Raw genomic sequence first — 454,076 nt, 5'->3', positions numbered from 1 at the left:
GCAGTGCGGTGAGGGTCTGCGCCGTGCGTCGTCGCTCGGCGCCGCCAAGGATCCAGCGCCGTAGCCAGGCCGCGTACTCGGCGAAAGGGTGGTGGATCGCGTGCCGACGGTAGCCCGGGTAGAGCGGACGCGACAGTACCTCTGCGACGTTGTAGACCACGTCGAGCATCGCCAGCCGCCAGAACGGGGTGGTGCAGCACACAGTCAGGTCAGGCACCGGGTACTGCTGCGCCAGCGAGCGGATGAGCGCGGGATCGCGCGGCATGCGCGAATGGGTGCCCATGCCGTCGCGTTCGAGAACCAGCCAGTCCGGTCGCAGGTAGCCGAGTTCGCTGCAGATGATCTCGGCGCTGCGGGCGCGAGCCTCCTCGATGGCGATCCGGTGATGCGGTCGCCGGTCGCCGAGCAGGAAGAGATGCGTGATCGGATGCTCATCCAGGAAGTGGGCGATGTACTTCCGCCAGCCATCGATGCCGCCGCGGTAGTCGCGCGCCGGCAGGCGCCAGAACAGGCGGTCGCCGAGATGCAGGTTGATGCGCGAGACGCGGTGACCACGGGCGATCAACTCGCGCGCCACCTCGTGCATGTAGAATGACGACGGTCCTTGGAGAAAGAGAACGTGCAATGTTCTGTCGAGCTGATGTCGGCTGCAGTCGCGACCGGTGGCGCGGCTGTCGGGCCGCCGGTCAGCGACCGGAGCGCCCGCATTGGTTCGGGTCCGCGATGATAAGGCAAACGGGTTGCCTCGTGTTAGCCCCGTGATGGCGCGGAGCGACACGCTGGCGCCACGCAGTGTGCTGATCACCGGTGCCAGTGGCGGTATCGGTGCTGCGTTGGCGAGAGCCTATGCCGGGCCCGGGTGCATGCTCGTGCTGCAGGGGCGCGACCAGCAGCGCCTCGCTGCGGTGGCCGAGGCGTGCGCGGCGCGCGGCGCGCGCGTGCTGACCAAGGTGCTCGACCTGCGTGATCGCGTGGCGCTCGTGGCATGGCTGCAGTCGGTCTCGCACGCGGAGCCGCTCGACCTCGTCATCGTCAACGCCGGCGTCAACACCAGCATCGGGGCCGACGGGGCTGGCGAGAGCTGGGCTGCCGTCGAAGAGCTGATCGCGGTCAACGTGCTCGCGGCAATGGCAACGGTCGATGCGGTCCTGCCGGCGATGCGCGCTCGCGGTTCGGGCCAGCTGGCGCTGATCAGCTCGCTGGCTGCCTACTACGGTCTGCCGGTGACACCGAGCTACTGCGCCAGCAAGGCGGCTCTCAAGGCCTATGGCGAGGCCCTCCGCGGTTGGCTGGCGAGAGAGGGAGTACGCGTCAGCGTCGTCATGCCGGGCTACGTCGAGTCGCAGATGTGTCGCCAGATGCCCGGTCCGAAGCCCTTCCTGTGGTCAGCCGAGCGTGCGTCGCAGCGGATCAGGCGCGGCCTGCTGCGCAACCGGGCGAGAATCAGCTTCCCATTTCCGCTCGCTCTCGGCACCTGGTTTCTGGCGGTGCTGCCGCCGACCTTGTCCGAACGGATTCTCGCTCTGCTCGGCTACCGTGGGTGAGGCGTTCTGGCCGGCCGTGCTGCCGGCGCTGGCCGGCAGTGGCTGCCTGGCGCTGCTCGTCGAGCGCCTGCTCGAGCCGCCACCGCTGGCCTGCTGGCGGCGGCCGGCAGCGGCGCTGGCGATCCATCTTGGGCTCTGGCTCTGGTTGTCGAGCGTTCTGCTGCTGCTCCTGCAACGCCCGGTCTTTGCCGCCAGCTCGCTGCTCGCAGGTTTCCTGTTCGTCGTCCTGGTCAGCAACGCGAAGGTGCATTCGCTGCGCGAACCGTTCATCTTCCAGGACTTCGAGTACTTCAGCGATGCTCTGCGCCATCCGCGGCTCTACATGCCCTTTCTCGGCGCGGTGCGGGCGCTTCTGTCGCTGCTGGCGCTTGGCCTGGCGATTGCTGGCGGCCTGACGATCGAGGATTCGCTGCTCGACCGGATGTCGGTCGCTGAGTTCCTCTCCGGCGCGGCGACGCTGGCGCTGGTGGGGTTGCTGCTGCTCTGGTTCGGCGCACGGCACCGGCTTGGCGTCACTCTCGATCCGACCACCGACTTGCGGCAGCTCGGCTTGCTGACCGCCCTCTGGCGTTATGGCGAAGAGGAGCACGCCCCCTGCGACGTACGGTCGACCTACGAAGGGCCAGGGCCCTTACCCGAGCCCGGCGCCGGGCTGACGACACTGGTGGTCGTGCAGAGCGAATCTTTCTTCGATGCGCGGCGATTGTTCTCCGGCATCCGCGGCGAGCTTCTCGGTGAGTTCGACTCGTTGCGCTGCAGCGCCGCCTGTCACGGGCCGCTGCAGGTGGCCGCATGGGGCGCCAACACCGTGCGTACCGAGTTCGCCTTTCTCTCGGGCCTGGCTGCCGATTCGCTCGGCGTACACCGCTTCAACCCGTATCGCCGAGTCGCGCGGCAGGGGGTGGCGACGATCGCCACTTTCCTCAAGCGCCTGGGCTACCGGACGATCTGTGTGCACCCGTACGCAGCCAGTTTCTACTCGCGTCAGGTGGTGTTCCCACGACTCGGCTTCGATGAGTTCATCGACATCGGTTCCTTCGCCGGCGCAGCGCGCGACGGTCCCTATATCGGCGACCTCGCGGTCGCCGAGCACGTCGCCGCCTTGCTGGCGACGACTGCCGGCGAGCCGCTGTTCGTCTTCGTCATCACGATGGAGAACCACGGCCCCCTGCATCTCGAGAAGGTCGCTCCGGGTGACGAGGAGCGGCTCTATACGGAGTCGCCCCCGCCGGGCTGCGAAGACTTGACGATCTATCTGCGGCATCTGGTCAACGCCGACCGGATGGCCGGCCGGCTGCGTGCAGCGATCGATCGACTGCCTGGTCCGGCCTGCCTGTGCTGGTTCGGTGACCACGTGCCGATCATGCCTGGGCCCTACCGCGTCCTCGGTGTGCCGGACGGGCGCACCGACTACCTCATCTGGCGCAAGGGCGACCCACCCCGCGTGGTCGTGCCGCGCGAGTTGCGCATCGACGAACTGGGCAGGCAAGTCCTGCAGCAGATGGGTCTGCTGCCGGCGCGCGAGTGAACGAGGGAGCCGGCCGTGGCAGTCTGGCCGCAGCTACACGCGTTGCAGTTCTTCGCCGAGCGCGCTGACGGTGTCGCGAATGTCGTCCTCAGTGTGTTCGCAGCTGACGAAGAAGCGCAGCCGCGCAGCCTTTTCAGGAACGGCGGGGTACACGATCGGCTGTACGTTGATGCCGCGGGCGAAGAGCGCGGCCGCCAGACGGGCGGCTCTGACCGACCCGCCGGTGATCGCCGGGATCACTGCCAGGCCGGCGCTGGTGCCGGTATCGACGCCGGCCGCGTGCGCGAGTCGCAGGAAGAGCTGGCCGCGCGCCTGCAGGGTTCGTACGCGCTGTGGCTCGCGTTGCAGGCAGCGCAGCGCCGCCAGCGAAGCGGCGGCGACCGGTGGTGGCATGCCGACGCTGTAGAGAAAGCCGGGCGCCAGGTACCTGAGATGTTCGACGAGTGCGCTCTCACCGGCAACATAGCCGCCACAGCCGGCGAGGGCCTTGCTCAGGGTGCCCATCCAGATGTCGACGTCGCTGCTGTCGACGCCGAAGTGCTCCCTGATGCCAAGCCCATTGTCTCCCATGACGCCGAAGGAGTGCGCCTCGTCGACCATCAGGAAGGCGCGGTACTTGCGCTTGATGTCGATGAAACGTGGCAGCTCGGGGTAGTCGCCGTCCATGCTGTAGATGCCTTCGAGCACGATCAGGACGCGCTGGAAGTGGGTTCGCTGTTCGGCCAGCAGGGCGTCGAGGGCTGCCCAGTCATTGTGCGCGAAGGGCAGGCGGCGTGCACCCGAGAGGCTGATTCCCTGCAGGATGCTGTTGTGCACCAGTTCGTCGTGGACGATCAGGTCGCGAGCCCCGAACAGGTAGCCGATCGTCGTCACGTTCGTCGCGTGGCCGCTGACGAAGGTGAGCGCGCCCTGGCTACCATAAGCGGCGGCGATCGCTTTTTCGAGATCGCGATGGATCGGGCGCTCGCCGGCGACCAGCCGGCTTCCCGAAACGGAAGTACCGAAGCGATCGATCGCCTGCTTCGCCGCCTGGCAGACTTCGTCATGGCCCGAAAGTCCGAGATAGTTGTAGCTGGCGAAGTTGATGAATTCGCGACCGCCAATGCGCGTCCGCGCTCCGGCAATGCCTTCGTGCAGCATGAAGAACGGGCTTTCGATGTCGAGCCGCGCGGCGCCCTCGCTGATGATCCGCACCTGCTGGTAACCGGGGTGGAGGTCGAAACGCCAGTGCTGCTCGGGCGTGCTGTCCGGCTCGCTCGTTACGCCGGTCGGCAGCTGCAGATCGCTGTCCTGAGTGGCTTGGCGCAGCCGACGTTCCAGTGCCTGCTGGATCAGCCGGTCCTTGATCTGGGCACTGAGCCCGGGAAGCCCCTTACGCACCATGGTGATCTCTCGTCGGTCTGCGGTCGTCCTGTTGCGCCGCGTCGAGGTCGGCGGCGAAGCGGGCGATCTCTTCGGCGGAGACCGCGACACCCTGTTGTCGGGCGATCTGTGCCGTCTGGGCCAGCAGCCCGTCCGTGGTTGCCTCGCCCCGTGCACCCTCCTCGGTGTCGCGCAACTGTTGCAGCAGGCGCTCGGCGAGCCGGTTGATCGTCGGGCTCTGGCTGAGTGCCAGTACCGGCAACCGGATCCCGAAGCGTGCATCGAGGGCGACCGCCAGTTCGACGCCCATCAGCGAATCGAGACCCATGTCGAAGAGTGACCGGCTGGCGTCGATTTTCTCCGGTGCGATGCGGAGAATCTCGCCAATCTCGCTGCGCAGCATGTCGGCAATGACGACCAGCAGCTCCTCGTCGCCGAGTTCGGCGAGCAGTCGCCTGATGTCCTGCGACTGCTCGTCGTCACCGCCGCCGCCGCACGGGCTGGCCAGTTCGCCGAACTTCGGGCTGCCGGCGGACGGCAGGACGCGGCTCAGCACCTGCCACGCGAACTCGAGTGCCGCCAGACCGGAGCGGTCACTGAGGAGCATTTCCTCGAGCACGTCGAGCGCCAGCTCGGACGTCAGTGCGGCTCCCCCCAGGCGATTCTCGAGAGCCTCGCGCATCTTCTCGTTGCGGACGAGGAAACCGCAATCGGCAATCGGACCCCAGCCGACGGCGGTCGCACACAATCCTTGTGCGCGACGATGCGCCGCGAGTGCCTCGAGCCAAGTGTTGGCCGCGACGTAAGCGGCTTGCCCCGGGTTGCCGAAGGCTGCTGTCGCCGAAGAGAAGAGCACGAACAGATCAAGCGCGCAGGGCCGCGTCAGTTCATGCAGGTGGCGAGCGCCCAGCACCTTCGCCGCCAGCGACCGGCGAATTTGCGTCTCGTCGAGATTGCGCACCAGTGCGTCGTCGATCACCGTTGCCGCATGCAGGACTCCCTTGAGCGGTGGCAACTCGTCGCGTGTCGCGGCGAGCAGTGCCATCAGGGCGTCGCGGCTGGTGACGTCGCAGGCTGCCGCGTATACCCGGACCCCCTGTTCCTCGAGGCGTTGGATGGCCTCCCGGGCCGATGCCGACTCTGGACCGCCACGGCTGATCAGGATCAGGTGGCGGGCACCCTTGCTCGCCAGCCATTCGGCAGCGCGCAGGCCAAAGCCACTGAGGCCGCCGGTGACCAGATAGGACGCATCGGCAGCGAGCTGCAACCGCCTGCGCGCGCCGGGTCGTGGGGGCTGCAGGCGCCTGATGCCGTGGTGATAGGTGATGACGATCTTGCCGATCTGGCGTGCCTGCTGCATGTAGCGGAAGGCTTCGACGACGTCCTCGGCTTCGAAGTTGCGGTAGGGCAGGGGATGCAGGATGCCGGCGCTGAACAGCTCCATCAACTCGGCGAAAAGCCTGCGCGTCAGCTCTGGATGGAGCAGCATCAACTGATCGGCGTCGATGCCGAAGTAACTGACGTTGTTGCGGAAGGGACGCAGGCCGATGCGACTGTTCTCGTAGAAATCCCGCTTGCCAAGCTCGAGAAAGCGGCCGAAAGGACGCAGCACCCGGAAGTTGCGATTGATCGCTTCGCCGGCGAGCGAATTGAGGACGACATCGACGCCCTCGCCGCAGCTTTGCTCGAGGATCTGGTCGGCAAAGGACAGCGAACGCGAGTCAAAGATGTGGACGACCCCGAGCAGGCGGAGGAAGTCGCGCTTTTCGTCCGATCCTGCGGTGGCATAGATCTCGGCACCCAGCCAGCGCGCGATCTGGATCGCTGCGATGCCGACGCCACCCGCGGCGCCGTGGATCAGGACCCGTTCCCCGGCTTGCAGGCGGGCCAGGTGGTGGAGCGCGTAGTAGACCGTAAAGAAGGTACTCGGAATGGTTGCCGCCGCTTCAGCGGAAAGCCCCGGCGGGAAATGTGCGACGGCGCTGCTCTGGGTGAGGACGCGGTTGCCGAAACTCGACGGAGCGAAGCCGACCACCTCGTCGCCCGGACTGAAGCCAGTGCAGTTGCTGCCGACACGGGCGATCACGCCGGCGAACTCGAAACCGAGCGTCGGGCCAGCAAAGCCGTTCTCGATGGCCTCATCGGAGAGCAGGCCCAGTGCATACATGACATCGCGAAAGTTGAGCCCGCTAGCCAGAACCTCGACCTCGACCTCATCCGGCGCGGGCGCTACCCGCGGATGGGTCTCCCAGCGCAGATTTCGCAGTTGCCCAGCGAAAGGGAAACCGAGTGAGACGGTCGGCGATTCGAGAAGTCGCGGCGTTCGGGCATCGGGCCGTGGTTCGTCGCGCAAGCGCGGGACGTAGCGCTGGCCAGCGGCCGCAAGGATGATCTCCAGTTCGCCATCGGGCTGCTCGAATTCGCGGTCGAGGAGGCCGGCGGCAGTCTGCGCGGGCATCGGCAATGCCAGGTCGATCAGGCGGACGCTGCCGGGCTCTGCCTCGTTGAGCATCGTGCGTACGAAACCGCACAACGCGGCATCGTCGCTGGGGTCCGGGCTGGACGCGTCGCTCGCGCTGGCAGCGGCTGCAGGCAGGAGGGCCGCTCCGGCGTTGGCCGTGATCAGCCAGCAGGTCGTTCGCGTAGCAGATCGTTCGCACGCCTGCATGATCCGTGCCGCCAGCGCGCAGCGCTCGACTTGGTGGTCGAGTGCCTCGTCGGCCGACAGGGCGGGCGAAGCAGGTACCAGGCCGGTGAGCATGACGAGGCCGTCGAGTTCACCATAACTGGTGGTGGTTGCTTGCAGCAGCCCGGCGAGTTCCTCGGTGTCGGTGGCGTTGGCCTGGATCACCAGGTCCTTTCGCTCCTGCAGCTTCTTTGCCAGTTCGTCGGCAAGACGGGCGGAATAGCCCACCGGATCAGCGAGCAGGATCCAGCTGCGCACGTTGCCCTGCACGGTCACGTCGGGCTGCGGGTTGGGCTCGTCGACCTCGGCCAGCAGCAGATAGGGCCCCGAGAGGGTGTCGGGCGAAAACTCGCAGGGGGCCGCGCAGCGGCAGCCCAGGTCGGCGAGTTGCTGTTGCCAGAACGATCTCGGTCGCTGGCTCGAGAGCCAACGGCCGCTGGCGCTCTGCGACCAGCCCTCGCGTCGGGCACCGAAGACGAAATCGATCCAGCGCGACGGATGCTGGCCGAGGACGAGCAACGAGGCGCCGGCAGCGAGGCAGCGGCGTGCATGGCGGAGGGCCCGCAACGCCTGCTCGGTGGTCGCGAAATCGAGCATGACGATCGCCATCATGCATGATCCCGCTGGCGATTCCAGGTCCGCTTCGCTGCCGGCGGGGTCATCGATCAGGCTCGTCCGGATCGTCGGGAAGAACTCGCCAAGGCGGACCCGTGCCTCTTCCAGAGCGGTCGTCGACGTGCTGGCGAAGCCGTAGTCGGAGCGTGTGAAGTCGAGGGCGAAGCAGATGTCCATGGCAAATGCCGGCGCGCCATCGCTGATCTCGACGACGCCGAGTCGCTGCCCTGGCGGCAGCGCCGCAAGCGCCTCCGCGACCAGCGCGCCGAGCGCCTGTCCGAGCTTCATTCTTCCGCGGCCACCGACGACCTGCAGCAGCAGGGTCGCCAACGACGATTCCTGCGGACAGATCTGGCTCAGTGAGGAACTGCCGGCGACGAGTGCCGGCAGGTGCAGGCCGATCCGTCCCACCGAGTGGATGATCTGGAAGTAGTCTGGATAGTCGGCAAGCAGGCTGTTCCAGATATCCTCGCCAGTCGACTCTTCCCGCTGATCAGGCACCAGCGTCCAACCATCGCCCGTCGCCGTCAGGGATCCGTCGTCGCCGGCGAGGCGGATGAGATCCGTGAAGAAAGGCGCAGCGTCGGGATTCGCGGCCTGGCAGGACAGGATGGCCGCGGCCGACAGCGTGCCATCTTCGCCGGCGATCGGCTGCAGGGCACGGCGCGTGAATCGGCTGCACAGGCTGTCGAGGAGCGGATCGACCTCTTCCGTGTAGCGGCGGTGCGTTCCCTTGAGGGCCGCCCGCTGCGTGACGTTGGCGAGCGTCGAATGGACGCGCTCGAAGCGCAGCGCCAGCGGCCCGGCAGGCTGCCCGGGGTGCGGCTTCGGGATCGCCTGCAAGGCGAGAAAGCGCAGCCGGTCGCGGCTACCCCTGCTCAAGTGAACACCGCGAAAACGAGCGTCCTTGACGATCGCGATGAGGCGCCCGGCCGCACAGAAAAGCGCGAACTCGCCCTGCAGGGAACGTGCGCTGTGCCGCAGCAGCGTCGCCCGGGCAAAACAAGGCGTGTCCGTACCCGAGCGAAAGATGACACGACCGAACCGCGTCGGGATGAAGGCAATTGCTTCGTGTGTGTCGATGGCTTGGCGGAGCAGCTGGAACATCAGCTGCAAGGTGCTGTCGAGCAGCGCCGGATGGAGATGGTGGTAGGCGACTTCGGCTTCGACCTGTGGCGGAACGTGCAAGGCGGCGAACGCCGAGTTGCCGTCGACCCAGCCGTGTTCGACGCACTGGAAGGCCGGGCCGTAGGCAATACCGACCGTTCGCGTCAGCAGCGCGTGGCTGTCGGCGTCGAAGTCAGGTGGCCGTTGCGGCAGATCCGGCAGCACTTCGCGCAGCAGAGACTCCTGCGCCTCACGAACGACCCGCGCCGACGCGTTGACGACCCAGTCCGCAGGGCTCATCTGCTCGCGGCTACGGATCGTCAGGCTGCCGTCACGCGGGTCGATGGACAGCCGAACGACCGCCGAACGATCATCGGCAAGCAGGAGCGGCGAGCGGATCTCCAGATCCTCGATCTCGACGATTGCCGATGGCTGCCAGGCGAGGCTGGCCGTCAGCGCCATTTCGACGTAGGCGGAGCCGGGGAGAACGGTTGCCTCGCCGACGACATGATCCGCGAGGACCGGGTTGAGCTGCGTGTCGAGCTGGTTCTCCCAGGTCAGTTCATGCTGGGCAAGCGGGTAGCCGAGCAGAGGATGGATCTTCTGGCGGTGGATCAGGCCGAGCGATTCGCTGGTCACCGGGTGCCAATGCCGTTCGCGTTGCCACGGGTAACCGGGCAGGCGGACGAAGCGCCCTGGCCGGGGAAAATGTGCCCGCCAATCGACCGCTGCGCCGGCAATCGCGACCGCGTGTGCCGCCGACCGGATCCGCTGCGCACCGTCGTCGTCCCGCGTGCCGGTGGCGATCACCTGGCCGTCGATCGAGCGCGTCTTCAGGCAATCATGCAGATAGGTACGCAGGATCGGGTGCGCACCGATCTCGACGAAGACGGTGATCCCCTGGTCGAGCAGCGAGTCGACGGCCTTGGCGAAGAGGACCGGTTCGCGAATGTTGCGCCACCAGTATTCGGCGCCGAGTTCCTCACCCGGCAGTTGCGAGCCGCTGACCGTGGAGCAGAAAGGCAGCGCACTCGCGCGCGGCTCGATTCCGGCCAGGGCCTCCCTGATCCCGGGTTCGAGGCGGTCCATCGCCGGGCTGTGGAAGGCGTAGTCCAGGTCAAGCCGCTTCCAGCTGACGTGCCTGAGCGACAGCGCCTCCTCCAGTACCGTCAGCGCTGACTGTGCACCGGCGATCGTCAGGCCACGCACGCTGTTGACGCCGGCGATCGTCAGCTGAGCGGCAAGACCGAGTTCGCCGAGCAGGCTTGCAGCAGCTGTCATGTCCAGCGCGACCGCGGTCATCTGCCCGTCGCCGCGGGTCGTTCCCTGCAGCAGGCTGCGCTGGTGGATGACCTTGACGGCATCGGCCAGGCTCAAGGCGCCCGCTGCCCAAGCCGCTGCGACCTCGCCGACGCTGTGCCCGGCGACGACCATCGGCGTCAACCCCTGCCGTTGCAGGAGCCGGGTGATGCCGACCTGCAGTGCAAAGAGGGCCGGCTGCGCAATCTCGGTCCGCTGATAGCGCTCGTCGCCGTTTTCGCCGGCCAGTTCGGCGAGCAGCGAAAAGTCGGCATGCTGCCGGAACAGGGCGTCGACCTCGTGCACCGCTTGACGAAACAACGGCTCTTCCGTCAGCAGTCGCCGGCCCATCGCGGACCACTGGCAGCCGTTGCCCGAGTAGATGAACGCCGGCCCACGGGCAGCGACCACCACCCGGCCGCTGTTCAGCGCCGCATTCCCGCCACGGTCGGCGGCGAAGTCGAGCAGGGCATTCCTGATTTCCGGCAGCGTCGGCGCTTCGACGATCAGCCGCTGCTCGAGCCAGTCGCGGCGAAAAGCGGCGCTGTGCGCGACGTCGTAGTAGGCCGCCGACGGCTGGTCGGCGAGAAAGGCAGCAAGGCTGCCGGCGGCTGCCTTCAGTGCCTCTTCACTGCGCGCCGAGAGCAGCAGCGGCGGCATCGCTGCGGCAACCGGCGCTGGTTGCGGACGGGAGCGCCTTCGCGGCGGGCTCTCGATGATGAAGTGGGCGTTCGAGCCGCCGAAGCCGAACGAGTTGATGCCGATCGTCAGCTTGCCCGTCTTCGGCAAGGAGCGATTTCTGGTGACCAGATCGATGTTCCAGTCGTTGGCAAGGATGCGCGGATTGACCCGGTTGACGCCGATCGTCGCCGGCACCACGCGGTGTTCGAGGCAGTGCAGGGCCTTGAGCAGGCCAGCGACGCCGGAGGCTGTTTCGAGATGACCGAGGTTGCTCTTGACCGAGCCGATCGGCAACGGCCGGCCAGCCGGCCGACGCTTGCCGAGCGCCTTGCCGATGGCCAGCGTCTCGATCGGGTCGCCGACGGCGGTGCCGGTGCCATGCGCCTCGAGGTAGTCGATCGTCGCCGGATCGATGCCGGCGTCCGCGTACACTTCCTCGAGCAGGGCGGCCTGCACTTCGGCGCTGGGGACGGTCAGTCCGGACTTGCGGCCGTCGGTGTTGACCGCTGAACCGGCGATGACCGCCAGGATCGGGTCGCCGTCGGCGAGCGCTTGGTCGTACTCCTTGAGAAAGAAGAGCCCGCCACCTTCCGAGCGCACGTAACCGTCGGCCGCTTCGTCGAAGACCTGGCAGCGACCGCGTGGCGACAGCATCGACGCCTTGGCGAAGCCGATGAAGCCGTAAGGATGCAGGTGCAGGTTGATGCCGCCTGCCAGCGCCTGCGAGACCTCTCCGCTGGCAATCGCACGGCAAGCCTGGTGCAGGGCAACCAGTGACGATGAGCAGGCAGTGTCGATCGCCATGCTCGGTCCGCGCAGGTCGAAAACGTAGGAGATCCGGTTGGCGGCGATGCTGGCGGTGTTTCCTGTCGCCATCGTCGAGTCGGCGACCGCCAGGTCATCTGCCATGCGGAAAGAGTAATCGGCGCTGGCGATGCCGATGAAGACGCCGCAGCGACTGCCGCGCAGCCGCGACGGCGGGGTGCCGGAGTTCTCCAGCGCTTCCCAGCTCATCTCGAGCAGCAGCCGTTGCTGCGGATCCATCAGGGCCGCTTCGCGCGGCGAGATGCCGAAGAAGGCGGCGTCGAAGGTGGTCACGTCACCGATCGATCCGGCGGCGAAGGTGTAGCTCGTTCCCGGATGGTCCTTGCGCGGGTGCAGGAAGGTCGCCAAGTGCCAGCGCTGCGGATCGACCGTGCCCACCAGGTCGCGGCCGTCCAGCAGGTCCTGCCAATAGGTCTCGGCAGTCGTCCCCGGCATGCGGAAGGAATGGCCCGTGATGGCAATTCGCCCTCTCATCTGAATGTGATCTCCACTCTGGATCGGATTGGGTGCACCATTGTACGACCGCTGCCGCGAGCCGCGAACGCTGTCGGCAGAAGGATCAGGAGCGCGGCCTGGTGTAAGGCTCGAAGGCTTCGCCGCGCATCCGGTAGCCGGCGACGCCCATTCCCGTATCGGTGCGGTCGAGCCCGAGCGTGCCACTCACCCACATCGCGTCCATGGTGCGCATGTTGCCGACCGGCTTCTCGGCGACGACGTGAATGATCTGGTTGGCCGGTGGCGGCGGCACGTGGATGCAGGCGCCGAAGTAGGGCACCAGCAGGAACTCGGTGACCTGCTCGCCGCGACGCTCGAGCGGTACGACGAAGCCGGCGATGCGGACCTTCTGACCGTTCATCGTCTTCTCCGCCGGCGCCTGGTCCCACAGCCGTCGGGCGTTCTCCAGTGCCTCCTGGGCTTTCGGGTCGTTGTCCTGCAGGCGAGCGAGGTCGAGACCCTTGAAGGTGGCCATTGGGTCCCAGCCCTTGGGCACCAGATCGTCCCAGCCGATCTGGCGGTAGCCCTGCGACCCCTTCCTGTCTTCCGGCAGGCGCTCGCCAACGCGGTAATCTGCCCGTTTTTCCTTACTGCTCTGCGCCTCGGCGTGTGGTGGCGGTGACAGCAGTGCAGCCAGGACGAGACAGATGGCAATTGGCAGTGGCATTCGTGATTCTTTCCGTTGCGCGCCCGGACGCCCCGGCTGCAGTGGTGGCTGCGCCGGCGACACGAGGTCCTGAGCGCAGGGATGACGGCAGCGGGGCCCTGAGTATGCGTCTACTTGACCGTTTCGACCATCACCATCGGCTCGTCGGCGATGACGACCGCGGGGCGGCGCCGCCGTACCGGGCGTGGTGGCGCAATGTCCTCGGCCGATGCCGCCGGCGTCACATCCACGGCGGCGGGGTGCCTGGTTTCCACCATGATCAGGCCACTGTTCTCGAGTGCTTGCTGGATGTCGAATGGCGCAGGGCCGCCGGTGGTTGCCACGTCGGGCGCGACGGTTGCGGCAGCAGCCTCTTCTCGGGGTGCGGCGGCCGGCGACTCGGGCCCGAACTCGGAAGTTGGCTCGACCGGGGCGCTGGGCAGTGGTTCGGCGACGGCGGCTGGAACCGTGATCGGCATTGGCTCGGCGACGGCTCCCACCACTTGAACTTCCTGGCTGCCGGCCGGTGGTGCGAACTCGACCGCGGCTGCCGATGCAACCGGAAGCGCGGCGCGCTGATCGGCGTCTGCCACTTCGCTTTGGTCGCCGACAGCCACCGCTGGCGTGACGGCGGTCATCGTGACGTCCCAGGCGGGCGATCGCGCTGCGGGCGGCGCGGTTGCGGCGCTGTCGGTGCTGGCAACTGCTGCGATGCTCGCGCCCGCGGCGCTCACCTCAACGGCTTCGGTCGGCTGGGTCTCGGTCCTCTCACTGCGTTCGCGGCGGCCACCGCGGCGACCGCGGCGGCGGGAGGGGCTGGCGGACTCGTCGCCGTTCTGCTCGGGTGCCGGAGACGCTGCCGCCGTCGCCACGGCGGGAGCGAGTGGTGCCGGGTTGCCGTCGTTGACCTGCTCCGTGGGCTGTGGCCTGCGTTCGTTGCGCTGCCGGCGTGGTTCACGGGCGGCGGCCGGTTCGCGGCCCGTGGTGCCCTCGCGCCCCTCACGGGGCTGACGGGGCTCGCGCGGTTGCTGTTGCTGGTTCTCGCCCCGACTGGCCGGCGATGCATCCTTCTGCTCGCGGTTGACCCGGGTGTCGGCAGGTTCGCGACGGTCATCCCGGCGCGTGCCGCGAGGGGTGGTGCCACCGCCTCGGCGTCCGTCGCGCGCGCTGCCGGCGACTTCCGGAGCCGGGGTGGCTGCGCGTGGCGACACGGCTTCGGTCGTAGCGCCGGGCACTTCCTTGTGCCGGAACCAGGACACGATCCGCTTCAGGAAGCGGCCGGCGGCCGTATCGGGTCTGCTGCTGTCGACGGCATTTGCCGCAGGCTCGTTGACCAGGGGGGCTGGCTGCGCCGGCGTGACGCCCCTGATCGCCGCTTCGGCGCGGGGTGCCCGGGAGTCTGCCGTGCTCGCCATGTCGGCGCTGGCGTCCTCGGCCGGCAGCGCGACCATACGGTACGATGCCTGCTGCAGTTCCTCCTGTCCCGCTGCATCGTGGCGAACCCGCAGCACCGTGTGCTGCGGTGTCTCGAGATGGACGTTCGGAATCAGCAGGACGGTCACCTTGTGCCGCAATTCGACCGCCTGCACGTCGGTCCGCTTCTCGTTCAACAGGAAGGTGGCGACATCGACGGGCACCTGCGCATGCACGGCGGCGGTATTGTCCTTCATCGCTTCCTCTTCCAGGATGCGCAGGATGTGCAGCGCGGCGGACTCGGTGCTGCGGATATGGCCGGTTCCCGAGCAGCGTGGGCACGGAATGTAGCTGGTCTCGGCGAGCGCCGGCCGCAGGCGCTGGCGGGACAGCTCGAGGAGCCCGAAACGACTGATCTTGCCGGTCTGCACGCGCGCACGGTCGAAACGCAGTGCCTCGCGGACACGGTTTTCGACCTCGCGCTGATTGCGCTGGTTCTCCATGTCGATGAAATCGATGATGATCAGGCCGCCGAGGTCGCGCAGGCGCAACTGGCGCGCCACTTCCTCGGCCGCTTCGAGGTTGGTCTTCAGCGCCGTTTCCTCGATGTCGGCACCGCGTGTTGCCCGGCCCGAGTTCACGTCGACCGATACCAGCGCCTCGGTGTGGTCGATGACGATGGCGCCGCCCGATGGCAGGCCGACCTGGCGCGAATAGGCGGACTCGATCTGGTGCTCGATCTGGAAACGCGAGAAGAGCGGCACGTCATCGCGGTAACGCTTGATGCGGTTGACCGTGCCCGGCATGACGTGCGCCATGAACTGCTGCGCCTGATCGAACACCTCGTCGGTGTCGATCAGGATCTCGCCGATGTCGGGCTGGAAATAGTCGCGGATGGCACGGATGACCAGGCTGCCCTCCTGGTAGATCAGGAAGGCTCCCTGTTGCATCTGGGCTGCGTCCTCGATTGCCTTCCACAGTTGCAGCAGGTAATTGAGGTCCCATTGCAGCTCTTCGCTGCCGCGTCCGATGGCGGCCGTGCGGGCGATCAGACTCATCCCCGGCGGCACCGGCAACTGGTCCATCACCTCGCGCAGCTCGGTCCGCTCGCTGCCCTCGACGCGGCGCGAGACGCCGCCGCCACGCGGGTTGTTGGGCATCAGCACGAGGTAGCGGCCGGCGAGGCTGACGAAGGTGGTCAGGGCAGCGCCCTTGTTGCCGCGTTCGTCCTTGTCTACCTGGACGATCAGTTCCTGACCTTCACGCAGCGCTTCCTTGATCGTCGCCCGACCGGCGTCCGCGCCGGGCTGGAAGTAGGCGCGCGAGATCTCCTTGAACGGCAGGAAACCGTGTCGCTCCGCTCCGTAGTCGACAAAGGCCGCTTCCAGGCTGGGCTCGATGCGGGTAATGACCGCTTTATAAATGTTGCTCTTTTTCTGCTCCTTGTTGGCCGATTCGATGTCCAGGTCAATGAGTTTCTGACCGTCGACGATGGCGACGCGCAGCTCTTCGGCCTGTGTCGCGTTGAACAGCATTCGTTTCATTCGTGGGGCTCCCGCGCGCTGTTGTATGGGCTGCGCCTCGTGTGGGCAGCGACGGAACCGGTGTCTTCGGGACACTCGAAAGTCTCGTCGGCAATGGAAGCAGCGATACCATCCTTCGCACCCGCATACTGTTCGGGCGTTGATGACCTGGAGGGTTTCGGGATGTTGCCAGGGCGATTCCGCAGATGCCAGGCGCGCGCAGTTCAAGTAGTATCGCTACTTTGTGGTGAGCGAACTTAACCAGATGATCGGCGTCCAGCGAGAGTTGCGCAGCAGGGCGCCGAGCGGTCGGGTGTTGCATGCCGGAAAGCGTCTCGCAGCGGCTTCAAGGCCGGCATTGCCCGACGGCCGCACGGCTCAGTTCCTCCTGCAACCGACGACGCGAATCAGCTGAAGTATATTCAAAATGGCCCAAGTTGGCAAAAACTGCGTCACCCAGCAGCTTATCGGCGAGAACGAGCACGGGCAGCGGGTCGACAACCTGTTGCTGAAGCTGTGCAAGGGGGTGCCGAAGAGCCACCTCTACAGGATCGTCCGCAGTGGCCAGGTGCGGGTCAACGGCCGCCGGGTGGACGTCTCGCATCGCCTGCAGAGTGGCGACCTGCTGCGCATTCCGCCACTGCGCATCGGCGGCAGCGACGAGGTGGTGGTGGACGCCGAACGCCGGCTGCACTTGCCCGTCGTCTATGAGGACGAGGCATTGCTGGTGGTCGACAAGCCGGCGGGTGTCGCGGTGCATGGCGGCAGCGGCGAGAGCTTCGGGGTGATCGAGGCGCTGCGACAGCAGCGGCCGCAGGCGAGGTTCCTCGAACTGGCGCACCGGCTCGATCGCGAAACCTCCGGGATCCTCCTGGTCGGCAAGAAGCGTTCGACCTTGCTCGCCCTGCACGAAATGTTCCGTGCTGGTGCCGCTGGCAGTGCGGGGCGGGGTGCGGACAAGCGTTACCTGGTCCTGGTCGCTGGCCGCTGGATGGAACCGCTGCGCCATGTCCGCCTGCCGCTGTTGAAGTACCTGCTGGATTCGGGGGAACGGCGCGTGCGGGTGGCCGAGCAGGGCAAGGCGGCGCACACGATCTTCCGCCTGCTGGCCCGCTGGCAGCGTTTCAGCCTGCTCGAGGCGGAACTGCGGACCGGGCGAACGCACCAGATCCGCGTTCATCTCGCTCATCTCGGCCATCCGGTGGCGGGTGACGAGAAGTATGGGGACTTTGCGCTGAATCGGGTGCTGGCGCGGGAAGGATTGAAACGGATGTTCCTGCACGCCTCGCAGATGTGTCTGCCGCACCCGCTGGCCGGCGGCGAACTGCGGCTCGAGGCGGCGCTGCCGCCGGCTCTGGCGGGTTTTCTGCAGGCTGTCGCGGAGCGCGAGAGGCAGGATCATGGCGAGAAGATTTGAGCTGCTGGTCTTCGATTGGGATGGCACGCTGCTCGACTCGGCAGCGGCCATCGTCGAGGCCATCACGGCCGCCTGTCGCGATCTCGGGCTGCCGCCACCTCCTGCGGAACGCGCGCGGCACGTCATCGGGATGGGCTTGCACGATGCGCTGCGACACGCCCTGCCGGAACTGCCGGAGAGTCGTTACCCGCAGCTGGTGGAGCGGTATCGACATCATTATCTGGCGCGCGATCACGAATTGCAGTTGTTCGCCGGCGCCGCCGAGCTGATCGCCGAGCTGTCGGCGGCGGGTTTCCTGCTCGCCGTCGCCACGGGCAAGAGCCGCCTGGGGCTCGAGCGCGCCCTGCGGCACAGCGGTCTCGGCCCCTTCTTCCACGCTTCGCGATGTGCCGATGAATGCTTTTCCAAGCCGCATCCGCAGATGCTCGATGAACTGCTCGACGAGCTGGCCGTCGCTGGCGAGCGGGCCCTGATGATCGGCGATACGACACACGATCTGCAGATGGCACGCAACGCCGGTGTGGCTGCGCTCGCGGTTGCCTATGGCGCGCACCCGGTGGCGGCACTCGACGCCATGCAGCCGCTGGCGTGCGTGCAGGAACTCGCGGAACTGGCGGCATGGCTGCGGACCCACGCCTGATCTGCCCTTCCGCCGAGCTGCTCGATGGTGGTCGCGGCGTCCGCTTCACCATCGAGCGGCGGGGGGTGGTGGAACCGGCTTTCGCCGTTCGCTTCGGCGGCCGTGTGCGTGCCTATGTCAATCGCTGCGGGCATCTGCCGGTCGAACTCGACTGGCAGCACAACGAGTTCTTCGACGATTCCAAGCTATACTTGATCTGCGCGACACACGGCGCGCTCTATTCGCCGGCGGATGGCCGCTGTCTCGGCGGTCGCTGCAATGGCCGCGGGCTGACGCCGGTGGACGTCGAGGAACGTGATGATGCCGTTTATCTGACCGCAAGTGAGCACGAGTCTTGAATACGCCTGAAGAACCACCCTGGGAACGGCAGTTGCTGGAAAAGGTTGCCTTTGCGACGCTGCGCGAGCAGCGCGCCAGGCGTCGCTGGGGCATCTTCTTCAAGCTCGCCGCTCTGGCTTACCTGATCGCCCTGCCCGCGCTGCTGATGGACTGGGGAGATTCCGAGCAGCTTGCCGACCGCCGGCACACGGCGGTGATCCACCTGCGGGGCACCATCGAGGCGCAGGGCGAAGCCAGCGCGCAGAACCTCAACGACGCCCTCGAAGCAGCCTTCTCCGACAAGCGCACCGCTGGTGTCATCCTGCGCGTGAACAGTCCCGGTGGCAGCCCGGTGCAGGCGGGCATCGTGCACGACGAGATCCTGCGCCTGCGTACGGCGCATCCGCAGATCCCGCTGTACGCGGTGGTCGAGGACGTCTGTGCTTCGGGCGGCTACTACGTCGCCGTCGCCGCGGACAAGATCTTCGTCGACAAAGCGAGCATCGTCGGTTCGATCGGCGTCCTGATGGACGCCTTCGGTTTCACCGGCACGATGGAAAAGCTCGGCATCGAACGGCGTTTGCTGACTGCCGGCGAGAACAAGGGCTTCCTCGATCCGTTCTCGCCGCAGGATCTGAAACAGAAGGAGCATGCGCAGGTGCTGCTGCGCGAGATTCACCAGCAGTTCATCGAGGTCGTCCGCCGCGGGCGTGGCGATCGCCTGAAGGAGACACCGGAACTCTTCTCCGGCCTGATGTGGACCGGCAGCCAGAGCGTCAACCTCGGCCTGGCAGACGGTCTCGGCACCGTCGGCTCGGTGGCGCGCGATGTCATCAAGGCCGACCGGCTGGTCGAATACACGGTCAGGGACAATCTTGCAGAGCGCCTCGCCCGCCGGCTGCGAGCCGGGACGAGCGATACGGCGCTCGCTCCGATGTTCGACTTCGCCCGTCCACTACTGCGCTGAGAGGCCGTGCCGCGTGCGTCGCCGGCGCTGGCGGCGCCAGCTCAGGCGTGCAGGAGGAAGACCGTTGGTCGGCGATTGAGATCGGGTAGCGGTCGTTGCCGCCACTCGGCAACGGTGCGGGTGCAGACGAGTTCGCCTGCCGTCGTCAGGTCGCTGGCGATGCAGACGCGTGTCGCCGGGGCGCAGACACCGATCAGCGACGCCAGAAGCTGCCGGTTGCGGTACGGGGTTTCGATGAAAATCTGCGTCCGCCGTTGCTGTCGCGATTCCTTCTCCAGTTCGTGCAGGCGCCGCTCGCGGGCAGCCGCGTCGCTCGGCAGATAGCCGTGGAAGGTGAAACTCTGGCCACTCAGTCCGGACGCCATCAAGGCGAGCAGGATCGACGACGGACCGACCAGTGGCACCACCTCGATACCCAAGTCATGGGCCAGGGCAACCAGGTCGGCGCCCGGGTCGGCGATCGCCGGGCAACCGGCTTCGGAGATCAGGCCGAGGTCGTTCCCCGCCAGTGCCGGTGCCAACAGTTGTGCCAGTGCTGCCGGCGGCGTGTGCTGATTGAGTTCGGCGATCCGGATTTCCTGCAGCGGAGCGGCGGTCGGCAGTGCCTTCAGGAAGATCCGTGCCGTCTTGGCGTTCTCGGCGACGAAGCAGCTCAGCCGGCGGGCATGCTCGAGCACCGCCGCCGGCAGTACCGAGCCGTGGGCGGTCTGCCCAAGGGGCACCGGGATCAGGTAGAGCCGGCCCGCCTTCATCCGGCTGCGGGCGCGGCGGTCGTCACGGCTGCAGCGGCGAGACGTTTTCGCGGCGCAGCAGGTCGCAGAGGGCGATCAGCGGCAGGCCGATGAGCGCGTTCGGATCGGGGCCGTCGATGCGCGCGATCAGGGCAATGCCCAGGCCCTCCGAGCGGGCGCTGCCGGCACAGCTGTAGGGCTGCTCGAGTTGCAGGTAGCGCTCGATCTCGGCATCACTCAGGTCGCGGAAGGTGACCAGAGTCGGTACGCCGCGGCAATGGACCCGCCCGCTCGGGGCGTGCAGCAGGCAGATGCCGGTGAAGAAGTTGACCTGTCGGCCGCGCATCGCCTGCAACTGGCGAACGGCATTCGGGTGCGTCAGCGGTTTGCCGAAAATCCGGCCGTCGAGGCAGGCGACCTGATCGCTGCCGATGATCAACGCGCTTGGGTGTGCGTCGGCGACCGCACGGGCCTTGGCTTGCGAAAGGCGCAGCGCGCCATCCTCGGGTGATTCGTCGGGCAGCATCGTTTCATCGACCGCCGGGTTCGCCGTGGCGAAGGGCAGGCCAAGGCGCGCCAGCAGCTCACGACGGTAGGTCGAGGTCGAGGCAAGGATCAGCGGTGGTGGCTTCATCGGGCGGCCAGTCACTGCGCGCCGGCACTGCATCGGACCAGAAGATGGCATCGACTGGGGGTCGGCCGGTGCGCCGCTTTGACTTCAAAAGCCGAAGATAATATCATGCGCGCCTTATGTCGCGACTCGTTGTCATCGACAGTCAGGAGTTTGGCCGTGAAGAGGGCTCGCTGCAGGGCGAAATGCCCGTCGCGACGCTGACCCGTCTGCACGATCTTCTGACCGATACCGGTGGCAGCCTGGTCTTTCACCTCGATGGCCGGCGTGCAGCAGGTGGGCGTTCGCAGTTGCTGTTGGCGGTCGATGGCGTGCTCTCGCTGCTCTGCCAGCGCTGTCTCGAGGCGTACGAGTACCCGCTGCACCTGCGCAGTCTGCTGGAGTTCATCGGCAGCGACGAGGATTTGACGCAGGAGGAACTGGAGGACGATGCGAAGGATTTCCTGCCGCATCAAAGGAACCTCGACGTCGGCGTTCTGATCGAGGACGAGATCCTCCTGACGTTGCCGACTGCGCCGCGGCACGAGGAATGCGCGCTGCCGGGCAGCAGGGCGGCGCCGGCAACGGTGTCGCCGTTTGCGGTATTGACCGGGCTGCAAGGCAAGGTCGATTGAGTCTCAATTTTGGGAGTTTGTCATGGCTGTTCAACAGAACAAGAAGTCCCCGTCGAAGCGCGGCATGCATCGTGCGCACGATTCACTGCCCGGCCTGCCGTTGGCGACCGAGCCGACGACCGGCGAGGTGCACCTGCGTCATCACATCAGCCCGAGCGGTTTCTATCGCGGCCGCAAGGTGACCAAAGGGTCGGCCGAGTGATCCAGACGCATCGCTCCGCCAGTGGGGCGTTGCCTTGACTGACTCGCAGCGGCCCGCAGGCGAATGACGATAACCGTCGCCGTCGACTGCATGGGTGGCGACCACGGCCCCCAGGTGACCGTGCCTGCAGCGCTCGACTTCGTCCGCGAGCATGCTGACGTGCGCGTGATCCTGGTTGGTCTGACGGACGCCATCAAGCCCTTGCTCGGCGACGCCGCGGTCGGCCGAATTACCGTGCGGCATGCGACCGAGGTCGTCAGCATGCATGAGTCGCCGTCGCTGGCGCTGCGCAGCAAGAAGGACTCTTCGATGCGCGTGGCGATCAACCTGGTCAAACAGGGGGAAGCCGACGCCTGCGTCTCCGCGGGCAACACAGGTGCGCTGATGGCGATGTCGCGCTTCGTCCTGAAGATGCTGCCGGGGATCGAGCGGCCGGCAATCTGCGCCGTGTTGCCGACGCTGAGCGGCCACACGCATGTGCTGGACCTCGGCGCCAACGTCGATTGCAGCCCCGAGCACCTGCTGCAGTTCGGCATCATGGGCGCCTCGCTGGTCGCCGCGGTCGAGCATCGGGAGCGACCGACCGTCGGTATCCTGAACATTGGTCAGGAGGAGATCAAGGGCAACGATGCCGTCAAGCGCGCGGCCGACCTGCTCGCCGATTCGGGGCTCAACTTCATCGGCAACGTCGAGGGCGACGGTGTTTACAAGGGCGCTGCCGACGTCGTCGTCTGTGACGGTTTCGTCGGCAACGTGGCGCTGAAGGCGTCGGAGGGACTGGCGCAGCTGCTGGCGACCTTCCTTCGCCAGGAGTTTCGCCGCAGCCTGCTGACCCGGCTGATGGCCCTGCTCGCCCTGCCGGTGCTGCAGCGCTTCAAGAAGCGGGTGGACCACCGGCAGTACAATGGCGCCACGCTGCTGGGCCTGCGCGGCATCGTCGTCAAGAGCCATGGTTCGGCCGATGTGCTGGCCTTCGGTTGTGCGTTGAGGCGGGCGGCAGACGAGGCCAGGAATGGCGTTCTTGCCCGCATCAGCGAGCGGATGGCGCAACAACCACCACTCCAGGAGACCGCATAGCATGTTCTCCCGCATCACAGGGGTTGGCAGCTTCCTGCCCGGGCCGGCCGTCAGCAACGACGATCTCGCGCGGCGCGGGATCGAAACCAACGATGACTGGATCGCCAGCCGCACCGGGATTCGCTTCCGCCACCTGGCAGAGGACGGCCAGACGGCCAGTGATCTGGGCTGCGAGGCGAGCCGGCGGGCACTGCAGGCAGCCGGGCTGACGGCGGCCGACATCGACCTGATCATCGTCGCCACCTCGACTCCGGATTTCATTTTTCCAAGCACCGCCTGCCTGCTGCAATGCAAGCTCGGCAACCGGAGCGCGACGGCCTTCGACGTCCAGGCCGTGTGCAGCGGTTTCGTCTATGCGCTGACGATTGCCGAGAAGTTCATCCGATCGGGCAGCCACCGGCGGGCGCTGGTTGTCGGTGCCGAGGTCTTTTCGCGCATCCTCGACTGGTCGGACCGGGGCACCTGCGTGCTGTTCGGTGATGGGGCCGGTGCCGTCGTCCTTGAAGCCGCCGAGCAGCCGGGGATCCTGGCGACCGCGCTGCACGCCGACGGTAGCCATCACGACATCCTGTCGGTTCCCGGCAGCATCTGCGGCGGACAGGTGGTCGGTGATCCCTTCCTGCGCATGGATGGGCAGGCGGTGTTCAAGTTCGCCGTCCGCGTCCTTGCCGAAGTCGCCGAGGAGTGCTGTGCGGCTGCCGGCCTGTCGGCTGCCGACGTCGACTGGCTGATTCCGCACCAAGCGAACGTGCGCATCCTCGAGGCGACGGCGAAAAGGATGAAGATGTCGATGGACAAGGTGATCGTCACCGTCGACCGGCATGGCAACACCTCGGCGGCGTCGGTGCCGTTGGCTCTCGATGAGGGTCTGCGCGACGGGCGCATCGGCAGTGGCCATCGGCTGATCCTCGAAGGCGTCGGCGGCGGTTTCACCTGGGGTGCGGTATTGTTGCAGCTATGAACCGGGGATAGGGGGATTCGGCATGGCGTTCGCATTGGTATTTCCAGGGCAGGGATCGCAGTCGGTTGGCATGATGGCCGCCTATGGCGATTCGCCGGTGGTCCGGGACACGTTCGACGAGGCTTCGAGCGCACTCGGCGAGGATCTCTGGAGCCTGTTGGCTGCCGGGCCCGCCGAGCTTCTGGCGCAGACCGTCAACACCCAGCCGCTGATGCTGACCGCAGGTGTCGCCGTCTATCGCCTCTGGCTCGAACGGGGAGGCCGGCTGCCGGCGGCGGTGGCCGGGCACAGCCTGGGCGAGTATTCGGCTCTCGTTGCCGCCGGCGTGATCGCCTTTGCCGACGCCGTGCCGCTGGTCCGGGTGCGCGCGGCAGCGATGCAGGAGGCCGTCCCGGCCGGAGCCGGTGCGATGGCAGCGGTCCTCGGTCTCGACGACGAGAAGATCGTCGAAGCCTGCCGGCAGGCGGCCGCCGCGGTTGGTGGCAGTGAGGTGGTCGAGCCGGTGAATTTCAACGGGCCAGGGCAGACGGTCGTTGCCGGCAGCAAAGCGGCCGTCGAACGTGCCTGCGAGGTGGCCAGGACACTGGGCGCGAAGCGCGCCGTCCTGCTCCCCGTATCGGCGCCGTTCCATTCGTCGCTGATGCGGCCGGCGGCCGGCCGGCTGGCCGCCCGCCTCGCCGAGCTCAACCTGCAGCCACCACGGCTGCCGGTGATCAACAACGTCGACGTCGCCGTCGAAGAGGATCCGGCGCGGATCAGGGAAGCTCTGGTGCGCCAGGCGCATTCGCCGGTACGCTGGGTCGAGACAATCCGCCGGATGGCGGCCATGGGGATCACGACAGTCGCCGAATGCGGGCCGGGCAAGGTGCTGGCCGGCTTGACCAAGCGCTGCGCCGACGGCGTGGCGAGTGTCGCGCTTGCCGATCTGGCGTCGCTGGAAGGCGCTCTCGGCAGTCTGGAGTAGACAGCATGCTTGATCGACAGATTGCTCTCGTCACCGGCGCCTCGCGTGGCATCGGTCGCGCCATCGCCCTGCAACTCGCGCAGCTCGGCGCGACCGTCGTCGGTACCGCCACCAGCGCCGAGGGCGCGGCGGCCATCTCCGCCTTTCTCGGCGAGGCGGGTGGCAAGGGGGAGGGCCGCGTTCTCGAGGTGCGCGATGGGGCGCAGATCGACGCGTTGATCGGCTACATCGAGAAGAACCATGGCGCGCCATCGGTGCTGGTGAACAACGCCGGCGTCACGCGTGACAATCTGGCGATGCGGCTGAAGGACGACGACTGGGATTGTGTCGTCGATACCGACCTCAAGGCAGTGTTCCGCCTGTCGCGTGCGGTCATCCGCGGCATGATGAAGGCGCGCTACGGCCGCATCATCAACGTCACCTCGGTGGTCGGCCACGCCGGCAATCCCGGGCAGGCCAACTACTGTGCCGCCAAGGCAGGGGTGGGCGGAATGAGCCGGGCACTGGCGCGTGAACTCGGCAGCCGCAACATCACGGTCAATTGCGTGGCGCCGGGTTTCATCGACACCGACATGACGCGGGCGCTCGACGACAAGCAGAAGGAGGCCCTGCTTGCCGGGATTCCACTCGGGCGCCTGGGCGCGCCGGCGGACGTGGCGGCGGCGGTTGCCTTCCTGGCTTCGGCGGGGGCGGCCTACATCACCGGCACGACGATCCACGTCAATGGCGGCATGTTCATGGACTGATCGCCGGCGTTGCCGGTGCCGCCGCACGTCGCCTGCAATCGTTGGTAAGTTTCGGTCATTTTGTTAGAATGTCGCGCTTTTTCCTGTTTGAACCTTGTGAAGGAACCCTCTAGATGGAAAATATCGAGCAGCGTGTCAAGAAAATCGTCGCCGAGCAACTCGGAGTCAACGAAGCGGACATCAAGAACGAGTCCTCGTTCGTTGACGATCTGGGTGCGGACTCACTCGACACGGTGGAACTGGTGATGGCGCTGGAGGAAGAGTTCGAGTGCGAGATTCCGGATGACGAGGCCGAGAAGATCACGACGGTGCAGCAGGCGATCGACTACGTGACCGCGCACAAGAAGTAAGCACCTGCCCAGTCCCCCTGCAGCCAGCCGATGATGCGGCCGAGGCTGGCGGGGAGTGAGCGGCAACCGGGATCGTCCCATCGCCGCATGTCCTGATCGTCGGAGTTCAAGGTGGCACGTCGCAGAGTCGTCGTTACTGGCCTCGGAATCGTCTCGCCAGTCGGAAATACCGTTGCCGAAGCCTGGCAGAATGTGGTTGCTGGCCGTTCGGGAATCGACCGCATCGCCCGCTTCGATGCCTCCGCCTTTCCGGTGCAGATCGCCGGCGAGGTCCGTGGCTTCGACATCGGCCAGTACCTGTCAGTAAAGGACGCGCGGCGGATGGATGTCTTCATCCATTACGGCATGGCGGCCGGCATTCAGGCCGTTCGCGATGCCGGGCTCGAGGGTGCCGCGGTGGCGCCCGAACGGGTGGGCGTGTCGATCGGCTCGGGGATCGGCGGGCTGCCGGTCATCGAAAAGACCTGTGAGGATTTCGTCGCCGGCGGTGTACGCAAGATCTCGCCGTTCTTCGTTCCGGGTTCGATCATCAACATGATTTCCGGCAACCTGTCGATCCACTACGGCTACAAGGGGCCGAACCTGTCGCTGGTGAGTGCCTGTGCCACCGGCACGCACAGCATCGGTGATGCCGGCCGCCTGATCGAGCATGGCGATGCAGACATCATGGTCGCCGGGGGTGCCGAAGGTTGCGTGTCGAACATCGGCCTCGGTGGCTTCTGCGCGCCGCGGGCGTTGTCGACGCGCAACGACGATCCGCAGACCGCCAGTCGTCCATGGGACCGCGATCGCGATGGTTTCGTCCTCGCCGAGGGCGCCGGCGTCGTCGTCCTCGAGGAGTACGAGCACGCCCGGGCGCGCGGAGCGCGCATCTACTGCGAACTCGTCGGCTTTGGCATGAGCGCCGACGCGTTCCACATGACCGCACCCTGTGAGGACGGCGAAGGGGCTGCCCGCTGCATGCTCAATGCCCTGCGCAGCGCCGGCCTCAATGTCGATCAGGTGCAGTACGTCAATGCCCACGGAACATCGACACCACTTGGCGACAAGGCCGAGACGACGGCGGTCAAGCGTGCCTTCGGCGAGCACGCGCATCGGCTGGTGGTCAATTCGACAAAATCGATGACCGGTCATCTCCTCGGCGCGGCCGGTGGCATCGAGGCTTTGTTCACCGTGCTGGCGATCCATCACCAGATCTCGCCGCCGACGATCAACATCTTCAACCAGGATGAGTCCTGCGACCTAGACTACTGCGCCAACGAAGCACGGCAACTGGACATCGAGGTCGGCATCTCCAATTCCTTCGGTTTCGGCGGAACCAACGCCACTGTCGCTTTCCGGCGCGTCTAGCGCGCTCGCCGAGCCGCCGCCGCCCGGCGAGGCGCGGCCGTGGCCGCTCGCGCTGGAACTGCGCCGTTCGCGGCTGCTGGCCGGGATGATCACGGTGCTGCATCTGCTGGCGGCGGGCAGCGTCTGGCTGCTGCCTTGGTCGTCGGCCGCACGCAGTCTCCTGCTCCTGCCCATAGCGATCTCGGCCTGGATCTGCCTGCGGCCGAGCCCCATCAACGGGATTCGTCTCGGCGCTGACGGCGATCTTGCGCTGCGACACGTGTCCGGAGCCATCGTTGCCTGCCAGGTGCAGCCGGAAACGACCGTTTTCGGCCGCCTCGTCGTCCTCCGCGTGCGCGACGATCAGGCGCGACGACGCAGCCTCACGCTGTTGCCCGACAGCCTGTCAACCGAGCAGTTCCGCCTCCTGCGGTTGTGGCTGCGCTGGCGGACCGATCCTGCTGCCCTGCCAGCAACCGACCGGCGAGGAAGGAGCCGTGAAGGCAAATTGACTCGGCGGTGAGAGAGTAGGGGTCAATGCGCGCGATCGCCTGCGGCGTGGCGTTTGATGACGGTATTCACCGCCCGCGGCAGCGTCTCCGGGTAGTTTCGGCTGAAATGCAGGCCACGGCTCTCGTGCCGGCGCAGGGCGCAGCGGACGATGAGCTCGGCGGTGACGACCAGGTTGCGCAGTTCGATGAGGTCGTGGCTGACCCGGAAATGCGAGTAGAAGTCGTCGATCTCGCGGCGCAGCAGGCGGATGCGGTTCTGCGCACGCTGCAGCCGCTTGGTCGTGCGGACGATGCCGACGTAGTCCCACATGAAACGGCGCAGTTCGTCCCAGTTGTGCGCGATGACGATTTCCTCGTCGGGGTCGCTGACGCGGCTGGCATCCCATTCCGGCAGCGCCGGCAGCCCGCTGGCGGGTTGGCGGAGAATGTCGTCGGCTGCCGCTTCGGCAAAGACGAGGCACTCGAGGAGCGAGTTGCTGGCCAGCCGGTTGGCCCCGTGCAGGCCGGTGCAGGAGGCCTCGCCGGCGACGTAGAGGCCGGCGATGTTGGTCCGGGCGCGCAGGTCGCTGACGACGCCGCCGCAGGTATAGTGGGCCGCCGGCACGACCGGGATCGGCGCGCGGGTGATGTCGATGCCGAGGTCGAGGCAGCGCGCGAGGATGTTCGGGAAGTGTTCGGCGAGGAACGCCGCCGGCTTGTGCGAGATGTCGAGATGGACGCAGTCGAGTCCACGCTTCTTCATCTCGAAGTCGATCGCCCGGGCCACCACGTCGCGCGGTGCCAGTTCGCCGCGCGCGTCGTGCCGCGGCATGAAACGGCTGCCGTCGGGCAGCAGCAGTCTGCCGCCCTCACCGCGTACCGCTTCCGATATCAGGAAGGACTTGGCCTGCGGGTGGTAGAGGCAGGTCGGGTGGAACTGGATGAACTCCATGTTGGCGATCCGGCAGCCGGCGCGCCAGGCCATCGCGATGCCGTCACCGGTCGAAGTGTCGGGGTTGGTCGTGTACAGGTAGACCTTGCCGGCGCCGCCGGCGGCGATCAGCGTGTTGCTGGCGCCAATGGTCAGCACCTCGCCGCTGCCACTGTCCAGCACGTAGGCGCCGTGACAGCGCTGCTCATCGAGTCCGAGCTTGGCGCCGGTAATCAGGTCGATGGCGATGTGGTTCTCGAAGATGCTGATGTTCGGCTGCTGGCGAACCTTGCCGGTGAGGGTGGTCTGCACCGCCAGACCCGTCGCGTCGGCGACGTGGATGACGCGGCGAGCGCTGTGTCCTCCCTCGCGCGCGAGGTGGTAACCTCCCTCGTCGCGGGTGAAGGGAACGCCCTGGTCGATCAGCCAGTCGACCGCGCGGCGACCGTTCTCGATCACGAAGCGGGTGGCGCGACGGTCATTCAGTCCGGCGCCGGCGGTGATCGTGTCGCGGATGTGTGCTTCGAGCGAGTCGCGGTTGTCGAGGACGGCGGCGATTCCGCCCTGTGCCCAGCTCGAGGCGCTGTCCTCGAGGGCGCGCTTGCTGATCAGGGCGACCCGTCGTGTCGTCGCCAGCCGCAGCGCCGCAGCCTGTCCGGCGAGTCCGCTGCCGATTACCAGAACATCGAAGTGCAGCACCAATAGGGGTCTTCTCTTGCCAAATGGGCTGCAACTATAGCATGGGACGCCGCTGCGCGAGTCCCGGGGCAACGGCGCTGGCCGGCGGCTCGGATCCTCCCGGTTGCCGGCAGCGGCTGCCAACCGGTACCGTTTGCAGTCGCCACGGGTGGCGGCGAAAGTCTCGCCACCGGGCGGAGAAGGGTGGCGGCAGGCCCTAACCGGCCAGGGTCTGCGCCAGCTTCTGGCGGTCCTTCAGCCAGGCCGAGAACTCGCGACCGAGTTCGGCGTGCGTCTCGCCGAGGACGACGCTGGCCTGCATCAGCCCGAGCTTGCTGCCGCAGTCGTAACGCCGGCCATGATAGCGGTAGGCGAGGACCTGCTCGCTGGCGAGCAGCGCGGCGATGCCGTCGGTGAGCTGGATCTCGCCGCCGGTTCCCCGTGGCTGTTCGCGGATACGGTCGAAAACGGCGGGTGTCAGCACATAGCGGCCGGCGACCGCCAGGTTCGACGGCGCGACGCTCGGGTGCGGCTTCTCGATCAGACCATCGACCTTGACCAGGTCGGAGGCCAGAGGCTGTCCCTTGACGATCCCGTAGCGGTTGGTCTGGTTCCTTGGCACCTCCTGCACGGCGAGGATGCTGCACTGGCGGCGGACGAACAGTTCGGTCATCTGCTGCATGATTGGCGGCTCGCCGATCATCAGGTCGTCCGCCAGGAGGACGGCAAAGGGCTCGCCACGGACCAGCCGCTCGGCGCACAGCACGGCGTGTCCGAGACCGAGAGCACGTGGCTGGCGGACATAGACGCAATCCATGTCGTCGGGCTTGATCGAATGGACCAGGGCCATCAGATCGTCCTTGCCCGAACTGGCGAGTTCCGCCTCGAGTTCGTAGGCGGTATCGAAGTGGTCCTCGATCGCCCGCTTGTTGCGGCCGGTGACGAAGATCATCTCGCGAATCCCCGCCGCGTAGGCCTCTTCGACCGCATACTGGATCAACGGCTTATCCACGACCGCCAGCATCTCCTTCGGACTGGCCTTGGTTGCCGGCAGGAAACGCGTACCGAGACCGGCCACCGGGAAGACCGCCTTCTGCACCTTCGTCTGGACCTTCATTCGCTTTACCCTCGATGTTCAACAGCCACGATTCTAGCCATCTGCGGCGCGCTTCGGTGTGACTTTTCTCCGCTGTCGCGACCCTCTGTTCCGGCGTCGCCCCTGGCCCTTGCCGAGTGGCCGGGTCGCGCCGGGTGGCAGCGGACCTCGCCTCACCGTGCCGTAACGGCGCTCGGCTCAGGCGATGCGCGCGGTGGTCCAGGAGGCGCCAGCCGACACCGCCAGCAGCATGGCGGCGAGCAGCGCCAGCGCGAGCGCGAAGTAGAGCCGCGGGCAGCTCGCACGGTCGGCGATGGCGAGGATGTGCAGGGCGCCCCAGGCGACGGCGATGCCACCGAACAGCGGTACACCGAGAACCTGCAACTCGATGCCGTTGAGCGCCAGCATGCGTCCCTCGCGCCATGGCACGGCAACGAACATGCCGAAAGTCCACAGCAGCGCGATGCTGCCGGCGGCGCAGAGTGCGGCGGCGCCGCGGGTGATCCATTTCTCCATTCAGGTTCCTGGCGGTTGGTGGTCGGCCGCGCCGCCAGCGGGCGCCGGCGGTTGACCATGTGGTGGCAAAGCGAAGCGGCTGTGCAAGGTCTCCAGCCGCAGCTCCTGGAGGATCGCTTCGAGGCGTGCGGCGGCGTTGCCGCGCGCGGCACCGGTATGCCGGGCGACGATCAGTTCGTTTTTCAGTGAATGTTCCCAGCCGACCAGTTCGGTCACCATCGTCTGGTAACCGTGGGCCTCCAGTTGCAGGCAGCGCAGGGCGTTGGTCAGCAGGCTGCCAAACTCGCGGCTGTGCAGCGGGTGCCGCCAGATTTCCGCCAGCGGCGTCGCCGCCAGCGCCTCGCCCTTGCCACGGCGCAGAGCCGCTGCCACTTCGGCCTGGCAGCAGGGGACGAGAACGATGTAGGCGGCCTGCTTGCGCAGCGCGAAGCGGATCGCGTCGTCGGTCGCGGTATCGCAGGCATGCAGGGCGGTGACGAGGTCGATGCGCGCGGGCAGCAGCGGCGATTCGATCGCCTCCTCGACGCTCATCCCGAGGAAGGACATGCGCGTGAAGCCGAGCCGGTTGGCCAGGCTGCGCGCCCGCTCGCCGAGTTCCTGGCGCAGTTCGATGCCGTAGATGTGGCCGCGGTCGCGCTGCCTGAAGAAGAGGTCGTAGAGGATGAAGCCGAGGTACGACTTGCCGGCGCCGTGATCGACCACGCTCGGCCCGCCGCCGCGGCTGGCGATCTCGGCGAGCAGCGGCTCGATGAAGTGACAGAGGTGGCAGATCTGTTTGAGCTTGCGCCGGCTGTCCTGGTTGAGCTTGCCGTCGCGGGTGAGGATGTGCAGTTCCTTGAGCAGTTCGATCGACTGCCCCTCTCTGATTTCGGGGATCCGCGACAAGCTCATTCCTGCGGCTGATGATGACGAGGTGCTCATTCTAGGCGATTTCGGCCGTCCAAACGGCGACGGGTGCGCTGCTCGTCGCTGGCGGCAGCGAGCGGCGATCATCCGGACCCTCGGAGCCGCCAAGCGGTGGGATAATGGCGGAGTTCTCCGCCAGTTTCGGATCGATGATGGGCATCCAGTGGTACCCGGGGCACATGACTGCCGCGCGCAAGAAGGCGGCCGAGGCGATGGCGTCCACCGACGTGGTCATCGAGGTGGTCGACGCCCGCCTGCCCGAAGCGAGCAGCAACCCGATGGTTCGTGAACTGCGCCTGCAGCGGCAGCGGCCCTGCCTCAAGGTGCTCAACAAGGCCGACCTCGCCGATCCCGACGTGACCCAGTCGTGGCTCGCCTGGTACCGGCGGCAGGATGGCATGCGCGCCGTGGCGCTGTCATGCCGCAAACCTGCCGAGGTGGCGCGGCTGCCGGGACTCTGTCGGGCGTTGGCGCCGCACCGCAGCGACAACACCAAGCCGCTGCGGATGATGATCATGGGCATCCCGAACGTCGGCAAATCGACGCTGATGAACGTCCTGCTGCGCCGCAAGCTGGCGAAGGTCGGTGACGAGCCGGCGGTGACGCGCGCGCAGCAGACCGCGCCGCTCGACATCGCAAACTGGCTGACCGACACGCCCGGGCTGCTCTGGCCGAAGATCGAGCACCCGAGTGACGGGCTGATGCTCGCGGCGAGCAACGCGGTCGGTCGCAACGCGATGATCGACGAGGAGGTGGCGCAGTTCCTCGCCGGGTTGCTGCTCGCCCGCTACCCGCTGGCCCTCTCCAGACGTTACGCGCTGGCCGCCGGGTCGTTGTCGTCCCTCGACGGCGTTGCCGTCATCGAGGCGATCGCAAGAAGGCGCGGTCTTCTCCTGCGCGGCGGCCTGGGCGATCGCGAGAAGGCGTCGCGTGTCCTGCTGCAGGACTATCGCGACGGGCTGCTCGGGCGCATCAGCCTGGAGACCCCGGCAACCCGAAGCGCCATGCTGCTCGACGAAGAGTCGGCGGCGGTGGCGGACTGAGCGGTCGCCGCCGCATGCTCCAGAGTCTCCCGCCAGCGCTGCTCGGCATCGTGGCCAGTCTCCTGCTTGCCCTCAACTGCCTGTTCTGGGTGCCGCTCCTGCTCCTGCTGGCGGTGCTCAAGCTGCTGCTGCCGCAGCGGGCGGTCCGCCTGCGCCTCGATCCGCTGCTCATCCGCGTCGCCGAGGCATGGATCGCCTGCAACAGCGGCTGGATGGCGCTGACGCAGAAGACCGACTGGGACGTGGAGGGGATCCAGGGACTGCAGCGGCGCGGCTGGTACCTGGTCAATTGCAACCACCAGACCTGGGCCGACATCCTCGTCCTGCAACACCTGCTGACCGGCCGCATCCCCTTGCTGAAGTTCTTTCTCAAGCAGCAACTGGTCTGGGTGCCGATCATGGGGCTGGCCTGGTGGGCGCTCGATTTTCCCTTCATGCGCCGGCACAGCGAGGAGGTTCTCAGGGCGCACCCGGAGTTGCGCGCGCGCGACCGGGAGGTGACGCGCATCGCCTGCGAGAAGTTCGCGCTGATCCCGACGAGCGTCATGAACTTCTGCGAAGGCACCCGTTTCACCGCCGCCAAGCACCGGCAGCAGGCTTCTCCGTATCGCCACCTGCTGAAACCGAAGGCAGGCGGGATTGCGCTCGCCCTGAACGTGATGGGTGACCGGTTCCATGCCATTCTCGACGTCACCATCGTCTATCCCGATGGCGCGCCGGACTTCTGGCAATTCCTCTGCGGACGCATGCGGCGCGTGCGCGTGCGCGTGCAGACTCTGCCGGTGCCACACCAACTGGCAGCGGGAGATTACGCCGCTGACGCGGCCGTGCGTGAAGCCTTTCAACAATGGCTGCAACAGATCTGGCGCGAGAAGGATGCGCAGATCGCGCGCCTGCTCGCTGGATGAGCCGCTGCACCGCGTTCTGCCGCTGCCCGCTGCTGCCGACAGGCGCTGTCACGGCGTCTGCGCAGAACGGCAGGCAGTGCAGTATCATCGGCCCTTTGCATCGCGATGAGGGCGCTTGCTGAGCGCGCCAATGCAGGTCGATATGGTATTTTCGCCGTTTCCGCGCAGCAAGCTGCAGCGCCCCCGCCTCGTCGCCGACTTCGTCGTCCGCGACGAGTTGCAGCGGCAGCTGGAAGACGCCGCCAGGCTACCCCTGACGGTCGTGGCAGCACCGCTGGGCTACGGCAAGACCTCGCTGGTGGCGCACTGGCTGGCAAACCGCGTCGGCCTCGCGGCCTGGTTGTCGCTCGACGCGGGCGATGGCGAGCCGTACGCCTTCATCCATGCTCTCGTCGCTGCCGTGCGCAGCGTGTTGCCGGATGCCTGCAGCGGGACTCTTGCCTGTTTCGCTGCCCCGTGCATGCCGCCGCTTGCCGGTCTCGTCGCCCAGCTGGGCAACGAACTCGACGATCTCGCGGAGCCGCTGGTATTGGTCCTGGACGATCTTCATTGCGTCGACGACCGCGCCACCTACGCCCTGCTCGACCGCATGCTGTTGCGACCCCCGCCCCGTCTGCATCTGGTGCTCATCGGGCGCAGCGCTCCGCCATTGTCCCTGGGCGCGTTGCGGGTGCGCGGGGCGCTGCACGAGATCGGCGTGCGTGAGCTGCAGTTCAGCCGCCAACAGGCAGCGCAGATCATCGAGCACGCTGCGGCCGGTGAACTCGGCAACGCCGCCGTGACGTTGCTGCACGAGCGCAGCGGCGGCTGGCCGGCCGGCGTGCGACTGGCGGCGCTGTTGCTGCGTCATCGCTGGTCGGGCAGCGATGCAGCGGCAGGCTTCGCCGGTGGCACGCCTCTGGTTGCGCAATACTTTCTCGACGAGGTCCTCGCGCCGCAGCCGGCAGCGGTGTGCACGGCGCTGTTGCGGACTGCGCTCCTCGACTGCTTCTGTGCTGGGCTCTGCGATGCACTCGCCGGCGAGGATGCCGGCGGGCAGTCGCTGTCGGGACCAGCATTCGTGGACTTCGTTCGTGGTGGCAGCGTCCTCGCCTCGTCGGTCGACGAGGCGGGCGAGTGGTATCGCTATCACCCCCTCTTGCACGAGTTCCTGCAGGCTCGGCTGCTGGCGCAGATGGGCGTCGAGGCGATGCAGCAACTGCACCGGCGGGCGGCAGCCTGGTTTGCCGGGCATCAGCGGCTGGAAGAGGCCACCCGCCATCAGCTGGCCGGAGGCGGCCCCGCCGCCGCCGGCCAGCTGCTCGCCGACCATCGCGACACGCTGTTGCAGCACGGACAGCAGGCCCGACTGGCGGGCTGCCTGCGACTGTTGCCGCCAGACGCGGTCGAGACCGACGGGGAATTGCTGTTGCTGAAGGCGTGGCTGCTGTATCGGCAGGGCCGTCTCCTGGAGACTGCCGCGGTACTGGATCGCATCCAGGCGCTGCTCGAGCGTTCCGCTGGCCGGCCGCAGATCGCGGCGCCGGTGCGCGGCAGCCTGCTGGCGCTGCGCAGCATGCAGCAGTACCTCGAAGGCAATGGCGACGAAGCTGCGCGTTGTGCCGTCGATGCGCTCGCCTGCCTCCCCGCCGGGCGCATCGACGAACGGGTCCTCGCGCAGACCGTCATCGCCGGCGCGCGCCAGCTGGCCGGTGACCTCGGCGGCGCGCGGCAGGGCATCGACGAAGCGCTGGCGCAGGCGCCGGGGCCGATTGCACGCTGTCAGGTGCCCTTGCTGGCAGCGCGTTGTTGCATCGACTGGATGGCAGCCGATCTGTCGGCACTCCACTTGCTGGCGAAAGCGGATCTGCGGGTCGGTGGGGCGCCGTGGGGCAGCGACGACGGCGGTCTGCGCGCCTACTTCCTCGGTCTCGTGCAGTATCAGCGCAACGAGCTTGCTCTCGCCGAAGAGACGCTGCTGTCGGCATCGAAGACGGCCGTGGTCGGTTATCGCGGCGAGCTCTCGCTGCTGCTGGCTGCCGTCTGCCAGGCCCTCGGCCAGTCGAGCCGGGCGAACGCGGTCATCGACACGCTCTGCCAACACCTGCAGCAACAGGACGACCAGCATGCCCTGCAGCGGGCCTACGCCTTTCGCGCCGAACTCGCCCTGCGCCAGGGACAGCTGGCGATGGCGAACGACTGGGCAAGCGGCTTCGATCCGGGACCGTTGCATTTTGCCTACCATCTCGCCAGTGCGCCGCATCTCACCCTGGCCAAAGTGTGGATTGCCGAGGGCAGCAGCGAGAGTCGTGAGCAGGCGGCGCGCCTGCTGCAGTTGCTCGAGCGTGAACTGGCGGCGCGGCACAACATTCGCTTTCTCATCGAGGTGCTGGCACTGCAGTCGCTGCTGCAGCATGGCCTCGGCGATGACGCCGCGGCTGCGGACATGCTCGGCCGGGCGGTCGCGCTGGCGCAACCGGGGGGGTTTGTCCGCCTGTTCGTCGATCTCGGACAGGATCTCCTGCCGCCTCTCCGGCGGCTGAAGCTCGACCGCAGCGACTCGCGCTATCTGGGCCAGATCCTGGCGGCGTTCAACGACGACTGGCTGGCCTGCAGTGGTCGCCAGGAACCGAGGGCCGACCTGACGCGCCGCGAGCTGAAGATTTTGAAGCTGCTTGCCGTCCGCCTGAGCAACGTCGAGATCTCCGAAGAGCTGTGCATCTCGCGGGCGACCGTCAAACGCCACACGCAGAACATCTACCGCAAGCTGCGCGCGTCGAGCCGGCGCGAGGCGGTCGTCCGGGCAAGGACCCTGAACATTCTTCTCGACGCCTGAGGCGGGCGGCACCGATGCCGTGCCGGGCGGTGTGTCGCGCGACCCTCGGGCGGTCGGCGAGCCGCGCGGCGAGGGGAAGCAGCGGATGCCCAAGCAGCATGTGAGCTCGGGTTTCGTTGACCTTTGTCACAAAATGCCCCAATCAGTAAAAAATGGCCCATTTCATGGCCCGTCGCGAGCTCTCTGCGCCTTGCTGCCGTCCGGCGAAATGGCATAATCGTCGGCTATGCAAAACGTCATGAACAGGTTTTCAGGAAAGGCGGCCACATGCCATCGGTACCGGCGCGGGTGATTGCCGTCGTCTCGCAAAAAGGCGGGGCGGGCAAGACGACGGTCGCCATGCAACTCGCGGGTGGCTTTCACGCCATCGGCTCGTCGGTGCTGCTGGCCGACCTCGATCCGCAGGAAAGCGCCTTCCGCTGGGCCGAGTCGGTGTCGCTGCTCGATGTCGATCTGCAGCTCGACGTGCGCAAGATGTCCGGCCTGGAGCTGATCAAGCACGTCGCCGAGTTGCAGCAGGAAGCCGATTATGTCGTGCTCGACACGCCGCCGTCGATCTACCACCCTTCAACCCTGGCGGCGCTCGCCGTCGCCCACCTGGCGATCGTGCCGGCGGTACCCAGCCCGACCGACCTCTGGTCCACGCTGGCCGTCGAACGTCTGATCCTGAATCGCATGGAGCACAGTCATCGGTTGCATGGCTGCATCCTGCCGAATCGCGTGCAGAACACGGCGCTGGCAAGCGACGTGCTCGAACTGCTGCACGAATTCACCCTGCCGATCCTTGATGCGATGCTCTGCCAGCGGAACGCCTATGCGCAGAGTGCCGTCATCGGCGCATCGGTGTTCCAGCTTGGCTCCGGCGCCGACGCAGCGCAGAAGGAAGTTCGCAAACTCGTGGGCGCAGTACTTCAACAATTGGGAGAGCATTGATGACGACATCGTCAAGTGGCGACAGTGACAACAAGACAGCCTTGCGTGCCAGCCTGAAGAAGGAGGACGAGTCACTGGCCGAGCGTCTGGTGGCGACCGAGGTGCCGTTGGTCCCGGATCCGGCGCCGACGCCGGTGGCCGCTCCGGTTGCACCCGCGGCGAAGCGCACCGAAGTCCAGCCGGCAGGCAAGGCTGCGGCGCGCGCGGCAGCGAAGGCGGCGGCGCAGGCGGCGGCGAAGGAGAAGGCGGCGGCGAAGGAGAGGGCCACCAAGGAGAAGGCGGCCAAGGCGACGGCGGCCAAGGCGACAGCGGCCAAGGCGAAGACCGGCACGGCTGCGGCCAAGGATGCAAGCGGGTCGGCGGCAGACAAGCCGGCCGAGGGCAAAGCGGGCACGGCAAAGAAGGCTCCGGCGGCGAAGCCCGTCGTGGCGGCCAAGCCCGCCAGGACGGCGAAGCGCGCGGTCGCGGCCAAGGGCGCCGCGCCCGAGCCGGCGGCGCAACCGGCAACGGCCGTTCCCCCGCCGGCGACTGCCGCCGTCGGGTCGCCGGCGAAGGATGAGCAGCAACAGGCGGCCGCTGCCCGGCCACGCAAGACGAAGAGCGGTGTCGAGGCGGCGGTCAGCGCCGCCGGGGCGCAGGTCGCCGGCAAGGCAGCCCAGGTCGCGGCCGCGGTCGCCGAGATCGAAAAGGTGGCGCGCGAGCAGTTGGCGAAGAAGGCGGCGCAGGTCGATGAGACGGTCAGGGAGGTCGAGAAGGTCGCCAGGGACAAGCGCGACAAGTTGGTGCGCTATTCCGTGGAACTGCTGAAGAGCGAGGAGGCCGCGATCGAAGCCTTGCGTGCCGAGTTGGCACAGGCCGCCGGCTGGGCGGCGAGCAAGTCGGACATCCTGCGTGCCGGGGTGCGCCTCTTCGCCGAGCAGAAGGTCGAACAGATGAAGGAATTGCTGGCTGCCCTGGCGGAGGCGCCGAAGAGCAAGAAGAAGGGCTGATGCCCGGACACGGATGGCGCGTCGGTGAGCGGGTCGCCGACGAGTCGATGATCACATGATGAGGCCGGCATCGGGCCGGTATCGTTTTTCTGTCAAGAGGGGCTCGTGAGAGCTGTCAACCAAGGGAGGTCGTATGTTTAGTAGTTTGATGCCGCAACGCAAGGAATTCTTTGAAATGCTCGCTGCCCACTCCGAGCAGGTGGTCGCCGGAGCCAACGCCACCTTGCGCCTGATCAACAGCCTGGGCGACGGCAAGACGGACCTTGCGGGTCTCGTCAAGGAGGTCAATGATCACGAGCAGACCGGTGACCAGATCAAGGGCAAGGTCATCGAGCGACTGCATCAGTCGTTCACGACGCCGATCAACCGCGACCAGATCCACTCGCTGATCGACGATCTCGACATGACGCTGAACGTGCTGCAGAGCGTTGCCAACGCCGTCGGCATGTACAACATCAAGCAGTCGACGGTCGAGGCGCGCGAACTGGCCTCGCTCAGTGCCGATGCGTGCATGCGCCTGAACCGGGCGGTCGCCGCACTGGCCGACAAGACGCGTGGCGCCGAGACGCTCAACCTGTGCAAGGAAGTCGAGGAGATCGAGTCGAAGGCCGACAAGGTGCAGCACAAGGCGATCTCGGCGCTGTTCCAGGAAGGCGCCAACGTCTGGCAGACGATGAAGATGCGCGAGTTCTACTCGCTGCAGGAATCGGTCCTCGACTGCTGCCAGGAAGCGGCGAAGATGATCGAAGAGATCCTGATCGAGAATTCGTGAGAGGGCGCCGACAATGGAAGGCCTAACTATGAGCATCTGGACGCTGGGGGTGCTGATTGCAGTAGCCCTCGCGTTCGACTTCATGAACGGGTTTCACGACGGTGCGAACTCGATCTCGACGATCGTCGCCACCGGCGCGCTGACCCCGAAGCAGGCGGTCCTCTTCGCCGCGTTCTTCAACTTCGCCGCCCTCTGGATCTTCCAGCTGAAGGTGGCGGCGACGATCGGCAAGGGAACCGTCGATCCGCAGTTCGTCGATTACTACGTCATCTTCGGCGCACTCGTCGGGGCGCTGGCGTGGAACATCATCACCTGGTACTACGGCATCCCGTCGTCGTCGTCGCACGCCCTCGTCGGTGGCCTCGTCGGCGCGACGGTGGCGAAGGCGCAATCCGGCGCGCCGATCATCTGGCAGGGCTTCGGCAAGATCCTCGCCTTCATCATCATCTCGCCGCTGGTCGGGATGCTGATCGGTGGCTTGCTGATGGTCCTCGTCGCGTGGATCTTCAAGAACAAGTCGCCGCACCAGGCGGGCAAGTTCTTCAAGAGCGCGCAGCTTTTCGCGGCCGGCGCCTACAGCCTCGGCCATGGCGGCAATGACGCGCAGAAGACGATCGGCATCATCTGGCTCTTGATGATCACTGCCGGTATCGCGACCAAGGACCAGTCGACGCTGCCGATGTGGGTCGTCTATTCGTGCTACTTCGCGATCGCCTGGGGCACCTACCTCGGGGGCTGGCGGATCGTCAAGACGATGGGCACCAAGATCACCAAGCTCAATTCGATCAGCGGTTCGTGCGCTTCGATGGGCGGTGCGATCACGCTCGGACTGGCGACGCTCGGCGGCATTCCGGTGTCGACGACGCACACGATCACCGGTGCGATCATCGGTGTCGGCGCCGCCAACGACGTCAAGGCCGTCCGCTGGGCGATCACCGCCAACCTGTTCGTCGCCTGGGTGCTGACGATTCCGGCTGCCGGGCTGATCGCGGCGATCTTCTGGTGGCTCGGGACCAAGTTCATGTAGATCGCCAGCGGATCGTCGGGGAGAGTCGCGTCGGCAACGGCGCGCCTCGCTGTCCGGCCGCAGGGATCACCAACGAAGGTCGTCAGCACAGTCATTCAAGGGAGTTATCCAATGTTACCCAAGCGGAAAGAGTTTTTTGACCTGCTCGCAGCGCACAGCGAGCGGGTCGAGGCCGGCGCCAGCGCGATGCTGCGGCTGGTCAACAGTCTCGGCGTCAGCAAGAAGGATGTCGCCTCGCTGGTCGAGGAAATCAACATGAACGAGTCGAGCTCGGACAAGATCAAGGCCGACATGATCAACCTGCTGCACAAGGCCTTCGTCACGCCGCTCAACCGGGACCAGGTCTACCAGTTGACGCTCGACATCGACCGCATCATGAACACCGTCCAGGATGTCGCGATGGCGGTCAGCGATTACGGCATCGACGAGGCCAGCAGGGCGTCGCACGAACTGGCGGCAATGAGCGTCGACGCCTGCTCACGCCTGACGCGCGCGCTCGCCACACTCAACGACGATGCGCGCAGCAAGGAGACGATGGGCCTGTGTCAGGAGATCGAGCGCATCGAGGAGAAGTCGGTCGCGGTCATGTACGGAGCGATCAAGGCCCTGTACGACGCCGAGGGCGACGATGTCGCCGCAATGCGCGCCCTGCGCATGCAGGAACTCTATGCCCTGCAGGAAAAGGTGCTGCGGGCGAGCAAGAAGGCGGCGCAGTCACTCGAGGGAATCCTGCTCCAAACTGCTTGAGTCCCCGTCTCGCACAGGCAGGACGCCCCGGCAGCGGGGCGTCTTTTTTTGCCGGGACGGCCGTCACGCGGGCGCGGCACGCCGGCCTGCCGAGCGACCAGGCGGCGGCTGCGCGGCGGCTTTACTTGACGAGTGTCACCGGCAGGTCGCTCAGATGGAGAACGCGGCTGCTGACCGATCCCAGGACGATGCTCGACACCGCGCCGAGACCACGGGTTCCCATGATGATCGCGTCGCAGCCGGTCTCGCGGGCGACGCGGGCGATCGTTTCGGCCGGCGGACCGATCTCGACGATCGCTGTGCAGGCCATGCCGGCAGCACTGAGGATCTGGCCATCCGCCTGCAGGATGTCGCCGCCGTGACTTTCCTCGATCGCCTCGACTTCTTCCTTCTGCAGCACGCGGCGCACGCGCCAGGTGTCGACCTCCGGCTGCACGTTGAGCAGGACGGCTTCCAGCAACGGGTGGATGTGGGCCAGAGCGACGACGTGCCGCACGGCGCGGTGAGCCGCGGCTGAGCCGTCCACGGGGACAAGGGCCTTGCGCATGGCGAGTTCCTCCTGCGAACGCGGTGGCGAAAAGTCGCCTTGATCAATCGGATGCAAACGGCCAACTCTAGCACGAGGCTTTTTTGCCGTGGGGGGGTTTTCGCCCTGTCGAGAGCGACGGCTGTTTGCTTCGATCGGCGCCCGCAGTGCGCGTTCGGCGTCCGCTCGCGGCTTGCACCGGTGGCGCGCGTGCTACCGGGCGTTCCGCGCGATTGATGCGGGGTGTCGCGACGCTCATGACCGCAAGGCTGGCCGTTTCCGGCCGCCAGCCCGAGCCCTGCGAGTGCGCCAAGTCTTTGAGCCTACGGCTGTTGCGCCGCGGGGATGACGGGCCATGACGGGAGTGGCCGGCACCATTTTCCTGCCCATTCGGATTACAATCGGCTGTCGTCGGTTGTGCTCCTCAGACAGAGCGTCACAGATTGTCTACGGCCGACGAACTGCTGAAGGCGCGCTCGCCGCCCGCTCAGCGGTCTGTTTTTCGGCTCCTTGCCCGCGAGAAAGGGAAGCCCATGTTGTCCGCCAGCCCCATGGCCGCGCTGTTTGGCAAGTCGCCGTTCAAGCCGCTGCAACAGCACATGCGCTGCGTCATCGATTGCGTGCGCGAAGTGCCGCCATTGTTCGAAGCGCTGATCGGGCGCGACCAGAGGCAGGTGAGTGAGCAGAAGGTCCGCATCTTCGGCAAGGAGAACGAGGCCGATGCGATCAAGAACGAGCTGCGCGTTCATCTGCCGAGGAGCCTGCTGCTGGCCGTGGACCGGCGTGACCTGCTCGAGCTGCTGGCGATGCAGGACGCGATTGCCGACGTCGCGCAGGACATCGCCGGCTTGCTCGTCGAGCGGCGGATGGAGGTGCCGGAAGGAATCACCGAACCCCTGCGGCGCTTCGTCGCGCGCTGCGTCGCCACCTGTGAACAGGCGCACACGATCATCGAGCAGCTGGATGAACTGCTCGAGACGGGCTTCCGGGGCCGCGAGGTCGACAGGGTCGAGGCGATGATCGTCGAGCTCGGTCACATGGAAACCGATACCGACGTGATGGCCATCTCGTTGTCGCGGGCCTTGTTCGCTCTGGAGGACAGTATGCCGCCGGTGTCGGTGATGTTCTGGTATCAGTTGATCCAGTGGCTGGGCAACCTGGCCGACTACGCCGAGAAGGTCGGTGACCGGCTGCGGCTGATCATTGCCCGTTGACGGGAAAGTCGCGTCGGCGACTCACGCATCTCCCTTCTCGCGGGCACGGGAGAAGGGCCGGGGATGAAGGGAATCGGTCATGACTTTCATCATCCGGGGTGTCGCTACCGTCATGACCGTCAGCTGGTTCAACTTTCGGCCGCGACGATGATGACCGTCCGGCCAGCGTCGGACCTGTGGCAGCAGGCTCCGGCTCGCGGTCTTTTCCCGCGGCTCTATCGGTAAGGGTTTCATGCGATGGAAATCATCGAGCAGCATTCGACGATCCTCTATGTCCTGGCGTTTTCCCTGGGTCTTTACCTGTGCTGGGGCATTGGCGCGAACGACGTTGCCAACACCATGGGAACCTCGGTCGGGTCGGGAGCGATCAGCGTCAGACAGGCGCTGATCCTCGCCGCGATCATGGAACTGGCGGGCGCCTACCTCGCCGGGGGAGGGGTGACGGCGACGGTCTCCAAGGGCATCATCGATGGCAGTCTCTTCGCGCCGGTGCCGCACCTGCTGGTGTTCGGCATGATCGCCGCGCTGCTCGCCGCCGGCCTCTGGTTGATGGTGGCGACGATGCGTGGCTGGCCGGTGTCGGCGACGCACGCGATCGTCGGTGGGGTTTGCGGTGTCGGTGTGGCCGCACTCGGCTTCGAGGCGGTGAACTGGGAGACCATGAGCGAGATCGTCGCCAGCTGGTTCATCTCGCCGCTGCTCGGCGGAGTCGTCGCCTGGTGCCTGACGCTGAGCATCCGCAAGCTGATCTTCAACACCGAGAAGCCCGTCGCGCAGGCGCGCCGGTGGGGGCCGATGTACGCTTTCCTCGTTGGCTGGATCGTCTCCCTGGTGACGATCAGCAAGGGACTCCAGCATGTGAGCATCGTCTTGAGCAGCGTCGAGGGCCAGCTGCTTTCGGTCGCGATCGGTGTCGGTCTGGCGATCCTGGCGCGGCTGATGATGAACCGCATCGAACTCGACGAGCGGGATGACCGCAATTTCCACTACGCCAGCGTCGAAAGACTGTTCATCCCGCTGATGGTCTTCACCGGCGCGGCGATGGCCTTTGCCCACGGCTCGAACGATGTCGCCAACGGCATTGGTCCGCTGGCCGTGGTCGTGCAGATCATCGAGACGCAGTCGGTGTCGGCGAAGTCGGCGGTGACTCCGTTCATGCTCTTCATCGGCGGCATCGGCATCGTCGTCGGCCTGGCGACCTATGGCCACAAGGTCATGGCGACGATCGGTCGCGGGATCACCGAGCTGACGCCGACGCGCGGTTACTCGGCGACCGTTGCCGCTTCGGTGGTGACCGTCGCGGCCTCCGGCATGGGATTGCCGGTGTCGACGACGCACATCGCGGTCGGCGCCGTGATGGGCGTCGGCATTGCGCGCGGCATCGGCGCACTCGACCTGCGGGTGATCGGCGGCATCATCCTGTCCTGGTTCATCACGGTTCCCGTCGGCGCCATCCTGGCTGCGCTCACCTTCTACCTCCTGAGGAGCATCTTTGTCTGAGCTCGGCGCAATGCAGGCGGGCGGCGATGCCGCGGTCGCGGAACGCCTCGGTGTGGCCGTCCCGGCGACGTGGCCGGGGTGCACCGAGGCGATCGAGTCGCTGCAGGTCTTCAAGGGGATCGGGTTTCCGGCGGATGTCCGTTTCCGCCAGATCCTCGTCACCGGGCCGCCGGGAGCCGGCAAGAGCACGCTGATCACGCGCCTTGGCGGCTGGTCCGAGGAAGGCTATCTCGACCTCGGTCGCAAGCACTGGTGGCGCTCGGAGATCCTGGCGGTACGCCCGCGCGAAATCCACATCGGCCTGCCCTTCGTCGGCATCGACGAGGCGGTTTCGGTTTTCGACGCGCAGTTCCTCGATCGCGATCCCTTGCCGCAGGTCGACTTCGCACGCATCACGCTGCCGCCGCGCAAGCGTTTCTTCTTCACCGTCGACTGGTACCGGCGCTACGTCTTCGAGTTCCTCCTGCCGCCGGCGGGACTCGTCTTCGCGCGGCGCCAGGTTCGCGCCCGGCACAGCACGCATCCCGTGGACGCGCAGCTCAGCCTCGCCATCTGCGAGGCGCAACGCGAAATCTTCCGCCAGCTGGCGGTGTTCATGCACGCCCAGGGGTTCCACGTCTACGTCCGCGAGGGGATCGAGAACCCGCCCCTGCGCCTGGTCGACTCGACGCCCACGCCCACGCCCACGCCGTGAACACCCTTGCCACGCGCCGCCCGCTGACGCTGCACGGCCTCTGGCTGCGCGTGAAGGCGATCGTCGCCCGGCTGGGTTTCGGCTGGGGTCACAATCTCAAGCTCGGCGATACCTACCGTCTCGGCAGCAGCAAGGTGCGCGTGCCGCTCGACAGCGGGCCGATCGAGATCAGCCTCGGAATGAACGACAAGCGCCTGCATGTCTACCCGGAGGTCCGTCTCGACGAGCGCGGCAAGGCGATTCGCAACGGCAACTTCGTCATCGTCGATCCCAGCGCGCATCCCGGCAGGATCGGCGGCTTCCTCCGCCTGACACCGAAATCCTGGGTCTCGCTGGGCTCGGCCGATGCGCTGCAACAGGCCGTTTTCGACTATCCGGCGGCGGTCGACGAGGAGCACCTGGTCCTCATCCACAGCCGGGATGCCCTCGTTTTCCGCAACCTGAGCGATATCGGCACGGCGATCGGGCCGGCGGTGGCCGATGTCACCGCTGCGCGCGGCAGCCGCTTCCGGCGCCTGCGCCAGATTCTCGGCGGGCCGATCGGCCTGATGCCGGCGGCCGATGCCCTGGCACTGCTGCAGGCGGTGAACGAGCTGACGCGGCAGGATCCCTACCGTCCGCGGAGCGATCTCGGAACGCCCGGCGGCCTCGTGCTGCTGCCGCGATCGCTGACGCCGATCCTCGTCGCCGACATGCACGGGCAGGTCGACAACCTGCTCACCGTGCTCAGCCAGAATGCCTTCCTCGACGCGCTCGAGGAGGGCAGCGCGGTGCTCGTCATCCTCGGCGACGCGGTACATAGCGAAGTGGATGGACAGTTGCGCGAGATGCAGAGCTCGATGCTGCTGATGGACCTGATCTTCCGCCTCAAGCTGCGCTTTCCGCGCCAGGTCTTCTACCTGCGCGGCAACCACGATTCGTTCTCCGAGGACATCGCCAAGGACGGCATCCCGCAGGGACTGCTGTGGGCGAAGGAACTCGGTGACCAGCGCGGAGCCGTCTACCTGCGCGCCATGGAGGAGTTCTATCGCCAGCTGCCCTACGTCGTTTCTTCCGACGACTTCGTCGCCTGTCACGCGGCAGCGCCCAAGGCTGCGGTGAGCCTGCCGATGCTGGTCAACGTGCATCGCCACCCGGAGCTGGTTCTCGAGCTGATCAACAACCGCCTGCGGCGGCCGAACCGGCCGCAGGGCTATGGCCGCGGCGACGTCAAGCGCCTGCGCCGCTCGCTGCAGCTCGACAAGCACACGCCGTTCATCGTCGGCCACACGCCGATGGATCGCGAGGGCACCCTCTGGCTCAACGTCGACGGCATCACCAACCACCATGTCCTGTTCAGCGCCCATCCCGAGCACGTCGCCGTGTTCACCCGGGTGGAGGGCGTGCTCCTGCCGCTGGTCTACCCGGTGGACGCCGTGAGTTCGATCCTCAACGGGCTGGAAGACGAAGACACCAGCCAGGTCGTGCGCCGATCGTCGCGCGCCGGCCGCGAGGCCCGGGTGCGGGTGAACGAGTGACGCGCCGTGGCCCCGCCTGTTTGCCTGCCGGTGGCGGCTGCCGCAGCCGCCGGCATGCTGCGCGGGATACATTTCTGGAGGTAGTGCGCTGATGAACTGGTTTCATGAACTCGGCTCACTCGAGCTGGCCGCCTTCGTCGTCGGCGTCGTCGCCCTGCTGTCGATCGTCGGCGTCGCGCTGGTCGCACCACGCGTGCGCTCGTCGCGGCTGCACGAACACTTCGACAACGGCACCATCGCCGGCCTGCTGTCGGCGCTGATCGGCGTTTACGCGGTGGCGGCCGGCCTGACGGCCGTCGCCGTGTGGAGCAACCTCGTCGATGCCGGCAGTGACGTCAGTCGCGAGGCGGCGGCGATCGCCGTCCTCTACCACGATCTCGGCGGCTATCCGCCGCCGGTCCGGCAACAGGGGCGGCGGGCGCTGATCGCCTACACCAAATACGTCATCAACGTCGAGTGGCCGCTGCACCAGAAAGGCGAACTGCCGCGCGATACCTTGCGCATCATCGACAAGGCGCAGCAGGCGCTCGTCTCCTTCGAGCCGGTGAGCGAGGGGCAGAAGATCCTCCAGGCGCAGGTGCTGCGCTCGTACAACCAGCTGCTGCAGGCGCACTGGCAGCGCCTGCAGGCCGTCCGCGACACGGCGCTGCCGGCGGAACTGTGGATCGTCGTCATCCTGCTCGGCGCGATCGCCATCTCGTCGTGCTTCCTGCTGCGCGTCGACAGCTTCACCATGCATGCGACCGTGACCCTGCTGGTGGCGGCGCCGATCGCCCTCGTGCTCTATTTCATCGCCGTCAGCGACCACCCGTTCCAGGGCGGGATCAACGTCTCGTCGGCGCCCTATCGCGAGGTGCTGGAGAAGATGCTGCTGGTTGCCGAGGTCGAGGCCGAGGAGAGCGCCGAAGCCGCTGCGCCCCCGCCTCCGCCTCCGGCGCAATGAGGGCGGCAGGGCTGCAGGGTTGCGGCCGGTACTGTCCGACGCTGTTCAGTGGCGGGCGAAGGGGAAGGGCAGCACTTCCTGCAGCGATTCGGCACCGAGCGCCAGCATGAGCAGCCGGTCGAGGCCGAGGGCGACGCCGCTGCAATCCGGCAGGCCGCTGTCGATGGCGGCGAGGAAGTCCTCGTCGATCGCCACCGCCGGCAGGCCGAGTTCGTCGCGCCGCCGCAGGTCGGCGGCAAAGCGGCTGCGCTGTTCGCCGCCGTCGAGCAACTCGTGGTAGCCGTTGGCGAGTTCGACGCCGCGAAAATACAGCTCGAAGCGCGCCGCCACCGGCTGCCCGTCGGCGTCGCGGCGCAGGCGGGCGAGCGCCGCCTGTGATGGCGGGTAATCGACGACGAAGCACAGTTCGTCGCGCCCGAGATGCGGTTCGATGACGGCGCTCATCAACAGCTCGAGCCAGGTGTCGCGGTCGGCATCGTCGAAGGCGGGATCGGCGTGCGCGCGCGCCGCCGCGCGCAGCGCGGCGCTGCTGCAGGTGAGCGGGTCGAGCGCGAGATGCTGGCGGAAGAGATCGCGATAGCGGTGGTGGACGCAGCCCAGCTCACCGAGCGCCAGGCGGGCGACGGTGGCGACCTCGGCCATCAGCTCTTCCGGCGTGAAAGCGACGCGATACCACTCGAGCAGGCTGAACTCGGGGTTGTGCCGGCGGCCGAGCTCGTTGCCGCGAAAGACGTGCGCGATCTGCCAGATCGAGCCGCTGCCGCCGGCCAGCAGGCGCTTCATCGCGTATTCGGGCGAGGTCTGCAGGTAGCCGTAGCCGGCGACGGCGAGGCTTGCGAGCTGCGGATCGGTGACCGTCGCCGGGCAGAGCTGCGGCGTGTCGACCTCGAGCAGGCCCTGCGCCGTGAAGTAGGCGCGGATGCGGGCGACGATCTCCGCCCGCCGCCGCAGGTTGGCGAGCGGTGCGCTCGCCTGCCAGGCAGGCGGGGTGGGCATCAGGCGGCCGCGGCCGGCCGGCCGGCAGCGATCAGGACTTGACGCGCGAGACGTACTCGCCCGAGCGCGTGTCGCACTTGATGATCTCGCCCTCGTTGACGAACAGCGGCACCTTGACCGTGGCGCCGGTCGACAGGCGGGCCGGCTTGGTGCCGCCGGTGGCGGTGTCGCCGCGGATTCCGGGTTCGGTCTGGACGATCTCGAGCTCGACGAAGTTCGGCGGGCTGACGGCGAGCGGCGCGCCGTTGTACAGGGTCACCGTGCAGGTGTCCTGCTCGCGCAGCCAGAGCGCCGCATCGCCGACGGTGGCGCTGCTCGCCTGGTGCTGCTCGAAGTTCTCCGGCTCCATGAAGTGGAAGAACTCGCCGTCGTTGTAGAGGTACTGCATGTCGCGGTCGATGACGTCGGCGCCCTCGATCGAGTCGCCCGACTTGAAGGTCTTTTCCCAGACGCGGTTGGTCTTCAGGTTGCGCAGCTTGACGCGGTTGAAGGCCTGCCCCTTGCCCGGCTTGACGAACTCATTCTCGAGAATCGTGCAGGGATCGCCCTCGAGCATCACTTTCAAGCCGGATTTGAATTCGTTGGTAGAATAGGTCGCCATTGGATTTCCTGATGAGACGGTCAACATCGATGAAGGGCGCCATGATAGCGCGAAGCCCGGCCGATGGGCAGGGGAAGGACGCCGGCGAACCCTGGCAACGGGCGCTGCAGACCGTCATCGGCGATGTCGATGAACTGCTCGCCGTCCTCGGCCTGGCGCGGCGCGACGTGGACATCGACGACGATGACGACGACGGGCAGGCTTTCGCGCTGCGCGTCCCGCGCGCCTTCGTCGCCCGCATGCAACCGGGCCGTGCCGACGATCCGCTGCTGCGCCAGGTGCTGCCGCTGCGCGCCGAGCGCCTGCCGCTGCCGGGCTTCTCCTGCGATCCACTGGCCGAGGCGCAGGCGATGCGCCAGCCGGGGCTGCTGCACAAGTTCCACGGCCGCGTCCTGCTGCTCGTCAGCGGCCACTGCCCGATCCACTGCCGCTACTGCTTCCGCCGCCACTTCCCCTACGCCGCGACGCAGCCGGCGCGCGGCGATTGGCAGCGGGTTTTCGACGGCATCGCCGGCGACCCGTCGATCAGCGAGGTGATCCTCTCCGGCGGCGATCCGCTGTCGCTCCCCGATCGGCAACTGCAGTGGCTGATCGACGGCCTCGCCGCCATCCCGCAGCTCCGCCGGCTGCGCCTGCACAGCCGGCTGCCGGTACTCATTCCGCAGCGCGTGACGGTGCGACTGGTGCAGCTGCTCGCCGACTGCCGCCTGCCGGTCAGCCTCGTCATCCATGCCAACCACGCGCAGGAACTCGACGAAGCGGTGGCGGCGGCGCTGGCGCCGCTGCGCCGCGCCGGCGTCACGCTGCTCAACCAGTCGGTGCTGCTCGCCGGCGTCAATGACCGGCTCGATACCCTGTGCGCGCTCTCCGAGCGCCTCTACGCCATCGGCGTGCTGCCCTACTACCTGCACCTGCTCGACCGGGTTGCCGGCGCCGGCCACTTCGCCGTCGCCGACGAGCGCGTGCACGAACTGCACGCCGGGCTGCTCGCGCGCCTGCCCGGCTACCTCGTGCCGCGGCTCGTGCGCGAAGTGGCGCAGGCGCCGTCGAAGGTGCCGCTGCCGCTCGTCGCCGCCGGCTGAGCCGCTGCCGCCGTCGCTGCGCCGGGGTCGGCAGCGGCGGCAGGCGCGGAAGGGGTGGCGGCGGCGAGCACGCGCTGCAGGCGCTCGCGCAGCCGGCGCCAGTGGCTCCCCTGCCAGTAGATGCGCGCGCAGCCGCTGCAGCGCTGGAAGGCGTGCTGGCGCTCGCGGACGCGCTCGGGCAGGGCGTCCTCGACGAGTGCCCTGGCGACCGGCAGCAGCTGTGCGTTGCAGACCATGCAGCGGGAGAAGGGCTGCACGCTGCCGGCGAGATCGAGACGGGCGACGATCTCGCGCAATTGCTCGTCGGGCTGCTGCGCATGGACATGGCAGCCGTGCACGATCGCGCGCCTTTTCAGCAGGTCGCGGTCGCGCGTCAGCACGACCCGCCCCTCGCTCGCGGCGATCTGCTCGATTTCGCGATCGCCGAGCCGATTGTCGTAGAGCGTGTCGAAACCCGCCAGGCGCAGCAACCGCGCCAGCGCGCCGAGATGGGCGTCGGCGACGAAGCGGGCGGCGGGCAGCGGCGGCCGGATGCCGAAGGAGACGAAGACCGGATAGACCGCCACCCGGTCGCCGGCGCACAGCCGCTGGTCGAACGCGGCCGCTGCGCCATTCACCAGGATCAGCGCCACCTCGGTATGCGGCACGCCGCAGCTCTCGATCAGGTGGCGGAGCGGGACATCGGCGGCGCAGGCGAGCGCGAAATCGCGCTGCCGGCGGTCGACGGCGATGAAATCGTTGAGTTCGGCGTAGAAGCGCAGGTGGACCATCGCCGGAACAGTATAGCAAGCAGGCGGCCTGCTGCCGGACCGGCGTTCGCCGCCGGCGCGGTGTCGCAGGCGGCGGATTTCAGGTATCGTCAGCGCCTCATCGATCCATTCACCCACCGGGAGCACGGCATGTCGCCTGAGGCCAGCGAGCCATTCGAGCAGATCAGCCCGCGCGTTCGCCGGCTCCTGCTGGTCAACGGACTGACGACCGTCGAGGAGGTCATCGCCTGTCATCGCAGCGGCGAGCTGTCGAAGGTGCCCCTTCTTGGCCGAATGGCGGTCGAGGAGGTCGAGAACGCCTTTCTCGCCCGGCCGATGCGGCAGCCGTACGCCGGCGTCGAAGCCTACGTCACCGCCGACGGCTCGCTGATCCGCGAGCTGATGCATCCGGGCGTGCATGGCAACCGCAAGCAGAGCCTGGCCGAAGCCACCGTCGCCGCCGGCGCCAGCACCCGGCTGCACCGGCACCTGCTGAGCGAGGAGATCTACCACGTCACCGCCGGCGAGGGCGATATGATCCTCGGCGCGGAGTCGTTCCCGATCCGCCGCGGCGACACCATCTGCATCGCGCCACGAACCCCGCACCGCGTCAGCGCATCGGCCAGCGGCCCGCTGATCCTGCTGTGCTGCTGCTCGCCGGCGTACGCGCACACCGACACCGAACTGCTCTAGCTCCCTGATCGGCCAGGATGCTTCCCTGGTGCGTCAGGATGCTTCCCTGACCGATCGAGATGCTTCCCTGATGCGTCAGGATGCTTCCCTGATCGATCGAGATGCTTCCCTGATGCGTCAGGATGCTTCCCTGACCGACCGAGATGCTTCCCTGATGCGTCAGGATGCTTCCCTGATCGACCGAGATGTTTCCCTGATGCGTCAGGATGCTTCCCTGACCGATCGAGATGCTTCCTTGGTGCATCAGGATGCTTCCCTGACCGATCGAGATGCTTCCCTGATGCGTCGGGATGCTTCCCGGGTCCGTCGGGATGCCTTCCCAGCGTTCGAGCATCGCTGCCGCGTTCGTCAGCCAGGCGGCGCATTGACACGACTGCCGGCGGCAACCTACCATCTTCGCAGAGGGGCAATCCGTCCCTCGTGACTTCATCTTCGTGGGGGAGTGACATGGCAAAGAACGAAACAGTCCGTCTGCCGCAGGAAACCAGACAGGCCGATGAGGAGGCCTTTCTCGCGCTCAAGGCGATCGCCGGCTACAGCCCGGCCAACCAGACGTACAGCCTGGCAACGGTGACCGCCCGCTACGACGCCATGCGCGCCGCCGAGGAAGTCGAGCTGCGCGCGCAGAATGCGTTCGACGCCGCCCGCGATGCGGCGATTGCCGCGCAGTGGGAACACCACAACCTCATCCTCGGCGTCAAGGACCAGGTCATCGCCCAATTCGGTGCCGATTCCAATGAAGTCGCTTCGCTGGGCCTGAAGAAGAAGTCCGAGCGCAAGGCACCGGCCCGCAGCGGCAAGGCCGGCAAGTAGTTCGGCGTCCGCCCGAGCACAGCGCGTCGACGATGGCGGGGGAAAGGACGTGGCACCTCATCCCCCGCCGGATCGAAGCCGAGTGCCATCGGTCGTTCGTCCGGTTGAACGGCCGGCGCCGGGCGATTTGTCTTCCGCGGCTCGCTGGGGGCTGAAGTGCAGGGACGCGCTGGCTTCGTGGCCACCGTCGGCGCAGTCCGATTTTTTGCCGTCAGTGGCGAGGGGATTGGCTATCTCATCGACAACTCAAAGAGTGGATTGAATCTCTTTGACACAAATGGCAGATAGATGGGCTTTACCACGTAATTGGGGAGGTGTGTGTGGACTGGCTGAAACTCGTTGGCGTTTTGGGGGCATCTATCGTAATGGTTGTCGGCCTTTGGCTCGTGTTCGACAGGCTCAAAGCTAAGGATCAGGGTTTCGGGCCCAATTCTCTGAAGGCACTTGGGATCGTTCTCTTTATTCCCACGCTCGTAATCTTGGCGCTCGTAGTCAATTTCAGTCTTGAAACGCTTGCGGCTCTTCTAGGAACTGTCGCTGGTTATGTTCTTTCTCACGGGAGGCCCGATGACAAGTAGCCTAGCCGCCGCATGCTGGGCGACGCGCGCAAACGCACCGCGAGCGCCTGCTGCGCAAGGTGGGACCTCTGACAAAGCTGGTTCGTAGTACTAATCTTCTCTATAGTAGTCTCATGTGCCAGAGGCCTCGGTCTTGGTGCGTAAGTGGCTTGCAGCGTTGGCCCATGACCAAAGCTTAGTAGATGACCGTAATCCGTTGCAAAGGACATTAATATGCGCTTCATCTTAGCTGGACTTTTTGTTCTTGCCTCGAATTCCCCATTGGCGCAGACTGGTTACGAACCGAGTTTTGGTCTTGGGGCTTACTATCAAGGCTTAGAGCAAGCCAATCGGGAATCCCAACAGCAACAAGAATTAATCCGGAGAGCCCTCTTACTCAAACTCGAGTTGGAAAAGCAACGTCAACCTGAGGAACAAAGAGGGCAACGTGAGCGCGAACGACAGGAGGCGCTTCAGCAACAGGCGAAGGCCAACGCCCGAGCGGAGGCCGTTCGCCTGCAGGAAGAGGAAAGGATGCGTGCCGCAATAAGTACCGGAACCGGCTTCTTCGTTTCGAATGATGGTTACCTTGTCACCAACAACCATGTCGTCGAAGACAAGGACAACCACGCTATACGAGATGTCCAGGGGCGCTTCTACAGGGCCAACGTTGTAGCGTCGGATCCGAAGCGTGACCTAGCGCTCTTGCGCGTTCGGGTCACCGGCAAGTTTGCCACCTTACCTGTAGCTGATTCAAGGTTGGTCAGAAAGGGTCAGAGGGTGATGACCGTCGGCTACCCCAACATCAGCATCCAAGGCAATGAATCCAAGGTGACAGACGGAATTATCAGCAGTTTTTCAGGGAGTAGGAATGATGACGAGTGGTTCCAGATTTCGGTTCCAGTTCAGGGCGGAAACTCTGGGGGTCCATTAGTAACAGAGTCTGGAACTGTCGTGGGGGTGGTGGTTGCCACGGCGAATGCGGAGAAATACTACTCATCCTCCGGCAATCTGCCCCAGAACGTCAACTACGCAATCAAGTCGAACGTCTTGAATGATTTTCTTGCTGAAAATGGGCTTTCGGCAACCGCGAAGAAAGACTCCCGCAAGAGGACAATCACCGAAGTGGATCGGGCGACGGTCCTAGTCATCGCAGGAACCGACCTAAACGGCCTCCCGTATCAGTCCTTGCGCACCCCGGCAGCGCTGGATCAGTCACGAGCCGACACACGGCAAGTTCCGGCGCGACCCGAAGCCTCAGCTCCGAAGTCAACAAGCGATGTCCCTCGGAGGAGAGAAAATGGCACTCCGAACCCATCCGCGCCGGGCTCCTCTACAGCTCCGACAGCAGCGGCAGGTACTCAAGGATTGGTCGCGCTGCCGCCAGAAGCCGACGCAGCTTGGGCGCGGAAAGCGGTAGCTGCTATGCGATTCGCAAGAGAAAGTGGGTGGTATGCGGAAAAGTTCGTTCGGATGTCGGGGTCTGACGGATATGTCCTTCTGTGTGCAAACCGATTGGTAACGGTACGATGTAATTTCCCAAGAGGCGGTTATCTAGATCCAATGTCATCATGCAAAATGGAAGCTGAGTAGGTCCTTGAGCAAGAGAGAAGGCGGCCGGGCTCAATCAACGGCCTATCCGCTTGTTTCATCGAAATCTCTTTCTGCGGCGTCAAACTCAGCATCAAAATAATAGAGGACAGACCAAGGCAGTAATAGGGGAGCACTAATAGGGGACAGACCACGATTTCCCGATCCAAGGCAGAAATCATGAAGCGAAAAATCTACATCGAAACCTCGGTCATCAGCTATCTGACGGCTCGACCGAGCACTGATACCATCAAAATGGCATGCCAGCAGATTGCGCGGCTGTGGTGGGACGCCGGACGTGTATCGGTTGCGGCTTTTGTTTCACCGTACGTCGTTGATGAGGCTGGCGCGGGCGATCCGCAAGCTGCCAGAGAGCGCATCGAAGCGCTGCGCAGTATTCCCGTTTTGCCCATAACGCCCGAGATCATTGAGTTGGCCGAATTCCTGGTTCTTGGCGGCGGGCTGCCACCGAAGGCTCGTCTTGATGCCCTGCACATCGCCTGCGCGAGCTATCATGAGATCGACGTCTTGATCACTTGGAATTGTACGCATATCGCCAATCCAGCAAAGTTACCGGTGATGCGCGGTTTGTGCGCCGCTAGAGCTTACAAGCTACCGGAAGTCGTGACGCCCTTTGAGTTGATGGAGGTATCACAATGACTGCAACCACAGGCTGGCAAGACCCTGTTGTGGCTGAAATTCATGCCACACGCGAACGCCTTGCGGAGCAATATCAGCATGACTTGCTCGCTTACTCGGAAGCAGCCGAGGCGCATTGTCGCGCATTGGGGCTCATCATGGCCGAAGACCAGCGTCGTGCGGCGGAGATGGTTCGTGGGGGTCTCGCGGTTGTTGATCGGGCCCACCCCGGCAGTGCAGCGGACGCGGTGAGATCTGTGAGTGAGCAGCAGGGACCAGAAATGGGGGGCAAGGAATAGGGCAAGGAATAGGGTCCAGACCACGTTTTGTTTGCTCGCTTGGTGGACGCAAAGGCTGGACTATGCACTTCTTGTCTCGCGCGCAGTCTGGCAAGAATGCGCTGCGGGTGACCCGGATGCCGCGCGGAAGCGACTTGTCGCACTTGATGGAATATCGGTACTGGCCGTGTCGCGGTCGAGGCGGGGCGTCGGGTCACTGACGCGGAATACCATGGGGAAGTCAGCAGAGGGCATGGTAGAGTAGGCGACGGCGGCGAGCCAGAGAACCAACCGAAGACCCGAACGGTGTTCCGCGAGGAACTGGAAAGAGAGGAGTCATCGTTGTCCAATGAAGATCATGAACGCATCCGACCGGATGAATCCGGGCTTGCAGCGGCTAGAGATGCGGCTCTGCTTTGCCGGGCGCGAAGCCTCGGGCTGCTCCAGCAGCGGGCGACTGGACTTGCCGACTCAGTCTGCCGAGCCGCCGTGTACGTGAACCGTCTGCACGGTCGTGTGGGAGGAGAGAGCCGTGAGGTTGCTCCCTATCCCGATTGGGCTCCTGATCACGAGGACACGCCATGCCGATCATCTCGATGTTCTACGGCATCATCATTCGGATGTACCTGCTCGACAGCAAGCATCACGATCTGGCACACATCCACGCCAGATATGGTGCATTCGAGGCATCGATCGGCATCGAAGAGGGCGAAATCCTGGCCGGGGAGTTGCCGCGCAAGCAGTTGCGCCTGGTGCAAGCATGGATCGAACTGCGCCGCGATGAACGGATGGCCGACTGGGAACTTGCTGCCAGTGGAGAGAATCCCTACAAGATCGATCCCCTTTGAGGATGCTGCCATGTATTGGGACGTAGTCAGTGTTCAACCGCTTTCCGATTATCGTCTGTACGTTGAAATCGCCGACGGCCGACGGGGCGTTTTCGACGTCAAGCCGTACCTGGATCACGGCGTATTTCGGGAGTTGCGCAATCCAGAGTATTTCAAACAGGTCGGCATCGTATTTGGTGCGGTGACCTGGCCTCACGAGCAGGACATCGCACCCGAGACCTTGGGGGCAGAGCTTGTTCCGGACGGTTCCGCGCCTGTCTAGGAGGAAGAGACGATGAATGACGAAATCATTGCCGAGGTGCATGCCATAAAGGATGCAATCGGATTGAAATATGCCGATGACCTTGGCGCCCTCTTCGCCGAGCTTGGGCGGGGCGAAGCCGAACTCAAGGCGGCAGGCGTTCTGGTTGTCGAACCACCGCCCGATCCAGCAGCTTTGCCCAAGTCGCGATTTCAGCGGACTCGTTTCGCTCACCGCTGAATTGCAGACCGGGCTCCTGGCATGCCGAGGGCCTATGCCGCGCGGTGTCTCTTGACGTACTGCTGCAAAGCCTCATTCATGCGCGTCTGCCAGCCTTCTCCGGTTGATTTGAAGTACTCAACGACTTCGGGGCTGTATCGAACCGTAACCGCTACCTTTGTCGGGAGCTTCTGCGGCCCGCGCTGGCCGGGAAGGCGGATCTTGGCCTTGGCCCAGTACTCATCCACCGCTTCGGCGTCATTGGGATCGTATGGGCATTCCGAGTCTCTGACCTTCTCGGGCGCTGCCGCGAGAGCGGCTGCGATCTGCTCCTTGCTGAAGGCCGAGGGCTTTGAAGTACGCGCGCGTTTCATGTTGGTCACCGTAACGGCAGGAAATCACTCGGGCGCTGTCCTCGCGCTCCGTCCAAACCAGGAAGACAACCCGATCGCCAAACCACCGCAGGCTTCGCAGCCGCGGTTCGCCATACTGCTCGCGTTCGTCTTCCACTGTGACCATCGGGGCGTCGAATACACAATCCACTTCGGCCAGATCGATGCCGTGCGTCCTGAGATTCTTCCTGCGCTTGCTCTCATCCCACGTGATCGTTGGCTGATTGTAGTTACACAAAACTCTTGATGTCCAGTCATTTCTTGCGCCAGTCGCCCAACCCCTCCGCGCTTCGCGCTCCGGTCGCCGGCTGCTGAAGTCGTGACGCACGTTGTGAGTGGATGGAAGTATCCTGATGGCTGCAAGCACAAGCCGGCACGACCCGGTTGTGGCTGAAATTCATGCCACACGCGAGCGCCGTGCCGAGCAAACTCAACTGGCTGATCTTGGGAGCTTCGAGATGCTGGAACTGGCATTCAAGGCGCATGGGCAGGTCGTCGATTTCTGGAAGTTCTTCGTTCCGTCGGCCCTGGTCCTGTTGGGCTGGATCTTCGCGCGCAAGGATCCGTGGCCCTGGCCGCAGAGATGGGCCGTCGCCGCGGGCTACCTCGGCTTCGTCGTTTTCAACCTGGTTGGCCTGACGGAGTCGTACCGCATGCTCGAGACGCTGGTCGGCGAACTGCGCGCCGCCGGCAGCCCGCCCGGCCTGACGGGCGCGGCATTCGACGCCGTGCTGGCGCGCCTGGACATGGGTTCAGGCTGGCTGGTCGGCCTCGCGTTTCACGTTGCTTTCGACCTCCTGGTTCTCTACTTCATCCTGTTCTGGGCGGGCAGGAAGCCCCCGTCCTGAGGAGCGAGCCGGGAAGGGAGGAGGAGGGGAGCGCATCAGTCAGGCCGATCAACACGCAGGACCATCGGGTCGCGCTGCCGTACGCGGCGCTGGCGATTCTGCTGCCGCTGGCCCGGTGGCGGCAGCAAGAGAAAGGAGATGCGGGTGAGCAAGAATACCGTCTGTCTGTGGTATGAGCGCCATGCCGAAGAGGCGGCGCGCTTCTATGCGGGTCTTTTTCCCGACAGCAGTCTCGGCGCCATTTGCCGGGCGCCATCGGATTACCCCGGTGGCAAGGCCGGCGACCCATTGACCGTCGAGTTCGTGGTGGCAGGCATTCCCTGCATCGGCATCAACGGGGGTCCGCGCTTCACGCACAGCGAGGCCTTCTCGTTCCAGATCGCCACGGAGGATCAGGAGGAGACCGATCGCTACTGGAACGCCATCGTCGACAATGGTGGGCTCGAAAGCCATTGCGGGTGGTGCAAGGATCGATGGGGAATCAACTGGCAGATCACGCCGCGTGTGCTGACCGAGGCAATGGCGCAGGGTGGTGATGTGGCGAAGCGGGCTTTTGCCGCGATGATGCCGATGCGAAAGATCGACGTGGCAGCCATCGAGGCCGCCGTGCGTGGTTGAGCGTGCGCCGTCGGCCGATCGCGCGTGGCGCACCATCCGCACCATCCGCTCCGCTCGGCTGGCCGCGAGGGCTGCGGCCGCTTGCCGACCCGGTCGGTGGTCTGGCCGGCTGAAGCGGCCGAACCGCCATGCAACGAACGCGCTCGCAGCTTGGAGAAAGAGGGTGGTGCCGTGCGGCTTCCGCCCGATCCGATCAGGACCTGGGCCATGACCCGACACGTCGCGATCTACATTTTTCCGGACATGGAGGTGCTCGACTTCGCCGGACCGTTCGAGGTCTTCAGCACCGCCAGCCGGGTCTTTGGCCGCCGGAATCCCGAGCGCCCGCTGCCCTTCGAGGTGTTCACGGTGGCGCAATCGACGGAACCGGTGCTGGCCCGGGCGGGACTTCGCGTGCTGCCCGACCACACCCTCGCCACCTGCCCGCAACCGGGCATCCTGCTGATCCCCGGCGGGGTGGTGGCGGCCGAACTGGCCAAACCCGAGGTGCTCGACTGGGTCGCTCAGGCCTCGCGACTGGCCGCCGTGACGGCGTCGGTGTGCACGGGTGCTTTCATTCTGGCGAAGGCGGGATTGCTCGCCGGGCGCATGGCCACCACGCACTGGGAAGACCTTGCCGAGCTGCGTCTCGCCTTTCCCGACGTCGAGGTCATCGCAGGCAGGCGCTGGGTCGATGAAGGAGCGGTCGTCTCGTCAGCGGGGATCGCTGCCGGTATCGACATGAGCCTGCATCTCGTCGCCCGTTTCGCCGGCGATGCGCTGGCTGCGGCGACGGCTCGGCAGATGGATGTGCCCTACATCCGCGAGCCCTGAGCTGGCGGGCGCGCCGACCGGCTGCGGCAAGGCGCATCGGGAGCCTGCGGAACCAGCGGGCGAAAAAAAGGCACCGCCATGGCGGTGCCTTGGACTGGCCTGCCGCGAGCAGCCTAGAAGCCGGCGCCCTTGATCGACTTCAGCCCCTTGTACACGGCCTTGCTGCCGAGTTGCTCCTCGATGCGCAGCAACTGGTTGTACTTGCAGACGCGGTCGGTACGCGACAGCGATCCGGTCTTGATCTGGCCGGCGCCGGTGCCGACGGCGAGGTCGGCGATGAACGAGTCCTCGGTTTCGCCCGAACGGTGCGACGAGATGACGCCGTAGCCGGCCTTCTGCGCCATGCGGATGGCGTCGAGGGTCTCGGTGACGGTGCCGATCTGGTTGACCTTGATCAGGATGGCGTTCGCCGCCTTCATGTCGATACCCTGCTTCAGGCGTGTCGGGTTGGTGACGAAGAAGTCGTCGCCGACGATCTGCACCGTGTCGCCGAGGGCCTTGGTGAACTTGACGTAGCCGTCCCAGTCACTCTGGTCGAGACCGTCCTCGATCGAGACGATCGGGTATTTCTTGCACCACTCGGTGTACTTGGCGATCATGTCGTCGTCGGTGAACAGCTTGTCCGGGTTCGACTTCCAGAACTTGTAGCCCTCGCGGCCACCCTCGTCGAAGAGTTCGGACGACGCACAGTCGAGGGCGATGGCGATCTGCTTGCCGGGCTTGTAGCCGGCGGCGGTGATCGCCTGCATGACGACTTCGAGGGCCTCGTCGTTCGACAGGTTGGGCGCGAAACCACCTTCGTCGCCGACCGCGGTGACGTGGCCGCCCTTCTTGAGGATCGTCTTCAACGCGTGGAAGACTTCGGTGATCCACTGCAGGCCTTGCGAGAAGCTCTCGGCACCGACCGGCATGATCATGAATTCCTGGAAGTCGATCAGGTTGTCGGCATGCTTGCCGCCGTTGATGATGTTGGCCATCGGCGTCGGCAGGACGAAGCTGCGGTTCTTGTGGATCTTGCCGATGTACTTCCAGAGCGGCATCTTGCTGACGTGCGCGCCGGCCATGGTGATGGCCATCGATGCGCCGAGGATGGCGTTGGCGCCGAGGTTGGCCTTGTTGGGTGTGCCGTCGAGGGCGATCATCGCTTCGTCGAGTTCGCGCTGGTCGAGCGGGTTCTTGCCCTTGAGCAGCTTGGCGATGCGCGTGTTGACGGCGTCGACGGCCTTCAGCACGCCCTTGCCGAGATAGACCTTCTTGTCGCCGTCACGCAGTTCGCAGGCTTCGAATTCGCCGGTCGAGGCACCCGACGGGACGGCGGCGCGGGCGAGAAAGCCATCGTCGAGGGTGATGTCGACCTCGACGGTCGGGTTGCCGCGCGAATCGAGAATCTGCCGGCCGACGACCTTGGTGATCTTGACGAATTCGGGTGTGACGACGGGTTCCGCTTCTACTGCCTGTTCGACTTCTTTCGCTTTCTTGACTTTGTTGGCTTTTGCCATGATCGAGCTCCATAGGAGTGGTTTGGTGGAAAGTGCGCGGAACGAACCTGGCACCGATCATACGGAATCGGCTGCGGCGGTGCAATGCTTCTGGCAGGGAAATTTCTTTTGTTATCAGAGCCGATCGGCATCTGGGCGGGAATCGCGGCAAGCGCCTCGTGGCGCCCCCCTGGGGAGGCGCCGCGAGGCGTGACGGCAGGTCGAGCAGCTGCGCTGCGGGTGCCCGCAGCGGGCGGCGCCCGCCTGCCGGGGCGCCGCCGACGCGTCGGGCGATCAGGCGATGCGGACCTCGACCTTGCGCGGTTGCGCGTGCTCGGCTTTCGGGATCGACAACTTGAGCACGCCCTGGTTGAACTCGGCCGCCACCTTGCCGGCGTCGAGTTCCTTCGACAGCGTGAAGACGCGCCGGTAACGCGGCAGGCTGACCTCGGCATGGCTGGCCTCCATGCCGCCGGGCATTTCGAGGTCGATCTCGCCTTCGATGGTCAGCGTGTCGGCCTCGACCTGCAGGTGCAGCTTGTCCTTGGAAACGCCGGGCAGGTCCGCATAGAGGGTGATTCCCGAGGCGTCCTCGATGACGTCCACCGGCGGCAGCAAGGCGGCATCATCGGCGACCGACTGCTTCTTGACGGGAGTGGTGTCTGACATGTTCGTTCCTCCTTACTGAATGGTGATGCGGCGCGGCTGTGCCGACTGCTTGCGGGCGATGCTGATGCGCAGGACGCCGTCGCGATAGCGGGCGTCGACGGCATTGGCGTCGATGTCGTCGGGCAGCGTCACGACGCGCCGGAAGCGGCCGGCAAAGCGCTCGTCGATGTGCACGGTCGCGGCTTCGGCGGTCGTCGGCAGCTTGCGTTCGCCGGCGACGGTGAGCACGCCCTTCTCGATCTGCACTTCGAGCGTCGCCGGGTCGATGCCGGGAGCGAAGGCGTAGATTTCGACGGACTGCGGCGTGCCGCCGACGTTCATCGCCGGGAAGCCACCACGGGCGATGCCGCGGATGCTCGGCGAGAAATGGAAAGTCTGCTGCAGTTCACGTTGCAGCCGATCGAGCTCGGACGCGACGTCACGCGGGAAAAGGGAGCGATAGATCATCTTGAATCCTCCATCGGTTGGTCGAGAGCGCCGGGAGTGGCGCTTGTCGACCAACTTGGGGGCGGCAGGGGAAACTTCAATATCTTGATTTCCGCCGGAAAGGGGACTATGTATGGGGTTGCGGCCGGTGCCGCTGTTCGACTCGAGGATGGTGCATGGAATTCAAGGACTACTACCAGATCCTGGGCGTGCCGCGCGACGCGACGGCGGAGGACATCAAGAAGTCGTTCCGCAAACTGGCGCGCAAGTATCACCCGGACGTCTCGAAGGAGGCGGATGCCGAGGCACGCATGAAGGAACTCAACGAGGCCAACGCGGTGCTCTCGGATCCGGAGAAGCGGGCCGCCTACGACCAACTCGGCCGCGGCTACCAGCCGGGGCAGGAGTTCCGCCCGCCGCCCGACTGGGATGCCGGTTTCGAGTTCTCCGGTCGCGGCTTTGCGCCCGGCGAGGCGGCGGACTTCTCCGATTTCTTTGCCGAGCTGTTCGGCGGCATGCGCTCGCGGCCGGGTTTCGGCGCTGCGCCGCGGGGGCGTTTCGAGGCGCGCGGCGAGGATCATCACGCCAAGGTGCTGCTCGACATCGAGGACGCGTTCACCGGTGCCACCCGCCAGATCAGCCTGCGTGCGCCGCGCAGCGACGCACAGGGGCGGCTGACGCTGGTCGAGCGAACGCTGAACGTGAAGATTCCGCAGGGGGTGCACGCCGGGCAGGTGATTCGCCTGGCGGGCCAGGGCGCGCCGGGGATCGGCGGCGCCACTGCCGGCGACCTGCTGCTCGAGGTGCAGTTCCGGCCGCATCCGCGACTGCGCGCGCATGGCCGCGACCTCCACCTGCGCTTGCCGGTGGCGCCGTGGGAGGCGGCACTGGGCGCCGTCATCAGCGTCGAGCTGCCGGGCGGCAGCGTCAAGCTGCGGATTCCGGAGGGGGCGCAGAGCGGCCGCCAGTTGCGCGTGCGCGGCAAGGGCATTCCGGCAGCGCAGGGCGGCGGCGCGGCGGGCGACCTGCTGCTCGATATCGAGGTCGTCGTGCCACCGGCGAAAACGCCGCAGGCGCGGGAATTGTATGAACGGATGGCGCGCGAACTGGCTTTCGACCCGCGCCAGGAAGAGAGGGTTTGAGCCATGCGTGAAGACGAAATCCTCGTCGGCAGCCTGATGGAGAACAGCTGGCTGACGCTCGAGCAGGTGGCCGCCGCCTGCACCGTCGATCCGCAATGGCTGCTGCGCCATATCGAGGAGGGGCTGTTTCCGCATGCCGAGAGCGTCGCCGGCGTCTGGTGTTTCTCGAGTACCAGCCTGCGCCGCGCAAGGCGCATGCGGCAGCTCGAACGGGACTTCGACGCGGTGCCCGAACTCGCGGCGCTGATGGCCGATCTGCTCGAGGAACTGGACGATCTGCGTGCCCGCGCCGCTTCCGGGGTGGTGCGTTGAGCATCGGCCGTTGCGGCAGACGGCGGCGAACATGCCGCTGAATCGTTCCCGACCGCGGACGGCTCGGGAACGATGCCGGTGACGACCCGCTTGCCGCTTCGCCTACTGGCGTGGGCGCTCTTCTGCCTGCTGCTGCTCGTCGCCTGGCGCAGCCTGCCGCTGATCGAGGACTGGTTGTCGCCGAAGCAGGCGGCGCCCCGCACCGTCAGCGCGCGTGGCGATCTGGCGGCGGACGAGAGGTCGATCATCGAGTTGTTCGAGAATGCGCGCGATTCGGTCGTTTTCATCACGACCAGTCGGCAGGTGCGCGACCTGTGGACGCGCAATGTCTTCACCGTGCCGCGCGGTACCGGCTCGGGCTTCATCTGGGACGACGCGGGCCATGTCATCACCAACTTCCATGTCATCGAGGGCGCCAGCGAGGCAGCGGTGAAACTGTCCGATGGCCGCAGCTATCGGGCCGTCCTCGTCGGCGCCTCGCCGGCGCACGATATCGCCGTGCTGCGCATCGGCGTCGGTTTCCGGCGGCCGCCGCCAGTACCGCTGGGCACGAGCGGCGACCTGCGGGTGGGGCAGAAGGTGTTTGCCATCGGCAATCCCTTCGGACTCGACTGGACGCTGACCAGCGGCATCGTCTCGGCGCTCGACCGCTCGCTGAGCAGCGACAAGGGGGTGAGCATCGAACACCTGATCCAGACCGATGCGGCGATCAACCCGGGCAATTCGGGTGGCCCGTTGCTCGACTCGGCTGGACGCCTGATCGGCATCAATACCGCCATCTACAGCCCGAGCGGAACCAGTGCCGGGATCGGGTTCGCGGTTCCCGTCGACACGGTCAACCGCGTCGTGCCGCAGCTCATCAGCGCTGGCCGCTATGTCCGGCCGGCACTTGGCATCGAGATCGACGAGAGTATCAACCAGCGCCTGCAGCGGGTGTTTGGCGTCAGCGGCGTGGTCATCCTGCGCGTCGCGCCGGGGTCGGCTGCGGCAGCGGCCGGGCTGCGCGGGGTGACGCGGGCCGCCGATGGCAGCATCGTCGCCGGCGACATCGTGACGACTGTCGATGGCAAGCCGGTGGAAACGGTCGGCAGGCTGCTGGCGCGTCTCGACGACCACCGTGTCGGCGAAACGGTGCGGCTCGGCATTCTGCGGCATGGTCGCGAGATCGAAGTGGCGGTGGTGCTCGAGCCGGGTGTGTGAGGAGCGCGGCCGGGCGCGGGGTGGGCGTCGCAGGTTCTAAGCCCGGTTTAAGGAAGCCCGCTCATACTCGCCGTCGTGCCTGCCGCTGCCGACGCCGATGCGCGCCGAACGGCGAGCCGCGTTTCATCCTCCCTTTTCAACCAGATTGTGAGACCCATCGAATGAACAAGCCCGCTGCCTACTGCTCCGCCGCCCTCCTGATCCTTGCCGCCGCCTTCAGCGGCAGCACCCTCGCCGCCGACAGCAAGCCCGCTGCCGCCGCTGCAGCGCCTGCCGCCGCCGCCGCTCCGGCACATGAAATCACCAAGGAGCAGGCCGTGGAGATGGCGCTCAAGGCGCATCCGGGTGAGGTCACCAAGGCCTACCAGGACAGCAAGAAGGGCAAGCAGACCTGGGAGGTGAAGATCAACGGCACCGACGGCAAGAAGTGGGAAGTGCACTACGAGATCAAGACCGGTGCGCTGGTCTCGGAGGAGAGCAAGTAATTCCCGCTCGCCTGCCGATCGCGGCAGGCACCGGCTTCCCTGTCCAGCGGTGGGCAGGGAAGCGCTGCCGGAGGATGCCCATGGCCGTCACTGATGCCGACAGCGTTCCCGTCTGGGACCCGCTGTTGCGTCTCTTCCACTGGACCCTGTTGTCCGCTTTCTGCCTCGCCTGGTTTACCGAGGGCGAGTCTTTCGAATCGCTCGCCGATCGCTTCGACGGTGAGCTGATGCAGTCGCTGCATGTCTGGGCTGGCTACACGATCGCCGGCCTGCTGCTGTGGCGCCTGCTGTGGGGCTTCGTCGGGCCCCGGCACGCCCGCTTCGGCGACTTCGTCTTCGCTCCGCGCATCGTACTCGGCTACCTGCGCGATGTGCTGACACTGCGCGCCCGGCGCTACCTCGGCCACAATCCGGCCGGTGGCGCGATGATCCTCGCCATGCTGCTCGGTCTGCTGACCACCGTCCTCAGCGGTCTGGCGCTGTACGCGGCCGACAAGGGGCTGGGACCGTTGGCTGCCTTCTTCGTCGATAGCAGCGAGGCGCTCATCGATGGCATCAAGGAGACGCACGAGGTCGCCACCGACGTGACCCTGCTGCTGATCGCCGGGCATCTCCTCGGCGTCGTCTGGGAGAGCCTGCTGCATCGCGAGAACCTCGTGCGGGCCATGATCACCGGTCGCAAGCGCGCCTGAAAGCAGGCCTGCAGGCGGCTGCGGCGCAGCGCGCGCAGCCGCCTGCGCGCTGCCCGCCAGCGGCGATTGACTTCGTTCGCCGGATGCGAGGATACTCTCGTCAGCGAAACTGGCTTTCTCAACGACGTCGGGGTGTGATCATGGCAATACTCAAGGAATTCGGCGAACTGCTGGTCAGTCCGCGGCCCGGGCAGGCGGCCGGGGTCGTCAACGAGATGCGCGAGGGGACGGTGCAGTGCCTCGGTCCGCACGGTCTGCACCGCATGAGCTACAGCGAGTGGGGCGATGCCGCCAATCCGCGCGTCCTCATCTGCGTCCACGGCCTGACGCGCAACGGGCGCGATTTCGATGTCCTGGCGAATGCGCTGGCCAGCGACTACCGCGTCGTCTGCCCCGACATCGTCGGTCGCGGGCGCAGCGACCGGCTGCCCTTTGCCGATGACTATGCGCTGCCGGTTTACGCCAACGACATCATGACCCTGATCGCCCGTCTCGGGGTCGATACGGTGCACTGGCTGGGGACGTCGATGGGTGGTCTGATCGGCATGTTCCTGTCGAGCCTGCCGGGATCGCCGATCAGGCGCATGGTGCTCAACGACGTCGGTCCGCTGATCGCGATGGATGCGCTGCAGCGCATTGGCGAGTACCTCGGCAAGGCACCCGATTTCCCCGACCTTGCCGCCGCCGAGGCCTACGTGCGGGTCGTCTGCGCGCCTTTCGGCAACCTCAGCGATGCGCAGTGGCGTTACATGGCGGTCGTCGGAACGCGACGCAAGGCCGACGGCAGCCTCGAGATGAACTACGACCGGGCGATTGCGCAGCCTTACCAGAAGGCCTATCTCGAGGCCAAGGACATCAACCTGTGGCCGATGTACGATGCCATCGGCTGCCCGACGCTGGTGCTGCGCGGTGCGCAGTCGGACATCCTGCTGCACGACACGGCTGCCGAGATGACGACGCGCGGGCCGCGCGCCCAGCTGGTCGAGGTCGCGGGCGTCGGACACGCGCCGATGTTCCTCGACGAGTTGCAGGTACGGATCGTCCAGGACTTCCTGCTCGCCGGGCAGGGCTGAGCGACCCCCGGCGCGCAGCTGCGTTGCGCGTCCTGCCACAGATGAACCTGGCGCATCTTCTGGCGCGTACCGCCCGGGTCTTCCCCGAGCGGCCGGCATTGCTGCTCGGAACGCGCGCCATCTCTTCCTATTCGGGGTTGGCGCGACGGGTGGCGGCGATCGCCGGCGCCCTGCGCGGCGCTTGCGGACTCCAGGCCGGCGAGCGGGTCGCGCTGCTCCTCGGCAATTGTCCGCAGTACCTCGAACTCCTCTACGCCATCTGGCATGCCGGTCTGGTTGCCGTGCCGATCAACAGCAAGCTGCACGCGCGCGAAGTCGCGTTCATCCTCGAGGATTCCCAGGCGTCGCTGCTGTTCACCGGCGCCGGTGCCGCGCCATCGTCGCCAGCAGCGGCGATGTGGAGTGCATGCGTGCCGCGCTTGCGGATCATCGCCGTCGACGACGGCGATTACCAGCGGCTGGCTGCCAGCGAGCCGGTTGCCATCAGTGCCGCCGCGCCGGACGACCTCGCCTGGCTGTTCTACACCTCGGGAACCACCGGCCGCCCGAAGGGGGTGATGCTGTCGCATCGCAACCTGCTGGCGATGACGCTTTCCTACTTCGCCGACGTCGATCAGGCACTGCCGGCGGACGGCATCCTGTACGCAGCGCCGATGTCGCATGGCGCGGGCATGTACAACTTCGTCCACGTGCTGGTCGGCGCGCGGCATGTCGTGCCGGAGTCGGGCGCTTTCGATGCGGCCGAGATCATCGAGTTGGCGCGCAGCCTGCGGCAGCTCTCGCTGTTCGCCGCGCCGACGATGGTCCGCCGTCTGGTCGACCGGGTGGCGGCACGGGGTGGCGATGGTGAGGGCATCAAGACCATCGTCTACGGCGGTGGGCCGATGTACCTCGCCGATGCCCAGCGCGCGCTGGCGGTGCTCGGCAACCGGCTGGTGCAGATCTACGGTCAGGGCGAGAGCCCGATGACGATCACCGCCCTGTCGCGCCAGCACCATGCCGATCGCGATCACCCGCGCCACCTCGAACGACTGGCTTCGGTCGGGGTCGCGCACAGCGTCGTCGAGGTGATCGTCGCCGACGCCAACGGCCGCTCGCTGCCTGCCGGCGAGGTCGGCGAGATCCTCGTCCGCGGCGACACCGTGATGCAGGGATACTGGCACAACCCGCAGGCGACGGCGGCGACGCTGCACGGGGGCTGGCTGCATACCGGTGACGTCGGCAGCTTCGACGCCGATGGTTTCCTGACGCTGCGGGATCGCAGCAAGGACGTGATCATCAGCGGCGGCGCCAACATCTACCCGCGTGAGGTCGAGGAGGTGCTGCTGCAGCATCCGGCGGTCGCCGAGGTGGCGGTGGTCGGGCGGCCGAGCACGGAGTGGGGCGAGGAGGCCGTTGCCTTTGTCGTCTGCCGGCCGCCGATGACGGTGCCGGGCGGCGACCTCGACCAGCTGTGCCTGCAGTCGATTGCCCGCTTCAAGCGACCGCGGGCGTACTTCTTCCTTGCCGAGCTGCCGAAGAACCACTACGGCAAGGTGCTGAAGAACGAGTTGCGGCGGCGGTTCATGCCGCCAGGGGAGAACTGAGAATGGCTGGCAGACTGCAGGACAAGGTGGCGATCGTCACCGGCAGCGGCTCGGTCGGGCCGGGCTGGGGCAACGGCAAGGCGATGTCGGTACTTTTTGCGCGCCAGGGCGCACGCGTGGTGGGTGTCGACATCGATGCCGCGGCGGCCGCGGCAACGCAGGACATCATCGACGGCGAGGGGGGGCAGGCGATCGCCGTCGTCGCCGACGTGACCTCCGGTGCCGACGTCGAGCGGCTGGTGGCAACGGCGCTGGCGGCGTACGGGCGTATCGACATCCTGGTGAACAATGTCGGCATCGCCGTCGTCGGTGGCCCGGCCGAGCTCGACGAGAATGCCTGGGAACGGGTGATGGCGGTGAACATCAAGAGCGCCTATCTCACCTGCCACCACGTCCTGCCGGTGATGATCCGGCAGCACGCCGGGGCGATCGTCAACAATGCGTCGGTCGCGGTGCGCGGTTGGGCAGGGGTCAATTACGGTTTCTATGCGGCGAGCAAGGGGGCGATGGTGGCGATGACGCGCACGATGGCGATCCGTCATGCGCCGGACGGCATCCGTGCCAACTGCGTCCTGCCCGGACTGATGAACACGCCACTCGTGCATGCGGCGCTGACCCGGGTGTACGGCGCGGAAGGCGACATCGACAACCTGATCCGCAAGCGCGACGCACAGTGTCCGCTGGGCCGCATGGGAGACGCCTGGGACACCGCTTACGCGGCACTCTTTCTCGCCTCGGACGAAGCGAAGTACATCACCGCCACCGAGCTGCTGGTCGACGGCGGCCTGTCGGCACGCTTCGCCTGAGAGGTGCTTGGCGTCCCGCCGCGAAGCGGGCCAGGCTCAGCCCGTACGGCCCGGCCGTCGCGCGACTACGCCAGCGAGCGGATCAGGCCCGGGATCTCGCTGAAGTCATCGAACCAGATCGGCCGCACGCCGATCGACACGTACCGCGCCGATGCATGGGCCACCTCGTCGGCGGCGGCGGTGGCGAAGGGCGCATCGCCCGGCCAGCGCAGGAGCGCGTAGTGGTAGCGGCCGGGCAGCGCGCGCGCCGCCTGGCGCAGCAGATCATTCATCGCTTCGTCGTCGAATGAACAGCCGACGTAGAGCGCGTGCCGTACGGGATTCGCCAGGCACCTGGCGAACACCTCGCCGACGATCCCGTCCAGGCTGCCGCCGTAGGTTCTGGTGTACTGCGAGGTGGCAAAGACGAACTCCACCTGTGTGATCAGGAACAGCCGGCGCGGCGTGTAGCCGTGCAGGTGGTAGATGGGTTGGTGCAGGCCATTCGGCCCCCTTTGGCGCGCGATCTCGTTCGGATCTCCGGCAAGCTGCCTGCCGCGCATGGCATAGGCGGCACGTGCCAGGCCGAGCTCGTCGAGGGCCTCGCCCATCAGGTCGTCGAAGTTGTAGGTGATGATCGCGTCCCAGCCTGGGAAGACGCCACCTCGGTCGGCGACCGCGATCGGTGCGGCGAGTTCGGCAATGGCCTGATGGATCGGGCCGGGGCGGCGCTGCCCCTCGTAGAGAATCCCGGTCAGATCGGTGAACAGCGCCTGACCGAGGAAATCGTGACAGATCTGCGCCCCTTCCAGGAGCGCTTCGACATCAGCGGTGCCGGCGTCGATCAGCGCCAGCACGGCCCGCGCGCGCGACTCCGCGTCTGCCGGCAGACGCTCGTTGCCGGTCACCACGCGCCGGTACTCACGGCTGTCCGGCGTGCTCTCCGCGGTCAGGCGCAGCTCGCCGATCTCCCGGCCCTGCTCGCTGAAGCGCGCCAGCAGTCGCCGCACCAGAGCCGCCCAGGATGGTCCGCCGGCGTCCATCGTCGCCCCGGCGCCGATGACCACCGACAGGCACGATGCACGGCGGATCCAGCGCATCAAGCCGAGGTCGAGATCCCTCTGCTGCGGACCGAGTGCCGCGCGATGGGGCTCGAAAGCAGCGCTCAGCCAGCGCGCCTTGAGCGCTTGTTCACCGAGGCAGTCGCCATCAGCCCGCGGCCCGGCTTGGCGCTGGCCGGCCTGGGCCATCTGCACGGCGCGGTAGAGGCCGTTGATCTGGCTCTCGATCTCGAAGAACGCCGAGCCAATCTCGTCGCTCTCGACCAGGCGGGCGAATTCCTCTGGTTGCCAGCGTCGCGCGGCGAAGAAGCTGGCCCAGTCGCGGCGGCGTTTCGATGGTCCGACGATCATTTGAGCACAGACTTCGTTGCCGGCAGGCGCGGCGCAAAAAAAACGCGGAACCAGTGGCTCCGCGTTGTCGAGTATGGTCCCCGCGAATGCCGTCAGGCCGGCATCCTGAACCTCGGTTCAGTTAGGTCACTTCCCTTCCGCATCAGGCACGCCCGACATTCGGGGCGCACACAACAGCGGTTTCCATGGTCTGCGACCAATGCCAATTTGCATTGGTTCAAGGAATCTATGACCTTGACGAACACCGCAGGGAACTCTGCTGGAGGCCGCGACCGCTACCTATTCCGACTTCAGGACTGCATCGAGCTCGGACTCCATGGAAGAAATTCTACGCCTAAGCGCTTCCATGTCCAGACCTATTTCGGATTCAATTTTCTGATGTTGCGCCAAGAGTCCCTGATCCAGACCGAGGTGTTCGTGGGCGATGTTGAGGGCAGCCATGACGGCAATCCTCTCGGCGATGTTGTTCCGCGTCTTCTCGGCGATGTCGCGCATCTTGCCGTCGACGTAGCCGGCGGCGTTGAGCAGAGCACCTCGCTGGTCGGGCGGGCAAGCGACCCGGTATTCCTTGCCGAGCAGGGTGATATCGAGAAAACTGGCGTCGTTGGGCATCGTTCCGGGTCTTTCAGCTCTTGCCTTCGGGCAGTTGGCCGGCAAGCCGCTCCAGGCGGGCAGTGGCGGCCGCCATTCGCTCGGCAAGACTGTTCCTGTCCTGTTCAGCAACGGCGAGCTGCTCGCGCAGCCGTTCGTTCTCGCTGCGCAGGCTGCGGCAGAGCGCGACCACCTGGCTCACCTTGCTCTCGAGTGTGTTGAGTTCATTCAGCATGGGCCGGACTATAGATTCAAGAGGTGCGTCCGGTCAAGGCGCAGATCCGGCCGGTAGTTCGCCCACTGTTCGGTGGGGCGCGCAGCGCCCTTGCGTGCCGGGATGGCCGCTCGCTGGCGTCCACGCGATCAGGGCGGCGCAGGCGAGGCGGGAATCGCGGGCCGCTGCTGATGGGACTGCTTGCGGCGATACATGTCGGCGTCCGCGTGCTGGACGAGCGATTCGACGTCGCTGCCGTCCTCGGGATACATCGCCAGTCCGACCGATGCCCCGGTGCCGGGCGCGGCGGCCGTCGGATCGACTGCCAGCAACGGCGCGGCGAGCACTGCCTCGAGGTGGGCGCGGGCGCCTTCGGCGTCGTCGCGACTGTGCACGGCATCGAGCATGACGACGAACTCGTCGCCGGCATAGCGTCCCACGAGATCGCGACTGCGCAGTTCGGCGCGCATGCGCTGCGCCATTTCCTGCAGCACCCGGTCGCCGACGTCGTGACCGAAGCGGTCGTTGATGTGCTTGAAGTCATTGAGGTCGACGAACAGGATGGCGAAGGGGCGTGGTGTGGACCGCTCCAGCTGCCGCGCCAGCCGTTCGGCCACCCGGCGCATGAAGGCCTCGCGGTTGGCAAGGCCGGTCAGGCGGTCGCTGAGCAGTTTCGTCTGAATGAGCCGGAAGCTCTTCGCCAGATCACCGATCTCGTCGCTGCGGGCGACGTCGAAGGCGGCATTGAGGTCACCATCGCCGACCCGCCGTGCCGCCAGTGCCAACTGCTTGAGGTCGTGGGCAACGACCGAGAGCACCATGAAGCCGATGGCGATGGTCAGCAGTGAGGCGCACAGGGCAACGACGACGGTGCGTTCGAAATTCCCCGTCACCTCGCCGAGGAAATCGGAACGTGGCACGGCTGCGACGATGATCCAGTCGAGACCGGCGGAGTCACGGATGCGCGCGTATGCTGCCTCGACCTGCTGTCCGTCGGCAGCCTCGAAGACCGCGGTGCGCGGCTGCATGCCATCGCCGGCATCACGCACCAGCCTTTCGATCGCGCGATGCGCGGCGACGATCAGTGGATCGTCGCTGTCGCCGGCGTTGAGCCGCACATTGCTGCCGCTCGCGTCCTGCCGCAGGTGCGGACCACGCGAGGTGCCGACCAGGTTGCCATCGGTTTCGACGACGTAGGCGATGCCGTTCGCGCTCAGCTTGAGCGAGCGCAGGAAGTCGTTGACATGCTGCAGGGAAAGATCGGTGGCGACGACGCCCTGGAAATCGCCGTGTGCGTTGTTGACCCGACGCGCGCGGGTCGCGACCAGTTCCCCGGTTCTGAAATCGATGTAGACCGCCGTCCAGGTATGCAGGGGCGCGTTCTGTCCGGACTTGAACCAAGGCCGCTCGCGTGGTTCGAAAATGCGCGTCTCGCGCACCGGCTGGCGCAGCTCGCCGCTGATGCCAGTGAAGCGGTAGATCGTTCGCGGGCCATCCCCGCGCGTGCGCAGGCGCAGTTCGGCATCGCTCGCCGAATGTCGCCAGAGGCCGAAAAACTGGCCATTGCGATCGCCGTAGTAGGCGTAGTTGTTGGGCTGACGATGCACCGAGGTCGCCAGCCAGAAGCGCGTCCGCAGGTTGGCGAGGTCGTCGACGATGTCTTCAGGGGCAGCGACGTCGGCGGGAAAAGCGGTCTCGAGGACGGCGCTCGAGCCGGAGACGTGGCGTTCGGCGGCCTGCGCGATGCGGTACACCATCTCGGAGAGCAATCGCTTCGACAGGGTATCGACAGCGACCCGGCCGGCAGCGTAGGAGAGGGCGCCGATCGTCGCTGCCAGCAGCAGGACCAGGAGCACATACGGCAGCGTCAGCATCTGGCGTAGTGACAGGTATTGCAGCAGCTTCATCGACACATGTCCTCAGCGGCAGGGCGCGAAGCAGGCGGCGGGTGGCCGGCGAGGAATGCTGTGGCGGCAAATGCCCTCCTTCGCATCCGCTCCTCCGACATTGGCGAAGCTTGGGCGACCCAATGCTGGGCCCGCTGCCGGCCGCGCGCGGTGATGGATGTCACGGCACGGATCAAGAGGCCGGCGGCAGCCCCTCCGTCGCCGCGTTGCGTGGTTACCCGCGTTGGTCCTGGAGTGCGGCCTTGACGCTGGGTACGTACTGGAAATCGGCGACCAGGATGTGGTTGTAGAACCAGCCGTTGATCAGGTACTTGACCTCATCGGCGATCTCGTCGAGGGTCATCTGCTTGGCGTTCTCGAGCAGATCGAAGAGCATGCGGCGAAACTCGCCGTGCAGCCGTCGATGCGCCTCCAGCTCCGGATAGTTGCAGGCGGCCATCATCTCCTCCTCTTCGCGGAAGTGGACCTTGACGTAGTCGGTCAACATGACCAGCGATTTCAGGATCCTGATCTGGTCGCCGTCACCGGTAAACGTTGCGGCCAAGTCGAACAACTGTCGATGCTGTGAATCGATCGTCGGCAAGCCCACCTCGATCTTCGCCGACCATTCGGCCAACTCAAAACTCATTGCCTGCTCCATTCAAAGTGGAATTCCCGACGCCGCGTCACGATGACAGTGCGCGGTCAACCATTTCGATGCGTTCGCTGAGGCTGAGCCAGCGATCTTCAAGCGGTGACAGTTCCGCGCCGAGCTGGTTCAACCGTTGGCCCAGCTCGGCCAGCTCGCCGGCACCGGCGGGCGCGTACAGGCTCGCCTCCAGCGCGCGCTGTTCGTCCTGCAGCGCGCGCATCCGCTGCTCGACCCGTTCCAGTTCGCGCCGCAGGGCGCGCAGGTCGTTGGCCGCCCTTTTTCCCGGGTTGGTGGCCGGCAACTCGCGACCGGCCCGATCGCGCGCACTTCTGGCGAGTTCCCTGACACTGTCGCGCCGGTTTCTCGCCTCCTCGAGCAGGTAGCGCTGGTAGTCTTCGAGGTCGCCCGCGAAGTCGCTCACGGCGCCGCGCGCGACGAGCCAGAACTCGTCGCAGACCGAGCGCAGCAGCGAGCGATCATGGCTGACGAGCATCACCGTCCCTTCGAACTCGTTGAGGGCGACGGCCAGTGCTTCACGGGTGGCCAGATCGAGGTGGTTGGTGGGTTCGTCGAGCAGCAGCAGGTTGGGTCGCTGCCAGACGATCATGCACAGCAGCAGCCGCGCCTTCTCGCCGCCGCTGAGGGTACCAACCGGCTGATTGACGATTTCGCCGGCAAAGTTGAAGCTGCCCAGAAAAGTCCGCAGGTCCTGCTCCCGCCCACTGCGCTCGGTCGCCTGGTTCTCCCTGGCCAGGCGAAGCATGTGCTGCAGTGGCGTCTCTCCGGGGCGCAGAACGTCCAGTTCCTGCTGCGCGAAGTAGCCGATGTTGAGCCCCCGACCCGCGCTGATGCTGCCGCCGGTACACGCGAGGACGCCGGCGATGGTCTTCACCAGCGTCGACTTGCCCTGTCCGTTGGCTCCGAGAATGCCGATCCGCTGCCCGGCCATGACCGAACGGTTGACCTCGGCGACGACGATGCTCGCCGGCGTACCGACGGCTGCGGCGGCTGGCGGTGGGTAGCCGAAGCTGGCATGGGTCATCACCAGCATCGGGTTCGGCAGGCTGGCCGGCTCGCCGAACTCGAAGCCGAAGTCGGCACTGGTCAGCACCGGGGCGAGACGCTCCATTCTTTCCAGCGCCTTCACCCGGCTCTGCGCCTGCCGGGCCTTCGTCGCCTTGGCCTTGAAGCGCGCGATGAAGCTCTGCAGGTGAGCGATCCGTTCCTGCTGCTTCAGGTAGGCGTTCTGTTGCAACTCGATCTGCTGCACCCGGGTTTCCTCGAAGGCGCTGTAGTTGCCCGCGTAGCGGGTCAGCCTGGCATTCTCCAGATGCAGCGTGACGGTGGTGACGGCATCGAGGAAGTCGCGATCGTGGCTGATCACCAGCATCGTGCCTTCGTAGCGCTTGAGCCAGCTCTCGAGCCAGACCAGTGCATCCAGATCGAGGTGGTTGGTCGGCTCGTCGAGCAACAGGAGGTCGGACGGACACATCAGGGCGCGCGCCAGTTGCAGTCGCATCCGCCAGCCGCCCGAGAAGCCGTCGACCGGCTGCTCGACTTCGCTCGCCCGGAAACCCAGGCCGAGGATCAGCGCCTGCGCACGAGCCTGCGCTTCGTTCTCGCCAGCGTCGTGCAAAGCCATGTAGGCGTGTGCCAGGCGCTCGCCGTCGCCCTCCGCTTCGGCCCGGCGCACGTCCTGCCGCGCGGCCAGCAGTCGGCTGTCGCCGGCGATGACAAAGTCGGTGGCGCTCTCCCGGGTCGCCGGCATCTCCTGCGCCACCTGCGCCAGGCGCCAGCCGGCGGGTAGCGAGAGCTCGCCGCTGTCCTCGTGCAGGCTGCCGTCGAGGAGCGCAAACAGGCTCGACTTGCCGGCGCCGTTGCGCCCGACGAGGCCCACCCGCTCTCCGGCATTGATCATCACCGAGGCGTTGTCGAGCAGGACCTTGCTGCCGCGGCGCAGGCCCAGGCTGCGGAGCGCAATCATCCTGCGCAGCGCCCACCGGCCGTCGCCCGGGCACATCCGGTGGGCGATTTCAACGGAAGATCACGGTCTTGTTGGCGTGCACCAGCACGCGGTCCTCGAGGTGGTAGCGCAGCCCACGTGCCAGGACGGCCTTCTCGATGTCCTTGCCGTAGCGCACCATGTCCTCGACCGAATCCGAGTGGTCGATACGAATGACGTCCTGCTCGATGATCGGGCCCTGGTCGAGGTCGCGAGTGACGTAATGACAGGTGGCGCCGATCAGCTTGACGCCCCGCTGGTAAGCCTGGTGGTAGGGACGGGCGCCGACGAAACTGGGCAGGAACGAGTGGTGGATGTTGATGATCTGTCCCGGATAACTGTCGCAGAACTCGGCCGGCAGGATCTGCATGTAGCGGGCAAGGACCATCGTGTCGCCCCGCACCTCATCGTAGATGCGGCGGATCTCGGCGTTCGCCGCCTGCCGGTTGTCGGCGTTCACCGGCACGCAGTGGAAGGGGATGCCGTGCCATTCGACCAGGGCCTTGAAGCGATCGTGATTCGAGATGACGCAGGGAATCTCGATGTCGAGCTCGCGTGACTGCCAGCGCGAGAGGAGGTCATACAGGCAGTGCTCCTGCTGGCTGACCATCACCACGACCCGCCGCTTGACGGCGGAATCGCTGATCTTCCAGTCCATCGCCAGTTCCTCGGCGAGCGGCCGGAAGCGCTCGCGGAACTCGGCCAGATGAAAGGGTAGAGAATCGGCCTTCACCTCCATGCGCATGAAGTAGCGGCCGTCACCGTCGCCGCTGCCGTCGTCGGCGTGGTAGCTGGATTCGAGGATCCAGCCCGCGTGCTCGGCGATGAAGCCGGAAACGCGGGCGATGATGCCGACTTGATCGGGGCACGAACCGGAGAGGGTGTAGAAACGCCGTGCGTGCATCGCCGGTCAATCCCGCCGTTTGCTGCAGGCGCTGAAAGCCATGTCGATCGCCTGCCGCAGTTCGCTGAACGAGCGTGTGACGGGGAACTGCGGGAATTCGCGGATGACGTTCTCGGGCGGATGAAAGAGAATGCCGGCGTGCGCCTCGGCGAGCATCGCCGTATCGTTGTACGAGTCGCCCGCGGCGACGACGGTGAAACGCAGTTCCTTCAGTCGCCGTACCGCCTCTCGCTTCTGATCGGGCATGCGCAGATGGTAACGGACCAGCATGCCGTCGGCACCGGCTTCGAGGCTGTGGCAGAAGAGGGTGGGCCAGCCCAGTTGCCGCATCAGCGGGTGGGCGAACTCGTAGAAGGTGTCGGAGAGGATGATCAGCTGGTAGTTCTCGCGCAGCCCGTCGACGAAGGCGCGTGCGCCGTCGAAGGGGCCCATGGCGGCGATGACCTGCTGGATGTCGGGCAGGCCCAGCCGGTGTTCGGCGAGGAGGGCGAGACGGTATTTCATCAGCTTGTCGTAGTCCGGTTCGTCGCGCGTCGTTCGACGCAGTTCCGGAATGCCGGTGCGGGTGGCGAACTCGATCCATATTTCGGGGACGAGTACGCCTTCGAGATCGAGGCAGACGATTTGCACGGCAGGCTCCCAGCGGACCACGGATGGCGTGAAGGCGCGATTCTACCAAATCCGCCGATGCTGGGCTTCCGCCAAGCCTGAGCGCCGTCGTCGCCATGCCGTCGTCGGCAGGCGTCGAGGGTCGCGGCACTCGTGCACCGGCGTCTCGGTTTATAGTGGCGGCGTGCGTCGACCGGCAGCAGTTGCCGGCGGTTGGACGCGTGGTCGAAGGAGGAGGAAGGATGCAGGTTGGTGTCGCTTCACTGCTGTTGCTCTCGCTCGTGCTGCCCGTGGCCTCCGCCGCCGAGCCGCCGGAGGCCGCGGCGCCGGTGCCGCAGACGCTCGCGGAGGCGCAGCAGCAAAGGCAGCGGGCCAAGGCCATGCGCGACCAGGCGGAGCGCGACTACAAGGCCGAGCAGGATCGATGCTACTCGCGTTTCCTCGTCAATGATTGTCTCGAGGAGGCGAAGAAACGTCGTACCGCGACCATCATCGAGTCGCGTGCCATCGACCAGCCGGCGCGCGACTTCGAACGTGCGGCGCGGCGGCAGGAAGTCGCCGACAAGGAAGCGCAGCGCCGCGTCGAGCAGCCGCGGCGGGAAGCCGAGCAATTGGAGGACGGAGAACGCCATCGCGCCGAGCAGGCGGAGAAGGCCGCGGCGCGCGAGCGGAAACTGGCGGAGAAGCAGCGGCAGGCGGCCGAGGGTCGGCAGAAGGCGGCCGCCGAGCAGGCGCGCAGACAGGCGAAACAGGAGAAGCGGGCGCGCGACGAAGCCGAACGGGTGGCCAGGAAAGCTGCGCGGGAGGATGGCAAGCCGGCGGCGGGAGCCAGCAACTGAGTCAGTGACCGGCTCGCCCTTTGGCCGAGCCATGACAAACGGCTGGCCGGCGGCTGCGGAGGCTATAATCGCGGGTCGAATGACGCACGGACCTGTTGCTGATGAAGTATCACGACCTGCGCGATTTCATCGCGCAACTGGAAAGGATGGGCGAGCTTCGGCGGATCACCGTTGCCGTCGACCCGCGGTTCGAGATGACCGAGATCTGCGATCGCGTGCTGCGTGCCGGTGGACCGGCGCTGCTCTTCGAGCAGCCGACCAGCCACGACATGCCGGTACTGGCCAACCTGTTCGGCACGCCGCGCCGCGTCGCCCTGGGAATGGGGCAGGAGTCCGTGCAGGCGCTGCGCGAGGTCGGCAAGCTGCTCGCCTACCTCAAGGAGCCGGAACCGCCACGGGGCCTGCGGGACGCCTGGGACAAGCTGCCGGTCCTCCGCCAGGTGCTCAACATGGCGCCGCGCCTGCGCTCTTCGGCGCCGTGCCAGGAGGTCGTCTACGAGGGTCGCGACGTCGATCTGGCTCGTCTGCCGATCCAGTGGTGCTGGCCGGGCGACGTGGCGCCGCTGATCACCTGGGGATTGACGGTGACGCGCGGGCCGCACAAGACACGCCAGAACCTCGGCATCTATCGCCAGCAGGTGCTCGGGCCGAACAAGCTGATCATGCGCTGGCTGGCGCATCGCGGTGGCGCGCTCGACTTCCGCGAGCATTGCCTGCAGCATCCCGGCCAGCGGTTTCCGGTCGCCGTTGCCCTCGGCGCCGACCCGGCGACGATTCTTGCCGCCGTGACGCCGGTTCCCGACAGCCTCTCCGAGTATCAGTTCGCCGGCCTGCTGCGCGGCAGCAGGACGGAAGTGGTGCAATGCCTGGGATCGGACCTGCAGGTGCCTGCCGCGGCCGAGATCGTTCTCGAGGGCTGCATCGACCCGCAGGAAAGCGCGCTCGAAGGTCCCTACGGCGACCATACCGGCTACTACAACGAGCAGGCACGCTTTCCGGTGTTCACCGTCGAGCGGCTGAGCATGCGGCGGCAGCCGATCTACCACAGCACCTACACCGGCAAGCCGCCCGACGAGCCCGCGATGCTCGGCGTCGCGCTGAACGAGGTCTTCGTGCCGCTGTTGCAGAAGCAGTTTCCGGAGATCGTCGACTTCTACCTGCCACCCGAGGGCTGCTCGTACCGTCTGGCGGCGGTGAGCCTGCGCAAGCAGTATCCGGGGCACGCCAAACGGGTCATGTTCGGCATCTGGAGCTTCCTGCGCCAGTTCATGTATACCAAGTTCATCATCGTCGTTGATGAGGACGTCGACGTCCGCGATTGGAAGGAAGTCATCTGGGCGATGACGACCCGCGTCGATGCGGCACGCGATACGCTGGTCGCCGAGAACACGCCGATCGACTACCTCGACTTCGCCAGCCCGGTCGCCGGTCTCGGCAGCAAGATGGGGATCGACGCCACCAACAAGTGGCCGGGCGAAACCGCTCGCGAGTGGGGTCGGCCGATCGTCATGGATGCCACGGTGAAGCGGCGCGTCGACGAAATGTGGGATCAACTCGGACTTTGACCGGCGGCGCCCGTGTCGGCATCGGCGCAGCGGGGCATCCCGTAGGGGGGCTTGCCCCTGTCGCGGGCATGGCTTGTCGTCTATCATTGGCCGTCGCACTTCTGGCATACGACGAGACCGCTCGATGAGTTTCCTGCGCACCTGCTGGCTGCTGGGTCTGCTCTTCGCGGCGTGCTGCGCCCCCTGCGCCGCGGTCGCGAACGACGGGCCCGATCGGCAGCCGCGCGCGGCTTTGCGCGTATTGATCGACGACAACTATCCCCCCTATGTCTTTCGGGATGCCGGCGGGACGCTCACCGGTTACCTCGTCGATCTCTGGCGCCAGTGGGAGGAGAAGACCGGCGTCCCGGTCGAGCTGCAGGCCAGCGACTGGGAAACGGCGCAGCGGCGCATGGCGGATCGTCAGGGCGAGGTCCTCGACACCGCCTTCAGGACGCCGGAGCGCGAGCGCAGCCTGGATTTTTCGCCGCCCTACGAGAACATCGAGGTGGCGATCTATACGCATTCCAGCATTGGCGGCATTGTCGACGTCGGCACGCTTCATGGGTTCCTGGTTGGAGTCAAGGCCGGTGATGCCTGCGTCGAGAAGCTGGCAGCGGCCGGCATCGACGCTGTCCAGTCCTTCGCCAGCTACGAGGCGCTGGTGCAGGCGGCGATCGACGGCAAGGTGCGGGTCTTCTGCCTCGACGAACCGCCGGCCAACTACCTGCTCTACCGCCACAACGCCGAGGAATTCTTCAACAGGGCATTCACCCTCTACGCCGGGGACTTCCATCGGGCCGTACACAAGGGAGACGCTGCCAGCCTGGCATTGTTGCAGCGCGGCTTTGCCGCCATCACCCCGGCCGAAGAGAGACGTTTGCGGGCGAAGTGGATGGGCACGCCCCTCGTCACCTCGCCGCGCACCCGTCATCTCGCCTACGCCCTGCTCGCCGGTTCTCTGGTCGGTGCCGCGCTGCTGGTCTGGGTGTTCACCCTGCGACGCGTCGTTCGTCAGCGCACGGCCAAGCTGGCGGCGACACTGAATGCCGTTCCCGATCCGATGTTCGAGCTTGGACTCGACGGCATCTGCCATGAAGCCCATACGCTGCGCGCCGGGCTGTTGCCAGCCCGCTCGGCGGACCTGGTCGGCCGACGGGTGTCGGACATCCTCGACCCCGCTGCCGCCGCCACCTGTCTCGCTGCCCTGCGCGAGGCACAGGCCAGCGGCTACTCGGCGGGCCGCCTGCTGGCGCTCGATCTGCCGCAAGGACAGTTCTGGTTCGAGTTGTCGGTGGCGCGCAAGGCGCAGGCGAGCGGTCGCGAGCCGCGTTTCGTCGTCCTCGTGCGCGACGTCAGCGAGCGCAAGCGGGCCGAGGCGGCACTGCTGCGACGCAGTGAGCAGCTCGAGCTGATGTCGCGCGTCAGCCAGGAGATCAACAGCCGGCTCGACCTGCCGGTGATCCTGCGCCAGCTCGTCGTCGCGGCGCTCAGGCTGGTCGGCGCCGGTGGCGGCGCCGCGGCACGTCTGCAGGAACAGCAGATGGTGTTCCGCGAGTACTGCCGCGCCGGCGAGTGGCTGGCGATCGACTATCGCTTCGCGGCCGGCCACGGCGTGCCGGGACGGGTGTTGCAGACGCGTTGCTTCCACCTCAGCAACGATGCCGCAAACGATCCCTGGGTCATTCCGGAGATCCGGCAGGCGATCGGTTTCACCAACCTGCTCGATATTCCGATCATCGGCCGTGACGGTGAATTGCTCGGCTGCTTCGAGATTCACGACAGGCCGGGCGGTTTCGATGCCGACGATGTGGGCGTGTTGCAGGGACTGGCGGCGAGCGCGGCCGTCGCGCTCGAGAACGCCGCCCTGCTCGCCGAGCGGCAGCGCGTCGAGGTCGCCCTGCGCGAGAGCGAGGCGCAGCAGGCTCTGGTTCTCGCCAGCGCCGCCTGCGGCATCGTGGCGACCGACCCAGAGGGCCTGATCACGCTGTTCAACCCCGGCGCCGAACTGATCTTCGGCTACCGCGCGGACGAAGTGCTCGGCCGCGCGACGCCGATGCTGTGGCATGATCCCGACGAAATCAGGACAGCGGCGGTGGCGCTGCGGGCGACGCTCGGCATCGACGTCGAGGCTGGTTTCGATGCGCTGGTCGTCCGGGCACGCGTCAGCGGCGAGGCCGACGAGCGCGAGATGAGCTGCATCCGCAAGGACGGCCGCCGCATCAGCGTGCGCCTGGCGGTGACCGTCATGCGTGACGGCGGTGGGCAGCTCAAGGGCTACCTCGGAACCATCGTCGATATCAGCGAGCAGAAACGGGCCGCGGCCGAACTGAATCTTGCCGCCCAGGTGTTCGAACGGGGCGGCGAGGGGATCGCCATTACCGATTCGGCCTGCCGCATGGTGATGGTCAACCGGGCATTCACCCGCATCACCGGCTACTGTGCTGCCGAGGTCCTCGGCCGCAACCCGAGCATGCTCGCCTCGGGGCGGCACGATACCGCCTTCTTTCGCGGCATGTGGCACGCGATCGAGGCCGATGGATCGTGGCAGGGCGAGATCTGGAACCGGCGCAAGGATGGCAGCGTCTATCCCGAGTGGCTGTCGATCAGCCGTGTCGAGAGCGAAGGCGTGACCACGCACTATCTCGGCAGCTTCATCGACCTCACCCGGCACAAGGAGGCGGAAGCGAGCATCCAGCGGCTGGCTCATTACGATGCGCTGACCGGACTGCCCAATCGCAGCCTGCTCGCCGAACGGGTGCGGCATGACCTCGCCCGTGCGCATCGCTCCCGGGAGCCGCTGGCGCTGATGTTCCTCGATCTCGACCGCTTCAAGAACGTCAACGATTCGCTCGGGCACCAGGTCGGTGACGAATTGCTCGTGCAGGTGGCCCGACGCCTGCAGGGGGCCGTGCGCGATGACGATACGGTGGCCCGGCTCGGCGGCGACGAGTTCATCGTCGTCCTGGCGAATACCGATGCCGATGGCGCGGCGCATGTGGCGAGCAAGCTGCTCGAGGTGACGGCACCGGCCTATCGCGTCGGGCCGCACGAGCTGAGCTGCACGATCTCGGCCGGTATCGCGATGTACCCGGCAGACGGCGACAGTTTCGAGAGCCTGTCGATGTGCGCCGATACGGCCATGTATCGCGCCAAGCAGGTCGGCCGCAATGCCTACTGCTTCTTCACGGTCGAAATGCAGCAGCGTTCGGCACGGACCCTGCAGATCGAGAACGAGCTGCGGCGGGCGGTCGAACTCGGCCAGCTGAGTCTGCGTTTCCAGCCGCAGTTTGCGCTCGATGACGGGCGACTGCTCGGCGCCGAGGCGCTCTTGCGTTGGCAGCATCCCGAGTTGGGGATGGTCTCGCCGGCGGAGTTCATCCCGATCGCCGAGGACTGCGGGCTGATCCTTTCGATTGGCGAGTGGGCACTGCGGATGGCGGTGCGGCAGATGCGGATCTGGCACGGGAGCGGACTGCCGGGGCTGGGCGTGGCGGTCAATCTGTCGGCCATGCAGTTTCGTCAGGCTGGACTGCCCGCTCTGGTGGCGCGGATTCTCGACAGCGAGGAGTTTCCGGCGCACTTCCTCGAACTCGAGCTCACCGAGAGCGTGGCGATGGACCAGCCGTTGGCAGCGATCGTCACCATGGACCGGTTGCGTGCGCTGGGGGTGCGGATGTCGATCGACGATTTCGGCACCGGTTACTCGTCGATGAGCTATCTCAAGCGCTTCCCGGTGCACAAGTTGAAGATCGACCGCTCGTTCGTCGCCGATCTGGCTTCCGACCCCGATGACGAAGCGATCGTTGCCGCGACGATCAGCCTGGCGCACAACCTGGGTTTGCAGACCATCGCCGAGGGTGTCGAGAGCGAAGCGCAACTGGCGTTCCTGCGCGCGAAGGGTTGCGATCAGGCGCAGGGTTACCTGTTCAGCCAGCCAATGCCCGCGGCTCAGTTCGCGGCGTGGGCCACCCGGCCCGCCGGCGCGAGATGGAGGGGAGAATGACGGCGAGGGGTGACGGACGTCCTTCCCTGACCACGTCCGGGGGCGTGCTTTCGGTGATGGTGGTGGACGACCATCCGGCGCTGCGTGCCGGACTGCGCAGCCTCATCGAATCCGACGCCGGCCTGCGGGTGTTGCTCGACGTGGCCAGTGGCGAGGCGGCTTACGGTGAGTACCGGGCGCTGCGCCCCGACGTCGTCGTCATGGATCTGAGCATGGCGGGCTTCGGCGGCATCGAGGCCATTCGACGCATCCGGAGCGTGGATCCGCAGGTGGCGATCCTCGTGTACACCGTGCATGACTCGCGTGTGCTGCTGGAGCGGGCCTTCGAGGCAGGTGCGTTGGGTTTCGTCACCAAGGGGAGCAACGTCGATAGCCTGTTGCTGGGCATCCGCACGGTGGCGAAGGGTCAGTCCTTCGTCAGTCCCGACATGGTGCCGACCCTCATCCAGCGGCAGCGTTCGCCGGAGTCCGTGCCCTTCGGCACGCTGACGCAACGGGAGTTCCAGGTCTTCAGGTTGCTCAGCGAGGGTCAGTCACTGGCCGAATGCGCGCGCATCCTGCACCTGAGCAGCAAGACGGTGAGCAACCATGTCACGCAGATCAAGCTCAAGCTGGGCGTCGCGAGCCTGGCGGAAATGGCGCGTCTGGCGATCCGGCTCGGGTTGGTCGAACCCTGACGGAGGTCTCGCGACCCTTCGGGCGCGGTGGTCGCCGCGGCAGCGTCGGCTCGTCCCGGCAACCCCCTGTGCCGAGACGACAGGGAAAATTTCCCGTACCGATCGGGAGTCTCGTCGCTGGCCCTCGGCGCCGCGCCGCGGCAGAATCGGTGCATGAAGTCACCGCGATGCACTCGCTGCCAGCTGCCGTCACGACAGCTCCTGTTCGACCGGGACAGTCGATGATCGATGCACTCTTCGATCTGTTCGCCAGTTTCTATGAGCGAGGAGACCTCGCCAGCGCCGAGCAAATCGCCTTGAAGATCAGGCATGCGGTTCCCGACGATACCGTTGCCTGGCACCTCCTGGGCTTGGTCCTTTATCGGACCGGGCGGCGGGACGATGCTTTGCGGGCCTTTGACGCCGCCGATGGCGCCAAGCACGGGTTGCGTCTGACACAGCCCGACGAGCGCGGCCTCAGCGCTTCACTGGAGTGTCTTCGGGTCGCATGCCGAGACGGGTCGCGGTTGGGCAGCGCGTGGTACGATCTCGCGCTGCTGCACTTGCGCCTGCGGCGTTACCCGCAGGCCATTTTTGCCCTGCGGGCGGCTGCAGCGGCGCAACCGGAAAGGCTCGCGGCTGTCTGCCGCGCGCTGGAGCGTGTGGCACAGCTTTGTCGCAGCGACTCCGGCGCTGGCCGCCGTAGCGTCGTGAGTCCATCTGCGGCGCCACTGCTCGCTGCCGTCCTCCCTCCTGCTGAGGGCAGTCCGTCTCCAGCCGCCGGGCCGTGGTGACGCGCTGGCTGCCGTGTGTGTGCATTGTGCGCCGCGCCTTTGCCCAGCCGCGTGCGAGGTCTCGTCGGACGCGCGCTTGCGACGCTGTGCGCAGGAAGTCTCAGACGTTGGGGGCGATCACCCGTATCCGGGTGCCGCCGCCCTTCCGGCTGCTGACCTGCAGCGTACCGCCGAGGGCCAGGACGCGTTCGCGCATTCCGAGCAGACCGAAGCCGGCGTGTGCCGCATCCATCTCCATGCCGACGCCATCGTCGCGGACCACCAGCCGCAGCAACTCGCCCTCTGCCGACCACCTGTTTCCCAGGATCAGTCGTACGCGGTGGGCCGCAGCATGGCGGGCGATGTTGCTCAGGCACTCCTGGACGACGCGATAGAGCGTCACCCGGAGCTGCTTTCCTTCGCAGACGAGGTTCGACGGAAGAGAGGCCTGCCACTCGATTTCCGGATGCTGCTGCCCCCAGCTGTCGATCAGGCTGGCCAGTGCCTCGGCAATTCCGGCAGCGTCGAGAACACTCGGATGCAGGCCCTCCATCAGTCGGTGCGACACCTCGTAGATGGCATGTGCCGAACCGTCGATTGCCACGGCGCTGCGCCGGATCGCTTCCGGGTCGCAGCGGTCGTTGCGCTGCAGCGCGCCGGCAAAGGCACGAATTGCCGTCAGGTGCTGTGACAATTCATCATGCAACTCGCGGGCGAGGTCGGCGCGCTCACGTTCCTGCAGCGCGATCAATCGTCGCACCAGGCGCGTGTTTTCGTCGAGGAGGGCCTGTGTGGCCTTCTCGGCGTGCTTCCGCTCGGTGATGTCCTGCACCGTGCCGATCAGGCGCAGTGGCTGGCCATCCGCCGCGCACTCGAGTTCGCCGAGGCCGTGCAGCCAGCGGATGGCACCGTCACGTGGGCGAATGATTCGGTACTCGCAGTCGAAGATTCCCCTGTCGCGGACTGTCAGTCGGACGTGGTCGACGACCTTCTGGCGATCGTCGGCATGCACCATCTGCAGCCAGGCGTCGGTCGTGTGCTCGTGCTCCGGGCCGACCCCGATGATTCGCTCGAGCATCGGGCTGCCAAGCCATTGCCCGGAAGCGAGGTCGGCCGTGTAGCTGCCCAGGCGACCCACCTCCTGGGCGCGCTGCAAGCCTGTTCGCCTGCCTTGATCGGAGTGACGTCGGTGACCTCCACGAAAAAGCCCTGCACCTGGCCATTGACCACATCGGGAATGTACCGCGCCAGCGAGTGGCGCAGCGAGCGGCCATCGGGCGAAGGGATGGCCCGTTCGAACTGTTGCGCACTGCCGCACAGCACCGCCTCGATATAGGGCGCATTGAGGCGGTATCGTTCGTCACCGATCACTTCCCGGATGTGCTTGCCCGGAATCGTCGCCGGGTCGATGCCGAACCAGTCGCGGTAGGCATGGTTCGCGAAGCGGTTGCGCAGCTCGCAGTCCCAATAGCCAATCATCGACGGCAGACCGTTCACAATCGTTGCCAAGTCTGGCTGCCGGCGCTGGTGGTGGTCGACGGCGACCACTGTCCGCTCGCGTCGGCCGAGCGGACGATGACGGACCACTGCGCCGCCACGCGGCGCCGGCAACGGTTCCACGCGGCATTCGCACCAGCGCTCGCCGCCGGGCGCGTCACACGGATACTCCAGGGCGAACCAGGTCTGTCGCCCGGCCAGCACGTCTTCCAGACCCTGCAGGGCGGCCGCGGCCAGGACGTCGTCGACCGCTGCCCGTCGCACGGCGGCGAGGTAGTCGATGCCGCGACCGTCAGCCAGCTCGGCGCTGGCGCCGCTGCCATGGGCAAAGTCCCGCCAGGCCTGATTGACCCTGAGGATCACCCCGCCCTCGTCGAGCACGGCGATCGAGTCGGCATGACCGTCGGCGAGCGAGCTGGCGGGCTGCGTCGTTCTCCTCATGGGGGCATTATTGCCGAGACGCGGCACGATATCCAGCTGCCTGCGCTACCGAGCTGCCGCGCTTCGTGCGGCGACCGGGAATCTTTCCCGCCTTTTCCGGGACGCCTGCCCCTTGAGGAGACACTGCTGACAGTGCAGGATAGACGACGAGTGGTGGCGGTTCGCGTGCTGAGTGGACAACCTGTGCGAGATGAGGGTGGGTGGATGAGCAGCAGCTCTGACGCAAGCAGGAACGAATCGTGCTCCGCGACCGCGGCCGGCGGACGCGCGATGGCTGTGCCCTTGGGTACAGCAGGCGGTCGCCCGGGGGTCTCGCCGCAGCGCGGCAGGCACGTACCGGCGAAGGCCGACCTCGATGTTGCCGGCTGGCTCGCCGCCGACACCGCCAGGGGCATCGCCATCATCGACGCGGGCTGGCGGATCGTCCGCATCAACCAGGCCTTTACCCGGATTACCGGCTATGGCGCCGTGGAATCGCTTGGCCGCGACGCAGGTCTCCTGTTCTCGCCAGCGGACGATGCGGGCATTCATCGCCGTGTCCGGTCATCGATGGCAGCGCGCGGTTACTGGCAAGGCGAGGTGTGGAGCCGGCGCAGCGACGGCTGCGCGTATCCGCAATGGCTGGCGATCAGCCGCGTCAATGGCGACGGCATGCCGATGCATTATGTCGCGAGCTTCGTCGACATCACGTGGCACAAGGAGACGCAGGCGAGGATGCTGCATCTGGCGCACCGTGATCCGTTGACCGGGCTGGCCAACCGCAGCCTGCTGGAAGAACGGGTCAGGCATGACCTCGCACGTGCCCATCGCGGCCGCGAGTCGCTGGCCCTGATGTTCATCGATCTCGACCGCTTCAAGGGCATCAACGACGTCCTCGGGCACCGCGTGGGCGATGCGCTCCTGGTACAGGTGGCGAAGCGCCTGCAGGGCGCCATGCGCGATGGCGATACGGTTGCGCGGCTGGGTGGTGACGAGTTCATCGTCGTCCTGCCGAACACCGATGCCGATGGCGCCGCGCATGTGGCAGCGAAGCTGCTCGATACGGCGACGCCTCCCTATCGCATCGGGCGACATGAACTGCTGTGCACGATGTCGCTGGGGATCGCGATGTATCCGGCGGACGGAAACAGCTTCGCCAGCCTGTCGATGTGTGCGGATGCCGCGATGTACCGCGCCAAGCAGGGCGGGCCGCACCACTATTGTTTCTTTACGACCGAGATGCAGCGACGTGCGGCGCGGGCCGCGATGATCGAGAACGAGCTGCGCTCGGCGCTCGACAACGGCCAGCTGTGCCTGCACTACCAGTCGCAGGTTGGCCTTGCCGACAAGCGCCTGTACGCAGCCGAGGCGCTGCTGCGCTGGCAACATCCGGTGCTCGGAGTGGTGTCCGCGGCCGAGCTGATCACCATTGCCGAGGGCTGCGGCCTCATCCTCGAGCTCGATGAATGGGTGCTGCGAGCCGCGGTCCGGCAACTGCGACTCTGGCGGCAGGCGCGTTTGCCGCCGCTGCGCGTCACCGTCAACCTGTCCGCGGTCGCGTTCCGGCAGGCCGGTCTCGCCGATCTGGTGGGCCGGATTCTTGCCCAGGAGGAGTTGCCGCCGCGCTTTCTGGAACTGGAGACCAGGGAGCACATGCTGATGGGTGAGCCATCGGTGGCGCAGGCAACGGTCGACAGGCTGCGTGCGCTGGGGGTGAGGCTGTCGATCGACGGATTCGGCAGCGGGCGTTCTTCGCTCGGTTGCCTCAGGCGACTGCGCGTGCACCAGCTGAAGATCGATCGTTCGCTGGTTGCCGGTGTGATCGCCGACGCGGACGACGCGACAGTTGTCGCCGCAACGATCGGCATGGCGCATGCGATCGGTCTGCAGACGGTTGCCGTGGGTGTCGAAAACGAAGCGCAAAGGGCTTTTCTGCAGCGTAGCGGGTGCCAGCAGGCGCAGGGCCACCTTTTCAGCCAGCCCTTGCCGCCCGCGTGCTTCGAGTCCTGCATGCGCCAGCGCGGCCCGCATGTCGTACCGATCGGCAGGCACCTGGCACAGTCCGGAAGACGCGGTTGAACCTCGTCGCAGAGCTGTGTCGAGTGCGGGCGGCGACCGTTTCGTCAGGTCTTCCGTGACTTTCTTCACCGTCGACCGGTGCCGTCCGACGGGAAAATGAAGGTACAGGCCTGCGGCGACGCCAGCGCGGCTGCATTGGCAGGTGCGCGGCGCATGTCATCGCCCATTCCCGACTGGACGGACTTGCTGCTGCTGCCACATGTCCAGTCGGTGTGTTGGTCGGCCTGGCGGGCAGCGGCTGGGGGTGACGCGGCTGCTGGCTCGCGTCGAGCGGGGTGCGCTTACTGCCGGACGGGGGCAGCCGGCGACAGAACGGGAAAGGGGTTGCAGATGGAACATTGCAGACACGAGCTGCCTGATCTTCGGGATCCGTTGGCCGCCTTCGTCGCCAGCGCATGTGCGGGTGACACGGCGGCGATGCGGGCACAGGTGGCCGGCGGCCTCGACGTCAACGGCTCCGATCAACTCGGCGACACCATTCTGCAGCACGTGATCACCGCCCTTGAGCCGTGTCCCGCGCTGCGGCGCTATCAGGCGATCAGCGAGCTGCTGCAGCTTGGTGCCGATCCGGACGCGGTCGGTCGCGATGGTGCCAGCCCGCTGTTCCTGGCAGCAATGAACATGGACAGCGGTCTGCTGCGCATTCTGCTCGACGCCGGCGCCGACCCCAACGCCATGCTGCGCATCCTCGCCGGTGCCGGTCGCGGGTCGCCTCCAGCCGGTGCCGACCGCCGTTGCGAGCAGTCGCTTTACGACTGGGCCAAGTTTGCCTACTGCTACGAGGTGTGGCGCGGCGGATTGCCCGGGCAGGTCGGTCAGAACGACAGCCAAAGCGAAGAGGACTGGCTCGAACAAGTCGATCGCCTCGCCCTCAGCCACGGCAAGCGAAGGCCCGACCACCTGCGCCTGCTGCGGGAGCGCGGCGCACTGCGGCTGGCCGAACTGCGTCAGCGGGCGGAGGCCGGGCGGATGCCGCGGCGGGCCGACCGGTACGGCAGCATGGCCGGGCGGCGCCGCGAGGACCGTCCTGCTGGCGCGAGGCGCCTTTTCGACGGCTTGCCGCATCCCGTCGCCTGAGACGCGTGGCGCGACCGGCAGGTGGTGGCTCTGGCCGCGCACCCGGCATGGGGACGGCAGCGGCCGTGCGGGCTACTGTCGGGAGGCACGGGGGTCGCCTTGCACGTCGTCTGCTATAGTTTGGCTTCCGGGCTTGTGAAGCCGTCGACAGCGCGACCGCGCTGCGGCTGCGGGGAGGAATCAGGGATCACGGATGAGCCGGCTTCTGACCATCGGGCCCTTCAACCGCGTCGAGGGTGACCTCGAAGTCACGCTCGAGGTGGCAGCCGGTCGTGTCGCTGCCGCACGCGTCAGCTCCTCGCTCTATCGTGGCTTCGAGCATATCCTGATTGGCAAGCACCCGCTCGACGCGCTGGTCATCGTGCCGCGCATCTGCGGCATCTGCTCGGTCTCGCAGTCTTCTGCCGCTGCGGCAGCCCTCGCCGACGCCGCGGGACTCGAGATGCCGGCGAATGGTCGCCTGGCGAGCAACCTGATCCTGGCCTGCGAGAACCTGGCCGACCATCTGACCCACTTCTACCTCTTCTTCATGCCCGACTTTGCCCGCGCCGCCTATCGCGGTCGTCCATGGCACCGACAAGCCGAGCAGCGCTTCCAGGCGACGGTCGGTGAAGCGCTGCGCGAAGTCCTGCCGGCACGCGCCGATCTGCTGCGTCTGATGGGCCACCTCGCGGGCAAGTGGCCACACAGCCTGGCGCTGCAGCCGGGCGGCACGACGCGCGCCGTAACGGCCACCGAGAAAGTTCGTCTGCTCTGCGTGCTGCGCGACTTTCGCGGCTTCCTGAGCCGGGTCGTCTTCGGCGATTCGCTGGAGAACGTCAGCGCCATCGAGTCGGCTGACACGCTCGCGGCTTGGGCAAGCGGCAGGCCGGCCGACTTCGCGCGTTTCGTCGAGATCGCTGCCGATCTCGACCTCGACTCGGTCGGACGGGCGAGCGATTGCTTCCTGAGTTATGGTGCGTATGCGACCGCCGGCGCTACCTGTGCCGGCGCCACCGACGCCGCCACCGGTCACCTCTTCGCCCGTGGCATCTGGCACGGGGCAGGCCGGCCACTCATGGTCCAGTCGATCAGCGAGGACGTCGCGCATTCCTGGCTGTGCGGCGAGCAGGCGCTGCATCCGGCGGTCGGCGAGACGCGACCGCTGCTGGGCGAGTTCGCCGAGAAACCGGCCGCCTACACGTGGTGCAAGGCGCCACGCTACGAAGGCCAGGCTGCCGAAACGGGTGCCCTGGCCCGCCAACTGGTCGCCGGACAGCCGTTGCTGCGGGCTCTGGTCGCGGCGCAAGGCGGCAGTGTCCTGGCACGGGTCTGCGCGCGCCTCCTGGAGCTGGCGCTGGTCGTGCCGGCGATGGAGCGCTGGGTGCGTGCCCTGGCCCCGGGCGAAGCCTTTTGTGCGCACGCACCGTTTCCCGAAGAGGCCCACGGCGCCGGGCTCGTCGAAGCGGCACGCGGCGGGCTCGGGCACTGGCTGCACATGGAGAACGGCCGCATCGCCAGCTACCAGATCGTCGCGCCGACCACCTGGAACTTCTCGCCGCGCGACGCCGCCGCTGTTCCCGGACCACTGGAGCAGGCGCTGGCGGGCTTGGCGGTGGCCGAGGGCGAAGAGCTGCCCCTGCTCGTGCAGCATGTCGTCCGTTCCTTCGATCCGTGCATGGTGTGCACCGTGCATTGAACTTGGCGTGGCGGGCTTTTTCCTGCGAGGATGACGGCGATGACGATGACCACCATCCGTGCCGGCGCCTCCGCCGCCAGCCGTGCCGCCTGGCTGCTTGCCGGCGTCGAGTTCTTCTTCTCGCTCGGCTGGGTGGTCTATGTCATCTTCCTGCCCGAGCTGCTGGCGCGCGGCGGGGTCGACAAGCGCCATCTGCCGTGGCTGTTGGCTGCCGACCAGTTGCTCTTCGCACTCGCCGACTGGGCGATCGGCGTCGCCGTCGATCGCGCGCGCGCCGCGCTGCGCCGCATTGGCGGGATGCTCGTCATGCTGGCGGCGGTGGCCGCGGTGGCGATGCTGTTGCTGCCGTGGCTGGCGTCGGCGCCGCCACTCTTCCTGCTCGCCACTGCCGTCTGGGTGCTGGCTTCAGCGGCATTGCGCGCGCCGCCATACGTCCTGCTTTCGCGGCACGCCGCGCGCGCGGCGATGCCGCGCCTCGCCGGCATCCAACTGCTCGGACTGGCGGTCGCTTCGGCGCTGGCGCCGTACCTGGCGATCGTCCTCAAGGGGGTCGATCCGGCGCTGCCCTTTGCCCTCAGCGCGCTGGCGGTGGCGGTGACGGCGCTGGCGCTGGTTGCCGTCGAGCGTTCGCTGCCGCCACCGCAGCCGGTGGCGGTGGCGGTCGACGTGGACGGTGGCCGACGGGTGCAGGCGGTCGGCTGGAGTGTCCTGCTGCTGATCGCGCTGTTGTTCGCCTTCGGCCAGCAGGTGCATACGGCGATCAACTCGGCGGCGCAGTTCAGGCGCCTGGCTGACCCGGACCTGCTGCCGTGGCTGCTGCCGGTCTTCTGGGCCGGCTTCAGCATCGGGCTGCTGGCGGTCGGCCGCCTCGTCCGCGCCCGCGGCGCGCTGGCTGTGTTGCAAGGGTCGGCGGCCGGCGGCGCGCTGGCACTTGGCTGCGCAGCGCTCGCCGGTTCACTGGCCGTCCTGCTGTCGAGCCAGTTCATCGCCGGGGCGCTCTGGGGCTGCATCCTGTGCACGTCGATCGGCATCGTGGCCGAGCGTGGCGATCCGCTGCAGAGCGGCCGACACACCGGTGCGCTGATGGCGACGCTGGCGGTGGCGGCGATGTCGCGGTTGAGCCTGGCGGCTGTCGGCGGCGGCACGGGAGCGCTCCTCGAATGGCTGCCGGTGGCGGTGTGGGTGGCGGCGCTTGCGCTGCTGCTGCGCTTGGCGCGGGTGTAGGGCGCGCGAACGCGGGCCTTCAACCGGCGACCCGCGGCCACCCACCGCGGGCATCAGCGTGCACCGAATGCGGGCCCGCTGCGCAAGCCACCTCGGGCGTCGCCACCAGTTCAGTGCTCCCTGCCGTCCACCCGCGGCTGCATGAGAATGGGAATGTAGCGCCAGGCGAGGAGTGTGAAGCAGGCGAACCAGCAGGCGGCGGCGAGCTGGATCCAGAGCAGGTAGTGGCCGGGGTCGAGCTGCGACAGGACGACGCGGATGACGAAGCCGGCGATCATGATCCACAGCACGCTGCGGTCGAGCCGGTCGAAGACCAGCGCACGGCCGGTATGGCCCTTGCAGATGCGGATCAGCATCGCCGGGATGATCAGCCCCATGGCGCCGAAGGTGAAGACGTGCGTCGAAAGCGAGCCGAGCCACGGTGGCGGCGCCAGCAGTTCACTTCCCTGCAGCAGCAACTGCACGACGATCGCCAGGTAGCCGAGGTACATGATGCCGATCTCCAACCGGCGCAGCGCGCGGTGCGGCTGCCAGAAAGCGAGGCGGATGGCGAGCAGCAGCGCCAGCAGCAACGACAGCGCCGCGCTGCATGTCGGCGGCAGCAGGCCACCGGCGACGAGCAGCAGCGCCAGCAGCTTGATTGCCGCATCGAGCAGTGGTTGCCGCAGGATGTCGGCATCGAGCGCGTTCTTCATGAACTGGGTGACGGTCCGCTCGAGCATGACGAGAAAGGCGACGCGGAACAGCGCGAGCGTCATCGCCGCGCCCGCCGGGAACGACTCGCTGCCCAGCAGCAGCGTCTTGGCGACGAGGAACAGCGGCAGGATGATGAGGAAGAAGTAGTTGTCGCGGAACGAATCGGTATCGCGGTGGCGGGCCAGCGTCCACAGCAGCATGCCGACGATGCTGGCGAGAAAGAGGTTGCTGGCGAGGCGGAAGACGAGTGGCGGCAACTCGCCGGCAAACCACATGCCGGCGCGCTCGAGCAGCCAGGCGACGACGAGGAGGATCAGCGGCACGCCGTGGTAGCCGCGCACCTTCACCCAGTTCTTGCTTGCCGTGAGCAGGAAGCCGCCGAGGACGGCCCAGCCGAAGCCGAAGAACATTTCGTGCGCGTGCCACTGGCTGGGAGAGAACGGCGCCGGCGGCGGCGCGATCGTGCCGGCGAAGATCAGCGCCCAGACGGGCGGCAGGCTGAGGCCGGCGAGACAGGCGAGGGCAAAGAAGGGGCGGAATCCGACCAGCCAGAGGGGGTGGGTCGAGAGCTTCATCGGACGGGTGCAGGGGCAGGGACAGCGCGCGGGAGGACGCAGTATAGCCGGACGGCGGCGGCATGTCGCGATGCGCCGGGCGCGGGACGTGCCGGTCGTCAGAACGGCGCCGGTGAGTCGATGCAGAGCGGTCTGCCGCTGGCAGGATGGATGAAGCGCAACTGGTCGGCGTGCAGCAGCAGGCGGTCGACAGCGCTGGCGCTGCTGGCGTCGCCGTACAGCCGATCGCCGATGATGGCATGGCCGAGTGCCTGCAGGTGGACGCGTAGCTGGTGGGTGCGGCCGGTCTCGGGAAACAGCGCCAGCCGCGATCGGTTGCTGGCGGGGTCGTGGCCGAGGAGTAGGTAACGGGTCAGTGAGCGCTTGCCGGCCAGCCGGTCGACCTTCTGCCGCGGCCGCTGCGGCCAGTCGGCGGCAAGCGGCAGGTCGATCGTGCCGCGGTCCGCCGGCGGTCGTCCGGCGACCACCGCCAGATAACGCTTGTGCACGCGGCGCGCGGCGAAGTCGCCGGCAAGCCGCCGCTGCACCTCGCGGCCGCGCGCCAGGAGCAGCAGGCCCGATGTGTGCAGGTCGAGGCGATGGACCAGCAGCGCGTCGGCAACGATTGCCTGCACGCGCCGCAGCAGGCAGTCGTCCTTGCCGTCGCCGCGACCGGGTACGGCGAGCAGGCCGGCCGGCTTGTTGACCAGCAGCAGCGATGCGTCGAGGTAGGCAATTTCCGGTCCCCGGTCGGGGGGCGGTGCGTAGGGCAGGGCGGCGAGCTCCGATGGCTGCGGCGAGGGCATGGTGCGGCGATGACGGTGACGGTGGGGCGATTGTCGCGCACTTTTCCGCGTTCGGGAGCGGTCGCCGCGGGCAAGCGGACCGGGCGGGCCGTGCAGATCGGGTACACTGGCCCCGTGAGGCGCGCCGCCCGGTGCTGGTGCCGGCGGCGATCCTGCCAACCGGCCCGGCCATCTTCAGGAGAACCGATGAACACGCACATTCCGCAACTGGAGACGATTGCGATCGCGCTCGACGAAGGACTCGCCGAGCTTCGTCTCGACCGCCCCGAACGTTCGAACGCGATCAACGAGGCTATGTGGCAGGAGTTGCGCATCGCCTGCAACTGGGCGGACGCGACGCCGGCGGTGCGTGTCGTGGTGCTGGCCGGTGCCGGCCGCAATTTCTGTGCCGGCATCGATCTGGCGATGCTGACGAGCGTCGGCGAGGTGGTTGCCGACGCCGATCCGGCGCGCAGCCGTGAGGCACTGCGGCGGTTGATCCTCGACCTGCAGGATTGCCTGAGCAGCGTGGAGCGCTGCCGCAAGCCGGTACTTGCGGCGATCCACGGCGCCTGCATCGGCGGTGCGGTCGATCTCGTGACCTGTTGCGACATGCGCTACGCGGCCGCTGACGCGCACTTCTCGGTGCGCGAGATCGATGTCGGGATGACCGCCGACGTTGGCACGCTGCAACGGCTGCCGAGACTGATTGCCGACGGCGTGGCGCGCGAACTGGCCTACACCGGCCGCAGTGTGGCTGCCGACGAGGCGGAGCGAATCGGCCTGGTCAATCGCGTTTTCCCCAGTGCGGAGGAACTGCTCGCCGGCGTGCGCGGGATCGCCCGCGCCATCGCCGGCAAGTCGCCGCTGGCGATTCGCGGGACCAAGGAGATGCTCAACTACGGCCGCGACCATTCGGTGGCCGACGGCCTGAACCATGTCGCCACCTGGAATGCAGCGATGCTGATGTCGGCCGACCTCGAGGAGACGATGGCGGCGCTGCGCGAACGGCGGCCCGCGCGCTTTCGCGACTGAAGCCTATCGGCCCGGCGTCGATCGCGCTGGCGGCAGCGCCTCGCTGCGCGCGCTGTGCGCGGGCTCACGCCGGCACGCCACTCTTCAGTCGTGGCGGCGAGCGCCGGCGATGGCCCGCTGGAACTCGCTGCGCAGCTGCGGCGAGTGCTCGAAGTCGCCACAGAAGGACTGCGTGATGACGCGCTCGTCGCCGCGGCGGTCCTCGCCGAGCAACAGGCACAACTGCTCGGCCTCGATGACGCAGGCGGCGCCACGTGCCTTGCCGTGCCGCATCAGGGCTTCGGCGATGTCGCGTGTCATCCATTCCTGGTAGGTGAAGCGATGGCCGATGGCGTCGACGAGGCGTGCGATGCGGCCGAAGCCGTGCAGGCGTCCGCCCGGCAGGTAGGCGACATGCGCCACGCCGCGAAACGGCACGAGGTGGTGCGGGCAGACACCATGGACGGCGATACCGCGGACGATGACGAGGTCGCTGCGCTGGTCGGCGAAACCTTCGCCAAGGGCGGTCGCCGGATCGAGATCGTAGCCGCCGAGCAGACGGTGCTGCCACAGTTCGCGCACGCGCTGCGGCGTGCGGCCCATGTGCGTGGTATCGGCGCTGATGCCGCAGGCGCGCAGCAGGTCGACGACGGCGCGTTCGAAGGCGGTCGCATCGAACGCTTGCTGGCGCGCGATGCCGATCGTGGCGGTGCTTGCGCCGGCGGGTTCGGGATGGTTGCAGTCGGTCATCGGCGGTCTTCATCCGGCATGGCTGATGGTGACATGATACACGCCGCCAGCTGTCGACCCGGAGGGCGACTGCCGGTGCGTGGTGAATTCGCGACGGGCGGTGCGAAGACGCTGATTTCGCTCGCGGCGGGGCGCCACGCGCGCGCTCGATGAGCGATAATCCGGGCCTTGAGCCATTTCGATGATCAAGTGCCGTTCGAGTGGTGGGCGCGGATCCGGCTTGGGAAGGAAGTGCATGAAGCGCGTTGATGATTTTCGCTTGCGGTTTGGCGGGAAGGAACTGGTGCCGATCGTGATCGGCGGCATGGGCGTCGACATCTCGACGGCCGAACTGGCGCTCGAGGCCGCTCGCCTCGGCGGCATCGGCCACATTTCCGATGCCATGGTGAACACGGTCGCCGATCGAAGGTTCAACGCCAAGTTCGTCAAGGACAAGCTGCAGCAGTACAAATTCAACGTCGCCAACTCCGACAAGTCGGTGGTCCGCTTCGATCTCGCTCAGCTTGCCGAAGCGACGCACATGCACATCGGGCGAACGATGGAGGCGAAGCGCGGTGACGGCCTGATCTTCGTCAACTGCATGGAGAAGCTGACGATGAATTCGCCGCGCGAAACGTTGCGCGTGCGCATGGCAGCGGCGCTCGACGCCGGCATCGACGGCATCACCCTGGCCGCCGGCCTGCATCTCGGCTCGTTCGCACTGATCGAGGATCATCCGCGTTTTCGCGATGCCAAACTGGGGATCATCGTCTCCTCGCTGCGCGCGCTGCAGCTCTTCCTGCGCAAGACGGCGCGCAGCAACCGCCTGCCGGACTACGTCGTCGTCGAGGGACCGCTGGCCGGCGGCCATCTCGGTTTCGGCATGGACTGGGCGCAGTACGATCTGGCGACGATCTTCACCGAGATCCATCGCTACCTGCAGGCTGAGCAACTCGACATTCCGCTGATCCCGGCGGGCGGCATCTTCACCGGCAGCGATGCGGTCTCGTTCCTCGAGCTGGGGGCGGCGGCGGTGCAGGTGGCGACGCGCTTCACCGTTTCCCGCGAGTGCGGCCTGCCGGAGGACGTCAAACAGCGTTATTTCGCTGCCAGCGAGGATCAGATCGAGGTCAACCAGATCTCGCCGACGGGTTACCCGATGCGCATGCTGAGCAACAGCCCGGCGATCGGTGATGGCATTCGGCCGAACTGCGAGGCGTATGGCTACCTGCTCGACAGTTCCGGCAACTGCTCTTACATCAGCGCCTACAACCGCGAGGTGGCAGCCAACCCAGGCGTCAAACGGATCTCGGTGAAGGACAAGACCTGCCTGTGCACGCAGATGCGCAACTTCGACTGCTGGACCTGCGGGCACTATGCCTACCGTTTGAAGGATACGTCGCGGCGTCTGCCGGACGGCAGCTACCAGTTGCTGGACGCCGAGCACATCTTTCGCGACTACCAGTTCAGCACCGACGGCCAGGTCCGGGTTCCCGACTAGTGCGCCCGGTGCCCACGCCCGCCAGCGTCATTCGCAGCGCAGCGGGGCGTTAGCCCGTGCTCAGCTACCGGCACGCCTTTCATGCCGGCAACCACGCCGATGTCCTCAAGCATCTGGTGCTGGTACATATGGCCCGCCACCTGGCGCAGAAGGACAAGGCCTTCTGGTACATCGATACACACGCCGGTGCCGGCAGCTATGTGCTCGATTCGCCGGCGGCCGCGAAGCTCGCCGAGCATCGCGAGGGCATTGGTCGCCTCTGGCTCCGCAAGGATCTGCCGGCGGCCGTTGGCGACTACGTCGACCTGGTCCGGCTGGCCAACCCGGACGGTCGCCTGAGGATCTACCCGGGTTCGCCGACCTTCGCGCGGTGCACGCTGCGGGCGCAGGACCGGCTGCGACTGTGCGAACTCCACAGCCGAGAGGTGCTTCGCCTGCGCGAGAACTTCTCCGCGTACTCGCGGCAGGTCGTGGTCGAGGAGGCCGACGGTTTCGCCGCCCTGAAGGGGTTGTTGCCACCGCCGCCGAGGCGGGCGCTGGTGCTCATCGATCCGCCTTACGAGGAACGGCGCGATTACGAGCGCGTCGTCCTGGCTCTGAAGGACGCTCTGCAACGCTTCGCGGGTGGCAGCTACCTGCTCTGGTATCCGCTGCTCAGCAAGCTGGAAGCGCACGAACTGCCGGCACGCCTGAGGCGCCTGCCGGCGGCGCGCTGGCTACATGTCAGCCTGCGTGTGCGGACGCCGGCCGCTGATGGCTTCGGCATGCATGGCAGCGGGCTGTTCGTGATCAATCCGCCGTGGACGCTGCAGGCGATGCTGGAGGAATCGCTGCCGTGGCTGCGGCAGGTTCTGGCGGTGGACGCCGGTGCCGCCTTCACGCTCGAGGGCGAGGCTCCCTGAAGCCGCCTGCGGCCGGCTCGCCGCGTTCGTCGGGCGCTGGCTGCTCATGTTTGCGGCTGCTGCCGTAGCTGCTTGCCACCGGGTAGCGCACGGCGTTCTTGCGCAGTTTGGCTTGCGCCGCTTCCTCGAGGTCGATGCCGGCGTGCTCGGCGACGAGTAACAGGTAGAGCAGCACGTCGGCGCATTCGTCGCGCAGCGCCTCGCGGCTCGAGGCGTTGGCCGGCAGCGCGTCGACCTCGGCGTCGCTCTTCCACTGAGTCAGTTCGAGCAGTTCGGCTGCCTCGAGGTTGAGCGAGACGATGAGGTTGCGCAGGCTGTGGAACTGGGACCAGTTTCGCTGCTCGCGAAAGTCGATCAACTGCGCGGTCAACGCCGAAAGACTCATCGCTTCAGGCGAAGAAGCGCTGCCGGGCGGCGGCCGGCAGTTGCATGCCGGTGGCGCGGGCGCGGGCGAGGAGTTCCCAGTAGTAGCGGTAGGACGCTCGATCGTGCAGGCGGCCTTGGTGCTGGATCGGTCCCCAGTCGCTTTCCTGGGCAGCGGCCAGGATGGCGGTGGCTTCCTCGACTTCCGAGAAGTCGGGGCACATCGCCTCGAAGATCGGCACGATCTGGTTCGGGTGGATGCTCCACATGCGCAGGTAGCCGAACTCGCTGCGTGCGCGCAGCGCGTCCTGATGGATGAGATCGAGATCGCGCAGCTCGGTGGTGACGTTGTGCGAGGGGACGACGCCGTTGGCCAGAGCGGCAGTGGCGATCTCGCACTTGGCGCGCGCGACCAGCGGGTGGTCAAACTGGCCGGGGCTCTTCATGGCCGAACCGGGGATCGCGCCATGATGCGCGCTGACGAAATCCATCAGGCCGAAGTCGAGCGATTCGACCTCGGGCAGGGCGGCGATCTGCCACACCTCGCGCAGCGCCCTATGCGTCTCGATCAGGACGTGCAGCGGGATCGTCCGCTCGAGGCCGGCGCTCGCCGTGACGCGTTGCACGACGCGCAGTTGTTGCTGCACATCGTCCACGCCGCCGACCTTCGGCAGCGTCAGGAACGCCAGCCGCCGCCCGGCGTTGCCGACGATGATCTCGATGTCCTGCTGCCATGCGGGATGACGGATGTCGTGGATGCGCGCGCCAATGCGGCCGTGCCGGTTGCCCTCGCTCATGATGATGCGGGCCACCATCGCGGCGTGTTCGCGGTCGGCACCGGCGACCGCACCGTCCTCGCAGTCGCAGGTGAGGTCGAAGATCGGGCCGATCTCGCCCTGCAGCTGCAGCGCCTTGCTGATCAGCCTCTCGGAGCCCGCGTAGTGGTCGACGGCGGGCAACATCGGGAAGGGCTTTTCGCCCGCGAAGAGAACCTGGCTCGGGTGGCGCATCGATCGTCGGCATGGCAGTGTTGGCGAGCCAGCATTCTAACCCGCAGCGGCAGCGCCGCGGCGGCGAAAAAAAACCGCGGCGGGAGCCGCGGTTGTCGGTAGGGGACGCCGCGGCTACAGCATGTCCTTGACCGCGTCGCGCTCGTCGGTCAGTTCCTTGAGCGTCTTGTTCATCTTGTCGCGCGAGTAGTCGTCGATGGCGATGCCCTGGATGATCTTGAACGAACCGCCCTTGCATTCGCACGGGAAGCCGAAGACGATCCCGACCGGGATGTCGTACGAACCGTCGGAGGGCACACCCATGGTCACCCATTCGTCGGAGCCGAGGACCCAGTCTCGCACGTGATCGATCGCTGCATTGGCGGCCGAAGCGGCCGACGAGAGGCCGCGGGCGTCGATGATCGCCGCGCCGCGCTTGCCGACCGTCGGCAGGAAGGTGTCGTTGTTCCACACCGCATCATTGATCAGGGCCTTGACGTTGTCGCCGTTGGACGTGCAGTTGCGATAGTCGGCGTACATCGTCGGCGAGTGATTGCCCCAGACGACGAGTTGCTTGAAGCTGGCAACCGGGCGGCCGGTCTTGTTGGCCAGTTGCGACAGGGCGCGGTTGTGGTCGAGACGCAGCATGCCATGATAGTTGGCCGGGTTGGTGCGGCCGACCTTGCGCGCCGCGCTGCCGGCGATCAGTGCGTTGGTGTTGCAAGGGTTGCCAACGACGAGGACGCGCACGTCCTCCTTGGCGTTCTCGGCGATCGCCTTGCCCTGGACGGTGAAGATGGCGCCGTTGGCGGTCAGCAGATCGGCACGCTCCATGCCCGGGCCGCGCGGCCGCGCGCCGACCAACAGGCAGACGTCGGCGTCCTTGAAGGCGACGTTCGGATCATCGGTGGCCAGCATGCCGGCGAGCAGTGGGAAGGCGCAGTCCTCGAGTTCCATCATCACGCCCTGGCAGGCCTTCTGGGCCTGCGGCAGGTCGAGCAGTTGGAGAATGACCGGTTGATCCTTGCCGAGCATCTCGCCGGAGGCAATCCGGAAGAGCAGGCTGTAACCAATCTGGCCGGCGGCGCCGGTGACCGCGACGCGCATGGGGGCTTTGGACATGATGCGGCTCCTGTCGTGAGAAACATGCATTGGGTGGACGAAAGCGATTGGCCTGGCCCTGACGACGGCACGTGTCCGTGGGGGCAGCAAATCGCGCGAATCATAAGATCCCCGGCTCTTCGGTGTCAAATATATCTTATGTCTTATATAAGATATGCCTTGATTCGGACGGGATGGACGCCGCGGTCGATTTGTGCTGAAATGGCGAGCCATGAGCCGCTCGTCGTCACTGCATTCTCCCACCTTCAGTCCGCTCTATCGGCAGATCAAGGAACTGATCCTGCAGCAGTTGGAGTCAGGCGAGTGGGGCCCGGGAAGCCCGATCCCGAGCGAGTCGGAACTCGCTGCGCGCTTCGGCGTCAGCCAGGGCACCGTGCGCAAGGCCATCGACGAGATGGCGGCCGAACATCTGCTCGTTCGGCAGCAGGGCAAGGGGACCTTCGTTGCCACGCACCGCGATCCGGGGTCGTTTTTCCGCTTCCTTCGTCTCGTGCCCAATCAGGGCGAACGCCAGATATCGCAGAGCGTGCCACTGGAATGCTGGCGCGCCAAGGCCGGTCCCGATGTGGCGCGCATCCTGGCGCTCGAGGCGGGCGCGCCGATCACCATCGTTCGCCGTCTGTTGAAGCTCGGCGACGAGCCCGTGGTCTTCGACGAGATCTATCTGCCGAGCGAGCTGTTTCCCGACCTGTCGCTCGACGCCCTGCGTTCCGGCGAGTCGCTGTACAGCCTGTTCGAGACGCGTTATGGCGTGCGCATGATCCGCGCCGACGAGCGCCTGCGCGCGATCGCCGCCGACCGCGTCAGCGCCGAGCTGTTGCAGGTGGCGGAGGGAACACCGCTGCTGCTCGTCGAGCGAGTGACTTTCACGTATGGTTCGCGGCCCGTCGAATGGCGGCGGGGATTCTATTCGACACGCAATTATCACTATCACAACGAGCTCGGCTGACGGCTTGCAGCCGGCATCCAGGGAGAGTCAGGCACGTGCCGATGTTCTATAATCGCGCGTGGTATCGAGGGGGTCGGGCGTTGCAGCCGGCCACATTACACATGAGGGGTAACGTTCATGGCAGAGATGGCAGTCAAGAAAAGGCGTCCAAAGAACTTGGACCTGCCGACCATCAGGCTACCGCTTCCGGGTATCCTGTCAATCATTCACCGGATCAGCGGGGCAGCCCTGTTTCTCCTCCTGCCTTTTCTGCTATGGCTGCTGCAGAGCAGCCTCGCCTCGCCGGAGAGTTTCGCCGCCGCGCGCGCCGTGGTCGGTCATCCGCTGGCAAAGATCGTCCTTCTCGGCCTGATCTGGTTCTACATGCACCACTTCTGCGCCGGCATCCGCTACCTGCTGCTCGACCTGCACAAGGGGGTTGAACTCGAGGCAGCGCGTCTCTCGAGCAAAATCGTTTTCGCCGTCAGCATCGCCCTGACGCTGATCATCGGAGCAAAAGCGCTATGGTAAATCGCATTCTCGTCGGGGCTCATTACGGCCTCAAGGACTGGATCATCCAGCGTGCGACAGCCGTCGTCATGGCGCTGTACACGTTGCTTTTTCTGGTCGTCGTCGGCGCTGTCGGGCCGGATTCCTTCGATGCCTGGCGCGCTGTCTTTGCCCATGGCTTCATGAAGTTTGCCACTTTCCTTTTCCTCGTCAGCGTCTTCTACCATGCCTGGATCGGTATTCGGGACATCTGGATGGACTACGTCAAGCCGGATGGCTTGCGCCTGCTGCTGATGATCGCGACCGCGACGGTGCTGGTCGGCTATGCCGGCTGGGCGTTTCAGATTCTGTGGAGAATTTAAGTGAACAAGCAATCCGTAGCGGTACGCAAGTTCGACGCCGTCATCGTTGGGGCTGGTGGTTCGGGCCTGCGGGCAGCGATCCAGCTGTCCGAAGCCGGACTCAAGACGGCCGTCCTGTCGAAGGTCTTTCCCACCCGTTCGCACACCGTGGCCGCCCAGGGCGGTGTTTCCGCCTCTCTCGGGAATTCCGAGGAAGACCATTGGCACTGGCACATGTACGACACCGTCAAGGGCTCCGACTGGCTCGGCGACCAGGACGCCATCGAGTACATGTGTCGCAAGGCGCCCGAGGTCGTCGTCGAGCTCGAGCATTTCGGCATGCCTTTCGACCGCACCGATGAAGGCAAGATCTATCAGCGCCCGTTCGGCGGCCACATGTCGAATTTCGGTGAGAAACCGGTGCGCCGTGCCTGCGCCGCGGCCGACCGCACGGGCCACGCGATGTTGCACGCGCTGTATCAGCGCAACGTGCGCGCCAACACGCAGTTCTTCGTCGAGTGGATGGCGCTTGACCTGATCCGCGACGAGTCGGGGCAGGTGCTCGGGGTCATTGCGCTCGAGATGGAGACCGGCGAGGTCGTCGCCTTCCACAGCAAGGCGACGGTTTTTGCCACCGGCGGCGCCGGCAGAATCTACTACTCTTCCACCAATGCCTTCATCAATACCGGCGATGGCCTCGGAATGGCGGCGCGCGCAGGCATCGCGCTCGAAGACATGGAGTTCTGGCAGTTCCACCCGACTGGGGTTGCCGGCGCCGGCGTGCTGATCACCGAAGGGGTGCGCGGCGAGGGCGGCATCCTGCGCAACTCGACCAACGAACGCTTCATGGAACGCTACGCACCGAACGCCAAGGACCTCGCGTCACGTGACGTGGTCTCGCGGGCGATGGTGACCGAGATCAACGAGGGTCGAGGCTGTGGCCCGAACAAGGATTTCGTCCTGCTCGACATCACCCATCTCGATCCGGCAACGATCATGAAGCGGCTGCCCGGGATTCGCGAGATTTCGATCCAGTTCGCCGGCATCGACCCGATCAAGGCACCGATTCCGGTCGTGCCGACCTGCCACTACCAGATGGGCGGCGTGCCGACCAACTACAAGGGACAGGTCGTCGGCGACGACGGCGCGCCGGTCCGCGGGTTCTATGCCGCCGGTGAAGTGGCCTGCGCTTCGGTGCATGGTGCCAATCGCCTGGGAACGAATTCGCTGCTCGACCTGCTGGTCTTCGGCAAGGCTTCCGGTGACACGGTGATCGACGACCTGCGTTCGGGCGAGATCGGTCTCAGGGATCTGCCGGCTGGCTTCGCCGATCGTACGCTGGCGCGGCTGAACCGTCTCAACACGCAGACGGGCGGCGCCAGTGTCAACGAATGCCGCCTCGAGCTGCAGCGGACGATGCAGAAGCACTGCGGCGTCTTCCGCTTCAAGGACATGCTCGTCGAGGGTGTCGCGAAGATCATCGAGGTCGAGAAAGCCGTCGCGCATACGGAAATCAAGGACAAGTCGCAGGTTTGGAATACCGCCCGCGTCGAGGCGCTTGAGCTGGACAACCTGGTCGAGGTGGCGAAGGCGACGATGGTTTCGGCCGAAGCCCGCAAGGAATCACGCGGCGCGCATGTGCGCGATGACGCGCCGGACACTGCGGCCAACCCGAATGGGCGCGACGACGCCAACTGGCACAAGCATACCCTCTGGCACCGCGAGGGCAATCGCCTGAGCTACAAGCCGGTGATCATGAAGCCGCTGTCCGTCGAAACCATCGCGCTGAAGACGCGTTCCTACTGATCGTGCGCCAAGGAGTGCAAGATAATGGCTACCAGTACCATGCAGTTCAAGATCTACCGCTACGATCCCGACAAGGACAACGCACCGTACATGCAGGATGCTTCGGTCGAGGTCGATTTCTCGCTTGACCGCAAGTTGCTCGACGTCCTGACGCGGCTGAAGGCCAAGGATGACAGCCTGTCCTATCGCCGCTCGTGCCGCGAAGGCATCTGCGGTTCCGACGCGATGAACATCAACGGCAAGAACGGCCTCGCCTGCCTGACCGAGATCAAGGATCTCAAGCAGCCGGTCGTCCTGCGGCCGCTGCCCGGCCTGCCGGTGATTCGCGACCTGATCGTCGACATGACCCAGTTTTTCAAGCAGTACCACTCGATCAAGCCGTACCTGATCAACGAGGGGCCACGTCCAGAACGCGAGCGGCTGCAGTCGCCGGAAGAGCGCGAGGAACTCAACGGCCTCTACGAGTGCATTCTCTGCGCCTGCTGTTCCACCTCTTGCCCCTCGTTCTGGTGGAATCCCGACAAGTTCGTCGGACCGGCAGGGTTGCTCAACGCTTACCGCTTCATTGCCGACACCCGCGATCAGGCAACCAACGAGCGCCTCGATGATCTCGAGGATCCCTACCGTCTGTTCCGTTGCCATACGATCATGAACTGCGTCGATGTCTGCCCGAAAGGACTGAACCCGACGCGGGCGATCGGCAAGATCAAGGAAATGATGGTTCGTCGCGCCATCTGATGGACGATAGGGAAAAGCTCAACCGCCTGCGCTGGCGTTGCACCCGGCGCGCGATGCTGGAGATGGATCTGCTGCTCGGCGAGTTCCTCGAGCGGCTCTACCCGACCCTCGATGCAGCGCAGGCGGATGCTTTCGTCACCATGGCCGACATGGAGGACCTGGAGCTGTGGCCGCTGGTCAATGGCCAGCGCGAGCCCGACGATCCGGTTCAGGCCGAAGTACTCGCCTTGTTGCGCAACGTAAGAGTTAAGTAAGGAAGCTGTCCTAGTCTCAGAGCTTCCTGTTCGTAGCTGTGACCTCAACACCTGAACGGGGATTTATAGAATGACGACCGAGCGCAAAGCAACTCTGATCATCGAAGGACGGCCGCCCGTCGAGTTTCCAATCATGACGCCGACACACGGCAATGATTGCATCGACATTCGCACCCTGGGCGCCAAGACCGGCCTGTTCACCTACGATTCCGGCTACCTTTCGACGGCGAGCTGTCGATCGACGGTCACCTTCATCGATGGCGACAAGGGTGAGTTGCTCTACCGTGGCTACCCGATCGAGCAACTGGCCGAGCAGTGCAACTTCCTTGAGGTCGCCTACCTGCTCTGGCACGGCGAACTGCCGGACGCCAAGCAGAAAAGGAAGTTCGAACTGAACATCAAGGAACACACCATGGTGCACGAGCAACTGGTGAAGTTCTATCAGGGCTTCCGCCGTGACGCGCACCCGATGGCCGTGCTGGTCGGAGTCGTCGGCGCGTTGTCGGCGTTCTATCACGAGGCCGAGGATTTCTCCGACCTCGAGCACCAGAGCATCAGCTTCAACCGCATCGTTGCCAAGTTGCCGACGATCGTCGCCATGGCCTACAAGTATCATCGCGGCGAACCGTTCATGTATCCGCGCAACGATCTCGACTACACGGCGAATTTCATGCACATGATGTTCGCGACACCGTGCGAGAAGTACGTCCCGAATCCGGTTCTCGTGCATGCGCTCGACACCATCTTCACGCTGCACGCCGACCACGAGCAGAATGCATCGACCTCGACGGTGCGCCTCTCCGGCTCTTCCGGTGCCAATCCCTACGCCTGCATCTCGGCCGGCATCGCCTGCCTCTGGGGCCCGGCGCATGGTGGTGCGAACGAAGCCTGCCTGCAGATGCTCGAGGAGATCCACGACGTTTCGCGCGTCGGCAAGTACATCACGCGGGCGAAGGACAAGAACGACGACTTCAAGTTGATGGGCTTCGGCCACCGCGTTTACAAGAACTTCGACCCACGCGCCAAACTCATGCGCAAGGTGTGCAGCGACGTCCTCAGCGAACTCGGTCTGCAGAACGACCGCCTTTTCAAGCTGGCGATGGAACTCGAGAAGATTGCCCTTGAAGACGAGTACTTCATCGAGAAGAAGCTCTATCCGAACGTCGATTTCTACTCCGGCATCGTGCAGAAGGCTCTGGGTATCCCGACCTCGATGTTCACCTGCATCTTCGCGCTGGCGCGCACGGTCGGCTGGATGACGCAGTGGGAAGAGATGATCAACGATCCGGAGTACAAGATCGGTCGCCCACGGCAGCTGTACATCGGCGCCGCCAGGCGCGACGTCGTGCCCGTCGAACAGCGCTAGGACGACAGGGTTGAAAGGGCGGCAGGCAGTAGCCGCCCTTTTTTCATGCCGTGGCCTTTTCGCCACGGCCTTTCTCAATCCGAACCAGAACGGTGAAGACAGGTAACTGCCATGATGAATCAGCTTTTTGGTAACTCTCTCCTTTTTGGCGGTAACGCGCCCTTTGTCGAGGAGTTGTACGAGAACTACCTCGACAACCCTGGATCCGTTTCCGAGCAATGGCGCGACTACTTCGACAAGCTGGCGCAACTTCCGGGTTACGTCGCACGCGATGTTCCGCATCTGCCGGTAATCAATGCTTTTGCCGAGCAGGCGAGGAAGGGAGGCTACCGGGCGGCGGCAGCAGCGCCTGTGGACGACCGGAAACAGGTCGGCGTGCTGCAGATGATCACCTCGTACCGTTTCATCGGTGACCGCTGGGCGAACCTCGATCCACTCAAGCGCATGGAACGTCCGGAGGTGCCACAGCTCGACCCCGCCTATTACGGCTTCTCCGATGCCGACCTGCACACCGTCTTCAACGCAGGCTCCTTCAAGGGTACTCCCGATCACGCCACTTTCGGCCAGATCTACGATGCGCTCAAAGCGACCTACTGCGGCTCGATCGGCGTCGAGTACATGTACATCAGCACGGTGGCGGAAAAGCGCTGGATTCAGGATCGTCTCGAACGGATCCACTCGAAGCCGAATTACACGGCCGACGAGCGCAAGCGGATGCTTGAGCGGCTGACCGCGGCAGAGACCCTCGAACGGTATCTGCATACCCGCTATGTCGGCCAGAAGCGCTTCTCGCTCGAGGGCGGTGAGTCGGCGATCGTCGCGATGGACGAACTGATCCGGGTTGCCGGTGCCGGTGGAGTCGACGAGATCGTCGTCGGCATGGCGCACCGCGGGCGGCTCAACGTCCTGGTGAACACCCTCGGCAAGGAGCCGGCGATGCTTTTCGAGGAGTTCGAGGGCAAGAAGGCGCAGGAACTGACCGCTGGCGATGTGAAGTACCACATGGGCTACTCGTCGGACGTGTCGACCCCGGGTGGTCCCTGCCATCTGACGCTGGCCTTCAATCCATCGCACCTCGAGATCGTCAACCCGGTAGTCGTCGGCTCGGTCTATTCGCGCCAGCGTCGGCGCGGCGAGGATGGTCAGGACAAGGTCCTGGCAGTGCTGCTGCACGGGGATGCGGCGGTCGCTGGGCAGGGCGTCAACCAGGAGATGCTCAACTTCGCGCAGACGCGGGGCTACGGCGTTGGCGGCACCATTCACATCGTCATCAACAACCAGATCGGCTTCACGACTTCCGACCCGCGCGACTATCGTTCGTCGCTGTACTGCACGGACATTTTCAAGATGGCTGAGGCGCCGATCTTCCACGTCAATGGCGACGACCCCGAGGCCGTGGCACTGGTCACCGGCATCGCCGTTCAGTACCGCAAGACCTTCAAGAAGGACGTCGTGATCGACATCGTCTGCTATCGCAAGCTCGGACACAACGAGCAGGACGAGCCGATGGTCACGCAGCCGCTGATGTACAAGAAGATCCAGCAACATCCCGGAACGCGCAAGCTCTATGCCGACAAGCTCGTCGCCGAGGGTATTCTCGCCCCGGAGGGGCCGGACGAGATGATTGCCGACTATCGTGCCCACCTCGACCGTGGCGAGCTGCTGTACAACCCGGTGATCGCCGGTTACAAGCACCCGATGACGATCGACTGGACGCCTTTCCTTTCCCCGAGCTACATCGACAACTGCGACACGAAGGTACCGGTCGCTGAACTGCGCCGGCTGGCCGAGCGGTTGACAACGATTCCGGCCAACTTCACCCTGCACAGCCGGGTCAGGAAGATCATCGACGACCGGCGGTTGATGGGCGAGGGCAAACTGCCGGTCGACTGGGGAATGGCCGAGAATCTGGCCTACGCTTCGCTGCTCGTTTCGGGTTATGGCGTCCGCATTTCGGGGGAGGATGTCGGCCGCAGCACCTTCTTCCACCGCCACGCTGCCCTGCACGATCAGAATCGCGAACACTGGGATCGCGGCACCTATTATCCACTGGCCAATCTGCAGGATCGCCAGGGTGGTTTCCAGTGCTTCGACTCAGTGCTTTCGGAGGAAGCCGTGCTCGCCTTCGAGTACGGCTACTCGACCGCCAATCCCTTCGAGCTTGTCGTCTGGGAAGCACAGTTCGGCGACTTCGCGAACGGCGCGCAGGTGGTGATCGACCAGTTCATCGCTTCCGGCGAGGCCAAGTGGGGGCGCGCCAGCGGCTTGGTGCTGCTGCTGCCGCACGGTTACGAAGGCCAGGGTCCGGAGCATTCGTCGGCGCGCATCGAGCGTTACATGCAGCTCTGTGCGGAGATGAACATGGAGGTTTGCCAACCGTCGACGCCGGCGCAGGTGTTCCACATGCTGCGCCGGCAGGCGGTACGCAACCAGCGCAAGCCGCTGGTCGTCTTCTCGCCGAAATCACTGTTGCGCCACAAGGATGCGACGTCTTCGCTGGAGGACCTGAGCGACGGCGAGTTCCAGCCGGTGATCGGCGAGGTCGAACCGATCAACGCCAAGAAAGTGACCCGCGTCGTCTTCTGCTCCGGCAAGGTGTATTACGAGCTGGTCGCCGCGCGCCACGAGAGGAAGATCGGGCACATCGCGATCGCCCGCCTGGAGCAGTTCTACCCGTTCCCGCAGGAGGCATTCCAGGAGGAGCTGGCGAAGTACCCGAAGGCGACCGAGGTCGTCTGGTGCCAGGAAGAACCGCGCAACCAGGGCGCCTGGTACTGGATCGCGTCGCGCCAGCACCTGTCGCGCTCGCTGAGCGACAAGCAGCACCTGCTGCTCGTCTCGCGCCCGGCGTCGGCCTCGCCGGCGGTCGGTTACGCCAGCAAGCACAACGCCCAACAGAAGGCTCTGATCGACTCCGCACTGGGTGAGATCGAGTATTACAAACTGCCCTAGAACGGAGAGAACATGATCATCGACGTCAAAGTTCCACAGCTTTCCGAATCGGTCGCCGAGGCGACACTGGTGTCGTGGCACAAGAAGGCCGGCGAGGCGGTCGCCCGCGACGAGAACCTGATCGACATCGAGACCGACAAGGTCGTCCTCGAGCTGCCTGCACCGGACAGCGGGGTACTGGTCGAAATCGTCAAGAGTGACGGTGATACGGTCGTCGCTGGTGAGGTGATCGCGCGCATCGATACCGCTGCCCAAGCCGGTACGGTCGCTGCCGTGGCCGCACCGGCAGCCAAGACTCCACCGCCGGGAGTCGAAGCTGCCGCCGCCGCGCCGCCGGCCGGCGCGGCTGGTGTCGCGCTGCCGGCTGCGCGCAAGATCCTCGAGGAAAAGGGCGTTGCCGCCAGCGAGGTGGCCGGAAGCGGTCGTGGTGGCCGCATCACCAAGGCCGATGCGTTGGCAGCACAGGCGTCCCCTGCTCCCGTTCCGGCGCCGGCCGCAAAGCCGCCAGCCGCGAAGCCGGCCAGTCCTTTCGTCACCGCGCCGCCGGCACTGCCGCCAGCACCCAGCGTCAGCATTGCGCTCGGCGAGCGGCCGGAGCAGCGGGTGCCGATGTCACGCCTGCGGGCCCGCGTCGCCGAGCGCTTGTTGCAGTCGCAGTCGAGCAACGCCATTCTCACCACCTTCAACGAAGTGAACATGGGTCCGATCATGGCGCTGCGCAAGCAGTATGGTGAGCGCTTCGAGAAGACGCATGGGGTTCGCCTCGGTTTCATGGCCTTCTTCGTCAAGGCGGCGGTCGCCGCTCTGCAGAGATTCCCGGTGCTGAACGCTTCGGTCGATGGCAACGACATCGTCTACCATGGTTACATCGACATCGGTATTGCCGTCGGCAGCCCGCGCGGCCTGGTCGTGCCGATCCTGCGCGATGCCGACCAGATGTCCTTTGCCGACATCGAGAAGAAGATCGGCGAGTACGGCGTCAAGGCCAAGGATGGCAAGCTGTCGATGGAAGAGCTCACCGGTGGCACCTTCTCGATCTCCAACGGCGGCGTCTTTGGTTCGATGCTGTCGACGCCGATCATCAATCCGCCACAGTCGGCAATCCTCGGCATCCATGCCACCAAGGACCGGCCGGTGGTCGAGAACGGCCAAGTCGTCATCCGGCCGATCAACTATCTGGCGATGTCCTACGACCACCGCATCATCGACGGCCGCGAAGCGGTGCTCGGCCTGGTGACGATGAAGGAGGCTCTGGAAGATCCGGCTCGCCTGCTGCTCGGCGTCTAGTCAGTCGTCACCCGGGCACGGAGACACAGGGGGGAGTTCCCTGTGCCCACTCCGTGCCTTCGTGTCTCCGCGGTTGGAAAGGGAAACCATCATGTCCAAGCAATATGACCTTCTCGTTGTCGGTGGCGGCCCGGGTGGTTACGTCGCAGCCATTCGTGCCGCTCAACTCGGTTTCAGCGTCGCCTGCTGTGAATCGAATGCCTATGCCGATCCGAAGGGCGAGCCACGGCTCGGCGGCACCTGCCTGAACGTCGGCTGCATTCCGTCGAAAGCGCTGCTGCACACCTCGCACCTCTTCGAGGAAGCGGAGCACAGCTTCGCCGAGCAGGGAATCGCCGTCGGCACGCCGGTGATCGAGGTCGGCAAGATGCTGGCGCGCAAGAACGCCATCGTCAAGCAACTCACCAGCGGCATCAAGGGGCTGTTCAAGAAGAACAAGGTGGCGCTGCTCAACGGGCATGGCAGTTTCGTTGGCCGCAAGCAGGTGGACGGAGGCGACGTCTGGCAGATGCAGGTCGGCGACGACCTCGTCGAGGCGAAGCAGGTGATCGTCGCGACCGGATCGAAGGCGCGGCATCTTCCTGGCGTACTGGTGGACAACGAGATCGTCTGTGACAACGTCGGTGCGCTCGACATCGCCGCCGTGCCGAAGAGGCTGGCGGTCATCGGTGCCGGGGTCATCGGCCTCGAAATGGGCAGCGTCTGGCGCCGCCTCGGTGCCGAGGTCACGATTCTCGAGGCGCTTCCCGAGTTCCTGGCTCTGGCCGACGTCGACGTCGCCAAGGAGGCGGCGAAGGTATTCGCCAAACAGGGCCTCAGGATCATCCTCGGCATCGAGATCGGCGACGTCAAGGTCTCACAGAAGGGCGTCTCGATCGACTACACCGACAAGGACGGGGGCGAGCACAGGCTCGATGCCGACCGCCTGATCGTCTCGATCGGTCGCATCCCGAACACGGATGGCTTGGCCGCCGAACAGGTCGGCCTGCAGTTGAACGAGCGCGGCCAGGTCGAAGTGGATGCGCATTGCCGCACCAACCTGCCGGGAGTGTGGGCGGTCGGCGACGTCGTTGCCGGTCCGATGCTGGCGCACAAGGCCATGGAAGAGGGGGTCATGGTTGCCGAGCTGATGGCCGGTCAGGCTGGGCACTGCAATTCCGACACCATTCCCTGGGTGATCTACACCAGCCCGGAGATCGCCTGGGTAGGCAAGACCGAGCAGCAACTCAAGGCTGCAGGGATCGCCTACAAGGCGGGAAAGATTCCCTTTGCCGCCAACGGCCGCGCGCTCGGCATGGGTGATCCGTCCGGCTTCGTCAAGATTCTCGCCTGCGCCGCGAGTGATCGCATCCTCGGCGTCCATGTCATCGGCGCAAACGCTTCCGAGCTGATCTCGGAAGGCGTGGTGGCGATGGAATTCGGTGCTGCTTCCGAAGACCTGGCGCGCATCTGTCACGCACACCCGACGCTGTCGGAGGTAGTGCACGAAGCAGCACTGGCTTGCGACAAGAGGCCGCTGCACTTCTAGCAGCCTGTCGACGCCACGCCACAGCGCGCCGCGACGCTCCGGCGAGGTACTGCGGGTACCTCGCCGCTTTTCCGCTGCATGGGCGGATAGCGCGGATGCCCGCGGTGAGTGTCCGCCGGTGCTTTCCGTTCAGTCGCCGCAGAAAGGATTGCTGCGGCGCTCCTTGCCGAAGGTCGACATCGGACCGTGCCCCGGAATGAAGGCGACATCGTCGCCGAGTGGCCAAAGCCGGTTGCGTATCGACGAGATCAGTGTGTCGTAGTCCCCCTTGGGGAAATCGGTACGGCCGATCGAGCCCTGGAAGAGCACGTCGCCAACCACCGCCAACCGCCCGCCGCGGTCGAAGAAGACGATGTGCCCCGGTGTGTGTCCAGGGCAGTGCAGCACCTCGAGTTCGACGTTGCCGACCGAAACCGTGTCACCCTGCTCGAGCCAGCGGTCGGGAGTGAAGCTGCGCGCGTTGGGCAGACCGAACATCCTGCTCTGTGAAGGCATGCCGTCGATCCAGAACTGGTCGTCACGCTGCGGTCCTTCGATCGGCAGCGAACGCCGTGCCGCCAGATCGGCGACGGCACCTGCATGATCGATGTGGCCGTGGGTGACCAGGATCTTTTCCAGTTCGACGCCGTTGGCGTCGACGGCGCGCAGGATGCGTGCAATGTCACCGCCCGGGTCTACGACCGCAGCGCGGCGGGTCTGCTCGCACCACAGGAGGCTGCAGTTCTGCTCGAAAGGAGTGACCGGGATGATCTGGTATTTCATGCTCGAAGGCTCCGCACCGGCTGTGGGTGACAGCGGTGGCGAAGTATAACAGAGGCACCGCTAGCCCTGCCCTTTACCCGCAAGTCTTGTTGTCATCCGAAGTCCAGAGCCGGAGCGAGAGCCCTTCGCGCAGCGATTGCAGGACCGAATAGCCGTGCCACATGATTTGATGCCCTGGAGAGGGGTCTTTGGCGCGGCCAATGTATCCGCCGAGTTGGGCTACGAGACGAACGGCGTCGCCGAGCCGAGTGGGCTTGGGGATTTGTTTTTTTTTGCGTAGGCCTGCAGCACTTCGATCTCGGCGTCGGAGAACAAGACCTCGGCGGGAAGATCGGGGCACTGTCTGCCCAGGAGCGTCATGAGCATGATGCGCCAAGCGATGACGAGATTGATGGCGATGGCCCGTTTGAGTCGCTCAGCGGTCTTGTGTTGCAGCGCCTCGATGCGACAGCCGCTCTTCAATACGCGATGCCAGTCTTCGATGCGCCAGCGCAGGCAGTACCACCGCAGGCACTCCTGGGCTTGTTCTGGTGTGGTGATCTCGCAGGTGGTGATCAGGAACCACTCGAGCGGTTCGGCGTCGGCTGGCGGCGAGGGTTCCTGGACATGCACCACCCAGAGCCTGAGGGCCTTCCGGGCCGGGTATTTCGACGGCCGGCGGAGTTCGACTTCGCGGTAGCGCAAATTGACGTGCGCGGTACGTTGTGCGTGCCCGTCGCGTGCCTTCTGTTTGCTTTTCTTGGTCCGAGCGCTTTGTCGCGGCACGTTGATGCGAAGCTGGCGTCGCACGGGGCTTTGTCTGACGAGTTCGAAGAGGTTGAGTGCCTCGCGGGTGGCGCGGTCATGTTTAGCGCGAACCAACAGTTCGACGCGGCCGCTTTGGCGTGGCTCGTCAAACAGTTCGAAGAAATCCGCCTCGCGATCCATCACGCAGACCTGGCGCGTGTCGGGCAGCGCGGGGACCAGATCGTTGCATTGGCGAAGACCCTCGATCCAAGTGAAGGTCTTCTTCTCTTCGATCGGTATGGCCGACGCCGGGCGCAGGTCCTCCTTTGCCCGGTGCGTCGGTGCCACACAGTGTGCCCTCAGGACCCCCAGCGGCAGGCCCTGGGTCGTCAGCACCAGCGTCGAATGCAGGTGCAGTCCGCCACTCTGGGCACCCGTCTGGTTGCTGCCGATGACGCCCAGCCCGGCACACTGGACCAGACCAGAATAGTTCAGCTCGGTCCCGTCCTGAACGCAGAGTACCGTCGACTGCGCCTTCATCCGCTGCACCGTGCGCCGTTGGTGAGGGGCCAGGATCGCCTGCATGGTGACCAGCGAGTCATCGGCTTGCTCGATCAGCCGGTAGTACGACTTGATCGCCGGCTTGTCTCCTTGCGCGGCACCGCAGAACGCGCGCCCCGGCATCTCGCCCATCGTGCGGGCAAAGTCGGCCAGCCGCCTGTTGCTGCGCCGGTCCCCCAAATTCGCTCCGGCAAACTCATGGCCCGCCCACTCGTCCCCCTCCAGACCTTCGCTGATCTGCAGCGCAGTCACTTGGAGCGGTTCGGCAATGGCTGCCAGGCGGGCGCGTACATCGGGCTCCAGTTCATAGACGTAGATGGCCTTGACCGTCTTCGCGTTCTCGTTGAAGCGATCCTGTCGGCCACGCCCTTTGGTCTGGCCAATCTCCAGCCAGTTCGCTGCCCGGTAGCTGGTGCCGATGAAGTGTTGCGTGTCCACAAAGCTCTCCACCAGCCAAGGGCGATAGCCGTACTGGGCCTCGTAATCCGCACCCACGCGCCGCAAAACCATCCCCAGCACGTGCGAGGCCAGATTCGGGCAGTGCACCGAGTGGCGGATGAGAAAGCGGCTCATGCCAATCACCCCGTGCAGGTGCTGGCGCCGGGCATGATCGTTCCAGCCGATCCATCGCTCTCGGTCGGCCAGATGCAGCGCCGACGCCCCGAAACCAAAGCCGCCCAGCCAGCCATGCTCAGAGCCAATCAGGTAGCGCATCTGCGCCCCCACCAAAGGCCCAGCCCCCTGCGGATGCTCGCACAGCATCAACTCGTTCCACACCCGCATCAGCTCGAGAGTCTCAACGAGGACCAGCCTCAGCCCACGAAGCTCTGCGAGCACCGTCGGCACGTCCATCGCCCCATCAACGGGTTGACCCAGACGCCGCGGCCCTGCTGCCGTACGGCGCTTGCGCATCGGCGCCGGCAGAACGAAGTGCCCCGCCCCCTCCAACTCACGCAGCGCCTTGACGCAGCCTGCGATCTGGCTACGCCCGCGGGCATCACGCAAGCCGAAGTGCTGACAAATCGACTCGGCAACCGAGGATAGACTTCGATGCTCCTTGCCCGCCAACAGCTCCCGGATAACCTCAATCGAGGCTTGCTGTCTCAGCGCTCGCTTGACTTGGTTTTGCTCATTCATACCGAACCATAATCGGTTCGATCAAGAAAGTCCAGTCCTAATTTTTCGGGTAAAGGGCAGCGCTAGCCCCGGCAGCAACCAGGCCGCACCTGCCGGGGCCGTTGCGGTGTGCGGCGCCAAGCGCCTATTTCAGGGCCGAGAGCGGGGCGCCGAAGTTGATGTGGAAGGCTTGCCCGTCGATCACCAGCGCTGGCACCGACTGCACACCGAAGCCTTCAGCTTCGGCAACGCGGCGGGCATCCTGGCCGAGGTGTACGACCTCGACTGCATAACGGGCAGGATCAAGGGCTTGCGCGAACTGCTGTTCGGCGGTGGCGCAGACCGGGCAGCCGGCATGGTAGAAGATGGCTTGGCGCATGGCTTTCTCCTCTGGAGGAATGTTGGACCGACACATGCATCGACTCGATGCATTGGCGAACCTTAATGCCGGCACGAAGTGCTTGTCAAGCAATGATTCGAGGCGATACATTACGCCCATGAAGCCGAGCGTTTTCGTCTTCGAGCGCCTGGCGGCGCTGCTGCAGCAACTGGTGCGCGAGGATGCCGCGCGCCATGGCCTGTTACCGGTGCATCTGCAGGTGCTCGGCTACCTCGCGCAGGCGAACCGTTACAGCAACATCCCGATCGCCGTCGCGAGCTACCTCGGCATCACCCGCGGCACGGTGTCGCAGACCTTGGCGATGCTCGAGCGCAAGGGGCTGATCAGCCGGAGCAATGACGATCGCCATGGGCGGCGCGTTCATCTGCAGCTGACCGCTGCGGGCGAGGAGGTGCTGGCAGGCAGCTGGCCACAGCGTTTGGACGTGCTTCTTGCTGCCGGCGGTGTCGACCTCGACGAGCTCGCCAGTCAACTGCGCGCGGTCCTCGGCAGTCTGCAGCGACTCAACGACCGCCAGGCTTTCGGACAGTGCCGCGAATGCGCGCACTTCCTCGAGGAAAGGGGGATCCATCGCTGCGGCCTCACCGGCGAAACGCTGGCAGTCGACCAGACGATCCGGATTTGTCGTGAGTGGAGCGACCCGCGGGCGGATCGGCCGACCCCGCCGGCGCCTACCCGTACCCCATGAGCGGGCTGGCAGCGCGACAGCATTCCTGGTGGCGATTGCCGGCGACAGCTCTTGCCGGCATCGCTTCGCTGGCCTGTAGCTTCGCCGCCCTCGCCGCGGGAGGAGCGGCGGCGCAGGTCGAGGTACGACGTGACGCCGAGGTGTACAGCGTCCATGCCAGCGCGCAGCTGGCCGCCGGGCAGCGAATCGTCTGGGACACGCTGACCGATTACGAGCATCTGGGCGAGTTCGTCCCCGGCGTCCGGCGCGCGCGCGTGCTCGAACGCGCGGGCAACCGCCTGCTCCTCGAGCAGGCAGGGATCTTCAGGGTCCTCTTCTTCGAGTTGCCGGTGCATGTGCGTCTTGACGTCCTTCACCTCCCCTATGTGACTGTCATCGCGCAGCTGGCGACGGCCGCGACGGGAGCCGGCGACGCATCGACCTTGCGCAGCTTCACTGGCCGCTACCGGATCATCCAGGGAGACGAGCGGCTGCCGCCTGGCGTCGTGCGGCTCGATTACGATGCACGGTTCGAGCTGTCCACGCCGCTCGCGCCACTGCTCGGTCCGTTTTTCGGGGTCGCCGCGGTGCGGCAGACGATGCGCGCCCAGTTCGAGGCCATGCTGCGTGAGATCGAGCGCCGGCAGCAGGCACTCGCGGGACCTGAGCAGCCCGGATGAGCCACAGGCCGTTGCTCGTGGCCGCCTGCTGCATGCTGATCGGTTGTGCCGGACTCGATCCGCATGCCGACGATCCGGCAGTGCAGCGCCGCCTCCAAGCTGATGCCGTCGGCGATTGCGCGCGCCTGTTTGCGGCTATCGACCGCCGCATCGACGCGGAAGGTACGCGTGATGCGCAATCGCCACGGGTGCCCGGCTTTCCCCATCTGCGGGTGGACCGTGTATTGGCCCGGCTGGCTGCTGCAGCGCCGGTGCCATCGGGCGATCCGCTTGCGGCGCAATGGTATCGGGCGCTGGCACAGCGTGACGCCGACGACCGCGCGATCGAACTGGCGAACAGTACCCCGACGACCGCCAGCGACGACGAACTGGCTGCGTGTCGGGAGACGCTGGGCCTCGCCGACCAGGCGGAACTGGCGAAGGTACGAGCGGCGGCCGTGGTCCCCGACGACTATTCGACGACGCTGCGCGTCCTGGGCCTCTATCCGCTGACGCGCTACCTCTTCGCCGCTGGCATCGAACGTTGGCAGAAGGAGACGCTGGTCATTTTCGCCGCGCAGGCAGCCGAAACGACGACTGGCGCACGGCGGCTGCGCTACGTTGCCGACGGCCAGCCGGAGGGTCTGCCGCTGGTCAGGGATCTGTCGGCGCTTGGTCTGCCCAGCGTCGCCGGATCCGAACTTGCCGAACTCGTGGTCCGGCACGCGCCCCGACTCGAGATCGAGACTGCCGGTGACGACGACCGACCCGGAGCCCTGGTCTGGCAGCCCGATGATGCCGACGGCCAACGGCTGGTGGTCGCTGTTGCGGAACCGGTGCTCTACGTCCGCAGCGGCTACGCGCAAATGGCCGACCGCTGGCTGTTGCAGCTGAGTTACACTGCGTGGTTTCCCGGGCGCCCGCCAGACCGGGCGCCGGATCTGCTGGCAGGGCGCTTCGACGGTCTGCTCTGGCGCGTCACCCTGGCCGAGGATGGCAGTCCCCTGATCTACGACACGATACACCCATGCGGCTGCTACCACCTGTTCGTCCCGGGAGAGCGGGTGCGCGCCAGGGCGCGGCCAGCCGGCATCGACGAGGGCCTGTTCGTGCCCCAGGCGCTGTTGGCGCCGCGGGCCGAGCAGCGGATCGTCCTCAGGATCGCCGCCGGCACGCATCATCTGCAGCAGGTCCTTGTCGAGGCGGCTGCCGCGGCAGCGGGAATACGGCTCGCTCTGCGCGACGACGATGAACTGCGCTCGCTGGCGTTTCCGGGTGGCGGCCGGCGCAGCATTTTTGCCGCCGACGGACTGCTTCCCGGTAGCGAAAGACTGGAGCGTTTCGTGTTCTGGCCGATGGGCGTGCGCAGTGCCGGCCAGATGCGGCAATGGGGACGGCACGCCACTGCCTTCGTCGGCCGGCGCCACTTCGATGATCCGCTGCTTCTGGACCGCTATTTCGAGCGCCTGCCATGATGCCGCTTGAGGAGGGACGATGCCGGAGACGCTCGTGAGGCTCAGGGTGGCGACCTACAACATCCACAAGGGCGTCACCGGAATCCGTGGTCGGCCGCGAATACACGATGTCCGCCTGGCGCTCGATGCGATCGACGCCGACATCGTCTTCCTGCAGGAGGTGCAGGATCGCAACGAGCGGCTCGCTCGCCAGCCGGGCTACCCGTCGTCCGGAACACAGCTCGATTTTCTCGCCACGGGCGCCTATGCGCACCGCGCCTATGGGATGAATGCGGCCTATCCGCATGGGCATCACGGGAACGCGATCCTCTCGCGCCACCGCATCGTCGCCCACACCAACCACGACATCTCGGACCACCTGCTCGAGAAACGAGGACTGCTGCATGCGGTGATCCGCCTTGGGCGCGGGCGGGGCAAGGAAGTGCACCTGATCTGCGTGCACTTCGGGCTGATCAAGCGCAGCCGCCTGCGCCAGGCGAGCTTCCTCGCCGATTTCGTTCACCGCGAGGTACCCGCCAGGGCACCGCTGATCATTGCCGGCGACTTCAACGACTGGCAGCAGCGGGTCGATCGCCTGCTGCGCGAGCGGCTTGGCGTCGACGAAGTGACGGTGGCTTCGCCTGTTGAGCGGCACGACCGTCGCCTGCTCGACTGGCTGTTGCCGTGGCGCCGCCGCACCACGCCGGCGGAGGTTACCCGCACCTTTCCCAGCTTTGCTCCCTGGCTGACGCTGGACCGCATCTACGTGCGCGGTTTTCAGGTGCTCGAAATGCACGTTCCCAAGGGGATCGCCTGGGCACGCTGCTCCGACCACGCGCCGCTGATCGCCGAACTCGTCCTGCGCCCAGCGGGTGTAGGCGTGGCATCGTCGAGGGCGAGCACGCCGCACCCTGGTTGATCGTCTGGTGACTTGTCCGTGATGCCGCCGTGACACGCTTTCTCCGGAAAGGGAAACCGTCAGCGATGACGTTGCAGGTGGATCAGTCGTCTGTCGCGTCGAGGTGATCGAGCAAGGCTTCCACCTGCGCGAAGTGCGCCGGCCACGTCGGTGCAGCGAAGCCTGCGAGCCGCTGCACTTGAGCGCGGCGGCATGGGCTCTCGGGCGACGCGTAGTCCACGATCAGGTCGGCCCAACGCCGGCCATCGAGGGGATCGAGGTACTCCGGAACGGTCCCGCCCACTTCACGGAAGGCGGGGAGGTCACTCGCGATCACTGGCAGGCCAAGAGCCAACGCCTCGACGAGTGGCATTCCATAGCCTTCGGCGAACGAGGGGAAGAGCAGGGCCTGCGCATGCTGCATGCAGGTTGCGAGTTCGGCATCGGAGCAGCGGGATCGCTCGAAGACGAAGCCTTTCAGGACTGCACAGCGCTCGAGCATGTCGACGACATTCTCGCACTCCCAACCGTGCTGTCCGACGACGAGGAGGCGCGGCGCTGCCGCGCCCAAGCGTGCGATCAGTTGTCGCCAGACGTGCAGGATCAGCCAGTGGTTCTTGCGCGGTTCGATCGTGCCCAGCATGATGAAATACGGTGCTTGCAGGGGCGGCTCGGTGCCGGCCAAGGGCCACTGCGGCGGCGCCAGCGGCGCAACGGCCGCCGGCGGCATCGGCTGTTGCTCCTCGGCCGCGTACTCCTGCATCGCTTCGAGCGTCGCCTGCGAGTTGACAATGATCCCCCTCGCGGTCGTCAGCACCGTCTGCATACGAATGCGGTGGCGCGTGGACTCGCCCGGACGGCAATACTCGGGGTAGCTCAACGGAATGAGGTCGTGCACGAAGAAGACGGGTCGCAACGCCGAGCGGCGCAGCGAGTGCGCGTAGCCGGGTTGCTCCAGGCCGCTGTGCCCGGTATTGAGGAGCAAGCGGCGTGATGCGAAGCGGGCGCCGATGCTGCGCGGCAGCGCCTTGGCCACCAGCCACGCGATCATCGTGTTGAAGCGTCGCGAGTCGCTCGGTTCCGAGAGGAGGCCGGCAAACAACCGCGCCGAGTCTCTCGCTGACAGTTCGATCCATTGTCCGGCAGCGTGCACAAGTGCCGTGGACTGTGGGCCGAAGTGCCTGACGTACTCCATGCCGACGCGGTCGATGCCGGTGGGCAGGCGCCTGCGCAGCCGCCGGTCAAGAAGGCGGCTGACGTCGAGCAGTGTCGCCTTCATGCACCGCTCGCTGTGGCAATCGCGTTCGGTCGGAGGCGAGCGGTTGCCTGTCGACGACGGGTTGCCGCCGGGCGTCGCCGCCGGCCACCACTGGTGCTGCGGTCCGTCACTTCGTCACGTTGTAGGTGTTGAGTACGGAGTATGCGGCCGGCATGATGATTGAGAGGAACTTCTGCAGCTCGGCTCCCGGAGCGTTGGCCACGTAGAGAACGTCCTTGTTCAGTACCGGGAACCCTTGGGCGACGAAGAAGGTTTGCGGGTTCTTTAGATTGACTTCGTAGACGACAGGCACCTTGCCTTCTGGCGTTGTCCGCGGTGGGACAGGCAGCTCGAGCACTGCCGGGTCCTCGAAGCGGAAGATGAAGACAGCGCGGGCATCGGCGAGACGGTCCTGGACGCCGCCAGCACGCGCCAGTGCCTGGGCCAGCGTGATTCCCTGAGCCTCGAAGTTGAGCTCCTCGTTCTTAGCGGTTGCGCCGAGAACGGTGAAGCTCAGTGGCTGGAACAGCGCAGTGACGACGTCGCCGGGCTGCAGGGGGATGTTCTGCCGCGGGTCGCGAATGATCGTGTCCAGCGCGAGGGAATGCACCTGCTCACCGCGCGTCAGTTGCAGCGTGATCTTGCCGACTGGCTGGCGGACGCCGCCAGCAGCGGCGAGCGCGTCGAGCAGTCGCTCGCCGCGCGCAGTCAGCGGCATGCGTGTGCTCGAGGCCACTTCGCCGACGATGGTCACGTTCGAGGTCGCGTTGCGTATGACCCGCACCAGCGCCTGTGGCTGATTGGCCTTGCCGCCGAGACGGCGAACGATCTCGTTCTCGACCTGCTGCGGTGTCTTGCCGGCCACCTGCAGCGATCCGGCAAAGGGAACGCTGAGCGTTCCCTCGCTGCTGACCATCTGCTCGGGGAACGCGGTCGACCTGGCAGCGGCGACACCCGAGCGCGGATCGAGCAGCGGGGCGCCGAAGAGGACGGCTGGAGGCGCTTCCCAGATCGACACCTCGAGGACATCGCCCGGACCGATCGTGTAACTGAATGGCGCCTTGCTCGCCAGAACTTGGGAAAACAGCTGCTGCTGTTGGTTCGCGAGGAGCCGCCGGGCAACGCGATCGCTGACGCTGACGACCTGAATCAGGGAATCCTGCTGCGTTTCCGGCACCTCGAGCACCTGCTGGCGGCTCGGTCCGGCCGACGGGATCCACTCTGGGAAGGTCGAACAGCCGGCAAGGAGTGTCGCAGCAATCGCCAACACCATGGCCTGCACTCGCCAACCTCTGAAAGAAATAGTTGTGGCCAAAAGCTTTTCCTCACCAATCGCCATTCGTCCGGCTCGCCGACTGCGACAACAAAACGATGCCGGTCACCGATGCGACCAAATCCCGCGAATATAGCAGCATTTGCTTGCCTTCGGCTGCCGTCGGGAAAGAAGTCAGGGCAACCGCGCGAATCCTCTACCGGGCCGAGGATTTGAGCGCGGGCGATGTCGGAGGCTCGGGGATGATGCGTTGGTCCTCGCGATTGCCATCGCTGCCTGTACCAGACCATTCTACCGACTCGCGCGAGCGGCGCGCGTGCAACCTCCTTCGCCGCTGCGGAGCGGGTAATGGGGGAGCTGCTGCCACGCGTCGCGCATCCGCTAGGCAGACCGTTCAGCGGATGGCGCCGACGAAGCCGTCGATCGTCGGTCGAGCTGCGTGCAGATACGCCAGACAGTCGTCCCAGAGGGCGGGTCGCAGTCCGAGCCGTCGCAGCTGCGCCGCATCGTGGTCGCTGGCCAGCGTCTCGACGAAGCCGTCGAGGGCCGCATGTGCGACCCGGTTGGCGAGACCGATGAGGGCGCAGAAGCGGTATTCGTCGCCGCTGGCGTCGGGCTCATGGTGGTGGGCAATGGCGGCGATGTGGCGTGCCGGCAGGTCCCAGCGTTCGGCGACCATCTGGCCCACTTCCGGATGGGTAAACTCGAACAGCGTGCGTTCGGCCTCAAGACTGCCGAATGCCGAATCCCGTTCCAGATCGAGTACGTGGCGGTAGCCCGACTCGGCTTGGACGGCGAAGATGAGCTTGCCGATGTCGTGCAGCAGACCCGCCATGAATGCCTCGTCACCGGGGTGGCGGAGGGCATCTGCCAGGAAGCGGGCGGCTGTTGCGGTGGCGATCGAGTGCTTCCAGAACTCCACCAGGTTCAGCCGTTCGGTACGGAAGGCATCGAAGGCGCCGACCGAGATCAGCATGCCCTGGACATTGGTGAAGCCGAGCACCCGCACGGCGTCCGCGATGGTGCCGATGCGGCGCGAGAGACCGAAGAAGGCCGAGTTGGCAACGCGCAGGACCTTGGCCGAGATCGCCGGGTCATGGATGATCACCCGTTCGACCGCACGCGCGTCGCTGGCGGGATCCTGCATGATGCGCAATGCCTGCATGACCACCACCGGCAGCGTCGGCACCTCGTAGACATCGATCGGCCGGAAGCGCGCCAGCGGTTCGGCGGTCAGCTTGTTGCCGTCGAGGGCGTGACCCGTTTCGAGGAGCACGGTCGGCAGCCCGGGATGGACGAGCTGGAAGGCGTGGATCGGCTGCGGCAGGTCGCGCAGGCGGAGCATGCCGACATCGTGCAGGCTGCTGCCGACGGGCAGGGTGCTGCGCACCAGCGCTGCGGTCGCCGAGCTCAACAGGGTCTGGCCGCCGTGGGTCACCGCCAGGAGCCGGGCGACGCGATTGAGCGTCCGGCCAAAGTAGTCGCCGCTGCTCAGGTAGGCCGGCCCGCTGTGCAGGGCAATGCGCACGCGCAGCGGGCTGCGCGTCGGCCACTGCTCGCCGGCGAGGCTGGTCTGGATCTGGCTGGCGGCGCACAAGGCAGCCGCGGCGTCATCGAAGGTGACGCAGAAGGCGTCGCCGACGGTCTTGAAGACGAGTCCACGATGGCGCTCGATCGCCGCCGAGAGCAGGGTGTTGTGCCGTTGCAGCGCGACACGCATCGCCTGCGACTCGCTTTCCCAGAGGCTCGTCGACCCTTCGATGTCGGTAAACAGGAAGGTGGTGTCGATCAGCGCGGCATCGCCGAGTCCGGGCTTTTCGACGTTGCTCTGCCGCATGGCCTGCTGCCGGTGCGGCTGCTCAGGGCTGCCGGAGGTCAGTCGGTCGGCCGTCTTTTCGCGACAGTCCGAGGAGACCCAGCGCCAGACCGAACAGGACCAGCGACGCTGGTTCCGGGATGAGGCCTGTGGTGCAGGATGTACGGGAGTCGCGCAGGCAGACATTGTCGAGCCGGGCGTCATCATTGCCCTGGTCGTCGCCGGTCTTCCAGTCGGCATTGATCCAGATGCCCTGCACGTTGGCGAGGACGGCCTGAATGTAGGAATCGGTTGCCAGCAGCGCGAAGGGGTTGTTCGTCCGCCAGCCGGCCGATTCGTCGAGGGCGAACTCGTAGTGGGTGAAGCCTCCGGTTGCCGGCGGTGCGGTCGGGATGAAGATCATGCGGCCAGCGTCGCCAAGAATCGCGACGTTGGGGAAGGGATCGCCATCGTTCTGGCTGTCCTGGAGGTCGTAGCTGATCGAGCCGCCGAAGAAGGCACTCTTGTCGCCGCTGTAGGCCGCTGACGAGCGGAAAGTGGTCCACGGATAAAGGTCTCCCGTGCGCAGCGTTCCGCCAACCGGGTCGTGACCGACGGCGCCGGTGAAGGTACCATCGACGGCCGGCAGGAAGCCCGAGACAACGATCCGGCCTGTTCCCCAGCCTTCCGCGTCGAGGCTGAAGTCGGAGCGGACGACGGCGGCCGACGCGTGTGCCGAGGCAAGGCTCAGGCCTGAGGCGATGATCGCTGCAGCGAGGTTGTTCTTCATCGTGCTTCTCCAGGAAAGGGTTGCGCGTCGCGTGCCACGTGTCGCCAATGTGCCTGCCAGACGCAGAGGAGCCCGGCCGCAGGTCGGCAAAGGCAGGGCTGCCCAGCTCGTCGGGGAACACGGCGCACGGTCGTAGCTGCTCCTGAACAGGCGCCCCCTCGCATCAGTTCGCCTTGGGTGCACCGCTACCTTGCCAAGTCTGGAGCATTCGTTCCCCGCGCGCAAGCATGCGGGTGCCAACGGGTGCAATCGGAAGTGCGACTGTGGATCAGGCGGCCTGTTGACGTCTGGACTGCCAATAGCGGTCCCACTCCTGGTTGGCACGGCAGACACGCAGCGCCAGCATGTGCTTGGCGTTTTTCAGTTTCCACCAAGCGCCGGCCCGCTTGAGACGGTCCTGGATGACGTAACGGTGTGCGCTTTCGATTTCGCCGGACCCTATTGGCAGCCCGGCCACGAGCGCGTCTTGATAGTTGAACTGCCCCGGGCGATTGGTGAGATAGCGATGCGCCGCGCGCACCGGGGCGTTGGCATCGGGAACGGTGTCGTCCTCGACGAATCGCTGCAGTTCCTCGACGACGTCCTGGAGGCGGTTCTGTTTCAGCCGATCCTTCTGCGTTTCCAGCCAAGCCCTCGCCGCCGTGCCGGCGATCGTGTCCCCTGCGGCCGTCAGGTAGTCACAGACATGGTAGAAATCGACGAGAAAGTGGCCTTGCAGTCCGAATTGCTCACTCACCTGATCCGCAATCCATGCGGCGCCGTCGCTGACCGCATGGACCTTGGTCTTACGCCCCAGTCCGGCCTGAACCGCCGTGCGCAACAGCGTCTCTCCGACCTGGTCGGGCGGGCCCACGGTGGCGCCGAACACCGGGGTGACGGAGCCCGGCGCATGGACCAGACTCAAACGCGCTTCCCTCCAGCCCACCCGGCGGGTCTTGCGGCGGTCCACTTTCGCGCTCTGGTCGTCCGATTCGGCCGTCTCCACGACGGGAATCATGCTCCCATCGATCTCGCCGATCAACTGCTCTACGCCGTCTCGTGCCGGGATTTTTGCCGCCGCTTTCGGGCGCTCGTCGATCGTCGCGGCATGCCGCAAGACGATCGGCCAGCACGTACTGGCGGACACCTCGATACCGTAGTGCTCTTTCAGCTTCTGCGGAATGCGCGCCGCGGGCGCGTCCGCCCCGAAATCAACGATCGCTCGCTGCAGCGGCTCCGAGCAGCCCCGGCAGACCACCTCCGCCGAACGCGTGAATGGCCGGATCTCCGGCCCGCGCGTCCCTTGCCGGAAGACCTGCTCCGCTACTTCGATCTGTCCGTACCGGGTCTGCCAATAGACGTTTTTTTTCCTTCCGCTGCACGCCCGGTTGTTGCGCCACCTCTTCTTCCTTCCGCTGCGCTTGCCGTCGCGCCCAGCCGTGCAACGCTTCGTTGCCCAACTGCCGCAATTCCTCCGTCACCCGCCGCTCCGCCTCCGCCGCCTTCTCAACATCGCCGGCCGCATTCTCGACCACCGCCAGCAACGACTCGATCTTGGCTTGGAGCTCGGGATGATCTCTAAACCGCTCTTCCAAACCCCGACTCGGCTTGAGTCGCCCCTCCATTTCCGACCACCTTTCTGTCATGGGTCTCGCTCCAAGGTGAAGTAACCCATCACTATTTACCCCACCTCCGCCCAATTGTCTAGTGCCGAATGCCACCGCCAACCACCTCGCCCCGGCGTCAGTCGCACTTCCGATTGCACCCGGTGCCAACCGCGTGTGGCTGTCGCCGTGGCGACGCGGATGGAACGTGCGGAGCCACGTGTTGTCATGGTGCTTGAGGACGCGCTCGTAGCACGCGCCCTTCTGGAGAACCCGCATGCGCCAATCGCCATTCAACACCCTGTCCCGCTTCAGTCCGCCCGGTCAGCCGGAGGCCCTGTATTACTCGCTGCCGGCACTCGCCAGCGCCGGTATCGGCCATGTCGATCGCCTGCCGGTGTCGCTGCGGATCGTCCTCGAGGCACTGCTGCGTCACTGCGACGGGCTGCGGGTGAGCGAGAAGCACATCGTCGAGCTGGCGCAATGGCGACCGCGGGCGGAGCGCAGCGAGGAGATTCCATTCGTCGTTGCGCGCGTCGTCCTGCAGGACTTCACCGGCGTGCCGTTGCTCTGCGATCTGGCGGCCATGCGCCACGTCGCGGCCGAACGCGGACTCGATCCGCGGCGCATCGAGCCGCTGGTGCCGGTCGATCTGGTCGTCGACCATTCGATTCAGGTCGATCATTACGGGACGCCGCAGGCGCTGCAGCAGAACATGCGCCGCGAGTTCGCGCGCAATGGCGAACGCTATCAGTTCATGAAGTGGGGCATGCAGGCCTTCGACACCTTCCGCGTCGTGCCGCCCGGAGTCGGCATCGTCCATCAGGTCAACCTCGAGTACCTGTTCCGCGGCGTGCGGCAGCAGGAGACGACCGACGGCAGGCTGTGTTTTCCCGACACGCTGGTTGGTACCGATTCGCACACGACGATGATCAATGCCGTCGGCGTCGTCGGCTGGGGCGTCGGCGGCATCGAGGCCGAGGCGGCGATGCTTGGCCAGCCGGTCTACTTTCTGACCCCGGACGTGGTCGGTGTCGAACTCGGCGGCCGCCTGCGCGAAGGCGTCACCGCGACCGATCTGGTGCTGACGGTGACCGAGCTGCTGCGGCGCGAGAAGGTGGTGGGCACCTTCGTCGAGTATTTTGGCGAGGGCGCGAGCACGCTGTCGGTGACCGATCGCGCGACGCTGGCCAACATGGCGCCGGAGTACGGGGCGACGATGGGTTTCTTCCCGATCGACGAGAAGACCGTCGGCTACATGCGCAGCAGCGGCCGCAGCGATGAGGACTGCGAGCTGTTCGAGGCGTATTTCCGCGCCCAGGGCCTGTTCGGCATCCCGCGCGCGGGCGAGGTCGACTATTCGCGCCGCGTGTACCTCGACCTGTCGACGATCGTGCCCTCGCTCGCTGGCCCGAAGCGGCCGCAGGACCGGATCGTCTTGCCCGAGATGGCCAGCCGCTTCAGTGCCCTGTTGACCGCCGCGGAGTCGGCGGACGGCTTCGGACGGCCGCCGGCGAGCCTGGCGCAGCGCCATCCGACCGGGCTCCCCGGCGTCGACCTCGGTCATGGCGACGTCCTGATTGCGGCGATCACCTCGTGCACCAACACCAGCAATCCGGCGGTGATGATCGCTGCCGGGCTGCTGGCGAGAAAGGCGGTGGCAAAGGGGCTGCGGGTCAGGCAGCACATCAAGACTTCACTCGCTCCCGGTTCGCGGGTGGTGACCGATTATCTCGACCGCGCGGGGCTGCTGGCGCCGCTGGCCGAACTGGGCTTCGCGCTGGTCGGCTATGGCTGCACGACCTGCATCGGCAACGCCGGCGATCTCGATCCGGCGTTCAACAGGACGATTGCCGAGCAGCAGCTGATCGCTGCGGCGGTGCTCTCGGGCAACCGTAACTTCGAGGCGCGCATCCACCCCGCCCTGCGTGCCAACTATCTGGCGTCACCGCCGCTGGTGGTGGCGTTCGCGATTGCCGGCCGGGTCAACATCGACCTTGAGAACGAGCCCTTGGGAACCGGCGCCGATGGGCAGCCGGTGTATCTGCGGGACATCTGGCCGAGTTCGGACGAGATCGACGCCGTACTGCCGCTGGCGCTCGATCCGCAGACCTTCCGCCGGCGCTACGCCGATTTCAGCGCCGACCAGGATCTGTGGCAGTCGATCCCGGCGCCGAGCGGCGAGGTATACGACTGGCCACCGTCGAGCTACATTGCCCGGCCTCCGTTCTTCGAACTGCCGCCGCAGGCTGTCGGCGACATTCGTGGCGCCCGCGCGCTGCTGCTGCTCGGCGATTCGGTGACTACCGACCACATCTCGCCGGCCGGCTCGTTCGGCGAGGCGACGCCGGCGGGGGAGTGGCTGCGCGCACAGGGGGTCGAGCGCGCCGATTTCAACTCCTACGGATCCCGCCGCGGCCATCATGAGGTGATGATGCGCGGCACCTTTGCCAATGTCCGGATTCGCAACCTGATGCTGCCGCCCGACGCTGACGGCCGTCGGCGGGAGGGTGGCCACACGCTGCTCGACGGGCGGCTGACGACCGTTTTTGCGGCGGCGATGAGCTATCTGGAGCGGGGGATACCCAGCATCGTCGTTGCCGGTGAGGAGTATGGCACCGGCTCGTCGCGTGACTGGGCAGCCAAGGGAACACGCCTGCTCGGTGTGCGCGCGGTGATCGCCCGCAGCTACGAGCGGATTCACCGCGCCAACCTGGTCGGCATGGGCGTCCTGCCGTTGCAGTTCATCGGCGAAGACTCGGTCGCCTCGCTCGGCCTGCGCGGCGACGAGCGCTTCGACATCACCGGGCTGGCCGGCGGGCTGTCGCCGATGCAGACGGTCGCGCTGGCGATCACGCGTGCCGACGGCGAGCGACGCGAGTGTGCGCTGCTCTGCCGCATCGACACGCCGATCGAGGTCAGCTACTACCGTGCCGGCGGCATCCTGCCCTTCGTGCTCGAGCAGTTGCTCGGCGGGCGGTGATGCGCTGCGGCCGGTGCGCTGCAGCGTCGGCGTGGGCAGCCGCTCGCCGCGCCGGTTGCTGCTGGCGTTGCCCCCGGAGCGTGCTGCCGGGTGTGTGTGGGGTGTCTCCGCAAGCCTTGCGTGTTGCGTGGCACAATGCCGCATGCATGGTGTGTGCGGCGTTGTCGGCTGCCCCGTCAGGCTGGCACCGGGGTGCTTGGGTGCGCCGGTCGATCCTCGTCGCCACAGCGCTGGCGGTTGCCGGCGGCGCCGGCGTCGGACCTCACGGCCAGCGCCGAAGCCGCGCTCCGCGCGTGCCCGGCGCGCAGCCCGGCCTTGTGCCGGGCGAGCAGCGCGAGACTGTGTTCGACATAGTCGTGCGAGCTGATCTGGCTGCCGACGTAGCTGCGGAGCAACTCCAGCCAGCGCGCGTGGATGGCGCACGGTGTGTGCCGATCGCTGCCGTTGGCCAGCGGGCAGTCCGGGCAGCGTGTCGCCTGCAGCGTCGCGACGGCGGTGCGCTTCTGCCATTGCTGGCGATAGAGGCGGGCATTGTTCTCGATCCAGGCCAGCGCCCGCGTCTCGCGCTCGGCTTCCGGAAAGGACGCGACGTAAGTCTGGACGGTTGCCAGTTGCCTTGCGAAGAACTCCTCGTCCGACAGTTCCGGACGTTCGCCGCCGCCGACAAAGCGGGAGATCAGCGCCAGGGTCGGGTCATCAACGACATACATCGGTGCCTCGCACAGCCGTCGGCGGAACGCTTCCACCATGAGGAAATATAGCACTGATGTTGCGCCGCAGCAATTGCTTCCTGTCTTCGCTGGACGGTAGGCGTGGACCGCAGGCCTTGGCCGCAGGCGAGTACGGTATTACCATCGCGGGCGAAGCGGCGCAGTGCAGCGTCGTGATTCCCGGGAGGGCTTGTCGATGTTGATGCGCGTTGATCATTCGGTTCTCCTGCTCGTCGATCTGCAGGAGCGGCTGCAGCCGGCGATCCATGATGCCGCTTCGGTGCTTGCGGCCAGCATCTGGCTGACGCGCGTCGCGCAGCGGCTGCAGGTGCCTGTGATCTGTACCGAGCAGTACGTCAAAGGACTCGGGCCGACGATGTCGGACCTGCGTCAGTTGCTGCCGGAGGAATGCGTGATCGAGAAGACGCACTTCTCGGCGCTGGCCGACGGCAGGCTCCTGCAGCTTGCCGGCGGCGATCGGGCGCAGTTCATCGTCGCCGGCACCGAAGCGCATGTCTGTGTGCAGCAGACGGTGCTCGACCTGCTGTCAGCCGGCCGCAAGGTTTTCGTCGTCGATGAGGCGATCGGCTCGCGGCGCGCCAGCGACAAGGCCCTGGCGGTCGAGCGCATGCGCCGGCACGGCGCCGACATCGTGTCGCGCGAGATGGTCGTCTTCGAGTGGCTGCGGCAGGCGGGGAGTGAGGTCTTTCGCGCGATCAGCCGCGAGTTCATTCGCTGACCGGGCACGCCAGGAATCGCCGGGCGTCGGCGAAGACCTGGGCAGTCCGTCGTCCTGACTCTGCCGGCGTGTGTACGGAGCATGGTCGTCCGGCGAAGGCGCACCCGACGACGATTCCCCGCTGCCTCGCCTGCCGGGCAAGCCGCCCAGCGCCCAACCGCGCAGGGCTGGCCAGCGCGCTCCGCGTCCCTGGCCGAGGGGCTCCGTCAGAAACGCTGTTGCTGCCTGCGCTGCGCGGTTGCGACAATTCCCAACAGACCGATGGCGAGGAGAAGAATTGACTCGGGTTCGGGAACGGCAGCCCGGAACTGTGCGCCGATGATGCTGTGCGCGTAGGTCGTGGGGTGCACACCGTCCCAGAACAGCCACTGGAAGTTGTCGGCAGCACAGGCAGCGTAATTCTGGATGCACTGCATGGTCGTGTTTCTGATGCCGTAGGCCGCCGGATCCTGCCGTACGCTGGCGAAAGTGGCGAAGGTGTCGAACTGGACGATCTCGGCCGAAAGCTGGGCGTCGAGGAGATTCAGTGCGGAGGCCAGGGAGGCATTGAAGCCCACGGTCAATGCCGTCAAGTCGCCGGCGTTGGGTTTGCCGAGAAACTCCGGTGTCGTTCCAAGATCGGGCATGTTGGCAACGAGGAAATGCTCGGCTCCGGCGCTGGCCAGTCCGACGACGGTCGAAATGATGTTGTTGATCCCGTTGCCGATCAGCGCCGACACGTTGCCGGGAACACCTGGCAGTCCGGATGCCGTGCCGGGCGTACTCCCGGTCGCATTCAGGTAAAAGACATCGTTGGGAAACAGCCAGATGACGAACAATGAAGTCGCAGGGTCGAATGCCCGCCCGCTTTGCAACTGGCCCTGGAAGGTGGCCAGCTGCCAAGCATTGGCTTTCTGCGCATAGGCTGGCGCGAAAGGACCTGTCGAGGGATTGACCGAGTTGTAGCTCTCCAGCCCGGTTGTCGCACCCCCGATCGCGTAGTTGGTGCCACCGGCCAGAGAGGGCTTGAAGGCGCTGGGGTTGCCCGGGTTGTAGCTTCTCCACAGATACTCGACGGCGACCGGGCCATTGGAGTACTGCCCGTTGTAATAGGGCGGAGGCGGGAAGACCACGCCCGACGGCGCAGCCGGCGGATAGGCCTGGCTGGCCAAGCCGCTGTTTCCTCCATCCGACAGGCTGTCGCCAAACACGAACAGGTCCGACATCGTCTGCAGCGAAGCGTTGGCCGAGACCGGCATGCCCATCGCTGCAGCCATGGCCAATGCACCCAGTGTTTTCCATTCCACTTTCATCGTCATCCTCTCTGTTGATCGGGAATTGAGATTCCCGAGGTTGTTCCAGGCAGCACTCTGGCCCCCACAGTCCTGGTCGCCAACATTCGTGTCGCTCAGCCACCGCCATTCCTGTCCGTCTGGAGTTGGAAGCAAGTTTCGATCCACTTGGTTTTTCCTTGACGAAACAGATGCTTGACTTCCCACCGTTCGTCGCAGTGTAAAGAAGACCGACACTCGTCGAGATGGCGAAAGGCGCGGTGCCCGGCCCGGCGATTGCGGCAGCGGTCTTGCCGGCGAAATCGGGGGGAACTGCTCCGGACACGCCAGCCCAAGCGGCACGGACGCCGGCTCACCAGCCGGCGGCGCGATCCGTCCGCGCATCGCTCGCGCGACGACGAGGGTGCTCCGGAGCCTCCTCCCGGCGCGGCCTAAGACGGTGGCAGGGGAGCCTCCTCGCCACTGATCCCGAAGACCTGCCGGCGCAGCCGGAAGAGCTCGTCACGTGCTGCCGCCGCTTTCTCGAATTCGAGGTTCCTGGCGCAGTCGAGCATCTCCTTTTCCAGACGCCGCAGCTCGCGCGCCAGTTCCTTCTCGCTCATGGCGTCGTAGCCGGCCTTTTTTTGCGCCGCCTTGAGTTCCTTCTGCGCGCTTTCGCTGTCGTAGACGCCGTCGATGATATCGATGATCCGCTTGCTGATGCCGGTGGGGACGATGCCGTGGCTGTCATTGAAGTCGATCTGCCGTAGCCGGCGGCGTTCGGTTTCGGCGATCGCCCGCTGCATCGATCCGGTGACCCGGTCGGCGTAGAGGATTGCGGTCCCGTGCAGATGGCGGGCGGCGCGGCCGATGGTCTGGATCAGCGATCGCTCCGAGCGCAGGAAGCCTTCCTTGTCGGCATCGAGGATGGCGACCAGTGACACTTCCGGAATGTCGAGCCCTTCGCGCAGCAGGTTGATGCCGACCAGGACATCGAACTTGCCGAGGCGCAGGTCACGGATGATCTCGACGCGTTCGACGGTGTCGATGTCGGAATGCAGGTAGCGGACGCGCACTTCGTGTTCGTCGAGGAAGTCGGTCAGGTCCTCTGCCATCCGTTTCGTCAGGGTGGTCACCAGGACGCGTTCACCAGTTTCGGCGCGGCGCCGGATCTCGGAGAGCAGGTCGTCGACCTGCGTCGACGCCGGGCGCACGATGAGCACCGGGTCGACCAGTCCGGTTGGGCGCACGAGCTGCTCGACGACCTGTCCCTGATGCGCCGCCTCGTAGTCGCCCGGGGTGGCCGAGACGAAGATCGTCTGCCGCAACAGGGCCTCGAACTCGGCGAACCGCAGCGGCCGGTTGTCGAGCGCCGAGGGCAGGCGGAAACCGTAGTCGACGAGGTTCTCCTTGCGCGAGCGGTCGCCCTTGTACATGCCGCCGACCTGCGACACCGCGACATGCGACTCGTCGATGAAGAGCAGGGCATCGGCGGCGAGATAGTCGAGCAGCGTCGGCGGCGGCTGCCCGGGCTGGCGTCCCGAGAGATGCCGCGAGTAGTTCTCGATTCCCTTGCAGAAGCCGACCTGATCGAGCATCTCGAGGTCGAAGCGGGTGCGCTGCTCGATCCGCTGCGCCTCGACCAGGCGGCCAGCGGCCTGGAAGCTGGCGACCCGCTCTGCCAGCTCGACCTTGATTGCCTCGATCGCCCGCAACACCGTCTCGCGCGGCGTCACGTAGTGCGACGAAGGAAAGATGGTGAAGCGCAGCAGGCGGTTCTGCAGGTGGCCGGTCAGCGGGTCGAAGAGCTGCAGGCCGTCGATCTCGTCGTCGAAGAGCGAGATGCGGATCGCCTGCTCGGCGTGCTCGGCGGGAAAGACGTCGATGACGTCGCCGCGGACGCGGAAGCTGCCGCGGCGGAAATCGGTCTCGTTGCGCTCGTACTGCATCGCCGTCAGGCGCTTGATGATCTCGCGCTGCCCCAGCCGGTCGCCGACGCGCATGGTGAGGATCATCCGGTGGTACTCGTCGCGGTCGCCGATGCCGTAGATGCACGATACCGTTGCCACCAACACACAGTCGCGCCGTTCGAGCAGGCTCTTCGTGGCCGAGAGGCGCATTTGCTCGATGTGTTCGTTGATCGACGAGTCCTTCTCGATGTACAGGTCCCGCGACGGCACATAGGCCTCGGGCTGGTAATAGTCGTAGTAGGAGACGAAGTACTCGACGGCGTTCTCCGGGAAGAACTCGCGGAACTCGGCGTAAAGCTGCGCCGCCAGCGTCTTGTTGGGCGCCAGGACGAGCGCCGGGCGACCACTGCGGGCGATGACGTTGGCCATGGTGAAAGTCTTGCCCGAGCCGGTGACGCCGAGCAGCGTCTGGAACGACAGGCCGTCCCGCAGGCCGGCGAGCAATTGTTCGATGGCCTGCGGTTGGTCGCCGGCCGGCTGGAACGGCTGATGGAGCCGGAACGGACTGCCCGTGAAGGTCAGCGGAGGAGGCCTGTCGAGCGTTTGATCTTGCTTTGCCATGCTAGAATTTTACGTTTTTTTGTGCGCACCGGTCGTCACTGCGAGCGGGTGCGCCATTGGCCTCGGCCTCCTGACCCATCACTACGGGAAGAACAGACCATGACCGCTTCGATCTTTGCTGCCGTGGAGATGGCTCCACGTGACCCGATCCTCGGCCTGACCGAGGCCTTCAATGCCGACAGTCGCTCGAGCAAGGTCAATCTGGGCGTCGGCGTGTATCTCGACGACAGCGGCAAGGTGCCGCTGCTGGCGGCGGTGAAACTCGCCGAGAAGGTGCGCCTGGAGGCGCTGCCGCCACGCGGCTACCAGCCGATCGATGGTCTGCCCGCCTACAACCAGGCGGTGCAGAAACTGCTCTTCGGCGAGCAGTCGGCGCTGCTCGGCGAAGGCCGTGTCCTGACCATCGAGGCGCTGGGTGGCACTGGTGGCCTCAAGGTGGGTGCCGACTACCTGCGCCGCCTGCTGCCAGGGGCGACGGTCTACATCAGCGATCCGAGCTGGGAAAACCATCGCGCACTGTTCGAGTTTGCCGGTTTCCGCGTCGACTCGTACCCCTACTATGACGCGACGACACGTGGCGTCGACTTCGCCGCGATGAAGGCGGGGTTGAGCACGCTGCCGGCAGGATCGATCGTCGTCCTGCACGCCTGTTGCCACAACCCGACGGGCGCCGACCTCGATGCCGCACAGTGGCGCGAAGTCATCGACATCGTCGCGGCACGCGGTCTGGTCCCGTTCATCGACATCGCCTATCAGGGCTTCGCCGACGGCATCCGTGAGGACGCCGTTGCCCTCGACCTGTTCGCCGCCTCGGGTCTGCAGTTCCTGATCGCCAGCTCGTTCTCGAAGTCGTTCTCGCTCTATGGCGAGCGGGTCGGTGCGCTCTCGGTGGTCACCGCCAGTCGCGACGAGACGGCACGCGTGCTCTCGCAGATCAAGCGCCTGGTGCGCACCAACTATTCGAATCCGCCGACGCACGGTGGCGCCATCGTGGCGGCGGTTCTTGCCAGCGCCGAACTGCGCGGGTTGTGGGCGGACGAACTGGCGCAGATGCGCCAGCGCATTCTCGACATGCGACGCAGCCTCGTCGAGCATCTGCAGGGTGGCGGTGCCGGTGCCGACTTCTCGTTCATCAACCGGCAGCGCGGGATGTTTTCCTATACCGGCCTGAACCCGGCGCAGGTCGACCGCCTGCGCGATGAATTCGGCATCTACGCTGTCAGCACCGGCCGCATCTGTCTGGCGGCGCTGAACACGCGCAACGTCGGCTACGTTGCCGAGGCCATCGCGACGGTGCTCTGACTCGCCCACAAGCGGCCGCCAGCCTCACCCCACCAGTCTGTCGGCCGCGGGTCGTCAGCGCGCCGTCTGGGTCAGCGGTGACTCCAGGGCCCCGCTGATCAGCACCGGCATGGCCGTATGATCGGCGCGTCGGCGCGCCATCATGACATCCATCCGCCCCCGCAGTTGCAGGTCGCGGCCGATCTCGATCTGACCGTTCGCCTGCATCAGCCCGGCAGTCAGGCTGAGACGCGACAGACGCAGCGCGTTCGGGGTCAGCGTGAGGATGCCAGACAACTCCTCGAAGCGGGTTGCTCCGCCAAGGGTCAGCGGTACCACCGAAAAACGGCGCACCGCCTCGGCCAGATCAAGGCCGCCCAGGTGTCCGCGGTGGATGGTGAAGTTGCCGCTGGCCTGCAGCCGGGCGACGGCGTTCGGCAGACTGTCGGCGCTGGTCGAGAAACTCAACCTGCCCCTGGCTTCGCCGCCGATGCGCCCGTTGAAGCCGAGGGCTGCCGCCAGCGCGCCGGTATTGATCCGTTCGAAAGAAAGGTCGCCGGTCACAGCGGCCTTGCTGCCGCTGCGCAGGGCGCTGTTGCCGCGCAGCACGCCGTCGAAGATGCGTGCCTCGACGCGGTCGATCAGGAATTCGGGCCCGGAGATCCGTCCCTGCAGGTCGAGCGAATCGAACAGATAGGGAGATTTCGGCTCCGGTCGCCAGGCGGTTCCTTCGAGCTTGACGTTCATCCCTCCACCGGTCGCCGGTTGCAGCTCGACCAGCAGGTTCTTGCTGGGCGACTGCAGCAAGGCTGACTGCAGCCGATGATCGGCGGACAGCTGCAACCGACCGGCAAGGCCGGTGAAGACGAGGTCGCCGAACGCGATCCCGGCTTCGCTGAGCGAAACCTGGACGACGCGGGCCCGTGCCGGCGCGTTGGCCGACGCATCGAGCGCCTGCGCCAAGGTGTCCAGGGCTGCGGCCGACAGCGTGATGCCGATCAGCTCTGCCTCGCCAAAGACGATCTGTGGCGAGAGCAAGCTGCGCAGCTCCGGCCGCAGGCGCAGCGAAGCCATGCTGACCTGGTCGGTGGCGCCATCCTCACCCAGCCGCACCTGCTCGAGCAGCAATCCCGGTCGGGGATAGACGGTAACGCGCATGGCAGCGATTCGCGCCGGCCGAGCGCTGCTCTGGGCGAGGGCCGCTTCGACCTCGGGCAGATAGATGCCATAGGGGAAGAGCAGAACGCCGAGGGACAGGGCGGCTGCGAGAAGCGCCAGTCCGATCAGGGTGGCCAGGGGCCAGGTCAGCGTTCGGCGCTGTCGGCTCCTGCGGACTGGCCTGAGCCCGGTGCTTGAATCCCTCGGGCCCGGTGCCAGGCGTGCCCGCAGGCGCGCGAGGAGCGATGGCCGGTCGTCGCTCGCAGTTCCTGGCGACGCCAGCGATTCCGCTGCCAGATCGTCCGCTGCGAGGGAGGAACTGGCTGCGCCCGTCGTCGGCGTGGGAGGGCCGAGCGTGCTCGGCGTCAGGGTGCTTGGCGTCAGGGTGCTCGGCGCCGACGTATCCGGCAGCGGTGTCGTCCTGCCCGGCCGCACATTCGGGAAAGGAATGATCTGCGTTTCCGGTGTGCCCGAAAGGGGCGAACTCGCCGGTGTCGACAGACCGCTCGACCCGAAGGTCGAGAAGTCGGAGTGCGGCCGCGGCTGCGTCGTTTGCTTGCGGCTGGCCGCATTGCCGGTCAGTCGCCAGACCGACCGCGTCTCGGCGCGGCGTTCGATGAAGCCATCGGATTCCAGCTCGACCAGCGCATTTTCGGTGAGCTGGACGTTGCCCGTCTTCTCGCACAGGTCGGCAACCGTCGCATTGCCGTCGACGAGGATGAGCACCATGCGGACGTTGCGCTGGACGACCCGCGTCCGCTGCGCCATGGCTTCCTCGCCGGCAGCGGTCCTGGCAAAGACCAGGGTGGGGTCGAGCTGTTCAGAGGCCATTCTGTCAGCCGGACCGTCAGGGCAGTTGCCGGGCTCGTTCGGAATCCCGCATGTTCGCTTTCCTCCTGTCGCTATTATCGTGGAAACTGCATGCGGGCGTGCGGTAAACAGGCGCTTTTGCTCGTTCCGCCTGCGGATCACCGTCCCTCGGGCTGGCGGAGTGGCGACTGCATTCGCTATCCTTCGTTCCTTGCCAGAAGTCGCCCGTTCGCGGGCGCGGCCTGTTGTCCGGGAAATGTCGCCATGACCCTCGTCAGGAGCCTCCTGCCACTGCTGCTCGCCTTGCTCAGTGGTTGTACCGTCATCAGCCGGCACACGCTCGACCAGCGGTACGGTCCCGCCGAGCCGCAGCGCTTCGATGTCCCGCGGGCGCCGAGCGGCGGCCTTTCCTATCATGCCGACGTGCAGCCGATTATCGAGCGTCGTTGTGTCGTCTGTCACGCCTGCTACGACGCACCTTGCCAGCTGAAGCTCGGCGCCTGGGAGGGAATCGCCCGCGGCGCCAGCGACGAGTTGGTATACGACGGTGGGCGTCTGAGCGAGGCGGCACCTTCGCGACTGTTCGTCGACGCCGGCAAGGCATCGGAGTGGCGGCAGCGGGGTTTCTACCCGGTACTCAATGAGCGCGGGGAGACGCCGGCGGCGAATCTGGCAGCGAGCGTCATCTACCGCGCGCTGCAGCTCAAGCACAGCCACCCATTGCCGGAAATGGCGGTGCTCCCGGCGACCTTCGACTTCTCGCTCGACCGCGCGCAGCAGTGCCCGCGGATCGAGGAATATGACGCCTTCGCCGCCGCCAACCCGCTGTGGGGGATGCCCTTCGGTCTGCCGGGGCTGAGCGACGCCGAATTAGCGACGCTGCGCAACTGGTTGCAGCAGGGGGGGCCGTTCGAAGGGCTGCCGCCATTGCCGGCTGCCGTCGAGCGGCAGGTCGCCGAATGGGAACGCTTTTTCAATGGTGGTTCGCGCAAGGAGCGCCTGGTCAGCCGCTACATCTACGAGCACCTCTTCCTCGCCCACCTGTACTTCGACGGCGACCCGCAGCACCACTTCTTTCGGCTCGTGCGGTCGCGCACGCCACCGGGGCAGCCGATCGAGCCGATCGCCAGCCGGCGACCGTACGACGACCCCGGCGGCGAGGATTTCCACTATCGCCTGGAGCGCGAGAGGGAAACCATCGTCGACAAGACGCACATGCCCTACGCCCTCGGCGAGAAGCGCATGGCGCGCTGGCGGGAGCTGTTCCTGCAGCCTGATTACCCTGTCGACGAACTGCCTCCATACTCACTCGCTGCCGGTGCCAATCCCTTCGTCACCTTCCGTGACCTGCCGGTGCGTGCGCGCTACCAGTTCATGCTCGACGAAGCCGAGTTCACGATCATGGGCTTCATCAAGGGGCCGGTGTGCCGCGGTCAGGTGGCATTGAACGTCATCCAGGATCGCTTCTGGGTCTTTTTCCTTGCCAACGATGGCTCCGGTCAGGCGGCCGACGAGTTCCTCGAGCGCGAGTCGAGGGTCCTCGAATTGCCAACGGCGAAGGGTAGCGACGCCGGGATCATCGGCCCGTGGCGTGAGTACGCGAAGAAGGAAGAAAAATACCTGCAGGACAAGTCGGCCTACCTCGCGAGCCGCTCCAGCCAGCGCGGCCGGCCGGACCTGAACTGGATCTGGAACGGCGACGGCAGCAACCCGAACGCGGCGCTGACCGTTTTCCGCCACTTCGACAGTGCCACGGTGGTCAAGGGGCTGGTTGGCGAGGTGCCGAAGACCGGCTGGGTGATCGGCTACCCCCTGCTGGAACGGATCCATTACCTGCTGGTCGCCGGCTTCGACGTCTACGGCAACGTCGGTCACCAACTGCTGTCACGCCTGTACATGGATTTCCTGCGCATGGAGGGCGAGTTCAACTTCCTCTCCTTCCTGCCGCCGGACCAGCGTCTGGCCGTACGCGACTACTGGTATCGCGGTGCCAGCGACGAGGTCAGGGAGCATGTCTATGGCAGCCTGGCACGCTTCGATGTCGAGAGCGGCATTCCTTTCCGCAGCGGCGATGCGCGGCGCGAGTTCTTCGGCCTCCTGCAGCAGCGTCTGGCGCCGGTAGCCGACCGTCGCCACGAACTCGGCGGAGTCGGCGATGCCGCCGTGCAGGCCGATCTCGCACTTCTTGCCGCTGTCCGCGGGCCGGCGCTGTCCTGGCTGCCGGAACTGGTGATCCTGCGCATCGAAGACGGAGCGCGCGCAGCACGTTACGTGACCCTGCTGCGCAACACCGGCCACAGCAACGTCTCGAGCCTGCTGCGGGAGGGTCGCGAGCTGTTGCCCGAGGAGAACACGCTGAGCGTCGCCCGCGGCTTCGTCGGCGCCTATCCGAACGCCATCTACCGTGTGCAGCGCCCGCAGATCGGCGAGCTGGCGCGCACCATCGGGCAACTCGGCAGCGAGGAAGACTACCGCGTGCTCGCCGACCGCTTCGCCGTTCGCCGCAGCGATCCGGCCTTCTGGAAATACAGCGACGAACTGCAGGCGACGCACCTGAAGCTGGCGCCGCTGACTGCCGGGCTGCTGGACTACAATCGGCTGGAGAACCGCTGACGCTGCGGATTACTGCGTGGCGGTCGGGCGAAGGCGCCGGGGCATATCGATTGCGCGAACGATGATCCATCGGTCTGTTCACCATAGGGCCAACGACTTGCCGGGATCATCGCCCCGAGTGGGCAATTTGCATGTAGAATCCAATACATGAGCTGTTGTAGGGGCTTTGCGGGACATCAGGACGTGGGCCGCCTGCATGTGCCGAACAGAAGAAGCGTTGGGTCATGCCGAGGTAGATGAGCACACCGAAACCCGATTCGCCCTTCGTCATCGACTACCGGGCGATCTTCGACGCCGCGAGTAGCGGGATGGTGCTCACCGGCGCCGCAACGGGTCGGATCGTCGACGTCAACGATGCCTGGACGCGCACCACCGGTATCGGTCGTGAAGACGCCATTGGCAGGGCTTTGATGGAACTGGGCGTCTGGGCGCGCAGCGACGAGCGCGACGGCTGCTTCGCCGAGCTCGATCGCCGTGGGCGGGTGAGCGAGGTCGAAGCGCATTTGTTGACCCCGCGCGGCAATGTTCCGCACCTGATTTCCGGCAGTTTCCTCGAAAGCGGCGGCGGGTCCCTGGTGTTGTGGGAGTTCCGCGATGTGGCCGTCGACAAGGAGGCTGGCAATGCCCTTCGCCGCGCGGCGGACTGGTACCACGCGCTGCTGCAGAACACGGTTGACGGCATCTGCGTCTGCGACGACACCCACACCGTGCTGGAAGCCAACGAAGCTTTTGCATCGATGCTGGGTTACGAGGCGTCCGAGCTGCCGGGCAAGCACCCATGGGACTGGGATGTCAACCTGTCCGAAGCCGATCCTGGCGTCCGCTGTGTGCCGTCGCCGGCGACCGTCTGCACGGCCGAAACCCGTTATATTCGCAAGGACGGTTCAGTCTACGACGCTGAAGTGACGATCCGGCATGGCCGGATAGGCGGCCGCAACGTCGCGGTCACCATTGCTCGCGACATCAGCGGTCGCAAGCTCGCCGAAAGCCGGCTGCGGAGCAGCGAGGAGAAGTATCGCGGCATTTTCGACGAGGCGGTGACGGCGATCTACGTTTTCGACAACGCCAAGCGCTTCCGCGACAGCAACCAGGCCGGCCTCGAACTTCTGGGTTACAGTCGGGATGAGTTGCTGTCCCTCAGCATCCCGGACGTGGACGCTGACCCGGCCTCGGTCCTGCCGGCGCACGAGCAGTTGCTCGGTGGAGGTCGCCTGGTCAACTGCGAGCACAAGTTGCGACGCAAGGACGGCGCCATCATCACCGTTCTCAACAATTCGTGCCCACTGACTGACTCCACCGGTAGCGTGGTCGGCATACAGAGCACGCTCATCGACATCAGTGACCACAAGCGGCTTGCCGGACGCCTCCAGGACGCCCTGGATGGCCTGGAAAGTGAACGCGGCTTCCTGAAAGCCCTGGTCCGGACGATCCCGAACCTGGTGTGGCTGAAGGATCCGGACGGCGTATACCTCGCATGCAATGCCGAGTTCGAGCGCTTCTTCGGGCACCCTGAAGCGGCAATCGTCGGCAGGTCCGATCACGATTTCATGGACCGGGAGCTTGCCGAGTTTTTTCGTGGCCATGACCGTGCCGCGATGCAGGCCGGCAAGCCGACGGTCAATGAAGAGTGGATCACTTATGCCAGCGACGGGCACCAAGCCTTGCTGATGACTACCAAGACGCCGATGTGCCGGACCGACGGAAGCGTCATCGGCGTGCTGGGCATTGCCCAGGACATCAGCGAGTTACGCCGCCAGCAGGATGAACTGCGGGAGAGCAGAGAAACGCTGCAGCGTGCCCAGGCCGTCGCTCGTGTCGGCAGCTGGGTGTTGGACATCGACGTCGACCGGCTCGAATGGTCGGAAGAGGCCTGTCGCATCTTCGGCATCGCCTCCGGTGCTCCGCTGACCCTCGATCGCTTCCTCGCCAGCGTCCATCCGGATGACCTGGAGCGCGTGCGTGCGGCATGGAGTGCCGCACTCGCCGGCGCACCGTACGACATCGAGCACCGCATCGTGGTCGGCCACGAAGTGCGCTGGGTGCGCGAACGGGCCGTCATCGAGCAGGATGCTGCCGGCAGAGTGTTGCGCGGGCTCGGTACCGTGCAGGACATCACGCTGCAACAGCGTGCGGCACAGGATCTCGCCACAGCGCAGACCCTTCTCCGCTCCGTCCTCGACTCGGCTCCCGTCCGCATCTTCTGGAAGGACAGGAATTCGCGCTACCTCGGCTGCAATCCCTTGTTTGCCTCTGACGCCGGCAAGGTCACCCCCGACGAGGTGGTCGGCCGGCTGGATTCCGACATGGGATGGGCCGATCAGGCTGAGCGATATCGTGCCGACGACCGCCAGATCATGGCGTCCGGCGTCTCCAGGCTGAATTTCGAGGAACCGCAAACGACGCCGGACGGCCAGACGATCATTCTCAGGACGTCTAAGGTACCACTGCGGGACGAACGGGGTGCCGTGGTCGGCGTACTTGGAGTCTATGACGACATCACGCTGGGCAAGAAGGCCGAGACCGCATTGCAGGAAGAACGGCGAATCCGCGACACCTTTCTGGAATCCATACCTGGCATTTCGTATGCCATCGGTGCCAGTGGCGATTTCCACTTCTGGACTCGCAGTTTCGAGGATGTGACCGGTCGCAGCGCTGATGAACTGGCGCAAATCAACGCCCTGGACCTGTTTGAAGGTGAGGGCCGAAGCCATGTTGCGGAGCGCATCCGGCGGGCGCTCGCCGAGGGCGAAAGTACTGCCGAGGCCGAACTGGTGACCAAGGACGGTCGTCGCATCCCGTACTACTTCACTGGTCGGCGGATCGAGATGGGCGGCCAGCCCATGTTGGTCGGGGCCGGGATCGACATTTCCGAGCGCAAGCTGGCTGAAGCGCGGCTGCAGGAAAGCGAAGCCCGTTTTCGCCACCTGTTCGAGTCTTCGCCCGATGCAGCCTGGATCCTGGAAGGGCATCGGTTCATCCAAGCCAACGCTGCCGCGATCCGTCTCTTCGGGAAAACCCAGGAAGCCGATTTTTTCGACATTCATCCGGGGGAACTGTCACCGGAATATCAACCCGATGGCGAATCCTCCCGCCTCAAGGCCGAGCGCCTGATGGAACAGGCCGATCGCACGGGCGTCCATCGTTTCGAGTGGGTCCACAAACGATCTGACGGCATGGATTTCGATGCGGAAGTGACCCTTTCGGCGATGGAATTTTCCGGCAGACGTGCCCTCCATGCCGTGATCAGGGATGTCACTGAGCGCAAGGCAGCCGAGAAGGCACTGCATCGGCTCAACGAAGAGCTTGGAAGCCGGGTCCGGCAGAACACCGCTGACCTGGAGGCCAGCTACGCCAAGCTGCGCGATACCGAGTTTGCCATGGACAAGGTCGGCATCGGCATCCACTGGGTCGACTACGTCACCGGACGGTTCATCCATGTCAATCAATTCGCTGCCGAGGTGCTCGGCTACACGCGGGAAGAGTTGTTGCAGCGCACGGTGTCCGAAATCGATCGCAACTTTCCCGAACCGGCCTTCAGGGAAATCAACGAGCGCATCCGCCAGCAGGGGTTCCTGAAGTTCGAGACCGAACAGACCCGGAAGGATGGCAGTCGCGTGCCCGTCGAGATGACGGTGTACTATCACCCGGAGGCGGGCGACGCGCCGAGCCGCATGATCTCCTTCATGCTCGACATCACCGAACGCAAGCAGGCCGAGCGGGACTTGCGCGCGGCAAAGGTGGCGGCCGAGGAGGCCAGCACGGCGAAGAGCGCATTTCTCGCCAACATGTCACACGAAATCCGCACCCCGCTCAACGCCATCCTCGGCCTCAACCACCTGATGCAGGCCGACACCATGACGCCGGAACAGGTCGAGCGGCTGAAGAAAATGGAGGTCGCCAGTCGCCACCTGCTGTCGATCATCAACGACATCCTCGATCTCTCCAAGATCGAAGCCGGGCGGCTGGAAATCGAAGCCGACAATTTTCACCTTTCCGCCGTGATCGACAACGTCGCCTCGATCATCCGCGAGTCCGTACGCGGCAAGGGCCTCGACCTCGAAGTCGATCCTGACGGCGTGCCGCTCTGGCTGCGCGGCGACGTGACCCGCCTGCGACAGTCACTCCTCAACCTTGCCAGCAACGCGGTCAAGTTTACCGATCGGGGCAGCATCGTCATCCGCGCCGTGCTGCTGGAATCGCGGGGCGAGGCCCTGCAGGTGCGCTTCGAGGTGGCGGATAGCGGCATTGGCCTGACGCAGGAGCAGCATGCGCTCCTGTTCGAGAGCTTCAGGCAGGCGGACAGTTCCACCGCCCGCAAGTACGGCGGCACCGGACTCGGCCTCGCCCTGACCAAGCGACTGGTCGAGATGATGGGCGGCGAGGTCGGCGTTGACAGCACGGTGGGGCACGGGAGCACCTTCTGGTTCAGCGTCACGCTGCAGCGCGGACATGGCCCGATGCCCATGACCGACAAGGCCGACACGATGCAGGCCGCCGAACTGCGGCTGCGCAAGGGCCACCGCGGTGCTCGCCTGCTGCTCGCCGAGGACAACCCGATCAATGCCGAGGTCGTCACCCAGATCATCCACGCCGCCGGCTTGGACGTTGCCGTCGCCGAGAACGGTCGCGTCGCGCTGGAGATGGTCGGCGAGCAGCGCTTCGACCTGATCCTGATGGACATGCAGATGCCGGAGATGGACGGGCTCGCGGCGACAAGAGCGATACGCTGCATCTCCACCTACGCAACGACGCCGATTCTGGCCCTGACGGCGAACGCTTTTGCCGAGGACCGCCGCGCCTGTCTCGAATCCGGCATGAGCGATGTGCTGACCAAGCCGGTCGATCCGGCGCTGCTCTACGACGCGCTGCTGCGCTGGCTGCCGGGCGCCGTTCGTCACCCCGAGGACACGGCGGCACTACAGGGGACGACAGCCACGACGCCCCTGGCGGCAGATCTGGACGTACTCCGGAGCCTTCCGGGCATCGATGTCGAACGTGGCCTGCTCTTCCTGAACGGACGGGCTGATTCCTATTGGCGGCTGCTCGGACAGTTCGTCCGAGTGCACGAACCGGATCTGGTCGCTCTCGACGCACGACTGGCGGCCGGTGAGCGTGCGGCTGCCGGTCGCATCGCCCATTCGCTGAAAGGGGCCGCGGCCACGCTCGGCCTGCTCGCCATCGCCGACCTCGCCACGCGGCTCGATGCGTGCCTGAAGGAGGATCAGATCCTCGAACGCGACGGCGAGCTGGTCCGCAGGCTGTCTGCCGAACTTGCCGCTGCGTGGCACCAACTGCTGGTTGCAGTGCCGATGCCAACCGATGCAGCGGTGAAGGCGTCTGACGATCGGGCCCGTCCGGAGCAGCCGGGTCAGGCGCTTCGACCGACACTTGGTGCCCGCGACAGTGGGCCGCCGGCGGGACGGGAAACCAAGCTGTCGCCCCCGTCCGCCGATTCCGCCCGGACGGATGACCGCAAGATCATCCTGCTGGTCGACGACACCGCGGAGAGCCTCCGTGCCATCGGTTCGCTGTTGCAACCGCACTATCGGGTTCGCGTCGCCAATGGTGGCGCTGCCGCTCTCGGCGCGGTGCGCCGGCCGCCCTATCCCGACCTGGTCCTGCTCGACGTCATGATGCCGGAGATCGATGGCTACGAGGTCCTGCGTCGGCTGAAAGCGGCGCCCGAAACCGCCGGCGTCCCGGTCATCCTGCTCACCGTGACGGATCCCCAAGGCGATGAGGCGTACCCCTGCGACTTGGGAGCGGTCGGTTACATCACCAAGCCGGTGGTTCCGGCGCTGCTGTTGGCCAGTGTCCGTACCCAACTGGCCTGAAGTGCGCCTGCGACGGGCTGCGGGATGGCCAGGGCGATGCTGACCGCAGAGCCGCCTCGCCAAGCCGGGAGCCTCCTCAGCGACATGGCGACGGTCGCGTCACCGTGGCTCAGGCGAGCTTGAAGCGGTAGGCCGTAGCCGTCAGCGTCTTGGCAAGCTGTTCCAGCTGTGCCGCCGCACTGGCGGTTTCCCGGACCGATGCCGCATTTTCCTCGCTCATCTGCGCGCTGTCCTCGATCTTGTGTGCGATCTCTTCGCTCGCCGTACGCTGTTGAAGCAGTGCGGTGCTGATGTCTTCGACCGCATCGACGATGGTTTTCGACTGTTCGCTGAGCGCGTGGACCGCTGTCTCGGCATCGCGCGACAGGTCGTCGACCTGATTCATCTGGCGCACTGCCGCATCGATGCTGTGGGCCACGTCGTGGGTCACCGTCTGGATGCGCTCGATCATTTCACCGATTTCGCGGGTGGATTGCCCGGTCCGCTCGGCCAGTTTGCGCACTTCGTCAGCGACGACGGCGAAGCCGCGCCCGAGTTCCCCGGCTCGGGCGGCTTCGATCGCTGCGTTGAGCGCCAGCAGGTTGGTCTGGTCGGCGACCTCACGGATGACGTTGACCACGGTCGAAACCTGAGTGGACAGCTCGTTCAGCTGGTTGACCTCACCCGCAGTCCGATTTACGGCGTCGATGGTCGTCCGACCGCTGTCGATCATGCGGCGGATGATCGCGCTTCCGGATTCACCGGAGGTGCTGGCCGACAGGCGAACCGATCCGGCGAGTTCCTCGATGGCAGCGACGCTGGTCGCCAGTTCCTCCACTGTCGCGGCGATGGCCACCGATGCCTCGCTCTGCCGTTCGCTCGAGACGGAGAGCTGGGAGGTACTTGCGGCCAAGCGTGCACCCATCGATGCAAGCTTGCTGCTGCTGCCCTGCAACTGGCCGGCGATCGCGCGCAGACCATCCTGCATTTCCCTGCAACTCCGCACCAGCACGGCGAACTCGTCCCTGCCGCGTGGCTCGATGTCGGTACTGAGATCGCCGGCGGCGATGCGGCGTGCGATCTCGACCACTTCATCCAGTGGGCGCACGATCGAGCGAGCAATCCAGGTTCCGGCGAGAATCAGGAGCCCCGCGGAGAGAACGGCGACCAGCACTGCGGCAATCATCGTTTGCCGTGCCGTCGCGAGAAACGTCTGCCTGGCGTCGCTCGCCTCTTGGCCCATCGATTCGGCGATACGCGCCAGATTCTCACGCACGTCGCGCACCGCCGCGTCGGCCTTGGCATCGACTTCACGGATCGGCTCCACCACTTGATTCTGGGCGGACAGAGCGGGAAGGAGTTCGTCGTGGAAGAGACGGCGCAAGACTTGCAGTCCCTCCCGCGCCCTTTGCACGTCGGCCTTCTCCTGCGCCGTGTCGGCATCTCGGGCGAGCGCCTCAAGATCACGGGCTGCTGTCTGGTCGAGCGCCTGCAACGAAGTCCTGGCGGCGACGAGGTCGCGGTTGATGACGGTGTCCGCGATGATCTGGTAATACCGGACGCCGAGCCAGGAGGCTTCACCGGCGATCGATTGCGCCCGGTTGCGCTCGCTGCTCTCCACCTGCGATGCCTTCAGCAGCGAGATGCCGAACAGGGCGACCGCGATCGCCGACGCCAGCGCGATGATCGCCACGAGAATCAGAGTCATGAGGCGATGTCGGACACTCATTGCTTCTCCCTTCCCTCAAGCCATGATAAAAAGGGTGACGATAAAAAGGGTGACAGTATATTAAACCGGTTCAGATCCGATCCGCAGCTTTCCGTCAGACGGGGGAGCCGAAAAGACCGCCAGCTGGCGCGCGTCACCTTCAGCGGCTGAGGTTGCGGCCGAGCAGGGTGCGGATTTCCTGATTTGCCGGCAGGACGTAATCGTAGGCGGACAGGACGGCGTTGCTGACTGGCTGGACGATCTTGAGATTGACATAGACGGCGCTGGCGCCGAGGGCGTAGCTGCCGACGATGACCGCCTGCGCCTGGTTGGTGCGTGCGATGTCGCCGATCTCGCGCGTCAGGATCAGTTCGCCTTCACCGCGCCGCATGTAGATCGATCCGCGCAGCTTCATTTCGACCATCAGCCAGCCGCGCTGCGAGAAGCGCGCCGAAACCTGTTCGGAAATCATGCGGCCGAGCGTCGACGACAACTCCAGGGCATCGATGTTGACCACAGTGGCGACGATCAGCGGGCCGGCGGTCGGGCTGCCGCCGAACTGTGCCATCAAGGCGTCGGCGGCGCGATAATTGGCGGCGATGAGTTCGCTGTTCGCCGCCTCGGCGTAAGTGACTTCGGGTACGCGCTGGCGGGCCGTTTCGTTGGCGCAAGCGGCGGCGAGGCAGGCGATGAGGGCGGCAGCGAGCGCGGGCGCTTTCATCGGTCGCCTCCGACGGCTATGTCGTAGAGTTGCGGCGGCCCGACGTAGAGCGAAGCATCCGTGTCGGCAACGTAATAGACGTTGCTGACACGGCCGAGGTAGCGCGTGGCGTCGCTGGCGGAAACGGTGACGATCAGTTCGGTCTGCGGCGTCGGGCCGCTGGCCCAGTCGGAGGTGTTCCAGCGATAAACGTCGATGCCGCCAGCGAGAGCGGCGCCGGCGAGCCCGGCGGCTGCTGGCGCGGCATGCTTCGCCACACCGTAGGCCGCCCAGCCGCCCGCGTAGAGTACGCTGAGTGGCAAGAAGCGTGCGTCTGGCCGGTTGGGCGAGAAACGGACGGTCTGGATGTCGATGTCGAGGCCGATGGCGCCGGCGGGTGCGTGGCTGACGGCGACCTTGTGGCGCAGCAGCGCAGTGATCAAGGCCGAGTGGAAGCCCCGCGCGAAGTCGGTCTGCTGCGCTGGCCGGCGGACGAAGACGCGTGGACACGCCGGGGCGGCGGCACACGGGTCGCCAAGGCCGAGCGACGCGACGAGCGCTTCGGCGGTGGCATCGGCAACAGTCACCCAGTGGGCGGCGGCCTGCAGCTTGGGTTGGGGTGCGGTGGGGAAATTGGTTGCCAGCGGCGTTTCGCTGTACGGCGCCGTCATGCAGCCTGTCAGTGCAGCGCCGGTGATGATGATCGACGCGACCAGTGCCGTTGGCCGCACCCTGTCCAGGCCCTCCATGATGCCCTCCGTTGTTTTTCTTGCCGACGGGCGCAGTTTAGGACCAAACGCTGCCGCTTGCATCTGTTTTTCCGGCTCGACCAAGCCATTTTGTCCGTTGAGTTAATGTGAATGTGAAAGTCGCGTGCGGTGAAATCGCCCGCCATCTTCCGGAGTTGAGCGCCGAAGCGGAGCGGCAGGGCGGCAGGCAACTGCCCGGCGCAGTGCCGACTCGTCTGCGGCGCTGGCGCAGGTCGTCCCGGCCGCAGTGGTGGCGGTGCAGGCTGCCGCGAAACACTCCATCGCGGTCGCCGAATCGCTGACGAACGTCCAGCACGCCGGCGTCGACGAAGTTCCGCTGGCGCGGCAGTCAGACGGCGAATGCCGTCGCCGGTGCGACTTTCAAGTTAGAATCGCGACTCCCCGAAAACGCCCGAACGGCCACCGACGACGATGAAAAGTGCTGAAATCCGCGAGAAGTTCCTCAGGTTCTTCGAATCCAAGGGCCACCAGATCGTTGCCTCGAGTTCGCTCGTGCCACATGACGATCCGACGCTGTTGTTCACCAATGCCGGCATGAACCAGTTCAAGGACGTCTTCCTCGGCTTCGACAAGCGGCCCTACCTGCGTGCGACGACATCGCAAAAGTGCGTGCGCGCCGGCGGCAAGCACAACGACCTCGAGAACGTCGGCTACACGGCGCGCCACCACACCTTCTTCGAGATGCTTGGCAACTTCTCCTTCGGCGATTATTTCAAGCGCGACGCGATCCGCTACGCCTGGGAACTGCTGGTCGAGGTCTACAAGCTGCCCGCCGAGCGCCTCTGGGTCAGCGTCTATGCCGAGGATGACGAGGCCTACGAGCTGTGGACGCGCGACATCGGCGTGCCGCCCGAGCGCGTCGTGCGCATCGGCGACAACAAGGGCGCGCGCTACGCCTCGGATAACTTCTGGATGATGGGCGACACCGGCCCCTGCGGGCCGTGCACCGAGATCTTCTACGACCACGGCGAGGGAATTCCCGGCGGGCCGCCGGGGTCGCCGGACGAGGAGGGCGACCGCTACATCGAGATCTGGAACAACGTCTTCATGCAGTTCAACCGTGACGAAGCCGGCGTCATGCATCCGTTGCCGAAGCCGTCGGTCGATACCGGCATGGGCCTCGAGCGGACGGCGGCGGTCCTGCAGCACGTGCACAGCAACTACGAGATCGACCTCTTCGTGAACCTGATCGCCGCCGCCGCGCGCGAAACCGCGGCGACCGACCTCGCCAGCCCGTCGCTGCGCGTCCTCGCCGACCACATCCGCGCCTGCTCGTTCCTGATCGCCGATGGCGTGATCCCGGGCAACGAGGGGCGCGGCTACGTCCTGCGGCGGATCATCCGCCGCGCCATCCGGCATGGTTACAAGCTCAGCGCGCGCGCCCCGTTCTTCCATCGCCTGGTGCCCGACCTGGTCGCCGAGATGGGCGGCGCCTATCCCGAACTGCTCAGCCAGCAGGCGCGTGTCGTCGAGGTTCTGCGGCAGGAGGAGGTGCGCTTCTTCGAGACCATCGAGCATGGCATGGGCATCCTCGACAGCGAACTCGCGGCGCTGGCCGACGGCGGCGTCCTCGACGGGCGGACCGCGTTCAGGCTGCACGACACCTTCGGTTTCCCGCTCGACCTGACGGCCGACGTCTGTCGCGAGCGTGGGGTGCGGGTCGATGTTCCCGCTTTCGATGCGGCGATGGCGCAGCAGAAGCAGCAGGCGCGTGCCGCCGGCAAGTTCCGCATGGCGGCAGCGCTCGAATACAGCGGCCCGGAAACCGCCTTCCACGGGTACGAGGCGCTCGAGCACGGCGGTACGGTGCTCGCGCTCTACCGCGATGGCAGCGCCGTCGAGCAACTGGGCGAGGGCGAACTGGGTGTCGTCGTCCTCGACGAAACGCCGTTCTATGCCGAGTCCGGCGGCCAGGTCGGTGACCGTGGCGCATTGCAGGGTCCGCAGGGCATTTTCGCCGTCGAGGACACGCAAAAGATCCAGGCCGCAGTCTTCGGCCACCAGGGCGTCGTCCGGACTGGCCGCATCAGCGTCGGCGACCGGGTCTCGGCGCGCGTCGACGTCGTTGCGCGCGCCCGCACGGTGCGCAACCACTCGGCGACGCACCTGATGCACCGGGCGTTGCGCGAGGTGCTCGGCGCACACGTGCAGCAGAAGGGATCGCTCGTCGATGCCGAGCGGACGCGCTTCGACTTCGCGCACCATGCGCCGATGACTGCCGAGCAGATTCGCCGCGTCGAGGTCCTGGTGAACGACGAAATACTCGCCAATGCCGCGCGCGAGGCGGCCATCCTGCCGATCGATGAGGCCAGGCGAGCAGGCGCGATGATGCTCTTCGGCGAGAAGTACGGCGAAGAGGTGCGCGTCGTCACCATCGGCTCGTCGAAGGAACTCTGCGGCGGCGTCCATGTGCAGCGCAGCGGTGACATCGGGCTGTTCAAGATCGTCGCCGAGAGTGGCGTTGCCGCCGGCGTGCGGCGCGTCGAGGCGGTCACCGGCGATGCCGCGCTGGCGCTGGTGCAGGAGCAGCAGGCGCTGCTCAGCGAGGCCGCGGCAGCGATCAAGGTGCCGCCGGCGGAGGTACCGGCGAAGCTGGCGCAGGTCCTGGACAACGTTCGTTCGCTGGAGCGCGAACTCGCACGCCTGAAGCAGAAGCTGGCGTCGTCGCAGGGCGACGATCTGCTGGCGCAGGCGGTCGCCGTCAAGGGTGCGCATGTCGTCGCGGCGGTCGTCGACGGCGCCGACGTCAACACGCTGCGGTCGACGATCGACAAGCTGCGCGACAGGCTGAAGAGCGCCGCCGTCGTCCTCGCGTCGACCAGCGGCGAGCGCATCACGCTGATCGCCGGCGTCAGCGCCGACCTGACCGGCAAGGTCCGCGCCGGCGAGCTGGTGAACATGGTTGCGCAGCAGGTCGGTGGCAAGGGCGGCGGCCGTGCCGACATGGCGCAAGCCGGTGGCAGCGAACCGGAGAAGCTGCCGGCGGCGCTGGCCTCGGTGCGCGCCTGGGTCGAGCAGCGGCTGTGATGCGGCGCCGGCGACCGATGCCGGCAGCCGGCGGCGATCAGCGGGCCGGCTGAACGACGCCGATGCAGCATTTCGCCAGCGACAACTACGCCGGCATCTGCCCGGAGGCGCTGGGCGCGCTGTTGGCGGCGAACGACGGCCACGTCCGCTCCTATGGCGACGACGAATGGACGCTGCGTGTCGCCGACCGCCTGCGCGCCGTCTTCGAGACCGATTGCGACGTCTACTTCGTCTTCAACGGCACGGCGGCCAACTCGCTGGCACTGGCGGCGCTCTGCCAGTCGTACCACAGCGTCATCTGTCACCGCCTGGCGCACGTCGCCACCGACGAATGCGGTGCGCCGGAGTTCTTCTCCAACGGCGCCAAGCTGCTGCCGGTCGCCGGCGAGCAGGGGAAACTGACGCCGGCGGCGATCGTCGAGGCGGTGACGCGGCGCAGCGACATCCACTATCCGAAGCCGAAAGTCGTGACGCTGACACAGGCGACCGAGGTCGGCACCGTCTACCGCCCGGACGAACTGCGTGCCCTCGCCGACACGGCGCGAGAACACGGTCTGCGCGTGCACATGGATGGTGCCCGCTTTGCCAACGCCGTCGCCGGTCTCGGCGTCAGCCCGGCGGAACTGACCTGGCGCGCCGGCGTCGATGTCCTCTGTTTCGGCGGTACCAAGATGGGCTTGCCGGTCGGCGAGGCGGTGCTCTTCTTCGACCGCCGCCTGGCCGAGGACTTCGCCTATCGCTGCAAGCAGGCCGGGCAACTGGCGTCGAAGATGCGCTTCCTGTCGGCGCCGTGGCTCGGCATTCTCGAAGACGGCGCGTGGCTGCGGCATGCGGCGCACGCCAACGCGATGGCGCGCCGGCTGGCCGGTGGGCTGGCCGAGGCGACCGGCTGGCCGGCGATCTTTCCGGTGCAGGCGAACGGTGTCTTCGTGCACCTGCCGGAGCCTGTCGAGGCCGGGCTGCGCGCGCGCGGCTGGCTGTTCTACGACTTCATCGCCGCCGGCGGCAGCCGTTTCATGTGCGGCTGGGACACCGCGCCGGAGACGGTCGATCGCCTGCTCGCCGACATCCGCGAACTGGCGGCGGGCGGCGAATGAGCGACTGGCGTTTCTGCCCGCGTTGCGCCGCGAGGCTCGTCGCCGGCGACGAAGGCGGTCGCCGGCGGCAGGTCTGCGAGGCCGGCTGCGGCTTCGTCCATTGGGACAATCCGGCGCCCGTGTTGGCGGCTCTGGTCGAGTACGAGGGGCGCATCCTGCTCGCCCGCAACCGTGCCTGGGCGCCCGGCGCCTTCGGCCTGATCAGCGGCTTCCTCGAACGCGACGAGGATCCGGCAGCCGGCGTCGCGCGTGAAGTGCGCGAAGAGCTGGGCCTGAGCAGTGGCGCGGCGACGCTGATCGGCGTCTATCCGTTCGCGCGCCGGCACGAGGTGCTCATCGCCTACCATCTGCCGGCGCACGGCGAGATCCGGCTGAACGAGGAACTCGCCGAGTTCCGGCTGATCGCTCGCGAGAAGCTCAAGCCCTGGGGCTTCGGCACCGGGCTGGCGGTCCGCGACTGGCTCGCGTGGCCGCGTCGCTGAGCGTCCGCGCCACCGTCGCCAACGCGGACGGTCGTACTGCCGTTGCCGCGGGTGCTCGGGCGGCGGCCGCGAAGCCGATGCCCGACTTGCAGCCGGGGCCTGGCCGGCGCGCGACGCCGCTGCGGGTGTTCGCCGCACCGCTCCTCGCACTGCTGCTCGGCGCCACGGCGATGCCGGGGCTGGCGCGCGACGCCGTACCCGACCCGTGGCGGATCGTCGGAGAAATCCTGCGCCAGGGCGGGCCGCCGGCGCCGGATCGGCGGCGGCCGCGGGCGGCGGAGTCCAAGGTCGAGGCTGCCGAGCTGTGGGATGCCGTGCTGACGCGAATCATCAAGCACGTCGCGGCCGGGTCGGACGACGCCGCCCGGCGGCAGCGCTTCCTGCTTGTCCTGCTCAGCGGTCGCCACGACGGGGTGGCGTTGCTGGCGAGCGAGGCACCGGTTCCCGAGCCTTTGCGCGCGCTGTTCGTGTCGAGCTGGGAGCGGCTGGCGCCGGAGTTGCGGCATCTGGCGAAGGATCTCGATCGCCAGGCGGCACAATCGCTGCGCGCGCTGATCGACGCCGGTGATGCGCTGCAGGCGGCGCCGGCGCTCGGCGAGGCGTTTGGTTTGCGGGTGACGCCGCAGGCACTGCGCGAGCTGGCCCGTCTGATCCTGCCGGCCGGCGCCGGCGATCCGCTGGCCTACGACCTCGCGCTCGACCCGGAGCTGCGCCTGCTCTTCGGCTTCGGCGCGCCGCTGCCGCCAGCGCAGCCGAGCCCGCTGCTCGGTGCCAGCCCGCCGGCAGGCCGGGCTGGCGGCCATTGGCTCATGGCTGCGGCCCATGGTGCGCCGGTGGCGGTGGCGCCGGTGATCGACCTGGAGGCGGCAGCCCTGGCGCAGCGGCTGAACAACTGGCTGCCGACACGCAGCGATCTGGCGGAGTACCTGCCGGCGATGCGGACGCTGTTGCAACGGACCGCCGACGCCACGCTGCAACAGCGAGAGACCGCCGGACGGGCGATCGAGCCGCCGTTTCATGGGCTCTACCGCCACCTGGTCCTGGCCACTGCCTGGCAGGAGAGCTGCTGGCGCCAGTTCGTCCGCCGGCAGGGGAAAGTGCAGCCGATCCAGTCGGGGATCGGCGCCGTCGGCCTGATGCAGGTCTACCCGCGCGTTTGGCGCGGCTTCTATGACGTTGCCGGGTTGCACGGGGATGTCGGCTACAACGGCCGCGCGGGCGCCGAGATTCTGCACCACTACCTGCGCGACTATGCGCTGGCGAGAGCCGAGCAGCCCGATGCGGCCGATGTCGACGACCTGGCACGGGGCACCTACGCGGTCTACAACGGCGGGCCGGGACACCTCACACGCTTCCGCCAGCCGAAGCAGCGCGCCGATCTGCGGCAGATCGACGAATCCTTCTTCCAGAAGTACCTGGCGGTGAAGGAGGGCAAGGAATTGGAAGTCGGCAAGTGCCTCGGTGGCGGCGATCGGCGCGGCGGGAAGTGAGCGGGCCGCGGGCGGCGTGCGCCCGATGGCGTCTTCCGGACCAGTGTCCGGCCTTGCGTCGGGCGTGGCTGGCGGCGATTGCAGGTGCCCGTGATCGCCCGCATGGAGCAGGAGCCGCCGCACTGCGCTGGTCACGGCCGCAGGCGTGGCGGCCGGTTGCAGAATGAAAAAGGCCGGCAACCCGAGGGTGCCGGCCCTTTCGCTGCGAACTGCGATCAGGAACGCTGCTTGCGGCGCAGGCCTGCGACACCGGCCAGCGCGAGGCCGGCGAGGGCCAGCGAACCCGGCTCGGGAGCACCGGTGATCTCGCGACCGATCTTGGTCTCGACGGCGCCGGCGAAGGCGGCGAAGTCGTTGGCCGGGATGACGAAGGAACCGGCGCCGCCCTGGATGTTGGCGGCGTACCATGCGGCAAGACCGGCGCCACCGATCGGCAGACCGTTGATTGAGTTGACGCCGCCGGCGAGGGCGTTGTTGCGAGCCGTCGCGGTATTGGCGCCGTCGTTCTCTTCGCCGTCACCCGAAACGTCGATGACCTGGCGGCCGTCAAAACTGTTGGTGAACAGCGGAGCGGCAAAGTTGATCGCGCTGCCCGGAGCGGTCAGGCCGCTGAACTGGCGGGCCGTGCCGGCGATGGCGGCGGCAAAGGCGTTCGCGTCGGCAGCCGTCTGCAGGTGCGTCCATCCGACCGTCTGCGCCTGCTCGCCGGCGCCCGACCACTCGACGAAGGTGACGGCGATGCCCTTGCCACCGGTGAAGTTCTCGATCAGGTTCTGGATGCTGGCGCTCTGGAAGGCCTGCACGTAGCCGCCCTTCTGCAGAGCGTACTCGGTGCCGTCGACGCTGCCCGAGACGTCGATCAGGAGAGCCAGTTCGACGGCGACGTCGGTGGCTTGGGCGGCCGGCATGTAAGCGGCGCTGACTGCAACGGCCGCGACGGCCAGTGCCTTGCTGATTTTGTTCATGTTGTCCTCACTTGAGTTGGTTGGTTCGGGAAGAACATTTCGTCCCGCGATCTATCTAAGCAGAAACCGTGCCAACCATCGAATGAGTCAATCAAGCAACGGATTTAGAACCTTTTCCAACTCCGGAACCGGCTTTCCCGGAGTCGCCGTCGCGGGGGAGTGTAAAAAGTTTCGACATCGGGCCGTGGCGTGGCGGCTGTCGCTGGAGGCTTGCGGCGATGCGGCGGGAGCAAGGAGCGCCTCCTGCCGGAGCAGTGGGGAACCGGTGCCATGGGCTCGCTGGCCCTTCCGGGCCACGACGGGTGGCGCGTGTCGGGCGATCGAGCCGTCGTTGCCGTAGGGGACATCGACCGCCACGTGCGGCTGGCCACCGCCTGGCAGGAGCGATGCTGGTGCCCGTTCGTTCGCCGTCAGGGGAAAGAGTGATTGTCCGGACGGAGCGGGCGGGAGCTGCAGGACTCCGCTGGTCACGGCCGCAGGCGTGGCGGCCGGTTGCAGAATGAAAAAGGCCGGCAACCCGAGGGTGCCGGCCTTTTCGCTGGTGCGCCCAGCATGGGCGCACTCTTGCGGGTGCAAGTCCCGCCGTAAGTTGATCACAGCGAACGAAGCGAAGCGCAACTGCCTGAGGGCGACCGATGGTGGGAAGGAAGCGTGGAGCGAAACTGCGAGCCGATGAACAAGAACCGGATAGAAGGCGCTGCCGAGCAGGGCGAGCGGGCCAGAGACCGCGAAGCTCTCGTGATCAAGGCGAAGTGGCGTAGATTCGGCGGCTGTGCAGGGAAGGAGTGCGTTCTTACCTGGGGAGCTCTCGCCTTACGGCTGAAAGGCCGACGGAGACAAGCCGGAGCGAGAAGTCAGCAGAGGCCATAGTAGCCGCCGGTAGCGGGCGAAGGGTCGAACGAGTAGGAGGGCCGACGGCCATGTTGCTTGGAAGTGCAATGCATCAGAAGCTCGGGCAACCGGGGCGCAAGGTGGGAGGGCGAGGTGAAGCCAAGCCCGAAGCGTTGCGTGATGAAGCACGGCCGGCGCGACAGGGACTCGAAGGTTCAGGGCGAGATGACCTGCTCACGCAGGCGCTCGCGAGCGCGAACATGGTAATGGCGTGGAAACGCGTCAAAGCCAATCGCGGCAGTGCTGGGGTGGATGGACGGACGATTGTCGAGACGGCGGCGTACCTGAGAACGCACTGGCCGGGGATTCGGGAGGCATTACTGAACGGCAGTTACCGGCCTGAGCCAGTGCGGCGCGTACAGATTCCGAAGAGCGGTGGCGGGATGCGGGAATTGGGGATTCCGACGGTGACGGATCGGCTGATCCAGCAAGCCCTGCTGCAGGTCTTGCAGCCGATGATTGATCCGACGTTCTCCGAATACAGCTTCGGCTTCCGACCCGGACGCCGTGCGCACGACGCCGTGCTCACGGCGCGGCGCTACGTGCAGGACGGTTACCGGATGGTGGTCGATGTCGATTTGGAGAAGTTCTTCGACCGGGTCAATCACGACATTCTGATGGAACGGTTATCGAGGCGAATCGACGACAAGGCCGTGCTGCGGCTGATTCGTCGTTACCTTGTGGCCGGCATCATGGATGGCGGCGTGGTCATGCAGCGGTACGAGGGGACGCCGCAAGGCGGCCCGCTGTCGCCGCTGCTGGCTAATGTGTTGCTCGACGAGGTGGATCGTGCGCTGGAAACGCGTGGTCATCGTTTCGTTCGCTATGCCGACGACTGCAATGTCTATGTGCGCAGTCGGCAGGCCGGTGAGCGGGTACTCAATGGGCTGCGCCGACTCTATGAGCAACTTCACCTGAAGGTGAATGAAGCCAAGACGGCGGTTGCACCGGCATCTGGTCGCAAGTTCCTGAGCTTTAGCTTCTGGTATGGTCCAGGTGGCCAAGTGAAATGCCGGGTTGCCGACAAGGCAAAAGAAACCTACAAGCAACGCATCCGACAACTGACGCGTCGCTCGGGCGGGCGTAGCCTGCCGGACGTAGTGGAACGGCTCCGGACTTACATGCCGGGCTGGAAGGGATACTTTCAGCTTGCGCAGACGCCGAAAGTGTTCCGCGAACTCGACGAGTGGTTGCGTCACCGGTTGCGTGCTCTGCAACTCAAGCACTGGCGTCGGGGTACGACGATGTATCGGGAATTGCTGGCGTTGGGTGCTGCTAAGCCGGATGCCCATCGGATCGCCGCAAACAGCCGTCGATGGTGGCGTAACAGCTGCTTCGCGCTGAATCGTGTGATGCCGATCGCTTACTTCGACCGACTCGGCGTGCCGCGTCTCTCATAACCTCAACTACTTGAACCGCCCGGTGCGGACCCGCATGCCGGGTGGTGTGGCAGGGGAACGGTCAGGTACTCTGACCGCCCCTATGCCGATCGAACTGCGATCAGGAACGCTGCTTGCGGCGCAGGCCTGCGACACCGGCCAGGGCGAGGCCGGCGAGGGCCAGCGAACCCGGCTCGGGAGCGCCGGTGATTTCGCGACCGATCTTGGTCTCGACGGCGCCGGCGAAGTCGGAGAACTGCGATACTCCGATGACGAAGGCGTTGGTTCCGCCCTTGATGTTGGCGTCGTACCAAGCGATGAGACCAGCACCACCGATGGCCAGACCGTTGATTGCGTTGACACCGCCGACGAGGGCGTTGTTGCGAGCCGTCGCCGTATTGGCGCCGTCGTTCTCTTCGCCGTCGCCCGAAACGTCGATGACCTGGCGGCCGTCAAAACTGTTGTTGAACAGCGGAGCGGCGAAATTGATCGCGCTGCCGGGGGCGGTCAGGCCGCTGAATGCACGAGCCGTGCCGTTGACGGCGGCAGCGAAGGCGTTGGCGTCGGCAGCAGTCTGCAGGTGCGTCCAGCCCACCAGTTGAGCCTGCTCGTTGGCGCTCGACCATTCGATGTAGGTCACGGCGATGCCCTTGCCACCGGTGAAGTTCTCGATCAGGTTCTGGATGCCGGCGCTCTGGAAGGCCTGCACATAGCCACCCTTCTGCAGAGCGTACTCGCTGGCGTCGACGCTGCCCGAGACATCGATCAGGAGAGCGAGTTCGAGAGCCACGTCGGTGGCTTGGGCGGCCGGCATGTAGGCTGCGCTCACTGCAACGGCCGCGACGGCCAGTGCCTTGTTGAGTTTTTTCATGTTGTCCTCTCTTCAGTTGGTCAGTCCGGGAAGAACGCTTCGTCCCGCAAAGAAAAGAAAGCAGTTACCGTGCCAGATTTCACAGACTCTTTCCAGTATGTTGATTTAAAAATTGATAAGATATGGGCTCGGTTCGTCCAGGCGGTGTCCAGGAAGCTCGGTGTAAAGATTTCCGACACTCTGCAGCGACGCGGTGGGTGTCGCCGGGGACTTCGGCGACTGCGGTGACCAAAAAAAGGAAAGCCGCTTGCGCGGCTTTCCGTTGGTGCAGGATCGGGCGGGATCGGGCGCTACTGCTCGGTGACCAGCTCGCGCCACGAGACGCGGCGGGTGTCGAGCGGCGATGGCGCCGTCGGCACCGGCGTGCTGATGGTGCCGGGGGCGTCGGTCCGGATCAGTTCCTTGATCGTGCCGTCGACCAGCCGGATGACGCTGGGCGTGCTGCTCAGATAATCGCCGAGCCGGATGCCGGAGAGGCCGCTGGTGCCGTCGACCGGGCTGCCGCCGCTGTAGTCGAAGAAGTAGGCGAAGCTGATGCCGACCGGAACGCAGGCACCCAGCGTCGGCGTATTGGTGTTCAGCGCCAGCGTGCCGAGTTGCAGGCGCAGTTCGGTATTGACGCGCTCGCCAGCGACCGGGAAGTCGGCGTACCAGCCGTCGTTGACGTCGAAGTCCACCGGGTTGCTGGTGCCGAGAACGATCGGCCGGCCGGCCGTGCAGAACGGGTTGCCCGTCGGGCAGGTCGCCGAGGTGAGCGTCTGGGCGACGAAATCGCCAGGCGGCGGTGTCGTCTGTGGCGGGCTGAGCGGCCGCGGGCTGCCGTAGTCCTCGTCGAGCAGACGGTCCTTGATGGCGTAGATCGTCTGCGTCTGCGTCGTCGCCAGGTCGTCGGTGCCGAGCAGTTGTCCGGTCCCAACGTACACGACGGCGTGCGGGCCGACCTTGCCGAGTTCCGGCCGGGTGGTGATCGGCTGCGCGACACCCGACGGATCCTTCAGCGTGGCGAGGCGCTGTACGTCGTACACCGGCGTTGCGGGCGGGACGGCGGGCACCGGGATGTCGCCATTGACGTCGAAGCGCCAGAGGTTGCCGAGCTGGTCGCCGCCATAGACGCGCTGCGCGGTGTTGTTGGCGTCGGGGAAGTTGGCCCAGGCCGAGATGCGCGACAGGCCGCTCGGCGTCGTGGTGTCGCCGGCACCGGTCGAGATCGTGCGCAGCAGCGTGCCGTCGCTGGCCCGGATGATGAACAGGTGGCCACCGCCGTCACCCGGCGACAGGTTGTTGTATCCCGAGGTGACGACGACCACCCAGGTGCCGTCCTTGAGCTTCGTGATCACCGGGTTGCCATAGCTGTAGCCGAGGTCGTTGTGGGTGAATTCCCACAAGGCCTTCGGCGCTGCCGGGTTGGTGATGTCGAGCGCGTAGTAGCCGCGGCCACCGTTGTTCAGGCCGCCGACGAGGATCGTCTTCCAGACGGTCGGCAGCGACCCGGACGCGGGCGTCGCGCAGTCACTGACGCAGATGTCGCCGACCACCGGCGTGCCATCGACGGTGAACTGGTGCATGTTCTGCGCCCCGTAGTTCTTGTCGGCGAGCTTGAACAGGCGCGAGAGGACCGCGCCCGGCACGTAGGCCCACGCCTCCTCGCCGGTGCTGGCGTTGAAGGCGTGCAGCATGCCGTCGTTGGCACCGACATAGACCATCGCGGTGCGGCTCTGGTTGGCGGTCTTGAAGCCGGCGTAGTTGTAGTCGACGTAGTTCCACGGCGATCCCTGGACGTACACCGCTTCCGAACCGACGATGTCGCCGAGGATGTGGGTCCTTTGGCGATAGTACTTGCCGAGGTCGGCAATCGGCCCCTCGTTGCTCTTGTCGCCGCGGATGAAGTTGAGCAGGTTCTCGCCTTCGGCGCTGGCCTTCGCCGTGCTCGTCAGGCAGGTCGTGCCGATGCTGCAGAGCTGCGTCAGGGTGTCGATGTGCGGCGACAGGAAATTGTTCTTCTGGCTCGTGCTGAGATTCGCCCAAAGGAAGAACTTGAGATTGTCCACGCCGCTGCCGGAACTGTTGCCACCGGCTTCGAACAGGTAGATCGTGCGTGCGGTATGGGTTGCTGCCGAGACCTTGGTGTCGAGCTGTGCCTGCGCCGACCAGGCCGGGGTGCTCGAGATGGCGCCGGTCGTGCCGTCGATCGTCCGCTTGACGATGTCGCCCGACCACTCGCCGACGCGGAAAGAGACCTCGAAAATCTCGTTGCTGCCCGGCGCGAGATTCGCGGTGGTCACCGTCACGGCGGCGAGGGCGCCGTCGCGGACGGTGACCGTCTGCAGCGCGCCACTGATGCCGGCGGCGAGCGACGATGGGTCGGTCGCGCTGAAGTAGGTGCCGCGGCCATTGACCGCCGCATGCCAGAGGTCGTCGATGTTGCTCTGCGTGTTGCTCTCCGGTTTCGGCCAGTTGCACTCGCCGATCGTCTGCCAGGGGCAGATGCCGGTGCTCGGGTCGGCGACGAGACCGAGCTTGACGCTGTTGAAGTCGCCACTGGCAGCGGTCAGGTAGTCGGCCTGGTACTGCATCAGGCCGGAGGCGCCGAGACCGAGGGTGTAGGTGCTCATGTACTGCCGCGGATACTTGGTGTCGTTGGTGCACACATTGTTCTGCGTCGTCACGCCGCCGGCGACGACCGGTCCGCCGGTGCAGCGATCGGGGGTCTGCGACGGGTCGCGCAGGTCGGTCTTCCAGTAGTACTCGGCGACGTCGGCGAGGGTGTCCGCGGTCGCACCCAGGGCGACGATCGGGCAGGTCGTCTCGACGTAGTTGTTGGCCGCAGTGGCGGGTTCGGGGGTACAGGAGGCGACGTCGACCGGACCGACGGTGTCGGTGCTGCAGCTGGTGACGACGCCGGTGCCGGAGGTTCCCGGCGTACAGCTGGCGACGAACTGCGAGGTGGGCGGCGGCACCACGTACTGGCAGCTGGTCGTCAGGCCGGCGACGGTACCGGGGGTGCAGGAGGCGACGTTCGTCCAGCTGCCAATGATTGGCCAATCCCGGCACTGCTGGGTGGCACTGGGGCTGCAGGTGCTGGCGTTCACCCAGGGATTGGGCCAGCTCGTCTGGCATTCGCGCGAGCCGCTGACCGGCGTGCAGGACGCCACTGCCGACCACGGGGTCCACGTCGTCTGGCACTGCCGGGCGACGCCGACGCTGTAGCTTGTCGGACCCGTCGACCGCGCCACCGCGGTGCAGGAGCCGGTGTCGGTGTAACCACTCCACGCCGTGTACTGGCACTGCCTGAGCAGGGAAGAGGTGGACGAGACGGTGCAGGAAGTCGCGTCGACCCATGCATTCGGCCAGGTCGGTTTGCATTCCCTGGCGAGCGCCACGGTGTAGTTCGTTGGTCCAGGAGACTTGTTTACTGGGCTGCATGAGGCAACGTTGCTATAGCCCGACCACGCGCCATAGCTGCATTGCTGGGTCGACGAAACGGTACACGAAGGCATCGGGTTCCAGTTGGTCCAAGTCGTCTGGCATTGGGTCGTTGCGTTGGCGGTGCAACTGGCGGTATTGGTGAAACTCGTCCAGCCCATCTGACACTCCACTACGGTGGTGTAGGTCGGACCCGTCGAGGGCGCTACGGCACTGCAGCTCAGGACGTTCGACCAGCCGCCGGGGTTGCTGGGGGTGACACCGTCCCAGATGCCGGTGTACTGGCACTGTTTCCGGGTGCCACCGGTGGTGACCTCGGTGCAGCTTCCACTGAAGGGACTGCTCCATGATCCGTAGGCGACTTGGCATTCGACCGGGCTCGTCACGCTGTAAGGCGATGCGGTCGAGGCGGGATTGGCGGTACAGCTGCTGACGTTGTTCCAGCCGGTCCAGAGGTACTGGCATTCGACGGTCGACGAACTGGTGCAGCTGCCGCTGGCGTTGGTCCACGGGGTCCACTGGTTGCTCAGGCACTCGCGCGCGAGACCGACGGTGTAGTCCGGTCCCGAAGACTGCGCTTGCGCGGTGCACGAGCTGACGTTGCTGTAGGCCGTCCAGCTGTCGTAACGGCAATCGACGGTCGGCGATCTGGTGCAGGACGAGGCATTCACCCACGGATTCGGCCAAGTCGTCTGGCAGTCGACCGCCGTTCCGACCGTGTAGTTGGTCGGTCCAGGGGATTTGGCGATCGCGGTGCAACTGGCGGCATTCACCCACGAGGGCGAGGTGTACTGGCACTGCGAGTCGGTGGTGTAGAGCGTCGCCTCGCTGTCGAGACCGGGGTTGACGAGCACCGCTCCGCCGGCCGCGACCGAGCAGCTCGCAACATCGGTCCACGCGGTCTGCGACAATACCCGGCACTCGGTACGATTGGTGCCGGTGGCGCCCTTGGTGAGTTGCGAACACGAGGTCGTGTCGGTCCAGGTACTCCAGGTCGTGCCGGCGTTCGTCGACGTACGCTGTTGCACCTGCGTCACCCGCTGCTGCAACTGGTAGGTCTTGCTCTGCAGCTGCGCCGTCATGCTCTGCAATTGTGCGGTGCGGGTCTGCATCTGCGTCTGCGATCGCGTCTGCAGCGTCCCGGTTCTCTGCTGCAGCGGGCCGGTTCGGCTCTGCAGCAACATCCGTCGCCGTTGCAGTTGCGTCAGCGTGCTGGTCTGTGCCTGCGTGAAGGTGCTGCCACCAAGTTCCGAGGTTCGGGTCTGCCATTGGCCGTCCATGCTCTGCAGGCGGGAAGTGCTCTCCTGCGGCTGCGTGAAGGTTTTTTCCTCGACTAGTGCGTCCAATCTCTGCAACTGGCTCCTCGTCTCCTGTGCCTGCGTCGCCTGCGTCGGCGTCTGCGTTTCGGTGATCTGCGTCGTGATCCTCTGCTGCTTCCACGGGCCGCCGTCGAGTTGCGGGCGCACCTCGAGACCCGGGCCGTCCTGGTCACCGACGGCGGTGGTGCCGTCCCACTGGAAACCGGCGCCCTGGTTCCAGTAGCCGTCGGTGGACAGCAGCGTGACGTTCGGCTGGCAGTAGAACTGCACCGGATCGACGACGCTGACGCCGTTGAGCGTGCTGCCGTTGAGGCGGCCGGCGTAGAGGCGGCCGGCGTTGGCCAGCGCGACGCGCAGCGGCGTGTTCTGGTTCGGGACGGCGGCGAACACCTTGTCGTACCAGGCTTTCTTCTGGGTGGCGCTGAAGGTGTCGATGTTCTGGAAGTCCAGCGTCGTGTTGTTGTTGATGCTCATGTAGCCGATGCGGTACGAGCTGCCGATCGGCTGGAACGACAGGCTGCTGGCGGTCTTCATCGACTGCATGCGGGTGCGGTAATAGGCCCACCAGTTGGCGTAGTTGGTCATCTCCTCGGCGTTGGTGCACGGGTCGGCGGCACAGTCGCTGCGCGTCGCCGCCTTGGCCGGCAGCGTGACGCTGGGGGTGATGACGGTCAGCAGGTTCTCGCCGGGGGCGAGGTTGCTCGCCGGCCGGGCGAAGGCGGTCGCGCTCAGCGTCATCGTTCCGGTTTGCGTCAGGACCGGCGTCGCGCTGCTGAGGCCCGGCGCGCTGATCGTCACCGTGTCGCCGACGGCGACGGCGCGGTAGCCGACGACCTGGCACGGCGAGACCAGGGTGAAGCTGCAGGCGTTGATCGCGCTCTCGATGTAGCCGGCGAGCAGCGCCGGACTGCTCGTCGCCGGCGTCGCCGCCGAGAGGATCTGCTGGCCGCCGACGGTGATGCTGCTGACCGAGGTGCTGCTGCTGCCGCTGATGCTGAGGACGCTGGCGCGCGGCGCCGGCATGCGCGGGAAGTTGTACGGGATGTTGGTCGGCGTCGCCGGCGGTCCCGGGTTGGGGTCGATCTGCGTCGCCTGGCAGGCGCCGGCGGTGGGTGTCGCGGCGGTGGCATCGGCGGCCGTGCGGCACCAGCGCAAGCGCGCCGCGACCGGATAGGTGGCGCTCGGCGCGGTGGCGGCGACACAGGTCTTCATGCTCTGGTTGGTGCAGTACTCGCCGGCCACCGTCGTGTAGTAGTAAGCGATGCCGATCAGGTTGCTGCGCCCGGTGCTCTGCACGCCGTAGCCGTCATCCTTGACCGAGGTCCAGGCGCTGGTGTTGGCCGAGGTCTGGCTGGGGTAGGTGGTGGTGTCGGGCGCACCGCTGGCGTCGAAGTACTTCGGCGGCAGGTAGGTGATCGCCGGATTGTAGGCGAGGCCGTTGAAGCCGGCGTTCTTCGCCTGGTGGAGACCGGCGGCGAGGCCCGCCCAGTCGGGCAGGTAGTCCCAGTCCATGCTGCCCGAGTCGTCGAGGACGAAGAGGATGTTCGGTGCGATCTCGACCGACGAGGCGCCCGAGATCGGCGAGTTGGCGAGTTGCGTCGGCGCTGCCAGGACGTTGCCGCCGAGCATCAGCATGCTCAGCAGGGCGATCGAGCGGATGGTGCGGATGGCGGTGGTCATGGCAAGCTCCTCGTGAAACCCCCTGCAGCTACAGGGCAACGATGGTCTGGATGTAGGCGACGGTGCGGCGCGGGCCTGCGATGCGCGTCGTGATGCGGTAGTAGACTCGGTTGTTGCCGATCGGCGCGAGGCCGCCGGCACTCTGGCTGCCGCCGGTGTTGGTGCTCGCCGGCTCGCGCGCGCAGTTGGCGAGATGCGGTGCACCGGTCGTCGCGCACAGGCGGTGGACGATGTACTGGACGGTGTTGCCGGCGGCATCGGTGCCGCCGGCGCTCGGCGTCACGCCGCCGGCAACCACGGCGGCCCAGTAGGCATCCCACGACTGGCCGGCGGCCGGCGACTGCGCGCTGCCTGCGGCGACGTAGCCGGTGGCATCGTTGTGCAGGGTCGTGTTCCCCATGACGCTGTTGGGTTGCAGCCAGTTGTTCAGCGCCATTTCGGTGCTGCGCTCGCCGGCCTGCACTGCGGTCTGGTGGAACGACAGGTTGCCGGCGACGAGGTTGGCGGTATCGACCGAGCGGACGAGGGCGACGCCGGCGAGCGTCAGTGCGACGAGGACGATCAGCGCGACGAGCAGGACGACACCCTGCTGCCGGTTGCTGCGGGCCGCCGCCAGACGATGGCGCGACGGATCGAGGGGCATCAACATGTCGCCATCCAGGGCAGGTTGCGAATCGGGATCACGGTCTCGAAGGTCCGGTAACGGTAGTTCTGCCAGTTGGTGCGTGCGCTGAGGTTGATCGCCACGCCACCGCTGCCGGCCCACACCGGCGCCTGTTGGGTGAGCTGATCGCGGTCGACCTGGCTGTTGCGGGCGACGACGACGATGCGCAGCGCCGAGGTTCGCGCCCAACTGCAAGCGAGGGTGTCCTGATTCGGCGGGCTGGGCTGTTGCGGCGTCACCTGGTCCCAGGTGTCGACGCCGCTGGTGGCGGTCGACGCGTGTCCATACTGCGCGCGCAGCGCGGCGATGTTGTTGACGATCGGCACCCAGTTGGCGCTGCAGGTGCCGTCGGTGGCGGTGCAGGCGGCGCCACAGTTGGCCGCCAGGTAGTCGCAGACGGTGAGGTTGCCGGCGCGCACCGCATAGGCGAGGATGCGCGGGTTCTGGCCGAGGTTGAACAGCGTCCCGCCGTCGACGGCACCGCTGCTGGGCACGGTGATGACCGGCGGCGTCACCGCGGTCACCGTCGCCAGGGTCAGCGCGCAACCGACCGTCGGCGCCGAAGGGCCGGCGATGACCCGGTCATTGTTGGCGAAGGAGCCGGCCGTCTGCAGCCCGAGCTGCAGGCCCATGACGGCGGTGACGACGTCGCCTTCGGGCGAGCCATTGCCGCTGCCGAAGGTGATCAGCAGCGTGTCGCTGTTGGCGTCGCCGGCCGGGACGTCGGTCGTCGGCGGATTGATCACCACCGGTGCGAGCTGCGCCAGCGTGCGACTTGCCGGTGCCGGCAGGGTGAGCGGGCAGCCGAGCGCATTCAGCGCGTTGAAGCCGAAGCCGGCCTGCCGGATGTCGCGTTGCAGCGTGTACAGCGCCATGGCGCCGCTGCCCTGCGCGTCGCCGGTGCCGGTCGTCGAACGACGCTGTCCTTCGGCCGTCGCGAAGACCTGCAGCATGATGATCATGCCGATCATGCCGATGACCATGGCGACCATCACCTCGACGAGCGTGAAGCCGCGGGCGGTGGGGTGCTGCAGCGGGGGCGCGGGCGTTTTCATGCGGGATCAGGGGTTGCGCGAAATCTGCGAGACGACGACGTGACGGTGCCCGGCAGCGTTCAGCGGCATTTCCGGCGTTCGCCAGAAGAGGGTGATGACCACTTGGCCGGCGGTGGCGCCGGCCGTGTCGTCGACGGTCACCGTCGGCAGGGTGGCGACGACGCCGGACGATGCGGCGACGACGCCGGGCAGACCTTCCCTGCCGGAGACGTCGGCGAGCCAGGCATTGTAGGCCGTGCCGCCGGTCTGGAAAGCGGTCTTCAGTGCCGTCAGGTTGCCGCTGCTGGTCCACATCTGGCCGATCAGCCGGTTGGCGAGCAAGGTTGCGTCGGTCCGGTACTTGGCGTCGCTGGTGAGCTGGACGGCGGTCGCCTGCAGCGCGACGAGCGAGAGGATGCCGAGCGAGAAGATCAGGATGGCGATCAGCGCCTCGAGCAGCATGACGCCGGACTGGCCGGTGGCGGGGGAGTTGTTCGTCGCTTTCATCAGCAGGCCTGCGCGTCGCCAGCCGGCAAAGCCGGGTCACACATGCGGATCTGGCCGCCGACCGAGACCACCAGGCGCAGGCAGCGCACCGAACCGCCGCTGGCGACACAGGTACCGCCGGTCGTGTTCGAGACGTCGATCGCGACGTTCGCCGCCGGCACCGGTATCAGCCTTCCGAGGCCGTTGAAGACGAAGGCTGACTGGCCGGCGGCGACCTGCGTCTGCTGCGATCCCTCGGCGCGGTTGCGCACCTGGATGATGCGCGGTGCTGCCGTGTCGGATGGCGCCGTCGCGCACTGTCCGGCCGGGTTGTCCATGCTGACGACCCAGTGCGGGCCAGTGGTGGCGAGGGCGCAGGTGTCGTCGATGGCGCTGACGAGCTGGAAGCGGACCGTTGCGTTGCGCCGGACGGCTTCCGCCCGGGCGAGTTGCAGGCCGTTCTGGATCGCCTCGGCCGAGCTACGGATGCGGGCGTTGCGCAGCCAGTCGCTGAAGCGGGGGACGGCCATCGCCATCAGGACGCCGAGGATGACGATGCCGACGATCAGCTCGGTCAGGCTGAAGCCGCGGTGTGCGTTCAACAGCCGCCTCCCTTGCTGGTCACCCAGCAGTTGACCGGCGGCGTGCCCCAGCCACTGATGACGGCCGTGGTCTGCCGCACGTTCGCCTGGTTGACGGTGTAGGTGAAGCCGGTCATCGAACTCTTGCCGGTGGCGGTGAGCGTGTAGGTGGTGGCGGTCGCGCCCGGGCAACTGAAGTCGAAGTACGTGCTGGTCGTCGTGTCGGTCGTGTTCGGGTCGCAGGCGGGCGACATGACTGCCGGATTGCCGCCGGAGGCTGCCTGGTAGTAGAGGTGGTTGTCCTGGAAGAATTGCTCGAGGCGGACGCGTCGCTCGGCGAGTTGCGAGGTCGCGTGCGTGATGCGCGAGCGGATCAGGTAGTCGTTGTAGTTCGGGATGGCGATGGCGGCCAGGATGCTGATGATCGCGACGACGATCATGACCTCGATCAGGGTGAAGCCATCTGGTCTCTTCACGGCACTTAACTCCCTTGCGAATGTGGGGACGACGTCGCGTCCCGGTCAACGGCTTGTGTGGATGATAGCTCGTACGGCTGCCGTGACAAGGCGTGAGCGACGTGCGGTTTTTTTGGGCGGACGAGTGGCGGCGGTGGCGGCGCGACGGACGGTAGAATCCAGCTTCCGCCGGCTCCGGCATCCTCCGTCCTGCCTGTGCTTCCGTCAACCGCAGCGATTTCCGGCAGTGCGCTGGAGCACGAGCAGCGCAGCCGCCTCGGTCGGGCGCTGTTCGCCTCGTTGCTGCTGCATCTCCTGCTCTGCCAGGCGCTCGCAACCTTCCCGTCGGCGGCCGGCAGCCGCGGGGCGCCGCCGTTGGCGCGGATGCCGGCGACGCTGCGCGTGCCGCTGGCGCCGGCCACTGCAGCGAGCGTTGAGGCGATGGCAAGGGATCCGTCGCCGCCAGAGGTGTCGGCTGCCGCTGGCTCGGCGGCGGACGCGCCAGGCGAAGCAGCCGCTTCGTCTGCGCCGGCCGAGCGCCCGCCGGTGGCGGCCGAGCCGGCGCTCGCCGCCGTCGGTGAGCGCCGGCTGCTGGCCGAGCGGCCGCCCTATCTGGCCGCGGTCCCGTCTTTGCCGCCGCTGGCAGAGACCTGGTATTTTCCGCGCCGCGACCTGACGCTGCCGCCCGTGCTGCAGGACGAGCCCTTGCTGCAGCCGCCTCCGGGCAGCAGCCCCGGGCGGGGTGCGCGCGTCCGGCTGCGGCTGCTGATCGCCGCCGATGGCGCGGTCGATCGCGTCGAAGTGCTCGGCAGCGGCGTGCCCGCCGCGGTCAGCGACGCCGCGCAGGCCGCTTTCGCCGGCCTGCGTTTTCGTCCGGGCGAGATCGAGGGCGTCGCCGTGCGCAGCGAGGCGCGCTTCGAGCTCGACTTCGATGAGGCTGCTGCCGGCAGCAGCCATGCCAGCGATCGTTCCAGCTTGCGGCCTGCCTCGCCGCGCGCCGGCGCCGCGTCGCAGACGCCCGGCAGCGGGCGGTGAGCGGTCGCCGCTGGCGCTTCAGGTCTGCAGTTCGCGCGGCAGGGCGAAGGTGACGTTCTCCTCGCTGCCGGCGAGCTGGTCAACACGATCCGCTTCGCCGGCCGACAGGTGCTCGACGACGCGGTCGACGAGGATTTCCGGTGCCGAGGCGCCGGCGGTGACGCCGATGCGGCTGACGCCGGCGAGCCACCCGGGATCGATCTGTCGGGCTTCATCGATCAGGTAGGCGCGGGCGCCGGCGAGTTCGGCGACCTCACGCAGCCGGTTCGAGTTGGAACTCGAGGGGCTGCCGACGACGAGGACGACCTCGCTCTGGCCCGCCAGCTGCTTGACTGCATCCTGGCGGTTCTGCGTCGCATAGCAGATGTCGTCCTTCTTCGGCCCGACGATCTCCGGGAAGCGCTCCCTGAGCGCGGCGACGACCTGTGCGGCGTCGTCGACCGAGAGCGTCGTCTGCGTGACGTAGGCGAGGCGTGCCGGAGTCTGGACGGCGAGTTCCCGGACGTCGGCGACGGTTTCGACGAGGTACATGCCGTCGGCGCTCTGGCCCATCGTCCCCTCGACCTCGGGGTGGCCGCGGTGGCCGATCATGACGATCTCGCGTCCCTCGCGCCGCATCCGGGCGACCTCGACATGGACCTTGGTGACCAGCGGGCAGGTGGCGTCGAAGACCCGCAGGCCGCGTTCGGCGGCCTCCTCGATGACCGCCCTGGCGACGCCGTGTGCGCTGAAGATGACGATGCTGCCGGCGGGCACCTCGGCGAGGTCGTCGACGAAGACGGCGCCCTTGGCGCGCAGGTCATCGCAGACGAAGCGGTTGTGCACGACTTCGTGGCGGACGTAGATCGGCGCGCCGAACTTCTCGATCGCTCGTTCGACGATGGCGATGGCCCGGTCGACGCCGGCGCAGAAACCGCGGGGGTTGGCGAGCAGGATTTGCATGCGCTGGACCTCAGAGAATGGCGATGAGCTCGACCTCGAAGCGGATCGGTTTGCCGGCGAGTGGATGGTTGAAGTCGAACAGCGCGCTGCTGTCGTCGAGTTCGCAGAGGAGTCCGGCGAAGCTGGCGCCGTCGGTCGAGCTGAATTCGATCAGCGAGTTCGTCCGGAGTTCGATGTCCGGCGGCAGCGCGTTGCGCGCGATGCGTTCGACCAGGCGCGGATTGTGCTCGCCGAAGGCCTCGCTCGCCGCCAGTTCGAAGACGTGGCGTCCGCCGACGGCGAGACCGAGGAGGCACTCCTCGAGGGTCTCGGCAAGCTGGCCGCTACCCATCTGCAGGGTGGCGGGCGACAGCCCGAAGGTGCTGACGTATTCGTTGCCAGCGAGGTCGGCGAGGCTGTAGTGCAGCGTCAGGTAGCTGTCACGATCGACGCTGGCGGCTGCTGGCGTGGCGGTTGGCGGCATGCGTTTTCCCGTGCGTGGTGGCGATGGAAGGGCGGCGGCACGGCGGCCGCTCCCTGCTCAGGGCGGGCTGCCTTGGCGCCGGGCGCTGCCGCTGGCGAACTGGTCCCAGATCATCAGTCCGGCACCGAGGCAGATCGCCGCGTCGGCGAGGTTGAACGCCGGCCAGTAGAAGCCGGCCGCGTGCCACTGGATGAAGTCGACGACGGCGCCGAAGCGCAGGCGGTCGATGACGTTGCCGACGGCGCCGCCGAGGATCATGGTGAGCGCCAGCGAGAGCCGGAACTCGCCGCTGTGGCGCGGCAGGATGCTGACGATCCAGGCGGCGATGGCGATCGCCAGCGCGGTGAAGAACCAGCGCTGCCAGCCGCCGGCATCGGAGAGGAAGCTGAACGCGGCGCCCGGGTTGAAGACCAGTACCCAGTTGAAGAATGGCGCGAAGTAGACGCTGTCGCCCGGCCGCAGCCAGCCGAGGACCAGCCACTTGCTGATCTGGTCGAGGACGACGACGATGCCGGCCAGCCACAGCCAGCGGTCGATGTTACGCGAAGGCACGTGCTTCGCCCGCACCGAAGAGATTGTCGAGACAGCGGCCACAGAGCCCGGGGTGCTCGGCATGCCTGCCGACATCGGCGCGCACGTGCCAGCAGCGTTCGCACTTGGCGTGCGGCAGGGGCGCGCAGACCAGTTCTTCCCGGCTGTCGTGGACCAGGGTCGTCTGCGAGCAGATGAGGACGAAGCGCAGGTCGTCGCCGAGCGCCGCCAGTGTGTCGTACTTCTCGCCCGCGCAGTGGATGCGCACCTCCGCCTGCAGCGACGAGCCGATGCGGCCGGCGATGCGCAATTCCTCGAGTGCGCGCATGACCTCGGCACGGTAGCCGCGCAGGCGGCGCCACTTGTCGACCAGTTCCGCTTCGTCCGCGGGCGCCGGCAGCGGTTGCCAGGTGTGCAGCATCACCGAGTCGCGGCGATCCCCGCTCTGCAATTGCCAGATTTCCTCGGCGGTGAAACAGAGCACCGGCGCCATCAGCTTGAGCAGACACTGCAGGATGTGCCACAGCGCGCCCTGCGCCGAACGGCGGGCGTGCGAAGCGGCAGCCGTGGTGTACAGGCGGTCCTTGAGGATGTCGAGGTAGAAGCCGCCGAGATCCTCGGAGCAGAAGGTCTGCAGCGCCTGCATGACGCGGTGGAACTCGAAGCGCTCGTAGTCGGCCTCGCACTGCGCCTGCATTTGCCGTGTCATCGCCAGTGCGTAGCGGTCGATCTCCAGCCACTGCCCGACCGCCGGCATGTCTCGACTGGGGTCGAAGTCGGCGGTGTTGGCGAGCAGGAAGCGCAAGGTGTTGCGGATGCGGCGGTAGCTTTCGACGACGCGCTTGAGGATCTCGTCGGAGATCGACAACTCGCCCGAATAGTCGGTCGCCGCCACCCACAGCCGCAGGATCTCGGCGCCGAGGGTATCGGCGATCTTCTGCGGGGCGATGACGTTGCCCTTCGACTTCGACATCTTGAGGCCCTTGCCGTCGACGACGAAGCCGTGCGTCAGCAGGGCCTTGTACGGCGCACGCCCGTCGATCGCGCAGCCGATCAGCAGCGAGCTCTGGAACCAGCCGCGGTGCTGGTCGGAGCCTTCGAGGTAGAGATCGGCCGGATAGGCGAGTTCGTCGCGGTGCGAGCCGCGCAGGACGCTCGAGTGGGTCGATCCGGAGTCGAACCAGACGTCGAGCGTGTCGCTCATCTTGCGGTAGTGCGCGGCTTCGCTGCCGAGCAGCTCGGCCGGGTCGAGGGCGAACCAGGCTTCGATGCCGGCTCGTTCGACGCGTTGCGCGACGGCTTCGATCAGCTCGGCGGTGCGCGGATGCAGAGCGCCGCTCTCGCGGTGCAGGAAGAAGGGCAGCGGCACGCCCCAGTTGCGCTGCCGCGAGACGCACCAGTCCGGTCGGGTACGCATCATCGCCTCGAGCCGCGCGCGTCCCCAGCTGGGGAAGAACTGCGTCTCGTCGACCGCGCGTTCGGCGCGCCAGCGCAGCGTCGGCTCCTCGGCGCCGGTGTGTGTCGGCGACGACGGCGGGGCCGGCGGGCGGTGCTCCATGCCGATGAACCACTGCGTCGTGGCGCGAAAGATGATCGGGGTCTTGTGGCGCCAGCAGTGCGGATAACTGTGGCGGATGGTTTCCGAGTGCAGCAGGTGGCCGCTGCCGGCGAGCTCATCGACGACCTGCGGGTTGGCTTCCCAGACCGACCGGCCACTGAGTTCGCCGCTGCCCAGGGGCGGCGTACCGGCAACGAAGCGGCCATCGTCGGCAACCGGATTGTTCATCGGCAGGCCGTAGACCTTGCCGATCAGGTAGTCGTCGGTGCCGTGCGCCGGTGCCGTATGTACCAGGCCGGTGCCGGCCTCGAGGGTGACGTGGCGGCCGCAGATCAGCGCCACGTCGCGCGCCTGGAAGGGGTGCCGGAGCAGCAGCTGCTCGAGTTCGGCGCCGGTCGCCGAGCCGATCACCGTGCCGCTCAGTCCGTAACGCTGCAGGCATGCCGGCGCCAGCTCGCGCACCAGGAGCAGCGCTCCCTTCGCCGTCTCGATCAGGTCGTAGACGAAATCCGGGTGGGCGCAGACCGCCTCGTTGGCGGGCAGCGTCCACGGCGTCGTCGTCCAGATGACGGCGAAGGCCGGTCCGCGCAGGTGCGTCAGGCCGCAGGCACGGGCCAGTCTGGCAGCGTGGTTGGGGTGCACTTCGAAAGCGACGTCGATCGCCAGCGAGCTCTTGTCCTCATATTCCACCTCGGCCTCGGCGAGTGCCGAGCCGCAGTCGAGGCACCAGTTGACCGGTTTCAGCCCCTGGTAGAGGTAACCCTGGTCGAGGATGCGGCCGAGTGCGCGGATCTCGTCGGCCTCGGTCTTGAACTCCATCGTCAGATAGGGCTGTTGCCACGCGCCCAGGACGCCGAGGCGGATGAAGTCTCTCTTCTGACGCTCGATCTGCTCGCTGGCGAAGGCGCGGCAGAGGGCGCGCACACGGTCGGCCGGGAGGTGCTTGCCATGCAGCTTCTCGATCTGGTGTTCGATCGGCAGGCCGTGGCAGTCCCAGCCGGGGACGTAAGGCGCATCGAAGCCAGCGAGCGTGCGGGCGCGGACGATGATGTCCTTGAGGATCTTGTTCACCGCGTGGCCGATGTGGATGTCGCCGTTGGCGTAGGGTGGCCCGTCGTGCAGGACGAAGCGCGGGCGGCCCTGCGATACCGCGCGGATGCGCTCGTACAGACCGGATTCCTGCCATTCGGCGACCCATTGCGGTTCGCGTCGGGCGAGGTCGCCGCGCATCGGGAACGGGGTGTCGGTCAGGTTGAGGGTCTTCCGGTAGTCGGCCATACGGGTTCTCACAACTGGAAATGGGCCTTGATGGCGGCAACGTCGCTGGCGATCTGGGCGCGCAGCGCGGCGAAGTCGGGGAATTTCATCTCGTCGCGCAGCTTGTGCAGGAAACGGACGCTGAGGTGGGCGCCATAGATGTCGGCGCTGAAATCGAGCAGATGGACCTCGAGCAGGGGGCGCGCCACCTGGTTGGCGCTCGGCCGGTAGCCGAGGTTGGCGGCGCCCCGGTGCGGTCCGCCGGGCAGTCCGCGGACCTCGACGGCAAAGACCCCGCGCAGCGGTGGGCGCTCGTGCTTGATGCGGATGTTGGCGGTGTGGAAGCCGAGCTGGCGTCCGATGCCGTCACCGCGGACGACGCGGCCGTCGATCGCGTAGGGGCGGCCGAGCAGCCGTGCCGCGTGTTCGATCCGCCCGGCCTGCAGCGCGTCGCGCACCGCCGAACTGGACGCGCGCTCGCCGTCCAGGGTGACGCTTTCCATGGCCTCGACGCGGAAGCCGAGCCGCGCGCCGGTGGCGCGGAGCAGTGCGAAGTCGCCACTGCGGCCGGCGCCGAAGCGGAAATCGTCACCGACGATCAGCAGCCGCACACGCAGTGCGCCGAGCAGGACCCGCTCGATGAAATCGGCTGCGGTCAGCGAGGCGAAGGCGGCGTTGAAATGGCAGACATGCACCAGGTCGACACCATCGTCAGCGAGCAGTTCGAGCTTCTCGCGCAGTGTCGACAGGCGTGGCGGCGCATCCTGCGGGGCGAAGAACTCGCGTGGATGCGGCTCGAAGGTGAGGACGGCCGCCGGCAGCCCGGCGCTGGCGGCAGCCGCAGTCAGGCGGGCGAGCAGGGCGCGATGGCCGAGATGAACGCCATCGAAATTGCCTATGGTGAGGACGGTGGCGCTGGGCGCTGTCTGTGAAAATCCGCGATAGACGAGCATCGGGCGCGAGTGGGAGCGGACAAAACGTGCGATTATAACCGGCCTGCTGCCGCGCCGGCTGGCGCCGGCGGCTTTTTCCTCGTCTGTCGCGGTGATGAACATCGGCAATTGCTACCATTGTGGCCAAGCCATTCCGGCGGGCGTCGACCTCGCCACGCGCATCGACGGAGCGCCGCGCGCGATGTGCTGTGCCGGTTGCCAGGCGGTGGCGAAGGCGATCGTCGACAACGGCCTCGGCGACTACTACCGCACCCGCGATGCGCTGCCCGACGCGCCGCGCGAGGCGATGCCGGCGATCGTCGACGGGCTGCAGCTCTACGACCATGCCGATTTCCAGAAGAGCTTCGTCCGCGTCCTGCCCGATGAGGCCGGCGGGAGCGAGCGCGAAGCCTCGCTGATCCTCGAAGGGATCACCTGTTCGGCGTGCATCTGGCTCAACGAGCAGCACCTGTCGCGGCTCGCCGGCGTGACCGCGGTGGAGATCAATTACGCCACGCGCCGCGCGCGCGTCCGCTGGGACGAGCGGCGGATCCGGCTGTCCGGGATCCTGGCGGCGATCGCGACCATCGGCTATCGCGCGTATCCCTACGATCCGGCGAAGAGCGAGGAACTCGCGCGCGACGAGCGGCGCCGCGCCCTGTGGCGGGTGTTCGTCGCCGGCTTCGGCATGATGCAGGTGATGATGTACGCCGTTCCGGTCTATCTGGCGGGCGATGGCGAGATGACGCCGGAGGTCGCGCAGCTGATGCGCTGGGCCAGCCTGACGCTGACGCTGCCGGTGGTGTTCTATTCGGCGGCGCCCTTCTTCACCAACGCCTGGCGCGACCTGCGACTGCGCCGTGCCGGCATGGACGTGCCGGTCGCGCTGGGCGTCGGCGCCGCCTTCCTGGCGAGCGTCTGGGCGACGCTGACGGCGAGCGGCGAGGTCTATTTCGATTCGGTGACGATGTTCGTCTTCTTCCTGCTGAGCGGGCGCTTCCTGGAAATGACTGCTCGCCAGCGGGCGGTCAGCACCACCGAGGCACTGGCCCGGCTGATGCCGGCGGTCGCCACCCGGTTGCCGGAATACCCGGCCAGACGGCAGCAGGAACAGGTCCTGGTCGCCAACCTGCAGCCCGGTGAGGTGGTGCTGGTGCGTGCCGGCGAGACGATCCCGGCCGACGGCAAGGTTCTGGAAGGCGAGAGCAGCGCCAACGAGTCGCTGCTGACCGGGGAGAGTGCGCCGGTCGACAAGCGTCCGGGATCGGCGGTGACCGGTGGCGCGCTCAATGTCGAGAGCCCGCTGCTGGTCGAGGTGACACGGGTGGGCGAGGCGACCCGGCTGTCGGCGATCATCCGCCTGATGGAGCGGGCAGCGACGGCGAAGCCGCGGATCGTCGAGCTGGCCGATCGCATCGCCAGCCATTTCATCATTGCATTGCTCGTCCTGGCCACGGCGGTGGCGCTGGTCTGGTGGTTCATCGATCCGCGCCAGGCGCTGTGGATCACCGTTTCGGTTCTCGTCGTCACCTGCCCCTGCGCGCTGTCGCTGGCGACGCCGGTGGCGCTGACCGTTGCCAGTGGCGCCATGGCGCGCGCCGGCCTGCTGGTCACCCGCAGCCATGCCGTCGAGACGCTGGCGCGGGCGAGCCACTTCGTCCTCGACAAGACCGGTACGCTGACCACCGGCGAGATGCGCGTGCTGCAAGTACTGCCTCTTGCGGAAGACACCGCCGAGTCGTGCCTGTGCCTGGCAGCGGCGCTCGAGCAGGCCTCGGAGCACCCGCTCGGCAGGGCGCTGCGCGAGGCTGCGGCCGGTCGTCCGTTGCCGGCCGTCGAGGCGCCGGGCAACGAGCCGGGTTGCGGCGTCACGGCGGTGCTTGATGGCCGCCGCCTGCGTCTCGGCCGGCCGGCGTATGTGCATTCGTTGCACGGCCGGCCGCTGCCGGAGTCGGCGAATGCCGTTCTGGACAGCGGCGACACGGTAATCGCCCTCGGCGACGAAGGCGGCTGGATCGCCCTCTTTCGCCTCGGCGACGACGTGCGGCCGGAAGCCGCCGCTTTGCTCGCCGACCTGCGTGCCGCCGGCCGGCGGGTCGTGCTGTTGACCGGCGACTGCGAGCCGGTTGCCCGGCGTGTCGCACGCGGTCTGGCGATCGACGAGGTGGTGGCGGATGCGTCGCCGCAGGCGAAGCATCAGCACGTGCACCGCCTGCAGGCCGCTGGCGCGGTCGTCGCGATGGTCGGCGACGGGGTGAACGACGCGCCTGTCCTGGCGCAGGCACAGGTCTCGGTGGCCATGGGCGGGGGTTCGGAGCTGGCTCGCACGCAGGCGGATCTGGTCCTGCTGTCGGAGAACCTCGACCACCTGCGTCGTGGCATCCGGGTGTCGCGCCGCGCGCTGCGCGTCATCCGGCAGAACCTCTGGTGGTCATTCGCCTACAATTTCGTCGTCCTGCCGCTGGCGATCGCCGGCTTCATCACGCCGTGGATGGCCGGCATCGGCATGTCCGGCAGCTCGTTGCTGGTGGTGGCGAATTCGTTGCGACTGCAGAAGACTGGTGGAAGCTGATCGACGATGGAAACCCTGTACCTGCTGATCCCGATTTCGGTCGTGCTCGTCTTCCTGATCGCGCTCGCCTTCTGGTGGTCGCTGCGCAGCGGTCAGTTCGACGACATGGAGGGGCCGGCCTACCGCATCCTGATGGATGACGACCGTTCCCCACCCGCGGCAGGCGCCGACGACAGGCGGCCAGGCCGGTCGCCTGCCGATCCACGCGACTCTTGATGCAGGTCAATGCGGCTTCTTGTCGGTCGGGGATAATTCGCCGGTCGCCGGCGTGGATGTTTCGGCATTCGCTGCCCGGGGCGTCCAGGGATGTTTCTCTGTTGGGGTTTCGGGTGCGTCTCGGCGCACCCATTTTTTTGCCCGCTGGCGCCGTCCGCTCGTGCGCGGAGGTTGATCTGTGTCAAATTTGACACCGTCAGGTTAGAATAGCATCCGTTTATTCAGTGCCCGGGACAAGGGCATTCAGGGCGGTGAAAACCGGTTTTCTTGATCAGGAACGAGGTGAGTCCATGTCGGAAACTCAGTCAACATACAATTACAAGGTGGTGCGGCAGTTTGCCGTGATGACGGTCATCTGGGGGATAGTCGGGATGCTGGTGGGGGTGATCATCGCCGCCCAACTGGTCTGGCCCGAACTCAACCTTGGTTTCCTGCACTTCGGCCGCCTGCGCCCGCTGCACACCAACGCGGTGATCTTCGCCTTCGGCGGCAGCGCGCTGTTCGCCACCTCGTACTACGTCGTCCAGCGGACCTGCCACACACGGCTCTTTTCCGACGGGCTGGCGGCGTTCACCTTCTGGGGCTGGCAGCTGATCATCGTGCTCGCCGCCGTGACGCTGCCACTGGGGATCACCTCGGGCAAGGAGTACGCCGAACTCGAGTGGCCGGTCGACATCCTGATCACGCTCGTCTGGGTGGCTTACGCGGTCGTCTTCTTCGGTACCCTCGCCAAGCGCAAGGTGAGTCACATCTATGTCGCGAACTGGTTCTACGGCGGCTTCATCCTTGCCGTGGCGCTGCTGCACGTGGTCAACAGCGCGGAGATTCCGGTGACGCTGACCAAGTCGTACTCGGCCTATGCCGGTGTCCAGGACGCGATGATCCAGTGGTGGTACGGGCACAACGCGGTCGGTTTCTTCCTCACCGCCGGCTTCCTCGGCATGATGTACTACTTCGTTCCAAAGCAGGCCGAGCGCCCCATCTACTCGTACCGCCTGTCGGTGGTGCACTTCTGGGCGCTGATCTTCACCTACATGTGGGCCGGGCCGCACCACCTGCACTACACGGCGCTGCCCGACTGGACGCAGTCGGTCGGCATGCTGTTCTCGCTGATCCTGCTGGCACCGTCGTGGGGCGGCATGATCAACGGGGTGATGACGCTTTCGGGCGCCTGGCACAAGCTGCGCGACGATCCGATCCTGAAGTTCCTGATCACCTCGCTGTCCTTCTACGGCATGTCGACCTTCGAGGGACCGATGATGTCGATCAAGACGGTCAATGCCCTGTCGCACTACACGGACTGGACCGTCGGCCACGTGCACTCGGGTGCGCTGGGCTGGGTGGCGATGATCTCGATCGGCTCGGTCTACTACCTGCTGCCGCGGCTGTTTGGCAAGAGCGAGATGTTCAGCGTCAGGCTGATCACGGTGCACTTCTGGGTGGCGACCATCGGCGTCGTGCTCTACATCGCGTCGATGTGGATCGCCGGCGTGATGCAGGGCCTCATGTGGCGCGCGGTCAATGCCGACGGCACGCTGACCTACAGCTTCGTCGAATCGGTCAAGGCCTCCTATCCCTTCTGGGCGATCCGGTTCCTCGGTGGCGTCCTGTTCCTGGTCGGCATGCTGGTGATGGCCTACAACATGTTCAAGACGATCGCAGGCGGGCGTACGGTCGACGACGCGCGCGTCCTGGTGCCTGCCGCCCACCACGCCTGACAAGGAAGAAGCAATGAAGATCACGCAAGATGCAGTTGAACGCAGTGTCCCGCTGATGATCGTGCTGACCCTGCTGGTGGTCAGCGTCGGCGGACTGGTGGAAATCGTTCCACAGTTCTTCCAGAAGTCGACCACCCAACCGGTGACCGGGCTCAAGCCCTACGATCCGGTCCGGCTCACGGGGCGCGACGTCTACATCCGCGAAGGCTGTTTTCTCTGCCATTCGCAGATGATCCGTCCGTTCCGTGCCGAGACCGAGCGCTACGGGCATTATTCGGTCGCCGGCGAGTTCGTCTATGACCACCCCTTCCAGTGGGGTTCGAAGCGAACCGGTCCCGACCTCGCCCGCGTCGGCGGACGTTACTCCGACGAGTGGCACCGGGTGCACCTGATCAATCCGCGGGATGTCGTTCCCGAGTCCAACATGCCTGCCTTCGCCTTCCTCGAGAAGGCGCCGGCCGACGCCAGCACCATCGAGGCGAAGATGCGCGCCCTCCGTCGGGTCGGCGTTCCCTATACCGACGAGGAGATCGCCGGTGCGAAGAAACAGCTTGAGGGCAAGAGCGAACTCGACGCCCTCATTGCCTACCTGCAGGGGATGGGCCTGGAACTGAAGAACGCCAGGTGAGCGCATGGACATCAACGACATTCGGTCTATCGTCACCGTCGTTTCCCTGCTGACCTTCCTCGGGATCGTCTGGTGGGCCTACGGCGTCAAGGGCAACAGGAAGCGCTTCGAAGAAGCAGCGATGCTGCCGTTCACCGATGAAGAAGCGGATCGGATCGAACTTGGCTTGGATCGCAACGGACAGAGGAAAGCATCATGAACGATTTTGTGAGTCAGTTTTGGAACTGGTACGTCATTCTGCTCGTACTGGGGAGCATCATCGCCTGTGCCGTGCTGCTTTGGGTGCAGAGCACACCACCACCGGCGAAGCTCGACACGACGGGCCACGTCTGGGACGAGAACCTCGAGGAGTACAATCACCCGCTGCCCAGATGGTGGATGTGGCTGTTCTACATCACGGTGTTCTTCGCCTTGGGCTACAGTGTGCTCTACCCGGCGCTGGGCAGCTTCCCCGGGGTTCTTGGCTGGTCGTCGAGTGGCCAGTGGGCCAAGGAGATGGCGAAATTCGACGAGCAGACCAAGCCGCTCTACGCCAAGTACCTGCAGACCGACCTCAAGGCGCTGGCGGCCGACAAGGTTGGCATGGAGACCGGCAAGCGCCTGTACCTGACCTATTGCGTCCAGTGTCATGGCGCCGATGCCAAGGGCTCGAAGGGTTTTCCGAACCTGACGGACAGTGACTGGCAGTGGGGTGGGGAGCCGGCGCAGATCGTCGAGACGATCGCCGTCGGTCGCAACGGCGTCATGCCGCCACACGCCCAACTCGGTGTCGAGACCATCAAGGACCTGGCCAATCATGTCCGTTCGCTGTCCGGTCTTCCCGCTGATTCGCTGCGTGCCGCAAAGGGTCAGGAGGCGTTCAACAGCGCCGGCTGTGCCGGTTGCCATGGTCCCGATGGCAAGGGGATGCAGGCGCTGGGCGCACCCAACCTGACCGACAAGGTCTGGCTCTACGGCAGTTCCGAGGCGACGATCATGGAGACCATCACCAAGGGCCGCAACAACCAGATGCCGGCCTGGAAGGAGTTCCTCGGCGACGAGAAGGTGCATCTGCTGGCAGCCTACGTCCTGAGCCTGGGCCCGACCACAGGCGGCAAGTAGATCGTGATGGCTGAAGAACGGAGCGCATCGCCGCTCCGTTCTTGTCTTTCCCGGCCAGGGCGCCGCAGGCTTCCCGGTGTCGGTCTTTCCGGCGCAACGCCTGCGCCCGGTTCTTTCCCGCCAGTTGTCCCCCGCGGTTGCCGATGCGACCGTGACTGATTCAGATCAAGTTCGCTCTCATGCCACAAGCTAATATTAGAGTTTGGTGCAATTCGGAAGAGGATCGGAGCTGAGATCATGGACCAGGCGGCGGGCAAGGCCAAGGCAATTCCCATCAACGTCGACGGGCTGTACGAGAAGCATCGCACGGTCTACGCACGCAGTACCACGGGGATCTTCAACAACTGGCGCTGGGCGATGGTCTGCTTCACGCAGGCGCTGTTCTACGGGCTCTGCTGGCTGGAATGGGGTGGCCGGCAGGCGGTTCTCTTCCACATCGAGGAGCGTCGCTTCTACATCTTCGGGATGGTCTTCTGGCCGCAGGACGTGATCTATTTGGCGATTCTGCTCGTCATTTCGGCCTACGGCCTGTTCCTTGTCACTGCTGTCGGTGGCCGCCTGTTCTGCGGTTACGCCTGCCCGCAGACGGTGTATACCGAGATTCTGATGTGGATCGAGCGCAGGATCGAAGGCGAGCGGCCGGCGCGGATGAAGCTCGACGCGCAGCCGATGAGTGCGCGCAAGTTTCGTCTCAAGTTCATCAAGCACGCTCTGTGGCTGCTGATCGCTTTATGGACCGGCATCACCTTCGTCGGTTACTTCACCCCGATCAGGGAACTGCTGCCGGCGATCGCCGCGTTTGCCCTCGGGCCGTGGGAGACCTTCTGGATCCTGTTCTACGCCGCTTTCCTCTACATGATGGCGGGCTTTCTGCGCGAGCAGGTGTGCAAGTACATGTGCCCGTATGCGCGTTTCCAGGGCGTGATGTTCGACCCCGACACGCTGATCATCAGCTATGACCCGGAGCGCGGGGAGCCGCGCGGCGCTCGCCGGAAGGGGGGCGCGGTGAAGTCGGCGGCGCTCGGCGACTGCGTGGACTGCAGCATCTGCGTGCAGGTCTGTCCGACCGGGATCGACATCCGGAATGGTCTGCAGCTCGAGTGCATCGCCTGTGCCGCGTGCATCGACGCCTGCGACCAGGTGATGGACAAGGTCGGCTCACCGCGCGGCCTGATCCGTTACTCGACAGAGAACGCCATGGCGCGGCACTATACGGTGCGGCAGATGGCGGCGCACCTGTTGCGGCCGCGAACGCTGCTCTACGCGAGCGTTCTGCTTGCGATCATCGTGGCGACCGTGTGGAGCCTGTCGCATCGTGTGCCGCTGAAGGTGGATGTCCTGCGTGACCGCTCGACCCTCTCGCGCGAGGCGGACGACGGACGCACCGAGAACGTCTTCAGCCTGCACATTTCGAATACCGACGAAGCCGACCACCGCTACGCGGTCGGTGTCAGCGGGCTCGAGGGAATCGAGATCGCCGGCGAGCGCAGCGTCGAGGTGCCGGCGGCGTCGTCGAAGACCCTCCTGCTGTCAGTGCGCGCCGAGCCGGGCGTCGGCAGGAAGGGCTCCAACGTCGTCTACTTCGAGATTCGTGCCGACGAGGATCCGGACATCGCCGTGCGCGAGAAGACGAGCTTCTTCCAGCCATGAGCAGGACGGCGAACTCGCCGGCAAAGGCGTGGTACCGAGAGCCCTGGCCATGGCTGCTGATGCTCGGGCCGCTGGTGGTCGTCATTGCCGGGGTGGCCACCGCCTATCTGGCGGTGGTCAGCAACGATGGGCTGGTCGTCGACGACTATTACAAGGAGGGGCTGGGGATCAACCAGCGCACCGCTCGCGATCAGCGCGCCGCCGATCTCGGGATCGGCGCGGAACTGGTGCTGGGCGGAAGCGGCGACCGCATACGGGTCTTGCTGCAGACCCGGGAAGGCGTCCGCATGCCGGAGTCGCTGATTCTGCGCATCGCCCACCCGACTCGTCCAGGTCTCGATCAAAAGTTGTCGCTGCGCGCGGAAGGCGGGGCTGTCTACGGTGGTGCTTTGCGACCGCTGCAGGGGCGCTGGCATGTCGTCCTCGAAGACGATGGGCAGGAGTGGCGTCTGCTTGGCGAGTGGGTCGTCGAGCCGGATGGGGTGTTGAGTTTGCGGGCTCGGCGTCCGCCGCAGTCCGTGACGCGGGGCAATTGAGAGAGGAGCTTGAGCATGGCTTGGGAACTGTTGTTGTCGACCGACTATGGTCTGTCCAGTTTGTTGGTCATCGTCTTCGTGATCGCCATGGCGGTCGGTTTTGCGCGCTTTTTCAGCGCGAGGATGCGCGAGGAAGAGGCGCAGGGCCGCAAGTAGGCGACGACGATCCAGCCGCCGCCGGCGTTTGCCGGCGACTGACCCAGGAGGCTTGGGCCGCCGGCCACGCGGGGTTGGCGCGAGCGGTCGCCGCAGGTCTGCCGGTGGCGCGGTCGCAGGCGGGATGTCGCCGGCCCCAGGTGGCGTCATGCCGGCGCTGCCGCCTGCCCCGGAGCAACGTCGGCCCAGCTGACGGCGGGGCGGGTGGAGGTCGGCGCCGTGGCGTGATCGACTCGAGGCCAGCTCTGCGCGTGGGCGCCAGGGACGATGGCTGAGGCGGCGCGCCGACGGATGCAGCTTGCGCTGTTGTCTTCGCTGCTGGCGCACGCGTGCTTGCTGGTACCCGTCTACCATTTGCCGGCACGGCCGCTCGCGCAGGCGGCCGTCCCCGTCGTCGCCAGGCTCGTCGAACGCCCACCTGCGCCGGCCGCGGCGCCCGCAGGGCGCGGCGCGGCATCGGGTCCTGCCGCGTCCAGCGGGCGGGCGGCACCTCAGCCTTGGCCAACGGCAGCCGTTGCCGCGCCTCGCCCCCCGGCACACCGACCGGCACCCCGGGAGCCGGCGGCTTCGTCGGCGGGCGTCTCCGGAGCGGAGAAGATCGGCCCGTCACGGCCATCAGCATCTGGATCGTTGTCGGACAGCGGAGTGGCAGCGGGCGAAGTGCCGGCGACAGACTCCCGGTTGGGCGGCGGGACGCCGGCCACGGCAGTCAGTGCGGATGACCTGCGGCAGTACCGGATCGACCTGGCGATCGCATCGCGTCGCTTCAAGGGCTATCCGGTGCTGGCGCGCGAGCGTGGCTGGGAGGGACGGGTCGAGGTCGCCATCAGCGTCAGCGCTTGGCAACCACGCCCGCAATTCTCGCTTGCTCGCTCGAGCGGTCATGCCCCGCTCGATCAGCAGGCGGTCGCGATCCTCGAACAGGCTGCGGCGGCCACGCTTCTGCCGGCGGGACTCAGGGGGCGGGATTTTCGCATCCTGCTGCCGGTCGAATTCACGCTCGACGATGCGCGCTAGGCCCCTCCTGGCGGCGCAGGATCGCGTCTTCGTGCAACCGGAACCTGCCCTTCCGGCGATCGGAAAAGTAGGCCTGCAGGCACAGGGTGACGCTCTGGAAGGCGAGTGATTGCCAAGGCAGTTCTTCTTCGCAAAAAAGCGCGGTTTCGAGCGTTTCGAGGCCGGCAGCGAAGCCGGTGTCGAGCAGGCGGGCGCGATAGAAGAGGTGCACCTGGTTGATGTGCGGCACATCGACGAGCGAAAAAAGCTGCTCGATCTCGACGCGCGCACAGGCTTCCTCGAGCGTTTCGCGAATCGCCGCCTGGGCCGTCGACTCGCCGTTCTCCATGAACCCGGCGGGCAGGGTCCACAGGCCGTAGCGTGGCTCGATCGAACGCCGGCACAGCAGGATGCGGTCCTGCCATTCGGCGATGCAGCCAACCACCAGTTTCGGATTCTGGTAATGAATGGTTCCGCATTGTCGGCAGACGTGTCGTGGCAGGCTGTCACCTGCCGGGATCGCCAGTTCGACCATGGCCCCACATTCACTGCAATGCTTCATCTTCTTGATGGCCTCGGGTGCGGGCTGCGCACGCCGCCAGTGTAAACGATTTGTCCGCGATGAGGCGTTGCCGGCACTCCTGGCGCTGTGCCGTGGGGAGCCATGGCCGAGTGCCCGGAAGGCAGTCGCCTGAGCCCAATATAAGGACCTTTGGCCGATGCCGATGCGGTGCAATGTGGCTACAATGCGCGACTGTGGTCGGGTTCGAGAAGCCGGACCGTGCGGACGCGCCAAGACAAGGGGGGGCGGATGTTTCTGATCGTTGGCTATGTGGTCATTCTGGCGGCGGCGCTGGGGACCTACGCGGTTCACGGCAGCTTGGCCGCACTCTGGGTGCCCCTTGAGTACGTGGCGATTGTCGGCCTGACGGTTGGCGGCTTCGTCGCTTCGAACGATATCAAGATCATCAAGACGACGATCGGCGCGCTGCCGAGCCTGTTCAAGGGTTCGAAGTATACCCGGGCGCTGTACATCGACCTGCTGGCGATGCTCTTCGAGATTCTGGCGAAGGTCCGCAAGGAGGGTTTGATGTCGATCGAGAACGATGTCGAGAATCCGAAGGAGAGCCCGATCTTCAGCAAGTATCCGGCGCTCGCCGGCGACCATCATGTGATCGAGTTCATCACCGATTACTTGCGGATGATGGTCGGCGGCAACCTGAACGCCATCGAGATCGAAAGCCTGATGGACATCGAGATCGAAACGCACCACCACGAGGTCGAGACGCCCGGCCATGTGGTCGCGAAGGTGGGTGATGCGGTGCCCGCCTTTGGTATCGTCGTCGCCGTGATGGGGGTGGTCAACGTCATGGGATCGGTGGGCGAGCCGCCGGCCGTGCTCGGCAAGATGATCGGCGGCGCGCTGGTCGGCACCTTTCTCGGCATCCTGATCGCCTACGGTTTCGTGGCGCCGGTGGCCAGCCTGCTCGAGCAGAAGGCACACGAGGGGTCGAAGATCTACCAGGTGATCAAGGTCGTCCTGCTGGCGTCGATGTCGGGTTATGCGCCGCAGGTGGCCGTCGAGTTTGGCAGGAAGGCACTGGCGACCGATGTCCGTCCGAGTTTCCGCGAGCTGGAAGAGGAGCTCAAGAACCGCAAGGGCAAGTAGGCGCGGGGGCGGCGACTGATTGGGGAGAATGAATGAGCGATGATCTGCGCCCGATAGTCGTCAAACGGGTCAAGAAGGTTGCCGGCGGCCATCATGGCGGTGCCTGGAAGATTGCCTACGCCGACTTCGTGACAGCGATGATGGCGTTTTTCCTGCTTATGTGGCTGCTCGGATCGACGGCCAGCGGCGATCTCAAGGGAATTGCAGACTACTTCCAGAACCCGCTGAAGATCGCCTCGCAGGGCGGGTCGGGAACGGGTGACAGCTCGAGCGTGCTCAAGGGCGGTGGCAAGGACTTGACGCGCTCGGCGGGCCAGGTCAAGGGGGGCGACATCGATGCCAAGAACAAGACGGTCAGCCTGAAGGAAACCAACGCCGAGCAGGCGCGCCGGGAGTTCGAAGAGCGCGAGAAGGTGCAACTCGGCGAACTGAAGCAGAGCATCGAGAAGCTGATCGAGAGCAATCCCGCGCTCAGACAGTTCAAGAACCAGTTGCTGGTGGACGTGACCAGCGAGGGGCTGCGCATCCAGATCGTAGACGAGCAGAACCGGCCGATGTTCGACACCAGCAGCGCCGAACTGAAGCCTCATACCCGGGTGATCCTGCGTGAGATCGGCAAAGCGCTGAACGCGGTGCCGAACAAGCTGAGCCTTTCCGGCCATACCGACGCCGCCCAGTTCGGCGGTGGCGACAAGGGCTTCTCGAATTGGGAGCTGTCGGCAAACCGGGCGAACGCATCGCGACGCGAACTGATCTCCGGCGGCATGGATGAGCACAAGGTCCTGCGCGTCGTCGGTCTGGCTTCGACGGTCCTCTTCGATCGCAACGATCCCCTGAGTTCGATCAATCGCCGCATCAGCATCGTCGTCCTGAACCGCAGGGCGGAGGAGGCGTTGTTGCAGGAGGACGGCAAGGTGGACGCGGTCGAAGTTGGCGCGCAGGGACTTGATCCGAATGCTGTCAGCGCGCCGGCAGCGCCCGCGAAATGAGTCTCGCCGGCAGACCGAAACAGTTCAGCAGCGGCGAGGGGATGGCGAGGGAGATCGCTGTCGATACCCGGCGCGATCGCCCGGGGCTTCCGAGACGACCCGCCGCGGCAGGCCCGAGCCTCCCGTTCGTCCCGTGCAGTCGGCTCAGCCCTGCGGTACGGTCTCGCTGAACGCCGGGCGCAGCATCAGCTTTTCGTAGAGGCGTGCGAGATTCGGGTGCTTGCCACGCCAGTCGATCTCCGGAAAGCGGAAGACGAGGTAGCCGAGCGCACAGCCGCTGGCGACGTCGGCAAGCGAGAAGTGGGTGCCCATGCACCAGTTGGCGTCGGCAAGTTCGCTCGCCATGTATTCCAGACTGGTGATGATCTTGAGCTGCTGACGAGTGATCCACTCCGGGCTTTGCTGCACGGCCGGCCGCTTCCTCTCGAGGAACACCAGCGCCGCAGCGTCACAGATTCCGTCGGCGAGTGCCTCCCAGCGCCTCACTTCGGAACGTTCGCGGTTTGGCGCGGGCATCAACTTGTTGTTGGGCGCGACGTTGTCGAGGTATTCGACGATGACTCGCGAATCGAACAGGACGGTGTTGTCGTCGAGGACGAGGACCGGGATCTTGCCCAGCGGATTGGCGTGGCTCACCTGGTTCTCGGGCAGCCATGGCGAGTCGATCTCGAATTCGTAGTCGATCTTCTTCTCGGCCAGGACGACCCGCGTCTTGCGGACGTACGGACTGGTCAGTGATCCGATGAGCTTCATCTGTTTCCCAATGTCAAAAAACTGCGCACGATTATAGCATCGGGCCCGCATCCCGGTTACGGCTACACCTCAGGGACGGGTAGAATACTCGGGTGTCCCGTCGACCGTTCAAGGATTGTCCTGCATGTTGCCTTCACCACTCACATCGCTCTCTCCGCTCGATGGCCGCTACGCCGGAAAGGTGGATGCGCTGCGCCCGCAGTTTTCCGAGTGCGGCCTGATCAGGCGCCGCCTGCAGGTCGAAGTGGCATGGCTGCAGGCGCTCGCTGCCGATCCGCAACTGGACGAGGTGCCGCCCTTCTCGGCCGCCACGCGGTGTCAGCTCGATGCCCTGGTGGCCGACTTTGGTCCGGCCGAGGCGGCTGAGGTGAAAGAAATCGAGGCGGTCACCAACCACGATGTCAAGGCGCTCGAGTACTGGCTCCGGAAGAGGCTGGCGGACAACGTCGAGGTCATGCGCGTCGCCGGATTCATCCATTTCGCCTGCACCTCGGAGGACATCAACAACCTGGCACATGCGTTGATGCTGCAGGGGGCGCGCGGCGAGACGATGTTGCCGACGCTGGACCGGATCGTCGAGCGTCTGCGCGAACTGGCACACGAGTTTGCCGATCTGCCGATGATGTCGCGCACGCATGGTCAGCCGGCCACGCCGACGACGCTGGGCAAGGAAATGGCGAACGTCGCCTTCCGGCTGCGGCGCGCGCGCTCGGCGATCGCCGGTGTCCGCCTGCTGGGCAAGATCAACGGTGCCGTTGGCAACTACAACGCGCATCTGGCCGCATACCCGGACCATGACTGGGAGGGCTTCGCGCGTCGCTTCGTCGAGTCGCTCGGGCTGGAGTTCAATCCCTACACAATCCAGATCGAGCCGCATGACTCGATGGCGGAGCTGTTCGATGCCTTCGCACGTGCGAACCTGATCCTGATCGATGTCAACCGCGACATCTGGGGCTATATCTCGCTCGGATTCTTCCGGCAGAAGCTCAAGGCCGGGGAGATCGGTTCGTCGACGATGCCGCACAAGGTGAATCCGATCGACTTCGAGAACTCGGAGGGCAACCTCGGCCTGGCGAATGCGCTCTTGCGCCATCTCGCCGACAAATTGCCAATCTCGCGCTGGCAACGCGATCTCAGTGATTCAACGGTGCTGCGCAACATGGGGGTTGCGCTCGGTTACACACTGCTCGCCTACGACTCGCTGCTGCGCGGCCTCGGCAAGCTGGAAGCCGACGCCGGGCGCCTGCACGCCGATCTCGATGCGAACTGGGAGCTGTTGGCCGAACCGGTGCAGACCGTCATGCGCCGGCATGGCGTCGCCAACCCCTACGAAAGACTCAAGGAGCTGACGCGTGGCAAGCGCGTTTCGCCGGCAGAGATGCGCGCCTTCGTCGAATCGCTCGGGCTGCCCGAGGCAGCCACGGCTGAACTGATGCGCATGACCCCCGCGACCTACACCGGCATGGCGGCCGAGTTGGCGAGGAGAATCTGATGGGTGCCAAACAGCATTCGCCCGCCGGCATCAGTCCGGATGGCGAGGCGGTGCCGGGAATGGTCGCCTGCCCGAGTTGCGAGCGACTGGTGCCGGCAGGCTCGGCCTATTGCCCACATTGCTGCGGTGAGGATGGGCGCCGCGGCGCGCTGGTGCGTGGTGGCATGCTCGGCTGGATCTTTGGTTTCCTGACCGGCGGGCTGGCCAGCGCCGCTTGGTCATCCTTCGTCGGGCCGGAACAGACGACGTGGACGCCGGTGCTGCTGACGACTTTCGGTTGTGCGGCAGCGGGGATCGTCATCGGCATGGCCGTGAACTGGCGACGCTGAGCCGTGTCGGTCTTTGCCGGGAATCTGCGCAAGCTGCCGGGGATATCGCACCTGCAGGCGATCCGCCTGCTGGATGCGACGGGCGACATCGTCGACAGCATCGAGAACCGTGCCGGAAGCCAGGGCGCGCTCGCGATCTACAATCACCTCGCGCAGACCTATGGCGCGATCACGCCCGAGGCGGCGGCGAAGGGTCTCGAACTGTTTGCCGAACACGTCGATGAGGCGCGCGCCAACCCCGGCCGGCATCCCAACATCGACCGCCTGCTGCTGCTCGTCAGCGAGCAGCGGACCTTGCGCACGAAGCACGTCTTTGCGCTATGAACCACTACCTCAACCACAACGGAGAAAAGCCATGAAGAAAGTCGTCGCAGCACTCTTGCTGACCACCTGCGCCGGGGCCGTTTACGCCCAGCAGGCCCTGAAGCCGGAGGAGATGATCAAGTATCGCAAGGCCGGTTACAGCTTCATGGCGTGGAACATGGGCAAGATCAAGGCCAATCTCGAAGGTACCTACAACAAGGAGCAGGTGATCGCCGCCGCCAACGTCGTCGCAGCGACCGCCAATTCCGGCATGGGCGCCTTGTTTGGTGCGGGTACCGACAAGGACGTCGGCGGCGAGAAGACGCGTGTCAAGCCGGAGTTCTTCAAGGAACAGGACAAGGTCAAGGAACTGGCGATGGCCTACATCAAGGAAGCCAACGAGTTGCAGAAGGTGGCTGCCACGGGCGACGCGGCGGCGGTGAAGGTACAGTTCGGCAAGACTGGCGAAAGCTGCAAGGCCTGCCACGACAAGTTCCGCAAGGACTGACTGCGGCGGCACACGTCGCTGCCGGACCGCGTGCGGCAGGCAGCGACGCCGCTGCGCTGCCGATTGCCGGCTCTACCAGGCGGGAGCGGATACCGGCGCGGCCGCCGGCGGGGGTACCCACTCGCCGCTGCCCGCATAGACGGCCGCGACGGCAAACACCAGCGCGACGATGAACGCCAGCGGCCCGCCTCCGGTGGCGGGCGGGCCGTCCTCCGGAGCGACCTCCTTCCAGCCGGTCAGCATCGGCCTGACCAGGTTCTCCTTCTTGGCGTGCGCGTAGAAGCCGATTGCCGCCAGGTGCAGCAGAACCAGCAGCACGAGCAGGTTGACCGAAAGCTTGTGCCAGCCGGTCAGACGCTCGCTGAACTCGCTGCTGACCAGTGCGTACAGGGGCCCGCGGAAGGCAATGTCGTCATTGGCGAAGAGGCCGCTGGAGACTTGGAAGGCGAGCAACCCAAGCAGCCCGAAGACCGAGAGCGCGCCAAGCGGGTTGTGGCCGAGTCCGCGCCACTGGCCACGCAGGTAGGCGAGGATGGCGTTGGGCGTCGGCAGGAAGGAGAGGAAGCGGGCGTAGGTCGAGCCGATCAGTCCCCACAGCAGGCGAAAGCTCAGCAGACCGAGGATGGCGAGACCGAAGCGGCCGTGCCAGACCATCGCATTGCCGCCGATCTTGCCGCTGACGAAGGATGCGACGACGAGCAGCACGAGAGCCCAATGGAAGACCCGTGTCGGCAAATCCCAGACGCGGATGCGCTGCGTGTCGCTCATCTCCTGACCTCCGTCCTTGCGCGCAGTCGTGGCGGCGTTGCCGGTCAGACGACCGCGCCTTCCTCGTTGGCGCCTTCGATCTGCCGCTTCGCCTTGACGAACTGCTCGCGCGACACGCCCAGCCACATCACCAGCGGGCTGGCGACGAGTACCGACGAGTAGATGCCGAAGCAGATGCCGATGGTCAGCGCCAACGAGAAATAGTACAGCGTCTCGCCACCGAAGATGAGCATCGACAGGACCATCATCTGCGTCGAACCATGCGTGATGATGGTGCGCGAAATCGTGCTGGTGATCGCGTGGTCGAGCACCTGCGGTGTCGTCAGGCCACGCGTCTTCTTGAAGGTCTCGCGCACGCGGTCGAAGACGACCACCGATTCATTGACGGAATAGCCGAGGACGGCCAGCACGGCGGCCAGGACCGAGAGCGAGAACTCCCACTGGAAGAAGGCGAAGAAGCCGAGAATGATCACCACGTCATGGAGGTTGGCGATGATCGCCGAGACCGAGAAACGCCACTCGAAGCGGAAAGCCAGATAGACCACGATGCCGACGACCACCAGCAGCAGTGCCAGCGCGCCATTCTCGGCCAGTTCCCTGCCGACCTGCGGGCCAACGAACTCGACCCTTTGCAGCTTGGCACCCGGTGCTTCGGCAGTCAGTGCCTGCATCACCGACTCGCCGATCCGGGTGGTGTTCTGCTCCGCCTTGAGTGGCAGGCGTATCAGCACATCGCGGCTGGAGCCGAAGTTCTGCACCGAGAAGTCGGTGAAGCCGGCTTTGCCGAGCCCCTCGCGGACTTTTTCAAGATCGGCCGCCTGCGCGTAGTTGATCTCGATCAGCGTGCCGCCGGTGAACTCGACCGAAAGGTGCAGGCCACGACTGACGAGGAAGACGACAGACAGCAGAAATGTGAGCAGCGAGATGACGTTGAACGTCACCGCGTGGCGCATGAACGGGATGTCTTTTCTGATGCGGAAGAATTCCATCGTTCCGTTTCCTATCTGGCGGTCGCGGCGCCGGTATCGGTCGGCTTCCAGACCTGGCCGATGGCCAGCGACTCGAGCTTGCGGCGACGGCCGTAGATCAGGTTGATCATCGCGCGCGAGACGACGACGGCGGAGAACAGCGAGGTCAGAATGCCGAGACAGTGCACCACGGCAAAACCTCGCACCGGTCCCGAGCCGAAGATCAACAGCGCGATGCCGGCGATCAGGGTGGTGATGTTCGAGTCGAGGATGGTACCGAAGGCGCGCTCGTAGCCGGTATGGATCGCCGCCTGAGGACTCGATCCATTGCGCAGTTCCTCGCGGATGCGCTCGTTGATCAGCACGTTGGCGTCGATCGCCATGCCCAGCGTCAGCGCGATGGCGGCGATTCCCGGCAGCGTCAGGGTCGCCTGCAGCAACGAGAGCAGGGCAACGAGAAAGAGCAGGTTGGCCGCCAGGGCGACGACCGATACCACTCCGAAGAGTTGGTAGTAGGCGATCATGAAGACGGCAATCGCTGCGAAGCCCCACATCGTCGAATGGAATCCCTTGCGGATGTTCTCGGCGCCGAGGCTGGGGCCAATGGTCCGTTCCTCGATGATCTCCATCGGCGCGGCGAGCGAGCCGGCGCGCAACAGCAACGCCGTGTCGTTGGCCTCGACGGTACTCATGCGGCCCGATATCTGCACGCGCCCGCCGGCGATCTCGGCCCGGATGACTGGCGCCGTGATCACTTCGCCCTTGCCTTTTTCGATCAGCACGATCGCCATTCGCTTGCCGACGTTGTCGCGCGTGACGTCCTTGAAGATACGCGCGCCGGCGGAATCGAGCGTCAGGTGTACCGCCGGTTCCGATGTCTGGTTGTCGAAACCGGGCTGCGCGTCGGTCAGCCGGTCACCGGTGAGCACCACTTGCTTCTTCACCAGCAGCGGCATGCCGCCACGTTCGACGTAGAACTCGGTGCCAAAGGGTACTTGCCCGGCGAGGGCGGCTTCTATCGCCCCTGGGGTTTCTTCGACCATGCGGATTTCCAGCGTTGCCGTCCGGCCGAGGATGTCCTTGGCCTTGGCGGTATCCTGGACGCCCGGCAACTGGACGACGATCCGGTCTACCCCTTGCTGCGCGATCACCGGCTCGGCGACGCCGAGTTCGTTGATCCGGTTGTGCAGCGTCGTCATGTTCTGCTTGATCGCGAATTCCTGGATTCGTTTGATTGCCTCCGGCCTGAGCGTGCCAACGAGCCGCAGATCGTCGCCGTCCCCCTGGTCGGCAAGGAGCAATTCCGACTGGTTGTCCTCGAGTACGATGCGCGCCTTGTTGCGCGTCTCGCCGTCGCGGAAGCGGATCACCATGCGCTCGCCCTCGCGGCTGATGCCGGCATGGCGGATGTTCCTGTCGCGCAGCAGGCTGCGCAGGTCGCCGCCCAGGGCGTCGAGCCGCTTGGTCACGGCGCCCTTCATGTCCACCTGCAGGAGGAAGTGAACCCCGCCGCGCAGGTCGAGACCGAGGTACATCGGCAGTGCGTGCAGGCTGGTCAGCCAGCGCGGCGAACTCGACAGCAGGTTGAGCGCGACGACGTACTGCGGGTCACCCGGGTCCGGATTGAATTGCTTCTCGAGCACATCCTTCGCCTGCAACTGCTGGTCGGTCGTTGCCAGCCGGACCTTGACGCCGTTGCTGTCGAGGAAGATGCCGCTGTCGGCGATGGCGGCAGACTGCAAAGCATTGGCGACACGCTCGCGGGTCCGTTCATCGATCTTGATCGTCGCCTTGGCGCTGGAGACCTGCACGGCCGGTGACTCGCCGAAGAGGTTGGGCAGCGTGTAAATCAGGCCGAAGACCAGTGCGAGGCCGACGATGACGTATTTCCAGGGCGGATAACGATTCATGGATGCTTGCCGTCAGTGGTGTGCGCGAGTTGCCCTTGGGCTGGGCAACGAGCGAGCTGGTCAGAGGGCTTTCAGCGAGCCTTTGGGCAGCACCAGCTGCACGGCCGGCTTCTGCACCTGAATCTCGATGCCCTCGGCGACTTCGAGACTGATGAACTGCTCGCCGACCTTGGTGATGCGGCCGGCGATGCCGCCGCCGGTGACGACTTCGTCGCCCCTGGCGAGCGCCTCGACCATCGCCTTGTGTTCCTTGGCGCGTTTCATCTGTGGCCGGATCATCAGGAAGTAGAGGACGACGAACATCAGGATGATCGGCAGCAGTTGCATGAAGCCGCCGGTCGGGTCGGAAGAAGCTGCCTGTTGGGCGTGGGCGGTGCTGATCAGCACATCATTCTCCTGAGAAAACATTGGCGTTGAAATCGAGCCGGCGATTGTACCACTAGCCTTCGCCGTGCTGGGAACGCGCCAGGTGGAAAGACGCCACCGTCGCCGGCAGCGTGCCGGAGCCGATCGCCTGGCGCAGGTCGCGCATCAGATCCTGGTAGTAGTGGAGGTTGTGCAGCGTCGCGAGTTGCGCGCCCAGGATCTCGCCCGTGCGGTTGAGGTGATGCAGATAGGCGCGCGAGAAATTCTGGCAGGTGTAGCAGGAGCAGCTCGCGTCGAGGGGTCGCCGGTCGCTGCGGTGGCGGGCGTTGCGGATGCGGATGTCGCCGTGGCGGGTGAACAGATGGCCGTTGCGCGCGTTCCGCGTCGGCAGGACGCAGTCGAACATGTCGATGCCGGCGGCGACGGCGCCGACCAGGTCCTCCGGCGTGCCGACGCCCATCAGATAGCGCGGCCTCTGCGGCGGCAGCCGCGGCGCCGTATGCGCCAGGATGCGCTGCATTTCGTCCTTCGGTTCGCCGACCGAGAGACCGCCGATGGCGAAACCGTCGAAGCCGATGTCGAGCAGCCCGGCGAGCGACTCGTCGCGCAGCTCCTCATGCATGCCGCCCTGTACGATGCCGAACAGGGCGTTGCCGTTCTCCAGGCGGTCATGCGCCGCGCGCGAGCGGCGGGCCCAGCGCAGCGACAGGTGCAGCGAAGCCGCCGCCTCGGCGTGGCTGACAGGGTAGGGGGTGCATTCGTCGAGGATCATGGCGATGTCCGAGTCGAGAACCTGCTGGATGCGCATCGACTCCTCGGGTGTCAGGAAGAGGCGGTCGCCGTTGACTGGCGACTGGAAGCGGACGCCTTCCTCGCTGATGCGGCGCAGGGCGCCGAGCGAGAACACCTGGAAGCCGCCGGAGTCGGTGAGGATCGGCCGCTCCCAGGACATGAAGCGGTGCAGCCCGGAATGTGCCGCGATTACCTCGAGGCCCGGGCGCAGCCAGAGGTGGAAGGTGTTGCCGAGACAGATCTGGCTGCCGGTGGCGAGCAGCTCACGCGGGCTCATCGCCTTCACCGCGCCATAGGTGCCGACGGGCATGAAAGCGGGCGTGTCGACCGTGCCATGGCGGAGGTGCAGCAGACCGCGACGGGCTGCGCCATCGCTGGCGAGGAGCTCGAATTTCATCGCTGTTCGGCTCGATCGGAGCAGGACTGCCGGCCATCAGCGTGGCGGCAGAAAGGAAACGCCCGGCCGGCGGTCGCCGGGCCCGGGCGGAAAGGACCTGCCGACCGGTACACCGGCCAGCAGGGCAGGCAGTGCCGCCTCAGGCGGGATTGTCGATCGCTGCCTGGGCGGCTGCCAGACGGGCGATCGGCACGCGGAACGGCGAGCAACTGACGTAGTCGAGGCCGACGCGATGGAAGAAATCGACCGAAGCCGGATCGCCACCGTGCTCGCCACAGACGCCGAGCTTGATGCCCGGGCGCACCGAACGGCCTTTCTCGACCGCCATCCGCACCAGCAGGCCGACGCCCTTCTGGTCTATCGACTGGAACGGATCATGCTCGTACATGCCGTCCTTGAGGTAGCTCGGCAGGAACTTGCCGGCGTCGTCGCGCGAGAAGCCCATGGTCATCTGCGTCAGGTCGTTGGTACCGAAGGAGAAGAACTCCGCCTGCTGGCCGATGCTGTCGGCGATCAGGGCGGCGCGTGGCGTTTCGATCATGGTGCCGAGCAGGTAGTCGAGCTTCTCGCCACGCTCCGCGAAGACCGCCGCCGCCGTCGCCCGGATCACCTTCGCCTGGGCGTTGAATTCACGCACCGTACCGACCAGCGGGATCATGATCTCGGCCTTGACCTCGATTCCCTTGGCCTTCATGTTGAGGCCGGCCTCGAGGATGGCGCGCGTCTGCATCTCGGTGATTTCCGGGTAGGTGATGCCAAGACGACAGCCGCGGTGACCCATCATCGGGTTGAACTCATGCAGATCATCGACGCGCATCTTGATCACCGGCAGCGGCAGGTTCATCTCGTGCGCCATCACGCGCTGGTTCTCTTCGTCGTGCGGAACGAACTCGTGCAACGGCGGATCGAGCAGGCGGATGGTGACCGCGAGACCGTTCATCTCGCGAAACAGGCCCTCGAAGTCGCCGCGCTGCATCGGCAGCAGCTTCGCCAGCGCCTTGCGGCGACCGGTTTCGTCGTCGGCCAGGATCATCTCGCGTACTGCCTTGATGCGGTCGCCCTCGAAGAACATGTGCTCGGTGCGGCACAGGCCGATGCCCTTGGCACCGAAGTTGCGCGCCACCTTGGCGTCTTCCGGCGTATCGGCATTGGCACGCACGCCAAGCCGCCGATGCCGGTCGGCCAGCTCCATCAGGGCGCCGAAGTCGCCGGTCAGCTCGGCTTCCTTGGTCGGCACCTGGCCGAGGAAGACGTCTCCCGTCGAACCATCGAGCGAGAGCCACTCGCCTTCCTTCCAGGTCTCGCCTCCGACCGACATGGTGCGTGCGTGGTAGTCGACGTGCACCGCGCCGGCGCCGGAAACGCAGCACTTGCCCATGCCGCGCGCGACGACCGCGGCGTGCGAGGTCATGCCACCGCGGGCGGTGAGGATGCCCTTGGCAACGCTCATGCCGCGCAGGTCTTCGGGTGAGGTTTCCTGGCGTACGAGGATGACGGTCCTGCCCTTGCGCACCCAATCTTCGGCCTCGTCGGCGAAGAAGACGATCTGTCCGGTCGCCGCACCGGGCGAAGCCGGCAGGCCATGCGCGATGACCCGCGCCTTGCGGATCGCCACCGGGTCGAACACCGGGTGCAGCAGTTCGTTCAGTCGCTCGGGGTTGACGCGCCGCAGCGCTTCCTTCTCGTCGATGATCCCCTGCCGCAGCATTTCCATCGCGATGCGCACCATCGCCGCGCCGGTGCGCTTGCCGTTGCGCGTCTGCAGCATCCACAGGCGGCCTTCCTGGATGGTGAACTCGACGTCCTGCATGTCGGCATAGTGCCGTTCGAGTTTGGTCTCGGCCTGCAGCAGCTGCTGGTAGATCTCCGGCATCAGTTCCTCGAGCGAAGGGAAGCGCGTGCGGCGCTCGTCTTCGTTGACCATCGCCAGTTGCGCCCAGCGGCGCGAGCCCTCGAGGGTCACCTGCTGTGGCGTCCGGATGCCCGCGACGACGTCCTCGCCCTGGGCGTTGATCAGGAACTCGCCGTTGAACAGGTCCTCGCCGGTACTCGCGTCGCGCGTGAAGGCGACGCCGGTGCCGCTGTTCTCGCCGAGGTTGCCGAAGACCATCGCCTGCACGTTGACCGCCGTTCCCCAGCTCTCCGGGATGTCGTTCAGTTCGCGGTAGACCTTCGCGCGGTCGTTGTTCCAGCTCTGGAAGACCGCCATCACCGATCCCCAGAGCTGTTCCCAGGGGTCGCTCGGGAACTCGCGGCCAACGCGCGCGCGAATCAAGCCCTTGAAGCGTGTCACGAGTTCCTTGAGATCGGCGGTGTCGAGTTCGGTATCGAGCTGGACCCCCTTCTTCTCCTTGACCATGTCGATAACGACCTCGAACGGATCGTGATCCTCCTTCGACACCGGCTTGAGGCCCATGACGACGTCACCGTACATCTGGATGAAGCGGCGATAGGAGTCCCAGGCAAAGCGCTCGTTGTTCGCTTTGCGCGCCAGTCCTTCGACGGCCTCGTCGTTGAGCCCGAGGTTGAGGATGGTGTCCATCATTCCCGGCATCGAGGCGCGCGAGCCCGAACGTACCGAAAGCAGCAGCGGGTCGGAGGAATCACCGAACTTCTTGCCCATCTCCTGTTCGACATAGGCAACACCGGCGCGCACTTCGGCATCGATCAGCTTCAGGACCGCGTCCTGACCCTGCTCAGTGTAGACCGTGCACACCTCGGTGCTGATCGTAAACCCGGGCGGGACGGCGATTCCGAGCCGGCACATCTCGGCCAGGTTGGCGCCCTTGCCGCCGAGCAGGTTCTTCATCTTGGCGTCGCCGTCGGTTCGCGCGGAACCGAATACGTATACGTTCTTGCTTGCAGTTGACATAAACACCCCGTTAGTGAGGAAAGAAGGAAAGGGCACTTCGAACGGCACGTTCGCAGTGCCCCGAGAATCGGTGATCCGGACGCCTGCGCCGGATCACGGTGTGGCTGTGCCGCTGCTGATCAGGGGCGCCAGAGCCCGGGAAAGGCGGACGATACTATATCTCCTCCGCCTCCATCTTGATTGCGCCGCAGGGGCATTCGGCAACGCACATGCCGCAGCCCTTGCAGTAGTCGTAATTGAACTCGAAGCGCTTGCCGGGGCCGAGCTTGATCACGGCGTTGTCGGGGCAGACGCCATAGCAGTTGTCGCATTCGAAGCAGTTGCCACAGGACAGGCAGCGCCGCGCCTCGAAGAGGGCATTGCTCTCGTCCAGTCCGCCCTGCACCTCTTCGAAGGTGGACTGGCGGCGAATGATGTCGAGCATCGGCCGCACCGTCTTCGGTGCGTCGGCGTAGTACCAGGTATTGAGGTTGTCGAAGGTCGCCACCTCCTTCTTCGGTGGTGCCACATACTCTTCGCCGCGCAGCCAGGCATCGATGTTCCTCGCCGCTTTCTTGCCGTGACCGATGGCAACCGTGACGTTGCGCTCGGCCGGCACCATGTCGCCGCCGGCGAAGATTCCGGCGTGACCGGTCATCATGTTGGCGTTGACCTGCACCACCCCGTCGCTGACCTCGAGTCCGGGCACCCCTTCGAGCAGGCCGAGATCGACATCCTGACCCAGAGCCAGCACCAGCGAGTCAGCCTCGATCGTCTCGTACTCGCCCGTCGGCTGCGGGAAGCCCTTGCTGTCGAGCGCCATCTTCTCGATCGTCAAAGAGGATTCGTGCGCCTGCTTGATCGTCGACAGCCACTTGACCATGATTCCTTCCTGCAGCGCCTCTTCGACTTCGAAGTCGTGTGCCGGCATCTTCTCGCGCGTGCGGCGATAGACGATCAGCGGCTCGGCGCCCATGCGCTTGGCGGTACGGGCGACGTCGATGGCCGTGTTGCCGCCGCCATAGACGACGACGCGGCGACCGAGCAGTGGCTTGTCCTCGCCCTCCATGCTGCGCAGCAGCGAGATGGCATCGATGATCTTCGCCGCGTCACCGGCGGGAATCATTGCCCGTTTGCCGATGTGTGCGCCGACCGCGAGGAAGGCGGCGTCGAAACCGCCGTCCTGCATCGTCGCGAGGATGTTCTCGACCTTGCTGCCAAGCTTCACCGTGACCCCGAGGTCAACGACCCGCTGCATCTCGGCTTCCAGAACGTCGCGCGGCAAGCGGTACTTGGGAATGCCGAAGCGCATCATGCCGCCGAGCAGCGGCCCCGCTTCCTGTACCGTCACCCGGTGGCCGAGGCGGCGCAGGTGGTAGGCGGCCGACATGCCCGAGGGGCCGGCGCCGACGATCAAGACGTGCTTGCCCGACTCACTGGCCGGCGGCGTCAGTTTCCAGCCGCGCTTCAGCGCCTCGTCGCCGAGGAAGCGCTCGACCGAATTGATCCCCACCGGCGCATCGAGCTGGCCGCGGTTGCAGGCGCCCTCGCAGGTGTGATAACAGACCCGCCCCATGATCGCCGGGAAAGGGTTGTCCTTCGTCAGGTGCCGCCAGGCGCTTTCATAGTCGCCCGATTCGGCGTGGAACAGCCAGCCCTGGATGTCCTCGCCGGCTGGGCACTGCTTGTTGCACGGTGGCAGCCGGTCGAGATAGACCGGCCGCGAGGTGCGCCAGGAGCCGGTGCGGTTGGCCAGCGATGAGCCGGGATCCAGCGTGATCGCAAAGGGTTTGTCCATCAGTTCGCCTCCTGGTCGAGCAGTCCGTACTTGCGAATGTTCTTGTCTGCCGCTGCCTGCAGGCGAGCGATCGTTTCCACCGCGGGTTTCTTGCCGAAGAGGTGCGCATAGCGCTTCTGCAACTTCAGATACTCCTCGACGGGCTGGGGCCGGCGGATCTTGAGAACGCCGGTGACCTCGCCATTTTCGGCCTCGAACACCGGGAAGATGCCGGTTTCCTTCGCCAGTCGCGCCAGCTTGATGGTGTCCTGCGACGCCGCGCCCCAGCCGAGAGGGCAGGGTACGAGAATGTGGATGTAGCGGGCACCACGCAGGCCCATCGCCTTGGTGACCTTGTACTCGAGATCGCGCAGGTCGGCGACGGTCGCCGTTGCGACGTAGGGGATCTCGTGTGCCATGGCGATCGCCGGTACGAACTTGCCCTGGCCGAAGTTGTTGCCCGGCTCCGGTCCGACCGGCATGGTGGTCGCCGTACGCGCCGCCGGTGGCGTCGCCGAACTGCGCTGGACGCCGGTGTTCATGTAGCCGCCGTTGTCGTAACAGATGTAGAGCACGTCGTCGTTGCGCTCGAACATCCCGGAAAGACAGCCGAAACCGATGTCGGTCGTGCCGCCGTCACCCCCCTGGGCGACGACGCGGACGTCATCCATCTGGCCCTTCTGCCGCTTGACCTTGATCGCCGCGGCGATGCCGGTACCGATTGCCGCCGTGTTGCCGAACAGCGAGTGAACCCACGGGATTTGCCAGGATGTTTCCGGGTAAGGGGTCGAGAAGACCTCGAGGCAGCCGGTGGCGTTGGCGGCGATCAGGCGCCCGCGGGCGGCGTTCATCGCCGCGTCGATGGCGTACCGGGCGCCGAGCGCCTCGCCGCAGCCCTGGCAGGCGCGGTGTCCCGAGTTCAGTGAGTTGGTCCGTTCGACGTTGGCCTGCACGCTGCGCTCTTCGGCGGAGAGCAGGCGGTTGCCGACGGTGAAGGTGCCGGTCTGGTAGAAATGAACGGGTTGGAAGCTCATGGTCGTTCTCCTCAGCCAATGCGGGCGGCAACGACGCCGATGTCGCGCAGCATGCTCTCGGCTGCCGGACCCGAACGGCGCTTGGTGCGCTCGCGTTCGAGCTGCTTGTTGACGACGTTCCAGTCGAGATCGAGGAACGTGAGGTGGCCGAGTTCGCCATTGATCGCCTTGCTGAACAGTCCGCGCAGCGACTTGCGCGTGATCGCGCGGCCGCCGAGTCCGGCGACGACGGTGTGGCCATGCAGTTGCAGGCCGGACATCGCCATGCGCACGTCGGTCGACAGGATGCCGCCGATGCCGACCGCCAGGCTCTTCTCGAGGACCACCACGCGCTGCGCGTTCTGCAGCGCGGCACGGACGCTGTCGAGCGGGAACGGACGGTACGAGGTGATGCCGAGGACGCCGATCCGCTGGCCCTCCTGGCGCATCTCGTCGACGGTGTCCTTGATCGTGCCGAGGACCGAGCCCATGGCGACGACGACGATGTCGGCATCGTCAACCAGGTAACTGTGGGTCAGGCCACCGGAATCGCGGCCGAAAACCGTCTTGAACTGCTCGGCCAGTTGTGGAATCCGCTCGAGCGCCTGCATCTGCTTCGCGTGCGCCAGGTAACGGACCTCGGAAAAGGCCTCCGGACCGACCATGGCGCCGATCGACACCGGCTCCTTCGGATCGAGCACCTGGCGCGGCTCATAGGGCGGCAGGAAGGCGTCGACCTGCTCCTGTGTCGGTACGTCCACCCGTTCGTAGGCGTGCGTCAGGATGAACCCGTCCATGCACACCATGACCGGGAGGCTGACCTCCTCCGCCAGCTTGAAGGCCTGGATGTGCAGGTCGAGCGCCTCCTGGTTGGTCTCGGCAAACAACTGGATCCAGCCGCAGTCGCGCTGCGACAGCGAGTCGGAGTGGTCGTTCCAGATGTTGATCGGCGCACCGATGGCGCGGTTGGCAACCGTCATCACGATCGGCAGGCCGAGGCCGGCAGCGTTGTATACCGCCTCGACCATGAACAGCAGGCCCTGCGATGCGGTGGCGGTGTAGGTCCGGGCGCCGGTGGCGGACGAGCCGATGGCGACGCTCATCGCGGCGAATTCGGACTCGACGTTGATGAACTCGCAGTTGGCAACCTCGCCCGCCTTGACCATTTCGCCGAGGCCTTCGACGATGTGCGTCTGCGGCGAGATCGGATAGGCGCAGATCACCTCCGGCCGACAGAGCGCGACCGCTTCGGCGACGGCGTGTGAACCCTCGGTCTGTTTAAGCATGTGCAGTCTCCCCGTGCCGCGCGTGCGCGACCTCATCGACGACGAACTGGTAAGCCTCGCTGGCGGCAGCGACGTTGTTGCTCGCCACCTTGTCGGAGAACTTGGCATTGATCGCCTGGATCACCGATTCCAGCCGGATGACTCCCGAGGCGGCGGCGAAACCTGCCAGCAGCGGCACGTTCGGCATCGGCCGTCCGACATGCTTGCGGCTGAGGTCGGTGGCTGGTACCGTGCACAGGCGATCCGGCGGCCAGTCGCGGACATAATCACCGAGGCCCAGTTCGTCGAAGCTACGGCTGGTATTGATCAGGATGTAACCATTCTTCTTCAGGCCGCTGAAGACATCGACCTGATAGAGCAGGGTGGGGTCCTGGATGATCAGTGCGTCCGGTTCCATGATCGGCTCGCGCAGGCGAATCTCCTTGTCGGCGATGCGGCAGAAGGCGACGACAGGGGCTCCGGTGCGTTCCGAACCGAAACTTGGAAAGGCCTGGGCGTGGCGGCCTTCCTCAAAAGCAGCAATCGACAACATCTCGGCAGCCGTCACCACGCCTTGGCCGCCGCGACCGTGTATGCGGACCTGGAACATAATTCCTCCATTGTTTTACATCGTTCTTTCGACGTTCGCGCAGCATATCCGAGTTCCAGGCCGATGAAAACAACGATACCTCGGCGTATGGTGAAAGTTCCCGTCACGATGTGAAGCGAAGCGGCGCCGGCTGCGGCGGCAAGCGTTCCCGGCCGCCAGCACCGCCCGCGGCCAGAGTATGATGTGGGCTACGCACGACCTCGTCGTCGAGCCGTCACCAGGGAGCCAGCCAATGAAAGCCGTGCTGACCGTCGTGGTCGTCACCCTGCTCGCAGCGGTCAGTCCGGCAAGCCGGGCAGACCCGCCGGAGCTGTTCAGCTATCGCGGACCGTGCGATGCGTCGGCCGCAGTCGCCCTCGATGCCGAGCATTTCGTCGTCGGCAACGACGAGGATGCAGTCCTGCGGGTCTATCGACGCGGACAGGCGATGGCGGTCGGGCGTGGCCTCGATCTGTCGCGTTTCCTCGACGTGTCTGCCGGCGACGAAGTGGATATCGAGGCGGCGGCACGCGTCGGCCGGCGGATCTACTGGATCAGCTCGCATGGCCGGAGCAGTTCCGGCCGCAAGGAAGAGAGCCGCCGGCGTTTCTTTGCCACGGACATCGTCGATGCCGCGGACGGCCGCCCGCCGTATCTGCGAACCGTCGGCACGCCCTATACGGGTCTGTTGCGGGCGATGGAAAAGGCCCCCGAGTTGCGCCCCTACCGTTTGCGCGACGCCGCGCGGCGGGCGGCCGAGGCGGCAGGTGGGTTCAACATCGAAGGACTGGCGGCAACGCCGGACGGCGGTCTGTTGATCGGGCTGCGCAACCCGTTGCCGCAGCGGCGTGCGCTGCTCGTTCCGCTGCTCAACCCGGCGGCGGTGGTGGCGGGCGAGCAGGCGGCAGATCTGGCGCAGGCCATCGAGCTCGATCTTGCCGAGCGCGGCATTCGCAGCATCGAACGGGTAGGCCCGTCGTACCTGATCGTCGCCGGTCCGCCGGCCGATAGCGGCAGCTTCATGCTGTTCCGCTGGTCCGGCGCTGCGGACGATGCGCCGCAGGCACTGGCCGGCGTCGATCTGCAGGATCTCCGTCCGGAAGCCCTGTTCGCCGTCCCCGGCAGCCGGCTCGTCCAGCTGCTCAGCGATGACGGAGGGGTCAGATCCGCAGGCGGCGGCGAGTGCAAGAAGCTGCCGCGGCAGCAGCAAGGCTTCCGTAGCCTGACGTTGCCGCTGCTGCCACTGGAAGGGCGCTGAGCGCGCCAGCAGGTGGGCGGTCCGGGCGCTTCCCAACGGGATGCAGGCGGCGATGCGCGAGCCGCCCGGTGCGGCGAGCAGCGCAGCAATCACCGGCACCGTCAGGCTCGCCGGGGAATCAGCACCGTATAGTCGAGATCTAGAAGTACTCCCGCCTCGTGGGCACCGTCGGCCGTCTTGTACGGAAAGTTGGTACACGGCAGGTCCTTGGTCGCCACGGTGCGCAGGCGCAGCGCGCCGACGTCGCTGCGCCCGGGCAGCGCCAGCGGCTCGATGATTTCCGTCCACGCATAGATGGTGTCGCCGGCGAAGGCCGGGCTGACATGCCGGCCGCCATTGATGGCGGCGATGGTGAAGGCATTGGCCAGCCCGTTGAACGACAAAGCACGCGCCAGGCTGACGATGTGGCCGCCGTAGACGACGCGCCGCCCGAAACGCCCGCCGCGCTCGCTCTGCTGGTTGAAATGGACGCGTGACGCGTTCTGGTAGAGGCGCGTGGCCAGCATGTGTTCGCTCTCTTCGATGGTCACGCCATCGACGTGATCGATGCGCTCGCCGGCGGCATAGTCGTCCCAGAGCTCGTTGCTGCCGGATAGCGAAGTGTCGTACTGGGTGAGGCGGATTCCCGCCGGAACGACCAGTTCGCCGACATCGATCGCGTCGGGGAACTCGGGAACGCAGGTCGGCGAGGCCGGCGACTGCGGATCGCGTTTGCGCACCATCACCCAGCGGCAGTACTCGAGGGCGATCTGTCCGCGCTGGTTGACGCCGCACGACCGGACATGAACGATGCCTGACCGGCCGTCACTGTTCTCCCGGAGTCCGATCACCGTCGAGTCGGCGCTGAGTGTGTCGCCCGGATAGACCGGGTGGCCGAAACGGCCGGCGGCGTAGCCCAGGTTGGCGATGGCGTTGAGCGAGATGTCCTGTACCGTGCGCCCGAACACCATGTTGAAGGCGAGGAGGTCGTCGACCGGCGCGCGTGGGAAACCGAGGCTGTGGGCGAAGGTATCGGCCGAGGTGGTCGCGAAGCGCGAACCGGTGAGCGCCGTGTACAGGGCGACATCGCCTTCGGTGATCGTCCGCGGCGGCGCGTGCGCGATCTTCTGGCCAACCTGGAAGTCCTCAAAGAAGTTGCCGAGTCTGTTCTTTGCACTCACTGCATGTCCTCCCTCTGCCGTTGATCTTGTGTGCTACAGGCCATAGGCGGCGGCGAGTTCCGGGTCGCGTCGGGCGACCAGTCGCGCCAGATCGACGATGACCTTCGCCTGTTTCCAGGTGGCGTCGTCCTGCATCTTGCCGTCGATCGTCGCCACGCCGCTGCCGTCAGGCATGGCCTCGAGGATACGCCTGGCGAAGAGGACTTCCTTGATCTCGGGGCTGAAAACGCGCTTGGCGATCGCGATCTGGTTGGGTGCCAGCGACCAGGCTCCCGAGCAGCCCATCAGGAAGGCATTGCGGAACTGCGCTTCGCACGCGGCTTCGTCCTTGAGATCGCCAAACGGACCGTAGAACGAGCGGAGCCCGTGCGCGACGGCGGCGTCGACCATGCGCGCGACCGTGTAATGCCAGAGGTCCTGCTGGAAGAAGGCGCGTTGATCGTGACCCGCCTCGGGATCGGCGAGGACGCCGTAGCCGGGATGACCACCGCCAACCCGCGTCGTCTTCATGCCGCGGGAAGCGGCCAGGTCGGCCGGGCCGAGGCTGAGGCCATGCATGCGCGGGCTGGCGCCGCAGATCGCCTCAACGTTGCTCACCCCCTGCGCGGTCTCGAGCAGTGCGTGCAGCAGGATCGGCTTGCGCACCGAGTACTTCGCTTCGAGCAATGCGACGTACTGATCGACGAAATGGATGTCCCACGGTCCCTCGACCTTGGGAATCATGATGACATCGAGCCGGTTGCCGACATGGCGGATGATCTGTTCGAGGTCGTCGAGCAGCCACGGGCTGTTCAGCGCATTGACGCGTACCCACATTGCCGTATCGCCGAAATCGTGCTGACTCAACAGTTCGATGAAACCGGCACGCGCCGCCTCCTTGGCGTCGATCGGGATCGCGTCCTCGAGGTTGCCGCACAGGACGTCACACTGGCGGGCGGTCTCCGGCGCCTTGGCGCGAATCTTCTCGATGTGCGGCGGAAAGAAGTGGATCATCCGTTCCGGCCGTACGGGCAGTTCACGCAGGGGTTGCGGCGCACCGATGGCGAGCGGTTTGTAGAAATGGACGGGCAGTTTCATGGCGTTTCCCCTGGTGGCAAGAAGGCGTGTGGGTGCAGCGGCAGGATGCGGCCGGCGGCCGCGATGTCAGGCCGGCCCGGCGACGATGCACGCGTCGTGCAGGCGGCCAACCTCGGCCTCGCTCAAGCCGAGGATGTCGAGCAGGATCTCGTCGGTGTGTTCTCCGAGTCGCGGTGCCGGCATCGGCGGCAGGCGCGGCACGCGACTGAAGTCGAGCGGCGTTGCCGGCATCAGGTAGGAACCGATGCCCGGTTGCTCGACGAGCGAGAACATCGGGTTGTCGGTCGAACAGTCGGGGTCGCGGGCGATCGCTTCACGGACGCTGCGGTACGGACCCCAGGTGACGCCATGCGCATCGAGCGTCTGCGCCGCCTCGGCGAGGGTACGGGCGTGGAACCAGGGCTCGAGCAGGGCGGCGATCTGCTGCCGCGCGCGGTAGCGGTTGCCTTCGTCTTCGAGGTCGAGGCCGAGGCGGGCAGCGAGTTCGGCAATCGCCTGCCGCAGGCCGGTCGCCTTGAGCAGGCGGTGCCACTGCATGGCCGTCAGGCCGACGATCATCAGTCGCTTGCCGTCGAGCGTGCAGAAGTCGCGGCCGAAGGCGCCATAGAGATAGTTGCCCTGGCGCGGGCGGTCGCTGTCATTGACCATCACCTCGGCCAGCATGCCGAAATTGCCGAGCATCGCCAGCGCCACGTCCTTCAGCGCCAGACGGACGAGCTGGCCTTCGCCGCTGAGCCGCCGATGCCGCTCGGCGGCGAGCAGGCCGACGGCGATCATCTGGCCGCTGATGAAATCCCAGGCGGGAAAGACGTGATTGACCATCTCCGGCGAGCTGATCGGCCCGGTCATCATCGGCAGGCCGACCTGCGGGTTCAGCGTGTAGTCCACTTCCGAGCTGCCATCACGTCGGCCGCTGAGGTTGACCATGATCAGATCCGGGCGGTGTGCCTGCAGTGTCTCGTAGGCCAGCCAGCCCCTGGCCGGGAAGTTGGTGCTGAAGAGTCCTGCCTGCTCACCCGGTGCGCAGATCAGTTGCGTCAGCAGTTCCTGCCCGCGGGGGAAACGGAAATCGACGACGATCGACCGCTTGCCCTTGTTCAGTCCGGCCCAGAACAGGCTGTGCCGACCATCGAGGGTCAGCGGCCAGCGACCCTGGTCGAGGCCGCCACCAGGCGGGTCGAAGCGGATGACCTCGGCACCGAGCTGCGCGAGCGTCATTCCGCCGAGTGGCGCGGCGACGAAAGCTGAGCCCTCGACGACTCGCAAACCGCTGAGAATTCCCTGCATCGTTGGCTCGACTCCCTCGTGTCAGATGACGCGCTTGCGGCGCAGTTCTTCGATTTCGGCCGCGTCGAGGCCGAGCAGTTCGTTCAGCACCTCGTCGGTATGCTGTCCGAGGCGCGGTCCCAGGTGCCTGATGCGCCCCGGTGTCAGCGACAGCCGCGGCAGCACGGATGGCACGATGACCGTCTCGCCGATGTCCGGCTCGTCGATCGCGACCAAGTTGCGCCGGGCATGGAACTGCCGGTCGCCGAAGATGTCCGCGATGCTGTTCAGCGGGCCGGCCGGTGCGCCGGCGGCGAAGCAGCGATCGAGGATCTCGTCGCGATGCAGCGAGCCGCACCAGTCGCGGACTATCTCGTTCACGTCGTGACGGTTTTCCAGCCGTGTCTTCTGGTCGCCATAGACGTGTGGCGCTGCCAGCTCCGGTCGTCCCATGGCCGTCGCCAGCCGTTCGAAGAGTTTGTCGGTGACGCACGAGATCGCCACCCACTTGCCGTCATCCTTGGTCGGGAAGTGTCCGTGCGGACAGGCGAAATCGTTGTGCGTCGGCCCGTGCCGCTCGCGCACGCGACCGAACATGCCGTAAGCCGGCGCCAGTTCGTCGGTGCAGCGAAAGACCGATTCGTAGAGTGCGGCGTCGATGTACTGCCCCTGGCCGGTGCGGTCGCGATGGCGCAGGGCCATCAGGATGCCGAGGCAGCCGTAGAGGCCGGTGAGATAGTCGCCAAGCGTCGTCGATCCCGGTGTCACTGGTGTGCCGCGCGGCATCCCGGAGAGGAAGGCGATGCCGCCGACGGCGTGCGCGACGCGGGCAAAACCGGGCCGGTCGCGGTAGGGGCCGGTCTGGCCATAACCGGTGACGCGCAGCATGATCAGCCGCGGGTTGATCTGCCGCAGCACCTCCCAGCCGAGCCCCCACTTTTCGAGGGTGCCAGGGCGAAAGTTCTCGCACAGCACATCCGATTTCTCGATCAGCGCCTTGAACAGTTCGACACCTTCGGGCAGGCGCAGGTCGAGGGTCACCGATTTCTTGTTGCGCGCTTCGCTCAGCCAGGCGAGCGTGTCCTTGCGCCGCGTCGGCGTGCCGAAGTGGCGCATCGGGTCGCCGCCCTGCGGATTCTCGACCTTCAGTACCTCGGCGCCGAACTCGCCCAAGATGCTGGCGCTGTAGGGTGCGGCAATCACCGTCGCCGCGTCGATGACACGGATGCCGGCGAGCGGCAATCGGTTTTCCGCGTCGTCTGCCTTGGACATGGCCGTCCTCACTGTGCTCTCGGTTCAGATGATCCGGCGCTGCCGCAGGCGCCTGATCTCCTGCGCCGGGATGTCGAGCAACTCGCGCAGGATCTCGTAGGTGGCGTTGCCCAGGGGCGGACCGAGGTTGGCGATGCGGCCCGGGGTCTCGGAAAGGGTGGGAACGACGCCGGGGATGACGACTTCGCCGAGCCCTTCTTCGCACAGTCGGGCGAGGTTGCCGCGAGCCTGGAAGTGCTCATCGACGAAGATGTCGGCGATACTGTTGAGCTTGCCGACCGGCACCTCGCCGTCGATGCACCGTTTCATCACCTGCTCGCGGGTCAGCGAGCCAACCCATTCGATCACCAGCCGGTTGACCTCGTCACGTGCCGCCAGGCGCTGGCGCTGGTTGCCGTAGCGATCCGCGGCGGCCAGTTCGGGTTTGCCCATCACGGCAGCGAAACGTTCGAACATCCGGTCGGTCGTGCAGGCAATCGCCACCCACTTGTCGTCGACCGTGCGAAAGTGTCCGTGCGGCACGGCGACGAAGCTGCCGGCACCCTCCCGCTCGCGGACCTTGCCGAAGAGGCCGTAGGCCGCGGCGATCTCGTCCATCTGGCGGAAGACCGCCTCGTAGATGGCGATGTCGATGATCTGTCCCTCACCGCTGACTTCACGATGACGCAAGGCGAGCAGGATGCCGATTGCACCGTAGAGGCTCGAAAGGTAGTCGCCGAGCGGCGCGGTGCCCGGGACCACCGGGGTTTCCCCCGGAAAGCCGGCGAGATAGGACAGGCCAGCGAAGCCGTGCGCGATATGGGCAAAGCCCGAGCGCCGGCGGTACGGTCCGCTCTGCCCGTAACCCGAGACACGCAGCATCACCAAGCCGCGGTTGGCCTGTCGCAGTTCCTCCCAGCCAAGTCCCCACTCTTCCATCGTCCCGGGGCGGAAGTTCTCGATCAGGACATCGGACTTGGCGACGAGCTTCAGGAACAGCTCGACCCCTTCGCGTTGCCGCAGGTCGAGAGTCACCGACTTGCGGTTGCGGCCTTCGCTGAGCCACGCCAGGGTCGCGTCGTGACGCTTCGACGCCGTGCCGAAACGTCGCATCGGATCGCCGGCGACCGGATGTTCCACCTTGAGAACCTCGGCGCCGAACTCGCCGAGGATCGATGCCGCATAGGGGCCGGCGAGGAAGGTGCCGACGTCGATGACACGCAGGCCGCTCATTGGCAGCCGGTCACCGTCCAGCGGGCGTTCATGCTCCTCCTCGGACGACGGCCTGCTTGTCACGACCAGCTCGTCGCTCGCGTCACCCGTCAACGCAGCCTGCTGTCTGGCAGGCTTGGTCGAGGCTGGCTCCCCTGTCATTGCCGATCCTCCCTGCTGTGCGTCGCGTGATCCGGCCATCTCCGCCACCCCTCTCGGTCGCCGGCGGGCCACTGCGATCGTCGCGCGCCGGGCCCGAGCGCTGCGCAGATCGCCAGGCACGTGCCACCCGGCGCCGACGAAGGCTCGCAGTATAGTTTCAAAAAGCAGTCGCCGGTACAGGTTGCGTTGCCTTGTCGCAGTGGGCTGTGGGCAACCGGGCCACGTCTACGGTTTGCTGGTGACGGTCTTGCGTCCGGCAGGACGGCCATTGGGCGAGGTGCCCGAGCGACCGGCGCCGGCAACTTCCGGAAGTCGGAAAGCGGGCTGGAAAAGTGGTCGGCGATGGGCTATAGTGGTTTCGCTCTTGCGGGAATGGTCGGGTCGCCCTGTGTCGCGGGGTCGAGGCGTCGCCGTGGCACCCGCAGTGGCGGCAGTCATCCTCTGTGTGAAAGCGCGGTGGTGTGGGTCGCAGGCGTCTCAGGCGCCGGCAGAGGCAATCGGGGGGCAAGCGGAGCTGGGGCTGCAGGTGGCCCGCAGAGGGTTTCGTTTGCCGGACGACGACATTTGCGAGTCGAAGGTGGAACGGGACCGGCGAAGAGGAAGCCAGGGAGCAGCCTGTGGTTGCCGGGAGGCGTTCCCTCGTCCCCGATCCTGCAACGGCTCCGAATGGTGTGGTCCGACGTCAACCGGCGGCCCTGCCGGTGGCCATTCGCATGCCTGGTTTCTCAGTGGCGACGGCGCCTGCCTGGCGCGCGCGCCGCACGCATCCGGCTCGCTGCCGGAGGATTCGTCTCGCTGTCGCAGCGGCTTGCTCGCCGCCCCCATGACCAACTCGTCAGCCGCCTGCGACGGCAGTCCTGCAAACGCCTCTGCCTGCTGGTGGACGCCCGAGAGCCTTTCCCGATCACCACTTGCTCGGCCGAGCGCGGGCGAGGGGCTGCTCGTGCAGCGCTGGCGCGACTGGCACGCGAATGACGTATTCCCCTGACTTCAGCAACGATTACGGAGGCAACACATGAAGCTCACGCTGACCCCTGACGAACTGAACGCCTGCTATGGCGAGCTGCACGAGGCGAATGCAGCCTTCAAGGGGCATTACCCCGCGGATTCCTCCGAGCGGCAGCCGGTTCACACCGTTTACGGCGGCGCCAACCTGTTCAAGGCTGGCTTTGCCGGCAAGCTCGGCGAGGTGGCACTGAAGACCCTCGACACCTATGCGCCGAACTATCACGTCTTCGCCCGCGTTCTCGGTTTGCCGGGTGCGGAGACCCTGCCCAGCAACCCGGTCGAAATCGATAGCCTGACGCGCGCGCTGGAACACAACCCGGAGCAGGTGCGCGAGGTCAAGCAGGCGGCTTGGCTGGCGTTCACCGTCTATAACCGGGTAGTCAAGAAGCTGCGGACGGAGCCCATCGAGGACAACCGCGTCGACTTCGAGGACGGCTACGGCAATCGGCCGGACGACGAGGAGGATGGTCACGCCGTCGCGGCTGCGGACGAGATCGCCAGGGGGATGAGCGAGAACGTCCTCTCGCCGTTCATCGGCATCCGCATCAAGACTTTTTCCGACGAGTGCAAGGTCCGTTCGATCCGCACGCTCGACATCTTCCTCACCCGCTTGGCCGAGAAGACCGGCGGCCGGTTGCCGGAGAACTTCATCGTCACCCTGCCCAAGGTGACGACTCCCGAGCAGGTCGCAGCCTGCGCCGGCATCCTGGCGAAGCTCGAGGCGCGGCTGGGTTATCCGAAGGACTCGCTGCGCATGGAGATCATGATCGAAACGACGCAGTCGATCATCAACCACCGCGGCGAGAATACGGTGCCGCTGCTCGTTGCCGCCGCTGCCGGCCGCTGTCGGTCGGCGATCTTCGGTACCTACGATTACACCGCCTCGTGCAACATCACGGCGGCGCACCAGAGCCACACGCACCCCTCGTGCGACTTCGCCCGCCACGTGCTGCAGGTCAGCCTCGCCGGCACAGGCATCACGATCAGCGATGGCGCGACCACCAGCATGCCGATCGGACCGCACAAGGCGGCCGCCGGGGCCGTGCTCTCGCCGCAGCAGCTGGACGAGAACCGCGCCGTCGTGCATGGCGCGTGGAAGCTGCACTACGACAACATCATGCATTCACTGCAGCATGCCTACTATCAGGGGTGGGATCTCAATCCCGGGCAGTTGCCGGTCCGTTATGCGGCAGTCGACACCTTCTTCCTCAGTGGCCTGCAGGATGCTTCGGCGCGGCTGAACGCCTTCCTCAACAAGGCAGCACAGGCGACGCTCGTGGGCAATACCTTCGACGACGCCGCGACGGGCCAGGGGTTGCTCAACTTCTTCCTGCGCGGCATGGCCTGCGGTGCCATCACCGAGCAGGAAGTCCTGGCGACCGGGATCACTCTGGACGAATTGCGCTCGCGCTCGTTCGTCCGCATCGTCAATAACCGGACGCGGAAATAGACTCTGCTCCGGCACCACGCAACTGGAAAGGGATGTGTGATGACTGAGGTGAACTGCGGGATACAGGGGGCGTTGCCGTATCTCGATGCCGCCGATGCGGCAATCAGGAAAGCGCTGCTCTGGATGAAGCAGCAGTGCACAGGCAGCAAGGGCCTTTCGAGCGAGAAACTCGACGCGCAGCAGATGGCCAGCTTCGATCTCGCCTGGTGTGCCGCCGAGGCGACCGCCGCGCGTTTTGCTGCCGATTACGCAGCCAGGGTCTTGGCGGCAGGACAGTACGCCGAGGGCGTCTGCCTCGAGGAGCGGATGGCGCTGGCGTTCTGCGCCGAGGCCCTGCAGAACATCCACAACCGCTTGTGGGCGAGGCCGCAGAGTTTCGGTCTCGGCGAGGCGGACGTTGCCGCGCTCGCTTCGTCCGGCCTCAGCCGTTTCTGCCAGGCGCAGCTCGATGCCGCTCATCTCGAAGCGCTCGGTCGCGATGTCGTGGCGCTGAACGGTGCCAGCGGCGCCTACATGCTCAGCGACGACGCGACGATGATGCAGGATTCATTCCGCAAGCTGGCGACGAACGTGGTGATGCCGCTGGCCGAGGAGATCCATCGCCATGACCGGATCATTCCGCAGGAGATTCTCGAGCCGCTGACCGAGATGGGTTGCTTCGGGCTGTCGATCCCCGAGCGCTACGGCGGCATCCAGAGCGACGACCACGAGGATAACATGGGGATGATCGTGGTCACCGAAGAGTTGTCGCGGGGCTCGCTCGGTGGCGCCGGCAGCCTGATCACGCGGCCGGAAATCCTCAGCCGTTCGTTGCTCAAGGGTGGTACCGAGGAGCAGCGCGAGAAATGGTTGCCGAAAGTGGCGATGGGCAAGCCGCTGTGCGCGATCGCCGTCACCGAGCCGGATACCGGCTCCGACGTCGCAGCCATGCGCCTCAAGGCCAGCAAGTGCGAGGGTGGCTGGATTCTCGACGGGGTCAAGACCTGGTGCACAATGGCCGGCAAGGCCGGTCTGCTGCTCGTCCTCGCCCGCTCCAACCCCGACCGCTCACTCGGCCACAAGGGCCTCAGCATGTTCCTGGTCGAGAAGGACTCGTACGAGGGACACGACTTCGAGTACCGCCAGCCCGGCGGAGGCGTGCTCAGCGGCCGTGCGATCGCCACCATCGGCTATCGCGGGATGCACTCCTACGAGGTCTTCTTCGACCACGTCTTCGTTCCCGACGAGAACCTCGTCGGCGGGCCGGAGGGCGAAGGCAAGGGTTTCTACTTCACCATGGCCGGCTTCGCCGGCGGCCGCATCCAGACCGCGGCGCGCGCCATCGGCGTCATGCAGGCAGCCTTCGAGAAGGCAGTTTCCTATGCCCAGGAGCGTAAGGCGTTCGGCAAGCCGATCGGCGACTTCCAGCTGACGCGCGTCAAGCTGGCGCGCATGGCGACGCTGCTGACCGTCTCGCGCCAGTTCACCTATGCCGTCGGTCGCCTCATGGACCAGGGCGGCGGGCAGATGGAAGCGAGCATGGTCAAGCTGTTCACCTGTCGCACTGCCGAATGGTTGACCCGTGAGGCGATGCAGATTCACGGCGGCATGGGCTACGCCGAGGAAACGGCGGTCAGCCGTTATTTCCTTGATGCGCGCGTGCTGTCGATCTTCGAGGGTGCCGAGGAAACCCTGGCCCTGAAGGTCATCGCCCGCTCACTGATCGACGCCGTCTGATACGGGCTGGCGCCGCCACTGCGTCTTGCAAGAGGAGGTTTCCATGTCGCAGGCAATTCGTTTCCGACCGCAGGTCGAACTCGCGCCGAAGCTCGGGGTGGCCGTCGACCAAGTCCGTCATCCGCACTATGGCCGCTATCTCGAGGAGTTCGCGCCCGGACAGGTCTTCGTCCACCCGCGCGGCTTCACTTTCTTCCGGGCGCAGATGGAAGCCTTCGCACGCACCTACATGCAGTGCAATCCGCTCTACCTGAACGAGGAGTTCGCCCGGGCGAGCGGCTTCGACGGCCTGCCGGCGTCGCCGCAGATGGTCTTCAACGTCGTTCTCTCGCTGGGCGTGCAGAACGACTCGGAGAAGGCGATGGCCAACCTCGGCTACTACGATGCGCAGTATCTGCGGCCGGTGTACGCGCAGGATACGATCCGCTCGCTGACCAAGGTGATCGATCGCAAGGAACGCGGTGCCGGCAAGCCGGGGATCGTCACCATCCGCACGCTGGGGATCAACCAGAACGAGCAGGTCGTGCTGCAGTACCAGCGCAAGATCATGGTTGCCGGGCAGGGTGGTAGGCCGCCGACGACACCGTTGCCGGCGTCGGCGGACGGGCTGATGCCGGCGTTCCCGTGGGTCGATGACGCCGAGGTCTTCCTGCCCCGTTTTCCGGCCGTCCTGCCTGCCGGGCTCAGCGGTCCGCGCTCGTGTTTCGAGGATTTCGCGGTCGGCGAGATCATCGTCCATGCCAATGGCCGGACGATCACCGACGAGCACCTGGCGCTGACCTATGCGGTCGGCAACACCCACCCACTGCATTTCGACCGCGTCTTCAGTTCGGGCCTGTCGGGCAAGATGAGCGGCGATCCGATCGTCTACGGCGGCCTCGTCTTCGCCTGGCTGGAGGGACTTGCCAGCCGCGATGTCAGCGACAACAGCGTCTGGGAGCTCGGTTTCACCGAGGGCTATCACACGCAGCCGGCGATCGCCGGCGACACCGTTGCCGCGCTGTCGCGCGTGCTGGCGTGCGAGGAGGCTCCGGGCGACCTCGCCGCCCGCTTCGGCGTCGTCAGCTTCCAGCTCATCGGTGTCAAGAACGTCAGCGCCGCCGCCGCGCTGGCGAGGCATGGTGCCGATCTGTTCATCAAGGAGAACGACAAGAAGGATCTCGGCAAGGACAAGATCGACGAGAAGATTTTTGAGATCGAGAGGCGTCTCTTGATCAGGAAGAGGAGATAGTCATGGTTGCCCCGCGCAGGAAGAAGGACCAGCCGTGGTTGATGCGGACCTACAGCGGTCACAGCTCCGCCAGAGCGTCCAACACGCTCTATCGTACGAATCTCGCCAAGGGGCAGACCGGCTTGTCGGTCGCCTTCGACCTGCCGACGCAGACCGGCTACGACGCCGACAGTCCGCTGGCGCGCGGCGAGGTCGGCAAGGTCGGCGTGCCGATCTCGAGCATCGAGGACATGGATCAGTTGTTCGACCAGATCCCGCTCGACCAGATGAACACCTCGATGACGATCAACGCCACCGCGGCGTGGCTGCTGTCGCTGTACATCGGTCTCGCGCAGCGGCGAGGGATCGATCCGAAGACGCTCAGCGGCACCACCCAGAACGACATCATCAAGGAATACCTGTCGCGTGGCACCTACATCTACCCGCCGGGTCCGTCGATGCGGCTGATCGCCGACACGATCAACTACACGGTGAAGAACGTGCCGAAGTGGAACCCGACCAACGTCTGCAGCTACCACCTGCAGGAAGCGGGGGCGACGCCGGTGCAGGAACTCGCTTATGCCTTGTGTACCGCCATGGCGGTTCTCGACCGGGTCAAGGCCTCGGGCGAGATCCCAGCCGACGAGTTTCCGCAGGTCGTCGAGCGGATCTCGTTCTTCGTGAATGCCGGCATCCGCTTCATCGAGGAATGCTGCAAGCTGCGGGCTTTCGGCGAGATGTGGGACGAGCTGACGCTGACCCGCTACCAGGTGCAGGATCCCAAGCTGCGCCGCTTTCGCTACGGCGTGCAGGTGAACTCGCTGGGTCTGACCGAGGCGCAGCCGGAAAACAATGTGCAGCGGATCGTTCTCGAAATGCTCGCGGTCGCGCTTTCCAAGCGCGCGCGCGCGCGTGCGATCCAGCTGCCGGCATGGAACGAGGCGATGGGTCTGCCCCGTCCGTGGGATCAGCAATGGGCGCTGCGGATACAGCAGGTGATGGCCTTCGAGACCGACCTCCTCGAGTATGAGGACATCTTCGACGGGTCGCCGGTGATTGCCGCCAAGGTCGCCGAACTGGTCGAGGGCGCCCGGCGCGAGATCGAGAACGTCGATGCGCAGGGGGGCATCATTGCCGCGATCGAGTCGGGCTACATCAAGCGCGAACTGGTCGGCAGCCACATGAGCCGCCTGCGTGCCATCGAGGCGGGTGAGCTGAAGATCATCGGCGTCAACTGTTTCCACGAGACCGCCGAGTCACCGCTGACTGCCGGCAGCGATGACGCCATCATGAAGTCCGACCCAGCGGCCGAGCGGCAGCAGATCGAAAGGCTACAGGAGCATCGGCGGCAGCGCAGCGATGCCGACGTGCGCGCTGCCCTGCAGGGGCTGGCCGACGCGGCGAAGACCGGTGACAACATCATGCCGAGCTCGATCCGCTGCGCGCTGGCCGGTGTCACCACCGGTGAGTGGGGTGACTCGCTGCGTGCCGTGTTCGGTGAGTTCCGGCCGCCGACGGGGGTCGACATCGCCATCGACAGTCGCGAGGTGCTCGGCAGGAAGGACCAGGTGACCGACCTCAGGGAACGGGTGGCCCGTACCGGTAGCGCGCTCGGTCGGCCGCTGAAGATTCTCGTCGGCAAACCGGGGCTCGATGGCCATTCGAACGGCGCCGAACAGGTGGCGGTGAAGGCACGCGATGTCGGTTTCGAGGTCGTCTATGACGGCATCCGGCTGACGCCGCAGCAGATCGCCCAGGCGGCGCAGGAAGAGGGTGTGCACGTCGTCGGGCTGTCGATCCTCTCGGGAAGCCACATGGAGCTGGTCGGGTCGGTGCTGCAGGAACTGCGTGCCCGCGATCTGGCGGGCGTGCCGGTGGTCGCCGGTGGCATCATCCCGCCGGCCGACGCCGACCGGTTGCTGGCGCTCGGGGTGCGCGCGATCTACACGCCGAAGGACTTCAACCTGAACGCGATCATGGGCGACATCGTCGACGTCGTGCGGGAAAGCAACGGTCTCGAGCGGCTCGGGTCGCTGTCCTGAGAGGTCGATGAGGAATCCCGGCCTTCCCGATCCCGAACGGCTCGCAACCCGGATCCAGTGCGGTGAGCGGGCAGCGGTTGCCAGCGGACTGAACCTGCTGGACAACCGGCTGCCGGCGGCACGCAGCCGCGCGGTGCGGCTGCTCGCGTGCCTGTCCGGCGAGCGTTGGCTGAGCACCGGGCACCTGATCGGGGTCACCGGTCCGCCGGGCGCCGGCAAGTCGTCGCTGGTGTCGGCGATGATCCGCGAATGGCGGCTCGCCGGCACGACGGTCGGCGTGCTGGCGGTCGATCCGTCGAGCCGGCCGCAGCTCGGGGGCGGCGCGCTTCTCGGCGACCGCATCCGGATCAAGACCGTAGGGCAGGACGACGGGCTCTTCATCCGCTCGCTCGCCAATCGCAACCAGTTGGGTGGCGTCGCCAGCGAAGTGTGGCCGATGAGCTGGCTGATGCTGGCCTGTTTCGACATCGTCGTCATCGAGACCGTCGGCGTCGGCCAGACGGAGATCGACATCGCCGAGATCGGCGACACCGTCTGCTATGTGGCGCAGCCAGCGTCCGGTGACACGATCCAGTATCTCAAGTCGGGCATCATCGAAATCCCCGACATCTTCGCCGTCAACAAGGCTGACCTCGGCGCCGCAGCCCGCAAGACGGCGAGCGAGATCGGTCGCAGTGCCCCGCGGCAGGATCGCCGCGAGGGGTGGGATTACCCGGTCTGCCTGCTGAGCGCGACCATGCAGACCGGGATCAAGGAGTTTCACGCGCACTTCGATCGACACCGACGCTTCCTCGTCGCGGCCGGCCTCCTTGAGCGGCAGCGCAGCCAGCACCAGAGTGCCTGGGTGTTGCGGCTGCTGAAGGAGGAGTTCGGCACTTTCGGCCTGGGGCTGGTCGGCGGCCGTACCGCCATCGAGGAGCGGCTGGGCGCGTGTCGATCGAGTCAGTTCGAGGAGTACGAGCATATGCGAGAGCATATTCTTTCCCGTTTGCTGTCGGTCAACCAACCGACCCTTTCACCATAAGAGGAGCATCTGATGAGCAAGCAACTGTATGCACTTGGCGAACTGCCTCCTTTGGGCGAAGTCCCGGAGAAGATGCACGCCTGGCTGATCCGCCCGGAGCGCTTTGGCAAGCCGACCGAGGCATTTCAGAAGGAAGTGGTCAACACGCCGTCGATTGCCGATGACGAAGTATTGGTCCTGGTGATGGCGGCCGGCATCAACTACAACAACGTCTGGGCGGCGCTCGGCATCCCGGTGAACGTCATCGCTGCGCGCAACAAGGGCGGCGAACCGGAAGATTTCCACATCGGCGGCAGCGACGCTTCCGGCATCGTGTACAGGGTCGGCAAGGACGTCACCCATGTCAAGGTCGGCGACGAGGTGGTCATGCACTGTGGCCAGTGGAGCCGCAACTGCGACTGGGTGAAGAACGGCGGCGATCCGATGTACTCGCCCAGCTTCCGCATCTGGGGCTACGAGACCAACTTCGGCAGCTTTGCCCAGTTCACCCGGGTGCAGGGTCACCAGTGCATGCCGAAACCCAAGCACATGACCTGGGAAGAGTCGGCAGCCTATACGCTGGTGGCAGCGACCGCCTGGCGGATGCTGCACGGCTGGGGCGCCAGTTCGATCAAGAAGGGCGATGTGGCGCTGATCTGGGGGGGGGCCGGTGGACTCGGGTCGATGGCGATCCAGATTGCCAAGGCGGTTGGCGCCACGTCGGTCGCCGTCGTCTCCGGCGAGGACAAGTACGACTACTGCATGAAGCTCGGCGCCAAGGGCTGCATCAATCGCAACGAGTTCGACCACTGGGGCATGTTGCCGCACTGGAAGGACAACGCCGGCTACGCCAAATGGCTCAAGGGTGTGCGCGCCTTCGGTTCGAAGATCTGGGACATCCTCGGTGAGCGGCGGGCACCCAACGTCGTCTTCGAGCATCCCGGCGAGACGACGATTCCGACTTCGATCTTCGTTTGTGAAACGGGTGGCATGGTGGTCGTCTGTGCCGGTACGACGGGCTATAATGCGACGGTCGATCTGCGCTACCTGTGGATGCGGCAGAAGCGCCTGCAGGGTTCGCATTTCGCCAACGCGGTGCAGTCGAACGAAATGAATCAGCTGGCGCTACGCGGCCAGCTCGATCCCTGCATGTCGCGCGCCTTCAGCTACGAAGAATTGCCGATTGCCCATCAACTGATGCACGACAACAAGCATCCACACGGCAACATGTCGGTGCTGATCAGTGCCACCGGCTTCGGTCTCGGTGCGAGCGGCAAGGCGCCGGTGGCAATGGTCCATCCGACGCTGCCCAAGGGCGACGTGCATACCACGCCGGCGCCGTACCCGATGTCCGTTCCGCTGCCAGGCATCGCCGAGGGCGAACCGATCACGATCGCCGACGACGGCACCCGCGTCCGCGACCTTATGCATTTCGGCATCATCTCGTGCTCGCCCGACGACAATGTCGGTTCGGTCGCCAAGATCATGGTGGACAAGGAAATCCACGCGGTCATCGTGATGGACCCGGACGGCAAGGCGATCGGTGTCGTCTCGCAGACCGACATGGTGCTGGCGCGGCAGGGCCGGACCGCGGAGCAGGCGCGGACGATGCTGGCGCGGGAGGTGATGACGCCCGGCTGCGCGACCTGCGACGCCGACATGCTGTTGAGCGACGCGGTCAGCCTGTTGACTGCACGGCGGATGCATCGCCTGGTCGTCACCGAGAACGATCAACCGGTCGGCGTCATCTCGATGACCGACGTCGTGCGCAAGATCATCGGCGAATGAGCTGCGCTTGTTCGAGTTGATCCGATGTCGTGTTTTCCCCTCCCTTTGCCGGGGAGGGGAATGAGCACGAGTCGTGGCAACGTCGCCGGGATCCCTCCGGCTCCCTTCCTTGCGGTCACAGCAGGGAAGGGCGGCCACATGCCCTGACTGCCTGAGCCCCAGCCATGAAAGCCATCGTTTGCCATGCGCTCACCGGGCCCGATGGGCTGCGCCTCGACGATGTTGCCGAGCCTCGTCCCGGTCCTGGCCAGGTGCGCATTCGCGTTCGCGCCTGTGGTGTCAATTTTGCCGACAGCCTGATCACCCGCGGCCAGTACCAGAAGCAGCCGCAGCCGCCGTTCAGCCCGGGTTTTGAAGTTGCCGGCGAGGTTCTCGAACGCGGTGCCGGCGCGCAGGGTCTTGCCGTCGGTGATCGGGTGATTGCCCTGACTCCGCACGGGGGTTACGCCGAGCAACTGGTCGCCGATGTGAACCGCTGTGTGGTGATGCCGGCAGCGATGTCGTGGGAGGACGGAGCCGCGTTTCCGGTAGTCTTCGGCACCTCGCATGTTGCCTTGTGGCATCGGGCGCGCCTGCGCGCCGGCGAGACGCTGGTCGTGCATGGCGCGGCCGGCGGCGTCGGCCTGACCGCCGTCGCCATCGGCAAGCTGTTGCAGGCCAGGGTCATTGCCACCGCCAACGGGCAGGCGAAGCTGCAGGTAGCCCGCGAAAACGGCGCCGATCATCTGATTGACACCAGCGTGGACGATGTCCGCCTGCGGATCAAGGAACTGACCGGTGGCCACGGCGCCGACGTGGTGTACGATCCGGTCGGCGGCGACCTGTTCACCGCCTCGCTGCGCAGCATGGCCTTTGAGGGCCGGATCCTGGTGATTGGTTTCGCGGGCGGCGGCGTCCCCCAGATCCCCGCCAATCACCTGCTGGTCAAGAACGTCGACGTGATCGGCGTCAACTGGCCCGCCTACGCCGACATGCGCCCGCAGCTGATGAGCGAGAGCTTCCGGAGGCTGATGCAGTGGATGGTCGACGGCGCGATCAAGCCACATGTTTCTGCGACCTATCCACTTGCACGGGCGGTCGAGGCGCTGAATCAGGTGCTCAGCCGCAAGTCGACGGGTAAGGTCGTGATTGTGATGAACTAGCCATGGCAGGCGGCGCCGATCAGGCTTCCGACGGTGCTGAATGCTGCCGGCTCAGCGAGGAATTGTCTGTCGCGACAATGCTTTGCTTCCTGCGGTCGTGATCGTCGTCCTGGCGAGAGACCAGGCGCACGGCAGGACCGGCGGGATGATCAGACGGGCGCTGGCAGTCGCGAGCGCCTTTTTCCCAGGCGCGGCCAAAACCGCGCCGATGTTCAGCAGAAAGGACTGTCATGAATCCACAAAACGGTTACGACATTGAAGACCTGTCGGTCGGCATGAGTGCGGAAACTGCCAAGACCATCACCGATGCCGACCTCGTGCTCTTCGCCGGGGTGTCGACGGACGTCAATGCGGTTCATATGGACGAGGAGTTCGGTCGCACGACGATGTTCGGTGGCCGCATTGCGCACGGCATGTTGTCGGCCAGCCTGATCTCGGCGGTTTTGGGAAATCGCCTGCCCGGACCCGGAACGATCTACATGAATCAGTCGCTGCGCTTCCGCGCCCCGGTTCGTCCGGGCGACACGGTGCGCGCCAGGGTCACAGTCAAGGAAGTGATCGAAGACAAGTGCCGGGTGGTGCTCGATACCGTGTGCACCGTCGGCGAAAAGGTGGTCATCGACGGCGAGGCCACCTTGATGGCGACCTCCCGCAAGAAGCGTGAGGCCGGCAAGTAGTCTGTTTCGGCGATAGAGCGTGCGCCGGCGGCCGCCTCCCCGTTTCGCCTCGCGCGAAGCCGGAAGCGGCGGCCAGCGCCTTGCCGCGGGCTGCCGTTTCCGGGCCGAACGGCATGCGGGGAACGCGGTCGGGGACGGCGGCGCGGCGCATCATGCAAGGCAGGCGGGTCACCTTCGCTGACCAGGCACTGCGAAAGCCAGCAGTGCAACTGCAATGGACCAGTTCGGCTCGCGGATTCATTCTTGGCTTTGTCGGTTGCCGGCCGGCCTTCGCTGCCTGGCTGGTCATCCGGGCCCTGGCGGTGGCAAACGGGGTGTTCCGCGACGCTTTCGTGTTGCCTCGGCTGGGCAGCCCGGCTGCGCTGCTGACCAGCGGCATCCTGCTGATGCTGTGCAGCCCCGTGGTCGTCGCCCACGTTCTCGTCTCCCGATGCAGGCCCGACATCCGGTGCCAGTGCGTCGACATCGGCCTGTTCTGGAAACCGCGGCAGTTCCACGTCGAGAGGCAGCCAGAAGATCGGGTCGCGACGAAACAGGTACACGGCAACGACAAAGCGCGAGACAATCGGCCTGCGCCGGCAGCAGCGGAAGCCCTTCGTCCTCGTGCGGCGGGAACCGCCGATGATCAGCAGAAAGGACCGCCATGAATCCCAAGAACCCTCCAGATGTCGAATCTGTGTCGACCGGCATGACTGCGGCAACGGCGACGATCACTGATGCGGAGCTGGTCCTCCTTGCCGCGGTGTCCAGCAATGAGAGCCCGGTCCATGTCGATGAGACAGCCCTGATGCCGACCTCACGCCCGAAGCGCGTGGCGGGGTGCAAGTAGATGAGCGACCCCGACAGCGACTTCAGCGCCTGGATCGGTCGCCAGGACAGCACCGACGACGATCTCGGGCTGGCGGCAGCGCTGGCGGCCGCGGCGACGCTCGGCGATGGCTCGGAGAGCTTCACCTGCGGCAGCGCGCTGCCGCCGCTCTGGCACTGGTTCTACTTTCTGCCCCGCGTGCCGCAGGCGGGCCTCGGAGTCGACGGGCATCCGCAGCGCGGCGGCTTCATGCCGCCGATTCCTTTCCCGAGACGGATGTTCGCCGGCGCCCGGCTGCGCTTTCACTCGCCGTTGCTGCTCGGCCAGCCGGCGCGGCGCGTCACCACCATTCGCGATGTCCGCTTGAAGAGCGGACGCTCCGGCTCACTCGCCTTCGTTTCACTGCACCACGGCTATCATCAGGGCGATCGCCTGTGCATCGACGAAGAGCAGGACATCGTCTACCGCGAACCAGGTCCGGCATTGCCGGCGCCAACGGTCGTCGACTGGCCGCCGCTGTCGGCGGCAGCCTGCGCACGCATCGTCACACCCGATCCGCGGCTGCTCTTCCGCTTCTCGGCGCTGACCTTCAACGCGCACCGGATTCATTACGATCGTCCGTACGCGATCGAAGAGGAGGGCTACCCTGGCCTCGTCGTGCATGGTCCGCTGACTGCCGTGCTGCTGATGGAACTGCTGCGACGGCAAGTGACACGCCCGGTGCAGGAGTACAGCTTTCGCGGCCTGGCACCGCTCTTCGACCTGGCGCCCTTCCGGCTGGTGTGCACCCCCGAAGATGGCGGCTATGCGCTCGCGGCGCAGGGGCCCGACGGCAGGTTGGCGATGAGCGCCAGGGCGGTTCTTGCCGAGGCGGTCGGGTAGTCGACGACCGACTGCTGCTCACTCGCCGCGGATCAGCGCCACCAGATCCTCGGTGGACGGCAGCGCGCTCGCCTCGCCGTCGGCGAGGATGCTTTCCGCGAGGGCGCGTTTCTCGTGGTGCAGGTCCACGATCCGTTCCTCGACCGTGCCGCGGCTGACCAGACGGTAGACGGTCACCGGTCGCAACTGGCCGATGCGATGCGCGCGGCCCATTGCCTGGTCCTCGGCCGCCGGGTTCCACCATGGGTCGGTGATGACCACGTAGTCGGCGGCGGTGAGGTTGAGGCCGAAGCCGCCGGCCTTCAGGCTGATCAGGAAGAGATCGCCTTCGCCGGCCTGGAAGGCGGCGACGCGGCGGCTGCGTTCGGCGGCCGGCGTGGCGCCGTCGAGGTACTGGTAGCTGAACCCCGACGCATCGAGTGGTTCGCGCAGGATCTGCAGGAAGTCGACGAACTGGCTGAAGACCAGAGCCTTGTGGCCGTTGGCGATCAGTTCGCCGGCGAGGTCGGCGAAGGCCTGCACCTTGGCGCCGGCGATGCCGAATTGCGGGCTGCACAGGCGCGGGTCGCAGGCGGCGCGGCGCAGGCGGGTCAGTTGCGCGAGGACGTTGAAGCGCGCCTGCGCAGCGGGGGCGTCCTCGAGCGTGGCGTCGATCTCACGTGCCGCCTCGCGGCGCAGCGCTTCGTAATGCGCCGCTTCGGCCGCTTCCGGCGCAACGTTGAGGATCAACTCGGTGCGCGACGGCAAGTCCTGCAACACCTCGGACTTCGTTCGCCGCAGGACGAACGGGCCGACCAGCCGTTTCAGCACATGTTGCGCCTCGCGGTCGCGGTTGCGCTCGATCGGCCCGGCGAAACGCTCGTTGAAACGGTTGCTCGTTCCGAGCAGACCGGGGTTGGCGAAGCGCATGATCGACCAGAGGTCGGCAAGGCGGTTCTCGACCGGCGTTCCGGTCAGCGCCAGGCGGAAATCCGCGCTCAGCTCGAAGAGCGCCTGCGAGCGCTTGGCGGCGGCGTTCTTGACCGCCTGCGCTTCGTCGGCGATCAGCGTATGCCAGCTGCGGCCGGCAAAGCGCTCCTGCGCCAGTTGCAGCAGCGTGTACGAGACGATCAGCAGATCCCGTGGCCCGGCATCGCCGACCAGCGATTCGCGTTCACCCTCTCCCGCCTCGCCATAGATGCGGGCGTTGAGCGTCGGTGCGAAGCGCTGGCACTCGGCAAGCCAGTTGCCGCACACAGAGGTCGGCGCGATGACCAGAGCCGGCCCCCCCGCCGCCCGCTCGAGCAGCACGGCGAGGGCCTGCAGGGTCTTGCCGAGACCCATGTCGTCGGCGAGGCAGCCGCCCATGCCGGCCGTCGCGAGGCGCATCGCCCACTGGTAGCCGTCTTCCTGATACGGCCGCAGGCTGGCCTGCAGCAGCTTCGGTGGCTGCGGCGCGATCTCCTGGGCGCTGCGCAGGCGATCGATCGCCTGGCGAAAGTCCGCGCCGGCATCGAGTTCGGTCCCGTCGAGGATCTCGTCGAGCCAGGCGGCGGCGACCAGAGGCGCCTTGCCGCCATCCCGGTCGGGCTCGAGTACCGCCGCCAGATCGGCGAGCTTCTGCTTCAGCGAGCGGGTCAGCGCGGCGTAGATGCCGTTGCCCATCGGCACGAAACGCGAACGGTCGCGCGCGGCGCCGAGGAGGGTCGACAACTGCAGCACCAGACCTTCATCGACCTTCGCCTCACCGTCGAGCCGGAACCAGTCGCGCTCGCGAGCCACGCGCATGCCAAGCTGCCGCGGGCCGAGCGAGACGACGCGCACGCACTTGCCCTTCGGCCATTCGACGGCGGCCAGTTCGGGCAGGGTTGGCAACTTCTCGACCGCAGCAAGCGCGTTCTCCGCATCGTCGATCAGCCATTCGCAACTGCGCTCGCTGCCGTCGAGGAAGGGCAGGGCGTCGAGGATCGCCTCGAGATGCCGTCTCTCGCCGGCCAGATCGCGCTCGGTGCCGACCGTCTCGCTGCCAATGACCGCCATCAACTGCCTGCGGCCGCTGCCCGGCGTCAGTCGCGGACCATCGCTGCCGAGGGGGGTCACGACCAGGCGCAGCGACAGATCCGCATCGACGGGCGCCAGCTCGGCGCGTAGGCGCGAGTCGCTGGCGACCTGTCGTGCCGCCTGTGCCGCGTCGGCATGGACCTGAAAGCGCGCCGCCAGCGCGCGCAGCGTCTTCTCGACCTCTTCCTGTACGCCGGGGGCGTTGGCGGGAATGGCAAAGTGGCCGCCGACGAGCCGCGCGGCCTGCTGCTGTTCGGCCGAGAAGCGGATCAGCCGCAATCGCTGCGGGCCGTCTGGAATGAGGGTGATCAGGCGCAGCGCTTCGGCCGCGCGAATCTGCTCGCCGTCCAGGTAGTAAGCGTCGATGTCGATGTCGGTGTGGAGCCGCAGGGGTGGATCGATGCGCATCCGGTAGCGGTCGCCATCGCGGATCAGTTCGAGTTCCGGCGGGCTTTCGGTCAGATCGACGAACTGCTCCGGCGCGCTTGCCAGGAAGACCGTCGGGTGTCCGACGAGGGCGACGATCGCCGCCGCCAGGTCGAGGTACATGCGGTTGCCGTAGCCGGGCTCGACTCGGATCGCCCTCGCCACCTTGGCGTCGGCCGCCGAGAGCTGCTGGTTGTCGACGAGTCGCGCCAGACTGATGGCGCGCGGCCGATTCCAGCCGCGCTGGCCGCGCTTCTGCTCGAGCGGGCGGATGCCGGCGAGTTGCCCCGCGTTGCCGATGTCGACTTCCCACAGCAGTCTGGTGGCCGCACCGGCCGCCGCCTTGCCGTCCTGGCCGCCAAGCGACTGCAGCGTGACAAGGACTTCGTGCCAGCGTTCGCTGCCGCCGGCGATGAAGGAGCCGGCCGGCGGATCATGCCCCTCGAGTACCGCAGCGGCGTCGTCGAGCTGATGCAACAGCGCTTGCATCCGGCAGGCGCGCAGCTTGCCACGCAGCAGTGCGATCGGATCCCGCCATGCCCGCTGCGGGTCGGCGGCCCCAAAACCCGTGATGGTTTCCCTGCTCAGCCAGGCGGCGAGAAGGATTCCCCACAGGGCGTCGAGCGGCGCCCCGAACAGCGTGTCACGCGAAGCCTGGAGGGGCAGGACGGCGTTGCCGATGAGTGAAGCCCGGCCGAGACGGACGTCGATCACATGCACCCAGCGACCCCAGCCGGATTCCGCATCAGGCTGGCGTCGGCCGGACTCGGTGGCACAGAACTTGCGCGCCAGCTCGAGATGGCGCGTTGTCGCCTGCGCGAGCAATGACAGGGGGTAGAACCAGGCGATGCTGGCGGACAGGAAGTGCTTGCTGCCGCCGATCTCGGACCGGCGCTGCTTGAGGGCCGCTTCGAAGGCTGCCTGCCCATCGGCCCATTCGCCTGCGAGTACCCGCTGCGCTGCCCGGATGCCGGCAACCCAGCCATTGTCGATGCCGAGCAGAGCAGCCTGCAGCAGGTCGGCATCGGCGCGCAGCAACGCCAGGTCGGCGAGAACGAGGCGCAGGTTTTCGGGCACGACAGTCGCGTCCCGGGCGAGTTCTGCGCACGCCCAATCGACGATCGGCAAGTAGCTTTCAGTGTAGTTCAGGCAGACGCTGACGGTCGCCTGGTAGGCGATGGACCAGCGTTCGGGTCCGTCGATGCGGGCAAAGCTGGGGCCGTCGAAGCCGGGCAGGATCGCTTGCAGGACGATGCTCTCCCAGTTGAACGAGCGCGACACGAGGCTTCTGATCGACTGCAGTTCGGTCGTCGGCGCACCGCTGAAGTACTTGGCACGAACGTAGGCGACGGTCGTTGCCATGCTGCCAGTACTCCAGTGGTAGCTGGACTGGCCCGGGTGGAAACGATCGGCTTGACAGACCAGATCGACCAGCGCGCTGCCCGTGGCGGTATCGAGCCACTGTCGGTAGAGTGCCGCGCGCAGCGTGTCCACCAACTGGGAAACCCCGTGGCGCGACGGATCCTCGCGCAGCAGGTCCCGCTCCGCCAACTGCAGCCAGGCCTTCCTGACGTCGGCGAGGCTGAAGGCATGGCCGTTTCTCGTCTTCAGGCCGCTGACGACGAGCAGCCGTTGCACGTCGGTTGCCGACCGGCCGGCCCACAGCAGCGCGCAGGCGAGTGCCACCCTGTGCGTGTCGGGCGCCAGGCCGAGGGTATCGAGCTGTTCGAAGGCGCTGCTGTTCAGTGGCTTCCTGGACATTGTCTCTTGCGGTTCAGATGGTGTGACGAAGGGGCGACGCGCCATGCCGAGTCAGCAACATCGCATCACCGTAACTGAAGAAGCGATAGCGCTCGCGAATCGCATGTTCGTACGCGCTACGGACGGGCGCATGACCGGCGAAGGCGGCGACCAGCATCAGCAGCGTCGACCGCGGCAGGTGGAAGTTGGTCAGCAGGCGGTCGACCACCCGGAATTCGTAGCCAGGGGTGATGAAAAGATCGGTCTCGTCCGTGCCGGCACGCAGTTCACCCGTTCGCGCCGCCGCCTCGAGCGCCCGCAGACTGGTCGTACCGACGGCGACCACACAACCACCGCTGCGGCGCGTACGGGCGATCGCGGCGACCGTCTCGGCGGGAAGGTCGAAGCGCTCGGTGTGCATCCGGTGTTCGCGCAGGTCGTGCGTGCGCACCGGCTGAAAGGTCCCGGCGCCGACATGCAGCGTCAGCCAGGCGCTGCCGACACCGTGCCCGGCGAGTTGCTGCAGCAGCGGTTCATCGAAATGCAGCCCGGCGGTTGGCGCTGCCACCGCGCCGGGTGAGCGGGCGAAGACGGTCTGGTAGCGAGCCTCGTCGGCGGCCGTCGCGGCATGCCTGATGTAGGGCGGCAGCGGCAGCCGCCCGTGGCGCTCGACGAGGCGCCACAGGTCGTCATCGGCAGCGAGTTCGAGCGCGAAGAACTCGCCCTGCTCGCCGCTTCGCTCACCGACGAGCATCGGGATCGTCTCCTCCAGCAGAATCCGGCTGCCCGGTTTGGGGGACTTGCTGGCGCGGATCTGCGCAAGTGCATGGCGGGCGTCGATGATGCGCTCGAACAGGACCTCGATGCGGCCGCCGCTCGCCTTGCGACCGAACATGCGGCCGCGGATGACGCGCGCGTCGTTGAAGACCAGCAGGTCACCGGCATCGAGCAGCGCCGGCAACTCGTCGAAGCGGTGGTCGCTGATGCCCGTGTCGAGCAGCCGCAGCAGCCGGCTGCCGCTGCGTTCGGCTGCGGGCTGCTGGGCGATCAGCTCGGCCGGGAGCTCGAAGTCAAAGTCGTCGAGGGTCAGCATCGCAGCGTGGTGGCCGGGAGTTCGGCGCCGCCGGTCTTGGCTTGTTCGCGGTCGCGGAATGCGCGATAATCGCCGCCACATGCCGCGCGCAGACGGCGCGCTCAGGCCGAGATGGCGGAATCGGTAGACGCAGCGGACTCAAAATCCGCCGCCGCAAGGCGTGGGGGTTCGATTCCCCCTCTCGGCACCACGACACAACAACGACCCGTGCGTTCAAAGCGGCCGATTATAGCACCCGGCCTGGCAGTCTCCCGACAGGTTGCCCGCAGCGGCGGTACCGGGAGCTTGGCGAGCCGACGCCGGTGTGCGGCGAGAGGGGACGAGGACCCAGGGCAAGTGCTCCGGCGCCGGCTGGGCGGGCGGGCAGCGCCGCTTTTTGCGCGCGCTCTCGCGTTGCCGCTGACTGCAGGGCAAGCGCTTGTGGCAGCTGTGGCGCAGGTCGCCCGCTGGCGATGAGAGCGGGCGGTCCGACCCCGCGCCGGGGCTACGCCTGGTGGCTGGCGGTGCGTCCGAAGACGCTCGGCGTGTCACTGGTGCCAGTGCTCATCGGCAGTGCGCTGGCGTGGTCGCAGCAGGCCGCCGTCCTCTGGCTGCCGGCGCTGGTCGCGCTGCTTGCCGCGTTGCTGATCCAGATCGGCACCAACCTGCACAACGATGTCGCCGATTTCGAGCGCGGCGTCGATGGCGCCGAGCGCCTCGGGCCGCCGCGCGCGACGGCCATGGGCTGGCTGCCCGGAACGGTGGTGCGGCGCGGCGCGTGGGTCGCCTTTGCCCTGGCGTTCAGTCTCGGCGTCTATCTCGCTGGTCACGGCGGTTGGCCGATCGTCGCCATCGGTCTGGCATCGCTGGCGGCTGGCTGGGCCTACACCGGCGGGCCGCGGCCAATCGCCTGCACGCCGCTCGGCGAGTTCTTCGTTCTGCTCTTCTTCGGCGTGCTGGCGGTCAGCGGCAGCTACTACCTGCAGACCCTGTCGCTGGCGCCCGCCGCCGTGCTGGCCGGTACCATCGTCGGCCTGCTGGCGGCCGCCCTGATCACCATCAACAACACGCGTGACCGTGAGACCGACGCCCGTGCCGGACGGCGAACGCTGTCGGTTCTCTGCGGGCGGCGGGCAGCATGCGCCATCTACTCCGGCGAAATATTGCTGCCCTTCGCGCTTCTGCCATGGCTGGCGGCGCTGACTGACCGTGGTATCTGGCTCGTCCTGCCGTGTCTGGCGCTGCCGTTGGCTGCGCGTCAGATCGTGCGTTTTCGCCGCGCTGCCGGATCAGAGTACAACACACTGCTCGCCGGCACTGCCGGGCTGCAGATGGTCTTTGCCTTCCTGCTCGCCCTCGGCTTGCTGGTGCGCGTGCCTTAACCCTTAGCCTCGTCGCTGCCCGGGCGAGGGAACCAGGCGAGCGTCGATTGCAGGCGAACCACCGTGCCGACGATGATCAGGGCCGGTGACCTGATGCCGGCAGCCGCCACCTTCGCCGGCAGGGTCGCGAGGTCGGCGGTCAGCACGCGCTGTCGCCGCGTCGTGCCATTCTGGACGACCGCCGCCGGGTGCTCGGCGGGCAGTCCATGCGCCATCAACTGGCGGCAGATTTCGCACAGCCCGCCGACTCCCATGTAGAAGACGACGGTCTGCCGGGGCCGCGCCAGCGACGGCCAGTCGAGATTGATCGTGCCGTCCTTCAGGTGGCCGGTGGCGAAGGCGACCGCCTGTGCGTGATCGCGATGCGTCAGCGGGATGCCGGCGTAGGCGGCGCAACCGGCGGCCGCGGTGACGCCCGGGACGACCTCGAACGGGATGCCCGATTCGACCAGCGCTTCGATCTCCTCGCCTCCGCGACCGAAGACGAACGGATCACCGCCCTTGAGGCGGACCACGGCCTTGCCACTGCGCGCCAGACGCACGAGCATCCGGTTGAGTTCCGCCTGCGGTACGCTGTGATTCGAGCTTTCCTTGCCGGCGTAGATCCTTTCGGCATCCGGACGCGCCAGTTCGAGCACGCCATCGGCGATCAGGTGGTCGTAGACGATCGCGTCCGCCTCGCCGATGAGGCGTGCGGCGCGCAGCGTCAGCAGGTCGAGGTCGCCAGGCCCGCTGCCGACGATGTAGACGGTACCGCGGGTTGCTGACGGAGGCGACTGACTCATGGTACTGTTCCCGATCTTTCGTTGAGGCGCAAGCATAAGCGTCCGCGCCAGCATGTTCAACTGATCTGCCGCCGCCTGCCGTTGGCCTTGCGTGTTTTGATGAAAGTCAAGGATCCGCGCAGGGGTGCAGCCCTGAAGCATGACCCTGCTGAATCGGCCCCGCTTGCCGGAAGCCCCCGTTTTCGGCGCTGAAGCGGTCAGATTGCTGGAGGCTGGTGGCAGGTGAGGGCTGGATGCGTGGGTGGTGTGGGGTCCGTGAAGAGGGTGTCGATCGGTGGCAGGAACTCCGTTGTGATCTCTGGGCGAGCCTCTCCCTGCACGGAGCGCACCGCGCGGGGTGGTTCCTGGGGCCGTCCTGGAGAGGTCACTCGAGTTGCAGCAGAAAGGGTTTGGCGAGAAGCACGCGCATCCGCGCGGAATCGAGCCAGGGCGCAGCGCAGGAATTTCGGATGAAGGCGATGGCCCCGCGCACGCCGAGTTGGTCGAACAGATCGCGCAGCTGTCGCGTGAAGCGCGCCAGGGTATTGAAGACATGCGCCAGCCGCATCAGGAGGTGGTAGCCGCGCATCGCATTCCAGTCGAGGGCAAAGGCATGCTCGTAGTGGTAGCCCTGGTGTTTCTCGACGAGGAAGCCCGCTTCGATGCCCCAGCGGTGGCGGGCGCCGAGATTGCAACGCACATGGACGTTCTCGCAGCTGAGCGGCCGACTGGAGAGCCAGGCGTGGCGTGCCGTCTCGGTCACGATGGCGGCCTGTTGGTCGACCCGCTGCCAGCTTTCCTCACAGACGACCACGTGCAGCTTGAGCCGGCAACGACCGTTCGCGCCAAAGGCATACTCGATGTCATTGACCCAGCTGAAGTGCTGTTGGCGTTTGCCCCAGTCCAGCTGCCGGGTTTGCGACTGCCGGGGCTGCAGCGCGCGGAACTCCTCCCAGACCGAGGGCAGATCCTTGTCCCGGAGGACGATCATGAACTGCCAGCCGGCGCGCCGGCAGCGTTGCATCACCGGCCCGTTGGCGTAGAGTCCGTCGAGCACGAGCAGGATCGGCAGGCGCGGGAACAGCCTCTTGAGCCGGTCGCTCAAGCGCGCAAAGCCGCGCAGCTCGCAATCCTGCTTCTGCGCTTCGCTGTCGCCCAGCGCGTGTTCGAGGAACTCGCTGAGCAACGGGATGACCAGACCGCCGTGGAAGACGAGGCTGGCTTCGAGCACGTAGACGAAGTACTGGGTGTGGCGGTTTTCGTCCTTGCCGACGCTGCGCTGCAGGAGTTCCTCCGCCCAGAGGGTGTCGCCGGCGAGCTTCTGCGAGCCATCGATGGCGATCGGATGGCAGTGGTTGATCAGATAACGCCGGAAGCTCTTGCCGCGGATCAGGCGGCGCACCAGGTCGACGTGCGCCTGTTCGAGTTGCGTCAGGTCGATGTCGCGCAGCAGCCGATAGAGGGTGTCGGCGTGCGGCAGGGCCTCGATCTGCGGGAACAGCAATTGCAGGTTGGCGAGGAACTGCGGACGGGTCATTTCGCGGTTGGTCTCGCGCCGGGAGGCGAACTGGAAGACGAACATCAGCAGCCCATAGAGCAGCAGCGCGGTCAGCTTGTGCCGGCGCTTCCTGGGGGCCCGCGGGTCGGGAATCCGTTCCAGCTGGTCGAGCAAGGCCGGCAGCTCCTGGCGCAGGAGGCGTGCCTGCTTGCTCACGGCGTCCTCGCGGGCTGCCCGTTCTTCGTCGATGGTCGTGAAGGCCGAGCATCGGTTGGGCAGCGGCGGGGGTGACTGGGGCCGTTGTCCCATCGCGCGCCGCTTCGCGTTCAGCGCCTGCTCCTGCCGTCTCTTGTCGCTGCGTTGCGCCCGAATGCCGGCACGCGTCGGACGACTGCAGGGTTTGCTCATCGCCGGGTGGGCTCGGTCACGGCGCACAGCCGGTCCCGACCGTCGCTGCCGAGCGGCTTGACCCATACTTGCCGAGGCGTGCTGTGATAGGTCCGCCCAGGGCGGGCCAGCCCGCGTCCGCTGGTCTCTCCGAGCAATTGCCAACCGGCAGCCCGGTAGCAGGTGCCGGTATGCTGTCGCGGGTCGACGAAGCTTTCCAGCAGCAGGGGCTCGAAGCCCCAATGTTCGAGCCAGTCGCTGCGCGCACGACGCGCGAGTTGGCCGAGCACCTGGCTGGCCAGATGCGGTACGCGAACGTGCGGGAAGATCAGGAAGCGACTGTTGTTGAGTACCCGTGGCAGGTTGTGGCGCCGGGTCTGAGCGGTCCAGCCGATCCAGTCGTCGCGCACGGCCACTGCCCGGGCGGCACCGGACAACAGGACACAACCGAGCCGCAGCTCGCCCGCCGTGATGAAGTAACGCAACCGGTAGCCGAAGGCACCCTGGAAACCGAGCGGGTGCCAGCGCGCCATCAGATCATCCCATTGCTTCGCCAAGGCGGTGTCGTGGATCACTTCCAGGCGGACCGGGGCCAGGGCCGACAGCGAAACCTCCACCGGAGTCGGCTCGACCATCGGCTCGGCAACGGCCCGGGGCTGCGCCGGGCAGCGTGGCGTCGAACGGGATACCCGCGCGGCCCGCTGTGCGGGCAGGACGAGCAGGCCGGCCGCCTGCAAGCGCTGCAGGAACTCCAGGCAGGCGCCCGTCTTCGCCGTCCCCGTCAGCGTCACCCAGCCCAGATGCTCGCACAGCGTCGCCGCCAGTTCATGGCGCGCCAACCCGGGCAGCCACGCCACCGTCGCGCAGATGTCGGCAACCTCTCGCGCACTGAACTCCCGGCCGCAGTGCACCCAACTGCTCGGCGTCATCGCATCCATCGCACAACCTTCACCAGAAACGCAGATCCGCTAACCTCAGCCTATTCTGCCAAAGGCCTCGAAAATTGTCTAGCCCTCCTTTGCGAAAGCCTTTTTTTGCGGTGGCCGTCAAGCCTTGCTACGACTGGGCTGCGCGGGTCATGCTTCAGGGCTGGCAGGGGTGGCATGTCATCCTGCGCGGAGTCTGACACGGGTCTGACCGCGAGCGCTGAACAAGCAACTTCAAGAGGAGAGGAATCGAACAATGCAGAAGGGAATCCGTAACGTACTGATGCTGGCAAGCCTGCCGCTGGCGATCAACCTGGCGTTCGCCGCACCAGCCGAGAAGGCTGCCGCACCAGCCGCCAGTGCCGCTCCGGCTGCAGGCCCGACACTTTCGGCAGAGGACAAGGCCGCTGCCGGCAAGACCTACTTCGAGCGCTGCGCCGGCTGTCACGGCATGCTGCGCAAGGGCGCCACCGGCAAGAACCTCGAACCGGCCAACACAACCAAGCTGGGCACCTCGCGGCTCGAGAAAATCATGTCCTACGGAACCGAAGGCGGCATGCCGAACTTCGACGACATCCTGTCGAAGAAGGAAATCGCCAACATGGCGACCTACATCCAGATGCCTGCCGAAGCGCCGCCGGAATGGGGCATGAAGGACATGAAGGCAAGCTGGAAGCTGCACGTTCCGGTCGCACAGCGGCCGACGAAGCAGATGAACAACGTCAACCTGAAGAACGTTTTTGCCGTCACCTTGCGTGATTCGGGCGAAGTGGCCCTGATCGACGGCGATACCAAGCAGATCTGGGGCATCGTCAAGACCGGCTATGCTGTCCACATCTCGCGCGTCTCCGCTTCCGGGCGCTACGTGCACGTGATCGGCCGCGATGGTCGTTACGATCTGATCGACATGTGGTACGAGAAGCCGACGATCGTCGCGACGATGAAGGCCGGCTACGAGGCGCGCTCGGTCGACACCTCGAAGTACAAGGGATTCGAGGACAAGTACGCCGTCGTCGGCGCGTACTGGCCGCCGCAGTACGCCATCCTCGACGGCGAGACCCTCGAGCCGTTGAAGCTGATTTCGACGCGTGGCGTCACCGTCGATGGCGAGTACCATCCGGAGCCGCGCGTGGCGTCGATCGTCTCGTCGCACGACAAGCCCGAGTGGGTGATCAACATCAAGGAGACCGGCATGATCAAGCTGGTCGACTACTCGGACATCAACAACCTGAAGGAAGTGACCGTCAACTCGGCCAAGTTCCTGCACGATGGCGGCTGGGACGCTTCCAAGCGCTACTTCCTCGTCGCTGCCAATGCGTCGAACAAGGTCGCGGTCGTCGACACCAAGGAAGGCAAGCTGGCAGCACTGGTCGACACCGCCAAGATCCCGCATCCGGGTCGTGGCGCCAACTTCAACCATCCGAAGTACGGTCCGGTCTGGGCCACCTCGCACCTCGGCGCCGACGTGATCAGCATCATCGGAACCGATCCGGCGAAGAACCCGCAGCATGCGTGGAAGGTCGTGCAGGAAGTGAAGAACCACGGCGCCAATTCGCTGTTCGTCAAGACCCATCCGAAGTCGAAGAACCTGTGGGCCGACGCGCCGCTGAACCCCGATCCGAAACTGGCCGGTTCGGTCACGGTCTACAACATCGACGACCTTGGCAACCCGGATCCGAAACCGCAGGTGATCGATCTCGCAGCCGCCGCCAACCTCGGCAAGACGAAGGGCATCCAGCGCGTCGTGCATGGCGAGTACAACGAGAAGGGCGATGAGGTCTGGTTCTCGGTGTGGACCGGCAACAAGACCGAGCCTTCGGCGATCGTCGTCGTCGATGACAAGACGCGGACGGTCAAGAGCGTGATCAAGGACCCGCGTCTCGTGACGCCGACCGGCAAGTTCAACGTGTACAACACGCAGCGCGACATCTACTGATCGCAGAGACCGCAGTCGAAGCGAACGGGGGGCTGCGGCCCCCCGTTTTCGTCGTACGCCGCGGCGGACGAGACAGTACCTGGCCGTCGGCCATAGGAGAAGCAATGAAAGCGAAGGCCCTGACTCTCTGTTTCGCGCTGTTGCCGTCGATCACGCTGGCAGCGCCGCCGCCGGTCGATCCGGCGATGCTCGAACTGGCTGACCAGAGCCGCTGCCTGACCTGCCACGATGTCGATGAGACGCTGCGCGGCCCTGCTTGGCGCGACGTCGCCAAGCGCTACCGCGGCCAGCCGGAAGTCGAGGAAATCCTGGTCAAGAAGGTGTACGAAGGCGGCGGTGGCGTCTGGGGGAATGACTACATGTCGGCCAACAAGCGTGCCGGCATCGACAACATCCGCGTTCTCGTGCGCTGGATCCTGACGCTGCCCTGAGCCGACGAGCTGGTTTTTCGTCCGTTGCTGGCTCGACCGGTCAGTCGAAGAGCCCCTTGTCGACGCGTGCCGCCAGTTCTGCGGTCGCCTCGCGGAAGGCAACAATGCGGCGGCCGCGGTGTTCCTTGAGAAACTCTTCCGCATCGGCGCGTGTCGCGAAGGGAACGAACTCGTGCCCCATCGGCCCGGTTACGTCGGAACCGGTGACGTAGAAGGCGCGGCGGGCGTCGATGCGGGTCAGTCCGTAGTACTCGGTGACCCAGATGCTGGCGATGTCGCCGGTGCTGCGGCCAGGCGCGTGGCGCGTCAGGTTGCCGAGGTACTTGAAGAGGTCTTTGGCGCCATCGAAGAAGTGTGCCTGGCCATCACGGTAGGCGACCACCGCGATCCAGTTCGGGTAGCGCGAGACGAGCATGCCGCAGACCGGGCAGAGGTCACGCTCGCCCGGCTTCGGTGGCAACGCGCTCGCCAGCGCGAGGCCGGCGGCCAGCCAGAGTGCCCCGGCAACCAGCCAGCGCGCCGGTCGCGACGACATCGCGGCAGCGTTCAGCCGTGCGGTCGGCCAGCCGCCCGCTGTCGCCGCTCCTCACGGCTCCTGCGGATCATCGCGACATCCTGCGACATGTCGGTGTAGGCGGCGAGCAGCGCCTGGTCGAAGTTTGCGAGTTCGCCGCCGTTTTCCGCCATCGCCGCCCGCGCAGCCGCTTCGCTGCCGTATGCCACCTTGCTGCGCCTGCTCATCACCGCCCGGATGCGGCTGCCGACCAGAAAGGTGGCCTGATCGACGACGAGCAGAGGCTTGGCCTCGGCGCTTGACGCGTTGTCGGCGACCCAGATGGTCTTCGGTTCGCGGTCGACATTCACCGCCAGGCTGATTGCCGCGCAATGCAGTGAGCAGACGCCGTCGGGCAGATCGTCGCTGTACTGCAGCAGCATGCGCGAATGATGGAACTGGCGACGATCCATGCCGCAATACGGGCATTTGGGGAATTTCTCGAGGTCGCTGTCGGCCGGTCGGGGATCGGCCACCTTCTTCGGGATGAATTGCGCCGGGGTGCCGTCGGTGGCACAGGCGGGTTGCGCCTCGGCGCCGGTGGCGAGCAGGCCGCTCGCGGCCAGCGAGAGTTTCAGCAGATCACGGCGTTTCACGATCATTTTCCTGTCCGGCGATGGGGGGAGCAGTGCGGGGTGGCGTCAAGGCGCATGGTAGGGCCTTTGCCGCGTGGCGAACTGCGGCAAATCGTCGCAGCGGCCCGGCGGCGCGGGCGCTCTGGCGCTGCCGGCGGAGCTTCGCCTGCTGCAGCACCCCGGTGCCGTCCGCGCTGGCGAGTCGCGTCGCCCGCGGGCGGTTGCCGTGAGCTTGCCGTGGGTCCGCGGCGCGTGTCTTCGGCAGCGTCCGCGACACCGACGCCGGCCAGGACGCAATCGGGATCAGCCGGCCAGTCGCTGCATCACGACGTAATAGCGGATGCCCTGCCAGACGGTCGTCAGACCGAGGACGATGACGAACAGCGCGGCGCCGCGCAACAGCCAGCCGCGCGTGCGCACGCCGAGCCTGCCGAAGAGGAAACTCGCCGAGAGCATCGACGGCAGCGTGCCTGCGCCGAAGGCGAGCAGCAACAGACCGCCTTCGACGACCGAGGGTGCGGTGGTGGCCTTGATTGCCATTGCCATCGTCATCGAGCACGGCATGAGACCGTTGATCGCACCGCCGATCATCGCTCCCGGCAGCACGCCGCGCGCGCTGGCACTGACGAACTGGCGGCGCAGCCAGTCGACCGGGGCGAAGGCGAGCGTGTTGCGCCATGGTGAAACGCCGAGCAGGTCGAGGCCGAGCAGGATGACGATGCAGCCGGCGACGATCTGCAACAGTCCCTGCAGCTTGCCGAAGGCGCCGGTCTGCACGAGGACCGTGCCGAGCGCCGCCGCCAGCAGGCCGATCAACGCATAGACGCCGACGCGCGTCAGGTGGTAAGCGAGATAGGGCGCGAAGCTGCGCGCGCCGAGCTTGATGAAGAAGCCGGAGACGAGCCCGCCGCACATGCCGAGGCAGTGACCGCTGCCGAGGATGCCGGTCATGAAGGCGAGCCAGTAGGAGAACTCGGCCAGTGCCTGATGCTGCGTGTGGTCCAAGCTCAGTTCTTTTGCAGGCGCAGCGAGTTGCTGACGACGGAAACCGACGACAGCGCCATCGCCGCCGAGGCGATCATCGGGCTGAGGCGGCCGGCGGCGGCGACCGGAATCGCCACGACGTTGTAGCCGAGGGCCCAGAACAGATTCTGGCGGATGATTCGCATCGTCTGCCGGGACAGCTCGATCGTCGCCGTGACGCGGCCGATGTCGCCACCGACGAGGGTGATGTCGGCCGCCTCGAGGGCGATGTCGGCCGCGCTGCCGATGGCCAGCCCGACGTCGGCGGCGGTCAGCGCCGGCGCGTCGTTGATGCCGTCGCCGATCATGCCGACGCGCCTCCCCTGGCGCTGCAGGTCGCGGATCAGGGCCAGCTTGTCGGCCGGCGTGGCGCGCGCGACGACGCGCCCGATCCCCACCTGGCGCGCGATCTGGCGGGCGACGGCGGCGACGTCGCCAGTGGCCATCACCGTCTCGATGCCGAGGCGATGCAGTCGTTCGATCGCCTCGCGCGCGCCGGCGCGCGGCTGGTCGGCGATCGCCAGCAGCGCGAGCGCATGGCCGTCGACGGCGACGAAGACCGGTGTCCGGCCCTGGTCGGCGAGCGCCGCCGCCTGCGCCTCGCTGGCAGCACAGTCGATGCCGGCCTCGGCGAGCAGCGCCGAGTTGCCGATCAGCATCGTCCGGTGGTCGCAGACGGCGCGCACGCCGCGCCCGGGGATCGCCGTGAATTCGCTGCATGCTGCTGGAACGATCGCCTGGGTCGCGCACCAGGCGACAATCGCCCGGCCGAGGAAGTGCTCGGAGCCGGCCTCGGCAGCTGCCATGAGCGCCAGCAGCCTGACCCGGTCGGCGTTCGCGGCCGGGAAGAAGTCGGTGACCGCCGGTCGGCCTTCGGTGATCGTCCCGGTCTTGTCGAAGACCAGCGTGTTCAGCCCGGCAGCGCTCTCCAGCGCCTCGCCATTGCGGATGTAGATGCCGCGCCGCGCGGCTTGGCCGGTACCGACCATGATCGCCGTTGGCGTCGCCAGACCGAGCGCACACGGGCAGGCGATGAGCAGGACGGCGATGGCGTGCGCCAGCGCCGTCGCCGGCGGACTGCCGGCGAGCAGCCAGCCGCCAAGGGTCAGCCCGGCGACGCCGGCGACGGCAGGAACGAAGCGTTGCGCGATGCGGTCGGCCAGTTTCTGCACCGGCAGCTTGCTGCCCTGTGCCTGGTCGACCAGGCGGACGATGCCGGCGAGCACGGTGTCGGCACCGACCGCGGTCGCACGCAGCGTGAAACTGCCGTTGCCGTTGACGCAGCCGGCATGGACCGGATCGCCGCAGCCCTTGCCGACCGGCAGCGACTCGCCACTGAGCAGCGCCTCGTCGACTTCCGAGCTGCCGGCGACGACGACGCCATCAGCCGGAATGCGCTCGCCGGGGCGCACGCGCAGCAGGTCGCCGACGACGACCAAGTCGATCGGCACCACCTCTTCGCGACCGTCGCGCAGGACGACGGCGGTCGTCACCTGCAGCTCGATCAGCTTGCGGATCGCTTCGCTGGCCTGCCCCTTGGCGCGTTCCTCAAGGAAGCGGCCGAGGAGGACGAAGCTGACGATGCCGGCGGCGGCCTCGAAATAGACATGGTGCGAGCTGAGGAAAAGGCCCGGCAGGCTGTACAGGTAGGCAGAACCGGCGCCGATCGCGACCAGCGAGTCCATGTTGGCGCTCCGCTGCCGCGCCATCTGCCAGGCCTTGCCGAAGATGTCGCGGCCAGGGCCGAAGAGCACCGGCGTTGCCAGGGCGAACTCGAGCAGGCGCAGCGCGGGTGAGCGATGCATGGCCATGCCGAGCGCCATCACCGGCGCGGTCAGGGCTGCGGCGACGACGACGCGCCGCTTTGCCTGCGCGAGTCTCGCCTTCTCGCGTTCAACGAGCAGGCGGCGCTGGGCCACCGTATCCATCGCCTGTGCCCGGTAGCCGAGCCCGTTGACCAGCGCGAAAACCTCGTCGCGGCCGATCGTGCCGCGCACGACGGCCGTCTGCGCGGCGAAATTGACGTTCGCCAGATGGACGCGCGGATCACGGCGCAGCGAGAGTTCGATCAGCAGGGCGCACGAGGCGCAGCTCAGGCCTTCAATGGCCAGTGAGGATTCCTGCAGCGGTGCGTCGGCAGCGGCACGGACAACCGGCGGTCGCGCCGGCGGGCAGGCGGCGAGGCGGCCGATCAGGTCGTCGACGCTGGTCAGCAGGCGGGCTTCGGGCAGTTGGCGCGGATCGTAGTGGATCGCCAGCGAGCCGAGAGCCGGAACGGCACGTACGTCGCGAACTCCGGGCCGCTTGCGCAGCAGGATCTCGACGATGCAGCAGCGCTCGTCGTCGCGTGCCAGCGGTGGCGCAACCAGGCGCACCCGGCGCCGCAGCCGGTGCACGATGTGCAGGTTGCGGTAGCCGCCGGAAGTCATTTCCGGCCGCCGCCCTTGCGGTAGCGAACGAGCAGGAACACCAGGTAGAAGATCGTCAGCCACGCGGATCGGAACTTCAGCGGGTCGCGCAGCCACTGCTGGTTGATGAGGTCCCAGTGTACGCGGATGAGATGGAAAGCCAGCAGGTCGTTGAGGAAGTTGACGATCGCCCGTTCGCTCAGCGCGCTCTCGAGCACCGGTTGCACGCGGCTTCGCACGCCCTGCAATTGCGGGTAGCGGTCCAGGCCGCGCAACAGGCGGCGCAGCGAGCGTCGGGCGGCAGCCTCGAACTGCGTGGCCGTGCCGACCCGGTGTGCCCGGCCACGTGCCGCCGCCGTTGACGCCGGGTCGGCGGCAGTTTCGCCCGCGGCAGCCTGCGGCGGGGCATCGGTTGCCGGCAGCCGCGGCAGCACCTGCTGCAGGCAGCGGGCGATGGCGCCGGCGTCGCAGACGTGCGCATCGTAGAACACGGACAACTTGCGCTCGCCGGCGTGCAGTCCGACGCGATAGACCCCTTCCTGCCGACGCAGGGCCGTTTCGATGCAGTGTGCGCTGGCGGGCGAACAGATCGCCGCCGGCAGTTCCAGCCGCAGGTGGCCGGCTGCGCGGTAGCGAACGAAAATCCGCCGCGACCAGTCGTCGGCAGGGTCGGTAGACGGAATCACCATGGCTGCCTCTGCTGGTGGCGGATTCAGCTGGCCGCCTGCGGCGGAACCTCCGCGTCGCCGTCTTCGCCAGTCGGCACCGCCGCATCCGCCTCGCGTTCACGGGTCTCCTCGAGCAGGTCGGCGAGGCTTTCCTTCTGCTGCAGGACGAAATCCTTGCCCATGCCGCACGCCCGCGAGACCGACAGCGCGATCTCCTTGCGGTAGCGGCAGAGCAGGAAGCCGGCGACCATGCCGCCGGCGGCGCCGACGGCGAGCAGGGTCAGCGGGTTGAGCAGCAGCGTGCGCGCCGCGACGACGCCGTGCGCGGCGGCGCCGCCGATTGCCGCCGCGTGTGCCGCCGGCCTGTTCATCACGTGTCCCAGTGCTTCCATCGTGCTTCCGTTCATCATCGTGCACTCCTCCCTGTCAGCCGGTCGGCTTGTCCCCGCCAGCGTGCGTCGAATTTCCCGGCACTTCCTTGATGTCGTGCAACATCAGGAAGATTCCCTTGCAGCCTTCGCAGCAGAAGCGCAGCTCCGCCGCCGCCGTCTGCAGCAGCAGCGGCCTCTTGCCGCAGTCGAGGCCGCACAGGTGGCAGTCGTTCCGTTCGCTCATCGCAGCAGCTCGTCCGCCAGACGCTCGAAGGTCGCGGCATCGGCCTCGCCGAGAAGTTTGCCACGGATGCGGCCATCGCCGGCGACGAAATAGGTCGTCGGCAGACCGACGACCCCGTACTGGCGCGAAATCGCAGCCTGGGCGTCGAGCAGCACGGGATAACCGACGCCGATGCGACGGATGAAGGCCTCGACCTCCTGCCGGCTCTGGCCGGCGTTGATCGCCAGCACGACCAGCCCCCGTTGCCGATGACGCTGCCAGACGCCATCGATCGCGCGCATCTCGTCGGCGCAGAAGCGGCACCAGTCGGCCCAGAAGCGGATGACCACCGGTTTGCCGCGCAACTCGCCGGGGAAGCTGAGCGGGCCGGCGTCGAGGGTGGGCGCGGCAAAGGCCGGTGCCTCGTCGCCGATGTTCAGCCGGACGCCGCCACTTCCGTCGCAGCCAGCCACGATGAGGGTCAGCAGGGCGAGCGCGAGGTGGGTCTGCCGGCGCCGCGTGTTCAATTCTCGACGAGGAGCAGGCGGGAGTTGATGACGATCAGCGAAGCGACGACGGCGACGGCGATGAACATGGCTGCCGCGAGCCCGGCCAGCCTGCCGGCGAAGGCCGGTATGACGGACTGCAGGCTGGGAACTCTGGCGAAAGCCTGCACCGCTCCGACGCCGAGACCGGCAGCCGTGCCGACGAACAGTGGCACGTAAAGCGCGTAACCCTGGTAGGAGTAATCCGGCTTGAGGATACAGAAAGGGCAGTGGTGGTGCGGGTGTTCGTACACGTAGAGCGAGATGAAGGCCAGCAAGGCCGCCATGGTGACGGCAAACGCGACCGCCGACAAGAGGGCAACGAGGTAGCCGGCGCTCTGCCCTCTGCGATACAGCAGCGCACAGCCGCTGGCCAGCGCCAGACTGAGGTAGAAGGCGAGCATCGTCGGCAGCGGTGGCGCCGCAGCCAGGTCGGCGGTGACTCCGGGCGTCGCGTCGGAGAACAGGCTGCCACAGCACGACGTGATGACGTCGGCCCGCAGCGCGAGGAAGAAGCGCCACTGCAGCACGGCGGCGGCGAGCAGGAACGGCAGCAGGCAGAGCAGCAGGACGTACTTGATGCGCAGCAGAGGGTAGTCCGGAGCTCGCGTGTCGACGTGGTTGATCACCAGCCAGACGGCGGCGAGAAAGAAGACGAGGATCTGCGCCAGCAGCGCCGGGAAGCCTAAAGCGTTGGCCTCCAGGGTGCCGACGGCGCACATCGCGCCGACGAACAGCGACGCCATGCGATCGGCGTTGAAGACGAAGAGCAGCAGCGCGACGAGCTGTGTCGCGAAGACGAAGGCGAGCAGGGTCGACAGCAGATAGGTGCGGCGTTCGCGCAGCAACTGGCGTTCGCTGCCGCTGGACAGGTCCCAGTGGCGGATGAGGTCGATGGCATGCGGCGTCGCCGCCAGCAGCAGCCCGATGCAGAGCAGCGAAGAGAGCAGCAGGGCGAGGATCGCCGGCTGGAAGATCATCGGCCGGCCCGGGCCGGCACTGCCGCGTCGACGATGCGTCCGTCACGCATGTCGACCACGCGGTCCACCAGCGACGATTCGACGAGCAACGGGTCGTGGCTGCTGAGCAGCACCGTGCGGCCGGTGCCGGCGAGTTCCTCGATGATCGCCATGAATTCCATTGCCAGCGCCGTGTCGAGATTGGCCGTCGGTTCGTCGGCAATGATCACCGGCGGTTCGTTGATCAGCGCGCGGGCGATCGCCACGCGCTGCTGTTCGCCGCCGGAGAGCAGCTCGACGCGCGTCGTCCGCCGGTGGGCCAGGCGCAGGCCGGCGAGCAGTTCCTCGGCACGGGCCTGCAGTGCGTGCCGGTCGCCGCCGAGCGGGTAGGCGGGCAGCATGACGTTCTCGCTCGCAGAGAGGCCACCGATGAGGTTGAACTGCTGGAAGACGAAGCCGAAGGTGCGGCGCCGGACTTCGGTCAGGAAGCGTTCGGGCAGGCCCGAGATGTCGCGCTCGAGCAGGCGGACGCGACCACTCGTCGGTCGCGCGAGACAGCCGATGATCGACAGCAGCGTCGTCTTGCCGGAGCCGCTCGGGCCGCGCAAGGCCGTCACGCGCTCCGCCGGCAGGTGCAGGTCGATGCCGTTGAGGGCGCGGAACTCGTTCTCGCGTCCGGCGTTGAATGTCTTGTGGATCTGCCTGAGTTCGATCATCGCCGGTTCAGCCGCGCATCACCGCGTCGGGGTCGCTGATCGCGGCGCGCCAGATGGGTACCAGTGTCGCGGCCGCATAGGGGAAGACCGTGAAGAAGAACAGCGTCGTTACCTGCAGGCCGTCGATCACCGGACTGAGTTCGAAGCGCGGATAGAGAACCGCCCACCCCATGAGCACCGGCGCGAGCAGCGATGCGGAGAAGTGGAAGACATGCACGTAGGCGGCAAGGTAGCCGAGCAGGAATGCGCTCAGCGACAACAAGGCGCCTTCCCAGAACTTCATCCGCAGGACGTCGCCGGTCTCCCAGCCGATCGCCTTGAGGATGCCGATCTCGCGCCGCTCGTCGGCCGACAGTCCGGAGGCCTTTTCCCAGGCGAGGATGGCGAAGGCGAGCAGGGCGAGCGTCGCAAGGGCAAGAACGATGCCTTCCCGCCAGCTGAAGATCGAATCGTAGGTGCGCAGGATCTCTTCGCGCAGGATCGGACGCGAGTCGGGAAACTGCTGTGCCAGCTTGCCCGCGATGTTGCGCACCTCGAGCGGATTGGCGACGCGCAGCGTGATGTCGGTGTAATGGCCGGGCGGGATGTCGAAGAAGGCGCGGAAGTCTGCTTCGCTGAGCAGCACCAGGTCGGCGCTGAGCAGTTCCGACTTCGCCGGCAGGATGTCGGCGATGCTGAAGGTGAACAGCTTGCCGGAATAGGCGCGGAAGGAAATGAGGTTGCCCGGCGCGACGCCGCGTGTGCGCGCGAGCCCGGCGCCGACGACCAGCGTACCCGGCGCCAGCAGCCGGTCGTCGGCGACCATGAACGTGTAGTTGGCCTTGACCACCGGGTCGTAGTAGTAACCCCAGAGGCGTCCCTGTTTCTCCTGGACGCCGCGCAGGCGAGCGATGCGCTCGAGGTAGCCGGGCGGGATCAGGTCATGGCGGCCGGCGACCATGCGCTGCAGGACGATTTCGGGAGCGCCGGCGAGCAGCTCGTTCGCAGCCTGGCGCAAAGCGTGCGTGAACAGCATCACCGAGGCGAGCAGGAAGACGATCAGCGAGTAGACCAGCAGCAGGCCGAGGTTCTTCGCCTTGCGCCGGGCGAGCGACGCGACGGTGAAGTCAATCAGGTACTTCTGTTTCTCGATCCAGACGTTCATGGTGGCCGCGCAGGTTGGCGGGTGGCAACAGCAGCGAGCCGCTGGGAAAGTGTTCGAGCGCCAGCGGGTGGTCCTGAAAAGCCGAGTGCAGGTCGGTCTGCGACGGGTGGCGGGTATAGCGGGCCTCGGTGAACAGGCAGAGGTCGGTGAGCTGCAGCTGCCGCACCAGCGCCTGCATCGCCTGACCGGAGTCGGCACGTTGCTGCCGCAGGCGGGCAGCGTCGGCAAGGCTGACGGCGAAGAGGGCGCCGCCGCAACAGAGCAGACCCAAAGCGAGGTGGCTTGGACGCGAGACAGGCATCAGGGCAGGAACTGCGGACCGCTTCGCTCGCCAGCGGCGGCGGTCCGTGCAGGTGCAGCGGCTTCGCGCCCGTCGTCAGACGCGGTTGGCAGCCCGCATGAGGGCGCCGCGCAGGGCGATCGTCAGGCTGCTGCCGATGCCGACGCGCTGGGCGATGGCCGGCAGGATGATCAACGACGCCAGGGCGAAGCCGGCGCCGAGCAGCAGTGAGGCCAGTTCGCCGTCGTTGTCGTCGTTGTACGGATGATCGTTGTCCTGCATCGTCGTCTCCCTGGACTGTCTCGGCGGTTCGGCTAGAATGATGCAATCTTAGTGTCCTTCGCCATCTCGCCGGCTGCGACATAGTGTCGCAGCCGGCGTCTGATCGGCCTCGTCACGCATGCGCCATCTCGTCGTCTTCTGCGTTCTCGTCGCCGCCACGCCGCTACGGGCAGAGCCGTTGCCCACGGCAGCCAGGCAACGCGAACTCGTCCATCTCGTGCGGCAGGACTGCGGCTCGTGCCACGGCATGACGCTGCAAGGGGGGCTTGGCCCATCGCTGAAGCCCGAAGCACTGCGCGACAAGCCGGCCGACTCGCTCGTCGCGACGATCCACGGCGGCCGGCCGGGAACGCCGATGCCGCCCTGGCACCGCTTCCTCAGCGAAGCCGAGGCGCGCTGGATCGTCGAGCAACTGCTGGCCGGATTCCCGGAAGAGCCGTAGCAGCGGGACCGGCCGCATGAGCGGCTGATTCCACGCCGTTCCCTGCTGGCGGTCGAACCGGCTCGCAGCGCATGCGGCTGCCTGGCCAGCGGCGGGCCTTTTACGGACATGACCGCGCGCTGCCGTCGAGGCCAGCGGCAACCTCGCCTTGTTCCATCTTTTGGCCTGGTGAGCCAGCGGGCTGTCCGCCGCTGGCGAGCCACCCTTGAAGCGTCGGCTTTTTTTACAGTTGCTCTAGCCGTCGACGCCAAGCCACCGCAGGCGGGAGAACAATTGTTCATAAAAACAGCTTGTTGTGGTTCTGACAAATTCCTGGCACGCATGTTGCTTTTATCCGGTTGCGCACCCAGGTGCGAGAAAACCTGGGGTCTTTCTACTATAAGGAGTATCAATCATGAACAAAACTGGCATCGCTCTCGCCGTTGCTCTCGCCATGGGCGCGGGTGTGGCAGGCGCGGCAACGGTCAACGGAGTTTCGTTCGCTGGGGGCGCCTATTTCGAGGTGGGTGACGTCTATGAGGGCACTCTCGCCTCCGATGGAACCCTGGCCATCACCGCTCCGGGGCAGATTCTGGCTGGCGTCGGTCGCATCGACAACTTCAAGGATTCGCAGGGCAACGTCACTTGGTCGCGCGGCCAGAACGGCGTGTTCCTGAGCTACTGGTTCGACGGCTACAAGACTCAGGCGATCAATTCCGCTGTTCCGGGCAATCCGCCATTCAACGTCCTGTTCTCCGGTGGCGCCATCCATTTTTATACCTCGGCGACCGAGTTCGTGCCGACCGGCAGCTTCGCAGCCGATAAGGCCACCATATCGGCTGGCAACCTCTGGGTTGACGCCACCGGCGCGACGACCCGGCTTTGCACCGCCGCCGACAACTGCCTCGATGGTGTCGGCACGCCGATCGCCCTCGACTCGTTCATCCTCAGCGGCAGCCTCGGCACCATCGGCAGTGGCGCTGGCAACGGTCTGCTGAACTTCACCGGCGGCCCCGCGCAGCTCTACCTCGACACCAACGCTTTCCCGGGTGGCAGTGATGCGGCCCTGGGCAGCAGCTTCAACAGCGGTTCGGCTACCGCGGGTTATGCCGCCAGCGGCAGCATCGACATCCGCGGTGTGGCGCTGCCCGAGCCGGCAACGCTGAGCGTGATGGGCCTGGCGCTTCTCGGCATGGCCGGCATGCGGCGTCGCAAGGCAGCCTGAGCAAGCACGGAACGGGCCGCCAGATTGGGCGGCGGCCCGACACGGGCGAGAAGGAAGCCGTTTGGCGACGTAGCCAAACGGCTTTTTCCTTTTGCCGCTCGCGAACGGCGGCAGCCGACAGAAGTCGGTGGCGTGCTGCCCTCGGAGCTTGTGGGGCGGGCACCTGTTGCGCGAAGCGACCTCGTCGCCATGGCCGCTGCAGTGCCAGGACATGCAATGCGGCGAATCGATCAGGCTCCTGTCTGCGGTAGCTGCAACGCGTGCAGGTCGCCGGGGCGATTGACCTCGACCGAGATGTGCGCCAGCCCGGCGTGTCGCGACAGGAGGTGGCGCACGGCTGTCGGGGTGAGCGAGGGATCATCGCTCGCCAGACTGGCAATCACCGCGAAGCTCTCGCGGCCAACACGCCAGACGTGCAGGTCGTCGATTCGCGGCGGCGATCGCCAGGCGGTGTTGGTGACCAGTTCCCGTCGCACCTGGTCGACCACCGGATGGTCCATCTCGCGGTCGAGGAGTACGCGGGCGGTGTCGCGGATCAGGCCCCATGCCCAACGCGCGACAAGCAGGCTGCCGAGGATTCCCATCACCGGATCGAGCCACTGCCAGCCGTACACCATGCCGCCCAACAAGGCGACGATGGCGAGCACGGAGGTCGCGGCGTCAGCGACGACGTGCAGGTAGGCGGCGCGCAGATTGAGGTCGGAAGCGCCGCCGTGGCCATGCGCTGCGTGCCCGTGTTGTGCCCGCTCGCCAGGCGGGCGCCCAAGGGCTCCGGCCTCACGATCGGCATGGTGTTCGTGATCATCGTGCGCGTGCGCGTGGTGGTGGGTGTGCCCGTGGTCGTGTGCCGCATGCAGGATCAGCGCCGACACGATGTTGACCGCCAGCCCGAGCGCGGCGACGACGATGGCCTCGGCGAACCGGATCGGCTGTGGCGACAGCAGACGTTCGAGCGAGCCGCTGACCATCATGAGCGCCACGCCGAGCAGGAAGATGGCACTGGCGAAGCCGGCGAGAATCTCGATTTTCCACGTGCCGAAGGCGAAACGCCGATCGTCCGCGTAGCGCCTGGCGGCGCTGTAGGCGAGGGCCGAGAGGCCGATCGCGACTGCATGTGAACTCATGTGCCAGCCATCGGCGAGCAGCGCCATCGAGTTGAACCACCAGCCGGCGACGATCTCGACGAACATCATCGTCGCAGTGATCAGCACCACCGCGCGGGTACCCCTCTCCGCTGCCAGGTTGCCTTCGTCGAAGACGTGCGTGTGGCGCCAGGAAGATGTCTCGGCTTGTTGCATGCGGTTGCTCCTCGGGCGTTTCAGAGATACTTGCAGATTTCCTTGAACTCGCGGATGGCGTCATGCGGGCGGCGCGGGCCGTCGCCGCTGGCCTGGTCGAGACAGTGATCGATGTGGTCGTGCACCAGCGTCTTCTTGGCGCTGGCGATGGCACGCTCGACGGCCTGCAGTTGCTGCGCGATATCGAGGCAGCCACGGTTTTCCTCGAGCATGCCGACGATGCTGTGCAGGTGGCCCTCGGCCCTTTTCAGGCGCTTGATGATCTCCGGATGGGAGGCGTGTGTGCTCATCCGCTTATCCTATCCTCCTGGAGAGGATAGATCAAGGAACACGGTGCGAGTCGGGAATTGGTGCTGCGCTGGCGATGGCGCAACAGCCGGGTGTCCGTCCGGCAAGCGGCGGGCGTGCGACCAAACACGGCGGGCCGCAGGCATGCCGGACGGTGACGTCGGTCGTTGCTCTCCGCCATCGTTTGGAGAGGGTAGGGCTTATCGGCTACAATCGGGCTTTCCCGCTGCAGCCATCTCCATGATCAAGTACGTTTTCGTCACCGGTGGCGTCGTTTCGTCCCTTGGCAAGGGAATCGCCGCCGCCTCGCTCGGGGCGATCCTCGAGTCGCGCGGAATCAGGGTCACCCATCTCAAGCTCGACCCGTACATCAACGTCGATCCCGGCACGATGAGCCCCTTCCAGCATGGTGAGGTCTTCGTCACCGAGGATGGCGCCGAGACCGACCTCGACCTCGGCCATTACGAGCGCTTCACCAATGCCCGCATGGAGCGGCGCAACAACTTCACCACCGGCCAGATTTACGATTCGGTGATCAGGAAGGAGCGGCGCGGCGAATATCTCGGCAAGACCGTGCAGGTGATTCCGCACATCACCGACGAGATCAAGGCACACATCCGGCGTGGCGCCGAGGGCGCCGACCTGGCGATCGTCGAGGTGGGCGGGACGGTCGGCGACATCGAATCGCTGCCCTTCCTCGAGGCGATTCGCCAGATGGCGTTGCAGGAGGGACGCACCAACGCCTGCTACATGCACCTGACGCTGGTGCCGTACATCGCCACCGCCGGCGAGCTTAAGACCAAGCCGACACAGCATTCGGTCAAGGAACTGCGCGAGATCGGCATCCAGCCGGATATCCTGCTCTGTCGTACCGACCGGCCGATTCCCGAGGACGACAAGCGCAAGATGGCGCTGTTCTGCAACGTGCAGCGCGAAGCGGTGATCGAGGCGCGCGATGCCGATTCCATCTACAAGATCCCGGCCATGCTGCACGACCAGATGCTCGATGAGATCGTCTGCCACAAGCTCGGGATCCTTGCCCGGGCGGCCGATCTCGGCGTCTGGAAGAACATCGTGCAGGCGCTGGAGAACCCGGAGCGGGTGCTCGACATCGCCTTTGTCGGCAAGTACGTCGACCTCACCGAGTCGTACAAGTCGCTCACCGAAGCCCTCGTCCACGCCGGCATCGCCACCCGCAGCAAGGTCCGCATCAGCTACATCGACTCCGAGGAGATCGAGCGCGACGGTTGCCACGCCCTGCAGGGAATGGATGCGATCCTCGTACCGGGGGGCTTCGGCCGCCGTGGCACCGAGGGCAAGATCGCCGCGATCCGCCACGCCCGCGAGCACGGGGTTCCCTTCCTCGGCATCTGTCTCGGCATGCAGCTGGCGGTCGTCGAGTTTGCCCGTGACGTCGCCGGCATGGCCGGCGCGCACAGCAGCGAGTTCGACCCGGATTCGCCGCATCCGGTCGTCGGCCTGATCACCGAGTGGCAGGACGCATCGGGACGCGTCGAGACGCGTGACGAGAATTCCGATCTCGGCGGCACGATGCGGCTCGGTGGCCAGCTCTGCCGCTTGGCAGAAGGGACGATGGCGCGGGCGATCTACGGTCGCGAGGAGATCGTCGAGCGGCATCGTCATCGTTACGAGGTGAACAACAGGCTGCTCGGCGAACTCGAACAGGTCGGGCTTGTGGTTTCCGGGCGGGCGCCGGTCAGCGGACTGTGCGAGATCGTCGAACTGCCGAAAGAGGGCCCCCATGCCCATCCGTGGTTCCTCGGTTGCCAGTTCCACCCCGAGTTCACCTCGTCGCCGCGCCGGGGTCATCCGCTCTTCACTTCCTTCGTCCAGGCAGCGGCGGCTCGGCGGGGTGCGGCATGAGGCTCTGCGACTTCGAGGTCGGGCTGGGCAAGCCGCTCTTCCTGATCGCTGGTCCGTGCACCGCCGAGTCTCTCGGCCTCTGCCTCGAGGTCGCCGGGCAGATGAAGGAGATCTGTTCCCGCCTGGGCCTGCCGTACATCTTCAAAGCCTCCTATGACAAGGCGAACCGCAGTTCCGGGCGGTCGCCGCGGGGGCCCGGGATCGACGAGGGGCTGCGCATCCTGGCCGAGGTGCGACGGCAGATCGCCGTCCCCGTCCTCACCGACGTCCATCGCGAGCAGGACATCGCCGCCGTCGCTGCGGTCGTTGACGTCCTCCAGACACCGGCCTTCCTCTGCCGGCAGACCGACTTCATCGAGGCTGTCGCCGCCTCGGGCAAGCCGGTCAATATCAAGAAGGGCCAGTTCCTGGCACCGGCCGACATGCGCAACGTGGTCGACAAGGCGCGCAGCGCCGCTGGCGCCGCTGACACCATCATGGTTTGCGAGCGCGGCGTCTCCTTCGGCTACAACAACCTCGTCGCGGACATGCGGAGCCTGGCGATCATGCGCGACAGCGGCTGCCCGGTGGTCTTCGACGCCACCCATTCGGTGCAGCTGCCCGGCGGCCAGGGAACGGTTTCGGGAGGGCAGCGCGAATTCATCCCCGTGCTCGCGCGGGCGGCGGTCGCCGCCGGGGTTGCCGGCTTGTTCATGGAAACCCATCCACGTCCGGAACAGGCCCTGTCGGACGGCCCCAACAGCTGGCCGCTGGCACGCATGGCGAGCCTGTTGGCGATCCTGGTCGCCATCGACCGCCTGGTGAAGACCGCGGGTCTGGCGGAGAACGGGCGGTGAAGGCCTATCTGCTGGTCGAGGCGAAGGTTTCCGACGCGCAGGCCTATGCTGCGTACAAGGAGCTGGCGGCGGTGGCGATCGCTCGCCACGGTGGCCGCTATCTCGCACGCGGCGGGCGGATCGAGGTGCTGGAAGGGAACTGGCAGGTGCCGGAACGGCTGGTGATCGTCGAGTTCGATTCGCCCGAGCAGGCGAAGAGGTTTTATGATTCGCCCGAGTACCAGCAGGCGCGAGCCGCACGCCGCGACGCGGCGACCATGAACATGCTGGTCGTCGAAGGATTGCCGCTTTGATTGTGTTGCGATCTACAAAGGAAAGACCATGAGCTCAGTCGTTGATGTCGTCGCCCGCGAAGTGCTGGATTCGCGTGGCAACCCAACCGTCGAATGCGACGTCCTCCTCGAGTCCGGGGTGATGGGCCGGGCTGCGGTCCCGTCTGGTGCCTCCACCGGCTCGCGTGAGGCAATCGAACTGCGCGACGGTGATGCCGCCCGCTATCTCGGCAAGGGCGTCCTGCAGGCGGTCGAGAACGTCAACACGGAGATTTCCGAGGCGATCGTCGGTCTCGATGCGCAGGAGCAGGCATTCATCGACCAGACGCTGATCCATCTCGACGGCAGCGACAACAAGGGCCGTCTCGGGGCGAACGCGATGCTCGCGGTGTCGATGGCGGTTGCCAAGGCGGCTGCCGAGGAATCCGGTCTGCCGCTCTACCGCTACTTCGGCGGCTCGGGGCCGATGCAGATGCCGGTGCCGATGATGAACATCATCAACGGCGGTGAGCATGCCAACAACAGCCTCGATTTCCAGGAATTCATGATTCTCCCGGTCAGCCAGGCGTCGTTCCGCGAAGCACTGCGCTGCGGCGCCGAGGTCTTTCACGCCCTGAAAAAGCTCCTGCACAAGAAAGGTTTCTCCACCGCGGTCGGCGATGAGGGCGGTTTCGCGCCCAATCTCGGCAGCCATGCCGAGGCGCTGCAACTGATCATGCAGGCGATCGAGAACGCCGGTTACGGCCCCGGTGGAGACGTCCTGATCGGCCTCGATTGTGCCGCGTCCGAACTCTACCGCGATGGTCGCTACCATCTGGCCGGCGAGCACCTGCAACTGAGTCCGCACGAGTTGGTCGATTACCTCGCCAATCTGGCCGATCGCTTCCCGATCGTCTCGATCGAGGATGGCATGGCCGAAGGCGACTGGGACGGCTGGAAGCTGTTGACCGCCCGCCTCGGCAAGGGGGTGCAGATCGTCGGCGACGACGTCTTCGTCACCAACACGCGTATCTTCAAGGAAGGCATCAGGCAGGGAATCGGCAACTCGATCCTGATCAAGATCAACCAGATCGGCACGCTTTCCGAAACCTTCGCCGCCATCGAGATGGCCAAGCGCGCGCGCTATACGGCGGTCATCTCGCACCGCTCGGGCGAGACCGAGGACAGCACGATCGCCGACATCGCGGTCGGCATGAATGCACTGCAGATCAAGACGGGTTCGCTGTCGCGTTCCGACCGCATCGCCAAGTACAACCAGTTGCTGCGCATCGAGGAGGATCTTGGTGACACCGCCGGTTACCCCGGTCGCGACGCCTTCTACAACCTCGCCTGACCGCCGCTCGCGGTTGACACAAGGTGCGCTGGCTGGCTATCGCGCTGCTGGTCGTCATCGTCCTGCTGCAGCACCCGCTGTGGCTGGGCAAGGGCGGCTGGTTGCGCGTCTGGGAGGTTGACCGGCAACTGGCGGAGCAGAAGGAGACCAACAAGGTGCTCGAGTTGCGCAACGCCGGGCTCGATGCCGAAGTACGCGACCTCAAGCAGGGCTATGACGCGATCGAGGAGCGTGCCCGCTTCGAACTCGGGATGGTGAAGCAGGGAGAGGTCTTCGTCCAGATTCCGGAAAAGCCGGCGGCAGACCAGAGGGCGGTGGTGATGCCCGGGAAACCGCCGCCCGCGCCGGTCGCCAAGGCGGCAGGGTCGGCACCCGCCAAGGCCGCAGCCGGCAATCCGTCCGGAGCAGCGGCGCAGACGGGGAAGACGGTCCGGCCCTAGCAGCCTGCAGCCGCCGCCCGCCGAACGAGCGGGAAGCGCTATTCGATCAGCTCGATCTGCCCCGAGACCGTGCTGCTGACCAGACTCTCGCCGGCTTCCAGCGGCATCGGCGGTGGCGCCGCGTCGGCCGCCATTGCCGCTGCGCGCATGACCGGCATCACCGGTGGCCGGCCGCTGCTGCTGACGCTCAGGTGCCGGATCCGGAATGGCTTGCCTAGTGCATCGGCGATCACCTTGGCGCGTTCGCGGAAGGCCGCCAGCGCGGCGAGCGTCGCCTCGGTCTCTGCCTTGCGACGGGTTTCGGCTGCGGGCAGCATGCTCAGGTTGGCAACGCCGAGCGAGGCTTGCAGCTTGCCGAGCAGTTCCGACAGCGCTGCCGCGTCGGTGGACTCGAGTGTCAGATCCGAGCGCATGCGCCAGCCTTCAATCCGGTTGCCCTTGCCGTAAACGGGATGCGTGTGGGTGGCGCCACTCTGTACGCGGACGTTGCCGTAGGAGCGGGCCATCTTCAGCCCGTCCGTGATGAGACCGTTGACCCGTTTGCCCAGCTCGCCCGGCGTTGCTCCGGTCGCTTCGGCGAAGACGGTCGCGCGCGCCAGGTCGTTGGCCGCTGGCCGGCTGGCTTCGGCAGCCAGCTCGATGGTCGTCTGGCGGTCGGCTGCCGCCAAGGCGGGTGACGCAGACAGCAGGGCGAGGACGGGGAGGGCGTGGCGCAGGGCGGTGAGTGCTTTCATTTTCTCTCCAGTTCGGACGCTTGCTACGGATGAGGTCTCTCGTGGTCGCCGCCCCGCTGGTCGCGGCACTGTTGCGCGGGCGGGCCGCCGGCCGGCGAAGGGGAACATTCTAGCCGCATTGCAGCTTTTCTTTCCGGTAGTCAGATCCGGGAAGCTTGGTTAGAATCTGCTCCGCCCGCGCACGATCCGTGCGCGGTTGGGGTCTTTGAGGGGGTAGCATGCTGAAAGCAGGACAGGCGGCGCCGATGTTCGTCCTCCCCGATGCGGACATGGAACTCATCGACATGGCCCGCTTTCAGGGCAGAAGCAATGTCATCCTCTTTTTCTACCCGAGGGATGGCGCGCCGTGCTGTACCCTGCAGGCAACTGACTTCTCGGATCACGAGGACGAGTTCGCGCGGCTCGATTGCCAGATCTTCGGCATCAGTCGCGACGATTGTCTGAAACATGCCGAGTTCCGCGACGAGCACGGCATCTCCATCAGCCTGCTGTCGGACGAAGACGGGCTGGCGTGCAGGCAGTACGGTGTCTGGCAGGAGAAAGAGGTGAATGGTGTCCGGAGATCCGGAATTGTCCGCTCGACTTTCATCATCGACAAACAAGGCGTCCTTCGGCTCGCGGAGTACGGAGTCAGCGCCAAGGGCCACGCGCTCGCCATGCTGCGGGCAGTGAAGGAACTGAATTCATGAACATGCAAGTTGCCAAGAATACCGTCGTCACGCTTGATTACAGCGTCACCGACTTCGAAGGCGAACTGGTCGATGCTGGCCAGGAACCGCTCGTCTATCTGCACGGCGGTTACGACGACATTTTCCCGATGATCGAGGAGGCCGTCCACGGCAAGCGCATCGGCGAGTCGGTGGTGGTCAGGATGCAGCCCGACGACGCCTTCGGTGAGTACGATGCAACGCTCGTCCAGCTCGAACCGCGGAGCCAGTTCCCCGACGAACTACAAGTGGGCATGCAGTTCGAGGGCATTCCAGAGGGCGGCGATGAGGACGACGACGAGGATGTCCTGATCTACCGCGTCACCGAGATCGCCGCCGACAAGGTGGTGCTCGATGGCAACCACCCGTTGGCCGGCATGGCGCTGATCTTCACCTGCACGGTAACCGCGGTTCGTCCGGCGACCGCCGATGAAATCAGGCATGGCCATACCCACGACGACGACCAGGACGATGAGGACTGAGCGCTGGGTCGCGCCACCGTGTGGCATTCGCAGACTGGTTGCCGACGGCAGCGACTGAGCAGCGGCGGTTGCCCGCCGTCTGCGGCGGCTGGCGGCCCTGAGCGGCCGCGCCGCGCCGCGCCCGGGCTGGCGGCGAGGGCGCGAGCGATGGCCGCATGGTGAACACGGGCAGGGTCGGCATCCTGCTGCCGCAGCCCCTGCTGCGCGGCAGGCGGCGACCGCGCGTGGCGCTGGTCGGCCACCAGCGCACGGGCAAGAGCAGCCTGTTCGTCGCTGCGTCGAGTGCTTTGCCGCAGCACCGACTTCTGCGCCATGGCGATGCCCGCGATGAGTGCGTCGTCGATATCGGGCTCGAGCAGATCTCATTGGTGGATCTGCCCGCGGTGGGCTCGCTGCACGCGCCCGGGTCGCGTGACCTCCGGTTGCTGGAGTACCTGCTCTGGGGCGACCGCCAGCCAGCGGTGGCGGCACACGAGGACGACCTGCCGGCAGAGTCCTTCGACGCGCCCGACGTCCTCATCCAGGTCGTCGACGCGACAGCGCTGCAACGGGACCTCGAACTCAGCCTCGAACTGTGCCTGCTCGGCAAGCCGCTGCTGATCGCTCTCAACCGTGTCGACGAGGCACGCCGCAAGGGTGTCTACGTGAATGGCCGTGCCCTGTCGGAGCAGCTCGGCGTGCCGGTTTGGGCGACCGTGGCGCACATGGGAATTGGTGTCACCGATCTCTTTGCCGCTGCGCTGGAGGCCGCGCGCGTGCCGGCGTTGCCGCCCGTGCGGACGCCGGGACCGCACCTCGCAGCGGCGCTGGAGCCGCTGCGCTCGCTGCTCGCGCAGCCGGCGGTGGCGCAGAGCTTGCGCGTTCCCCTGCCCTTCCTGTGCGTGCAGCTGGCGGCGAACAACGAGTACTTCCTGCAGGAGTTGGCCAGCCATCTGCCGCAATTGCTGCCGCAGGTGTTGGCAGCGCGTGCGGCTGCCGCGCGGCGGCTGCCGCGGCCTCTGCCGGATGAGCTGCACGCCGACCGCCACCATCAGGCAGCGATCCTCTTCGAGAGCGTCAGCCGCTTTGGTGGTACGGCCGCTGCCGGCCGCTGGCAGCGGTTGCTCGACGGCGTCTTCCTGCATCCGCGCTGGGGCCTGCTCGGCAGCACGCTGGTCTTTGCGCTGGTCCTTGTGGTGGTGTTCGAAATCAGCGGCACGATCGACGCGTGGACCGCCGCACCCCTCGTCGAGTGGGCGCAGCAGTGGCGTCCCACGTCCACCCCGGCAGTGGTCGGGCGGGCGGTGGTAGACGGACTGATCGGTCTCATCGCCATCGTCGTCCCCTACATGCTGCCGCTGGTGCTGTTGCTGGTGGCGCTCGAGGAAGCCGGGATCATGCACCGCGTCGCCTTTGTCGTCGACCGTGGCTTTCACCGCATCGGTCTGCACGGGGGCGTCGCCGCGCCGTTCCTCGTCGGCCTCGGCTGCAATGTGCCGGCCATCTCGATGGTGGCGGCAACCAGCAGCGGCAAGGAGCGGCTCGTCGCGACGCTGCTGCTCGCCTTCGTCCCCTGCTCGGCGCGCTCGGCGATCATCCTCGCGATGGGGGGCAAGTACCTTGGCGGATTCGGCGTCTTCGCCATCTTCGCCCTCACCTTCGTCGTTCTCACGGTGCTCGGCAGCCTGCTCGCGCGACGCTACGCCAACGTTGCTGCCGTCGGACTGATCCAGGAAATTCCCCCATATGCGCTGCCGCGTTGGCGTCCGGTGCTGGCAAGGACCTGGGAGCGGTGCAGCGACATCGTCACCATCGTCACGCCGCTGCTGGTGCTGGGCAGCATCCTGCTGGCGCTGCTCGACCACTTCGGCGCCGACGAATGGATCAACTTGGCTCTGTCGCCGGTCACTCAGTGGTGGCTGGGTCTGCCGGCCCTGCTCGGCGTGCCGATCCTGTTTGGCGTGCTGCGCAAGGAGCTGTCGCTGCTGATGATCCATCAGGCGCTGGGCACGATCGAGATCGTGCCGCCGCTCGACGAGGTGCAGATCGCCACCTTCCTCGTCTTCATCACCTTCTACATTCCCTGTGTATCGACCTTCGCGCTGATGCTGCGCACGATAGGCATGCGCCAGGCCGGCTTCTCGATCGCACTGTCGGTGGCCACGGCGCTGTCGATCGCCGGCGCGGTCCGCCTGCTGCTCGAGTTCTGGCGACTGCTCTGCGGCTGAGTTCGCGGGCGGCGAATCAGCGCAGCAGCTTGCCGCTGCGGTTGAGAATGGTGATATCCACGAAACGCGACCCGGCGTGGCGCCGCGACGAGAAGCTGATGAAGACGCCGCCGAAGTCATGCTGCGACAGCCCCTCCAGCGTGTCACGCAGCTTGCGCCGTGTCGGCTCGGGCCCTGCCCGGCGCAGTGCTTCGACCAGCACCTTGGCGCCGAGATAGCCCTCGACGAAGGTGTGGTTGAGCGTCACGTCCTTCGGCTTGAACTTCCTGAAATTGTGCTGGATCTCCCGGATCAGCGGCACCGTGTGGCTGTTCGGATCGGGCACCACCTGCGTCAGTGCCAGCCCCTCGGCCTTGTCGGCACCGATCTTCTGCACCACCTGGGCGGCGTCGGTGACCGACAGCGCGACATACTGGGCGAGGTTGCCGGCGGCACGTGACTGTTGCAGAAACTCGGCGCTGGCGGCGGTGTTGGCGATCAGGATGACCGCCTGTGGCTGCGCGGCAGCGATCGTCTTCACCGCGGCGGCGACGTGGGTCGTGTTCTTTTCGTATCCTGCCTCGGCCACGAGGCTGCCAGCCGCCTTCTGGATCGACTCCCTCGCACTCGCCAGGGCGCCCTTGCCGAACGCGTCGTCCTGGTAGAGCACGGCGAAGCGCTTGTAGCCGGTGGTCGCGTACTGGTCGGTGATCTTGTCGATCTCCTCGGCGTAGCTGGCGCGCGTCATGAACAGGAAGGGGTCGTTGCGGCGGACCAGGCTTTCCGCGCCCGAGCGCACGGCGATCAGCGGAATGCCGGCGTCGGCGAGCACCTTCTGGTCAAGCATCGCCTCGACGTTGCCGGTGCCGACGAAGCCGATGAAGGCCAGCGGCTGCTCGTTCCGGAGCATTTCGCGCGCGAGGCGGACGGTCTCTTCGGTCTTGTAGCCATCGTCGGCCGACAGCAGCCGAATCCGCGCACCGTGAATTCCCCCCTCGGCGTTGACGGCGTCGAACAGGAGCTGCGCACCCGCCCGCATGTGTGTGCCGGTGGGGGCAAGCGGGCCGCTGAAAGCGGCGACTTGGCCAATGACGATATCGGCGCTGGCGGTCACGGCAAGAACGGCGAGAAGCGAAGCCAGCGCAGCGCGCAGCCAGACGGTCAGTCTCATGATCCATCCCTCCTGAAGCGACAGGAAGCCGTGCCGATCAGGCTGTCACGACCGGGGTCACACCCGCCAGTCGGCCTGGCCCGACCGCTTGCACTCGCCCGTCAACCCGGCCAGCAGCCCGAGAGGGTTCCTGGCCAGCGCGATGCGGACGCTTTCGTCAGTCAAGTCTAGAGCGTGTGCCGGCTGCTGTCGACAGGCTTCTGCGCCCTCAGGGCAGGCGACGCGGATGCGGGTGTACCTCGAAGCGGAAGAGCTGCGGCTGCTGCTCGTCGATGATGACCTTCACCCAGCCCATGAACGGCGAGCCGAAAGTCTCCAGGCGGGTGAAGCTGCTGATCGGCTGCTTCGTCAGTGGATGGTGCAAGGGTTGGTCGATGCGTTGCCAGTGCGTGTCGCCGTGGATCAGCAACACCTGTCCGGCGAAGGTGACGGCCTCCTGGCCCAGGGTGTCGAGCAACTCGCGATAGCCGGCATGCGGCAGGCCGGCGGCGTGGTGGCGGAATGCCGGGTTGCCCTGCATGAGGATGACGATGCCGGCGAGGCGTTCACGTCGGGCGACGGCAAAGCCCTGGCGCAACCAGTCGATGACGACCGGGTTGCGGACGATGAACTCGCGGGATGGCTCCGTGCCGAGACCGAAGTTGTTGTTCGGCCCGGGAACGTTGAGCGAGATGAAGAGCACCGGGCCCAGCCGCCAGCGCAGATGCTCCGGGTAGTCTCCGGGCTGTTGCTCGACCGGCAGCACCGACTGTCCGCGCGAGCGTGGCGCGGCAAAGAACAGCTGCCGCAGCTTCTGCAGGCGCTCGAGCGGATCGAACTTGCCGGCCGGGAGATGGCGGCAGTCAGCCCATTCGTTGTCACCGGGAACGTAGATCAGCGGTGCCGGCGAGGCGTCGAGAAGGTCGCGGCGGGCTTCGAGCAGCGTATCGCTGCAGATCTCGCGACTGCCCTTGAGGTCGCCCGCGTGCACGATGAACGCCGGATGCTCGGCGGCGATGTCGGCGAGCATCCGCGGCAGCTCGCGCAGTTCGTGACTGCTGTAGGGGGTGTCGCCGATCGCCGCGAAGCGCCAGGTTTCCGCATGCAGCGTGCCAGCCAGCAGCAGGCCGCCGAGGGCGGCGAGCAGTCGCCCGACGGTTGCGGTCCGCCTCACGGCAGCAGGGCCCGCAGCTCGTAGAGCGCAGCGAGCGCCTCGCGGGGCGTCAGCCGGTCGGGATCGATGGCTTGCAGCCGTTCGATCGCCGGCTGCGTCGCGGGCTCACTGGCCTCGGCGGCGGTCGACAGTGCGCTGGCAAAGAGATCGGGCTGCAACGGGTTGATCGACGCCCGCTGCTCGAACTCGCGCAGCTGCCGCCGCGCCGCCTTCAGCACCGCCGCCGGGATGCCAGCCAGTGCCGCCACCTGGATGCCGTAGCTCTGGTTGGCCGGACCTTCCTCGACGGCATGCAGGAAGACGATGCGCTGCCCGTGCTCGATCGCGCCCAGATGCACGTTCGCCAGGTCGGTGTACTCGTTGGCGAGCAGGGTCAGCTCGAAGTAGTGCGTGGCGAACAGTGTCAGGCAGCGATTCTTCTCGATCAGCTGCCGGCAGATGGCGAAAGCCAGCGCCATGCCGTCGAAGGTCGAGGTGCCGCGGCCGACCTCGTCCATCAGCACCAGGCTCTGCTCGCTGGCGTGGTGCAGGATGGCGGCCGCCTCGGTCATCTCGACCATGAAGGTCGACCGTCCGCCCGCTAGATCGTCGGCGGCGCCGATGCGGGTGAAGATCTGGTCGAGCGGACCGAGCACGGCACGGGTCGCCGGCACATAGCTGCCGATGTGGGCGAGCAGTGCGATCAGCGCCGTCTGCCGCATGTAGGTCGACTTGCCACCCATGTTGGGACCGGTGATCAAGAGCAGCCGCCGCATGTTGCCGAGGCGGGTGTCGTTGGCGATGAAGCTCTCGCCGCCAGCGAGTTGCTGTTCGACCACCGGGTGGCGGCCGCCTTCGATCAGCAACCCCGGTTCAGCGCTGAACTCCGGCCGGCAGTAGTTGCGCCGTTGCGCCGTGTCGGCGAGGCTCGTCAACAGGTCGACGCTGGCGACCGCCTGCGCCACCCGCTGCAGCTCCGGCAGCTCGGGTTGCAGGGCAGCGAGGACGCCATCGTAGAGCAGCCGCTCGCGCGCCAGCGCCCGATCCTGCGCCGACAGTGCCTTGTCCTCGAAGGACTTGAGCTCCGGCGTCAGGTAGCGCTCGGCATTCTTCAGCGTCTGCCGCCGGCGGTAGTCGTCGGGCACGCGGCCGGCATTGGCATGGCTGACTTCGATGTAGAAGCCGTGCACGCGGTTGTATTCGACCTTCAGGTTGGCGATTCCGGTCCGCTCGCGCTCGCGGGCCTCGAGTTCGACGAGGAAGGCGCCACAGTTGTCGTTCAGCGCGCGCAGGTCGTCGAGCTCGGCGTCGAAGCCCTTGGCGATGACGCCGCCGTCGCGGACCAGTGCTGCCGGCTCGCACTGGATCGAGCGCTGCAGCAGCTCGAGGGCGCCTGCAGGCGTCGCCAGTTGCAGCAGCAACTCGGCGAGCAGTGGCGCACCGCTGATCGCCTGCAGCGGCGCGCGCAGGTCGGCCAGTCGCTGCAGGCTGTCGCGCAGGCTCGACAGGTCGCGCGGGCGTGCGCTGTGGAGGGCGATGCGGCCGGCGATCCGCTCGATGTCGGCGAAGCCGCGCAGCGCCAGGCGCAGCGCGCGCAGGCTGTGGCCCCCGTCGTCGAGCAGCATGGCGATCGCCGCGTGCCGCGCGGCCGGGATCGCCGGCTCGCGCCACGGATGATGCAGCGCGTGCCGCAGGAGCCGCGAGCCCATGGCACAGACGCAAGTGTCGAGCAGGCTGTACAGCGTCGGTGCCGGCTGCCCGCGCAGGGTTTCGGTCAGTTCGAGGTTGCGCCGCGTGGCCGTGTCCAGCCCGAGGAAGGTGGCGTCGCGTTCGACGACCAGCGCCCGCAGGTGGGGCAGGGCGCGCGTCTGCGTCGCCCGCGCGTAGCGCAGCAGTGCGCCGGCAGCGGCAATCGCCGGCCGCAGGCCATCGGCGCCAAAACCGGCGAGCGAACTCGTTCCGAAATGCGCGCACAGTTCGCGGCCACCGGCCTCGAAGTCGAAATGCCAGTCGGGCTGTCGGGTCAGCGCACAATCGGCGGTGAAGTTGGGCGCCAGCGTCTCGCCAACGACGATCTCGGCGGGCCGGATGCGTTCAAGGGTGGCGGCGACCCGGCCGGGGGCCACTTCGCAGACACGGAACTCGCCGCTCGCCAGGTTGATCCACGCCAGACCCGCGAGCTGGCGGGTGAAATGGATCGCCAACAGCAGCGTGTCGCGCTTTTCTTCGAGCAACGCCGCGTCGGTCAGCGTGCCCGGGGTGACGATGCGCGACACTGCGCGCTCGACCGGCCCCTTGCTGGTCGCCGGGTCGCCCACCTGCTCGCAGATGACCACCGACTCGCCGAGCTTCACCAGCTTCGCCAGGTACTGCTCGACGGCGTGGTACGGAACGCCGGCCATCCGGATCGGCTGCCCGGCGGACTGCCCGCGCGTCGTCAACGTGATGTCGAGCAGGCGTGCCGCCTTCTCGGCGTCTTCATGGAACAGCTCGTAGAAGTCGCCCATGCGGTAGAACAGCAGCAGGCCGGGATGCTCAGCCTTCAGGCGGAGATACTGCTGCATCATTGGCGTGTGCGGCGTGGCGGCGTCGCTTCCGTGTCGATTCCTCTGCATCTGCGATCCCATGCGTGGTTCCATGTTCCAATCGAAACGGAGCAAACCCATCGCAACATCCATCGACCGCGCAGCGCGGACGACGCGCAGCGCAGCCGCGGCAGCGACAGACCGTCATGGCGGAAATCTCAGAGTCGAAAACGCTCGCCCCGCCTGCAGCGCGCGCCGCTCGATGTCTGCTGCCGATTCAATCCATCCGCGCTGCGCCAGAAAAGCCAGAAACGCGCGCGTACTCACCTTGCGACAATTCTCCGGCAGCAGGAAGCTGGCGCGCGCGATCCTGTGGTCTTCAAACAGGAACACGGCGGTCGTGGGCGGCACCCGGAGGGCGAGGTCGTTCATCGTCTCCTGAATCGCCAGTTCGCCAAGGTTTCGGGTCCGTGTCGACGGGTTTTCGATCGTCGCTTGCTGGAAGTGTCTGAAGGTCCTCGTCGAAATGACAGGGACTTGCGCCGCAGCAGCCCAGGACGCCACCTTGCCGCTGGTCGGCGTCCGGCTGCGCGTGACCTCATGCAGGACCATGTCGACCAGCGCGACGGTCCAGCCCGGTTTTAACAGCAGGTCGAGGGCTTCGGCGTAAGCGAGCGTGATCAGCGGCCCGGCATCGGGCAGCAGCGTGATGTCCCGGGGAGACGCCACTGCGCCCTGCTCAAACGGTCGGCAAGGCGCGCAACTGATCGACCATGGCCTGCGTCGCCGCCGCTGCCAGCCGTGGCATTGGCAAATGGGCTTGCGCCATCAGCAGGAAGAGATCTTCGTCGCTGTCGATGCCGAGCGCCTGCATGAGCTTGTCGTCGGCGATCCGGCCCAGCGAAAAGTCGAGCAGGAGCCTGAAGTTCTCGTTGCCGGTCGCTTCCGCCGCCTCGAAGGTCTCGACCAGGTGGCGCAGTTCGGCATTGAACAGGGCATTGACCGAGGTATCGGTCTTGGCCGCGATGATCTTGGCGCGCTTGAGCAGGTCGCGATCCACGGATCCGGTGAAGTTGACCGTTGCCATGCTGCCTCCTTGTGTTGTTACACGGGGACCAGTGTAACACGCCAACAAGTGTCGAGAATTCGGAATTCCACGTGGTCAGTCGCAAGGATGACGCCCTGCTCGACGAGAATTCTCTCGTCTTCACTGGACGGGAGGATTTCTTTTGGCAGAGGCCTACGTCGTTGCGGCCCTGATCGCCAAGCGCGCGGAGCTGGCGGGCTGATCGAGCATCACCGGAAGGAAATGGGACGTCTGGTGGATGATCTGGTCCACCTCGGCGCGACCCTCAAGCCTTTTTCCCGGAAATCGACCTGCGGACGATCCGGATCCAGGCACATCGGGTGCGGAACTGCTTCTGCTGTCAATGGTGGTCAAGAAGCGCCGATAACTGGCTGCGAGCGGTCGAGGATGTGACCGGGGAGGGATGGTCCATGGTCGAGACGGATTGGGGTTTCGGGGCGGCTGGGCGACCGATGGTGCGGCAGGAGGGCGCGTCGGAAGGAGCCCGAAGGGCGACTGGAGACGCGCCCTCCTGCCGCGCGGCGGCCATCGGGGAAACCTGCCGCGGATGCGGCCAAGGGTTGCAGGCGGGGATGATAAGCCCGCTCGCGATGCGGTAAAAAGGACCCGCCAAGGAGAACGGGCACGACACCGGCCAAACCCGCAAAGTCCACGCCGATGTCGTGCCCCACACCGTGCTGGGCACGGGTGCAGGGAGAGTATTTCACGAGCGGCGTCTTCCTGTCGATAGCTCATTGGCGTGACGGGAACCGCCAATGGAAGCCACCGGCCGACTCTTCCTGTGCCATTGCTGCCGCACCCAGGTCGTCGTCTGCAGCCGCTGCGACCGGGGCCAGATCTACTGTGCTGCTGGCTGCGCCGAGGCGGCCCGCCGCGCTTCCCTCCAGGGAGCCGGCCGCCGTTACCAGAAGAGCCGGAATGGCCGCCTCAAGCATGCCGAAAGAAACCGCCGTTACCGGCTGCGTCAGCAGAATGTGACGCATCAGGGTTCTATGCCACCGGCACCAGATGATTTACTGCCGGCGAACTCGGCAGTGGGCCCGGAACCGGCGGCAGTCGGTTCGACCGCCCCTTCCCGGACGGTGCGCTGCCATTTCTGCGGGATGCGCTGTTCGGGCTGGCTCAGGCAGGGCTTCCTGGGCAGCTGCCGGGTTCCATCCGCTATCTCACCTGATCGAAGAGGAACCCGAGTTGAGCATTTCCACTGATACGCAAGCGCAGATTCTGCGCTACTACCATGCCGAGCGCTGGCGCATCGGCACCATCGCCAGCCAGCTGGGCGTCCATCATGGCACCGTCCGGCGTGTCCTGACGCAGGCGGGTCTGCCACGCACCGGCATCGCGCCGCGGCCTTCCCGCATCGACCCCTACCTGCCCTTGATCCACGCGACCCTGGCGCAGTTTCCGACCCTGACGGCCAGGCGGCTGTACGTCATGGTCAAGGAACGCGGCTACTCCGGCGGTCCCGATCACTTTCGTCATCTGGTCGCCTTGCATCGTCCGCGACCGAAGGCGGAAGCCTACCTGCGGCTCTCGACGCTGCCCGGCGAACAGGCACAGGTCGATTGGGGGCACTTCGGCCACCTGGAAATCGGCCGCGCTCGCCGGGCACTGCTGGCTTTCGTGATGGTGCTGGCGTGGTCGCGCATGATCTATCTGCGCTTCTTTCTCGATGCGCGCATGGAGAACTTCCTGCGCGGCCATGTCGGAGCGTTTGACGCCTGGAGGGGTCTGCCGAGAGTGCTGCTGTACGACAACCTCAAGAGCGCCGTCCTCGAGCGACAAGGGCAGGCGATCCGTTTCAATCCCACCCTACTGCAGTTCGCCGGTCATTATCGCTACGAGCCTCGCCCGGTGGCGATCGCGCGGGGCAATGAGAAGGGGCGCGTGGAAAGGGCCATTCGCTATGTTCGCGAAGCCTTCTTCGCCGGTCGCAGCTTCCTGGATCTGGCGGACCTCAATGCACGGGCGGAAGCTTGGTGTTCGGGAGAGGCGGCGGACCGGCGTTGCCCCGAGGACCCTTCGCTGAGCGTGCGCGAAGCCTTCGCGCTGGAAGCCGCCCATCTGCTGGCGCTGCCGGAGCATGCGTATCCGACCGATGAGCAGGTGGCGGTGAAGGTCGGCAAGACGCCCTATGTGCGCTTCGACCTGAATGACTATTCGGTGCCGCCGGAGCAGGTGCAGCAGACGCTGACGGTGGTCGCCGACCCGCTGCGAGTGCGCATCGTCGATGGGCCGACGCTACTGGCGACGCACCGGCGCAGTTATGACCGGGGGCAGTGCATCGAGGATCCCGCCCATATCGCGACGCTGGTCGAACAGAAGCACCAAGCGAGTCTGCACCGGGGGACCGACCGGCTGACGCGGGCGGTACCGGAAAGCCGGGAGTTGCTCGTCCAGGCGGCCGGCCGGGGGGCGAATCTGGGAACGATCACGGCGGCGCTGTTGCGTCTGCTCGATCGCTACGGTGCAAGCGAGTTGCGGGCGGGCATCGAGGAGGCCTTGGCCCGTCAGGTGCCGCACCCGAATGCGGTGCGCCTGGCGCTGGAGCGCCGGCGCGAAGCGACCGACCGGCCGCCACCGGTCGAGATCCCCTTGCCCGAGCACCTGCAGCGCCGCGATACGCCGGTCTGGCCGCATCGGCTGGAACCCTACGACCGGCTGACGGGGGCGACCGATGATCCCGAGTGAGGCCTTGCGCAAACGGGCGGAAGCCTTGCATCTGCACGGCTTGCTGGCGCATTGGTCGGAGCTGGCCGAGTGCGCTTGGGTCGAGCCCTTGCTGACTTGGGAGGAGACCGAACGGGCCCGGCGCAGTCTGGAGCGCCGTCTCGCCGAGGCGCACATCGGTCGCTTCAAGCCGCTCGCGGATTTCGATTGGGACTGGCCGGAGCAGTGCGATCGGACAGCGATCAGCGAGTTGATGAGCCTGGAGTTCCTGAAGAGCGCGAGCAATGCCATTCTGGTCGGGGCGAGTGGGCTGGGCAAGTCGACGATCGCCCGTAACATCGCACACCGGGCCGTCCTGTCCGGGCATACGGTGCTGTTCACCACCGCCGGTCAGCTCCTCGGCGACCTGGCAGCGATCGACAGCGATTCGGCTCTGCGCCGGCGACTGCGTCATTATGCGGCGCCGGCGCTGCTGGTGATCGACGAGGTCGGCTATCTGTCGTATTCGAACCGCCACGCCGATCTGCTCTTCGAGCTGGTCAACCGGCGCCACGAGTGCCGCAGCACGCTGATCACGACCAACCGTTCGTTCTCCGAGTGGTCGGAGGTCTTCCCCAATGCGGCCTGTACCGTCGCCCTGATCGATCGTCTCGTTCATCACGCCGAGATCGTCGCCATCAAGGGGGAATCCTATCGGCGCAAGGAGGCGCAGGAACGGACGGAGCAGCGCACCCAGAAACGTCGATCCACCGTCGGGGCTGCCGCATGAAGCCTTATCACCTGCCTTCCGGACTGGGCGCTGGGCTCGATTTCCTGATCTGTGCCGACTGGACCCCGGAGCAGGCGCTGGCCGTCGTCGAACTGCTCGAAGATCTGCGTGACCGCATCTGGGCCCACTACGACCTCGCGCTCCTCGATCTGCTGCGAGATGAACGCACCGGTCCGGGCGAAACACTTCCCGGTAACCACAGCACAGCCGACGACTGGCCTGACGAACCCCCATTCTGAACATCGCCGGTCGCTCAGACTTCAAGGGGCCTCAGCGGCCCCTTTTTATGTCGACCTCAACAGTCAACCATTCTTCGCCATCTTTGCGCGCCAGATATCCGCGGTTCTTCGCAGCCACTAACATCTGCCGGCCGGGCGACGCTCGGCTGAGGATTCTTGGCCTCAGGCCGCTCTGACAAACGGGAGCCGAGGCCCTGGTTGACCGTAACCAATCACCCCCCCACTGAAATCGCGGGCAAAGGCGGCATCGGTAGTCCTTGGCGGCCGGCCTGAAGGGCGGCGCTGAGCTAATCCCAAGCGGACGCTTTCCTTGCGCGACAAGTATCGATGATGCTGGCGAGCAGCGCAAACGCTCGAGTTCCTTGCTCGCTGCGGGTACCGAAGCTCAGGCAACGGGCGATGACCCAGTGGCGCAACAGACGTTCGGCCGCATTGTTGGTGAGCGGCAGGCTGCGGTCGAGTGGCGGCCGGATGATCGCTTCCCAAGCGTTGAGCATCTCGCGGCAGAATTCGCCGAGTTTGACGAAGGGACTGTGTCGGTGGCGTTTGCACAAGGCCTTGAGTTGGGCGAGGGCTGGCGCCTGACGCTCGGCCAAGTCGTCGAAAGGGCCATCGCGGGCAGCCTGGGTCGCCTGTATCAGGCCACCCATGAGGTCGAGGAGGTGCTGTCCGACCTGACTGGTGTGCCGGCAAGTGGCCTCGGTCAGTCCGCGTGCCTCGCCCAGGAGATGCGCCAGGCAGCGAATACGGTTGAGGTACGAACGCTAAACTGCGTAGCCGTCGCTCATCAGGCAGCCAGCGACACCGCCCTGGAGGGCATTGATGAAGATCTCGGCGCTGCGTGCGCCGATGAAATGGACTACCGTCGTCACGGCGTTGAACACCCACAGCCACAGCAACTGGCCACGTTCTCGCCACGGCGTCTCGTCCAGGTGCAGCAGGCCGGCGCGCTCGATCTCCTCCAGCAGCAGGTCTTCGACCAGCGCGACCGGGCCGGCGCTTTGCCGTATGGTCTGGTCGATGAGTCCGGCGGACAGTTGCAGTCCGAGCAACTCACCGAGGAGCTCTTGAACCTTGGCGCGCGAGAGCCGATAGCGCAGGCCGAGCATGACGATCAGACTGGCCAGGCGCGGCCCGAGCATCTGCTGGGCATCCACCCGTGCACCTCTTCACCCATTGGGTGACCCCTCCGTCTCGGCTCAAACCCGCATCACACCACGGTTTCGGCAGGTCTGGCGAGCGTCAAGTGAGGAAAAGAGGTTCAACAACCATCGCCGACGTGACGCAGGAGCAGCGCTGCCAGGACGCACATGGTCACACCGGTCAACGCGTCGAGCACCTGCCAGGCGCGTGGCCGGGTAAACCAGGGTGCCAGCCAGCGCGCGCCAAAGCCCAGCAGACCAAACCAGACGATGCTGGCCGTGCTTGCCCCGAGGACGAACCAGCAGCGCAGGTCGGCAGGTTGCTGGGCGCCGATGCTGCCGACCAGGAGCACCGTGTCGAGGTAGACGTGGGGGTTGAGAAGCGAAAACGCGGCCGCCTGGGCCACGGCGGCCCCGTGGCTGAGCCCGGCACCGCCCGGCGCTGCCTGCAGGTGCTGCGGACTGCGCGCACGGTGCAGCGCCTGGATGCCGTAGAAGCTCAGGAAGGCAGCGCCGGCCAGAGCCAGGGCCTGTGCCAGTTTGGCGCTGTCGGCGAGCGCTTGCGCCATGCCCATGACGCCGGCGGCGATCAACAGTGCGTCCGTCAGGGCACAGAAGGCGACGACGCTGCCGACATGCTCCCGGCGCAGGCCCTGCCGCAGCACGAAGGCATTCTGCGCGCCGATGGCGACGATGAGTCCAAGACCGAGGGCGAGGCCCTGAACGAATACTGCGAAGAACATCGGCTGAACGCCTTTTGCGTGAATGGGTGGCCAGCTTGTCAGCTTGGCAGCATGAAGGCAAACTGTCTTTCCTGAACTCAATTCAGAAAAACTGCATCATGCTCGACTATGCTTCACTGGCCGCTTTGGCTGCCATCGTTCGCGAGGGCAGCTTCGAGCGTGCCGCCCGTGCGCTGCACGTGACGCCGTCGGCCATCTCACAGCGGATTCGGTTGCTGGAGGATCGTGTCGGTTGCGCCCTGGTGGTTCGCGGACAGCCCTGCGAGGCCACGGCAATGGGTCGGCGCCTGTGCCAGCACGTCGACCGGGTGCGTCTTCTGGAGCAGGAGTTGCACGAGGCGTTGCCGACACTTGCACCGACGGGCGACTTCAGGGTGCCGCTGCCCATTGCGGTCAATGCCGACAGCCTGGCGACCTGGTTCGCACCGGCACTCGCCACGTTCGCGGCCGAAGCTCCGGTTCTGATGGAGGTTGCGGTGGACGATCAGGACCATACCGCCGAATGGTTGCGCAACGGCATCGTCCTCGCCGCCGTCACTGGCTCAGCCCGCCCTGCCGTCGGCTGCAACAGCGAGCCGCTGGGTGCGATGCGCTATCTGGCGGCTTGCAGTCCATCCTTCATGGAACGTCATTTCCGTGACGGGGTCAGCGCGGGCAGTCTGGCGCGCGCACCGAGTCTGGCCTTCAATGCCAGGGACGAGCTGCAGACGCGCTGGGCGCAGCGACTTTGCCAGCGGCACATTGAATTGCCGCACCACAGCTTGCCGTCGACGCAAGCGTTCGTGACCGCCACGTTGTCCGGCATGGGTTGGGGGCTTCATCCGCAGTCGCTGATCACCGCCCAGCTTGACGATCGTTCGCTCGTCGAGCTGGTGCCAGATACCGCCTTGGACGTGCCGCTGTACTGGCAGTATGTGAGAGCGTCATCGGCATTGCTGGCAGGGCTGACGCGGCAGGTTCTGACGGCTGGGCGAGGCGCACTGATCCCGCCCCGAGCGGCGGCGAGCGGGCAGACGACGGTTGCCCGACCGGCTGAACGCCGATGATCACGAAGGCGACCCCGTCGGCCGGCGTGTTCGCGTTCGTCTCCGGGTCACCCCGCAAGGGCTCGAAATCATTGGCGACGCCGTGCGCGCCGGCGAAATCGAGGCCCTGCTGCAGCAACTGGAGCCCGCCATGATCGAGCGCATGCTCTGCGGTTGAACGGTCGCCCCGCGGGCGTCCACCGCAGCAAGCTGTCGAACAGCGCTTCGCCCGAGCTTGCAACAGGATCGGTGGAGCGGAGAAGCCGCCAGCAAACGGCTGGCCTGCCGTGGGGACTCACAGGTTGTGAATCGATCTACTGCGCGAGCGATCTGCGGCGTTGCTCACTCGCTGACTCGTCGCCTGTCCATCTGATATGTCTCGTCGTTCGCTCGCTCGCGCCTTGCATCTCGGCCTGCTCGCGACGATTTCTTCACAACCTGTCAGATCAGCACGAGATGACGGCTTCCTGCCTCGGGAACGGCTTGCAGCGGTACCGCGCGATCCAGCGTCACCAGGCGGCCGCCTTGCTGCACCGCCAGCGCCAGCAGATAGACGTCAGTTACCTGACGGGATCCGAGGACGGCATTCCAGGCAATTCGTCCGCGATCGAGGATGCTCACGGCATCCGACCAGAAGACGTGATGGCCGGTCGCGGTCGCCGCGGCGAGGCGTTCGGCGATGGCCCCGGCCGGCAGTGGGTTGGGGTAGCCGGCTTGTGACATGATCCGGATGCAACCGTTTTCGGTCAGCGGGCACGACGCCCAGCCCGATTGGATATTCTCCTGCAGCCAGGCCGTGGCTCTGCCGTGGTGCAGGTGATCGCTGTCCAGCAGGGCGATCAGCACATTCACATCGAGCAAGGCGCGCATCAAACGCCTTCCTCGTCTCTCAGCTGGTCGACCTGCTCGTTGGTGACCACTTTCCCCCGTGACGGGAACGGTCGGAAACCGTGGACGGCCGCGGGCTCGCCGGTGCTGCTGGTCGTCGATGGCGGCGACTGGGTCAGGGCTTGCCGCAAGAGCTGCGAGATCACCCGGCCGGCCGTCGTCCCGCCACGCCGGGCAAGCTCCTTGGCAGCCAGCAGGACATCGTCTTCGATATCGAGTGTGGTGCGCATGAGTGTCCTCCTTGCACGTGATGCGCTGATGCTAAGGCATCAGTGCGCCACAAGCAAGGGACGTTGCCAGACTTAGTCAGCGGCCTGACGACTGCCCTGGCCGTGCTGCCCGAAGCGCAGCCGATGACATCCTGCGCCCTGGCGACGACGGCGTGTTGCCGCTCGTCGCCCCGGTGTCGGCGTGTTGCAGCGGTGGGCGGGGCCGCTTCCATGAGCCAGCTCCCGGGATCCCCGGCGTCGCTGCCGGCCGGCTCTCAGATGATCGTCATGTCTTCGACGCGAAAGGACAGCTCGCGCAAGTCGGAGGATTGCTCATCGACGAGTCCGGGGATGAAGACCTGGTTGGGGATGATTTCGATTTCCGCTTGCGGGCCGATCGCAGCGGACAGTGGCAGGAAGAGCGAGAAGCGGCCGTGCCGGCTGACGACGCGGCACTCGGCGGCCTCTTGCCCGCTGCGAATCGAGAGTGCCAGCGGCGAGGTGAGTGGCGCTGCGTGCACGCATGCGAGTTGCAGGTATGAGCGGCGGTCACCGGGCAGCCAGCGACGCAGCCGGCTCCACAGGCGGACGAGGATCGTGCGGGCGCGACCCGCAGGGCTCGCCGCGGCGACAACTGGCTGCCGCGTCCCGATGCTGCGTCGGCCTGGAATGGCTGCAGTCTGCCGCAGCCTGATGCGCAGCGTCGCCGTTGCCCAGCCATCCGCCGTCACGGCGGCGAAGGCTTCCGGCAAGGCGAGGCGCAAGCGCGCATCCGTCGTCAGGCGATGGCGAAGCAGCTCGCGGCCATCCGCAGAAAAACATCCGGCCAGTTCCGCGGCCAGCGACTCGACATCCTGCTGGAGGTCCGCGGGAGAGTCTCCATGCGGATAGGAGTTGCACTGCTCCTCGACGTAGGTCAGCAGCCAATGCGGATTCGCCGTGCCGAGGTGACGGGCGAGGACGCGTACGGACTCGGCTGCGATCGTCCGCCGCAGGCGTCGCGTGATGCACCCCGGGTGCAGGCGGGACTGTGCCTGCACCCGGGGCAGGTGGGCGATGTGACCGGGGAAGGTGAGAAAGATGCGCAACCAGAGATCGAAGTCGAAGGCGGTCGAGAGCGTCTCATCCAGCCCGCCGACCTCGTCAAGGACACTTCGCCGCAGAAAGACGGTGGGCTGGCATATGAAGCAGCCGTCCTGGAAGTGCGCGACCGGTGTCGTTGCCGGTCGGGTTGGATAGCGATCGATGATGCGGTCGGACTCGTCGATGTGTTCGGCTTCGCCGAACACCATCACCAGCGACGGATCAGCCTGCAATGCCGCAACGGCCGCTGCGATCGCTCCGGGTTTGTAGAGGTCATCCGCATTCAGCCAACCGACGATGCCGCCGCGGGCCAGCGCCAGTGCCTTGTTGACAGCGTTCGCCGGCCCGGAGTCGGGCGCAGCCTGCCAGCGCAGGCGATCGCCGAACTCGTGCGACAGACGTTCCAATGTCGCGTGCGTATCGTCGGTCGAGCCGCCGTCGGCGACCACCAGTTCGAGTGCCGGGTAGTCCTGCTGCAGTACGCTGCGCGCAGCCGCTTCGATGAACGCAGCCTGATTGAGGGACGGCATGACCACTGAAACTGGCGTCGGATTCATGCGTCGGGCCGCGCTGTGGCTGCCGCCGGCGGCGGGTGTGCAGGGGCGATCGCCGCCGGGCCGCCCGTCTGCCATCCACAGGCGGCGCCGGTGGACTCCCGCCGCCCGACCAAAGGCGCTGCGGCGGCGGTCGTGACGTTGCTCACGGTTGCTCCCCGGCGAGGCGACCGATGCGGTACCTGGTGAGCAATTCATCCGCGTGTGGCGAATGCGGGCGACCGCGACCCTTGGTTGCGTAGGCTTCCGTCGCCTCCCTGCCACACCACGGTACGACCACACTCGGCTGCGATGGATGCTCCGGGATATAGGCGCCGAGGTCATGGACGGCACCGTGGATGGCCATCCAGCAGTCGTCAGGCCGTGCGTGCCGGGCGAGTTCCGCGAGCGGTATCAGCCGTTCGGAGGCAGGCGCGTGGCCCGGTGGCTCCGGCACCCCGTGGCCGACGATCGCGACGGTGGTGACGAGCAGCCAGAAGACGCCAGTGGCGTAGACGTACAGTCGGCGCATCAGCGAAAGTCGAAGTTCTCGAAGTGGATGTGGCGGGTGGTGATGCCGCGCTGGCACAGGGCCTTGCGGACGGCGGCGACCATTGCCGGCGGGCCGCAGACATGGCACTCGCGGTTGCTGAGGTCATGGCTGGCGGGCAACAACGATGCCAGTTCCGGTGGCTCCTCGCCGGTGGCGTATGCTTGCAGCGACAGCAGTCGATCGGCGGCAGCGAGCGTCTGCAGTTCGTGCAGATAGGCGGCGTCGGTCTCGCTGCGGTAGAGGTAGATGAGGGTGGTCGGCTGGTGCAGCGGGCCGCCGCGCAACAGGGCAACGAAGGGCGTGACACCGATGCCGCCGGCCAGCCAGAGTTGCGCCGTCGTCGGTCGGCCGGCGAGGAAATGGCCAAAGGCGCCATGCACCCGCGCCGGGACACCTGTTGCGATCGACTGAAGGTGTCGGGTGCAATCGCCCAGGGCCTTGACACCAATCCGGATTTCACCGTCGCCGGCGATCGAGCTGATGGTGAACGGGTGAAACTGGCCGCAGCCACGGAATCCCGCTCCGCTGTGGAAGGCGACGACGACGAACTGCCCTGCGTCGGCTGCGATCGGCTGGGCTAGTGGTCGCAGGCTGATCTCGACGACGCCGTCGGCGATTGGCGTCGCCGAGCGGACGATGTACGGCCGTGCGGCGAGTCCTGCATCGTCGCGGATGAAGCGCCAGCCAAGCAGCAGCACTGCCAGCGCCAGTAGCGGCAGCACCGGTTCGTCGATTCCCAGTTGCAGCAGGTGGCCAAGGCCGAGGACGACGCCGATGCCGAGCGCAGCGTGCAGCCAGCGCCAGATTCGGTACGGAATGCGGCTCGCGAAAGTGGCGGCCAGTCCGAACATCAGCAGCAGCAGAGACAGCCAACCGAGCCGCACCGCCCAGCCGTTAGCGAATGGCGACAGCGTCTGCCAGGCGAGGGCCGGGGACGCCGGCAAGGCATCGGCGGCGAGCGCCAGCGGATGCGCGAGCAGGACGACGTAGGCGATGACGCCGGCGCGGTGATGCCAACGATACATGGCGGCAAGGCCGCCCAGCCAGTGCGACAGCCAGGTTTCGCGCAGCATCAGCAGCAGGCTGCCGAAGAGCATGCCGCAGCCGGCCCAGCCGAGGATGATGCCGAGACTGCGCAGAGGCGGCAGATCCTCCGGCAGCGCCCAAAATACCGGGGCTGCCGTCGACGCCAAGAGGAGCAGCGGGATCGTCAACCGGTTCCGGGCGGGGCTCAGCATGTCTGGCGGCAGCGATCAGTCGGCACGCGCAGCGGGCTCGGCGGCCTGCCGCAGGTGCTCACAGACGTCGCGCCGGCCACGTGGCAGCTCGATCCCCCGCTGTCGGGCCCGTTCCTCCATCAGCCGATGATGCGCGAGCTGGTAGCTGCGGCACTCGTCGTAGCTCCTGAAGCCGCGAATCCTCGCCTGATGCTCAATGCGCTCTTCCGGCGTCATCAGTTGCCAGCCACGGGTATTCGTCTCGCTCGCCCGCCAGGGCCCGCCAGCTGCTGCCGGGGCGGCGAGGGCCAGCAGCAAGACGGGAAGGAGTCTGTTCATGGTTCGGTGGCAGGCATCTGCCGTCATTGTCGGTCGACCGGGTCGGCCGGAGCAAGTGTCGGCGGCCGCAGTCGATGGGCCAGCCAGGAAACGCCGATCGCGCCGGTGAGCAGTGCCAGCGCGACGCGAAGGTCGTTGAGCGCTGCCGGTGCCACGACCAGCAGTCCGCCGAGGCCGAGCATCATGACCCCGGACAGCAGCTTGAGCAGGCGGCCCTCGGCGGCCGAGAGCTTGCGCGAGCCGAGGGTGCAGGTGAAGATCAGGGTGATGAGCAGCAGTGGGCTGACGTAGACGAGGTTGTAGAAGACGAGAAAAGCGTAGTGTTGCCACGGTGGCAGCTCCGACAGCGTCAGCAGGCGCGTGTAGACCATCGGAAAGCCGGCGGTGCACAGGAGTTCGTAAGAGTTGGCGACGATCGCCAGGGCAATCGTTCCGAGCGTCAGTACGGGCAGGCTTTCGGCACGCAGCAGCCCGCGCATCCGCCCGTACAGTCCGGGCTTGGCGGCTTCGGGGATGCTCAGCGACGGTCCTCTCCTGAACCAGAAGTAATCCTTGATGTTGAACAGCGCAATGACGATGGCGAGCACTCCGGCGGCCGTCGTCACCAGAGCGACTTCGCCCAGCCAGTGGAAGATGTTGAGCCAGGCAGCCATGAACAGGAAGTAGATGAGGCCGGAGAAGAAGAGGAAGACGCTGCCGATGAACAGCATGCGGGCACGACTGCCGGCGTGGATCAGCAGCGAGAGCAGGAACAGGAGGACGAAGAAAGCACAGGGATTGAAGGCATCGAGGCCAGCGATGAGGATGGTGAACACCGGTAGTGAGAACTGCTCCGGCGCAATTCTGCCGAGCAGCGGGAGACTGATCCCGGTTGCCCGGGTGTCCGCCGGGCTGGCTGCCGCAGGTGGCTCGCCGTCGCTCTCCCGGCACGACTGCAGGGCCTCCTCGAGTGCTCGCCCGCTCGTTTCGGGCCGGTCGAAACCGACTTCCATCCGGCCGCAGAAGATGAACGCGGGCACGCTGCTCGCTTCCTCTCCCAGCGACTCGGCGAGCGCGACGTAGGCCGCCGCTGCCTCGCGATCGGTCGAGAGATTGCGGCTGTGCAGCAGCAACCAGCGATGGCGCGCGGGCAGTGCTTCGACGAAGGGGCGTGCGGCCTGGCAGTGCGGGCAGGTACTCGTCCAGAAGAAGTAGAGGTGAACCCGTCGCTCGCCGGCAGCGTCGATCTCGATCCACGTCGGCGACGCGGCGGCGGCCAGCGAGGAGAAGGCGGCGAATGCCAGCAGGCAGACGAGCGCGGAGCGGGCACTGGTTGTTGCGCCAGGGGTCTTCATGTGGCGGTTTCAGGAGACTTCCTCGATGCGCTCGGCGCGATCCAGGGATACGGCTGCTGTTAGTATAGACTGTTGCCTCTTGGACTCTGAAGGAGAAGCGCGATGATTGGCTATGTGACACTGGGTACCAACGATCTGGCAAGGGCAGCGGCCTTCTATGACGAGTTGCTGAAGGAGGTCGGTGCCCGGCGCCTTTGGGAGTTTCCGCGCGGCATTGCCTGGGGAGTGGCCGAGGACAAACCCAGTCTGTGCATCATGACGCCCTTCGATGGACGCCCGGCGAGTGTCGGCAACGGCGTCATGGTGGCGCTGGCCGCAACGTCGCGCGAGCAGGTCGGACGGGTCCATGCGCGGGCGCTCGCTCTTGGCGGGACGGATGAAGGTGCGGTCGGTCCGCGCGGTGACGGCTTCTACGCCGGCTATTTCCGCGATCTTGACGGCAACAAGCTCGACGTCTTCTGCCTGGGCTAGAACCCGTCCGCATCGGGCTGCCTTGCTTGCCGCGTCGGGTCGGCAAGCAGGGCACGAGGCGTCGACGGCGGCAAGCGACGGCGCGTCATTGCCCGCCTGGCGCAGGCGCGATGCCGGCCGGCGGCGCCGGAAACCAGTGCGCCGTGCGCCGGCAGATCTCGACCAGGGCGAGCATGACCGGCACCTCGATCAGTACCCCGACGACGGTCGCCAGCGCCGCGCCCGAGGAGAGTCCGAAGAGCATCACGGCGGTGGCGATCGCGACTTCGAAGTGGTTCGAGGCGCCGATCATCGCCGCCGGCGCGGCATCCCGGTAGGGCAGACGCAGCCAGAGCGCCAGGGCGTAGCCGAGGGCAAAGATCAGCACCGTCTGCAGGAACAGCGGGATGGCGATCCAGACGATGGTCAGCGGGTTGGCGAGGATCACCTCGCCCTTGAACGAGAACAGCAGTACCAGCGTGATCAGCAGGGCGACGATGGTGATCGGGGTGAGCACGTGCAGGAAGCGTTCCTTGAACCAGGCCTCGCCCTTGCTGGCGATGATCCAGCGCCGCGACAGATAGCCTGCGGCCAGTGGCAGCGCAACGTAGATGCCGATCGACAGCAGCAGCGCCTGCCATGGCACCGGCAGGCGACCGATGCCGAGCAGAAAGCCGCCGAGAACACCGTAGAGCAGCAGCATGGTCAGCGAATTGATCGCCACCATGACCAGCGTCAGCCCGTCGTTGCCGCGCGCCAGGTAACCCCAGACGAGGACCATCGCCGTGCATGGGGCGATGCCGAGCAGGATGCAGCCGGCGAGATAGCTGCGCCAGAGCGGGACCTCGAGCATGCGGACGCCGTCGTGCAGGACGACGACGCCGGCGCCGTGCGCGACGCCGACGGGCAGGTCGAGCCCGAAGGGCATCTTGACCAGGTCGACGGCACTGTCGCCGATCAGCGACCGCAGCAGCACGCCGAGGAAGAGGAAGGCGATGGCGTACATGGTGAATGGCTTCACCGCCCAGTTCACGAACAGCGTCAGCAGCACTGGCCGGCCGCTGCGTCCGGCCTGGATGACCGAGGCGAAGTCGATCTTGACCATGATCGGGTACATCATGAAGAACAGGCAGACCGCGATCGGGATGGAAACCACCGGCGCGCCCGCGACATCGAGCGACATGCGATCGAGTTCCTGGGCGACGCCGGGCGCGAGCTTGCCGAGGGCGATGCCGCCGACGATGCAGAGCAGCACCCAGAGGCTCAGGTAGCGTTCGAAGACGCTGTTCATCCGGCGCGGCTCGGCGTCCCGGTCGCCGTCGCCGCAGGCTCGCGAGGTGTGGCTCATGTCGGTCCTGGCCTCCGGTGGTCGGCAAGTCATCGAAGGACGAACACTAACACAACAGTAAATTTCTGGAAACATGGAACTGAACTTCCCTGCTTCCCGCTTACCTGCCCCTCCAGGCAGACGGTCAGCCGGCTGGATCCACCGCGGGCCGCAAGGGTGGTCGGCAGACTTCCGGTCGACCGTTGCAACAGTTCTCGGTCAGGAAGCCGACGAGCCCGTCGATCCGCTCGATGCAGGCATGGACGCGGACGAAACGGCCTTCCTGGACGGTGTTTACGAGGCCGGCATGGAGCAGCGTCTTCAGGTGAAAGGACAGCGTTGGCGCGGGTAGCTCGAGTTGCTCGGCAATCACGCCGACGGTCAGGCCGGTCGGCGCATGTTGCACCAGCAGGCGGAAGATGGCGAGGCGGCTTTCCTGGGCCAGCGCAGCCAGCGTGGTGACGGCATCGGTACGGTTCATCGTTCCAACGATACCGAAATACTCGTCGCCACGCAAAGGCTATGCGGTGCCAGGAGCAGTTGCGCCGGGGTGCCGGAGCGAACGCAGCTCGGGGTTTACATGTTTTCAAAATTCTAGCAATATAGAAACGTAAATCGAGCGAGCGCCGTGCGTGGCGCTCGCTTCTGCAGTTCGCTGGGCTTCAGCGGAGCATCATCCACCCTTCGGAGGAACGAGCAATGACGGTCAAGGTCGGCATCAATGGTTTCGGTCGCATCGGCAGGCTGGCGCTGCGCGCCGCGTGGAACAATCCGGAACTCGAGTTCGTGCACATCAACGAAGCGAACGGGCCAGTGGAAGCCGCCGCGCACCTGCTCGAGTTCGACTCGGTGCATCGCCGCTGGCAGCACGAGGTCGGCGTCAGCAATGGTCGCATCGTGATCGATGGCCGGTCGATCGGTTACAGCATGGCGAAGGACGTCGCCGGCGGTCCCTGGCGCGAGGCGGGCGTCGACATCGTCCTCGAGGCGAGCGGCAAGTGGCGAACGGTCGAGCAGCTCTCGCCCTATCTCGCGGCGGGTGTGAAAAAGGTGATCGTCGCTGCGCCGGTCAAGGATGGCGACGTCCTCAACATCGTCATGGGGATCAACGACCATCTCTACGACCCGGCGAACGACCACATCGTCACGGCCGCTTCCTGCACGACCAACTGCCTCGCGCCGGTGGTCAAGGTCGTTCATGAGGCGATCGGCATCTCGCACGGAATGATCACCACCATTCACAGTTCGACCAACACGCAGAGCGTGCATGACCAGATGCACAAGGACCTGCGCCGCGCGCGCGCTTCCAGCCTGTCGCTGGTGCCGACGACGACCGGGTCGGCGACGGCGATCGCGCTGATCTTCCCGGAACTCAAGGGCAAGCTCGACGGCCACGCGGTCCGCGTGCCGCTGCTCAACGCCTCGCTCACCGATTGCGTCTTCGAGATGCGTCGGCCGACGACGGTCGACGAGGTCAATGGCCTGCTCAAGGCGGCGGCGAACGGCGCGCTGCAGGGGATCCTCGGCTACGAGGAGCGGCCGCTGGTATCGATGGACTACGCGACCGATCCGCGCTCGTCGATCATCGATGCGGCGCACACCCTGGTGATCAACGGCACCCTGGTGAAGATTTACGCCTGGTACGACAACGAATGGGGCTACGCCAACCGCTATGTCGAACTGGCGGCGAAAGTGGCGGCGTCGCTCTAGACGCCTGGCGATCGAAGCTGCCGCCGCGGTGGCGGCAAGGAAGCCCGCCCGCGGGCGAAGGCGTCGCAGCGACGGCGCCAAAGGAGAGGCACGACATGAGCGACCCAGCGGCAGGCAAGAGTAACCCGGCGCGCGCCGGGCTGCGCAACTACATCCTGGTCACCGGCGCCTACTGGGCGGACACGGTGACCGACGGTGCGGTGCGCATGCTGGTGCTGTTCTACTTCTACGGACTTGGCTACACGCCGTTCGCCGTCGCCTCGCTGTTCATCTTCTATGAAGTCTTTGGCATCCTGACGAACCTCTTCGGTGGTTACATCGGTGCCCGTTTCGGCCTCAAGACGACACTGTTCGTCGGCCTTGGCACGCAGCTCGCGGCGCTGTCGATGCTCGCCTTCGCGCCGCAGTCCTGGCTGGTCGTTGCCTGGGTGATGGTCTCGCAGGCGTTGAGCGGCATCGCCAAGGACATGACCAAGATGAGTTCGAAGAGCGCCGTCAAGCTGATCGTCCCCGAGGACGCTTCGGCGACCCTGTACCGCTGGGTGTCGATCCTCACGGGATCGAAGAACGCGCTCAAGGGCGTCGGCTTTTTCCTCGGCGGTCTGCTGCTGACGCTGCTCGGTTTCCAGACCGCGCTGCAGCTTCTCGCCGCACTCGTCGCGGTGACCCTGATCGCTGCCGCGCTGCTGATGCGCGGCGGTCTCGGCGAGGCGAACAGGAAGGCCAAATTCGGCCAGATGTTCTCGCGCAACGGCGCCGTCAACAAGCTGGCAGCGGCGCGCATCTTCCTTTTCGGCGCGCGCGACGTCTGGTTCGTCGTCGGCCTGCCGGTCTTCCTGTCCAGCGTCCTCGGCTGGACCTTCTGGCAGTCCGGTGGCTTCCTCGCGGTGTGGGTGATCGGCTACGGCATCGTCCAGGCGAGCACGCCCGGCCTGCTGCGCAGCCGTGTCGACGAGCAGCACGAGCCCGATGGGCGGACGGCAACGATCCTCGCTTTCGTTCTCGCTGCGCTGCCGGCAGCGATTGCGCTGGCGCTGGCCGCCGGCATTGCGCCGGCAGTGGTCGTCGTCGCCGGACTGATCGTCTTTGGCGCCGTCTTTGCGCTCAACTCGGCGGTGCATTCCTACCTGATCCTCGCCTACACCGACAGCGACAAGGTGGCGATGAACGTCGGTTTCTACTACATGGCGAATGCCGCTGGTCGCCTCGCCGGCACGGTGATGTCCGGTGCTCTCTACCAGTGGGGGCTGCAGAGCGGGCCCAGTGGCGGCCTCGTCGCCTGCCTCTGGGCGTCGTCGGCATTCGTCCTCGTCGCCGGCCTGCTGTCGCTGCTCTTGCCGCGCAACCCCGGGCCGCGGACGAAGCCCATCAGGCTCGGCGACCTCGGCGACTGATCCGCACAGCGCGGCGCCCGAGAATGCGACCGTCCGCTCGCGGACTGGCGCCGCATCTTGGCGAATGGCTGCGCATCGGCGGGGTGCCGCCAGTGGCCGGGAGAATCACGGTTCGCGCGCTGCTCCCGCGGCAGGGTGGAATCCTGCGGGGCCATCGGCATGCGCGAACCGCGGTCGGTTTCGAGACGAGGGCGGACCACTCCGACAAGCTTCGTCAAGGAGCCTGTTCGATTTCCTGTCCGCCGGTGTAGTGCGAGGTGTCGTTGAGCAGGCACAACCGGACGCGCAGCCCACTGGTGAATTCGAGAATGCTCAGCGCTGCGGGGCTTTGTTCGAGGCGGTCGCGGTAGGTACGTGGGTCGAGGCCGAGCAGGCTGCAGATCAGCAGCCGGTTGGTTCCCTTGTGGGAGACCAGCAGAACCGTACGCTGGCGATGGCGCTCGACGATGGCGCGCAGTGTGGGCAAAGCACGATTGAGTACATTGACGCCGGATTCTCCGCCGAGGGGAGCGACGGCGAACGGATCATCCTGCCAGCTGCCGTACTCGGCCTGGAAGGTGCACTGCACGTCCGATCGACGCAGGCCCTCCCAATGACCGTAGTCGATCTCGCGCAGGCCGGGCTCGGCTATCGGCTTCAGGCCGTGGGCCAGTACGACGGCACGGGCGGTGTCCATGGTACGCTGCAGCGGACTGGCGTAAGCGGCATCCAGCTTCTCCCGCTTCAGCCGCTCGGCGAGGCAAGCCACCTGCCGGCGGCCTTCGTCGGAGAGGGGCACATCGGAGGAGCCGGCGAACCGGTCTTCAGCAGTGAGTTCGGTGGCGCCGTGGCGCACCAGGTAGATTCTGGTCGGCATTGGAGTGATCCCGTTCGAGTTCGCCTTCCGCGTTGCAGGAGGCCGGCTTGAAATTCGGGTTGACCTGGATCAGTGGCTCGGGCCAGTACTTTTGCGAGTCGTAAGCCTTGGTGACATACGACTGTATGTCCTCGCCTGATGCGGGTGGAACTGCGGGTGAACTCCGAGCACTCGTTGACGATGTGCTGGCGGAAATCGAAGACGTCCAAGCGTAGCCCCCTACCTCTTTTCGCGCCGTAGGCTCATCGGCTGAGGATTCTCAGGCGGGTTGCCGCTATCGCAATTCATACCAAACTCCACGGCCACTGCCGCGTTGACTGAGGTGACCGCGCTCCACCAGAGCGCGGAAGTGCTGTTTGAGGGTGTTGCGGTTGCCCCCAGTCAGGCGGATTGCCTCGCCCATCGCGATGCGGCCATGCTCACGCGCGAACTCGACGATCTGTAGCGACAGTTCGGGCAGGGCGGCGAGAACCAGCTTTTCGCGCTCGACCTTGCGTTTGAGCCGCCGCACTTGCTCTGCCAAGGCGCGCAGGAAGAAAATCAGCCAAGGCTGCCAGTTCGGTGCTTCGGTCCGGATCGTGCCCTGGGTCTGCCGCAAGGCGAGGTAGTAGGCTTCCTTGCTCTGCTCGATCACGCTTTCGAGTGAGCTGTAAGGCACGTAGGCATAGCCGGCCTGCAGCAGAAGCAAGGTGGTCAGTACGCGGCTCAGGCGGCCGTTGCCATCCTGGAAAGGGTGTATCTCCAGGAACACCACGACCCACACGCCGATGAGCAACAGGGGATGGAGCCCGTCATTGGTCCGCAACTCGTTGAACCAGGTCACCAGTTCAGTCATCAGACGCGGCGTGTCGTAGGGTGTCGCCGTCTCGAACACCACGCCGATCTGCTTGCCGCCTTCGTCGAAGGCGACGACGCTGTTGGATGAGGTCTTGTAGTTACCCCGGTGCCAGGCGTCTTTTTCGCTGTAGGCCAGCAGATCCCGATGCAGTTGCTTGATGTGGTTCTCGGTCAGGGTGATGTCCTGCCAAGAGGAGAACGCCAGTTCCATGACTTCGGCGTAGCCGGCGACCTCCTGCTCGTCGCGCGTCGTGAAGGCCTTGATCTGCAGGCTGGCCAGCAGACGCTCGACCTCACGGTCCGACAGCTTGCTGCCCTCGATGCGGGTGGACGAGCCGATGCTCTCGATGGTGGCGACCCGCCGCAGCGCCGAGAGTCGATCCGGCGCCAGCGTGCCGAGAGCACGCCAGGCGCCCTTGAACTCATCGATACCAGCGATGAGGCTCAGGACTTCGGGGGTAATCTGGACCGCGTTGGACTGAATCATGGCGTCCAATACTACATCCATTCACACCCATTCTTGCGGAAAATTGCAATTGCAGAGGTCGCCGGGTCTCGGTGTTGCATGCCGTGTGTGGCGATGCCCGCTTGTGCACCCATTTGCACCCGTTAAGGCCGGCGCCGATGGTGCGTTCGCCTCTCTCCCCGGTTCACCTGGGCAGCCCGCCGGGTTCGCGCCATGGCCTGCCCGATGCCGGCCGCCGCCAAGTACCTGAGCGCAGCCGGTACGAACGGCACCATGTCGGCATCACCGCAAAGAATGGCCATCGTCAGAAAGGTGGCCGGCAGCGCCACGAGGTCCCAGGCACGGACCAGCTATGGCGCATCGGTGCGCGCGTAGTTGACGCCATCGATCGTGGTCCAGTTGGCCCGAACCAGTACCTGCGGCACGCGGTGCCCGGTGACGATGAGGCTGACCTCATGCCCTCGGCGCGCCGGCATGATGCGGGTGTTGATGGTGAACTTGCGCTCGCCCCGTTGTCCGGCTTGAGCCAGAGCTCGTAGCGCTCGGTGGGGCCGAGCGGGCGGCGGCCGACCTACCCGCCCTTTTGTGGGAGGCAAAGGGACGTCATGAAACCGCCACCAACAATAAACCTCGTGATCACGGGGATTTTCGGGGTTTCCTGGCGTGGTGTGGGATGCCCTGATGCCACCGCCTGGGCTCAGACGTTGAACAGGAAGAGCGGGTGGCGGGCCGCGCCGGTGCTGGAATCTGGCTTTTCAGGCTTCACTTCGTACCCGCTTTCATACCCGCTTCTGGGATGGCTGAACTCGCCTCGTTCGAAGCGACCAACTCGAAGCCCAGATTGTAACTGGCCGGGGCGGAGAGAATCCGGTAGCCCATTGCCTGGTAGCCGTGCCGTCGCCGCTCCCACATCCGCAACAGGGCCGGGTGGCCGGCATCGACGAAATCGATGATGCGTACACGGGTCTTGTCGGTGTGTTCGCGATGCAGACGGCCGGCGTACTGCTGCAGCGTGCCCTTCCACGAAATTGGCATGGCCAGCACCAGCGTGTCGAGTGGCGGGTGATCGAATCCCTCGCCGACCAGCTTGCCGGTGGACAAGAGTACCCGGGGTGCGTCGGCGGGTAGGGCATCCAGTTCGCTGATCATCGTGGCGCGCTGCTTCTTCGACATGCGGCCGTGCAGAGTGAACGGCGGCTGGATACGGTCCCTCAGCGCGGTGCCGATGGCATCGAGGTGCTCAGTACGCTCGGTCAGTACCAGCACCTTGTGCCCTTGCGTGAAGACATCCGCGATCTCGTCCGCAATGGTCGCCGTGCGGCTGGTGTCGCTGGCGACGTGCCTGAACACGTCCTGGATGGCGGCATCGGCGGCGAGGTCGATGCGAGCTGCCAAGTAGCGGGAAATCACCTCCAGAGTCTGTGGCGCGCCGGCTGGCTTCGAAGCCGTATGTCGGATCGGCCCGCACTGCATGAAGATGATCGGCTGCCGCCCGTCGCGCCGGATCGGCGTGGCGGTGAGCCCGAGCACGTACTTGGCCCGGGCACGCTTCAGGATTGCCTCGAACGAGAACGCCGAGAGGTGATGGCATTCGTCGACGATCACCTGCCCGTAGTTCTCGACGAGTTCGCTGGTCTCGCCTTGCCTTGAGAGCGACTGCATCACTGCGATGTCGATCTTGCCCGTGGGCTTGGCTTTGCCGCCGCCGATGGTGCCAATCACGCCTTTCCCGGCTCCCAGAAAAGCCTGCAGCCGCTCCTGCCACTGCTTGAGCAGCTCGGTGCGATGCACCAGCACCAGTGTGTTCACTCCTCGCCGGGCTATCACTGCCGCCGCCGTGACGGTTTTGCCGAAGGCAGTCGGCGCGCACAGGATGCCAGTATCGTGACGGAGCATCGCGGACACGGCCATCTCCTGATCCGGCCGAAGTGTCCCGGCGAAGCTCACGTCCAGCGACTCACCACCGAAGCGCTCGTCTCGCAACTCGCAGCGAATGCCGTTTTCACGCAGCAACTCCTGGGCGGCGTCGAGGGAGCCGCGCGGCAAGGCGATGTGGTTCGGGAAATTCTCGGCGCACCCGATCACCCGCGGCTCGTCCCACACCGGCAGGCGCATCGCCTGCGCCTTGTAGAACTCCGGGTTCTGGAAGGCCGCCAAACGGATCAGGCGGTTCGCAAGTGCTTGCGGAAGCTGCGCCTTGTCGAAGTAGAGGAGATTGGCATGAATCACCGTCAGGGATGCCGGCATCGGGCCCGCCAGCCGCTGCCTGGCTGGTGTCGCGCGTTTCCACGGCTCCTGTTGATCCTCTTCGGTGATGAATGTGACATCGAGCGGGTGCGAGCCGCCGGTGGCCCGATGGATCGTCGGTTCGATATCGTGCGGCGCCATGGGCTGCACCGACGTCAGGAACGCCCATTGGTCGGGATAAGGCCGCAACGCATCGTCCGCGAATACGCTGCCACCGTTCTCGCGCGGAACCTTCTGCAGCGGCAGGGCGATCAGGTTGCCGAAGCCACCCTTGGGCATGGTGTCCTGGTTCGGGAACAGCCGGTCGTAGGACGTGAGCTCTAGTTGCCGGGTGCGGGCACAGGTGTGGCTGATGATGGCGGTGCCGAGCCGCCGTGCATCTCGTGCAGCGACGTTCGAGGAGAAGAAAATCCACCCATGGGCGCCGTTGCCCGAGCGTGAGATTTCCAGCGCGACGGGGACGCCCAGCTCGCGACAGGATCGGGCGAAGGCCTGCGTATCGCTGCGCCAATCGGCGTCGTCGAAATCCACCGCGACGAAATGGCAGCTGTCATCCGCCAGTAGCGGATATACGCCGACGGTGTGGCGGCCGGCGAGGTGGTCGTAGATCGTCTGGTCCGTCAGGGGCATCAGCAGCCGGTTGCCACAGTCTGCACACTTGATGCGGGGCTTCTCGCAATAGCCGGCGCGCCACTCGTTGGCGCAGGCCGGCGAATACCCGCTCTTGCCGGCCTTGTTTTCCCAACGGACCGGATAGACATCCATACGGCCCCGAAACAGACGGCGGAAGAAAGCGACCTTTTCGTCGGTGGTCAGTGATGCCGCCGCAGTCGGCACACTGCTGGGTTCGGGCTGGTGCCAGGCGATGCCGTGGGCTTCCAGCAAACCGATCAGCCGGGCGTTCTCGGCACGCAGCCGGACGACTTCGGCGTCCCTGCCCGTCGTCATCCCGACCACAGGCCTGCTTCCTTCAACCGCCACAACAAGGCATCTCGGGTCGCATGGCGCACGACGAAGCGCCGCAATGCGCGCTCGAACTCCTTGCGGCTGGATGTGAGCGTGTAGCCTTCGGCCAAATCGACAAGAACCCGCACCGCCTGCGTGTAGCCCGATGCGGAACCGCGCTTCGCTTGAGCATCGATGGCGTCCCAGTACTTGTCCACCTCGGCCATCAGCTGTCGCAGATGGGCTTTACGCTGCCGGCCGCGTTCGGCTTCCTGCTTCGAGCGCTCCTTCGCTTCGCGCTCCAGTCGCACTGCGGCAGCGGATTCTGCGAGCTCCCGCAGCTCGGCCACGCTGCGTCTGGGCGTGGCGGGATCGATTTCCAGGAATTCGACCAGCGCCTGCTGCGGTGGGGACAACTCCGACAATCCGGGCGGCACCTCGGGTTCCTGCGCATCCTCACGGAGCTCGCCGCCGCTGGCCCCGGCCAGCCACCCTAGGTAGAGCGGCCGCAAGTCGCCATGCAGCAGTTCATCGCGCATCGGCATCAGGCGTGGCATCCAGCCGCTGCCGTCGTCCGCGGCGAAGCGGTCGTAGTCTTCGCTTTCATCAAGCGCCCAGTCGAAGATCCAGTGCTCGTCGTTGGCGTCGACGGTTAATACATACTTGGTGGCGAAGGGCTTCAGTTCGGCTTTGCGGAAAGTGGCCAACGGCACCCGCAGGGCCAATCGGCAACTGCACCAGTTGGCGGTATAGATGAATGCATCGAAGTAACGCCTGATCCAGTCGGCCGGATCGGCTTTCAGGTCACCCCATTCGTAATGGTTTACGAACCCCGAGGGCGTAATCACGGCGCGCGTTGAAACGGCACGAAGCTCCGCAATCTCGGTGGGAGTGAGCGGCCGGTCGATGGCGGCGAATTCGTAGTACTGGTACTCGCTCATGGCAGAAGGCTCGGCGCAGGTTTGGCAACGTGCCTCTTGGCGCGGTATCCGACTCTGGCCTGGCCGGTGAAGGCATCCCCCGCGGCTGGCGCCGCCACTTTCAGCGCCCTCCTGAATTTCTTGTCTCCCGCTCCCGGTTCCTTGAAGACATTACCCTTTTTATTACATCCTTTCACGCTAATTACCTCTTCTCTGCCAAAGCGCGCCGGGGCCTCGGCCGATGCAGTCGACGGACTGTCCCTTCTGCGTTTTGAGCACCCGCCGGATCATGTCGCGGCTCACCCCCGGGCAAGCACGCTCCAAGTCGGCCAGGGAGAATGTTCTCGGCATCTTGGCGATCGCCTCCAGCACCATCTGAGTTTTCGATCCCCGCGGCTTCGAGGTTTCCCCAACGCGCTCGACGAACTCACGATAAGCGCTCTTGAGAATGAACAGCACGTAATTGATGTAGGGCCACGGATCGTGCTTGCCCTCGTGCCAGCGGTGCGAACTGAGTTCCAGGGTTTCGTAGTAACGGTCCTTGTTCTGCTCGACCAAGCGTTCCAGGCTGATGTATCGGCCGACCTCGAAACCCAGTTGGTAGCTCTGCAGCAGCCAGAGCAGCCGGGACACCCGGCCATTGCCATCGCGGAACGGATGGATGCACAGGAAGTCGAGATTGAACGCGGCCAGTGCGATCAGCGGCGGAACCCAGCGCTCTTCGAGGCAGGCCTGCCAGTCGCCGACCAACTGGCCCATGGCTGCCGGCGTTTCCTTGGCCGGCATGGTGCAAAAGCGCACCCGCTCGCGGCCATCGAGATAGCGTTCGATGATGTCGCCATCCTTCTCCTTGTACAGGCCGGCATCCCAGATTTGTCCCCGCGTCATCGCGTGGAGGCGCTGGATGGTTTCATTGGAAACCGGAAGGCGCTGGGCATCCTGGTGAATCCAGGTCAAGGCGTCGCGGTAGCCGCGCACTTCTTCCTCGTCGCGATCCCGGAACAGCGGTCTGGGCGATACGAGCACATCGCGCACCCGAGAGGCCTCGACAGAGACGCCCTCGATGCGGTTCGACGACACTGCGCTTTCGATCAGCGCATGTTCACGCAAGGCTTTGAGGCGCTGCGGTGACTGTCGGGTGTAGAGTTCCTGCTTGCCGCGGAATTCGCCCAAATCAGCGAGATACCAGGCTGTCGAAGCCGGTATCGCAGTCTGCCCCATCGCAAATTGCTGCATGGTGTTCATTGCGCGTAGTCCTCAAGGCACTCTGGCAGGACACAGATGCCGGTGATAGCCAACCGATCGCACGGCCTCGGGAAGATCTCATCCAATTTGCCTCGTGCCACGACAAGCCGGATAAGCCGAGCAGCCCCAAAATTCCTCGCCCGCGTTGGCTCCGCGCTTCGCCGTGCGCTTCAACATGGGCTTGCTACAGGTCGGGCAGCCTGGCACCGAAGGCGTATCCGCCGGAGCCGCCGAACCTGACGACGATCTGCTCTGCCGTGCAGGTGTCTGCCGTCTCGAATTCCGAGCCTGACGAATCAAGTCGTGCAGCAACGGCCCGTCAATGAGTTTCAGATTGCGCCCGCTGGCGAAGCCAACTGCATCTTCGGTGAACCGCCCCGAGGTCACTACCAAGCCGCCGGCTGCGCCCTTGGCCGCCATGACGCCGTAGAGTTCGCGCACCACGTCCACGCCGACCTTGAAAGCCTTCCACCGCTTGCATTGAACAAAGGTACTTCTCAGTACCCTTGGAGAGCACCAGATCGACACCACCATCGGCGCCGCCGCCGCCCGTTTCAAGTACGCCGTAGCCTTGCAGCCGGAAGGCCTCGCCCACCAGCATGTTTTCAAACTCGCGCCAGCTCATGCCGTCGAGTGCGTCGGCTGCCTTGCGTTGGCCGACATCCGCGATGAGCTTGCGGCGTGCTTGCCGATGCCACGCCAAGATGCCTGCGCCCGCCACGCACATCAGCGGCAAGAGGTACTGCCCGAAAGTCGCCAAGGTCCTCCAGTGCGTCTGCGTGACCATGGTTCCCATCTCACCCAGCTTGGTTGCCGCGACCACCTCTTGTCGCGTACACACGCTGAAGCTCGGCAATAACGCAGTACAACGCGATAGCGTTGTAGCGCTCCAATTCCGGCGTCTTTTCCGGGAATACTTCCGCCATCAGACCAAGCGTTCGGCGTACAGTCTTTGCAGTGGTGCCGTTTACATCGAACTCTTGATTCGCCTCATACATCCGATTGAGGTCGCTGTTCTTGACGTTGGCTGGCCCGCCGGCAAGCTCCAGGCATACCATCTGCGCCGCAACTTGGTCGTGCGCACCGCCCGGGCTCAGACGTTGAACAGGAAATTCAGCACATCGCCGTCCCGGACGACGTATTCCTTGCCTTCGGCGCGCATCTTGCCGGCTTCACGGGCGCCCTGTTCGCCCTTGCAGGCGATGAAGTCGGCGAAGGAAATCGTCTGCGCGCGGATGAAGCCACGCTCGAAGTCGCTGTGGATGACGCCGGCCGCCTGCGGCGCCGTGTCGCCGATGTGGATGGTCCACGCACGGACTTCCTTGGGGCCGGCGGTGAAGTAGGTCTGCAGGCCGAGCAGTTGGTAGGCGGCGCGGATCAGGCGGTTGAGCCCGGGTTCATCGAAGCCGAGGTCGGCCAGGAAGACGGCCTTGTCGTCGTCTTCGAGGTCGGCCAGTTCGGCCTCGATCTTGGCGCAGAGGGCGACCACTGGTGCTCCCTCGGCGGCAGCGTGCTGGCGGAGGCGCTCAAGGTGCGGATTGTTCTCGAAGCCGTCTTCGAGAACGTTGCCGACGTACATCGTCGGCTTGATCGTCAGCAGGCAGAGCGGCTTGAGCAGCGCGCGATCGTCGGCGGTAATCTGCAGGGTGCGTGCGGGCCGGCCTTCGTTGAGGTGGGGTTGCAACCGCTCGAGGACGTTGACCATCTTCTGCGCTTCCCGGTCGCCGGCCCGTGCCTTCTTGATGTCGCGATTCATCGTGCGCTCGACGGCGCTGAGGTCGGCCAGTGCCAGTTCGGTGAGGATGGTCTCGATGTCCGCGAGCGGGTCGACACGGCCGGAGACATGGACCACGTTCTCGTCCTCGAAGCAGCGGACGACGCTGACGATGGCGTCCGTCTCGCGGATGTTGGCCAGGAACTGGTTGCCGAGGCCTTCGCCCTTCGACGCGCCGGCAACCAGACCGGCAATGTCGACAAACTCGACGATCGCAGGTTGCACACGCTGTGGTCTGGCGATGGCGGCGATCTGTTGCAGTCTCGGGTCGGGAACCTCGACGATGCCGACGTTCGGCTCGATGGTGCAGAAGGGATAGTTCTCGGCCGCGATTCCCGCTTTGGTCAAGGCGTTGAAAAGGGTGGACTTGCCGACGTTCGGCAGGCCGACGATTCCGCATTGGAGGCTCATACGCTGGTTTCCATGGTCAGACGGTTTTCAGGTGCAACTGTCGCTGTGCCGCGGCGTAGTCGCCGGCTGCCAGCAGCGGCCAGGCGAGGAGGCAGCGGTCGATGGCAGGGTCGATCAGGTCTCGCTCCTCTCGCCGCGGCGCCTTGAGAACGTAGTTGACAACCTCGCTGCGCTCACCCGGATGGCCGATTCCCAATCGCAGCCGCCAGAAATCGGGCGTTGCCAGGCGCGACTGGATATCCTTGAGTCCATTGTGGCCACCGTTGCCACCACCCTGCTTGAGACGGATGCTGCCGGGTGGCAGGTCGAGATCATCATGGACGACGAGGATTTCTTCGCTGGCGATGCGGTAGAAGCGGGCGAGGGAGGCGACGGCCTGCCCGGAAAGATTCATGTAGGTCGTTGGTTGCACGAGCCAGAGATCATCGTGCCGCGCGAGGCGAGCGAAAAACTTTCCTTGCGGCGTCAGCCGCAGCTGCAGGCGTCGCGCCAGATGGTCAAGGAACCAGAAGCCGACGTTGTGCCGCGTCTCTTCATACTCGCTGCCGGGGTTGCCGAGACCGACGATCAGGCGGGGTGCGGGCATGGGTTCTCGTACGCGGGGAACAAACGGGCCGCCGCCGGCGGTGACTGCCCGGCACCGGCCCGGTGGGTAAAGCGGCCCTAGGCGGCGGTCCCGGCTTCACCTTCGTCGGCACCGGCGCCGCTCTTCCTGGCCGGAATCGACGCCACGACATAGTCGTCGCCATGCAGCACCAGCTTGACGCCGGCGGGCAGGGCGACTTCGGAGGCGTGAATCGAGTGGCCCGACTCGAGGTTCTGGAGGTCGACCTCGATGAAGGCCGGCAGATCCTGCGGCAGGCAACTCACCTCGATGTCATTGTGCACGTGCGACACGTTGCCGCCGCTCAGTTTGACGCCGGGAGCAATCTCGGCATTGACGAAATGCAGCGGAACCCGCTGATGGATGAGGTGCTCGGTGTCAACCCGCTGGAAATCGCAGTGCAGGACGAGCGGCTTCCATGGGTGCACCTGTGAGTCACGCAGGACGACGCTCTCGGCGACGCCATCGACCCGGAGCGTCAGGACCGACGAGTGGAAGGCTTCCTTGGCAAGGTTGAGCAGGGTTTCGTTGTGATCGATGTCGATCAGTTCGGCCGCTTTCGGACCGCCGTAGATGATGGCCGGAACACGGCCCTGGCGACGCAGGCGGCGGCTCGCTCCGGACCCCTGCTGGGTGCGCTTGCGCGCTTCAATCTGAAACTTCATGGACAGCTCCTGGTTGGACGAACCCCGCCCGCGACCAGGCGGGGGGTTGAGAAGGAAGGTGCGAGGCGGCGCGTCGCTGGTGCGCGCGGCTGCCTCCTGCTATTCGATGAACAGTGACGACACGGAGTCCTCGTTGCTGATGCGGCGGATCGTTTCCGCCAGCATACCGGCGACCGAGAGAACGCGGATTCGCGGCGACTCCTGCGCGTCCTCACGCAACGGGATCGTGTCGGTGACGACCAGTTCGTCGAGGTCGGAGTGGTTGATGCGGTCGACGGCCTTGCCCGAGAGGACGGGGTGCACGCAATAGGAGAGCACCTTCTTCGCCCCGTGTTCCTTGAGCGCGGTGGCTGCCTTGCAGAGCGTGCCGGCGGTGTCGACCAGGTCGTCCATGATGACGCAGGTACGGCCCTCGACCTCGCCGATGATGTTCATGACCTCGGAGACATTGGCTTTTGGGCGACGCTTGTCGATGATCGCCAGATCGCATTCGAGGCGCTTGGCCAATGCGCGGGCGCGGACGACGCCGCCGACGTCGGGCGAGACGACCAACAACTTGTCGAAATCATTCTTCCAGACGTCGCCGAGCATGATCGGCAGTGAATAGATGTTGTCGACGGGGATGCTGAAGAAGCCCTGGATCTGCTCCGTATGCAGGTCCATCGTCAGCACGCGGTGTACGCCGGCAGCGGTGAGCAGGTCCGCCACGAGCTTGGCGGCGATCGATACGCGCACCGAGCGCACGCGGCGGTCCTGGCGTGCATAGCCGAAATAGGGTATGGCGGCGGTGATGCGGGCGGCCGAGGCGCGCTTCAGCGCGTCGACCATGATCAGCAGCTCCATCAGGTTTTCGTTCGCCGGCGCGCAGGTGGACTGCAGGATGAAGACGTCCATGCCGCGGACGTGCTCCTGGATTTCGACACTGATCTCGCCATCCGAGAAGCGTCCGACATGCGCACGACCAAGCGAGATGTTGAGGTGTTTGACGACATCCGCGGCGAGGGCCGGGTTGGCGTTGCCGGTAAAGACCATCAGGCTGTCGTAGGCCATTTTGCGCTTCCCCTGTGGCTCTGCGCCCGGGCGCCCCACAAAGCAAGACGGGCAGGTTAGGAAGCCTGCCCGCGTTGACAGAAATCGAATGGCTGGGGAAGAAGGATTCGAACCTTCGAATGCCGGAATCAAAATCCGGTGCCTTGACCAACTTGGCGACTCCCCAGCGGTCTCTCACAACGCCCTGATGGCGAGCGAGGCGCGAATTATAGCGGGGATTCGCCAGGAAAAAAAGGGCGCTGGCCGGCGGCGCGGAGTCCGGCGCCAGCCGTCCGCAGACCGCGCTCCCCGTGCGGCGGCGTGCCTCGTCAGCGCGCCAGATCGAGCAGCGGGTGCGCGCTGGCGCCGGCGCTCGTCCAGGCACGCAGCCCGGTCGGCAGGCGCCGCAGCGCTGCTGCCGCCTCTTCCGGGTTGCTGCACTCGGCGAAGACACAGGCACCCGAACCCGTCATGCGGGCGCGGGCGGGTGCCGCTGCCGCCGCCAGGTGGCGGAGGCAACTGGCGATCGCCGGGAAGCGGGCGCAGGCGATCGCCTCGAGGTCGTTGCCGATGTCGTCGCGGGCCCAGTCGCGGGCTTCGATCGGCGGCGAGTCGCGGCGCAGTTCGGGGGCGGCAAAGATGGCTGCGGTCGGCACCTGTACCGGCGGCTCGACGACGACATAGCAGCGCGGCGGCAGCTCGACCGCCCGCAGCGTTTCGCCGACACCCTCGGCAAAGGCGTTGCGACCGAAGATGAAGACCGGCACGTCGGCACCGAGGGTCAGGCCGATTTCCTGCAGGCGCTGGCGCGGCAGCGCGATCTGCCAGAGATGATTGAGGGCGAGCAGCACACTTGCCGCGTCGGAGCTGCCTCCGCCAAGCCCGCCACCCATTGGCAGGCGTTTCTCGATGCGAATGTCGACGCCTTGCCGGCAGCCGCTGGCCGCCTGCAGGAGGCGCGCCGCGCGCACGCTCAGGTCGTTCTCCGGCGGCACTCCGGGCAAGGGTGTGACCAGCCGTACCGCGGCATCGGCGCGCGGCGAGAAATGCAGTCGGTCAGCGTGGTCGAGAAAGCGGAAGACCGTCTGCAGCAGGTGGTAGCCGTCAGCGCGCCGGCCGGTCACGCGCAGGAACAGGTTGAGCTTGGCCGGTGCCGGGTAGCTGCTGTCCCAGCTCCAGCGGCAGCCTGCCGGGGTCACTGCGCGTCATCCGTCGCTGTCGGCAAGCGCCACTCCTCGATGCGCAGGCGCAGCACGAAGCCGCCCTCCCGTTCGACGAACAAGCGGCCGGGCAGCGCCTGCGGCGTGTCGTCGTCGTACTCGTAGGCGATTCGCCAGTCCTCGTGTTGCAGCCGCAACGGACGGCCGAGCGCGTCGCGTTCGAGGCGTGCCTCGTCGGCATCGCTGCCGCGCAGCCAGTTGAGCAGTCGGACGAGGCCGATCGGCTGGCCGAGGACGGTCTGCAGCAGCTCGTCGCCGCTGGCGGCAGCCTGCTCGCTGCCGTCGCTGCGGCGCAGGCGGGCCCCGGATGCGTCGCCGACGATCTCGGCCAGGCCCTGGCCGAACGGCGATGCCAGCAGCAGCCTGTCGCTCCCACCGGCATGATGCCACTCGATCCTTCCGGCGTAGCTCTGCGCGGCGTCGCGCAGTGCGAAGCGGCCGACGAGGACGAAGTCCTGCAGATGGTCGCGCTGCAGGGCAGCCGGACGGTACTGCCGGAGCGGTGGCTGGCTGCTGCAGGCAGCCAGCGCGAGCGCCGCGACGAGCAGGCCAAGGCAACGACACGCGGTCTCCCGGTTGCCGGGCGAGGAAGCGCTTCTCCGGCTCACGGGCTGAACTTCCTGATCGCCTCGTTGAGCGCTTCGTGCGATGGATCCTTTTTCTGCGCCTCGAGCATGATCCGCTGCGCCTCGTGCTTGCGGCCGAGAGACCACAGGACCTCGCCGAGGTGGGCCGCGATCTCCGCATCATGGCGCTGAGCGAGAGCACGTTGCAGGTACTCGAGGGCACCATCCAGATCGCCCTGGCGGTACAGGACCCAGCCCATGCTGTCGAGGATGTAGCCGTCGTTGGGCGCGAGTTGCAGCGCCCTCTCGATCAGTTGCCGCGCCTCGGCGAGACGCATGTTGCGGTCGGCGTAGGTGTAGCCGAGCGCATTGTGGGCCTGCGCATTGTCCGGTTGCAGCTCGATCAGCTTGCGCAGGCGGCTCTCGGCGACCTCCAGGTTGCCCAGCCTTTCGCTCAGCAAGGCCGACTCGTAAAGCAGCTCGGGCTGTTGCGGCTGCTGCCTGAGTTCGCGTTCCAGGATGGCCAGTGCCGCTTCCGCCTGCTTGGCGTCGCGCAGCAATGCGGCTTCGGCGATCACCAGCTGCACGCGCAATTCGGGCCGGTTGGCGGCCGCCTGCTGGAGCAGGCTGCGTGCCTCGTCGAGCTTGCCCGAGCGGGCGACGATCGCAGCGCTGCGCAGTTGCGCCGGCAGGTACTGTTCGCCTGGACCAACCTGCCCGTAGTAAGCGAGCGCCTCGTCAGGCCGCTTGCCGTCTTCGGCAATCTGACCGAGGTAGTAGTAGGGCGCGCTCTTGTTCTGCAGTTCAAGTGTCAGCAGGTGCTTGAGCTGCTTCTCGGCGAGCGCGACGTCGTTTTCCTGCAGTGCCAGCAGGGCGACCGGGAAAACCACGTCCGGCTTGTCCGGGTAACTCAGGAGCAGGTGGTCGAAGTGACGCTTCGCCTCGCTGTAGCGCTTTTCCCCGACCAGGAGTCGTGCCAAATGCAGCTCGGCATCCGGTGACTTCGGATGGCGGGCGACGAAGCCCTGCAGCGCGCTGATCGCCGCCGCCGGCGATTTCTGGGCAAGGAGCTGCGCTTCGAGCAATGCTGCCGCTTCCCAGTCCGGACGCAACTCCAGAGCCTGCCGCGCTTCGGCGAGCGCGCGTGCCTCCTGGCCGGCGCTGCTGGCCGCTATGGACACCGCGTAGTGCGCTTCGGCGAGGCCAAAAAACGGTGCGCAGACCTGACTGACGAGCGCCAGAACAGCTTGCCGATCGGGGCTGCGGGCGAACATCCGGTTGAGCGCCACGAGGTTTGCCGGCAGGGCGGCAGGGTCACTCTGGAGCATGCTGATCAACTGCGGGGCGAGGCCGTCGAGTTGATTGCTCATGATCTGAACGCCGACCAGCACCTGCTGCGCGCGCTTCGACTCCGGCTCGACCTCGATCCACAGGCGTGCGAGCGCGAGGACGAGTTCGACCCGCCGCGCCTGCCCGGACACTTCGACGGCGCGGGCGATGATGGCGGGGTCGCGCGTCCGGCGCGCCAGGTCGGCATAGGCTTCGCTGGCGAATTCGCTCTTGCCACGCTGCAGGGCGACTTCTGCGAGCAGTGCCTGGTAGATGACCTGTCCGCTGAGCCCGCTGTAGTCCTTGTCGTCGGTACGCGGCGGCAGCGGCGGTGCCTTGCGGGACTGACGGCTTGACGACGCGGCCTGCTGGCTGATGATCGCTTCTTCGGCCGCGAGCGATGGAACGCTGCAGGCGAGCGCGAAGGCGGCGCAGAGGGCCCTTCGGGAGATCGGTTTCATTTCTTCCTTGCCTGACGCAGACGGTTGCGCGAAACGACGGCTGCTTTGCGTCATAATCCGTTCGCGCATGTTATGGACTTTTCGTGGTCGCAGCAATGCCGGAACTCCCCGAAGTCGAAGTCAGTCGCCAGGGATTGCTTCCCTTTCTGTCGCAGCAACGCATTGCTGGCGCCATCGTGCGCACGCCGCGACTGCGACATGAGATTCCCCCGGGTCTCGGCGCGCGCCTGGCCGGCCTACGTGTCGAGACGATACGGCGCCGCGGCAAGTATCTGCTTTTCGACTGCCAGAGCACGCATGGCGGTGGCTGGCTGATCATTCATCTCGGCATGTCCGGCAGCCTGCGCCTGGTGGCGCTGGAGACGCCGGCTCAGGCGCACGATCATTTCGACCTGCTGTTCGCAGACACCGTCCTTCGCCTGCGTGACCCGCGGCGCTTCGGAGCGCTGCTCTGGCACGAAGGCGAAAGGGTGGAGACGCATCCCCTGCTGGCCGATCTCGGCATCGAGCCTCTGTCCGCCGCCTTCGATGGCGACTGGTTGCATGCGGCAACGCGCGGGCGGCGCGCGCCGATCAAGCCAGTGTTGATGGACAGCCGGCTGGTGGTCGGCATCGGCAACATCTATGCCGCCGAGAGTCTCCATCTTGCCGGCATCTCGCCGCGCCGCGCGGCCAACCGCATCAGCCAAGCGCGCTATCACCTGCTGGCGGCGGCCGTCCGCTCGACCCTGTCGGCAGCGATCGCCGCCGGCGGCAGCAGTGTCCGCGACTATGTGCACAGTGATGGCGGCGCCGGCTGCTTCCAGCTCAGCTGCGCAGTCTACGACCGAGCCGGCGAACCCTGTCCGGCATGTGGCGGGCCGGTGCAGATGATCCGGCAGTGCGGGCGATCGAGCTTCTACTGCCGCCGCTGCCAACGCTGAAGCGGCAACGGCGTGCCAGGGAGGCACGACGACTTTGTGATAGAGTGCCGCCACCGACATTGTCCTGGATTCTGCCATGACGCTTGCCCAACACTTTGCCGCCTACAGCGAATGGCGCGCCCGTGTTTCGGAAATCATCGGAAAGTTCTCGGGCTGGTTGCTGGACCACGAACTGAACGATGCGCAGACCGACAGACGGCTCGCTCGCCTGCTCGAGAAGCTGCGCGAGGATCGCCTGCAGGTGGCGTTCGTCGCCGAGTTCTCGCGCGGCAAGTCGGAGCTGATCAACGCCATCTTCTTCGCCGGCTATGGCAACCGTGTCCTTCCGTCGACCGCAGGCAGGACGACGATGTGTCCGACGGAGCTGCTGTTCGACCGAAGCAGGGCGCCGTCGATCGAACTGCTGCCCATCGAGACGCGGGAGGCGAAGACGAGCATCAGCGAGTACAAGCGCTTTCCTGACGAGTGGCACACCGTAGCGATCGACACGACCTCGGCCGAGTCCATGCAGGAGGCGCTGCGGCACGTCAGTGACGTCATCCGCGTGCTGCCGACGGTGGCCGAAAGCCTCGGTTTCACGCTTGCCGACGGTGACTCGGAAGTGTTGCGCCGCGGTGACGATGGTTGTGTCGAGATTCCCCGCTGGCGGCATGCGGTGATCAACTTCCCGCATCCACTGCTCGAGCAGGGGCTGGTGATTCTTGACACGCCGGGTCTCAACGCCATCGGCACCGAACCCGAACTGACGCTTTCGCTGTTGCCGAACGCGCATGCCGTGTTGTTCATACTGGCTGCCGACACCGGCGTGACCCAGTCCGACCTGACGGTCTGGCGCGAACACATCGCCGCCGCTGGCGGCCGCAGCAAGGGCCGGATCGTGGTCCTCAACAAGATCGACACGCTGTGGGACGAACTCAAGTCGGCGCCGGAGATCGCCGCCGAGATCGAGCGGCAGGTCGACACCTGTGCCTGGACGCTCGATCTGGCGGAGAACCAGATTTTCCCGGTTTCCGCGCAGAAGGCATTGGTTGCCAAGATCAACGACGACGGCGAGCTGTTGCAGCGCAGTCGTCTGTCGGAACTCGAGAAAGCCCTCTCGCAGGAGCTGATTCCAGCCAAGCAGGAAATCGTTCGCGACGGCATCGAGGCCGAGTTTGCCGACTGCTTCCAGCGCACGCGCAGCCTGCTCGATTCGCGCCTCGCCGGGTTGCACGAACAACTCACCGAATTGACCGAATTGCGTGGCAAGAACAAGGGTGTCGTCGAGTACATGATGGGCAAGGTGCGTGTCGAGAAGGAGGAGTTCGAGTCTGGCCTGCAGCGCTACTACGCCGTGCGCAGTGTTTTTTCACAGTTGACGAACAACCTGTTCGCGCACCTCGGGCTCGATGCGATGCGCATGCTGAGTACGACGACACGCGAGGCGATGGCCAAGGCCACCTTCTCGAAGACGCTGGCGGCAGCGATGACCCACTATTTCGACGAGGCGCGCGGCAGCCTGCAGCGATCGGAGGACGATGTCAGGGAGATCAAGTCCATGATGGAGGCGATCCACAAGAAGTTCTCGGTCGAGCACGGGCTCAAGTTGGGAACGCCCGTAGGCTTTTCGCTGCTGCGCTACGAGAAGGAGATCGACCGCCTCGACGACTGGTGCCAAACGCACGTCAGCAGCATGTTCCAGTTGATGGTGCATGAGAAGAGCCAGTTGATGCAGCGTTTCTTCGAAGACGTGGCGGTGCAGGTGCGCAAGACCTTCGAGCGAGCCAATCGCGACGCCGAGTCATGGTTGAAAGCGGTCATGGCGCCGCTGGAGATCCAGATCCGCGAGCACCAGATTCATCTCAAGCGGCGACTCGAGAGCATCAAGCGGATCCATCAGGCGACCGATACGCTTGAGCAGCGGATCGACGAACTGCAGCATGTCGAGGACAAGCTGTTCCAGCAGATGAAGTCGTTGAGCCAGGTCGGCCAGGAATTCGCCGAAGTGCTGCGGCAGGAGGTCAACGGCGAAGTGGATCGTCGCGCCGCCTGACGCGACGGCGCGCCGCCCTTCATTCCCACATCGCGCGCATCCGCGCCGTCAGGTCGAACACCTGCTGCCGAGCGTGCGGATTGGCAGGCGCCACGACAACGGCCGGCTGCGGCCAGGAAAGTTGCTCATAGTCGGGCAGCAGTGCATGCGGGATGAAACGCGTGCGCGCGGCATGGACGTACCGGTCGCCATGGGCCGGCTGCTGCGCGACGTGGAAACGCTGCGGCAGGATCAGCTCCAGGTGTGTCCGCGCCCGCGTCATGGCAACGTAGAGCAGCCGTCGCTCCTCCTCGAGCGCTGCCGTCGAACCGGTTGCCATGTCTGACGGGATGCAGCCATCGACTGCATTGAGGACGAACACGGCGGTCCATTCCTGCCCCTTGGCGGAGTGGATCGTCGACAGGATCAGGTAGTCCTCGTCGAGCAGCGGTGGTCCGGCCTCGTCGCTGCTGGCAGCGGGCGGGTCGAGCGTCAGTTCGGTGAGGAAGCGCTCGGCATTCGGATAGGTGGCAGCGATCAGTGCCAGCTGTTCGATGTCCGCCTGCCGCGGCAGCGGATCTTCGTGCAGACGATCGATCTGTTCCTGATACCAGTGGCAGACCCGCTCGCAGGCGGTCGGCCACGGTGCGCGACCGGGGCCGCAATCGGCGACCAGTGCGGCGAACTCGCGCCAGGCGGGCTTTACCGCCTCGGCGACGGGTTGCTCGTCGAGCAGCAGGCAGGCGGCCGCCGCCGAAGCGATGTTGTCGAGCACGCGACTGGCGCTTTTCGGACCGATCCCGGCAACCAGTTGCATGGCACGGAAGCCGGCCATGCGGTCACGTTGGTTCTGCCCCCAGCGGAGGATGGCGAGGACGTCCTTGACGTGCGCGGCTTCGAGGAACCTGAGTCCACCGAACTTGACGAAGGGGATGTTGCGCCGCCGCAGTTCGATCTCGATGCGCACGCTGTGCTGCGCGGTGCGGAACAGCACCGCCTGCGACTTCAGGCGGAGGCCGGCTTCGCGACGCGCGAGCACCTGCTCGACGACGTAGGCGGCCTGGTCGGCTTCGTCGCGCACGGCGACGAGCCGCGGCTTCTCGCCGGCTCGGCGCTCGCTCCACAGATCCTTGGTGAAGCGCTCCTTGGCGAGCGCGATCACCCGGTTGGCAGCGTCGAGGATCGGCTGCGTAGACCGGTAATTGCGGTCGAGGGTGAGCACCTGCGCGGGTGGTGCGAAGTGCTGCGGAAAGTCGAGGATGTTGCGCACCGTTGCACCGCGAAAGGCGTAGATCGACTGCGCGTCGTCGCCGACGACGGTGAGGCCGTTGCCATCGGGTTTCATCGCCAGCAGGATCGCTGCCTGCAGACGGTTGGTATCCTGGTACTCGTCCACCAGCACGTGGCTGAAGCGATCGCCGATCTCGCGACCGAGTTCGCCCTCGCCGACCATCTGTGCCCAATAGAGGAGCAGGTCGTCGTAGTCGAGTACCTGCTGGCCCTGCTTGCTGCGCACGTATTCGCGGAACAGGCTCTTGAGCTCGGTTTCCCATTCGGCGCACCACGGAAAGCTCGTCTGCAGCACTTCGCCGAGCGCCACCTGCGTGTTCAGCACCGCCGAGTAGATCGCCAGGCAGGTGCCCTTCAACGGGAAGCGCTTCGCCCTTGCCGAGAAGCCCAGGCTGTGGCGGGCGAGGTTGAGCAGGTCGGCCGAATCCTGCCGGTCATGGATGCTGAAGGCGGGGTCGATGCCGATGCGCGCGGCGTACTCGCGCAACAGGCGGGCAGCGATGCCGTGAAAGGTGCCTGCCCAGGGCAACGGTGGTGTGCCGGCTGCACGCCGGCCGAGCAGACGCCCGACGCGGCGGCTCATCTCGTCGGCGGCACGGCGCGAGAAGGTGAGCAGGAGCAGGCGGGTGGGGTCGGCACCGCAGTCGATCAACTGCGCGACCCGGTGCGCGAGTGTGCTGGTCTTGCCCGAGCCGGCGCCGGCGATCACCAGCAAGGGCGGGTGCCGCTGTTCTCCGCCGCGCTGTGCTTCGATGCCGAAGCCGACCGCAGCCCGCTGCGCCGGGTTGAGCGACGCGATTCGCTCAACCGGGGCAGTCGGGTACCCGTCATCAGGAATGCGCATCCTCGGCGCGTTGCTCACCGGTGTCGCACGCGGATGCCCGGCGCGTATCCTGCCAGCCACTCGTGCGGCCGCCTGCTTGCCCGTGTCGTCGACCACGCCGCCTCCTGGTCACTGTAATTATCGACAGTATAGCGCGTCGAGTGGCAGGAAGCGTCGCTGCCGTTCGGGCACGAAGCCGAGCCCTGGCGAGGCGTCGAGCAGCAGCAGGCCGCGGCCGATGCGGGGTGGCGACCCGGTATCCTCGTGCAGCCACGCCGAGGTGGCAAGACCGTGCGCCAGCCCGTTGTCGAGTGCTGCCGCGACGTGGGCGGCAGCGGTGATGCCGCAGGCGCTGTCGAGGCTGCTGGTGATGATGCATTCGACGCCGGCGTTGCCGGCCTGGCGCGCCAGTGCGAGGGTCGGCAGCAGGCCGCCATGCCGCGGCGGCTTGAGCACCAGGCGGCGCACCGCCCGCCGCCCGACGAGGGCCTCGCCGTCGAGGTGGCGGATCGACTCGTCGACGGCAATGGCGATCGTCGTGCTGTCCTGCAGGGCCTGCAACCGGTCGATGTCGGGAGCGGCCAGCGGTTCCTCGAGCATCTCGATCGGCAGCTTGGCGCAGGCCTGCAGGAAGCGGGTCGCCGCCGCGTCCGGCCAGGCGCGGTTGGCGTCGAGGCGCAGGCGGCAGCCGGGTGGCAGGACGGTGGCGATCTGCTGCAGGAGGGCGACCTCGTCGTCGATGGCGAGCACGCCGACCTTCATCTTGAGAATCGCGAAGCCGGCGTTGCAGGCGGCGCGAATGTCGTTGGCGCCGAGGTTGTGCAGACTGCCACAGGCGGCGTTGATCCGTACGGGGGGCGGTGGCGCCGAGCACATCCCGTGCCGCAGGCGGGTGCCGCTGAGGTAGGCCGCAAGCGGCATCCCGGAACCCTGCGCCAGCAGGTCGAGGAGCGCCGTCTCGACGGCACAGCGCGCGACCGGCGTGGGACAGTCGCCGTCCGGCGCGAGCCGCTCGAGCGCTGCCCGGGCGGTGAGGCCGATCAGCGGCAGCAGCAGCGAGCGCAGCGCCTGTGCCGCGGCCGGCGCGTTCTCGCCACCGCTGCCGGGCAGCGGCGCGCAGTCACCGTAGGCGCGGCGTCCGCTGTCGTCCTGCAGGCAGAGCAGCCAGCCGCAGCGTTCGTCGACGCTGGCGCCCGCCGTCAGCCAAGGCGACCGCAGCGGCAGCCGATAGGGGTGAACGCTCGCTGCAGCGAGCTTCATCGGCGTCGCGGCGGTCCGCCGGAAGTGGTTGCCAGCGCCGTGCCGCCGGACCCGCGCGCGGAGTCCCGGCCGCTGTCGCAGCGCGGGCGCCGATGACGCTCAGGGCCGCCGGCGATAGCGCGAGAAATCCGGTCGCCGCTTCTCGACCCAGGCATTGCGTCCCTCCTGGCCTTCGGCGGTCATGTAGAAGAGGCCGGTGGCATTGCCGGCGAGTTCCTGGATCCCGGCAAGACCGTCGGTATCGGCGTTGAAGCCGGCCTTGATCATGCGCAGCGCCATCGGCGAGAGCTGCAGCATCTCGCGACACCAGCGCACGGTCTCCTCCTCGAGTCCGGCGAGGGGAACGACCGCATTCACCAGCCCCATCGACAGCGCCTGCGCCGCGTCATACTGGCGGCAGAGTAGCCAGATCTCCTTCGCCCGCTTGAGACCGATCGTCCGCGCCATCAGCCCGGCGCCGAGGCCGGCGTCGAAACTGCCGACGCGCGGGCCGGTCTGGCCAAAACGGGCGTTGTCGGCGGCTATCGTCAGGTCGCAGACGAGGTGCAGGACGTGCCCGCCACCGATCGCGTAACCCGCGACCATCGCCACCACGGGCTTCGGGCAGCGGCGAATCTGCATCTGCAGGTCGAGCACATTGAGGTGCGGCATGCCCGCTTCGTCGTGGTAGCCGCCGTCATCGCCGCGCACGAACTGGTCGCCGCCCGAGCAGAAGGCGAGGTGTCCGGCGCCGGTCAGGACGATGACACCGATGGCGGCATCGAACTGCGCCCGGTGCATGGCATCGATCAGTTGCTCGACGGTTTCGGGGCGAAAGGCATTGCGTCGCTCGGGCCGATTGATGACAATGCGGGCGATGCCCTCGGCAGCGTCGTAGCGGATGTCGCTGTAGGTGGCGTCGGCGACGCGTGGCTGCCAATCGAGAGCGGGGCGGATCATCCAGATGGTTCCTCGGCGAAGGGGGAGAAGGCGGCAGTATAGCGTTTGACGAAGACTGACTGGATGCCGGCAGCGCGCCTTCAGGGCTGCTGCGCATGCGGCCAACAGCATTGGCGAGGAGGCTCCGATGCAGCGCAGGATACTCGGCAGGGATCGCTTGGTTGCGGCTTTTCTCGCGGGCTGCGTGCTTTTCAACTACCCGCTGCTGTCGGTTTTCGACCGGCCGAGCGAGGTCTTCGACATTCCGTTGATCTTCGCCTACATCTTCTTTGCCTGGGCGCTGGTCATCGCCCTGATGGCCTGGGCGAGCGAAGCGCGTTCCGGCTAGGCCGCGACGATGCTGCAAGCGCCGGTCCTGATTGCCGTCTCGCTGCTCTACCTCGGCCTGCTGTTCGCCGTCGCCTGGTGGGGCGACCGGCGAGCCGACCAAGGCCGGTCTCTGATCGACAGCGCGACGATCTACGCCCTGTCGATGGCGGTGTACTGCACGACCTGGACCTTTTACGGCAGCGTCGGGCGAGCCGCCGTCTCGGGCATCGGCTTCCTGCCGGTGTACCTCGGGCCGACGCTGGTGATGGCGCTGGGCTGGTTCATCCTGCGCAAGATGATCCGCATCGTCAAGGCCAATCGCATCACCTCGATCGCCGACTTCATTTCGTCGCGCTACGGCAAGAGCCATCTCCTCGGCGGGCTGGTGACGATCATCGCGGTGATCGGCATCGTTCCCTACATCGCGCTGCAGTTGAAGGCGGTGTCGAGCACGGTCGGTCTGCTGCTGGGCTATCCCGACATCGTCATGCCGCATCGCAGCCCGACGATGTCGGTGGCAGCCGACATCAGCTTCTACATCGCCCTGATCCTGGCTGCGTTCACGATCGTCTTCGGTACCCGCCACCTCGATGCCACCGAGCGCCACGAAGGCATGGTGGCGGCGATCGCCCTCGAGTCGGTGGTCAAGCTGGTGGCCTTCGTCGCCGTCGGCGTCTTCGTCACCTACGGCATCTATGGGGGATTCGGCGACATCTTCGAACATCTGGCGACGCACCCCGAACTGCGGCGGCTGGCGACCGCGATTCCGTCCGGTCAGGGATATACCGGCTGGTTCTCGCTGATCGTCCTCTCGGCGCTGGCGGTGCTCTTCCTGCCACGCCAGTTCCAGGTGGCCGTCGTCGAAAACGTCGATGAGTCGCACCTCCGGCGCGCCGCCTGGTTGTTTCCGCTCTACCTGTTGCTGATCAACATCTTCGTCCTGCCGATCGCGCTCGGTGGGCTGATGCATTTCGCGGGGCAGGGCGTCGACGCCGACACCTTCGTCCTGACGCTGCCGATGTCGCAGCGGCAGGAGGGGCTGGCGCTGCTGGTGTTCATCGGCGGCCTGTCGGCCGGCACCGGGATGGTCATCGTGGAAACCATCGCGCTGTCGACGATGGTCTGCAACGACCTCGTCATGCCACTTCTGTTGCGCCATCGCGGGCTCGCGCTGAGCGAAGCGAAGGACCTTTCGGGCCTGCTTCTGGGCATCCGGCGCGGCGCGATCGTCCTCATCCTGCTGCTCGGCTATTGCTATTTCCGGCTGGCGGGAGAGGCCTATGCACTCGTCGCCATCGGTCTGATCAGTTTCTCCGCCGTGGCCCAGTTCGCGCCGGCGATCATCGGCGGCATGTACTGGCGGGGCGGCACGCGCGGCGGTGCGCTGGCGGGGCTTCTGGCGGGTTTCGTCGTCTGGGGCTACACGCTGCTGCTGCCGTCCTTTGCCAAGTCGGGATGGCTGCCGGGCGACTTCCTGACGCAGGGGCTGTCCGGCATCGATCTCCTGCGACCACTGCAACTGTTCGGACTGACCGGCATCGACGAGATCTCGCACTGCCTGTTCTGGAGTTTCCTGGCCAACATCGGCGCCTATGTCGGCGTCTCGCTGCTGCGGCCGCCGACGGCCGCCGAGGCGACGCAGGCGACGGTCTTCGTCGATGCGCTGCAGGAGGCGGGGCCGATCGGCGCCGTCCTCTGGCGCGGCCGGGCGAAGGTCAGCGACCTGCAGGAGCTGGTCGGGCGCTTTCTCGGACCGGCGCGGGCGGAGGTGGCCTTTGCCGGCTATGCCCGTCGTCATGGCAGCCGGCAGGGCGACAAGCCGGAAGCCGATGCGCGTCTGGTGCAGTTTGCCGAATCACTGCTCGCCGGCGCCATCGGCAGCGCCTCGGCGCGGGTCATGGTGGCCTCGGTGGCCAAAGAGGAGCCGCTGAGCATCGAGGAGGTGATGCACATTCTCGACGAAGCTTCGCAACTGCGCACCTACAGCCGCGAACTCGAGCGCAAGTCGCGCGAGCTGACGGCGGCGACGCTCGAGTTGCGCGAGGCCAACGAGCGCCTGCAGGAACTCGACCGAGTCAAGGATGACATCATGTCGTCGGTGACGCACGAGTTGCGCACGCCGCTGACCTCGATCCGTGCCTTCTCCGAACTGCTGCGCGATGATCCGAAGATGCACCTGCCGGATCGTGAGCGCTTTCTCGGTCTCATCGTCAGTGAGACCGAGCGCCTGACGCGACTGATCAACCAGACGCTCGATCTGGCTAAGATCGAGTCCGGGCGCGCCGACTGGAATGCCTGCGAGCTCGATCTGAAGGAAGTGATCGAGCAGTCGGTCGCGGCGACCAGCCAACTTTTTCGCGAGAAAGAGGCGCATGTCGATCTCGATCTGCCGGATAATCTGCCGCAGATCATGGGTGACCGAGACCGCCTGATCCAGGTGATGCTGAATCTGCTTTCGAACGCGGCCAAGTTTCTGCCGCCGGGCAGTGGCCGGGTGCGGGTGGTGTTGTCCCTGCTGGCAGACGGACTGCAGGTGAGCGTCACCGACAACGGGCCGGGAATCCGGCCGCAGGATCAGGAGCTGATCTTCGAGAAGTTCCGCCAGGTTGGCGACACGATGACCGCCAAGCCATCTGGAACCGGTCTCGGTCTGCCGATCAGCCGGCGCATCGTCGAGCATCTCGGCGGCCGGTTGTGGGTGGAGAGCGTCCCGGGCGAGGGCGCGACCTTCCTGTTTACCCTGCCTTTTGCGCCGCAGCACGAGCCGGCGGTTGGGCAGCCGGAGCAGCCTGGCCAATCCGGCGGGCGTGGTTGATGGAGGAGCGGAGTACCGATGAACAAGAAAATTCTGATTGCCGACGACGAGCAAAACATCGTCATTTCGATCGAATTCCTGCTGCGCCGGGAGGGCTTCGAGGTGCTCGTCGCGGGCGATGGCGAAGAAGCCCTGGCGAAGGTTCGGGGCGAGAGGCCGGACCTCGTGCTGCTCGACGTGATGATGCCGAAGATGAATGGCTTTGATGTCTGTCAGGCATTGCGCTCCGATCCCGATCTCTCTGCCACGCGGATCCTGATGCTGACGGCCAAGGGGCGCGACACGGAGGTGAGCAAGGGGCTGGGGCTCGGCGCCGACGGCTACATGACGAAGCCCTTTTCGACCAAGGAACTGCTGGCCGAGGTGCGCAAGCTGCTCGGCATGTAGGCGATGACAGCCCCCCGCAAGCTCATCCTCGCGGTCGTTGCTGCCAGCCTGTTCACGCTTGTCCTGGTCGGCGCAACGGCGGCATTGATGCTGGCCGGCGAGCCCGATGCAGCGGGGGTCGGCAGGTCGCCGGAAGAGCGTGTCGTCGTTCTGGTCGTGCTGCTGTTGCTTGCCGGCACCTTCTGCTGCTGGGTGATCGCCCGGCTGCATGAGCTGTACGCAGCTTCGCCCCTGCGCATGGCGGAAGAGGTGACGGCGACCCTGGCGCACGGCGCTTTGCGCGTGGCTGAGCAGGGTGCGAGCGAGTTGCGGGTGCTGGCGCAGGCGGTCAATCAGCTGCTCGTGTTGCGCGAGGCGAACGAGAACGACGTCGCCGCGCGGGTGCGCGAGGCGCGGGCATCGCTCGAGGAAGAGAGGAGCCGGCTGGCGGCACTGATGGCGGACCTCAGCCAGAGCGTCGTCGTCTGCAACCTGGATGGGCGTGTGCTGCTCTACAACCAGCGGGCCCGGCAGGAGCTGACGGCCGGGGCCGACGGCGGCCAAGCCGAGTTGCTCGGGCTCGGTCGCTCGATCTACACGGTTTTCGATCGCGCGCTCATCACCCACGCGCTCGAGCGCCTGCAGCAGGCCAGCCGCGAGCTCGGAGAGGCCGACAGCAGGCAACTCCTCGGTTCGGCTCAGTTCGTCACGGCGACGCCGGCTGGTCGCCTGCTGCGGGCGCGCATGTCGCCGGTCCTCGGCGGCGACGGGCCGCACCATGCACAGGTTGGTGGTCTGTCGATCACCGGTTTCGTCCTCGTTCTCGAGGACGTGACCAGCAGCAACGAGCGGCATGCGCGGCGTGACGCGTTGATCCAGTCGCTGATCGAGGGCGGGCGCGGACCTTTGGGCAGCATCCGCGCGGCAGCGGAGATGCTGTCCGAGGTGGCAGACATGCCGGCGCAACAGCGTGCTCGCTTCCTGCGGGTGGTCCATGACGAGGCGGCAAAACTGTCGGCGCAGTTCGAGGCTGCTGCCAGCGCGTTCTCGAACGACCTGCGCGAGCGCTGGTTGCTGGAGGAGATGCGTGGTGCCGAAGTGTTGGTCGTCGCCGCCCGGCGCATCGGCGAGAGGCGATCCGGCGAGCGGCGGGCCTTGGCCGTGAAGACCGAGAACGTCGACGAGGATCTCTGGCTGCGCGTCGATGGCTACGGCTTGTTCCAGGCGCTGCGCTACCTCGCCCTGCGCCTGCAGGATGAGTACGCGGTGCGCGAAGTCCGCCTGTCGCTGACCCGCAGCGGGCAGCTGGCGCAACTCGACCTGTCGTGGCTGGGTACCTTCATGAACAACGAAACGGCGATGGGGTGGCTGCAGGATCCGATGTCTATCGCCGGTGATGCCTCGCCGCTCAGCGTCACCGATGTCGTCGAGCGCTGCAATGGCGACATCTGGTTCCAGCGCGAGCGGGTGTCACATCGCGCCTTCTTTCGCACCATGCTGCCGATCGCCGAGGCGCCGACCGACCTGCCACGGGCGGTCATCGCCGCAGCCGAGGGAGAGCGACCGGAGTTCTACGACTTCGATCTGTTCAGCTGGTCGGATACCAGTCACGAGCTCGACGAGCGACTCCTCACGGAACTCTCCTACACCGTCTTCGACACCGAGACCACCGGACTGCAGCCGTCGCAGGGAGACGAGATCATCCAGATCGGCGCGACGCGGATCGTCAATCGTCGCCTGCTTCGCCACGAGTGCTTCGACCAGCTGATCAATCCGCAGTGCCGGCTGTCGCCGCAGTCGATCGAGGTGCACGGCATCACGCGCGAACTTCTCGTCGACCAGCCGACGATCGATGTCGTGTTGCCGAAGTTTCGCGCGTTCTGCGCCGATACGGTACTCGTCGGACACAATGCCGCTTTCGACATGCGATTCCTGCAGCTCAAGGAAGAGCAGACCGGCGTGCGCTTCGAACAGCCCGTTCTCGATACCTTGCTGCTGTCGGCGGTGCTGCACAGCAACCAGCCGACGCACCGGCTCGAGGCGATCGCCGAGCGCCTCGGGGTGTCGGTGTTCGGTCGTCACACGGCGCTCGGTGACGCGATGGTGACCGGCGAAGTCTTCCTGAAGATGCTGCCGTTGCTCGCCGAGATGGGTATCCGCACCCTGCGGCAGGCGCGCGAAGCCAGCCAGAAGACCTTCCATGCCCGGCTCAAGTACTGAGCACGCGGCGGGCGCCGCCCCATTCTCGTCTTACGTCTCGCTGCGCTCGCTGGTACGTGGCGAGGCGCTTACCGTCGCACCGGCGGCCAGCGTGAGGGACACCCTGTTGCTTCTCGACCAGCGACAGGCCGACGCGGTGGTCGTCGTCGATCAGCGCAGCCGGATGCCGCTCGGCATCCTCACGCTGCACGACGTGGTGCGACGGATTGCCCTCGAGACCTGCGATCTGCAGGCTCCGGTTGCGTCAGTGATGACCAGCGGCCTGATCACCGTTCCGGCCGACGGCACCGCGCACCAGGCGAGCGTGGTGATGGTTCGCCGCGGCGTGCATCATCTGGTGCTCACCGAGAGTGACGGCAGCTATTTCCACCTGGTTTCGCAGGCAGACCTGCATTCCCTGCCGGGAGCACGCCAGGGCGACCTCGTGCAGGCGATCCTGGGTGCTCGCGATGTCGCCACCCTGGTTGCCCTGGCGCGCGACGTGCGGGAGTTCGTTGCCCGCCTCGTTGCCGAACGCGCTGGCGCCGAGACACTCTGTCAGCGGATCTCCGCGCTCAACGATCTGCTGACGATGCAGGTGATCGAAGTGCTCGGCGGGCAGTTCGAACTGCCCTACGTGCCATGGTGCTGGCTGGTCTTCGGCTCGGAAGGAAGGCTGGAGCAGACGCTGGCCACCGATCAGGACAACGGGCTGATCTTTGCCGCCGAGTCGGATGACGACGCACCGGCCCTGCGGGAGGCGTTCCTTCCCTTTGCCCGGTCGGTCAATGAGGCGCTCGACGCCTGCGGTTTTCCGCTCTGCAAGGGCAACATCATGGCCAGCAACCCGCAGTGGTGCCTGTCCACGAGCGAATGGCGGGCGGCCTTCTTGGGCTGGCTGACCGATCCGCAGCCCGACGCGCTGCTCAACTCGAGCATCTTCTTTGATCTGCGGGCCCTTTACGGACACGACGGCCTGGCCAATGAGCTCCGTGCGTGGCTCCTGGAAAGGGCCGCGTCCTACCCGATCTTCATGCGTGCGATGGTCGAGAACTCGCTCAACTGGGAGTCACCACTGAACTGGTGGAAAGGGTTCCGCTACGACGGCGACAAGGAGTTTCCGCATACCATCGACCTCAAGAAGCACGGTTCGCGTCCCTTCGTCGATGCTGCACGGATCTACGCCCTGGCACTGCGCATCCCCGATACGAACACCGTCGAACGCTTGCGCGTCATGGGCGAGAGGCGTGGTATCGCCGACTCGGAGCTGGCAGCGTTCGTCGATGCCTTCCAGCACATCCAGCGTCTACGGCTGGCGCGCCAAGCGGCAGCGCCGCTGCTGGCCGGGACCAACCGGGTCGATCCGGACGAGTTGCATGAACTCGACCGGCTGATCCTCAGGGAGTCGCTGAAGCAGGTCCAGAACCTGCAGAGGAGACTGAGTCGCGAGTACCTGCCCGCTTAGGCCGCGCAGATGCCGGCCGTTGCGCGGCGGCGGAAGGCTTCGGGCACCGGTGCCGCCTGCCGCAGGCGGTAATCGAAGAAGACGATCCCGGTCTTGCCGCGGGCGACCTCGCGCTGGCTGGATTTCTCGTTCATGCACCAGAGCAGGTCGCAGCCCTTGCTGCCAAAGTCGGTGGCCGTCATGCGCACCTGCATGACTTCACCGTGGAAAGCCTCCGAACGATACTGCAGCGCGGCGTCGGCAATGATGATGCCGAGGCCCTCGACATCAAGCTCGCTGTAGCCGAGCGAGCCGAAGAAGCGGGCGCGGGCCTCCGATACCACCGACAGCAGCAGGGCGTTGTCGAGGTGCCCGCCATAGTTCATGTGGCCGACGTAGAGCGCGATGTCGGTCGAGAAGCTGAACTGTTCGGGCAGCTCGATGCGGATTCTTGGCATGACGTGGCTTTGGCTGGAATGGCGGGCGAGGCTTGCATTCTAGGCCATCGCGGCGATCACTGGCGGGCGGTCGGCGACATCAGCAGTGCGTGCAGGAATCGGTCGGTCCATCTGGCGAGAGACGACAGCGCCCGGCGCGTGAGGCTGACGACCATGTCGCCAGCGGCAATGCTCCGCTGATAACGGGCACGTTCAACAATCATCATCATCTGTTCGCGGCTAAGATCGGTTTTCATTTGTTTCTTCCTGGTTGGTTTCCCGGTTGTTCCGAGAGAGTGACGTCACTGTATTCGCTTGCCAGAACGCCGGCAAACGATCAATAATCACGCAACAGGTGAGAAAATTTCAGCCATATGACCTATCGCCTTCCACCGTTGAACTCGCTGCGCGCTTTCGAGGCAGCGGCAAGGCACCTGAGTTTCAAGGATGCTGCCGCCGAGCTCTCAGTGACGCCGACGGCGATCAGTCACCAGATTCGCGGCCTCGAGGAATACCTCGGCTTCGACCTGTTCCGGCGGCTGACGCGGGCCATGGAACTGACGCGCGAGGGTCGGCTGATGTTGCCCAAGGTGCGCGAGGGACTGCAGTGCTTCGCCGCGGCGATCGAGAACACCCGTCAGCGCGAGCCTGGTGGGCGCTTGCTGCTGACGACGCCGCCCGCTTTCGGCAGCCGCTGGCTGATCCGCCATCTGCCCGGTTTCACGGCCGAGCATCCGGAAGTGCGGCTGCACATGTCGGCGTCGATCGAGACCATCGATGCGCGGGATGCCGGACGTGTTTCGGGGCTGGCGAGGGTCGACCTGCGTGAGGACGAGACCGAGGTATTCATTCGCTTCGGCCGCGGCCAGTATGATGGTTGCCGCGTCGACCGCCTGTTTTCGCCGCGCTATGCCGTCGTTTGCAGTCCGCGCCTGCTGTTCTCGATGCGCCCGCTGAAAGTGCCGGCGGATCTCCGCTGGCACAATCTCCTCCACGACGAGTCGATCATGGAACTGCTCGATCGCCCGACCTGGGCGGAGTGGCTGCACCTCGCCGGGGTCAGCGGCATCGATCCCGACGCCGGGACGCATTTCAGCGATTCCGGACTGGTGCTGTCGGCGGCGATCGATGGCGTCGGCATTGCCCTTGCGTCGCAGCCCCTGGTACAGGCCGAGGTGGCGGCCGGCAGGCTGGTGCAGCCCTTTGAGCTCGTGATTCGGCGGACGCAGGCCTACTATCTGGTCGTGCCGGAGGCGGTTGCCGAGCGCCCGCCGGTGCAGTCGTTCCGACAGTGGCTACTGCGCGAGGCGGCGAAGGTCGTTCAACAATGACAGCGGCGCGCGTCGCTGGAGCCGTCCGACGCGCGCCGCACTGGCAGCTGGCCGGAGATCGGTCGCTGCGCGTCCGGCTCCGCCGTGGCCGCTCAGGCGCTGCCGACGATGGGGCCCGCTTCGGCCTTGGCTGCGGGTTTGTCCAGCGACTTGATCTTGCCACTGGCCAGCTTCTGGACTTCAGCGCTGAGCTGGATGACGCGCAGCGAGAGCTGCTCGATGTCGCGCCGGGTGGCGAGGATGACGAAGTCGAGCGGTCTGAGAAAGCGCTCCCGGACGAGTTGCTCACCGCGCTCGATCGTCGCCGTTGCGCTGCTCTTCAGTTCGGCCGACGTTTCCTCGATCTGCTGGCGTGCCTTCGGCTGCATCGCCTGGCCTTCACGAACCAGCGCTGCGAAGGTCTGCATGCTGCTGCGGGTCGCCAGTGAGTAGGCGCCCAGACCGCACAACCAGAGCTTGCGCAGTCCGTCACGAGTCTGGGACAGCAGTTGTTCGGCGTGCATGCGATCAATCAGGTTGCTGCTTGGGTTGCTCATTTGAATCTCCTTCGTCGAACAGGATGCCGGACTTCCGGCGTTTACCTGAGGGTCCTGGCTGCACGTCGCCGGCGGCGACGCCGCGGAAGAGCCCGGACCGCACGCCCGTGGCCCTCGCACAAGCGGGGAGGGGAGCAGCTTCAGTCGCTGCAGTCGCCCGTCCCTCACTCAGCCAACGCCGCCGAGTCTAGTCGGCATCGCTAGAGGAAGCACACTAAACGACTGGCCGCCGGCGGCCAGAAATTGGGCGCTGTGTTAAGGTGTCGCCCGGTTGCTGTGCTGACCGCATTCCCGCCTGACCCGCAAGGAGACCGTCATGAACAAGCTTTCCCTGCTCGATTTCGGTTTCTTCATCGCCGAATCGGCCGAGAGCCCGAAGCACGTGGGTGGACTGATGATCTGCAAGAGACCGGCCGGGTCGAAGAGTGGTTTCGCCAGCGATCTGCACCGCGAGATGCTGGCATGCACCGATGTTCAGCCACCGTTCAACCGCCTGATCGAGTTCTCGCTGACGTCGATGCCGAGTTGGCGCCAGGCTGAGACCGTCGACCTCGAGCAGCACGTCCTCTACCATCGGCTGCGGCGTGGCAGGAACGGCCAGCGCGAGCTCTATCAGCTGGTTGCCGAGTTGCACCAGCCAATGCTCGATCGCTCACGACCGCTGTGGGAGCTGCACGTCGTCGACGGTCTGAGCGGTGCGCGTTTCGCCTTGTACCTGAAGATGCACCATGCCTGTGCAGACGGCGTGACGATGATGCGCTGGGCGGCGGAATCGCTGTCGACCAGCGCTGACGATGGCGAACTGCGGCCGGTGTGGTCGGTCCGCCACGGGCACGCGGAGCGCAGGCTGCAGCGCGAGCGCGAAAGGCTGGCCACCTCGCTGCTCGGTGATCTGCTCGGTGCTGGAAAACGCGTTCTCGGGGTTGGCCGTCTGGCCGCGATGATGCTGCTGGAGAGCGTCAAACTGACGAAGAACGCCATCTCGCTGCCGTTCGCCGCCGATGGCAACACGCCGTTGACCGGTCAGGTGACTGCCGGTCGCCAGTTCGCGTCCGCCTGCGTGGACATGCAGCGGGTGAACGCCGTCCGGGCGCGTACACGCTCGACGCTGAACCATGTGGCGCTGACCTGCCTCGATGGGGCCTTGCACCGCTACCTGCGCGACGAGGGCGTGGCCTTGCGGACGCCGATCACGATCCAGATGCCGGTCAACCTGCGGCGGGAGGGCGACGAGGGGGGTGGCAACAAGATCGGCTTCGTGCAGGTCGAGTTGTCGGCGCCAACCGACGACCCCTACGTTCGCCTGCGCAACATCGGTTTTTCGCTGCGCAACGTGCGCACGCTGATCGACAGCGTGGCGCCGGAAGCGATCGAGTCCTACACGGTGATCACCTCGCTGGTCGGTCTCATCGCCGAGAAGCTCAACCTCAGCGACCGCCTGCCACCGGCCAACGGCAATACGCTGGTTTCGAACGTGCCCGGTCCGCCGCATCATCTCTACGTCAAGGGTGCGCGCATCGAGGAATTGCACCCGATCAGCACGCTGCCACCGGGAAACCTGCTCAACATCACACTCTTCAGCTATGCCGGTCGGCTGTTCTTTGGCCTCATCGCGACCGATGAACTGCCGCATCTCGAGCGGTTGAGCGACTACGTCGGTGAAGCGTTCAGCGAACTCGAGCAGTCGGTGAGCGATGCCTTCGCCACTCCTGCACCGGCAGCGTAGGCCCGCGTGGGCTTCCCCGCGGACCGCCCGGCTCTGGCGGCAGCAAAAAAAAACCGGGCGGGGACCCGGTGGAAAGCTCGGCCTCCTGGTCGCCTGGCGGAATTGCAGCATTCCGCAGCGACTCTGGTGGAGCGGCCGGCGCGGACAGTGCATTGCCACTGCCAGGCAGGTCGCTCCGAGCGCAGCCCGCGAGGGGCGTTGTCATTCAACCACGCACTGCTGATCGCTTCTTTCTGGTACATTCCTTGAGCTCGGCAAGGAGCAACTGGAAGCCCTCGAAAGAGACGTCCGCGGCCTCGCTCAGCTCCGGTAACCGGCGCTCGGGTTGCCGCCGGCGCTCCGGCAGTTTGCCAGGGCGCCCGACGTCTTCTTGGCGTCGGTCACTGCCACTGCGGACTCTCTGCGTTTTCAACTCGATTTCTCCTGCCATGACCGCCCGAGGCGATGCCGTGACGATACGCTTGCCCGCGATCTCCGCCGTGCGGGATTTCACGTTTCCCATCCTGCCGCCGACGGTCTCCCGGCGCGTCGTGCCATTCGCAGCGCGGCGGCGAAACGCTGGACCTGCAGGCTGCCGCCGCCGATCAGCCCGACCGCGCCTGTCTGCCGGGACCGTTCGTCCCGCTTGTTTGCTGAAGGGAAATGAAAATGATCGGCCTGTCTTCTGCAGACCAACCGCACGTGCCGCTGGCTGAGCGACTGCGGCCACGGACGCTGGCCGACGTGATCGGGCAGGCACACCTGCTCGGACCCGGCAAGCCGCTGGCCATTGCCTTCCAGTCCGGGCAGCCGCACAGCATGATCCTTTGGGGGCCTCCAGGCGTGGGCAAGACGACTTTGGCGCGCCTGATGGCGGATGCCTTCGCTGCCGATTTCATCGCCCTGTCGGCCGTCTTTGCCGGCGTCAGGGACATTCGCGAGGCCGTCACCAGGGCCGAGGTCAGCCGCGCCCGCAGTGGCCGGCGGACGATCCTCTTCGTCGACGAGGTGCATCGTTTCAACAAGGCGCAGCAGGACGCCTTCCTGCCCTACGTCGAGGGCGGGTTGCTCACCTTCGTCGGTGCGACGACGGAGAATCCGTCATTCGAGCTCAACTCGGCACTGCTCTCGCGCGCTGCGGTCTACGTCCTGCAGCCGCTCTCGGCCGCAGACATGGCTGAACTCCTCGAACGTGCCTTCCGGTACGCGTTGCCCGGCATGAGTGTCAGTGACGAGGCACGGGCGCGGCTGGTCGGTTTCGCCGATGGCGACGCACGGCGATTGCTGAACGTCGTCGAACAGATCGCCACGGCATGCAGCGCGGCGCAGCCGCAGGGCATCGACGGCGCTTTCGTCGAACAGGCGCTGGCGCAGAGCCTGCGACGCTTCGACAAGGGCGGCGACGCCTTCTTCGACCAGATCTCGGCACTGCACAAGGCGGTGCGGGGTTCATCGCCCGATGCGGCTCTCTACTGGTTGTGCCGGATGCTCGATGGCGGTGCCGACCCGCGCTACCTGGCGCGACGGATCGTCCGCATGGCCTGGGAAGACATCGGCCTCGCCGACCCGCGTGCCGCGCGCATCGCGCTCGACGCGGCCGAGAGCTTCGAGAGACTCGGTTCACCCGAAGGCGAGCTGGCGTTGGCACAGGCCGTCCTTTACCTGGCGATGGCAGCCAAGTCGAACGCCGGCTACCTCGCGTATAATGCCGCCCGCGGCTTCATCGGCGACGACGCTTCGCGGCCGGTGCCGCGCCACCTGCGCAATGCGCCGACGCGGTTGATGAAGACACTCGGTCACGGCAAGGACTATCGCTACGCGCACGACGAGCCGGAAGCCTATGCCGCCGGCGAGAGTTATCTCCCGGAGGGCATGCCGGCGGTCGAATGGTATCGGCCGGTGGCGCGTGGGCTCGAGATCCGGATCGGCGAGAAACTCGCCCACCTGCGCGAGCTCGATCGCCAGGCCAGAATGGACAAGGACTGAGCATGCTTGACATCCAGCTGTTGCGCAACGACATCGACGCCGTCGCCGAACGGCTCGCCACACGTGGCTTCACCCTCGACCGTGCGGAGTTTCAGCGGCTGGAGAGCGAGCGCAAGCATCTGCAGACGCGCACGCAGGAGCTGCAGGCGAAGCGCAACAGCCTGTCGAAACAGGTCGGCGGACTGCGGGCGCGCGGCGAGGATGCGGCCTCGCTCATGCAGCAGGTGGCGGCGCTGAAGGACGAGTTGGAGGTCGACGAAGCCCGCCTCGGCATGCTGCTCGGCGAGCTCGAGGGCTTTCTCGCGACCCTGCCGAATCCACCGCAAGAGAGTGTGCCGGTCGGCAGCAGCGACGCCGACAACGCCGAGGTGAAGCGTTGGGGAACACCGCGCAGCTTCGATTTTCCGGTCAGGGATCACGTCGACCTGGGTGAGGCGCTGGCACAGCTCGACTTCGCCACCGCCGCCAAGATTGCCGGCACGCGCTTCTGTCTGATTCGCGGCCCGCTGGCGCGACTGCACCGTGTTCTGGCCCAGTTCATGCTCGACGTCCACACGGGCGAGCACGGTTATCAGGAGATCTACTCGCCGTATCTGGTGAACGCGGCGAGCCTGGCCGGTACCGGCCAGTTGCCGAAGTTCGAGGAGGATCTGTTCAAGGTTCCGCGCGCTGATGCCGAGCCGCTGTACCTGATTCCGACTGCCGAGGTGCCGGTCACCAACATCGTCCGCAACGAGATTCTCGCCGCTGCCGAGCTGCCGCTCAGGTTCGTATGTCACACGCCATGCTTTCGCTCCGAGGCCGGATCCTACGGTCGCGACACGCGCGGCATGATCCGCCAGCACCAGTTCGACAAGGTCGAGCTGGTGCAGATCGTCGCCCCGTCCGCGTCGGAGGCGGCGCACGAGGAACTCACCCGCCACGCCGAGCGCATCCTCGAGCTGCTCGAGCTTCCTTACCGGCGAGTCACCCTGTGTACCGGTGACATGGGCTTCTCGTCGGCCAAGACCTACGACCTCGAGGTCTGGTTGCCGGCGCAGAAAGCCTACCGCGAGATATCTTCGTGCTCCAACTTCGAGGCCTTCCAGGCGCGGCGCATGCAGGCACGTTACCGCAACGAGCGCAACCGGACCGAACTCGTGCACACCCTGAACGGTTCTGGCCTTGCCGTCGGGCGCACGCTCGTGGCGGTGATGGAGAACCACCAGAATGCCGATGGCAGTATCAGCATCCCGCAGGTGCTGCGTCCGTATCTTGGCGGCATGGCGACGATTCCGGCGAACTGAAAGGGCCGGCGTCGCCGGTGGCTGTTGGCGCCACCGACCGGCACCGTTCGGCGCCCGCGGACAATACTTCCGGTAGCGAGGCTCGCAACAGGTGCATTCAGCTGTTCCTGTGCTAATATTCGCGCCCGACGGAGAGGTGGCAGAGTGGCCGAATGTACCTGACTCGAAATCAGGCGTAGGTGTGAGCCTACCGCGGGTTCGAATCCCGCCCTCTCCGCCAATAATCAAGAACTTAGCCCCATCTCGTAGCTGTCTGGCAAGACCCCATTTCCGCAACTTGCGGAAACGATTTCCGCAACCCCTCATCTGGTCGGCTTCACGAGCTTGCCGATCCGGGTGTAAACCGTCCGGGTCAGCTGCTTGTCGGAGTGCCCCAGCAGCTCGGCCGCTTGCGCCAAGTCGGCGATCTCGCTGGCTGCTTTCGGTCGGGCATCGCGGAACTGGAACTGCCGGATGCTCGATGCCAGACAGGCATCGCCAGCTTGCTCTGCCGCTGACGCCGCCGCATCCCTGGCGGCGACGAACCGCAGCCGCAGCATGCCGGCGGTCATCCGCCGCCCGGCCTCTGTCGCGACCAGATACAGGCTCGTCACCTTTCGGCCGAGAATCCGATCGATGACACACCCAAGCTCGGTGCGCCGGCCGTCTTCATCAGCCAGGCGGATCCGTATGCGCTTTCCGGTCTTGCCCTGGCTAACCGCCAGCGTGTCGTCGACGATGTCACGAACAGTCATCCGAAGCACATCACCAGGGCGCTGGCCGGACAGGTAGGCGAGGTCCATCGCCGCGCGCAGGTCTTCTCCGGAGCAGGCTTGCACGGCCGCCCATACCTCCGGGCTGGCGTAGTAGCTGCGCGGAGCCTCGCGGTTCTTGCGCACGCCGCGGACCGGGTTCTCGCGTGCCGTGTAACCCCACTCGCGCGCCATGTTGATGACGTGAGACAGCAGGGCCAGTTCGCGGTTTGCTGCGACGGTCGCTCGGTGCGCGGGAATCACTGTGCCGTCCTTCAGTGTCCGCGTCTGGGACATCCGGGCGTCGCGGTACTGCGCGACATGCTGCGGGGTGATGGCGTCGATCGGGGCGGAGTCGAAGACGCTGCGCAGGCGTCCGAGCTCGAGCCGGTTGGCCGCTTGCGTCTTGGTCGCTTTCGTCGGGATGACATCGCGCTCGTATCTGTCGAACACGGCGCGCATGGTGGAGGCGTCCGCGGGCAATGGCGCCGCCTCGAGTTCAGCCCACTTGCGCAGCGCCTCGATGCGATCGGAGCCAAGCGGGATCTCGACCCGGCGTCCGGATTCATCGCGGCCGTTGTAGTAGTAGCCGGTCCAGAGCTTGCCGCTGACAAGCCGCCGGGTCCGCCGGATGAGGCGTTGCGGCAAGTCCTGGTTGTTCTTGCTCTTCGGCCTGATCACTACCCTGTCCTCCCGTGCAGCTTGCCGAAATCCGGCTGCCAGGCTTGCGGCGTGATCGCTGACGCCTCGATCCCGGCGAGCTTGAGGCGCGCATACATCCGGCCGACAATTGGCCTCCCTGCGCGGTTGGTATGGTAACGCCAACCGGAAGCAGCGAGCCACTCGGCCTGTCCGCGGCTGGTCAGCGCGCCGGTGATCTCGGCCAGCTCATCGGCCGCCAGGGTCTCAGACGGCAGGGGCAGCTCGAAGATGGCTGTCATCTCAGAATGTGCCTGCGGACAACCGCCGCCGGTCCGTCAGGCGTGATCGTTTCCTTGCCGTGCGCCGTCAGGCGGGTCACGACGCCGATCTCGTCCGGCTTCTCTTCCTCACCCTCAGGTTTTTCTTCGTCGCGGCCGGCTTCAGCCGGCAAGGACGGGAAGAACGTCCCGCCGTGCTTCGGCTTGAGCTTGCGGAAGTCGATCTCGAGCCGCGCCACCGCAGTCATGGCGCCGGCTGTCTCGTTGATGGCCTGGATGCGCTTGTAGTCCGGTTCATGGTTCGGGTCCTTCAGTTCGGCGAGCGTGGCGGACAGGACGCCGTACAGTTGGTCGAGCGTGCTCATGGGTTCTCTTTCCTCTTCTGCTGGTTGATCTTGCGGGTTATGGCCCCCCGCAGTTGGACGATCCGGGATACCTCCGGGCCATAGCGGTGGTACGTGTTGCGGCGCATCAGCTCTGCACGGGTGATCAGCTCGAGATTCTCGATGGCGAAGTTCCTCTTGTCGCCGTCACGGAAGACCAAGGCATGGCCTTTCGGGACCGGAGGGTTGCCTGCTTCCGCCCAGACCAGATGATGCAGCGGCACGTAGTCATCCGGCGTATACCCGGTGTCGGCCACCTTCTCTTCGATGTAGCCATCTCGGGTGACGCGGCGCGTGCCGATCGGTCGCCAGGTATGCGGCAAGCCTCCTGGCTTGAACTGCGTCTCCGCGGTTCGCCCGGATGATGGGTGCGGCTTGCCCTTGTTCCACGGAACCAGACCGGGCTGGAGTTGCGTGGCTTTCCCTGCATCGGCAAGCCTGCGGCCTATCTCGGCCTTGAGTGCGGCCATGAACGCCGGCGACTTGCGCAACCGAAACTTGTCGACCGCTCTACCGTAGACCGCTTGCGTGGTCCGGCCGAGAGCAGCCGCCAGTTCTGCGGTTGGCCGGCACGGGTAGTTCTGGCGCAGGTATTCGTCCTCGTCGGAGGTCCATCTGCGTCTCACTTTTCTTCGCTCCTGCACTCGCCGATCATCTTGTCGATCGCCTTGCGTACTGCAGGCCATTCGTCAGGTGCGATCAGGACCGAACCGGTGTCGCCTGGCTGGCCGCGACACTGCTTCACTTCGACGAACTCGCCAGCCGCCTCGTCGACGATTTCGATTTTCGTAGCCATCTCGACGTAGATAGGAGATCCGACAGGGACGACGGTGTCACTGCGGTGATTCGGGTCTCGAAGGCGGTCATTTCGAGCTTCTCCGTCAGAAGAGCGATAGTTGAATCGCCGCAGAGTCGCCGGCGATCTTGACATCATCGATGTGCATCTTCCGCCAGTACAGCGGCACGCATGTCCAGCGGGGCGTGTCGAACTCCCACTCGTCTTTCCACACGCCGTCCATGACCTGCTTGAGGCCCTTCAGGTAGTAAATATACTGGTGCCCGTCTTGCACAGGTCGTTGCGTTTCCGGGTCGTACCCGAAGCGCTTGCAGAACAGGCACTCCAAACCATCTTCGTCGTCTGGAATAACTTGTATCACCTGGTAGCAGTACAGAGCGGCTGGCACGGGACGGATGAAGCTGCCGAGCGGTGGGTGCGACGCCGTTTGGGTCACAGCTCGTATCCCCACAACTCAGTCATCTCTCCGGTCTTGCTGTTCTCAAACTCGGCGAGCCATACCCACCCGGCTTTCCTCAGCACGCACTTCTGCGCTTCGTTGCTGGCAGCGACCGTGCAGATGGCGAAGTCGTACTTGAGTTCTACCAGCGCATCGGACTGGTGCGCTTTGATCTGGTGACCGAACCCCTGTCCTCTGATTTCGTGGTGCACAAAGAACCCGTGACAGATAGCCACCTGCGGCTGGCTCGGGAACGACTCGATCTCGTAGGCTCCGTATTGAGTCGTGAATCTCATGCGGCCTCCCGGATCTTCCCGACGAGCCCGTTCTCGATCCAGTGCGCCTCGATCCGCTCCGGCAGGCGCGCCGGCAGGCCTTTCAGAGTGCCGGTGACCAACGCCGTGTCGATGTCGCCGTTGTCGGCGAGCTCGTCGAGCCAATACAGCAGATCCTCGCGGCCCTTGAGGTCGAGGACGTCGAATCGATCGAGCGTCAGGAAGCGGACCCCGGACAGGTGGGCGATCGCTTCGGCGATCATCGCGTCGGCACGCCACTTCTCGGACTCGGACAGCAGCGTGTAGGGGCGCCCGCCGTCGGCCGTGATGGTCATGTCCGCTGCGATGACGACTCGCAGCCAGTCAGCGGCGCAACTCGACCTTTCCAGTCGCGCATTGATCGGGCCAAGCGCCTCGGCGAGCAGTTCGCCAGGTATCCCGTCCGGTGCCAGAGCGCTACCGATCTGATCCCACTGCTGGATGTCCTTGTGCAGAACTGCGGCGCGCTCTGTCTGTGAGCCAGCGTCGCTGGCCATGCGCTCTGCATCCTCCAAGCCCCGGATGACAGCATGCAACTGTTCCCTCTGCTTCTTCAGGTCGTCGATGCGCAGGCGAAGCGTCTTGATTTCCTCCTCGTCAGGGGCTTCAACGCCGGCCTTCTCCTCCTCCTCGATCTGCTTGGCGGCCGCGTCTGCGGCGCCGAGGTCTCTCAGGCCATTCGCGACAGACCGCTGCATCAGCTCGAGTGCGCGCTCGTAATCGGGCAGACGGGCCAGATCATCTTCGGTGCCCGTTGCCATCGGTGCGGCCGGCACCAATGCGCCATCCGTCATGACCAGCATCACACCGCAGTCCGGACAGGGGATGGCTTCTTGCGACTTCAAGGAGCCGCGCAGCGCTGTGACCTTTGCCTCCCACTGCTTCAGTTCAGCTTGGTCGCGAGCCAGCTTGTCGGCGACTCTGGCGTACAGGCTGGCCTTCTGGCGAAGACCAGCGATTCTGGCAGCTTGCGCGGCGGCGGCGTTGGACCGGCCCTGAATCTCGCCCAGGAAGACTGAGGCTGTTTCGATTTCCTGCCCGAGCGCGCTAAGTTCTGTGCGCGCCTGCGCCAGCCTCGTCGCGTCCACTGGCGGCTTCTGGGCACGCCAAGCGACGGCCTTGGTCGACCCATAGGCCTCGCCGGTGATCGTCCTCCAGACCGCTTTCGCCTCGCGCGCCTTGGCCAGAGCTTCCTTGCTGGCTGCGTCGAATCCCGACCGCAGGAACGGGGCGATTCTTTCGATCTTGGCGGGATCGCAGCCTTTGGCGGCCAGGCGATCGGTGACGGCCGGGCCATCCGTCTGCAGGTCCATCAGGCCAAACAGGAACTGCCTGCGCTCGTTGGCATCAAGCTTGGCGGCGAAGCGCTGTGCGTCGAGACAGAACGAGACGGCGGCGGGCGGGCGACTGCCGGTGTGTTCGTGGGTTCCGTTGGGCAGGGTGATCGCCGAGCGCTCGCCGTCATGTTCCACGACGGCGTAGCCGACCTTCTCGCCTTCGGTGATGAGCTTCTGGTAATCCTTTTTCAAGGCGACGCGCACCGACTCGCCGGTGAGCGCTTGGCGGACCGCCTCATGGAGGCTGCTTTTCCCGGAGCCGTTCGGACCGGCGACGAGGCAGACCGGCTTGGTGAGCTTCAGGTCGACGTCGCGTGCGCCGAGGAAGCTCTTGGTCTGGATGGCGGTGATTTTCATGCGATTCTCCTGGTGGTGCGGTTGTTGCCCATGCGGGACGCGAGACGGGTCGCGCTGGCGGTGATGAGGTTGGTCAGCGTCGAACTGGCGATCATGAGCGCCGGGTCGATGATGATCTCGGGGAGCGCCTCCAGCTTGAACACGCAGTCTTCGCGGTCGAGCTTCAGCGCGTGCGCGGCGGCGCCGTCGACGCTGACGAGGAGGCGGGCCCGTGACAGATCGCCGGCAGCCGATGCGGCCATGGCGGCGAAGATCTGGATCCGGGCGGCGTTGGCGATTTCGACGCAGCGCTGGATGTGCGCCTGGTCGTCGGGGAGGCTGGGGGCGACGTGCGTCACCTGGGCCGGCGTCTGGTCGGCGACGTGCCGCGCGAGGATGCTGACTGCTTCCTCGAACTCGGCGCGCGGGATGCTGCGGTACGACACGCCGAAGTGCGCCTTGAGCTTCGACCAGCCGGCGATCATGAAGGCGGCGCGGCGATCGCTCGGCAGCAGCGCCACGGCGTCGCGCAGCATCGTGCGCAGCAGGTCAGCTTCGTCGGCGGTGAGGGTGTCGCTGGGGCTGGTGGTGTAGGGGGTGTGCTCGTAGCGGCCGGTCTTGCGGATGGCAGGGAGGACTTCGGCAGTGACACACTTGCGGAATGGTTTTGCTTCCGGCTTCCGGCTCTTCAGCACGCAGGCGTACATGCCGGATTCGCTGACGATGCTGACTTCCTGTTCGCCGCCAAGGGTACTCACAATCTGAGTACCCTTTTCGTCGTCGTCAAGCAGGCGGATCATGTTCGCCGCGTCGCGATAGCCAAGCGTTTCGGCGATGTCGCCAGCGACAAACCACGGCTCGCCATCAATGGCGATGACGCGAACGGCGGAATGATTGAAGGTGAAGATGGCTGGTGCTGTCGCACCTTGGGCGATGGTGTTCATGGTGTGCTCTATCCAGTTGCGGTATTGAACCGCCGACCCGCTGCAAAACGGGTGGGCGACCGAAACGGGAGTTTGCAGACCGGTAGAGCTCCGGCGGGCCTTGCGACCCCTCCCGCCCGGCCGCCCATAACTGGACGCAACCAAGGCGACAAAAAAGCCGCAGGGCAAACTCTGTGCGGCTTCTCGCCGCTCTACTCGGGCTGCAAATCCCGGCCGCTGAAGACCAGCGACACGCGCAGCATACGCCGCACCTACCGGGAAGGTCAACAGCGTTGCGGTCACTTCGCGCCCTTCCTTGCACGCCTGGCGAAGTTCTCCAGCATGCGCGCCACCTTCAGCTTGTTGCGCATGTTCGTCTGCGTGACACGGACCGATCCGCGCTCGCCTGCGTTGACGCACAACACGAAGTCCCACCCATGCTGAAGCGCTGCGTTGAGCACAACGAGGCCGGCCTTGACGCCTTCTGGTGTCGGATTGATGACTTTTCCCGCTTTCACTTCGGTGCCCCGTAGGTACCGTTGATGATGATCGTGCCAGTGGTCTTTGCGATCGCATCCAGTTCTTCGGCGACGGCCTGCCGGTAGGCCCTGTCCGCGCGGATCAGCTCGTACCAGAACGAGAGTTTTCCGCTGTTGTCCCGGTACTTGAGGCGCGCCTCGATCTGGTAAGCGACGCTGGAGCCATCGAAGATCGGGATGCCGATTGTGAAGCGGCTGAACACCTGCATGGCGGTCCGCGTGTCGGCGTTGTCGTCGTCGACGAACTCCAGCCTGACGCCGCCGGACTGCAGGTTGACCTTGCTCTTCAGCCGCTTGTCGGCCGTGCGCTCGAAGGCCAGCGCCATCTGCAGCATTTCGCTGCCGGACGGCATGCCTTCAGCGCTGATCACGTCGGCCAGGTTGTCCTCGATGAACGTCGCGAACTCGGCCTGCGACATGGGCGACTTGTGCTTGCTCGTCCAGCGCTTCCATTCGACCGAGGTCTTGCGGGCGAGGGTGCAGGTGTGCTCGCGCCAGCCGGCGGTGTCCAAGCCGTGGTCGTCCAAAACCGCGATGACGTTGAAGCGCTCGACCGCCTGGTCGACGTCGGCGTAGATCTGGCTCTTCATGAAGTTGCTGTGAAGCTCGAAGTACCGGCAGAAGCTGTTGGCGTCGTGTGCCTGAACGGCCGCGCGCTTGCGCGTCGGAACGGTCAGCAGGTGCTCGAGATCGACGACCTTGTACCGGTCCGGAACGACGCAGAACGGGATGTCGCTTCCGACCAGCGTTTCATGGCTGCTCATCGCGCAGCCGGCATCGATCAGGGTTTGGTTTTCGGTGTTTTCCATGTGGCGGGGGCTCCCTTACTTGGCGGATTGGACGTTGAGCTTCTGCGCAGGAACATGCCGCAGTTCGAGCTTCTCTTGGCGCGGGTCTTCGGCGACGAGGTTGCCTTCCGGGGTCGGCCACAGCAGGGCTTCCGCCGGCAGGCCCTTCGGCATGGTGACGCGGACTTCCGGCTTGACGGCCATCGCGCCAGCGGTCGACGGGCGAACCGTGACCTTGAGCGTGATGCTGCCGACCTTGCCGGTGTCGGCGACGGCCTTGATGAGAGACGAGAACTTCTGCCCGGCGTAGTCGAGCAGCGGCATCAGGTCTCCGGTTTCTTCGTCCTCGATGCGGACGGCCCTGAGGTTGTCTTGAATGGGTTTCATGGGGTGGTTGGTCCTTGGTGGTGGTTACTCGATGCCCAGCCCACCGCGCTCGCGGCGCGGACGCTGGAGCCTGCCTTCCTTCTCGGCCTGCTCTTCCTTGGCCAGTTGCTCGGCGAGCGCCTGCTGGTAGGCGCGCTCGTCGTCGTCCTGCGTCGCGGCGACTGCCTCGGGTGCCGCGGTCTGCTGCGGGATGGTCATGCCTGGCTGCTGGTGCTCGATCTGAGCGTGGGTGTCGCCCTTGACGTCACCCCCACCTTGCTGCTGGCCGTCCTGCGCGGAGTCAGCGCCCGCACGGAGCTCCTGCAGGGTTGGCGCGGCTGCGGCAAAGACGCCGTCCTCCTGGCGCACCACTTCGATCGCGTCGAAGTGATCTTCGATGCTCCGCCCCATGCCCATGATCACGTCGGGAGCGTAGATGCTCGCGAAGAATGAGCCGGCCCGGTACTGGAGCATCTGGAAGCGCATGGCGCCCTGCCACTTCGACCCCGACTTGGAATACCAGCCCTCTTCGACGGCCATCTGCATGGTGACGGGAATGGACTGGACGACCTCCTTGGTCGGGGCGCCTTTGCCATCGAGCACGTAGGCCCAGGCAGTGCATTCCCAGTTGTCGATCTCGACGGTTCGGTCGATGTAGTCGTAGCTGCCACGAGCCTTGTTCCAGTTCTGCTTCTCGCGGTAAGTGGCCTTGATGCGACCGAGATTCTTTAGAGCGAAGCGCAGGGGCGAGAACCGCCGAGACGCATTGACGGCGGCGATCTGGAACTTCGACGACCAACGGAGCTTTCCCTCGATCACGTCCGCGTTCTGCATGACGCTTGTGATGGACAGCCCCACGCTGGCAGACACCTCGATGGCGACGAGGCAGTTCCCGATCGCTGCCGGATTTTCGACGATGGTTTCCGAGAAATCCTTGTTCTTCTTGACGGTGAACGACCGGAACGCTGCCGGAACTGCGTCGCTCGTGGCGTATGCCTTGGCGATCCGGCACGCCAGGTCGAAGCCGTTGCGGGAGAAAAAGTCGACCTTCAGATCAGGAGGCGGGGGAGGGTTGCGGAGCGTTGCGAGGTCGGTAACGGGAGCGGGGGCATTCATGTGCGTCCTTTCAGGAGTGAAATCTGCAGGTGCCGAAACGCGGGCAATAGCGCTCTGAGCAGAGCAGAGAGGAGGGGTTGGGGAAGAACCTGCCGGTCCGGAACATGTCTGCGGCGAACTCGATGAGACCGGGGCTGTCGTCGGTGCCGACCATCACCGCCTTGGCGCCGGCAATCAATCCGGTTGCGATTTCCGGTTTGCCTTCCGTCTTGAGCCCGATGATCTCGGCGTCGTCGGTGATTGCCTCGCCGGTGGTGTGCTCGTACAGCAGTTCGTAGGTGCCGACTTGCGCCGCGCGGCCCTTGGTGTTGGCGAGATGCTTCACCACGGCGGTTGTGCCGCTCTTGAGGTCGGCGATACCTACGCCGTGCTCCGCCTTGCGGATACGCGCGCGGTCCATCGTGCCCGTCAGCCGCACGATCACGCCCCAGCCGCAGTCGATGTCCAGCGGCTTGGTGTCCATCTCGACCGCGACGAACTCGTACCGAGGGGAAACCTCGAGGCAGTACTTGGACAGGAGCGAGATGCCAACGCGCTCGGCTTCTGGCATGCTGAGGTCGTCCCGGTTGCGGTCGAACTCGTTGTCCGGATCGCGCAGCTTGTCGACCAGCACGCCGGCTGCGTCGTCGACTGTCATGCCTTGGCCATCGAGGCGCGACTGGTCGAATGCCGCGGTGCCGGCGTGAATCGCAGTGCCGAGCGCCGCTTTCAGGCCGACTACGTTGCGCATGCCGAGGATGTGGATTCCCTCGAACCGATAGGCGCAGTCGAACAGGCCAGACCAGGCCGAAGCTCGGACGGTGATCGAAGGTGCGCCGCTCATGACCACAGGCTCCCGGCCAAGTCGTGCGCGTTGAGCATGGCGATGCGGTAGGTCGGCCAGTCGCGGCGGAACACCGCGGTTTCTGCACGATCCAGTTGCTCCCGGATCTCGGCGAGAAGGTCTTGAGACTCCTTGACCTCGTCGCGTGGCTCTACGTCGGTGCACCTTGGATCTCCAGGCGCGCCGCAACAAGCCGGCCAAGTGGCGGAGTCTCCTGGCCCGGGCATGTGGCTCATCTCGGCGCTCCGATTTGCAGAGAGCCAGCCAACCGGACAGCCTCGCGGGCGTCGGCGAGCAGATCGCTGTTGATCAGGTCCAGCAACTCGGAGTCCGGCCGGTATCCGCGCAGGGCGTCGAGAACGATCCACGCCTTCTGCAGCGCGTCGCGCATGGTGCGCAGCTGCTCGGATTCGTCGCGAGCACGTGCCGGCGGGAACGGGATGTCGAATCTGGCGCCGGACAGAAACTCGGCGCAGTCCTCGTCGCAAAGCTGTTGCCGCGGCGCGTCGTACTCGCGCTCGAATTTGGTGGCGGCGAAGGCGCTCACAGGAGCACTCCGATCTCCGTGTCGATCAGCGCATAGCCCAACACGATGGCGGACAGCACAAACGCCACGACATCACCAAGCCTCGGCTCGCCTTCCAGTTTCGGCGGCCGGCGCGCCTCGACGGCGCGTTGCTGCGCGACGATCTCGCGCACGCGGTCAGTTGCGTTCATCACGACCTCCTCCGGCATTGATCACGTGGCCGATGAGCACCGGCGCGCCTACCACCAGTGCGAGCAGAAGCAGAATCTCGAGCAGCATGTCGTTCTCCCGTCAGTGACTCGAACCCGGATTTCTCCGTCCTGTTGTGCCAGTGGTATCGCCTTCGCCTCATCCGCCCGTGGGCGGCGTCTTGGCTTGGCTGATTGCGCCGCTCGGGCGTTTTTCTGGCCTGGTTGCCCGTGCTCTCCGGGCCGTCACGGGGCTTTCGTTTTCCCGTTACGCCAGCCGTGGGCCGCTGGTCGCCATTCGTTGCAGCAAGCGCCGGGCCCCTTCTTTCCCGTCGCGCAGCGGTTCCTTTCTGTATCAGTCCGCGACATCCGGCGCGGCATCCGGTGGCACTTGCTGCTGTTGAGCGTCCTGAGGGGATTCGTGGTGGCCGGTGCCTTCGGTCCGGACTCGCTCTCGATCGGCGCCGATCATTGGCGGCAGGCTTTGCACATCCACGGGCACCCCAAGGCGCTCAACAGCAACGGCTCGCTGAGCAGCGCTTCTGCCGGTCGTGGCTTGTCCAAACACGCCGGCTTGGCGCTTGATTCGGTCGAGTGGAGATCAGAAAGACTCGCCGCAGCCTTGGTGAGGGGCTTGATGCACTCGCGAACCGTTGAGGTGAATTCTACAAGCGTAGATTGCGCAATGTCAACAGGCGTAGAATAGTGCACCATGCCCCGGCGACGCTGACGCTGGTCTGCTTCGCGCGGGCGGCTATGGGCGGGTGCGCGGGGTATGGCGTGGGGGATGCCGGGAGGGGGGCGAGCTGGGGTTTCGGCTCGCCGGCCGTGTACCTGGTCGCTCGTTGGTGCTATCTTCTGGGCCGCAGCAACCGCTGATCCAACTGGGTGATGTCTTGATGGACGACCTGCCTGTAGCAACCGCCTTTGACGGCGATCCGCCACCGTTTGAGCTGCTGGCGCAGCAGAACGGGTTCCGCTTCTGGATGGCCTCAGACTTGGCCCGAGCCTTGGGTTACGCCGACACCGAGCCGCTGCACAAGGCGCTGAACAAGGCGCTTGGGGTGTGCATGATGCTCAACATCAGCGTGGCCGAGAACTTCACGGCGCTGGAGCAGGGTCGCACGCCGGAGTACCGGCTGTCGCGGTTCGCCTGCTACCTGACAGTGATGAATGCCGACCCCAGGAATCCCATGGTGGCGCAGGCACAGGGCTTCTTCGCGAGCCTGGCCGAGTCGTTCTGGGAGGCGATGCAGCAAAACGCGGAAGTGGAACGGCTGGTGGTGCGTGGAGAGATCTCAAGTCACGAGAAGTCTCTCGCCGGCACTGCCAAGCAAAGCGGAGTGGTGGATTACGCGCGATTCCAGAATGCCGGGTACGTGGGCATGTACAACATGCCGATCTGGAAGCTGAAGAACTTCAAGCGCTTCGAAGGCCCGGGCACCTTGCTGGATCGGATGGGCCGCGACGAGCTGGCAGCCAATCTGTTCCGGCTGACGCAGACCGAGGCAAAGATCCGGAACGAACGCATCCATGGCCAGCAGCCGCTGGAGACCGCGGCGGAGACGGTAGGGCGGATCGTGCGAAACGCGGTGATGCAGATCTCGGGCCATCCGCCAGAACTCCTGCCCCTGTCCGCGCCTATTTCCGATACGAAGAAGAGCATCAAGGCTACGCAGCGCGCGTTCAAGAAGCTGGACGGACCGAAGAATTAGAGACGGTACGTGGGGCGCCTATCCAGCAGGGTGGATCGCTCAGGGCGCCCGATCTATGTCGTCGTGGTCGCCAACGCGCCTGAGAACGGCGCAACTACCATCGATCTCCATCGTCACCTTGTAGTTGCCGGTGACGTGCAGGCTATAGATGTCCGGGGACGAGTGTCCTTTGAGCTTCTCGAAGACCAAGCCGGGCGGCCTGGCTGCCCGAACGAGATCCTGCAGCTTGGCGTCTACGCGGTCGCGCAGATCGGTCGAGAGCTTGTCGTAGTCGCGGTGGAACCTCTTGGACTTCTTCCAGGAGGCGATGGATACCCCGCCTGCGCCGATGACCGTCACGCGCAGCGCAGGCTCGCGACCAGCTCCTCGACGGTGGCGAAGGTTTCCATTCCTTCCCTCGGCTCGGCCCTCAGGTCATGAGCAATGACCGCTGCACGGGTGTTGTGCAGGACCTCGATCAGTCCGGCAACCTCGCTTTCCACGCGCTCGTAGGCGTCGTGCAGCGATTCGCAGTGATGGTCTTTCAGGCGACCATCCCTGTCGACCAGGGAGTGCCGAAGAACCAAGCGATACAGGAGAGTTTTCAGTTCCAGGATCGCCCGGTCCATCGATGTGATGACCGCGTCGTCCTCGTCAATGTATCTGCCTACGATCACCGGCATGCTCGCGATTTCCTCGGCTGACTTGTCCAGCATTTGAAAAATGCCGGACATGACGCTAGCCATTCCATGCAGCGCCCCGAGCGTTTCGTCGATGGCCGCCAGCAGGTTGATGCTGACCGTTTCGCTGGTTTCCGCAATGCGGGCGATGCGATCTTTCATCCGGACCAGGTCTTCGTGTTGCTCTGGCATGTCTTCCTTCCCTTCAATACGTCGGTAGCGGCCCTGTCTTGGATTGCAGCATAGGCTTACAGGTTCTCGGAATCAAGCCAATTCTGGCACGGCGAGCCGCCTCCTGCCCGGGGGCGGGCACATCGGCAACGGTTCGTCAGGATCGCCATTGACGGCGCGATGCTTGCTGCCCGTGCGCGTCTTCGATCAAGGTCTCGGCGATGAGATCGTCCATCGTCGCGCCGCCGTCGATCTGCAGGATCTTGTCCAGCAAGGCCTGGTTCGCGGCTTGACTGAAACAATCGAAGCGACGCAATAGCAAATGGCTATCATGGCATCATGGAGTCCGCATGACAGAACTATCCATTGACGATCCGCGCTGGTGGCGGGGTCCGGCACGTGAAACCCGCACTCTCCCTACTCCATTAGTTCTTCGCGGACTGCCGAAAGATCCACAAACCCGAGTTGGTTGGTATGGCTCTGTATCTCAAGTAGCGAATCAACAAGGTCGTGACGCAGAAATGGACCGTGATGGATCGCGTCATATGTGCTCGCTCTGCTTGTAAACGACCCTCCCGATCAGGCCGCAACCGTCGGTGCAGCGCTTGTCGCCGAAGCGGATCTTGTCCGGCGAGTCGGATGACAGGAACCACTGCTGTGCGTCGCGCTTCAAGCGCTTGATGACCAGCTCGCCCTCGTAGTTGGCGGCGAAGACCTGGCCATCCTGCAGACGGGTGTCGTCGAGGTTGACGATGACCAGGTCGCCATCGTACAGGCTGGGCTCCATGCTGCGCCCCGTCACCTTGATTGCCAGCAGCCGGTCCGGCCGGTAGCCGTGCTGATCAAACCAGCGGCGCGCCATGAAGATGGGCTCACTCTCGCCGTCCTCGTACTCGATCTCGTAGCCGCTGATCCCGGCCGAGATCTTGAACCTGACGCGTCGAACAGGAAGGCGGTTGTCGCCGGGTTCGGTGGGGGCGTGACGCATTGCCATTGCTGTCGGATCGGCAGCGGCGATCGGTCCGTCATGTTCCAGCTCTTCGACGCTCATGCCGAGTCCGCGCGCAATCGCTGAGGCATATCTTGAGCGAACGCTGTCGCGGTTCTCGAGGGCGCTGATCGTCCCCACGTCAACACCCGAGCGCTCGGAAAGTTGCTCCAGCGTCAGACCCTGGGCGGTCCTGTGCCTTCGAATGTTCTTCCCTAGCGCCATGGTCGAAAGTTAAACATCTGTAGAACGGCATGCAACCACAAGTGTTGACACCAAAAATCTACACTCGTAGAATTATTTGCATGAGCGAAATCCACAAGGCAATCGAGATCATTGGCGGGCCGTCGAAAACGGCAGCCGTTCTCGGGGTCAGCCCGCAGGCGGTGTGTTTCTGGAGAGACGGCAAGCGCCGATTCCCGGCAGAACTGTGCGCCGCCATCGAGCGCGCTACCGGCGGCGCTGTCACCCGTAGGGATCTGCGACCGGACGATTGGGCGCGAATCTGGCCTGAGCTGGCCGACGCCAATCACTCGGCGCCCGTCGAGGAGGCGGCGTGAGCCCTAAGCCATCCAATGGCGCGCTGGGCGTGAGTCCGACGTGCATTCCTTCGTCGATTCCATGTATTCCACGTGGCAGAGAGGGCAGCCATGACAGATAGTGGTGTGGCTCTCGTGTCGGATCAAGACGGCCTTTCGGCCAGCATCGAAGCACGGTTGGCACAGGAGGTGACGGACCTCCGTATGAGTCGCGGACGGCACGTCCAGAACCTTGTTGCGATATACGAAGACGCCGGCGGAGAGTTCGACAAGCTCGTAGCGGCTTCTGTCCTCCAGCAACTTCTCGGCGAGTCGCAAGCTCTCCTTCGCCTTTCGCAGTTCTTCCTGGAGAGCTATCAGCTGCGACTGATGAGAGAACAGCGAGTCCTGAGCCCTGAGGATCTGGTCGTTGAGTTGCGAAACCGTGGTTGCCCACGCGTTGAAGTCCCTGATTCCGACGGCGGCCTTGGCGATGTCCTTGGCGGCATTCAAAGCGCTGACGGTGGCGCCGATGTATGAAACGTCCATGGTTGTCCCTTTCGGTGGATCGGTCGAGTGGCATCACCATTCTATCGAACTGCGGACAACCGCCAATTCCTTCCTGCCCACCCGGCAACCCCAGCCGGGCTTCGTCGGCCGGCGCGTGAGCACTCCGCGTCGGCCGGCATTTTTTTGAATCTTCGAGATGCCCGAAATCCGCTTTGATGCCGCCGCCGAGACCGTCGCTGTGATCGACGGCTATTGCTCGGCGACCGGCAAGTGCAGGACGGCGGTGATCAATGCGCTGCTGGATCAGTGGGCGAAGCAGAAGTTGCATGAGGCCAGAGTAGTGGTCAGGGTTGCCGGCGACAAGCCGGTGGTGGTGGACCAAGAACGGAGGAAATGACGGTGGCGGTGGACTTTGAAAAATTGGGCGAGCTGATCGACGGCTACGGCGGGATCTCCGCTGACGATCTGTCGGCTCTGCCGGTGTTGGTGGATACGCGCGACGAAGAAATCGCGCTGCTGAAGGCCGAGATCGGTCGCCTGCGCACGGCTTTGGCGCAAGTCGAACTCGTGCTGATCGGGCTGCGCGACGGCCTGTCGGTCACAGCCCTGAGCGGAGCGGACGGCTGCGACGACCTGCTTGGAGGATCGGGGACATGAGCGGCGAGAACGACAAGCAGGTGCTCGATCTTGCGCGCTATCTGCACTGCATCCTGGCCGACGTCCACGACCTGTCGGACCCCAGGTCGACGACTCCGCGGCAGAACATGGAGAGCATCAGGACCAAGGCGGCAGCCGGTCTCAGGGAGGCGAAGCGCCTGGGGGTGCTGTCATGAATGGGCCGTATCTGAGCGAAACGCCGGAGTTCAAGGCGACCGTGCGCCGCAAGCGCATCGAGTCGGTGGTCTGCCTGCCGGTGCGCATCGTGAACGCCGCGCTCGGTGGGTACCTGGCCGAACTGCGGCACATGCTGAACGCGCCGATCTACCTTGGTCCTGGTAGGTAGACGATGGCCAGGTCATCAGACAAGCCGCGCAACCTGCCGCTATCAGCGGCTCTCGACCGCCTGATTCCGTTCGACAGGAAACTGCTCGAGATGCGCGATGCCGGCATCCCGTACAAGGAAATCTCGCGTCAACTTGGGCGCCACGAGCGGATGCTGACCTCGCGCATCACGGCGCTGCGCCAGCTGCCGGCGACCCTGAGCGACGAAGAGGCGGCTCGACGGATTGAGGCAAGCGGTAAGTCGGTCGGAGCCGCGGTGCCGAAAACTCCAGAAGAGATGTCGCGCGACGACCGCGAGCTGGTGCGCATGTACCGCGACGGCATGACCCTGGTATCGATCGGGATCGAGCTCGATCGCAATCCGAAGACGGTCTCGTCGCGTCTGATCCGGCTGCGCAAAGCTCTCGGTACAGACGTGGTGCCGCTGCTGAATGATGTTGAGGCAAAGGTGATTCGCGCCTCCAAGGGGGCGGCACAAACGACGGCGGAAGAGATCCCGTGCATGTGCTGCAGGCGGCCGTTCAAGTCGTGGGACAAAACGAGAAACCGGATTTGCTCCTCGTGCAAGTCGTCGCACGCGTCTATCGACCACTCGCCGGAGGCAAGGGTATGTGCGTGAAAAGGCGCGTCAGGCAATTTTCTCGGCAGCATGCGCTGCTCACGGCGGCGCAGCAGTGGGCGGCTTGCTGGCGGATGTACAGGCTGATGCGGATGCGGCAGAAGGGCGAAGCGTGAGCCTGTTCAACACCCATCCGCTGGCGCTGGCAGAGTTTCGCCAGCGCACCGACAGGAACGTCAGAAAGGCGTCGACCGTTACGGCATACGCATACAAGTGCAGGAAATGCTTGGGCGAACTGAAATCTACGGCCGGGCGAAGGAAATATCAGCTCGGCGGATGGATATGCCCGGAGTGCGCAGCGAAATGACCATGCGCCGCCGTTGGACAGACTACCTGGCTGAATCGGCCGTGCAGCCGCCGCTCGTGCCGCCGTCCGAGATGCCGGCGCAACCAAAGCGGCGCAGGCCAGGCACTGTGCGTCGTCTGGAACCGCCAGAAATCGACATCCAGCGGGCCATTCTGCGCGCGCTGTCGCTGCATCCTGCCGTGGCGCGGATCGAGCGCATCAATGTCATGGCCGGGCGCCTGGTCGGCAAGGACGGGAAGCCGTCGCGGTTCATCCGGTCCTGCGCAAAGGGCCGCGTCGATCTGGACGGATTCTCGAGCGACGGCAAGGTGATCGCGATCGAAGTGAAGCGGCCTTCGACACGCAGGACTGTGACGCTGGAGCAGCGCCAGTATCTCGATCAGGTGGCGTCGGCCGGAGGGCTGGCCGGGGTTGCGTGCTCGGTTGAGGAGGCGCTGGCGATCGTGGAAGGAAGATCAACCTGATGGCCCGCATTCGCACAATCAAGCCTGAGTTCTGGACATCCGAGCAGGTGATGGAACTCTCGCCGCTGGCGCGATTGGCCTTCATCGGCCTCTGGAATTTCTGTGATGATCGGGGCGTGCACCCGGCATCTCCAAAGACGCTCAAGGCCGAGGTGTTCCCGGCCGACGACGTGACCGCCGCCCAGGTGGAGCAGTGGGTGGCCGAGATGGTCAAGCAGGGCCTGCTCCTCGAGTTCTCCGCTGACGGCAGAAATTGGTGGTCCGTCACCGGCTGGCACCATCAGCTCATCAATCGTCCATCAACCTATTTTCCTCAGTTGACACTCGCCAAACCGGCCGAGACCGTGATGTGATGCGGGTTTCAGCCGAGAAGGGGGGATCACCCAATGGGTGAAGAGCATTTCGAGCAAAGAGCGGTGGTGGTGGCGGTTCAGAACGCGCTGAGCGCGCCGGGTGCCGTCGTAGCAGAGACCTTGCGGGTGACGACACCGGGGGGCCGCTTTCAGGTTCGCTGGGACGAGGGTGGCAGCGCCACGGCGCTGGGGCAGCTCGCGTTCTTCGCGGAGTTCCTGGAGTTCTCGGGGTTGTTCGAGCGTTGGCTGGAAGGCTGCCCGATGGCGTACACGAGCCCGAATGCGCCGTCTGTGCGCAATGTCCTGGGCACTTGGCTGCTGTCGATTCTGGATGGACAACGCCGTTATGCCCATGTGACGGGACTGCGCAGCGATGGGGTGGCGCCGGAGATCCTCGGCATGAGCGCGATCATCAGCGACGAGAGTCTGCGGCGTGCGCTCGCGCACTTGGCGCCCGCACCGAAGCGCTGTTCCGAAGCGGAGCGTCTGGAGCGAGAAGCTCGTTTGGCGCGGACCGGCGCCTGGATGGAAACGGCGTTGAGCGAGAGCATTCTAAAAGCCTTGTGGACGCAGTGGATTCTCGACATCGACACGACGGTCAAGGTGCTCTATGGTCATCAGGCCGGGGCGGAGATCGGTTACAACCCCGTGAAGCCCGGTCGGCCAAGCCATGTCGTTCACACGTACTGGATCTCCGGGATGCGTCTGGTACTCGATGCCGAAGTCCAGAGTGGCAAGGCCATCGCAGGGTGCCACGGCTTGCCGCGACTGCTCGAAATTCTCGGCCGCCTACCGCCCGAGGCGCGTCCGCGTCTGGTACGCGGCGACATCGGCTTCGGGGTCGAGCGGATCATGAAGGAACTGGAAGCGATCGATCAACCCTACCTCTTCAAGCTACGGCAAAGCGCGGGAGTGGTTCGCTTGATCGAGCGTCTTTGGAAGAACGGTGACTGGCAGGATGTCGGAGCTGGCGAGCAAGCCGTGGAGGCCAAGCTCCAGCTGATGGGTTGGACCTGCGCCCGACGGGTGGTGGTGGTCCGGCGCGCCCGCCAGAAGCCGGAGACGACCGTCAAAGCGCGCGCGCGAAAGGCCGGCAAGGGCCAGGACAGACTCCCGTTCGGCAACAGCGAGGAACTCGCGAAGAACTGGGAGTACGCCGTTCTGGTGACCCACAGCGATTACGATCTCGCGGCCCTCGGACAGTTGTATCGTGATCGGGCCGACTGCGAGAACGGCTTTGACGAGCTGACCAACCAGTGGGGGTGGGGTGGCTATACGACGCAGGATCTCGAGCGCTGCAACCTGTCGGCCCGAGCCGTCGCTCTGATCTACAACTGGTGGAGCTGGTACGTTCGCCTCGCCCATCCGAAGACTCGCCGGGAAGCCATCACCTCCCGCCCCTTGCTCCTCTCTGGCGTCGCGCGCCTCACTCAGCATGCCGGGCAATCCCGCCTCCTGATCACGCTGACCCATGCCGCCGGCGATCAGATCAAAGCGATGATCGCCTGTGGCCGCAAGGCTTTCGAGACGATCAGGGCAAATGCGCCACAGTTGACCAAACCGGAACGCTGGGCCGCTTTGGTACGCTACATCATCGAGAGAATCCTGGCCGCCAAGCCGCGCAAAGAGGTGCTCCCTGCGTTGCCAACCCTGCTCTTGCCGCTTCCCGACAGCGGCTAACAGAGGAAAATAGGATCAACGTCCCGCTACCCCGAGCCGCCGCGCAACGCGCCGCAACCCTCGGCCGCCGGCAAGGACGACGCTGATTCAGTGAGCACAGCCGTTGCAGCAGACCATTCCGATGCGGCCTCTCACGCAGAACTCAGTGACGACTCACGGAGCACTCACGGAACACTCACTGAGTCCTCAGTGAGTCCTCACGGAGTAATCAGTGAGGACTCACTACCGGAAGGGAAGGGAAAGGAAGGGAAGGGAAAGGAAAGGAAAGGAGAAGAACAAACACCGGCGCAGCCGGCAAGTAACCCGGTACAGGCGCGACCAGAAAAGCCGGCGGCTGTCGCCGCTGATCGTTTCGACGCCGCGGATTTCCTGATCGAGCACGGGGCAGACCGGCAGACCGCCGCCGATTTCCTGACCCTTCGCAGGGGAAAGAAGGCGGCATCGACGGCTACGGCGATGCGGGCCATCGTCAGGGAGGCTGGTAAGTCCGGGATGGGCCTGCAGGATGCCTTGACGCTCTGCTGCGCCAAGGGTTGGGCGGGATTCGAGGCGGGTTGGGTTGGCCAGCAAGCAAGGGCCGGGCCGCGGCAGACGACCAACGACCAGCGCAAAGCAACTCTCGACGAACTCACCGGGCGCAACCGCCATGCAGCCGACAAACCAAACCCTCGCGACATCACAGCCGAAGTCATCCGCATTGCCTGAAGAGTGGATCGAGCGCCTCTTCGCCCGCTTCGAAGCGATGTACGGCGCCAAGTTCGCAGACGCTTGGAAGAGCTGCGACTTGCGCAACGTCAAGATCGTTTGGGCGGAAACGCTCGGTTCCCTCAGCCGCGACGAGCTATCCGCCGGCATTGCTGGGTGCATGACCAGGGAATGGCCGCCGACACTGCCTGAGTTCGTGAAGCTATGCCGGCAGCCAGACCCGAGCGCTCCGGGCGGACACCCGACGGCGAACGAGGCGTGGGCACTGGTTCTGTCGTCCCACGACGAGGCGGAAACGGTGGTCTGGACCGAGCAGATAGCTGAGGCCGCTGGGATAGTTCAGCCGATCCTCGACGCTGGCGACGAGGTGGGCGCGCGCATGGCCTTCCGGGATGCCTATGAGCGGATTCTGCGCGAGCGGCCAGAGTCCCCCAGGTGGTTCCCGAGTCTCGGCAGCGATCCGGTGCGCCGGCAGGCGGCACTTGATCGCGCGGTGGCAAGCGGGCGATTGAGCAGCCAGCACGCCGCTGGATTGTTGCCCCCTCCGATCAACGCAAAGGGCGCTTGCATCGCCGGCTTGATCGGCGGGCCGCCCGCTCCGATGCCGAATGATCCCGAATTCAGGCGGCGGATCGCTGGCCTTCTGCGGCAGCTCAAGGGTGGTGAGGCGGCATGAAGCGTGACGCCGATATGAAGCAACTTGCGACGCCGAGCATGGACACGCTCGATCCGCTGGAGTGGGCGAAGCGACTGCGGTCGCAGTGGGCGCTCGATTTCCTGCGGCGCGGCGCTGAACTCGGCGACAGCCAGCTTGCTGGCATTCTCTCCGGTCACAAGTCGTCTGGCGTCTGCGACGAGACCGGGCGAAATCTTCGGAAACGCTGGGACGGCCTGCAATGGGTGGCGGCGTGAATGTGCGGGTCTAGGCCATGCGACTCGCCGTCGTGCACCTGGAGCGAGGCGCACAGAGCCCGCTGCGAGGCCCGGACCGTCATGCGGTGGCCAGCGCAGAACCGCAAGGCGTACTACGCGAAGGTGGCGGAGAAGCGCGGCGACGCTGCGGCGCGACAGCTCGTGGCGGATGTTTCGACGGAATGGAGGATCGGCGGTGATCGGTTGCAACGGGCTTGACGAGCGTTACGACGCCGGCCGGCGGTCCCCGGTGGCATGTTGTTCGTGCAGGGTGACCGGGCGGTGAGTTGTTCAGCCATGACGCACGATCCATACAGCCTCGCCGCCCAGCTGTCGGCACTTGCCACAGCGCATCGCGTGCAATCCGGAGAGAGCGCATACGGCAAGGTGAGCCCGTCGCAGACCACTGCGACCGGCATGGTTCTCGAGTACCTGCGATCGGAGCCCGTGTTCAGGAGGCAGTGCGAGATCCGCTGCGCTCTCAAGCTCAAGCACCCGTCGGTGGCCTGGGCCCTCCTGTGCCTGAGACGATGGGGTTTGGTCGATGCGGTGCGGGATGTGGCCAGGAACCCGCGTTACATGCGGTATCGGGCAAAGACATGAGCCGGTTCAACGAGCATGGTTTGACGGCGCAGCAGGAGGAGTTTGCTGTGGCCGTGGCTGCCGGGTCGAGCCTGTCCGACGCGTATCGACAAGCGTACCCGCGGTCATTGCGGTGGGCGCCAGAAACGGTTCACGAGGCTGCCAGCAGGATGGCGGCGAGTTACAAGGTAAAAGCAAGGACTGCCGCCTTGCGTGCCGCAGCAGCAAAGGCTTCGACCCTGGAAGCCGCCCGTGTGCTGGACGAGATCGCGAAGCTGGCGCACTCCGACGTGTCCGGGATCATGCACCCGGACGGGCGCGTGAAGTTGCCGCACGAGTTGGATGCTGCGACACGCGCAGCGGTGGCGTCCTTCGAGATCGACGCGAACGGGCGGATCAAGTACCGGTTCTGGGACAAGAACGCGGCGCTGGAGAAGGCGGCCAGGCACCTGGGCCTGTACGAGAAGGACAACGAGCAGCAGGCTACGCCGATACGCGACATGCTCGCGTCGCTCGGCGGCAAGGTGATTGTGCCGAAGAAAAGCCACGGTGACCGGCAGGAGCCAAGCGGTGCCAGCAGCGAGTAGCCGGCAGCCTGGCGACGAGCTGTTCGACGCTGAGAGCATCGAGGCGATACGGGAGATCCTTGACGACCCGGACATTCGCCTGAGCCGGCTGTACTGGATCATCACCAAAGGCGAAGACGATCATGATGAGTTGGTAGTCCGTTTCGATCCGAACGTCGTGCAGCGCAAGCTGTTGGCTAAGCTGTGGCATCGAAACCTGGTACTCAAGGCACGCCAGCGTGGCATCACTACGCTGATGGCGATTCTATGGCTCGACACGGCGCTGTTTTCCACGGGGCCGGTTTACTGCGGGATCATCGCCCACGAGCGAGAGGCTGCGGAGGAGATCTTCAGGACGAAGGTCGTGTTCGCCTACGAGCACCTGCCGGCCTGGTTGAAGAAGGAATTCCCGCTCGAGAAGAAGACGGCGACGGAGCTGGTCTTTGCGCACAACGGCGCGACGATCCGGGTCGCGACATCGATGAGGTCGGGCACGATCCATCGGCTTCACGTCAGCGAGCTGGGGAAGATCGCCGCGAAGTATCCGTTCAAGGCCCGGGAGGTGCTCACCGGCTCGATTCCGGCCGTGCCGACGTCCGGCGTACTGGTGGTCGAAAGCACCGCCGAGGGGCAGGACGGGGCCTTCTACGACCTCGCGCAAATCGCCAAGGCGGCCGCTGACGCGAGGCGCCCGCTGACCGAGAAGGACTACCGCTTTCATTTCTTCTCGTGGTGGGACGCCGACGAGTATGAGCTCGATCCGGGCCTCGTCGTCATGACCGATCATGACCAAGAGTATTTCCGGCGCGTCGAGTCGATCATCGGGCGCCCGATCTCGCTGCGCAAGCGCGCGTGGTACGTGGCTACTCGGCGATCGGACTTCGCCGACGAGGCGCCGCTGATGTGGCAGGAGTACCCGAGCTATCCGGACGAGGCCTTTTCCGTGTCGATGGAAGGCTGCTACTACGCGACTCAGATCACCACGGCGCGCCTGCAGGGCCGCATCGTGCCGAGTCTGCCGCGCGTCTCGGCTCCGGTGAACACCTTCTGGGACATCGGCAAGGACGACATGACGTGCATCTGGTTCCACCAGCGTGTCGGGCCGGAAAACCGGTTCATCCGGTACTACGAGGCAAGCGGCGAGGATCTCGACCACTACGCTTCCGAGCTGCAGAAAACCGGCTTCATTTTCGGCACCCACTACCTGCCGCACGAGGCGGACCACAAGCGGATCGGCCGAGACGCGGACCACAACCAGAGCATTCGCGAGATGTTGGAAGAGTTGCTGCCCGGTCAGCGCTTCAGAGTGGTGCCGCGGGTGACGCAACTGATGGCCGGGATACAGGCGACTCGCCGACAGTTTGCGTCGTGCCTGTTCGATGAGTCGGGATGCCAGCAAGGCATCAAGCGGCTATCGGGATACCGCAAGCGCTGGGATCGCGCGCGAGGTTGTTGGTCGGACGATCATGAGCACAATGACGACTCTCATGGCGCGGACGCCTTTCGGCAGTTCGGACAGGTGGCTGATCGGGGCGACACGTTCGTTGTGGCAACGGTTTCGGAGTCGTCGCGGTCGTCAAGGCGCACATCGGATTGGAGGTTGTAGGGATGGCAGGCAGAGGTGATGGCGTCGAACTGTCGCTGGAGGAGTTCACGCAATTCCTCGACGAGATCCGGGATCAGCCGGCGTGGCGCACCAAGGCCGACAAGGAGATGGACTACTGCGACGGCAACCAGCTCGACAGCGAGATCCTTGCCCGAATGCAGGAACTCGGTATTCCTCCGGCGGTAGAACCGCTGATGGGACCGACGATTGACGCCGTGCTCGGGCTCGAGGTTCGGAACCGCGGTGACTGGAAGGTGCTCCCCGACTCGCAGGATGACAGCGATGATGTCGCCGACGCACTCAACTACAAGCTGCACCAGGCTGAGGCGCGATCCGGGGCCGATACGGCGTGCTCCGAAGCATTCGCGCCGCAGATCAAGGTCGGTCTCGGGTGGGTTTACGTCGGCCGCGAGCAGGATCCGTTCAGGTACCAGTACGTCGTCGAGGCGGTCCATCGCAACGAGATCTTTCACGACTGGTTCGCAAAACCGGACCTGAGCAACGCGCGCTATCTGGTGCGGCGCAAGTGGTTCGACCGGCGGATCCCGAAACTGATGTTCCACGACAAGGCGACGTTGATCGATAGCGCGAGCTCCGGGTGGCTTGGACTCGACTACAGTTCGCTGACGCTGGATGGCGGCGATTCGGCGCAGTTGTACGCCTCGGCCGATCAGGAGCGCGGATGGACGATTGAGGAGCAGGAGTGGCGCGACCTGCACAACCGCCGCGTCTGTCTGTTCGAGGTCTGGTATCGCCGCTGGGAGCGCGCGCTGGTGATCAAGTCGCCGGATGGCCGGGTGGTCGAGTACGACAAGCGCGATGCGATGCACCAGCTCGTCGTCGCCGAAGGCGCGGTCGAGTTGGAGTGGGCGATCGTGTCACGGGTCCGGCTGGCGTGGTGGATGGGGCCGCACAAGCTGTCCGACGGGCCGAGCCCGTACCGGCACAACAAGTTCCCCTACGTTCCGTTCTGGGGCAAACGTGAAGACAGGACCGGCGTTCCATTTGCCCTGGCGCGCGGGATGATGTACCTGCAGGATCAGATCAACGCCTTGCACAGCAAATCGCAGTGGATGATGTCGGCGCGACGCGTGGTGCGCACCAAGGGCGCCGTCGTCGGCAGCGAGGAGCAATTCCGGCAGGAGGTAGCGCGGCCAGACGCCGACATCGTGCTCGACGACAAGGCGATGCGCGACGGCGGTCTGTTCAAGGTCGAAACCGATCTGCAGTTGACGCAGCAGCAGTTCCAGCGCCTACAGGACTCCCGGGACGGTCTGCGCAGGGTCGGCGGCATCTATTCCGAGTTCCAAGGGCAAAACTCCAACACGACCAGCGGCGTGCAGTTCAACTCCCAGGTCGAGCAGAGCAATCAGAGCCTGGCGGACATCCTCGACAACTTCAAGACGGCCCGGGCGGCCGTCGGTGATCTGTTGCTGTCGCTGATCATCGAGGATGGCATCGGCAAGCAGGAGTCGGTGTTCATCAACGGCGGCGGGATCCGGCCGGACAGGACGGTGATTCTCAACTCGCCGGCGACCGACGACCAGACCGGAGTGCGGTATCTGAACAACGACATCGAGCGCGTCAAGACCAAAGTGGTGGTCGACAACGTTCCGTCTGCGGCGACGTTCAAGCAGCAGCAGCTCGCGGCGATGTCCGAGGCGTTCAAAGCGGCGCCGGCACAGTTCCAGCCGCTGATGCTGCCGTTCCTGTTGGCGCTCATGGACATCCCGAATCGCGAGGATCTCATCCGGGCCATCAAGGACGCCGGCGCCAGCGCCACGCCGGAGGAGGTGCAGGAGCAGATCAGAGCGGCCGTCGAACAGGCGCTGATCAAGGCGCGGTACGAGCTGGAAATGCAGAAGCTGAACCAACAGCAGCCGCTGATCGACGCACAGGTTCAAAAGGTCGTAGCCGAGGCCGCGACAAAGGCCGTCGAGGGATTCTTCAGCGCGACGCAGGCGGCGAACCAGATCGCCATGATTCCCGGCGTCGCTCTGTCGGCAGACCAGATTCTTCGCTCCGCGGGAATGCCCGACCACGACGCAGCGCCGTTGATCGCCCAGGCGCCAGAAGGCGCCGAGGTGGCCAATCTGCCCCAGAACACGTCGCCGCTGTACCCGGCGAACCCTGATGTCGGCATGCGATCGGGGATCGAAGGAGGCGAGGCATGAGCGAGACGTATCAGGGGCACATCGATCGTCTCTGTGTGACCGGGCCGCCGAATCGTTTCCCGACGACCGACACTTGGAAGCTTTCGCACATCGAGTCGCGCGGGCACATCTGGGGGACAGAAGCGTCAATCGACGCGCCGGAGGCGTTGGCGGCTGGGTCTGTTGTGGCATACGGTTGGCCGTGGCCGACTCTCCCCATGCCAAACGTTTTCTATCGGCCAGCGAGCGGAGTCGATAGGGACGGCCGGATGGCAAGAGCAACCGAGCAAAGGAAAACGCTATGAGCAACGTGAGAACATCGAGTTCGGCCGTCCGTTACGGCGCCGTGACGCCGAGCGATAGCACCGACTTGCAGTTCAAGCGGCTGTACGTCGGTGGCACAGGAAACGTCGTCGTCAAGAACGCTGTGGACGGGGCAGCCGTGACGTTTTCTGCCGTGCCCGCAGGCGCGCAGCTCGACGTCTCTGGCGGCAGGGTCATGGCCGCTACGACCGCGACCAACATCGTCTGGATGGACTGGTAGCGCTTCCTATCATGACCGGCGCGCGCTATACATAGCGCAGCCGGAGTTCAGCCGGCAGAAAGCCCGCCGTGATGGCGCGCGAATCCGCAGCAGATGGAGGTCTGGCCTCTCGGGGCCAGGCCATTTGTAGCAACCACCGCTCACATCCCGCTTCACGGCGATATGTGACCGGATAGCCTGCCGTGAGGGCAGGCGACTCCCGTAGATGGAGCGCGTAGCAATGAGCAAGGACTTCGACTACTTCCTGGCGCATCCGGAAGAGTTCGAGCAACTGAGTGCCGAAGACCAGGCCAAGTTGGCAGAGGGCCAGTCAATCGAGGGCGAAATTTCCAGCGTTCCGCCCGACGCTGCGGCAGAAGATGAGACGAACCCGGAGCAACAGCAGGTCGATCCTGCGGAAGCCAGCAGCGATCCGCCGGAAGCACCAGTCGTGTTGGCCAAGGACGGAAAGCACACGATTCCGTTCGAGGAGCTTCAGGCAGCCCGAGAGCAAGCCAGGTACTGGCAGGCGAGGGCCGAAGAGGCTCTTGTCCAGCGGCAGGCCGAGACACCCATGGAGCCGGCAACGACTCCGCCCGTCGATCTGAAGGAACTGCGCCGCGAGCTGCGCGAGGCGGTGTTCGCTGACAACGAAACGCTCGAGGCCGAGATTCAGGAGAAGATCGACGCCGAGTTGACGCGCAGGGCCGAGGAAGCGGCGTACCAGAGGATCGAACGCCGTGATGCCGAGGCCAGGCAGCGCGCCGCAGAACAGGCGGTGGAGGCTGCTGCGGCCAAGGCGATCGCCGACTATCCGTTCCTGGATCACACCGGGCAGCAGGCGAACCACGAAGCCATCGCTCAAGTGCAGGCGCTGAGTGCCTTGTACGCGAACAACGGCTCGCCGCCTGACAAGGCGCTCGCGGATGCGGTGGCCAAAGTGGTCAAGATGTACGTCGATCCGCCCCCGCCGAAGCCCGACGCCAGCGGGGCCGGAGACATCGAGGCCAAGGCCGCAGCGGCGATCGCCAAGGCCAGGTCTCCCGCTCCGAACAGCATGTCGGCGATCCCGTCTGCGTCCGTTCCGCACCACGACGAGGCCGAGGCGATGCTCAACATGAGCCCGGCTCAACTGTCCGCGAAGTTCTCCAAGATGACACCGGACCAGATCGAGGCCGCCGTGTCACGAATCCTGTAACCGACGAAAAGCCCGCCGTGATGGCGCGCGAATCCCTTTAGCTGGAGCTACACAATGACCACCACAGCCATCCCATACGGCGCCCCGCAGGCGATCAGTCTGCAGTCGGTTGCTCTTTTCTCGGCGTGCATGCAGCGCCTCACCATCCTCAACCGCCTGGCCGGCAAGATGCCGACGCAGGACGAGTCCGAAGACAAGTTGCGGTTCCACACGTCGAACGACTACCCGATCGTGCGCTGCAAGGACCTCTCCCGAGGCCCAGGCGATGAGATCAAGTTCGACCTCGTACAACCGATCGGCGGCAAGCCGATCATGGGCGCCGCATACGCCGAGGGTAACGGCGACCCCATGGACTTCGCGTTCGACTCACTGCGGATCAACCAGTACCGCAAGCCGATCAGTGGTGGCGACTCGATGTCGCAGCAGCGCACGCCGCATCAGTTGCGCAAGCTGGCCAGGGCTCAGGCGCTCAACTTCATCAAGCGCTACGAGGACCAGTCGGCGCTGGTGCATTTGGCCGGCGCACGCGGCTCCGACTACAACATCGAATGGGCTGTGCCGCTGACCTCCGACCCCGATTTCTCCAGCATCATGATCAACCCGGTTCGCGCGCCGACGCGCAACAGGCACTACCTGGCGTCGTCCGGTTCGCTCAAGAAGGTCGTTGCGGCCGGTAACGAGATCACGATCGCCTCGACCGACACCATGACGGCCGATGTGATCGACGCGCTGCGCACCAAACTCGACAGCATGCCGTTGCCGCCGCAGGGGGTCCGGTTCGACGGCGATCAGGCCGCCGATGATGCCCCGCTGCGCGTGCTGCTGGTGTCGTCCGAGCAGTACACATCGATCGTCCAGAGCACCAACTTCCGCACCTTCCAGGCCAACGCGATGGCACGTGCCGGGATGGCCAAGAACCACCCGATCTTCATGGGCGAGGCCGGCCTGTGGAACGGCATCCTCATCGTCAAGATGCCGAAGCCGATCCGGTTCTTTGCCGGCGACAGCCTGCGCTGGTGCGCGTCGACGTCAAGCCTCACCGAGACGGCAACGGACCTCGTGCCCGCGGCGTTCGGTACGACGTTCGCCATCGACCGGGCGATTCTGCTTGGCGGGCAGGCGCTTGGCGAGGCGTTCGGCAAGGCGCGCAAGAGCGGTGACTCGTACTTCTGGTCGGAGAAGGAACTGGACCACGACGACAAGCTGGAAGTGCTCGTCGGCGGAATCGGTGGCAAGTCGAAGATTCGCTACCTGATGGACTTCGGGTCTGGCATGGAATACACCGACCACGGAGTCATCGCCATCGACACTGCCGTCAGGCTGGTTCCGTAACCAGGGCGAACTGATCAACCGGCGCGCGGTAACGAAGCTGACCGCGCGCCCAGAAGGAGAAACACATGGCAACAGTCACCAAGAAGTACATCCGCCAGGCTCGCAGTCACGGCGGCGTGCCGTATGGCAACGTCTGGCGGCAGCGGTACAACATGACCACCAACGCGAGCGGCGTCATCGTCGATTCGGACCAGGCGACGGCCATCCTCATCAGCGACGTGGTTCGCCTGGGCATCATCCCGGCCGGCACCGAGCTGCAGAACGCCGAGTTGATCATCTCGGACGCATTCGCGGCGTCCACCACCTGCAAGATCGGGTTCCAGTACGTCGACGGTGTCGATTCGACCGCCGTGCCGCAGAACGATGCCTTCTTCTTTGCCGCTGGTACGGCTCTGTCGGCTCTGGCCAGGCTGGTCAACTCTGCGACCGTTGCGCCGGTGGTTCTGCCCAAGAACGCATACCTGGTCCTGACCAATGCTGGCGCCAACCATTCGGCCGCCGGCATCCTCGACGTCATCGTGACCGGCCAGGTCGTCGGCGCGCCGTAACCATCGAGGCAGCTTGTCGAGCAGTCCGGATGCTCGGGCTGCCCGATCCTAAGGAGTTCAGCATGCAAGATGTGGTCAATGTCGTCGGCGCGTCGAGAGTTGTCGCCACGCCGGTAGAGTACATCGGCAAGACCGACGAGTACCTGGATGCGCTTTACGGCACCGGGCTGTGGGTCCGCGGACAGGTCAAGGCAGTCATCCCTGAAGTGGCGGCGAAGATGCTGGTTCACATCGACCAGTACGTGAGAGCCGATCCGGTATCTGCGGAGCCCACTTCGGATGGTCTGGATGAGCCGATTGGCCAGGTCGCTGACAAGCGGGAGAGGGCCGATTCGCCGGAGCAGTCGGTCCGCGACTCGATCGCCACAATGGACCGCGATGGGCTGCGCAATTTCATCACCACCAACTACCGGGCGCCTGTCGACGGGCGGAGCGGCGTCGCCGCGTTACGCGAACAGGCCGTTCGCCTGGTCGATCAGTTCGGGATTGCCGGATGACGCTCGCCGAACTCACCCGCGCGTTTCGCGTCGATGAGCGCGACACGAGCACCCCACCGAACTGGTCGAATCTCGATCTGACGCGCTGGTTCAACGAAGCGGTCGAAGAGGCGGCGATTCGCAAGAGCCTGCTGCGCGAGACACTTCACCTGTTGCTCATCCCCGGCGATTTCGAGATCGCGCTGCCGGCGCGGGTCGTCGAGGTTCGCACCGCGAGGATCGTTGAGGGCGCTACGACGTACTGGCTTTCTGCGTCCGATCGCTACGAGCAGGACCGGCTGCTCCGCGACTGGCGAGACACCATCGAGCGGCCTACCGCCTTCATCCACGACGATTCGTCGATCACGCTCAACCGGATCGTGGCGGTGTACGCGGAGCTGAGGCTCGAGTGCTATCGCACACCGGTCAATCCGATGGCGGACGACTCTGATGAGCCGGAGATCTCCGTCGCGCATCATCGTCGGCTGGACGGCTGGGTTCGGTACCGGGCCTACTCTGTTCCGGATGCGGATTTCGGGGACAAGAAGCGGGCCGACCAGGGGCTCGCGGACTTTGAAGACTACTTCGGCCGGCGGCCGGATGCGGACCATCGGCGCAACAACAACGCCAATCGGCCGCACAGAGTGAGGGCATGGGTGTGAGGTCAGCGCCGTGCTGAGCAAGCTCAAGCTTTCCGTGCGCAAAGGCGCATCCGCCGACATCCCGCTGCGCCTCGAAACCGGAACGCTATCCTTCGCCGCAATCTCGGCAATGGCGAAGTCCGCCCCACTGCGCGTCACTGCTCCCGGCCACAACATCCCGGACGGCTGGTACGTGGCGATCGTCGACGCGAAGGGCATGACGGAACTGAACGCCGTGGATAGCAATTCGATCCGGGACAACGAGTTCCATCGCGTCACGTGGATTGACGCCGATACGGTCGATTTCGATGGAATCAGCTCGGCGAACTTCAAGACCTACACCAGCGGCGGATACCTGGCGTTCTACGCGCCGATGAGCTTGACCAGCTACACGTCTGCCCGCATGGATGTCAAGACGCGCGTCGGCGGCGATGTGATTCTGGCGCTCAACACGACGGACGCGACGCTGGAGATTGACGCCGCGACGAGTACGGTGTGGATCAGGCTGGAAGATGACTCGCTCGACGCTGTTCCAGCGCGGGATTACGTGTTTGATATCGAACTTGTCAGTGCGACAGCGGTGGATGCGATCTGCTCGTCCGAGTCTGCGCTGACTGTGCTGCCGGAGGTGACGACAAGTGTCTGATGGCGTTCGTGTTCGCGTCAGTATCCCTGGAGCCCCGATTTACACACCAGGGATCCCAGGAGCGCACGCTGCGACACACGCAACAGGGCAGCCTGATGCAATCTCTCCGGCCAGCATTGGCGCTGCGCCGACAATCCATGCTCACGTCGTCAGTGATGTAACAGGGCTGTCAGTTTCCCTTGCCGGCAAGCTCGACTCGACCGATGCCGCCCTCGGCGCCGCGATCGCCGGCGCCAGCAGCAAGGCAACGCCGGTAGACTCAGACAACCTCCTGATCGCCGACAGCGAAGCCGGCGGCGTAGGAAAGCGGGCAACCGTGGGCTCACTGCTCGCAGGGATGCTGGCTGATACCAGCACAGCGCACGCGGCCGCGCATCGCAGCATGGGGCTGGAGTCGCAGAAATTGCCGTTGCCGAGAAATCGGCAGATAGCCGCATTCGGCAATCTCGATCTTGCAGCCGCAACGGTTCCGTCTGGCGTCGTCATGACCACAGAGGCCGACGCGAACGAGTTCGGCGGGTTCGTCCTGAAGTTCACCATGTCAGGCGCGGTGTCGTCAAAAGTCGTCATCATCCCGGTCAAGACCGACCTGGCTGCTTACCCGAAAGCTCTGCCGACTGTGCATTTTCGGCTGAAATATTCGGATTTGACGACGAGGCTGTATGCTGGCCTGGCAAATGACGCCGCTGCGGCAAACCGAGTTTACTGGATCATCACGGAAGCGGCGACAGTCAAGACGCCGTTCGGAAATCAGGGGCCTGATCGTGCGGCGAGGTGGATAGATCAGTACCGCACTTATATTTGCAGCCCCTACCGCAACAAATACACGGCAGGGAGTCCGGCGACGTGGGGCCAGAGCGCCCCGGAATATGAAGTCAAGGCTCTGCATCTGACGATTTCCTGCTCTGGAGCCGCGACAGTCTATCTGTCGCGAGCGTATAGCCCGGAATGGGACAAAGCCCGGTTGATCGTTCAGGGTGATGGCGCGTACCAATCATTTGTGGATGAACTCGGCGACGCGATGCTTGACGCCGGCCTTCCTGGAGTCTTGTCCCTCATTGGTCGCGAGCGCGTGCCGTCCAATGGCGACTGCGACGCGGCAGACTTGCCGCGGTATGAGCAAGCCGGCTGGGACATCATTCAGCACGTTTCTGCGGTGCCAACGATTACCAGCATCGGTGCCGCGACGACAGCGCAGCAACTCACCGAGTATCTGGCGAGAGGTGACGCTGCGTTCGACCTGTTCGGGCTGAGGCGCTCCCGGTTTTCCACTCAGTACCAGAATACGAACGAGAAAACGACGACGCTGACGGACTACGCGACGGTATTGCAAAACTACGGGATTCTCGGCGCGCGAGGAAAAGTCAATGACCCGGAGTTCGGCGTTCAACCGTGGAACGATTTGACAAGTTTGTGGAATCTCGACCTGAACATCGTCACTCCGCAGGGGTACATCCCGGTCAACGGAAAGTACAACCGCTTTTATCATGCCGGCGGGCAGTACGGCGGCTTTGACCTGAAAAACACCTATGCTGCCAGCAGCGTCAAAACGTTGGTCGATCTGTGTGTAGCCGGGAAGGAGTTGGGCTGGGTCTATTTCCATCGGTTCTACGGAGATGCGGGCAGCCCGCCGGATGACGGAAACAATACGATCAACTTCGCGACCGAGTTTCTGCAGGCAGTATTGACGCTTCAGGCAGCAGGTCAGCTTGATCTCATTTCTCTGTCGACTCTGGAAGCGTCTACGTATTCCCGCGAGGGGCCTATATTTCTGCGCTGGGACGGAGAATGGTGCCTTGCGGCTAACCCGGCCAAGGTGGCTTTCTGATGCTAGCCATCACCGAAAACGTGATACTCGCGGGGTTTTGATGATGCCCGTCCACTACCGCGACCTCACCGTCAGCTACCGCGACCCCGGCATCACCTACCGCGGCCTGCGGCCGCTCCACCTGGTACGACCCGAGTGCCACGCTTGCCCTGCGCAACCCGGAAACCGGCGCGCTCACCGGCCAGACGATCACCCACGGCGAGCTCTACGCCATCCTGTGGAGCCTCGCGATGGAATCCGCCGCGCTGCAGGATGCGTCCGAAGCAGCAGTGAGCGCCCCGTGATTCGAGAGGAAGCAGGATGAACGCAGGAATTCGTCCCCTGTCCTTCTCTGGCTGGCCATCGGGGATGGACAACATCCACGCCGACCACGAGCTCGACGCGAAAACGCTCCGCCGGGCGGTCAACGCCGACGTGCTCGAGTCGGGCAAGATTCGCCGGCGCAAGGGGTTCTCTCCGTTTCTTGCCGAGCCGGGCGCGCACAGCCTGTGGGCGAGCAGCTCGGGCGCCGCTTTCTTCGTTTCCGGGCAGTCGCTTTGGCGCCTGTTCGCAGACGGCACGAAGGAGGCGATCACCACGCTGGCACCGAACAGCGGCCCGCTCTGCTACATCGAGGTCAACGGGCGCGTCTACTTCAACTCGGCGGCCAGCCGTGGGCGGATCGATAACAGCCTGGCTGTCGTGCCTTGGGGCGTCGATGTACCGGTGTCGCCGCCCTTGATGGTGCAGGGACCGGGTGCGCTCGATGCAGGCACCTATCACGCGGTCATCACCTACGTTCTGGCCGACGGCCGGGAGTCGGGCGCATCGGTATCGTCGAGCATCACGCTCGCGTCGCCGGCGGACATCGGGTTCTACGGGCTGCCCGTGCCATCCGATTCGGCCGTCGTCGCCAAGCGCCTTTACCTGACGACGGCGAACGGCGAGGCGTTCTTTCGGGTTGCCGAGGTGGCGGCTGCGGCAACCCTGTCGACGCGCGGATCGTTCGGTGCGGAACTGCGCACGAGACACATGACGCCGCCGCCCTACGGGTCGGACATGGACTACTGCCTGGGGCGGGTCTGGATCGCCAGGGGCAACACGGTCTTCGGCACCGAGGCGCTGGACTTCGACCACGTCGACCGGCGCAGGCAGTTCTACCAGTTCCCGGCCGACGTGTCGCTGATCGCGGCCGCGGCGAGTGGGATCTACGTCTGTGCCGATCAGACCTACTGGATCGGCGCTCCGGGCACTCCGGAAGCCAGCATGCGGACGGTGTTCGGATTCGGTGGGGTGCCGCGGTCGCGGGCGATCATTCCGAGCACTGGTGATCCGATCTGGTTCTCCGAGCGAGGGGCCATCGTGGGACTGGACGGCGGCCAGGCGTCGATCGTCGCCGAGAAACGGATCGCCCCCGGCGACATGAGCGGCGCGGCCTCGCTGGTCCGTGAGAAGGACAGCCTGCGTCAGTTCGTCGTCGTCGGCAACAACGCGCAGGCATCGAGCCTGCAATGCGGCTCCTACGCGGAAGCCGAGATCATCAGGAGAAGCACACCATGAAACACGAGCGATGCGGCGCCATCCTGCGCGTCGGTTTCGAGCACGTCGTCGAGCACATCCGCAACGGCAAGCTGATCGATGTCGAGACCGTCCACAACCTGGTCCCGACCGAGGGGCTGAACCACATCTTGAACGTGGCGCTGCGGGCCGGCTCTCCGACGCCGAACTGGTACGTGGCGCTGTTCGAGGGGAACTACACGCCGGTGGCCGGACTGACTGCGGCGACGTTCCCGTCTGCGGCCACCGAGTGCACCGCTTACGACGAGGCGAACAGGGTGCTGTGGGTGCCGGCCGCGGCATCCGGCGGAATCGTCACGAACGCGGCGAGCAAAGCGGTGTTCACCATGAACGCGACGAAGACCGTCTACGGTGTTGTGATGTCGTCCCTGCTGACCAAGGGCGGAACGACCGGCACCCTGGTATCTGCCGTGCGCTTCGCGTCGTCCAAATCGGTCTTCGACGACGACCTGCTGCAGGTGACCAGTTCCATCACGATGACCAGCTCCTGAGAGGCACGCCATGACCATCAAGCTTTCGACCGCGGCCAGAAATTTCCTCGCCGCGGGTGGTTCGTACAAGGACATGTTCCAAAACGGGCGGATGGAGATTTACAGCGGGTCGCAGCCGGCGAACGCCGATGCCGCGGTGACCGGAACCCTGCTGTGCACCATCACCGACAACAGCGCCGCGCGAACGGCAGAAGTTCTCGCCACAGGCAGCGTCACGCTCACCGGTGGCGCATCCGGGTCGCTCAACACGCTCACCGTCAACAGCGTGGACATCCTCGGTGGGGCAGTGCCGTACAACACGTCGCTGACCCAGACCGCGGCCGATATCGCCCTGCAGATCAACCGGAACAAGTCGAACGTCGAGTACACGGCCACGAGCAGCGGGGCGGTGGTCACGATCAAGGCGCTCCCCGGGACCGGAGCAAGCCCGAACGGATTCGTGGTCGCGTCGACCACGACGACGCTCACCAAGACCGACAGCAACATGGCCGGCGGCGTGAATCCGGCCAACGGCCTGAAGTTCGGCGAGCCCTCGAGCGGCGCCGTGTCGAAACTGGCCTCGCAAACTTGGTCCGGGGTGAATGCGTCGTCCGGCACCGCCGGGTACTACCGCCAGTACGGCAGTGTTGCTGACGCGGGATCGCTGGACTCGGCCGCGGCGTTCTTCCGCGAGGACGGATCGATCGGCACGTCCGGGGCCGAAATCAACATGACGAGCACAGCCCTGACGAGCGGTATCGCAACCTCCATCACCTCGTTCCAGCGCACGATGCCGAACGCCTGATTGATCTGACCGGCGGCCAACATGACTATCTCCTTCGTCAACTCGGCGGCCTCGTTACAGTATTTCGGCAACGACATCTCGTTGACCCTCCCGTCTGGCGTCACGGCCGGCAATCTCTTGCTCGGGTTCGTTGCGTCAGGATCAACAAGCGGGACGCATACTTGGCCCGCCGGATGGACGAAACTCGACGGGCAGCAGCAAGCGTCGTACGGCTACACGTCGTTTGCGTATCGGATCGCTGACGGCTCAGAGACAGCGCCAACCGTTACCATCCCAGCCAGCACCGCGGCGAATGGTGTGATCTGCCAATTCTCCGGGGCGTCCGGTATCGGTGCCGCATGGCAAAAGAACGCCGGAGCGGTTGCTGGGGAAAGCGTCTCAAGCATCACGTCTACCGCCGCGAATTCGGTTGCGTGTTACTTGTGGTGGGGGCAGGGAGGGGCTGCCAGCGAGCGCCTGCCTACTCCGTCTGGTTGGTCCAGAGAAGTTGCCGCCGACAGCTCTACAGCAGGCGGCAATTTCCACATTGATGTTGGAACCAAAGCCCTTGGGGGATCCGGTTCAAGCTCTGGCTCCATATCGGAAACTTCCGGCCGGAGTTATTGGCACCTCTGGAACTTTGAGCTTCAAGAGTCGGCGCCGCCAGCCACCGGTACCAGTTCCGTCACGCTCGACAGCATCACCGGATCAGCAACCGCGTCGTCGGGGAACGTGTCCGTCGTGCCCCTGGGCGCCATCACGGGAAGCGCAGGCGCCATCACCGGGGCGGGGGGCTCGTCGAGCGCGAGCCTTTCATCGATCACCGGTAGCGCCACCGCGATCGGCGTCGCCGCGGTGTCTGTGGACAGCGGCGTCTCGGTCGCCACCGGCCTGATCGGCGAGCCGCTGCGCCTGGCGTTCGCTGATTCCGCCGTTCTGGCTTCGTCCAGCGCGTCGTCGCCGGTCATTCTGGTTGTGCTGGCCGACAGCTCTGTGCTCGCCGTTCATACGGCGTCGGCCTATCGCCTTCTCGATGTCGCCGTCGACAGCAACTCGGCGCTGTCCACCTCGGCGCCTGTCGCAGCGGTGTACTCGGTGTCTGCTGCCTCGCTGGTCTCCGTGCTCACCGGGTTGCAGTTCGTTGCCGACTTCACGGATGGATGGGCCTACAACCTCAACACGGGCGCGGGCAGTTTCTACGAGGGGTTCCGCTTCAACTCCTTCGCCCTGATCGACGGCGAATACTACGGCGCCAACGAGGCGGGCATCTTCCGCCTGGGCGGCGACGCGGACGACTCGGTGCCGATCGACATGACGATCACGCTGGGCACTTCCAACCTCGGGTCGTCCCGGGTGAAGCGCGTGCCCACCGCCTACGTCGGCGCGCAGAGCGACGAACCGCTTGTGCTGACGTGCCGAGTCGAGGGGCAAGAGTACAGCTACACGTTCTCGAGGGCCACGGCCACCATGGCCCCGGCCAAAGTGCAGATCGGCAAGGGTCTGGCCGGCGTCTATTGGCAGATCGAACTGAGCAACACGGCGGGCGCCGACGCAGAGATCGACGCGCTGGAGCTTCTCGTCGCGCCAAGCGACCGGAGGCGGGTGTAGGCCATGCAGGGGCTGCGAGTCGTCAGCCGCGACGGGTCTGCCGTCGGCCAGGACGAGATCGACGCGGCGCACAGGGTGGTCGCCACCTTTGGCGGACGGACGTTCGGCACGCCGTCAGCGACGGACGACGCCACCGGCGTCAGGGTGGAGTATCACGCGCACAAGAACATGGCCATCGTGGAGCCGGCCGGCGTCGACTACCGCCTGGTGTCGTTCCCGAGCCCGTGGCCGGGAAAGAAGCTGTCGGTACATGGCGTGCTCGATAACGGCTTTGGATCCCCATACTATGAGGCGACCGCAATTGTCTGCCTTGACGACGGGGAAACGATTGCCACGTTCCCCTATGACACCAGAGACGAAAGACTGATCAACGGCTGGGACGGGTCCACCTCGATTCAGTTCTATGACTCGAACTTGTACGATCCAGGGAGACCGTTCGGATACGTGCCGACGCGGGCAGTCACATTCGCTGTGCCGGCGGACTGCGTTTACTCCAACGGAGAGGACCAGGTGCCGAACATATTGAGCCAAGCCGGATGGACCGACGCGCAGTTGTCCGAGTTCTGCTCGCGCATGCTAGACCGCAGGTCGACGTGGTCAGAGGCGATGACCAGGGACACGATGGCGTTCGACTTCGCGGGGGAGCCCGATCTGTGGCCGAAGTGGGACGCGGTGGTCAAGGGCAACCATCCTGCTTCGATCAAGCTGCAACGCGTATTCGGACCAACCGATATTCCGCTGATCGAGGAGGTTATTGAGACCGTCGTGTCTGACGATGCCACAACCGATTCAACTAGCGGGATCTGGGCAAAGAACGTACGCACGACTCAGAAGAAAAGGGATGTTTCGCTTCGTTTCAAACTGACTGACTCTGCCGGGGCTGTGTCTGATGTGGTGGAGACACATTCTGGGACGTGGACATCAACAACAACAGAGTACCAGGCGGCATGGAAAGAAGTATCTGACCCCACAGAGGACTTGTTCTCGTCCGTGTTCTACTCCAACGTCTACGACAACTGGTACACGAAGCACTCAGAGGCTGCCATCGACCAGGATACCCCGCAGACAAGCGGTCCGATCCTGTCAGACATGCACGCGCACGCAGCCGGGTCGCTGCCGAATACACCTGGCACCCTGTGGACCGGGAGCGAATCCTACTCCGACCGGTCACCAGCCGCATACTGTTTCTCCCAGGGCTTCGCCAACCCGCCCATAGTGTCATCCAACGACATCACATGGGCGGCGCCGGCCATCATCGCCGAGTACCTGCGCCTGCTGACCATCCGGAAAAGCTCGCTCGCAGGGTTCGACAATCGGTATCCCGGGCCGCAACCGGAAAGCTTCCATCTGTTCACTGCCGCGGCATCGGTGCGGCGCGTGGACGCAATCCTCTTCGGCGCCGTTCGGTCTGGGAGGAGCCTGGGCATGTACTGGCAGCGCGACTGGGATGTCGATCCGGCAGACCACCTGATCGACGGCGTCGACATCTACGGGATTCTGCGCATGCGGTGGGACACAGCACGCGGCAGGCTGGTCGTCGTCGGCATGACGCCCGTGCAGTCTCCCAACCCATCTGATCCGCCAGGAACGCCAGCCCGGGTCATGTTCACGGCCCCGGTCCCACATCTCGGCGCGAACGCCATCTTGCGGTTCTCCGGGCTGAAGCATCTGGACATGCGCGCCCGGGCGAAGACGTTGCGCGGGTACCTGCGGGAAGACCCGCCGGCGCACGCTTCCGAGGTCGCGGAATTGCTCGGTACGAACTGGTCAGCGAACCCGGAGCGCGACGCGGTACAGACGATCGTCGCCGGAATACTGGCGGCCATCGGAGACTTGTAGAGAGGAATCAGCATGACGACCACCGTCGACGACATCATCCAGGAAGCGAACAACGCCTTCCAGGAAGCCAAGGATCTGGCTGATCAGGCGCTCACCGAGGTGGGCAATACGAACGTCACCGTCGCGGCGGCGCTTGGCGGGATCGTCCGCGATTACTCCGGTGCGACGCCGACGCCGGCCGATGTGATTCCGGGCGCGATCGCCAAGCCGATGCTACCGACGACCGACTTCTCCGTCGACGTCAGGGATGCGTTTGACCATGCGTTCGGCAGTTTCAACGCCGACCTGAAGCCCCAGATCATCGACTACCTGGCGGAGTTCTTCCCGGACATCGCAGGGGCAGTGCGCAGCGGATCGGACCAGTGGATCATCGACACGATCACGAGTGGCGGGTACGTCCCGGTGGCTGTCGAGAACGCAATCTGGAACCGTGCTCGCGACAAGGAGATGCAGGACGCTGGGCGCGCCGAGCAGTCGATCATCGATGCCACGGCAGCGCGTGGCTTCTCGATGCCGACTGGCGCCACGGCGGCGGCGCTGCTCTCGTTGCAGCAGGAGTCGGCGACCCGGATGGCGGCCGTGGCGCGCGACATCGCCGTGAACTCGTTCACCGTGGCGAACGAGAACATCAAGTTCGCGATTCAGCAGGCGATCGGGCTGCGCACAGCGTTCGTCGGGGCTCTTGGCGAGTTCATCAAGACGGCCATGATCCAGCCCAACGGCGCTGCCGAGTACGCCAAGACCATCCTGGCGGCGAAGTCGAACCTCTATGACGCGGCGACGCGCCTGTACTCGGCGACGGTCGCCGAGGAGCAGATGCGGGTCGAGGCGCTGCAGAAGAACGTGTCTCTGGATCTCACCGCGCTGGCGACGTGGTACCAGGCCAAGGGTACCGAGTTGCAGGTGACGCTCGGCGGCGGCCGGGCGATCGTCGACGCGCAGGTCGCGAAGGCCGAGATGCTGGCGCGGATGTCCGGCGCAGCGATGGCGACGCGCAACACCATGTTGAGTGCCAGCGGCAGCAGTTCGTAGGTCGTCAATCGTTCGCCAATCATGGCAGGCTGGCGGCCATCGGTAGACGCGTGTCGACGAGGGCGCGAAGGATGAAGCGACGGAAGTGCATGACGGATGGCGGCATTCTCGACGGGGTCACACCCGGTCGGGAGTCGGCATCACGAAGATCTGGTGGCGGGCACGCCCGCGGCGGGATTCTGCCGGTGCTCGGCATCGGATCGGGAACGTCCGACAGCATCCCGGTCGTGCTCGCCGGGCACAAGGTTCACGTGTCGAACGGCGAGGGCGTCGCGGTCCTGCCTGCCAAGACGATGCGCACGCCGGGCGCCGTTGCCGCCGTTGAAGACGTGATCGAGCAGACCAACGGCAAGCCGCCAGCGCCGATGGCCGATGGCGGGAAGTACGCCGCCGGCGCTTCTCCACAGGAAGACGGCCGTCCGAAGTTCTTGTCGGCGCTGCCAGAAGGCGGAGTACTGGCAACACCGCAGGGCCGGCAACAGGCTGCACAGGCAATCGCGAATGCGCCAGCAATCGGATCGCCGCTGACAATCGGTGGCGCACAGAAACCGGTCACGGCACAGCAGATGTACGGTTCTGCGCCCCCGGCAAACGACTTCCAGCAAAGGCTGATCGAGGGGCAGGGTCTGCGGCCGGATGTCGGCCTCACCGGTCCCCGAGCCGTGCCCCAGCAGGCGGCATTCTCGAACGAGGGCCGTAGTTCCGGCATTCTGGCGAGCAATGCGGCCTTGCCGGCAGCTACGGCGCCAGTCGCCACAACAAGGCCAGCGCAGCCGCAGCCGGCTGACGGATACTCGAATGAAGGACGTCCGTCAGCGATTCAAGCGGTCAACGTGGCCCCTGCGGGCGCCGCAACGTCAGCCGCGGTTGGGTCGCAGGCGAAGTTCCCGCAGCCTGGCGACCCGGTGCCGTCTGGCACTGGCTCCGTCCGCAACAACCGCACCGGCGCCGTGACGCCGGTTGGCAGCCCGTCCATCGCATCGTCCGCGCCTCAGTCTGTCACCACGCCGGCGAGCATGGGCGTCATGCAGGCCAGCCAGCCGGCGCAGCCAGCCGACACCGGCCGCTACCGGCAGGCTGCCGAGAAGATCCTGCTCGACGAAAGCAGGGGGCCAGGCGGTGGAGTCGCAGCACGATTGCTGATGGGCATGGCCGGCCGCGCGGCCGGGATGGACAACGATGCCGCCAGGACTACGAACGAGGCTGCGGCGGTCGCAGCAAGGGCCAAGCAATCCGCGGCCGAACTGGCCTCGACCGACAGTTACCGGCGGGCTTCGCTTGGCATTCAGGGCCGCGAGCAGAGCGTCCGTGAACAGGAGTCGGCCGACAAGCTGCAGGACACGGCCGCGCAACGTGCGGCGCGCGCAGGAATCGCCGATGCCATTGAGAGTGGCGACGAGGCGAAGATCAAGAAGGCGCAGGCAAAAGGGATTGCAGCCGGAGTCTTGAAGCCGACCGACGAGCGCAAGCACGAGAAATCGCCGTACCGCTTCCACATAGACCCGACGACCGGCGAACAGGTGCGCTTCGACCAGGAGACCGGCACAACCGACCGGCTCGACCGTGCGACGAACACGTGGAAGAGGGTTGGCGTCGAGCCATCACACAAGTCATTCGCCACGGACGCAGATGCCAACGCAGCCCTCAAGGCAGGCCAGATCAAGCCCGGCGAGATTGTTGTAATCAACGGCAGAAGGTTTGTGACGGAGTAAGCAGATGGGATTCAGGCCGATCGATGACGAAGCCCTGTCGCCGTCATTCCGTCCTCTCGGCGACGAGTCTCCTGCAGGAGCGAAACCGACTGCCACGGACTACCTGAAGGGCGCTGCATCCGGCGTTGGCGGCCTCGTATCGGGTATCGGCTACCTGGCGGAGAGAGCAGGGGCGGATGAGACCGGCGGCAATCTCAGGCTCGCCGGAGACACCGCGCAGAAGGCGTTTCTGAAGTCCATGACGCCGGCCGGCCAGCGTGCCGCGCAGTCGCAGGTGTTCGATGATGATCCAGGATCTGCACTGCCGAAGCTTGGCGACCGATGGGGTCAGGCTCTCGCGATGGGCGCTGCGCAGTCTGCGCCGTCGGTGCTTGCCGCTGCCATCCCAGGAGGCATCGCTGCTGCTGGTCTGCGAGGCGCTGCCGGCATGGCGGCATCACGTGGCATTGGCGGTGCGCTCGCGCCGCTTGCTGCCGGCACGGCTGCGCCGATTGGCGGATGGGCTACGAACCTCGCCGGCAATCTCGCCGCTCGCGTTCCGACTGCGCTGGGCTTCGGCGCGGCAGAGGGCGCCGTTGCCGGGGCGTCGAATGCGGCGCAGTGGAAGTCGGACATCGAGCAAAAGCCGCTGGCCGAACTGCGGAAGATGCCGGGCTTCGCCGCGCTCGAAGCGCAGATCGGAGAGCAGGCCGCACGGCAGCAGATCGCCGAGCAGGGCGCTGCGGACATCATGGCGCGCACCACGCTTGCCACTGGCGGCATCGGCGCTCTGACTGGCGGCGGCGCGCTTGGCAGCGCTTTCCAGCGAGTCACAACCGGAGCCAAGGGCGGAATCCTTGGCGCCATCGGTCGGGACGCTGCGAAGGAAGCAGGGCAAGAACTGCTGCAGTCTGGCGGCGAGCGAGCCGTGCAGAACGTCGCGACTCGTGACTATCTCGACCCGAACCAGTCTGCCATGCAAGGCGTCATCGCGGACGCTCTGTCTGGCGCTGCCATCGGTGGTGTCATGGGCGGCGTGACAGGCGGCGGTTCGCATCTTGCGAAGGGGCCGTTGCAGAAGGCTGCAGAGGCCAGTGCTGCAACGGCTCCGCCAGCGGGCACCCAAAACGATGGACAAGGTATCCCCCAAGGTATCCCCCAAGGTATCCCCCAAGAAGGGGGAGTGCCGCCGGCCGGGATTCCCCCGGGAACAAACGGGATTCCACCGGGAACAATTCCTGGAGTACATGGAACACAGCAGCCAGCAGCCGGCCTCGCCGCAGCCGCACAGAATACGCAGCAGCAATCCCCGGCACCTGGGTTTGTCAGGTATTACCACGGCGGTAGCCCTGAATCTGTCGATGGCCCGCTGTGGTTTACATCTGATCTTCGCGATGCTGAAGGATGGGCGTCGCGTAGCCCTGAAATGGGCATTTGGTATGTTGATGTTCCTGCCGACCATCCGTCAGTCGCTGGCGATCCGGTATTTGGTGTGCTTCCGCCGTCTCGTGTAGAACTTCCGAAAGAACTCGCTGCCCTCAGAAGAAAGCTCCAATGGCGCAGTGAGCCAGTCCAGAACACGCCCGCCGCGCCGGGGATCTCCCCCGCCCCGGTATCCACTGCCGCACCCTCTCTCCCCACCAATCAGGCAGAGCCGGCGGGCGTCCCCGTTTCTCAACCGCAAGAAGGAACCGTTCCACGTGGCAACGAAACCGAAATCACCAAGCCGGCAGCACCGGGACAACAAGCGCAATCCGCCGCGGTATCCGGTGCCGCCGGGACAATAGGCAATACCGGCACGCAACCGGCAAATACGGCACCGAATACCGGCACGCAACCGGCGCCGGCGCCGACCGGCCAGGACGTCAACCTGCAGAACCGGGACCGCTCCCGGGCGGCATCGGTCATCCAGATGAGCGAGATCGCGCGCAACCCGGACTACATGCGTCTCGGACCGAGCCGCACGCCGGATTCAGGCGCTCCCATGGTGTTCGCTGTGGGTGACGATCTCTCGCGCATACCGGCGACGAGCTTCGGGAATGGAGACGTCGCGGTGATGTCCGACGGACAGCGCGTGCCGTTCGGCTATGCCGTGGTGGACGCGAGCCAGGTCGAGCCGTCGAACTTCGCCGATGGCCGCGTGAATCCCGCGTTCGCCGCTGGCCAGACTGGCACCATCAAGGCACTGAACAACGGCAGAACGGCCGGCCTGCGCGCCGCCTACGAGCTGGGGAACGCCGGCACGTACCAGACGGAGCTTGCGAAGGATCTGGCGAACGTCGGGATTTCTCCCGGCGCGCTGCAGGCCACTCCGAACCCGATCCTGGTTCGCGTCTACTCCGACACCGCGAACACGGCCGGTATGGCGGCCAAGAGCCAGGCGCAGGGTCTCGGGATGTCTCCGGCCGAGCTGGCCCGCCAGGATGCCCCGCTCCTCGACTCGTCCGTGCTCGAGCTTTTCCGTCCCGGTGACGTCGCTGCTGCCGACAACCGCGACTTCGTTCGCGCCTTCGTGGGCAGGCTGCAGCAGTCCGGACAGGACATCGCCGGCATGATGACCGACGCCGGGACGCTGTCGCCGATGGGGCGGCAGAGAATCCAAGCCGCACTGATGCATGCGGCCTATGGCGACGCTGATCTGGTAGCGGAGCTGTTCGACTCGATCGACACCGACATCAAGGCGATCGGCGAAGCGCTCAAGGCGGTGGCCGGCGCGTGGGCCAACATGCGCGACTCGGCCAAGCTTGAGGCCATAGCGCCAGAGGTAGACATCACCGGAAACCTTGTCGCTGCGGTGCGCCTGATCCAGAAGGCGCGGCGTGACGGCGCTTCTCTGTTCGATCTCGTGAATCAGCGGGACATCGAAACCGGAGATGCGGTTTCGGATCTGACCGTCGAAGCACTGCGCCTGTTCTACACCGGGAAGTTCTTGACGCGCGCCGTCGGGAAGGAGAAACTCGTCTCCGATCTGGAGAAGTATCTCTCTCTGGCGTCCGCGACGTCCGCCGGCGCCGACATGTTTGGAAACCGGACGAGCGCCGCCGATCTGCTGGCGGACATCACGAAAGGCAGAGCCGATGAAGGAATACAGGGCGAAAGAAAACCCGCTGGCGTGCCGCCTGCTGGGCCAGGTTCTGGCGGAGCGGGGCGAGGAGGACCGGGACGACGAAGCGCTGCAGGCGGGGTCCCGGCTACTCAAGGTGGCGGCCGAGGCGGAAGCCAAGGCGAAGGCGGCCAAGAAGCAGTAATCGTTCCGCCGGCCGCGCCCGCGGCAAACCTTTCCTACGAGGAATTCTCCAAGCAGTACCGAGACGCTTTCGCGAACGCGATGCGGTACTCGCCGAACGAGGTCGGCGCGACGGTGTTCACCGAGCGCATGGCCAAACTGGCTGATGACTACCCGGAGTTCCTCGCCCGCCTGGAGGCGGAGGAGGAGGACAAGGCCAGGCCAGCCCTGGCTCTGCGCGGCCAGACTCCGGAAGAGGTCGCCGCCGCTGAGGCCGAGGAGAGAGCAAGAGCAGAGGCCGAGAGGGAAGCAGTAGCGGCAGAGGAGGCGGCCAAGAAGGCTGCAGAGAAGCAATCCCTCGACGATGCGATCAAGAAGCGCGCGGAGAACCCAGACAATTTTCAGTTTGGCGAGGACGGAAAAGCCGCTGCAAAGCCGATGGGAGGGCTTTTTGAGCAGCCATCGGCAGAACCTTCTGCTCAGCCAACCAGCCGCGCTACCAGCGGCAGTCAGCCAGAAGCCGTCCCGCCGGCGGTTTTGAGTCGAATCAGGATCGCGCTGAACAGATTGCGCGAAGTGGAGCGGGAACTTGCTGGCGTCGAGCGTGCTCGCGGGCGCGGTCACATTCTGGCGCTTGAGTTGCGGGACAAGCAAGCGGTCATTGATGCGGCGCGGGCGAAGATTGCAGACTTCCGTGTGATTGCGTCCGGGCGCGGGATCGACGCCGATGCAGTCATCGACGAACTGGGCGGCGAGCCGGATTTCGGGCGGTTTGGCGAGCCGTCGCCAGTTGCAGAGCCTACGCCGGCCGCTGCGCCAGTTGCGGAGCGTGAAACGCCTCCTGACGCTCCACAACAACAGGCCAAGCTGCCGCCAAGGAGTTTCCGCAAGAGCCAGACCGTGAAGATCAAGGCGTTCGACGCGGATTCAGGAAAGCTCGTTGACCACGAAGTCGATGCCGACACGGCTCTGAACTCGCTGCAGGCAGACATTGACGCGCTGGAAGCATTCCGCGCCTGCATAGCTGGAGGCTGATCGCATGCCCATTCTGTTGCCGCGCAAACAGCAGCCCGCAGAGCCGCCGCCAAAACCGGAACTGCCGCCCGCGTTGACCGAGGCCGCCGTCCGCGACCTGCTCGCTGCTCGTGACGCGATGTGGGGCGCGCGCCTTGAGGATATGTCCAAGCGCATGCTGTCGGTCATCGCGGCGCGCGACGCCAAGCAGGACAAGCCGAGGAAGCCTGTCCGCGTTCGCTTCGAGATGAACAGCGACGGCATGCCAGTCGGATTCACAATCACACCACAGGAGTAACGCAATGAGCATGTCTGACGCAACCGAGAACGCAACCCTGAAGATGCACCTTCAGGGCACCGACCCGAGCTATCGGGCCGGGGCAACGCAGTATGTCGCGCTGGTGTCGCTGGCCTCGCCGGACGAATCCGCGCCGATCGCTGCGGAACTGACCTACACGGGCTATGCGCGCATCGCGCTGACAAAATCATCGGCATGGACCGACGGAGGGAGCTCGTTCACGAACGCGACGCAGTGGAACTTCGGCAAGCGGACGGACGGCGGGGCTCTCCAATACGCTCGATCATTTGTCATCGTTGACACCGCCAGCGGGCCAATCTCGCAGGGGATCATCGGCACGCTCGGTGCGGAGTTGGCGATTGGGCAGAACATCAAGCCGGTTTTCGAGATCGGCGACGCGACGGTATCGGCGACCTGATATGGTTCTGCGCTACACCTGCCAGGAGTGCGGTTTGGTCGTCCGTGTCGACGGGGCGCAGAATCACAAGGCTTGCGCTTGCGTCGCCGATTTCGACGTGGTTGATGAAGACGCCGAGGCGCTGCCGCCTGATCAGCCCGAGGGCGAACCATGACGTTGCGCATCGCCGACCTGAACGCTGCGCATCTCGCCGGGCAAACCCAGTTCGCCTCGTTCGTCAAAACGCCAAGCCAGACGACGGCAAGCGGGATCTGGTTTGACCTGTCGATGTCGCCAGGAAATCCGGTGCCACAGTATTACTTCGCCGCCCCTCTTGCCGCGATGCCGATGGCGCGCAGCACGGACGGCGGGCTCGATCACGGCGAGTCGAAGCCGGGTTACACCAAGATGCTGCGGAACGTCTGCCTGCAGATCGTGACCGCGACCGCTGCGCCGCTGGCGCTGCGCCTGCTGGACTACCTGATGTTCTACCCCGGTGTGGCGATGGATGTCGGGACGCAGGACTTGACCAACGTCGCGACCCTGCCGCGCTACACGGACGGCCGCGGGGTGCAGATCATGGTCGTTGAACAGTCGAGCTACGTCGGGAACGCGCAATTCCGGCTGACCTATACCAACAGCGACGGGGTGGCCGGCAGGGTGACGCCGACGATGGTCTGCAATACGCAAGTCGTGTCCGGGACGATCACCACGTCGGCGACGGCGACCGCTGGTTGTTCGGGGCCGTTCGTGCCCTTGGATCATGGCGACGCGGGTGTCCGCAGCATCCAGCAAGTCGAGTTCCTGACCGGCGACGTGGGCCTGCTGGCGCTGGTGCTGGTCAAGCCGATCGCTCGGCTGTCGTGCTACGAGATCACATCGCCGTCTGAAACCGACTTCTTGCTGGAGTACGGCGAACTGCCGGCCATCAAGGATGACGCCTATCTCAATTTCATCTGCAAGCCGGTGGGCACGCTGGCAAGCGCGCCGATTGCCGGCGATATCACAACGGTTTGGAGTACCACATGAGCGGTTTCACTTCGCATGACAACTTCGTCGCCAAGGTATCAGGCGAGCAACGGCGCTGGATTCAATCTGGTTCCAAGCAGTTCAACCCGACCGCTGCGGCGGTGGCGAACGAGTGGCACACGCTGTTCCGCGGCGGCGGCTATCCGCAGGCTGATGCGATCTTCGACGCCGGGACGAACCTGCAATTCCAGTCCGTGTTCGATGTCACGACGAACGCCGGATGCATCTACCACGGTGGCAACGTCGGCGTAAACGGCGACGACTTCAAGACGCTGATTGCCGGTATCGCCAATACGGCGGCGGCTACCGTTGTGCCGGGCTCGCTGTTGCTGGTCGATGTGCTCGGATTCCATCGGGTGACGACGGTCACGACGACGACGGAACAGGCGACGGTGAACAGCAACACATTCACGGCGTCGAGTTCGACCGGGCTGCTGCTGACCTACGCGAACGACTGGAGCAACTATCAGAAGGTCCGCTTCACGAACTCAGGCGGCGCGTTGCCGACCGGGCTGTCTGCCGGCACGGACTACTGGCTGGTCAGGCAGAGCGCGACAACGGCGAAGGTGGCAACATCCTACGCCAACGCTCTGGCCGGCACGGTCGTTGCCTATACCGACGCGGGGACCGGAACGCACACGCTGACCTGCCGGCTGCCGCGGTACAGCGATGGTGCTGGCGTGCAGGCGATCTTCTTCAACCCTTCGTCCACGGCGCTCGGCGCGGGCACTCCGGGGCTTGCTCTGAACTACACCAACAGCGCGGGAACGGCCTCGCGGGCGACTCCGACGACGCCGAGCCTGCCGATCGGCAAGACGGCTGCGACCAACAGCCATGTGCTCTACAGCGGCGCGACTGGTGCCGGCAAAATGGGGCCGTTCATGCCGCTGCAGGCAGCCGATGCGGGCATCCAGTCGATTCAGGGCATTCGCAACAACGCGACCTACACGTCTGGCAGCTACACGGTGGCCTACGTCAAGCAGCTTGGACGCATCCCGCTGAACGTACTTGGGCAGGATACGGCGATGGACTTCACGACGACGTTCCCAAGTTTCCCTCCAGTCTATGACGGCGCGGCACTCTATCTGCTCTGGAAAAGCGGTGTTGCAACGCCGGCGAACTCGGCGTTCGACTTCGACTTCATCTTCGGCTGGAACGCATAGCGTGGGCATTCTTGGCAACTTCGCGCGGGAGAATCAAAGCGTTCGACGCTGCTACGGCGGCGGCGCCGTCTCGCTCTCGCGCGGCAACCTGAGCACGAACCGGAAAAGCCTGTGGTGGCATTTCATCGTCCGAGATGGCGAGAGCACAGCGCGGGCAACGGTCGGCAAGCCGCACGGCTACTACCCGTCCGCATCGTGGCGCATGCCGCGCGTCGCTGGCGCTGTGCTCGGTTTTGCCAGTATGGGGCTCGATGCAACCGGGGCGGCGGCGCAGGGTGTCGCGATATCCGGGTCGGCAACGATCGGTCTGGACGCTGACGCGATCGGCAATCTGGTTGTTAGCGCCGTGGGCACAGCGACGATCGGTCTGGACGCAACAGGCTCAATCTCTGGCGTCGCAAATGCCTCTGGAACGGCCACAATCGGCCTTGACGGAACGGCGTCTGCCGGTGGCATCGGATACGCTTCCGGCACCGCCACGATCGGACTGGATGGCTACGCGGAGTGCTACGGAATAGGCTATTGCTCAGGGACTACCGAGGAAATCGACGCGCTCAGTCCTGAAGGTCTGGCAGCGGCTTTGTGGGGATCCTTGGCGGCGAGCTACAACGTGGCTGGAACGATGGGCAGCAAGCTGAATGCAGCCGGCAGTGCGGGCGATCCGTGGGGAACGGCGCTTCCAGGGTCGTATCTGCCTGGGACCGCCGGCGACTTCCTGGGCAATTGCGTGCCGGATGTCTGGCGCCGGCTCGGGCTTGGCGATCCGCAGACGACGAGCAGGGCGGGAACGGTAACGACGATCACGGACGGTACGCTGACGATGACGGTGACTGAGAACCCGGACGGATCGGTGGTGGTGGAGCGCACATGATCAACCTGCTTGGCGCCGCGCTGATCGGGCTGTCATCGCCAGTCATCCCGCATAATGTCGCCACGCTCGGGATGTTCCCGTCTGCCAGCGAGCCGCCGGTGGTCGTGCAGCCGCCAGCGCATTACGGCGGTGGCGGTGGCGGGTTCATGCAGTATCGCTTGCCGGACAATCCGGGAATGCCGGCGTCGTCGAGAATCATCATCCTGACAGCAATTGCGCTGACGGAGATTTTGCAATGAGCGTTCGCACCTGTCTGCTGAAGCACATGAACACGCGGTCCCCGGCGCACGCCTACCGGGCGGACATGCATGGCGACGTGCAGGAGCTTGTGGATTCAGGCGTCGACGAGACGGTGGCATGGCTGCGGGTGACGGACCTGAAGCTCTCCGAGTTGCGCGCCGAGAAATCCCGCATCGAGAAGATGCTGGTTGAGGCGTATGCGGCGACGGGGCTGGCAAAGGCGGACGAGGCGGTCAGGCCGCAAGTCGTCGAACTCACAGGCAATGCTGGTGAGTTGCCACCCGTGGCCAACACGGCAAGTGACGACCTCGATGCCTTGTTCGACGCCGAGCTCGAGGCCGCGTTTTCCAAACCCAAGGAAGAAGGCAATGAACCGGGTTCCGTCAGAAATTCTCAACGAGATCGCGAAGCGGCCGATGCGCAGCAAGGCGATGAGGGCGCTCTTTCAGATGAGCGAGGACGAGAAAGCGCAACACTTGGCGGCGGAGTACCAGTTCCTGACGCAAACAGCCGAGGTGGACGGCCTGGCGGCTCTGGCGTATCAGGAGCTGGGGCCGCTTCTGGCGGAGAACGAGGCGATCAGCCGGTACCTGGTACGAAGCGGCCGGCAGGAGTTGAGAAGCTGCCTGCCGGAGATAACCAGCGTCAAGGAAGCCCTGATGTACGCCCGGGCGGAGTGGCCGCTTCTCGAGGGGAAAGCGCTGCGGCAGTTGGCCGACCTGCTGGCGGGAGTGTAGGACCGCGGTCCGCCTCAGAGGCCGGCAGGAGCGCCGTCAAGAATGCCGGCCTGGCGCTATCCGATGTCGCCAAGGGCCTGAATGCACTGTTCAAGCCCAGGCCTGGGACGCTCGGCAGCGGGCCGTCGTTTGACGAGGACACCTACGCCGCTGCCAAGCCGTACTTCCAGGCGGGCCTAGCCCACGTCCGACAGGCCGGCGCCGACATCGTGGAAATGATGCGCGCCCTGATTGCCGCACTGCGCGATCAGTTCGGGATGGACAAAGACACCATCGCGGCCATGAAGCCCTACGTTCTGCGCTACATCAGCGACGTGAAGGCCGGGCGCGAAGCGATCGAGGAAACCAATCCGCAGGAGCTGAAGAAGGACAAGCTCCAGCAGCAGCAAGACGCCGAGCCCATCAAGGTCATCGTCGGTGACAAGGCGAACATCGACGCCACGCTGCCGTTTCTCACCGAAGGCCAGCGCGAGGACGTGCTCTTTGCCGAGAAGCGCTGGGCAGCCCCAGACGGCTATGGCGTGCTGTTCACCAACGGCACGGGGACCGGCAAGACCTTCCTGGCTCTCGGAGCCATCAAGCGCCTCACCAAGCAGGGCAAGGGCAACGGCATCGTCGTCGTGCCGAACGAGGCGGTGATGAACGAGTGGGTGAGGAGCGCGCCGGCGCTCGGTCTGCAGATCAAGCCTCTGACCGATACCAAGGATGCCGGCTCAGGGATCGCCATCACGACCTACGCCAACTTTGGCCAGAACGACGAAATCGCGAAGCGCGACTACGACTTTGTGGCGATCGATGAGGCGCATCTCCTCATGCTCGGCAAGGACGCCGAAGCAACGCTGGCGCTGCACGCCTTGCGCGCGGTGAGTCTTCACCCGGACGGCGTGCTGCAGCGGGCCGAGATGCAGAACCGGGGTCTCGTCGATCGCATCGAGCGCACGAGAAAGGAGATCGATTCGATCACGAGGAGCGTTTCCAGTCTCGACACAATGCAACAAGTGCTCGAGGCGGCACAGAGGAGGGTGGGCGCGCTGAGCAAGGAGCTCGACGCTGATGTCAAGGAGTGGCGAGCCATTCTGGAGCGCACCAAAGCCGACGTGATGGCGCGACAGGGCGAGAAGCGCTCGCGCGTGATGTTCCTGTCGGCGACACCGTTTGCCTACGAGCCGAGCATCCAATGGGGCGAGGGCTTCCTGTACGACTTCCCCGAGGTGAGCGGGCGCGGATACAACGCGCCGAGCGGGTACCAGAAGTTCATGATGCAGCATTTCGGCTGGCGCATGCGCAACGGGAAGCTGACCCAACCACCGGCCGAAGTAGACAGCGACCTGATGCAGCGCCAGTTCAACACTTGGCTGCGCAAAGAGGGGGTGCTGTCGGCGCGCATGCTCGACGTCGATCACGACTACGAGCGGAAGTTCATCCTCATCCAGGGCGGCGTCGGCCAAACCATTGACGACGGCCTGCGGTGGCTGCGCGAGACGGACAACGGGCGGTACTGGAGCCTGTATCACGCCATCAACGAGAAGTTCGACTACCTGACTCGTTCACGCCTGCTGGAGGCAATCAAGGCGCGCGCGGCCATCCCGTACATCAAGAAACATCACGCCCTTGGGCGCAAGGTCGTCGTCTTCTACGACTTCAACAGCGGCGGCGGTATCAACGTCTTCAACCTCGGCGAGCAACTGAAGCAAGCCGAGGCCGCCGAGAGGATGCCCGGTTACGACGTCGAGAAGGATGGTGTCGACGTGCCTGCTCGCGGGCAGGGGGCTGCGGCATACGGCCAGATCAAGACCGAGAGGGTTCCGCGCTCGCAATTGATCCGGGAGTTCATGGCCGCTCGCCCGGAGCTGCAGGCGATCGACTTCAGTCAGTACGGGTCGCCGCTGACGACACTGCTCCAGGCTTTCCCGGGCGCCGGCGTCTACAACGGCATGGGTCAGTACAAGAAGACGCGCGTCCAGTCGATTCGCGACTTCAACGACGATGCCAAGCCAGAAGCGAACCTGTTGCTGGTGCAGAAAACGGCCAATGCGGGCTGGTCCGGGCACGACACGACAGGCAAGCACGGACGGGTCGTGATCAACCTGGGCCTGCCGGTGGCGCCGATCGAGGCCATTCAGCAAGAGGGTCGCATCTACCGGGTAGGCCAGAAGTCGGACGCCAACTTCCAGTATTTCAATACGGGCACGAACTGGGAGCGTTATGCGTTCGGGTCGAAAATCGCCCGCCGCGCCGGCACTGCGGAAAACCTGGCGATGGGCGAGCAGGCGCGCGGGTTGCGCGAGGCGTTCATCCAGGCGTTCGAGAACAGCGATCCAGATTACGAGCCAGGCGAAGCGGACGGCAGGGGCGGAAAGGTTGGCGACCGCGACCTGGTGAGTGCGATCACCGAATGGGACCGCGCTCGATCGCTCTACTTCGCGCAGCAGAAGAAGACCGCCAGGACCAAGGCCGCAGAGGGCGAGGACTACTACGCCACGCCCGAACCCCTGGGGCTCAAGATGGTGGAATGGGCCGGCATCCTGCCTGGCGACCGCGTTCTGGAGCCCTCCGCTGGCCATGGTGCCATCGCGCGCTGGTTCCCGGACAAGAACGATCGGACGGTCATCGAGCAGTCGCTTGAACTCGCTTCGCGCCTGACCCTGGCGACCGACGCCAAACTCGTCAACGATCGCTTCGAGAACCACGACACGATCAACAAGTACGATGCGATCGTGATGAACCCGCCGTTCGGTACTGGCGGAAAGATGGCGGTCGAACACCTCGACAAGGCTTTCGGGCACCTCACGGACGGCGGGCGCCTGGTTGCCTTGATCCCCGACATACCTTCTGCCAACAAGCGCTTTGACGACTGGCTGCACGGGGACAAGCAGATCAAGGCGAAACCCGTCACGAGCAACCTGGGCACATTCGGCGCCGTGTTCCTTGGCGACACGGCCACCGTCGAGGTGTCCGGAATGGCCGGCATTGCCGGCGGGGTGCTTGGTGCCAGCACGGTCACCGGGAAAGTGACTGGTTTCCGCGAAGGCAAGTTGTTCGTGCAGCGCGAAGGAGACGCGTGGGCGACCGGGTACCGCCCGGATCAGATCAGGGCCGTGCAGCCAACAGGGGCGCGCACGGCCACGGTCAAGAGCGCCCCGACCGCATACCTGCGGGCGTCTATCGGGCTTCCCGGGGTGACGTTTGAGCGCGCCGGCACCGGTGTCAAGACCAGGGTGGTGATCATCGACAAGATCACCGAGCAATCGCGCCTGAAGGGACTCCGGACACAAGACTCGCGCGAGATCGAAGCCGCCAGTGTCAAGGAGTTGTTCGAGCGTATCGAGAATATGGATGTCGTCGGCCGATCCCTGCCGGCAGACAAGGCGCGCGTACAGAAGCGGGAGGCAGATCGCGACTTCGCCAAGGCGGCCAACGCCGGCAAGATGGACGATGCAGGCATCGTGCAGCCATCCGGGGCGCCGGCTACCGTCGAGTCGATACAGGAACCAGAGAAACCCGGCGACCCGCGGAAGCTCCTGACGGATGCTCCCCGCGTTGAGCATGTCACGAAGGCTGGAAAGACCATCTTCGGAGTCATCGCAAAGAGACTGACGAAGGACCAGGCCAGGTCGATTGACCCGTACATGTGGGCCAGGGACGGCGGGTTCTTCATCCGCATGGCGCATGTCGTCAGACCGCCGAACGTAGCCGAGCAGGAGCGCGCGGTCTACAATGTCAATGAACCAGATTCGATCACCAAGGATGTTTTCCGTGGCGCTACCAGTGACCTCTTCGCCGGAACAGAGCACGCCCTATCCAATGCCGGAAGATCAGATGTACCAGGGCGAAAGTCGCTCACCACAAGCCCCGCACATGCTGCGGCCGGACCCGCTGCCCGAGTACTGGCCGTCCGACAAGCCCCAGACACCCCCGGGATCTACTACGTCTCGACGCAACTCGTCACCGTAGGAGAGCGCGAGCTTCCGGTTGAGCGCATTCGCACAACGGAAGACGCGGCAAAGGCTTTTGCGTACCTGCCGCGCTGGGCGGTCGAGCACTACGACGCCATCGTTACCGACAAGGACGGCAAACCGCTGGCGATCATCGGTGGGTTCAAGGGCGACGTCGGAGCGGTGGGCGCGCCGCTGAGCACGCTGATCGGCGAGCTATCGCGCATCGATGGCGCGAAGAGCCTCTGGACGGCACATAACCATCCGTCCGGACTGGCGGCGCTGTCAGCAAACGATACCCGTCTCGACAAAGCCCTGCAGAACGCGCTGGACGGCTCCGGCATCCAGTACCACGGGTTGTTCGCCATGACCGGCGCAGGAAGTCGTGCCGGCGTCGTGAAGTACGACCACACAATCGTCGGCGGCGGAGAAGTGCGCGTGACGAAGCGCTCGCCGGTCAAAGTGCCCGTTGTTGATCGGGAGCTGATCGATCGGCGCGACGACGTGGAAAAGCTCGAAGGCCCGGCAGAGTCCATGAGGATCATCCCGCAGATCGCTGGCGACCGCGCAGGCGTGGTATTCGTGGATTCGCAAAACGGAGTCTCGTCCTTCGTCCCGTTCAGCGGCGAAGAAATGGGCTCGATGCGCGTTCATGGCCGCCTCATGAGCCTGTTCCGCGCGGCCAGCAAGGCGAATGCCCGGGGCGCAGTCATCGCGGACCCCGGTGGCAAGTTGTCGGAAAGGCAGAAAAACAACCTGAAGACAGCGCTGTCCCACGTCGATGTCAGGCTGCTGGACGTGATTGTCTATGGCAGCGGAATGAACCCGGCGTCGCTGGCTCAGGTAGGCAAAGAGCCTGGGATCAATCCGGGAGCGGTTGTGTTCTCGCTCGGCGACCAGACGCTTGCGGACGATTTGGCGCAACAGGAGCGGTGGCTGTCCGATCGTGCTCGAGCAGCCGGGTTCGCCGGTATCGACGAGATGGCTGTGCGCGACTACCCGGCGTTCGAGAAACTGGCCGAGCAGTGGCGGCGCAATCACCCTGCTGACGCGCTGTACTCGCGCAACGGAACCAGCGGCTATTCGCCGGCCGACCGCGCCGTGTTTGGCATGGCTTCCGAGGGCAAAGGCGCAGCGGAAATCCTCGCCTTCCTGAGCAAGGCCAGCCGGCGACCCTTCAATAGGTTGTTGGCGACCGCGCTGCAGAAGGCCGGGCTGCAGACCGCCGTCACGTCGGACTCACAGGGCGGCTGGCAAGTCGGCAATCGGTCCTACGCGCAGAAGTACGCTGCGGCCTACAGTCCGAAGGCCGACAAGGTGGCGCTGTTCACGCCGCGTGATGCAGAACGGCATGTGCTGCACGAACTGGTCCATGCGGCAACACTGAAAGCGATTGCAGTCGGCGGCGTGTCGGCGATGCGCATGCGGGCGCTGTTCAAGCACGTGCAGAAGTCGGGCAAGCTGGACGGGCAATACGGCATGCGCAACCTTGACGAGTTCGTCGCCGAGGTGTTCAGCAATCCGAAGTTCCGGGATGCGCTGCAGGGCGTTCCGGCGCCGGCAAACTCGGCGCTGAAGAACGCCTGGCAGTGGTTCGTGCGGATCGTCGCGCGGATCGTTGGCATCAGGACGCAGCCATCGGAAACGGCGCTCGATCGTGCGCTGCGCGAGGGCGTGGCGCTGATGCAGGAGAACGCGGCGATCCGGGCGGCGGATGAGGCGGTGCGGTTCAACCTCGACACCGAAGACCAGTTCGCCGCCACCGAGCGCAAGGTCGGCGGGCGCGCGGCATACGACAAGGCGAAGGCGGCGGGCCAGACGAAGCTGAACTACCGGCAGTGGGTGCAGGTGCGGACGCCGGCGTTCAAGGCGTGGTTCGGAGATTGGGAGGTTCGCGCGAACAATGCGCGGGTCAGCGATCAGCTCGAGAAGTGGGAGAAAGGAAATCTCTCCAGCGGGACGATCATCCAGATCGGTCATCCGGGTTCGATCCTGCAACAGTTCGGCTTTCCGGACGCCCCGATTCACTTGACGCAGCGCGTTCTCACCAAGGCGGTCAAGCAGAAGCATGAGGTTGGCCTCGGAGATCTGCGCGACCTCGCCATGAACATCCAGGCTCCGCTGGCGATCTTCAAGTCGAAAGCTGGCCCTGACCATCGCGTTGTCGTCACGGAAGCCCGTCACGAAGACGGGAACATCGTGGTGGTCATGGATCTGCAGGCAACCCGGAACGGAGTGGAGATCAACGACATTCGCAGCATCCATCCGAAGCGCGATTCGAGTATCGCGAACTGGATCGACGACGGTTTGCTGATCGGACTCGAAAAAGGCAAAGGCCGCGAATGGCTTGAGAACTCGGCCGGGTCCAATTCCCAGCAGTCTCAAGTCAAGGCGACCTCTGACGAACCCATTCTATACGACGCATCGGGCATCCGCAATGTCTCGAAGGTGGTTGATCCGGAGACGGGGGAACCGATGGAGGCAACCCACACGACAAAGGCGCTTTGGACGGTATTTGACGAGACCAAGGCGAGCACAAGCGCGGTATGGGGCCCGGGGATTTACCTTTCTGTGGACGCGCCTTGGTCGCCAAGCGGACAAACCGAAGAGATGCGGCTGTTTGTTCGCAGCAGAAACCTGCTGGACATCACACAGCCGCTCAGCCAAGGCGCGACGGAGAAACTATCGAGTTACGTCGGACGGCGGGTAGACGCCGCACCTTTGCTCACCTTGGAGAAGAAAGCGGGAAGCGTAACTGCCGGGGCGAAAGCGGCCGGGTTCGACGGGATTCTTCACTACGGCCCGGGCAGCACGGGCAGACACCTTGTTGTTTTTGAGCCGGAGCAGATCAAGTCCGCCACCGGCAACCGCGGCACCTTCGACGCCACCGACCCCGACATCCGCTTCAACGTCGCCGGCACTCAGCCAGCCGTCACGCCGCCGGCGTCTCCCGGCAACCTCTGGCAAGCCGCCAAGGCCAAGGCCGCCGCGCTCCTGACGCCGGGCCGGATCGACAAGCTGATCTACGAGCTGCAGGACAAGTACGTCGACCTGCGCCGCATCCGGGATCACATCCGGGAGATCGGCGGGACGATCACCGACCTGAACGATGCCTACCTCGGCGAAGAACTGTATCACAAGCGCCTGGCGCATCGGACGCAGGACTTCCTGAAGGCCGAGCTGCGGCCACTCCTGGCCGACATGAAGACCCGCGGCGTCGGCATGCAGGAACTGGAATCCTTCCTCCATGCTCGCCATGCCCCGGAGGCGAACGCCGAGATGGCGAAGCGCAATCCGAACCAGGCGGAGATCGACGCAGGCCGGAGAAAGGCGGCGGCGGTTGTGCACCGACTCGAGCGGAACCTTCAGACTGCACAGGCCCGCGGCTTGGCGACGAAGGCGATCGAACAGGCGCTGAACGACGCGCGCGGGGATCTGGTGAAGTGGAATGGCGCGCAGGCCTTCAGCGGCACCGAGCAGGAACGCCGCTCACTCTCCGGCATGACGGACCAAGCCGCGGCGGCGATCATGGCCGGGCTGTCGCCGCAGCGGCGCGCGGATCTCGATGCGCTCGCCGCCAGGGTGGATGACATCAACTCCGGCACGCTGCAGCTCCTCGACGACTACGGACTGATGAGCGGGGCGAGTCTCGATGCCTGGCGCCGGACGTACCAGTTCTACGTGCCCCTGCACCGGGACGAGGCGCACCCGGACAGCGCCAACCATCCCGTCGGGCAGGGCTTCAGCGTGAAGGGCGATGCTGCCAAGCGGCGCACCGGTAGCAACCAGAAGGTGACGCACATCCTCGGGCACATCGCCATGCAACGCGAGGCGGCGTTGACGCGCGGCGAGAAGAACCGCGTGATGCTCAAGCTGTACCTCATGGCGCGCCAGAACCGGCTGCCGGACGTGTGGAAGGTCGGCGCCGTGCCGATGCTCGACACGATCGACAAGGCGACCGGCTTCGTGAAGTCCGTTCCGGATCCTCTGTATAAGAGCCGTCCGAACGTCGTGACGCTACGGATTGCCGGCAAGGACGTGGCGATCACGATGAACGAGCACAACCCGCAGGCGCTGCGCATGGCGCAGGCGCTGAAGAACCTCGACGTCGATGACTTGCACTACATCATCCCGATCGTTGGGAAGATGACGCGCTGGTTTGCCTCGATCAACACGCAGTACAACCCGATCTTCGGCGTCATCAACATGATGCGCGACCTGCAGGCTGGGGCGCTGAACTTGAGCACGACCGAGCTTGCAGGCAAACAGGGACAAGTGCTGAAAGACTCTCTCAGAATCCTGAGTGCATCCTTCAAGAACTATGGTCGGCTGCCAACCACAGGCCCGTGGGCTGCGCTTTCGGAAGACTTGAACATGGTCGGCGGCATGACGGGATACCGGGATCTATTCCTGACCGCCGAAGATCGCAGCAAGACCATTCTCGAGGAGATGAAGGCTCTCGATCGTGGCGGCGCAAGAAAGGCGTTCCATGCGGTCGCTTCGTGGCTGAGCGACTACAACGAGGCGATGGAAACAGCCGTCCGGCTCGCTGCGTACAAGGCTGGCTTGGATAGCGGAATGACCAAGGAGCGCGCGGCGAGCCTCGCCAAGAACCTGACGGTGAACTTCAACCGCAAGGGCCGGCAGACGCGCGAGCTGGGCGCCCTGTACGCCTTCTTCAATGCCGCCGTGCAGGGCACGACGCGCATGGCGCAGACGCTGGCCGGGCCGGCCGGGCGGAAGATCATGGCTGGCGGCGTGCTGGCCGGCGCAGTCAGCACCGTGATGGGCATTGCAGCAATGGGGGGTGGCGACGGAGAAGACGACGAGTGGAGCAAGATCCCGGAGTTCGTCAAGGAGCGCTCGCTCATCATCCCGATCGGCAGGGGCAAGTACATCACAATCCCGATGCCGCTCGGATTCCACTTTCTGCCGAACATCGGGCGCCTGGCCGTCGAGATGGCGGTCTACAAGGACAAGACGGCTGGCAGGCAGATGGCGAGCCTCGCTACCGTTCTTGCGGATGCGTTCAACCCGCTGGGCGGCTCGGCGCCGGCGCTGCAGATCGCCGCGCCGACGGTTCTCGATCCGTTCGTGGCGCTGGCGCAGAACAGGGACTGGACCGGGAAGCCGATCTACATCGAGAACTTCAACAGCCTCGACCAGAAACCGGGGACGCAGCGCGCGAAGGATTCTGCGACGCCCTGGGCGAAGGGCTTTGCCGAGGCGATCAACGCCATCACCGGCGGCACCGAGTACACGCCTGGCGGGTGGTCACCGACCCCCGATCAGATCGACTACGTGATCGGGCAGTTGACGGGAGGCCTCGGCCGCGAGGCGGGCAAGGTGGCAGCCACGGCGGCGGCGCCATTCACCGGCGAGGAGCTGCCGCCGTACAGGATCCCGCTGCTCGGTCGGCTGTACGGGAGCACCGGCGGCACATCCGGGCAGAGCGAAGCGTTCTATGAGCGAATCCGGCAGGCGAACGCCGCGGAAAGCGAGATCAAGGGGCGCCTGAAGGACGGCGGCGGGATCGCTGCCTACCTGCAAGAGCATCCGCACGCTCTCGAACTGGCGGCACTCGGGAATGCCGCCGAGCGTCAGGTGCGCGAACTGCGCGGGATTCGTCGCGGCATCTTGAGCCGGGGCGAGCCCGATGCGGCCAGCAGGGCGCGTGAGGTCAACGAGCGCATGGCGGCGGTGATGCGCGGGTTCAACAGGCAAGCGGAGAGGATGCAATGACCGACGATCAACGGCAGACTGGTATCCGTAATGGATCGCACGTGAAAGGAATCGCATGAACGCATTGATGGCCGAGTTGACGCCGTACATCCTGGCCGGTTTGTTCGGCCTGGTCGGCTGGTACTTGCGCGACAACCAGCGGCAGCACGGCGCTCTGGTCAACGCCGTGGGCAAGTTGTCCGAGACGATCGTCGGCCTGGAGCAGCGACTGGAAGAACGGGTCGAGACGCACAGTCGGCGTTTCGAGCGCTACGCGCTGGCGCAGGAGAGGCGCATGACGGAACTGGAGACCCGGTGCGCCTTCGAGCACGGGGACATCCCGGATCGACGGCAGCCGAGACAGCATCACGTGATCGACTGGCAGCAGGCCAGCGATGTGGGCGGCAGCAACAAGTCGGTCAAGCCGACTGCGAAGGCCGGAGGGCAGTGATGGCGACGGAACTACGCAGCAGGCTCGCTCCGGACGAGCCGGCGGCATATCACGAGTTGTTCCGGGTCGCCGCGCAAGAATCGCAGCAGGCTGAAGTGCTGCTGCAGCGGAGACTCCTCATCCGCGCCTACTCGCTGCTACAAGCCGTGTCCGTCGAAGCGCGCAACGACAACATGCCGGATGCCGTTGCCGAAGAGTTGATGCGGGATATCTCGCTGGCGCTCGACAGGCGGCCGACGTTGATTTGATGTGGACCCCGACACCGACCGCCGCCGAAGTAGCCGCCGCTCGCGGGGACGTTCCACATGGAGAACGACTGGTCTGCGGTGTGCTCGCGGCCGACGAACGGCAGGCGGCGCATCGGGGACTTCTGGCGGGGACGGAAGGCGAGGGGTTTGGTCTTGCGGGTCGGCGCGGACGCGCCAGTGGCGGTGGCATTCATGGCAGGACTCCTACGAAGCGTTGTGTCTTCCGCTTCCCCGCTTCCAAACGGGTGGGCGGAACCGTGCGGGTTGGAAGACCGGTCGTAGGCACCGGCAGGGCTCACACCCTCCCACACGGCCCGCCCATAGGGCTTGCCATGCGACGGACGAAAAAATACCGCACTGGTGGCGGCTCGTCCGCCTACGAATCCCGGGCTTCCAAACCCGCATCGCTGATGTGCAGCGACGCCAGAAGCATGCACCGAAACGCGAGGCGAAGTCAAGAGGTTGGCAGTGTGGTCTTGCGCGGCTATGCCAAATCTGTAAAATCGTTTCCGCAACCTAGGCACGCACCCCCGGAAATCATGGCGTTCCGGGCCGCCTGAACGCGCTTTGTTGCGGAAACGAATCGTCGCGCAAAGCCCGTGAAAGCTGAATTCTGCCAGAGACTCGAAATCAGGCGTAGGTGTGAGCCTACCGAGGGTTCGAATCCCTCCCTCTCCGCCAGGACACTGGCTGGAAACTCGCTGCAGCAACAACGAACACCCCGCTCAACGCCCTGTTTTGCGGGGTTTTTCTTGTCGACCTGTTGACCTCGCCTGCCCTGCGATAGCGGGTCCCGCTGATCTCTCGGCTCATAATCCTACGATATACAAGGGTCTCGCACGGAGAACTTGATCTGGGCGTGCACCATGACAGCACATCACCGTCAAGAGTCTGTTAACCTTGTGACCCATTCTGCCTCCCTCGACGAGCTTTCGTTCAATCGCGTTCGACGACGATCCATGACACTCAAGACTCTTTGCAATCCCCGAGCCTCCGTCTTTGCCGCCGACCGCCGGGCCACGGTGCTCAGCCTCGATACGTTCATCAAGGGTCAGGTTCACGGTTCCGAGTTTTTCGACGAGAACTACTTCACCAACGGCATGGTGACCCTGGTTGACCGTGCGTTTCGGCACCTCTCGGGCTCCGGAGCCGGTTCGTCAGTCTTCCTCCTGTCGCAGGCGATGGGGGGCGGCAAGACGCACAGCATGATCGGGCTTGGCTTGCTCGCTCGTGATCCGGAATTGCGCCGCCGCGTCCTGGGGGACAAGGACCCGGCACCCAAATTGGGGCGCTGTCGTGTGGTGGGCTTCAATGGACGCAACACCGATGCTGCGGGAGGGATCTGGGGGTCCATTGCCGAACAGCTGGGGAAGGCGGTGCAATTTGCCCGCTATGTGTCGCCGCTGCTCAGCGCGCCTGGCCCGGAGGCCTGGAAACAGTTGCTTGGCGGCGACCCGTTGGTGCTTTTTCTGGACGAGCTGCCACCGTACCTAGAATACGCGGTGACGGTTCCGGTCGGCAATGGTGATCTGGCTGTGGTCACGACCACGGCGCTCGGCAATCTCTTTGTCGCTGTTGCCGAGATGGACAACGTTTGCCTCGTCCTGTCCGATCTTGCCGGCAGCAATTTCAGCCTGGGCCAGGCGAACCTGCAAGCTGCGTTCGACCGTGCCGTGAAAGGCATCACCTCAGAGTCTCGTCGAATTGCCGTCCCGATCACACCGGTGAATCCAAACGGAGATGAGCTTTATCACATCCTGCGCAAACGGCTGTTTCAGAACGTCGCACCGCAGGCAGAAAGCGAGCGGGTTGCCGCTGCCTACCGGGATGCGCTGCGCGAGGCGGTTCGCATGAACCTGACGTCCACCACGCCGGAATCACTCTATACGCGAGTGATCGATGCCTACCCCTTTCATCCCGATTTGCGTGAGCTTGTCGGCAAGTTCAAGGAAAACGAAGGCTTTCAGCAGACCCGTGGCGTCATCCGCCTGATGCAGATGGTGGTCTCCGACCTCTGGAAATCGGAAAAAGCTGCTGCGAAGGACCTGATCAGTCCGTACGACATTGATTTCAACGTCGACGAGATCGCTTCCGAGATTCGCACCATCAACCCCTCGTTGAGCGAAGCCATTGCGCATGACATCGCTCACGGGGGCGACTCCGAAGTTGAGCAGATCGACCTGGCCAATGGGAATGCCGACGCCTCCGAAGCCGCGCGCGTCATTCTGGTTGCCTCCCTCTCCAGTACGCCAGGCGCCATTCATGGGCTGCGCGAGTATCAACTGGTCGATTGTCTGCAGCGGCCCGGTCGCGACCTCTCCACCTTCAAGGCCAACGTCGTCGACAAACTGGCGACGCGCGCCTGGTATCTCCACAATTCGGCAGACGGCCGCCTGTTCTTCAAGAACCAGCAGAATCTCGCCGCCAAGCTGCGTTCAACGGCGCTCTCATTGCACGCCGAAACCGTTGACCGGATGCTCCGCAAGCACCTGGAGGACTACTTTGCCGCTTCGCTCCGAGACTGCTACCAGGTCATCAAAGTCCTGCCCCCGCCCGACGAAGTTCAGGTCGAGCAGGAAAAAACCACACTGGTCATCGTGCGGCCTGGCGGCCAGGCAAACCAGTTGCCGATCTCCGTGGACTGGCAGGCGTGGTGGGGCCAGCAACAATACAAGAATCGCGTCCTCTTCCTCACCGGCTCGCGGGATACTTTCCAGAAGGTGCTCGATTCGGCGCGGCAGACTCGCGCCCTGCAAAGTATCGACGACGAACTCCGGTCGGAGAACACGCCAGCGGACGATCCGCAGTGGCGGGCGCTCGATGTTCTCCGCGACCGCGTCGGTCTGCAATTCACCGCCGCCCTGAAGGAAGCCTTCGACCAGATTGTTTATCCGTCGATCAGTTCCGCGCTGCGAGCCACCGGTACCGATCTCGCTTTCGCCGGCAACCAGAGCGGCGAGGCCACTATCCGCAGGACGCTCGAAGGCGCGCAGAAGTTCACGACCAGGATCGATGACGAGAGCTTCCGCACTCGGGCGGAGGTTCGCCTTTTCGGTTCGGCGCAGAGCAAAGTCGTCCTGTGGTCAGACTTCAAACGTGCCGCCGCAGTCAATACCAACTGGCCGTTGCACAAGATTTCGGCGCTCGATGACCTCAAGGCCGACTGTGTTCGGCGCGGGCTGTGGCGCGAAGAAGGCAATCACATCCGCCGCGGTCCGTTTCCCCCGCCCCTTCCCGAGGTTTCTCTTCGCGAACTCTCCGTGCAGGAAGACGGCGACGGTCACACCTATCTGAGAATCGAACCGCTGCATGCGCCGTCTCTCGTTTATGAAACCGGCGACTCGGACCCTACCAGCGCTTCCAGTCCCGTGCCGACGCCAAGCCGCTTTGAAGCTGTCGGCTTGCGTTACCGCTTCCTCGCCTTCGATCCTGCCGACATGGTCCGCGTCAGTGCAGTGAAGGAATGGACCGCGAAGCTTCGGTTGAAGTATCAGCTCCACAATCGCGGTAGTCATCACGAAGTGGAGCTGCTGGCCCTACCCAAGGCCAACGGGGTCACTATCCGCTACAGCACGGATGGTTCCTCGCCAACCAGTGCAGGCGCTGCGACTTACGATGGGCCATTCCGCGTGCCGGCGAATTGCCGCGTGGTGTGCGCCATGGCCGTATCAAGCGCCTATGACCTGAACTCCGAGACGCTACGGATCACCATCCCACAGCAAGGACCGGCGGTGCGCCCCCCGATAGATCCCGGACTCCCCGCCCGCTGGAACCAGCAGACCAGACTCGATGATGCCGGCGCGGTTTGGGACTTCATCCAGCGCTTGGCGGCAGCCAGCGGTGTCCGCGCACATGATCTCAGTCTCACCGCAGAAAGCAGCGATGGCCAGCAGAACGTCGACTATTCGGGGGCACTGGACGGCGGCTACGATGCCGATGCAGCAAGAGCGGTCGCGGAGAAGCTTCAGGAGATCGTCAAAGACGGCAGCCTGCGCATGACCGCAGGTGCGCTATCATTTCCCAACGGGCAGGCACTGCTCGACTGGCTCGTGGCCACCAAGCAGCCATTCAACGTTGCCAAAGTAAGCCAGTGAGCGATGGCAGTCGTTTCCTCATCATCCGCACGCAAAGTCGTCGGTCTCGGTTTTCTCCCGGACGAAGCGCGTCATGGCTTCCTGATCGACATCCCGAAGGGCAGTGGCGCCAGCGGACTCGTCTGCATCACCGAGCATCGCGGCGATGACCTCGACCATCTGGGTGCACGCGCCGTCGATGCGCCATCCCCCAACGACCCGTCACTGCGCGTGGTCATCGACCGCAACCGCTGGCTGGCGCTCGCCCCGGCTTTCTGGGAGGAGGCCAACCGCCGCCTGCGTGTCAACGGCCTGCCGGCCGCCAAGTTCCAGAAGAATCCCGGCAAGCCGGTGCCGGTTCATCCATCACTCGGCAAGGAGCTCTGCATCCTCTGCTGGGCGGTGGAAGACGCTTCGCCCGACGACATCCCGAACGCGCTGCACAACTGGGAAGCGCTGGCCCCCGAAGAGCGCTGGTGGCTCTACACCATGACTGTGGCCACCACCGGCCAGGCCATGCAGAAGGGTCTCGGCTGGCGCAAGGCGCTACGCGCCGCCATTGCGGACAACCCCTTTGTCAAAGGCGAGGGCCTCTCGCCCAAGGCACGCCGCGAGCTGCTCGGGCATTCGCAGCTCTCACTTTCCCTCTGAAGTCTTTGCTGACTCGCTGAACGCTTCCTCGATCTGCGGCTGACACCGCGACAACAAGTAGCTATCATTGGTAATCACCTTTTTTTCGGAGCTTCCCATGGATACCGCACGCCTCTTTCAATCGGGCCGCAGCCAGGCGGTTCGGCTACCCAAGGAATACCGGTTTGCCGGCACCGAAGTGGTTGTGCAGCATTTTGGCAATGGCGTTCTCTTGTTACCGATGGATGACCCCTGGCAAACGCTGGAAGCCGGACTTTCATTGTTCGAGCCAAGATTCGTCATGACACGGGAGCAGCCCGCGACGCAAGTTCGTGCCGAGATCGCCGCATGATCTTGCTCGACACCACTATCTGCATTTACCTCATCAACACCAGACCGCCTGAAGTGCTGGCGCGTTTTCATCAGTACCGACTGGGTGAGATCGGGCTGTCGAGTGTGGTGGCTGCGGAACTTGCCCTTGGTGTGGCCAAGAGCGCTTCGGTGCGCAATCGCCAGGCGCTGGAAATGTTTCTCGCTCCGCTGGAAATTCTCCCTTTTGATACCGCGGCGATGTGGGCTTATGGTGACCTGCGCGCTGACCTGGAGCGCCGCGGGGAACCGATTGGCTCCCTGGACACCCTGATTGCCGCGCACGCACTGAGCGTCAATGCCGTGCTGGTCACCAACAACACCCGCGAGTTTGCCAAAGTCCGGGGTCTGCAACTGGAAAACTGGGCGGCTACCGAATGAGCACCTTCATTGAGACCCAGTTCCCGATTGCCCGACTGTCTGCCGAGTCTTACAAGGAGCGCAAGGCGAACAACGGGCAGACGCTCACCCGCCTCGGCAAGTGGTGGGGGCGCAAACCGCTCATTCTGGTGCGCGCCTCCATCCTCGGCATGTTGATGCCCGCCTCGACTAATCCGAAAAGGGATCGGGAGATTTTTCTCAAGATTCTCACCATGGATGACGACGGGACCTGGCAGCGCAATAAAGGAAGAAACAGAAACCGCGCCACCTTCGACGCGCTGACTTACGCTGAACGCCTCAAAGACTGCGAACGGCCGGAGAACATTCCTGGTCCGACGGTGGAAGCCTGGGCAGAGATCAACGTCCACCTCGGCACCAGGGCCGCGAGCCTTGGCGAACTGGTGGAACAACTCGGCCAGCGTACCTTCGGCCACACGCCGCGCGTCGGGGATAGCTTCTGCGGCGGTGGTTCCATCCCCTTCGAGGCGGCACGCATCGGATGCGAGGCATTCGGGTCCGATCTCAACCCCGTTGCAGGCCTGTTGACCTGGGCCAGCCTCAATCTGCTGGGCGGTGGCAGGCAAGTGCAGGAAGAAGTCATGCGCGTGCAGGCCGAGGCACTCACTGTCGCTGACCGACAAGTGACGGCGTGGGGCATCGAGCACAATGCGCAAGGCGAACGCGCCGATGCCTACCTCTACTGCGTGGAGGTCAAGCCGGAGGGTTGCGATTACTTCATCCCGCTCGCTCCGAGTTGGCTGGTCGGCGAAAAATCCAAGGTGGTCGCCCGCTGGCAATGCACTCCTGGGTCGGACCAACTTACGCCTGAGATCGCGGTCGTCTCTGATGGTGAGCTGAAGTTGTACAAGAACAAGAAGGGGGCCACGGTAGTAGACAGCCGCGTCGTCGATCCCTTCGATCCCAGCCGCTCCTGGTCGTTGGAAGCGCTGCGCGGCCCGGAAGGTCTGCGGCGCTGGAGCAACGACGACCTCGTGCCCCGCCCGGGCGATGTGTTTCAGGAACGGCTTTATTGCGTCCGCTGGGTTGGCGCTGATGGGGGGCGCCGTTATGCGGCTCCCGACGACGCCGATCTGGCCCGTGAAGCGACAGTGCTCAAGCTGCTGCGCGAACGATTTGCGGACTGGCAACGCGAGGGCTTTGTCCCGTCCAAGGCAATTGTCAGCGGCTACAACACGGAGCAGCCGATCCGCGAGCGCGGCTGGACCCACTGGCACCACCTCTTCACGCCGCGGCAGTTGTTGACGCATGGCCTGCTGGCTGAAACGTCAGGACGACTCGCTAAATCAACGGCGGACCAAGTTGGATGCTTGCTTGGTTTGGGGCGGATGGCGAATTGGGACTCGCGCGGTAGCGCTTGGATGTGGCATGGATCTAACGAAAAAGGCGATCAGACTTTCAACAACCAGGCTTTGAACACACTGATGAGCTATTCGGGCAGGGGGCTTGGGAAGATTGCGCCAACTTTCCAACTTCTTGAGGGTTCATCCCCCATAACGGTCGGCTGCACCTGCAGAACTACGGTTGCTGATGCACGTGAGCTACGGAATACCTGCGACCTCTGGATCACCGATCCGCCTTACGCAGACGCAGTCAACTATCACGAACTTGGCGACTTCTTCCTGGCCTGGTACGACAAGCAGTTGGCCAAGACCTTCCCGGAATGGGTCCCCGACGCCCGCGCCGAGTTGGCCGTGCGCGGTGACGGCGAGGACTTCCGGCGATCGATGGTCGAGATATACCGCAACCTTGCCCGCCACATGCCGGACAACGGTTTGCAGATGGTCTTGTTCACCCATCAGAACCCGGCCGTCTGGGCCGACCTTGGCATGATCCTCTGGGCCGCCGGACTCAAGGCCACCGCGGCCTGGACGATCAGCACCGAAACTTCGGCGGGCATCAAGAAGGGCAACTACGTCCAGGGCACCGTCTGCCTGGTCCTGCGCAAGCGCATTGCCAACGAACCCGGTTTCCTCGACGAGGTTTATCCGATGGTCGAGGACGAGGTGAAACGCCAGATCGCTTCGATGCAGGCGCTCGACGAAGACGGTGAACCCAACTTCAACGACGCCGACTACCAACTCGCCGCTTACGCCGCTGCGCTCAAGGTGCTCACCCAGTATGGCAAGCTCGATGGCAAGGATGTCGAGCACGAAGTCTTTGCCGTGCGGGCGAAGAACGAGAAAAGCGACTTCCAGACGGTCATCGAGCGCGCCCTTGGCATCGCCTGCGACACCCTCGTCCCGCGTGGGCTGGACGCCTCGTGGCGCGAGCTGTCGCTCGTCGAGCGCTACTATCTGCGTGCGCTGGACATCGAGAGCCGGGGCGAGCGCCGCAAGGGCATGTATGAGGAACTGGCGCGCGGCTTCGGCGTCACCGATATCCGTCCGCTCCTGAAGAGCGACAAGGCCAACGGCACCCGTATGTGCACACCCGCTGGCCTGGCGGCGAGCCTGCTCGCTCCCGTCCACGGGGTGGAGTCCAATCCCGCGGCACTGCCGGCACGCCGTGGCCGCGCGGGCACCGGCGCGCCCCACCCGTTTGCCCTTTCACCGCTGCGGCACCTGATGTTCGCCATCCGCGAAACCGCTGCCGCCGACAACAGCCCGGAGCCTGGCCGGCAATACCTGCGCGATACCTTTGGCCAGGCTTACTGGGGCAAACGCGAAGGCTTCATCGCGCTGCTCGAATGGCTTGCGGCGCTGGCCAACGCCGAAGGAATGAACGAATGGACCACCGACTCCGAAGCCGCCCGCATCCTCGCCGGACGCCTGCGTAATGACCATGCCTGAGGTGACCCATCCCAGCCTGCTGCAAGGAGATCAACGTGACGCAAGTAACCCTTGACCTGCCCGAATCGGCATTCGCCACCCTGCATCAAGCGCCCAAGGAATTTGCGCAGGAGATGCGCGTCGCCGCCGCCGTGAAATGGTATGAACTCGGCCGGCTTTCGCAAGGCCGCGCCGCCGAGATCGCGGGCCTGACTCGGGCAGGTTTCATTGATGCCCTCTCGCGCTACAGAGTCAGCCCATTCCAATACACGGCCGAGGAGCTCAGCGAGGAACTGCGCGATGCGGATTGATGCGGCAGTGATCAACGCCTCACCGTTGATCACGCTGTTCCGTAGTGGCCAGGGTGCTTTGCTGCCGGGCTTGTTCAAACAGATCGTGGTGCCCGAAGCCGTATGGCAGGAAGTGGTCGTGCAGGGGCAGGAAGACCGTGCCGCGCGAGACCTGAGTGAGCAACCCTGGCCAGTGCGTGTGGACGTCGTGAGTTCGCCTCGAGTGGCCGCATGGGATCTCGGCGCTGGCGAAACGGCGGTGTTGAGCCATGCCCTGGCAAACCCGCCGCTGCGCGCCGTGATTGATGATATGGACGCCCGGCGTTGTGCTCAGACGCTGGGAATTCCGATGCTGGGTACGGGTGAGCTGTTGGTGCTCGCCAAGCGTCGCGGCCTGCTGGTCTCTGTCGGCGAAGGGATCGAAAAACTTCGCGCCTCGGGCTTGTGGCTTTCCGACGACATTGTTCGGATTCTGGAAACTCAGGCGGGCGAATAGGATGCGTGGATTCTGGCCGTCCATCCCGGTTTGGTATTGATCGTCAGCCCAGCTTTTGGCCATGCTCACTCGCCATTCCAGCCGCCGCAGCCGGCTCGACCAGACCGTCCTGAACCAGCGTCTCGACGGGGCCGTTGCCTACGATCGCATCGCCGGCTACTTTCGCTCCAGCCTGTTCGAGGTGGCCGGGGAAGCCTTGGCAAACGTTGCGGGGCCGGTGCGCATCGTCTGCAACGCCGATCTCGATCCGCAAGACCTCATCACGGCTGCGGCGGCACAGGCCGCGCTGCGCCGAAGCTGGTGTTCCGGCAAGCCGGAGGAAGCGCCACCCGCCGCACTGCCGCGTTACCGTGCCCTCTACGCAGCGCTGACCAGCAAAACGATCGAAGTGCGGGTGCTGCCCAATTCGGCGTTTGGCCTGATCCACGGCAAGGCCGGGGTCGTGCGGCGTGCCGACGGCTCGGCGACGGCTTTCCTGGGCAGCGTCAACGAAAGTGCATCGGCCTGGAAGCTGAACTACGAGTTGCTGTGGGAAGACAGCGACCCGGAAACGATTGCGTGGGTGCAGGAGGAGTTCGATGCGCTGTGGAACGACGCCCGCGCCGTGGATCTCGCCTGTTGTCCGTTCATCGCGCAGGACGTGCAGCGCATCATCTCGCGGAAGATCATCGAAGCGGCGGACATCAAGACTATCGCCGACCCCACCGGCGCCGCAGCCGCTGCTGCGGTGGAAACGCCGGTCTATCGTCGCGAACAGGGTCTCTGGCCGCACCAGAAGTACTTCGCGCACCTGGCTTTGGAACGGCACCGGCTGGGCGGTGCGCGTCTGGTTCTCGCCGATCAGGTCGGATTGGGGAAAACCGTTCAGCTCGCCATGGCTGCGCTCCTGATGGCGCTCGACGATCCCGACGGCGGCCCGATTCTGGTGCTTGCCCCCAAGCCACTTCTTCAGCAGTGGCAGGATGAATTGATGGAACTGCTCCTGCTGCCCTCTGCGCGGTGGAATGGCCGCGCCTGGGTGGACGAGAACGATCTGGAATACCCGTCGGACGGAGCGAAGTCGCTCGGCAAGTGTCCGCGCCGAATCGGTCTGGTTTCGCAGGGCCTGGTGGTGCGCGGTCTGTCGGAAGCGATCAATCAACTGCTGAACCGGCGCTACACCTGTGTCATCGTCGATGAAGCCCACCGCGCTCGCCGTCGGAAGGTGCCGAGGGTAGACGCTGACGCCGATGAGATCGACGCGCGGGCAGACCCGAACAAGTTGATGGCGTTTCTTCGGCAAATCGGCCCGAAGACGAAAAGCATGCTGCTGGCCACCGCGACCCCGGTGCAACTTCACCCGGTCGAGGCGTGGGATCTTCTGCATATTCTTTCCCACGGCAACGAGGGCGTGCTCGGCGGCTGGACGCAGACCAGCCCCTGGTTTCGACCGAGCCATTGCCTCGCCATCGCCATCGGCGATGCCGCAGTGCCCACGCGTGATGTGCGTGATGGCTGGCAATACGTTCGCGACCCGCTGCCGTCCCGGTTTGAAGACCCGTCATTCGACCGCATTCGCCGTAGCCTCGACGCCAGCGACACCCGCTGGCAATTCAAGCCCGAGAGCCTGGAAAAGCTGTCGCTCGCGATCCGCCGCGTCCAGCTCCAGAACAGGTTGCTCCCCCACTACGGCGAGAATTTCAACCCCTTGCTGCGCTGCGTCGTGCGCCGTACCCGTGCCTACCTCGAAGCCACGATCAATCCGGCCACGGGTGCCTATCTCTTGCCCAAGGTCACGGTGAAGCTGTTTGGTGAGGAAGACCAGGGCGCTCTCGTTCTCGGCGGCTACCTGCGCGAAGCGTATCAGGAGGCGGAAGCGTTTTCGTTGCTCCTCCAGAAACGGGTCAGGGGGGCGGGGTTTTTCAAGACGCTGTTGTTGCGGCGCATGGGCAGCTCCATGGAAGCAGGGCGGCGTACGGTGAGTAAACTCCTCGGCGAAGAACCCGACATCCCCGACGACGAGGACGAAGATGATGCCGAAGAGGAAACGCCCCCGCAAGTTGGCCGACCGCCGCAGGGCAGCAACGATTTCAAGAACTTCACCGATGCGGAAGTGACATCGCTGCGCCGCTGCCTCGACCTGCTCCGACAAGGTGGAACTAACGATCCAAAATTGGAAGCGCTGATCGGCTATCTTCGCGGGACCCATCCCGGTGTCACGCGTAGCTGGCTCGATCTCGGTTGCATCCTGTTCTCGCAGTATTACGATACGGTGCGCTGGATCGGCGATGAACTGGCAAGACGCGCCGAGTTTTCCGGCATGGAAATCGGGCTTTACGCGGGAAGTAATCGATCAGGCGTCTGGCGCGAAGGCAGGTTCCAGCGCTGTCGGCGGGAAGTACTCAAGGCACGTGTCAGGGCCGGCGAACTCAAGCTGCTGCTGGGTACCGATGCGGCCTCCGAGGGCTTGAACTTGCAGCGACTCGGTACGCTCATCAATATCGACCTGCCATGGAACCCGACGCGCCTGGAGCAGCGGAAGGGCCGCATCCAGCGGATTGGCCAGGCCCGCAGCGAAATCTGGATTGCCAATCTGCGTTACCGTGACTCCGTGGAAGACCGAGTGCATCAAGTGCTGGCCGACCGGCTGGAATCCATCCATCAGCTTTTTGGCCAGATCCCTGATACCTTGGAAGATGTCTGGGTCAAGATCGCGCTGGACGAGGAACAGGAAGCCCACCAGCTCATTGACCGGGCCGTGGCTACCCGCAATCCGTTTGATGCGAAATACAGCAAGGTTGAGGATGCGGACTGGGAAAGCTGCTCTTTGGTGCTTGATCCCCAGGCGGTGAAGGAGCAGCTTTCTCGGGGGTGGTGATCTCGTGATTGCAGCCGTCCTCAGTTTTCTGCTCTCCAGCGTCCACGCCGCTGTCCAGTCGGTACTCGATCAGTTTTTCGCCAACCTGCGCAATCGCGCCGACTCGGACCGCGAGGTCACCGCCCAAGCCTTCTACCAGGCACGTTACAAGATCAACGCGCTGGTGTTCGGCGAGGTCAATCAGCACCTGATGGGACTGGTGCAGGAACCCTTGCCGATCCCGCGCTGGAGAGGCTTGCGGGTGGTCCCGGCCGATGGCAGCGCGGTTCGCTTGACGATGATGAAGGACCTCGTCCGGTCGATCGTCACACGCCTCAGTTCCCGCTCCAGTTCCTTGACTGTCTGCTCCTTGTCGCGCTCTGTTTCGGATCCCATCGAGGCGACAACCAGTCTGGCACAGAGGGAACGCCAGCCGGCAACCGGCGGCGGGCGCTACTCGATGTGTCCTCGAGGTGGATTGACGCCGGTGCCGCAGGCGTGCATTCTTGAATGCAAAATGCCGCGGATTCGCTGCTGCACACACGGTGCAGCGGCAGAATGAGCGCGGCGGGGGGGAGACATGGGTATTCTCGATTGGCTTTTCGGCGGCGATGACGCGGCGACGGGGATTCTGGTCGACCCGACGGTCATCGAAGCGCGCATCGACGAGGTGGTGGGGATCGTCAACCCGCGGCTGAAGCTCGTCCCCGGGTATCGCCGCAGGCTGGCTCCGGCCGTCGAGCAGGCAATCGTTTACTGCCGGACGATCGAGGCGCAGATTCCCAGGGCGATCGAGGCGACTGCGGCGATGTGGGCGGACAGTCCGACCCTGCGCGCCGTTTTTGCCACTGCCCGAGACGTCCCGATGGTCTTCAGTCGCAGCCGCTCGGTACAGGACTTCTTCGACCGCGAGCCGGATGCCGACCAGGTCTGGGCAGCACTGCGTTTCATTCGTCGCGAGGAAGCGCGTGTCGTGGTCGCGGCGAACGGTGACCTGATGCAGCGTGACGTCGTGCGGACGGCGGTTTCCTGTGTCGACAAGAAGGTCGTCCTGCCGAGTGGCTGCGAGCACGAGGCGCGGCTCGAGATTCGCCGCCGTGCATTCAGGTTCCTGGTGACCGAGGCGCTCCGGCAGATCGTTTCGGCCGAGGCAGCCTGCAAGGATCTGTCGATGGAACGTTCGATCCTCATTGGCCGGCTGATGATCCTGCGCGGCCAACGGGCCGGTCTCGAAACGGTGGTCGGCCATGGCGGGCGGACGGCAGGACAGATCGCGGAGGTCGGGGCCAGTCTGGCGCGCAACGAGCAGGCGCTCGCCGCGTGTGCGACCCCCGGCGATGCCCTCGAACAGGCCATCGAGTGCATCCAACAGGTGCTGACCCATGGCGCCGACCATCTCCGCATCGAGACGGTCCGGCTAAGGCTCGACCAAATGAACCTCATCGTCCCGGAAGGATCACCCGCTGCCGCCGTCGACATCGCGCTGCCGCTGGTGGTCGTGCGGAGCGCTCCCGTGATCAGCCTGCTGCCGTGCAGCTTCCCGCGTCGCGACCTGATCGGGCGCCGGACCCTGCTCGATGACGCACAGCGGCTGGTTTGCTGAGAGGTCGTGAAGGCCTGACCGATCAGGCGCAGCCGACGCTGGCCGGCCCAACTGGCGGCCGGCTTGACTGGTCTGCTGGGCGCTGCGGCCATCCCTGGCTTGGCTTCTGCAGGATGCCGGGCACTGCGGTCCGCGTCAGGCCGACCACCCGGATGCCAGAGAGCGCCGCGAACGGGGCGAGCAGCTTGCGCTCGCGGCCCATCACATCACCACGTCGCCATGTCCGAGCGAGGTGAAGAGCAGTCCGCTCGCCGGACTGGTCGGCAGCATTCGCTTCGTCCCGCGCAGCCCGTGTCGCCATCCCGACGCCTCTCCGGGCCGTCGCTTGCCGCCTCGTGTCGTCGGCCGGCACTATTCCCACTCGATCGTCGCCGGCGGCTTGCTCGAGATGTCGTAGACGACGCGGTTGATGCCCCGTACCTCATTGATGATCCGGTTCGCGACCTTGCCGAGCAGGGCGTGTGGCAGTTCAGCCCAGTGGGCGGTCATGAAATCCAGGGTCTCTACCGCGCGCAGGGCGACGACGTACTCGTAGGTGCGCCCGTCGCCCATGACGCCGACCGAGCGCACCGGCAGGAAGACGGCGAAGGCCTGGCTGGTCTTTTCGTACCAGCCGGCGGCGCGCAACTCGTCGACGAAGATCGCGTCGGCGCGGCGCAGCAGGTCGGCGTACTCGGGTTTGACCTCGCCGAGGATGCGCACGCCGAGGCCGGGGCCGGGGAAGGGGTGACGATAGACCATCTCGTGCGGCAGTCCGAGGGCGATCCCGAGTTCGCGCACCTCGTCCTTGAACAGTTCGCGCAGTGGTTCGAGCAGTGTCAGGTTGAGGCTCTCGGGCAAGCCACCGACGTTGTGGTGGCTCTTGATGGTGTGCGCCTTCTTCGTCTTCGCTCCCGCCGACTCGATGACATCAGGGTAGATCGTTCCCTGCGCCAGCCAGCGCGCATTGGGAAGGCGTGCGGCCTCGTCCTGGAAGACCTCGACGAACACGCGGCCGATGATCCGGCGCTTCTGCTCCGGGTCGGAGACGCCACGCAACGGCGACATGAAGCGCGTCGTGGCGTCGACGTGCACGACGCGCACACCCAGGTTGCTGGCAAAGGTGCGCTGCACCTGCTCAGCCTCGTTGAGACGCAGGAGACCGTTGTCGACGAAGACGCAGGTCAGCTGGTCGCCGATGGCACGGTGGATCAGCGCTGCCGCCACCGATGAATCGACCCCACCCGAAAGGCCGAGGATGACTTCATCCTTGCCGACCTGCGCGCGAATCCGCGACACCGCCTCGACGACGTAGTCGGGCATGTTCCAGTCGTGTCCGCAGCCGCAGATATCGCGCACGAAGCGGCCGATGATCTCCGCCCCCTTGATCGTGTGCGTCACCTCGGGGTGGAACTGCACGGCGTAGAAGCGGCGCTTTTCGTCGGCCATGGCGGCGATCGGCGTCGAATCGTTGCTGCCGATGATGCTGAATCCCGGCGGCAGTTCGGTCACCTTGTCTCCGTGGCTCATCCAGACGTCGAGCAGTCCGTGACCGTGCTCGTTGCGGCGGTCCTCGATGTCGCTGAACAGCGCCGAGTGGCCGCGAGCCCGCATCTCGGCATAGCCGAACTCGCGCCGCCGCGAGCTTTCGACGCGGCCGCCGAGTTGTTCCGCCATCGTCTGCATGCCGTAGCAGATTCCGAGCACCGGCACGCCGAGTTCGAAGACGACGGGCGGCGCCCGGAAATCCTCGACCTCATAGACCGAGTTCGGCCCGCCGGAAAGGATGATGCCCCGCGCGCCGAATTCGCGGACGAAATCCTCGCTGACGTCGTAGGGATGCAACTCGCAGTAGACCTGCTGTTCGCGCACGCGACGGGCAATCAGTTGTGCGACCTGCGAGCCGAAATCGAGGATGAGGATCTTCTGATGGGACATCTTGCGGCCTCAAATGCAGCGGGCGGCTCGTCGCCGCCCGTCAGTGGTCGATTGCTGCTCAATCGACGTGGTAGTTTGGCGCTTCCTTGGTGATCTGGACGTCGTGGACATGTGATTCGCGTACGCCCGAGGAAGTGATCTCGACGAAGCTCGCGCGCTCGTGCATCTCGGCGATGGTGCAGCAGCCGAGGTAACCCATCGACGAGCGCAGACCGCCCATCAACTGGTGGATGACCGCGAGCACCGAGCCCTTGTACGGAACACGGCCTTCGATTCCTTCGGGCACCAGCTTGTCGAGGTTGGCGGTGTCCTGGAAGTAACGATCCGCGGCGCCGGCGGCCATGGCGCCGATCGACCCCATGCCGCGGTACGACTTGTAGGAACGGCCCTGGTAGAGTTCGACCTCGCCGGGGGCTTCCTCGGTGCCGGCGAACAGGCCGCCGAGCATGACGGCGTCGCCGCCGGCGGCGATCGCCTTGGCGATGTCGCCGGAGTAGCGGATGCCGCCGTCGGCGATCAGCGGCACGTCGCTGTCCCGCAGCGCTTCCTGCACCATCTGGATGGCGGTGATCTGCGGTACGCCGACGCCGGCGACGATGCGTGTCGTGCAGATCGAACCCGGGCCGATGCCGATCTTGACGCCGTCGGCGCCGTGGTCGAGCATGGCGCGCGCAGCATCGGCGGTGGCGATGTTGCCGCCGATCACTTCGACGTCGGGGAAGGTCCTCTTGACCCAGCGGACGCGGTCGAGAACCCCTTGCGAGTGGCCATGCGCGGTGTCGACGACGAGGACGTCGACCCCGGCCTCGACGAGCAGTTCGGCGCGCTCCTCGGTACCCGGACCGACGCCGATGGCGGCTCCGACGCGCAGGCGACCGCCCGCGTCCTTGCTCGCGTCAGGGTGTTCGGTGGTCTTGATGATGTCCTTGACGGTGATCAGCCCGCGCAGCTCGAAGGCATCGTTGACCACCAGCACACGTTCGAGGCGGTGCTTGTGGATCAATGCCTTGCCTTCCTCGACGGTCGCTCCCTCGTGCACGGTCACCAGCCGATCGCGTGGCGTCATGATGTTGCTCACCGGCTGGTCGAGCAGGGTCTCGAAGCGCAGGTCGCGGTTGGTGACGATGCCGACGACGACCTGGCCGTCGACCACCGGTACGCCGGAAATCCTGTGCAGCCGGGTCAGGGCGACGACGTCGCGCACTGACATTGTCGGCGGCACGGTGATCGGATCCTTCAGCACGCCGGATTCGAAACGCTTGACGCGTGCGACTTCCTTTGCCTGCGCCTTCGGCTTGAGGTTCTTGTGCACGATGCCGATGCCACCTTCCTGCGCCAGGGCGATCGCCAGCCGGCTTTCCGTGACGGTGTCCATCGCCGCCGAAACGAGCGGCAGGTTGAGGCTGATGTTGCGTGTCAGGCGCGTCTTCAGGGTGACATCGCGCGGCATGATCGTCGAGTGGGCGGGGAGGAGAAGGACGTCGTCGAACGTCAGCGCCCTTTGGATTACACGCATGGCCTTTGATCCGAGGTCACAAAAACGTATTATACAGCGTGCTCCTCAACGGCTCGCTGACCATGAAACGCTTTGCTCTTGCCGCTGTCACCCTGGCGACCGCAATCGCTGCACCGGCGCAGGTCTATCAATGGCAGGATGAGCAAAACAGGACGGTGATCTCGGATCGTCCGCCGTCTGGTCCGGTGCGGCAGCTGCGCCGGATCGACACGACAGCACCACCGCCGGCGGGCGAGCCGGCTGCAACGCCGGCGAAGACGCTGGCCGATCGCGACATGGAGTTCCGCAAGCGGCAGCAGGAGGCGCGCGATGCCGCCGAGAAGAGCGACAGCGAACAGCGGGCGAATGCGCGCAAGCGCGAGGACTGCGAGGCGGCGCGCAAGTCCCTGCGCAGCCTCGAGTCGGGCGAACGCATCTTGCTGCCAGACGGCAAGGGCGGGCGCTATCCCATCGACGACAGCGAGCGAGCGCAGTTGATCTCGCGCATGCGCGAAGACCTGCAGCGCGACTGCAAGTAGCCGGCCTCCCTCATTCGCCGTCGCCAGCGCCCTTCTTCATCACCTTGCCGGCAGCGGCTCGCTGTTTGCGGACCTCCTTCGGATCGGCGATCAGCGGCCGGTAGATCTCGACGCGGTCGCGGTCGTGGAGCAGGGCGTCCGGCTTGCTGAGCTTGCCGAAGACACCGATCCGGTTCGTCTTCAGGTCGATCTCCGGGTGCTTCTGCAGCAGCCCCGAGGCATCGATCGCCTGCTGCACGGTGCTGCCCTGCGGCAGCCTGAGGGTGAGCAACTGCTGCTTGGTCGGCAGTGCGTAGATGAGCTCGATGGTCAGCATCTCAGGCATGCCGTGCCCCGTGGAGCTCGTCGGCACGGCGGACGAAAGCCTCGACGAAGGTGTTGGCGATCTGGCTGAAGACGGGGCCGATGACCTTCTCGAACATCCGGCTGGAGAACTCGTAGGAGAGCTGGAACTCGATCTTGCAGGCGCCTGCGGTCAGTGGCTTGAATCGCCACAACCCGTCGAGGCGGCGAAACGGTCCATCGACCAGCGTGATCTTCATCCACAACGGCGACTCCTTGTCGTTTGCCGTCGTGAAGTGCGAGCGGACGCTGCGGTAGTTGATGTGCAACGTCGCGACCGTCCGCCGCTCGTCGCGGAACTCGCAGTGGGTCTGGCTGCACCAGGGCAGGAACTGCGGATAGTCCTCGACACGATCGACGAGATCGAACATCCGTTGCGATGAATGCTCGATCAGCACCGACTTCTTGACCATGGCCATCGTCTGCCACACCTCGCGAATCCTGTAGAATCGCGGATTCTAGCACTCCGGAACCCGCCCAACCGAGATACGGCCGCATGAGCATCGTCGCCAACAAGAAGGCCTTTCACGACTACTTCATCGAATCGAAGCTGGAGGCGGGCATCGTTCTCGAGGGCTGGGAGGTCAAGGCGATCCGCGCCGGTCGTGCGAGCATCAAGGAGGCCTACGTCGTCGTTCGTGACGGCGAGGTCTTTCTTTTCGGCATGCACATCACGCCGCTGCTGGCGGCGTCGTCGCATGTGCGGCCGGACCCGGTGCGCACGCGCAAGCTGCTGCTGCATGCCAGGCAGGTCAGCAAACTGATCGGCCAGGTCGAGCGTGCCGGCTACACGCTGCTGCCGCTCGACCTGCACCTGCTGCGCGGCCGCGTCAAGGTCGAGATCGGTCTCGCCAAGGGCAAGAAACAGCATGACAAGCGCGAGGCCGAGAAGGAGCGCGACTGGGTGCGCGAGAAGGCGCGCCTGATGCGGGTCAAGGTCTAGCAGCCTGTCGGACTTGATGGGTCGAAGCGAAAGAAGTGGGAGACGAGCGCAGTTTTTCACGGATTTCAAGCGAATAGTGGTTCTATTCGTGCAGAAATACGGGGAGAAATGAGCCGTCTTCCCACTTCTTGCAGCCGACTTGGTCAAGTCCGACAGGCTGCTAGCACCCCTCGTTGGCTGACGTTCAGCTCAGGTGGCGCAGCGATCGTTGCTGCCGCTGCTCGGGTTGCGCGGCGTCGATCAGCCGCTGCCGGACATAGCTGATGTGCGCCTCGGCCGCCAAGCGGGCCGCCTCGGCTTGGCGGCCGGCAATCGCGTCGCGGATTGCCGCGTGCTGGCGCATCAGTTGCTGGCCGGTTTCCATGCTGACCGAGATTTCGCGCAGGGTGTGGCGCACGTGTTCGTGCAGCAGGCGCAGGATGCTTGCCAGCAGGTGGGCGAAGACGGCGTTGTGCGCCGATTCGGCAATCGTCAGATGAAAAGCGACGTCGGCAGCGACCTGTGCGCTGCGGTCGTTGCCGGCATAAGCCGCGTCGAGGCGCAGGTACGCCTGGTCGAGACGTTCCAGATCGCTGTCCGTTGCCCGTTGTGCTGCCAGCGAGGCCGCCGACGCTTCCAGCAGGTGGCGGAATTCGAGTACGTCATCGTGCAGCAACGGGTGCTCAGCGAGCAATCGCTGCCAAGGATCGGCGAGGCTCGTGGTCAGCCGGTCGGTGACGAAAGTGCCGCCACCATGGCGACTCAGCAGCAGCCCGCGCGAAACGAGCTGCTTGATCGCCTCGCGCAGCGAGGGGCGTGAGACGCCGATTTCGAGCGCCAGTTCGCGTTCGGCCGGCAGACGGTCGCCGGGTTTCAGAGCGCCTTCGATGATCCGCGTCTCGAGCTGATGCGCGACGGCATCGGGAATCCTCGGCAACTTGAGTTTGCTTTGCGTCATGCGCTGGTTCTCGTGTCCTCCGGGCATCGGCGCCGGATTATTGCAGGAAGAATCTGGTCTGACCAGTTGCCGTGCTGGTTGCGCGCTCACCGGGGTTGCCCCGGGCCCGCGCGTGCGGGCATTCCTGGGATGCCTGCAACCCGCCAGCCAGCCAGGACAATTGCCCTGGGTGTGGCAAGGATTGACAAAAGGTCGTGGCAACCGTAAGTTAACCTGAAGTGGTCTTACCACTTTCGCTTCAAACTTGCGCAGGAGCATGCCATGGATGGGACAGAGCGCCGCGAGTATCCCGAAAAGCCGGCCCGGGTGTACCTCTTCGGGACCTGTCTGATCGATCTCTTCTGTCCGCAGGCCGGGCTGGACGCGGTCCGGCTGCTCGAGCGGGAGGGGATCAAAGTGATCTTTCCTGCCGACCAGACCTGCTGCGGGCAACCGGCACACAGCAGCGGCTTTCCCGACCAGGCGCGGGCGGTGGCTCTGGCCCAGTTGCGGCTGTTTCCCGAGCCGTGGCCGGTGATCGTTCCTTCCGGTTCCTGCGCCGGCACGATGCGCCACCACTACCCGAACATGTTCGCCGATGACGCGCTGCTGCAGGCCGAGGCGCAGGCGCTTGCCGATCGCGTGTTCGAGCTGTCGGAGTTCCTGCTCGAGGTGGCGAGGGTCCGCCTCAGCGACCGCGGGCCGCGCGAGCGCGTCGCCCTGCATACCTCGTGTGCCGCGCGCCGCGAAATGGGGACGCACCTGCACGCCCGCGCGCTGCTCGACCAGTTGCCGGCGGTCGATGTCGTGGTGCATGCCCACGAAGCGGAATGCTGCGGCTTCGGGGGCACCTTTTCGCTCAAGCATCCGGCGATTTCGGGGGCAATGGCCGGCGACAAGGTCGATGCGCTGCAGGAGACGGGCGCGACGACCTTCGTTTCCGCCGACTGTGGCTGCATGCTCAATCTCAACCACACGCTGCAGAAGAGGGGGAGCAGCCTGCAGGGACAGCATCTGGCCAGTTTTCTCTGGCGGCGCTGCGGCGCGGATGCCGGAGAACCACGGTGAGCGCGCGTGACCAAATCCTGCAGCGACTGCGGCAGGCAGCACAGGGACCGCTACCGTTGCCACCCGACGTATGGGGCCAGCAGGTCGCGCTCACCGATGCGGCTGGTGCCGGCGATCGCGGCGAGCGGATCCGGCTGTTCTGCGAGAAGATGGCTTTCTGGCGCGGCGAGGTCGTCCGCACCAGTCGCGACGACTGGCCGGCGAAGCTGCGCGAGCTGTGCCTGGCGAAGGGGGTGCGCTCGCTGCTGCATGGCGAGCGGCACGCCGCGGTGCTGGCCGGCAGCGGCATCGCCGGCCTGCGCTGTTACGACCGGCCGCTCGAGGAGTGGAAGACGGAGCTCTTTCGCGACATCGACGCCAGCCTGACCTCGACCCGCGGCGGCATCGCCGAGACCGGCACCCTGATCATCTGGCCGGACGCCAGCGAGCCGCGCCTGCTGTCGCTGGTGCCGCCAATCCATTTCGCGCTCCTCGATGCCGACCAGATCCATGCCAACCTGCTGGCGGCGATCGGCGCACAGGACTGGAGCGGCCACCTGCCGACCAACGCGTTGCTCGTCTCCGGGCCGTCGAAGACCGCCGATATCCAGGTGACGCTGGCCTACGGCGCGCACGGGCCGAAGGAACTGGTCGTCCTGCTGCTCGACGGGGAGGACGCGCGATGAACGCACGGCCACTGCACTTTGTTCCCGCCAGCGAGTTCCGCGAGCGCGCGGCGACGGCGGTTGCCGACGAGCACCTGCGCCGCAGCTTTCGCGGCGCGATGGATTTCCTGATCGGCAAGCGGGCGGCGCAGTTTCCCGATCTGGCTGCCTTCGAGCGTCAGCGCGCGCTCGCCGAACACATCCGCAAGTACAGCCTGGCGCGCTTGCCGGAACTGCTCGAACTGCTCGAGCGCCGGCTGACCGAGAATGGCGTGCACGTGCACTGGGCCGAAACGCCGGCCGAGGCGAACGGGATCATCATCGACATCGCCCGTCGACACGCGACGAAGCTGATGGTCAAGGGCAAGTCGATGGTCAGCGAGGAGATCGAACTCAATCATGCGATGGCCGATGCCGGCATGGAGGCGCTGGAGAGCGACATGGGCGAATACATCGTCCAGCTCGACGGCGAGAAGCCCTCGCACATCATCATGCCGGCGATCCACAAGACGAAGGAGGAGATCGCCCGCCTGTTCGCGGAGAAGGTCCCCGGCGCCCGCTACACCGATTCGGTCGACGAGCTGATCGGCATCGGCCGCGCCGTGCTGCGCGAGAAGTTCATGGCCGCCGAGATCGGTCTCTCGGGAGTCAACTTCGCGGTGGCCGAGACCGGCACGCTGTGCCTGGTCGAGAACGAGGGCAATGGTCGCATGTGTACGACGGTGCCCGATGTGCACATCGCGATCACCGGCATCGAGAAGGTCGTCGAGAAACTCGAACACGTGCCACCGCTGTTCGCGCTGCTCACCCGCTCGGCGACCGGACAGGCGATCACCACCTACTTCAACCTGATCAGCGGGCCGCGCAAGCCGGGCGAGAAGGATGGGCCGCGCGAAGTCCATCTGGTCCTGGTCGACAACGGGCGCACCCAGGCCTACGCCGACGAGCAGCTGCGCGCCACCCTGCAGTGCATCCGCTGCGGCGCCTGCATGAACCATTGCCCGGTCTATACGCGCATCGGCGGCCATGCCTATGGCACGACCTACCCGGGCCCGATCGGCGAGATCATCTCGCCGCACCTGCTCGGGCTGGCGGCGACGCACGTCCTGCCGACCGCGTCCAGCCTCTGCGGCGCCTGTGGCGAGGTCTGTCCGGTGCGCATCCCGATTCCCGAGCTGCTGGTCCGGTTGCGCGGCGAAGCGCAGCACGACGCACGCGTCGGGCAGCGGCCGTTGCTCGGCCAGGGGGCGGCGCGCAATCTCCTCATGGACGCCGTCTGGGCAGGCTGGGCCGCGCTGTACACCCGTCCGCTGCTTTACCGTGCGTTCGGCTGGCTGGCGACTCGTCTGCGCCTGCTGACGCCGCCGCGCCAATCCGGATGGACGCAGAGCCGAACGCCGCTGCGGCCGGCCAGGCGGACGCTGCACGAGGAGATGGCGGCGAGGACACGGCGCTGAACGCCTGATCCTTTGCGCGGCGGGCACCCGGGGCGCCGGCTGACGATGCCCCGGCCTGGATCCTCGCCAGCGATCAGTCGCGCACCTCGAGCAGGAAGTCGATCGCCTGCCGCCACCAGTTCTCGTCGAGCCGATAGAACCAGTCGTTGTGATCGGCGCCCTCGATCAGCGCCAGGCGCTTGGGTTGCGGCAGCCCATCGTACAGCGCGCGCCCGAAGCGGGCGGGGACGATCCGGTCGTCGGCGGCAACGGCGACCAGTACCGGCCGCTGCAGGCCGGCGAGATGACTGCTGCTGTCGTAACGGTCGCGCAGCAGCAGCTTCACCGGCAGCAGCGGGTAGTGGTGGCTGGCGACGTTTTCCAGCCTGTCCCACGGCGTGATCAGCAGCAGGCCGCCGATCGCCGCGCGCTGGCGCGCACTGGCTGCCGCGGCGACGCCGGCGCCGAGCGATTCGCCAATGATCAGGAGGGGTCCGCCGTAACGCTCATGCGCGAGCGCGATCGTCCGTTCGGCGTCGGCCACCAGGCTGGTCTCGCCAAGCTCGCCGGCGCGCGGTCCATAGGCCGGATACTCGGCGAGGATGACGCGCAGGCCGAGCGGCACCAGTGCGTCGCTGTAGAACTGGCGGTGGGCGGCGTGCCCGGCATTGCCATGGAAGACGATCGCCGTCGCGCGTGCCGGGCCGGCGGGCTCGGCCAGCAGTCCGCGGAAGTCCTCGGCGCCCGGCCAGGGAGCGAGGCCGCCGGAGGTCATCTCGCCGACGCCGGCGCGCTGCGGGAAGTAGAGCAGATGGTTCTGGAACATGGCGATTCCCGTGCAGGCGAGCAGATAGGACAGGATGCAGAGGGCTATGACGCGCAGCGCCGAGGCGGCGGCGCGGCTGCCCAGCCAGAGGCTGGCGCCGGCAGCGACCGGGCGGTCGTCACTTGCGCCGGAAATAACGGGCGTCTTCAAACAATGAGGAGATTTCAACCTTGCAGATCTCCGGGTTGTCCGGTATCAGGTAGAGGATCGGCGTGATCAGTTCCTCGAAGATGCCCCGCAGGCTGCGTGCGCCGGTCTTGTACTCCATGGCGAGTTCGGCGATCTGCTCGAACACGCGCGGGCCGATGCTCAGTTCGACGCCTTCGTCGCGGAAGATCGCGATGTACTGGCGATAGATCGAATTCCGGGCCGTGCTCATGATGCGCACCAGCATTGGCTTGCTCAGCTCGTGCAGCCGGGCGATCACCGGCAGGCGACCGGTGAACTCGGGGATCAGCCCGAACTCGAACAGGTCGGTCGGCTTGACGCGCTTGTTGAGCCGGTCGAGGATGTTCTGGTTGTCGTCGGCCGAGGTGGCGATGAAGCCGAAGCCGTGCGTCCGCGCCATGATGTTCTCGAGCCCGACGAAGGCGCCGCCGCAGATGAACAGGATGTTCGCCGTGTCGATGTAGCGGTTGTCCTTCAGCTTGACCGGCGAGCCCTCCATGATCTTGAGCAGCGCATGCTGCACGCTCTCGCCCGAACTGCTTCCCGCCGCGGCGTTCGGCGAGCGCAGCTTGTCGATCTCGTCGATGAAGACGATGCCGCGCTGCGCGTCCTCGATGCGGCCGTCGGCCTTGTCGAGCAGCCGCTGCAGTGCCGCCTCGATTTCCTCGTTGGCGTACTTGGTCTGCGCCAGCGAGGTGGCGTCGGCGGTGACGAAGGGCACCTTCAGCAGGCGCGACAGCGTGTCGCAGAGCAGCGTCTTGCCGGTGCCGGAGGGGCCGACGAGGAGCACGTTGCTCTTGGCGATCGCCCCCTGGTCATTGCGCAGGGTGGCGATCTTGCGGTAGTGCGAATAGACCGCGACGGCGAGCACCTTCTTGGCCTCATCCTGGCCGATGACGTACTCATCGAGGTACCTGACGATGGTGCTGGGCGTCGTTTCTCTGGCGAGCAAGCTGTCTTACCCCACATCCACAAGATGGTCGTTCGACGATGCGCGGTCGGCGGGCGGTGCCGCAGGGTCACGAATCGCCATCCCCGCGGCTATCTTACGGTGAAATGGCTGTGGGCGGGCATCGGCAGCGAGCAACCAGATCCCGGGAGGCGCTGCACGTCACCCCGATTGACCGCCCACGAGCGGGCCACCTATACTCGTCAGCGTTGCCCATGGCCGTTCGTTCGACCCAACGGTCATGGCTTTCTCAGGCACTTCCGATGATGAAAGCCTTGACCTTTCCCCTCCCTCCCGACCCCTCTCCCGCGAGCGGGCGAGGGGAGATTCGCCAGTCGCTCACGCGACTTTCACGGTAATGGGCGCCGTATCCGAAGTCTCGCAGCACTCCGCCGTAGATGCCAAGATCGCCCTGTTCCGGTCGCTCTTCCGGGGGCGGGACGACCTCTATGCGCGCCGTTTCGCAAGCCTCCGCACGGGTCTGACGGGTTACACTCCCGCCTGCGCCAACGAGTGGGCGCGTGGACTGTGCGACAAGCGGGCGGTCAGGTGCCAGGACTGCCCCAGTCGGCGATTCCTGCCGCTGACCGACGAAACCATTCGCCAGCATCTGACGGGCCACGATGACCGTGGTCGCGAGTTCGTCATCGGCGTTTACCCGATGCTTCTCGATGAGACCTGCTTCTTTCTTGCCATCGATTTCGACAAGCAAGGCTGGTGTGCGGACATCGGCGCCGTTCGCGACACGTGCCGGGAACTGGGGCTGCCGGCCGCGGTCGAGCGATCGCGCTCGGGCAACGGCGGCCACCTGTGGTTGTTCTTCGCCGAGGCCCTGCCGGCTGTCCTGGCGAGGAAACTCGCTGCGCACATCCTCACCGAGACGATGGAACGACGACCAGAAATCGGTCTGGATTCGTACGACCGGTTGTTTCCGAACCAGGACACCCTGCCCAAGGGCGGTTTCGGCAACCTGATCGCCTTGCCGCTGCAGAAGCGCCCGCGGGAAAGCGACGACAGCGTGTTCCTCGACGGACGGTTTCTTCCCTGGCCGGATCAGTGGGCGTTTCTCTCGACCATGCAAAGGATCACCCGCGCGCAAGCCGAGTCCATTGTTCGCGCCGCCGAGCAACGCGGGCGTGTCGTCGGAGTTCGCTTTCCCGTGCTCGACGAAGACCAGGAAGGCGACGTCGAGCCGTGGAGCGCACCGCCCTCGCGCCGCCGAGCCGAACCGCCGATCGTCGGGACTTTGCCGGAACGACTGGAGCTGATCCTCGGCAACGAGATCTATCTTGCCCAAGAGGGATTGCCCGCCGCCTTGCGCAATCGCCTGCTGCGGTTGGCGGCGTTCCAGAATCCGGAGTTCTACCGGGCGCAGGCGATGCGCCTGCCGACCTTCGGCACGCCACGGGTGATCTCCTGCGCCGAGCAGCATCCGCTGCATATTGGTCTGCCACGCGGCTGCCTGGACGAGATCCAGGATCTGCTCGGCAGCCTCGGGATCGAATGCATCGTGCGCGACGAGCGCCACTCCGGCGTACCGCTGGGCGTCTCGTTCCAGGGCAGCTTGCGGCCGCGGCAGGCGGTCGCCGCCCAAGCCTTGGCCGGCCACGACCACGGAGTTCTCGCCGCGACCACCGCTTTCGGCAAGACCGTTGTCGCGGCGTGGCTGATCGCCAGGCGCGGCGTCAGCACGCTGGTGCTCGTCCACCGCCAGCAACTGTTGGAGCAGTGGGTCGAACGGCTGGCAAGCTTCCTGGGATTGCCGTCCAAGGCCATCGGCCGCATCGGCGGCGGTCGCAACAAGCCGAACGGCACGCTCGACGTGGCGCTGATCCAGAGCCTCGTCCGCGCGGGCGTGGTCGATGACCGGGTCGGGGAATACGGTCATCTGGTCGTGGACGAATGCCATCACCTGCCGGCATTGAGCTTCGAGCAGCTGGTCCGGCGAGCGAAGGCCAGATATGTCCTTGGCTTGTCAGCGACCGTGACCCGCAAGGACGGGCACCACCCGATCGTCTTCATGCAGTGCGGACCGGTCCGCCATCGAGTCAGTGCGCGCGAACAGGCAGCGGAGCGACCTTTCATCCACAACGTCTGGGTGCGTCCGACGGCCTTCCACGCGCCTTCCGCCGGCGGCGCCGACCTGCGCGTCCAGTTCCATGATCTGTACGAGGCACTGATCGCCGACGACAGACGGAATCGACTGATCGTCGACGACGTCGCGGCGGCAGTGCGCGAGGGACGTTCGCCGGTCGTGCTGACCGAACGAACCGGTCATCTCGAACAGCTGGCCGAGCGACTGGAACCGATCGTGCGCCACTTGGTGGTCCTGCGCGGCGGCATGGGCAGGAGGCAATTGCAGGAGGCGCTCGCGCGACTGGTGGCCATCCCGGAGAGCGAGGAACGGGTCGTCCTGGCGACCGGTGGCTACCTCGGCGAGGGCTTTGACGACGCCCGTCTCGACACCCTGTTCCTGACGCTGCCGGTCTCCTGGCGCGGAACGATTGCCCAGTACGCCGGCCGTCTGCATCGCCTGCACGACAGCAAGCGGGAGGTCCGCATCTACGACTACGCCGACCTCAATGTGCCGCTGCTGGCGCGGATGTTCGACCGGCGCTGCAAGGGCTACGAAGCGGTCGGGTACACCATTCTGCTGCCGGCCAGCGCGGTGCCCGGCTGGCCACCGGAGGTGCCGCTTCCGGTCGAGGCGGAATGGAAGCGCGCTTACGCTGCCAGCGTCCAGCGCCTGCTGCGCGACGGGGTGGACGCGCCGCTCGGCGAGCTGTTCGTGCACGCCGCTGGCACGTTCGAGCCGGGGGCGAGCGGTGCCGGGCGCGCGCGCAGCGCCAGCGAAGCCTTCCTCCATCGGCGTTTGCAGACGCTTCCTGACACCGCCGGGAAGTTTCGTCTCAACGTCGTATTGTCGATTCCTTTCGACGGACGTGGCGGAATGGAGGTGGATCTGCTCGCCGCTGAGGCGCGCGTGGCGGTCGAAGTCGATGGCCCGCAACACTTGGCCGACGCCACAGCCTACCGCCGCGACCGGCGCAAGGACGCGCTGTTGCAGGAGAACGGTTATGTCGTGCTGCGCTTTCTCGCCGAGGATGTCGGCAAGCATCTCGATGAGGTTCTCGACATGGTCCTGCGCACCCTGGCGCGCCGGCAGCGGGAGCTGACTCCGGGCCAGGGGTGAGGTGGAAAGCGCTGCCCAGGTTCTGATGGCTCGTTCACATCCGTCCTGCTCTCCGGTGCACCGGCAGGCTTCCCGGGTGGGGCGAACGCCGCAGCGTCAGCGGCCACGGCGCAGCAGCAGCAACCATGAAACGGGCGCGAGCAGGGTGCAGATGGCGACCGCTGTCGCCAGTGCCGCGCCGCCGCCCGCGAGCCCGTGGCCGACGGCGATGCCGACCAGTGCCGCCACGCTCATCTGGACGAAGCCCATGAGCGCCGACGCCGCGCCCGCCATCGCCGGATAGGGGGCGAGTGCGCGCGCGATCGCGTTCGGCATGACGAGGCCGGTTCCCATGGTGCAGAAGAACATCGGCACGAGGATGGCGGCGAGCGTGCGGACGCCGGCGTACTCGAGCAGGGCCATGGCGAGGCCGGCGATGGCACCGATGCAGGCGCCGATCAGGAGCAGCCGGTCGCTGCCGAGGCGCCGTACCAGTCGCCCGGAGATCAGCGAGCCGAGCAGGTAGCCGGCGACGACGCTGCCGAAGCAGATGCCGTAGACCTGCGGCGTCAGCCCGTGCCGCTCGGCGAGGACGAAGGACGATCCCGAGATGAAGGCGAAGAGTGCGCTGTAGGAGAAGGAAAAGGTGAGCAGGTAGCCGAGGTAGGCCCGGTTGGCCAGCAGTTGGGCGAAGTTGGCGAGCATCCGGCGCGGCCTGGTGGCGTCCGGGTCACGCCGCAGGTTGCTCTCGCCGAGGGCGCGCGCGACGGCCAGAAGCTGCATCACGGCGATCAGCAGCAGGAGCACGAAATTCGACTGCCAGCCGAAGAGGATGGTGAGGAAGCCGCCAAGCGTCGGTCCGATCAGGGGCGCGAGGGCCATGGCGCTGCCCATGTAGGCGATGATCCGTGCCGACTCGCTGGCTCCCCAGATGTCGCGCACGATCGCGCGCCCGATCACCGGGCCGGCGCAGGCACCGAGCGCCTGCACGAAGCGGGCGCCGATCAGTGTCGCGATGTCGGGGGCGAAGACGCAGCCGAGCGAGCCGAGACAGTAGAGCGCCAGACCGCCGAGCAGCGCCGGGCGGCGTCCGAAGCGGTCGGACAGCGGGCCGTAGACGATCTGACCACAGGCGAAGCCGGCGAGAAAGACCGACAGCGTCAGTTGCACCGCGGCGGCGTCGCTGGCGAAGACCCGGGCGAGAGTCGGCAGCGCCGGCAGGTAGAGATCCGTCGATAGCGGGCCGAGGGCGACCAGGGTCGTCAGCAGCAGCGCCAGGCCGGCGGACGGGCGCGGCGTCGCTAGCATGGCGGCCGGCGGTGGCGCCTGCAGCCTGCTGCACGCACTGCTAGGGATGCCTGAAATCGAGGAACATCTTGAAGCAGCGCGCGAAGGCGAGCGGCGTTTCGCAATGCTCGGTCCATAGACTGGACGTGACCGAGAAGGACACCTCGCCGTTCGCCTCGCGGTCCTTCACCCAGACCAGGCGGCGATCGCTGTAGACGCCAGTCGGCAGATGCTTGCCGATGAATTCCCACACCCCCTCGAGTGTGTCGAAGCTGGCGAGATCCCCGGACCCGTCGGCTCCTTCCTCTTCTTCCATGAAAACCTGATAGCGCATGGTGAGACTCGCTCCAGTAAAGCCCGGACGGTGCCGCCGGTAAGTGATTGACATGGGCCGTCGCGGACGGCCGCTTCATCCGGTCAGCCGCGCTGGCCGCTGCGCCCGCTTGCCCTCATCCAGCCTGCAGCGCCGCCAGTTCCTGCTCGTCGAAGCCGGCGGCGCGGCGCGCGGCGAGGTTGAACGGGCCACGCGGGCGCGGTGCGCGATGGCGTCGGGCCAGTTCCGCCTGGCAGGCCAGCGGGTCGAGGCCGCGCCGTTCGCAAAGCCAGTGGTACCAGCGGTTGCCGATGCGCACATGCGCCACCTCGTCACGCAGGATGATCTCGAGCAGTGCCGCACCGTGCTCGTCGCCGGCATGCCGCAGCTTGTCGCGGATCAGCGGCGCGGCGTCGAGGCCGCGCGCTTCGAGGACGCGCGGCACGAGCGCGAGTCGTGCCAGCAGGTCGTCACGGGTTTTCTCGGCCATTTCCCAGAGCCCGTCGTGTGCCGGGAAGTCGCCGTAAGCGTAGCCCATCGCCCGCAGGTGCTGGTGCAGCAACTGGAAGTGTTGCGACTCCTCACGCGCGACGCCGATCCAGTCGCGGTAGAAGTCGCCCGGCATGCCGGCGAAGCGCCAGACGGCGTCGAGCGCCAGATTGACGGCGTTGAGCTCGATATGCGCCAGCGAGTGGAACAGCGCGGCGCGTCCCGCGAGCGTGCTGACCGGTCGTTGCGCCAGTTGCGCCGGCGCGACCAGCAATGGCCGCGCGCAGCGGCCGGGCAGGCTTTCGTGCGCCAGCCGGCTGCTGTCCGGGTCGGCCGGCGTCCGCTCGCCGGCAGGCAGCGGCATGGCGTCGACGGCGGCGCATTTCAGCACCGGGTCGCCGAGCAGCAGGGCGTCGAGGGCGAGTTGCCGCGGGTTCAACGCCCTTCCTCCACGTCGCCTGCTCGTGGTATGGCGACGAAGCCATAGTGTCGCGCGACGTCGGCCCGGCGGAGCGAACGCACCGGCAGCCGTTGGCCGCGCCAGCAGAGCGTCAGCGCGCTGGCCTCGCCGTCGCCGGCGCACATGGCGGCGAGCACGCTGGCGTCGTCGGCCGGCATCCCGTCCGCCAGCTGGAGGCAGCCGTGCAGCGCAGCGAGGTCGTGGTCGCAGAGCAGCGCAACGCCCTCGGGGATCTCGAGCAGCAGGTTGCCCTGTTCGTCGATGGCGGCGCCGCGAATCTCGTCGACCGGCGTCCCGATGTGCGTCTCGAGCTGCCCGGTGGCGCCCAGGCGCACCACCCAGGGGGTGTACTCGAGCTCGACGTAGACGCGCTGCGGACCGTTCTGGACGAAATGGTTGCCCTGCCGGTCGCATCCGTACTGCCGGTTGAGGAAGGCGACGAGGCCGGCATGGGTGAGCGTTTCGCCGCGCAGGCGCCAGCGACCGCGGCGATCGAGTCCCAGCCAGCCGTAGCACGCCGGCACGTTCGGCCAGCGCAGCATGGCACTGAGGTCGGGAGTCCGCAGCGGCGCCGATCCGGGCGTCGACTCAGCGCGGTGCATGCGTTTCGTCGTCGCCCGGCAGCCGTGCGCACGCCGGCGGCTGCCGCCTGCCGTCGTCGCCGGTCTGCCGACGGTGGTTGCTCACAGCAGTTTCTCGATGTCGTCGGCGATGCTGTCCGGGGCGGTTGCCGGGGCGTAGCGCTGCACGACGTCGCCCGCGCGATCGACGAGGAACTTGGTGAAGTTCCACTTGATCGCCTCGCTGCCGAGCAGGCCCGGCGCGGCCTTCTTCAGATGCTGGTAGAGCGGGTGCGCGTTGTCGCCATTGACCTCGATGCGGGCGAACATCGGGAAGCTGACGCCGTAGTTCTTCTGGCAGAAACTGGCGATCTCGCTGGCATCGCCCGGCTCCTGCGCGCCGAACTGGTTGCAGGGAAAACCGAGAACGACCAGGCCGCGCTCGCGATAGCGCTGGTAAAGCGCCTCGAGGCCGGCGTACTGCGGCGTGAAGCCGCACTGGCTGGCGGTGTTGACGATCAGCAGGACCTTGCCGGCGTAGTCGGCCAGCGGCTGCGTGCCGCCGCCGAGGAGCTCGGCGCTGAACTCGTGGATGCTTGTGCTCATGTCTTCACTCCGCTGGTGTGGTTGACCGGGCCGGATTCCGCCGACTCGTCGGACTCGTCGACCGGCATGCAGGAACAGAACAGATGGCGGTCGCCGTACACGTCGTCGACGCGATTGACGCTCGGCCAGAACTTGTTCTCCGCCACCCAAGGCAGCGGAAAGGCCGCCTGCTGGCGGCTGTAGGGCCGCTGCCACGCCTCGTCGACGATGTCGGCCTGGGTGTGCGGGGCGCGCTTCAGCGGGTTGTCGTCGGCCGGCCAGTGGCCGCTCTCGATCTGCCGGATCTCGTGGCGAATGCCGATCATCGCGGCGATGAAGCGATCGAGTTCGCCCTTTGCCTCCGATTCGGTCGGTTCGACCATCATCGTTCCCGCCACCGGGAAGCTGACCGTCGGCGCGTGGAAGCCATAGTCCATCAGGCGCTTGGCGATGTCGATCTCGGAAACGCCGGTCGCCGCCTTGAGCGGGCGGATGTCGAGGATGCACTCGTGCGCGACGCGGCCGTTCCTGCCGGTGTACAGCACCGGGTAATGCGGAGCCAGGCGGGTGCCGATGTAGTTGGCGTTGAGGATCGCCACTTCGGTCGCTCGCGTCAGTCCGCTGCCGCCCATCATCGCGATGTACATCCAGGAGATCGGCAGGATCGACGCCGATCCCCAGGGCGCCGCGGCAACCGCTCCCTGGCCGCGGTGCGGGCCAGCAACCGGTTGCACGCAGTGGTTGGCCATGAACGGCGCGAGATGTGCCTTGAGACCGATCGGACCCATGCCCGGGCCGCCGCCGCCATGCGGGATGCAGAAGGTCTTGTGCAGGTTCATGTGGCTGACGTCGGCGCCGATCAGCGCCGGCGAGGTCAGTCCGACCTGGGCGTTGAGGTTGGCGCCGTCCATGTAGACCTGGCCGCCATGCTGGTGCACGATGGCGCAGATCTCGCTGATCGCCTCCTCGAAGACGCCGTGCGTCGACGGATAGGTGATCATCAGGCAGGCGAGGTTGGCGGCATGCTGTGCCGCCTTCGCCGCCAGGTCGGCGACATCGATGTTGCCCGAGTCGTCACAGTCCACGACCACCACCCGCATGCCGCACATCTGGGCCGTGGCGGGATTGGTGCCGTGCGCCGATTTCGGGATCAGGCAGACGTTGCGGCGGCTTTCGCCCCGGCTGGCATGGTAGCGGGCGATCGCGACCAGGCCGGCGTACTCGCCCTGCGCGCCCGAGTTCGGCTGCAGGCAGATGGCGTCGAAACCGGTGATCGCCTTCAGCCAGGCTTCCAGGTCGGCGATCATCCGCAGGTAGCCCTGCGCCTGGTCGAGCGGCGCGAAGGGGTGGATGTCGCTGAACTCCGGCCAGGTGATCGGGATCATCTCGCTGCTGGCGTTGAGCTTCATGGTGCAGGAGCCGAGCGAGATCATCGAATGGTCGAGCGCCAGATCCCGGTTCTGCAGCTTCTTCAGATAGCGCAGCATCTGGTGCTCGGTGTGGTGGCTGTTGAACACCGGATGCGTCAGGATCGCGTCCGGGCGCAGCAGCGACGCCGGCAGGAAGGGGTCGGCACGGCGCAGTTGCTCGTCGAGCCCGTCGAGGTCGGCAGCCACGCCCGAGATCAGCTGGATCAGCGCAGCGACGTCGGCACGCGTCGTCTTCTCGTTGATCGCGATCGCGAGTTCGTCGGCGGAAACGAGGCGCAGGTTGTAGCCGGCGTCGGCGGCGGCCGTCAGGACCGCCGCAGCGCGGCCGGCCAGCCGCAGGCGCACGGTGTCGAAAAAGTGCCGGCTGCCCAGCTCGATCCCGCCCTCGCGCAGGCCGGCGGCGAGCAGGGCGGCGAGGCGGTGGATGCGGCTGGCGATGCCGCGCAGCCCCTGCGGGCCGTGGTAGACGGCGTACATGCCGGCGATGTTGGCGAGCAGGACCTGCGAGGTGCAGATGTTCGAATTGGCCTTTTCCCGCCGGATGTGCTGTTCGCGGGTCTGCAGCGCCATGCGCAGCGCGCGCTTGCCGCGGGCGTCGACAGAGACGCCGATGATGCGGCCGGGGACGGCGCGCTTGTACTCGTCACGGGTGGCGAAGAAGGCGGCATGCGGGCCACCGAAACCGAGCGGGACGCCGAAGCGCTGCGCCGAACCGAGTGCGATGTCGGCGCCCATCGCGCCGGGCGAGCGCAGCAGGACCAGCGCCATCAGGTCGGAGGCGACGGCGACGACGCCGCCACGCGCCTTGACGGCGGCGATCGACGCGCTGAGGTCGGCGACCTCGCCGGCATCGTCCGGATACTGGAAGAGCGCACCGAAGACCTCATGCCGCGTCGCCTCGGCGGGCGTGCCGAAGACCAGTTCGAAGCCGAACCAGGTGGCGCGGGTGCGCAGCACGTCGGCGGTCTGCGGCAGGCACGCCGCGTCGACGAAGAAGCGTTGCGCTGCCGACCTGCTGACCCGGCGGGCCATGCTCATCGCTTCGGCGGCCGCCGTCGCCTCATCGAGCAGCGAGGCATTGGCCAGCTCGAGGCCGGTCAGGTCGATCACCATCTGCTGGTAATTGAGCAACGCCTCCAGACGTCCCTGCGCGAGTTCCGCCTGGTAGGGCGTGTAGGCGGTGTACCAGCCCGGATTCTCGAGCAGGTTGCGCAGCACGACCGCTGGCGTCACGCTGTCGGCGTAGCCCATGCCGATCAGCGAATGCCGCTTGTCGTTGCGGCGCGCGATCGCCTGCAGCTCGGCCAGCGCCTCGATCTCGCTGCGCGGTCCGGCGAGCGGCAGCGGCGCCGGCAGGCGGATCGCCGCCGGCACCGTCTGCGCGACGAGTTCGGCGAGGCTGGCAACGCCGATGCTGGCCAGCATGCTGGCGATCTCGCCGGCGTTCGGGCCGATGTGGCGGCCGACGAAGTCGTCGCGCCGTTCGAGAGCCGCCAGTGGCGGCGCGGGAGGGGTGGCGTCCATGGTGTCTTCCGGTGGTTCGCGCGGCGACTAGGCGGCGGCAACGATCTCTTGGTACGCGGCCGCGTCGAGCAGGCCATCCAGCTCGGCGACGCTCGCCGGACGAATCCTGAACAGCCAGGCCGCGTAGGCGTCCTGGTTGACCAGCTCGGGCGAATCGGCGAGCACCGCGTTGTTCTCGATGACGCTTCCCGACAGCGGCGAATAGACGTCGGCCGCCGCCTTGACCGATTCGACGACGGCCGCTTCCTGCCCGGCGGCCAACTCGCGTCCCGGCTCGGGCAATTCGATGAAGACGAGGTCGCCGAGCAATTCCTGCGCATGATCGGTGATGCCGACGCTGATCGCTCCGTCGGCTTCGATGCGGACCCATTCGTGGCTGCGGGTGTATTTGAGGTCGGTCGGGATGTTCACGGTCTCTCCTGATGAGTGGAAGCAGGGCTGGTGTGGGTCAGGTCGGGATCAAACGAGGATGCTGCCGTTCCTGACGAAGCAGGGTTTGACGACACGCGCCGCCAGCGGCCTGTCGCGCACGCTGACCTGGACGACGTCGCCGACGGCGGCGGGCAGCGGCAGGCGGGCGAGGGCGATCGACTGCTGCAGCGTCGGCGAGAAGCTGCCGCTGGTGATCTCCCCCTGGCCATGCGCGCTGTCGACCCGCTGGTGGGCGCGCAGGACGCCGCGGTCGAGGAGCAGCAGGCCGAGGAAGCGGTGCTGCTGCGGTTTCGCCAGCAACGCCGCCTTGCCGACGAAGTCGCGCGGCGCAGCGAGGTCGACGGTCCACGCCAGCCCGGCGTCGAGCGGCGACACGCTCTCGTCCATGTCCTGGCCATAGAGATTCATTCCCGCCTCGAGGCGCAGCGTGTCGCGCGCACCGAGACCACAGGGCCGCGCGCCCGCCTCGGCAAGGCGCTGCCACAGCCCGACGGCCTGCGCGGCGGGCAGCGTGATCTCGTAGCCGTCCTCGCCGGTGTAACCGGTGCGGGCGATCAGGAGTTCACCGACGGCGGCGGCGAAGAAGGGCTGCAGGGCGGCACTGGCCGGCTGGCATTCGGGCAGCGCCTGCCACACCTTCTGCCTCGCCTGCGGGCCCTGCACGGCAATCATCGCCAGCGCGTCCGCGCCTTCCCGGCGCGCGCGGATCGTCACCGCCAGGCCCCACTCGTCGCGGCGGGCCGTCATCCAGCGCAGGTCGTTGGCGGCGGTCGCGGCGTTGATGACGACGCGGAAGTCCTCTGCAGCGAGATGGTAGACGATGAGATCGTCGATGACGCCACCGGCCTCGTTGAGCATCGTGCTGTAGAGCGCCTTGCCCGGAAGCTGCAGGCGATCGACGTTGTTGGCCAGCAGTCGCCGCAGGAAGGCGCGCGCATCGTCGCCGGTGACATCGACGGCGCACATGTGCGAGACGTCGAACATGCCGGCATCGCGGCGCACGGCATGGTGTTCCTCGATCTGCGAGCCATAGTGGAGCGGCATCTCCCAGCCAGCGAAATCGACCATTCGTGCACCGCTTCGGCGGTGCTCCTCATTCAGGACAGTTTTCTGCATCGTATCAATCCCTGGCAGGAAGGTGTTGAAGTGGATTCCAGAAACGGCAAAGGGGCGAACCCGATTCGAGTCCACCCCTCTGTCCATGTACCTGAGAGATTGTCTGGCCGACACGCTGCTCTACGGTCGTCCTGGCCCCATCGGTGGGCGCCCTGCTGAAGCGGGCGCCGCTCTCCAGAGTTCATTGCACGAACGGTCCTCTTGCCTGAGCGTTTCCGGGTGGATTGCGCCTTCGGCGACGGCAGTGCCGTGCTCTCCCATTCGCGGCGAGACTATAGCGCGCGACGAACCCCGGCTGCAAGCCATCGCCCGCTCTCAGGCCAGATGCTGGCGAACGAAGGCGAGCAGCAGCCACGCCGACGAGAAGAAGATCGTCGTGAAGGTCAGCGCCATGCCCGTGACGCGGAAGCTGAAGTTCTCGGCCGTCTGGCTGACGCCGAAGGCGTGCGCGACGCGGCCGAGCAGCAGGCAGAGGCACAGGCCGTGCAGCAGCATCGCCTGCGCCCCCTGCGCCTCGACGAAATGGAGCAGGATCAGCCCGAGCGGAACGTACTCGGCGAAGTTCGCGTGCACGCGCATGGCGCGCAGCATCGCCGGGTTGCCGCCATCGCCGACGGCGATGCGAAGCTGGCGCCGCAGGCGCAGGGTGCGGATGCTCAGGGCGATGAAAAATAGCCCCAGCAGTGCGGCGTAGGCCGGAACGATGTGGGTGTTCAGTGTCGTCTCCCGCAACGAGTGTGGGCGCGGCAGCGCCGTCCCGAATGGTTCACGCCGTCGCCACGCGGGGCGGCCTCGGCCTGCGCGCCCACGACTGCACGCTGGGTCTCTGCCACTGCCGTGTCGCGTAGCGGGCGAGGGCGTCGGGAACGGCGTCGCCGTTGAGCAGCAGGCGGTTGAGCATCAATGCCAGGTCGACGTCGGCGATGCACCAGTCGTCGCCGCACAGGTGGTCGCCGCCGTGCGCCAGCAGTTCACCGGCGCCGGCGAAGAGCCGCGCCGCCGAGTGCTCGGCGGCGGCGGAGAGCGGCTGCGCTGTCGGGCCGTAGAAGATCACCTCGGTCGAGCGGTCCTGCCGGAGCGGCAGAAAATCGCTGCGCAGCCACGCCTGCACCTGCCGCGCGCGGGCGCGGGCGCGCGGCGCCGACGGATAGAGCGCCGGCCCGGGATGGACCTCGTCGACATACTCGGCGATCGCCGACGACTCCGACAGGGCAAAGTCGCCGTCGACCAGCGTCGGCACGCGGCCGCTGATCGACAGGCGGGCGAAATCCGGCCGCTGCTGGTCGCCGGCTGCGAGGTCGAGGGTCTCGAGGGTGAAGGACAGCCCCTTTTCCTGCAGCGCGACGAAGGCCGACAGGGCATAGGGCGAGGCAAACTGGGCATCGACGTAGAGGAGCATGGTCAGTGATTCCGGTCAGGAGGAGAGGGTCGGAGAAGGGCGCGGGTTCGCCCGCAGCCAAGCGAGCACCTCGTCGGCATTGCGGTCGGGCGGAAAGACCGGGTAGAAGAGCTTGGCGACGCGTCCGTCGTCGACCACCAGCGTCAGCCGCCGGTACAGCTCGGTTCCGGCAACGCGGAAGGTTGGCAACCGCAGCGCCGACTTCAGGCGCAGCCCGCTGTCGCTCAGCAGCTCGAAAGGCAGGTGCAGCCGGTCGCGCGCCTCGCGCTGGTAGTCGCTGTCCTGCGCGCTGAGCCCGAAGACGCCGGTATCGAGCGCCTGCAACTCGGCGAAGTGATCGCGGAAGCCGCACGATTGCGGCGTGCAGCCGCGCGCGCCGGGGATTGCATCCCAGCCGTCGGGCAGCGCGACGCCCGGCCGACCGGTCATCGGATAGACGTAGAGCACCCAGCGCCCGGGCACTTGGGCAAGGTCGAGCGAAGTGCCGTCGGTCGCGGTCAGCGTCAGCGCGGGCAACCGCGAGCCCGCGAGATGGGCCGCCGCACCGTCGTCGATGGGCGGCAGCAGGTGCTTCGGCAGGGGAAAATCGTTCATGCTCAGCGGCCCACTCCTTCACAGACTTCTTGCACCGTTCATCGACGACGCGACCGGATCGCCGCCACCGCCACGGCGGGCAGGGAAAGCCCTGCGCCGGCGCGCGGCAGCGGACACGACGCAAGCGCGCCATCGAGCAACCACGGCAGGATAGCGCATCGGCGGCGGTTCTTACCAGCGCATCGGATAGCCATCGACTGCCGTCTTCGCCTGCTGCTGGCGGCGCGCCTCGGCGCCAGACGCGCGCAGACGGAATGGCTCATGTGATCGCTGCCGGCAGCCCGGTCCAGACGATTCCGTCCGGCAGGCTGGCGCGACCGACGCGCCCCTGAAAGCCGCGCGCCGGCAGCGGATAGCAGCGGACGTCATCGGCGACGGGATCGATCAGCACCCGGATCTCGTCCAGGCAGTAGCTTCGCGCGCGCTCGCTGCCCACCAGCAGGAATACGCTGTACTCCAGCGGCGTGGCGTGCTTGCACATCTCGCGATGCACGCGCAGGAGCCGGCGCGGATCGCTGATGTCGTAGCCGATGACGAAGGCGAGCTCAGAACCCATCGCCGTTGCCACCCGCGTCGAGCTCGCTGCTGGCCACTTCGGCGCCGTCGCTCCCATCGTCGGCCGAGTCGGAGACCGGAGCGGCCGCCAGACCGATCGCATTGGCGACGTCGGCGACGTTCTCGGCGAGCAGCTTGCGCAGGCGCGCCGCGAGTTGCTCCCATTCGGCGTAGAAGCGCGCCCGGCCGGCCTTGCCGAGCAGGCAGCCCAGTTCGCTGTGGCTGAAGTCCTCTGGCCGCAGTTTCTCGCTGCGGAAGAGCATCAGGACGTGCTTGTCGATTTCCACCCGCAGCGGTTCGACCAGATCGCAAGCGAGCGACTCGCGGGCGAAGTCGAGGGTGTGGTAGAAGCCGACGAAGGGGTCGAGCCCGGAACCGTAGAGCGCCAGCACCGCCTCCGCATGCAGCAGCGTATAGCCGAGGGAGAGCACCGCGTTCACCGGGTCGCGGGGCGGCCGGCGGTTGCGTCCGCTGAAGTTCAGGCGATTCGGCAGCAGGTCGCCGAAGCCTTCGAAGTACGCCGCTGCCGCGGCACCTTCGAGTCCGCGCAACGAGGCGATCCGCGTTTGCGCGTCGATTGCCGCGATGCTGCCGTTCACACGACGCAGCGAGAGGGTCAGCAGATAGCGGGAGCGCAACTCGCTCTCGCGGCGCTCGTCGAGAAAGGCTGCCTGTGCGCGCAGCTTCGCTTCGACGATGGCGCGCGAGAAACGCAGACAGAAATCGGCGTCGAGGGACTGCCGGTACTGCGCCACCCGCCGCGCCGCATCGTTGTGCGGCCGGCCGAGGAGCATCGTCGGCACCGCCTTGCGGCCGGAGAGCACCACCACGCCGATTCCCCGTTCGCCGAGCTTGCCGAGCAGCGCCGAGGAGAGCGTGACGTCGCCGCGCATGAAGACGCGCGACAGTGGCGCCAGCGGCACCGTACCGACGCGCTCACCGTTCTCGTAGAAGACCAGCGCCTCGCCGTCGGCCTTCAGGGTGATTCCACGCCGGTCTACATAGAGACTCGTCATTGCATCGTTCCTCGTTCAGACGATCAGGAAGACATCCGTCACCGCTTCGGTCGCTCGCCCCAGCAGGGTGCGCTGCATGCGCGGGTCGAGCTGGAAGATGTGCGCGCGGTCTTCGGCCAGGTCGATCAGGTCGGCCAGGGTCGCCCGCACCTCGCGCAACTCCGCGGCGGTCAGCCAGCACTCGAAGAAGGACTTCTGGCCGCCGACCTTGAACCCAGTCAGGTACTTCTGCACGCGACGACGCACCGCCGAGTCGCAGACGTCGTAACAGACCAGGTAGAGGGTTCGTGCCGCATCGTTCATGGTGCGACGATAGCCTGCGAAAGGCCGGATGTCCGCGTCGGCAAGCTTGCCAAGCGGCAACGAAGTGGCCCCGCTTCCGTCCGGCTGGCGGCCATCGCCTGGGCGGCGAAATCCGGGCGCGCCGCATGCCACGACAGGCTGGGGGCAGACTGACGACGCCACCATGAACACGCCGTACGATCAGGAAAGCAGGCCGGATCGGATCCAATCAGCGCCGGTGGCAGGCATCCCTGCGAGGTATTACGATGATGCAGGCCGCAATCCGAAGGAGGCATCATGGCGAAGACTCTCGGCAGCAAGGGGCGGGTCACCATCCCAAAGCGGACCCGCGACGCGCTCAACCTGGCGCCCCGATCATCGGTCGAATTCGCCGTCAACAAGGACGGCGAGCTGCTCATGCACAAGATGGATGAGCGGTCCGGCCGCAAGCCGGATCGTTTCGACGCAGCACGCGGCAAGGCCGACGTGAAGTGGCGCACCGACGAATTGATGGCTCTGTTGCGCGGCGAGGACTGATGCTGCTGGTTGATGGCAATGTGCTGGTCGATGTTCTGCGGGATGATCCGGAATGGGACGAGTGGTCGATCGGCCAGCTACGAGCGCATTCGCAGATTCATCGCCCGGCCACCAACCCGGTCATCCGTTTCAGCGGCGGACCGTCCACCGCAGCCGGTTGCCCGCCCGCCTGCCCGAGTACTCAGCCCGTCCCGGCGTAGGCGCCGGCATTGCGCTCCGGGTGGCGTTCGTACACACGTTCGAAGAGTGCCGTGCACGTCTGCCCCTACAGCTCCGGCTCGTAGGCGCTGGGCAGTCCGCTGTCGAGGATGTCTTCGAGCGCCAGCTTCAGCGACGAGCACGCTGCCGACTTCTGCCGCGCTCGACGAGCTGGTCTTCGCTCCAGGCGTGGGGGCTCATGCGTCTTCCTCACCCACCTCATCGGCCAGGGCCTGCTCGATGGCCTCGATGCTGGGCAGGCTGCTCTGCAGGTCGGCGGGCAGCGCGCGCGTCAGCTCAAAGGTCGAGACGCCGATCGGCTTGTCCATGCCACGCAGCGCATATTCGGCCAGCACCCGGTTGGGCAGCTGGCACAGGATCAGGCCAATGGTGGGGGCATCGCTGGCATGCCGCAGGCGGTCATCGACCACGTTGCAATAGAAGTTGATCTTGCCCGCGTACTCGGGCTTGAAGGCGCCACGCTTGAGGTCGATCACCACATAACAGCGCAGCTTCAGGTGGTAGAAGAGCAGGTCGATGTAGAAATCGTCCCCGCCCAGGTGCAGGTGGTATTGGCGCCCGACAAAGGCGAAGCCCTGTCCCAGCTCGAGCAGGAACTTCTCCAGATGGGCCACCAGCCCCGTTTCCAGTTCCCTTTCCTGGAACGTATCGGCCAAGGTCAGGAAGTCAAAGATGTAAGGGTCCTTCAGGGTCTGCTGCGCCATGTCGGATCCCGGGGGCGGCAGACGAGCAGCGAAATTGCTGGTTGCCCTTCCCTGTCGCAGGTGGGCAGAAGTCTCCACCTGCATCATCAGGATGTTTCGGCTCCAACCGTATTGGACGGCGGCTTGCATGTACCACTGCCGGGTTGCGGGGTCCTTGACCTTGGCCATCAACTCGGCGTGATGTCCCCAGGGGAGCGAAAGCAGCAGTTCCGGCGGAAAGAGTGCCACAGGCTGTGGCCCTTTTTCCGGCGCTGCAGTTTGTGCCACAGCCTGTGGCACCTGTCCCAGATGCGGGTAAGCGCGATGGAACGCCAGCATCCGGTTGATGTTGCGCTCGGAAAAGCCCTTTTCTTCCGGTAGTTCGTTGTGCAGGTCACGTGCCAGACGGGGGATCACCGCTGCGCCCCAGCCCTCTTGCTTCTGTCGCTCGGCGATCAAGGCGCCGATCTCCCAGTACAGGCGGATCAGTTCCGCATTCACCGCCATCACGGCGCGGGTCTGCGCGTGGCGCACGCGCTGCCGGATGTCGGTCAGCAACGCGGTGTAGTCCGTGGGGAGTAGAGCAATGTCAGGCATGGTCGATGGCCTCCACGTCGATCCGGCCGGAGAGCAGGGGCGGCAGCACCTGGCAGCGCCGGCGCCGCAAACAGTCGGATCGTTGCTTGTTCGACGAACTGGTCTGTGGTCCAAGCGGCGGGCCTCATGGTATCAACTCGCGGCTCTCCATGCCATCTGCCGGTAAGGTGCAGCGATGATCTGGATGATTTTCCATCACCGGGATGGTGTAGGCGGGCAGGTGTTGCTGGCGGTGCGAAAGCGCACAGATCTGGCGGAGAAAGGAGCCTGTCTGCATGGCTGTAAGCGCCGAAGATGCCGCGTTCCCAGCCATGCCTCGGCGTACCCGCTGTGCTCTGTTACGTCAAGGGCTCGCTACGCGGGGCTGGCGCCCGCCCTTGACCCGCCTCCCGGTTGGCAAACTTCGTGCCCGATTTCCTTGCTTTGATAAACCGTCTCAATCCCCTTGTCTTGGGGGCTGCTTACTGACCCATACTGCAAGTGATAGCGGACATGGAAATCCAGGTCTCAATCCCTTTGTTTTCAGGGCTGCTTACTGACCCTTGAACATCCTGGCCCAGGACATCAAGAGCCAGTCTCAATCCCTTTGTTTTCAGGGCTGCTTACTGACCCAGGCCGGCGCAGCAAAGGGCAAGCCTGCACCGTCTCAATCCCTTTGTTTTCAGGGCTGCTTACTGACGCCGGCATGCTGAGGGGCGCTTCATCGCTGGAAGTCGCAATCCCTTTGTTTTCAGGGCTGCTTACTGACAGCAGGACTGGATAAACCGGGCAAACCGTATCTGTCTCAATCCCTTTGTTTTCAGGGCTGCTTACTGACCTACTCGAACGCATACCTGATCCAGCCGAACTTGTCTCAATCCCTTTGTTTTCAGGGCTGCTTACTGACAGCTTGACCTTGATGATGTAGCCGCGCAGAGCAAGTCTCAATCCCTTTGTTTTCAGGGCTGCTTACTGACAATGACCACGAGATAACCAGCCTTCCCTACTTCGTCTCAATCCCTTTGTTTTCAGGGCTGCTTACTGACACCGATGCCACGACCGTCGAGGCTAAGGCGCGGGGTCTCAATCCCTTTGTTTTCAGGGCTGCTTACTGACAGATGTTGCGCGACAAGGCACGCAATGCATGGCAGGTCTCAATCCCTTTGTTTTCAGGGCTGCTTACTGACCTGGCCTAACCAGTGGCAGTGCTGCCGAAGCCAAACGTCTCAATCCCTTTGTTTTCAGGGCTGCTTACTGACCTGGCCTAACCAGTGGCAGTGCTGCCGAAGCCAAACGTCTCAATCCCTTTGTTTTCAGGGCTGCTTACTGACAGTCGCCCGCGACAAGTGGGGCGCCAAGGCCGGTCTCAATCCCTTTGTTTTCAGGGCTGCTTACTGACCCGCAGTCCGACGAGGCCAAAGCGGCCGCGGCCGTCTCAATCCCTTTGTTTTCAGGGCTGCTTACTGACATGAGAGAAAATATCCGAAAGGGAAACTTCCACAGTCTCAATCCCTTTGTTTTCAGGGCTGCTTACTGACATGAGAGAAAATATCCGAAAGGGAAACTTCCACAGTCTCAATCCCTTTGTTTTCAGGGCTGCTTACTGACCGCTTCTGTGGATGTCGAGGGTGATGACTTCCTGGTCTCAATCCCTTTGTTTTCAGGGCTACTTACTGACGATTATCGCCGATTTGCAGCGGCAGCTTGCAGCGTCTCAATCCCTTTGTTTTCAGGGCTACTTACTGACCGCACATGCGCGCGCAATGGCTTGCCGAAAGGCTGTCTCAATCCCTTTGTTTTCAGGGCTACTTACTGACATGAGGATCCGTATCTGTGAAACACGTGATCATGTCTCAATCCCTTTGTTTTCAGGGCTACTTACTGACTGATGATTTTCAAGATCATCGGTACTCGCGAGGTGTCTCAATCCCTTTGTTTTCAGGGCTACTTACTGACTTACGGCAGTCACGTACCAGTTGGTAACGCCGGGTCTCAATCCCTTTGTTTTCAGGGCTACTTACTGACGTTTCACGATGAGTTCATTGTACATCTCGCAGAGGTCTCAATCCCTTTGTTTTCAGGGCTACTTACTGACGTTTCGGGGTTTCAGTTGAGACGATCTCCCGCAGTCTCAATCCCTTTGTTTTCAGGGCTACTTACTGACCATGTTGCAGCGACAACTGGAGGATTGAAAATGGGTCTCAATCCCTTTGTTTTCAGGGCTACTTACTGACCCTGTCGTCGGATAGCACGGGACGACGCCCGATGTCTCAATCCCTTTGTTTTCAGGGCTACTTACTGACCAGCGCCAATGCCGCGGCCGTCGAGGTTAGCAAGGTCTCAATCCCTTTGTTTTCAGGGCTACTTACTGACCGCTATGGCGAACGTCAGCGATGTGGTCGGCGGTCTCAATCCGTTTGTTTTCAGGGCTACTTACTGACGGCAACCATCAACAACGGGAGAACGACATGCTGAGTCTCAATCCCTTTGTTTTCAGGGCTACTTACTGACAGCGAACCCGCCAAGGTTCGCGCACCTCGCCCCATGTCTCAATCCCTTTGTTTTCAGGGCTACTTACTGACCCCGCTGCTGACGAGGCAGCCTGATATGCGGTCTCAATCCCTTTGTTTTCAGGGCTACTTACTGACACGATGCCTTCGAGCGTGCCATCAAGCGAGGCAAGGTCTCAATCCCTTTGTTTTCAGGGCTACTTACTGACGCGCGGACAGCACGATCTCCGCCGCGTCAGTCAAGGTCTCAATCCCTTTGTTTTCAGGGCTACTTACTGACTAGGTCGAATTTCGTAGCCAATGACCATCAAATCGTCTCAATCCCTTTGTTTTCAGGGCTACTTACTGACCGTTCTTGGCTTGGCGCAGCAAGCGCCAATTGGCTTTGTCTCAATCCCTTTGTTTTCAGGGCTACTTACTGACCTTCGATTATATCCTTATCCGGATTCCCGGATTCAGTCTCAATCCCTTTGTTTTCAGGGCTACTTACTGACCGCGACGGATGATTTGTGATGGACCGCCAATTCACGTCTCAATCCCTTTGTTTTCAGGGCTACTTACTGACACAGTCAGGGCAACACTGACAAGCCGATTGGTGTCTCAATCCCTTTGTTTTCAGGGCTACTTACTGACACACTTGTGAATTTTGGTCATCCCCAGAAACATGTGTCTCAATCCCTTTGTTTTCAGGGCTACTTACTGACTGGTAAGCATTTAAATGGCAATCGTTGGTTTGGTCTCAATCCCTTTGTTTTCAGGGCTACTTACTGACGCCAGAAATGGTCGGCTGGCAAACATAATCTCAGTCTCAATCCCTTTGTTTTCAGGGCTACTTACTGACAACAAGGCGGCAATGAAAAGAATCATCGAGCAGTGTCTCAATCCCTTTGTTTTCAGGGCTACTTACTGACGCGGCGGTCAAGAATGGCGAACGACAACAACGCAGTCTCAATCCCTTTGTTTTCAGGGCTACTTACTGACCGAGGACTTCCCTGTTTCGAGCATGGCCGGCGAAGTCTCAATCCCTTTGTTTTCAGGGCTACTTACTGACCGATTGCCCCTTGAACCCAGACAACTCCGAACAAGTCTCAATCCCTTTGTTTTCAGGGCTACTTACTGACGCCCAACGATTGAATTCTTCGGTTTGAATGGGGAAGTCTCAATCCCTTTGTTTTCAGGGCTACTTACTGACGCAGTTATCGGCCAGACTCCGAATTGCTGGATCTCAGTCTCAATCCCTTTGTTTTCAGGGCTACTTACTGACGGCGATCGACGTCGTAGTAAGGCTGCTGCCATGAGGTCTCAATCCCTTTGTTTTCAGGGCTACTTACTGACGGCGCAGACAGCGGCATCGAGTACAGGCCCGAGTCTCAATCCCTTTGTTTTCAGGGCTACTTACTGACCGCGCCTGTCAGTTTAGTTCATTCCTTTCAAGGAGTTGGGCGTTGCGTTCACGGTTTCTCCCGCTATCGGCGCAGATGTCTCGCGGAGCGCACCCGCCGAGAGTGTATTGACCGAGACCGAAGGTGGTTTCCTTGCCCACGTGCAGCCACTGACCCAGGCGGAGGAGGGCGGCGAAGGGAGCGAGCGGGCCTTGCAGTCGCCAGGTGCCGACGACTCCGCCCAGACACATTTCGCGCTGCTGTCGCGACGAGTAGCGTTTCCAGTCACGCCAGCAGACGTTCCGCTCATCGCCAACCCGCGCGGCGGCGTCGCTCAGTGCCGCGAAGTCGTCGATCAGCGGTCCGTCCGCGTGGAACTCGGCGAGCAGGTTTGCCCGCCGGGCGAGCGCCAGCAGCAGAGTCCGCGGCTGCAGTTTCGCCGGCGGCAGGGCTTGGCCGTTGTGTTGCAGGCGCAGGGGAGTGAGGATGTGGAGGGTCGCTTCGGCGAGTCGGGCGTCTGATGGTGCCCGCAGCGCGATCTCCTGCATGTGGTCAGCGATGGTTCCGACCTCGGGACGATGGATTTCAGTCTCGTCGTTCTCGCCGCAGTGGACGACGCGAATCAGTTCGCCGGTGCCGTCGCCGGCACCGATGCCGCGAGCAAGCGCGCGCCGCCAGGCAAGGACGATCAGCGGCAGCTCCTGACGCGCTCGTCCGACCAACACCTGGTGAAAAGTCAGCGTCTCGCCGGCAGTCAGCACCCTGGCGCCCCAGGCGGGGGGCTCGATGACCTGCGGCACGGGAATCCGGTTGAAGTTCTGCAAGGCATGCGTCGCCCGTGGCACGGGGGCGAAAATGGCCGGATAAGGGCATCCATCGACCAGCGGACAGCCGGTGCATTCCTTTTGGCGCGTCATACAGGCGAGCTGGCGCAGGGCGTGGCCGAAGGCGCCGCGCAGCATCGAGCCAGCGTAGTCGGGCAGGCGAATCGGCTGCTTCGCCCGGAACTCCAGGCGGTAGCGGGCGACGGGGAAGGTGTCGCCGCGGTTCGTGACGGCCGCGGCATCGAGGGGCGCACGGTTGCTGGGTCGCTGACTTGCACCTGTGAGGGTCGGGGGGTCGAGGTTCATGCTGTGAGTTCGTTCTCGCATGCTAGAAGAGTTTATTGCGCAACTTTTTCAGGACGTTGCGCAAGCTGTGTTCGTCAGCGATAGTCTCGGCGGTCTCGTCTGAGTGTTCGCCACGCGCCCGGACACCGTGTGCGAGTGCATTGCGCAGGTTCTTTAGCTGTCCGACTGCAGGTGTTTTCTTTCTCGCGTGATTGAAGGCGTCGTCACGGCTCTGAGCGTCAGCGTCATCACATTTCTGTGTGTAGCAGGCACGTGTGACAAAGGCCTCGTACATGAAGGTGGTTGCCCGCAGATAGTCACTGCGCTTGAGGTACGCGTCGGCGAGCGAGAGTTCTCGGTCGTGGCGCGTCAGTCCGCGAAACCAGCCGATACGCTCCTTGAGCGTCTCGCGAAACAGTCTCGCAAGGGGCCCGTCGTGCGTATCGAGTGCAGGAAAAGCGCGCCGGAGATTCTCGCGCGCGAGTTCGGGATTGCTGGTGCGCTCGCAATAGGCCGCGGTAGCCAGCAACTCCGCGCGGCCCTCGGCCATACCGTCCTTGGCGAGCAGTGGTGCGAAGACCCCGTAGTCACCGTCCTTGTCGTATGTCGCCAGGGCGTCGACCCAGTCGAGCATATCCAGCAAGCCGCGAAGCCTGAGCACCGGCGTTTCGCCCGCAGGTGGCGTCATCTCCAGCGCGCCGTAATAGATTTCTTCGACTTCGACGCGAACCACTCTTGCCAAGTAGCGTGCTGCCACCAGTGCGAGCATTGGCAGGTGGCGAAAGCCGTGTGTGACGTCGAGGCAGAGACGTTCTCCGGGCTGTACGACACCGGCCAGCAGGCGCAGGATCGCGGCTTGCTCGGTCTCTTCGCGGGCATAGGGAATCAGCAGGCAGTCGACCGGGATGCCGATCTGTTCGGCGAGTTGGCGGCACGGCAGGTCGAGCAGGCGGTCATCGACTCTCCCGGCGGCAACGGCATCGATCAGAGGCTCCATGGCCTCGGGATCGATGCCGTCCCGGTCGAAGAAGTTTTCCCACATGCTGCTTGGCGTACCAAGCAGGATCAGGCGATCGGGTTTCAGGTAGTCGGTCAGAGCGAGGCCGAAGAAGGTCACCGTCTTCACGACATTCGAATCGAAGCGGTAGGTGGCAGTACGGTAGCCCTTCCGCGGGTCGCCCTTGCCAAGGAAACTGATGAGGGTGCTCATGCTGATGTTCCGTACTGGTGAATTCGGAGCGCGATCGACACGGTCAGTCCCACTTGCTCCGTGAGGCTCGCCTGTTGCGCACGGCTCATGATTCCAGCTCCCTCAGCCAGGTTTGGAACTGCTGCTTGCGTTCCTTGTTGCCTGGCCAGCCGGTCCACTTGATGACTTCCCGAAGCAGCGCCACGGCTTCGCGGCGTGCGGTTTGGCCTTGCCATTGAACGGCCTGCTGGAAGAGCTTCAAGCGCTGCTCGTCGATCGGCGAGCCGGGCTGGTACTTGCCTTTCGCTTTCGCAGCCTCAAAAGCGCTACGCAAGACTGCGATGTCCAAGCGGGCGGCTTCCAGCTCCTGGTCGGCGGGCGAGAGCTGCGCGCGGCGCTCGGCCTCGGCAGCGGCTGCCGCTTGCTGACGCGCTTGATCCTGCACGCGCTGCCGCTCTACGGCAGCTGCGGTGTCTTCAGCCAGCGCGCCGTAGCCGACGGCGGTCTTGGCGCCGAAACCCAGCCAAGCGAAGGCGTGTTCGATGATGCGGTCGAGGATACCCTTCCAGTCGTGGGCCCCTGCCGGCAGGCGCGCGGGATCGCAGGTCACGACGAAGCGGAATTGCGAGCGCGCGGGAACGGCCAGGAAGGGAATCGGATTGGGTCTGCCGGCGTCGTGAGGCGTGCCCTTGTTCTGGTAGTAGTCGCCGAAGTGGGGCGTCATGATCTCGACGACGAGGCTGTCGCCGGACAGCTGCGGAAAGACATCCCAGCAGGTCAGTGCGCCACGCCGCGCTTCGGCGCTCTGCAATTCCTGGCCGAACAGCGCATCGATCAGTGGCTGCGTCATCCCGGCATCGCCGTCGTCGCGAAGTTCGTTCGCGGCCTGACGCAGCACGCCCTTGATGCCGCTGCCAGCCAGGTAAGGCAACCCGTAGGGCGAGAGAAAGGCGAAGCCATTGTCGACCGGGTGTTCAAGCCCCAGTCCGGTGGCGAAGGGAGCGGTCGAGACGGCGTCGATGATCTGGTGTTGTTCTTCGGGCAGGGCTTCCGCGAGAGCCTTTTGACGAGCGCGCAGTGCTTGCAATAAGGCCACTGCGTCACCCAGGGCAAGACACCCACGCAAGGCATCGGCCTTGCCATTCTTGCTGATAAGCCAGTTGCCCTCCTGCCAGATCTCCAGATAGAGGTTGAAGCGATGGCCAGGCGGGCAATTGCGGAAGCCAGCAGCGGCTTCGACTACGTATTGGGGAACGGCAGCAACGTTCATCACGCGTCCTTCACAGCGTCGGCAAACTGGCGCAGCCACCTAAGCATGGCCAACGCTTCATCGGTAGCGCGCATTACGTCTTGCGCCTCTGCTTTGAAGAAGGCATTCATTGCAGTTGAGAAATCGGCTGGGACGATGTGCCGTTTCGCCAGCCAACCCAGCAGGTCGCCAAGGATCAATTGGGCGGCACGCTCGTTGCAGCCGGTACGTGAGCGGTAGTAGGCAAGTGTGGCCATCAGTCCGTTGCCCATCACCAATGCCGGCGCGCCCTTGACCATCTCGCGGTAGCCGTCGACCACGGTGTTGCGGTTCGCACGCTCCCAGGCGTATTGCGCCCGTTCTTGGTCGAGGGTGTTCATGGGCGGTCTCCCGTAGCAGCATGGATGACGAGTAGGCCGCGGCCGGTAGTGGCGTCGCCACCGACCTGCAGCAGGTGGTCATGCAGCCCGTGCCGTTCGCCTTGGTCATGGAGCACCGCGGCCAGTACGCGGTCGGCGTCGTAAAGGTGGTCCTTTTCGGGGCCTTTGCGGCGCTCGACGCTGGCGAGCAGCAGACCGGCGAGAAGCGACTCGGGCGGCAGGTTCTCGGTGTAGAACAGCGCGCCGGCGGCCGCCGCGCCAGTCTGGTCGTCGATTCTGACGTGCGCCTCGACGACCGTCGCGTTGCGGACGAAGTGTCCAAAATCGGTGTCGGAAAGTACGACGAGGTCATTCCTGAGCTTGCTGCGGAAGAAGTCATGTTCGTCGCCGGGTGGCAGGGCGTTGGCGGCGAGCCATTCGGCGATGGCGGTGACTTTTGAGTTTGCTGCGCCGGCGAAATCGAACACTTCAAGCAGCAGCCGCTGGTTGGTCAGGATGGCCGCACTGGCAAGCTGTGCACTGCCCTCGCTGACCGTCGGCACGGCCCATGTCGCAGTGCTTCCGGCGATCCGCTTGAGGCGAGCGAGGGCGCTCGGGCAGGTGGCATGGAGGAAGGCGTTGCGCAGCGAGCGCACCGGGAAGGTGACCAGCGTGGCATCGCTGAAGGCGATCGCGCCTGCATGGTCGGAGGCGTTGCGCTCGGGTCCGAACAGGCGGCTGATCAACTCGCTGTCCTTCCAGGTGCGCGTGAAGTGGTGCCGCACCGCACCCTTGAGGCCGGAGCCGGCGATCAGCGGGTGGCCGGTATGGACTTCGCGCTGAATCGGGTTGTCGATGACGCCAATCGCTTGGCCGGCCCCCATGTGCACGGGGCTGACGCAGGAGTAGAAAACGAGTTGCTGGGCTTCGAACATGGGGGTGACCTTTCGTCGGGGATCAGGTTGCAGCGGGGGTGTTCAATGCGTACGGCGTGGGTGAGAGGGTCAATCCGCATTTCTCCACAATCCCAGCCAGGCGCGGTTGAAACCTTCGGCGCGGCGTTGTCGGTCAGGATTATCGCCCCACAGCCCGCTTGCCAGCCATTCGGCAAGCTTGCGGACGTCGCCCGCGAAGTCGTCGAACCAGTACACGCTGCCGGCCGGTGCCACTCGCTCGGCGCTCTTGGGTTGCTGCCGGGCTAGGTCCCAGCCAGAGATGGTGTCGAAGCGCGGGACGGCGGCGCAGGCGAGGCGCGCCGAAAAGCCGTCGCCTTGCAGTCGGTATTCCCCGCTGCCGCGCCGCGTGACACCCTCGGGCAGCCAGCCGTCGGCGAATAGGCCTGGGGTAGCGAGGATGACCCGGAAGCGGCGGCTGGTGGCGATCTCATGCGGGGCTACAAGGGGAGCGGTGAAGGCCATTGCGCGGTAGCTTGCGCCCTTGCCGTCGCCGCCGAGTCGCAAATGACCTGATTTCGGCAATTGGCCGTCGTCTCCCTCGCAGCCGACGAGGAAGCCAACGGCTTGGCCGAGGGCGATCGCTTCGCTGGTATAGAGCGCGCCGTCGGTGGCCGTGCGTGAGTTGCCGTCGAGAGCGATGCCCAGCCGGGTTTCACGTTTGAAGAGAGCTGTGCTGCTCAGCGTGCGTGCCGGCAGTTCGCCGCGCAGGTGCGCAGCTAGGCCGGCGGTGTCGAGCCAGCGGCCGGTCTCTGGCTTGGCCTGCCTGGCGATACGCAGGTGGGCGACGAGCGGCAACTCGCCGCTCGTCATGCAGCCGGCCGACGCCGCGGTCGGCTGCAGTGAAACCAAAGTCTCGACCCGGGGGGCGTCGAAGGCAACGAGGTCCGCCGGCAGCGGTACGATCGCCTGTGGCGTATCGGCCTCGGCGCCGAGAATCGCGAGTGACAGCCAATTGATGGCAAAGCTGCCCGGCTCGTCGCGGCTGCCGAGCACCGTGCCCAACTTGCCGGCCAGTCGGTCGCCGCCATGCGCGAAGCTCGCGAGTTGGCCGGCGTCCTTGCCGAGCAGCACCGAACGGAAGGCACCGGCAAAGAGCGACGGCCAAGGCGGCATGACGGCTTCACCGTGCTGACCGTCGCCACCGAAGGACTTGTTGCCGCGGATCATCAGCACGTCAAGCGGCTGAACGAAGTGGTAGTTGCTCATCGGGGTGCTCCTGCTTGTGCGGCGGCTTGGCCGAAGCAACGGCCGTTGCGGGCGAAGAATTCGGCGGTCACCAGCAGTTCGCCGAGGACGCGGGCTGTTTCCGCCGGCCTGGCACTTTCGCGACACGCGAGATCAACGAACTCGCCCGCGTACTGCTGCTCGCAAAGCTTGTCACCGCCCTGCTTGTGCAACTGGAAGGCGAGATTGCTCGCGAGCATGTGCCGCCAGTCGTCGTCGCTCATGCCGCCGCAGCCGCGTTCCGGCAAACCGGTTAGCCATTCGAGGGTGTTGTACACAGCGCGTCGCGATACCTCGGGCTGCGCCAGCGTTTCGGCAAAGCGCAGCAGCAGCCCCAACGGCGTGCCGGCGAGCAGCGGTGCCGCGGGTGTTGCCCCCACGGCGTGCGGCATTTCCCAGAAGCGGCTGGTGACGCCCACTTCGCCACCTCCGCGCTTGATGACCCGCAGGCAGAAGGCGTTGCGGCCATGCGCCTTGGCTGCTGCCTCTGCGCGGCGCAACTCGCGCAGCACGGCCGACAGTGGCGCCTGGTGGTGGGCGACCACGGCGCCGATGCTGGCGCTGGCGCGGCTGCCCATCATCGGCATCAGGCGGCCCTTGAGGCGGGCGTAGCCCTTGGCGAGATGCAGTCCCTTGACGTCGATGTCTCCGGGCAAGCCGCTCAAGTCGCCGCTGCCGCTCCAGGCGGCGCGCAGCAGAAGCATCGCCGGCATCAGGTCGTCGACCGAGAGCATGGCCAGGACATCGTCGCCGCCCGCGTAGAGCAGCTTGCCCTTGCAGACGTTCTCGACGATGTGGCGGGCGACGTGCGTCGAAAAGTCGTTGAGCGCCGCGGAGATGGCGGTGTGGCGGGCCGGTGAGGCTGGCCGCGACGAGTCCAGGTAGGCGGCCAGCGTCGGGTCGCCGCGGAAACGATCGAGCGACGCGCGGACCTGCGGGTGCCAAGTCGCCGGGAAGCGGCACTGATAGTCGGGGTCATTGCCGGCAAGCCAAGCGCCCATGTGGTCGCCGTCCATCTGGATCAGCGCGTAGTAGGTTTCGGGTCTGGCGTCGAGCAATTCGGCGATGCCTGCCGCGAGTCGCTCTTCGGCGTCTTCGCCGCGCGCTTCGTCGAGGGCAGAAGGCAGGCGCTTGACGATGTCCACGACTGTGGTCGGCCGTAGCGAGGACAGGCGACTGTGCAGCGCGCCCGGAAGCGCCACCGGCTGATAGTCGAGGAGGGCGAACCTGCGCGATAGCGAGCTGAGTCTTCCGAGCGTTTCCGGACCGAAGTTCTCGACAAGGCGGTCGAGCGAGGTTGCCAGCGCCATGGTGTGCGTGCTGATCACGAAACGCGCCGGCCTGTCTTCAAGCAATTCGCCCAAGCCTTGGACGAACAGCGTCGGCCACAGGCGCTTGAGCGTGCATACGCCGCACAGATGTTCGCCCTTGCGGATGCCGAACCGGCCGGCCTCTGCCGTGCGCAGCCAAGGCGTCTGGCGACGCTCGCCGGCCGGGATATCCAGTTGCGCGACCTTGTCGGTGAGCCATTCGCGTTCGCCGCACAGCGTGCAACGGTAGCCGTGCTGTGGCAGCGGCGCAAAGGGACGCAGGCTCTTGGCTGCGGCCAGGCTGCGTTCGGCCAGTTCGTGCACGGCGGGGTAGACGATGCCGGCGTTGGGTTTGAAGAATTCGGCGCCATCGACCCTGACCTCGCGGCCGAGCACTTGCCAGACTTTTTCTCCGAACAGGCTGTCGGTGCCGTAAGTGGCCAGGGCCTGTCGCAAGCGATCGGCATCGGGCAGACCGTCGCTACCGCTGCCGATCGGCCACGCGGCGATGGCCCACTGCGCTTCAGGGAAGCCGGCGAGTTGGCGGTCGAGTTGCTCGTGCCAGTGCTGTCCGTCGGCAGGGTCATCAAGGACGTGCTGCGCCGCTTTTGCAGCCCAATTGCGGGCCGCGTCCCGGACCGCTGCGATGACCTGCCGCGCGAGTTGCTCGGCCTGGCGTGCCGGAACGATGGCCATGAACTTGTTGGGCAGCGTCGCGGCGAACAGCGGGTTGGCGTCGGTGGCGCGCTGCAGCCACTCCGCGTCGATGCTGGTGAAGCGCTGGCGCCACTGGTCGCCGCGGCCGGCGGCGTCGGCGACTTCGAGCAGCCAGCGGTCGACCGCAGCGACGCCGCGTAGGCTCGGGAAGGCGATGGCGTCAGGCCCGAGCGCTGCGCAGATGAGCTTGAGACCTTCCCAGACCAGCGACGAGAGGAGGTGCGATCCCGCCCACAAATCGGAGGTCGAACGGGCCTGGGCGATGAAACCCTGCACGGGGCCGAAGCTCATGCTGAGCAGGGCCGGCTCGTCGTCGGCGAGCGCGCCGGCCAGCGCCGATACGGTGTCCAGATGCGACCAGATCGAGTGATCGGGGACGCGGGTGTCGGCGGGCAGGACGCGCCAGAGATCCCCGATTTCCGGCGCGACGAGGGCAGGCTCGGGGCCGAAGCGCCAGAAGGCGAGATGCGTCAGTCGCAGGTTCGGTTGGCCGTTCGCGTCGGATTCGATCAGATCGCTGAAGTGGTCGAGACTGACCGTGCGGATGTGCTTGGCCGAGATATCGTCGAGACTGCCGAGGTCGATTTCTTCGCCCGAGAGGGGATGAATCAGCAGCGGCTGATTGGCGAAGCGGACGTTGGCCCACGCCGGGCGCGGCCGGCCGGGTTCGCACGGCCATTGCGGCCGGTCGGCCGCAGCGGCGAACCAGTCGGCGCGCTTGTCGAAGTCGGCGCCCTTGATGCCTAGCCGTTCGCGAAGGGCTTGTACCGAACCGTGCTCGTGCCCGACGTCGTCGCGCATCAGAACCAGTGCCTTCTCGGCCGGATCGTGCAGCCAAGCGGCGAGTTTCTTTTTCCAGAGGCTGTTCATTTGGCGGCTCCAAGGCGATTCATCTTCTGGTCGATGTCCCGATGCACGGCCACCCAGATGTCGAGCTGATGACTATTGATCCATTGCTGATCGCTCGACGACAGTTTATCGAACAGGACCCGGGGAACCGCGCAAGGCAGATGGACCGCGACCGGCACCAGTCCTTGCCCGGTCTCAACGACTTTCAGGCGTAGCGAGCCCGCGATACGTTCGTCGTTGCCCCACTTGCCATTGTTCGATTGTGTCACCGGATATGCAATCAACTGGTTGGCCGAGATGTCCTGGTTGCGGCCGAATCGCTTCGCCGCACATCGGACGGATCTCCGTACGGTGGCGAGGAAAAGCACGGCCTCCCGCCAGTTCCTGAAAGGTGCTCCATCCCTTCTGCCTACCCAGACCAGCGGACCCAGTTCGTCCTTTCCTATTGCATGCGGCCAGTCACGATCGAGCGTGAAGCATCCGCGGAACGGTTGGCAGTAGGCCGCCAAGACGTTTGGGGACGGCGGCAGCCGTGGGATCGTGTCGCCTTGCAGCGTGATTGACCCCCACCCATTGCGCGAGCGGCTGCCAATGCCGCCAAACCAGGAAGCCAGTTGGATTGCCTGACGAACTTCGTCGATCTGATTCTCGGTTGCCGTTCGGGCAAAAAAGACCGACAGTTTGTTGCGCTGTTTCTGCGGGTCGATTGCTCGCCGCACTTGTTCGGCAAGCCCCTTTTTCGAGCTTGCGGGTGTGATGGGCCCAAAGCCAAGGTAGAGGTCGGCACGGATCACTTGGCCCGGCTTGCCAAGCGGGATCTTGCCCATTTCCTGCCGGGGCCATGTGGAGTTCTCCAGGCGGCCCCCAGCCCAGTCTTGCAAGCGCAGCTTTACCAGGGACTGGTTTGCTTGCTTATCGGATGCACTGCCGAAAAGTTGGGCCTCGTGGACACGGAGTCCGTAGGGACCGTCGACATTGAAACTGACCTGGGGTGCCTTGACCACTCGCCACCATTGGCGAATCAACGCCTTGAGCGGCGGGGTGCGCCACTGTGCCTGCTGCGCCGCATCGCCGACGAAGGCTGGCGTGGCGAAGCTGAGGTCGTACTCGATGTGTGTTCTTGCCATTTTCTTCCTCACCGGTTCGGGATGGTAGGCTGGATGCTGGTATGTCCGAGAGCCCTATTGCAGCATAACGTCTTCTGCAGACGGTTTGAGCCACGGCAAGCGTGTCGGGGAATTGGTGCAAGAGACGAGCAGCTCTCTCATGCGCGCACTCCCTCTTGTTCAAGAGCGTCGTAACCAACCGCCGTCGGCCGCAGGTCGAGCCGATAGCGGCGCGGCCGGGAGCCCCCGTCGCTGATCAGGTAGGGTGCGGCGGCGGGGCCGAGTTCGCGCTGCAGGATCTTCCTCAACTTGGAGAGATGGGTCGAGAAGTAGCTGCCGTCCATGCCGTTCTTCAGCGCGCGCTCGGTGTCGTCGCGTTCGCCGAGAAGGCCGTCGATCCAGCGCAGCTCGACCAGGTAGCGCTGTCTCCATGCGAGGTCGGGCAGTTCCTTCGGCGGTGCAGGCACTGGCGCCTCGCCACGCAGCGCGCGCCGCGCGAAGACGCTGAGCAGGGCGAGTTCGGCCGGTGGCAGGGCGAAGACCTTGCCGGCTGCGCGGACGCGGCGGGTGGCGAGGTCGAGCTGCAGTTCGGGCGGCGCCAGCGCCAGGCGCGCGGCCTCGACCGTCTGGTTGTAGCTGGCATGGCCAGTCAACAGTGCTTCCGGCAGGCCGTGGCGCAGGCTCACGAATGGCAGTTCGGCCAGGGTGACCAGCGCGTTCGCGGTGTCGACGAGACGGCCGCCGGGCAGCTCGAGGACGCGGCTGCAGGGCGTTGGATAGTAGAAGCCACCGCTTGCTTCGAAGGGTTCGGAAACCAGAACGTGCGACAGCCGGTCCTGCGGCCGGCCGTATAGTGACAGCGCGTAGCCGAGGAAGAAGCCCATCGTTTTCCGTCCACCGGCGATCGATACGTGCAGCGCGCAGTCCGGGTCGGCGGTGAAGTCGCGAATGAGTTCGGTGATTCCGTCGGCGGCGTGGCGATTGTCGTCGGGCGAGCGGATGTCGTCGAGCGCATCGCCATTGCCGTCGCGCAGGACGTGGATGGTGTCGGCGCCGAAGCGGATCGGCGGCAGTTCGTAGTCGTGGCAGAGCTGATGGAACCAGCCGGGTTCGTCGGAAAGCAGTGCCAGGCGCGCTTTCTCCGCACCGCCGCGGGTGGTGATCAGATGGATCTCGGTCGGGACGAAGGGTGTTTCCTCGGCGCCGATCGCCAGCGCATACAGGGTCTCGGTGACGATCTGCGGCGACAGGCCGGTGACGGCGACGAGGATGCGGCGGGGGTACCTGCCTGGTGGTTCGCTCACGTTGGTCATTGTTGTTGGCTCCGCGTTGGCATGCCGCGAATTGTCGCCATTGTTGCCGACCAGGAGGGCAACGGCAAGCTTGCGGTGCTCGCCGAGAAGGCTTCGCCGAGCTTGGCGCGCGGCGAGGCGCTGCTGGCGTGGCGGCTGGTCTGGCTGAAGAAGTTGGCGAGGAAGTGGCGGCCCATTTCGGCGTAGGCGTCGTACATGTCCTGGTTGATGCGGAAGCGGTCGTGGTTGATGATGACGCCGACGCGCCTGTCGGCGACACGGCAGCGCAGTTCGCAGATGTCCCAGATCGCCTGCACGTCCTCGCGCTCGGTGCGCTTCCCCTGCAGGAAGCGCTGCCAGTCGGCGGTGCGCGAGCCGACGCAGCTGGCGGTGCCCTTGCTGGCGATCAGCCGGGCGTTGAACCAGAAGCGCTGCGGGGCTGCTGCCTGTACTGGGTGGGGCGCTCATCCAAGGCCGGGCGCGCCGGGTTTCCTGCCTTCGATCGCCACCCCGGGGCAGGTCGTTGGCGGAGCCCGACAGATCTGGCCGACAGATGCAGCGGCTGCCGACCGCGCTGAACGGACTGACCAGCAGGAAGTCGTCGTACTCCGGCTGCTCCCAGTCCACCACCCGCGGGCGCTCGGTCGTTTGCCCCCCCGCCCTTTGGGAGACGGGCAGGGGTGAGGGCGTCGCAGCCGGGCGCCGATACCGGGATGTTCTCCTCGGGAAGCCGCCCGCTCTCGCCGTTGCCCGCCTCGAAGCTGATTGCCGAGCAATCGCTTCGGCGTCCGTTGATGCCGTTCTGGATCCCTTCGGTAGCAGGGCTGGGTTGCTACCTTGGCTACACCGTCAAGCCGGCGCCCACCACCTGTTGGGGGCACCCACAACCGCCTGCTGCGGTCGACCGCCGAAGACACCCGAAAAATGGCCGCCGCCCGGTGGCCCTGAACGCAGCGAATGTTGAAGCACGTGGTCGATTGTTAGCAATTTGCTAACATCGCCTCATGTACCAGATCGAATACACCCGCGCTGCGGTCAACGCCCTGAAGGCAATGCCGCGCAATGTGGCGCTGCAGGTACGCGGCAAGATCGAGCCGCTGGCGGCAGACCCTTTCGCGGCGAACAACGATGTCAGGAAGCTGGTCGGCCGCGAAACATATCGGTTGCGGGTGGGCGACTGGCGGGTGATTCATGACTCGAAGGGGGACGGTTGGTGATTCATGTGCTGGCCGTCGCGCCACGTGGAGGGTAACCGGTAACCAGGCGGCGTTCTTCCCTGCGCTTGTCGTCCGGCCGAGAATGCCTTCCTCGGACGACGGAATGGAGAGCAGGCATGGAGACGACGAGCAGGAGGTTGCGGGTGAAGCGCGGCGCGGAGCAGTGGCGGGTGCTGCTGTCGCGCTTTGACGGGAGCGGTTTGAGCGTTGCTGAATTCTGCGCGCGGGAAGGAATCAGCGATACCAGCTTCCATCGCTGGCGAAGCCGCCTACGGGCCGCCGGCAGCAGCCAACCGGACCGGGCGGTGCCGGCCGCCTTCCTCGACGCGGGCGTTCTGCAGCGCGTGCCCGCGTCGGCTGCGCGCCTTGAACTGACCCTCGACCTCGGCGGAGGTCTGCAGCTGTCGCTCGTTCGCGGCTGATGTTCTTCCCGGAAGCGCGAATTCGCGTGCAGGTCTATGGCCGCCCGGTCGATCTGCGCCAATCCTTCGACGGGTTGATTGCGCTGACGCGCCACGTGCTGCGCGAGGACCCCGTGAGCGGACAACTGTTCGTCTTCTTCAACCGGCGCTCGACCTTGGTCAAGGTGCTCTACTGGGACCGCAGCGGCTTCTGCGTCTGGGCCAAGCGTCTGGAGGCGGGCCGCTTCATTCCCGACTGGTCGAAGGCGAGCACCCGGGAAACCGACTGGACCGGCCTGAAACTCCTCCTCGAGGGCATCGAGCCGGGGCGCATCCGCAAGCGCTACCGTCTCCCAGAGACCCCCGACATGGCAGATAAAATCACGTTGAAACATGGACTTGAGACCTCCTGTCGGGGTATAATCCCGGCATGAACTCAGCGGCAATCCAGCGCGTTTTGACTCTCGAAGAAGCCGCGAGCTTGACCCCGCAGCAGGTCCTCGACCTGTACCACACCCTGTACGGCGAAATCATCGCCCTCAAACAACAACTCGACTGGTTCAAGCGCCAGCTCTTCGGCCAGAAGAGCGAACGCCGCATCGAGATCGGTACGAACGGCCAGATGAGTCTGGGCGAATGGCTGACTCAGCCGGCGCTGCCGGAGCCTCCAAGCCGGTTGATTGCCGCGCATACCCGCAAAGCGGCGACCCAGCGCCCGGATGACGGCGACGCCGTGCCGTTCTTCGACGAGACCCGGGTGCCGGTCGAGGTCATCGAACTGCCCGCACCGGCAACCGAGGGCCTCTCGCCCGAAGACTACGAGATCATCAGCCACAAGGAGAGCTACCGTCTCGCGCAGCGCCCCGGGAGTTACGTCGTGATCAAGTATCGGCGACCCGTGGTGAAGCTCAAGGCCAGCGAAGCGCTCGTCTGCGCGCCGGCGCCGAGCAACGTCATCGACGGCAGCCGGGCGGACGTGAGCTTCGTTGCCGGCCTGTTGATCGACAAGTTCGCCTACCACCTGCCGCTGTATCGCCAGCACCAACGCCTTGCCGACGCGGGCTTCACCCTCAGCCGGCCGTGGCTGACGCAGATCGCCCAGCAGGGGGCGGCCCTGCTCGAGGCGATCTACGAGGCGCAGTGGGCGTCGATTCGCGAGTCCCGGGTCAAGGCGATGGATGAAACACCGATCAAGGCCGGACAGGGCGTGCCCGGGAAGCTGAAGCGAGGCTATTTCTGGCCAGTCTATGGGGAACGCGACGAGATCTGTTTTCCCTTCTTCGAGAGCCGCGAGATCAAGCACGTCGAGGCGGCGCTGGGGCTGACGCCTGCCGAGCGGGCGGTGCTGCTGTCGGATGGCTACCACGCCTATGCCCACTACGCGGCGAAGACCGGGATCACTCATGCCCAGTGCTGGACGCATACCCGCCGCGGCTTCTTCGAGGCGCAGGCCGCCGAGCCGGAAGCCGCCGCCGAGGCGCTGGCGCTGATCGGCGAGCTGTATCAGGTCGAGGAAGACATTCGCCAGGCCGGGCTGAAGGGCGAGCGCAAGAAGGATCATCGGCTGGCGCACGCCAAGCCGGTCGTCGAGCGCTTCTTCGCCTGGATCGATGAACGCTTCGCGGCACAGGGTCTGCTGCCGAGCAATCCGCTGACCAAGGCCCTGGCCTATGCACGCGACCGCCGCTTCGGCCTGGAGGTGTTCCTCAGCGACCCGGACGTGCCGATCGATACGAATCATCTCGAGCGCGCCCTGCGCGTGATTCCGATGGGTCGCCGCAACTGGATGTTCTGCTGGACCGAACTCGGCGCCCGGCATGTCGGCATCCTGCAGAGCCTGATCGTCACCTGCCGACTGCACGGCATCAACCCCTACGACTATCTGGTCGATGTCCTGCAACGTATCGGACAGCATCCCGCGGAACGTGTCCACGAACTCACGCCCCGCTGCTGGAAAGCGCTCTTCGCCGCCAACCCGCTGCGCTCTCCCCTGCACCGGCAGGCTCCGTAGGCGGGGCGAACGCCGCAGAGTTACCGGTTACCGTGGAGGTGCTTGTCAATGACCGGAATCCAGTTCATCGAGCGGGATGGCAAGCGCGAGTTTACGGTGATCCCCATCGAGTTGTACGAACGCCTTGACGCGGCGCTGGAAGATGCTGACGATGCCGCGCTGGCCGATGCGGCACGCACCGTCGACGATGGCTTTCGCATTCCTGCAGCCGTGGCGAATGCGCTTCTCGACGGCGAGCAGCCGGTGAAGGCCTGGCGCGAACAGCGCAGCCTGACCCAGGAGGGGCTGGCGACGATGGCCGGGATCAGCACGGCCTACCTGTGCCAGATCGAAACGCGCAAGCGGGTCGGTTCCCTCAAGACACTGCGGGCGATCGCCGCGGCGCTTGGCCTCAAAGTCGACGACCTGCGCGACTGATGCCGGCATTGCCCGGCATCACTGCTTCGGCGCCGCCTCAGCCGCCGCGCCCGTTCTCGCCGCCGCGCCCGGCGAGGTAGGCCTGCGCTTCTTCCCGCCGCTCGAAGACGTGCGGCGCGATGCTGCGCGCCGAGAAGGCTTCGCCGAGCTTGGCGCGCAGGAAGGCGCTGGTGGCGTAGCGGGTGATCTGGATGAAGTAGTTGGCGAGGAAGTAGCGGTCCATTTCGGCGTAGGCGTCGTACATGTCCTGGTTGATGCGGAAGCGGTCGTAGTTGATGATGACGCCGACGCGCTTGCCGGCCTGGCGGCAGCGCAGTTCGCAGATGTCCCAGATCGCCTGCACGTCCTCGCGGACGCGCACGTACATGCCCTCGAAGTTGAGGAAGAGGATGTTGCGCTCGGCGTCGTAGATGACGCGCTCGGGCATCGAAAGGTTGAGCAGTTCGGCTTCGAGCCCCATCGGGTTGTTGTCGAAGATGCGCGCGTCCATCTCGGCGTAGTCGCCGATGATCGGTTCGAAATCCATGTGCGGCAGGATGTCGCGCGCGACGTCGATTCCCGGGGCGACCTCGATCAGCGCCAGACCGCGGCGGACGCGCCGGAAGACGCAGCGTTCCGTGACGTAGTAGACCGGCTTGCAGCGATCGTAGGCGTACTGGCCGTTGAAGGTGATCTGCTCGACCTGCCGGACGAACTTGCGCTGCGTCCCTTCCTGCACGATCCGCAGCTTGCCGTCGACGACCTCGACCTTGAGGCCCTTGCCGGTGAAGGTGCCGACGAAGACGACGAGGCGGGCGTTCTGGCTGATGTTGATGAAGCCGCCGGCGCCGGTCAGGCGGCCACCGTAGCGGCTGACGTCGACGTTGCCGGCGGCGTCGCACTCGGCCATGCCGAGGCAGGCCATGTCGAGGCCGCCGCCGTCGTAGAAGTCGAACTGCTGGTTTTCGTCGATCACCGCGTCCATGTTGACGCCGGTGCCGAAGTTGCCGCCGCTCGACGGGATGCCGCCGATCAGCCCGGATTCGACGGTCAGCGTCAGCAGGTGCGAGATGCGCTCCTCGTTGGCGACCGCCGCGACGCCCTCCGGCATGCCGACGCCGAGGTTGATGATGCCGTTCGGCGGCAGCTCGAAGGCGGCACGGCGGGCGATGATCTTGCGCTCGCTGAGCGGCGTGGAGACGATGCTCGCCGCCGGCACGCGGAACTCGCCGGCGTAGGCGGCGCTGTACGGTGTCGCCAGCGTCTGCATGTGCTGCGCCGGTTCGGCGATGACGACGCAATCGACGAGGATGCCGGGGATCTTGACCTGGCGCGGCGGCAGGCCGTTGCGCTCGGCAATCCGCTCGACCTGCGCGATGACGATGCCGTTGCTGTTCTTGGCCGCCATCGCCATCGCCAGGTTGTTGAGGGTGAGCGCTTCACGTTCCATGGTGATGTTGCCGAAGGTGTCGGCGGTGGTGCCGCGGACGAAGGCGACGTTGACCGTGCCGACCTTGTAGAACAGCCATTCCTCGTCGTCGACCTCGACCAGCTTGACGATGTCGCGCGTCGTCGCGGCATTGATCCGGCCACCGCCGTAGCGCGGATCGACGAAGGTGTGCAGGCCGACCTTGGAGAAGGAGCCGGGCTTGCCGCCGGCGAGGTCGCGGAAGAGCTGGCAGATGATTCCCTGCGGCAGGTTGTAGGCCTGGATGCGGTTGTCGAGGGCGAGCTGCGCGACCTTCGGCATGCGCCCCCAGTGGCCGGCGACGACGCGGCGCAGCAGTCCCTCGTGGCCGAGGTGGTTGAGGCCGAGGCTGTGGCCGTCGCCCTGGCCGGCGGCGGCGAACAGCGTCAGGTTCTTCGGGCTGCCGCTGGCGAGGAAGCGGCGTTCGGGCGCCGAGAGCAGGGCCTCGGCGAAGCCGGTCTGGACGAAACCGGTACTGGCCAGGGTATCGCCGTCGCGGATCAGGGCGATCGCTTCCTCGGCGGTGACGATCTTGCTGCGCATGCGGTTCTCCTCGGCATCGGGTTGCCGGCTGCCTGCCGGCCGGGCTTGCGGACAGGTTCGAGTGTACGCTCATTGCCCGCGCACTGCTGCAGGCGCCGTGCCGGCGGCGCTGGCGCGGCGCGCCGCGCTCGTCGTCGGCGGCCGGCCAGGCCGGTTTCCGGCTGGCGCCGCTAGCCGCCGAGGACGAACGGCATCACGATCGGCAGCAGCAGTGCCGTCAGCAGGCCATTGAGACCCATCGCCAGGGCGGCAAAGGCGCCCATCTGTTCGCTTTCCTGGAAGGCGCGCGCGGTGCCGATGCCGTGCGCGGCGATGCCGAGGGCGAAGCCGCGTTGCGCATCGTCGTCGATATGCAGCGCGCGATGGATCGAGCGGGCGAGAATCGCGCCGAGGACGCCGGTGATGATCACCAGGACGGCGGTCAGCGACGGCAGGCCGCCGGTGCGCTCGGCGATGCCCATGGCGATCGGCGTCGTCACCGACTTCGGCGCCAGCGACAGCAGCGTCGCCCGGCTCGCTCCGAGCAGGGCGCCGATGGCGACGGCCGACAGGGCGGCAGTCAGCGAGCCGATCAGCAGGGCGAGGAGCAGTGGCATGGCCATTCGCCGCAGGCGGGGAAGCTGGGCGTGCAGCGGGATCGCCAGCGCCACGGTGGCGGGTCCGAGCAGGAAGTGGACGAACTGGGCGCCGTCGAAGTAGGTGCGGTAGGGGGTGTCGGTCAGCCACAGCAGGCCGACGAGGGTTGCGACCGCGAGCAGGACCGGATTGGCGAGCGGGTGGCCGCCGCAGCGCTGGTGGATCCGGCTGGCTGCGAGGTAGGCGAGCAGGGTCAGTGTCAGGCCGAGAAGCGGCGAGGCGGCGAGGTAGACCCAGAGCGCGCTCGCGCTCATCGCGTCCTTGCCTGCCTGTCGCTGCGGCGGGCGAGGAAGCGCAGCGCAAGCGCCGTCACGGCGATGGTGACGACGGTGCTGACGAGCAGCGAGACGAGCAGCGGCAGCAGTTCGTCGGACATGCGCTGGAAGTGCAGCATGATGCCGGTGCCAGCCGGGATGAAGAGCAGCGAGAGGTGCTGCAGCATGCCCTGGGCGGTCGTGCGCAGCGCGGTCGAAGGCCCGCCACGCCAACAGAGCGCGACGAAGAGCAGGGCCATGCCGATCACCGGACCGGGAATCGGCAAGGCCAGGCCGCGGGCGACCACCTCGCCAACCAGCTGGAAGACGAGCAGCAGGGTGATGGCGCCGATCATTTTCCTGGCCGGCCGTGCCGGCCGCAGGCGGCGGCCGGCGGCCGCACGTGGTGGCTAGCGCAGGGCGGCGTTGATCTTCTCCAGTGCCTTCGAGCCGGGACAGAGCTCGGCGGCGCCGAGGGTATTCAGCGGCTGTTCGACGGTGCCGAGTTGCCGGTGCAGGTCGGCGGCCTCGGGGTCGACGTAGAGCAGGCCGGTGACGACCTCGCCGCGCGCGGCGTGTTCCTGGATGTACGACATGGCGCGGATGCGGTCGGTCGGGTCGTAGTCCGCGTGCAGCTTGCGCAGGCGGACGATCGAACCGTCGTGCTGTCGCACGTCGATGACTTCACCGGCGGCGTAGTCTGCGGTGATTTCCTCGCGCAGGCTGATGAAGTCGAGGCGGTTCACCGCCTCGTTGTGCTCGCGCACGTAGTCGTAGCTCTTGGTGCTGCCGGAGTGGTTGTTGAAGGTGATGCACGGCGACAGGATGTCGATCACCGCCGCGCCCTGGTGGGCGAGCGCCGAGCGGAGCAGCGGCACGAGTTGCGCCTTGTCGCCGGAGAAGCCGCGGGCGACGAAGGTGGCGCCCATGACCAGCGCCAGCGTCACGAGGTCGATCGGCGCGTCGTTGTTGCTCTGCCCCTTCTTGGAGCGCGAGCCCTTGTCGGCGGTGGCCGAGAACTGGCCCTTGGTGAGGCCGTAGACGCCGTTGTTCTCGACCAGGTAGGTCATGTTCACGCCGCGGCGCATGACGTGCGCGAACTGGCCGAGGCCGATCGACGCCGAGTCGCCGTCTCCCGAGACGCCGAGGTAGATCAGCTCGCGGTTGGCGAGGTAGGCGCCGGTGAGCACCGAGGGCATGCGGCCATGCACGGTGTTGAAGCCGTGCGAGTTGCCGAGGAAGTAGTCGGGCGTCTTTGACGAGCAGCCGATTCCCGACAGCTTGGCGACACGGTGCGGTTCGATGTCGAGTTCCCAGCACGCCTGGATGATCGATGCCGAGATCGAGTCGTGGCCGCAGCCGGCGCAGAGGGTCGAGATCTTGCCCTCGTAGTCGCGGCGGGTGAAGCCGACACGGTTCTTCACCAGGCTCGGGTGGTGCAGTTTCGGTTTGGCAATGTAGGTCATCTCAGGCCACCATGTTCTCGCGGAGTGGGCGGACGTTCAGCCGGGCGACGCGTTCGGCGATCTCTTGGGTGATGAAGCGGGCGGTGATCGGCGTGCCGTCGTAGTGCAGCACCGGGACCAGGCTGGCCGGGTTGGCGTGCGCCTCGTTGATCAGCAGGGTCGTCAGCTGTCCGTCGAAGTTCTGTTCGAAGACGAAGACCTTCGAGTGCGCGGCGATGAAGTCGGCGATCTCGTTCTGGAAGGGGAAGGCGCGAATCCGCAGGGCGTTGAGGTAGATGCCCTGTTCGGCGAGCGCAGCCAGCGCTTCCTGCATCGCCGGGCCGGTCGAGCCGTAGAAGATGGCGGCGAAGCGTGCCGGGTAGCGGGCGGCGGTGAGCACCGGCAGCGGCACCAGCGACTTGGCGGTCTCGAACTTCTGCCGCAGCCGCTGCATGTTGTAGATGTAGTCGGCGCCGGCTTCCGAGTAGACGGCGTAGGCGTTCTTGGTCGTGCCGCGGGTGAAGTAGCCGCCCTTCGTCGGGTGCGTTCCGGGATAGGTGCGGTAGGGGATGCCGTCGCCATCGACGTCGAGGTAGCGGCCGAAATCGGTGCCGGCGTCGAGTGCTTCGCGCGTCATCACCTTGCCGCGGTCGTACTCGCGGTTGTCGTCCCAGGCGAAGGGGCGGCAGAGGCGCTGGTTCATGCCGATGTCGAGGTCGGTCATGACGAAGACCGGGGTCTGCAGCCGCTCGGCGAGGTCGAGCGCCTGCGCCGACATCTCGAAGCACTCGTAGGGGTCTTCGGGAAACAGCAGGACGTGCCGGGTGTCGCCGTGCGAGGCATAGGCGCAGGCGAGGACGTCGGCCTGTTGCGTGCGCGTCGGCATGCCGGTCGACGGGCCGCCGCGCTGGACGTTGATCAGCACCGCCGGGATCTCGGCGAAGTAGGCGAGGCCGATGAACTCGGCCATCAGCGAGATGCCGGGGCCGGAGGTGGCGGTGAAGGCGCGGGCGCCATTCCAGCCGGCGCCGATGACCATGCCGATCGACGCCAGCTCGTCTTCGGCCTGCACGATGCTGTAGCGCTTCTCGCCGCTGGCCGGGTCGGTGCGCAGCTTCTGGGCGTAGCGCTCGAAGGCTTCGGGGACCGACGACGAGGGGGTGATCGGGTACCAGGCGCAGACCGTCGCGCCGCCGTAGATGCAGCCGAGTGCGGCGGCGCTGTTGCCGTCGGTGAAGATCATGTCGCCGACGCGGTCGCGGCGCTCGACCTTGAGGGCGATCGGCTTCAGGTGCTGGCGGGCGTACTCGCGGCCGAGGTTGAGCGCCTGCAGGTTGGAGTCGAACAGCTTCTCCTTGCCCTTGTACTGTTCGCCGAAGAGCTTCTCGATCTCCTGCGGGTCGATGTCGAGCAGGGTCGTCAGGGCGCCGACGTAGATGATGTTCTTGAACAGCTGGCGCTCGCGCGAATCGCTGTAGGTGTCGTTGCAGATCTCGGTCAGCGGCATGCCGAGGACGTGGATGTCGTTGCGCAGGCGGGCGCGCGGCACCGGCTTCGAGCTGTCGTAGAAGAGGTAGCCGCCGGGGTCGATCTCGCGCACGTCCTGCTCCCAGCTCTGCGGATTCATCGCCACCATCAGGTCGACGCCGCCACGGCGACCGAGGTAGCCGTGTTCGGTGACGCGTACCTCGAACCAGGTCGGCAATCCCTGGATGTTCGACGGGAAGATGTTGCGCGGCGATACCGGCACCCCCATGCGCAGGATCGCGCGGGCAAACAGTTCGTTCGCCGATGCCGATCCGGAGCCGTTGATGTTGGCGAACTTGACGACGAAATCGTTGACTGCTTCGATCTTCTGCATTTTTCGCTCCTCAGGTGACCGCTGCCGGTGCTTCGCTGGCGCCCGTGCGCGCGCAGCCGGCATGCGTCATGACCAGCAGGTACTTCTGCATGTCCCAGGCGCCGGTCGGGCAGCGCTCGGCGCACAGGCCGCAGTGCAGGCAGACATCCTCGTCCTTGACCATCACCCGGCCGGTCTTCAGCGTGCCCGAGACGTAGAGGTCCTGGCTCCGGTTGAGCGCCGGCGCCTGCAGGCGTGTCCGCAGGTCGTCCTCGTCGCCGTTGTGCGTGAAGCTGATGCAGTCCATCGGGCAGATGTCCATGCAGGCGTCGCACTCGATGCACAGGCGGTTGCTGAATACCGTCTGCACGTCGCAGTTCAGGCAGCGCTGCGCTTCCTGGAAGGCGAGTTGCGGATCGAAGCCGAGCTCGACCTCGATCCGGATGTTCTTCAGCGCCGCCGACACGTCGCGCAGCGGGACGCGCAGGCGGCGGTCGTTCGAGATCGCGTTGTCGTAGCGCCAGGCGTGGATGCCCATCTTCTGCGACACCAGGCTGGTCGTCGGCGCCGGTCGTGCGGCGACGTCCTCGCCGTTCAGCAGGCGGTCGATCGATACCGCCGCCTCGTGGCCGTGCGCCACCGCCCAGATGATGTTCTTCGGCCCGAAAGCGGCGTCGCCACCGAAGAAGACGTTCGGCAGCGTCGACTGCATCGTCCGTTCGTCGAGCTTCGGCAGCCCCCACTTGTCGAACTCGATGCCGATGTCGCGCTCGATCCACGGAAAGGCATTCTCCTGGCCGACGGCGACGAGCACGGTGTCGCATTCGAAATGCGGGTCGGGCTCGCCGGTCGGGACCAGCGTCCGGCGCCCGTTCTCGTCATAGACCGAGCGCACCTTCTGGAAGGTGACGCCGGTCAGGCGGCCGCCGTTGTGCGTGAAGTTCTTCGGCACGAGGTTGTTGAGGATCGGGATGCCCTCGTGCATCGCGTCCTCCTTCTCCCACGGGCTGGCCTTCATCTGCTCGAAGCCGGAGCGGACGATGACCTTGACGTCCTCGCCGCCGAGACGTCTTGCCGAGCGGCAGCAGTCCATGGCGGTGTTGCCGCCACCGAGGACGACGACCCGTTTGCTGATCGAGCTGACGTGGCCGAAGGCGACATTCGCCAGCCAGTCGATGCCGAGGTGGATGTGCTTGGCCGCCGCCTTGCGCCCGGGAATGTCGAGATCCTGGCCGCGCGGCGCACCACAGCCGACGAAGACGGCGTCGTAGCCCTCGTCGAGCACCGCCTTCAGCGAACGGATGTAGTGGCCACCGCGGAAGTCGACCCCGAGGTCGAGGATGTAGCCGGTCTCCTCGTCGATGACGCCCTCGGGCAGGCGAAACTTGGGGATTTGCGTGCGCATCATGCCGCCGGCGAGCCGGTCGCCGTCGTAGACGACGACCTCGTAGCCGAGCGGTGCGAGGTCGCGGGCGACGGTCAGCGACGCCGGGCCGGCGCCGATGCAGGCGATGCGGCGGCCGTTCTTCTGCGCTGCCGGTTGCGGCAGCAGGTGGCGGATGTCTTCCTTGTAATCGGCGGCGACGCGCTTCAGGCGGCAGATGGCGACCGGCTCCCGGCGCTCGCGGCCGTCGGGGGTCTCGTCCTCGACGCGGCTGCGGCGGCAGGCGGGCTCGCAGGGGCGGTCACAGGTGCGGCCGAGGATGCCGGGAAAGACGTTCGACACCCAGTTCACCATGTAGGCTTCGCTGTAGCGCCCGCCGGCGATCAGGCGGATGTATTCGGGAACGGGCGTGTGTGCCGGGCAGGCCCACTGGCAGTCGACGACCTTGTGGAAGTAGTCGGGAGCGCTGATGTCGGTTGGCTTCAAGACTGGGGTATCCTTTCGTCGCTGGGCAAGTGGGACAAGGATCGCTGGGCTGCAGGGGGGTCCATGGTAGCGCGCCGCCGCGGCGCTGAAAAGGGCTTGTGCGCGGGCTTCGGCGGGCCCGCTCGCGGCGGCGGGGCAACCGGTTTCATGGCGCCGGGGCGGGGAATTGGCGATCGGCCGGCAAGCTGCGCCTTTTGATGGCATTGTCCTGATCCACGGGGCAGCTGCCCGGCGGTCGGCGAGCGGCGCCGGCGTGTAAGATGAGCGCTGCGAATCTTTCTTGGGGTGATCGGTGATGCTCGGCAAATTTCTCCTTTCTCTTCTGGCCCTGTCCTTGCCGTTGCAGTTGCGCGCCGAGGTGGTCGACATCGGCAACGCCGAACTGGCCCGCCTGCTGGCGGCCGGCGTGCCGGTGATCGACATCCGCACCGCCGGCGAGTGGCGCGAGACCGGCGTCGTCCCGAACAGCCGGCTGCTGACCTTCTTCGACGAGCGCGGCCGCGCCGACGCGCCGGCCTGGCTGCAGCAGGTGCAGGGCGTCGCGAAGCCCGACTCGCCGGTGATCGTCATCTGTCGCAGCGGTAACCGGACGCGCGCGGCAAGCCAGTTTCTCTCGCAGCAGGGTGGCTACCGCACGGTCTATAACGTTCGCGACGGGATCCGCGCCTGGGCGGCCGAGGGCCGGCCGCTGGCGCCGGTGAGCGCCGGCATGGCTGCCGGCTGTGCCGGTAGTTGCTGACGGACACAGGGTCTCCCGTCGCGGGCAGTTGCGGCTCAGTCACCGCCGCTGGCGCACCGCCGGCTGGTGCCGGGCCAACGCGCCGCGGCTGCCGCCGGCGCTGCCGGGAGCAGGTGGCGGGCAAAGACGGCCAGCAACGCGACGAGCACCGCGCTGGTCAGCCAGGCGGTCCACAGCGTGTGCGTCAGAAAGTGCTGACCGCGCATCTGTTGCACCCAGCCGAGCAGCAGACCGACGCTGCTGCCGCCGGCATAGGCCAGCAGCGCCTTGCGCGGCGAGTGCGGCAACCAGAGGACGGCCAGCGCCGCCAGCCACATGCCGGCGCTGGCATGGCCGGCGGGGAAGCACTGGCCGGCCGGCCAGTCGGCCGGGACGGCGTCGAGGATGCGGAGGAAGGGATGGCTGCCGTCGTAGCGTTCGATCCCCCACGGGCAATGCATGGCCGAGCGTGCTTTCAGGCTGCGTACCAGCATGGGAGCGAAGGTTGCCGCCAGCGCCAGCAGCCGCAGCCGCGCGCGCCCGGCTGCGCCGAGTCGCGGCCACGGGCGCACGAGGTCGAACAGGGCGGCGGCGACGAGCAGGAAGCCGCTCCAGACGAGGACGTTCTTCACCCAGATGTGCATGAAAGTGCGGCCGAACCAGCTCTGGTCCCACGGGAACAGGCCACGTTCGCGATCGAAGTGGAGGTCGGCAAGCCACAGGTCGATGTCCGTGTATTGGCCGATGGCGAGCAGGAGGGCGGCGCTCAGGGCGAGGAACAGCAAGGGCTTGCGGAGGCTTGCCAGGTGCTGCCGGGGTCCGCAGGTGACATGCAGGCTGGAGAACATCGCGTCGGTCCGGCAACGTGGAGGACGGCATCGTGGCGCGCCGTCCTTAAGCCGGCATGAAGCGGTGGCGCGGGCAGCTGCCGGCAGGCGCTGGCGGTGGGCGGTGGAACCCGGCCGCATCCTTGCCGGCCGGAATGATGCAAGGTCGAGGCGACGGTGCGTTGCCGGTCGATCTCGAGCCCCGGTACGGTGCCGAGCACGGAGGAGGGGCTTCGTGCGCCTGCTGACGACCTTTTTGCCGTCCGGGTTTCTCGCCGCCAGTCTGCTGCTGGCCAGTCCGGCAGTGGTCGCCGAACCGCCCTCCTG

Annotated in this window: 414 protein-coding genes, 3 tRNA genes, 1 other RNA gene, 5 pseudogenes, 1 CRISPR repeat array and 2 riboswitches (2 of these 426 only partly in view); of the genes and pseudogenes, 216 read left to right on the top strand and 207 right to left on the bottom strand. The window is 65.8% G+C overall.

The features are described 5' to 3' along the window. Positions 1-625: the beginning of a capsule biosynthesis protein gene (locus V5B60_RS20440; RefSeq protein ID WP_332349728.1), read on the bottom strand. It extends 701 nt beyond the left edge of the window; the window shows 625 of its 1,326 coding nt (coding positions 1-625); the start codon lies at positions 623-625; its stop codon lies off the left edge, out of view. A 136-nt stretch (positions 626-761) separates the two neighbouring features. Between V5B60_RS20440 and V5B60_RS20435 the strand changes: the two genes are divergently transcribed. After that, entirely contained in the window at positions 762-1,544 is a 783-nt protein-coding gene (locus V5B60_RS20435; protein ID WP_332349725.1) for an SDR family NAD(P)-dependent oxidoreductase, read from the top strand. After that, positions 1,537-3,072, top strand: coding sequence for an LTA synthase family protein (locus V5B60_RS20430; RefSeq protein ID WP_332349723.1), 1,536 nt, complete (start codon positions 1,537-1,539; stop codon positions 3,070-3,072). Before V5B60_RS20435 ends, V5B60_RS20430 begins: the two co-directional genes overlap by 8 nt. Positions 3,073-3,105: 33 nt before the next feature. Here V5B60_RS20430 and V5B60_RS20425 read toward each other — a convergent pair whose 3' ends face one another. The 4 genes from V5B60_RS20425 to V5B60_RS20410 form a co-directional block, all read right to left on the bottom strand. Further along, positions 3,106-4,455: an aminotransferase class I/II-fold pyridoxal phosphate-dependent enzyme gene (locus V5B60_RS20425; RefSeq protein WP_332349721.1), complete on the bottom strand. Its 1,350-nt coding sequence runs from the start codon at positions 4,453-4,455 to the stop codon at positions 3,106-3,108. Next, complete coding sequence (locus tag V5B60_RS20420) at positions 4,445-12,121, bottom strand: SDR family NAD(P)-dependent oxidoreductase (RefSeq protein ID WP_332349719.1); 7,677 nt, start codon at positions 12,119-12,121, stop codon at positions 4,445-4,447. The genes V5B60_RS20425 and V5B60_RS20420 overlap by 11 nt, the downstream gene beginning before the upstream one ends. Positions 12,122-12,206: 85 nt before the next feature. Continuing rightward, positions 12,207-12,809 (bottom strand): DUF3299 domain-containing protein, encoded by a 603-nt coding sequence (locus V5B60_RS20415; RefSeq protein ID WP_332349717.1) that lies wholly within the window; start codon positions 12,807-12,809, stop codon positions 12,207-12,209. Between the two features lie 110 nt (positions 12,810-12,919). Then, a complete protein-coding gene (locus V5B60_RS20410) occupies positions 12,920-15,745 on the bottom strand; it encodes an Rne/Rng family ribonuclease (protein ID WP_332349715.1) in 2,826 nt (941 codons plus the stop codon). Positions 15,746-16,151: 406 nt separating this feature from the next. Between V5B60_RS20410 and V5B60_RS20405 the strand changes: the two genes are divergently transcribed. Genes V5B60_RS20405 through V5B60_RS20390 form a run of 4 tightly spaced genes read left to right on the top strand, consistent with a single transcriptional unit; the run spans position 16,152 to position 19,066 of the window. Next, positions 16,152-17,141 (top strand): RluA family pseudouridine synthase, encoded by a 990-nt coding sequence (locus V5B60_RS20405; protein ID WP_332349713.1) that lies wholly within the window; start codon positions 16,152-16,154, stop codon positions 17,139-17,141. Continuing rightward, entirely contained in the window at positions 17,125-17,781 is a 657-nt protein-coding gene (locus V5B60_RS20400; RefSeq protein ID WP_332349711.1) for an HAD family hydrolase, read from the top strand. The genes V5B60_RS20405 and V5B60_RS20400 overlap by 17 nt, the downstream gene beginning before the upstream one ends. Continuing rightward, positions 17,760-18,119, top strand: coding sequence for a Rieske (2Fe-2S) protein (locus V5B60_RS20395; protein ID WP_332349709.1), 360 nt, complete (start codon positions 17,760-17,762; stop codon positions 18,117-18,119). Before V5B60_RS20400 ends, V5B60_RS20395 begins: the two co-directional genes overlap by 22 nt. Further along, entirely contained in the window at positions 18,116-19,066 is a 951-nt protein-coding gene (locus tag V5B60_RS20390; RefSeq protein WP_332349707.1) for a S49 family peptidase, read from the top strand. The genes V5B60_RS20395 and V5B60_RS20390 overlap by 4 nt, the downstream gene beginning before the upstream one ends. A 41-nt stretch (positions 19,067-19,107) precedes the next feature. Here V5B60_RS20390 and V5B60_RS20385 read toward each other — a convergent pair whose 3' ends face one another. Continuing rightward, positions 19,108-19,818 carry an SAM-dependent methyltransferase gene (locus V5B60_RS20385; protein WP_332349703.1) on the bottom strand — a complete coding sequence of 237 codons (711 nt, stop codon included), beginning with the start codon at positions 19,816-19,818 and terminating at the stop codon, positions 19,108-19,110. Between the two features lie 22 nt (positions 19,819-19,840). Then, positions 19,841-20,431, bottom strand: a complete 591-nt coding sequence (locus V5B60_RS20380) for a Maf family protein (RefSeq protein WP_332349701.1) — start codon at positions 20,429-20,431, stop codon at positions 19,841-19,843. A gap of 116 nt (positions 20,432-20,547) precedes the next feature. Between V5B60_RS20380 and V5B60_RS20375 the strand changes: the two genes are divergently transcribed. The 9 genes from V5B60_RS20375 (at position 20,548) to V5B60_RS20335 (ending at position 27,194) form a co-directional block, all read left to right on the top strand. After that, positions 20,548-21,042, top strand: a complete 495-nt coding sequence (locus tag V5B60_RS20375) for a YceD family protein (RefSeq protein ID WP_332349699.1) — start codon at positions 20,548-20,550, stop codon at positions 21,040-21,042. Positions 21,043-21,064: 22 nt separating this feature from the next. Beyond that, positions 21,065-21,244, top strand: coding sequence for a 50S ribosomal protein L32 (gene rpmF / locus V5B60_RS20370; protein WP_034934403.1), 180 nt, complete (start codon positions 21,065-21,067; stop codon positions 21,242-21,244). A gap of 63 nt (positions 21,245-21,307) precedes the next feature. Then, positions 21,308-22,321, top strand: a complete 1,014-nt coding sequence (plsX, locus tag V5B60_RS20365; protein WP_332349696.1) for a phosphate acyltransferase PlsX — start codon at positions 21,308-21,310, stop codon at positions 22,319-22,321. Position 22,322: 1 nt separating this feature from the next. Further along, complete coding sequence (locus tag V5B60_RS20360) at positions 22,323-23,282, top strand: beta-ketoacyl-ACP synthase III (RefSeq protein WP_332349694.1); 960 nt, start codon at positions 22,323-22,325, stop codon at positions 23,280-23,282. A gap of 22 nt (positions 23,283-23,304) precedes the next feature. Continuing rightward, the gene (fabD, locus tag V5B60_RS20355) at positions 23,305-24,246 is read left to right on the top strand and encodes an ACP S-malonyltransferase (RefSeq protein WP_332349692.1); all 942 of its coding nucleotides are present in this window, start codon (positions 23,305-23,307) and stop codon (positions 24,244-24,246) included. Between the two features lie 5 nt (positions 24,247-24,251). After that, complete coding sequence (fabG, locus tag V5B60_RS20350; protein ID WP_332349690.1) at positions 24,252-24,992, top strand: 3-oxoacyl-ACP reductase FabG; 741 nt, start codon at positions 24,252-24,254, stop codon at positions 24,990-24,992. A gap of 113 nt (positions 24,993-25,105) precedes the next feature. Then, positions 25,106-25,342, top strand: a complete 237-nt coding sequence (gene acpP / locus V5B60_RS20345; protein ID WP_034899680.1) for an acyl carrier protein — start codon at positions 25,106-25,108, stop codon at positions 25,340-25,342. Between the two features lie 111 nt (positions 25,343-25,453). Then, positions 25,454-26,692: a beta-ketoacyl-ACP synthase II gene (gene fabF / locus V5B60_RS20340; RefSeq protein WP_332349688.1), complete on the top strand. Its 1,239-nt coding sequence runs from the start codon at positions 25,454-25,456 to the stop codon at positions 26,690-26,692. Then, a complete protein-coding gene (locus tag V5B60_RS20335) occupies positions 26,640-27,194 on the top strand; it encodes a protein YgfX (protein WP_332350665.1) in 555 nt (184 codons plus the stop codon). Before fabF ends, V5B60_RS20335 begins: the two co-directional genes overlap by 53 nt. A gap of 11 nt (positions 27,195-27,205) precedes the next feature. On the opposite strand, the gene nadB is transcribed toward V5B60_RS20335, so the two are convergent. The 4 genes from nadB to V5B60_RS20315 all read right to left on the bottom strand — a co-directional run bounded on the left by nadB (position 27,206) and on the right by V5B60_RS20315 (position 31,274). Further along, positions 27,206-28,795, bottom strand: a complete 1,590-nt coding sequence (nadB, locus tag V5B60_RS20330; protein ID WP_332349685.1) for an L-aspartate oxidase — start codon at positions 28,793-28,795, stop codon at positions 27,206-27,208. A gap of 193 nt (positions 28,796-28,988) precedes the next feature. Next, positions 28,989-29,888, bottom strand: a complete 900-nt coding sequence (gene galU, locus V5B60_RS20325; RefSeq protein ID WP_332349683.1) for a UTP--glucose-1-phosphate uridylyltransferase GalU — start codon at positions 29,886-29,888, stop codon at positions 28,989-28,991. A gap of 177 nt (positions 29,889-30,065) precedes the next feature. Further along, positions 30,066-30,383 (bottom strand): hypothetical protein, encoded by a 318-nt coding sequence (locus tag V5B60_RS20320; RefSeq protein ID WP_332349681.1) that lies wholly within the window; start codon positions 30,381-30,383, stop codon positions 30,066-30,068. Then, positions 30,384-31,274 (bottom strand): class I SAM-dependent methyltransferase, encoded by an 891-nt coding sequence (locus tag V5B60_RS20315; RefSeq protein ID WP_332349680.1) that lies wholly within the window; start codon positions 31,272-31,274, stop codon positions 30,384-30,386. Between the two features lie 167 nt (positions 31,275-31,441). On the opposite strand from V5B60_RS20315, the gene ylqF reads away from it, so the two are divergent. The 8 genes from ylqF (at position 31,442) to V5B60_RS20275 (ending at position 40,523) form a co-directional block, all read left to right on the top strand. Continuing rightward, entirely contained in the window at positions 31,442-32,332 is an 891-nt protein-coding gene (gene ylqF, locus V5B60_RS20310; protein WP_332350664.1) for a ribosome biogenesis GTPase YlqF, read from the top strand. Between the two features lie 14 nt (positions 32,333-32,346). Beyond that, positions 32,347-33,240, top strand: a complete 894-nt coding sequence (locus tag V5B60_RS20305) for an acyltransferase (protein WP_332349678.1) — start codon at positions 32,347-32,349, stop codon at positions 33,238-33,240. Positions 33,241-33,370: 130 nt separating this feature from the next. After that, complete coding sequence (locus tag V5B60_RS20300; protein WP_332349676.1) at positions 33,371-36,055, top strand: LuxR C-terminal-related transcriptional regulator; 2,685 nt, start codon at positions 33,371-33,373, stop codon at positions 36,053-36,055. A gap of 123 nt (positions 36,056-36,178) precedes the next feature. After that, complete coding sequence (locus V5B60_RS20295) at positions 36,179-36,988, top strand: AAA family ATPase (protein ID WP_332349674.1); 810 nt, start codon at positions 36,179-36,181, stop codon at positions 36,986-36,988. Further along, positions 36,988-37,977 carry a hypothetical protein gene (locus tag V5B60_RS20290; protein ID WP_332349672.1) on the top strand — a complete coding sequence of 330 codons (990 nt, stop codon included), beginning with the start codon at positions 36,988-36,990 and terminating at the stop codon, positions 37,975-37,977. The genes V5B60_RS20295 and V5B60_RS20290 overlap by 1 nt, the downstream gene beginning before the upstream one ends. A gap of 133 nt (positions 37,978-38,110) precedes the next feature. After that, positions 38,111-38,749, top strand: coding sequence for a DUF47 domain-containing protein (locus tag V5B60_RS20285; RefSeq protein ID WP_332349669.1), 639 nt, complete (start codon positions 38,111-38,113; stop codon positions 38,747-38,749). A gap of 13 nt (positions 38,750-38,762) precedes the next feature. Continuing rightward, complete coding sequence (locus V5B60_RS20280; RefSeq protein WP_332349667.1) at positions 38,763-39,776, top strand: inorganic phosphate transporter; 1,014 nt, start codon at positions 38,763-38,765, stop codon at positions 39,774-39,776. 111 nt (positions 39,777-39,887) lie between these two features. Then, positions 39,888-40,523 (top strand): DUF47 domain-containing protein, encoded by a 636-nt coding sequence (locus tag V5B60_RS20275; RefSeq protein WP_332349665.1) that lies wholly within the window; start codon positions 39,888-39,890, stop codon positions 40,521-40,523. A 121-nt stretch (positions 40,524-40,644) separates the two neighbouring features. Here V5B60_RS20275 and V5B60_RS20270 read toward each other — a convergent pair whose 3' ends face one another. Next, positions 40,645-41,070: a universal stress protein gene (locus V5B60_RS20270; protein ID WP_332349663.1), complete on the bottom strand. Its 426-nt coding sequence runs from the start codon at positions 41,068-41,070 to the stop codon at positions 40,645-40,647. Between the two features lie 512 nt (positions 41,071-41,582). Here V5B60_RS20270 and V5B60_RS20265 point away from each other — a divergent pair. Further along, the gene (locus V5B60_RS20265) at positions 41,583-42,263 is read left to right on the top strand and encodes a TIGR00153 family protein (RefSeq protein ID WP_332349661.1); all 681 of its coding nucleotides are present in this window, start codon (positions 41,583-41,585) and stop codon (positions 42,261-42,263) included. 21 nt (positions 42,264-42,284) lie between these two features. Here the strand turns inward: V5B60_RS20265 and V5B60_RS20260 are convergent, their stop codons facing one another. Continuing rightward, entirely contained in the window at positions 42,285-42,521 is a 237-nt protein-coding gene (locus tag V5B60_RS20260; protein WP_332349659.1) for a hypothetical protein, read from the bottom strand. Here V5B60_RS20260 and V5B60_RS20255 point away from each other — a divergent pair. The 4 genes from V5B60_RS20255 (at position 42,501) to V5B60_RS20240 (ending at position 46,917) form a co-directional block, all read left to right on the top strand. After that, a complete protein-coding gene (locus V5B60_RS20255) occupies positions 42,501-43,763 on the top strand; it encodes an inorganic phosphate transporter (RefSeq protein WP_332349656.1) in 1,263 nt (420 codons plus the stop codon). The two genes, V5B60_RS20260 and V5B60_RS20255, sit on opposite strands and share 21 nt — an antisense overlap. Then, positions 43,756-44,457: a serine/threonine protein phosphatase gene (locus V5B60_RS20250; RefSeq protein ID WP_332349654.1), complete on the top strand. Its 702-nt coding sequence runs from the start codon at positions 43,756-43,758 to the stop codon at positions 44,455-44,457. Before V5B60_RS20255 ends, V5B60_RS20250 begins: the two co-directional genes overlap by 8 nt. Continuing rightward, on the top strand, positions 44,454-45,974 hold the full coding sequence (locus V5B60_RS20245) for a metallophosphoesterase (RefSeq protein WP_332349652.1): 1,521 nt from the start codon (positions 44,454-44,456) through the stop codon (positions 45,972-45,974). The genes V5B60_RS20250 and V5B60_RS20245 overlap by 4 nt, the downstream gene beginning before the upstream one ends. A 91-nt stretch (positions 45,975-46,065) precedes the next feature. Continuing rightward, positions 46,066-46,917, top strand: coding sequence for a hypothetical protein (locus tag V5B60_RS20240; protein WP_332349650.1), 852 nt, complete (start codon positions 46,066-46,068; stop codon positions 46,915-46,917). 45 nt (positions 46,918-46,962) lie between these two features. On the opposite strand, the gene epmA is transcribed toward V5B60_RS20240, so the two are convergent. Both epmA and efp read right to left on the bottom strand, forming a co-directional pair. After that, positions 46,963-47,913: an EF-P lysine aminoacylase EpmA gene (gene epmA / locus V5B60_RS20235; RefSeq protein ID WP_332349648.1), complete on the bottom strand. Its 951-nt coding sequence runs from the start codon at positions 47,911-47,913 to the stop codon at positions 46,963-46,965. Between the two features lie 31 nt (positions 47,914-47,944). After that, entirely contained in the window at positions 47,945-48,514 is a 570-nt protein-coding gene (gene efp / locus V5B60_RS20230) for an elongation factor P (RefSeq protein ID WP_034934470.1), read from the bottom strand. Between the two features lie 41 nt (positions 48,515-48,555). Between efp and epmB the strand changes: the two genes are divergently transcribed. Further along, positions 48,556-49,596 (top strand): EF-P beta-lysylation protein EpmB, encoded by a 1,041-nt coding sequence (gene epmB, locus V5B60_RS20225; RefSeq protein WP_332349645.1) that lies wholly within the window; start codon positions 48,556-48,558, stop codon positions 49,594-49,596. On the opposite strand, the gene V5B60_RS20220 is transcribed toward epmB, so the two are convergent. Beyond that, positions 49,518-50,492 (bottom strand): Mut7-C RNAse domain-containing protein, encoded by a 975-nt coding sequence (locus tag V5B60_RS20220; protein WP_332349643.1) that lies wholly within the window; start codon positions 50,490-50,492, stop codon positions 49,518-49,520. The genes epmB and V5B60_RS20220 overlap by 79 nt on opposite strands. 189 nt (positions 50,493-50,681) lie before the next feature. Here V5B60_RS20220 and V5B60_RS20215 point away from each other — a divergent pair, with 189 nt between their 5' ends. Next, positions 50,682-51,038: a cupin domain-containing protein gene (locus tag V5B60_RS20215; RefSeq protein ID WP_332350662.1), complete on the top strand. Its 357-nt coding sequence runs from the start codon at positions 50,682-50,684 to the stop codon at positions 51,036-51,038. Here V5B60_RS20215 and V5B60_RS20210 read toward each other — a convergent pair. Next, on the bottom strand, positions 50,956-51,372 hold the full coding sequence (locus tag V5B60_RS20210) for a hypothetical protein (RefSeq protein WP_332349641.1): 417 nt from the start codon (positions 51,370-51,372) through the stop codon (positions 50,956-50,958). The genes V5B60_RS20215 and V5B60_RS20210 overlap by 83 nt on opposite strands. Before the next feature lie 113 nt (positions 51,373-51,485). Between V5B60_RS20210 and V5B60_RS20205 the strand changes: the two genes are divergently transcribed. The 7 genes from V5B60_RS20205 to V5B60_RS20175 all read left to right on the top strand — a co-directional run bounded on the left by V5B60_RS20205 (position 51,486) and on the right by V5B60_RS20175 (position 56,244). Next, positions 51,486-51,851 (top strand): hypothetical protein, encoded by a 366-nt coding sequence (locus tag V5B60_RS20205; RefSeq protein ID WP_332349639.1) that lies wholly within the window; start codon positions 51,486-51,488, stop codon positions 51,849-51,851. Between the two features lie 791 nt (positions 51,852-52,642). Continuing rightward, positions 52,643-54,001 (top strand): trypsin-like peptidase domain-containing protein, encoded by a 1,359-nt coding sequence (locus tag V5B60_RS20200; protein ID WP_332349637.1) that lies wholly within the window; start codon positions 52,643-52,645, stop codon positions 53,999-54,001. A 177-nt stretch (positions 54,002-54,178) separates the two neighbouring features. After that, positions 54,179-54,658, top strand: coding sequence for a type II toxin-antitoxin system VapC family toxin (locus V5B60_RS20195; RefSeq protein ID WP_332349635.1), 480 nt, complete (start codon positions 54,179-54,181; stop codon positions 54,656-54,658). After that, entirely contained in the window at positions 54,655-54,936 is a 282-nt protein-coding gene (locus tag V5B60_RS20190; protein WP_332349633.1) for a hypothetical protein, read from the top strand. The genes V5B60_RS20195 and V5B60_RS20190 overlap by 4 nt, the downstream gene beginning before the upstream one ends. 560 nt (positions 54,937-55,496) lie before the next feature. Beyond that, on the top strand, positions 55,497-55,763 hold the full coding sequence (locus V5B60_RS20185) for a DUF4160 domain-containing protein (RefSeq protein ID WP_332349631.1): 267 nt from the start codon (positions 55,497-55,499) through the stop codon (positions 55,761-55,763). A 10-nt stretch (positions 55,764-55,773) separates the two neighbouring features. Further along, positions 55,774-56,025 carry a DUF2442 domain-containing protein gene (locus V5B60_RS20180; protein ID WP_332349629.1) on the top strand — a complete coding sequence of 84 codons (252 nt, stop codon included), beginning with the start codon at positions 55,774-55,776 and terminating at the stop codon, positions 56,023-56,025. Between the two features lie 12 nt (positions 56,026-56,037). After that, positions 56,038-56,244, top strand: a complete 207-nt coding sequence (locus V5B60_RS20175) for a hypothetical protein (RefSeq protein ID WP_332349627.1) — start codon at positions 56,038-56,040, stop codon at positions 56,242-56,244. Positions 56,245-56,276: 32 nt separating this feature from the next. On the opposite strand, the gene V5B60_RS20170 is transcribed toward V5B60_RS20175, so the two are convergent. Together V5B60_RS20170 and V5B60_RS20165 are read right to left on the bottom strand one after the other, a co-directional pair. Further along, a complete protein-coding gene (locus tag V5B60_RS20170) occupies positions 56,277-56,597 on the bottom strand; it encodes a BrnA antitoxin family protein (RefSeq protein ID WP_332349625.1) in 321 nt (106 codons plus the stop codon). After that, entirely contained in the window at positions 56,482-56,766 is a 285-nt protein-coding gene (locus tag V5B60_RS20165; protein ID WP_332350660.1) for a BrnT family toxin, read from the bottom strand. Before V5B60_RS20165 ends, V5B60_RS20170 begins: the two co-directional genes overlap by 116 nt. A gap of 307 nt (positions 56,767-57,073) precedes the next feature. Here V5B60_RS20165 and V5B60_RS20160 point away from each other — a divergent pair, with 307 nt between their 5' ends. From V5B60_RS20160 to V5B60_RS20150, 3 genes are all read left to right on the top strand, one after another. Next, the gene (locus V5B60_RS20160; protein ID WP_332349623.1) at positions 57,074-57,463 is read left to right on the top strand and encodes a hypothetical protein; all 390 of its coding nucleotides are present in this window, start codon (positions 57,074-57,076) and stop codon (positions 57,461-57,463) included. A gap of 138 nt (positions 57,464-57,601) precedes the next feature. Then, on the top strand, positions 57,602-58,081 hold the full coding sequence (locus V5B60_RS20155; protein ID WP_332349621.1) for a VOC family protein: 480 nt from the start codon (positions 57,602-57,604) through the stop codon (positions 58,079-58,081). 207 nt (positions 58,082-58,288) lie between these two features. Continuing rightward, a complete protein-coding gene (locus V5B60_RS20150; protein ID WP_332349619.1) occupies positions 58,289-58,894 on the top strand; it encodes a DJ-1/PfpI family protein in 606 nt (201 codons plus the stop codon). Positions 58,895-59,007: 113 nt separating this feature from the next. On the opposite strand, the gene eno (V5B60_RS20145) is transcribed toward V5B60_RS20150, so the two are convergent. The 3 genes from eno (V5B60_RS20145) to V5B60_RS20135 all read right to left on the bottom strand — a co-directional run bounded on the left by eno (V5B60_RS20145) (position 59,008) and on the right by V5B60_RS20135 (position 61,488). Further along, positions 59,008-60,393, bottom strand: coding sequence for a phosphopyruvate hydratase (gene eno, locus V5B60_RS20145; RefSeq protein ID WP_332349617.1), 1,386 nt, complete (start codon positions 60,391-60,393; stop codon positions 59,008-59,010). Positions 60,394-60,666: 273 nt separating this feature from the next. Further along, a complete protein-coding gene (locus V5B60_RS20140; RefSeq protein ID WP_034934493.1) occupies positions 60,667-61,041 on the bottom strand; it encodes an Hsp20/alpha crystallin family protein in 375 nt (124 codons plus the stop codon). 12 nt (positions 61,042-61,053) lie between these two features. Next, entirely contained in the window at positions 61,054-61,488 is a 435-nt protein-coding gene (locus tag V5B60_RS20135) for an Hsp20/alpha crystallin family protein (protein WP_332349614.1), read from the bottom strand. 155 nt (positions 61,489-61,643) lie between these two features. Here V5B60_RS20135 and V5B60_RS20130 point away from each other — a divergent pair, with 155 nt between their 5' ends. The 8 genes from V5B60_RS20130 to V5B60_RS20095 all read left to right on the top strand — a co-directional run bounded on the left by V5B60_RS20130 (position 61,644) and on the right by V5B60_RS20095 (position 68,763). Beyond that, entirely contained in the window at positions 61,644-62,609 is a 966-nt protein-coding gene (locus V5B60_RS20130) for a DnaJ C-terminal domain-containing protein (protein ID WP_332349612.1), read from the top strand. A 3-nt stretch (positions 62,610-62,612) separates the two neighbouring features. Continuing rightward, positions 62,613-62,921: a chaperone modulator CbpM gene (locus tag V5B60_RS20125; RefSeq protein WP_034934500.1), complete on the top strand. Its 309-nt coding sequence runs from the start codon at positions 62,613-62,615 to the stop codon at positions 62,919-62,921. A 72-nt stretch (positions 62,922-62,993) separates the two neighbouring features. Continuing rightward, positions 62,994-64,121 (top strand): S1C family serine protease, encoded by a 1,128-nt coding sequence (locus V5B60_RS20120; protein WP_332349609.1) that lies wholly within the window; start codon positions 62,994-62,996, stop codon positions 64,119-64,121. Between the two features lie 161 nt (positions 64,122-64,282). Then, the gene (locus V5B60_RS20115) at positions 64,283-64,606 is read left to right on the top strand and encodes a PepSY domain-containing protein (RefSeq protein WP_332349606.1); all 324 of its coding nucleotides are present in this window, start codon (positions 64,283-64,285) and stop codon (positions 64,604-64,606) included. Positions 64,607-64,686: 80 nt separating this feature from the next. Beyond that, entirely contained in the window at positions 64,687-65,298 is a 612-nt protein-coding gene (locus V5B60_RS20110) for a cytochrome b/b6 domain-containing protein (protein WP_332349604.1), read from the top strand. 140 nt (positions 65,299-65,438) lie between these two features. Next, entirely contained in the window at positions 65,439-66,371 is a 933-nt protein-coding gene (locus tag V5B60_RS20105; protein WP_434735348.1) for an alpha/beta fold hydrolase, read from the top strand. A gap of 41 nt (positions 66,372-66,412) precedes the next feature. Continuing rightward, a complete protein-coding gene (locus V5B60_RS20100; RefSeq protein ID WP_332350656.1) occupies positions 66,413-67,957 on the top strand; it encodes an AMP-binding protein in 1,545 nt (514 codons plus the stop codon). Between the two features lie 2 nt (positions 67,958-67,959). Next, on the top strand, positions 67,960-68,763 hold the full coding sequence (locus V5B60_RS20095) for an SDR family NAD(P)-dependent oxidoreductase (protein WP_332349603.1): 804 nt from the start codon (positions 67,960-67,962) through the stop codon (positions 68,761-68,763). A 65-nt stretch (positions 68,764-68,828) separates the two neighbouring features. Here the strand turns inward: V5B60_RS20095 and V5B60_RS20090 are convergent, their stop codons facing one another. The 9 genes from V5B60_RS20090 to thrH all read right to left on the bottom strand — a co-directional run bounded on the left by V5B60_RS20090 (position 68,829) and on the right by thrH (position 77,033). Next, positions 68,829-70,154 (bottom strand): SIR2 family NAD-dependent protein deacylase, encoded by a 1,326-nt coding sequence (locus tag V5B60_RS20090; protein WP_332349601.1) that lies wholly within the window; start codon positions 70,152-70,154, stop codon positions 68,829-68,831. Positions 70,155-70,227: 73 nt separating this feature from the next. Continuing rightward, a non-coding RNA gene (gene ssrS / locus V5B60_RS20085) (6S RNA) lies at positions 70,228-70,410 on the bottom strand. 23 nt (positions 70,411-70,433) lie between these two features. Then, positions 70,434-70,766: a cell division protein ZapA gene (locus V5B60_RS20080; protein WP_332349599.1), complete on the bottom strand. Its 333-nt coding sequence runs from the start codon at positions 70,764-70,766 to the stop codon at positions 70,434-70,436. A 13-nt stretch (positions 70,767-70,779) separates the two neighbouring features. Then, entirely contained in the window at positions 70,780-70,980 is a 201-nt protein-coding gene (locus V5B60_RS20075; RefSeq protein ID WP_332349597.1) for a hypothetical protein, read from the bottom strand. A gap of 128 nt (positions 70,981-71,108) precedes the next feature. Further along, complete coding sequence (locus tag V5B60_RS20070) at positions 71,109-72,866, bottom strand: diguanylate cyclase domain-containing protein (protein ID WP_332349595.1); 1,758 nt, start codon at positions 72,864-72,866, stop codon at positions 71,109-71,111. Between the two features lie 214 nt (positions 72,867-73,080). After that, positions 73,081-73,494, bottom strand: a complete 414-nt coding sequence (locus V5B60_RS20065; RefSeq protein WP_332349593.1) for a bacteriohemerythrin — start codon at positions 73,492-73,494, stop codon at positions 73,081-73,083. 37 nt (positions 73,495-73,531) lie between these two features. Continuing rightward, the gene (locus V5B60_RS20060; RefSeq protein ID WP_332349591.1) at positions 73,532-75,481 is read right to left on the bottom strand and encodes an ABC-F family ATP-binding cassette domain-containing protein; all 1,950 of its coding nucleotides are present in this window, start codon (positions 75,479-75,481) and stop codon (positions 73,532-73,534) included. A 49-nt stretch (positions 75,482-75,530) separates the two neighbouring features. Further along, complete coding sequence (gene purU / locus V5B60_RS20055) at positions 75,531-76,403, bottom strand: formyltetrahydrofolate deformylase (protein WP_332349589.1); 873 nt, start codon at positions 76,401-76,403, stop codon at positions 75,531-75,533. A gap of 6 nt (positions 76,404-76,409) precedes the next feature. After that, positions 76,410-77,033, bottom strand: coding sequence for a bifunctional phosphoserine phosphatase/homoserine phosphotransferase ThrH (gene thrH / locus V5B60_RS20050; protein ID WP_332349587.1), 624 nt, complete (start codon positions 77,031-77,033; stop codon positions 76,410-76,412). A 221-nt stretch (positions 77,034-77,254) separates the two neighbouring features. Here thrH and V5B60_RS20045 point away from each other — a divergent pair, with 221 nt between their 5' ends. The 5 genes from V5B60_RS20045 to V5B60_RS20025 all read left to right on the top strand — a co-directional run bounded on the left by V5B60_RS20045 (position 77,255) and on the right by V5B60_RS20025 (position 84,851). Then, positions 77,255-77,851 (top strand): hypothetical protein, encoded by a 597-nt coding sequence (locus V5B60_RS20045; RefSeq protein ID WP_332349585.1) that lies wholly within the window; start codon positions 77,255-77,257, stop codon positions 77,849-77,851. A 101-nt stretch (positions 77,852-77,952) separates the two neighbouring features. Beyond that, positions 77,953-79,416, top strand: coding sequence for a 4-hydroxy-3-polyprenylbenzoate decarboxylase (gene ubiD, locus V5B60_RS20040; protein WP_332349583.1), 1,464 nt, complete (start codon positions 77,953-77,955; stop codon positions 79,414-79,416). A gap of 124 nt (positions 79,417-79,540) precedes the next feature. Then, complete coding sequence (locus tag V5B60_RS20035; RefSeq protein ID WP_332349581.1) at positions 79,541-83,401, top strand: EAL domain-containing protein; 3,861 nt, start codon at positions 79,541-79,543, stop codon at positions 83,399-83,401. Continuing rightward, entirely contained in the window at positions 83,398-84,078 is a 681-nt protein-coding gene (locus V5B60_RS20030) for a response regulator transcription factor (protein ID WP_332349578.1), read from the top strand. Before V5B60_RS20035 ends, V5B60_RS20030 begins: the two co-directional genes overlap by 4 nt. Before the next feature lie 221 nt (positions 84,079-84,299). Beyond that, positions 84,300-84,851: a hypothetical protein gene (locus V5B60_RS20025; protein WP_332349576.1), complete on the top strand. Its 552-nt coding sequence runs from the start codon at positions 84,300-84,302 to the stop codon at positions 84,849-84,851. A gap of 100 nt (positions 84,852-84,951) precedes the next feature. Here V5B60_RS20025 and V5B60_RS20020 read toward each other — a convergent pair whose 3' ends face one another. Together V5B60_RS20020 and V5B60_RS20015 are read right to left on the bottom strand one after the other, a co-directional pair. Continuing rightward, positions 84,952-85,908, bottom strand: coding sequence for a PAS domain-containing protein (locus V5B60_RS20020; RefSeq protein WP_332350654.1), 957 nt, complete (start codon positions 85,906-85,908; stop codon positions 84,952-84,954). Next, positions 85,797-86,768, bottom strand: coding sequence for a PAS domain-containing protein (locus V5B60_RS20015; RefSeq protein ID WP_332349574.1), 972 nt, complete (start codon positions 86,766-86,768; stop codon positions 85,797-85,799). The genes V5B60_RS20020 and V5B60_RS20015 overlap by 112 nt, the downstream gene beginning before the upstream one ends. Positions 86,769-87,038: 270 nt before the next feature. Here V5B60_RS20015 and V5B60_RS20010 point away from each other — a divergent pair, with 270 nt between their 5' ends. The 4 genes from V5B60_RS20010 to V5B60_RS19995 all read left to right on the top strand — a co-directional run bounded on the left by V5B60_RS20010 (position 87,039) and on the right by V5B60_RS19995 (position 92,805). Then, positions 87,039-88,826: a putative bifunctional diguanylate cyclase/phosphodiesterase gene (locus V5B60_RS20010; RefSeq protein WP_332349572.1), complete on the top strand. Its 1,788-nt coding sequence runs from the start codon at positions 87,039-87,041 to the stop codon at positions 88,824-88,826. Positions 88,827-89,156: 330 nt separating this feature from the next. Further along, positions 89,157-89,903, top strand: coding sequence for an ankyrin repeat domain-containing protein (locus tag V5B60_RS20005; RefSeq protein ID WP_332349570.1), 747 nt, complete (start codon positions 89,157-89,159; stop codon positions 89,901-89,903). Positions 89,904-90,096: 193 nt separating this feature from the next. Continuing rightward, positions 90,097-91,581, top strand: coding sequence for a nickel-dependent hydrogenase large subunit (locus V5B60_RS20000; protein WP_332349567.1), 1,485 nt, complete (start codon positions 90,097-90,099; stop codon positions 91,579-91,581). Between the two features lie 39 nt (positions 91,582-91,620). Further along, on the top strand, positions 91,621-92,805 hold the full coding sequence (locus tag V5B60_RS19995; protein WP_332349565.1) for an MFS transporter: 1,185 nt from the start codon (positions 91,621-91,623) through the stop codon (positions 92,803-92,805). 110 nt (positions 92,806-92,915) lie between these two features. Here V5B60_RS19995 and V5B60_RS19990 read toward each other — a convergent pair whose 3' ends face one another. Together V5B60_RS19990 and V5B60_RS19985 are read right to left on the bottom strand one after the other, a co-directional pair. After that, positions 92,916-94,076, bottom strand: a complete 1,161-nt coding sequence (locus V5B60_RS19990; RefSeq protein ID WP_332349563.1) for an NnrS family protein — start codon at positions 94,074-94,076, stop codon at positions 92,916-92,918. 98 nt (positions 94,077-94,174) lie between these two features. Continuing rightward, positions 94,175-94,861 (bottom strand): RluA family pseudouridine synthase, encoded by a 687-nt coding sequence (locus V5B60_RS19985; protein WP_332349561.1) that lies wholly within the window; start codon positions 94,859-94,861, stop codon positions 94,175-94,177. Positions 94,862-95,047: 186 nt separating this feature from the next. Between V5B60_RS19985 and V5B60_RS19980 the strand changes: the two genes are divergently transcribed. After that, on the top strand, positions 95,048-95,875 hold the full coding sequence (locus V5B60_RS19980; protein ID WP_332349559.1) for a crotonase/enoyl-CoA hydratase family protein: 828 nt from the start codon (positions 95,048-95,050) through the stop codon (positions 95,873-95,875). A gap of 84 nt (positions 95,876-95,959) precedes the next feature. Here the strand turns inward: V5B60_RS19980 and folE are convergent, their stop codons facing one another. Then, positions 95,960-96,604, bottom strand: coding sequence for a GTP cyclohydrolase I FolE (gene folE / locus V5B60_RS19975; RefSeq protein ID WP_332349557.1), 645 nt, complete (start codon positions 96,602-96,604; stop codon positions 95,960-95,962). A 235-nt stretch (positions 96,605-96,839) separates the two neighbouring features. Here folE and V5B60_RS19970 point away from each other — a divergent pair, with 235 nt between their 5' ends. Both V5B60_RS19970 and V5B60_RS19965 read left to right on the top strand, forming a co-directional pair. Further along, the gene (locus tag V5B60_RS19970; protein ID WP_332349556.1) at positions 96,840-98,084 is read left to right on the top strand and encodes a nitronate monooxygenase; all 1,245 of its coding nucleotides are present in this window, start codon (positions 96,840-96,842) and stop codon (positions 98,082-98,084) included. A 56-nt stretch (positions 98,085-98,140) separates the two neighbouring features. Further along, the gene (locus V5B60_RS19965) at positions 98,141-98,986 is read left to right on the top strand and encodes a 23S rRNA (adenine(2030)-N(6))-methyltransferase RlmJ (protein WP_332349554.1); all 846 of its coding nucleotides are present in this window, start codon (positions 98,141-98,143) and stop codon (positions 98,984-98,986) included. Here the strand turns inward: V5B60_RS19965 and V5B60_RS19960 are convergent. From V5B60_RS19960 to V5B60_RS19950, 3 genes are all read right to left on the bottom strand, one after another. Then, entirely contained in the window at positions 98,961-99,371 is a 411-nt protein-coding gene (locus V5B60_RS19960; RefSeq protein WP_332349552.1) for a nucleotide pyrophosphohydrolase, read from the bottom strand. The two genes, V5B60_RS19965 and V5B60_RS19960, sit on opposite strands and share 26 nt — an antisense overlap. A 4-nt stretch (positions 99,372-99,375) precedes the next feature. After that, on the bottom strand, positions 99,376-100,359 hold the full coding sequence (locus V5B60_RS19955) for an HpcH/HpaI aldolase/citrate lyase family protein (protein ID WP_332349550.1): 984 nt from the start codon (positions 100,357-100,359) through the stop codon (positions 99,376-99,378). 114 nt (positions 100,360-100,473) lie between these two features. Next, on the bottom strand, positions 100,474-101,460 hold the full coding sequence (locus tag V5B60_RS19950) for a malate dehydrogenase (protein ID WP_332349548.1): 987 nt from the start codon (positions 101,458-101,460) through the stop codon (positions 100,474-100,476). Positions 101,461-101,671: 211 nt separating this feature from the next. On the opposite strand from V5B60_RS19950, the gene V5B60_RS19945 reads away from it, so the two are divergent. The 10 genes from V5B60_RS19945 to lpdA all read left to right on the top strand — a co-directional run bounded on the left by V5B60_RS19945 (position 101,672) and on the right by lpdA (position 113,170). Beyond that, positions 101,672-102,409: a GntR family transcriptional regulator gene (locus tag V5B60_RS19945; RefSeq protein WP_332349547.1), complete on the top strand. Its 738-nt coding sequence runs from the start codon at positions 101,672-101,674 to the stop codon at positions 102,407-102,409. A 117-nt stretch (positions 102,410-102,526) separates the two neighbouring features. Continuing rightward, complete coding sequence (gene sdhC, locus V5B60_RS19940; RefSeq protein ID WP_332349545.1) at positions 102,527-102,919, top strand: succinate dehydrogenase, cytochrome b556 subunit; 393 nt, start codon at positions 102,527-102,529, stop codon at positions 102,917-102,919. Further along, complete coding sequence (gene sdhD / locus V5B60_RS19935) at positions 102,913-103,260, top strand: succinate dehydrogenase, hydrophobic membrane anchor protein (RefSeq protein ID WP_295351498.1); 348 nt, start codon at positions 102,913-102,915, stop codon at positions 103,258-103,260. Before sdhC ends, sdhD begins: the two co-directional genes overlap by 7 nt. Continuing rightward, positions 103,261-105,045 (top strand): succinate dehydrogenase flavoprotein subunit, encoded by a 1,785-nt coding sequence (sdhA, locus tag V5B60_RS19930; protein WP_332349542.1) that lies wholly within the window; start codon positions 103,261-103,263, stop codon positions 105,043-105,045. Between the two features lie 24 nt (positions 105,046-105,069). Continuing rightward, complete coding sequence (locus V5B60_RS19925) at positions 105,070-105,783, top strand: succinate dehydrogenase iron-sulfur subunit (RefSeq protein WP_034934554.1); 714 nt, start codon at positions 105,070-105,072, stop codon at positions 105,781-105,783. Beyond that, the gene (locus tag V5B60_RS19920) at positions 105,783-106,037 is read left to right on the top strand and encodes a succinate dehydrogenase assembly factor 2 (RefSeq protein WP_295351506.1); all 255 of its coding nucleotides are present in this window, start codon (positions 105,783-105,785) and stop codon (positions 106,035-106,037) included. The genes V5B60_RS19925 and V5B60_RS19920 overlap by 1 nt, the downstream gene beginning before the upstream one ends. Positions 106,038-106,107: 70 nt before the next feature. Beyond that, complete coding sequence (gene gltA, locus V5B60_RS19915) at positions 106,108-107,403, top strand: citrate synthase (protein ID WP_332349537.1); 1,296 nt, start codon at positions 106,108-106,110, stop codon at positions 107,401-107,403. A 111-nt stretch (positions 107,404-107,514) separates the two neighbouring features. Continuing rightward, positions 107,515-110,355 (top strand): 2-oxoglutarate dehydrogenase E1 component, encoded by a 2,841-nt coding sequence (locus tag V5B60_RS19910; RefSeq protein ID WP_332349535.1) that lies wholly within the window; start codon positions 107,515-107,517, stop codon positions 110,353-110,355. A 12-nt stretch (positions 110,356-110,367) separates the two neighbouring features. Then, the gene (gene odhB, locus V5B60_RS19905) at positions 110,368-111,642 is read left to right on the top strand and encodes a 2-oxoglutarate dehydrogenase complex dihydrolipoyllysine-residue succinyltransferase (RefSeq protein ID WP_332349533.1); all 1,275 of its coding nucleotides are present in this window, start codon (positions 110,368-110,370) and stop codon (positions 111,640-111,642) included. Positions 111,643-111,733: 91 nt separating this feature from the next. Further along, positions 111,734-113,170 (top strand): dihydrolipoyl dehydrogenase, encoded by a 1,437-nt coding sequence (gene lpdA / locus V5B60_RS19900; protein ID WP_332349531.1) that lies wholly within the window; start codon positions 111,734-111,736, stop codon positions 113,168-113,170. A 129-nt stretch (positions 113,171-113,299) separates the two neighbouring features. Here lpdA and V5B60_RS19895 read toward each other — a convergent pair whose 3' ends face one another. The 4 genes and pseudogenes from V5B60_RS19895 to V5B60_RS19885 all read right to left on the bottom strand — a co-directional run bounded on the left by V5B60_RS19895 (position 113,300) and on the right by V5B60_RS19885 (position 116,714). Beyond that, positions 113,300-113,932, bottom strand: coding sequence for an MBL fold metallo-hydrolase (locus V5B60_RS19895; RefSeq protein WP_332349529.1), 633 nt, complete (start codon positions 113,930-113,932; stop codon positions 113,300-113,302). Between the two features lie 73 nt (positions 113,933-114,005). After that, complete coding sequence (locus V5B60_RS22310) at positions 114,006-114,272, bottom strand: IS4 family transposase (protein WP_434735300.1); 267 nt, start codon at positions 114,270-114,272, stop codon at positions 114,006-114,008. Next, positions 114,248-116,002 (bottom strand): annotated as a pseudogene (locus V5B60_RS19890) (IS4 family transposase); the annotation flags it as partial. The pseudogene V5B60_RS19890 and the gene V5B60_RS22310, both read right to left, overlap by 25 nt. Positions 116,003-116,480: 478 nt before the next feature. Then, positions 116,481-116,714 (bottom strand): thioredoxin family protein, encoded by a 234-nt coding sequence (locus V5B60_RS19885; RefSeq protein ID WP_332349527.1) that lies wholly within the window; start codon positions 116,712-116,714, stop codon positions 116,481-116,483. Positions 116,715-116,832: 118 nt separating this feature from the next. On the opposite strand from V5B60_RS19885, the gene V5B60_RS19880 reads away from it, so the two are divergent. Genes V5B60_RS19880 through V5B60_RS19865 form a run of 4 tightly spaced genes read left to right on the top strand, consistent with a single transcriptional unit; the run spans position 116,833 to position 120,434 of the window. Then, a complete protein-coding gene (locus tag V5B60_RS19880; RefSeq protein ID WP_332349525.1) occupies positions 116,833-117,423 on the top strand; it encodes a MarR family winged helix-turn-helix transcriptional regulator in 591 nt (196 codons plus the stop codon). Beyond that, a complete protein-coding gene (locus tag V5B60_RS19875) occupies positions 117,420-118,082 on the top strand; it encodes an SRPBCC family protein (RefSeq protein WP_332349523.1) in 663 nt (220 codons plus the stop codon). The genes V5B60_RS19880 and V5B60_RS19875 overlap by 4 nt, the downstream gene beginning before the upstream one ends. Beyond that, a complete protein-coding gene (locus tag V5B60_RS19870) occupies positions 118,079-119,536 on the top strand; it encodes a hypothetical protein (protein WP_332349521.1) in 1,458 nt (485 codons plus the stop codon). The genes V5B60_RS19875 and V5B60_RS19870 overlap by 4 nt, the downstream gene beginning before the upstream one ends. A gap of 19 nt (positions 119,537-119,555) precedes the next feature. Further along, a complete protein-coding gene (locus tag V5B60_RS19865) occupies positions 119,556-120,434 on the top strand; it encodes an endonuclease/exonuclease/phosphatase family protein (RefSeq protein WP_332349519.1) in 879 nt (292 codons plus the stop codon). An 82-nt stretch (positions 120,435-120,516) separates the two neighbouring features. Here V5B60_RS19865 and V5B60_RS19860 read toward each other — a convergent pair whose 3' ends face one another. From V5B60_RS19860 to V5B60_RS19835, 6 genes are all read right to left on the bottom strand, one after another. Continuing rightward, positions 120,517-121,692, bottom strand: a complete 1,176-nt coding sequence (locus tag V5B60_RS19860) for a glycosyltransferase family 4 protein (RefSeq protein ID WP_332349518.1) — start codon at positions 121,690-121,692, stop codon at positions 120,517-120,519. Positions 121,693-121,798: 106 nt separating this feature from the next. After that, positions 121,799-122,944, bottom strand: a complete 1,146-nt coding sequence (locus V5B60_RS19855) for a polysaccharide biosynthesis/export family protein (protein ID WP_332349516.1) — start codon at positions 122,942-122,944, stop codon at positions 121,799-121,801. 394 nt (positions 122,945-123,338) lie between these two features. Further along, positions 123,339-124,781 carry an HDOD domain-containing protein gene (locus V5B60_RS19850; protein WP_332349514.1) on the bottom strand — a complete coding sequence of 481 codons (1,443 nt, stop codon included), beginning with the start codon at positions 124,779-124,781 and terminating at the stop codon, positions 123,339-123,341. Between the two features lie 22 nt (positions 124,782-124,803). Next, positions 124,804-125,529, bottom strand: a complete 726-nt coding sequence (locus tag V5B60_RS19845) for a laminin B domain-containing protein (RefSeq protein WP_332349511.1) — start codon at positions 125,527-125,529, stop codon at positions 124,804-124,806. Positions 125,530-125,797: 268 nt separating this feature from the next. Then, the gene (locus tag V5B60_RS19840) at positions 125,798-126,766 is read right to left on the bottom strand and encodes an ISKra4 family transposase (protein ID WP_332347076.1); all 969 of its coding nucleotides are present in this window, start codon (positions 126,764-126,766) and stop codon (positions 125,798-125,800) included. Continuing rightward, a complete protein-coding gene (locus tag V5B60_RS19835; RefSeq protein ID WP_332345299.1) occupies positions 126,720-127,154 on the bottom strand; it encodes a hypothetical protein in 435 nt (144 codons plus the stop codon). Before V5B60_RS19835 ends, V5B60_RS19840 begins: the two co-directional genes overlap by 47 nt. Positions 127,155-127,389: 235 nt before the next feature. Between V5B60_RS19835 and acnA the strand changes: the two genes are divergently transcribed. Beyond that, the gene (gene acnA, locus V5B60_RS19830; protein ID WP_332349509.1) at positions 127,390-130,095 is read left to right on the top strand and encodes an aconitate hydratase AcnA; all 2,706 of its coding nucleotides are present in this window, start codon (positions 127,390-127,392) and stop codon (positions 130,093-130,095) included. Positions 130,096-130,271: 176 nt separating this feature from the next. Here the strand turns inward: acnA and V5B60_RS19825 are convergent, their stop codons facing one another. Beyond that, the gene (locus tag V5B60_RS19825) at positions 130,272-130,805 is read right to left on the bottom strand and encodes a hypothetical protein (RefSeq protein WP_332349507.1); all 534 of its coding nucleotides are present in this window, start codon (positions 130,803-130,805) and stop codon (positions 130,272-130,274) included. Positions 130,806-131,001: 196 nt separating this feature from the next. On the opposite strand from V5B60_RS19825, the gene V5B60_RS19820 reads away from it, so the two are divergent. Continuing rightward, positions 131,002-131,544 carry a hydrolase gene (locus V5B60_RS19820; RefSeq protein ID WP_332349505.1) on the top strand — a complete coding sequence of 181 codons (543 nt, stop codon included), beginning with the start codon at positions 131,002-131,004 and terminating at the stop codon, positions 131,542-131,544. A gap of 206 nt (positions 131,545-131,750) precedes the next feature. Here V5B60_RS19820 and V5B60_RS19815 read toward each other — a convergent pair whose 3' ends face one another. Further along, the gene (locus V5B60_RS19815; protein ID WP_332349503.1) at positions 131,751-133,157 is read right to left on the bottom strand and encodes an SGNH/GDSL hydrolase family protein; all 1,407 of its coding nucleotides are present in this window, start codon (positions 133,155-133,157) and stop codon (positions 131,751-131,753) included. Between the two features lie 89 nt (positions 133,158-133,246). Continuing rightward, complete coding sequence (gene uvrB, locus V5B60_RS19810) at positions 133,247-135,325, bottom strand: excinuclease ABC subunit UvrB (RefSeq protein ID WP_332349501.1); 2,079 nt, start codon at positions 135,323-135,325, stop codon at positions 133,247-133,249. A gap of 99 nt (positions 135,326-135,424) precedes the next feature. Here uvrB and V5B60_RS19805 point away from each other — a divergent pair, with 99 nt between their 5' ends. Next, entirely contained in the window at positions 135,425-136,627 is a 1,203-nt protein-coding gene (locus V5B60_RS19805; RefSeq protein WP_332349499.1) for an amino acid aminotransferase, read from the top strand. Between the two features lie 54 nt (positions 136,628-136,681). Here the strand turns inward: V5B60_RS19805 and V5B60_RS19800 are convergent, their stop codons facing one another. Further along, entirely contained in the window at positions 136,682-138,595 is a 1,914-nt protein-coding gene (locus V5B60_RS19800) for an AsmA-like C-terminal region-containing protein (RefSeq protein ID WP_332349497.1), read from the bottom strand. 243 nt (positions 138,596-138,838) lie between these two features. Between V5B60_RS19800 and V5B60_RS19795 the strand changes: the two genes are divergently transcribed. Both V5B60_RS19795 and V5B60_RS19790 read left to right on the top strand, forming a co-directional pair. After that, entirely contained in the window at positions 138,839-141,187 is a 2,349-nt protein-coding gene (locus tag V5B60_RS19795; RefSeq protein ID WP_332349495.1) for a fatty acid cis/trans isomerase, read from the top strand. 236 nt (positions 141,188-141,423) lie between these two features. After that, entirely contained in the window at positions 141,424-147,021 is a 5,598-nt protein-coding gene (locus tag V5B60_RS19790; RefSeq protein WP_332349493.1) for a PAS domain S-box protein, read from the top strand. 109 nt (positions 147,022-147,130) lie between these two features. Here V5B60_RS19790 and V5B60_RS19785 read toward each other — a convergent pair whose 3' ends face one another. The 3 genes from V5B60_RS19785 to V5B60_RS19775 form a co-directional block, all read right to left on the bottom strand. Then, positions 147,131-148,729: a methyl-accepting chemotaxis protein gene (locus V5B60_RS19785; protein WP_332349492.1), complete on the bottom strand. Its 1,599-nt coding sequence runs from the start codon at positions 148,727-148,729 to the stop codon at positions 147,131-147,133. Positions 148,730-148,868: 139 nt separating this feature from the next. Then, positions 148,869-149,429 (bottom strand): FlgO family outer membrane protein, encoded by a 561-nt coding sequence (locus V5B60_RS19780; protein WP_332349490.1) that lies wholly within the window; start codon positions 149,427-149,429, stop codon positions 148,869-148,871. Continuing rightward, entirely contained in the window at positions 149,426-150,157 is a 732-nt protein-coding gene (locus V5B60_RS19775) for a hypothetical protein (RefSeq protein WP_332349489.1), read from the bottom strand. The genes V5B60_RS19780 and V5B60_RS19775 overlap by 4 nt, the downstream gene beginning before the upstream one ends. A gap of 432 nt (positions 150,158-150,589) precedes the next feature. Here V5B60_RS19775 and alaS point away from each other — a divergent pair, with 432 nt between their 5' ends. The 4 genes from alaS to V5B60_RS19755 all read left to right on the top strand — a co-directional run bounded on the left by alaS (position 150,590) and on the right by V5B60_RS19755 (position 156,274). Further along, complete coding sequence (alaS, locus tag V5B60_RS19770; protein ID WP_332349486.1) at positions 150,590-153,205, top strand: alanine--tRNA ligase; 2,616 nt, start codon at positions 150,590-150,592, stop codon at positions 153,203-153,205. Between the two features lie 62 nt (positions 153,206-153,267). Continuing rightward, positions 153,268-154,302: a threonine aldolase family protein gene (locus V5B60_RS19765; RefSeq protein ID WP_332349484.1), complete on the top strand. Its 1,035-nt coding sequence runs from the start codon at positions 153,268-153,270 to the stop codon at positions 154,300-154,302. Continuing rightward, the gene (locus tag V5B60_RS19760) at positions 154,299-154,784 is read left to right on the top strand and encodes an NUDIX domain-containing protein (RefSeq protein WP_332349482.1); all 486 of its coding nucleotides are present in this window, start codon (positions 154,299-154,301) and stop codon (positions 154,782-154,784) included. The genes V5B60_RS19765 and V5B60_RS19760 overlap by 4 nt, the downstream gene beginning before the upstream one ends. A 77-nt stretch (positions 154,785-154,861) precedes the next feature. Next, entirely contained in the window at positions 154,862-156,274 is a 1,413-nt protein-coding gene (locus V5B60_RS19755; protein WP_332349480.1) for a hypothetical protein, read from the top strand. A gap of 215 nt (positions 156,275-156,489) precedes the next feature. Here the strand turns inward: V5B60_RS19755 and V5B60_RS19750 are convergent, their stop codons facing one another. Then, the gene (locus tag V5B60_RS19750; protein WP_332349478.1) at positions 156,490-157,239 is read right to left on the bottom strand and encodes a DUF1194 domain-containing protein; all 750 of its coding nucleotides are present in this window, start codon (positions 157,237-157,239) and stop codon (positions 156,490-156,492) included. Between the two features lie 920 nt (positions 157,240-158,159). Between V5B60_RS19750 and ltrA the strand changes: the two genes are divergently transcribed. Beyond that, positions 158,160-159,530 (top strand): group II intron reverse transcriptase/maturase, encoded by a 1,371-nt coding sequence (gene ltrA, locus V5B60_RS19745; RefSeq protein WP_332349475.1) that lies wholly within the window; start codon positions 158,160-158,162, stop codon positions 159,528-159,530. A gap of 100 nt (positions 159,531-159,630) precedes the next feature. Here the strand turns inward: ltrA and V5B60_RS19740 are convergent, their stop codons facing one another. From V5B60_RS19740 to V5B60_RS19710, 7 genes are all read right to left on the bottom strand, one after another. Next, positions 159,631-160,380 carry a DUF1194 domain-containing protein gene (locus V5B60_RS19740; protein WP_332349474.1) on the bottom strand — a complete coding sequence of 250 codons (750 nt, stop codon included), beginning with the start codon at positions 160,378-160,380 and terminating at the stop codon, positions 159,631-159,633. A gap of 290 nt (positions 160,381-160,670) precedes the next feature. After that, complete coding sequence (locus tag V5B60_RS19735) at positions 160,671-166,802, bottom strand: PilC/PilY family type IV pilus protein (RefSeq protein WP_332349471.1); 6,132 nt, start codon at positions 166,800-166,802, stop codon at positions 160,671-160,673. A gap of 28 nt (positions 166,803-166,830) precedes the next feature. Further along, entirely contained in the window at positions 166,831-167,451 is a 621-nt protein-coding gene (locus V5B60_RS19730) for a pilus assembly PilX family protein (RefSeq protein WP_332349468.1), read from the bottom strand. Further along, complete coding sequence (locus V5B60_RS19725) at positions 167,445-168,521, bottom strand: PilW family protein (protein WP_332349467.1); 1,077 nt, start codon at positions 168,519-168,521, stop codon at positions 167,445-167,447. The genes V5B60_RS19730 and V5B60_RS19725 overlap by 7 nt, the downstream gene beginning before the upstream one ends. A gap of 6 nt (positions 168,522-168,527) precedes the next feature. Beyond that, positions 168,528-169,007: a type IV pilus modification protein PilV gene (gene pilV / locus V5B60_RS19720; protein WP_332349464.1), complete on the bottom strand. Its 480-nt coding sequence runs from the start codon at positions 169,005-169,007 to the stop codon at positions 168,528-168,530. Next, positions 169,007-169,588: a GspH/FimT family pseudopilin gene (locus tag V5B60_RS19715; protein WP_332349461.1), complete on the bottom strand. Its 582-nt coding sequence runs from the start codon at positions 169,586-169,588 to the stop codon at positions 169,007-169,009. Before V5B60_RS19715 ends, pilV begins: the two co-directional genes overlap by 1 nt. Beyond that, entirely contained in the window at positions 169,585-170,043 is a 459-nt protein-coding gene (locus V5B60_RS19710) for a type IV pilin protein (protein WP_332349460.1), read from the bottom strand. Before V5B60_RS19710 ends, V5B60_RS19715 begins: the two co-directional genes overlap by 4 nt. A 195-nt stretch (positions 170,044-170,238) precedes the next feature. Between V5B60_RS19710 and V5B60_RS19705 the strand changes: the two genes are divergently transcribed. Continuing rightward, positions 170,239-171,057 (top strand): energy transducer TonB, encoded by an 819-nt coding sequence (locus V5B60_RS19705; RefSeq protein ID WP_332349458.1) that lies wholly within the window; start codon positions 170,239-170,241, stop codon positions 171,055-171,057. Positions 171,058-171,075: 18 nt separating this feature from the next. Here the strand turns inward: V5B60_RS19705 and ispH are convergent, their stop codons facing one another. The 5 genes from ispH to V5B60_RS19680 are packed head-to-tail and all read right to left on the bottom strand — an operon-like array spanning position 171,076 to position 176,761. Further along, positions 171,076-171,999 (bottom strand): 4-hydroxy-3-methylbut-2-enyl diphosphate reductase, encoded by a 924-nt coding sequence (gene ispH, locus V5B60_RS19700; RefSeq protein WP_332349456.1) that lies wholly within the window; start codon positions 171,997-171,999, stop codon positions 171,076-171,078. Positions 172,000-172,009: 10 nt separating this feature from the next. Further along, complete coding sequence (locus V5B60_RS19695) at positions 172,010-172,462, bottom strand: FKBP-type peptidyl-prolyl cis-trans isomerase (RefSeq protein WP_332349454.1); 453 nt, start codon at positions 172,460-172,462, stop codon at positions 172,010-172,012. 57 nt (positions 172,463-172,519) lie between these two features. Next, positions 172,520-173,014, bottom strand: a complete 495-nt coding sequence (gene lspA / locus V5B60_RS19690; protein ID WP_034934807.1) for a signal peptidase II — start codon at positions 173,012-173,014, stop codon at positions 172,520-172,522. Then, positions 173,001-175,829, bottom strand: a complete 2,829-nt coding sequence (ileS, locus tag V5B60_RS19685; RefSeq protein WP_332349451.1) for an isoleucine--tRNA ligase — start codon at positions 175,827-175,829, stop codon at positions 173,001-173,003. The genes lspA and ileS overlap by 14 nt, the downstream gene beginning before the upstream one ends. 8 nt (positions 175,830-175,837) lie before the next feature. Continuing rightward, entirely contained in the window at positions 175,838-176,761 is a 924-nt protein-coding gene (locus tag V5B60_RS19680) for a bifunctional riboflavin kinase/FAD synthetase (protein WP_332350652.1), read from the bottom strand. Positions 176,762-176,855: 94 nt separating this feature from the next. Here V5B60_RS19680 and V5B60_RS19675 point away from each other — a divergent pair, with 94 nt between their 5' ends. The 10 genes from V5B60_RS19675 to V5B60_RS19630 all read left to right on the top strand — a co-directional run bounded on the left by V5B60_RS19675 (position 176,856) and on the right by V5B60_RS19630 (position 186,334). After that, complete coding sequence (locus V5B60_RS19675) at positions 176,856-179,312, top strand: heavy metal translocating P-type ATPase (protein ID WP_332349449.1); 2,457 nt, start codon at positions 176,856-176,858, stop codon at positions 179,310-179,312. 6 nt (positions 179,313-179,318) lie between these two features. Further along, positions 179,319-179,528, top strand: coding sequence for a cbb3-type cytochrome oxidase assembly protein CcoS (gene ccoS, locus V5B60_RS19670; protein WP_332349447.1), 210 nt, complete (start codon positions 179,319-179,321; stop codon positions 179,526-179,528). A gap of 290 nt (positions 179,529-179,818) precedes the next feature. After that, a complete protein-coding gene (ccoN, locus tag V5B60_RS19665; RefSeq protein WP_332349445.1) occupies positions 179,819-181,246 on the top strand; it encodes a cytochrome-c oxidase, cbb3-type subunit I in 1,428 nt (475 codons plus the stop codon). 13 nt (positions 181,247-181,259) lie between these two features. Further along, the gene (gene ccoO, locus V5B60_RS19660; RefSeq protein WP_332349442.1) at positions 181,260-181,874 is read left to right on the top strand and encodes a cytochrome-c oxidase, cbb3-type subunit II; all 615 of its coding nucleotides are present in this window, start codon (positions 181,260-181,262) and stop codon (positions 181,872-181,874) included. Between the two features lie 4 nt (positions 181,875-181,878). Beyond that, positions 181,879-182,073: a cbb3-type cytochrome oxidase subunit 3 gene (locus tag V5B60_RS19655; RefSeq protein ID WP_295351643.1), complete on the top strand. Its 195-nt coding sequence runs from the start codon at positions 181,879-181,881 to the stop codon at positions 182,071-182,073. Next, on the top strand, positions 182,070-182,975 hold the full coding sequence (gene ccoP, locus V5B60_RS19650) for a cytochrome-c oxidase, cbb3-type subunit III (RefSeq protein ID WP_332349436.1): 906 nt from the start codon (positions 182,070-182,072) through the stop codon (positions 182,973-182,975). Before V5B60_RS19655 ends, ccoP begins: the two co-directional genes overlap by 4 nt. 237 nt (positions 182,976-183,212) lie before the next feature. Beyond that, positions 183,213-184,625 carry a cytochrome c oxidase accessory protein CcoG gene (ccoG, locus tag V5B60_RS19645; protein WP_332349434.1) on the top strand — a complete coding sequence of 471 codons (1,413 nt, stop codon included), beginning with the start codon at positions 183,213-183,215 and terminating at the stop codon, positions 184,623-184,625. Further along, positions 184,622-185,161: a FixH family protein gene (locus V5B60_RS19640; protein WP_332349432.1), complete on the top strand. Its 540-nt coding sequence runs from the start codon at positions 184,622-184,624 to the stop codon at positions 185,159-185,161. Before ccoG ends, V5B60_RS19640 begins: the two co-directional genes overlap by 4 nt. A 15-nt stretch (positions 185,162-185,176) precedes the next feature. Continuing rightward, positions 185,177-185,317 (top strand): DUF3149 domain-containing protein, encoded by a 141-nt coding sequence (locus V5B60_RS19635; RefSeq protein ID WP_332349430.1) that lies wholly within the window; start codon positions 185,177-185,179, stop codon positions 185,315-185,317. A gap of 645 nt (positions 185,318-185,962) precedes the next feature. After that, positions 185,963-186,334, top strand: a complete 372-nt coding sequence (locus V5B60_RS19630) for a TonB family protein (RefSeq protein ID WP_332349428.1) — start codon at positions 185,963-185,965, stop codon at positions 186,332-186,334. Here V5B60_RS19630 and V5B60_RS19625 read toward each other — a convergent pair. Then, positions 186,312-186,875: an NUDIX hydrolase gene (locus tag V5B60_RS19625; protein WP_332349426.1), complete on the bottom strand. Its 564-nt coding sequence runs from the start codon at positions 186,873-186,875 to the stop codon at positions 186,312-186,314. The genes V5B60_RS19630 and V5B60_RS19625 overlap by 23 nt on opposite strands. 249 nt (positions 186,876-187,124) lie before the next feature. Between V5B60_RS19625 and motA the strand changes: the two genes are divergently transcribed. Both motA and motB read left to right on the top strand, forming a co-directional pair. After that, positions 187,125-187,982, top strand: coding sequence for a flagellar motor stator protein MotA (gene motA / locus V5B60_RS19620; protein WP_332349424.1), 858 nt, complete (start codon positions 187,125-187,127; stop codon positions 187,980-187,982). A gap of 32 nt (positions 187,983-188,014) precedes the next feature. Then, positions 188,015-188,971, top strand: a complete 957-nt coding sequence (gene motB, locus V5B60_RS19615; RefSeq protein ID WP_332349422.1) for a flagellar motor protein MotB — start codon at positions 188,015-188,017, stop codon at positions 188,969-188,971. Between the two features lie 144 nt (positions 188,972-189,115). Here motB and V5B60_RS19610 read toward each other — a convergent pair whose 3' ends face one another. Continuing rightward, positions 189,116-189,724: a glutathione S-transferase gene (locus V5B60_RS19610; protein WP_332349420.1), complete on the bottom strand. Its 609-nt coding sequence runs from the start codon at positions 189,722-189,724 to the stop codon at positions 189,116-189,118. A gap of 124 nt (positions 189,725-189,848) precedes the next feature. Here V5B60_RS19610 and purB point away from each other — a divergent pair, with 124 nt between their 5' ends. The 4 genes from purB to V5B60_RS19590 are packed head-to-tail and all read left to right on the top strand — an operon-like array spanning position 189,849 to position 192,356. Beyond that, positions 189,849-191,216, top strand: a complete 1,368-nt coding sequence (gene purB, locus V5B60_RS19605) for an adenylosuccinate lyase (protein WP_332349418.1) — start codon at positions 189,849-189,851, stop codon at positions 191,214-191,216. Next, positions 191,216-191,545 carry a hypothetical protein gene (locus V5B60_RS19600; RefSeq protein WP_332349416.1) on the top strand — a complete coding sequence of 110 codons (330 nt, stop codon included), beginning with the start codon at positions 191,216-191,218 and terminating at the stop codon, positions 191,543-191,545. The genes purB and V5B60_RS19600 overlap by 1 nt, the downstream gene beginning before the upstream one ends. 3 nt (positions 191,546-191,548) lie before the next feature. Continuing rightward, positions 191,549-191,869 carry a DUF2322 family protein gene (locus V5B60_RS19595; RefSeq protein ID WP_332349414.1) on the top strand — a complete coding sequence of 107 codons (321 nt, stop codon included), beginning with the start codon at positions 191,549-191,551 and terminating at the stop codon, positions 191,867-191,869. 31 nt (positions 191,870-191,900) lie between these two features. After that, the gene (locus V5B60_RS19590) at positions 191,901-192,356 is read left to right on the top strand and encodes a c-type cytochrome (RefSeq protein ID WP_034934647.1); all 456 of its coding nucleotides are present in this window, start codon (positions 191,901-191,903) and stop codon (positions 192,354-192,356) included. 72 nt (positions 192,357-192,428) lie between these two features. On the opposite strand, the gene V5B60_RS19585 is transcribed toward V5B60_RS19590, so the two are convergent. The 10 genes from V5B60_RS19585 to V5B60_RS19540 all read right to left on the bottom strand — a co-directional run bounded on the left by V5B60_RS19585 (position 192,429) and on the right by V5B60_RS19540 (position 205,073). Continuing rightward, positions 192,429-193,124, bottom strand: coding sequence for a cytochrome b/b6 domain-containing protein (locus V5B60_RS19585; RefSeq protein ID WP_332349411.1), 696 nt, complete (start codon positions 193,122-193,124; stop codon positions 192,429-192,431). Positions 193,125-193,168: 44 nt separating this feature from the next. After that, positions 193,169-194,113 carry a protein translocase subunit SecF gene (gene secF / locus V5B60_RS19580; protein ID WP_332349409.1) on the bottom strand — a complete coding sequence of 315 codons (945 nt, stop codon included), beginning with the start codon at positions 194,111-194,113 and terminating at the stop codon, positions 193,169-193,171. Between the two features lie 11 nt (positions 194,114-194,124). Further along, on the bottom strand, positions 194,125-196,002 hold the full coding sequence (gene secD / locus V5B60_RS19575) for a protein translocase subunit SecD (RefSeq protein WP_332349407.1): 1,878 nt from the start codon (positions 196,000-196,002) through the stop codon (positions 194,125-194,127). A gap of 60 nt (positions 196,003-196,062) precedes the next feature. Next, positions 196,063-196,389, bottom strand: coding sequence for a preprotein translocase subunit YajC (gene yajC / locus V5B60_RS19570; protein ID WP_034934657.1), 327 nt, complete (start codon positions 196,387-196,389; stop codon positions 196,063-196,065). 52 nt (positions 196,390-196,441) lie between these two features. After that, positions 196,442-197,557, bottom strand: a complete 1,116-nt coding sequence (gene tgt / locus V5B60_RS19565; RefSeq protein ID WP_332349403.1) for a tRNA guanosine(34) transglycosylase Tgt — start codon at positions 197,555-197,557, stop codon at positions 196,442-196,444. Between the two features lie 139 nt (positions 197,558-197,696). Next, on the bottom strand, positions 197,697-200,429 hold the full coding sequence (ppdK, locus tag V5B60_RS19560; protein ID WP_332349401.1) for a pyruvate, phosphate dikinase: 2,733 nt from the start codon (positions 200,427-200,429) through the stop codon (positions 197,697-197,699). A 154-nt stretch (positions 200,430-200,583) separates the two neighbouring features. Next, the gene (locus V5B60_RS19555) at positions 200,584-202,206 is read right to left on the bottom strand and encodes an NAD(P)-binding protein (RefSeq protein ID WP_332349399.1); all 1,623 of its coding nucleotides are present in this window, start codon (positions 202,204-202,206) and stop codon (positions 200,584-200,586) included. Further along, the gene (locus V5B60_RS19550) at positions 202,206-203,219 is read right to left on the bottom strand and encodes a thiamine pyrophosphate-dependent enzyme (RefSeq protein WP_332349397.1); all 1,014 of its coding nucleotides are present in this window, start codon (positions 203,217-203,219) and stop codon (positions 202,206-202,208) included. The genes V5B60_RS19555 and V5B60_RS19550 overlap by 1 nt, the downstream gene beginning before the upstream one ends. An 11-nt stretch (positions 203,220-203,230) precedes the next feature. Continuing rightward, positions 203,231-204,484, bottom strand: a complete 1,254-nt coding sequence (locus V5B60_RS19545; RefSeq protein ID WP_332349395.1) for a transketolase C-terminal domain-containing protein — start codon at positions 204,482-204,484, stop codon at positions 203,231-203,233. Then, complete coding sequence (locus V5B60_RS19540) at positions 204,477-205,073, bottom strand: 2-oxoacid:acceptor oxidoreductase family protein (protein ID WP_332349393.1); 597 nt, start codon at positions 205,071-205,073, stop codon at positions 204,477-204,479. The genes V5B60_RS19545 and V5B60_RS19540 overlap by 8 nt, the downstream gene beginning before the upstream one ends. Positions 205,074-205,305: 232 nt before the next feature. On the opposite strand from V5B60_RS19540, the gene V5B60_RS19535 reads away from it, so the two are divergent. Continuing rightward, positions 205,306-206,310: a DUF3616 domain-containing protein gene (locus tag V5B60_RS19535; RefSeq protein ID WP_332349391.1), complete on the top strand. Its 1,005-nt coding sequence runs from the start codon at positions 205,306-205,308 to the stop codon at positions 206,308-206,310. A gap of 101 nt (positions 206,311-206,411) precedes the next feature. Here V5B60_RS19535 and V5B60_RS19530 read toward each other — a convergent pair whose 3' ends face one another. The 5 genes from V5B60_RS19530 to V5B60_RS19510 form a co-directional block, all read right to left on the bottom strand. Continuing rightward, positions 206,412-207,470, bottom strand: a complete 1,059-nt coding sequence (locus V5B60_RS19530) for a MaoC family dehydratase (protein ID WP_332349388.1) — start codon at positions 207,468-207,470, stop codon at positions 206,412-206,414. Positions 207,471-207,503: 33 nt separating this feature from the next. Further along, the gene (locus tag V5B60_RS19525; protein ID WP_332349386.1) at positions 207,504-208,547 is read right to left on the bottom strand and encodes an HpcH/HpaI aldolase/citrate lyase family protein; all 1,044 of its coding nucleotides are present in this window, start codon (positions 208,545-208,547) and stop codon (positions 207,504-207,506) included. 66 nt (positions 208,548-208,613) lie between these two features. Beyond that, the gene (locus V5B60_RS19520) at positions 208,614-209,834 is read right to left on the bottom strand and encodes a 2-methylfumaryl-CoA isomerase (RefSeq protein ID WP_332349384.1); all 1,221 of its coding nucleotides are present in this window, start codon (positions 209,832-209,834) and stop codon (positions 208,614-208,616) included. A gap of 21 nt (positions 209,835-209,855) precedes the next feature. Then, positions 209,856-211,085, bottom strand: coding sequence for a CaiB/BaiF CoA transferase family protein (locus tag V5B60_RS19515; RefSeq protein WP_332349382.1), 1,230 nt, complete (start codon positions 211,083-211,085; stop codon positions 209,856-209,858). Positions 211,086-211,109: 24 nt separating this feature from the next. Then, on the bottom strand, positions 211,110-212,297 hold the full coding sequence (locus V5B60_RS19510) for a CaiB/BaiF CoA transferase family protein (protein WP_332350650.1): 1,188 nt from the start codon (positions 212,295-212,297) through the stop codon (positions 211,110-211,112). A gap of 1,156 nt (positions 212,298-213,453) precedes the next feature. Between V5B60_RS19510 and V5B60_RS19505 the strand changes: the two genes are divergently transcribed. From V5B60_RS19505 to V5B60_RS19450, 12 genes and pseudogenes are all read left to right on the top strand, one after another. Beyond that, positions 213,454-214,896 carry a DUF6986 family protein gene (locus V5B60_RS19505; RefSeq protein ID WP_332349380.1) on the top strand — a complete coding sequence of 481 codons (1,443 nt, stop codon included), beginning with the start codon at positions 213,454-213,456 and terminating at the stop codon, positions 214,894-214,896. A gap of 39 nt (positions 214,897-214,935) precedes the next feature. Next, positions 214,936-216,612, top strand: coding sequence for an acyl-CoA dehydrogenase family protein (locus V5B60_RS19500; protein ID WP_332349378.1), 1,677 nt, complete (start codon positions 214,936-214,938; stop codon positions 216,610-216,612). A gap of 43 nt (positions 216,613-216,655) precedes the next feature. Beyond that, positions 216,656-217,843, top strand: coding sequence for a MaoC family dehydratase (locus V5B60_RS19495; RefSeq protein ID WP_332349376.1), 1,188 nt, complete (start codon positions 216,656-216,658; stop codon positions 217,841-217,843). A 2-nt stretch (positions 217,844-217,845) separates the two neighbouring features. Beyond that, positions 217,846-219,864: a protein meaA gene (locus V5B60_RS19490; protein WP_332349374.1), complete on the top strand. Its 2,019-nt coding sequence runs from the start codon at positions 217,846-217,848 to the stop codon at positions 219,862-219,864. 7 nt (positions 219,865-219,871) lie between these two features. Further along, entirely contained in the window at positions 219,872-220,888 is a 1,017-nt protein-coding gene (locus V5B60_RS19485) for an ArgK/MeaB family GTPase (RefSeq protein WP_332349372.1), read from the top strand. Between the two features lie 12 nt (positions 220,889-220,900). Next, positions 220,901-222,133: pseudogene (gene ccrA, locus V5B60_RS19480) on the top strand (crotonyl-CoA carboxylase/reductase); the annotation flags it as partial. A gap of 24 nt (positions 222,134-222,157) precedes the next feature. Then, entirely contained in the window at positions 222,158-222,655 is a 498-nt protein-coding gene (locus V5B60_RS19475; protein WP_332350648.1) for a CBS domain-containing protein, read from the top strand. A gap of 164 nt (positions 222,656-222,819) precedes the next feature. Further along, positions 222,820-223,086: pseudogene (locus tag V5B60_RS19470) on the top strand (alcohol dehydrogenase catalytic domain-containing protein); the annotation flags it as partial. Positions 223,087-223,152: 66 nt separating this feature from the next. Beyond that, entirely contained in the window at positions 223,153-223,797 is a 645-nt protein-coding gene (locus V5B60_RS19465) for an NADPH:quinone oxidoreductase family protein (protein ID WP_332350646.1), read from the top strand. A gap of 230 nt (positions 223,798-224,027) precedes the next feature. After that, positions 224,028-224,474 carry a MaoC family dehydratase gene (locus V5B60_RS19460; RefSeq protein ID WP_332349368.1) on the top strand — a complete coding sequence of 149 codons (447 nt, stop codon included), beginning with the start codon at positions 224,028-224,030 and terminating at the stop codon, positions 224,472-224,474. A 203-nt stretch (positions 224,475-224,677) separates the two neighbouring features. Next, the gene (locus tag V5B60_RS19455) at positions 224,678-225,121 is read left to right on the top strand and encodes a hypothetical protein (RefSeq protein WP_332349366.1); all 444 of its coding nucleotides are present in this window, start codon (positions 224,678-224,680) and stop codon (positions 225,119-225,121) included. Positions 225,122-225,303: 182 nt separating this feature from the next. Beyond that, on the top strand, positions 225,304-226,164 hold the full coding sequence (locus tag V5B60_RS19450) for an acyl-CoA dehydrogenase (RefSeq protein WP_332349364.1): 861 nt from the start codon (positions 225,304-225,306) through the stop codon (positions 226,162-226,164). 18 nt (positions 226,165-226,182) lie between these two features. Here the strand turns inward: V5B60_RS19450 and V5B60_RS19445 are convergent, their stop codons facing one another. Together V5B60_RS19445 and queA are read right to left on the bottom strand one after the other, a co-directional pair. Continuing rightward, the gene (locus tag V5B60_RS19445) at positions 226,183-230,391 is read right to left on the bottom strand and encodes a DEAD/DEAH box helicase (RefSeq protein ID WP_332349362.1); all 4,209 of its coding nucleotides are present in this window, start codon (positions 230,389-230,391) and stop codon (positions 226,183-226,185) included. A gap of 13 nt (positions 230,392-230,404) precedes the next feature. Then, on the bottom strand, positions 230,405-231,463 hold the full coding sequence (gene queA / locus V5B60_RS19440) for a tRNA preQ1(34) S-adenosylmethionine ribosyltransferase-isomerase QueA (protein WP_332349359.1): 1,059 nt from the start codon (positions 231,461-231,463) through the stop codon (positions 230,405-230,407). 105 nt (positions 231,464-231,568) lie between these two features. On the opposite strand from queA, the gene V5B60_RS19435 reads away from it, so the two are divergent. Together V5B60_RS19435 and menA are read left to right on the top strand one after the other, a co-directional pair. Then, positions 231,569-231,653, top strand: a tRNA-Leu gene (locus V5B60_RS19435). Between the two features lie 334 nt (positions 231,654-231,987). Continuing rightward, positions 231,988-232,824, top strand: coding sequence for a 1,4-dihydroxy-2-naphthoate octaprenyltransferase (gene menA, locus V5B60_RS19430; protein ID WP_332349357.1), 837 nt, complete (start codon positions 231,988-231,990; stop codon positions 232,822-232,824). Here menA and cobA read toward each other — a convergent pair. From cobA to V5B60_RS19415, 3 genes are all read right to left on the bottom strand, one after another. Further along, the gene (gene cobA, locus V5B60_RS19425; RefSeq protein ID WP_332349355.1) at positions 232,821-233,609 is read right to left on the bottom strand and encodes a uroporphyrinogen-III C-methyltransferase; all 789 of its coding nucleotides are present in this window, start codon (positions 233,607-233,609) and stop codon (positions 232,821-232,823) included. The two genes, menA and cobA, sit on opposite strands and share 4 nt — an antisense overlap. A gap of 364 nt (positions 233,610-233,973) precedes the next feature. After that, positions 233,974-235,494 (bottom strand): transposase family protein, encoded by a 1,521-nt coding sequence (locus V5B60_RS19420; protein WP_332346274.1) that lies wholly within the window; start codon positions 235,492-235,494, stop codon positions 233,974-233,976. Further along, positions 235,491-236,411, bottom strand: a complete 921-nt coding sequence (locus V5B60_RS19415; RefSeq protein WP_332345729.1) for a DUF4338 domain-containing protein — start codon at positions 236,409-236,411, stop codon at positions 235,491-235,493. Before V5B60_RS19415 ends, V5B60_RS19420 begins: the two co-directional genes overlap by 4 nt. Positions 236,412-236,655: 244 nt before the next feature. On the opposite strand from V5B60_RS19415, the gene V5B60_RS19410 reads away from it, so the two are divergent. Both V5B60_RS19410 and V5B60_RS19405 read left to right on the top strand, forming a co-directional pair. Then, complete coding sequence (locus tag V5B60_RS19410) at positions 236,656-238,335, top strand: cytochrome D1 domain-containing protein (protein ID WP_332349353.1); 1,680 nt, start codon at positions 236,656-236,658, stop codon at positions 238,333-238,335. 104 nt (positions 238,336-238,439) lie between these two features. Beyond that, positions 238,440-238,766: a c-type cytochrome gene (locus V5B60_RS19405; RefSeq protein WP_332349350.1), complete on the top strand. Its 327-nt coding sequence runs from the start codon at positions 238,440-238,442 to the stop codon at positions 238,764-238,766. A gap of 40 nt (positions 238,767-238,806) precedes the next feature. Here V5B60_RS19405 and V5B60_RS19400 read toward each other — a convergent pair whose 3' ends face one another. The 13 genes from V5B60_RS19400 to V5B60_RS19340 form a co-directional block, all read right to left on the bottom strand. Then, positions 238,807-239,301, bottom strand: coding sequence for a nitrous oxide reductase accessory protein NosL (locus V5B60_RS19400; RefSeq protein ID WP_332349348.1), 495 nt, complete (start codon positions 239,299-239,301; stop codon positions 238,807-238,809). Between the two features lie 11 nt (positions 239,302-239,312). Then, a complete protein-coding gene (locus V5B60_RS19395; RefSeq protein WP_332349346.1) occupies positions 239,313-239,915 on the bottom strand; it encodes a nitrous oxide reductase accessory protein NosL in 603 nt (200 codons plus the stop codon). A gap of 282 nt (positions 239,916-240,197) precedes the next feature. After that, a complete protein-coding gene (locus V5B60_RS19390; RefSeq protein WP_332349343.1) occupies positions 240,198-240,899 on the bottom strand; it encodes a sulfite exporter TauE/SafE family protein in 702 nt (233 codons plus the stop codon). 2 nt (positions 240,900-240,901) lie between these two features. Beyond that, positions 240,902-243,346 (bottom strand): heavy metal translocating P-type ATPase, encoded by a 2,445-nt coding sequence (locus V5B60_RS19385; protein WP_332349340.1) that lies wholly within the window; start codon positions 243,344-243,346, stop codon positions 240,902-240,904. Next, positions 243,343-244,014: a hypothetical protein gene (locus V5B60_RS19380; RefSeq protein WP_332349338.1), complete on the bottom strand. Its 672-nt coding sequence runs from the start codon at positions 244,012-244,014 to the stop codon at positions 243,343-243,345. The genes V5B60_RS19385 and V5B60_RS19380 overlap by 4 nt, the downstream gene beginning before the upstream one ends. 23 nt (positions 244,015-244,037) lie before the next feature. Beyond that, a complete protein-coding gene (locus V5B60_RS19375) occupies positions 244,038-244,403 on the bottom strand; it encodes a hypothetical protein (protein ID WP_332349336.1) in 366 nt (121 codons plus the stop codon). A 16-nt stretch (positions 244,404-244,419) separates the two neighbouring features. Next, positions 244,420-244,608, bottom strand: a complete 189-nt coding sequence (locus tag V5B60_RS19370) for a metal-binding protein (RefSeq protein ID WP_332349334.1) — start codon at positions 244,606-244,608, stop codon at positions 244,420-244,422. Then, entirely contained in the window at positions 244,605-245,114 is a 510-nt protein-coding gene (locus V5B60_RS19365) for a TlpA family protein disulfide reductase (RefSeq protein ID WP_332349332.1), read from the bottom strand. Before V5B60_RS19365 ends, V5B60_RS19370 begins: the two co-directional genes overlap by 4 nt. Then, positions 245,111-246,112: a hypothetical protein gene (locus V5B60_RS19360; RefSeq protein ID WP_332349330.1), complete on the bottom strand. Its 1,002-nt coding sequence runs from the start codon at positions 246,110-246,112 to the stop codon at positions 245,111-245,113. Before V5B60_RS19360 ends, V5B60_RS19365 begins: the two co-directional genes overlap by 4 nt. Next, positions 246,109-246,807, bottom strand: coding sequence for an ABC transporter ATP-binding protein (locus V5B60_RS19355; protein WP_332349328.1), 699 nt, complete (start codon positions 246,805-246,807; stop codon positions 246,109-246,111). Before V5B60_RS19355 ends, V5B60_RS19360 begins: the two co-directional genes overlap by 4 nt. Positions 246,808-246,814: 7 nt before the next feature. Continuing rightward, positions 246,815-247,951 carry an ABC transporter permease gene (locus tag V5B60_RS19350; protein ID WP_332349327.1) on the bottom strand — a complete coding sequence of 379 codons (1,137 nt, stop codon included), beginning with the start codon at positions 247,949-247,951 and terminating at the stop codon, positions 246,815-246,817. After that, a complete protein-coding gene (locus tag V5B60_RS19345; RefSeq protein WP_332349325.1) occupies positions 247,914-248,252 on the bottom strand; it encodes a hypothetical protein in 339 nt (112 codons plus the stop codon). The genes V5B60_RS19350 and V5B60_RS19345 overlap by 38 nt, the downstream gene beginning before the upstream one ends. 75 nt (positions 248,253-248,327) lie before the next feature. Further along, positions 248,328-248,513 (bottom strand): hypothetical protein, encoded by a 186-nt coding sequence (locus V5B60_RS19340; protein WP_332349323.1) that lies wholly within the window; start codon positions 248,511-248,513, stop codon positions 248,328-248,330. 118 nt (positions 248,514-248,631) lie between these two features. Here V5B60_RS19340 and V5B60_RS19335 point away from each other — a divergent pair, with 118 nt between their 5' ends. Further along, positions 248,632-248,955 carry a c-type cytochrome gene (locus V5B60_RS19335; protein WP_332349321.1) on the top strand — a complete coding sequence of 108 codons (324 nt, stop codon included), beginning with the start codon at positions 248,632-248,634 and terminating at the stop codon, positions 248,953-248,955. A 394-nt stretch (positions 248,956-249,349) separates the two neighbouring features. Then, complete coding sequence (locus tag V5B60_RS19330) at positions 249,350-250,159, top strand: PEP-CTERM sorting domain-containing protein (RefSeq protein WP_332349319.1); 810 nt, start codon at positions 249,350-249,352, stop codon at positions 250,157-250,159. Positions 250,160-250,389: 230 nt separating this feature from the next. Here the strand turns inward: V5B60_RS19330 and dmeF are convergent, their stop codons facing one another. Beyond that, positions 250,390-251,457, bottom strand: a complete 1,068-nt coding sequence (dmeF, locus tag V5B60_RS19325; RefSeq protein ID WP_332349317.1) for a CDF family Co(II)/Ni(II) efflux transporter DmeF — start codon at positions 251,455-251,457, stop codon at positions 250,390-250,392. A 20-nt stretch (positions 251,458-251,477) separates the two neighbouring features. Continuing rightward, positions 251,478-251,747, bottom strand: a complete 270-nt coding sequence (locus tag V5B60_RS19320; RefSeq protein ID WP_332349314.1) for a metal-sensing transcriptional repressor — start codon at positions 251,745-251,747, stop codon at positions 251,478-251,480. A gap of 238 nt (positions 251,748-251,985) precedes the next feature. Here V5B60_RS19320 and V5B60_RS19315 point away from each other — a divergent pair, with 238 nt between their 5' ends. The 5 genes from V5B60_RS19315 to ftsB are packed head-to-tail and all read left to right on the top strand — an operon-like array spanning position 251,986 to position 256,510. Beyond that, positions 251,986-253,629 (top strand): CTP synthase, encoded by a 1,644-nt coding sequence (locus V5B60_RS19315; RefSeq protein ID WP_332349312.1) that lies wholly within the window; start codon positions 251,986-251,988, stop codon positions 253,627-253,629. Next, complete coding sequence (kdsA, locus tag V5B60_RS19310; protein WP_332349310.1) at positions 253,626-254,465, top strand: 3-deoxy-8-phosphooctulonate synthase; 840 nt, start codon at positions 253,626-253,628, stop codon at positions 254,463-254,465. Before V5B60_RS19315 ends, kdsA begins: the two co-directional genes overlap by 4 nt. Further along, positions 254,462-254,758, top strand: coding sequence for a DUF1330 domain-containing protein (locus V5B60_RS19305; protein ID WP_332349308.1), 297 nt, complete (start codon positions 254,462-254,464; stop codon positions 254,756-254,758). Before kdsA ends, V5B60_RS19305 begins: the two co-directional genes overlap by 4 nt. A 28-nt stretch (positions 254,759-254,786) precedes the next feature. Further along, positions 254,787-256,070: a phosphopyruvate hydratase gene (gene eno, locus V5B60_RS19300; protein WP_332349306.1), complete on the top strand. Its 1,284-nt coding sequence runs from the start codon at positions 254,787-254,789 to the stop codon at positions 256,068-256,070. 23 nt (positions 256,071-256,093) lie between these two features. Then, complete coding sequence (gene ftsB / locus V5B60_RS19295) at positions 256,094-256,510, top strand: cell division protein FtsB (RefSeq protein WP_332349304.1); 417 nt, start codon at positions 256,094-256,096, stop codon at positions 256,508-256,510. A 38-nt stretch (positions 256,511-256,548) separates the two neighbouring features. Here ftsB and V5B60_RS19290 read toward each other — a convergent pair whose 3' ends face one another. Further along, positions 256,549-257,244 carry an SIMPL domain-containing protein gene (locus V5B60_RS19290; RefSeq protein ID WP_332349302.1) on the bottom strand — a complete coding sequence of 232 codons (696 nt, stop codon included), beginning with the start codon at positions 257,242-257,244 and terminating at the stop codon, positions 256,549-256,551. 218 nt (positions 257,245-257,462) lie between these two features. On the opposite strand from V5B60_RS19290, the gene V5B60_RS19285 reads away from it, so the two are divergent. The 3 genes from V5B60_RS19285 (at position 257,463) to V5B60_RS19275 (ending at position 260,640) form a co-directional block, all read left to right on the top strand. After that, complete coding sequence (locus V5B60_RS19285) at positions 257,463-257,933, top strand: peroxiredoxin (RefSeq protein WP_034937167.1); 471 nt, start codon at positions 257,463-257,465, stop codon at positions 257,931-257,933. Positions 257,934-257,935: 2 nt separating this feature from the next. Then, positions 257,936-258,433 (top strand): FKBP-type peptidyl-prolyl cis-trans isomerase, encoded by a 498-nt coding sequence (locus V5B60_RS19280; protein ID WP_034937351.1) that lies wholly within the window; start codon positions 257,936-257,938, stop codon positions 258,431-258,433. A 155-nt stretch (positions 258,434-258,588) separates the two neighbouring features. Further along, positions 258,589-260,640, top strand: coding sequence for a nucleoside recognition domain-containing protein (locus V5B60_RS19275; protein ID WP_332349299.1), 2,052 nt, complete (start codon positions 258,589-258,591; stop codon positions 260,638-260,640). Positions 260,641-260,656: 16 nt separating this feature from the next. Here V5B60_RS19275 and V5B60_RS19270 read toward each other — a convergent pair whose 3' ends face one another. The 6 genes from V5B60_RS19270 to V5B60_RS19245 form a co-directional block, all read right to left on the bottom strand. Beyond that, positions 260,657-261,790, bottom strand: a complete 1,134-nt coding sequence (locus V5B60_RS19270; protein ID WP_332349297.1) for an ABC transporter substrate-binding protein — start codon at positions 261,788-261,790, stop codon at positions 260,657-260,659. Between the two features lie 208 nt (positions 261,791-261,998). Then, the gene (locus V5B60_RS19265; protein WP_332349295.1) at positions 261,999-262,943 is read right to left on the bottom strand and encodes a metallophosphoesterase family protein; all 945 of its coding nucleotides are present in this window, start codon (positions 262,941-262,943) and stop codon (positions 261,999-262,001) included. Then, a complete protein-coding gene (gene mutS, locus V5B60_RS19260; protein ID WP_332349294.1) occupies positions 262,940-265,537 on the bottom strand; it encodes a DNA mismatch repair protein MutS in 2,598 nt (865 codons plus the stop codon). Before mutS ends, V5B60_RS19265 begins: the two co-directional genes overlap by 4 nt. Positions 265,538-265,651: 114 nt before the next feature. Further along, entirely contained in the window at positions 265,652-266,176 is a 525-nt protein-coding gene (locus V5B60_RS19255) for a hypothetical protein (protein ID WP_332349292.1), read from the bottom strand. Between the two features lie 10 nt (positions 266,177-266,186). Continuing rightward, positions 266,187-266,534, bottom strand: coding sequence for a hypothetical protein (locus V5B60_RS19250; protein WP_324602589.1), 348 nt, complete (start codon positions 266,532-266,534; stop codon positions 266,187-266,189). 731 nt (positions 266,535-267,265) lie between these two features. Then, positions 267,266-267,517 (bottom strand): hypothetical protein, encoded by a 252-nt coding sequence (locus tag V5B60_RS19245; protein WP_332349290.1) that lies wholly within the window; start codon positions 267,515-267,517, stop codon positions 267,266-267,268. Positions 267,518-267,725: 208 nt separating this feature from the next. Between V5B60_RS19245 and istA the strand changes: the two genes are divergently transcribed. From istA to V5B60_RS19230, 3 genes are read left to right on the top strand one after another with little or no spacing between them, the layout of a single operon-like run. Continuing rightward, the gene (gene istA, locus V5B60_RS19240; protein WP_332349289.1) at positions 267,726-269,225 is read left to right on the top strand and encodes an IS21 family transposase; all 1,500 of its coding nucleotides are present in this window, start codon (positions 267,726-267,728) and stop codon (positions 269,223-269,225) included. Then, positions 269,212-269,973 carry an IS21-like element helper ATPase IstB gene (gene istB / locus V5B60_RS19235; protein WP_332347472.1) on the top strand — a complete coding sequence of 254 codons (762 nt, stop codon included), beginning with the start codon at positions 269,212-269,214 and terminating at the stop codon, positions 269,971-269,973. The genes istA and istB overlap by 14 nt, the downstream gene beginning before the upstream one ends. Continuing rightward, a complete protein-coding gene (locus V5B60_RS19230) occupies positions 269,970-270,212 on the top strand; it encodes a hypothetical protein (RefSeq protein WP_332346452.1) in 243 nt (80 codons plus the stop codon). Before istB ends, V5B60_RS19230 begins: the two co-directional genes overlap by 4 nt. 287 nt (positions 270,213-270,499) lie before the next feature. Here the strand turns inward: V5B60_RS19230 and V5B60_RS19225 are convergent. Together V5B60_RS19225 and V5B60_RS19220 are read right to left on the bottom strand one after the other, a co-directional pair. Further along, positions 270,500-271,354: pseudogene (locus V5B60_RS19225) on the bottom strand (IS66 family transposase). 119 nt (positions 271,355-271,473) lie between these two features. Further along, positions 271,474-272,097, bottom strand: a complete 624-nt coding sequence (locus V5B60_RS19220) for a LysE/ArgO family amino acid transporter (RefSeq protein WP_332349287.1) — start codon at positions 272,095-272,097, stop codon at positions 271,474-271,476. A 98-nt stretch (positions 272,098-272,195) separates the two neighbouring features. Here V5B60_RS19220 and V5B60_RS19215 point away from each other — a divergent pair, with 98 nt between their 5' ends. Next, on the top strand, positions 272,196-273,143 hold the full coding sequence (locus V5B60_RS19215; protein ID WP_332349285.1) for a LysR family transcriptional regulator ArgP: 948 nt from the start codon (positions 272,196-272,198) through the stop codon (positions 273,141-273,143). Continuing rightward, positions 273,118-273,300, top strand: a complete 183-nt coding sequence (locus V5B60_RS19210; protein WP_332349283.1) for a radical SAM-modified peptide, FtsH ternary system-associated — start codon at positions 273,118-273,120, stop codon at positions 273,298-273,300. The genes V5B60_RS19215 and V5B60_RS19210 overlap by 26 nt, the downstream gene beginning before the upstream one ends. 263 nt (positions 273,301-273,563) lie before the next feature. On the opposite strand, the gene V5B60_RS19205 is transcribed toward V5B60_RS19210, so the two are convergent. From V5B60_RS19205 to V5B60_RS19175, 7 genes are all read right to left on the bottom strand, one after another. Beyond that, on the bottom strand, positions 273,564-273,992 hold the full coding sequence (locus V5B60_RS19205; RefSeq protein ID WP_332349281.1) for a TA system VapC family ribonuclease toxin: 429 nt from the start codon (positions 273,990-273,992) through the stop codon (positions 273,564-273,566). Further along, entirely contained in the window at positions 273,992-274,240 is a 249-nt protein-coding gene (locus V5B60_RS19200) for a hypothetical protein (RefSeq protein WP_332349279.1), read from the bottom strand. The genes V5B60_RS19205 and V5B60_RS19200 overlap by 1 nt, the downstream gene beginning before the upstream one ends. Positions 274,241-274,494: 254 nt before the next feature. Continuing rightward, positions 274,495-275,859 (bottom strand): glycosyltransferase family 2 protein, encoded by a 1,365-nt coding sequence (locus V5B60_RS19195; RefSeq protein ID WP_332349277.1) that lies wholly within the window; start codon positions 275,857-275,859, stop codon positions 274,495-274,497. Positions 275,860-276,001: 142 nt separating this feature from the next. After that, the gene (locus V5B60_RS19190) at positions 276,002-276,367 is read right to left on the bottom strand and encodes a cytochrome b5-like heme/steroid binding domain-containing protein (RefSeq protein WP_332349275.1); all 366 of its coding nucleotides are present in this window, start codon (positions 276,365-276,367) and stop codon (positions 276,002-276,004) included. Then, positions 276,367-277,626, bottom strand: coding sequence for a ferric reductase-like transmembrane domain-containing protein (locus V5B60_RS19185; protein WP_332349273.1), 1,260 nt, complete (start codon positions 277,624-277,626; stop codon positions 276,367-276,369). The genes V5B60_RS19190 and V5B60_RS19185 overlap by 1 nt, the downstream gene beginning before the upstream one ends. Positions 277,627-277,641: 15 nt before the next feature. Further along, positions 277,642-277,944, bottom strand: a complete 303-nt coding sequence (locus tag V5B60_RS19180; RefSeq protein ID WP_332349271.1) for a hypothetical protein — start codon at positions 277,942-277,944, stop codon at positions 277,642-277,644. A 23-nt stretch (positions 277,945-277,967) separates the two neighbouring features. Then, complete coding sequence (locus tag V5B60_RS19175) at positions 277,968-279,278, bottom strand: hypothetical protein (protein WP_332349269.1); 1,311 nt, start codon at positions 279,276-279,278, stop codon at positions 277,968-277,970. A 102-nt stretch (positions 279,279-279,380) separates the two neighbouring features. Here V5B60_RS19175 and V5B60_RS19170 point away from each other — a divergent pair, with 102 nt between their 5' ends. Then, the gene (locus V5B60_RS19170; RefSeq protein WP_332349267.1) at positions 279,381-279,749 is read left to right on the top strand and encodes a VOC family protein; all 369 of its coding nucleotides are present in this window, start codon (positions 279,381-279,383) and stop codon (positions 279,747-279,749) included. Between the two features lie 85 nt (positions 279,750-279,834). On the opposite strand, the gene arsB is transcribed toward V5B60_RS19170, so the two are convergent. Then, positions 279,835-281,076: an ACR3 family arsenite efflux transporter gene (gene arsB, locus V5B60_RS19165; protein ID WP_434735347.1), complete on the bottom strand. Its 1,242-nt coding sequence runs from the start codon at positions 281,074-281,076 to the stop codon at positions 279,835-279,837. Between the two features lie 124 nt (positions 281,077-281,200). Beyond that, on the bottom strand, positions 281,201-281,536 hold the full coding sequence (locus V5B60_RS19160; RefSeq protein ID WP_034937321.1) for an ArsR/SmtB family transcription factor: 336 nt from the start codon (positions 281,534-281,536) through the stop codon (positions 281,201-281,203). Between the two features lie 218 nt (positions 281,537-281,754). On the opposite strand from V5B60_RS19160, the gene V5B60_RS19155 reads away from it, so the two are divergent. Together V5B60_RS19155 and arsJ are read left to right on the top strand one after the other, a co-directional pair. Further along, positions 281,755-282,765, top strand: coding sequence for an ArsJ-associated glyceraldehyde-3-phosphate dehydrogenase (locus V5B60_RS19155; RefSeq protein ID WP_332349263.1), 1,011 nt, complete (start codon positions 281,755-281,757; stop codon positions 282,763-282,765). Between the two features lie 95 nt (positions 282,766-282,860). Further along, entirely contained in the window at positions 282,861-284,159 is a 1,299-nt protein-coding gene (arsJ, locus tag V5B60_RS19150; RefSeq protein ID WP_332349261.1) for an organoarsenical effux MFS transporter ArsJ, read from the top strand. 214 nt (positions 284,160-284,373) lie between these two features. Here arsJ and V5B60_RS19145 read toward each other — a convergent pair whose 3' ends face one another. From V5B60_RS19145 to V5B60_RS19070, 16 genes and pseudogenes are all read right to left on the bottom strand, one after another. Continuing rightward, positions 284,374-285,015: a histidine phosphatase family protein gene (locus V5B60_RS19145; RefSeq protein ID WP_332349259.1), complete on the bottom strand. Its 642-nt coding sequence runs from the start codon at positions 285,013-285,015 to the stop codon at positions 284,374-284,376. 274 nt (positions 285,016-285,289) lie between these two features. Continuing rightward, positions 285,290-286,360 carry a Fic family protein gene (locus tag V5B60_RS19140; protein ID WP_434735346.1) on the bottom strand — a complete coding sequence of 357 codons (1,071 nt, stop codon included), beginning with the start codon at positions 286,358-286,360 and terminating at the stop codon, positions 285,290-285,292. A gap of 308 nt (positions 286,361-286,668) precedes the next feature. After that, positions 286,669-286,794 (bottom strand): hypothetical protein, encoded by a 126-nt coding sequence (locus V5B60_RS19135; protein ID WP_332349257.1) that lies wholly within the window; start codon positions 286,792-286,794, stop codon positions 286,669-286,671. 286 nt (positions 286,795-287,080) lie between these two features. Beyond that, on the bottom strand, positions 287,081-289,513 hold the full coding sequence (locus V5B60_RS19130) for a TOTE conflict system archaeo-eukaryotic primase domain-containing protein (protein ID WP_332350640.1): 2,433 nt from the start codon (positions 289,511-289,513) through the stop codon (positions 287,081-287,083). Beyond that, entirely contained in the window at positions 289,510-290,451 is a 942-nt protein-coding gene (locus tag V5B60_RS19125; RefSeq protein WP_332349254.1) for a hypothetical protein, read from the bottom strand. Before V5B60_RS19125 ends, V5B60_RS19130 begins: the two co-directional genes overlap by 4 nt. 177 nt (positions 290,452-290,628) lie before the next feature. Then, positions 290,629-291,675 (bottom strand): Fic family protein, encoded by a 1,047-nt coding sequence (locus V5B60_RS19120; protein WP_332349253.1) that lies wholly within the window; start codon positions 291,673-291,675, stop codon positions 290,629-290,631. A gap of 78 nt (positions 291,676-291,753) precedes the next feature. After that, positions 291,754-292,531 (bottom strand): annotated as a pseudogene (locus V5B60_RS22305) (restriction endonuclease). After that, on the bottom strand, positions 292,473-292,733 hold the full coding sequence (locus tag V5B60_RS19110) for a hypothetical protein (RefSeq protein ID WP_332349250.1): 261 nt from the start codon (positions 292,731-292,733) through the stop codon (positions 292,473-292,475). The pseudogene V5B60_RS22305 and the gene V5B60_RS19110 overlap by 59 nt, the downstream one beginning before the upstream one ends. Positions 292,734-292,768: 35 nt before the next feature. After that, complete coding sequence (gene ychF / locus V5B60_RS19105; protein WP_332349248.1) at positions 292,769-293,860, bottom strand: redox-regulated ATPase YchF; 1,092 nt, start codon at positions 293,858-293,860, stop codon at positions 292,769-292,771. Between the two features lie 16 nt (positions 293,861-293,876). Further along, on the bottom strand, positions 293,877-294,446 hold the full coding sequence (pth, locus tag V5B60_RS19100; RefSeq protein ID WP_332349246.1) for an aminoacyl-tRNA hydrolase: 570 nt from the start codon (positions 294,444-294,446) through the stop codon (positions 293,877-293,879). Positions 294,447-294,523: 77 nt separating this feature from the next. After that, complete coding sequence (locus V5B60_RS19095) at positions 294,524-295,129, bottom strand: 50S ribosomal protein L25/general stress protein Ctc (RefSeq protein WP_332349244.1); 606 nt, start codon at positions 295,127-295,129, stop codon at positions 294,524-294,526. Between the two features lie 99 nt (positions 295,130-295,228). After that, positions 295,229-296,179 (bottom strand): ribose-phosphate pyrophosphokinase, encoded by a 951-nt coding sequence (locus V5B60_RS19090; protein WP_332349242.1) that lies wholly within the window; start codon positions 296,177-296,179, stop codon positions 295,229-295,231. Between the two features lie 89 nt (positions 296,180-296,268). After that, positions 296,269-296,345, bottom strand: a tRNA-Gln gene (locus tag V5B60_RS19085). A 142-nt stretch (positions 296,346-296,487) separates the two neighbouring features. Next, positions 296,488-297,357, bottom strand: coding sequence for a 4-(cytidine 5'-diphospho)-2-C-methyl-D-erythritol kinase (ispE, locus tag V5B60_RS19080; RefSeq protein WP_332349241.1), 870 nt, complete (start codon positions 297,355-297,357; stop codon positions 296,488-296,490). Continuing rightward, positions 297,354-297,986: a lipoprotein insertase outer membrane protein LolB gene (gene lolB, locus V5B60_RS19075; protein ID WP_332349239.1), complete on the bottom strand. Its 633-nt coding sequence runs from the start codon at positions 297,984-297,986 to the stop codon at positions 297,354-297,356. Before lolB ends, ispE begins: the two co-directional genes overlap by 4 nt. Beyond that, positions 297,983-299,734 (bottom strand): tetratricopeptide repeat protein, encoded by a 1,752-nt coding sequence (locus V5B60_RS19070; protein WP_332349237.1) that lies wholly within the window; start codon positions 299,732-299,734, stop codon positions 297,983-297,985. The genes lolB and V5B60_RS19070 overlap by 4 nt, the downstream gene beginning before the upstream one ends. Positions 299,735-299,829: 95 nt before the next feature. Between V5B60_RS19070 and mutM the strand changes: the two genes are divergently transcribed. Further along, positions 299,830-300,657 (top strand): bifunctional DNA-formamidopyrimidine glycosylase/DNA-(apurinic or apyrimidinic site) lyase, encoded by an 828-nt coding sequence (mutM, locus tag V5B60_RS19065; RefSeq protein ID WP_332349235.1) that lies wholly within the window; start codon positions 299,830-299,832, stop codon positions 300,655-300,657. 76 nt (positions 300,658-300,733) lie between these two features. Further along, positions 300,734-302,689 carry a dynamin family protein gene (locus V5B60_RS19060; RefSeq protein ID WP_332349233.1) on the top strand — a complete coding sequence of 652 codons (1,956 nt, stop codon included), beginning with the start codon at positions 300,734-300,736 and terminating at the stop codon, positions 302,687-302,689. Positions 302,690-302,708: 19 nt separating this feature from the next. Here the strand turns inward: V5B60_RS19060 and V5B60_RS19055 are convergent, their stop codons facing one another. The 3 genes from V5B60_RS19055 to menB form a co-directional block, all read right to left on the bottom strand. Continuing rightward, positions 302,709-304,802, bottom strand: coding sequence for an ATP-dependent helicase (locus V5B60_RS19055; RefSeq protein WP_332350636.1), 2,094 nt, complete (start codon positions 304,800-304,802; stop codon positions 302,709-302,711). 117 nt (positions 304,803-304,919) lie between these two features. Continuing rightward, positions 304,920-306,041, bottom strand: a complete 1,122-nt coding sequence (menC, locus tag V5B60_RS19050) for an o-succinylbenzoate synthase (protein WP_332349231.1) — start codon at positions 306,039-306,041, stop codon at positions 304,920-304,922. 99 nt (positions 306,042-306,140) lie between these two features. Beyond that, positions 306,141-306,980 carry a 1,4-dihydroxy-2-naphthoyl-CoA synthase gene (gene menB, locus V5B60_RS19045; protein ID WP_332349229.1) on the bottom strand — a complete coding sequence of 280 codons (840 nt, stop codon included), beginning with the start codon at positions 306,978-306,980 and terminating at the stop codon, positions 306,141-306,143. A 127-nt stretch (positions 306,981-307,107) separates the two neighbouring features. On the opposite strand from menB, the gene V5B60_RS19040 reads away from it, so the two are divergent. The 5 genes from V5B60_RS19040 to V5B60_RS19020 are packed head-to-tail and all read left to right on the top strand — an operon-like array spanning position 307,108 to position 314,134. Further along, entirely contained in the window at positions 307,108-307,308 is a 201-nt protein-coding gene (locus tag V5B60_RS19040) for a hypothetical protein (RefSeq protein ID WP_332349227.1), read from the top strand. 9 nt (positions 307,309-307,317) lie between these two features. Continuing rightward, positions 307,318-310,104 carry a sensor histidine kinase gene (locus V5B60_RS19035; protein WP_332349226.1) on the top strand — a complete coding sequence of 929 codons (2,787 nt, stop codon included), beginning with the start codon at positions 307,318-307,320 and terminating at the stop codon, positions 310,102-310,104. A gap of 18 nt (positions 310,105-310,122) precedes the next feature. After that, the gene (locus V5B60_RS19030; protein ID WP_034937074.1) at positions 310,123-310,491 is read left to right on the top strand and encodes a response regulator transcription factor; all 369 of its coding nucleotides are present in this window, start codon (positions 310,123-310,125) and stop codon (positions 310,489-310,491) included. A gap of 3 nt (positions 310,492-310,494) precedes the next feature. Beyond that, positions 310,495-312,690: an exonuclease domain-containing protein gene (locus V5B60_RS19025; RefSeq protein ID WP_332349223.1), complete on the top strand. Its 2,196-nt coding sequence runs from the start codon at positions 310,495-310,497 to the stop codon at positions 312,688-312,690. Next, the gene (locus V5B60_RS19020; protein WP_332349221.1) at positions 312,671-314,134 is read left to right on the top strand and encodes a DUF294 nucleotidyltransferase-like domain-containing protein; all 1,464 of its coding nucleotides are present in this window, start codon (positions 312,671-312,673) and stop codon (positions 314,132-314,134) included. Before V5B60_RS19025 ends, V5B60_RS19020 begins: the two co-directional genes overlap by 20 nt. On the opposite strand, the gene V5B60_RS19015 is transcribed toward V5B60_RS19020, so the two are convergent. Both V5B60_RS19015 and V5B60_RS19010 read right to left on the bottom strand, forming a co-directional pair. Further along, positions 314,131-314,571, bottom strand: coding sequence for an acyl-CoA thioesterase (locus tag V5B60_RS19015; RefSeq protein ID WP_332349219.1), 441 nt, complete (start codon positions 314,569-314,571; stop codon positions 314,131-314,133). The genes V5B60_RS19020 and V5B60_RS19015 overlap by 4 nt on opposite strands. 56 nt (positions 314,572-314,627) lie before the next feature. After that, positions 314,628-314,807: a hypothetical protein gene (locus V5B60_RS19010; RefSeq protein WP_332349217.1), complete on the bottom strand. Its 180-nt coding sequence runs from the start codon at positions 314,805-314,807 to the stop codon at positions 314,628-314,630. 117 nt (positions 314,808-314,924) lie between these two features. Here V5B60_RS19010 and gcvA point away from each other — a divergent pair, with 117 nt between their 5' ends. Continuing rightward, a complete protein-coding gene (gene gcvA, locus V5B60_RS19005; protein ID WP_332349215.1) occupies positions 314,925-315,881 on the top strand; it encodes a transcriptional regulator GcvA in 957 nt (318 codons plus the stop codon). Positions 315,882-315,973: 92 nt separating this feature from the next. Here gcvA and V5B60_RS19000 read toward each other — a convergent pair whose 3' ends face one another. After that, on the bottom strand, positions 315,974-316,417 hold the full coding sequence (locus V5B60_RS19000) for a phasin family protein (RefSeq protein WP_332349213.1): 444 nt from the start codon (positions 316,415-316,417) through the stop codon (positions 315,974-315,976). Positions 316,418-316,733: 316 nt separating this feature from the next. Here V5B60_RS19000 and V5B60_RS18995 point away from each other — a divergent pair, with 316 nt between their 5' ends. The 4 genes from V5B60_RS18995 to V5B60_RS18980 all read left to right on the top strand — a co-directional run bounded on the left by V5B60_RS18995 (position 316,734) and on the right by V5B60_RS18980 (position 321,614). Further along, entirely contained in the window at positions 316,734-318,143 is a 1,410-nt protein-coding gene (locus V5B60_RS18995) for a wax ester/triacylglycerol synthase family O-acyltransferase (protein WP_332349211.1), read from the top strand. A gap of 648 nt (positions 318,144-318,791) precedes the next feature. Then, the gene (locus V5B60_RS18990) at positions 318,792-320,108 is read left to right on the top strand and encodes a replication-associated recombination protein A (protein ID WP_332350634.1); all 1,317 of its coding nucleotides are present in this window, start codon (positions 318,792-318,794) and stop codon (positions 320,106-320,108) included. Positions 320,109-320,110: 2 nt separating this feature from the next. Continuing rightward, the gene (gene serS, locus V5B60_RS18985; RefSeq protein WP_332349208.1) at positions 320,111-321,394 is read left to right on the top strand and encodes a serine--tRNA ligase; all 1,284 of its coding nucleotides are present in this window, start codon (positions 320,111-320,113) and stop codon (positions 321,392-321,394) included. Between the two features lie 130 nt (positions 321,395-321,524). Beyond that, a tRNA-Ser gene (locus V5B60_RS18980) sits at positions 321,525-321,614 on the top strand. An 82-nt stretch (positions 321,615-321,696) separates the two neighbouring features. Here the strand turns inward: V5B60_RS18980 and V5B60_RS18975 are convergent. From V5B60_RS18975 to V5B60_RS18895, 17 genes are all read right to left on the bottom strand, one after another. After that, entirely contained in the window at positions 321,697-322,803 is a 1,107-nt protein-coding gene (locus V5B60_RS18975; RefSeq protein WP_332350632.1) for a tyrosine-type recombinase/integrase, read from the bottom strand. A gap of 2 nt (positions 322,804-322,805) precedes the next feature. Beyond that, positions 322,806-323,066, bottom strand: coding sequence for a DUF4224 domain-containing protein (locus tag V5B60_RS18970; protein ID WP_332349206.1), 261 nt, complete (start codon positions 323,064-323,066; stop codon positions 322,806-322,808). Beyond that, a complete protein-coding gene (locus tag V5B60_RS18965; protein ID WP_332349204.1) occupies positions 323,063-323,410 on the bottom strand; it encodes a hypothetical protein in 348 nt (115 codons plus the stop codon). The genes V5B60_RS18970 and V5B60_RS18965 overlap by 4 nt, the downstream gene beginning before the upstream one ends. Then, entirely contained in the window at positions 323,407-323,919 is a 513-nt protein-coding gene (locus V5B60_RS18960) for an HNH endonuclease signature motif containing protein (RefSeq protein ID WP_332349202.1), read from the bottom strand. The genes V5B60_RS18965 and V5B60_RS18960 overlap by 4 nt, the downstream gene beginning before the upstream one ends. Positions 323,920-324,050: 131 nt before the next feature. After that, complete coding sequence (locus V5B60_RS18955) at positions 324,051-324,224, bottom strand: hypothetical protein (RefSeq protein ID WP_332349200.1); 174 nt, start codon at positions 324,222-324,224, stop codon at positions 324,051-324,053. Positions 324,225-324,309: 85 nt separating this feature from the next. After that, entirely contained in the window at positions 324,310-324,660 is a 351-nt protein-coding gene (locus V5B60_RS18950) for a hypothetical protein (protein ID WP_332349199.1), read from the bottom strand. Continuing rightward, on the bottom strand, positions 324,657-324,959 hold the full coding sequence (locus tag V5B60_RS18945; RefSeq protein ID WP_332349198.1) for a hypothetical protein: 303 nt from the start codon (positions 324,957-324,959) through the stop codon (positions 324,657-324,659). Before V5B60_RS18945 ends, V5B60_RS18950 begins: the two co-directional genes overlap by 4 nt. Next, positions 324,956-326,671 (bottom strand): AAA family ATPase, encoded by a 1,716-nt coding sequence (locus V5B60_RS18940; RefSeq protein WP_332349197.1) that lies wholly within the window; start codon positions 326,669-326,671, stop codon positions 324,956-324,958. The genes V5B60_RS18945 and V5B60_RS18940 overlap by 4 nt, the downstream gene beginning before the upstream one ends. Further along, positions 326,668-327,876, bottom strand: coding sequence for a BRO-N domain-containing protein (locus V5B60_RS18935; protein ID WP_332349195.1), 1,209 nt, complete (start codon positions 327,874-327,876; stop codon positions 326,668-326,670). The genes V5B60_RS18940 and V5B60_RS18935 overlap by 4 nt, the downstream gene beginning before the upstream one ends. After that, positions 327,873-328,091, bottom strand: coding sequence for a hypothetical protein (locus V5B60_RS18930; RefSeq protein ID WP_332349193.1), 219 nt, complete (start codon positions 328,089-328,091; stop codon positions 327,873-327,875). The genes V5B60_RS18935 and V5B60_RS18930 overlap by 4 nt, the downstream gene beginning before the upstream one ends. Then, positions 328,088-328,921, bottom strand: coding sequence for a DUF2303 family protein (locus V5B60_RS18925; RefSeq protein ID WP_332349191.1), 834 nt, complete (start codon positions 328,919-328,921; stop codon positions 328,088-328,090). Before V5B60_RS18925 ends, V5B60_RS18930 begins: the two co-directional genes overlap by 4 nt. 15 nt (positions 328,922-328,936) lie before the next feature. Continuing rightward, a complete protein-coding gene (locus tag V5B60_RS18920) occupies positions 328,937-329,287 on the bottom strand; it encodes a hypothetical protein (protein WP_332349189.1) in 351 nt (116 codons plus the stop codon). 24 nt (positions 329,288-329,311) lie between these two features. Further along, positions 329,312-330,382, bottom strand: coding sequence for a hypothetical protein (locus V5B60_RS18915; protein WP_332349187.1), 1,071 nt, complete (start codon positions 330,380-330,382; stop codon positions 329,312-329,314). A 10-nt stretch (positions 330,383-330,392) separates the two neighbouring features. Further along, a complete protein-coding gene (locus V5B60_RS18910; protein ID WP_332349185.1) occupies positions 330,393-331,205 on the bottom strand; it encodes a RecB family exonuclease in 813 nt (270 codons plus the stop codon). Beyond that, positions 331,202-331,441: a hypothetical protein gene (locus V5B60_RS18905; protein ID WP_332349183.1), complete on the bottom strand. Its 240-nt coding sequence runs from the start codon at positions 331,439-331,441 to the stop codon at positions 331,202-331,204. Before V5B60_RS18905 ends, V5B60_RS18910 begins: the two co-directional genes overlap by 4 nt. Beyond that, positions 331,438-331,752 (bottom strand): hypothetical protein, encoded by a 315-nt coding sequence (locus tag V5B60_RS18900; protein ID WP_332349180.1) that lies wholly within the window; start codon positions 331,750-331,752, stop codon positions 331,438-331,440. Before V5B60_RS18900 ends, V5B60_RS18905 begins: the two co-directional genes overlap by 4 nt. After that, a complete protein-coding gene (locus V5B60_RS18895; RefSeq protein ID WP_332349178.1) occupies positions 331,749-331,922 on the bottom strand; it encodes a hypothetical protein in 174 nt (57 codons plus the stop codon). The genes V5B60_RS18900 and V5B60_RS18895 overlap by 4 nt, the downstream gene beginning before the upstream one ends. An 896-nt stretch (positions 331,923-332,818) precedes the next feature. On the opposite strand from V5B60_RS18895, the gene V5B60_RS18890 reads away from it, so the two are divergent. Continuing rightward, positions 332,819-333,634: a hypothetical protein gene (locus tag V5B60_RS18890; RefSeq protein WP_332349176.1), complete on the top strand. Its 816-nt coding sequence runs from the start codon at positions 332,819-332,821 to the stop codon at positions 333,632-333,634. Between the two features lie 39 nt (positions 333,635-333,673). Here the strand turns inward: V5B60_RS18890 and V5B60_RS18885 are convergent, their stop codons facing one another. The 3 genes from V5B60_RS18885 to V5B60_RS18875 form a co-directional block, all read right to left on the bottom strand. Next, complete coding sequence (locus V5B60_RS18885; protein WP_332349174.1) at positions 333,674-333,973, bottom strand: hypothetical protein; 300 nt, start codon at positions 333,971-333,973, stop codon at positions 333,674-333,676. Then, the gene (locus V5B60_RS18880; protein WP_332349172.1) at positions 333,970-334,485 is read right to left on the bottom strand and encodes a hypothetical protein; all 516 of its coding nucleotides are present in this window, start codon (positions 334,483-334,485) and stop codon (positions 333,970-333,972) included. Before V5B60_RS18880 ends, V5B60_RS18885 begins: the two co-directional genes overlap by 4 nt. A 520-nt stretch (positions 334,486-335,005) precedes the next feature. After that, entirely contained in the window at positions 335,006-335,677 is a 672-nt protein-coding gene (locus tag V5B60_RS18875; RefSeq protein ID WP_332349170.1) for an XRE family transcriptional regulator, read from the bottom strand. 80 nt (positions 335,678-335,757) lie between these two features. On the opposite strand from V5B60_RS18875, the gene V5B60_RS18870 reads away from it, so the two are divergent. Beyond that, entirely contained in the window at positions 335,758-336,012 is a 255-nt protein-coding gene (locus tag V5B60_RS18870; protein ID WP_332349168.1) for a transcriptional regulator, read from the top strand. Positions 336,013-336,015: 3 nt separating this feature from the next. On the opposite strand, the gene V5B60_RS18865 is transcribed toward V5B60_RS18870, so the two are convergent. Further along, a complete protein-coding gene (locus tag V5B60_RS18865) occupies positions 336,016-336,519 on the bottom strand; it encodes a hypothetical protein (RefSeq protein WP_332349166.1) in 504 nt (167 codons plus the stop codon). Positions 336,520-336,676: 157 nt separating this feature from the next. Here V5B60_RS18865 and V5B60_RS18860 point away from each other — a divergent pair, with 157 nt between their 5' ends. The 30 genes from V5B60_RS18860 to V5B60_RS18720 all read left to right on the top strand — a co-directional run bounded on the left by V5B60_RS18860 (position 336,677) and on the right by V5B60_RS18720 (position 361,911). Then, on the top strand, positions 336,677-336,877 hold the full coding sequence (locus V5B60_RS18860; RefSeq protein ID WP_332349164.1) for a hypothetical protein: 201 nt from the start codon (positions 336,677-336,679) through the stop codon (positions 336,875-336,877). Positions 336,878-336,879: 2 nt separating this feature from the next. Next, positions 336,880-337,137 (top strand): hypothetical protein, encoded by a 258-nt coding sequence (locus V5B60_RS18855; protein ID WP_332349162.1) that lies wholly within the window; start codon positions 336,880-336,882, stop codon positions 337,135-337,137. Beyond that, entirely contained in the window at positions 337,134-337,313 is a 180-nt protein-coding gene (locus V5B60_RS18850; protein WP_332349160.1) for a hypothetical protein, read from the top strand. The genes V5B60_RS18855 and V5B60_RS18850 overlap by 4 nt, the downstream gene beginning before the upstream one ends. Next, the gene (locus V5B60_RS18845) at positions 337,310-337,483 is read left to right on the top strand and encodes a hypothetical protein (RefSeq protein WP_332349158.1); all 174 of its coding nucleotides are present in this window, start codon (positions 337,310-337,312) and stop codon (positions 337,481-337,483) included. The genes V5B60_RS18850 and V5B60_RS18845 overlap by 4 nt, the downstream gene beginning before the upstream one ends. Before the next feature lie 3 nt (positions 337,484-337,486). Further along, on the top strand, positions 337,487-338,101 hold the full coding sequence (locus V5B60_RS18840; RefSeq protein ID WP_332349156.1) for a hypothetical protein: 615 nt from the start codon (positions 337,487-337,489) through the stop codon (positions 338,099-338,101). Further along, positions 338,094-338,408 (top strand): hypothetical protein, encoded by a 315-nt coding sequence (locus V5B60_RS18835; RefSeq protein ID WP_332349154.1) that lies wholly within the window; start codon positions 338,094-338,096, stop codon positions 338,406-338,408. Before V5B60_RS18840 ends, V5B60_RS18835 begins: the two co-directional genes overlap by 8 nt. Beyond that, positions 338,405-338,872, top strand: coding sequence for a VRR-NUC domain-containing protein (locus V5B60_RS18830; protein WP_332349152.1), 468 nt, complete (start codon positions 338,405-338,407; stop codon positions 338,870-338,872). Before V5B60_RS18835 ends, V5B60_RS18830 begins: the two co-directional genes overlap by 4 nt. Further along, entirely contained in the window at positions 338,872-339,225 is a 354-nt protein-coding gene (locus V5B60_RS18825) for a hypothetical protein (protein WP_332349151.1), read from the top strand. Before V5B60_RS18830 ends, V5B60_RS18825 begins: the two co-directional genes overlap by 1 nt. 33 nt (positions 339,226-339,258) lie before the next feature. Further along, entirely contained in the window at positions 339,259-340,905 is a 1,647-nt protein-coding gene (locus V5B60_RS18820) for a transposase (protein WP_332346689.1), read from the top strand. 189 nt (positions 340,906-341,094) lie between these two features. After that, positions 341,095-341,610 carry a hypothetical protein gene (locus tag V5B60_RS18815; RefSeq protein WP_332349149.1) on the top strand — a complete coding sequence of 172 codons (516 nt, stop codon included), beginning with the start codon at positions 341,095-341,097 and terminating at the stop codon, positions 341,608-341,610. A 79-nt stretch (positions 341,611-341,689) separates the two neighbouring features. Beyond that, positions 341,690-342,286 carry a hypothetical protein gene (locus tag V5B60_RS18810; protein WP_332349147.1) on the top strand — a complete coding sequence of 199 codons (597 nt, stop codon included), beginning with the start codon at positions 341,690-341,692 and terminating at the stop codon, positions 342,284-342,286. After that, the gene (locus tag V5B60_RS18805; protein WP_332349145.1) at positions 342,283-342,522 is read left to right on the top strand and encodes a hypothetical protein; all 240 of its coding nucleotides are present in this window, start codon (positions 342,283-342,285) and stop codon (positions 342,520-342,522) included. The genes V5B60_RS18810 and V5B60_RS18805 overlap by 4 nt, the downstream gene beginning before the upstream one ends. Next, positions 342,523-342,741 carry a DUF7696 family protein gene (locus tag V5B60_RS22300; RefSeq protein WP_434735345.1) on the top strand — a complete coding sequence of 73 codons (219 nt, stop codon included), beginning with the start codon at positions 342,523-342,525 and terminating at the stop codon, positions 342,739-342,741. A gap of 380 nt (positions 342,742-343,121) precedes the next feature. Further along, on the top strand, positions 343,122-343,691 hold the full coding sequence (locus V5B60_RS18800; protein ID WP_332349143.1) for a terminase small subunit: 570 nt from the start codon (positions 343,122-343,124) through the stop codon (positions 343,689-343,691). Continuing rightward, positions 343,654-345,276 (top strand): terminase, encoded by a 1,623-nt coding sequence (locus tag V5B60_RS18795; RefSeq protein WP_332349141.1) that lies wholly within the window; start codon positions 343,654-343,656, stop codon positions 345,274-345,276. Before V5B60_RS18800 ends, V5B60_RS18795 begins: the two co-directional genes overlap by 38 nt. A 2-nt stretch (positions 345,277-345,278) precedes the next feature. Beyond that, positions 345,279-347,450, top strand: coding sequence for a hypothetical protein (locus V5B60_RS18790; RefSeq protein WP_332349139.1), 2,172 nt, complete (start codon positions 345,279-345,281; stop codon positions 347,448-347,450). A gap of 280 nt (positions 347,451-347,730) precedes the next feature. Further along, positions 347,731-347,973: a spike base protein, RCAP_Rcc01079 family gene (locus V5B60_RS18785; protein WP_332349137.1), complete on the top strand. Its 243-nt coding sequence runs from the start codon at positions 347,731-347,733 to the stop codon at positions 347,971-347,973. A gap of 220 nt (positions 347,974-348,193) precedes the next feature. Then, positions 348,194-349,150, top strand: coding sequence for a hypothetical protein (locus V5B60_RS18780; protein WP_332349136.1), 957 nt, complete (start codon positions 348,194-348,196; stop codon positions 349,148-349,150). Positions 349,151-349,204: 54 nt separating this feature from the next. Further along, positions 349,205-350,482 carry a N4-gp56 family major capsid protein gene (locus V5B60_RS18775; RefSeq protein ID WP_332349135.1) on the top strand — a complete coding sequence of 426 codons (1,278 nt, stop codon included), beginning with the start codon at positions 349,205-349,207 and terminating at the stop codon, positions 350,480-350,482. Positions 350,483-350,547: 65 nt separating this feature from the next. Continuing rightward, complete coding sequence (locus V5B60_RS18770) at positions 350,548-351,030, top strand: hypothetical protein (protein WP_332349133.1); 483 nt, start codon at positions 350,548-350,550, stop codon at positions 351,028-351,030. Positions 351,031-351,092: 62 nt separating this feature from the next. Beyond that, positions 351,093-351,527, top strand: coding sequence for a hypothetical protein (locus tag V5B60_RS18765; protein WP_332349131.1), 435 nt, complete (start codon positions 351,093-351,095; stop codon positions 351,525-351,527). Continuing rightward, the gene (locus V5B60_RS18760; protein WP_332349129.1) at positions 351,524-352,168 is read left to right on the top strand and encodes a hypothetical protein; all 645 of its coding nucleotides are present in this window, start codon (positions 351,524-351,526) and stop codon (positions 352,166-352,168) included. Before V5B60_RS18765 ends, V5B60_RS18760 begins: the two co-directional genes overlap by 4 nt. 10 nt (positions 352,169-352,178) lie before the next feature. Beyond that, positions 352,179-352,793, top strand: a complete 615-nt coding sequence (locus tag V5B60_RS18755; protein ID WP_332349127.1) for a hypothetical protein — start codon at positions 352,179-352,181, stop codon at positions 352,791-352,793. Next, positions 352,786-354,621 carry a hypothetical protein gene (locus tag V5B60_RS18750; protein ID WP_332349125.1) on the top strand — a complete coding sequence of 612 codons (1,836 nt, stop codon included), beginning with the start codon at positions 352,786-352,788 and terminating at the stop codon, positions 354,619-354,621. Before V5B60_RS18755 ends, V5B60_RS18750 begins: the two co-directional genes overlap by 8 nt. 300 nt (positions 354,622-354,921) lie before the next feature. After that, positions 354,922-356,160 carry a hypothetical protein gene (locus tag V5B60_RS18745; RefSeq protein WP_332349123.1) on the top strand — a complete coding sequence of 413 codons (1,239 nt, stop codon included), beginning with the start codon at positions 354,922-354,924 and terminating at the stop codon, positions 356,158-356,160. Continuing rightward, the gene (locus V5B60_RS18740) at positions 356,157-356,669 is read left to right on the top strand and encodes a hypothetical protein (RefSeq protein WP_332349121.1); all 513 of its coding nucleotides are present in this window, start codon (positions 356,157-356,159) and stop codon (positions 356,667-356,669) included. Before V5B60_RS18745 ends, V5B60_RS18740 begins: the two co-directional genes overlap by 4 nt. 10 nt (positions 356,670-356,679) lie before the next feature. After that, the gene (locus tag V5B60_RS18735) at positions 356,680-357,453 is read left to right on the top strand and encodes a hypothetical protein (protein WP_332349119.1); all 774 of its coding nucleotides are present in this window, start codon (positions 356,680-356,682) and stop codon (positions 357,451-357,453) included. A 21-nt stretch (positions 357,454-357,474) separates the two neighbouring features. Then, positions 357,475-359,040 (top strand): hypothetical protein, encoded by a 1,566-nt coding sequence (locus V5B60_RS18730; RefSeq protein WP_332349117.1) that lies wholly within the window; start codon positions 357,475-357,477, stop codon positions 359,038-359,040. A 3-nt stretch (positions 359,041-359,043) separates the two neighbouring features. Next, entirely contained in the window at positions 359,044-360,879 is a 1,836-nt protein-coding gene (locus tag V5B60_RS18725; protein ID WP_332349116.1) for a hypothetical protein, read from the top strand. 12 nt (positions 360,880-360,891) lie between these two features. After that, positions 360,892-361,911, top strand: a complete 1,020-nt coding sequence (locus V5B60_RS18720; RefSeq protein ID WP_332349114.1) for a hypothetical protein — start codon at positions 360,892-360,894, stop codon at positions 361,909-361,911. A gap of 140 nt (positions 361,912-362,051) precedes the next feature. Here V5B60_RS18720 and V5B60_RS18715 read toward each other — a convergent pair whose 3' ends face one another. Then, a complete protein-coding gene (locus V5B60_RS18715; RefSeq protein WP_332349112.1) occupies positions 362,052-362,516 on the bottom strand; it encodes a hypothetical protein in 465 nt (154 codons plus the stop codon). A gap of 345 nt (positions 362,517-362,861) precedes the next feature. Here V5B60_RS18715 and V5B60_RS18710 point away from each other — a divergent pair, with 345 nt between their 5' ends. The 21 genes from V5B60_RS18710 (at position 362,862) to V5B60_RS18610 (ending at position 396,399) form a co-directional block, all read left to right on the top strand. Beyond that, complete coding sequence (locus tag V5B60_RS18710) at positions 362,862-363,623, top strand: hypothetical protein (protein WP_332349108.1); 762 nt, start codon at positions 362,862-362,864, stop codon at positions 363,621-363,623. Between the two features lie 4 nt (positions 363,624-363,627). After that, positions 363,628-367,863: a hypothetical protein gene (locus V5B60_RS18705; RefSeq protein ID WP_332349106.1), complete on the top strand. Its 4,236-nt coding sequence runs from the start codon at positions 363,628-363,630 to the stop codon at positions 367,861-367,863. A 4-nt stretch (positions 367,864-367,867) separates the two neighbouring features. Then, positions 367,868-368,140: a hypothetical protein gene (locus V5B60_RS18700; RefSeq protein WP_332349104.1), complete on the top strand. Its 273-nt coding sequence runs from the start codon at positions 367,868-367,870 to the stop codon at positions 368,138-368,140. A gap of 4 nt (positions 368,141-368,144) precedes the next feature. Next, complete coding sequence (locus tag V5B60_RS18695) at positions 368,145-368,558, top strand: phage tail fiber protein (protein WP_332349101.1); 414 nt, start codon at positions 368,145-368,147, stop codon at positions 368,556-368,558. 150 nt (positions 368,559-368,708) lie between these two features. Continuing rightward, positions 368,709-369,566 carry a hypothetical protein gene (locus V5B60_RS18690; RefSeq protein ID WP_332349099.1) on the top strand — a complete coding sequence of 286 codons (858 nt, stop codon included), beginning with the start codon at positions 368,709-368,711 and terminating at the stop codon, positions 369,564-369,566. Continuing rightward, positions 369,563-370,729 carry a hypothetical protein gene (locus V5B60_RS18685; protein ID WP_332349097.1) on the top strand — a complete coding sequence of 389 codons (1,167 nt, stop codon included), beginning with the start codon at positions 369,563-369,565 and terminating at the stop codon, positions 370,727-370,729. The genes V5B60_RS18690 and V5B60_RS18685 overlap by 4 nt, the downstream gene beginning before the upstream one ends. A 1-nt stretch (position 370,730) precedes the next feature. Continuing rightward, positions 370,731-371,600: a hypothetical protein gene (locus tag V5B60_RS18680; protein ID WP_332349095.1), complete on the top strand. Its 870-nt coding sequence runs from the start codon at positions 370,731-370,733 to the stop codon at positions 371,598-371,600. Next, a complete protein-coding gene (locus tag V5B60_RS18675) occupies positions 371,597-371,839 on the top strand; it encodes a hypothetical protein (RefSeq protein WP_332349093.1) in 243 nt (80 codons plus the stop codon). Before V5B60_RS18680 ends, V5B60_RS18675 begins: the two co-directional genes overlap by 4 nt. Next, on the top strand, positions 371,836-382,254 hold the full coding sequence (locus tag V5B60_RS18670) for an LPD38 domain-containing protein (RefSeq protein ID WP_332349091.1): 10,419 nt from the start codon (positions 371,836-371,838) through the stop codon (positions 382,252-382,254). Before V5B60_RS18675 ends, V5B60_RS18670 begins: the two co-directional genes overlap by 4 nt. Positions 382,255-382,309: 55 nt before the next feature. Further along, on the top strand, positions 382,310-382,684 hold the full coding sequence (locus V5B60_RS18665; protein WP_332349089.1) for a hypothetical protein: 375 nt from the start codon (positions 382,310-382,312) through the stop codon (positions 382,682-382,684). Then, entirely contained in the window at positions 382,681-382,932 is a 252-nt protein-coding gene (locus tag V5B60_RS18660) for a hypothetical protein (RefSeq protein WP_332349087.1), read from the top strand. The genes V5B60_RS18665 and V5B60_RS18660 overlap by 4 nt, the downstream gene beginning before the upstream one ends. 959 nt (positions 382,933-383,891) lie before the next feature. Continuing rightward, positions 383,892-387,026, top strand: coding sequence for a DUF499 domain-containing protein (locus V5B60_RS18655; protein WP_332349085.1), 3,135 nt, complete (start codon positions 383,892-383,894; stop codon positions 387,024-387,026). A gap of 3 nt (positions 387,027-387,029) precedes the next feature. Then, positions 387,030-387,656 carry a DUF3780 domain-containing protein gene (locus tag V5B60_RS18650; protein ID WP_332349083.1) on the top strand — a complete coding sequence of 209 codons (627 nt, stop codon included), beginning with the start codon at positions 387,030-387,032 and terminating at the stop codon, positions 387,654-387,656. 97 nt (positions 387,657-387,753) lie between these two features. Next, a complete protein-coding gene (locus tag V5B60_RS18645; RefSeq protein WP_332349080.1) occupies positions 387,754-387,987 on the top strand; it encodes an antitoxin in 234 nt (77 codons plus the stop codon). Beyond that, positions 387,984-388,385 carry a type II toxin-antitoxin system tRNA(fMet)-specific endonuclease VapC gene (vapC, locus tag V5B60_RS18640; RefSeq protein WP_332349078.1) on the top strand — a complete coding sequence of 134 codons (402 nt, stop codon included), beginning with the start codon at positions 387,984-387,986 and terminating at the stop codon, positions 388,383-388,385. Before V5B60_RS18645 ends, vapC begins: the two co-directional genes overlap by 4 nt. Next, entirely contained in the window at positions 388,382-391,195 is a 2,814-nt protein-coding gene (locus V5B60_RS18635; protein ID WP_332349077.1) for an anti-phage-associated DUF1156 domain-containing protein, read from the top strand. Before vapC ends, V5B60_RS18635 begins: the two co-directional genes overlap by 4 nt. Before the next feature lie 35 nt (positions 391,196-391,230). Then, positions 391,231-391,485 carry a UPF0175 family protein gene (locus V5B60_RS18630; RefSeq protein WP_332349075.1) on the top strand — a complete coding sequence of 85 codons (255 nt, stop codon included), beginning with the start codon at positions 391,231-391,233 and terminating at the stop codon, positions 391,483-391,485. Further along, a complete protein-coding gene (locus tag V5B60_RS18625; protein WP_332349073.1) occupies positions 391,475-391,960 on the top strand; it encodes a DUF3368 domain-containing protein in 486 nt (161 codons plus the stop codon). Before V5B60_RS18630 ends, V5B60_RS18625 begins: the two co-directional genes overlap by 11 nt. Positions 391,961-392,021: 61 nt before the next feature. Then, entirely contained in the window at positions 392,022-394,817 is a 2,796-nt protein-coding gene (locus V5B60_RS18620; protein WP_332349071.1) for a phospholipase D-like domain-containing anti-phage protein, read from the top strand. A gap of 4 nt (positions 394,818-394,821) precedes the next feature. Beyond that, on the top strand, positions 394,822-395,358 hold the full coding sequence (locus tag V5B60_RS18615; RefSeq protein WP_332349069.1) for a hypothetical protein: 537 nt from the start codon (positions 394,822-394,824) through the stop codon (positions 395,356-395,358). 18 nt (positions 395,359-395,376) lie between these two features. Continuing rightward, positions 395,377-396,399 carry a hypothetical protein gene (locus V5B60_RS18610; protein WP_332349066.1) on the top strand — a complete coding sequence of 341 codons (1,023 nt, stop codon included), beginning with the start codon at positions 395,377-395,379 and terminating at the stop codon, positions 396,397-396,399. Between the two features lie 351 nt (positions 396,400-396,750). Here V5B60_RS18610 and guaA read toward each other — a convergent pair whose 3' ends face one another. Together guaA and guaB are read right to left on the bottom strand one after the other, a co-directional pair. Then, positions 396,751-398,316: a glutamine-hydrolyzing GMP synthase gene (gene guaA, locus V5B60_RS18605; protein ID WP_332349064.1), complete on the bottom strand. Its 1,566-nt coding sequence runs from the start codon at positions 398,314-398,316 to the stop codon at positions 396,751-396,753. A 58-nt stretch (positions 398,317-398,374) separates the two neighbouring features. Beyond that, positions 398,375-399,832 carry an IMP dehydrogenase gene (guaB, locus tag V5B60_RS18600; RefSeq protein WP_332349062.1) on the bottom strand — a complete coding sequence of 486 codons (1,458 nt, stop codon included), beginning with the start codon at positions 399,830-399,832 and terminating at the stop codon, positions 398,375-398,377. A gap of 62 nt (positions 399,833-399,894) precedes the next feature. Between guaB and V5B60_RS18595 the strand changes: the two genes are divergently transcribed. After that, positions 399,895-400,350, top strand: coding sequence for a DUF4124 domain-containing protein (locus V5B60_RS18595; protein ID WP_332349060.1), 456 nt, complete (start codon positions 399,895-399,897; stop codon positions 400,348-400,350). Positions 400,351-400,360: 10 nt separating this feature from the next. Here V5B60_RS18595 and V5B60_RS18590 read toward each other — a convergent pair whose 3' ends face one another. Both V5B60_RS18590 and V5B60_RS18585 read right to left on the bottom strand, forming a co-directional pair. After that, positions 400,361-400,675, bottom strand: a complete 315-nt coding sequence (locus V5B60_RS18590; RefSeq protein ID WP_332349058.1) for an RnfH family protein — start codon at positions 400,673-400,675, stop codon at positions 400,361-400,363. After that, positions 400,668-401,111, bottom strand: a complete 444-nt coding sequence (locus V5B60_RS18585; RefSeq protein WP_332350630.1) for a type II toxin-antitoxin system RatA family toxin — start codon at positions 401,109-401,111, stop codon at positions 400,668-400,670. Before V5B60_RS18585 ends, V5B60_RS18590 begins: the two co-directional genes overlap by 8 nt. 77 nt (positions 401,112-401,188) lie before the next feature. Here V5B60_RS18585 and smpB point away from each other — a divergent pair, with 77 nt between their 5' ends. Next, on the top strand, positions 401,189-401,635 hold the full coding sequence (gene smpB, locus V5B60_RS18580) for an SsrA-binding protein SmpB (protein WP_034937001.1): 447 nt from the start codon (positions 401,189-401,191) through the stop codon (positions 401,633-401,635). Positions 401,636-401,819: 184 nt separating this feature from the next. Here smpB and V5B60_RS18575 read toward each other — a convergent pair whose 3' ends face one another. Then, complete coding sequence (locus V5B60_RS18575) at positions 401,820-402,572, bottom strand: FCD domain-containing protein (protein ID WP_332349055.1); 753 nt, start codon at positions 402,570-402,572, stop codon at positions 401,820-401,822. Between the two features lie 261 nt (positions 402,573-402,833). Between V5B60_RS18575 and V5B60_RS18570 the strand changes: the two genes are divergently transcribed. Genes V5B60_RS18570 through V5B60_RS18560 form a run of 3 tightly spaced genes read left to right on the top strand, consistent with a single transcriptional unit; the run spans position 402,834 to position 405,720 of the window. Beyond that, positions 402,834-403,619, top strand: coding sequence for a (Fe-S)-binding protein (locus tag V5B60_RS18570; RefSeq protein ID WP_332349053.1), 786 nt, complete (start codon positions 402,834-402,836; stop codon positions 403,617-403,619). Then, positions 403,616-404,284, top strand: coding sequence for a LutC/YkgG family protein (locus V5B60_RS18565; RefSeq protein WP_332349051.1), 669 nt, complete (start codon positions 403,616-403,618; stop codon positions 404,282-404,284). Before V5B60_RS18570 ends, V5B60_RS18565 begins: the two co-directional genes overlap by 4 nt. After that, positions 404,281-405,720 carry a LutB/LldF family L-lactate oxidation iron-sulfur protein gene (locus tag V5B60_RS18560; protein ID WP_332349048.1) on the top strand — a complete coding sequence of 480 codons (1,440 nt, stop codon included), beginning with the start codon at positions 404,281-404,283 and terminating at the stop codon, positions 405,718-405,720. The genes V5B60_RS18565 and V5B60_RS18560 overlap by 4 nt, the downstream gene beginning before the upstream one ends. Before the next feature lie 73 nt (positions 405,721-405,793). Here the strand turns inward: V5B60_RS18560 and V5B60_RS18555 are convergent, their stop codons facing one another. Continuing rightward, positions 405,794-406,525, bottom strand: a complete 732-nt coding sequence (locus V5B60_RS18555) for an alpha/beta hydrolase (protein ID WP_332350628.1) — start codon at positions 406,523-406,525, stop codon at positions 405,794-405,796. A gap of 118 nt (positions 406,526-406,643) precedes the next feature. Continuing rightward, the gene (locus V5B60_RS18550) at positions 406,644-407,645 is read right to left on the bottom strand and encodes an AAA family ATPase (RefSeq protein ID WP_332349046.1); all 1,002 of its coding nucleotides are present in this window, start codon (positions 407,643-407,645) and stop codon (positions 406,644-406,646) included. A gap of 355 nt (positions 407,646-408,000) precedes the next feature. On the opposite strand from V5B60_RS18550, the gene V5B60_RS18545 reads away from it, so the two are divergent. Next, entirely contained in the window at positions 408,001-410,835 is a 2,835-nt protein-coding gene (locus V5B60_RS18545; RefSeq protein WP_332349044.1) for a TOTE conflict system archaeo-eukaryotic primase domain-containing protein, read from the top strand. 96 nt (positions 410,836-410,931) lie between these two features. Here the strand turns inward: V5B60_RS18545 and V5B60_RS18540 are convergent, their stop codons facing one another. From V5B60_RS18540 to cas2, 14 genes are all read right to left on the bottom strand, one after another. After that, the gene (locus tag V5B60_RS18540; protein WP_332349042.1) at positions 410,932-412,122 is read right to left on the bottom strand and encodes a multidrug effflux MFS transporter; all 1,191 of its coding nucleotides are present in this window, start codon (positions 412,120-412,122) and stop codon (positions 410,932-410,934) included. A gap of 40 nt (positions 412,123-412,162) precedes the next feature. After that, positions 412,163-412,435: a hypothetical protein gene (locus V5B60_RS18535; protein WP_332349040.1), complete on the bottom strand. Its 273-nt coding sequence runs from the start codon at positions 412,433-412,435 to the stop codon at positions 412,163-412,165. A 115-nt stretch (positions 412,436-412,550) separates the two neighbouring features. Continuing rightward, the gene (locus V5B60_RS18530; RefSeq protein ID WP_332349038.1) at positions 412,551-413,342 is read right to left on the bottom strand and encodes a ferritin-like domain-containing protein; all 792 of its coding nucleotides are present in this window, start codon (positions 413,340-413,342) and stop codon (positions 412,551-412,553) included. After that, entirely contained in the window at positions 413,339-413,965 is a 627-nt protein-coding gene (locus tag V5B60_RS18525; protein WP_332349036.1) for a DUF2946 family protein, read from the bottom strand. The genes V5B60_RS18530 and V5B60_RS18525 overlap by 4 nt, the downstream gene beginning before the upstream one ends. Positions 413,966-414,046: 81 nt before the next feature. Further along, positions 414,047-414,529, bottom strand: coding sequence for a glutathione peroxidase (locus V5B60_RS18520; RefSeq protein WP_332349034.1), 483 nt, complete (start codon positions 414,527-414,529; stop codon positions 414,047-414,049). Further along, positions 414,526-417,462 carry an aminomethyl-transferring glycine dehydrogenase gene (gene gcvP, locus V5B60_RS18515; protein ID WP_332349032.1) on the bottom strand — a complete coding sequence of 979 codons (2,937 nt, stop codon included), beginning with the start codon at positions 417,460-417,462 and terminating at the stop codon, positions 414,526-414,528. The genes V5B60_RS18520 and gcvP overlap by 4 nt, the downstream gene beginning before the upstream one ends. Positions 417,463-417,489: 27 nt before the next feature. Then, a complete protein-coding gene (gene gcvH, locus V5B60_RS18510) occupies positions 417,490-417,873 on the bottom strand; it encodes a glycine cleavage system protein GcvH (RefSeq protein ID WP_034936952.1) in 384 nt (127 codons plus the stop codon). 48 nt (positions 417,874-417,921) lie between these two features. Next, positions 417,922-419,010: a glycine cleavage system aminomethyltransferase GcvT gene (gene gcvT, locus V5B60_RS18505; RefSeq protein WP_332349026.1), complete on the bottom strand. Its 1,089-nt coding sequence runs from the start codon at positions 419,008-419,010 to the stop codon at positions 417,922-417,924. A 77-nt stretch (positions 419,011-419,087) separates the two neighbouring features. Further along, a riboswitch (glycine riboswitch) is annotated at positions 419,088-419,190 on the bottom strand. A 3-nt stretch (positions 419,191-419,193) separates the two neighbouring features. Further along, positions 419,194-419,280: riboswitch (glycine riboswitch) on the bottom strand. A gap of 45 nt (positions 419,281-419,325) precedes the next feature. Then, positions 419,326-419,742 (bottom strand): MAPEG family protein, encoded by a 417-nt coding sequence (locus V5B60_RS18500; RefSeq protein WP_332349025.1) that lies wholly within the window; start codon positions 419,740-419,742, stop codon positions 419,326-419,328. 34 nt (positions 419,743-419,776) lie between these two features. Further along, complete coding sequence (gene yfcF / locus V5B60_RS18495) at positions 419,777-420,409, bottom strand: glutathione transferase (protein WP_332349023.1); 633 nt, start codon at positions 420,407-420,409, stop codon at positions 419,777-419,779. Between the two features lie 15 nt (positions 420,410-420,424). Next, complete coding sequence (locus tag V5B60_RS18490) at positions 420,425-421,003, bottom strand: peroxiredoxin (protein WP_332349022.1); 579 nt, start codon at positions 421,001-421,003, stop codon at positions 420,425-420,427. Between the two features lie 259 nt (positions 421,004-421,262). Next, complete coding sequence (locus tag V5B60_RS18485) at positions 421,263-421,559, bottom strand: CRISPR-associated endonuclease Cas2 (protein ID WP_332349020.1); 297 nt, start codon at positions 421,557-421,559, stop codon at positions 421,263-421,265. Continuing rightward, complete coding sequence (cas1, locus tag V5B60_RS18480; RefSeq protein WP_332349018.1) at positions 421,549-422,574, bottom strand: CRISPR-associated endonuclease Cas1; 1,026 nt, start codon at positions 422,572-422,574, stop codon at positions 421,549-421,551. The genes V5B60_RS18485 and cas1 overlap by 11 nt, the downstream gene beginning before the upstream one ends. Positions 422,575-422,589: 15 nt before the next feature. After that, a complete protein-coding gene (gene cas2, locus V5B60_RS18475) occupies positions 422,590-422,877 on the bottom strand; it encodes a CRISPR-associated endonuclease Cas2 (RefSeq protein ID WP_332349015.1) in 288 nt (95 codons plus the stop codon). Positions 422,878-423,153: 276 nt separating this feature from the next. Between cas2 and V5B60_RS18470 the strand changes: the two genes are divergently transcribed. Both V5B60_RS18470 and V5B60_RS18465 read left to right on the top strand, forming a co-directional pair. Further along, on the top strand, positions 423,154-423,393 hold the full coding sequence (locus tag V5B60_RS18470; protein WP_332349013.1) for an AbrB/MazE/SpoVT family DNA-binding domain-containing protein: 240 nt from the start codon (positions 423,154-423,156) through the stop codon (positions 423,391-423,393). After that, complete coding sequence (locus V5B60_RS18465; protein ID WP_332349011.1) at positions 423,393-423,593, top strand: hypothetical protein; 201 nt, start codon at positions 423,393-423,395, stop codon at positions 423,591-423,593. Before V5B60_RS18470 ends, V5B60_RS18465 begins: the two co-directional genes overlap by 1 nt. A gap of 195 nt (positions 423,594-423,788) precedes the next feature. Here V5B60_RS18465 and V5B60_RS18460 read toward each other — a convergent pair whose 3' ends face one another. From V5B60_RS18460 to V5B60_RS18410, 11 genes are all read right to left on the bottom strand, one after another. After that, positions 423,789-424,892: a PDDEXK nuclease domain-containing protein gene (locus V5B60_RS18460; RefSeq protein WP_332349008.1), complete on the bottom strand. Its 1,104-nt coding sequence runs from the start codon at positions 424,890-424,892 to the stop codon at positions 423,789-423,791. Positions 424,893-425,325: 433 nt separating this feature from the next. Further along, positions 425,326-428,784: direct repeats of the CRISPR family, unit length 36 nt; unit sequence GTCTCAATCCCTTTGTTTTCAGGGCTACTTACTGAC. Positions 428,785-428,792: 8 nt separating this feature from the next. Next, complete coding sequence (cas6, locus tag V5B60_RS18455; protein WP_332349006.1) at positions 428,793-429,893, bottom strand: CRISPR system precrRNA processing endoribonuclease RAMP protein Cas6; 1,101 nt, start codon at positions 429,891-429,893, stop codon at positions 428,793-428,795. Positions 429,894-429,915: 22 nt separating this feature from the next. Continuing rightward, on the bottom strand, positions 429,916-431,082 hold the full coding sequence (gene csx2, locus V5B60_RS18450) for a TIGR02221 family CRISPR-associated protein (RefSeq protein WP_332349004.1): 1,167 nt from the start codon (positions 431,080-431,082) through the stop codon (positions 429,916-429,918). 85 nt (positions 431,083-431,167) lie between these two features. After that, positions 431,168-432,331 carry a type III-B CRISPR module RAMP protein Cmr6 gene (cmr6, locus tag V5B60_RS18445; protein ID WP_332349002.1) on the bottom strand — a complete coding sequence of 388 codons (1,164 nt, stop codon included), beginning with the start codon at positions 432,329-432,331 and terminating at the stop codon, positions 431,168-431,170. Then, positions 432,331-432,690, bottom strand: coding sequence for a type III-B CRISPR module-associated protein Cmr5 (gene cmr5 / locus V5B60_RS18440; RefSeq protein ID WP_332349000.1), 360 nt, complete (start codon positions 432,688-432,690; stop codon positions 432,331-432,333). Before cmr5 ends, cmr6 begins: the two co-directional genes overlap by 1 nt. Further along, complete coding sequence (gene cmr4, locus V5B60_RS18435) at positions 432,687-433,604, bottom strand: type III-B CRISPR module RAMP protein Cmr4 (RefSeq protein WP_332348998.1); 918 nt, start codon at positions 433,602-433,604, stop codon at positions 432,687-432,689. The genes cmr5 and cmr4 overlap by 4 nt, the downstream gene beginning before the upstream one ends. A gap of 69 nt (positions 433,605-433,673) precedes the next feature. Then, positions 433,674-434,831 (bottom strand): type III-B CRISPR module-associated protein Cmr3, encoded by a 1,158-nt coding sequence (cmr3, locus tag V5B60_RS18430; protein WP_332348996.1) that lies wholly within the window; start codon positions 434,829-434,831, stop codon positions 433,674-433,676. Then, positions 434,828-437,746, bottom strand: coding sequence for a type III-B CRISPR-associated protein Cas10/Cmr2 (cas10, locus tag V5B60_RS18425; RefSeq protein ID WP_332348994.1), 2,919 nt, complete (start codon positions 437,744-437,746; stop codon positions 434,828-434,830). Before cas10 ends, cmr3 begins: the two co-directional genes overlap by 4 nt. Further along, positions 437,743-438,852 (bottom strand): RAMP superfamily CRISPR-associated protein, encoded by a 1,110-nt coding sequence (locus V5B60_RS18420; protein WP_332348992.1) that lies wholly within the window; start codon positions 438,850-438,852, stop codon positions 437,743-437,745. The genes cas10 and V5B60_RS18420 overlap by 4 nt, the downstream gene beginning before the upstream one ends. A 137-nt stretch (positions 438,853-438,989) precedes the next feature. Further along, positions 438,990-440,144 carry a CRISPR-associated ring nuclease Csm6 gene (gene csm6, locus V5B60_RS18415; RefSeq protein ID WP_332348990.1) on the bottom strand — a complete coding sequence of 385 codons (1,155 nt, stop codon included), beginning with the start codon at positions 440,142-440,144 and terminating at the stop codon, positions 438,990-438,992. Then, positions 440,141-440,440, bottom strand: coding sequence for a hypothetical protein (locus V5B60_RS18410; protein WP_332348988.1), 300 nt, complete (start codon positions 440,438-440,440; stop codon positions 440,141-440,143). Before V5B60_RS18410 ends, csm6 begins: the two co-directional genes overlap by 4 nt. 687 nt (positions 440,441-441,127) lie before the next feature. On the opposite strand from V5B60_RS18410, the gene V5B60_RS18405 reads away from it, so the two are divergent. The 5 genes from V5B60_RS18405 (at position 441,128) to V5B60_RS18385 (ending at position 444,169) form a co-directional block, all read left to right on the top strand. After that, positions 441,128-441,340 carry a type II toxin-antitoxin system RelE family toxin gene (locus V5B60_RS18405; protein ID WP_332348986.1) on the top strand — a complete coding sequence of 71 codons (213 nt, stop codon included), beginning with the start codon at positions 441,128-441,130 and terminating at the stop codon, positions 441,338-441,340. 116 nt (positions 441,341-441,456) lie between these two features. After that, positions 441,457-441,762: an IS66 family insertion sequence element accessory protein TnpA gene (gene tnpA, locus V5B60_RS18400; RefSeq protein WP_332348984.1), complete on the top strand. Its 306-nt coding sequence runs from the start codon at positions 441,457-441,459 to the stop codon at positions 441,760-441,762. Beyond that, positions 441,762-442,175 (top strand): IS66 family insertion sequence element accessory protein TnpB, encoded by a 414-nt coding sequence (gene tnpB / locus V5B60_RS18395; protein ID WP_332348982.1) that lies wholly within the window; start codon positions 441,762-441,764, stop codon positions 442,173-442,175. The genes tnpA and tnpB overlap by 1 nt, the downstream gene beginning before the upstream one ends. Beyond that, positions 442,172-443,752: an IS66 family transposase gene (tnpC, locus tag V5B60_RS18390; RefSeq protein ID WP_332348979.1), complete on the top strand. Its 1,581-nt coding sequence runs from the start codon at positions 442,172-442,174 to the stop codon at positions 443,750-443,752. The genes tnpB and tnpC overlap by 4 nt, the downstream gene beginning before the upstream one ends. 48 nt (positions 443,753-443,800) lie before the next feature. Next, positions 443,801-444,169, top strand: coding sequence for a helix-turn-helix domain-containing protein (locus V5B60_RS18385; protein WP_332348977.1), 369 nt, complete (start codon positions 443,801-443,803; stop codon positions 444,167-444,169). 37 nt (positions 444,170-444,206) lie between these two features. On the opposite strand, the gene V5B60_RS18380 is transcribed toward V5B60_RS18385, so the two are convergent. From V5B60_RS18380 to V5B60_RS18355, 6 genes are all read right to left on the bottom strand, one after another. Continuing rightward, on the bottom strand, positions 444,207-446,159 hold the full coding sequence (locus tag V5B60_RS18380) for an acyl CoA:acetate/3-ketoacid CoA transferase (protein ID WP_332348975.1): 1,953 nt from the start codon (positions 446,157-446,159) through the stop codon (positions 444,207-444,209). Positions 446,160-446,329: 170 nt separating this feature from the next. Then, complete coding sequence (locus tag V5B60_RS18375) at positions 446,330-447,049, bottom strand: LrgB family protein (protein WP_332348973.1); 720 nt, start codon at positions 447,047-447,049, stop codon at positions 446,330-446,332. Further along, positions 447,046-447,405, bottom strand: coding sequence for a CidA/LrgA family protein (locus V5B60_RS18370; RefSeq protein ID WP_332348971.1), 360 nt, complete (start codon positions 447,403-447,405; stop codon positions 447,046-447,048). The genes V5B60_RS18375 and V5B60_RS18370 overlap by 4 nt, the downstream gene beginning before the upstream one ends. A 54-nt stretch (positions 447,406-447,459) precedes the next feature. Beyond that, on the bottom strand, positions 447,460-448,515 hold the full coding sequence (locus V5B60_RS18365) for a 2-oxoacid:ferredoxin oxidoreductase subunit beta (RefSeq protein ID WP_332348969.1): 1,056 nt from the start codon (positions 448,513-448,515) through the stop codon (positions 447,460-447,462). A 1-nt stretch (position 448,516) separates the two neighbouring features. Next, positions 448,517-450,355: a 2-oxoacid:acceptor oxidoreductase subunit alpha gene (locus tag V5B60_RS18360; protein ID WP_332348967.1), complete on the bottom strand. Its 1,839-nt coding sequence runs from the start codon at positions 450,353-450,355 to the stop codon at positions 448,517-448,519. A gap of 10 nt (positions 450,356-450,365) precedes the next feature. Next, the gene (locus tag V5B60_RS18355; protein ID WP_332348965.1) at positions 450,366-452,204 is read right to left on the bottom strand and encodes an FAD-dependent oxidoreductase; all 1,839 of its coding nucleotides are present in this window, start codon (positions 452,202-452,204) and stop codon (positions 450,366-450,368) included. Positions 452,205-452,499: 295 nt separating this feature from the next. On the opposite strand from V5B60_RS18355, the gene V5B60_RS18350 reads away from it, so the two are divergent. Further along, entirely contained in the window at positions 452,500-452,943 is a 444-nt protein-coding gene (locus tag V5B60_RS18350; RefSeq protein ID WP_332348963.1) for a rhodanese-like domain-containing protein, read from the top strand. Between the two features lie 35 nt (positions 452,944-452,978). On the opposite strand, the gene V5B60_RS18345 is transcribed toward V5B60_RS18350, so the two are convergent. Continuing rightward, positions 452,979-453,770, bottom strand: a complete 792-nt coding sequence (locus tag V5B60_RS18345; RefSeq protein WP_332348961.1) for a phosphatase PAP2 family protein — start codon at positions 453,768-453,770, stop codon at positions 452,979-452,981. A gap of 214 nt (positions 453,771-453,984) precedes the next feature. On the opposite strand from V5B60_RS18345, the gene V5B60_RS18340 reads away from it, so the two are divergent. Then, positions 453,985-454,076 carry the 5' end (the start) of a c-type cytochrome gene (locus V5B60_RS18340; RefSeq protein ID WP_332348959.1) on the top strand. It continues 880 nt past the right edge of the window, so the window shows 92 of its 972 coding nt (coding positions 1-92); the start codon lies at positions 453,985-453,987; its stop codon lies off the right edge, out of view.

It is taken from the genome of Accumulibacter sp. (genome assembly GCF_036625195.1).
GTDB lineage: Bacteria > Pseudomonadota > Gammaproteobacteria > Burkholderiales > Rhodocyclaceae > Accumulibacter.
The sequence above is the reverse complement of the archived record's forward strand: the minus strand, read 5'-3'. Positions and strand labels throughout refer to the sequence as shown.

Bases quoted from the DNA above. Each gene is read 5' to 3' on its own strand.
- V5B60_RS20435 (WP_332349725.1), top strand. From the start codon at position 762: ATGGCGCGGAGCGACACGCTGGCGCCACGCAGTGTGCTGATCACCGGT.
- V5B60_RS20425 (WP_332349721.1), bottom strand. From the start codon at position 4,455: ATGGTGCGTAAGGGGCTTCCCGGGCTCAGTGCCCAGATCAAGGACCGG.
- V5B60_RS20420 (WP_332349719.1), bottom strand. From the start codon at position 12,121: ATGAGAGGGCGAATTGCCATCACGGGCCATTCCTTCCGCATGCCGGGG.
- V5B60_RS20415 (WP_332349717.1), bottom strand. From the start codon at position 12,809: ATGCCACTGCCAATTGCCATCTGTCTCGTCCTGGCTGCACTGCTGTCA.
- V5B60_RS20410 (WP_332349715.1), bottom strand. From the start codon at position 15,745: ATGAAACGAATGCTGTTCAACGCGACACAGGCCGAAGAGCTGCGCGTC.
- V5B60_RS20405 (WP_332349713.1), top strand. From the start codon at position 16,152: ATGGCCCAAGTTGGCAAAAACTGCGTCACCCAGCAGCTTATCGGCGAG.
- V5B60_RS20400 (WP_332349711.1), top strand. From the start codon at position 17,125: ATGGCGAGAAGATTTGAGCTGCTGGTCTTCGATTGGGATGGCACGCTG.
- V5B60_RS20395 (WP_332349709.1), top strand. From the start codon at position 17,760: ATGGCTGCGGACCCACGCCTGATCTGCCCTTCCGCCGAGCTGCTCGAT.
- V5B60_RS20385 (WP_332349703.1), bottom strand. From the start codon at position 19,818: ATGAAGGCGGGCCGGCTCTACCTGATCCCGGTGCCCCTTGGGCAGACC.
- V5B60_RS20380 (WP_332349701.1), bottom strand. From the start codon at position 20,431: ATGAAGCCACCACCGCTGATCCTTGCCTCGACCTCGACCTACCGTCGT.
- V5B60_RS20375 (WP_332349699.1), top strand. From the start codon at position 20,548: ATGTCGCGACTCGTTGTCATCGACAGTCAGGAGTTTGGCCGTGAAGAG.
- rpmF (WP_034934403.1), top strand. From the start codon at position 21,065: ATGGCTGTTCAACAGAACAAGAAGTCCCCGTCGAAGCGCGGCATGCAT.
- plsX (WP_332349696.1), top strand. From the start codon at position 21,308: ATGACGATAACCGTCGCCGTCGACTGCATGGGTGGCGACCACGGCCCC.
- V5B60_RS20360 (WP_332349694.1), top strand. From the start codon at position 22,323: ATGTTCTCCCGCATCACAGGGGTTGGCAGCTTCCTGCCCGGGCCGGCC.
- fabD (WP_332349692.1), top strand. From the start codon at position 23,305: ATGGCGTTCGCATTGGTATTTCCAGGGCAGGGATCGCAGTCGGTTGGC.
- fabG (WP_332349690.1), top strand. From the start codon at position 24,252: ATGCTTGATCGACAGATTGCTCTCGTCACCGGCGCCTCGCGTGGCATC.
- acpP (WP_034899680.1), top strand. From the start codon at position 25,106: ATGGAAAATATCGAGCAGCGTGTCAAGAAAATCGTCGCCGAGCAACTC.
- galU (WP_332349683.1), bottom strand. From the start codon at position 29,888: ATGAAGGTCCAGACGAAGGTGCAGAAGGCGGTCTTCCCGGTGGCCGGT.
- V5B60_RS20320 (WP_332349681.1), bottom strand. From the start codon at position 30,383: ATGGAGAAATGGATCACCCGCGGCGCCGCCGCACTCTGCGCCGCCGGC.
- V5B60_RS20315 (WP_332349680.1), bottom strand. From the start codon at position 31,274: ATGAGCTTGTCGCGGATCCCCGAAATCAGAGAGGGGCAGTCGATCGAA.
- ylqF (WP_332350664.1), top strand. From the start codon at position 31,442: ATGGGCATCCAGTGGTACCCGGGGCACATGACTGCCGCGCGCAAGAAG.
- V5B60_RS20305 (WP_332349678.1), top strand. From the start codon at position 32,347: ATGCTCCAGAGTCTCCCGCCAGCGCTGCTCGGCATCGTGGCCAGTCTC.
- V5B60_RS20300 (WP_332349676.1), top strand. From the start codon at position 33,371: ATGCAGGTCGATATGGTATTTTCGCCGTTTCCGCGCAGCAAGCTGCAG.
- V5B60_RS20290 (WP_332349672.1), top strand. From the start codon at position 36,988: ATGACGACATCGTCAAGTGGCGACAGTGACAACAAGACAGCCTTGCGT.
- V5B60_RS20285 (WP_332349669.1), top strand. From the start codon at position 38,111: ATGTTTAGTAGTTTGATGCCGCAACGCAAGGAATTCTTTGAAATGCTC.
- V5B60_RS20280 (WP_332349667.1), top strand. From the start codon at position 38,763: ATGGAAGGCCTAACTATGAGCATCTGGACGCTGGGGGTGCTGATTGCA.
- V5B60_RS20275 (WP_332349665.1), top strand. From the start codon at position 39,888: ATGTTACCCAAGCGGAAAGAGTTTTTTGACCTGCTCGCAGCGCACAGC.
- V5B60_RS20270 (WP_332349663.1), bottom strand. From the start codon at position 41,070: ATGCGCAAGGCCCTTGTCCCCGTGGACGGCTCAGCCGCGGCTCACCGC.
- V5B60_RS20265 (WP_332349661.1), top strand. From the start codon at position 41,583: ATGTTGTCCGCCAGCCCCATGGCCGCGCTGTTTGGCAAGTCGCCGTTC.
- V5B60_RS20255 (WP_332349656.1), top strand. From the start codon at position 42,501: ATGGAAATCATCGAGCAGCATTCGACGATCCTCTATGTCCTGGCGTTT.
- V5B60_RS20260 (WP_332349659.1), bottom strand. From the start codon at position 42,521: ATGCTGCTCGATGATTTCCATCGCATGAAACCCTTACCGATAGAGCCG.
- V5B60_RS20240 (WP_332349650.1), top strand. From the start codon at position 46,066: ATGAACTGGTTTCATGAACTCGGCTCACTCGAGCTGGCCGCCTTCGTC.
- epmA (WP_332349648.1), bottom strand. From the start codon at position 47,913: ATGCCCACCCCGCCTGCCTGGCAGGCGAGCGCACCGCTCGCCAACCTG.
- efp (WP_034934470.1), bottom strand. From the start codon at position 48,514: ATGGCGACCTATTCTACCAACGAATTCAAATCCGGCTTGAAAGTGATG.
- epmB (WP_332349645.1), top strand. From the start codon at position 48,556: ATGATAGCGCGAAGCCCGGCCGATGGGCAGGGGAAGGACGCCGGCGAA.
- V5B60_RS20215 (WP_332350662.1), top strand. From the start codon at position 50,682: ATGCGGCAGCCGTACGCCGGCGTCGAAGCCTACGTCACCGCCGACGGC.
- V5B60_RS20210 (WP_332349641.1), bottom strand. From the start codon at position 51,372: ATGCTCGAACGCTGGGAAGGCATCCCGACGGACCCGGGAAGCATCCCG.
- V5B60_RS20205 (WP_332349639.1), top strand. From the start codon at position 51,486: ATGGCAAAGAACGAAACAGTCCGTCTGCCGCAGGAAACCAGACAGGCC.
- V5B60_RS20200 (WP_332349637.1), top strand. From the start codon at position 52,643: ATGCGCTTCATCTTAGCTGGACTTTTTGTTCTTGCCTCGAATTCCCCA.
- V5B60_RS20195 (WP_332349635.1), top strand. From the start codon at position 54,179: ATGAAGCGAAAAATCTACATCGAAACCTCGGTCATCAGCTATCTGACG.
- V5B60_RS20190 (WP_332349633.1), top strand. From the start codon at position 54,655: ATGACTGCAACCACAGGCTGGCAAGACCCTGTTGTGGCTGAAATTCAT.
- V5B60_RS20185 (WP_332349631.1), top strand. From the start codon at position 55,497: ATGCCGATCATCTCGATGTTCTACGGCATCATCATTCGGATGTACCTG.
- V5B60_RS20180 (WP_332349629.1), top strand. From the start codon at position 55,774: ATGTATTGGGACGTAGTCAGTGTTCAACCGCTTTCCGATTATCGTCTG.
- V5B60_RS20175 (WP_332349627.1), top strand. From the start codon at position 56,038: ATGAATGACGAAATCATTGCCGAGGTGCATGCCATAAAGGATGCAATC.
- V5B60_RS20170 (WP_332349625.1), bottom strand. From the start codon at position 56,597: ATGAAACGCGCGCGTACTTCAAAGCCCTCGGCCTTCAGCAAGGAGCAG.
- V5B60_RS20160 (WP_332349623.1), top strand. From the start codon at position 57,074: ATGCTGGAACTGGCATTCAAGGCGCATGGGCAGGTCGTCGATTTCTGG.
- V5B60_RS20155 (WP_332349621.1), top strand. From the start codon at position 57,602: ATGCGGGTGAGCAAGAATACCGTCTGTCTGTGGTATGAGCGCCATGCC.
- V5B60_RS20150 (WP_332349619.1), top strand. From the start codon at position 58,289: ATGACCCGACACGTCGCGATCTACATTTTTCCGGACATGGAGGTGCTC.
- eno (WP_332349617.1), bottom strand. From the start codon at position 60,393: ATGGCAAAAGCCAACAAAGTCAAGAAAGCGAAAGAAGTCGAACAGGCA.
- V5B60_RS20140 (WP_034934493.1), bottom strand. From the start codon at position 61,041: ATGTCAGACACCACTCCCGTCAAGAAGCAGTCGGTCGCCGATGATGCC.
- V5B60_RS20135 (WP_332349614.1), bottom strand. From the start codon at position 61,488: ATGATCTATCGCTCCCTTTTCCCGCGTGACGTCGCGTCCGAGCTCGAT.
- V5B60_RS20130 (WP_332349612.1), top strand. From the start codon at position 61,644: ATGGAATTCAAGGACTACTACCAGATCCTGGGCGTGCCGCGCGACGCG.
- V5B60_RS20125 (WP_034934500.1), top strand. From the start codon at position 62,613: ATGCGTGAAGACGAAATCCTCGTCGGCAGCCTGATGGAGAACAGCTGG.
- V5B60_RS20120 (WP_332349609.1), top strand. From the start codon at position 62,994: ATGCCGGTGACGACCCGCTTGCCGCTTCGCCTACTGGCGTGGGCGCTC.
- V5B60_RS20115 (WP_332349606.1), top strand. From the start codon at position 64,283: ATGAACAAGCCCGCTGCCTACTGCTCCGCCGCCCTCCTGATCCTTGCC.
- V5B60_RS20110 (WP_332349604.1), top strand. From the start codon at position 64,687: ATGGCCGTCACTGATGCCGACAGCGTTCCCGTCTGGGACCCGCTGTTG.
- V5B60_RS20105 (WP_434735348.1), top strand. From the start codon at position 65,439: ATGGCAATACTCAAGGAATTCGGCGAACTGCTGGTCAGTCCGCGGCCC.
- V5B60_RS20100 (WP_332350656.1), top strand. From the start codon at position 66,413: ATGAACCTGGCGCATCTTCTGGCGCGTACCGCCCGGGTCTTCCCCGAG.
- V5B60_RS20095 (WP_332349603.1), top strand. From the start codon at position 67,960: ATGGCTGGCAGACTGCAGGACAAGGTGGCGATCGTCACCGGCAGCGGC.
- V5B60_RS20090 (WP_332349601.1), bottom strand. From the start codon at position 70,154: ATGATCGTCGGACCATCGAAACGCCGCCGCGACTGGGCCAGCTTCTTC.
- V5B60_RS20080 (WP_332349599.1), bottom strand. From the start codon at position 70,766: ATGCCCAACGACGCCAGTTTTCTCGATATCACCCTGCTCGGCAAGGAA.
- V5B60_RS20075 (WP_332349597.1), bottom strand. From the start codon at position 70,980: ATGCTGAATGAACTCAACACACTCGAGAGCAAGGTGAGCCAGGTGGTC.
- V5B60_RS20070 (WP_332349595.1), bottom strand. From the start codon at position 72,866: ATGAAGCTGCTGCAATACCTGTCACTACGCCAGATGCTGACGCTGCCG.
- V5B60_RS20065 (WP_332349593.1), bottom strand. From the start codon at position 73,494: ATGAGTTTTGAGTTGGCCGAATGGTCGGCGAAGATCGAGGTGGGCTTG.
- V5B60_RS20060 (WP_332349591.1), bottom strand. From the start codon at position 75,481: ATGATTGCGCTCCGCAGCCTGGGCCTGCGCCGCGGCAGCAAGGTCCTG.
- purU (WP_332349589.1), bottom strand. From the start codon at position 76,403: ATGCACGCACGGCGTTTCTACACCCTCTCCGGTTCGTGCCCCGATCAA.
- V5B60_RS20045 (WP_332349585.1), top strand. From the start codon at position 77,255: ATGCAGGTTGGTGTCGCTTCACTGCTGTTGCTCTCGCTCGTGCTGCCC.
- ubiD (WP_332349583.1), top strand. From the start codon at position 77,953: ATGAAGTATCACGACCTGCGCGATTTCATCGCGCAACTGGAAAGGATG.
- V5B60_RS20035 (WP_332349581.1), top strand. From the start codon at position 79,541: ATGAGTTTCCTGCGCACCTGCTGGCTGCTGGGTCTGCTCTTCGCGGCG.
- V5B60_RS20030 (WP_332349578.1), top strand. From the start codon at position 83,398: ATGACGGCGAGGGGTGACGGACGTCCTTCCCTGACCACGTCCGGGGGC.
- V5B60_RS20025 (WP_332349576.1), top strand. From the start codon at position 84,300: ATGATCGATGCACTCTTCGATCTGTTCGCCAGTTTCTATGAGCGAGGA.
- V5B60_RS20020 (WP_332350654.1), bottom strand. From the start codon at position 85,908: ATGCTCGAGCGAATCATCGGGGTCGGCCCGGAGCACGAGCACACGACC.
- V5B60_RS20015 (WP_332349574.1), bottom strand. From the start codon at position 86,768: ATGAGGAGAACGACGCAGCCCGCCAGCTCGCTCGCCGACGGTCATGCC.
- V5B60_RS20010 (WP_332349572.1), top strand. From the start codon at position 87,039: ATGGCTGTGCCCTTGGGTACAGCAGGCGGTCGCCCGGGGGTCTCGCCG.
- V5B60_RS20005 (WP_332349570.1), top strand. From the start codon at position 89,157: ATGGAACATTGCAGACACGAGCTGCCTGATCTTCGGGATCCGTTGGCC.
- V5B60_RS20000 (WP_332349567.1), top strand. From the start codon at position 90,097: ATGAGCCGGCTTCTGACCATCGGGCCCTTCAACCGCGTCGAGGGTGAC.
- V5B60_RS19995 (WP_332349565.1), top strand. From the start codon at position 91,621: ATGACGATGACCACCATCCGTGCCGGCGCCTCCGCCGCCAGCCGTGCC.
- V5B60_RS19990 (WP_332349563.1), bottom strand. From the start codon at position 94,076: ATGAAGCTCTCGACCCACCCCCTCTGGCTGGTCGGATTCCGCCCCTTC.
- V5B60_RS19985 (WP_332349561.1), bottom strand. From the start codon at position 94,861: ATGCCCTCGCCGCAGCCATCGGAGCTCGCCGCCCTGCCCTACGCACCG.
- V5B60_RS19980 (WP_332349559.1), top strand. From the start codon at position 95,048: ATGAACACGCACATTCCGCAACTGGAGACGATTGCGATCGCGCTCGAC.
- folE (WP_332349557.1), bottom strand. From the start codon at position 96,604: ATGACCGACTGCAACCATCCCGAACCCGCCGGCGCAAGCACCGCCACG.
- V5B60_RS19970 (WP_332349556.1), top strand. From the start codon at position 96,840: ATGAAGCGCGTTGATGATTTTCGCTTGCGGTTTGGCGGGAAGGAACTG.
- V5B60_RS19960 (WP_332349552.1), bottom strand. From the start codon at position 99,371: ATGAGTCTTTCGGCGTTGACCGCGCAGTTGATCGACTTTCGCGAGCAG.
- V5B60_RS19955 (WP_332349550.1), bottom strand. From the start codon at position 100,359: ATGCGCCACCCGAGCCAGGTTCTCTTCGCGGGCGAAAAGCCCTTCCCG.
- V5B60_RS19950 (WP_332349548.1), bottom strand. From the start codon at position 101,460: ATGTCCAAAGCCCCCATGCGCGTCGCGGTCACCGGCGCCGCCGGCCAG.
- V5B60_RS19945 (WP_332349547.1), top strand. From the start codon at position 101,672: ATGAGCCGCTCGTCGTCACTGCATTCTCCCACCTTCAGTCCGCTCTAT.
- sdhC (WP_332349545.1), top strand. From the start codon at position 102,527: ATGGCAGAGATGGCAGTCAAGAAAAGGCGTCCAAAGAACTTGGACCTG.
- sdhD (WP_295351498.1), top strand. From the start codon at position 102,913: ATGGTAAATCGCATTCTCGTCGGGGCTCATTACGGCCTCAAGGACTGG.
- V5B60_RS19925 (WP_034934554.1), top strand. From the start codon at position 105,070: ATGGCTACCAGTACCATGCAGTTCAAGATCTACCGCTACGATCCCGAC.
- V5B60_RS19920 (WP_295351506.1), top strand. From the start codon at position 105,783: ATGGACGATAGGGAAAAGCTCAACCGCCTGCGCTGGCGTTGCACCCGG.
- gltA (WP_332349537.1), top strand. From the start codon at position 106,108: ATGACGACCGAGCGCAAAGCAACTCTGATCATCGAAGGACGGCCGCCC.
- V5B60_RS19910 (WP_332349535.1), top strand. From the start codon at position 107,515: ATGATGAATCAGCTTTTTGGTAACTCTCTCCTTTTTGGCGGTAACGCG.
- odhB (WP_332349533.1), top strand. From the start codon at position 110,368: ATGATCATCGACGTCAAAGTTCCACAGCTTTCCGAATCGGTCGCCGAG.
- lpdA (WP_332349531.1), top strand. From the start codon at position 111,734: ATGTCCAAGCAATATGACCTTCTCGTTGTCGGTGGCGGCCCGGGTGGT.
- V5B60_RS19895 (WP_332349529.1), bottom strand. From the start codon at position 113,932: ATGAAATACCAGATCATCCCGGTCACTCCTTTCGAGCAGAACTGCAGC.
- V5B60_RS19885 (WP_332349527.1), bottom strand. From the start codon at position 116,714: ATGCGCCAAGCCATCTTCTACCATGCCGGCTGCCCGGTCTGCGCCACC.
- V5B60_RS19880 (WP_332349525.1), top strand. From the start codon at position 116,833: ATGAAGCCGAGCGTTTTCGTCTTCGAGCGCCTGGCGGCGCTGCTGCAG.
- V5B60_RS19875 (WP_332349523.1), top strand. From the start codon at position 117,420: ATGAGCGGGCTGGCAGCGCGACAGCATTCCTGGTGGCGATTGCCGGCG.
- V5B60_RS19870 (WP_332349521.1), top strand. From the start codon at position 118,079: ATGAGCCACAGGCCGTTGCTCGTGGCCGCCTGCTGCATGCTGATCGGT.
- V5B60_RS19865 (WP_332349519.1), top strand. From the start codon at position 119,556: ATGCCGGAGACGCTCGTGAGGCTCAGGGTGGCGACCTACAACATCCAC.
- V5B60_RS19860 (WP_332349518.1), bottom strand. From the start codon at position 121,692: ATGAAGGCGACACTGCTCGACGTCAGCCGCCTTCTTGACCGGCGGCTG.
- V5B60_RS19855 (WP_332349516.1), bottom strand. From the start codon at position 122,944: ATGGTGTTGGCGATTGCTGCGACACTCCTTGCCGGCTGTTCGACCTTC.
- V5B60_RS19850 (WP_332349514.1), bottom strand. From the start codon at position 124,781: ATGCGGCAGAGCAACGTCGAAAAGCCCGGACTCGGCGATGCCGCGCTG.
- V5B60_RS19845 (WP_332349511.1), bottom strand. From the start codon at position 125,529: ATGAAGAACAACCTCGCTGCAGCGATCATCGCCTCAGGCCTGAGCCTT.
- V5B60_RS19835 (WP_332345299.1), bottom strand. From the start codon at position 127,154: ATGACAGAAAGGTGGTCGGAAATGGAGGGGCGACTCAAGCCGAGTCGG.
- acnA (WP_332349509.1), top strand. From the start codon at position 127,390: ATGCGCCAATCGCCATTCAACACCCTGTCCCGCTTCAGTCCGCCCGGT.
- V5B60_RS19825 (WP_332349507.1), bottom strand. From the start codon at position 130,805: ATGTATGTCGTTGATGACCCGACCCTGGCGCTGATCTCCCGCTTTGTC.
- V5B60_RS19820 (WP_332349505.1), top strand. From the start codon at position 131,002: ATGTTGATGCGCGTTGATCATTCGGTTCTCCTGCTCGTCGATCTGCAG.
- uvrB (WP_332349501.1), bottom strand. From the start codon at position 135,325: ATGGCAAAGCAAGATCAAACGCTCGACAGGCCTCCTCCGCTGACCTTC.
- V5B60_RS19805 (WP_332349499.1), top strand. From the start codon at position 135,425: ATGACCGCTTCGATCTTTGCTGCCGTGGAGATGGCTCCACGTGACCCG.
- V5B60_RS19800 (WP_332349497.1), bottom strand. From the start codon at position 138,595: ATGGCCTCTGAACAGCTCGACCCCACCCTGGTCTTTGCCAGGACCGCT.
- V5B60_RS19795 (WP_332349495.1), top strand. From the start codon at position 138,839: ATGACCCTCGTCAGGAGCCTCCTGCCACTGCTGCTCGCCTTGCTCAGT.
- V5B60_RS19790 (WP_332349493.1), top strand. From the start codon at position 141,424: ATGAGCACACCGAAACCCGATTCGCCCTTCGTCATCGACTACCGGGCG.
- V5B60_RS19785 (WP_332349492.1), bottom strand. From the start codon at position 148,729: ATGAGTGTCCGACATCGCCTCATGACTCTGATTCTCGTGGCGATCATC.
- V5B60_RS19780 (WP_332349490.1), bottom strand. From the start codon at position 149,429: ATGAAAGCGCCCGCGCTCGCTGCCGCCCTCATCGCCTGCCTCGCCGCC.
- V5B60_RS19775 (WP_332349489.1), bottom strand. From the start codon at position 150,157: ATGGAGGGCCTGGACAGGGTGCGGCCAACGGCACTGGTCGCGTCGATC.
- alaS (WP_332349486.1), top strand. From the start codon at position 150,590: ATGAAAAGTGCTGAAATCCGCGAGAAGTTCCTCAGGTTCTTCGAATCC.
- V5B60_RS19765 (WP_332349484.1), top strand. From the start codon at position 153,268: ATGCAGCATTTCGCCAGCGACAACTACGCCGGCATCTGCCCGGAGGCG.
- V5B60_RS19760 (WP_332349482.1), top strand. From the start codon at position 154,299: ATGAGCGACTGGCGTTTCTGCCCGCGTTGCGCCGCGAGGCTCGTCGCC.
- V5B60_RS19755 (WP_332349480.1), top strand. From the start codon at position 154,862: ATGCCCGACTTGCAGCCGGGGCCTGGCCGGCGCGCGACGCCGCTGCGG.
- V5B60_RS19750 (WP_332349478.1), bottom strand. From the start codon at position 157,239: ATGAACAAAATCAGCAAGGCACTGGCCGTCGCGGCCGTTGCAGTCAGC.
- ltrA (WP_332349475.1), top strand. From the start codon at position 158,160: ATGTTGCTTGGAAGTGCAATGCATCAGAAGCTCGGGCAACCGGGGCGC.
- V5B60_RS19740 (WP_332349474.1), bottom strand. From the start codon at position 160,380: ATGAAAAAACTCAACAAGGCACTGGCCGTCGCGGCCGTTGCAGTGAGC.
- V5B60_RS19735 (WP_332349471.1), bottom strand. From the start codon at position 166,802: ATGACCACCGCCATCCGCACCATCCGCTCGATCGCCCTGCTGAGCATG.
- V5B60_RS19730 (WP_332349468.1), bottom strand. From the start codon at position 167,451: ATGTTGATGCCCCTCGATCCGTCGCGCCATCGTCTGGCGGCGGCCCGC.
- V5B60_RS19725 (WP_332349467.1), bottom strand. From the start codon at position 168,521: ATGAAAACGCCCGCGCCCCCGCTGCAGCACCCCACCGCCCGCGGCTTC.
- pilV (WP_332349464.1), bottom strand. From the start codon at position 169,007: ATGAAAGCGACGAACAACTCCCCCGCCACCGGCCAGTCCGGCGTCATG.
- ispH (WP_332349456.1), bottom strand. From the start codon at position 171,999: ATGCAAATCCTGCTCGCCAACCCCCGCGGTTTCTGCGCCGGCGTCGAC.
- V5B60_RS19695 (WP_332349454.1), bottom strand. From the start codon at position 172,462: ATGCCGCCAACCGCCACGCCAGCAGCCGCCAGCGTCGATCGTGACAGC.
- ileS (WP_332349451.1), bottom strand. From the start codon at position 175,829: ATGGCCGACTACCGGAAGACCCTCAACCTGACCGACACCCCGTTCCCG.
- V5B60_RS19680 (WP_332350652.1), bottom strand. From the start codon at position 176,761: ATGCTCGTCTATCGCGGATTTTCACAGACAGCGCCCAGCGCCACCGTC.
- V5B60_RS19675 (WP_332349449.1), top strand. From the start codon at position 176,856: ATGAACATCGGCAATTGCTACCATTGTGGCCAAGCCATTCCGGCGGGC.
- ccoS (WP_332349447.1), top strand. From the start codon at position 179,319: ATGGAAACCCTGTACCTGCTGATCCCGATTTCGGTCGTGCTCGTCTTC.
- ccoN (WP_332349445.1), top strand. From the start codon at position 179,819: ATGTCGGAAACTCAGTCAACATACAATTACAAGGTGGTGCGGCAGTTT.
- ccoO (WP_332349442.1), top strand. From the start codon at position 181,260: ATGAAGATCACGCAAGATGCAGTTGAACGCAGTGTCCCGCTGATGATC.
- V5B60_RS19655 (WP_295351643.1), top strand. From the start codon at position 181,879: ATGGACATCAACGACATTCGGTCTATCGTCACCGTCGTTTCCCTGCTG.
- ccoP (WP_332349436.1), top strand. From the start codon at position 182,070: ATGAACGATTTTGTGAGTCAGTTTTGGAACTGGTACGTCATTCTGCTC.
- ccoG (WP_332349434.1), top strand. From the start codon at position 183,213: ATGGACCAGGCGGCGGGCAAGGCCAAGGCAATTCCCATCAACGTCGAC.
- V5B60_RS19640 (WP_332349432.1), top strand. From the start codon at position 184,622: ATGAGCAGGACGGCGAACTCGCCGGCAAAGGCGTGGTACCGAGAGCCC.
- V5B60_RS19635 (WP_332349430.1), top strand. From the start codon at position 185,177: ATGGCTTGGGAACTGTTGTTGTCGACCGACTATGGTCTGTCCAGTTTG.
- V5B60_RS19625 (WP_332349426.1), bottom strand. From the start codon at position 186,875: ATGAAGCATTGCAGTGAATGTGGGGCCATGGTCGAACTGGCGATCCCG.
- motA (WP_332349424.1), top strand. From the start codon at position 187,125: ATGTTTCTGATCGTTGGCTATGTGGTCATTCTGGCGGCGGCGCTGGGG.
- motB (WP_332349422.1), top strand. From the start codon at position 188,015: ATGAGCGATGATCTGCGCCCGATAGTCGTCAAACGGGTCAAGAAGGTT.
- V5B60_RS19610 (WP_332349420.1), bottom strand. From the start codon at position 189,724: ATGAAGCTCATCGGATCACTGACCAGTCCGTACGTCCGCAAGACGCGG.
- purB (WP_332349418.1), top strand. From the start codon at position 189,849: ATGTTGCCTTCACCACTCACATCGCTCTCTCCGCTCGATGGCCGCTAC.
- V5B60_RS19600 (WP_332349416.1), top strand. From the start codon at position 191,216: ATGGGTGCCAAACAGCATTCGCCCGCCGGCATCAGTCCGGATGGCGAG.
- V5B60_RS19590 (WP_034934647.1), top strand. From the start codon at position 191,901: ATGAAGAAAGTCGTCGCAGCACTCTTGCTGACCACCTGCGCCGGGGCC.
- V5B60_RS19585 (WP_332349411.1), bottom strand. From the start codon at position 193,124: ATGAGCGACACGCAGCGCATCCGCGTCTGGGATTTGCCGACACGGGTC.
- secF (WP_332349409.1), bottom strand. From the start codon at position 194,113: ATGGAATTCTTCCGCATCAGAAAAGACATCCCGTTCATGCGCCACGCG.
- secD (WP_332349407.1), bottom strand. From the start codon at position 196,002: ATGAATCGTTATCCGCCCTGGAAATACGTCATCGTCGGCCTCGCACTG.
- tgt (WP_332349403.1), bottom strand. From the start codon at position 197,557: ATGAAATTCGAGCTCCTCGCCAGCGATGGCGCAGCCCGTCGCGGTCTG.
- ppdK (WP_332349401.1), bottom strand. From the start codon at position 200,429: ATGTCAACTGCAAGCAAGAACGTATACGTATTCGGTTCCGCGCGAACC.
- V5B60_RS19555 (WP_332349399.1), bottom strand. From the start codon at position 202,206: ATGGACAAACCCTTTGCGATCACGCTGGATCCCGGCTCATCGCTGGCC.
- V5B60_RS19550 (WP_332349397.1), bottom strand. From the start codon at position 203,219: ATGAGCTTCCAACCCGTTCATTTCTACCAGACCGGCACCTTCACCGTC.
- V5B60_RS19545 (WP_332349395.1), bottom strand. From the start codon at position 204,484: ATGCTTAAACAGACCGAGGGTTCACACGCCGTCGCCGAAGCGGTCGCG.
- V5B60_RS19540 (WP_332349393.1), bottom strand. From the start codon at position 205,073: ATGTTCCAGGTCCGCATACACGGTCGCGGCGGCCAAGGCGTGGTGACG.
- V5B60_RS19535 (WP_332349391.1), top strand. From the start codon at position 205,306: ATGAAAGCCGTGCTGACCGTCGTGGTCGTCACCCTGCTCGCAGCGGTC.
- V5B60_RS19525 (WP_332349386.1), bottom strand. From the start codon at position 208,547: ATGAAACTGCCCGTCCATTTCTACAAACCGCTCGCCATCGGTGCGCCG.
- V5B60_RS19520 (WP_332349384.1), bottom strand. From the start codon at position 209,834: ATGCAGGGAATTCTCAGCGGTTTGCGAGTCGTCGAGGGCTCAGCTTTC.
- V5B60_RS19515 (WP_332349382.1), bottom strand. From the start codon at position 211,085: ATGTCCAAGGCAGACGACGCGGAAAACCGATTGCCGCTCGCCGGCATC.
- V5B60_RS19510 (WP_332350650.1), bottom strand. From the start codon at position 212,297: ATGAGCGGCCTGCGTGTCATCGACGTCGGCACCTTCCTCGCCGGCCCC.
- V5B60_RS19505 (WP_332349380.1), top strand. From the start codon at position 213,454: ATGAAGCTCACGCTGACCCCTGACGAACTGAACGCCTGCTATGGCGAG.
- V5B60_RS19500 (WP_332349378.1), top strand. From the start codon at position 214,936: ATGACTGAGGTGAACTGCGGGATACAGGGGGCGTTGCCGTATCTCGAT.
- V5B60_RS19495 (WP_332349376.1), top strand. From the start codon at position 216,656: ATGTCGCAGGCAATTCGTTTCCGACCGCAGGTCGAACTCGCGCCGAAG.
- V5B60_RS19490 (WP_332349374.1), top strand. From the start codon at position 217,846: ATGGTTGCCCCGCGCAGGAAGAAGGACCAGCCGTGGTTGATGCGGACC.
- V5B60_RS19485 (WP_332349372.1), top strand. From the start codon at position 219,872: ATGAGGAATCCCGGCCTTCCCGATCCCGAACGGCTCGCAACCCGGATC.
- V5B60_RS19475 (WP_332350648.1), top strand. From the start codon at position 222,158: ATGGTCCATCCGACGCTGCCCAAGGGCGACGTGCATACCACGCCGGCG.
- V5B60_RS19465 (WP_332350646.1), top strand. From the start codon at position 223,153: ATGTCGTGGGAGGACGGAGCCGCGTTTCCGGTAGTCTTCGGCACCTCG.
- V5B60_RS19460 (WP_332349368.1), top strand. From the start codon at position 224,028: ATGAATCCACAAAACGGTTACGACATTGAAGACCTGTCGGTCGGCATG.
- V5B60_RS19450 (WP_332349364.1), top strand. From the start codon at position 225,304: ATGAGCGACCCCGACAGCGACTTCAGCGCCTGGATCGGTCGCCAGGAC.
- V5B60_RS19445 (WP_332349362.1), bottom strand. From the start codon at position 230,391: ATGTCCAGGAAGCCACTGAACAGCAGCGCCTTCGAACAGCTCGATACC.
- queA (WP_332349359.1), bottom strand. From the start codon at position 231,463: ATGCTGACCCTCGACGACTTTGACTTCGAGCTCCCGGCCGAGCTGATC.
- cobA (WP_332349355.1), bottom strand. From the start codon at position 233,609: ATGAGTCAGTCGCCTCCGTCAGCAACCCGCGGTACCGTCTACATCGTC.
- V5B60_RS19420 (WP_332346274.1), bottom strand. From the start codon at position 235,494: ATGAGCAAACCCTGCAGTCGTCCGACGCGTGCCGGCATTCGGGCGCAA.
- V5B60_RS19415 (WP_332345729.1), bottom strand. From the start codon at position 236,411: ATGGATGCGATGACGCCGAGCAGTTGGGTGCACTGCGGCCGGGAGTTC.
- V5B60_RS19410 (WP_332349353.1), top strand. From the start codon at position 236,656: ATGCAGAAGGGAATCCGTAACGTACTGATGCTGGCAAGCCTGCCGCTG.
- V5B60_RS19405 (WP_332349350.1), top strand. From the start codon at position 238,440: ATGAAAGCGAAGGCCCTGACTCTCTGTTTCGCGCTGTTGCCGTCGATC.
- V5B60_RS19400 (WP_332349348.1), bottom strand. From the start codon at position 239,301: ATGTCGTCGCGACCGGCGCGCTGGCTGGTTGCCGGGGCACTCTGGCTG.
- V5B60_RS19385 (WP_332349340.1), bottom strand. From the start codon at position 243,346: ATGACTTCCGGCGGCTACCGCAACCTGCACATCGTGCACCGGCTGCGG.
- V5B60_RS19380 (WP_332349338.1), bottom strand. From the start codon at position 244,014: ATGGTGATTCCGTCTACCGACCCTGCCGACGACTGGTCGCGGCGGATT.
- V5B60_RS19375 (WP_332349336.1), bottom strand. From the start codon at position 244,403: ATGATGAACGGAAGCACGATGGAAGCACTGGGACACGTGATGAACAGG.
- V5B60_RS19370 (WP_332349334.1), bottom strand. From the start codon at position 244,608: ATGAGCGAACGGAACGACTGCCACCTGTGCGGCCTCGACTGCGGCAAG.
- V5B60_RS19360 (WP_332349330.1), bottom strand. From the start codon at position 246,112: ATGATCTTCCAGCCGGCGATCCTCGCCCTGCTGCTCTCTTCGCTGCTC.
- V5B60_RS19355 (WP_332349328.1), bottom strand. From the start codon at position 246,807: ATGATCGAACTCAGGCAGATCCACAAGACATTCAACGCCGGACGCGAG.
- V5B60_RS19350 (WP_332349327.1), bottom strand. From the start codon at position 247,951: ATGAACGTCTGGATCGAGAAACAGAAGTACCTGATTGACTTCACCGTC.
- V5B60_RS19345 (WP_332349325.1), bottom strand. From the start codon at position 248,252: ATGCCTGTCTCGCGTCCAAGCCACCTCGCTTTGGGTCTGCTCTGTTGC.
- V5B60_RS19340 (WP_332349323.1), bottom strand. From the start codon at position 248,513: ATGCAGGACAACGATCATCCGTACAACGACGACAACGACGGCGAACTG.
- V5B60_RS19335 (WP_332349321.1), top strand. From the start codon at position 248,632: ATGCGCCATCTCGTCGTCTTCTGCGTTCTCGTCGCCGCCACGCCGCTA.
- V5B60_RS19330 (WP_332349319.1), top strand. From the start codon at position 249,350: ATGAACAAAACTGGCATCGCTCTCGCCGTTGCTCTCGCCATGGGCGCG.
- dmeF (WP_332349317.1), bottom strand. From the start codon at position 251,457: ATGCAACAAGCCGAGACATCTTCCTGGCGCCACACGCACGTCTTCGAC.
- V5B60_RS19320 (WP_332349314.1), bottom strand. From the start codon at position 251,747: ATGAGCACACACGCCTCCCATCCGGAGATCATCAAGCGCCTGAAAAGG.
- V5B60_RS19315 (WP_332349312.1), top strand. From the start codon at position 251,986: ATGATCAAGTACGTTTTCGTCACCGGTGGCGTCGTTTCGTCCCTTGGC.
- kdsA (WP_332349310.1), top strand. From the start codon at position 253,626: ATGAGGCTCTGCGACTTCGAGGTCGGGCTGGGCAAGCCGCTCTTCCTG.
- eno (WP_332349306.1), top strand. From the start codon at position 254,787: ATGAGCTCAGTCGTTGATGTCGTCGCCCGCGAAGTGCTGGATTCGCGT.
- V5B60_RS19290 (WP_332349302.1), bottom strand. From the start codon at position 257,244: ATGAAAGCACTCACCGCCCTGCGCCACGCCCTCCCCGTCCTCGCCCTG.
- V5B60_RS19285 (WP_034937167.1), top strand. From the start codon at position 257,463: ATGCTGAAAGCAGGACAGGCGGCGCCGATGTTCGTCCTCCCCGATGCG.
- V5B60_RS19280 (WP_034937351.1), top strand. From the start codon at position 257,936: ATGCAAGTTGCCAAGAATACCGTCGTCACGCTTGATTACAGCGTCACC.
- V5B60_RS19275 (WP_332349299.1), top strand. From the start codon at position 258,589: ATGGTGAACACGGGCAGGGTCGGCATCCTGCTGCCGCAGCCCCTGCTG.
- V5B60_RS19270 (WP_332349297.1), bottom strand. From the start codon at position 261,790: ATGAGACTGACCGTCTGGCTGCGCGCTGCGCTGGCTTCGCTTCTCGCC.
- mutS (WP_332349294.1), bottom strand. From the start codon at position 265,537: ATGCAGAGGAATCGACACGGAAGCGACGCCGCCACGCCGCACACGCCA.
- V5B60_RS19250 (WP_324602589.1), bottom strand. From the start codon at position 266,534: ATGGCAACGGTCAACTTCACCGGATCCGTGGATCGCGACCTGCTCAAG.
- V5B60_RS19245 (WP_332349290.1), bottom strand. From the start codon at position 267,517: ATGCGTCACATTCTGCTGACGCAGCCGGTAACGGCGGTTTCTTTCGGC.
- istB (WP_332347472.1), top strand. From the start codon at position 269,212: ATGATCCCGAGTGAGGCCTTGCGCAAACGGGCGGAAGCCTTGCATCTG.
- V5B60_RS19230 (WP_332346452.1), top strand. From the start codon at position 269,970: ATGAAGCCTTATCACCTGCCTTCCGGACTGGGCGCTGGGCTCGATTTC.
- V5B60_RS19220 (WP_332349287.1), bottom strand. From the start codon at position 272,097: ATGTTCTTCGCAGTATTCGTTCAGGGCCTCGCCCTCGGTCTTGGACTC.
- V5B60_RS19215 (WP_332349285.1), top strand. From the start codon at position 272,196: ATGCTCGACTATGCTTCACTGGCCGCTTTGGCTGCCATCGTTCGCGAG.
- V5B60_RS19205 (WP_332349281.1), bottom strand. From the start codon at position 273,992: ATGCGCGCCTTGCTCGATGTGAATGTGCTGATCGCCCTGCTGGACAGC.
- V5B60_RS19200 (WP_332349279.1), bottom strand. From the start codon at position 274,240: ATGCGCACCACACTCGATATCGAAGACGATGTCCTGCTGGCTGCCAAG.
- V5B60_RS19195 (WP_332349277.1), bottom strand. From the start codon at position 275,859: ATGAATCCGACGCCAGTTTCAGTGGTCATGCCGTCCCTCAATCAGGCT.
- V5B60_RS19190 (WP_332349275.1), bottom strand. From the start codon at position 276,367: ATGCGCCGACTGTACGTCTACGCCACTGGCGTCTTCTGGCTGCTCGTC.
- V5B60_RS19185 (WP_332349273.1), bottom strand. From the start codon at position 277,626: ATGCTGAGCCCCGCCCGGAACCGGTTGACGATCCCGCTGCTCCTCTTG.
- V5B60_RS19180 (WP_332349271.1), bottom strand. From the start codon at position 277,944: ATGAACAGACTCCTTCCCGTCTTGCTGCTGGCCCTCGCCGCCCCGGCA.
- V5B60_RS19175 (WP_332349269.1), bottom strand. From the start codon at position 279,278: ATGAAGACCCCTGGCGCAACAACCAGTGCCCGCTCCGCGCTCGTCTGC.
- V5B60_RS19170 (WP_332349267.1), top strand. From the start codon at position 279,381: ATGATTGGCTATGTGACACTGGGTACCAACGATCTGGCAAGGGCAGCG.
- arsB (WP_434735347.1), bottom strand. From the start codon at position 281,076: ATGAGCCACACCTCGCGAGCCTGCGGCGACGGCGACCGGGACGCCGAG.
- V5B60_RS19160 (WP_034937321.1), bottom strand. From the start codon at position 281,536: ATGAACCGTACCGATGCCGTCACCACGCTGGCTGCGCTGGCCCAGGAA.
- V5B60_RS19155 (WP_332349263.1), top strand. From the start codon at position 281,755: ATGACGGTCAAGGTCGGCATCAATGGTTTCGGTCGCATCGGCAGGCTG.
- arsJ (WP_332349261.1), top strand. From the start codon at position 282,861: ATGAGCGACCCAGCGGCAGGCAAGAGTAACCCGGCGCGCGCCGGGCTG.
- V5B60_RS19145 (WP_332349259.1), bottom strand. From the start codon at position 285,015: ATGCCGACCAGAATCTACCTGGTGCGCCACGGCGCCACCGAACTCACT.
- V5B60_RS19140 (WP_434735346.1), bottom strand. From the start codon at position 286,360: ATGGATGTAGTATTGGACGCCATGATTCAGTCCAACGCGGTCCAGATT.
- V5B60_RS19135 (WP_332349257.1), bottom strand. From the start codon at position 286,794: ATGCCGGCGCGCCGAGGGCATGAGGTCAGCCTCATCGTCACCGGGCAC.
- V5B60_RS19130 (WP_332350640.1), bottom strand. From the start codon at position 289,513: ATGACGACGGGCAGGGACGCCGAAGTCGTCCGGCTGCGTGCCGAGAAC.
- V5B60_RS19125 (WP_332349254.1), bottom strand. From the start codon at position 290,451: ATGAGCGAGTACCAGTACTACGAATTCGCCGCCATCGACCGGCCGCTC.
- V5B60_RS19120 (WP_332349253.1), bottom strand. From the start codon at position 291,675: ATGAACACCATGCAGCAATTTGCGATGGGGCAGACTGCGATACCGGCT.
- V5B60_RS19110 (WP_332349250.1), bottom strand. From the start codon at position 292,733: ATGGTATGCCTGGAGCTTGCCGGCGGGCCAGCCAACGTCAAGAACAGC.
- ychF (WP_332349248.1), bottom strand. From the start codon at position 293,860: ATGAGCCTCCAATGCGGAATCGTCGGCCTGCCGAACGTCGGCAAGTCC.
- pth (WP_332349246.1), bottom strand. From the start codon at position 294,446: ATGCCCGCACCCCGCCTGATCGTCGGTCTCGGCAACCCCGGCAGCGAG.
- V5B60_RS19095 (WP_332349244.1), bottom strand. From the start codon at position 295,129: ATGAAGTTTCAGATTGAAGCGCGCAAGCGCACCCAGCAGGGGTCCGGA.
- V5B60_RS19090 (WP_332349242.1), bottom strand. From the start codon at position 296,179: ATGGCCTACGACAGCCTGATGGTCTTTACCGGCAACGCCAACCCGGCC.
- V5B60_RS19070 (WP_332349237.1), bottom strand. From the start codon at position 299,734: ATGAAACCGATCTCCCGAAGGGCCCTCTGCGCCGCCTTCGCGCTCGCC.
- mutM (WP_332349235.1), top strand. From the start codon at position 299,830: ATGCCGGAACTCCCCGAAGTCGAAGTCAGTCGCCAGGGATTGCTTCCC.
- V5B60_RS19060 (WP_332349233.1), top strand. From the start codon at position 300,734: ATGACGCTTGCCCAACACTTTGCCGCCTACAGCGAATGGCGCGCCCGT.
- V5B60_RS19055 (WP_332350636.1), bottom strand. From the start codon at position 304,802: ATGCGCATTCCTGATGACGGGTACCCGACTGCCCCGGTTGAGCGAATC.
- menC (WP_332349231.1), bottom strand. From the start codon at position 306,041: ATGAAGCTCGCTGCAGCGAGCGTTCACCCCTATCGGCTGCCGCTGCGG.
- menB (WP_332349229.1), bottom strand. From the start codon at position 306,980: ATGATCCGCCCCGCTCTCGATTGGCAGCCACGCGTCGCCGACGCCACC.
- V5B60_RS19040 (WP_332349227.1), top strand. From the start codon at position 307,108: ATGCAGCGCAGGATACTCGGCAGGGATCGCTTGGTTGCGGCTTTTCTC.
- V5B60_RS19035 (WP_332349226.1), top strand. From the start codon at position 307,318: ATGCTGCAAGCGCCGGTCCTGATTGCCGTCTCGCTGCTCTACCTCGGC.
- V5B60_RS19030 (WP_034937074.1), top strand. From the start codon at position 310,123: ATGAACAAGAAAATTCTGATTGCCGACGACGAGCAAAACATCGTCATT.
- V5B60_RS19025 (WP_332349223.1), top strand. From the start codon at position 310,495: ATGACAGCCCCCCGCAAGCTCATCCTCGCGGTCGTTGCTGCCAGCCTG.
- V5B60_RS19020 (WP_332349221.1), top strand. From the start codon at position 312,671: ATGCCCGGCTCAAGTACTGAGCACGCGGCGGGCGCCGCCCCATTCTCG.
- V5B60_RS19015 (WP_332349219.1), bottom strand. From the start codon at position 314,571: ATGCCAAGAATCCGCATCGAGCTGCCCGAACAGTTCAGCTTCTCGACC.
- V5B60_RS19010 (WP_332349217.1), bottom strand. From the start codon at position 314,807: ATGAAAACCGATCTTAGCCGCGAACAGATGATGATGATTGTTGAACGT.
- gcvA (WP_332349215.1), top strand. From the start codon at position 314,925: ATGACCTATCGCCTTCCACCGTTGAACTCGCTGCGCGCTTTCGAGGCA.
- V5B60_RS19000 (WP_332349213.1), bottom strand. From the start codon at position 316,417: ATGAGCAACCCAAGCAGCAACCTGATTGATCGCATGCACGCCGAACAA.
- V5B60_RS18995 (WP_332349211.1), top strand. From the start codon at position 316,734: ATGAACAAGCTTTCCCTGCTCGATTTCGGTTTCTTCATCGCCGAATCG.
- V5B60_RS18990 (WP_332350634.1), top strand. From the start codon at position 318,792: ATGATCGGCCTGTCTTCTGCAGACCAACCGCACGTGCCGCTGGCTGAG.
- serS (WP_332349208.1), top strand. From the start codon at position 320,111: ATGCTTGACATCCAGCTGTTGCGCAACGACATCGACGCCGTCGCCGAA.
- V5B60_RS18970 (WP_332349206.1), bottom strand. From the start codon at position 323,066: ATGACAGCCATCTTCGAGCTGCCCCTGCCGTCTGAGACCCTGGCGGCC.
- V5B60_RS18965 (WP_332349204.1), bottom strand. From the start codon at position 323,410: ATGAGCACGCTCGACCAACTGTACGGCGTCCTGTCCGCCACGCTCGCC.
- V5B60_RS18955 (WP_332349200.1), bottom strand. From the start codon at position 324,224: ATGGCTACGAAAATCGAAATCGTCGACGAGGCGGCTGGCGAGTTCGTC.
- V5B60_RS18945 (WP_332349198.1), bottom strand. From the start codon at position 324,959: ATGAGATTCACGACTCAATACGGAGCCTACGAGATCGAGTCGTTCCCG.
- V5B60_RS18940 (WP_332349197.1), bottom strand. From the start codon at position 326,671: ATGAAAATCACCGCCATCCAGACCAAGAGCTTCCTCGGCGCACGCGAC.
- V5B60_RS18925 (WP_332349191.1), bottom strand. From the start codon at position 328,921: ATGGAAAACACCGAAAACCAAACCCTGATCGATGCCGGCTGCGCGATG.
- V5B60_RS18920 (WP_332349189.1), bottom strand. From the start codon at position 329,287: ATGAAACCCATTCAAGACAACCTCAGGGCCGTCCGCATCGAGGACGAA.
- V5B60_RS18915 (WP_332349187.1), bottom strand. From the start codon at position 330,382: ATGAATGCCCCCGCTCCCGTTACCGACCTCGCAACGCTCCGCAACCCT.
- V5B60_RS18910 (WP_332349185.1), bottom strand. From the start codon at position 331,205: ATGAGCGGCGCACCTTCGATCACCGTCCGAGCTTCGGCCTGGTCTGGC.
- V5B60_RS18905 (WP_332349183.1), bottom strand. From the start codon at position 331,441: ATGAGCCACATGCCCGGGCCAGGAGACTCCGCCACTTGGCCGGCTTGT.
- V5B60_RS18895 (WP_332349178.1), bottom strand. From the start codon at position 331,922: ATGAACGCAACTGACCGCGTGCGCGAGATCGTCGCGCAGCAACGCGCC.
- V5B60_RS18890 (WP_332349176.1), top strand. From the start codon at position 332,819: ATGGACGACCTGCCTGTAGCAACCGCCTTTGACGGCGATCCGCCACCG.
- V5B60_RS18880 (WP_332349172.1), bottom strand. From the start codon at position 334,485: ATGCCAGAGCAACACGAAGACCTGGTCCGGATGAAAGATCGCATCGCC.
- V5B60_RS18875 (WP_332349170.1), bottom strand. From the start codon at position 335,677: ATGGCGCTAGGGAAGAACATTCGAAGGCACAGGACCGCCCAGGGTCTG.
- V5B60_RS18870 (WP_332349168.1), top strand. From the start codon at position 335,758: ATGAGCGAAATCCACAAGGCAATCGAGATCATTGGCGGGCCGTCGAAA.
- V5B60_RS18865 (WP_332349166.1), bottom strand. From the start codon at position 336,519: ATGGACGTTTCATACATCGGCGCCACCGTCAGCGCTTTGAATGCCGCC.
- V5B60_RS18860 (WP_332349164.1), top strand. From the start codon at position 336,677: ATGCCCGAAATCCGCTTTGATGCCGCCGCCGAGACCGTCGCTGTGATC.
- V5B60_RS18850 (WP_332349160.1), top strand. From the start codon at position 337,134: ATGAGCGGCGAGAACGACAAGCAGGTGCTCGATCTTGCGCGCTATCTG.
- V5B60_RS18845 (WP_332349158.1), top strand. From the start codon at position 337,310: ATGAATGGGCCGTATCTGAGCGAAACGCCGGAGTTCAAGGCGACCGTG.
- V5B60_RS18840 (WP_332349156.1), top strand. From the start codon at position 337,487: ATGGCCAGGTCATCAGACAAGCCGCGCAACCTGCCGCTATCAGCGGCT.
- V5B60_RS18830 (WP_332349152.1), top strand. From the start codon at position 338,405: ATGACCATGCGCCGCCGTTGGACAGACTACCTGGCTGAATCGGCCGTG.
- V5B60_RS18825 (WP_332349151.1), top strand. From the start codon at position 338,872: ATGGCCCGCATTCGCACAATCAAGCCTGAGTTCTGGACATCCGAGCAG.
- V5B60_RS18820 (WP_332346689.1), top strand. From the start codon at position 339,259: ATGGGTGAAGAGCATTTCGAGCAAAGAGCGGTGGTGGTGGCGGTTCAG.
- V5B60_RS18805 (WP_332349145.1), top strand. From the start codon at position 342,283: ATGAAGCGTGACGCCGATATGAAGCAACTTGCGACGCCGAGCATGGAC.
- V5B60_RS22300 (WP_434735345.1), top strand. From the start codon at position 342,523: ATGTGCGGGTCTAGGCCATGCGACTCGCCGTCGTGCACCTGGAGCGAG.
- V5B60_RS18800 (WP_332349143.1), top strand. From the start codon at position 343,122: ATGAGCCGGTTCAACGAGCATGGTTTGACGGCGCAGCAGGAGGAGTTT.
- V5B60_RS18790 (WP_332349139.1), top strand. From the start codon at position 345,279: ATGGCAGGCAGAGGTGATGGCGTCGAACTGTCGCTGGAGGAGTTCACG.
- V5B60_RS18785 (WP_332349137.1), top strand. From the start codon at position 347,731: ATGAGCAACGTGAGAACATCGAGTTCGGCCGTCCGTTACGGCGCCGTG.
- V5B60_RS18780 (WP_332349136.1), top strand. From the start codon at position 348,194: ATGAGCAAGGACTTCGACTACTTCCTGGCGCATCCGGAAGAGTTCGAG.
- V5B60_RS18775 (WP_332349135.1), top strand. From the start codon at position 349,205: ATGACCACCACAGCCATCCCATACGGCGCCCCGCAGGCGATCAGTCTG.
- V5B60_RS18770 (WP_332349133.1), top strand. From the start codon at position 350,548: ATGGCAACAGTCACCAAGAAGTACATCCGCCAGGCTCGCAGTCACGGC.
- V5B60_RS18765 (WP_332349131.1), top strand. From the start codon at position 351,093: ATGCAAGATGTGGTCAATGTCGTCGGCGCGTCGAGAGTTGTCGCCACG.
- V5B60_RS18760 (WP_332349129.1), top strand. From the start codon at position 351,524: ATGACGCTCGCCGAACTCACCCGCGCGTTTCGCGTCGATGAGCGCGAC.
- V5B60_RS18745 (WP_332349123.1), top strand. From the start codon at position 354,922: ATGAACGCAGGAATTCGTCCCCTGTCCTTCTCTGGCTGGCCATCGGGG.
- V5B60_RS18740 (WP_332349121.1), top strand. From the start codon at position 356,157: ATGAAACACGAGCGATGCGGCGCCATCCTGCGCGTCGGTTTCGAGCAC.
- V5B60_RS18735 (WP_332349119.1), top strand. From the start codon at position 356,680: ATGACCATCAAGCTTTCGACCGCGGCCAGAAATTTCCTCGCCGCGGGT.
- V5B60_RS18730 (WP_332349117.1), top strand. From the start codon at position 357,475: ATGACTATCTCCTTCGTCAACTCGGCGGCCTCGTTACAGTATTTCGGC.
- V5B60_RS18725 (WP_332349116.1), top strand. From the start codon at position 359,044: ATGCAGGGGCTGCGAGTCGTCAGCCGCGACGGGTCTGCCGTCGGCCAG.
- V5B60_RS18720 (WP_332349114.1), top strand. From the start codon at position 360,892: ATGACGACCACCGTCGACGACATCATCCAGGAAGCGAACAACGCCTTC.
- V5B60_RS18705 (WP_332349106.1), top strand. From the start codon at position 363,628: ATGGGATTCAGGCCGATCGATGACGAAGCCCTGTCGCCGTCATTCCGT.
- V5B60_RS18700 (WP_332349104.1), top strand. From the start codon at position 367,868: ATGCCCATTCTGTTGCCGCGCAAACAGCAGCCCGCAGAGCCGCCGCCA.
- V5B60_RS18695 (WP_332349101.1), top strand. From the start codon at position 368,145: ATGAGCATGTCTGACGCAACCGAGAACGCAACCCTGAAGATGCACCTT.
- V5B60_RS18690 (WP_332349099.1), top strand. From the start codon at position 368,709: ATGACGTTGCGCATCGCCGACCTGAACGCTGCGCATCTCGCCGGGCAA.
- V5B60_RS18685 (WP_332349097.1), top strand. From the start codon at position 369,563: ATGAGCGGTTTCACTTCGCATGACAACTTCGTCGCCAAGGTATCAGGC.
- V5B60_RS18675 (WP_332349093.1), top strand. From the start codon at position 371,597: ATGATCAACCTGCTTGGCGCCGCGCTGATCGGGCTGTCATCGCCAGTC.
- V5B60_RS18670 (WP_332349091.1), top strand. From the start codon at position 371,836: ATGAGCGTTCGCACCTGTCTGCTGAAGCACATGAACACGCGGTCCCCG.
- V5B60_RS18665 (WP_332349089.1), top strand. From the start codon at position 382,310: ATGAACGCATTGATGGCCGAGTTGACGCCGTACATCCTGGCCGGTTTG.
- V5B60_RS18655 (WP_332349085.1), top strand. From the start codon at position 383,892: ATGACACTCAAGACTCTTTGCAATCCCCGAGCCTCCGTCTTTGCCGCC.
- V5B60_RS18650 (WP_332349083.1), top strand. From the start codon at position 387,030: ATGGCAGTCGTTTCCTCATCATCCGCACGCAAAGTCGTCGGTCTCGGT.
- V5B60_RS18645 (WP_332349080.1), top strand. From the start codon at position 387,754: ATGGATACCGCACGCCTCTTTCAATCGGGCCGCAGCCAGGCGGTTCGG.
- vapC (WP_332349078.1), top strand. From the start codon at position 387,984: ATGATCTTGCTCGACACCACTATCTGCATTTACCTCATCAACACCAGA.
- V5B60_RS18635 (WP_332349077.1), top strand. From the start codon at position 388,382: ATGAGCACCTTCATTGAGACCCAGTTCCCGATTGCCCGACTGTCTGCC.
- V5B60_RS18625 (WP_332349073.1), top strand. From the start codon at position 391,475: ATGCGGATTGATGCGGCAGTGATCAACGCCTCACCGTTGATCACGCTG.
- V5B60_RS18620 (WP_332349071.1), top strand. From the start codon at position 392,022: ATGCTCACTCGCCATTCCAGCCGCCGCAGCCGGCTCGACCAGACCGTC.
- V5B60_RS18610 (WP_332349066.1), top strand. From the start codon at position 395,377: ATGGGTATTCTCGATTGGCTTTTCGGCGGCGATGACGCGGCGACGGGG.
- guaA (WP_332349064.1), bottom strand. From the start codon at position 398,316: ATGTCCCATCAGAAGATCCTCATCCTCGATTTCGGCTCGCAGGTCGCA.
- guaB (WP_332349062.1), bottom strand. From the start codon at position 399,832: ATGCGTGTAATCCAAAGGGCGCTGACGTTCGACGACGTCCTTCTCCTC.
- V5B60_RS18595 (WP_332349060.1), top strand. From the start codon at position 399,895: ATGAAACGCTTTGCTCTTGCCGCTGTCACCCTGGCGACCGCAATCGCT.
- V5B60_RS18590 (WP_332349058.1), bottom strand. From the start codon at position 400,675: ATGCCTGAGATGCTGACCATCGAGCTCATCTACGCACTGCCGACCAAG.
- V5B60_RS18585 (WP_332350630.1), bottom strand. From the start codon at position 401,111: ATGGCCATGGTCAAGAAGTCGGTGCTGATCGAGCATTCATCGCAACGG.
- smpB (WP_034937001.1), top strand. From the start codon at position 401,189: ATGAGCATCGTCGCCAACAAGAAGGCCTTTCACGACTACTTCATCGAA.
- V5B60_RS18575 (WP_332349055.1), bottom strand. From the start codon at position 402,572: ATGACGCAAAGCAAACTCAAGTTGCCGAGGATTCCCGATGCCGTCGCG.
- V5B60_RS18570 (WP_332349053.1), top strand. From the start codon at position 402,834: ATGGATGGGACAGAGCGCCGCGAGTATCCCGAAAAGCCGGCCCGGGTG.
- V5B60_RS18560 (WP_332349048.1), top strand. From the start codon at position 404,281: ATGAACGCACGGCCACTGCACTTTGTTCCCGCCAGCGAGTTCCGCGAG.
- V5B60_RS18555 (WP_332350628.1), bottom strand. From the start codon at position 406,525: ATGTTCCAGAACCATCTGCTCTACTTCCCGCAGCGCGCCGGCGTCGGC.
- V5B60_RS18545 (WP_332349044.1), top strand. From the start codon at position 408,001: ATGGGCGCCGTATCCGAAGTCTCGCAGCACTCCGCCGTAGATGCCAAG.
- V5B60_RS18540 (WP_332349042.1), bottom strand. From the start codon at position 412,122: ATGCTAGCGACGCCGCGCCCGTCCGCCGGCCTGGCGCTGCTGCTGACG.
- V5B60_RS18535 (WP_332349040.1), bottom strand. From the start codon at position 412,435: ATGCGCTATCAGGTTTTCATGGAAGAAGAGGAAGGAGCCGACGGGTCC.
- V5B60_RS18525 (WP_332349036.1), bottom strand. From the start codon at position 413,965: ATGCACCGCGCTGAGTCGACGCCCGGATCGGCGCCGCTGCGGACTCCC.
- V5B60_RS18520 (WP_332349034.1), bottom strand. From the start codon at position 414,529: ATGAGCACAAGCATCCACGAGTTCAGCGCCGAGCTCCTCGGCGGCGGC.
- gcvP (WP_332349032.1), bottom strand. From the start codon at position 417,462: ATGGACGCCACCCCTCCCGCGCCGCCACTGGCGGCTCTCGAACGGCGC.
- gcvT (WP_332349026.1), bottom strand. From the start codon at position 419,010: ATGCAGAAAACTGTCCTGAATGAGGAGCACCGCCGAAGCGGTGCACGA.
- yfcF (WP_332349023.1), bottom strand. From the start codon at position 420,409: ATGCTCCTCTACGTCGATGCCCAGTTTGCCTCGCCCTATGCCCTGTCG.
- V5B60_RS18490 (WP_332349022.1), bottom strand. From the start codon at position 421,003: ATGAACGATTTTCCCCTGCCGAAGCACCTGCTGCCGCCCATCGACGAC.
- V5B60_RS18485 (WP_332349020.1), bottom strand. From the start codon at position 421,559: ATGGGTTCTGAGCTCGCCTTCGTCATCGGCTACGACATCAGCGATCCG.
- cas1 (WP_332349018.1), bottom strand. From the start codon at position 422,574: ATGACGAGTCTCTATGTAGACCGGCGTGGAATCACCCTGAAGGCCGAC.
- cas2 (WP_332349015.1), bottom strand. From the start codon at position 422,877: ATGAACGATGCGGCACGAACCCTCTACCTGGTCTGTTACGACGTCTGC.
- V5B60_RS18470 (WP_332349013.1), top strand. From the start codon at position 423,154: ATGGCGAAGACTCTCGGCAGCAAGGGGCGGGTCACCATCCCAAAGCGG.
- V5B60_RS18465 (WP_332349011.1), top strand. From the start codon at position 423,393: ATGCTGCTGGTTGATGGCAATGTGCTGGTCGATGTTCTGCGGGATGAT.
- V5B60_RS18460 (WP_332349008.1), bottom strand. From the start codon at position 424,892: ATGCCTGACATTGCTCTACTCCCCACGGACTACACCGCGTTGCTGACC.
- cas6 (WP_332349006.1), bottom strand. From the start codon at position 429,893: ATGAACCTCGACCCCCCGACCCTCACAGGTGCAAGTCAGCGACCCAGC.
- csx2 (WP_332349004.1), bottom strand. From the start codon at position 431,082: ATGAGCACCCTCATCAGTTTCCTTGGCAAGGGCGACCCGCGGAAGGGC.
- cmr6 (WP_332349002.1), bottom strand. From the start codon at position 432,331: ATGAACGTTGCTGCCGTTCCCCAATACGTAGTCGAAGCCGCTGCTGGC.
- cmr5 (WP_332349000.1), bottom strand. From the start codon at position 432,690: ATGAACACCCTCGACCAAGAACGGGCGCAATACGCCTGGGAGCGTGCG.
- cmr4 (WP_332348998.1), bottom strand. From the start codon at position 433,604: ATGTTCGAAGCCCAGCAACTCGTTTTCTACTCCTGCGTCAGCCCCGTG.
- cmr3 (WP_332348996.1), bottom strand. From the start codon at position 434,831: ATGAGCAACTACCACTTCGTTCAGCCGCTTGACGTGCTGATGATCCGC.
- cas10 (WP_332348994.1), bottom strand. From the start codon at position 437,746: ATGAACAGCCTCTGGAAAAAGAAACTCGCCGCTTGGCTGCACGATCCG.
- V5B60_RS18420 (WP_332348992.1), bottom strand. From the start codon at position 438,852: ATGGCAAGAACACACATCGAGTACGACCTCAGCTTCGCCACGCCAGCC.
- csm6 (WP_332348990.1), bottom strand. From the start codon at position 440,144: ATGACCAACGTGAGCGAACCACCAGGCAGGTACCCCCGCCGCATCCTC.
- V5B60_RS18405 (WP_332348986.1), top strand. From the start codon at position 441,128: ATGTACCAGATCGAATACACCCGCGCTGCGGTCAACGCCCTGAAGGCA.
- tnpA (WP_332348984.1), top strand. From the start codon at position 441,457: ATGGAGACGACGAGCAGGAGGTTGCGGGTGAAGCGCGGCGCGGAGCAG.
- tnpB (WP_332348982.1), top strand. From the start codon at position 441,762: ATGTTCTTCCCGGAAGCGCGAATTCGCGTGCAGGTCTATGGCCGCCCG.
- tnpC (WP_332348979.1), top strand. From the start codon at position 442,172: ATGAACTCAGCGGCAATCCAGCGCGTTTTGACTCTCGAAGAAGCCGCG.
- V5B60_RS18385 (WP_332348977.1), top strand. From the start codon at position 443,801: ATGACCGGAATCCAGTTCATCGAGCGGGATGGCAAGCGCGAGTTTACG.
- V5B60_RS18380 (WP_332348975.1), bottom strand. From the start codon at position 446,159: ATGCGCAGCAAGATCGTCACCGCCGAGGAAGCGATCGCCCTGATCCGC.
- V5B60_RS18375 (WP_332348973.1), bottom strand. From the start codon at position 447,049: ATGAGCGCGAGCGCGCTCTGGGTCTACCTCGCCGCCTCGCCGCTTCTC.
- V5B60_RS18370 (WP_332348971.1), bottom strand. From the start codon at position 447,405: ATGATCGGCGCCATCACCCTGCTGCTCGTCTTCCAGCTGGTTGGCGAG.
- V5B60_RS18365 (WP_332348969.1), bottom strand. From the start codon at position 448,515: ATGACCTACATTGCCAAACCGAAACTGCACCACCCGAGCCTGGTGAAG.
- V5B60_RS18360 (WP_332348967.1), bottom strand. From the start codon at position 450,355: ATGCAGAAGATCGAAGCAGTCAACGATTTCGTCGTCAAGTTCGCCAAC.
- V5B60_RS18350 (WP_332348963.1), top strand. From the start codon at position 452,500: ATGCTCGGCAAATTTCTCCTTTCTCTTCTGGCCCTGTCCTTGCCGTTG.
- V5B60_RS18345 (WP_332348961.1), bottom strand. From the start codon at position 453,770: ATGTTCTCCAGCCTGCATGTCACCTGCGGACCCCGGCAGCACCTGGCA.